Here is a 457,738-nt window from a genome sequence, read left to right on the forward strand (position 1 = left end):
GGGCTGGCCGACGTCGAGCAGGGCGAAGTAGGCGGTCATGCCGGTCATGCCCAGGGCTGAGAGGTAGCGGGGCAGGGGGGCAAGGTTGGGGTCGATCTTGTGCAGGCCCTGGGGCTCGCCGGTGAAGTAGTCCTGCACGCCGAGGGCGCCGCTGACATGGTCGCCGGGTTTGAAGTCGGGGTGGTTGGAGGCCACCACTTCGCCTACGCCCAGGGCGCGCATGACCTGGCCGAGTGCCACGGGCGGGATGTACGACTTACCTTCATTCATCCAGCCGCGCATGGCCGGGTCCAGCGACAGGTACAGGTTGCGTACCTGGATTTGACCTTCGCCGGGTGCATCGGCAGGGGCCGTCTCGAAGGTGAAATCGTCACGGCGCACGGCGCCAGTGGGGCGTTTGGCCAGCAGGAAACGGCGGTTGGTCTGGGTCATGGCGGGGGTCCTTGTGGGCAGGAAGCAGAGGGGTAAATTTAACGTGGTGATGCCAACAGGTCTGCAAAATCACTGGTAAGCATGGTAGCTCAACCGCTGGCTTGATGATGCTGCCCAGTGAGGGAGAAGGCTGACTAGACTTCGACTGCAGAAGTGTGGGGCTGTTGCAGGGCCTTGTGGGGGCTGCGCTGGCGAGCGCTGCGCGCTCGATCGCCGGCAAGCGCGGCTCCCACATCTACCTCACATCTACTTCACATCACATCACATTGAAAATCGCACCCATTATTGGAGCACTCGATGAGCATGACCTTTTCCGGCCAGGTAGCACTGGTCACTGGCGGTGCGGCGGGTATCGGCCGGGCGACGGCGCTGGCATTTGCAGGGGAGGGCCTCAAGGTGGTGGTGGCCGACCTCGACCCGGTCGGCGGTGAGGGCACCGTGGCGTTGATCAACGAGGCCGGTGGGCAGGCCATGTTCGTGGCCTGTGACGTGACCCGTGACGCTGATGTGCGCCGGCTGCATGAGCAGGTCATTCAGGCCTACGGTCGGCTGGACTACGCCTACAACAATGCCGGTATCGAGATCGAGCAGGGGCGGCTGGCCGAGGGCAGCGAGGCAGAGTTCGATGCCATCATGGGCGTCAACGTCAAGGGGGTGTGGCTGTGCATGAAGTACCAGCTGCCGCTGTTGCTGGCCCAGGGTGGCGGGGCGATCGTCAACACCGCCTCGGTGGCAGGCTTGGGTGCGGCGCCTAAGATGAGCATCTATAGCGCGTCCAAGCATGCGGTGATCGGCCTGACCAAATCGGCGGCCATCGAATATGCCAAGAAGGGCATCCGGGTGAATGCGGTGTGCCCGGCGGTGATCGATACCGACATGTTCCGCCGCGCCTACGAGGCGGACCCGCGCAAGGCCGAGTTCGCGGCCGCAATGCACCCGGTGGGGCGCATCGGCAAGGTCGAGGAAATCGCCAGTGCCGTGTTGTACCTGTGCAGTGATGGGGCGGCGTTCACGACCGGGCACAGCCTGACGGTGGATGGCGGGGCTACGGCTATTTGAAAAGGCAGCTGCGCCGACAGGGCGATGGTACTGAGTTTGATTCTCTGTGATAGGGTAGAGGCAAGAACTGGATCGTAGGTGATCGGTCTTACGATGACGTCACATCATCTAAGGACAGCAATGAAACACGTAGTTTTGTTCTTGGCCATTCTCGCGATTGCAGGGTGCGTGGCAACTGCTAAGACCGAGGTTAGAAAAGGTCGTAAGGGCTTGCATATCAATTGCTCAGGCTTATCGTCATCGTGGGACAAGTGCTATAGCAAGGCGGCGCAGTCCTGTGGGGCGCGGGGTTACAAAGTTGTCGCTCGCTCGACCAGTGACGACGAAGAGGAAGGTGATTTCCTGTTCGGCATCAACCCTGCGGGTTATACCAGCCGTAGCATGATTGTCATCTGCAAATGATGCCCTTTTAAGTCACTTTACGATGTCGTGCTCACCCCAGGCTGATCGTGCGGCAGTGCGTTCTGTCTACAAACATATTTGTCAGGGCGCAACTGGTCTGCGCATCGATGTCGCTCATGGGCAGGGTTCCCGCGCTGGGGCCTTGTTTTCGCATCTGTGGCGACCCTCAGCACGCTGATTGCGACACGCTCATAGCTATTTGACACTATTGGCCACTTCAGCCCTTGTGAGTCCAGCGCAATCATTGCCACGCTTGGCCTTTGGCAAATCCTCAGAGCAGGGGGCGGCGTATGGAGACGAGCAGGCGGGGTTTTCTGGCCAACCTGGGTATGGCCCGCAAGCTGGGCCTGGGCTTTGCCTTGGTACTGCTGCTGACGTTGGCGGTGGCGGCTATCGGCATTGCCGCGCTGTACAGCGTCGGCCAGCATTTCGGCGGCCTGCGCCAGCTGGGCCAGTTCAATACCGACCTGCTCAAGTTGCGCCAGCATGAACAGGCCTTTGCCCTGCGCTCCGATATCAAGGAGGCAGAGGCTTTGCGCAGCGGCCTGCACAACCTCAGCGAACGTACCCGCAGCCTGCCGGCTCTGGCGGCGGCCGAAGCGGACCTGGCGGCGTATGGCCAGGCTTTCGAAGCCTTTGTCGAAGCGGTGCAGGCCAAGGAGCTGGCGCTGGACACGGCCAGTTGGTCGGTCTCCAGCGTGGCCAACAACCTTGATGTATTGCAGGCCGGCCTGGCCGATGACGGCACCTACACGCTCAAACAATCACAAGGCCAGCAAGGCGGCGAGTTCCTGGAGCAGGCCGCGCAGGTGGCTCAGGTATCTCGCTTGATGCTGCAGGCCATGGACGAGGCGCGCGTACGCCTGGACCAGAGCCGCAAGGGCGAGGAAGGTGCAGGCGCAGGGCGCATCGCCCAGACCGTTGAAGCGGCAGGGCTGGTCGAGCAGCTCAAGGCGGCGGTTAGCGATGCGGGCTACCAGAGCGTGCTGGGCGAGGTGCAGGGGCATATCGCCGGCTTCTCGGACAAACTCAATGAGTACACCGACCTGCTCGCTAAAGAGCAGGGTATCAAGGCGCAACTGCAGGCGCGTGCAGAGCAGGCCACGCAGCGGGTCGACCGGGCTTATGCGGCGGACGAGCAAGCGATGCAGGGTGAGCTGACGCGCAATGCCTTGGCCATTGCCTTGGCTACCGGGCTGGCGCTGCTGGTGGGTGTGCTGGCGGGGTGGTTGATCACGCGGGCGGTGGTCGGCCCGCTGAAACGGGTGATTGGCCGGGCCCAGCGCATCGCTGCCGGGGAGCTGACCCTGGACGCGGAAGCTGCGCGCAACGATGAAGTGGGCCAGTTGATGCAGGCGATGCAGCAGATGGCTGCCGGGCTGTCGGGCATCGTCAGCGGCTTGCAGCAAGGCATCGAGCAACTGGCTGGCAGTGCCCAGGCGCTGTCTGCGGTGACGGAGCAGACCAACCGCGAAGTGGGCAGCCAGAAGGAAGAGACCGAGCAGGTGGCTACCGCCATGCAGCAGATGACCGCCACCGTGCACGATGTGGCGCGCAATGCTGAGGAAGCGGCACTGGCGGCGCAGGCTGCTGACGAAAAGGTTGATTCGGGCCAGGTGGTGGTGCGCCAGAGCATGCAGCGTATCGAGCAACTGGCGGCGGCGGCGGAGGCGGCCAGCGCTGGTATCGACAGCCTCAGCGCCGAGATCCACACCATTGGCGATGTGCTGGAAGTGATCAAGAGTGTCGCCGAGCAGACCAACCTGCTGGCGCTCAATGCCGCCATCGAAGCGGCGCGGGCGGGCGAGCAGGGCCGGGGTTTTGCTGTGGTGGCCGATGAAGTGCGGGCGTTGGCGCGGCGTACCCGCCAGTCCACCGAGGAGATCGAGCGGTTGGTTGCCAGCCTGCGCGGCAATGCCCAGCAGTCGGTGGCGCAGATCCGTGGCAGTACTGACCTGGTACGCCTGGCGGTGGCCGATGCGCTGCAAACCGAAAGCGCCTTGGGCAGTATTGCGGCGGCGGTGTCGTTGATTCAGCAGATGAACCAGCAGATTGCTGCGGCGGCAGAGCAGCAGAGCTCGGTGGCTGAGGAGATCAGTCGCAGCGTTACCCAGATCCGTGGGAGTGCCGATCAGGCGGCGTTGGCCATGCAGGGCAATGCCCGGTCAAGTATCGAGTTGGCGCAGTTGGGCAGTGACCTGAAGGGGATGGTAGGGCATTTTCGTTTGTGACCGTCTGTAACGGCCCTATCGCCGGCAAGCCGGCTCCCACCGGTTGGGTGGAGTCCTCCTGAAAGTGAATGGGGCCCGAAAGTGGACTGTCTTCAATAATGGACTGCCTCCAAGACATTGGATGAGGGGCAAATGTCTTGGAGGCAGCCCAGGTACACCACAGCCTTCAAGGCTTGCGCTGTACCTGTGGGAGCCGGCTTGCCGGCGATGGGGCTGGCACAGCCCCCTTCGATCACCCCCTGCGCGGGCTGAGAATCAGCAGGGTCAGCACCCCCGCCACAATCCCCCAGAATGCCGAGCCAATCGAAAACAGGGTCAACCCCGAAGCCGTGACCATGAAGGTGATCAGCGCGGCCTCTCGCTCGCGCGCCTCACCCATCGCCACCGTCAGGCCGTTCATGATCGAGCCGAACAGCGCCAATGCCGCAATGGACAGCACCAGCTCCTTCGGCAATGCAGCGAACAACGCCGCCAGGGTGGCGCCGAACACCCCGGCAATGCCATAGAAAATCCCGCACCACACTGCCGCTGTATAGCGCTTGGCAGGGTCTTCATGAGCATGCGGCCCAGTACAGATCGCCGCGCTGATGGCCGCCAGGTTGACCCCGTGCGAGCCGAACGGCGCCAGCAGCAGTGAGGCAAAGCCCGTGGCTGAGATCAATGGCGAGGCCGGCACCTGATAACCATCGGCACGCAACACGGCAACGCCCGGCATGTTTTGCGAGGTCATGGCCACCACGAACAGTGGGATGCCGATGCTGATGGTCGCGGCCAGCGAGAAGCTGGGCGTGGTCCACACCGGGGTGGCCACTTCCAGCTGGAAGCCGCTGAAGTCCAGCAAGCCCAGTGCGCCGGACAGCGCCGTGCCCACCAGTAACGCTGCCAGCACGCAGTAGCGGGGCGACAGGCGTTTGACCAGCAGGTAACTGAAGAACATGCCCAGCACCAGCAGCGTGCGGTGCTGCGCCGCGACGAAGATTTCACTGCCGATCTTGAACAGGATGCCGGCCAGCAAGGCCGAGGCCAGTGATGCCGGGATACGTTTGACCAGGCGTTCGAAGCTGCCAGTCAGGCCGCAGATGAGCACCAGCACGGCACAGGTGATGTAGGCACCGATGGCCTCGCCGTAGCTGACCCCGCCCAGGCTGGTGATCAACAGCGCAGCGCCGGGTGTCGACCAGGCTACGGTGATCGGGGTGCGGTAGCGCAGTGACAGGCCGATGCTGCAGACCGCCATGCCGATGGACAGGGCCCAGATCCACGACGAGATCTGTGCCGTTGAAAGGCCCGCGGCCTGGCCAGCCTGGAACATCAGCACCAGCGAGCTGGTGTAGCCGGTGAGCATGGCGATGAAGCCGGCGACGACGGCCGACGGTGAGCTGTCTGCCAGGGGCCGCAGGCGTGCGGAGGTGGCATCGGTCATGGGGTGAGTCCTTGTCCATGTGTAAGCAGTTTTTGCAGACTAACGCGCGCTGGATTGATCCTTGCGATACAGCGGGCATTGCTTTTAGCCGTACAGTCGCCAACTATTGGGCACGATTGCGCAACTGCATGGGAGGGAGGGGCGATGTACAAGGTCTATGGCGACTACCAGTCGGGCAACTGTTACAAGGTCAAGCTGATGCTCAGCCTGCTGGACAGCCCTTATGAATGGCATCCGGTGGATATCCTCAAGGGCGAGACCCAAACGCCTGAGTTTCTGGCGATGAACCCCAATGGCAAGGTGCCGGTGCTGCAGCTGGAGGACGGCACCTGCCTGTGGGAGTCCAACGCCATTCTCAATTTCCTGGCAGATGGCAGCGAGTACCTGCCCAGCGAGCCGCGCTTGCGTACCCAGGTACTGCAGTGGCAGTTTTTCGAGCAGTACAGCCATGAGCCTTACATAGCCGTGGCGCGGTTCATCCAGTTCTACCTGGGGTTGCCTGATGAGCGCGTGGACGAATACCGCAAGCTGCACAAGGGCGGCTACAAGGCATTGAAGGTGATGGAGCGGCAGTTGCAGATGACGCCGTATCTGGTGGGCGAGCAGTATTCGATTGCCGATGTGGCGTTGTATGCCTACACCCATGTGGCGCATCAGGGTGGGTTTGACCTGGCTGAGTACCCGGGGGTGCGGGCTTGGTTGGACCGGGTGGCAGCGCATCCTCGGCATGTGCCGATGGTGGGTTGAGGCATTACCGCCCTATCGCCGGCAAGCCAGCTTCCACATGGATTTGCGCCGGCTTTTAGAAATTGAGCAAGACAGTTGCTTCCACAGGTAAAGCGCAGGCCTGAAGACCTGCGCGGTAGCGGTGCGAGCAACGTCCTGGAAGCCAACACCATCCTTGTGGGAGCCGGCTTGCCGGCGATCGGGCCAAATAAGGCGTATCAGGCCGACGCGAAGCGCTTGTCCAGGTAGGCAATGATTGCCTTGGACTCATACATCCAGGTCACATTGCCTTGCTCTTCAATGCGCAAGCACGGCACTTTCACCCGGCCGCCACCTTCGAGCAGCGCCTGGCGGTGCGCCGGGTCGTTCTTCGCATCGCGCAACGCCACTGGCACATTCAGGCGGTGCAGGGTGCGGCGGGTTTTCACGCAGAACGGGCACGCATGGAACTGGTACAGCGCAAGGCCCTTGGCCTGCTGCTCGACCTGCGCCTGGGCCGCGGCATCACGCTTGCGCTTGGCCGGGCGGCTGATCAGGTCGCCGAACACGATGAGCTGGCCGAGGCCGACCCGCAAGGCTTTGACGATCATCTGCAACTCCTGAAAAGAAAAAGCCGACCCACAGGGCCGGCTCGGGTCACGCGCCGATCATTTGATCAGGCCGAGGAACTCCATGCGCGTGGCCGGGTTGTCGCGGAATTCGCCAAGCATCACCGAAGTGAGCATGGTCGAGTTCTGCTTCTCCACACCGCGCATCATCATGCACATGTGCTTGGCTTCGATAACCACCGCCACACCCGCAGCGCCGGTCACCTGCTGCACGGCATCGGCGATCTGACGGCTGAGGTTTTCCTGGATCTGCAGGCGGCGGGCGTACATGTCGACGATCCGCGCGACCTTGGACAGGCCCAGTACCTTGCCCTTGGGCAGGTAGGCCACGTGCGCCTTGCCAATGAACGGCAGCATGTGGTGTTCGCACATCGAATACAGCTCGATGTCCCGGACCAGCACCATTTCGCTGTTGTCGGAGGTGAACAGTGCGCCGTTGGTCACTTCTTCCAGCGTCTGCTCATAACCGCGGCAAAGGTACTTCATGGCCTTTGCAGCCCGCTTGGGCGTGTCGAGCAGGCCCTCACGGGAGACGTCCTCGCCGATCTGGCTGAGGATCTCGGTGTAGTTCTGTTCCAGGGACATGTATCTACCTGTGGGAAAAAATCGCAAAAACGAAGGTTACGGCGGCAAAGCCTGCGCTGCAAGCGCGGCGTTACTCGTCGCGGCCTTCCATCATGGTTCGTTTGAGCATTACGTACACGGCACCGGTGCCGCCATGGCGAGCCTGGCAGGAGGTGAAACCGAGCACCTGCGGGTGCTGGCGCAGCCAGGTGTTGACGTGGCTCTTGATCATTGGGCGCTTGCCATCCAGGCGTGCGGCCTTGCCGTGGGTCACGCGCACGCAGCGTACTTCCAGCTTGGTAGCCTCGGCAATGAACGCCCACAAGGTTTCGCGGGCCTTCTCGACCGTCATACCGTGCAGGTCGAGGCTACCCTCGAAGGCGATCTGGCCGAGTTTGAGCTTGCGCAGCTGGGTTTCCTGCACGCCGTCGCGGCGCCACATCAACTCGTCTTCGGCACCCACGTCGATCACGAACTGGTCGGACAGCCCGTCGATCACCAACGTCTGGTCACTGCGCACGGTCGCCGCCTGGCGCAGGCCAGCCAGCTGCTTGCGGTCAGCCTTGGGTTTGCCGACCTCGGCACGGTCGTGCTTGATCGGCTTGACGCCGCGCACCTCGGCGCTGAACAGGGAAAAATCGTCGTCTTGCATGGTGCCTCCACGTGGGCGGCGTAGTTTACGCGATCAACCCTGTGGCGTCAGCAATGCCCCTGCCCTCGGCAGGGCAGGGGCGCTTGGGCTAAGCGTTCAGTCGTGCTTTTTCATCAGGTGCGGCGACATGTTCAGCTCCCGCCCGCGGCGCAGGCGAATGCGGCTGCGCCGCCAGAAGCGCACGCCCAGGTACAGCAGCAACAGCCCGGCCACGCTCAGGGTAATCGAAAGCGGGCGGTTGGCATTGAGCTCGGCAAAGGCTGGGTAATTACCCAGCAGCCCAGCGATGCCGGCCATGGCCAGCAGCACACCGAAGGTGGCTAGCAGCGCCGACAGGCCGGCGGCCAGGCGGGCGCCCCAGTTGCTTGGTTGGCGCTGGCGCAGGCGTTTGGCGTCGAAACTGCCTTTGAGTTTCATTCCGATTTCCTCTGTGGATATCCGGAATTCGACCCGCAACCGGCCCCCTGGTTCCGCCCGGCTGCCGGGCGGTGGTCAGCTCGCCAGGCTCAGATCAGGCTGGCGGTGGGGGCGACGCAGGCGAAGTTGTCGGCCATGACGGCCATTTCGCACTCGTGAATCTGCGCAGCGGGAATCACGCGGTCTTTCAAGGCCAGGTCGCGGGTCGCCGAAGCGTCTTGCACCAGGGTGCAACGATAACCATAGTCCTTGGCCCGGCGTACGGTGGTGCTGACGCTGGAATGGCTCATGAAGCCGCAGACGATCAGGTCCAGGTGCCCCAGCTCCTGCAGGGTTTCGTGCAGCTTGGTGTTCTTGAAGGCATTTGGCATGCGCTTTTCGATGATTATTTCACCGTCGCGTGGCTCCAGCCCCGGGATGAATTCACCGGCAGGGCCTTGTGGGTCGAAGCGGCCGCCGACGGTACCGAGGTGGCGGACGTGGATGATCGGACGGCCAGCCTTGCGGGCGGCGTCGAGCAACCTGGCGATGTTGGCCACGGCCTCGTCCATGCCCGACAGCGCGAGCGGACCACTGAGGTACTCTTTTTGCGCATCGATGACGATCAGGCTGGCTTGGCTCAGCTTGGCCGGCGGGTAATCGCGACCAGTGAGGCGGAACATCGTGGTTGGAACGGACATCAAGGGCTCCTTGGAAGGGCTTTTGTATCGCTATTCTCCCTTGCCTTGGCGCCAATGGGAATGGTTGACAACCAAATCTGCGCAGTTACTGGCCTGTGGCTACCCACTGGGCGATCCGCAGGAACATTTGTGCGGTGCGGGCTGTTAGACTTTTGTCCAGATATCAATAGGAGTACCCCGTGATCACATCTCGTCTGCGCACCTTGCGCGACCATATCCGCTGGGCAGTCAGCCGCTTCCACGAGCACGAGCTGTTTTTCGGCCATGGTGCCGACAACGCCTGGGATGAAGCCCGCCTGCTGGTGCTGGGCGCCGTGCACCTGCCGTGGGAAATCGCCGACAGCTACCTGGATTGCCAGCTTGAGGACGACGAGCGTGTACGCCTGCAGCACCTGCTCAAGCGCCGTATCGAAGACCGTGTACCCACGGCATACCTGTTGGGTGAGGCGTGGTTCTGCGGTATGTCATTCATCGTGGACGAGCGTGTGCTGGTACCGCGTTCGCCGATCGGCGAGCTGATCGAAAATCGCTTCGAGCCGTGGCTGGCCAGCGAGCCTGCGCGCATTCTCGACCTGTGCACCGGCTCGGGTTGCATCGGTATCGTGGCGGCCGAGGTGTTCCCCGAGGCCGAGGTGGTGTTGGCCGACCTGTCCTTCGAAGCGCTTGAAGTGGCCAACCAGAACATCGAGCGCCACGGCCTGGACGAGCGTGTGTACACGGTGCAGGGCGACGGCTTTGCGGGCCTGCCTGGGCAGCGCTTCGACCTGATCCTGTCCAACCCGCCGTATGTCGATGCCGAGGACTTCGGCGACATGCCGGCTGAGTATCACCACGAGCCGAAGATGGGCCTGGCCTGCGGCAACGATGGCCTGGACCTGGTGCGGCGCATGCTGGCCGAGGCGGCCGAACACCTGACTGAGAAGGGCCTGCTGATTGTCGAGGTGGGCAATAGCCAGGTGCATGTCGAGCAACTGTACCCGGAGGTCGACTTCGCCTGGCTGGACTTCGAGCGCGGTGGGCATGGGGTGTTCATGCTGACGGCAGAGCAGTGCCGGCAGCATCAGGAACTGTTCAAGGCCCGCCTCTGATCGGGGCTTGACGGGATAGGAGCATGCCCAGGTTGCACGGTCTCGACCGCTGCAACACCCGTGGCATGTACCCGCCCGCGCTAGCGGGTGGCAATCCAGATCAGCAACCCTGCCTGGAACACCGCGAACGCCACCAGGCAGGTAATGGTAAAGCGCAGCCCGCTATCCTCGCGGCGGTACTTGGCCACCCGCTCATCGCGCTCGCGCAGTTGCGCTTCCTTTTCCAAAAGGTTCTGCTCGGCCTGCTGCAGCATCCCGGCCGCTTCGAGCATGGTCACCCGTTGCACTTTCTCACTGTTCCAGCCGCCCTTGAGCTGGCCCACCGTGGCCTCCACCGTGCGGCCTTTGAGGTGCTGCCCGTCGGTGTACTCGACCTCAAGGCCGGTCGCGGTCAGGAAGCGGTCGCGGCGCAGGCGCGTGTCCTCGTTCAGCGCGTCCTTGTTCGGCAGCGCCATGCCTTCAATGTGGTAGTGCGGCCACTTGCGCTGCAACCACTGCACCGCCTGGGCCAGCATGAAGCGCCCCAGGCCGCGGTTCAGTGGCTCCAGCTGCAGGCCGCTGTCGCTGCCGATGCTCACCCGCCGCTCGAGGTGGTCGACCCGCACATCCAGTTGGTTCTGCTCCTTGCGCACCTTCTGCCCGGGCAGGTGGATTTCCATGCGCAGCAGGCTGTGCGCCTTGTCGTGGCGCTCGGCGTGGCCGAACTCGACGAAACGCAGCGGCCGAGCGCCGCTGTTGCGGTCGGTGGGCAGCGGCGCCAGGCGCAGCAGCTGAAAGTGTTCTACTGCCAGGTCAGCCCAGGGCAGCACGGGGCTGTCCGGGGCTTGCGGCTCTTCGGCCGGCTCTACGGCGGCGGGGGCGTCGGTCATCAGGGCGTTCTCACATGCAAGCCAATACCGAGCTTATCGGCCGTATCGCCCAGGACCTGAGGCCATTGTGCAGCGATCTCCTCAGGCTGAGGGCAACTGATGAATGAAGGTCACCACCCGCTCACCCAGCTCACGGGCCAGCGGCAGTTCAGGGTTCAGGTAGCTGTCGCGCTGTTCGCTCATGGCTTTGGGGCTGATGCGCAGCATGTGGTTCATGCCGTCGATCAGTACCAGCTGGGCATCGGGTTTGGCCGCCTTCAGGCGTTCGGCATCGGCCACATCGACCTGCACGTCGTTGCGGCCCTGGATGATCAGCGCCGGCATCGGCAGGCGGGCGAAGGCCTTGGCCGGGTCCTGGCGGAACAGTGAGATCAGGTAGGGCTGCACGCTGGGGCGGAAAACCTGACGCAGGGGCGCGGGTACATCCAGGCTGGTCTGCCCGGCCTGCAGGCGGTCGAGCAGGGCGCTGGTGCGGGCCAGTTGCGCGGGTGGCATGCGCTGCGCCAGTTGCTCGCGCAGCACATCGGCAATGGGCCGGCCGCTGCCGGCCAGGGTGATTACCGCGCTGGCGCCGGCCTGCTCGGCGGCCAGGCTGGCGATCAGTGCGCCTTCGCTGTGGCCGACCAGTATCAGCGGGCCGAAGCGCGGGTCAGCCTTGAGCTTGCGGCTCCAGGCCACCACGTCGGCAACGTAACGCTCGACACTGAGGTTGCGCTCATCGGGGGTGGCCGGCAGGCTGGCGGCCACGCCGCGCTTGTCGTAGCGCACGCTGGCAATGTGCTCATTGGCCAGCAGCAGCGCCAGGCGCTTGAGGTTGTCGATACGCCCCGAGGCCGGGTTGTTGCCGTCGCGGTCGGTGGGGCCGGAGCCGGCGATGATCAGTACCACAGGGGGTGGTGTGGCCTGCTGCGGCAACAGCAGGCTGCCATGCAGCACGCCCTGGCCTGTGTCCAGGTCGATAGGGCGTTGCAGGACGGTGGGTGAGGCTGCCTGGGCAAGGCCGGTGCACAGCAGGAGGAACAGGGCGACGAAGCGCGGCATCATGCGGTACTACATGGGGAGATGTGGCGTTTGACCCAATGTTCGTGGGAAGGTTCGGCAGATGGCAGGGCGATGATCGCTTCTCGCCGGCAGCCGGTGACAGGGCGCTCACAGAGCGGCGTTCCATCTGTATACTGCTGCTCTCGTCAATTTCAGGCAGACTCGCGGAGCGTCCATGTCCGGCAATACCTACGGCAAGCTGTTCACTGTCACCACCGCTGGCGAAAGCCATGGCCCGGCGTTGGTCGCCATTGTCGATGGCTGCCCTCCGGGCCTGGAACTCTCCCTCGCCGACCTGCAGCACGACCTCGACCGGCGCAAGCCCGGTACCAGCCGGCACACCACCCAGCGCCAGGAACCGGACGAAGTGGAGATCCTCTCCGGCGTGTTCGAGGGCCGTACCACCGGTTGCTCGATCGGCCTGCTGATCCGCAACACCGATCAGAAGTCCAAGGACTACTCGACGATCAAGGACCTGTTCCGCCCGGCCCACGCCGACTACACCTACCACCACAAGTATGGCCTGCGCGACTACCGCGGCGGTGGCCGCAGCTCGGCCCGTGAAACTGCCATGCGCGTGGCGGCCGGTGCCATCGCCAAGAAGTACCTGGCCACCCAGGGCATTCAGGTGCGCGGCTACATGAGCCAGTTGGGGCCGATCGAAATCCCCTTCAAGACCTGGGATTCGGTGCAGGACAACGCCTTCTTCAGCCCCGACCCGGACAAGGTGCCAGAGCTGGAGGCTTACATGGACCAGCTGCGCCGCGACCAGGACTCGGTCGGGGCGAAAATCACCGTGGTGGCCGAGGGCGTGATGCCGGGCTTGGGTGAGCCGATTTTCGATCGCCTGGACGCGGAGCTGGCCCATGCGCTGATGAGCATCAACGCGGTGAAGGGCGTTGAAATCGGTGCCGGCTTCGCCAGCATCGCCCAGCGCGGCACCGAGCACCGCGACGAGCTGACCCCTGAAGGCTTCCTCAGCAATAATGCGGGGGGGATTCTGGGCGGTATCAGCTCGGGCCAGCCGATCGTCGCCCACCTGGCGCTCAAGCCGACCTCCAGCATCACCGTGCCGGGCCGCTCGATCGACGTGGACGGCAACCCGGTCGATGTCGTCACCAAAGGCCGTCATGACCCGTGCGTTGGCATTCGCGCAACGCCGATCGCCGAGGCGATGATGGCCATCGTGCTGATGGATCACCTGCTGCGTCACCGGGCGCAGAATGCCGAAGTGAAGGTCGCTACTCCGGTTCTGCGCCAGCTCTGATTCGACAGTACCGGCCCCATCGCCGGCAAGCCGGCTCCCACCGGGATCGCGCCAGCTTTTAGGTGTTGAGCAAGACAGCTGCCCCGCAATGTCCAGCGGGGCCAGCTCTGATTTCACGTGCTGCCCCAGTGGGAGCCGGCTTGCCGGCGATAGGGTCGGTACAGGCAATATCCCTTTCTGGCTGAGCCCTGATGACTGCAATCCCCTACTGGCGCCTGTCCAGCTTCTACCTCTTCTACTTCGCTCTGCTGGGTTCGACAGCCCCATTCCTGGCCCTGTACTTCGACCACCTCGGCTTCCCCCCGGCGCGTATCGGCGAGCTGGTGGCCATCCCTATGCTGATGCGCTGCGTCGCGCCCAACCTGTGGGGCTGGTTGGGTGATCGCAGCGGCCAGCGGCTGCTGATCGTGCGCCTCGGCGCGCTGTGTACCCTGGCCACCTTTGCACTGATCTTCTTCGGCAAAAGCTACGCCTGGCTGGCGATGGTCATGGCCCTGCACGCGTTCTTCTGGCATGCGGTGCTGCCGCAGTTCGAGGTGATCACCCTGGCCCATCTGCACGGGCAGACGGCGCGCTACAGCCAGGTGCGCCTGTGGGGTTCGATCGGTTTCATCCTCACCGTGGTCGGGCTTGGGCGGTTGTTCGAATGGCTGAGCCTCGATATCTACCCGGTCGCCCTGGTGACCATCATGGCGGGCATCGTCGCGGCCAGCCTGTGGGTGCCCAATGCCCAGCCGGTGGAGCAGGGCGAGCGGCGCGGCGCGGGCGGCTTTCTGCGCCAGTTGCGGGCGCCTGGGGTGGTTGCCTTCTACCTCTGCGTGGCATTGATGCAGCTCAGCCATGGGCCTTACTACACCTTCCTCACGTTGCACCTGGAGCACCTGGGCTACAGCCGCAGTGCCATCGGCCTGCTCTGGGCGCTGGGAGTGGTCGCTGAAGTACTTGTCTTCATGGCCATGAGCCGCATCTTCACGCGCTTCAGTGTGCAGCAAGTGCTGCTGGCCAGCTTCCTGTTGGCCGCCCTGCGCTGGCTGCTGCTGGGTAACCTGGCGGGCGAGCCGGGTGTGTTGGTTTTCGCCCAGGTGCTGCACGCGGCCACGTTCGGCTGCTTCCATGCCGCCTCCATCGCGTTCGTCCAGGCCAGCTTCGGTGCCCGTCAGCAAGGCCAGGGCCAGGCATTGTATGCGGCGCTGTCGGGCACCGGCGGTGCGCTGGGGGCATTGTATTCGGGCTACAGCTGGAAGCTGCTGGGCCCCACGTTCACCTTTGGTATGGCCAGCGCCGCAGCGCTTGCGGCAGCCGTTATCATTGCCACTCGTTCGAAATCGACCAGGACCTGACGCTGATGAGCATCCTCTGTGTATTCCACCCGTCCAGCCCGGCCTTGCCGAACAAGGTATTGACCCACCACGACGACATTGCCGCAACGTTGGCAGAGCAGGGCGTGCGTTTTGACCACGCTGCGCTGGCGCTGCGCATTCGGCCAGGCAGCAGCGAGGAAGAGGTGATGAGCACCTGCCGCGAACACCTTGACCGGCTGATGACTGCCCAAGGCTGCACAGCCTTCAGTGTGCTCAACCGCGACGGTGCCGACCCGGCGCAGGTCGACTTGCGCGATGAGCATGTGCATGACGTGGACGAAGTGTTTGCCGTGATTACAGGCCGCGCCCAAATCGGGCTGCGCCTGGGTGACTATGTGTATGCGCTGGTGTGTGAGAAAGGCGACCAGTTGGTGATCCCGGCAGGGAGCCGGCGCTGGGTGGAGCTGGGGGACAATCCGTTTTGCCTGGCACTGCGTTTGTACACCAGTGAGCAGGGCTTGCAGCCACGCTTTACCGGGGATGAAACAGCGCGGGCCTACGCAGGCATCGACGAGTTCTAGTGTCCGCTCCGGCCCCTCGTGGGCAAGCCTGTGCCTACAGAAACCCCGCCATCCCTATGGGCAATGCAGTTTCTGAGGGCGCAGGTTTACCCGCGAGCGGCCGGTGCAGACAAAACTCAACGATAGGTCGGCAGCGCGAAACGCTGCTGGCTTTGCAGCATCGAAATCACCGGCAATTCACTGGCTTGCTCGGCCAGGTCGCGGCGGATGGCGCTGATCGCCCAGGACAGCTGTTCGGCGCTGTGCAGTTGCCCGTAGGTCAGCACGCGACGGGTAACCCGGCCATCAGTGGCGCGCAGCGTCAGCAGGATGCCGCCATCGGGGCGAGGCTGGGTGGTGACCTGGTAGGCCGAGAACACCGAGACGAACTTTTCCTGAATGAGGTCCATATCAACTCCTGACTGATGTGTGGGCAGACGTGAGTTGATAATTGCAGTGACCGTGCCAAACCTCGTGCTTCGTAAAAATCCTTTATTTTCAGCGGCTTAGGGTAATCTACCGAGAGGCGGTTCCGTGCAGGCTGCATGGTCGTGCATTTTGCACAGTGCATTTTGCACGAGGTGGTCGATGCCTATCGACGCTATAGATTCTGAACCTTTGACCTGCTTGGCTTGCCTGACAAACACTTGGGCAATCTTTTCTGCCAGGAGGTTCCAGATGTCTGAACAACAAGCACCCGCCGCCATGACCGATGACGAGACCGCAGCGTTCGCCGAGCAGGTCTTCGAGCGTGCCCGCCAGGGGGATGCCGAGATGCTCGAGCGTCTTCTGGCCAGTGGCTTGCCGGCCAATCTGCGCAACCATAAAGGCGACACGCTGCTGATGTTGGCCAGCTACCATGGCCACCATGATGCGGTTCGTGTTTTGCTGAGCCATGGCGCCGACCCGCTGGTTGCCAACGACAACGGCCAGCTTCCGATCGCGGGTGCTGCGTTCAAGGGTGACCTGGCCATGATCCAGCTTTTGCTGGACCACGGCGTGCCGGTCGACGCCGCTGCGCAGGATGGGCGTACCGCGCTGATGCTGGCGGCGATGTTCAACCGTGTAGAGATTCTTGACCACCTGCTGGCCCAGGGGGCCGACCCGGCACGCCAGGATGCGCGCGGTGCCACTGCGCTGATGGCGGCGAATACCATGGGCGCAGTCGACACCGCTGCGCGCTTGCAGGCGCTAGCCGGCTAACGGCCTGGGGGCGTTTGCGGCTATCCTTGGCGACTTTTCACCCGTCGCAGGCCCCCTTCATGAAAAACCAGTTGCTCGAATTCATCAGCCTGATCGGCGCCGGCTGCATGCGCGATGAAGACATCGAGCGCATCGCCGACGAGGCCGCGCAGGCCTACGCCGACCCCGCTGCCTTCCTCGCCGCCAACCCGGACATCAACTACGACGACAGCTTCCCGATCCCGCTGGGCGAGTGGGTAGTGCTCGGCAGCCTGCCGGACACCGTGGTGTTCCAGGCCGACAGCTATCAGGAGCTGTTCCAGCACATCTGCTGTTCGTTCGACAAGAGCGTACCGTTCACCCTCAAGCCCAAGCAGCTTGCGCGTACCGAGCCGTTGACGGCGCTCAATCGCATCCAGGTGCAGATGGCCGCGTTGAACAAAGAGGCTGGTGGTTATGTGCTGCTCAACTTCAGCCAGTTGCTCGATGATGAGCTGCAGGTGGTGATGGTTGGCCAGAACGACCTGGCGCGGGTGCTGGAACTGGGGGCTGAGCTGGGGATCAAGGTAGAGCCTGCCTTGGAGGCGTTGAAGGTCGCTGTTCACGTCTGACGTTCAGGGCTGTGGCCACCGGCCCTATCGCCGGCAAGCCGGCTCCCACCACGACCGCGCAGTTCTTACGGCCAGCGCTTCACCTGTGGATGCAACCGTCCTGACCAATTGTTCAGGGGTGTGGCCACCGGCCCTATCGCCGGCAAGCCGGCTCCCACCACGACCGCGCAGTTCTTGAGGCCTGCGCTTCACCTGTGGATGCAACCGTCTTGCCCAATTCCTGAAAACCAGCGCAAATCCATGTGGGAGCCGGCTTGCCGGCGATCACCGGCGAAGCCGGTGCCATCCTGCGCTGTTCAACCCAGCGCAGTATCCAGAAACATCATCACCGCAAACCCGCCCATCACCCCCAGCGTGGCCGCCGTCTGATGCCCATTGCGGTGAGTCTCGGGTATCACCTCGTGAGACACCACGAACAGCATCGCCCCTGCCGCCAGCCCCATGCTGATGGGGTAGGCGAGGGCGAAACCAGTGGAGATCCCCAGCCCGATCACCGCGCCCAAGGGCTCCATCAGGCCCGAGCCAATCGCCACCAGCGCGGCCTTGAAGTTGGACAACCCGGTCGCGCGCAAGGCAAGCGCCACGGCCAGGCCCTCGGGGATGTCCTGAATGGCAATGGCGCTGGTCAGTGGCAGGCCGACCGTCATGTCGCCATTGGTGAAGCTCACGCCAATGGCCATGCCCTCGGGCAGGTTGTGCAGGGTGATCGCCAGCACGAATAACCACACCCGGCTGACGCGCTCAGCCTGGGGCCCGCAGGGGCCTGTGCTTTCGTGTTCGTGTGGAGTGAAGCGGTCGAGCCCGAGCATCAGCAGCACACCCAGGCCCATGCCCAGCACCACGGTAAAGGCAGCGGCCGGGCCGTTGCCGGTAATTTCGCGGGCAGCCTCGAGCCCCGGCAAAATCAATGAGAACGAACTGGCGGCCAGCATCATGCCCGCCGCAAAGCCGAGCATCACGTCCTGGCTGCGTGCGCTGACATCGCGCAGCACCACGGCCAGTACAGCGCCCAGCGCCGTGGCACCGAAGCCGGACAGCCCGCCGAGCAGCGCCAGGTGCAGGTTGTCGGCATGTTCGCCGTTGACGGCGTTCCAGAAACTCGCCGCCAGCAGCACGATGATCGCCAGCAAGCTCACGCCCAGGCCCGCGCTGAGCCACGGCGTGTTGGCTGCCTGCTGGCGCCAGGCGCTCAACAAGGAGTGCGAGGCGGGGGTTTGGGTCTGTGCTGGGGGCATGCGAACCTCGAATCTGTGAATGCTTGCAGTCTATCCAGTGACAGGCACGGCAGGCCAAGGATTCCCTTCTATCGACGTGATAGCTGACTATGCTCGGCCACAGTGACGTTACAAAGGAGTTTTTGCCATGGGTTCGACGTTCAACGGGCTGGTTGGCCTGATCATTCTGGCGCTGGATATCTGGGCAATCCTCAATGTGATCAAGAGCGGCACCAGGCTGGGGGTCAAACTGCTGTGGATCCTGCTGATCGCCTTGCTGCCGGTGATCGGCCTGGTGATCTGGGCCATTGCCGGTCCCAGGGGCAGTGTCCGCCTTGGATAGGGGCATTTTGCTGGCGCAGACAAAACCAGCAACAGCCTCGTGACAAAATTTTCACATTGGTTTAAAGAGAATCCGCACCCGCACAATGCTGCGTTGGTCTAGCACCGGCGCCATCCCGCAAACACGCAATCCTAGGATCTCTCCATTCATGGCTAACACGGATGCCTTGAACCAACAGGGCGCGCGAGCCTTTTCGCCGACCTTGAAATCGCACTTGGCCTATACGCTGTTGTGTGCCCTGGTGATCATGCTGATGCTCAGCCTGGTACGCCTGGCGCTGCTGGTCTACAACAGTGACATGATCGGCGACACCCCTTACTCCACCGTTGCCGAAGGCTTCTTCAACGGTTTGCGCTTCGACCTGCGCGTGGTGGTGTACCTGAGCATCCCGTTGCTGCTGGCAACCCTGAGCCCATGGGCCATGGCCCGGCGTGGCCTGTTCCGCCTCTGGCTGACCATCTCCGCGAGCGTGGTGATGTTCCTCGGCCTGATGGAGCTGGACTTCTACCGCGAATTCCACCAGCGCCTCAACGGCCTGGTCTTCCAGTACATCCAGGAAGACCCGAAAACCGTCATGAGCATGCTCTGGTACGGTTTCCCGGTGGTCCGCTACCTGCTGGCCTGGCTGTTCGGCACCTGGCTGCTGAGCCTGGTGTTCAAGGGTATCGACCGCCTGACCCGTGGTGTCGGTGGTGATGGTGTTGCGCTGCAGCGCAGTGTTGCACCTTGGTATCACCGCCTGGCCGTGTTCATGGTCATCCTGCTGGTGGCAGTGGTTGCCGCCCGTGGCACCCTGCGCCAGGGCCCGCCGATGCGCTGGGGCGATGCCTTCACTACCGACTCCAACTTCGTCAACCAGCTGGGCCTCAACGGTACCCTGACCCTGATCGACGCTGCCAAGAGCCGCTTCGGTGAAGACCGTGCCAACATCTGGAAGCCGGTGCTCGAGCAGGACCTGGCTACGCAGACGGTACGTGAACAGCTGCTGACCCCCTACGACACGCTTGTCGATACCGACGAGGCTCCCGTGCGCCGGGACTTCGTGCCGCCGGCCGAAGGCACCTTGCCGGTCAAGAACGTGGTGGTGATCCTCATGGAGAGCTTCGCCGGCCATTCGGTAGGCGCGCTGGGCAGCCCGAACAACATCACCCCGTACTTCGACAAGCTGGCCAAGGAGGGGGTGTTGTTCGACCGCTTCTTCTCCAACGGTACCCATACCCACCAGGGCATGTTCGCGACCATGGCCTGCTTCCCCAACCTGCCGGGCTTCGAGTACCTGATGCAGACCCCGGAAGGCGGGCACAAGCTGTCGGGCCTGCCGGCGCTGCTGAGCGCTCGTGACTACGACGATGTGTACGTCTACAACGGTGATTTCGCCTGGGACAACCAGTCCGGTTTCTTTGGCAACCAGGGCATGACCACCTTCATCGGCCGCAACGACTTCGTCGACCCGGTGTTCTCCGACCCGACCTGGGGCGTTTCCGACCAGGACATGTTCGACCGGGGCCACGAAGAACTGGCCAAGCGTGATGGCAGCAAGCCGATCTACGCGCTGCTGCAGACGCTGTCCAACCACACGCCGTATGCCTTGCCCAAGGACCTGCCGGTGGAGAAGGTCACAGGCCAGGGCCGCCTGGACGAGCACCTGACTGCCATGCGCTACTCCGACTGGGCGCTGGGCCAGTTCTTCGAGAAGGCGCGCAAAGAGCCGTACTTCAAGGACACCTTGTTCGTCATCGTTGGCGACCATGGTTTCGGCAACCACCAGCAGGTCACCGAGCTGGACCTGGGCCGCTTCAACGTGCCGCTGCTGCTGATCGCGCCGGGTATCCAGGAGAAGTTCGGTGCGGTCAACCACACCGTGGGCACCCAGGTCGACATCGTGCCGACCATCATGGGCCGCCTGGGTGGCAAGGCACGGCACCAGTGCTGGGGCCGCGACCTGCTCAACCTGCCTGAGGGCGACCAGGGCATTGGCATGATCAAGCCGTCGGGCAGTGAGCAGATCGTTGGCCTGGTGCAGGGTGACCGCATCCTGATCGAGTCCAAGGACATGACACCGCGCCTGTACCGCTACCAGCTGGGCAGCGAGTTCAAGGCCGAGCTGATCGAAAGCCCGGACCAGCCGCAGATGCTCAAGCAGCTCGAAGCGTATATCCAGACCGCGACCAAGAGCTTGCTCGACAACACGGCCGGTGTGGTGCACGGCACACCGAAGTAACCTGCCAAGGGGCCGCTCTGCGGCCCCATCGCCGGCAAGCCGGCTCCCACCACGACCGCGCAGTCCTTCAGGTCTGCGCTTCACCTGTGAAAGCAACTGTCTAGCTCACCTTCCAAAAGCTGGCGCGACCGCGCAGTCCTTCAGGTCTGCGCTTCACCTGTGAAAGCAACTGTCTAGCTCACCTTCCAAAAGCTGGCGCGACCGCGCAGTCCTTCAGGCCTGCGCTTTACCCGTGAAAGCACCTGCCTTACTCAACTTCCAAAGCTGGCGCAGATCCCTGTGGGAGCCGGCTTGCCGGCGATCACCGGCGAAGCCGGTGCCATGCACCGCTGCATCTGCATTGCCGGTTCGCCAGGCTGCGGCCACCACTGGCTGCAAATGACTGAACAATTCCCCCGGCCCATGGTCAAGCATTAACAGGCGTCACCCCCGATGTTCTCTGCTTGAGAGGGCTATTCAATGAAAGAGTGGGAAGTCATCTTTGCCGACCAGAAAGGCGAGCCAACCACATTGCTGATGCACGGCGAACAGTGCCCCAGCGAGGAAGAGGCCGCACGTGCCATACGTTCGCATCTTTTCCCGGTCATGGATGAGCTGGACCTCAACGACTTCCAGGACCGTGCCCCATCCCCCACCGCACGTTGGCTCAAGGAGCAGAACGGCGTGGTCATCACCCGTATCCAGGAGTCTTCCTGACCCGCACGGTTGGCGTGGTGCCGCACCAGGCACTACGCTAGTGGGAGGTGTTGGCCTGTTCTGCGGGGCTGCACCTGTCAATTCGCGTCTTGCATCAGCTCGAACTGCACGGCAATGCCGGCAGGTGCGTAGTGCACGGAAAGTCTATCCATTGCTTTATTCAGGAGGACGATTCATGAGCAGCCAGAACGACGATATCAGCAGCAATGTCCTGCGTCAGATGAAAGCTGGCGGTTTCGACTTCAGCCGTATCCACCCCATCGAGTTCTACGCGGTATTTCCAGATGAAGCCGGCGCGCGACGCGCGGCCGGGCAGTTTCGTGGTGAGTCGCTCAATGCTCAGGTGCGAGAACGGGATGATGGTGTGTGGCACCTGGAATTGAGCAAGATCATGTATGCCACCTATGGCGGTATCGGCGACTTCGAAGAGGCCTTCGAGCAGGTCGTGTCACCCTACGGCGGCGAGGTCGAGGGGTGGGGCGTCAAGCAAGAACGGCCAATAGCCTGAAACCCACCGGGCTGCGTTTGCAGCCCGACCCAGTCGCCGGCCTGCCGGCGATTGGCCTTCAAGGCCTGCGCTTGGCCATATGCCCCAGGTAAGCCAGCAGGGCATCCAGTTCCTTTTCACTCAACACACTTTCGGCAAACCCCGGCATCCGCGCCTGGGGCCACTGCCTCAAGCTTTGCGGGTCGCGAATGTACTGGCGCAGGAACCCCGGCTGGAAATACTCGGTCGGGTTATGCGGCACGTTCAGGTCCGGGCCGAACTGGGCATCCCCCGCACCATTGAGCCGATGGCAGGCCAGGCAGTTTTGCTGAAACAGGGCAAAGCCCTGGCGCACCGGGTCTTCGGCCGGCAACTTCGGGTCAGGCAGCAGTGCCGGGAAGCGTTGCTCCACCGTCGCCAGGCGGCGGATCGTGGCAATCTGGAATGGCCATTGCTCAGGGCGGATGCCGCTTGCCTGTGGTGCGGTCCACACCAGGTAGAACGGCCCGGCGCTGGGTTTGCCCTTGCCCAGTGCCGGCCACGGCGCGGCGGGGTCCTCGATGGCCAGCCAGGCGCGTGCCGGGCCCTTCTGCAGCAACGGCGCGGCCGGCATTTCGGCCGCGAAACCGTCCAGCGCCACGGCTTGCAGGTGATCATCTGCCTGGATCCCTTGCAACAGCGTGGCCAGCGGCACAGCGCGGTAACGCATGGGCCGTTTGTAGGACACGTCCTGTTCGATGTTTATGTCGCGTGCTTGCGGCATGCGCAGCAACTCGGCGCTGTCCAGAGTGCGCGATGCGCCATCGAGTTCCAGGTGCAATTGTGCCGCCTGCAGCGGCAAGCTGAGAAAAAGGGCTAGCAGGGCAAAAAACAGGCGCATAGGGAGGCTCCGACCGTCATGGCCGGCAGGTTACCTGTGCGTTGCCCCTTGAGGCCACAGCCATCGTCATCCGAACAAACGTGTCAGGTTCGGCAAGATCAACAGCAACGTCGTGGCGAATAAGATGAGCCCAGCTTGGCGAATTTTCGATTGTCTGAACATGGCGGACCGCCTTCTTGTTGTTATTCCTGAATACCCGTTGGCTTCCCTGTCGCGTTTCGGGTCGATCACCGCAGCGTGCCTGCACGCTTTACCACTGACCTCTTTGAATCGATATACAACCAACAGTAGGGTGAACGTCATCCATGTTTAAGAACCCTTTGTTCTATCGACCTTGCATACTGATTGCCCGATGGCATGAGGCAAAAAGCCAGCCCTCTGACACGCTCTGGCTAGACAGGGGCGCAATACCCGGCGCCTATCCGACAAAATGTGACCGTTCGTCAGTGCAGCCTACTTGCTTGTACGTGCCTTTCACGGCAGTCTCTACAGCTGATTCCCACCCATGTCGTTCAGGACTATCCCTATGTCGTTACGCATCTGCATCCTTGAGACCGATGTCCTGCGACCGGAGTTGACCGCGCAGTACCAGGGCTACGGCAGGATGTTCGAGCAGCTCTTCTCGCGGCAGCCGATTGCAGCCGAGTTTCGTGTGTACAACGTGATGAACGGCGACTACCCCGCCGACGACGAACGTTTCGATGCCTACCTTGTGACAGGCAGCAAGGCGGACTCGTTCGGTTCAGATCCATGGATCCAGACCCTCAAGGCGTATCTGCTCAAGCTGTACCAGCGCGGCGAAAAGCTGCTGGGTGTGTGCTTCGGCCATCAGCTGCTGGCGTTGACCCTGGGTGGCAAGGCCGAGCGGGCTGACAAGGGCTGGGGCGTGGGCATCCACCGCTATTCGCTGGCGGCACATGCGCCGTGGATGGACCCTGAGGTGTCTGAGCTGACCTTGCTGATCAGCCACCAGGACCAGGTCACCGAACTGCCTGAAGGCGCTACGGTAATCGCCTCCAGCGATTTCTGCCCGAACGCGGCGTATCACATCCGCGATCAGGTGCTGTGCTTCCAGGGGCACCCAGAGTTCGTCCACGACTATTCGCGGGCCTTGCTCGATGCGCGTCAGGAATACCTGGGGGATGAGGTTTACCACAAGGCGGTGGCTAGCCTGGCCACTGAACACCAGGGCGACCTGGTCGGTGAGTGGATGATGCGCTTCATCCAGCAGCCAACCAAGGCCAGCGACAGCGCTGCCTGATGCACAGGGGCTGCGAACGCAGCCCCGACACGCTACAGCCAGCCGGAGCGCTTGAAGCTGGCGAACAGCCCGGCGCATCCCAGCCCGATCACCCCCAGCACCGCAAAATACCCGTAATGCCAGCCAAGCTCCGGCATGTTCTGGAAGTTCATCCCGTAGATCCCGGCAATCGCCGTGGGGAATGCCAGAATCGCCGCCCACGCTGCGAATTTGCGCTGCACGATGCTTTGCCGCCGTGACTCCAGCAGCATGCCAATCTCGATGGTCTGGCTGGCGATGTCGCGGATCCCGACCAAATCTTCCATCTGCCGCGTCACGTGGATCTGCACGTCGCGAAAGTAGGGGCGCATGTTCTTGTCGATGAACGGGAAGCTCAGGCGCTGCAGTTCCTCGCTCACCTCCACCATGGGCGCCACATAGCGGCGCAGGCGCAGGATGTCGCGGCGCAGGCTGTGCAGGCGGCGGATGTCGTCTTCGAGCAATGAGCCGGTGAGCACACTCTGCTCCAGCTCTTCGATCTCGCCATGGATGGCTTCGCTGACCGGTTGGTAGTTTTCGGTGACGAAGTCCAGCAGTGCGTAAAGCACGAAATCTTCGCCGTGCTCCAACAGCAAGGGGCGCGCCTCGCAGCGTTGGCGCACCAGGGCATAGGATTTGGAGTGGCCGTTGCGGCAGGTGATGACGTAGCCGTTGCCGGCGAAGATGTGGGTTTCGATGAACTCCAGCTTGCCCTCATGACGCACGGGCGAATAGGTGACGATGAACAGCGCGTCGCCGAAGGTTTCGAGCTTGGGCCGGCTGTGTTTCTCCAGCGCGTCCTCGATGGCCAGTTCGTGCAGGTTGAACTGGCACTGCAGGTTGGCCAGTTCCTCGGCATTGGGCTCTTCCAGGCCGATCCAGACGAAATGCCCGGGCTTGCGTGCCCACTCGCTGCCCTCGTCGATGCTGATGTTGGTGACTTTTCTGCCGGCGCTGTACACCGCCGATGCCACGACTCGACCCATGGTTATCCACTTGTTTGGTTGCACACGATGTACAGCTTGGGCCGTAGGGGCGCTGAGGGCAACCTAGCGCTTGGCCAACTCGCCTTCCATGTGGTCGATGCACTGCTGCATCTGCCCGCGGCACTGCTCGATCAAGGCCGGGAGGTCTTGCTGGGTCAGCCCTTCAGTAGCGATCGGCGGCAGTGAGCGCACGATCACCGTGCGGCGTCGCCAGCTGTTGAGCCCCAAACGGCGCGCATAGCGGCTGACGCACACCGGCACGATCGGTACGCCCGCCTCGAGCGCCATGTGGAAGGCGCCTTTCTTGAACGCCAGCAACTGGTCTGACGGGTTGCGCGTGCCCTCAGGGAAGATCCAGATCGACGTGTCGTCACGCAGGATACGCGTGGTCACCTGCATGGCCTTGCGCGCCTGGTAAGCATTCTTGCGGTCCACCAGCACATTGCCGCCCAACCAGAACAACTGCCCGAACAGTGGGATCCAGCCGAGGCTTTTCTTGCCGATGGCGACCGTGCGCCGGGGCACCACATGGCCGAGGATGAACAGGTCGAAGTTGGACTGGTGGTTGGCGATGATCACACAGCCGGGTGGCTGGTCAGCCAGCGGGCCGACTTCGGCCTTGACCTCGATGCCCAGCAGCCGGGTGGCCGGCAGGCTGTAAAGGCGGGCGAAAATGCGGCTGTTGTCGCGGTTGAAGGGGCGCAGCACGCCGATCAGCAGGCCAATGGCCCCGACCAGCAGGAAGTGCAGCGCCAGCAGGAGCATGCGAAGGCAATAAAGCATGGTTTGGCTCACACCAGACAGTCGCGGTGCAGTGTACGGCTGTGCACTGGGTTGGGCAAACCTTGGGTTCGCGCCAATGGCCCTCTGGGCGGCGTGACGGCCAGAGGGCCTGAGGGTCAACCCACTGGCTGCTGGTCCAGTTGGATGGCCTCATCCAGGGCGTCCAGGAGGCCCTTGCGCACCTTCAGCTTGGTGTTCTTGTGCGCCAGCATGTTCAGCTTCTTCAATTCACGCGCAGCGGCCAGCGCGGTGTCATGCAGCTGCTCGGCCGGCACCACCTTGTCGAGAAAGCCCGCTTGCATCGCGCCATGCGGGTCGAAGATTTCGGCATTGTTCACCGAGCGCTGGAAGGCTGCGCGGCTCAGGCGGTCGCGGGCCAGTTCGATGCCGGCGTGGTGCATGGTCATGCCGATCTGCACTTCGTTCAGGCAGATCTTGTACGGCCCCTCGACACCGATGCGGTAGTCGGCGGACAACAACAGGAAGGCGCCCTTGGCCACGGCGTTGCCGGGGCAGGCGACGATCACCGGGAACGGGTGAGAGAGCAGGCGACGGGCCAGGGTGGAGCCGGCGGTGACCAGGCTGATGGCTTCCTTGGGGCCTGCGGTCATCACTTTAAGGTCGTAGCCGCCAGACAGAATGCCCGGCTGGCCGGTGATGATGACCACGGCGCGATCTTCCTTGGCGCGGTCCAGGGCCGCGTTGAAGGCCGTGATGACATCCGGCGAGATAGCGTTGACCTTGCCGTTGTTGAGGGTCAGGGTGGCGATGCCGTCTTCGGCGTGGTAGGTAATCAGCTCGCTCATGGCTAGAGTCCTTTAGGGGGCGTGGCGACGACGTTACCCAGCGCTGCGGGCCAGGTAAAGCAGCAAGGCTGACCAGCCAGTCAGCGACCGGCCTTGATGCCTTGCGCAATCAGGGCAGGGCGTGCGGTTGCGGTAAAAGCGCTGGCGAGATTGGCAGCTTTGCCCTGGCAGCCTGGGGTTTTCCGTGGTTTGGCTTAAATGCATGAAAAAACTGAAAAAAATGCTTGCCAAAGAAAAGGTCTTCTACTAAATTAGCGCGCCTCGACAGGCTGAATGGCTTGAAGAGAAACGGTGAAGTGTCCGAGTGGTCGAAGGAGCACGCCTGGAAAGTGTGTATACGAGAAATCGTATCAAGGGTTCAAATCCCTTCTTCACCGCCACATTCTACGAAGAGCCCCCACGCTGAAAAGCCTGGGGGCTTTTTGTTTGCTGGGGTTTTTGCCCCAGCGGGGCGCGCAGGGGCATGTGCGCCCCTGCCAGCACCCCATTGCGACCAGCTGCCCTAGAAGCTCACCACGGCCGACACGCGTGCGGTCCTGGGCGCGCCCTGGAAAAGGTAGTTGTCCCCCAGGTAGTCCCCCACATCCCGCCAGTAGCGCTTGTCGAACACGTTGTCCACGGTCAGGCGCAGCACGGTGTCATAGCCCCCGATACGCGTGCGATAGCGGCTCCCCACGTCGAACACGGTATAGCCCCCGACCTGTACATTCCCCGCCTGGCTCGCATACTTGCTGGCGCTGTATCGCGCCCCGCCCAGCAGCGCCAGGCCCGGGACCGGCAGGCTGTAGTCGGCTTGCAGGGCGGCACGCAGGCGCGGCACGTTGATCGCCTGGTGGTCTTCGTAGGCATCGGTACCGCTGTTTTTCACCCGGGCGCGAATCGCTGCGGCGCTGGCCTGGACCTGCAGGTTCGAGGTCACCCAGCCGCTGGCGCCCAGCTCCAGGCCGATGTTCTTCTGCTGGCCCTGCTGTACATAGGTGAAGCTGCCGTCGTCTTCAGGGCGGGCGTATTGATAGGCCTGGCGGATCTGGAACAGCGCGGCGCTGAAACTCATGCCCTGCCAGTCGCGCTTGATGCCCAGCTCAAGCTGATGCGAGAGGGTAGGGGCAAGGATTTCTGCCGCATTGCTGGCATACCAAGGCGCGGTGCCCCCTGCGGACAGGCCCTTGGAGTAGCTGGCATACACGGTGGTGTCCTGGCGCGGCTTGTAGATCAGCGCGGCATTGGGCAGCAACTGGTATTGCCGGGTATGGCGCCCGGCCAGGCCCGTTTCGTCCCAGGTTTTTTCGTCCAGGCGCACTTCACGGGCGCCGAGCACGGCCTGCCACTGTTCGCTGAAGGTGATGCGGTCGTTGATGAACAGGCCGTACTGGCGGCTGTCCAGGCGCCGCTCGCTGGCACCGACCGGCAGGTCCGAGGGCGCTACGGCGGGCGCGCCGGTGTAGATGTTGCCGCTGCCGACCAGCTGGTTGTAGTAGGGGCGTTGATCCAGCGTGCGGCGTTGAGCGCTGGCGCCCACCGTCAGTTCATGGCTCACGCCGAGCGCGTCGAAGCGGCCGTCGAGCATCGCTTGCGCTTCGTCGGTGCGGCGGGTGTCGTCAGGGCTGCGGAAGTCGTAGATGTCGTAGTCGCCCTCTGGGCTGAAGTGAGACTGCCAGCCGTCTTCGCTGCCCCAGGCGAACGCGCTGTAGTCATCGATGACGACCTTGCTGCGCGAGGCGCTCAGTGTGCCGCTCCAGGTATCGTTGAAACGGTACTGGAAACGCCCGCCCAGGTTCAGTGAATCGTTCTGTACCGGCTTGGCCCAGTGCTGGTAGGCCAGGCGGTCGTCCGGGTCGATCCCATGGGGTACTTCGCTGCCGCCAAGCAGTTGATAACCCGGTACCGAGCGCTGTTCGCGGTGCTGGTATTCGGCATCGAGCTGCAAGGTGGCATCAGGGTTGATCTGCCAATCGAACGCCAGCGAGGCAAAGTCGCGCTTGCCGTCGGCATGGTCGACGTAGGAGCGGATGTCTTCGTGGGCGAGGTTGGCGCGCAGCCCGAACTGCCGCTCACTGCCAAACCAGCCGCCCAGGTCGGTGGCCAGGTATCGCTCGCCCTGTTCGTTGGTCGATACCGTTACGCTGCGCACATCCTCGGCGCGCTTGGTCACGTAATTGATCAGCCCGCCGGGCGCCGACACGCCACTGTGCAGGCCCGACAGGCCCTTGAGCAGTTCGACTTGCTGCTTGTTCTCCAGCGCCACGTTCTGTTCGCCGGCGATGGTCTGGCCATTGATGCGGTAGCTGCTGGCGGCATTGAGCTCGAAGCCGCGCACGTTCAAGTTTTCGTAATAGCCGATCGGGGCGTAGCTCTCGCCGACCGAGGCATCGCTGTGCAGCACTTCGCTGAGTGTGCGTACCTGGCGGTCTTCGATCAGTTGCTGGCTGAAAACACTGACCGATGCCGGGGTGTCGAGCAGGGGGGCTGCCTGAAACCCGCCTACCGCAGCGTCGGTTACTTGATAGCCGTCGTTGCCGTAGGTGTCGGATACCTGCACCGGGGCGAGTGTGACACTGTCCTGGGCCAGGCCTTGGGGGCTGTGCAGGGCCAGGCCCAGGCTGAGCAGGCTCAGGGGCAGGCGGGGGTGGGGCAGGGGCATGCTGGGGTCCTTGAGCGGTGAGCACGCACGGGCCCACTCGCGGGTAAGCCCGCGAATGGGCCCGTGCAGTCAAAAAACGCTCATGTTATCAGGCGCGTATCACCCCGTACGCCTGACGTTGTTCAATCCCCCGCGGGCGGGTGCCGATGCTGGCGCCAGCTGTCGTCGATCTTGGACCAGGTCTTGCCATCGGTACTGGCCATCAGCTTGCGGCCGTCCTTGAAGGTCGCCAGGAAGGTGGCTTCTTCCTCCTTGCCGCCCAGCCATAGCCCAGCCAGCAGGCCCACTGGGCCAGCCACCAGGGCGCCGGCCATGCCCCAGCCGAGGGCGGTACCCAGGTTCCGATTGGATTCCAGGCTGGCCAGGCGCAGGTCGCTGATGCGGGTAAGAGAAATCCGCTCGCCAGGCGAGGGGCTGCGCGGGGTCTTGAGTGTGAGCGATCCATTGCGATACTCGCCTTCACCTTGCAAGAAATCGCCGGATTGCACCGTGAGTCTTGTCATTGAGTCGTCCTGTCAGTGAAAGGGGTTTTGATCAACACCTACTGAAGCGCCGGGGCGGCGGGCAAGTCAACGGGCAGGCGACGGAGGGTTGCGGTGTCATGCCGCACCGGCGTTCGCGGCGCGCTTGCGCGTGCGTTCGGCCCACCCCCACACCAGCAGTGCCAGTGCCCCGATCGCAAGCCCCGCCGTCACGATGCCCATCCAGCCTTGGTACTGGAACAGCTGTGTGCCCAGCAAGGAGCCTAGCGCGCCACCGATGAAATAACAGGTGATGTAACCGGCATTGAGCCGGGTGCGTGCTTCGGGGCGCAAGGCGATGACCGCATTCTGGTTGCTCACATGCACCAGTTGCACGGCCAGGTCCAGCAGCAGTACGCCGAGCAGCAAGGCCAGTAGCGAGCTTTGCGCGAAGCCCAGCGGTATCCACGCCAACAACAGCGCTACCAGGCCCACGGTGGTGCCCAGCGAGCCTTTGCCACGGTCAGCCAGGCGGCCGGCCCAGTTGGCCGAAAGCGCACCCGCCGCGCCGGCAAGGCCAAACAGGCCGATCACCGCATCGGAATAATGATAAGGCTCACGCGCCAGCAGAAACGCCAGCGGCGTCCAGAACAGCCCGAACAGGCTGAAGGCCAGCAACCCCAGCAGCGAGCGCAGGCGCAGTAACGGCTCCTCGATGAACAGGCGGAATACCGAGCCGATCAGTGCCGGGTACTTGAGCCCTGCATGGCTGTGGTGTTGCGGCAGGCTGCGGTACAGGGCAATGGCAGTGACGGCCATCAGCACTGCGGCCAGCACATAGATGCTGCGCCAGCCACCCAGTTCGGCCATGAAGCCGGCAGCGGTGCGCGCGAGCAGGATGCCCAGCAGCAGGCCGCTCATCAGCGTGCCCACCGCGCGCCCACGTTGATGCGGCTCGCTCAGGGTTGCGGCCATGGGCACGAGGATCTGCGCCACCACCGAGAACAGCCCGGTGAGCGCCGTCCCCAGCAGCAGCCAGGACAGGTTGGGGGCGCAGGCGCTGATCACCAGGCCCAGGGTGGAAATCACCGACATGATCACGATCAGGCGGCGCTGCTCGAACAGGTCGCCCAAAGGCGCCAGCAGCAGTAGGCCCGCACCGTAGCTGAGTTGGGCGGCGATGACGATGCTGCCGGCGCTGGCAGTGCTCAGGCCGAACTGTTCGGCGATGCTGTGCAGCAGCGGCTGCGCGTAATAGTTGCTGGCCACGGCCAGGCCGGTGGCGGTGGCCATCAGCAGGATCAGGGCGCGGCTCAAGGTTGGGGAGGGCATGAAGATCTCGGAGCGGGCAAGGGTATGTGGCGTCCAGTATCTGGGCGGTTCAGGCTGGACGCCAGCGGGCGAGGCATTCGATCAGGCCGCAAAGCCGCCGTCGGCAGTCAGGCTCGCTCCGGTGATGTAACCCGCCTCAGGCCCCGCCAGGTAGGCCACGAAGCTGGCAATTTCATCCACTTGCCCATAACGGCCGATCGCCATCAGAGGGATCAGGCTTTCGGCAAACTCGCCGCTGGCCGGGTTCATGTCGGTATCCACCGGCCCCGGTTGTACGTTGTTCACGGTGATGCCCTGTGGCCCCAGGTCGCGTGCCATGCCTTTGGTAAGCCCGACCAATGCCGACTTGCTCATGGCATACGGTGCCCCGCCAGCGAACGGCATGCGTTCAGCATTGGTGCTGCCGATGTTGATGATGCGCCCGCCCTGGCCCATGTAGCGGGCGGCGGCCTGGCTGGCGACGAACACACTGCGCACGTTGATGGCCAGCGTGCGGTCGAAGTCTGCCAGGTCGAATTCGGTCAGCGGCGCCACGGCCAGTACGCCTGCATTGTTGACCAGGATATCGAGGCGGCCGAAGGCTTTTACCGTGTCGTCCACTGCCAGCTGCACTGCGGCGGCGTCTGCGCTGTCTGCGCGCAGTGCCAGTGCCTGGCCGCCTGCTGCTATGACTTCTGCTACCAGGTCGTTGGCCGGGCCTTCGGAGCTTGCGTATGTGAAGGCGACCTGCGCGCCTTCACGGGCCAGGCGGCGGACGATGGCAGCGCCGATACCGCGTGAGCCGCCCTGCACCAGGGCTGCTTTGCCTTCGAGAGTGAGTTGCTTGGACATGCTGATCTCCTGCTGGAAGCAAGGCCGACTGCCTTGGATGGGTGCAGTATCGACCGATGATTACCTGCTGATAAGATGGCAATCACTAATATCAGAGTAAACCTTTGGTTGGTAATCATGGCACTGGAGTCGTTCAACGCCCTTGAGTGTTTCATCCGCAGCGCCGAGGTGGGCAGCTTCGCCGAGGCGGCGCGCCGTTTGAGCATCACCCCCGCGGCGGTGGGCAAGCATGTCGCCCAACTGGAAGCACGCCTCGGTGTGCGGCTGTTCCAGCGTAGTACCCGTAAGCTGACCTTGACTGAAGCCGGGCAGCGGTTTTTAGGGGAGGTCAGTGACAGTTTTCGTACCATCCAGTACGCCGTGGCCAACCTGGCCAGCGCTGAAGGCCAGCCGGCGGGGCTGTTGCGGGTGAGCATGGGGACGGTATTCGGCAGGCTGTATGTATTGCCGCTGCTGGGTGAATTCTTGCGGCGCTACCCGGCGATCACCCCGGACTGGCATTTCGACAACCGTCAGGTAGACCTGATCGGCCAAGGTTTCGACGCTGCGATTGGCGGCGGTTTCGAGTTACCACTGGGGGTCGTGGCGCGCCGGCTGACCCCTGCCCATCGTGTGTTGGTGGCAGCCCCTGGGTACTTGAGCCAGCATCCGGTCATTGACGACCCGCAGGTGCTGGAGCGCCATGCCGGCATCTTGATTCGTTCACCGCAGACCGGCCGCGTGCGATCATGGCCGCTGACCAGCCGTTGGCAAGCGCAGCAGCCGCTGCTGTTGCGCCAGGCGATGACCATGAGTGACTCTGATGCAGCGTGCGCTGTAGCCCAGCAGGGCTTGGGCATTGCATTGGTCAGCCTGCCGTTCGCCGTGCCTTACCTGCAGGCGGGCCAGCTGCAGAGGGTGTTGCCGGATTGGTATGTGGATGATGGGTACATCAGCCTGTATTATGCCGAGCACAAGCTACTGCCCGGCAAGACCCGGGCGTTCATCGAGTTTGTGCAAGAGCAGTTCGCTGATGCTGGGTTGGCCCGCACATTCGATGCCCTTGCCGGTTAGGCGGCCGTTGGCAGGGCCGGCCCCATCGCCGGCAAGCCGGCTCCCACCTGGAGCGTGCCAGCATTTGGACGTTGAGCAGGACAGTTGCTCTCACAGATACAGCGCCGGAACTCGCGGGCTGCGCTGTCATTGTGGGAGCCGGCTTGCCGGCGATGGGGCCGGTTCAGGCAACCTCGATGATGAAGAACAGTTGCGCTCCAAGGCCAACCTCGTCATCGACCTTTTTACCGATTAACTGTTGGCCTAGCGGTGAGCGGGGGGTAATGACCGTCACCAGGGCGTCCCCCTCGCCAATCTTCAACCCGGCCGCCTCCGGCCCCAGGAACACTTGCCGCTGAGCCCCCGCTTCATCTTCCAAGGTCACCAGGCTGCCGATCTGTACCCCCCGCGCCGGGTCATAGTCGCGCAGCACCAACTGCTGGTAGATCAGCAGTGCCTGGCGAATCTCGGCCGTGCGCCGCGCCTGGCCAGTGGCCAGGTAGGACGCCTCCAGGCCAAGGGTGTCGTATTTGTTTTCAGCGATGTTTTCTTCGGCGGTGGCGGTTTCGTAGGCGGTTTGCGCTGCGCGGCGCAATACGTCCATGTCGCTTTCCAGGGCTGCAACGATACGCGTGAGCAGGGTGGCCTTGTTCATCATCAGTAACAGAACTCCAGCACGTTGGCCTGGCTCTTGTCGGTCGGCGCGGTGCGGTTTTGCGACAGCCAGAACTGGCACTTGGGGCTGTTGAGGTTGCGCGGGTTGCCTTGCGCGGCCTCGGCCGCCTGTTGCAGTTCCTGCTTGTGCAGGATGGCCTTGTAACGCTCGAACATCTCCTCGCTTTGCGCATCCGCCGGTTGCGCAGGTGGGGCCGCTGGCCGGGCCAGGGCCGGGGCGACGGCCTGTGCCACCGGCTGTACCTGCTCGGGCCACAGGTGCACGGCCAGCCACAGGCTCAGCGCGATGGCCACGGCCCCAAGCCATAGGCCCAGCGCCACGCACAGGGTCAGCTGCACCGGCTTGAGGGTTATTTGCAGTTCACGATGGCGGGGCATGGCGGCCTCCTGGCAGGCGTTATGAGGGCCATTGTGGCATGGCGTCGGGCGCTTTTTCAGCGTTGGTGCTTTTGTCAGCGACAATTTAACCGCAGAATTCGTGATTTTGCGCAGGGCGAGGGCAGGGCACATGAAGGTCACCTGGGACATTTTCTGCAGTGTCGTGGACAACTACGGTGATATCGGCGTGACCTGGCGCCTGGCCCGGCAGCTGGTGGCCGAGCATGGGCTGGCGGTGCGGCTGTGGGTAGACGACCTGGGGGCTTTCGTGCCCCTGTGCCCAGGCGCCGACGCCAGCGCCGCACAGCAATGGCAGCAGGGTGTGGAGGTGCGCGCCTGGCCTGGCGAGTGGCAGCCGGTAGCGCCCGCCGATGTGGTGATCGGTGCCTTCGCCTGCCAGTTGCCCGTACAGTACGTCGAAGCGATGCGCGCACGTGCCAAGCCGATCCTATGGCTTAACCTCGATTACCTCAGTGCCGAAGACTGGGTGGAAGGCTGCCACGGCTTGCCGTCGCCGCAGCCCAATGGCCTGCGCAAGGTATTTTTCTTCCCAGGCTTTACCGAGAAAACTGGCGGGCTGCTACGCGAGGCTGCGTTGCTGGCGCAGCGCCAGGCCTTCGAGCAATCGCCACAGGCGCGAGCCGCCTTCCTGCAGGGCTTGGGTGTAGACGTGCAGGCCGGCGCGCAACTGGCCTCGTTGTTCGCCTATGAAAACCCACAATTGGGCAGCTGGCTCGATGCATTGGCCACGGACACCTGTGCCACCCAACTGTTGGTACCGCAAGGCCGGATTCTTCCGGACTTGGCCAATTGGCTGGGCGAGTCGGGGCTGAAGGTCGGTGATGTGTTTCAGCGGGGGGCGCTGACGGTGCAGATCCTGCCGTTCGTCAGCCAGGACGACTATGACCGCCTGCTGTGGTGCTGCGACTTCAATGCCGTGCGTGGCGAGGACTCGTTCGTGCGCGCGCAATGGGCCGGCCGGCCGATGCTGTGGCACATCTACGTGCAAGAGGAAAACGCCCACTGGGAAAAGCTAGACGCGTTCCTCGGGCTTTATCGACAGGGCCTGTCGGATGCTGCCGGCGAGGCGATGGTGGCCTTGTGGCGCGCCTGGAACATGAACCACGACATGCACCAGGCCTGGCAAGGGGCCCGTAAACACTGGCCGGAACTGCAGCGGCATGCCCGTGAATGGGCGGCGCGCCAAGCCGCTCGGCCGGACCTCGCCAAGGCGCTGGTACAGTTTTACCGAAATTGGCTATGATATGCGGCCTCGATTTTTATAAATCCATCCAGATTCGGATACTTCGTAATGAAAACTGGTAAAGAACTGAAACCCGGTACCGTACTGCGGATCGACAACGACCCGTGGCTGGTTCAGAAAGCCGAGTTCACCAAATCGGGTCGCAACAGCGCGATCATGAAGACCAAACTGAAAAACCTGCTGACCGGCTACAAGACCGAAACCGTTTACGGTGCGGACGACAAGCTGGACGACGTGATCCTGGATCGCAAAGAAGCGACCCTGTCGTTCATCAGCGGTGACTCGTACACCTTCATGGACACCACCGACTACACCATGTACGAACTGAACGCCGAAGACATCGACGCCGTTCTGCCGTACATCGAAGAAGGCATGGAAGACATCTGCGAAGCCGTGTTCTTCGAAGGCCGTCTGGTGTCGGTAGAGCTGCCGACCACCATCAGCCGTCAGGTTGTCTACACCGAGAACGCTGCGCGTGGCGACACCTCGGGCAAGGTGATGAAGCCTGCCAAGCTGAAGAACGGTACCGAGATCCAGGTTGCCGACTTCATCCAGATCGACGAGTGGATCGACATCGACACTCGCGACAACAGCTTCAAGGGCCGTTCCAAGAAGTAATCCTTCTTGTGATGTGCACAAAAAACCCGGCCTCGGCCGGGTTTTTTTATACCTGTATTCAGACCGTCACATGCAGCCTGACATCCACATTGCCGCGGGTGGCATTGGAGTAAGGGCACACCTGGTGCGCCTTCTCCACCAGGCCTTCTGCGTCAGCCTGGGACAGGCCTGGCAGGTTGATGTGCAGGTCGATATCCAGGCCGAAGCCACCAGGAATCTGGCCAATGCCCACCTTGGCGGTGATCGAAGCGTCGCCAGGTAGTTGCTGTTTCTCCTGGCCGGCGACGAACTTCAGTGCGCCGATGAAGCAGGCCGAATGGCCGGCGGCGAACATCTGCTCGGGGTTGGTGCCGTCACCGCCCGCGCCGCCCAGTTCCTTGGGGGTGCTCAGCTTGACTTCCAGCTTGCCGTCGCTGGAGCGGGATTTACCGTCGCGACCGCCAGTGGAGGTGGCTTCTGCGATGTACAGCGGAGTGACCTTGTGCATTTTGAGCCTCGCTAGTGTGCTGTGCGCCCCGCATCAGGCGGGGGGGCATCGGGTGGGTACGGGATTTAAATTAGCGCGCAATTAGTTTGCGCGCAAGATAAATCTTCACCGCTCGTCCGAACGGGCATTGCACAGCATAGCCGTCAGAGGTTCTTTTGCAGGCTGTCGCGCAACTCCAGCAGGTCGGCCTGCAGTTGTTGCAGACGCTCCAGGCTGCGGCCGCTGGCCTTGAGAATGCATTGCGGCACCTCTTTGGCCTGCTGCTGCAGCGCGCGCCCCTTGTCGGTCAGTTGCACCAGCACCACCCGTTCATCCTCGCGGCTACGGGTCCGCTTGAGCAGGCCTTCGCTTTCCAGGCGCTTGAGCAATGGCGTGAGCGAGCCGGGGTCGGTGAGCAGGTGCTGGCTGATCTCGCCCACGGTCAGGCCGTCCTGTTCCCACAGCACGAGCATGGCCAGGTACTGCGGGTAAGTCAGGCCCAAGGCCTGCAGCAGTGGCTTGTAGACTTTGGTCATCAGCAACGAGGTGGAGTGCAGGGCGAAGCAGACCTGGTTGTCCAGCAGCAGCTCGTCGCAAGAAGCTTGGGTGTCGGCGTTCATGCAGGTCCTTGAATATGATCAATGGAGAAATCTAGCACGCTGAAGGTTTGCGCGCTCATTGCCATCGCAGCTCACTTCGTAATGCAAGGTCCCATGGGGGGATCGGGCTGAAGCGGCTCTTGAGGAATTCGAGCAGCAAGCGGCTGCGAGAGTTCGTTTCATGTGCCAGGCGCAGCGCATAAATACCGCTGGTCTCTGCCGCAGGCAGGCCGTTGTCGCAAAAAAGGGGCACCAGTTCGCCACGCAGCAGGTAGTCGCTGATGAGCCAGGTAGGCAGGTGCGCAATGCCCAGCCCGGCAAGCGCGCCGAACAGCAGCGTTTCGGCATTGTTGGCGGCCATGCGCATCCGTGAGGGCCGGTACAGCCGTGATTGCCCATCGACCTCGAAGCGCCAGGCGAAGGGTGGGGCCAGGCCGTCCCAGTCCAGCCCGTCGTGATCGGGCAGTGCGCTGGGGCAGGCGGGTATGCCGCGGCTGGCCAGGTAGGCGGGGCTGGCGCAGGCGACGCGGACCATGTAGGCCAGCGGTGTGGCGACCAGGCGGGTATCGGCCAGGGGGCCTGCACGCAGCACCAGGTCGACTTCGCCCAGGTGGCTGCCGTGCAGGTCGACGAAGCTGTCGATCAGGCGCAGGTGAACATCCAGGCCGGGGTAGGCCACCAGGAAGTCGGCAATGGCCGGCGCCAGGTGGCGGCGGCCGAAAGCTGCAGGGGCGTCGATACGTATCAACCCCTCCGGAGCGCTGCTCAGTGACACGGCCTCGGCCCGCGCCAGGCGCAGCTCCTCGATGATGCGCCGGGCGCGTTCGGCGAAGGCGTTGCCAGCAGGCGTGGCGCGCACCGCATGGGTGCTGCGGGTGAACAGGCGGCTGCCCACCGCGCTCTCGAGGCTGTCGATGCGCCGGGCGACGGCGGAGGGGGTGAGTGGATGGCGCCGGGCGGCCGCGGAAAAGCTGCCGGTCTCCAGCACATCGAGAAACAGGCTCAGTTGGTCGGTAAGGGTATCTGGGCTCATGGCTGCCTTGCTTTTGCATAAATCGCACAGCCATTGTGCGTTGCTGTGCGTTTCCCCGCCAGAGCGCAATCGTTAGCATGCCCGTATTGTCAACGCAGGCGGATGAGGCCCTGATGATCGAGTGGTTGTTGTATATCGTGCTGGGCGCAGCCTTGGGCACCATGGGTGGGTTGTTCGGTATTGGCGGCGGGTTGATCGCCATCCCGGCGTTGGGTGTGCTGTTCGGGCTCGATCAGCAACTGGCCCAGGGCACGGCCTTGGTGATGGTGGTGCCGAACGTGCTGCTGGCGCTGTGGCGCTATCACCAGCGTAACCGCATCGAGTTGCGCCATGCCGTGCCGTTGTCGGTGTGCAGCTTGGTGTTCGCCTGGTTGGGCTCGATCTGGGCCGTGGGTATCGATGCGCAGGCCATGCGCCTGGGCTTTGTCGGCTTTCTGGTGGCGCTGGCCCTGTGGAACGTGGTGCGCATGTTCATCAAATCCGCTCCGGCAAGCGCCGAGCTGCGCCATCCCTGGCCCTGGCTGGGTGTGCTGGGCTGCTTCAGCGGCACCATGGGCGGTTTGTTCGGGGTGGGCGGGGCGGTGGTGGCCACGCCGATCCTGACCAGTGTGTTCGGCGCCACACAGGTGGTGGCGCAAGGGCTGTCCCTGGCACTGGCAGCGCCGAGCACCATGGTCACCTTGCTTACCTATGGCGTGCATCACAGTGTCGACTGGGGCGTGGGGCTACCGTTGGCGGTAGGCGGCCTGCTCAGTATCAGCTGGGGAGTGCGGCTGGCCCATGCGTTGCCGGAGAAGGTGCTGCGGGCGATGTTTTGTGTGTTTTTGGTGGTGTGTGCGGTGATGCTGGGCTTCGAGCTTTAGCGGTTGGCGTGTGCACTGGCCATCACTGAAAACCCTCGATGATGTAGTCAGCCATGCAATCGGTGATCGGTGACTGGTTTTGTGGATTGCGCAGCAGCATCACGTTGGCCATGGGCAGCTCAGGCAAGCCGTCCTGCTCGCCCAGGATGCGGATATTGCCGCCGATCAGGCTCTGCAACTGCGCGGTCACTGCCAGCCCTGCCGTGACGATGGCGAAGATCGCCGCCAGGCTGGGGCTGGTGTAGGCAATGCGGTAGTCGATGCCCTGGGCCTCCAGGGCATTGCAGGTCCAGGCGCGGCAGAAGCAGTCGGTGTTGAACAGCGCCAGCGGCATGGGCCGTTGCTCCTGTGGGCAGAAGCTGTCGGCGGCGGCCCACACCAGGCGTTCCTGGCGCAGCAACTGGCCAACCTCGTTGCCGGGCTCCCGGGTGACGATGGTGAGGTCCAGGTCCTGGCGCAGCATCAGGTGTTTCGACGAATCACAATGCACCTCCACCTGCACCAGCGGGTAGGCCTGGGCGAAACTCGACAGGATGGTTGGCAAGAACCGCATGGCGTAGTCGTCCGGTGTACCGATGCGCACCAGCCCGACCATGTGCGGCATGCGTAGGGTGTTGAACACTTCACCATGCAGCTTGAGGATGCGCCGTGCGTAGCCCAGCAGTACCTGGCCCTCGGCGGTCAGGCGCACCTGGCGGCCGTCGCGCTCGAACAACTGGCGCTGCAGGACGTCTTCCTCCAGGCGTTTCATCTGCATGCTGACGGCCGACTGGGTGCGGTTGACCACTTCGCCGGCACGGGTGAATCCACCTTGCTCGGCAATGGCGACGAAGGTGCGTAGCACGTCAGCATCGAGGCTCTGGTAGTGGGACATTGCATCAATCTCCTAGATGCATGGCATAAGAAACATTCGTTGGATTGATCTTAAGCCTGGCGTGAGACTGAAGCCATCAACACGGAGGGCTTCACGATGAAAGGTCATGTCAGCAGCATTCAACACCCTGCCTTCTCCTTCAAGCACCTGTGGCATGCTGCCTTGCAGCGTCCGGCTCGCTGGCTGGAGCTGTACCGCCAGCGCCGGGAACTGGCCAGTCTCAGCGATGCGACGTTGCAGGATCTGGGGTTGAGCCGGGCCGATATCCAGCAGGAGGCAGAGCGGCCATTCTGGGATGATCCGCTGCGCAGGTGAGGGGGCGATGCGCCGCACATGCGGCGCTCGGTCTTGCTGGTGCTGAAGAGGCTGTGGCCGGCACCTACCTCAACGGCGCACCTGCTTGAGGGTTTCGGCAATCAGAAACGCCAGCTCCAGCGACTGGTCGGCGTTCATGCGTGGGTCGCAATGCGTATGGTAGCGATCCGACAGCCCATCTTCGGTGATCGGGCGTGCGCCACCGATGCACTCGGTGACGTTCTGCCCGGTCATCTCGATGTGAATGCCACCGGCATGGCTGCCTTCGGCCTGGTGCACCTGGAAGAACTGCTTCACCTCATCGAGAATCTGCGCGAAGTCACGGGTCTTGTAGCCGCTGCTGGCCTTGATGGTATTGCCGTGCATCGGGTCCGAACTCCACAGCACCTTGCGCCCCTCGCGCTCGACGGTGCGGATCAGCCCGGGCAGGTGCTCACCGACCTTGCCGGCGCCCATGCGCACGATGAGGTTTAGGCGCCCCGGGTCGTTGGCCGGGTTGAGCGTGTCGATCAGGCGGATCAGCTCTTCGGGGTTCATGCTGGGGCCAACCTTGACCCCGATAGGGTTGTGCACCCCACGCAGGAATTCCACATGCGCGCCGTCGAGCTGGCGGGTGCGGTCGCCTATCCACAGCATGTGCGCCGAGCAATCGTAGTAGTCGCCGGTCAGGCTGTCCTGGCGCACGAAGGCTTCTTCGTAGTTCAGCAGCAGTGCCTCGTGGGCAGTGAAAAAGCTGGTTTCGCGCAGTTGCGGGGCGCTGTCCAGGCCGCAGGCGCGCATGAAGGCCAGGGTCTCGTCGATGCGGTTGGCCAACTGGTGGTATTTGTCGGCCAGCGCCGAGTTGGCGATGAAGTCCAGGTTCCACTTGTGCACCTGGTGCAAGTCGGCGAAACCGCCTTGGGCGAAGGCGCGCAGCAGGTTGAGGCTGGCGGTGGCCTGGTGGTAGGCCTGCAGCAGGCGGTCTGGGTCGGGTACACGGCTTTTTTCGTCGAAGCCGATGCCGTTGACGATGTCGCCGCGGTAGGCCGGCAAGGTCAGATTGCCGATGGTTTCGTCACCCGATGAACGTGGCTTGGCGAACTGCCCGGCCATACGCCCGACTTTGACCACCGGGCAGCCGGCGGCGAAGGTCATGACGATGGCCATCTGCAGCAACACCTTGAAAGTGTCGCGGATCTTCGCGGCAGAGAACTCGGCGAAGCTCTCGGCACAGTCGCCGCCCTGCAGCAGGAAGGCACGGCCTTCGGTGACCTCGGCGAACTGCCGGCGCAGCTCGCGCGCCTCCCCGGCGAACACCAGCGGCGGGTAGCTGGCCAAGGTCTGCTCGACCTTGAGCAGATGCGCGGCATCGGGGTAGGTCGGTTGCTGCTGGATCGGCAGGGCACGCCAGCTGTCAGGGCTCCACGGTCGGTTCATCACAGGCTCGGTCTTGTCGGTTATAGGCTGCCTGCCATGGTAACAGTTGGCGCTGAGCTTGTTGCATCCGGGACGTTGGCGGACAATGCGCGTTTTTGCGCGGGCGGGTGGCAGGTTCATGGCGACGGAGCGGGAAGAGCGGCTGTTGGCTCGGGTCGAGGATGCCTTCGGGGTCATCAGTGTGTATGAGGTGGAGGATTACCGCTTCCTCGAATTTGGCGATGCCATCGAGCAAAGCTGCGTGTTCACAGCTGACCCCAGCTGGCTCGAGTACGACTACACCCGCGCCATGCTGGTGGGGGCGCTGTGCCACGAGCAGCCTGAAAGCGCGCTGTTCCTTGGCCTGGGCGCCGGCACCCTGACCCAGGCCTGCATGAAATTCTTGCCGCTGGAAGACATCGAGGCCATCGAGCTGCGCCCGGATGTGCCGCGCCTGGCCATGGAGTACCTGGGCCTGGACGACGACCCGCGCCTGTATGTGCGGGTGGGCGATGCCCTGGAGCTGCTGCCCACGGCAGAGAAAACCGACCTGTTGTTCGTCGACCTGTACACCGACCACGGCCCGGGTGTCGGCCATCTGGCCTGGACCTTTCTGGAAAATTGCCAGAAGCAGCTCAACCCCGGTGGTTGGCTGGTGATCAACCAGTGGGCCGGTGATGACGGCAGGCCGCTCGGCGCGGCGCTGTTGCGCGGCTTGTACCACCGGCATTACTGGGAGCTGCCGGTGAAGGAGGGCAATGTGATCCTGCTGGTGCCGGCAGACCTGGAGCAAACGTTGGACCTGGACGGCCTCAGGGGCCGGGCTGCGGCCTTGGCGCCACAGCTGGGGTATAGCCTGGAGGGGTTGATCAAGGAGATTCGCCCCGCCACGTGAAGGGCGTGCCAGGGGGTTGAGATAAACGTTTCAGCCGCTGGTCGCTGATGGCCGGGTACTGGCCCCTTGCCCGTGAAAATTTTCCACACTTCCCTCCATTAATTCGGGTATAGTACGCGCCGGTCTTTTAGCGGACCTCAAAATCAGGTGGTGCAAATCCTCCGAGTCCAGCTTCGGCTGCACGTCCGCTAGGCGGACCTTCCCAAGTATTTCTTTTTCAATCGTTTTCGCAAATCCCCGCCGCCAGAGCTGCCTGGGTGACCATTTGGTCTTTCAAGGCATGTGCAGCTTTGGAGCATGGGTCTTTGCGGATGCACATAGAGGCAGACCCATGACCCAGGAAACCGGCGGATTCGCCGCTCTCGATCTCAATCCGAATATCGTCGCTGCTGTTGTAGCCACTGGCTACGAAGAGCCTTCGGCTATTCAGCATCAATCGATCCCGATCATCCTCGCCGGTCACGACATGATCGGCCAGGCGCAGACTGGCACCGGCAAGACCGCTGCCTTCGCCCTGCCGATCCTCAACAAGATCGACGTGAGCAAGCGCGAACCGCAAGCCCTGATCCTGGCGCCAACCCGTGAGTTGGCGCTGCAAGTAGCTACCGCTTTCGAAACCTACGCCAAGCAGATGCCGGGCGTTAACGTGGTGGCTGTATACGGTGGTGCCCCGATGGGCCCACAACTGCGTGCCATCCGCAACGGCGCGCAAATCGTCGTGGCCACCCCGGGCCGTCTGTGCGACCACCTGCGTCGCGACGAGAAAGTCCTGTCCACCGTGCAGTACTTGGTACTGGACGAAGCCGACGAAATGCTCAAGCTGGGCTTCATGGATGACCTCGAAGTGATCTTCGATGCCATCCCTGCCAGCCGTCAGACCGTTTTGTTCTCCGCGACCCTGCCGTCGTCGATCCGCTCGATCGCCGAACGTCACCTGCGTGAGCCCAAGCACGTCAAGATCCAGAGCAAGACCCAGACCGTCACCGCGATCGACCAGGCGCACCTGATGGTCCACGCCGACCAGAAGATCCCGGCTGTTCTGCGTTTGCTGGAAGTGGAAGAGTTCGACGCGCTGATCGCCTTCGTGCGTACCAAGCAAGCCACCCTGGACCTGGCCGCCGCGCTGGAAGCCAAAGGCTACAAGGCTGCTGCGCTGAACGGCGACATCGCCCAGAACCAGCGTGAGCGCGTCATCGACTCGCTCAAGGACGGCCGCCTGGACATCGTCGTCGCCACTGACGTCGCTGCCCGTGGTCTGGACGTACCGCGCATCACCCACGTGTTCAACGTGGACATGCCGTACGACCCAGAGTCCTACGTGCACCGTATCGGCCGTACCGGCCGTGCCGGTCGCGAAGGCCGTGCACTGCTGCTGGTCACCCCGCGTGAGCGCCGCATGCTGCAGGTCATCGAACGCGTTACCGGGCAGAAGGTTGCCGAGGCGCGCCTGCCGAACGCTCAGGCCGTGCTGGATGCGCGTATCAAGAAGCTGACCTCGAGCCTGGCGCCGCTGGTGGCCGAAGCAGAAGCCACCCACGGTGAGCTGTTCGACCGCCTGACCGAAGCCCTGGGTTGCAGCCCGCGTGCCCTGTCCGCAGCCCTGCTGCGCAAGGCCACCAATGGCCAGGCGCTGGACCTGGCAGCGGTAGAGCGCGAACAGCCGCTGGTACCAAGCTTCGCACCGCGCGGTGAGCGCCCGGAGCGTGGTGACCGTGCCGAGCGTAGCGACCGTGGTGAGCGCGAGCGTCGTGCGCCACTGCCGCTGGCCGAAGGTCGCGTGCGTTGCCGTACCGCGCTGGGTGCCCGTGATGGTATCGCTGCCAAGAACCTGCTGGGTGCGATCCTCAACGAAGGTGGCCTGGCCCGTGATGCGATCGGTCGCATCCAGGTGCGTGACAGCTTCAGCCTGATCGAGCTGCCGGAAGACGGCCTCGAGCGCCTGCTGACCAAGCTCAAGGACACCCGCGTGGCTGGCAAGCAGTTGAAGCTGCGTCGCTACCGCGAAGATTGATCCTGGCGTAATGAAAAAATCCCCGGCTTAGGTCGGGGATTTTTTTTGCTTGTGGTTCTTTGGGGCTGCCATGCATGCAGGCCTGTCGCGGCACAACGCTGCCGCTTTTCAGTCGAAGCGGTAAATGTCCATCCCCAGCGCGCCGAGGGTAAACCCTTGGTGCACGATGCCAAACCTGCCACCGGCCCCAAGGGCGAAGAACAACGGCAAGAAATGCTCATCACTGGGATGGTTACGCGACGCAAACGGCGCTTGTTGCTTGAAGTCCAGCAGCGCGGCCTGGTCGTCTTCGCCCAGCTTCTCCACCACCCAATCGCGAAATGCCAGTGCCCAAGGCTCGATCACGTCCGGCCCTGCATGCCAGTCCAGCTCGCCCAGGTTATGGGTGATGCTCCCAGAGCCGACCAGCAACACACCCTCGCTGCGCAGCCCGGCCAACGCTCGGCCGACCTTGATTTGCTGCGCCGGCCCCATGTGGCTCGGGAGCGACACCTGAATCAGCGCAATGCTTGCATCGGGATACATCAACGACAGCGGTACCCAGGCCCCATGGTCGAAGGGCCGCTGGGCATCCAGGCGAGCCGGCAGGCCAGCGGCGTTGAGCCGCGCGCTGACGTTCGCCGCCAGTTGCGGCTGGCCAGGCGCAGGGTACTGAACGGCATAAAGCGCTGCAGGAAAGCCGTAGAAGTCATGCCAGGTCTGCGGCTGTGGGTTGGCGGTCAACAGCAGTTCGTGGCTTTCCCAGTGCGCCGACACCACCACGATCGCCCTCGGGCGTGGCAGGGCATTGGCCAGCTGGGCCAGCGCTGGCCCGCTGGCGCCGGGTTGCAGGGCGAGCATCGGAGAGCCGTGGGAAATGAACAGGCTGGGCAGCATGGTAGGGTCCTGAGGGGTAAGATGCAGTCATCTTCGATCAGTCACCGATCGATTTCCAATATAAGATTTTTGCCCAAATGATCTAAAAACCTGGAGGAACTATGGAGCAGGCGTTCTGGCACCAAAAGTGGGCCGATAACCAGATCGGTTTTCACCAGGCCCAGGCAAACCCCTACCTGCAACGCTACTGGCCGGGGCTTGGCCTGGCTGCCGGCAGCCGGGTGCTGGTGCCGTTGTGCGGCAAGAGCCTGGACCTGGCCTGGCTGGCGGGGCAGGGCTATCGCGTGCGGGGTGTGGAGCTGTCGCGCCGGGCCGTGGAGGACTTCTTCCAGGAGCAGGGGCTGCAGGCCCAGGTTCGGCAACAGGGTGCGTTCGAAGTGTGGAGCAGTGGTGAGGTGGAGCTGTGGTGTGGTGATTTCTTCGCCTTGCGCGCCGAGGATGTCGCCGATTGCGTGGGGCTGTATGACCGAGCTGCGTTGATTGCCCTGCCTCCGGCAATGCGTGAGCGGTACATGGGTTTGCTTTCGCGGCTGCTGCCTACGGGCAGTGGGCTTGTGGTGACCTTGGACTACGAGCAGCGTCTGCTGGCGGGGCCGCCGTTTTCGGTCGCCGACGAGGAAGTGCGGCGTGGGTTTGCCGGGTGGCAGGTGGAGGAGCTGGAGGCGCAAGACGTGATCGGGGAAAGCCCTAAGTTCTTGCAGGCGGGGGTGAAGTGCCTTGTTGAGCGGGCCTATCGCGTACGATTCTGATGTGGGTTTGCCTGTGCTGGCCCTATCGCCGGCAAGCCGGCTCCCACCCCGACCGCGCAGTTCTCCAGGCCTGCGCTGTACCTGTGGAAGCAACCTTTTGCCCGATTTCTAATAGCCGGCGCAATTGTCTTGCCCAATTTCTAACAGCCGGCGCGATCCCTGTGGGGGCAACTGTCTTGCTCAACTTCGAAAAGCTGGTGCGATCCCTGTGGGAGCCGGCTTGCCGGCGATCACCGGCGCAGCCGGTGCCATTCACCACAGCGTCTGTATCGCCGGCAAGCCAGTTGCTTCCACCACCCCCACAGCTCTGAAGATTACCGTCTCAAATATGCAGGCCGGCTGCATAAAAAAGGGCGACCGTAGTCGCCCTTGATTGGTGCCTGAACAATCAACCCCGGCGGCGCAGCGCCTCGATGCGCTCTTCCAGCGGCGGGTGGCTCATCAGCAGGCCGGCCAGGCCATGCTTGAGGCCGCCATTGATGCCGAATGCCTTCATGGTGTCGGGCATGTGCACTGGCAGGCCCTGCTCTACGCGCAGGCGCTGCAGGGCGCCGATCATCGCGGCGGTGCCGGCCAGTTGTGCGCCGGCTTCGTCGGCGCGGTATTCACGGCGGCGCGAGAACCACATGACGATCATGCTGGCGAGGATGCCCAGGACCAACTCGGCGACGATGGTCGCCACGTAGTAGGCAATGCCTTGGCCCTCTTCGTTCTTGAAGATCACCTTGTCGACGAAGTTGCCGATGATGCGGGCGAAGAACATCACGAAGGTGTTCACCACGCCTTGTACCAGCGCCAGGGTGACCATGTCCCCGTTGGCCACGTGGCCGATCTCGTGGGCCAGCACGGCGCGTACTTCATCAGGCGAGAAGCGTTCCAGCAGGCCTTGGGATACGGCTACCAAAGCGTCGTTGCGGTTCCAGCCGGTGGCGAAGGCGTTGGCCTCGTAGGCGGGGAAGATACCCACCTCGGGCATCTTGATGCCGGCTTCGCGGGACAGCTCTTCGACCGTCTGCAGCAGCCACTGCTCGTGGCGGGTACGCGGCTGGGAGATGATCTGGGTGCCGGTGCTCATCTTCGCCATCCACTTGGAGATGAACAGCGAAACGAGGGAGCCGGCGAAGCCGAACACGGCGCAGAAGACCAGCAGGCTGCTGAGGTTGAGGTCAACCCCGTTGGCGGCCATGAACCCGTTGAAGCCGAACAGGCTCAGGGTAATGCTTGCAACCAGCACCACCGCAAGGTTGGTGGCTACAAACAACAGAATGCGCATCATGGTTGTTACGTTCTCCTGACGGATGAGTGTGTTGCGTATGCGGGGTATATAAGGGGCCGGGCGCGCCGATTCAATCGGGGGACTATTTCAAACTGTGTACGGCGGAGTATGGCAGAGGATCTGGTTGGGGCTGTGAGCTAGAGCGTTGCAGGATGTAAGAAAGGTATCTGGGGGTTGTAAGGGGCTGCTTTGCAGCCCAATCGCCGGCAAGCCGGCTCCCACAAGTACCCTGCAAATGCTGAAGAGTTGTGCTGTGCCTGTAAGGGCCAGCAAGCTGGCTGCCACGGATACCCTGCAATGCTGAAGACTTGTGCTGTGACTGTAAGGGCCAGCAAGCTGGCTGCCACAGATACCCCGCAGTTCTTAAGGCTTGCGCTGTACTTGTGGGAGCCGGCTTGCCGGCGATGAGGCCGGTACTTACTGCGAATAAGTGCGCAGGAAGTTGCCAATCCGGCCAATCGCCGCTTCCAGATCATCCACCCGCGGCAATGTCACCACGCGGAAGTGGTCCGGCCACGGCCAGTTGAACGCCGTACCCTGCACGATCAGCAGCTTTTCCGACAACAGCAGGTCCAGCGCGAACTTCTCGTCATTCAAGATCGGGCAAACCTTCGGATCGATCCGTGGGAAGGCATACAGCGCACCCATCGGCTTGACGCAGCTGACCCCGGGGATCTCATTGAGCAATTCATAGGTGCGGTTGCGCTGCTCCAGCAGCCGGCCCGGCGGCAGCACCAGGTCATTGATGCTTTGGTAACCGCCCAGCGCAGTCTGGATGGCGTGCTGAGCCGGCACGTTGGCGCACAGGCGCATGTTGGCCAGCATGTCGATGCCTTCGATGTAGCTCTGGGCGTGATGCTTGGGCCCGGAGATGATCAGCCAGCCGGAGCGGAAGCCCGCCACCCGGTACGACTTGGACAGGCCGTTGAAGGTCAGGCACAGCAGGTCCGGGGCCAGTGACGCGGTGCTGATGTGCACGGCTTCGTCATAGAGGATCTTGTCGTAGATCTCGTCAGAGAACACCACCAGGTTGTGCTGGCGGGCCAGCTCCAGCATGCCCAGCAGCAATTCTTTGGAATAGACGGCGCCGGTCGGGTTGTTCGGGTTGATGATGACCAGGGCCTTGGTGTTCGGGGTGATCTTGGCCTTGATGTCTTCAAGGTCAGGGAACCAGTCGGCCTGCTCATCGCACAGGTAATGCACCGGCTTGCCGCCAGCCAGGCTCACTGCGGCAGTCCACAGCGGGTAGTCGGGCGCCGGGATCAGCACTTCGTCGCCGTTGTTGAGCAGCGCCTGCATCGACATCACGATCAGCTCGGACACACCATTGCCCAGGTAGATGTCCTCGATGGTGACGCCTTCGATTTCCTTCTGCTGGCAGTACTGCATCACCGCCTTGCGCGCGCTGAACAGGCCTTTGGAGTCGCTGTAGCCCTGGGCAGTGGGCAGGTTGCGGATCACATCCTGGAGAATTTCGTCCGGCGCCTCGAAGCCAAACGGCGCCGGGTTGCCGATGTTCAGCTTGAGGATGCGATGGCCTTCCTCTTCCAGACGTTTGGCGTGCTTGAGCACCGGGCCGCGAATGTCGTAGCAGACATTGGCGAGCTTGTTCGATTTGCTGAACTGCATGATGTGATCCCGATTGAGAATACGCGGTGCGCCGCCGTCGAAAGGTTTGAAAGGGCGGGGCGCGGGTGCCAGACTTGAGGCCTTGCACACGAAGCCAACTAATATACGTGCCACCCGCGCTACGGAAAAGACGGCGCGAGGTGAAATTCAGCCTGCCGAGGTCCACACATGCAAAAGATCGACAAAACCCTGGAACAATGGCGTGCGATGCTTGACCCGGAGCAGTACCAGGTGTGCCGCCTGAAGGGCACCGAACGGCCGTTCTCTGGCAAGTACAACAGCGAAAAGCGTGCGGGTACCTACCAGTGCATCTGCTGCGGCCTGGCGCTGTTCGATTCGACCACCAAATTCGACTCTGGCTGTGGCTGGCCGAGTTTTTACGCGCCGATCGAAGACAGCGCGATGATCGAGACGCGCGACACCTCCCACGGCATGATCCGCACCGAGGTGACCTGCGCGCAATGTGATGCTCACCTGGGCCATGTATTCCCCGACGGGCCGCCACCGACCGGCCTGCGTTACTGCATCAACTCGGTGTGCCTGGACTTCAAACCGCGTGATGGAGCCTGACCATGGCTGAATCGATACTCGACATCCCCTGTGTGACCCTGGCCGGTGAACGCAAGCTGCTGGGCGACTTTGCCGGCAAAGCGGTGCTGGTGGTCAATACCGCCAGCCAGTGCGGTTTCACCCCGCAGTACAAGGGGCTGGAGCAACTTTGGCAACATTACCGCGAGCGAGGCCTGGTAGTACTGGGGTTCCCCTGTAACCAGTTCGGCAAGCAGGAGCCGGGGGAAGCGCGGGAAATCGCGCAGTTCTGCGAGCGTAATTTCGGCGTGAGCTTCCCGCTGTTTCGCAAGGTGGAGGTCAACGGCCCAGGGGCTCACCCGCTGTTCGTCGAGCTCAAGCAGCGTGCGCCCGGCCTGCTCGGGTCGCAGAAGATCAAGTGGAACTTCACCAAGTTTCTGCTGGAGCCGGCCAGCGGCAAGGTCACGCGTTATGCGCCCACCACCAAGCCGCAGGCACTGGAGGCTGATATCGAACGCGTGCTCAGCCGCTAAGGGGCACCCAATGGTCGATCAGCGTCAGTAGCTCTTCACGCCGGAACGGCTTGGCCAGGTAGTCGTTCATGCCCGCCGCCCGGCAGCGTTCGCGCTCCTCGGGCATGGCGTTGGCGGTCAGGGCGACGATCGGCAGCTCAGGCCAGCGGCCACTCTGGCGGATGCGTCGGCTGGCCTCATAGCCGTCCATCACCGGCATGTTGCAGTCCATCAGCACCAGGTCGAAGTCTTCCTGCTCGAGCCACTCCAGCGCCTCGACGCCCTGGGTGGCCACCTGTATCCGGCAGCCGAGCTTGGCCAGCATGCCCTTGGCCACCAGCTGGTTCACCGGGTTGTCCTCCACCAGCAGAATGCGCGCCCGGCCGTCGGTAGCGGTAAGCGTCGGGATGGCCAGCGGGTGTTCCGGAGCCTGGCCCTGCAGGGTGCGGCGCAGGGTCTGATACAAGGCATTGCGCGCCAGGGGGCGGGCCAGCTGGTGCAGCGGGGCCAGTTGCGCCGACTGTTCCGGCGACAGGAAGTTGCCGTAGGCCGTCACCAGCAGGATCGGCGCTTTCAGCGCAGGGCGTAGCTGGAACAAGTGGTCCAAATCGTCAGTGATCAACAGGTCGATGGCACCGCCCGCCAGTGCCTGGGCGCTGTCATGCCTCGCGTAGCTCAGGCCCCAGCGCGGCAGCACGTCCTGCAGCAGTTCGGCAAGGCCACTGCCGGCATCGCTCAGCGCCACGACGTGGCCCTGCAGCGGCGCAGGGGCGATGGCCTCGGTGTGGGTGGGCAGGGGTAATTCGGCGCTGAAGCAGCTGCCCACCCCTGGCTCGGAGCGTATGTGCAGGTGGCCGTGCATGGCTTTGCACAGGTTGCGGGTCAGTGCCAGGCCCAGGCCCGTGCCGCCATATTGCCGGGTGATGCCGGCACCGGCCTGGGTGAACGGCTGGAAGATGCGTGCCTGCGCATCTTCGGGAATGCCGATGCCGGTGTCGCGTACCTCCAGGCGTATGCCGCCGACGAGGGTGCTCAGGCACACGTCGACGCGGCCGAAGCGTGTGAACTTGAGGGCATTGGACAGCAAATTGCTCACTACCTGGCGTACCCGGGTCGGATCGCCGAGTACCGAACTTGGAAAGTCACTGGCGATCAGGCAGGTCAGCTCGACGTTTTGCGCGACGTTCTGCGATAAAAGGTTGGCCGTGTCCTCCACCATCGCGCCCAGGTCGAAGGGGATGCGTTCGAGTTCCAGCTGCCCTGCATCGAACTTGGACAGGTCGAGGATATCGTTGAGCAGTTCCACCAGCACCTTGCCCGAGTCGTGGGCGATCGACAGCTGCTGGCGCTGCTCACTTTCCAGCGGGCTGTCCAGGGCCAGGGCGATCATGCCGAGCATGCCATTGAGCGGGGTGCGGATTTCGTGGCTCATGTTGGCCAGGAACGCTGCACGGGCCTGGGCCATGTCCAGCGCGCGCTGGCGGGCATGCTCCAGCTCCTGGTTGGACTGGCTCAGGCGGCTGTTGCTGGCCTTGAGCTCTTCGGTGCGGGCCGAAACGATGTCTTCCAGCTCATTGAGGTACTGGGTCAGTCGGTTTTCGGCAGTGCGCCGTTGCTGGATCTCGGTGGCCATGCTGACCAGTTGCTGGTTGGCGACCTTCACCAGCACGCCGATCTCATCGAGTTCATGCCCGGGAGGGCAATCGAGGCGGGTTTGCCCGGGGTGGCGGGGGTCGCGGCCGCTGAGTGCACCGATCACCTTGACCAGCGGTTTGGTCAGCATCATGTAGAACAGGGCCAGGAGAATGCCGGTGAGGACCAGGCTGCGGGCGAAGCCATTGAGCAGGGTGACGCCGGCGCGGTCCAAGAAACGGCTGCCGAAGGCGAAGGTGTCGACGTCCAGGTACAACGTGCCGAGATACTCTTCGGGCATATGGGTGAGGAACAGGCGCTCTTGGAACTGGCGCTGTTCACCGAACAGAAAATCGCTCACCGGCCGGTAGCTGTCCTGCAGCCGGATGCGTTCGACATCAGCCAATACGGTTTCGTTGTTGTCGATCAGGCGCGCGCGGAACACGGCCGGTGACTGCAGCAGACCCCGGGTCAGCTCGAGCGCCAGTTCCGAGTCGATGTTGTAGGCGATGCGCGAGGCCGGGTTGTGGCTGATTTGCAGCAACGCTTCCACTTCACGGTTGATGGATGCGTCTTCGCTGGCATAATCGATGCCGATCTGGATGAGACTGAGCAATGTTCCCAGGATGAAGCCCACCAGGACTGTCAACCGGGCTTGCTTGTATGACAGGCGATTGGTGAACTTGATATCCATGAGTCCCGAGCCGGTTTCACGTCCCTTGCGCTGCGCAAGCATAGCCGATCAGCCACGGCTGCTGGTGGGCCTGTCGCACATTCAGCTTCAAACTTCACCTGTCTTGCTAGGAGTCGTCATGGACGCCCGCTTGAATGCTTTTCTGGAACGCGCAGAGTCCGTGCTGGCGCGCCTTGAGCCGCTGCTGCCGGCACCGCGTCCGGACATCGACTGGAACACCACGTTGGCTGCGCGCTGGCAGCGCGATGGCCGTACCGGCTACTTGATGCCGTTGCACGTCAGCCTGGACATCCGCCTGACCGACCTGATCGGCGTGGACAAGCAACGCGACCAACTGGGCCGCAACACCCATCAGTTCATCAACGGTCTGCCTGCCAACCACGCGCTGCTGTGGGGCTCGCGTGGTACCGGCAAGTCGTCGCTGGTACGCGCGCTGCTGGCCGAACACGCCGCTGCCGGCCTGCGCCTGATCGAGATCGAGCGTGACCACCTGGCTGATTTGCCGCGTGTGGTCGAGCAACTGCAGAAACTGCCGCAACGTTTCGTCCTGTTCTGCGACGACCTGTCGTTCGAAGCCGGGGAGGGCGACTACCGGGTGCTCAAGAGCGTGCTCGACGGCTCGCTGGAGCAGGCGCCGGACAACGTGCTGTTGTACGCCACCTCCAACCGTCGTCACCTGGTGCCGGAGAAAGAGAGCGACAACGAAAACTGGAAGCGCGTCGACGGCGAACTGCACCCCAGCGAGGCGGTGGAAGACAAGATCGCCTTGTCCGACCGTTTTGGCCTGTGGCTGTCGTTCTACCCGTTCACCCAGGAGCATTTCCTCGATGTGGTCGAGCACTGGATAGGCCAGCTGGCGGCCTCTGCCGGCTTGGCCTGGCAGCGTGACGAAGCGCTCGACATACTCGCCGTGCGCTGGGCCACCGGCCGCGGCAACCGTAATGGCCGTTGTGCCTACCAGTTCGCCCGTTATTGGGTGGGGCTGCAATTGTTGGAGCAGAAATAAATGATCGACCTCAATGCCAGTGGCGCCGGCCTCGACGGCTACGACCTGCTGGCTGCGCAAGTGCAGGCACTGTTCGCTGACGAGCGTGACTTCATCGCCAATGCCGCGCAGTTTTCGGCGTTCCTGTACCACCAGGTGGATGACCTGAACTGGGCCGGGTTTTACCTCAACCGCAATGAAGAGCTGGTACTGGGCCCTTTCCAGGGGCAAGTGGCCTGTGTGCGCATTCCGTTCAGCCGCGGCGTGTGCGGTGCAGCAGCGGCCACCCGGCAGACCCAGCGGGTGGAAGACGTGCACGCCTTCCCGGGGCATATTGCCTGCGACAGCGCCTCCAACAGCGAGTTGGTGATCCCGCTGGTGAAGGAGGGCAGGCTGATTGGTGTGCTCGACCTGGACAGCCCGAAGCTGGCGCGTTTCAGTGAGGCGGACCAGCGCGGGCTGGAGCGGTTGGCGGCAGTCTTTCTGGAGTTGACCGACTGCTGATTAGCGTTATCAGGGCTGCTGCGCAGCCCATCGCCGGCAAGCCGGCTCCCACCACGACCGCGCAGCTCGTCAGGCCTGTGCTGTACCTGTGGAAGCAACGGCCTTACCCATCTTTAAAAGCCGGCGCAAATCCGGGTGGGAGCCGGCTTGCCGGCGATGGGCCGCAAAGCGGCCCCAGCTGCTCGCAGGTCCCGCCGAGCGTGCTCGGGCTATTACACCTCCGCTAGGGGGGCTGCTGCGCAGCCCATCGCCGGCAAGCCGGCTCCCACCACGACCGCGTAGTTTTTCAGGCCTGTGCTGTACCTGTGGAAGCAACGGCCTTACCCATCTCTAAAGCCGGCGCAAATCCGGGTGGGAGCCGGCTTGCCGGCGATGGGCTCGATTTTCACATCAATCGTAGATGACCCGCTTTTTCCAGGTTTCTTCCTGGTCGGTCTTGAGCCCCTGGGTCAGTGCGTTTTCGTCATTCTCCGCCGGCTCCATCTGGTCCAGCACCTGGGCATTGGCCCGGGCCAGCAGTTTCTCCAGGTAGGTCAGCTGCTCTTCATACACCTTCGGTTCAGGCTGCTTGCGCAGGTACTGCACGCCGCGCTCGAACGCCAGGCGAGCCTGGCCCGGTTGTTCCTGTTGCAGCGCTTGCTGGCCCAAATTGTTGAAGAACTCGATGTGCAGCAATACCAGCAGGTGGCGAATTTCCTTTACCCAGTGCTTGCCCTCGGTGGTTTGCAGGACATTTTCCTGAGTAGCCTTGACGATCTGTGTGTGCAAAGCCTCGAGCAAGAAGCGCACATCCTTGGCCTTGGCCTCGGTATGGATCGGGCTGGGCGGGTTGTTCACCGGGATTCGCTCGCCTTGGGCAACCAGGCCGTCCAGTTCGGCGATGCGTGCCTTGAGTTCGGCATTGTTCTTGTCCAGCGCCAATTGCCGCTGCGTGAGATTGAGCTCCAGGCGCGTGAGCAACAGTTTGAGCGCCGGGGTCATGAACTGGCCGGGGAAGGTCTCGGTGATTTCGCCACAGCGGCGTACGCGGTCGGCGAGTTCGATCTTCAGCCGCGCGCGCTCCAGTTTGCTGTTCTCGACCACGTTGTTGAGGTAGCCGATCACGATCAGCAACGCGATACCCGCAACGATGAGCAGTGTGATCAGAAGTGGTGTCACCGTTAACGCCTCATCAGGAAGTTTTACATTGAGAGTGTAGCGAACAGGCCAGCCAGGGCGCCACGTGACTCTGTGTCGGCTCGTCGCCGGATTTCTCCAGTGATGGCACTTTGCGTTCAGCCCGCCAGAAAATCAACGCCAATCCTCGGGCACCCTGCACAAGCAGCCTATATAGAGAGCGAAGTCATTGATTTAAATAAATTTATAGAAAAGGGTTGACGACCTTTCAAGGCATCCATAGAATGCGCGCCACTTGCAGCGTAAAGCTCACAGCGATACGCGGCAGGGAGTGAAAGCAAGCAGCAATGCTTGTAGCGTGTCCCCTTCGTCTAGTGGCCTAGGACACCGCCCTTTCACGGCGGTAACAGGGGTTCGAGTCCCCTAGGGGACGCCAATGCGGGAATAGCTCAGTTGGTAGAGCACGACCTTGCCAAGGTCGGGGTCGCGAGTTCGAGTCTCGTTTCCCGCTCCAGTTTCTCCGGCACTGCTTAACGGCGGGGCAGGAAAAGAAAACCCAGGCTGAATCGTGAGGTTCAAACCTGGTGCACTGAAAAGTGTTGTGTGTCCCCTTCGTCTAGTGGCCTAGGACACCGCCCTTTCACGGCGGTAACAGGGGTTCGAGTCCCCTAGGGGACGCCATTTGCGGGAATAGCTCAGTTGGTAGAGCACGACCTTGCCAAGGTCGGGGTCGCGAGTTCGAGTCTCGTTTCCCGCTCCAGTTTAAATACTGTGGCGTCTATGCGGTGCAGTGGTGGTGAAGGTCTTAGTGGCGCTTCACGCCGATAGCGGTAACAGCTTCATAATGCGGGAATAGCTCAGTTGGTAGAGCACGACCTTGCCAAGGTCGGGGTCGCGAGTTCGAGTCTCGTTTCCCGCTCCAAATATTGGTTTACAGAGTTCCATTGAAATCTGTAAGTCCTTGAAAATAGACGCTTCGGCGTCTTTTTTCGTTTCAGCGCAGTTTCCCTGAATCCACCAGCAGCCACGAAATTCAAGTACATTTTTAAGTACAGCGATTCCGGGTAGTTGGCGTAGCGGATTGATGGCTGAGCTGGGCCTTGGGCCCACCAGGGCCATTGGCCGCCGGGGCGCGACGTTTATCAATGGGGCACTCAGGCGCTGTGGCCCCGGCTCAGTCCCGCGCAACTCGGCGATTCGGCCATGGCACAGTTGACCAGCCTTCCAGTTTCTCCATCGCCTTGGGCCCGGAAAGGCGGCTACAGGGCCACCCTTCCACTCGTTTCAACCTTGCGCCTGCCCGCTACCGGTAGCTGACGGTGAACTTCAGTGCGCCATCCGCTCGGCCAGGCGACACATCGGCATCGGTTTGCAGGTAGCGTGCACGGAAGTCGAGCTGGGTCACGCCGACCTGCAGGGGTTTGACTGGCACATCCACATTGAGCTCGACTGGGCGCCCGTCATCATGCAGCAACTGTATGCCGAGGCCGCTCGCGGTCGAGTCCGTCGTCAGGCTGAACAAGCCCTGGTCTGCATCGATCGGCAGCGAGCCGCGTACGCCCTCGAACCGCAGGTAGGCTTGGGCCGTGCTTGCGGCAGGGTCAATTTCGCAGTCGCTCAGGGTAATCTGGAACGGCTTTGCAGGCGTGGTGTAGCCTACGCCGGTGAAGTCCTGCACGGGATATTCGCCCAGTTGAACCGGGTCGGCTATGAATGGGTCGGGCAGGAGGGTGCATTGTTCCTGCCTCACCGTGCCGCTGAGGCTGAAGCGCAATGCCATGCCCACATCGCTGTAATGCCCGGTGAACAACTGTACGTTGAACGGGGTGGGTGTGGACGGGATCGTTCCTGTTTTAACCAGGGTGGTGTGGGTGCGCATCATATTCATGATGATGCCCGCCCCCCCGGTGTGTCCTTCGGAGTACCCCTCGTAGGGTACTGATGTCCAGGTCCTGGGCCGCCAAAAATTCGGCGCAGTGGAATTGGCGTAGGGGCGGTCCAGCCGTACGTGAATACCTACGCCGGGCACACCGATTTGCAGTACACGCCCCGTGAGGTCTTCGCCGTTCACCGGTGGCAGGGCCCCTGGGAATATCGGTACGCTCGGTCTCAATGATACTTCCAAGGTTGATGTTCCGTCGCTGTAGCAAGCCAACTCCAACCTTGCTGCGTTATGCAGTTGGACGTTTCGATCAACCGCGCCAATGGGAGTGCCTATCGGGGCATCCCGGGGGATCCACAACGTGCCGACATCCAGCGAGTACTCCAACACGCCGGTACCACCGCTTCTGAAGAAGCACTCGGCATGGGCGCTGTTGCTGTAGCAGAGCGCTAGCAAGAGTGTGCCGACTCCAGAAATGAGCCCGTATTTCATGCAAGTTTTCCCAAGTATCATCAAGAATTAACGTCAGGGCAGTGCAGGGTCTTTATTCGGTATCCCTGTTCGGCTGGCATCTGTGCAGGGTCTATCTGCAGCTCGCAACGCCGTTGTGGCTGCTCACCCCAACGCACGTGCAAGGTTTGCGGGCTGGCATCGACCGCGACCAAGGCCTGGCCGGCCTGGCCTACCACCGCAACCTGTTGGCCATCCTGGGTGCTGACCTGTGCACCGAAGGGCAGCGGCTGGCCTTCGGCTTGGAGCAGCGTGAGCACCAGGCGAGCAACCTTGCGTGCGGCGAAGTCGGCCCTGACGATGGCGCCACGCCTGGGCACCACCTGCAGGCTGCCGTTGTCGATGACGGTTTCGGGCCCCAGCATGTCGGTTTCGAGAATCACCTGGTTGCGCCGATAAGGCCGCAGGTTCGGCACCAAGGCAAAGCCATTGGAATCGGTGTTCGCTCTGGGGGCATTGCGCACGCCAACCCCTGGGGTTTGCGCAACCCGCACCAACGCATTGGTGTCGCCAAGATAGGGGCCGAACGTCAGCCCGTCTTGATGCAGCAGCATGCTGCCTGTGGCATTGAGCGACAGCGATTGATAGCCGCTGCTTTGGGTGATGCCCGCCCCGTAGCTGGCGACGTTGCCCTGATAATTGCCTGACAGGGCTGCCGAATGCCTGCTCTGTTCGTCACGGCTGCCTGAGACCGTATAGTTGACGCGGTTGTCGAGTGCGCTCCCGGACAAGCTGGCACGCTGGCTATGTCGGCCATCGCTCGTTTGCACATCGAAACTGGCGCTGGAGCGGCCCATGAAGTCCAGCGGCATGGAGAGGGTCAAGCCGAATAGCCGCGTGTTGCGGCTTCGTTCATTCAAGGCCTGCGAGACGAACAGGTTGTAGCTGATGCCGCGATGCAGGGTATTGAACTGGATTTCGTACTGGCGCCGCCGCAAGCCGGTATTCCAGTAATCATCCTGGGTCAACAACAGGTTCAGCGAGCTGCTCTGCCCCAGGCGCTGGTAAGCGGAGGCTTCGAGGCGGCTGCGGCGGTTGCCGAGCCAGGCGGAATAGGCGTTGCGTTCGCGCACGGCTTCGTCGTAATCGCGATAGCCTTCGGTGGAATAACGGTAGCCGGCAAAACGCAGGTTTGTGCCGCTGGAGAACGCCTTGCCATACCGGGCGGCGTAGCTGTGGCCCTGGACCTGACCGAGCGTGCTCCCCAGGTCGCTGTTCGCCTGGGTGACATCGAATGCCGTTGCACCGAACTGCCCCCAGTCCCGTGCGACGCCCAGGGTGCCTGCGCGGTAGTAGTCGCCACCTTGTACGCCACCGTAAACGGTAGTGCCCCAGGCGGCCCCCCTGGCCAGGGTGGCTTGCCAGAGCAGCGGGTTATCGAGTTTCTCGGCGCCGGCATACCGGCCAAGGGTGGCGCTGTAACGCCACACCCCTTGGCGCAGCAGGTTGTTCAGGGTGGAGTAGGGCACGCTGGAGCGCCGTACGCTGCCGTCGGCTTCGGTGAGGACCACCTCCAGCTCGCCACTGCTGGCACCCACGCCCAGGTCGTCGATAAGGTAAGGCCCAGGGGCAACGTAGGTGGTGTAGATCGGGTAACCGTTTTGCAGCACTTCGAGCCTGGCGCGGGTTTGCGCCACGCCGCTGATGACCGGTGCATACTGCTGCATGATATCCGGCAGCATGCCCGGGTCTGATGCTACCTGCATGCCCTTGAACGGCAGGCCGCGGAAAATGTCACCGTTACTGAAGGTCTGGCCCAGGGTGAAGGTGCCATGGCTATCTGGCAAGTCGTGCTGGGCATAGGTGTTGGTGTGTGACCACTGCCGGCTGCCGTGTGCATCGTCGCGCATCGACTGGCTGCTGCGCAGGCGCCATCCGGCAACGTTGAGGCCGCTGTGCACCAGCAGGTCGTGGTTGGTTTCGTTGCGCCCGTTGCGCAGGTTGCGCACCTGGGTGGCCACCTGATAGTTGGCGAATGCGGCCGGGATCCCGGCGTCCCAGAGGTCGCTGGCAATCGCCCCCGTGACCTCGCGGCGCAGTAGCAACTGCGGCAATGTCAGGGCCAGGCTCAAGCTGGCCGTGTCGAGCTGGGCCGAGGCATCGGGCACCCAGTGCGCCAGGTTCAGGCAAGGCTCGGCTTCGGGGAGCGGCGTGGGCAGCGCCTCTTCACGCAAACCTGCTTCGCGCAGCAGGGCGGCGGTCATGCAGGCTTGCAGGCCCTTGCCGTCTTCGCTATTGCGCAGCTCCAGGTCGCGTGGGCCGAGGTAGTCGAAGTTGACGCTGACGTCGATGCGGTAGCGTCCCGGGGCGAGGCGGGTCTGGCTGGCCAGGCCGTGCAGGGCAGCCGTGCCGGTGAGCTGGCCGTCGGTTTGGTGAATGAAGGCGGGGTCGAAGCCCAGCGGCTCAGCGGTTGACCATGCCACCCGCGCTGTGGGAAGCAACAGGGTGCCACAGGCAATGGCAAGTAACCGGCTAGCTGAAGGCGTAGCTGTTCGCCGCCGATAAAATATCGAGAGGAGCATCGGGTGGTCCTGGTGCGAGGCCAGGCTTCCCTGAAGCATGGAAGCGCCCGGCGTGGTCGTATCCGACTTGCGACCAGGCAGAAAGCCAAGCAAGCCGATATATGACGCAACAGGTTATGAGGCGGGGTCGACGGGGGATGTAAGGGGATTCTGCAAGGAAATGTTGATATCTGGACGAAATGGGTCCCGCATTGCTGCGGGACCCAATTAGATTAGTCAGGCTACCCATCGGCTCTCGGGTAGCGGTTGTGCGTAGCCTAAGGTATAGGCGCGTTATCTCCGGCGTAGCCCCCAACAAGGCGATTCATGTTCATCCATGTTGCACCGTCCCCGGCAGAAGTACTCGGAACAGGTTGCACAGGCGGGTGGGGTGGCGCCAACGATCCGTTACTTGGCAGCTCTCCTGAAGGTAGTTGGCGCGCGGGCGTCGGTTGTTCCGAGTTATTGCCCGCTGATGGAGATGCCAAAGTTGTTGTACGTACACCACTCGTATCAGGGCGGTCGAGGCCTACCCTAGGGAGTTGATACTCGGGTGTAGGTCGCATCGGGATACCACCTGCCGTCGTCGCTGGAGCCACGGTCTGTATCGCGCGCGCCGAGGCACCGAAAAACCCTTTGATATTTCCCCATAATCCGGCCAGGCTCGATGACACCTTCTCGGCGATCTGTTGAATGCCGCCCATCAACGCCGACATCGACATCATCGACCCAATGCCCGCGACGGCAGAACCGCCCCACATCAACCCCTCTCTTACGCCGTCTTCGACATCCGCTAGCAGTGACACCCCCATCATTATCACCCCGGCCGTCTGCACGGCGATGCCGACAATGGCGGTGGCCGAAAAGGCGGCAGCAATCGCCGTGCCGGCAGCCAGCGCTCCGGCAACGGGGACCACTACCGATGCCACCAATGCCAGCGCCGCGATGCCGAAAAAGATCCACCCCATCGCGCCTGACCCCGGTTGCTCCGGTACCTCGTAAGGGTCCTCGTAACCTGGCATGGGGCCACGCCCGAGCGCGGATTGGCCGCGATGGCCGGTGGGGTCGCGCCAGGATATGGGGTTGCCCAACGCGTACAGGTAAGGGTTGATGCCCGCTTCCTCCGGTGCCAGAGCGTCCGGGCTATGGAAGCGCATCAGCCCTGGGTTGTATGCACGGTAGCCCCGCCCGAGCAGGTACCAGCCAAAGCCTGGCTCGCGCACTTCGCCGTTGAACGCCAGCAGGCTTTGCAATTCGTCGTCTTCGGCGCGCTCACCGTAAACGCTTTGATTTGCAGCGTGCAGTTGGCCGTCGGCGTATTCGCCCAGCACGCTGCCGCTGTTGTCGCTTAGCAAGAGGCGTCCCGAGCCGCTTTGCACGTGTTGCAGGCCCAGTGAGGTTTCGCCGTTGCACAGGTACTGCACCAGCACGTCGTCCTGCACGGTGCCGCTGAGCCGGTAGCCTTGGAAGCGCCGTATCACTTCGCTGGCGCTGCCGTGGCGCACCCCCACCAAGTGGTCGTGGCCGTCGTAACGGTAGCTGGCCAGCGACTGCTTCCCGTCGGCGCTGCGCACTTCGCACAAGCGGCTGCGGTCATCGTAACTGAGCAGGTTGCCCCATTCGTCGTTGTTCAGGTTGCCGTCGGCGTCATAGCTGAATGCCTGGGTTTGCGGATAGTCAGGTTGCAGCGTGTGATTCACCGACTTCAGCTGGAAGGGGTTGAGCTCGTCGAGGGCGAACGTGGCATTGTTGGTGTTACCGTCAGCGAAACGTGTCTGGCAGCGGGTGAGGTTGTCCAGCTGGTCAAAACCAAACACCTGTTTCTTGATCCGCCGACGTGCGCTATTGGCAGGCAAATCGCTGCCGTCGTATTCGACCATGGTCAATCGGCTGAGCGCGTCGTAGCTGAATGTCTCTTGCAGCAGCAGGGCATCGCCACGCTTGCGGATGCGCTGGTGCAAACTGTCATCGTCGCGCCACACCAACTCGAGGGTATCGACCGTGCCGTCGTCCAGTGTCAGTGTGCGCGTCTTTTCCCGGCCATGCTCGTCGTAGAGCACGTCGCAGGTGACGCTACGCTGGTTGCCTTCATGGGTGGTGACGGTCTTTTGCAGGCGGCCGTCTTCATCGTAGCTGAACGTGGCCTTGAGCTGGCCTTGATGGGTTTCCCTCAGCCGGCCTTTGTCATCGTAGCGGCTGCGGGTCGGCAACTCGCCGCCGCCACTGCGCAGCAGCGGCAGGCCTTGCAACGAAGTGGTGTACTCGAGCGCGTAGTTTTCGCCCTCGTTCTGCCCGGCCCAGCTCTCCTTGAGCAAAAAACCCTGGTCGGTGTAGCTGTATGCCCGTTCGCCGGTAGGTGCGTTGGCCTTGGTAATGGCGGCGTCCTTGCGATCGTAGGCGAAATTGTAGGACGGCTGGGCCTCTTCACCGGCGCTGATGCCGGTAGGTTGAAGCGTCAGCTCCGGGCGATAGGCGAAGGTGGCGGTCTTGCCGCTGGCGCGCTCGTGCTTGTGCACCAGCACCTGGTCGGGGCGATAGTGGTATTTCTCGACACGGGTGCCCACGGTGAACTGCGTCATGCGCTCCAGCCCATCGAAAACACGCTTGCAGATTGCCTGCGGTGGCGCGTCGCGTCTTTCCAGCAGATGCAACGCTTCGGTCAGCTCTGCCTGGCTGTGGCTGGCGAAGGTGCGCGTCAGCACCGAGCGGTTGGGCCGCTCGGTCGCGAAAATGCGATCCCACGCGTCGTATTCATGACGCTGGGTAAGCGCAAGCTGCTTGTCATCGTCCAGGGGGTCGCGCAGGGTCTGGGTCTGCTCCACGCTTCGAGCCAGGCCGTCATACAGGTAGGTCTGTTTGCCCACCGTTTTGCCGTCCTTGTCCAGGCGGCTGTCGCTGATCGGCTTGCCGTGCACGTTCAGCTCGCTGACTTGCACCCCACGGCGCTCGCCCGGGGCGCTCTGGCGCTCTTGCCAGGTGGTGAGGATGTCACCCGTGGCGCCAAACGGCGAGCGCTCCTGGCAAAATGCAACACCGTCCGGGCCTATGGTCTTGCTGCGGTCATTCCAGGCGTCATATTCGAAATGCGTGGTCAGCGCGAGTGGCAACTCACCAAGCTCGTCGTCTTCGAGCAGGTCGAAGCGGCTTTCCTTCAGTAGGTTGCCTACGCCGTCATAGTCGCATGCATACACCTTGTGCCAGGCACGGGTGTTACGGGTTGGATGCTCGACTTCCAGTTCTTCCCACAAGGTGCGGTTAGCACCATCGAACCAGGTTCGCGTGACCACCCCCTGTGCATCGGTGACAGATTTACAGGCCTGCCCGGCGACGCCCGGCGAGGTATAGCTGTACTGGCGCGTGGTCCCATCGGCCGGGAGGGTCTCGCTCAGTAAACGGTCGAGTGCATCGTAGCGGAAAAGGACTTCTACCTTGTGTTGGTTTTTCTGGCGCATGACCGAGCCGGTATGGCGGGATACATCCACTTCGGTCACTTGCTCGAGGCGGTCATGCCCCTGGAAGGTGCGTTTGGTGCGCAGCAGGTTTGCGGCGCCTTGGTCATCGTCGACCAGGCTATGGAAATAGCGGGTGGTCGAGGTTTTTTGCGTTTCGCCGCAGTAGAGTGTGTCCTCCTGGTAGTCGAGGCGCCCGTGAAGCAAGGGGTTGTCGGGGTGGTGAAGGTATTTACGCTCGCTGTGCTGCAGGCGTATTGGCTCATCCCCCAGTTGCACGCGTTCTTCGCGGTTGGACAGCAGCCAATACCCGGCCGACTGGCTGCCGCCAAGGGTGTCGAACTTCCTGTAGTAGTAGCGGTTAGACAAGGTTTGCGCCTGGCCCTCGGCGTCGGTGGCCGGGTACCGGGTCTCTTCCTTGGTCGTGCGCACGAAACCGTACGGGTCGGGCGGGCAATCGTCGCCATCGCCTTGGGCCGGGTAGTAACTGTGGCGGGTGTATATCGTTCCGGCCAGGGTTGGCGCTTCCAGCAATTTGCCCTGGGCATCGTAACGGGGCACGGCCACTTCGGACTTGAGGGTCAGGTTGCCATGCTCGTCGTAGCGGGTGATCAGCACTTCTTCGCGCAGCTGGTTGCCGCGTTTCCAGCGACGGGTCGTGCTGTAAGGGAGCTGGAAGTTGTTCGGTTGCTGAGCGAAGGTCAGCCCCGGGAGCTCATGGTAGGCGGTCTCGATTTCCTGAATGTGTTCATCCTGGTTGGTGACCTGCTTGCTCAGCAGATGGAAGCGGTTGAATGTACGGGTGATGGTGCGCAGCGGCTGCTCCACGCCCTCAGCGTCGAGCACCCACTGTGTGGCGGTGGAGCCGTAGGTGAAATACTGGTCGGTGGAGTCGTAGAGATGATCCTCGCCATCGTCCTTCCACTGGATCCCGCTGCCATAGCCCAGGAAGTTGTTGCTGGTGTAGTCGTAGGTGGTGATCATCGGTGGCTGGTCGGCCCCGGGGTCGATCTGGTGGCGGGTCACCCGAGGCAGGGGGTCGGGCAGCTGGCCACCGCCGGGGAAGGTATGGCCGTCGTCATCGTAGGCGATGGTCTCGACGGCGCCGCTGGGGGTGGCTACCTCGCTCAGGAGGAACAGGCCACGCTGTTCACGGTAGTCGAAGCGCCAGCTGGCCTTGTCGTCGGTGGGCAGCACCACGGCGTCGATGCAGCGCCTGGCCGGCGAGCCCTGACTGCTGAGCTTGAGTTCGTAGCGCGCCAGGGGCGCTCCCCCCGGGCCGGCCCCCGGATGCAGATCGATCAGTACCCTGGCGCTCTCGTAGGTCAGCGTGAGCAGAGGCGGCCCGGCCTGCTTGATATGGTTGAGGCAGGGGGCATTTTCGGCGTAGGGGTTTTGCGTGTGCTCAAGGGTGATGGCATGGCCGGAGGCGGCTTCGACCCGCACCGGCAGGGCCACGCGGTTGCTTTGCGGGCCGTGGAGCTCGAGGAATTCGACCAGGCCGGTCTTGTGCACCACGCGAAAGTGCTCGGCATCATCGACATGGAAGTGGAAGCTTTCCAGCTTGCGCTCGGGAATGGCGTAGTCGTTACTGTCGCCGACGACCTTGTAGCGCTCGCCGCTGTGCAAGGTGAGCATGTTGCTCGCCGGCACGTATTCGGTAAGGTTAAACGTCCAGCCGACACCGAAGCCCGAATCCTGGTTGTTGAGTGGGTTGTAGACCAGGCGCAGCGGCAATGACGGGCCGCTGAGGTCGTTACCGACCAGTTCGGGCAGTTCGATGGCCAGGGTGTACTGGCCGGTGCGCGGGTCCACGCTGTTTTGCACGAAGCTCATGAAATTGAAGGCGTTGGAGCTGGCGATGGATGAGTTGCTCATGACGGAAAACCTGTAGTGAGAATGGGTGGAAATCACTGCACGGTGGCGCAGCGCACACGGGAAGGTCCGCTGTAGTAGCCTTCATGCCAACGGCCGACCATGACCCCGCCAGGCTCACAAGTGAACACGTTACCCTTGTCGACTTGTGAGGTGCTCCACGGCCCAGGTGTTACGGTAAGCGCACGGCCATTTACTTTAGGTGTCGCACATCGATAATGTGTACTGCCATCTGAGGTACCTGTGTAAGAGCGACCCTTCATGACCTGATTAGGAGGGCAAGAAAAGTAATGGCCGCCCGATTCCTTGAATGTGGTCGATTCGCTTTCATCGCTTAATGCAACCTCATTGTTGCCTTGTCTGAGACTGGCGCACCGATAATGAGTGACCCCCCCCTCCCAGTCACCCATGTGTAATCGTGAAACAATTACTTTGTTCTGCGGGCAATCGAACTTGGAGTTCCATTCCCAAACAGTAAGTTCATCGGTGTCGTGCAGTGTCGTGGTCACGGGCTTCGGCGTATCGATAGTTTTTGATGTGGTCACTTCAATACATTTGACCGAGTCTCTCGGGTTTGCGCCTTGTTCCATTCTTTTTTCGCGAAGTTGTAGGCCGGGCGCAATCATGTTTTTCGGCGCAACCGCGTAAAGGTCTATAATTTCCCAAGGTGTTTGCGGGTCTGTAGAAGTTGTTGGGGCTATTGCAGTGCGTAATGTGATTTCGTGTTTGCCCTGACCGCGGGTGCACCAAGGATCATCGGTCATGTAAATAGTCGCGGCCGAGGGGAGATCCGTCAATACGATGCTTCTGACCTTCCAGTCCTTGCATTCCGCTACCGAACCCTGGGCGCTCAGATTGAATTGCTGAGTGACCCCTGAACCGGGGCCGGGAATATAAAGCGCACACTTTTTCTTGTCTGGGTTCAGCAGCGTAATGGTACCGCCGGCCTGTGCATTTGCCGCGTGATTGAATGAGACGAGCAGTAAGGCTAGCAAACTGCACAGTAGAGTATGTTTAGCCATGGTGGCTACCTCGCGTCGGGTCGATTAATAGGCCGGTGTCTGTAGCCGTGCTTGACGTGCCCCAGCCGTCATTACTCTTAAAGAAACTATTCCAATCGGGGCGGTGAGGCACCTGGCAAAAATGATAGGTTCTTCAAGGGCGCACAGGCTGGTCCGGGATTAACTGGCAGGGTTAAAAAAGTGTAGTGATCGCCAAGATGACTATGGGGTGCCGTTAATCTCGCTAGTTGGCGAGTGGGCCTGCGGAAATTGAAAGCTTCGGCGCTGACAATGGATGGATTGCTCATGATTGGTAGACCTATAGTGCGAATGGATAAAAATCATTGCACGAGTGCGCAGCGCACGCGGGTATCGCCATTTTCGTCTTTATAATGCCAGCGACCAATCATGACCTTGGTAGGCCCGCATTGGAAGTTGCTCCCCTTCTCCCTTTGCGCATTGCTCCACGGCTCAGGCGTAACGGTAAGTCTATGGCCGCTTTCTGTCTTGGGTGTCATGCACCGATAGACTGTGTCGCCATTTTCGTCGCTGTAGTGATCTCGGCCGGTCATGACTTGATTAGGTGGGCAAGTAAAGTAATGCCCGCCCTTCTCTATGAATGAACGGGATTGGCTTTGCTCACTTAATACGACGTAGCTGTCGCCTTGCTTTAGGCGCGCGCACGTATAGATGGTCTGACCGTTCTCGTCGTTGTAGTGTCTTCTACCAGTAATCACCCATTGTGGCGGGCAATTGAATTTAGAATCTTTCTCACCTGTTGGATAGTCACCGCTAGCGTCAACGCTCGTGGGTTTCAGCTTTGGTGTATCGATGTCTGCGGACGTTCTAACTTCAATGCACTCGACCGAATCCTGTGGGTCAGCCTCAGGCTTCAGTGTCATCGACTGCAGTTTTACGCCGCGCGTAATGATATATCCAGGCTGGAACGTATAGAGATTGGCGATTTCCCAGGGGGTCCGCGGGTCTGTAGAAGTTGAGGCCTCTGAGATGCGTAATGTAATTTCGTGTTTGCCCTTACCACGGGTACACCAAGGGTCATCGGTCATGTAGATAGTCGCGGAGGAGGGAAGATCCGTCAACACGAGGCTTCTGACCTTCCAGTCCTTGCATTGCAGGGACGAGCCATAGGCGGTCAGGTTGAATTGCTGGGTCACCCCTGTGCCGGGGCCGGGAATATCAAAAATGCATTTGTCCTTCTGCGGATTCAGCAGCGTGATAGTACCGCCGCCTTGCGCAACTGCGGCGTGGTTCACTGATAGAAGCAGTAGAGTCAATAAACTGCACAGTAGCTTATATTTAGCCATGGTGGCTGCCTCGCGTCAGATCGATTAATAGGCCGATGGTTGTAGCGGTGCTTAACATGCCCCGGCTTTCGTTACTGTTAAAGAAGCTAACCCAATGGGGGCGGTGAGGCACCTGGCAAAACTGCTAGGTCCGGCGGGGCGCATAGAGGGGTCCAGATTATCTGGCAGCGTTTCAGGCTAGGTAGCCCAGGTGAATACCGAGGACCTGATAATTTTGCCAGTAGGCGGATGGCGGGGGCTCAGTTATAAAGAAGTTCGGCTCCCGCAAAGCATCAATAGAGGACAGAAAAATGGCTAGAGAATCGTTTGAGGATTTTCTGAGCTTCATGAAAGAAAAACCCCGCACTTTGGGTTGGGACGCAATTGTCGCTTATGACCGTGGTACGACCAATGATTTGCTGATGCAGGAATACATAGATCGTTTTGAAAATAGGTCATATTTTGAAACCCTGACTTTCGCCGTACCCCTCACCCAAGGTTGGCAGGTGTCCGAAGGGCAGCGCTTGGACAAGCCCCGCCTGAAGTTCGAGGATGCCGATCTGGGTCACAGCACAGCAGATTTGTCCATGCGCATCGTGGGCGGCCGCCAGTATCACGTGGGTCTCGACGTGAACCGTGGTTATCGGTTCAACTCCATTAAACTGGCCGATGCACTGAATGGCCCTGTACTGCATGTGCGTTTGGAATTGGGCAGAACGCCGGGCCATGTGGAGCGGCTAATGGGTGGGCAGGCGAGTGTCATCATCGATTTGAGCAATCCGAGTTGGGAGTTTTACCTGACCTTTTCAGACTACCCAGAAGAGAATTATTTGGGCGGTGCGCGGTACAAAGAGATATTCGCCAATTGGCCTGACGAAAAGAAAGCGTTAACGCTGTGTGAGCTCAGGATCTTATTGGTCGACTTTGTGCAGCCAGAGAGTTTTTTGATCAGGACCCACGCCGAGCCCAATGCAACGGATGGCGAAGGAGCTGTGCTGCTTTTCGTGACAATGAAGGGCAGTGAAAACGGCAGCATGCCGGTGGCTGATAAAGACTTCCATTACCTGCTACCCGAAGCATCCAATGCTGCAATGCCCTATAGCACCAATGTGGTTTTTTCGCATAATTTTTTCTTGCCGCGGGTGTTGGAACAATGGTTTTTCGGCCTTCATTTTGACAACGTGGGTAAACCTTACGAGTTTGAAGTATTGGGTGGCAGTGATGGAGGGTTCATTCAAGGGGTTCGAGTAACCCAGGGGGCGTTGGCGGTGCCGGATTATAGCACCGACCCGGAGAGTGAGCCTTATTTGAGTTTTGGACGATTTGCACTTGCATTCGCTGATGATTGGGAGTGGGGGGAAGGTGCATTTACTGTGACACCTCATCAGTATGCAGAGGGGTGGTTTACGATCACTTGGACTGGAGGCCATACCACTACTCTGGTGGCTAAGGCGAACAGAAACTCAAGGGAGTACGCCTCAGGTGTTGATCATTGGTGGAGCCTATCTGCTGATTTTGCGATTGGGATTGATGCTGATAAAAGAACCTACTTGAAATTAGAACGCTGGGACATGCAGGCTGGGCTGGAATTTGGCCCCTACTGGCGTGAGTGGGCCGCGGTCGATCCCGATATGTATAAGATTGTAACTGAAGCGAATACTTTAGCATCCCACCTCATTGACCGGCGGATACAACTGGCCTTCGAAAGTTTCAGCATGTCTACCAGATTCATGAATCTGTTGCTGCTTCATGGGTTTATTTTCAAAGGCGGCGCGAACACAATTCAGCCTGATAAAGGCTCCCACCCCGGTGATTTCGTACTCCCTGGCTACTTGGCACCCTCTCAAACCACCCTCAAACTCAATGCCACTGAAGTGACCCTCGGCGCCGGCTCGTTCTATCAATTCACCGCCGAGCCATCCAGCGGGGTCACCTGGGCAGTGAGCAACTTGCCGGATGAAGAGGGTGATTGCGGCAGCATCGATGCCAACGGCAAGTACACGCCCATGGCCGCTTCGACAATCCCCCATGCGCAGAAGGTGGTCATCGTCACGGCCACCAGCGGCGAGAATATCAGCCGGGCCCTGGTCACCGTCATCAAGCGCAGCATCGCCCTGGACCCGGTCATCATGACCGCCGAGCAACTCGCCACCAAGGATAACGTCTACAAGGTTTCGGGCGCTTCGCTACAAGGCAGTACCCTCCAATGGCGTATGTCGGAAGGTGCGATCGGGTCGATCCAGACCGACCCGAACCCTCTTCCGGACGTGCAGGATGGTCGCCTGTATGTCGTGCCCAAGAAAAGCAGCGCCGCGACCATGGCGTTCGACGAGCGTTACGGCAAACTCATGCCGGTGGCCTCCGAGCAGTGGCAGGCCAGGCGGGCGGCGGGCTGCAAGTTTTCCGCAGTCGACCTTTCCGATCTCATGGCCTTCGAGCAGATCATCGTCGAAGGCGAAAACGACAGCCAAACCATCGACGTGCTGTTGCCGCTACAGAACGAAACGCACTGGTTCCAGTACCAGCCAATGGCTGACGGCAGCGTGCAGCTGGAGCTCTGGACCGATACCATGGATGGCGCTCTGCGGATAGAACCCGAATGTGCCGATTGGTTTCTGGTGAAGGGCAACGGAACGTTAGACCTGGGCCTGTACACGCCCGCTGCCGATGGTAGCGACAGCTACGCCGTAGTGGTGGCCTACGAGCCTGGCAGTCGTCGTGACTATTGGTGGACCTACGCCATCCTGCCCATGCCCTATCTGGACGTGGCGCGCATTATTGAAAATGGAGAAAGCTCATGATCTCCAGTCGCTACAGCCAAACGCTTCAGCGCTTGGCCTACTGGCCAGCACGCTGAAGTTTACTGCGATCTTCATCAACTATGTCGGCACATTACTTGTTAAGCCAGGTTATGTGCCGGCCGTTGGGTGCTGCATGTTTTTTGCGCTTGCAGCGTAATTAACAATAAGAGCAGCAACGTCAATAATCAGCACGCTAGGGGCTGTTCAGGCGGGGTGCCTACGTGCCTGAGATCGGTTGAAGGCCGATGTTTGTTGCGGTGGTTAATCCGGTTGACCTGTTAATTTTGCTAGTAGGCGGGTGGCTCAAGCGCACTTATAAAGGAGCTCTGAGCCCATGAGGAATATGCCAATGTCACGCCGACTTGAACAGGCGGTCGAGCCGCTAACGCCGCCACCCGCCCCGATCATCGAAATACTCAATACCTACGATGAAATCGATTTTGAAATCTTGGGCGAGGATGATCTGGCTGTTTCGATGGAATGGCCAGGCATCGCACTGGGCGATACATTTCACGTTCACTGGCGAGGGGCGGATGCCGCAGGCCAAGGTTTTGATATCTACGGCGATCATGAGGTCGATGAGAGCAATTTCAACTCCCAGACAAACCGCGTCACGATCAACATCCTAAATGGATTCATCGTTGCCGCAGACCAAGGCTACGCATTCGTCTCTTGCGAAGTAACCAACCCAGCACTGGGGCATTCGCTGCGTCGCTTCGCTTTTGTGGGGGTCCGTGCACATCGCATGGAACATCTGCCGGTCGCGCAGGCTTTGGAGTCCCATAGGTTGTACATCGACCCCGATGACCTTGGCAGCGCCGGGGCGACGTTCATCATCCCTCCCTACCAAGCCATGCAAAAAGGCGACGACGTCAAGTTGACCTTCCAGGGGTACAGCGACGGTTTCCCTGAGGTCCCCTGGACCGACCTTGAGCCAGTGCTGACGGAGGCCGATGTCGGCCTGCCGGTGATCAGGCAAGTTCCCAGAGACCAGTTCAATTTCCTACAAGGCGGCGATTACGCGGATGTCTGCTATCAGATCAAGCTTGCTTCTGGCGGCGAGGCCCTGGTGGGGCCGGTGCAGAGGCTGAACATTGGCCCGCTTCCCGAGGACCGCCTGCCGCAGCTGACCATCGACGACTACGAGGGCGGCGAACTGGACCCCATCGAATTTCCCGAGGGGCTGACGCTGCGGGTCAACGCCTACCCTCAGCTCAATGTCTCGGACTGGATCTTGTTGCAGGTCAACGGGCAGCCCGTCGGCTTCGAACGGGCAGACCTGAGTACCCTGCATGGTGGGGAGATTACCTTCCAGCTAGGCGCGCAGGTGCTCAAAACCAGTGAGCGTCTGAAACTCTCGTACCAAAGCGCTCGCGAGGGCCTGGGCCTGGCTTCGGAAACCCTGGATGTGGAGCTGGTCGACACACGAGACTTGGCAGTCGTCGAGGTCGAGCAAGCCCAGGGGGAAGGTGGCGAAAACCCCAGCCATTTGTGGCTCGATGCCAATAGCGCTATAGGCGGGGCCTATATCAATGTGCCGCCCGTCGACCTGCGCGTGGGCGAAACGGTGCAGGTGCATTGGCTTGGGCGCCCCGACGCCGGTACCCATGTCGCCACCGAGCCGGTAAGCCCCGCTTGGCCCTGGCGTTTCAGGGTGCCTGCCAGCGCCGTGGCGGCCAACATGGAGGCCAATGCCCAATCCGCCAATAAGCGCTTCGAGGTGCTCTGGCACATTGTCAAGGACGGGAAAACGCTCCAGGTCTCGCCGCCGGTCCATTTACGGATATTGCCGTTAGTCACCAGCCGTTATCCACAAATCACCTGTGCCCAGGCTCGAGGCCAGTTGTTGTCGCGTGAAAAAGCCTTGGCGGAGGGGGCACACCTTGCCCTCACGCAGTGGGTGTTCATGGCTGCGGAGCAGCATGTGAACATCGCGTTTATTGGTAAGGGGAACTCGGGTCCGTTCGCAAGAGTTCTACGTAATGAGCCGACCACGCCAGACGAAGTGGCGGCAGGCGTGATCGAGCTCCCAATCCCGGAAGACGTAGTGAGGGCGCAGACGCTCGGTGAAGTGTTTGAAATCCACGTAACGGTGAACTTCGAAAACGTCGATCGAGAGGATGTGACTACGACGTTCTCCACACTTTATTTAACAATGGCTCAATAACGATTGATCATCCAATCGAGGACAGAAAAATGGCTAGAGAATCGCTTGAGGATTTTCTGAGCTTCATGAGCGAAAAGCCCCGCACTTGGGACTGGGACGCAATTGTCGCTTATGACCGTAATACGACTAATGACTTGCTGATGCAGGAATATATAGAGCGTTTCAAAAGTGATGCGTACTTTGAAACCCTGACCTTCGCGGTACCCATCACCCAGGGTTGGCAAATTTCCGAAGGGCAACGTCTGGACAAGCCCCGTCTGAAGTTCGAGGCTGCCGATCTGGGTGACAGCACAGCAGATTTGTCGATGCGCATCGTGGGCGGCCGCCAGTTTCACGTGGGTCTCGACCTGAACCGTGGTTATCGGTTCAACTCCATTAAACTGGCCGATGCACTGAATGGGCCGGTACTGCATGTGCGTCTGCGCTTGGGGAATACGCCGGGCCATATAGAACCGGTATACAAAGGGGAGGCGAAAGTCGTCATCGACTTGAGCAATCCGACTTGGGATTTTTACCTGACCTTTTCAGACTACCCGGAAGAGAACCGGGTGGGCGGTGCACGCTACAAAGAGATATTTTCCAATTGGCATGACGAAAAGAAAAAGTTAACCCTGAATACGCTCAGGGTCGCCCCGGACGACTTCGTGCAGCCCGCCAGTTTTTTGATCAGAACCCATGCCGAGCCCAATGCAGCGGATGGCGAAGGTGCTGTGCTGCTGTTCGTGACAATGCAGGGAGGGGAAAACGGCAAGTTACCGGCGAACGATAAAGACTTTCACTACCTACTCCCTGATGCTCCGATACCCTATACCACCAATTTAATCTTTTCACAAAGATTTTTCTTGCAGCGGTTGATGGCAAAATGGTTTGCCGGACTCAATAGTGCCAACGAAGAGAGGCCTTTCGAGTTTGAAACATTGGGTGACAGTGAAACGGGGTTCATAGAAGGAATCAAAGCAACTCAGGGGGTGTTATATATGCCGCCTTATGAGACTGGTCCGGGAGCTGAACCTATTTTAGACTTTCAAAATGGATTCAAACTTGCATTTGCTCCTGATGACGTGTGGGGCGAAGGTGAATTTACCCTGACCTATTATAAGCATGACGAAGGGAGGCTTCAGTTTCTATGGACAGGAAAAAATAACAGTTATTTGGTCGCTAGGGCGAATGATACGTCAGGAGTCCACACTGGCGAAAGTGATTTTACTTGGGAGGGAAGTGGAATTTATTTCCTCGAAATTGATGGCACGAAAAAATGCTCTCTGAAATTAGAGCAGATGACCGCTATGAGTGTGCTGGAACTTAGGCCATCATGGGAGGAGGCGCTCGAGTGGGACCCCAGTGTGGCGGCAATCATAGCCGCAGCGGGGCCAGTAGGTTCCGAGCAGGTCAAACAACGATTAGTGAAAAGCTTCGAAGAATTCGCAGAAGCTACCAACGATATCAATTTGTTCCTGCTTCATGGCTTGTTGTTCAGGGGTGGAGCAGAGGTAATACAGCTTGATAAGGCCTTCCTCCCTGGTGATGTCGTACTCCCCGGTTACTTGGCACCCTCCCAAACCACCCTCAAACTCAATGCCACTGAAGTGACCCTTGGCGCCGGCTCGTTCTATCAATTCACCGCCGAGCCATCCAGCGGGGTCACCTGGGCCGTGAGCAACTTGCCGGATGAAGAGGGTGATTGCGGCAGCATCGATGCCAACGGCAAGTACACGCCCATGGTCGCCTCGACAATCCCCCATGCGCAGAAGGTGGTCATCGTCACGGCCACCAGCGGCGAGCATATCAGCCGGGCCCTGGTCACCGTCATCAAGCGCAGCATCGCCCTGGACCCGGTCATCATGACCGCCGAGCAACTCGCCACCAAGGATAACGTCTACAAGGTTTCGGGCGCTTCGCTACAAGGCAGTACCCTCCAATGGCGTATGTCGGAGGGTGCGATCGGCTCGATCCAGACCGACCCGAGCCCTCTTCCGGACGTGCAGGATGGTCGCCTGTATGTCGTGCCCAAGAAAAGCAGCGCCGCGACCATGGCGTTCGACGAGCGTTACGGCAAACTCATGCCGGTGGCCTCCGAGCAGTGGCAGGCCAGGCGGGCGGCGGGCTGCAAGTTTTCCGCAGTCGACCTTTCCGATCTCATGGCCTTCGAGCAGATCATCGTCGAAGGCGAAAACGACAGCCAAACCATCGACGTGCTGTTGCCGCTACAGAACGAAACGCACTGGTTCCAGTATCAGCCAATGGCTGACGGCAGCGTGCAGCTGGAGCTCTGGACCGATACCATGGATGGCGCTCTGCGGATAGAACCCGAATGTGCCGATTGGTTTCTGGTGAAGGGCAAAGGAACGTTAGACCTGGGCCTGTACACGCCCGCTGCCGATGGTAGCGACAGCTATGCCGTAGTGGTGGCCTTCGAGCCTGGCAATCCTCGTGGCTATTGGTGGACCTACGCCATCCTGCCCATGCCCTATCTGGACGTGGCGCGCATTATTGAAAACGGAGAAAGCTCATGATCTCCAGTCGCTACAGCCAAACGCTTCAGCGCTTGGCCTAACGGGCCAGCACGCTGAAGTTACTGCGATCTTCATCAACTATGTCGGCACATTACTTGTTAAGCCAGGCTATGTGCCGGCCGTTGGGTGCTGCATGTTTTTTGCGCTTGCAGCGTAATTAAATATAAGTGCAGCAACGTCAATGATCAGCACGCTAGGGGCTGTTCAGGCGGGGTGCCTACCGTGCCTGAGATCGGTTGAAGGCCGATGTTTGTTGCGGCACTTAATCCGGTTGACCTGTTAATTTTGCTAGTAGGCGGGTGGCTCAAACGCGCTTATAAATGAGCCCTGAGCCCACGAGGAATATGCCAATGTCACGCCGACTTGAACAGGCGGTCGAGCCGCTAACGCCGCCACCCGCTCCGATCATCGAAATACTCACTACCGACGATGAAATCGATTTTGAGACCTTGGGCGATGATGATCTGGCTGTTCGATGGAATGGCCAGGCATCCAGACGAAGCCGACGCAGGCGTAATCGAACTCACAATTCCGGAAGACGTAGTGAGGGCGCAGAAGCTCGGTGAAATGTTTGAAAGCCAGGTAACGGTGAATTTCGAAAACGTCGATAACCGTTGACCATTCAATCGAGGACAGAAAAATGGCTAGAGAGTCGTTTGAAGATTTTCTGAGTTTCATGCGCGAAAAACCCCGGACTTGGGGTTGGGACGCGATTGTCGCTTATGACCGTGAGACAACCAATGATTTGCTGATGCAGGAATACATAGATCGTTTTGACAACGGAACATTTTTTGAAACCCTGACCTTCGCTGTACCCCTCACCCAGGGTTGGCAAGTTTCCGAAGGGCAACGCCTGGACAAGCCGCGCCTGAAGTTCGAGGCCACCGACCTGCCGAACAGCAGCGCAGACCTGTCGATGCGCATCGTGGGTGGCCGCCAGTTTCAGGTGGGCCTCGACCTGAACGGTGGTTATCGTATCAACTCGCTCAAATGGGCAGATGCCTTGAATGGGCCTGTTTTGCATGTGCGTTTGGAATTGGGAAAAACGCCGGGCCACGTGGAGCGGCTAATTGGTCTTCGGGCGAGTGTTATCATCGATTTAAGCAATCCGAGTTGGGAGTTTTACCTGACCTTTTCAGATTACCCGGAAGAGAACCATTTGGGCGGTGCGCGGTATAAAGAGATATTTGCCAATTGGCCTGACGAAAAGAAAGCGTTAACCCTGTGTGAGCTCAGCATCGTCTTGGTCGACTTGGTACAGCCAGAGCGTTTTTTGATCAGGACCCACGCCGAGCCCAATGCAACGGATGGCGAAGGTGCTGTGCTGCTTTTCGTGACAATGAAGGGCAGTGAAAACGGCAGCATGCCGGTGACTGATAAAGACTTCCATTACCTGCTACCCGAAGCGCCCAATGCTGCAATGCCCTATAGCACCAATGTGGTTTTTTCGCATAATTTTTTCTTGCCGCGAGTGTTGGAACAATGGTTTTTCGATCTTCAGTTTGACAACGTGGGTAAACCTTACGAGTTTGAAGTATTGGGTGGCAGTGACGGGGGGTTCATTCAAGGGGTTCGAGTAACGCAGGGGGCGCTGGACGTGCCGCGGTCTGAGACCGACCCGGAGACTGAGCCTTATTTGAGTTTCGGACGATTTGCACTTGCATTCGCTGATGATTTGGGGTTGGGGGAAGGTGCATTTACTGTGACACCTCATCAGTCTGAAGATGGGTGGTTTACGATCACTTGGACTGGAGGCTATTCCACTAGTCTGGTGGCTAAGGCGAATAGAAATTCAAGGGAGTACGCCTCATCTGTTGATTATTGGTGGAGCTTATCTGTTGATTTTGCGATTGAAATTGATGGTGATAAAAGAGCCTGCTTGAAAGTAGAACGCTGGGACATGCAGGGTGGGCTGGAATTTGGGCCCTACTGGAGTGGGTGGGCCGAGGTCGATCCCGATGTGTATAAGATTATGTCCGAAGCGAATACGCTAGCACCCCGGCTCATTGAGCAGCGGATACAACTGGCCTTCGAAAGGTTCAGCATGGCGACCAGATTCATGAATCTGTTGCTGCTTCATGGGTTTATTTTCAAAGGTGGCGCGAACACAATTCAGCCTGATAAAGGCTCCAACCCCGGTGATTTCGTACTCCCAGGTTACTTGGCACCCTCTCAAACCACCCTCAAACTCAATGCCACTGAAGTGACCATTGGCGCAGGCTCGTTCTATCAATTCACCGCCGAGCCGTCCAGCGGGGTCACCTGGGCAGTGAGCAACCTACCGGCGGAAGAGGGTGATTGCGGCAGCATCGACGCCAATGGCAAGTACACGCCCATGGTCGCCTCGACAATCCCCCATGCGCAGAAGGTGGTCATCGTCACGGCCACCAGCGGCGAGCATGTCAGCCGGGCCCTGGTCACCGTCATCAAGCGCAGCATTGCCCTGGACCCGGTCATCATGACCGCCCAGCAACTCGCCACCAAGGATAACGTCTACAAGGTTTCAGGCGCTTCGCTACAAGGCAGTAACCTCCAATGGCGTATGTCGGAGGATGCGATCGGGTCGATCCAGACCGACCCGAACCCTCTTCCGGACGTGCAGGATGGTCGCCTGTATGTCGTGCCCAAGAAAAGCAGCGCCGCGACCATGGCGTTCGACGAGCGTTACGGCAAACTCATGCCGGTGCCCTCCGAGCAGTGGCAGGCCCGGCGGGCGGCGGGCTGCAAGTTTTCCGCAGTCGACCTTTCCGATCTCATGGCCTTCGAGCAGATCATCGTCGAAGGGGGAAACGACAGCCAAACCATCGACGTGCTGTTGCCGCTGCGCAACGAAACGCACTGGTTCACGTACCAGCCGATGGCTGACGGCGCCGTGCAGCTGGAGTTCTGGACCGATACCCAGGATGGCCATTACCAGGTCCCCCCCGAAGATGCCGATTGGTTTCTGGTCAGGGGCAACGGAACGTTAGAACTGGGCCTGTACACGCCTGCTGCCGATGGTAGCGACAGCTATGCCGTAGTGGCGGCCTACGAGCAGGGCGCTCGTGGCTATTGGTGGACCTACGCCATCCTGCCCATGCCCTATCTGGACGTGGCGCCCATTATTGAAAACGGAGCACGCTCATGATCTCAAACAGCAAAGGTCAGATTCTCCAACGCCTGGAACAAGGCCAAGTCATGAACGGCTGGGGCGCGATCATCGCGCTCGAGGGGGAGCAACTCAACAAGATGCTCGAACAGCGCTATCTCGAGGCCTTCAGAGACCTGAGCTTTCTGCTGCCATTCACCCTGGAGCTGTCACCGGGCGATAGGCCGGATGAACAAATCGTGTTGAACAACCTGGTGTTCGGCGTGCCGCGGCTGTCGTTCGAAGCAGCCCAACTGGCCGACAACAAGGCCACGCTTACCTTGGATATTCTCGCGGGCACCATGACGCAGATGTTCGACACCCCCGCGCAGCCGCCAGTCATGTTGCAGAGCACCAACCTCGGCGCGGGGTTGGGGCATCGCGTGCAGATGACAGTGAGCCTGACCGTTGTCACGGGGCTTATCGATGGCAGCGGCAAGCTGGCGATCGACATGACCCAGGCAGAGGGTTTCGACTGCCAGTTGGGCCTGGCCAGGGAGGTGGAACTGGAGATCGCCCAGGCCATGGGTGCGCGCATCCAGTCGTTGCCCGCCTATCGGCAGATGTTCACGGTGGCCACGCTCGACTTCCAGAACAAAGGGCCGTTGAGCGTGCAGCGCTTCGAGGTGCTGACCCAGCCGCATCCTGATGCTGCCAAGGCCACGCAAGAGGGAGCAGGGGCCGTTGTGCTGTTCTGCCAGTTGCGTGCGGATGATGAGCCTGGCGGGTTACCGACCAATGATGGGCGTTTCCCCTATCTGATCCCCGACGATGTCGATATCCAAGGTGGGGCAGCATTCAATGCCACGGTGTTGATGCACGATCGGTTGCGCAAGTTCTTCCCGCTCCAGGTCCCGGGTGTTGCAGGGCACCTGGCGCTACCTAACGCGCATGTGCTGGGCGAGGGTGAGACACATGATCCGCTGGACCGCGTCACTTTCACGCGGGTAAGCGCCACAGAGCGCTCGTGGTTCGTCGAGCCCTTGCAGGCGCAGATCGAGGCCGGCGGCGTCAGGGCGTTCAAACTGGTCAATGGCCGCGGCACCCAGGCCAACGCAACGGCGTCCCAGTGGACCGCCGCCAACCTCCAACGCCAAAGCACGGGGACGATGCGGCCAGACGGCACCTACGAGGCCTCAGCGCGCCCTGCCTTCAGGCAGAATCAGCAAGTGGTCGTGGTGTCCAACGCCTTCCAAGACGGCGGACAGAACCAGGTGCGCACCTCGATCGCCGTCGAGCACGCCGAGCGAGTGTCCATCTCACCCAGCGCAGTCACCTGGCGCAGGGGGGAAGGTCCTATCAGCTTGATAGCCAGTACGACGGGGGGGGCCGCATCCTGGTCCTGGAGCCTGGAGGGGGAGATCTATGGCGAGCTGAGTCCAAGCGGGAATATCGCTACATTCCTACCCGATACGCCGGAACAGAACGTGCCGCAGATTCTGCTGCAGCGCATTCGCGCAACCGATACCAGTAGTGGCCATTTCGCTGAGGCCACTGTGGTCATCATTGCCTTTAGCGCCACATTGACCGTCACTCCGGCGCATGTGCCGGCAGTGGATGCCACGCAGCCGATCACATTCCAGGTGGAAGGAGGGAACGAAGGCATTGAGTGGTCGCTTTTCGGAGAGGGCTTTATTGATAGTGAGACGGGGGAGTTCACCCCCCCACCGAAGCCAGACAGCAAGGTCACGGTGGTGATGGCGAATTTCCCGCCACGCCAAAGCGGCTATGCGGTCGTCGAACTGGCCGCCGAAGCGGTGGAACCGCCTACCTGGACCGCCCTCACCGAGTTCAGCCTGGCGATCACGGGTTCGAACACGTGCTACGCCAACGGCATGCAACAGGTCGAAATCCTGGTGACGATCGAAACCTCGACGCCTAGCGGGCAACCGAAGCAACCGCTGTCACCCACTGAGCTCTCCACGCTCAAACTGTATTATGACGCTGGCAGTACCCAACTGGAGTTCCTGGCGCCGGAGCAGGAAGGTTTGCCACCTGGCAGCGGTATCGACTGGGCAGTGGCTGTGCTGCCGAACCGCTTCCACCCTCAAACCGCCACTACGTCACCGGCGATTACTGGCGACCCTGAGGCGACCCGCCGACGGTATCTGTATCTGCAGAGTGGCCAGGCGACCAACACCCGGACGATCTATGCCAAGTTCACCAAAGATGGGGGTGGCGAATATGACTCTCGTGATAAGAACGGCAAGACCGACATTCAGAGCGTAGCCCCGCCAACGCTCGACGCCAGCCATTACAACCTGCAACGCGATCGGATCAAGGAGATCCGTGGCAGTAATGCAGGGGGACTGGACGACCCGTTCAGCTATTGGACGGCATCGCTCGACTACTGGACGCTCTCGTACAGGCTTCATGGCTCTGGGCCTAACGTAAAGTTCCTGCTCTGTGAGCCTGTTGCTGCGCTTTCGGCAGTGCGCTGGGAAAGCGAGCAGTTGGATGAAAGCTTTGCCAGCTACCTGGCCTACGCCTTCAACCCCTATGAGGGCGAAGACCCATCCTCGCCTCCGGGGCTCATTATCGACCCCTGGCTGCGCGCCTTGTTTGCCGAAGAAAAAATCGGCTTCGAGGACCTGGAGGAAGATTTGGTGCCAGGCAAGGGGCCTGCGCCGGGTGACTTGATGGTCAGCCTCCACCGCATGGATGACCTCGTCTATTGGCATGACAAGATGGGTAACGGCGAGGCATACCGCAATTACCGCGAGCACCTGGAGGGGGGCTTGAAGTTCAGGCTTCGGGACCTGTACGGCAACCTGCATCCGGTCGTGATCGATTACCCTGGCCCGACGGTGACGGGCCACCGTAACACCGTTGAGTTGCGCCTCTGGTGAACCGGCAAGCGCCCTGCGGCTGCGCAGGGCGCTTGCGAAAAAACCAACCGCTATTTAGGAACAGGTCATGACTACCAAGACTCTGGTGCATTCCAACGCCTTCAATTTCTTGAGCTTCGTGCAAAACAGCGTGGACCCGCGCACCGGCCAGTACACCCTGGCCATCGAACTGCCCGAACTGGTCGGTAACGACCTCAGCGGCCCGTCATTGCCGCTGCGCCTGGCCTACAACCCACTCAATAACCAGGATTCGGGCTTCGGCGTCGGCTGGACGTTGAACCTTACCGAATACGTGCCGGCGAGCAACATGCTCACCTTGCACACCGGCGAGCGCTACAAGGTTGTCGGCGATAGCAACGACTACGCCATTCCCGAGCGCAAGCTGGAAAGCTTCCACTTCCATGTCGATGATGCCGAGCACTTTCGCGTGGTGCACAAGACCGGCCTGGTCGAATTCCTCGAGCTCCACGGCCCGCAAAGCAACCGCGTGGCCCTGCCGGTGCGGGTCGAAGCCGCCTCCGGCCATGCCATCACCCTTGAGCACACGCAAAACCCCTACGCCGAAAATGCCCCCTGCCTCAACCATATCAAGCAGGCCGGGCCGCCTCTGCTCACGCTGACCTACGAGAGCGCCAGGGTACTGATCGATCTGCATCCGGGGGCCGGCCCGGGGGGAGCGCCCCTGGCGCGCTACGAACTCAAGCTCAGCAGTCAGGGCTCGCCGGCCAGGCGCTGCATCGACGCCGTGGTGCTGCCCACCGACGACAAGGCCAGCTGGCGCTTCGACTACCGTGAACAGCGTGGCCTGTTCCTCCTGAGCGAGGTAGCCACCCCCAGCGGCGCCGTGGAGACCATCGCCTACGATGACGACGGCCATACCTTCCCCGGCGGTGGCCAGCTGCCCGACCCCCTGCCTCGGGTGACCCGCCACCAGATCGACCCCGGGGCCGACCAGCCGCCGATGATCACCACCTACGACTACACCAGCAACAACTTCCTGGGCTATGGCAGCGGGATCCAGTGGAAGGACGATGGCGAGGATCATCTCTACGACTCCACCGACCAGTATTTCACCTACGGCTCCACCGCCACACAGTGGGTGCTCGACGCTGAGGGCGTGGAGCAGCCGCTGCGCACCATCACCCGTACATTCAACCGCTTCCATCTGCTGAGCAAGCAGGTCACCAACCAGGATGAACACATCCAGGAAGCCGAGACCGCCTACCATGAGCTTCCCGGGCTGACCTTCGCCCGGCAACCGAACAACTTCCAGCTCCCTTACAGCACGACCCAGCGCTGGAAACGCGGCAACCAGCTGCGCGAAGAAGTGCTGATCACCCGCTACGACGAGCATGGCAACCTGACCCTCAAGTCCGAGGTGGCCGTGCCCCGTTACGATGCCCAGGGCAAATTGCTGGAAGCGCCAACCCTGGCCGGAACGATATACACCCGCCACAGTTACTACCCGGCCCAAGGCGATGGCGACGATTGCCCGCCCGACCCGTACGGTTTCGTGCGCACGACCAAGGAAGAGACCCGGTACCCGGCCACCGACGCCGAGGGCCAGGCGCAAACCTTGTCTAACCGCTACTACTACAGGAGGTTCGACACCCTTGGCGGCAGCCAGGGCGCCGACCACTACCTGCTGGAGCGCCAGGCGCAATTGCAAGTGCATGAAGGCAACGCCACGCTGACGATTCAGGCCAAGGAGAGCCTGTATTTCGATGACGCCGCAGATGCCCTGCGTCATGGCCGTCTCGAGTGCGAGACGACTACCCGGGCCGAGAGTGGCTTGCCTAGCGAGGTCAGCTACATCACCCAGGTTGCCTACACCTATGAAAAGCTCACAGGGGACGCTGGCAACGTGTTGCAGACTGTGCAGACCCATACCGGGTTCGATCATGATGAGGAGTTGGAGGATGGTAGCCGGCGCGACGCCCGCAAGACTGTCACCCTGCAGCACTGTGTGCTGATCAACGAGCCGCTGCTCAACCTCGACGACAACCAGGTCGAGATTGCCTACCAATACGACCCGTTGAGGCGGGTGATCCAGGAAACCGTGTCGCCCAATGACCCCCAGTACACGGCTTCACGCACCTATACCTACACCCTGGTGGGCGCCACGGGTGGGCGTGCCAGCCAGACCATGGCCGATGTGAAGCACGTTATCACCCGCAGCTGGGTGGACGGCCTGAACCGTGTGGTCGAAGAAGAACGCCAGGATGCCGATGCCGATACCCCGGCGAAGGCTCAAGACTACCGCATCAAGTACCAGGCCAGGTACGACGCCCTGGGCGACCTGGTAGAGGAAGTCGAATACGACTGGCTGGACTACAGCGACCGCAAAACCGAACTGCCGTTACCCTCGCACTACCTGTATGACGCATGGGGTGAGCGGTATTGCGAAATAGGCGCCGATGGCGCGAAACACTATGATCAACTCGACCCGATCGGTGATGCTAGCGCCGACGGCCCCCTGCGCGATGCCTGGAGCGAGTCGGCCGATGGCACGCTCAAGACTGGCGTGACGCGTACCTGGCTCGACCTGGCGCAGCAGCCGACCCGGATCGAGCGCTTCGATGCCGGCGGCAATTCATACAGTGTCGAACAGCACTTCTACGACGGCCTGAGGCGCAAGTGCCGCGAGATCGATGCCGCGCAGGCCAGCAAACGCTTCACCTACGACGAGTTCGACCGCCTGCGCGACGAAACCCTCGCCAATGGTGCCGTGGTACGCCGCGACTATGCGCCACACAGCGGCGAGGACCTGCCGGTAGCGATCGACGTCGATGGGGTGGTGTTGGGGACGCAACGTTTCGACGGGTTGGACCGCATGATCGAGTCCACCACCGGCGGACGCCGCCGTGTTCAGCACTTTGCCCCAGGCCAGCGCCAGCCCGAAGCGGTAGTGACCGCAGCGGGCGCCCAGATCAAGTACCGCTATGCGCCGCAATTGGGCGAGGAGCCGTTGGAGCGGTATGTGGAAACTACTGAAGTGCGGGCCCAGTATGACTACGATGGACAAAATGCCAGGCTGACCAAGTGCAACGAACAGGGCGAGGGGCTCGAGCGCGATTATTTCAGTACCGGCCAGTTGAAGTACGAAAAACGCCAGGTTGGCGACCAGCCGCCCTTCGAGATGCACTATCGCGCCAGCCTGCAGGGGCGGGAACTTGAGTACACGGATGTGCTTGGGCAGGTGCAGACGTACCAGTACGATCAGCACGGCCGCCTTGCTTCCACCACCTTGGGAACACTCAGTTCAACGTTCGAATATGACCCATTGGGGCGCCTTGAAGTGTATGAAACCCGTGACGGCGAACAGTATTTGAAGACGACCCTCGAATACGATGAGTTCGGCCGTGAAATACACCGCACGTTCGACATGGGCGAGCACGAGCAGACGCTGAGCCAGGAGTACTACCCCACTGACCAGTTGCGCGACAAATACCTGCTGGCGGGGGAGACTGAACTGCGCCATGAACATTACGAATACGATGCCCGTGGCCGGTTGACCAAGTACACGTGCACGGCAGAGGACGGCTATGCCCCGGTAGACCCCTACGGCAAAGTCATACGGGAGCAGGTATTCGGCTTTGACAACTTGGACAATATCACCCGCGTACGCACAATATTCCCCGAAGGCCAGAATATGGCAACTTATGTATTCGACCTGCCTGATCCGGTGCAATTGCACTGGGTGCGTAATAACCATGGCGATTATCCCGAAGAAGTGGAACTGCTGTACGACGCCGACGGCAACATGACGCGCGACGAGGAGGGGCGCAACCTGACCTACGACCCATTGGGGCGTCTGGTAAGCGTGGTGATGCCCTCAGCCGGCGTTGAAGCGGCGTATGGCTACGATCCGCTGGACAGGTTGGTCAGCCAGTCTTCTTGATGTTCAGTCGAAACCCCGTAGCACGCCCGTGGTGTTTCGCAACCTGATAAAACTGCCAGTTGCGCCAACTCGCGGGTGTGCAGATAGTTACTGCAGGTGCGTTGTACCAAACGGTCTCCGAATAACGAAGGGGAAGAATCGATATGGAACGTTCAAATTGCGAAGTGTCTGCTGCCGAACAGGTGCGCCAGGAAGTACGTAGAAAGCGTATGCTTCGATTGCTGGAGCCGGGTACATTACCGGCACCCGCTGTGGATCGCGACTTTATTGCAGATGACAACGACATGACGGTAGTAGGTGACGCTCTTCGGGCGAAGGACGATTTGCCTGCTGCGTTTCATTTCAAAATTCCAGAGTGGCCGTTTTCCCATCCGGTCCAGAATGACACGCTTAAGGTATATCTCGATCATAGTCCGGCGCCTTTTTTTCTTGAGAGCTATGATCCTCAGGATAAACCTACGTTTCCGCTGCAAATCCGAATTCCACAAGACCTCCTGGACGAGATAGGGGACGGCGTTAGAACCTTTCATTATACGGTAACTGCTGTAAATGGTAACGTTTCCAGCTCCGCAGACCAGACGCTAATTTTCGATAGAGTGGCGCCCTACCAAAATCTATTACCGCCGAAGTTTGCGGATATCCCCAATGTCGATGATTCGAACAAAGGGCAGGTGAAACTCAAGCTGGCTGAGTACTCCGACTTTAAACCTGGCGATACCGTCCATGTATGGTGGCTCAAGGAACTGCCCGATCCGTTACCGTCACCAGACTTGTCAGTGCCTGTAGGCGATTTACCCCAGGATCTGACGGTTCCGCTGGCGGTTATCGAGAGGGTGAAGGACGGTGGTGTCAAAGTGGTCTATGCCTTGGCTGACAAAGCCAGGAACTACAGTTCGGCCTCCCAGCCCCTCGAGGTCGGCGTTGCACTTGGCCCGTGGCCTACCACCTTTGAAGCGCCGGAAGTGGAGTTGGCCGAAGATGGCCTGATCGACCAAGCCGACGTTGCATTGGAAGTTCAGGTGCATGTTCCTGAATTCAATAATGCCAAAGACACCGATGAAGTCAGGGTTCATTGGGGATCCAAGTCTACCCCCTGGCGTGCCGTGGGCGAGGGTACCTTCCCAATGCCGTTCAGGATCGACCAGAGTTTGATTTGGGAAGAATACGGCGGCGATACAGGAGTAGGTGACGTCGCTGTAACTGTAACCTACGAGGTCAAGCGAGGTTCGGTCCCGTTGCTGAACAAAGGTGAAAAGGACTTCACGTTCAACGTCAATCTCGAGCGTATCGGCCCTGTCGATCCGATCCTTGATCCCGAATGGCCCGGGCCTATCAATGGCAAGCTGGACCCTGCCGAGGTCTATGGCGCGGTCTCCAATACCAAGAACAGCTTGGATGCAAGCGACGCCGATAAGCCTGTGAAGGTGGTTGTGCCGGTGGACCCAGAGTTCAAAGAGGGAGATGTCGTCACGCTGTTCTGGAGGGGTGAGAAAGTACTTGGCGTTGAGCATGAGATCACCAGCGATAATCTGGGTAAAGATCTAGAGATGGACATCCAATGGGATGACGTCGCGGCAGGGGGCAACGGCACTATCTCGATGCATTACGCCATTCACCGCCCGGGCAACCCTAATGGCACGCAGCCCAAGCCGACTAGCGTGGATGTTTCCGGCGTGGTGATCCGAACTGATGCACCTGCTTTCCAGGGCGTGACTGATACTGGCTACCTTAACTGCGATTCAATCTGGAGCGACACTCCTCACCCGGACGACCCCGCTTTGCGCGTTACTGTGCCGGACCTTGCTGAGGTCGGCTTCGAAATTGGCGATAAGGTCCAGATGATTTGGCGAGCCACGGTTTATGGCACCGACCAACCCATTTCGGTCGATTTTCCGGATGAGATCGATCTCGATATAAATAATATCAATGGTTTTGTCTGGCGTATCCCCTACGAGGATTATGTATTGCCGATTTACCTGTACGACGGCATCCACACCGATGCCAATGGGTATGTCAGCTACAAATCGGTAGGGACTCAAACGCCGATCGAGTCGGCAGAGGACCATGCTGTGGTCTCGATCCACGCGGCAGGCCTAACGTGCGCTATCCCACGCCCTTGAGTTGGAGCGGAGCGCTGCCAATGGCAGTGCTCCGTGGATCGTTGTTAAGAAATTCCCGCCGATTTTTAGGACCTTTCCTACAAACAAATCTGAAGTGCGGGTATAGCTTTGTGCGCCTTGGGCCTTCGGGTCAACTTTTCCCTTCGGCATTCAAAGGTGTTTCTAATGACCATTGTCCGCACTCATGCGCTGTCGCCGCTGACGAGCGCCTTGCTCAAGGCTTCAGCCTTGCTCTTACTGTCGGCGCCGGCCGGCGCGGCTACCATCGTCGACGATCAACTGAGCATCGATGGCGACACTGCGCCTGACAGTTATTTCGTCGCGCCTGATGCCCAACTCGACGCCAACGGTGCTAGTACCCAAGACATCTCGATAGGGGAGAACGGCCGGTTGAACCTGCAGCGCAGCAGCGTGACCGCGACCAGCGATGGCATCGGTGTGGAGCGAGGCGGGCACGCCATCATCAGCGACAACTCCAAGGTGGTGAGTGAGCGTATCGGCTTGCGCCTGTTGCGCACAGCCAGCGGTGGTTCCAGTGCTGTGGTCAGCGACAGTCACATCGAAGGTGCCCGTGGGGGGGCCAGCGTTAGCGCTGGCTCGGCTTTGCGGCTGGAGCGCAGTACCGTGGTCGGTACTGGCGCTTCCAGCGCCGTCAGGATGTTCGGCAACTCGACCTTGGTGGCCGAGCAGAGCACCTTGATCGGCGCGCGCGCAGGCTTGCAGGTGAACGGTGATTCGGCCTTCCCCGGTGCTACCCAGATCACCCTCGCCGGCACTCGGGTGCAAGGGCTGGATGGCTCGGCGATCGTGGTCGGTGGAGATGGCTACGAGGCAGTTGATGCCGACATCGTGGTTGGCCCTGGTTCTTCGCTGCAGGGCAGCAACGGTGCCATTCTCGAGGTGCAAGGCGGCTCGCATGTGGACATGCAAGTCGACGGCAGCGCCTTGCAGGGTGATGTGCGGGTGGAGGAGGGCTCCAGTGCCAACCTGCGCCTGGACAATCAGGCCAGCCTGACGGGGCGCCTGGAAAATGTCGATGGCCTGACCTTGAACAACCAGGCCAGTTGGACCATGGTCGAGGACAGCAGCGTAGGCGCCATGGCGATGAATGGCGGTGCGGTCCACTTCGGCCAGGCGAACGATTACCAGCGTTTGACCCTTGGCACCCTGAGTGGCCAGGGCACCTTCGTCATGGATGCCGACTTCAGCACTGGCGAAACCGACTTTCTCGATGTAACCGGAACGGCCACCGGCAGCCACACCTTGCTGGTGGGCAGCAGCGGGGCGGAACCTGCAGCGGAAAACCAGTTGCACCTGGTGCACGCTGGCGCTGGCGATGCGACGTTTTCCCTGCTCAATGGGTCGGTCGATGTCGGTGCGTTTTCCTATGAGCTGGTGCAGCGTGGCAACGATTGGTATCTCGATGGCTCGCGGCAGATCATCAGCCCCGGTACTGCATCGGTGCTGGCGCTGTTCAATACCGCGCCCACCGTTTGGTATGGCGAGCTGACCACGTTGCGCGGTCGCATGGGCGAATTGCGCCGCGATGAGGGCAACACCGGTGCCTGGGTGCGCGCCTACGGTAACAAGTTCAACGTCTCGGCAAGCGCCGGCAGTGCCTACCAACAGGTCCAGCAGGGCTTCTCGGTCGGTGCCGATGCGCCGTTGCCGTGGGGCGATGGGCAGTGGAAGGTGGGTGTGCTCGCTGGCCACAGCAACTCTGACCTGAACCTGACCCGTGGTGCCTCGGCGCAGGTCAGGAGTTACTACCTGGGCCTGTACACCACCTGGCTCGATGCGCAAACTGGCTATTACTTCGATGGCGTACTCAAGGCCAACCGTTTCGACAACAGTTCCGAAGTCACGCTCAGTGACGGCCAGCGCACCAAGGGGGACTACGACAACTTTGGCGTGGGGGCTTCGGCGGAGTTTGGCCGCCACTTCGAAATTGCCGACGGGTACTTCATCGAGCCCTACACCCAGTGGTCGCTGGCCTCGATCGAGGGCAAGGACTACCACCTGGACAATGGCCTGCAGGCGCGTGGCGACGATACTCGGTCATTGGTGGGCAAAGCCGGTGCCACCTTGGGCAAGACCATCGACCTGAACGATGGGCGCTTCATCCAACCCTATCTGCGTCTGGCCTATGCCCATGAGTTCATCAGTAACAACGATGTGAAGGTCAACGATCATCGCTTCGACAACGACCTCTCCGGCTCACGGGGTGAGTTGGGGGCCGGTTTGGCGGTATCGCTGAACGATCGATTGCAGTTGCATGCCGATTTCGACTACGCCAACGGCGACCGTATCGAGCAGCCATGGGGCGCGAATGTCGGGGTGCGTTACACATGGTAGGTGCAAAGGGGAGGGCGAAAGCCCTCCCCTTTGCGTTTCAAGGATTGACCCGCGAACAACAGAGAGGCGAACCATGCCAGCCAAGCACTCCGATCAGCTGTCAGGCAACCTGCCGATGCCCAGCGCGCCTGACATGCTGCCGAACCTGCCAGGGGGGCAGCCCAACCTCCTGAGCGTTGACTCATTGCGCACTCCGTTGCGCATCGATGTGCCCAAGTGGCCAGGGTCAGTGCCGTCGCCGGAAAATCCCGAGATCCTGACGTTGCTGTGGAACGGTGTCGCAGTGAATCAGAAAATTATCGAGAAACCGTTCGAGGACGGGGAGGATCTGTTTCTCGAGGTGCCCGTGGCGCATCTTCATGAAGGTGATGTGGCGGTGACCTACCATGTAGTGTTCTACAACCAGAACGAAGACAGTTCTGCCCCCCTGGCCTTGACCATCGACAAAACCCCACCAGCGCTGGCACCTCAGGATGCCCTGGTGTTTCCCGACCTGGCCGGCCCTGAGGTGACAGAGGCCTACCTGAAAGCCCATGATGACCGGCTGGTGGCCCATGTTCCTTTGTACGATCAGCCATACGCTGGCGATACATTGATCTGGTACTGGGACACCCTAGCATTTGAGCCGGATGAGGTGGAACGCCGCGAGGTCCGTGCCGATGAGCTCGGCGGGCCTTTGCTCATCGAGTTCTCCGGGGCGCTCATTCGCGAAAGAGGCGACGGGGCGCGTTATGCCTGGTATCAGGTGCTGGATCGTGCAGGCAACCCCAGCAGCGAGGCCCGCCGGGCCACCTTGACGGTCAAAGCTCAGCCTTTGCCGCGCGAGTATGAATGGCCGGAGATCCCGGATGCGCTAGGTACAGGGCAACGTGTCGAGCTCAAGCTTGCCGACCTTGGTGCCTCTATCGCTGTCGAGTTGCCTGAATCGGCGCAGATTGGCCCAGATGAGCCATTCGCATTGCGCTGGGGGGAGCCAGGCCTCAATGGCAGCCTCTGTATTCCCGGCCAGCCGAGCATCCGCTCATTCACGGTTCCAGCACGGCGGGTCGTCAACATGAGCGGTAAGGTCATACCGGTGTATTACGAGGTCGAGGTCGGCGAGGATGTGCTTCTGCAGTCCAGCCCGCGCAACCTGAATGTCATCCCGTTCCCGCCATCGTATCTGCCCACCCCCACGTTTGCTGACTTGACAGGCGGCATATTCAAGTTCGGCGAAGACACGCCGGAACCTGACATCCGGATCGTGAGTTGGCCCAAGATGCATACCGACCAACGGGTGACCATCGAGGTGCACGGTGGGAATAAAAGCTGCGCGGTTCTCAGTGCCCATGCCATCACGTCGCAAGAGGTGCAACTGGGCCTTGGCATGGCCGGGGAATACAAGGTACCGCGCGCGTTTTTTGACCAGCTGGTATCGGGTGTTACGATAATTCTGATGGTTTGGCTCAGTTTTGATCAAGGGCAAAGCTGGCCTCAAACACCCACCTTCACGCAAGTGAGCTTAACGTTCCAGCGCGTCGACAGGCGTTAACGCCTGCGTTATTTCAGGGGTAGCGCCACCGAAGTCATTGATGGTGGTAAAAAGCAGGCTCGCCGGGCTGTTGACCTTGTGAGAGGCCACCGCGTAGCGCTGGCGCGACATGGGCGCCACCATTTCACGCGCTTCCAGGCGCTCGGTCTGGCCTGCGACCGTCAGTTCCAGGCGGCCAAAGGTGTAGTGAAACGCAGTCGGGTTATCGACCACAACATAGGTTGTGCCCTGGTCGGTCTGCAGGCTCCACTTGAGGTCGGCCAGCTGCTGCTCGGGCTTGCCTGAGAGCGCTGCAGGTCGATAGAACAGCTTGATGCGGGTGCGCAGGGCAATGGTCAGGCTGTTTTGGGCCGCATCCTCATCGCGTTGTTGAGGGATTTCCTGGGCATTGAAGAAAAACAGCGACTCGCGATCCTCCGGTAGCTGATTGGGGAGGTTGTTGATCTGAACCGTCTGCTGGCTGCCTGGGTCGAGCCGGAAAAGGGCGGGCGAAGCGACCAAGGGTACTGCGGTGGTGGTGTCGTCCTGCTCGGTGTTGACCCAGGCCTGAACGGCGTAGGTGGACTTGCTGGGGTTGGCGACCACCACCGTGCTGCTCTGTTTGTTACTGGGCAGAACGATGCGAGTGGTACTGATGGTAAGTGCTGCCTGCGCGGCAGCGGGCGACAGGTACAGCGCGAGTGTGATGATAGCGGCGAGGCAGGGCTTGAGTGTGGGCATGGCGGTACTGTGAGCGATTCCGGGGGGCAGGCGCGCGAATACGCACCTGCGAAGTAGAATGTGATCAGCGAATGTCGACCAGATAGTTGACACTGGTCCGGATGTGGCCTTCGGTCACGGAGCGCTCGGTCATTTGCAGGCGGGTGATGAAGTTCATGTCGGTGGGTACTGAATCGCTAAGGAGGTAGCCCTTCGATTGGGTGTTCGGCTCTACCGGAGCTCCGTCTTCATCATAGATGACGAGACTCAGGCCACTGCTGTAGCCAACGCCGCTTTGCAAGCCGTACATCTGGCCCGATGGGTCGGTCCCATAATTGGGCTTATAGGTCACGTAACCTTGTTGGCCGGCGCCGATCGTACAGGTCATTGGGTCGACCCGGAGCGCGAACTTGACCAGTCCTGTCTGGTCGCCGACGACCTTGAAGTCGTCGGTTCTGAAATCGCCCAGGTGGATTTGTGGCAAGGACGGGCCGCCAGGCGTGACCACGTCGATAGGGCACGTGCCGCCTGTTGAGACAGTGCCTTCGAAGTTGATGATGTTGCTGGCGAATGCTGTATTGCCGATCAGACCCAGTGCCAGTGCGGCATAGATACGTTTCATCTGGTATTCCCTAGGATATGCTTTAGTAAGTCGTGCACAACGCCCGGCGAGCGGAGATGAACACGACAGGCATAAAGCTATGCGGGATCTCGAGCTGGATCTGTAGGATTTAGTCGCAATGCCGGGGTGCAATGGCTAAGCGAACAGCTTGTTTGTTACCGCTGCCGTCACCGCTCACTGCGCAGCGGCGGCCTGCGCCAGTGCCTGTTTTTGCGCGTGCCAGTCGAACGGCCTGCCGTCGCGCTCTGCTTCGTAACGCTGCTCTTCCAGTTGCTGGTACAGGGCCAATTCTTCATCCGGCATGAAGTGCAGGCAATCGCCAGCGAAGAACCAGAGCAGGTCACGCGGAACCAGGTGGGCAATTTGCGGGTAGCGCTGGATCACCTGGCAGATCAGGTCCTGGCCCAGGTACTGGCTCTCCAGCGGGTCTTGCGGCAGCAGGGCCAGCAATTCGTCGAAACGTTCAAGGAACAGGACGTGGCTTTCCTCCGGTACCTGGTCGGCCTCACCCAGGGCTACCAGTATCGTGCGCAGGTGGTTCAGCAGGTGCAGGTGATATTCCAGATGGGGGTTGGCCATGGGGGTGGTCCTCGGGGTGGTGAAAAACGGGGGCGGAGTATACGCCGGTTGGGGATAAGGTGGGGATGGTGGTGGCTGTGCTGGCCTTATCGCCAGCCAGCCAGCCACCACGCGATCTAAGGTCAGCGTACCTTGCCGTGTTCCGGTAGCAACTGCTCCTTGCTGAACGCATCCACATCGATCACGTCCCGGCGTGCCTGTTCCGCCGCGTGCAGCCGTTGCCCTTCACCAGGCTGCAATATCCCACTCTGAACGGCGGCATCGATCACTGACTCCCCAGGTGCCGGTTGTAGCTTGCCCTCCTTGATTGCCTGGTGCAGGGCCTTGTGCAGCGGCGCTGCTTCATCCAGCAGTTCGCAAGCCCGTTGCAGCGCTGCTACCGGATCACCGTCAGCGTGTGGCCGGAAGCAGCCGGCGAGCAGCTCTTCCAGGGCTGGGTCACCCTTGCTACGGCCTATCAATGCCGCCACCTCGGCATCCAGTTCATCGCTCGGCCCGGTATGGCGGCGGCCAAACGGGAACACCAGCACGCGCAACGCGCAACCGACAAAGCGGTTGGGGAAGTTGTCGAGCAGCCGGTCCAGTGCCTTCTCTGCCTGGCCCAGGCTTTCTTCCATGGCCCAGCGCAACAAGGGCTGCATATGCTCGGGCGAGCCCAGATCGTGGTAGCGCTTGAGCGCTGCGCTGGAAAGGTACAGGTAGCTGAGCACATCACCCAGTCTTGCGCTCAGGCGCTCGCGGCGTTTGAGTGCACCACCGAGCAACATCATTGACAGGTCTGCCAGCAAAGCGAACGCTGCCGCCTGGCGGTTGAGGGCGCGGAAGCAACCCTGGCTCAGGGCATCGCCCGGTACGCTTTCCAGGCGCCCCAGCCCGAGGTTGTATACCAGGGTACTGGCGGCGTTGCCGGCGGCGAACATGATGTGCTTCATCAGCAAGTCGTCGAACTCGCGCAGCGCCTGATCATGGTCCTGGCGGCCGGCCAGGGCCATTTCCTTGAGCACGAAGGGGTGGCAGCGGATGGCGCCCTGGCCGAAGATCATCAGGTTACGCGAAAGGATATTGGCGCCTTCGACCGTGATGAAGATCGGCGCGCCTTGCCAGTTACGGCCCAGGTAGTTGTTCGGGCCCATGATGATGCCCTTGCCGCCGTGCACGTCCATGGCGTGCTGGATGCACTCGCGGCCGCGCTCAGTCAGGTGATACTTGAGGATCGCCGACAGCACCGACGGCTTCTCGCCCAGGTCCACGGCCTTGGCCGTCAACAGACGCGCGCTGTCCATCAGCCAGGCGTTGCCGCCGATGCGTGCCAGCGACTCCTGAATACCCTCGAACGCTGCCAGTGGTACGTTGAACTGCTCGCGAATGTTCGCGTACTGGCCGGTGACCAGGCTGGTGTACTTGGCGGCGCCCGTACCGACTGCCGGCAGGGAAATGGAGCGCCCCACCGACAGGCAGTTCATCAACATCATCCAGCCCTTGCCGAGCATGGCCTGGCCGCCGATCAGCATGTCCAACGGCACGAACACGTCCTTGCCGCTGTTGGGGCCATTCATGAAGGCTGCACCTAGCGGCAGGTGGCGTTTGCCGATCTCCACCCCGGGTGTGTCGGTAGGGATCAGGGCCAGGCTGATGCCCAGCTCTTCCTCGTCGCCCAGCAGGTGGTCGGGGTCGTAGGCCTTGAAGGCCAGGCCCAGCAAGGTCGCCACAGGGCCCAGGGTGATGTAGCGCTTTTCCCAATTCAGGCGCAGGCCCAGCACCTCTTCACCGTTCCACTGGCCCTTGCAGATGATGCCGGTGTCGGGCATGGCGCCAGCGTCGGAGCCGGCTAGCGGGCCGGTCAGGGCGAAGCAGGGAATCTCGTCGCCGCGCGCAAGCCGTGGCAGGTAGTGATTGCGCTGTTCATCGGTGCCGTAGTGCAGCAGCAGTTCGGCCGGGCCCAGCGAGTTGGGTACCATTACCGTGGACGCCAGGTCGCCGCTGCGGGTGGCCAGTTTCATCGCCACCTGCGAGTGCGCGTGGGCGGAGAAGCCCTTGCCGCCGTACTCCTTGGGGATGATCAAGGCGAAGAAGCCGTTCTGCTTGATGTGCTGCCAGGCCTCCGGCGGCAGGTCCAGGTCCTGGCCGATCTGCCAGTCGCTGACCATGGCGCACAGCTCTTCCGTGGGCCCATCGATGAATGCCTGCTCTTCGTCGGTCAGCTTCGGCGCCGGGTAGGCCAGCAGGGTGCGCCAGTCTGGGCGGCCGCTGAACAGTTCGCCGTCCCACCAGACCGTGCCGGCATCGATGGCTTCGCGCTCGGTTTGCGACATGGGCGGCAAGGTGCGCTGGAACCAGCGGAACACCGGGCCGCTGAGCACCTTGCGCCGCCATTCGGGCAGCACCACCAGCGCGACCTTGAGGGCGAGCACCACCCAGATCAGCGCCAGCAGCCAGCCGGGCGCACTGCTGAAAATGCCCATCAGCAGCACATAGGCCGCCATGATGCCAAGAATCTGCAAGGGCGCCAGGCGCCGGTGCGTGAGGTATGCCGCGCCGATCACCAGCACTACCAACCACAACAGCAACATAATCGGTCCTCCTTGGAACCAGGGGCTTGAGCCGTCCCAGACAGCTTAGACGCAATGCTGTGAACGGCAGGGTCAGAACAGTGACAGGGTGTGGCGGTGGGAGTTTCAGTTCATTGCGTGCCAGCGCCGGTACAGGTAACGAAGGTCTGGAGTAGACTGTGTCCCCTTTGCATCTCATAAGGACGTTGCCATGCTGAAGATCTGGGGCCGCAAGAATTCGAGCAATGTGCGCAAGGCGCTGTGGATCGCCCACGAACTGGGCCTGGATTTCCAGTCCATCGACGCCGGCGGCGCCTTCGGTGTGGTCGACGAGCCGCACTACCGCGCCCTCAACCCCAATGGCCTGGTGCCCATGCTCGAGGATGGCGACCTGGTGCTGTGGGAATCCAACACCATCGTCCGTTACCTGTGTGCCGAATATGGAGCCGAACAAGGCTGGTACCTGAACGACCCGCGCCAGCGCGCCCTGGCCGACAAATGGATGGACTGGACCACGTCGTCGTTGGCCACCCCGTTCCGTCCGCTGTTCTGGGGCCTGCTGCGCACGCCGGAAGACCAGCGCGACTGGGTAGCGATCAATGCCGCGCAAAAACAGTGCGCGCAATTGCTGTCGATCGCCGATCAAACCCTGGCGCACCAGCCGTACCTCTCAGGTGACCAGATCGGCATGGGCGACATCCCACTGGGTTGTTTCGTCTATGCCTGGTTCGAAATGCCCATCGAGCGCCCGGCCATGCACCATCTGCAAGCCTGGTATGAGCGCCTCAAGCAGCGCCCGGCCTATCAGGCAGCGGTAATGACGGCACTGACCTGAACCTGCTTCGATAGTCACTATCAATACATGTAACTGTACTTGTGCGGCCTGGCCTTGCACCATGGCCGCACTCACTGCGCCAGTGAATTGCCCTGGCGTGTCCTGACCTTTTCACTCGGTACGTGACCCGCTATGAGTTCTGCCCTGTCCATCCGACAGTTGACCAAAACCTACGGTAATGGCTTCCAGGCCCTTAAAGGGATCGACCTGGACGTCGCCGAAGGTGACTTCTTCGCCTTGCTCGGCCCCAACGGCGCCGGTAAATCCACCACCATCGGCATCCTCTCGACGCTGGTCAACAAGACCACTGGCACGGTGAACGTGTTCGGCCACGACCTGGATCGTGAGCCTGCTGCGCTCAAGCGCTGCCTGGGGGTGGTGCCGCAGGAGTTCAACTTCAACCAGTTCGAGAAGACCTTCGATATCGTGGTCACCCAGGCCGGCTATTACGGTATCCCGCCAAAACTGGCCAAAGAGCGCGCTGAACAGTACCTGACCCAGCTGGGGTTGTGGGACAAGCGCGATGTCCAGTCGCGCTCGTTGTCCGGCGGCATGAAGCGCCGGCTGATGATCGCCCGGGCGTTGATCCACGAGCCACGCCTGCTGATCCTCGATGAACCGACCGCAGGGGTGGACATCGAGCTGCGTCGGTCGATGTGGAGCTTCCTCACCGAGCTCAACCAGAAGGGCATCACCATCATCCTGACCACCCACTACCTGGAAGAAGCCGAACAGCTGTGCCGTAACATCGGCATCATCGACCACGGCACCATCGTCGAGAACACCAGCATGCGCCAGTTGCTGGGCAAGCTGCATGTGGAGACCTTCGTGCTCGACATCAAGCAGGACCTTGCCAGCGCGCCGGTGCTGCAAGGCTACCCGTGCCGGCTGCTGACCCCGCACAGCCTTGAGGTGCAAGTGGACAAGGACATTGGCATCACCGCGCTGTTCGCTCAGCTGGCGCTGCAGAACATCGAGGTGCAGAGCCTGCGCAACAAGACCAACCGACTCGAGGAGCTGTTTGTGTCACTGGTGGAAAAGAACCTGTCGAAGGTGGCCGTATGAGTGTGGAACTGCGCACCAACTGGGTCGCCCTGAACACCATCGTCTACCGCGAAGTGCGGCGCTTCCTGCGTATCTGGCCGCAAACCTTGCTGCCCCCGGCCATTACCATGGTGCTGTACTTCGTCATCTTCGGTAACCTGATTGGCCGGCAGATCGGCGACATGGGTGGTTTCACCTACATGCAGTACATCGTGCCGGGGCTGATCATGATGTCGGTGATCACCAACTCCTACGGCAACGTGGTGTCGAGCTTCTTCGGCAGCAAGTTCCAGCGCTCGATTGAAGAGCTGATGGTGTCGCCGGTGTCGCCGCACACGATTCTCGTCGGCTATGTGCTGGGTGGCGTGCTGCGCGGGCTGGCGGTCGGGGTGATCGTGACCATCCTGTCGATGTTCTTTACCGACCTGCAGGTGCACCACTTGGGTGTGACCGTGGTCGTGGTGTTGCTGACGGCCACCATCTTCTCGCTGCTGGGCTTCGTCAACGCTGTGTTTGCACGCAACTTCGACGACATCTCGATCATCCCGACCTTCGTGCTGACGCCGCTGACCTACCTGGGCGGGGTGTTCTATTCGATCAACCTGCTGCCGCCGTTCTGGCAGACCGTGTCGCTGGCCAACCCGGTGCTGCACATGGTCAACTCGTTCCGCTACGGCATCCTAGGGGTGTCGGATATCAGCATTGGTACGGCGATCACCTTCATGCTGGTCGCCACTGCGGTGCTCTATGCACTGTGCGTTCGCCTGCTGGTCAGCGGCCGCGGCATGCGCGCCTGAGGCCCTGAGCTTGCGCCGGCGCCATTGCCGGCCAATCCACCAGCGCCAGTACAACAGGGTGGTGAACCAGGCGACGATGCCCAGCACCACACCGCACACCACCGAGCCCAGCAGGAACGGCTGCCATAGCGTTGCCAGCTGGTCGGTGATCCATTCGAAGGTGAGGTCGTCGGGCAGGCTGCGCGGCGGTGTGCCCAGCAACCAGGCGCCGGTCATGTAGGTGACGAAAAATACCGGTGGCATGGTCAGGGGGTTGGTCAGCCATACCAGGCTGACGGCGATCGGCAGGTTGCCACGCACCGGGATCGCCAGCGCAGCGGCCAGCAGCATCTGCATGGGGACGGGAATCAGTGCCGCGAACAGGCCCACGCCCATGGCCCGGGCCACCGAGTGGCGGTTCAGGTGCCAAAGATTCGGGTCATGCAGCAACTTGCCGAAAAAGCGTAAGGACTTGTGTTCCCGAATGCTGGTCGGATCCGGCATGTAGCGTTTGAAAAGGCGGCGCGGCATGTAGGCTCCCCGAGCGGTCATCACGCAAGTATGCCTTGATTCCATCTCAGCCTCGTTCAGAGTTTGTGACAATTGTTGAGCGAGCCTCGGCGTCTTTTCGTCTATGCCTGAGTGGGTCATTCGGTTTCCGGAGCTCTAACTCATGCGCACAGGGATGTTTGCGCTGGCGCTCGGGCTGTTGTGCCTGGGTATTGTTCCCCAATTGCCATCGGTCGGGTGGCTGTGGCTGCTGCTCGGTGGCGGCCTGCTTTGCCTGTGCACACGCCTTTGGCCGCTGGGTTGCTTTGCGCTGGGGCTGTGCTGGGCTTGCTGGTCGGCGCAGCAGGCACTGGATGACCGCCTGGCCTCTGGCCTGGATGGCCGTACGCTGTGGCTGGAGGGCCGGGTGGTCGGCTTGCCGACCCACACGGCGCGTGGGGTGCGCTTTGAGCTGGAGCAACCGCGCTCGCGCCGCGCTGCGTTGCCCCAGCGCCTGCAATTGCATTGGTTCGATGGCCCACCGCTGCGTGCTGGCGAGCGCTGGCGCCTGGCCGCTACCCTGCAGCGCCCGGCCGGGCTGCTCAACCCGCACGGTCCGGACCGGGAGGCACAGTTGTTGGCCAGGCGCATCGGTGCCACTGGCACGGTCAAGGCCGGCCATGTGCTGGATGCCGCGCAGCCGGGCTGGCGTGACGCTCTGCGCCAGCGCTTGTTGAGTGTCGCTGCCCATGGCCGGGAAGCTGCCCTCGTCGCGCTGGTGCTCGGTGATGGCGCCGGCTTGGCCCGCGAGGACTGGCAAGCGCTGCAGGCCACGGGCACAGTCCACCTGTTGGTGATTTCGGGGCAGCACATCGGCCTGGTCGCCGGCTTGCTCTACGCCCTGGTCGCCGGCCTGGCGCGCCGGGGCCTGTGGCCTGCGGCTCTACCCTGGTTGCCGTGTGCATGTGGCCTGGCCCTGGGCGCGGCGCTGGCCTATGGCTGGCTGGCCGGTGCGGGGGTGCCGGTGCAGCGCGCCTGCCTGATGCTGGCCGTGGTCTTGCTCTGGCGCCTGCGCTTTCGCCATCTTGGGGCGCTGTTCCCTTTGCTGCTGGCGCTCACCGGGGTGCTGCTGGCCGAGCCCCTGGCCCCGCTGTTGCCTGGTTTCTGGCTGTCGTTCGCGGCAGTGGCGACCCTGGTCTACTGCTTCAGTTCGCGTCTTGGCAGGTGGCGGCCCTGGCAAGGGTGGACCCGCGCCCAGTGGGTGATCGCCATCGGCCTGCTGCCGGTATTGATCGCCACCGGTTTGCCGGTCAGCCTGAGTGCGCCATTGGCCAACTTGCTGGCAGTACCCTGGATCAGCCTGGCGGTATTGCCTTTGGCGCTGCTTGGGACCTTGCTGCTGCCGTTGGCAGGGGTAGGTGAAGGCCTGTTGTGGCTGGCAGGTGGGCTCTTGGACGTCTTGTTCCGGTCGCTGGCGTGGGTAGCGGACTGGCGCCCGGCATGGCTACCGCCTGCGTTGCCGACCTGGGCCTGGCTGATGGTCTGCCTGGGGGCGTTGCTGGTGCTGCTGCCGTCCGGCGTGCCCCTGCGCAGCCTGGGCGGGACCCTGCTGCTGGCGTTGTGGGTGCCCAGGGAAGCTGTGCCCCCTGGGCAGGTGGAAGTCTGGCAGCTGGATGTCGGGCAGGGCTTGGCGGTCTTGCTGCGCACCCAACATCACAGCCTGCTCTACGACGCCGGGCCTGCGCGGGGCGATAGTGATCTGGGTGAGCGGGTGGTGTTGCCCACTTTGCACAAGCTGGGCGTCAAGCGCCTGGACATCATGCTCGTCAGCCATGCCCATGCCGACCATGCCGGTGGCGCACCGGCCGTGAACCGTGGGTTGCCGGTGGTGCGTGCGCTGGGCGGCGAAGCGCTGGAGGACCTTGCCCTGCAGCCGTGTACGCGTGGTGAGCAGTGGGAATGGGATGGGGTGCGCTTTTCGCTGTGGCATTGGGCCCAAGGGCAGAGCAGCAACGACCGCTCGTGCGTGCTGCTGGTCGAGGCGCAGGGAGAGCGGCTGCTATTGGCAGGCGATATGGAGGCGGGGGCCGAGCGCGCATGGTTGGCGGACCACGCCGCGCCACGTATCGATTGGCTGCAGTCGCCGCACCATGGCAGCCGCAGTTCCTCGACCGAGGCATTCATCCGCGCCACGGCGCCGCGCGGGGTGCTGATTTCGCGCGGGCGTAACAACGGTTTCGGGCATCCGCATGTGCAGGTGCTCGAGCGGTATCGGCGGCATGGGCTGGCCATTCACGATACGGCGGTGGAGGGGGCGTTGCGGTTGATGTTGGGAAGCCGTGGCGAAGTGGAGGGCGTACGGGGGCAACGACGCTTTTGGCGCAGTAGGGGGGCATACCCCCACGCAATTCCCTGACCTTCGGCAGATGAGCCCCCGGCGCGCCTATGTTAGAGTGGCGGCCTTTTTCCGAGGGGGCGTTTACTGTGTGGGAATTGGTCAAGTCCGGTGGTTGGATGATGCTGCCGATCATTCTGAGCTCCATCGCTGCCATGGCTATCGTCGTCGAGCGCCTGTGGACCCTGCGCGCCAGCCGCGTTACCCCGCCACACCTGCTGGGCCAGGTATGGATGTGGATCAAGGACAAGCAACTCACCAGTGACAAGCTCAAGGCCCTGCGCGCCGATTCGCCGCTGGGTGAGATCCTCGCTGCGGGCCTGGCCAACTCGCGCCATGGCCGTGAAATCATGAAAGAGTGCATCGAGGAGTCGGCCTCGCGGGTCATCCACGAACTGGAGCGCTACATCAGCACGCTCGGTACCATCGCCGCGATGGCCCCGCTGCTTGGCCTGCTCGGTACCGTACTGGGCATGATCGATATCTTCAGCGCCTTCATGGGGACGCAGATGACCGCCAATGCGGCCGTGCTGGCCAGTGGTATTTCCAAGGCGCTGGTCACTACGGCGGCTGGCCTGATGGTCGGCATCCCGGCCGTGTTCTTCCACCGTTTCCTGCTGCGCCGCATCGACGAACTGGTGGTGGGCATGGAGCAGGAGGCAATCAAGCTGGTGGAGGTCATCCAGGGCGACCGTGAAGTCGAAGTGGCCGGAGGCAAGGCGTGAAGTTCCGGCGCAATCGCCAGCGGGAGAACGTTGACATCAACCTGGCGTCGTTGATCGACGTGGTGTTCGTCCTGCTGCTGTTCTTCGTGGTCACCACCACCTTCACCCGTGAGACCCAGCTGCGTGTGGAGCTGCCTGAGGCCGTCAGCGCCGAACAGCCAGGCGCAGACCCGGAAAAGCTGGTGGAGGTCACCATCAGTGCCGATGGCGTGTATTCGGTGAACAACCACCTGTTGCCCAAGAGCGACCTGGCCACCCTGACCGAGGCGATCCAGCGCGAGTCGGGCGGTGACAACACGCTGCCGCTGGCCATCAGCGCCGACGGCAAGACCCCGCACCAGGCCGTGATCACTGCGATGGATGCCGCCGGCAAGCTCGGTTTCAGCCACCTGCGCATGACCACCGTCGAGGCTGCCCAGGGGACACCTTGATGGCGCTCGCCGACCGTCTGCTAGCCGCCTGGTACGCCGGGCATCCGGCCCTTGCCCTGCTGCGCCCGCTCGAAGCGCTTTACCGGCGGGTGGTGACGCGCAAGCGCGCGCGGTTTCTCAGTGGCGAAAGCGCCAGCTACCGCGCCCCGGTGCCGGTCATCGTAGTGGGCAACATCACCATTGGTGGCACCGGCAAGACGCCGATGATCCTCTGGTTGATCGAGCATTGCCGACGCCAGGGGCTGAGGGTGGGGGTGGTCAGCCGCGGCTACGGTGCAAAACCGCCTCGGTTGCCCTGGCGTGTCGAAGCCTCGCAGCGTGCCGAGCAGGCCGGCGATGAGCCTTTGCTGATCGTTCAGCGCACGGGTGTGCCGCTGATGATCGACCCCGACCGCTCCCGCGCCGTGCAGGCATTGCTGGCCAGCGAGCCGTTGGACCTGATCCTGTGTGACGACGGTATGCAGCACTATCGCCTGGCGCGCGACCTGGAGCTGGTGCTGATCGATGCTGCGCGTGGCCTGGGCAATGGCCGCTGCCTGCCGGCCGGCCCTCTGCGCGAGCCTGCCGAGCGCCTGCAAGAGGCCGATGCGGTGCTGTTCAATGGCGCCACTGTCGATCGCCCCGAGGGCTTCGCTTTTCGTCTGCAACCCAGTGCGCTGGTCAACCTGCGCAGTGGAGAGCGCCGCGCGCTCGACTTCTTTCCTCCTGGCCAGCGCCTGCATGCGGTGGCCGGTATCGGCAACCCGCAACGTTTCTTCAACACCCTGCTGGGGCTAAACTGGCAGCCGGTGCCGCATCCGTTCGCCGACCACGCCCAGTTCAGCGCGCAAAGCCTGGCTTTCAGCCCGTCGCTGCCATTGGTGATGACCGAGAAGGACGCGGTGAAGTGCCGGGCCTTCGCTGCCGATGACTGGTGGTACCTGGCCGTGGAGGCGGTGCCTACGCCGGCTTTCTGCGACTGGTTCGACAGCCAGCTGCAACGCTTGCTGCCAGGGCCGCGAACGCCCTGAGCCCCTTTTCAATTTCCGGCCATCTGGCCTCAAGGAAGCTTCCATGGACACCAAATTGCTCGACATCCTGGCCTGCCCGATCACCAAGGGGCCGCTCAAGCTCAGCGCTGACAAGACCGAGCTGATCAGCAAGGGCGCTGGCCTGGCCTACCCGATCCGCGATGGCATCCCGGTGATGCTGGAAAGCGAGGCGCGCACCCTGACCGACGACGAGCGTCTGGACAAATGAGCCTGAACTTCACCGTGGTCATTCCCGCCCGGCTGCGCTCGACGCGCCTGCCGGGCAAGCCGTTGTTGCTGATCGCCGGCAAGCCGATGGTTCAGCACGTCTGGGAGCAGGCGCGCAAGAGCGGTGCCGGCCGTGTGGTCATCGCCACCGACGACGCCAGTATCGTCGAGGCCTGCCAGGCCTTTGGGGCTGAAGTACTGATGACCCGCGCCGACCATGAGTCGGGTACCGACCGCCTGGCTGAAGTGGCTGCGCAGCTTGGCCTGCCGGCCGACGCCATCGTGGTCAACGTCCAGGGGGATGAGCCGCTCATCCCGCCGGTGATCATCGACCAGGTCGCAGCCAACCTGGCGGCGCATCCGGAGGCAGGTATTGCCACCCTGGCCGAGCCGATCCACGACCCCGAAACCGTGTTCAACCCCAATGCGGTCAAGGTGGTCAGCGACAAGAACGGCCTGGCCTTGAGCTTCAGCCGTGCGCCGCTGCCGTGGGCACGTGACGTTTTCGCCAATGATCGCAACCAACTGCCGCAAGGTGTGCCTTACCGCCGCCATATCGGCATGTACGCCTACCGCGTCGGTTTCCTTCAGGACTTCGTCAGCTGGGGGCCGTGCTGGCTCGAGCAGACCGAGGCGCTCGAGCAGCTGCGTGCCCTCTGGCATGGCGTGCGTATTCACGTGGCCGATGCCATCGAGGCGCCAGCAGTGGGTGTCGATACTGCACACGACCTCGAGCGCGTACGGCGCTTGCTGGAGGCCTGATGCGCGTCCTGTTCGTTTGCCTGGGCAATATCTGCCGGTCGCCCACCGCCGAGGGTGTGCTGCGCCATCAGTTGCAGGTCGCGGGCCTGGCTGGGCAGGTGCACGTGGCGTCCGCCGGGACCGGTGACTGGCACGTGGGCAAGGGGCCCGACAGCCGCACCTGCAAGGCCGCACTGGCGCGGGGCTATGACCTGTCGCAACAGCGTGCCCAGCAGGTCAAGGCTGAGCACTTTGCCGAGTACGACCTGATTCTGGCCATGGACGAAAGCAACCTGCGCCACCTGCGCGCCATGCGTGCCCCCAATGCGACTGGCGAGCTTGACCTGTTCCTGCGCCGCTATGGGGCGGCTGTGGATGAAGTGCCGGACCCTTACTACGGCGGCGCAGAGGGGTTCGAGCAGGTGCTGGACCTGATCGAGGCGGCCTGCCATGAGCTGGTTGTCGAAATCAAGGGGCGGTTATGACGGCGCACTGGCAGGAGCAGGTTTCGCTCAAGCCTTACAATACCTTCGGCATCGATGTGAAAGCCCGGTACTTCGCCCAGGTACAGAGCGACGACGAGGTGCGCGAGGCCCTGGCGCAAGCGCGCCAGCGAGGGCTTGCGGTGATGGTCATCGGCGGCGGCAGCAACCTGCTGCTGACCCGTGATGTCGACGCGCTGGTACTGCACATGGCCAGCCGTGGCCGCCACGTCCTCGGTGATGACGCAGGGCGTGTGGTGGTCGAGGCCGAGGCGGGCGAGCCTTGGCACCCGTTCGTGCAATGGTCGTTGCAGCAAGGCTTTTGTGGCCTTGAAAACCTCAGCCTCATCCCGGGCACGGTAGGGGCTGCGCCGATGCAGAATGTGGGCGCCTACGGCGTGGAAATCAAGGATGTGTTCGCCGGGTTGACGGCGCTGGACCGGCACACAGGCGAGCTGCGTGACTTCGGGCTTGAGGAATGTGCTTTTGGTTACCGCGACAGCCTGTTCAAGCGTAACCCTGGGCGGTGGTTGATCCTGCGGGTGCGCTTTGCCTTGAGCCATCGGCTGCAGGCCCATCTGGATTACGGCCCGGTACGTCAGCGCCTGGCCGAGCAGGGCGTGCAGGCGCCGACGGCGCAGGCCATCAGCGACGCTATTTGCAGCATTCGCCGCGAGAAACTGCCCGATCCGGCTGAGCTGGGCAATGCCGGCAGCTTTTTCAAGAACCCGGTGGTTGCCGTCGAACAGCTGGCGCGGATCCGCGCTGAGTTTCCAGGTGTGGTGGCTTATCCCCAGGCTGACGGGCAGGTCAAGCTGGCGGCAGGCTGGTTGATCGAGCAGGCCGGCTGGAAGGGGTATCGAGATGGCGATGCCGGTGTGCACCGTTTGCAGTCGCTGGTGCTGGTCAATTATGGCCAGGCAAGCGGAGCGCAGTTGCATGGCCTGGCGCAACGCATTCAGGCGGATATCCTGGCGCGGTTCGGGGTTGCGCTGGAGATGGAGCCCAACCTGTACTGAGCCCGGTGCAGGCACCCCAAGCGGCCAAGAAAAAGCCCCGCCAGTTCACACTGGCGGGGCTTTTTCATTCAGCCGTGGCTATCAACCGTGATGAGGTTTGTGCTCATCGGCGGTTTCCAGCGCTGGCGTACCTGCAGTGGCCGCTTCCTGCGCAGCCTTGGCAGCCGCTTCGGCCTCGCGCTTGCGACGACGCACTTCACGTGGGTCGTTAGGGGCGCGGCCGTTAGGCAGCATCACGGTGGCCGCTTCGGGCACTGCCGGGGTTTCCACCGGGGCAGGCTCGGCGACCACAGGCGCTGCTTCGACTACGGTTGCTGCCGGCTCGACAGCCACTTCTGGCTGGGTTTGGGCGACAACGGCAGGCAGCTCGGCAGCCGGCGCTTGTTCAACGGCGACTTGGGCCTTCTCGGCTTCACCCGCTTCGATCACCGGAGCTTCGACAGGTGCCTCTACAGGTGCCTCTACAGGTGCCTCGGCAACCACTACCGGTTCGACCGCAGGCGCTTGTTCGACTACCGGCTCAGGGGCAACTTCAACCACAGGCGCGGCGTTGGCTTCGACTGCAACGACCGGCTCGCTGAGCGGCTGCTCGACCACCGGTGCAATGGCGATTTCCTCGGCCTTGGCGACGGCTTCGACCTGCTCGGCCGGCTGAGCCGCTTCGCTGTTGTCGGTGGCCGCAGTTTCGGCACTGGCGCGTTCAGCCTGCTGGTTGGCTTGCGCTTCGGCGCCAGCACTGATGTTGCTGCTGGCTACAGCGGCGGTGACGGCCAGGCCGGCAGCCAGTTCGGCACCCAGCTCGGTGGCCTGGTGCTGTTGTGGTTGCTCGTCGCTGCCTTCTTCATCGCTGCCTTCGATCAGCTCGCCATTGGCGTTGCGCTGACGTTCACGACGGTTGCTGCGGCGACGCTGGCCGCGGGAGCGGCGGCGCGGACGCTCGTCATCGGAGCCTTCCTGCTCGTCCTGTTGCAGCTCTTCGTTCGGCAGTTGCTCATCGGCGAGCTCTGCAGCCTTCTCGGCAGCCTGCTCGGCTTCACGTGGCTGGCGCTCTTCGCGTGGAGGGCGTGGCTGACGTTCTTCACGCGGTGCACGCTCTTCACGTGGTGCGCGCTCTTCACGAGGTGCACGTTCTTCACGTGGAGTGCGCTCTTCACGCGGTGCACGTTCTTCACGTGGAGCGCGCTCTTCACGCGGTGCACGTTCTTCGCGAGGCGCGCGTTCTTCGCGCGGTGCACGCTCTTCACGTGGCTGGCGTTCTTCACGAGCGGCCGGTGTTGCATCCAGCGGCTCACGCAGTTCGCGTACGCGCTCTTCGCGGTTGCCGCGGCGGTCTTCGCGTGGCTGACGAGGAGCGCGTTCTTCGCGCGGTGCACGCTCTTCACGCGGTGCACGTTCTTCCCGCGGTGCGCGCTCCTCACGTGGTTGGCGCTCTTCACGCGGGGCACGCTCGGCGCGCTCTTCACGCGGTTTGCGCTCTTCGTCACGGCGGCCGTTGCGGTTGCGGCTCTGCTGGCGGCCGTTGCGACGCTCCTCGTTACGCTGAGTGCGCTCGGGGGCAGGCTTCTCGGTGGTGACCACCGGGGCGGCGGCAGGCTCTTCCTTGCCGGCGAACAGGCTGACCAGCGACTTCACCAGGCCTTTGAACAGGCTTGGCTCCGGTACGCTGGCTGCCGCGGCGGCCGGTGCGGCAGGCTGCTGCTCTTCGACGACGCTCGGTACCGGCGCGTTGGCGCGGGCCGGTGCGGTCTTGACCGCTGCTTCCTGACGCACCAGGGTGCGCGTGGCGGTCGGCTGCGGTGCTTCTTCGGTTTCGGAGGCCGCGATTTCGTAGCTGGACTGGTTGTTCAGCACTTCCGGGTTGTCGTCGCGCAGGCGCTGGACTTCGAAGTGCGGGGTTTCCAGGTGGTCGTTCGGCAGAATGATGATGCGGGCACGGGTGCGCAGTTCGATCTTGGTGATCGAGTTGCGCTTCTCGTTGAGCAGGAACGCGGCGACCGGGATCGGTACCTGGGCGCGTACTTCGGCAGTACGGTCCTTCAGGGCTTCTTCCTCGATCAGGCGCAGGATGGCCAGGGACAGCGATTCGACATCGCGGATGATGCCGGTGCCGGAGCAGCGCGGGCAGACGATGCCGCTGCTTTCGCCCAGCGACGGGCGCAGGCGCTGACGGGACATTTCCAGCAGGCCGAAGCGCGAGATGCGGCCGACCTGCACGCGAGCGCGGTCAGCCTCGAGGGCTTCGCGTACACGTTCTTCGACGGCGCGCTGGTTTTTCGCCGGTGTCATGTCGATGAAGTCGATCACGATCAGGCCGCCGATGTCGCGCAGGCGCAGCTGGCGGGCGATTTCTTCGGCCGCTTCCAGGTTGGTCTGCAGCGCGGTTTCCTCGATGTCGCTGCCCTTGGTGGCGCGCGCCGAGTTGATGTCGATGGAAACCAGGGCCTCGGTCGGGTCGATCACGATCGAGCCGCCAGAGGGCAGGTCGACGACGCGCTGGAAGGCGGTCTCGATCTGGCTTTCGATCTGGAAGCGGTTGAACAGCGGCACGCTGTCTTCGTACAGCTTGACCTTGCTGGCGTACTGCGGCATCACCTGGCGGATGAAGGTCAGGGCTTCTTCCTGGGCATCGATGCTGTCGATCAGCACTTCGCCGATGTCCTGGCGCAGGTAGTCGCGGATGGCGCGGATGATGACGTTGCTTTCCTGGTAGATCAGGAACGGTGCAGCGCGGTCCAGGGAGGCTTCCTTGATGGCGGTCCACAGCTGCAGCAGGTAGTCGAGGTCCCACTGCATTTCTTCGCTGCTGCGGCCAAGGCCCGCGGTGCGCACGATCAGGCCCATGTCGCCTGGCACGGTCAGGCCGTTGAGGGCTTCACGCAGTTCGTTGCGCTCTTCGCCTTCGATGCGGCGGGAGATGCCGCCGGCACGGGGGTTGTTCGGCATCAGGACCAGGTAGCGGCCTGCCAGGCTGATGAAGGTGGTCAGGGCGGCGCCTTTGTTGCCGCGCTCTTCCTTCTCGACCTGGACGATGACTTCCTGGCCTTCGCTCAGGACGTCCTTGATGTTGACGCGGCCTTCAGGGGCTTTCTTGAAGTACTCGCGGGAGATTTCCTTCAGCGGCAGGAAGCCGTGACGTTCGGAGCCGAAGTCGACGAAGGCGGCTTCGAGGCTGGGCTCGATCCGGGTGATCTTGCCTTTGTAGATGTTGGCCTTTTTCTGCTCACGCGCACCGGACTCGATGTCCAGGTCGTAGAGACGTTGGCCGTCCACCAGGGCTACACGCAACTCTTCGGGTTGAGTTGCGTTAATCAGCATTCTTTTCATGTTGTACCGTCGGTTTCCGGGCTGCCGGAAACGGCGTTCGGCACACACGACTTCTCATGGTCGGTGCCAAGGTGCGCAAAGGGTGGCCGGGCCACCCCCGTGTCGAGCAACGTTCGGCACCAGCCGGTTTCCCAGCCTGCCGTTGTCGCGACGACGCGTCCTGTTTGCTGCGGTGCCAAGAGGCCCCTGCGGTATCTGCAGAGATATCCGAATCGATATCCGAATCAACCCAGCAGGCCTCGTGCACTCAGTCAGGAGGAGGAATCAACCGTCAGCCGTGGACGCCCATGGGGCATCTGTTCAGGACCTTATCCGCTCGCCGGCCATGCATTGGGCCGGTGGCCGGACGCGGTGCTACACGGTCCGAGGGCTGTGCATCTCCACCCTGCACGTATCCCTGATAATTCGGGTGCTGCCGCGCGCTGAATCCGCAACGGGTTGCATTTTTCGCCAGCGCAATTTCCGCGCTGACGCCATTCATGTCCAAGGCAGGTATTTCCGAAGCATTCGCCGTGCGTTGCGTGCAAGCGTCGGGGCGGGCAGAGGTGCAGCGAAAAGAAGCGGGTAAGCAGGTGAAACACCGCACTTGTCGTTTTTTTTCGGTCTTCTCTACACAGCGCTGGTGGCGATTCCAGGCAATTCGGTAAACTGGCGAAAACCCCGTAGGACGGCCTCGCGTCCTGCAGAATTGCGTTGGTCAGGGACCGGCTAAGGGCCTGGTGCCGCTGGCCTACCGCTTTTGGCGGCGTTCGCGACTATAGCAGTAATGATTAAGTGCTTCAATTCCATAAAAAATTGTTATGATCCCTCGATGACGACCAATACCCCTCCGACTTCCGGCGTTCAGCTGATCGAAGTCGCGCCGGAGCTTGCCGGCCAACGTATCGACAATTTCCTCATCACCGCGCTCAAGGGCGTGCCCAGGACGCTGGTCTACCGCATCCTGCGCAAAGGCGAGGTCCGGGTCAACAAGGGCCGTGTCAAGCCTGAGTACAAGATCCAGGCCGGTGACATCGTCCGTGTACCGCCCGTGCGCCTGCCTGAGCGTGACGAGCCGGCCCCGGTTGCCCAGGGCCTGCTGCAGCGCCTGGAGGCCGCCATCGTCTACGAAGACAAGGCGCTGATCGTGATGAACAAGCCGGCCGGTATCGCCGTGCATGGTGGCAGTGGCCTGAGCTTTGGGGTGATCGAGGCGCTGCGCCAGCTGCGTCCGGATGCCAAGGAGCTGGAGCTTGTGCACCGCCTGGACCGCGACACCTCTGGCCTGCTGATGATCGCCAAGAAGCGCAGCATGCTGCGCCACCTGCATGCCGCATTGCGCGGTGATGGGGTCGACAAGCGCTACATGGCGCTGGTGCGTGGCCACTGGCCTACCTCGAAGAAGCAGGTCAATGCCCCGTTGCTCAAGAGCAACCTGCGTTCGGGCGAGCGTATGGTCGAGGTGAACGACGAGGGCAAAGAGGCGCTCACCCTGTTCCGTGTGCTTCGCCGTTTCGGCGAGTTCGCCACCATTGTCGAGGCTCGCCCTATCACCGGGCGTACCCATCAGATTCGCGTGCATACGCTGCACGCCGGCCACATGATCGCCGGTGACAGCAAGTATGGCGACGAGGACTTCAGCCGCGAGATTCGTGACCTGGGCGGCAAGCGGCTGTTCCTGCATGCCTATGCCCTCACCGTGCCGCTGCCTGATGGTGGCGAGCTCAAGCTCGAGGCGCCGGTGGACGAAGTCTGGGCGAAAACCGTAGAGCGTCTGGGGGCGTCCTGATTCATGAAGAAGTCTTACGAGTTGCTGATCTTCGACTGGGACGGCACCTTGGCCGACTCGATCGGGCGGATCGTCGAGTCGATGAATGCCGCTGCCGAGCGTGCCGGTGAGGCGCCAAGCCCGGAGGAGGCTGTCAAGGGCATCATCGGCCTGGCGCTTGGTGAGGCCATTTCCACCCTCTACCCGCACCTCGATCCTGTGCAGGTCGAAACCTTCCGTCAGCACTATGCCGACATTTATACGGCGCTTGATCAGCAGCCTTCGCCGTTGTTCGAGGGGGTGGTCGAGTCGCTGGAGGCCTTCCGGGCCGAGGGTTATCGCCTGGCGGTGGCCACTGGCAAGGCGCGCCGTGGTCTGGACCGGGTGCTCAGGGCCAATGGCTGGGAGCGGTTTTTCGACATCACGCGTGCTGCTGATGAGACCCGCGGCAAGCCCCATCCGCTGATGCTCGAGGAAATTCTGGGCCATTGCGGTGTCCAACCTGGGCAGGCGCTGATGGTCGGAGATTCGGCATTCGATCTGCTGATGGCGAAAAACGCCGGTATGCATTCGGCGGCCGTGGGCTATGGTGCCATGTCGCTGCAGGCTTTGGCCGAGTTTGGTCCGCAGGTGTGCATCGATCATTTTTCCCAGTTGCGCGAGTGGCTGGCAGGTTCTGCGCAAATCCAATTCCAAGGTAGGTGAGCATGGTTGACGAGTGGAAAGCACCGGGTTCCGAGACGGAAGAAGAGCGCCTTGCGCGCGAAGACCGTGAAGAGGATGAGCGCGTAGAGCGCAAGAGCTGGAAGCTGCTGGAAAAGACCGTGCTGGCCAGTGTCCAGGAGCAGCGCAGGGCGCGTCGCTGGGGGATCTTCTTCAAGCTGCTGACGTTCGTGTACCTCTTCGGTGTATTGGCCCTGTTCCTGCCTTGGACGGATATGGACAAGGCTGCCTCGCGCGGCACCAACCATACCGCGTTGGTGGAGGTGCGCGGCGTGATCGCGGATCAGGAGGCGGCCAGTGCCGACAACCTCGTCAAGAGCCTGCGCGAAGCCTTCAAGGACCCAAAGACCAAAGCCGTGATCATGCGGATCAACAGCCCGGGCGGCAGTCCGGTGCAGGCAGGTTATGTCTATGACGAGATCCGTCGCCTGCGCGGTGAGTATCCGGATATCAAGTTGTACGCGGTGATCGCCGACCTGGGTGCGTCCGGTGCCTATTACATCGCCAGTGCGGCGGACGAGATCTATGCCGACAAGGCCAGCCTGGTGGGTTCCATCGGTGTGACGGCGGCCGGTTACGGGTTTGTAGGTTCGATGGAGAAACTGGGCGTCGAGCGGCGTACCTACACGGCCGGTGAGCACAAGGCGTTCCTGGACCCGTTTTCGCCGGAAAAGCCTGAAGAGCGGGCGTTCTGGCAGGGTGTGCTGAACACTACTCACCAGCAGTTCATCGCCATGGTCAAACAGGGGCGCGGCGATCGCTTGAAAGACAAGGAGCACCCGGAGCTGTTCAGTGGCCTGGTGTGGTCGGGTGAGCAGGCCAAGGCGCTGGGGCTCGTCGACGGTCTGGGCAGTGCGAGCTATGTGGCCCGTGAGATCGTGGGTGAGAAAGAGTTGGTCGATTTCACCGTCGAGGAGTCGCCGTTCGATCGCTTCTCCAAGCGCCTCGGTGCCAGCATGGCCGAGAAGTTAGCCCTGTACATGGGCTTCCAGGGGCCTGCTCTGCGCTGAGGGCAGGGCGGCCCCTGGCGGTCTCATGGTACTGCCACGCCTTCTTTGCTCAGCATGTCCACCAGCCGAATCAACGGTAGGCCGATCAGGCTGGTGGCGTCGCTCCCGTGGGTGCTCTGGAACAGGCTCACGCCCAGCCCTTCTGCCTTGAAGCTGCCCGCGCAATCCAAGGGCTGCTCGGCCGTCACATAGCGCTCCACGCGCGCCCGATCCAGTTCCCGCAGGGTCACGGTAAACGGTACGCAATCGACCTGGCATTGCCCTGTGGCGGTGTTCAGCAGCGCCACCCCGGTCAGGAAGGTGACGTGCTGCCCGCTGGCCGCAAGCAGCTGTTCGCAGGCCCGCTCGAAACTGTGCGGCTTGCCCAGGATCTGCTCGCCGAGTACCGCAACCTGGTCAGAGCCGATGATCAGGTGTTGCTGGTGGCTGCCGGCGAGTGCCTCGGCCTTCTGCCTGGCCAGGCGTCGCACCAGGTCCGTGGCAGGTTCGTCAGCGAGCGGTCGCTCGTCCAGGTCAGGGCTCGCCCACGTGAAGGGCAGGCCCAGGCGCGCGAGCAGTTCGCGCCGGTAAGGGGAGCTGGAAGCCAGCAACAAAGGCAGCATGGTAGACTCCTGATCAGTTGATCCCGATTCTAACATGCAACATGCCGCCGAATTTCCTTTGACAGGTGCAGGGGGCATCCCTAGAATGCTGCGCCTATGTTGAATGACCCGATTCCACCTCACGTTGACCCGCGCAAATTAGCCGATCGTGGCGTAACCCTTAACGGTTCGCTGCAACTCGCTGATTTGGAAAGACTCTGCGACCCGCTTTCCGACAATGTCGGTACGGTGCAGGCGAAGTTCGATTTTGAACGAGATGAACAGCACGTAGTGGTTATCCACAGCGAGCTGGATGTCGAAGTCAAAATGGTTTGCCAGCGTTGTCTTGAGCTGGTCACCCTGCCGATTCACAGCGAATGTACTTACGCTGTGGTGAAGGAGGGTGCGAATACCCAGTCGTTGCCGAAAGGCTATGACGTGCTGGAACTGGGCGAAGATCCTTTGGATCTGCAGGCCTTGATCGAGGAGGAGCTTCTGCTCGCCTTGCCCATCGTGCCTGCTCATCATCCGGAAGAATGCCAGCAGCCGGCGGGCGCAGACGAGCCCGAATCGAGCAAGGACGAGGTATCGCGGTCCAACCCGTTCAGTGTTTTGGCGCAGTTAAAGCGTGACCCAAACGTTTAGGAGTTAATCAATTATGGCTGTTCAGCAGAACAAAAAATCCCGCTCTGCCCGTGACATGCGCCGTTCGCACGACGCTCTGTCGGAAAACGCGCTGTCGGTAGAGAAAACCACCGGTGAAGTACACCTGCGTCACCACGTATCGCCAGAAGGCGTATACCGTGGTCGTAAAGTGATCGACAAGGGCGCTGACGAGTAATCCTTGTCTGCTCAGGTCATCGCGATCGACGCAATGGGCGGGGACTTCGGTCCCCGCAGCATTGTCCAGGCTAGCATTGCCTGCCTTTCGGCTACCCCCTCGCTGCACTTGACCCTCGTCGGTCAACCCTCCCTCCTAGAAGATCTTGTCACTGGCCTTGCGGCTGCGGATCGCGCGCGCCTGCAGATTGTCGCTGCCAGTGAGGTGATCGGTATGGACGAGCGGCCATCCCAGGCGTTGCGCGGCAAGCCGGATTCGTCGATGCGCATCGCCCTCGAACGGGTGCGTGATGGCAAGGCCCAGGCCTGCGTCAGTGCCGGCAATACTGGCGCGCTGATGGCGCTGTCGCGCATGGTGCTCAAGACGCTGCCGGGTATCGACCGGCCGGCCATGGTTGCGGCTATCCCGACCCAGGCCGGCTACTGTCAGCTGCTCGATCTGGGTGCCAACGTCGACTGCAGTGCCGAGAACCTCTACCAGTTTGCCGTAATGGGCTCGGTGGCCGCGCAGGCCTTGGGTGTGCAGCGCCCGCGCGTGGCACTGTTGAACATCGGTACCGAGGACATCAAGGGCAATCAGCAGGTCAAGCTGGCTGCCACGTTGTTGCAGAACGCACGCGGCCTGAATTATGTCGGCTTCGTCGAGGGTGATGGCCTTTATCGCGGGGAGGCGGATGTGGTGGTGTGCGACGGCTTTGTCGGCAATATCCTGCTCAAATCCAGCGAGGGCCTGGCGACGATGATCGCTGCGCGCATCGAAAAGCTGTTCAAGGGTGGCCCGTTGTCGCGTGTTGCCGGGGCCGTCGCGATGCCGCTGCTCAAGCGTCTGCAGGCCGACCTGGCGCCGGCGCGGCACAATGGGGCAAGTTTTCTGGGGCTGCAGGGTATCGTCATCAAGAGCCATGGCTCGGCTGGCGTGCAGGGCTTTCAAAGCGCCATCCAGCGTGCCTTGATCGAGATTCAGGAAAACCTGCCGCAGCGCCTGCACGGGCGCCTCGAAGACCTCTTGCCTTAGGCATTTCGCCGATGAAGTGCTTAAATGTGACCGCTTGGTCCGCGTTTCCATCCAAGTTTTCAGTTTCCGCGTCTAGCCTTGGGCTCGGCGCACCCTATCCGACGACAAGATCATAAGGGCTTGTTCAATGTCTGCATCCCTCGCATTCGTCTTCCCCGGTCAAGGTTCCCAGTCGCTGGGCATGCTCAAAGAACTGGGCGCCGAAAAGCCGGTGATCGTTGAGACCTTCAAGGAAGCCTCCGAGGCCCTGGGTTACGACCTGTGGGAACTGGTCCAGGAAGGCCCGGAAGAGCAACTCAACCAAACCGACAAGACCCAGCCGGCCATCCTCACGGCCTCCATCGCCCTGTGGCGCCTGTGGCTGGAGGAGGGTGGCGCGCAGCCGGCCTTCGTGTCGGGCCACAGCCTGGGCGAATACAGCGCTCTGGTCGCTGCTGGAAGCCTGTCGCTCAAAGATGCCGTCAGGCTGGTCAAGCGCCGCGGCGAACTGATGCAAGAAGCCGTGCCGGCCGGTCATGGCGCCATGGCCGCCATCCTTGGCCTGGGCGATGATGATGTGAAGGCCATTTGCGCCGAAGCCGCCGAAGATGAAGTGGTCAGCGCAGTCAACTTCAACTCGCCGGGCCAGGTCGTCATCGCCGGTAACGTCGCCGCGGTCAATCGCGCCATCGAGCTGTGCAAAGCCAAGGGCGCCAAGCGTGCCTTGCCGCTGCCGGTGAGCGTGCCATCGCACTGCGCCCTGATGAAGCCGGCTGCTGAGCGTTTCGCCGAGCACGTCAATGCCGTCGAATGGAAGGCGCCGCAGATTCCGGTAGTGCAGAACGTGACTGCCGCGGTCGCCGTCAACCTCGATACCCTCAAGCAGGACCTGTTGGCGCAGCTGTATCAGCCGGTTCGCTGGGTTGAATGCGTGCAGACCCTCGCCGCCAACGGTGCGGTCAACCTGGTCGAGTGTGGTCCGGGCAAGGTGCTGGCTGGCCTGAACAAGCGTTGCGCCGATGGTGTGACCACCTACAACCTCAACACCCCCGACGCCGTCGCCGCCACCCGTGCGGCATTGGCCTGAATTTGGAGAAGCTTGCATGAGCCTGCAAGGTAAAGTTGCACTGGTTACCGGCGCCAGCCGGGGTATCGGCCAGGCCATCGCCCTCGAGCTGGGCCGCCAGGGCGCGACCGTGATCGGTACCGCCACTTCGGCTTCCGGTGCCGAGCGCATCGCTGCCACCCTCAAAGAGCACGGTATCACCGGTACCGGCATGGAGCTGAACGTCACCAGCGCCGAGTCCGTGGACGCGGTGCTGGGTGCTATCGGCGAGCAGTTCGGTGCCCCGGCCATTCTTGTCAACAACGCGGGCATCACCCGCGACAACCTCATGCTGCGCATGAAGGACGACGAGTGGTTCGACGTGATCGACACCAACCTCAACAGCCTCTACCGTTTGTCCAAGGGCGTGCTGCGTGGCATGACCAAGGCGCGTTGGGGTCGTATCATCAGCATCGGCTCGGTCGTCGGTGCCATGGGCAACGCTGGCCAGGCCAACTATGCGGCCGCCAAGGCCGGCCTCGAAGGCTTCAGCCGCGCCCTGGCGCGTGAAGTCGGCTCGCGCGGTATCACCGTCAACTCGGTGACCCCAGGCTTCATCGATACCGACATGACCCGCGAACTGCCAGAAGCGCAGCGCGAAGCCCTGCAGACCCAGATTCCGCTGGGCCGCCTGGGCCAGGCCGAGGAAATCGCCAAGGTGGTTTCCTTCCTGGCATCCGACGGCGCAGCCTATGTCACCGGCGCTACCGTGCCGGTGAATGGCGGGATGTACATGTAACACTGCAACTCAATGTGACGGATTGCTAAAAAAAAGAGTCATACTCCCAGCCTAAAATCCGTTATAAAGCTGCAACCAGATTCCAGGCAGTGGGTTCGGTGACTGAGCGACAGTGCGTTGCGCTTGAAAAGCGAACGCCTTTCTATAAAATTGGTCACCGGCCAGCTGCCTGACATATATCCACTAGGAGTGAAAACTAGGTATGAGCACCATCGAAGAACGCGTCAAGAAAATCGTCGCCGAGCAACTGGGCGTCAAGGAAGAGGAAGTGACCAACGAGAAGTCCTTCGTCGATGACCTGGGTGCCGATTCGCTTGACACCGTTGAGCTGGTGATGGCTCTGGAAGAGGAATTCGAGACCGAAATCCCTGACGAAGAAGCCGAGAAGATCACTACCGTTCAAGCTGCCATCGACTACGTCAACGCCCACCAGGCTTAAGACGCTGTAGTCGACGCTTCTTGTCGAGAAGAACCGCACTGCCTTTGCCGGCGTGCGGTTTTTTCTTTGCGAAGGCCCTGCAATGATCCGCGGGCTTCGAGAGCCTGTTGCCATTTCATTCCATTGCCTTGAATGCAATGGCAAGAGACTCTGTTATTAGAAAAGGAGAGTACTGTGTCGCGTAGACGCGTCGTGGTCACTGGTATGGGTATGCTGTCGCCACTGGGTACGGATGTACCGAGCACCTGGCAGGGCATTCTGGCTGGCCGCAGTGGCATCGGTCCGATCGAGCATACGGACCTTTCTGCCTACTCCACCCGTTTTGGCGGCTCGGTGAAGGGCTTCGAGGTCGAGCAGTACCTGTCGGCCAAGGAAGCTCGCAAGCTTGACTTGTTCATCCAGTACGGCCTGGCGGCCGGTTTCCAGGCGGTACGCAATGCCGGCCTGGAAGTCACCGACGCCAACCGCGAGCGCATTGGCGTGGCCATGGGCTCCGGGATCGGCGGCCTGACCAACATCGAAGAAACCAGCCGGACCTTGCACGGTCAAGGCCCGCGCCGTATCTCGCCGTTCTTCGTGCCAGGCTCGATCATCAACATGATCTCCGGCTTCCTGTCGATCCACCTGGGGTTGCAGGGCCCGAATTATGCCATTGCCACGGCCTGTACCACGGGCACCCACTGCATCGGCATGGCTGCCCGCAACATCGCCTACGGTGAAGCCGACGTGATGATCGCCGGTGGCGCCGAAATGGCCGCTTGCGGCTTGGGCATGGGCGGCTTTGGTGCCTCGCGCGCGCTGTCGACCCGCAACGATGAGCCGGCCCGTGCCAGCCGTCCGTGGGACAAGGGGCGGGACGGCTTCGTGCTCTCCGACGGCGCCGGTGCACTGGTACTCGAAGAGCTCGAGCACGCCCAGGCCCGTGGTGCGACCATTTATGCCGAGCTGGTCGGTTTCGGCATGAGCGGCGACGCTTACCACATGACGTCGCCGCCCGACAGTGGCGAAGGCGCGGCGCGCTGCATGGCCAACGCATTGCGCGATGCTGGCATCCAGCCGTCTGAGGTCAGCTACATCAACGCCCATGGCACTTCGACTCCGGCTGGCGACGTCGCTGAGGTCGCGGCCATCAAGCGGGTGTTCGGCGAGCATGCCTACAAGCTGGCTGTGAGCTCGACCAAGTCGATGACCGGCCACCTGCTGGGGGCTGCGGGCGCTGTAGAGGCGATCTTCAGCGTGCTGGCAATCAACAGCCAGATGGCACCGCCGACCATCAACCTCGATGAGCCGGACGAAGGCTGCGACCTCGACTTCGTGCCTCATCAGGCGCGCAGCATGCCGATCGACGTCGTGCTGTCCAACTCGTTCGGCTTTGGTGGCACCAACGGCTCGCTGGTGTTCCGCCGGTTCGCCGGCTGATGCACAGCTGGATCGACGGCCAGCCTGCGACTGCGGTCAACCTGCAGAACCGTGGCCTGGCCTACGGCGATGGCCTGTTCGAGACCATCGCCGTGCGCAGCGGCCGTCCCAGCATGCTGGACGGCCACCTGGCACGCCTGGCCCTGGGCTGCCAGCGTTTGGCAATCGATGCCGACCTGGCGCTGGTGCGCGATGAAATCCTGCGTTATGCCACCCAACTGGGCGATGGTGTCGCCAAGCTGATCCTCACCCGGGGCGACAGCCAGCGTGGCTATGCGCCGATGGCAGGTGTTGCGCCGCGGCGCATCCTGCTGGGCGGCCCCTTGCCCAGCTACCCTGGCGAACATGCCGAGCACGGTGTGCGTCTTTTTCCTTGCCAGACCCGGCTTGGGGAACAACCGTTACTGGCGGGCCTCAAACATCTCAACCGTCTGGAGCAGGTGCTGGCCCGTGCCGAGTGGCAGGACAGCGAGCATGCCGAAGGCTTGATGTGTGATGGGCAAGGCAGGCTGGTCGAAGGTGTTTACAGCAATCTTTTCCTGGTGCGCGGCGGCGTGTTGCTAACCGCTGAACTCAGCCGTTGCGGCGTGGCCGGCGTGATGCGCGGTGCATTGCTGGAGCACGCGCAGGCGCAGGCCATCCCGCTGCAAGTGCGGGACCTGGCGTTCGATGAGCTTGCGCTGGCCGATGAAGTATTTATCTGCAACAGCGTTTATGGGGTCTGGCCTGTGCGGGCTTTTGCTGCACTGAACTGGTCGCCGGGCCCACTCACCCGTAAACTGCAGGCCTTTGCCCGTACGTTACTGGATACCTGAATTCGTGAGACGCAAAATCCTGCTGCTGCTGGAAATGGGCTTGATCCTGGCCGGCCTGGCATTGGGCTGGTCTGCCTGGAAGGTCAACTCGGTGCTGGAGCAGCCCCTGCGCGTGACGCAGGAGCAGCTGCTCGACGTGCCCAGTGGCACCAACCCCAATCGCATGTTCTACCGCATGGAAGGCGAGGGGTTGCTCGATGACGCCTTCTGGTTGCGCCTGTACTGGCGCTTCAACATGGCCGGTACGCCCCTGAAAACCGGCGAGTATCGCATCACGCCGGGCATGACCGTCGAAGATTTGTTCGATGCCTGGCGCCGTGCCGATGTGGTGCAGTACAACCTGACGCTGGTGGAGGGTTGGACGTTCCGCCAGGTGCGTTCGGCGATCGCCAGGCATGAGAAAATCAAGCACACCCTGGAAGGGCTTTCCGACGCCGAGGTCATGGACAAGCTTGGCCATACCGGCGTGTTCCCGGAAGGCCGGTTCTTCCCAGATACCTACCGTTTCGTGCGAGGCATGAGTGACGTCGAGCTATTGCAGCAGGCCTATATGCGGCTGGATGAAGTGCTGGCCCAGGAGTGGGCCGAACGCGCCACCGACCTGCCTTATCGTGACCCGTACCAGGCGTTGATCATGGCTTCGCTGGTGGAGAAGGAAACCGGCATCCCCCAGGAGCGCGGGCAGATTGCCGGGGTGTTCGTTCGTCGCCTGCGGCTGGGCATGATGCTGCAGACAGACCCTACTGTCATTTACGGCATGGGCGAACGCTACAACGGCAGAATCACCCGCGCCGACTTGCGTGAGCCCACGCCTTACAACACCTACACCATCGCTGGGCTGCCGCCCACGCCGATCGCCATGGTCGGGCGGGAGGCGATTCACGCGGCGCTGCATCCAGCCGATGGCACCAGCCTGTACTTCGTCGCCCGGGGTGATGGCAGCCATGTGTTCTCCGACGATCTGGACGATCATAACTCGGCAGTGCGCGAGTATCAGCTCAAGCGGCGCGCGGATTACCGGTCAAGCCCTGCTCCCCAGGCTCAGCCGGATGCCCAGGGTGTACCTGCCCAAGCATCGCCAGAGTCGGACGAGCCCTCTGCACAGGACCCGGCACCGGCCAGCGACCCCGCTCCGGCCGACGCCCCTGCAGCTGACGAACAACATTAAGGACTGCCTGTGAGCGGCTTGTTTATTACCCTGGAAGGCCCCGAAGGCGCGGGCAAAAGTACCAACCGTGATTACCTGGCGGCACGCCTGCGAGAGCAGGGGCTGGATGTGGTGCTGACCCGCGAGCCTGGCGGTACGCCGCTGGCTGAAAAGGTGCGCGAACTGCTGTTGGCACCCAGTGATGAGGTGATGGCTGCCGATACCGAGCTGCTGTTGGTGTTCGCCGCGCGCGCCCAGCATCTGGCGCAGGTGATCCGCCCGGCGCTGGACCGCGGCGCCGTGGTGCTGTGTGATCGTTTCACCGACGCTACCTACGCCTACCAAGGCGGTGGCCGCGGCCTTTCGGTGGAGCGGATCGCCTTGCTGGAGCAGTTTGTCCAAGGCCAGTTGCGCCCCGACCTGACGCTGGTTTTCGACCTGCCGGTGGAAGTCGGGTTGGCCCGTGCCGCCGCCCGTGGGCGGCTGGATCGTTTCGAGCAGGAGGGGCAGGCCTTCTTCGAGGCCGTGCGCCAGGCTTACCTGCAGCGCGCGCAACGCGAGCCGCAGCGCTACGATCTGCTGGACGCGGCGCAGCCGCTGGAAGCCGTGCAGCGCGCCATAGACGCGCTGTTGCCGGGCATCCTGGAGCGTTGCCGTGGCTGAAGCCTACCCTTGGCAGCAGGCGCTGTGGCAGCAGTTGGCCGGGCGTGCGCTGCACGCCCACGCCTACCTGCTGCACGGGCCGCAAGGTATCGGCAAGCGCGCCTTGGCCGAGCGCCTGATGGCCCGCTTGTTGTGCCAGCAGCCACAAGGGCTCGATGCCTGTGGGCAGTGCAAGTCCTGCTTGCTGCTCAAGGCGGGCAGCCATCCAGACAACTTTGTGCTGGAGCCGGAAGAGGCTGACAAGCCGATCAAGGTCGATCAGGTGCGCGAGCTGGTGTCCTTCGTCGTGCAGACCGCGCAGCTGGGTGGGCGCAAGGTCATCCTGATCGAGCCGGTCGAGGCGATGAACGTCAATGCTTCCAACGCCCTGCTCAAAAGCCTGGAAGAGCCCTCCGGCGACACCGTGCTGCTACTGGTCAGCCACCAGCCCAGCCGCCTGTTGCCGACCATCAAGAGCCGCTGCCAGCAAGTCAGCTGCCCACAGCCGAGCCTTGCCCAGAGCCAGGCCTGGCTGGCCACCGCGCTGGCCGACAGTGACGAGGCCGAGCGTGACGAGCTGCTGACCCTCGCTGCCGGCTCGCCGTTGATGGCGGTGAACCTGCAGGCCCAAGGGGTGCGCGAGCAGCGTGCGCTGGTGACCGATGGCGTGAAAAAGCTGCTCAAGCAGCAACAATCACCCACTCAGCTGGCCGAGGCCTGGAGTGGTGTGCCCCTGCTGTTGCTGTTCGATTGGTTCTTTGACTGGTCGCACCTGGTCTTGCGTTATCAATTGACCCAGGACGAGGAGGGGCTAGGCTTGGCCGATATGCGCAAGGTTGTGCAATACCTTGCGCAGAAGAGCCGGCAGGCCAAGGTGCTCGAGGTGCAGGCGTGGATCCTCGAACAGCGCCAGAAGGTGCTGGGCAAGGCCAACCTCAACCGCGTGCTGCTGCTGGAAGCCTTGCTGGCCCACTGGGTGCAGTTGCCTGGTTCCCGCTGATTCTTCAATTTTTCATGTGTGACGTCTCCCATGCTCGTAGATTCTCATTGTCACCTCGACCGTCTTGACCTCAGTGCCCATCAGGGCTCTCTCGATGCCGCCCTGCAGGCGGCCCGCGAGCGCGGGGTCGGGCATTTTCTGTGTATCGGTGTCAGTGCCGAAAATGCCGGTGCAGTGAAGGCGCTGGCCGAGCAGTACGCCGATGTCGACTGCTCGGTGGGCGTGCACCCGCTTGACCTGGCACCCGGCGAGACCCCGGCGTTGGAATGGCTCTTGCGCGAATTGGCGCACCCGCATGTCGTCGCGATTGGCGAAACCGGGCTGGACTACCACTACGAGCCGGAGGCGGCCGAGCTACAACAGGCGTCGTTCCGCTTGCACCTGGAGGCATCGCGCCAGACCGGCAAGCCGGTGATCGTGCACACGCGAGCAGCCAAAGCCGACACCTTGGCGCTGCTGCGTGAGGCCAGCCTGCCACAAGCCGGCGTGTTGCATTGCTTCACCGAGGACTGGGAGATGGCCAGAGCGGCCCTGGACCTGGGTTACTACATTTCGCTGTCCGGCATTGTCACCTTCCGCAATGCCGATGCCTTGCGCGAGGTGGCGCGACAGGTGCCGGTCGATCGATTGCTGGTGGAGACCGATTCGCCGTACCTGGCTCCGATTCCTTACCGTGGCAAGCCGAACCTGCCGCAGTACGTGCGAGAGGTGGCCGAGTACGTGGCGTCCTTGCGTGGCGTCAGCTACGAGCAGTTGGCCGGGCAGACCACCGATAACTTCAAGCGCCTGTTCCCCTTGGCCCGGGTGGCCTGACCAGGGCGCTCACGATGAGCGGCGCAGCGGGCTCACTGTCGTCATCCAGGCAAAAAAAACCCGGGTTCTGGGGGAGGAATCCGGGTTAAGACCATTAGGAGTAAAACAAAGGTACGCGGTCCGTGAGTACCTTTATCGGCGCGCCACTGGGGGGATGCGCCGCGCCAACACTTCTAGTATTGGTCAGGTTTGGCGCAGTGCCAGTGGCAATTGTTCGTTTTTTAAACAGATTTGGAATACGCCAGAGCTCGCTTCCTTCCTCAGCGCATGGCCAGGCGCCGAACTTGCTGCACAGCTTCGTCGATAAGCTGCTCACTGGTATAGAAGTGCGGGGAAAAGCGCACACCTGGGCCGCGCAGGGCACAGATCGTCCGCTCTGCCATCAGGCTGCGATAAATGTCCGCGTTGCTCTGGCCGCAAATACTGAATGTGACAATCCCACCCCGGCGCTGCGGGGTGTCCGGGCTGTGCAGTTGGATCCCGGCGATACCCGCCAGCCCTTGGTGCAACTGCTCGACGCGGCGCTGCAATTGCCGGGCAACTTCGTCCATGCCGACGTCCTCGAGCAGCGACAGGCTGGCCTCCAGCGCGCAAGCGCCCAGCATGTTCGGGCTACCACATTCGAACCGTCGGGCGCTGCGGGCCGGCTGCCATTGACGGCGTTCGAAGTCCCCCAGGTTATCCAGCATGTGCCAGCCATAGGCGTTGAGCCTAAGCTGCGGGCGCAGCGCGGCCCTGCAGTAAAATACCCCCAGGCCCTCAGGGCCCAGCATCCACTTGTGGCCGTCAGCCATGGCGAAATCACAGTCATAGCGCTGCACGTCGAAAGGCACGGCGCCAATCTGCTGAATGGCATCGACGCAGAACAGCACATTGCGTGCCCGGCATCCCTGGCCCAGGCGCGCCAGGTCCAGGCGCAGGCCGCTGCCGAACTGCACGGCGCTGACCGCCAGCAGGCGTGTGCGCCCGGTGCAGGCGGCGAGTAGCGAGGCCTCTGGATCGGCTCCGGCGAGGCTCGCCTGCACCACCTCGACGCCGCGATCCGTCAGCGCTTCCCAAACCACCCGGTTGGAAGGGAACTCCTCGTCGCTGATCACCACCTGGTCGCCAGGCTGCCAGTCCAGGCCGAACGCCACCAGCGACAGCGCTTCGGATGTGTTCTTGACCAACGCGATATCGCCGCGTGAGGGCGCGTTGAGCAGGCGCGCCAGCCGTTCACGCAGGCGGCGCTCGGTGGCCAGCCATGCCGGGTAGTCACTGGCGCCCCGTTTCACGTTTTCCTGCGCGAAGCGCGCCACGGCCTCGCTGGCCCTGCGTGGCCAGGGGGCGATGGCCGCGTGGTTCAGGTAGCACAGCCCGGACGCCTGGTCGAACTCATCGTGAAACATAGACATGGTTGGATGATCCGTGCAATTTGCTGCAAGTTAGGCATAATAAACCGCTTCAATGTCATCCAGTCCTTCCCATGCAGAAAGAACCTCGTAAGGTCCGTGAGTTTCGCCGTCGCGAACAGGAAATCCTCGATACTGCGCTCAAGCTGTTTCTCGAACAGGGTGAAGACAGTGTCACCGTCGAGATGATCGCTGACGCCGTCGGTATCGGCAAAGGTACGATCTACAAGCACTTCAAGTCCAAGGCGGAGATCTACCTGCGCCTGATGCTCGACTACGAGCGCGACCTGAATGCGCTGTTGCATTCGGCCGATGTCGACCGCGACAAGGAGGCGCTGTCGCGCGCCTATTTCGAGTTCCGCATGCGCGACCCGCAGCGTTACCGGTTGTTCGATCGCCTGGAAGAAAAGGTGGTCAAGGGCAACCAGGTGCCGGAGATGGTCGAGGAGCTGCACAGCATACGTGCCTCCAACTTCGATCGGCTGACCCAGCTGATCAAGGGCCGCATCAGCGAAGGCAAGCTCGAAGACGTGCCGCCATACTTCCATTACTGCGCCGCCTGGGCCTTGGTACACGGTGCCGTGGCGCTGTACCACTCGCCATTCTGGAGCAACGTGCTCGAGGATCAGGAAGGTTTCTTCCAGTTCCTCATGGATATCGGCGTGCGCATGGGCAACAAGCGCAAACGTGATCCGGAACCGGCGAGCTGAAGCACTGCATCCCGCTCCACTGACCCCGGTGTGGAACGGGGGCTTGCAAAAACCTGAATTTTGAGTCAGGTTTTGCCGGCCCCGTTTCATCCATGCCGGAGTCATTCATGATTGTCGATCGTCAAGGCAGGCGTTTTCGCAACCTGCGCGTCAGCCTGACGGCTGCCTGCAACTATGCCTGCAGCTACTGCGTGCCCAACGGCAAACGCCTGGTTGCGGCGCAGGATGAGCTGTCCGCCGATGCGCTGGCCCGCGGGGTGGCCTATCTGATCGAGGCCGCCGGTATCGAACGCCTGCGTATCACCGGGGGTGAGCCACTGGTCAGCCCCAGGCTGGATGCTTTTTTGGCGGCAGTGGCCAAGCTCGAACTCCAGGACATCACCCTGACGACCAATGGTCAGTTGCTCGGGCGTAAATTGCCGCAGTTGCAGGCGGCCGGCATCCGTCGCCTGAATGTGTCCCTCGACACGCTGGACCCCCAGGCATTTCGACGCATCGCCCGCGGTGGCGACCTGCCCAGCGTGCTCGCGGGCATGCAGCAGGCCAGTGCCAGGGGCATGCAGATCAAGGTGAACATGGTGCCCATGCGTGGGCAGAACCTGGACCAGGTTGTGCCCATGCTCGACTACTGCCTGGCCCGAGGCTTCGAGTTGCGTTTCATCGAACTGATGCGCATGGGCCATCTGGCCCGTGATCACAACGCATTCCTGCAGCAGTTCGTTGGCCTCGACCAGCTGCTGGACCTGATTGGCCAGGCACATGCTTTCGAGAGGGCCGATGCGCCGCTGGATGCCACTGCGCTGCGTTACCAGATACCGGGCAAAGGCCATTTCGGCGTGATTGCCAACGAGAGCGTACCGTTTTGCCGAAGCTGCTCACGCCTGCGCCTGTCATCGACCGGCTGGCTGCATGGGTGCCTGTCGTCGAGCAACCGTCACTTTGTCGGCGATCTATTGGAGCAGCCTCGTCATCTGGCGCTGCCAGCCCTGCAGCGGTTGCTGGTCAAAGCGTTGGCTGACAAACAGGCGCTGGCGTTTTCGGGTGACGTGATGGTGATGAAGGTGATCGGCGGCTGATCTGGCGCAAAAGCTGCATCCGCCGGCTATTCGCCGGTTTTTCGTCGCCGGTCACTGGAGGAAAGATGCGTAGCCTGGTCTTGCTGCTGGCGCTTATGGCGCTGGGCGGCTGCATGAATGTCAGCGATATGGGCGAGGGCGTCCGTTACCACATGAGCGATGCCGGCCTGCTGGATCACAGCGATACACGCCGCACGCTGTCGATTCGCCTGCAGCCCGATTCGTTCATCTTCATCGGCCAGGGCGCCTTCGTGCCGCCAAGCAAGGGGCCAGTACCCAAGCAGAACGTGGTCGCCGAGGAGGCCTTCAAGAGCTTCGTCGAGTATTTCCCGTTGGTGCGGCGCGCCCAGGGCCCGCTGGGGCTCGAAGAGGCCATCGCCGAGGCCCGCTCGGTCGGCGCCGACTATGTGCTGTACACCCGTTTTGCCCGCACCGACGACCGTATCGGCAATGGTGATGAGTGGTATGACGAGCAGGCTGTCGACCGCTTGGGCTGGGACACCGGTGTGGTACAGATGATGCTGATCGAAACCAATACCCGCTACCTCATAGACACTGCGCGTATCAAAAGCCGTGGCGGTTTGTTGACGTTCCACGACAATACGCCGCAGGATTTGCTCGCAGCGCCGATGCGCGAGTACGCTCGTAGCCTTCTGGGTATGAGTGAGTGAGGGCAGGGTGATGACAGATTCCGGCAAGGCCAACGATCTTCTGGCGCAGTTACCCAAACACAAGGGGCTGCCGCCGGTGCATCTGTGGAATCCGGACTTCTGTGGCGACATCGATATGCGGATCGCGCGTGACGGTACCTGGTACTACCTGGGTACGCCTATCGGGCGCAAGCCCATGGTGCGCTTGTTCTCCACCATCATCCGTCGCGATGGCGACGACTACTTCCTGGTCACCCCGGTGGAGAAAGTCGGTATTCGGGTCGACGATGCGCCGTTCGTTGCCGTGACGCTGGATGTGCGGGGTGTGGGTGAGCAGCAGGTGCTGAGTTTTACCAGCAACGTCGAGGACCAGGTTGAGGCCGGGCCGGGCAATCCGCTGCGGGTGGAGGTCGACCCTGTCACTCAGGAGCCTTCGCCGTATGTGCTGATGCGCAGCAACCTGGAGGCATTGATCCATCGCAATGTGTTCTACCAGCTGGTCGAGCTGGCGGTGCCTGGTGAGATCGATGGCGAGCCATGGCTGGGCGTCTGGAGCCATGGGCAGTTCTACCCCATCGGGCGCGACTGCTGATTACTTTTGCGTAGCCATGAAAAAACCTCCAGTGGTTGCGCATCTGGAGGTTTTTGGTATTTGGCTCCGCGACCTGGACTCGAACCAGGGACCCAATGATTAACAGTCATTTGCTCTACCGACTGAGCTATCGCGGAATCTGCGCCTATCTTACTGATTGCCAGGGGCAAGTCAACCCGCCCCCAGCAAATCAGGCAGCCAAATCAAACAGTTACAGTACTTCCACGATGGCCTTGGTCACCACGTGGATATTGCTCTGGTTGAGTGCGGCCACAGCGATACGGCCGGTGTCCAGTGCATAGATGCCGAACTCGTTCTTCAGGCGTGCCACTTGCTCTACGGTCAGGCCCGAGTAGGAGAACATGCCCGCTTGACGGCCGACGAAGCTGAAGTCGCGCTTGGCGCCGTATTGGGCCAGCAGTTCGACCATCTGCTTGCGCATGCCGTGGATGCGCTGGCGCATTTCACCCAGTTCGGCTTCCCACATCTGACGCAGTTCGGCGCTGTTGAGCACGGTGGCGACGATGGTTGCGCCGTGGGTCGGCGGGTTGGAGTAGGTGGTACGGATCACGCGCTTGACTTGCGACAGCACGCGGGTGCTCTCGTCTTTGTTGCCGGTAACGATCGACAGTGCGCCAACGCGTTCGCCGTACAGCGAGAACGACTTGGAGAACGAGCTGGAAACGAAGAAGTCCAGGCCCGACTCGGCGAACAGGCGCACGGCAAAGGCGTCTTCGCCGATGCCCTCGCCAAAGCCCTGGTAGGCCATGTCCAGGAACGGCACGTGGCCCTTGGCCTTGACCACTTCCAGCACGTTTTTCCAGTCGTCCAGGCTCAGGTCGACGCCTGTCGGGTTGTGGCAGCAGGCGTGCAGGACAATGATCGAGCCGGACGGCAGGCTGTTCAGGTCTTCGAGCATGCCGGCGCGGTTGACGTCGTTGCTCGGGGCGTCGTAGTAGCGGTAGTTCTGTACCGGGAAGCCGGCGGTTTCAAACAGGGCGCGGTGGTTTTCCCAGCTCGGGTCGCTGATGGCGACCACGGCATTGGGCGACAGGCGCTTGAGGAAGTCGGCGCCGATCTTCAGTGCACCGGTACCGCCAACGGCCTGTACGGTCACCACGCGGCCGGCGGCCAGCAGTGGCGATTCGGCGCCGAAAATCAGCTTCTGCACGGCCTGGTCGTAGGTGGCGATGCCGTCGATCGGCAGGTAGCCGCGCGAAGCATGCTGGGCAGCACGCTGGGTTTCGGCTTCGATCACGGCGCGCAGCAGCGGAATGCGGCCTTCCTCATTGCAATACACGCCCACACCCAGGTTGACCTTGTCGGTACGGGGGTCGGCGTTGAATGCTTCGTTGAGGCCCAGAATGGGGTCGCGGGGTGCCAGCTCGACAGCGGAAAACAGGCTCATTGTTACCTTGGCTCTGAATGGAGAGTGATAGGGCGTACACGCTCCAGCCGAATGCACTGAAGCGGTGCACAAACGGGGAGTCAGTATAGTGATACCGACCGGTCACTGCGACAGTGCGGCGCAGCTTTTACGGCGATTTGCGCAAATTTTTTTCAACCATTGGTCGATTTGCCGGGTCCACCGCAGGGAGCGTGCACTGCGCCGCCTTGAATGCGACCCCTGGCGGGCGCATTTGGGTATAGACTACTGGCTAAATTTACAGTTACTGCGTTACCGCGAGGTCCGACATGTCCGAGTTCCAGCTCGTCACCCGTTTTCAGCCGGCCGGCGACCAGCCCGAGGCCATCCGCCAGATGGTAGAGGGCATCGAGGCGGGCCTGTCGCACCAGACCCTGCTCGGTGTAACCGGTTCGGGCAAGACCTTCAGCATTGCCAACGTCATTGCGCAGGTGCAGCGCCCGACCTTGGTGCTGGCGCCCAACAAGACGCTGGCCGCGCAGTTGTATGGCGAGTTCAAGGCGTTCTTCCCGAACAACGCCGTCGAGTATTTCGTTTCCTATTACGACTATTACCAGCCCGAAGCCTACGTGCCGTCGTCGGACACCTTCATCGAGAAGGATGCTTCGATCAACGATCACATCGAGCAGATGCGGCTGTCTGCGACCAAGGCGCTGCTGGAGCGCCGCGATGCGATCATCGTCACCACGGTTTCGTGCATCTACGGCCTGGGCAGCCCCGAGACCTACCTGGAGATGGTCCTGCACGTCGACCGCGGCGACAAGCTTGACCAGCGCGCGCTGCTGCGCCGCCTGGCCGATCTGCAGTACACGCGCAACGAGATGGATTTCGCCCGCGCCACCTTCCGTGTGCGCGGCGATGTCGTCGATATCTTCCCGGCCGAATCGGACCTTGAAGCCATCCGCATCGAGCTGTTCGACGACGAGGTAGAGAACATCGCTGCGTTCGACCCGCTCACCGGCGAAGTCTTTCGCAAGCTGCCGCGCTTCACCTTCTACCCCAAGAGCCACTATGTCACCCCTCGGGAAACCCTGTTGGAGGCGGTAGAAGGGATCAAGGACGAGCTCAAGGACCGCCTCGAGTACTTGCACAAGGCCAACAAGCTGGTCGAGGCCCAGCGCCTGGAGCAGCGTACCCGTTTCGACCTGGAGATGATCCTCGAACTGGGTTACTGCAATGGCATCGAGAACTACTCGCGCTACCTGTCCGGGCGCCCGGCGGGTGCGCCGCCGCCCACCCTCTACGACTATCTGCCGGCCGATGCGCTACTGGTGATCGACGAATCCCACGTCAGCGTTCCGCAGGTCGGGGCGATGTACAAGGGCGACCGCTCGCGCAAGGAAACCCTGGTCGAGTACGGTTTTCGCCTGCCGTCAGCGCTGGACAACCGGCCGATGCGCTTCGATGAGTGGGAGTCGGTCAGCCCGCAGACCATCTTCGTTTCGGCAACGCCCGGGCCGTATGAGGCCGAGCACGCCGGGCGAGTGGTCGAGCAGGTGGTGCGCCCGACCGGGCTGGTCGACCCGCAGGTCGAGGTGCGTCCGGCGCTGACCCAGGTCGACGACCTGCTTTCGGAAATCCGCAAGCGCGTGGAGCAGGGCGAGCGGGTACTGGCCACCACGTTGACCAAGCGCATGGCAGAGGACCTTTCCGACTATCTGGCCGATCACGATGTGCGGGTGCGCTACCTGCACTCGGACATCGACACCGTGGAACGGGTGGAAATCATCCGTGACCTGCGCCTGGGCACGTTCGACGTCCTTGTGGGCATCAACCTGCTGCGCGAGGGCCTGGACATGCCTGAGGTGTCGCTGGTGGCGATCCTCGATGCCGACAAGGAAGGCTTCCTGCGCTCCGAGCGCTCGCTCATCCAGACCATCGGGCGTGCCGCGCGTAACCTCAATGGTCGCGCGATTCTCTATGCCGATCAGATAACCGGCTCCATGCAGCGTGCCATCGATGAAACCGAGCGCCGCCGGGAGAAGCAGGTCGCCTTCAACCAGGCCAATGGCATCGTGCCCAAGGGTGTGGTCAAGGACATTGCCGATATCATGGAAGGCGCCACCGTGCCGGGGGCGCGCAGCAAGAAGCGCAAGGGCATGGCCAAGGCCGCAGAGGAGAGCGCCCGTTACGAAGCCGAACTGCGTACGCCGGGCGAGATCACCAAGCGCATCAAGCAACTGGAAGAGAAAATGATGCAGTTTGCCCGCGACCTGGAATTCGAGGCGGCGGCGCAGTTGCGCGACGAGATTACCAAGCTGCGCGAGCGGTTGATCACCAGTTGAAGGCTGGTTCGGCCTGTGACGGCGGCATGGTCTTGGGCGGTGTCCATGCCGGCCGCCGCCCAATAACCCACCTCCCGCGCTGGAGCGCGGTGCCCGCACCCTGCTAACATCGTGCCTTTGTTTCATCTTTCGTTCGAGACCCTCCATGACCACCGTTCGCACGCGTATCGCGCCATCGCCCACGGGCGACCCCCATGTCGGCACTGCCTACATCGCCCTGTTCAACTACTGCTTCGCCAAGCAGCATGGCGGTGAGTTCATCCTGCGCATCGAAGACACCGACCAGCTTCGCTCGACCCGCGAGTCGGAGCAGCAGATCTTCGATGCCCTGCGCTGGCTTGGCATCGAATGGAACGAAGGCCCGGATGTGGGTGGCCCGCACGGCCCTTACCGGCAGAGCGAGCGTGGCGAGATCTACGCCCGCTACGCCAAGGAGCTGGTCGATGCCGGCCATGCGTTCTACTGCTTCTGCACCGCCGAAGAGCTGGAGCAGATGCGCGCCGAGCAGATGGCCCGTGGCGAAACCCCGCGCTACGACGGCCGCGCGTTGCTGCTGAGCGATGAGGAAGTGCAGCGCCGCCTGGCCGCTGGCGAGCCCCATGTGATCCGCATGAAGGTACCGAGCGAAGGTATCTGCGTGGTCCCTGACATGCTCCGTGGCGATGTCGAGATCCCATGGGACCGCATGGACATGCAGGTGCTGATGAAGAACGACGGCCTGCCGACCTACTTCCTGGCCAACGTGGTCGACGACCACCTGATGGGCATCACCCACGTGTTGCGCGGTGAAGAGTGGCTGCCGTCGGCACCCAAGCTGATCAAGCTGTACGAATACTTCGGCTGGGAGCAGCCCAAGCTGTGCTACATGCCGCTGCTGCGCAACCCGGACAAGAGCAAGCTCTCCAAGCGCAAGAACCCGACCTCGGTGACCTTCTACGAGCGCATGGGCTTCATGCCTGAGGCCATGCTCAACTACCTCGGCCGCATGGGCTGGTCGATGCCGGATGAGCGCGAGAAGTTCTCCCTGGCCGAAATGGTCGAGCACTTCGACCTGTCGCGTATCTCTCTGGGCGGGCCGATCTTCGACATCGAGAAGCTGTCCTGGCTCAACGGCCAGTGGCTGCGCGAACTGCCGGTGGAAGAATTCGCCGCGCGTCTGCAGAAGTGGGCGTTCAACAGCGACTACATGATGAAGATCGCCCCGCACGTACAGGGGCGGGTCGAAACCTTCAGCCAGGTTGCCCCGTTGGGTGGTTTCTTCTTCGAGGGCGCGCTCAGGCTCGACGCCAGGCTGTTCGAAAGCAAGAAACTTTCCGCCGACCAGGTGCGCCAGGTGATGCAGTTGATCCTGTGGAAACTGGAAAGCCTTCGTCAGTGGGAAAAAGAGCGCATCACCGGCTGCATCCAGGCCGTGGTCGAAGCGCTGGAGCTGAAGCTGCGTGACGCCATGCCGCTGATGTTCGCCGCCATCACCGGCCAGGCCAGCTCGGTGTCGGTGCTCGATGCCATGGAAATCCTCGGCCCTGACCTTACCCGCTATCGCCTGCGCCAAGCCCTGGACCTGCTCGGTGGCGTGTCCAAGAAAGAAAACAAAGAGTGGGAAAAACTGCTGGCCAACATTGCCTGATGTGGCATTGACGCGGTGCCAGTGCCAGCGGGTTATGCCGCTGGCGCTGGTGCCGGCGCCGAAAAGCCGGGCGCCTGAATCAGGGCAGGGTGGTAAGTGGTTGTTATCTGTGAAAAAACTTTTGAATATTTTCAAAATTTAGTTTGACAGCCCTGCAATCCGAACTTAATATGCGCCCCGTCCACAGCGATGAACGAAACGAAGCGCCAGGCACCCAGCCGGTGATTCAGTTCAAAGCGACATTGTGGGGCTATAGCTCAGCTGGGAGAGCGCCTGCATGGCATGCAGGAGGTCAGCGGTTCGATCCCGCTTAGCTCCACCAAATTCCGCTTAACAGCTCTGGCTGGTAAGCAAGATCGGGTCCAGCAACCGGGTCTTGAAGGTAAGAAGGTTCGTCCCCTTCGTCTAGTGGCCTAGGACACCGCCCTTTCACGGCGGTAACAGGGGTTCGAGTCCCCTAGGGGACGCCAGTTTTGCACAAGCGATGGTTCACTGTCGCTGGGCCGAGAGGCTAGAAATCCGGGGCTATAGCTCAGCTGGGAGAGCGCCTGCATGGCATGCAGGAGGTCAGCGGTTCGATCCCGCTTAGCTCCACCAATTTAGCCAGGGTTCGCATGTGCGGATCTTCGCGAAGGTTACGTCCCCTTCGTCTAGTGGCCTAGGACACCGCCCTTTCACGGCGGTAACAGGGGTTCGAGTCCCCTAGGGGACGCCACTTTACCCGCGTTTTGCGGGGCTTAAAGAGGCTCATTCGCCTATTGGATGAGCCTTTTGTTTTCGGGGCTATAGCTCAGCTGGGAGAGCGCCTGCATGGCATGCAGGAGGTCAGCGGTTCGATCCCGCTTAGCTCCACCAATTTAGCCAGGGTTCGCAGTTGCGGACCTTCGCGAAGGTTATGTCCCCTTCGTCTAGTGGCCTAGGACACCGCCCTTTCACGGCGGTAACAGGGGTTCGAGTCCCCTAGGGGACGCCATTTTTACCCGCGTTTTGCGGGACTTTAGAGGCTCATTCGATTATTGAATGGGCCTTTTGTTTTTCTCCCTCCTTGAAAATGTGTGCCCGACAGGCGGTGGTCGATTCTGCTTGCCAAAAAATATTATGAGAATAATATTTCGATCATCATATTCTGATCGTGAGCCGGCCATGAGCGACAAGAAGACCAAGACCCGCGAGCGCATCCTCGAAGCTGCTCGCAGCGCGTTGATCCAGCACGGTCCCGCCGAGCCCAGCGTCAGCCAGGTCATGGGTGCTGCGGGGCTGACCGTAGGAGGCTTCTATGCGCACTTCGACAGCAAGGACGAGCTCATGCTGGAGGCATTCCGCCAATTGCTCAGCGAGCGCAGGGAGCTGCTGGCTCAGGTTGATCCAAGCCTGGACGGGGAAGGGCGGCGGGCACTGGTGAGTGCGTTCTACCTGTCGCGCAAGCACCGCGATGCCGAGGTGCATGCCTGTCCTCTGCCCAATTCGATCGGCGAGATGCAGCGCCTGCCAGACGTGTTTCGCGAGGTGCTGGCCGAGCACATCGAATTGATGACGGCCGCCATGGTTGACCGCCCTGAAGACGCCGACAAGGCGCTGGCTGATCTGGCGCTGATGATAGGTGGCCTGGCCCTGGCGCGCGCACTGGGCACCGGTGAGCTGTCTGACCGCATCCTGCGTGCCGCCAAATCGGCGGTTATCTAAGTTTCCGACCCTGGAGCAAGGCGATGACTACCCTGAGCTGGATTCGCGGTGTGAATGGCACCCTGGGGCGTCTGGCCCCGGAACATGTAGCCGGCAAGATGCACCGGGCCTTCATGACCCCGCGCAACCTGCCGCCAAGGCAGTGGGAGCTGCCATTGCTGGCGAGCGCTGAGCGTATCACCCTGCGCTTCGGGCTGTCGGCATTGCGTTGGGGGCAAGGCCCGACCGTGTTGCTGATGCACGGATGGGAAGGGCGTGCGACCCAGTTTGCCGCGTTGATCGAAGCCCTGGTAAAGGCCGGGCATACCGTGGTCTCTCTGGAGGGGCCGGCCCATGGCTGTTCGCCTGGGCAGCAAGCGCACGTGGTGCTGTTTGCCCGTGCGCTGCTGGAGGCTGCCGCGGAACTACCGCCGTTGCGTGCCGTGATCGGCCATTCCATGGGCGGTGCCAGTGTCTTGCTGGCCCTGCAGATGGGGCTTCGGGCCGAGGCTGCGGTGAGTATTGCAGCGCCGGCCCAGTTGCTGGGTGTGCTGCGCGGCTTCGCCCGCCACCTTGGCCTGCCGACGCGCGCCAGGGCGGCGTTCATCCGCAAGGTCGAACAGGACGTCGGCATGCAGATCAACCGCCTGGACGTCAGCGGTTACCAGCTGGAGTTGCCAGGGCTGGTCGTGCATGCCGCCGATGATGCCCTGGTGCCCGCCAGCGAGGCCGAGGTCATCCACAAGGCCTGGTTCGACAGCCGCCTGCTGCGGCTGGAAGCGGGTGGCCACCAGCGCGTACTCGCCGACCCGCGCGTGAGCGAGGCGGTGCTCGAACTACTGTCGCGTGCCGGTGCGCCCGCCCGGCAAAGCGCTTGAACATCCGATACACTCTGCCCGTTCACTGACATTGGGAGCGGGCATGAGTTGGGACCTGGCAACGCCATTCATCATTGACCTGCGTGTCGGCGGCGAGGACATCGACGGCCTCGGGCACGCCAACAACGCGGTCTACGTCACCTGGCTGGAGCGTTGCGCCTGGCGCCACTCCCAGCGCCTGGGGCTGGACCTGGCCGAGTACCGGCGCCTTGACCGGGCCATGGCGGTGGTACGCCATGAAATCGACTACCTCGCTGCCGCCTACGAAGATGATGAGTTGCAACTGGCAACCTGGATCATCGATTGGGACCAGCGCCTGCGCATGACCCGGCGTTTCCAGCTCAAGCGCCCGCGTGACGGTGTGACCCTGCTGCGCGCGCAGACCACCTTCGCCTGTATCGAATTGTCCAGCGGCAAGCCCAGGCGCATGCCGGCGGAGTTCATCGACGGCTACGGTCCGGCGCTGACCGGCGCCTGAATCCCCGGCATTTTTGTTAGACTGCCGGCTTTTCCCGGCGAGACCTCGAAATGCAAATTGCCCTGGCCCCTATGGAGGGGCTGGTCGACAACATCCTGCGCGACGTCCTGACCCGAGTGGGCGGCATCGATTGGTGCGTCACCGAGTTCATCCGCGTGTGCGACCGCCTGCTGCCTGCTTCTTCATTCGACAAGCTTGCACCTGAGCTACGCCAGGGCGCGCGCACGGCCGCCGGCGTACCCATGCGGGTGCAGTTGCTGGGCTCGGATCCCGTCTGCCTGGCCGAAAACGCGGCGTTGGCCTGTGAGCTGGGTGCGCCGGTCATCGACCTTAATTTCGGTTGCCCGGCCAAGACCGTGAACAAGTCACGCGGCGGCGCCGTGCTGCTCAAGGAGCCCGAACTGCTGCACGCCATCGTGCGGGAAGTGCGGCGCGCAGTGCCGGCGCACATCCCGGTCACCTCCAAGATGCGCCTTGGCTTTGACAGCCCGGACGGCGCCCTCGAGTGCGCCAGCGCCCTGGCCGAGGGCGGCTCGGCGCACCTGGTGGTGCATGCGCGCACCAAAGTCGAGGGCTATAAACCGCCCGCGCACTGGGAGTGGGTGGCGCGGGTGCAGGATGTGGTCAAGGTGCCGGTGTTCGCCAACGGTGAGATCTGGACCGTGGACGACTGGCGGCGTTGCCGCGAGGTGAGCGGGGCCGAGGACATCATGCTCGGCCGGGGCTTGGTGTCGCGGCCGGACCTGGCCTTGCAGATTGCGGCGGCGCGTGACGGGCGTGAGTACCAGCCGATGAGCTGGGAGGCGTTGTTGCCCTTGCTGCGCGAGTTCTGGCGCCAGGCCCAGGCCAAGTTGTCGCCGCGGTATGCGCCGGGGCGGATGAAGCAGTGGTTGGCGATGCTGACGCGCAGTTATCCCGAAGCGGTGCTGCTGTTTGCCGAGCTGCGCAGGGAAGATGATTGCCAGCGGATCACTCGGCTGCTGGGCGCAGAGGTGCAGGCATTCGAAGCCTGTCTCGCGTGATCCGTGGTGCCGGGGGGCGGTAAAATTCACCGAAAAATTTTTTGTTTTTACCCCTTGAAAGCCATTTCCTGAGCCTTATTTATTCAGTACGCGATGCCGAAGTCGGGTCGCGTAGTGACTTTACTTGCTGAATCTCAGGAGTTTATGACCATGACTACCGCTTTCTCTCTTGCACCCCTGTTCCGCCATTCCGTTGGCTTCGACCGTTTCAACGACCTGTTCGAGTCTGCGGCACGTAACGAGGCGGGTAGCAGCTACCCTCCCTACAACGTTGAAAAACATGGCGATGACCACTATCGCATCGTCGTTGCCGCAGCCGGTTTCCAGGAACAGGACCTCGACCTTCAGGTCGAGAAAGGCGTCCTGACCGTGATCGGTGGCAAACGCGATAACAGCGCTGATGAAGTGACCTATCTGCACCAGGGCATCGCCCAGCGCGCATTCAAGCTGTCGTTCCGCCTGGCGGACCATATCGAGGTCAAATCAGCCGGCCTCGCCAATGGGCTGCTCAGCATTGACCTGCTGCGCCTCGTGCCGGAAGAAGCCAAGGCCAAGCGCATTCCGATCAATGGTGACAAACCAGCACTCAACTGAGGCTGGCGGCTGTATCAGGGCTGCTAAGCAGCCCATCGCCGGCAAGCCGGCCCCCACAGGATCGCGCCGTACCTGTGGGGGCCGGCTTTTTTGCGCTTGGCCGGCACCCCATCGGTTTTCGTCGTTTAGAAATCGGCGGGGGCTTCCAGCAGCATTTGCCGGAACTCCGGTAGCGGCAGCGGCCGGCTGTGCAGGTAACCCTGGTACAGGTGACACCCCAGCCGTTCAAGAAACTCCAGTTGCTCGGTCAGTTCCACGCCTTCGGCGATCACCGCAAGGTCCAGGCTGCGCGCCATGGCGACGATGGCGCGGACTATCTCGGCGTCGTTGGCGTCCAATGGAGCGTCGCGCACGAAGGTCTGGTCGATCTTCAGTGCGTCCACCGGCAAGCGCTTGAGGTACGTCAGCGAGGAGTAGCCCGTGCCGAAATCGTCCATGGCGAAGCTCACCCCATGGCGTTTGAGCTCGCGCATCTTGCTGATGGTGTCTTCCAGGTTCTGGATCACGATGCCTTCGGTGATCTCAAGCTTGAGCATGTGCCGTGGCAGGCGGTAGTCGTCAAGGCTGCGCAGCACCCGTTCGACGAAGTCGTTCTGGCGGAACTGCCTGGGGCTGATGTTCACGCACAGGCTGAAATCATCGGCATCGATCAACCCGTCTGCCAGCATCCGCGAGCAAGCGTCGCAGGCTTCGTCGAGTATCCAGCTGCCCACTTCCAGGATCAGGCCGCTTTCCTCCAGCACCTGGATGAACTGAGCCGGCGGTTGCTGGCCCAGTTGCGGGTGATGCCAGCGCAACAGTACCTCGGCCCCGACGATACGGTTGTCGCGGGCGTCCACCTGGGGCTGAAAGTGCAAGGCCAGCTCACCCCGTGCCAGGGCCAGGCGCAGGTCGCTTTCCATGCGCAGGCGCTCGCTGGCCGCCTTTTGCATGGTGGTATGGAACAATTGGGTCGTGTTGCGCCCTGAGTCCTTGGCACGGTACAGGGCGATGTCGGCGCGTTTGAGCAGGTCGGCAGGGGTGGTGCCGTGGTCCGGGATCAAGGCCACGCCGATGCTCGGGGTTACCTGCAGGCGCTGGCCATCCAGCGACATGGGTTCGGCCAGCAGTTCGCGCAGGGTATCGGCCAGCTCGCGAACCTTGTTCTCCACGGCTTCGCGGCTACCTTCCAGGCCACTGAGCAATACCACGAATTCGTCGCCACCCAGGCGTGCCACCGTATCTTCCAGGCGCACACTGGCTTCCAGCCGGGCGGTGATGATCTTCAGCACCGTGTCGCCGACCGGGTGGCCGAGGGAGTCGTTGATGTGCTTGAAATGGTCGAGGTCGAGAAACAGCAAGGCGCCGCGCAGGTTGTGCCGGCGCAGCAGGGCGATCTGCTGGCTCAGGCGGTCCATCAGCAAGGCGCGGTTGGGCAGGTTGGTCAGCGGGTCGTGGTAGGCCAGGTGGCGGATCTGCGCCTGGGCATTCTTCAGCTGGCTGACATCGCGGGCGGTGAGTAGCAGGCAATCGGTCTCGTTGAGGCTGATCGGCTCCACCGAGACCTCTACGGTGAGGATGTCGCCACGCTTGGTGCGCCCGAGCATCTCCCGGTGGTGCACCCGGCCACGCTCCTTCAGCTCGACCAGCAAAGCGCGACGCTGCTTGTCGTCGGCCCAGATACCCAGCTCGTAGACGCTGCGGCCGATCACTTCGGCGGTGCTGTAGCCCGTGAGCCGGCAGAACCCATCGTTGACCTCCACATAGCGGCCGCTGTGGCGCTCGGTGATGGTGATGGCGTCCGGGCTGGAATGAAACGCCTTGGCGAACTTCTCTTCGCTGGACTTGAGCGCTGCTTCGGCCCGTTGCTGTTGGGTGATGTCGCGCAGGGTGGTGACACTGCAGGGCTGGTTGTCGACGCTGATCAGCCGGCTGGAAATCACACAGGTCAGGGGTGAGCCGTTGCGGTGGTTGACCACCACTGCCACGTTGCTCAGGGCCTGTTCGCGGATGACCCGTTCGATGCGTTGCGCGCGTTCGATCGACTCGGCCCAGAGGCCGATCTGTTCAGCGGTACGGCCGATCACCTGCTCGCTGCCCCAGCCGAAGGTCTGGGTGAAGGCCGGGTTGATCTCGATGAACTGGCCGGTGTCCTGGCGGGTTACGCAGATCGGGTCGGGGCTGACCTGGAACAGGCTGGCGAATTTCTCTTCCGAGGCGCTCAGGCGCAGTTCGCGCTCGACCTGCTCGGTGATGTCCAGCAGGGTGCCAGCCATGCGCAACGGGTTACCGTGCTCGTCGCGGTACAGCCGTGCCCGGCTTTCGATGTAGCGTGAAGCGCCGTCTTCCAGTTGCACACGGTAGGTGATCTGGTAGTTGCCCGCGGGGCCTTCGCGCAGGCTGCGGTAAGCCTGGCGCATGCCATCGCGCTCGTCCTGGGGCACGCCTTCGAAAAACGCGTCGAACGATTCGTGAAAGGGTATCGGGTCCAGCCCGTGCAATTGCGCGGCACGGGCCGAGCCATAGAGCATGCCGCTGGGGATGTGCCAGTCCCAGGTGCCCAGTTGCGCCGAGTCCAGGGCCAGGTCAAGGCGTTCCTGGCTATCCTTGAGCGCTTGCTCGGCGCGTTTGCGCTCGGACGTGTCGACGAAGGTGCTGAGCAGGAACGTCACCCCTTCCAGCTCGATGCCCTGGGTGCACAGAATGCCGTCGTGAATCTTGCCGCTGCTCGCGCGCAACTGCACCTCCATGATGGCCGGGCTGCCGCTGCCACGGGTCGCCTCCAGCACCTGGTGACGCTGCTCCGGGTTCACCCAGATGCCGAGCTCCAGGCTGGTCTTGCCGATCACCTGGTCACCGGGCCAGCCGAACATGTCCTCGAAATGCTGATTGACTTCGAAAATCATGCCGTCGTGGCGGCGGGTGAGAAGAATCGCGTTGGGGCTCAGGTGAAACAGGGTGGCAAAACGCTTTTCCGAGTTGATCAGGGCGGTTTCCCGCTCGCGCTGGCGGGTTATTTCGCGGATCACCCCGATCATCTGGGGCCGGCCTTGGGGGTCGTGGGTCAGGCTGCCGTTGATTTCCAGCCAATGCAGGCTCCCGTCCGGCCAGCGGATGCGATGGCGCATGGCTTTCTCGGCCGGCTCACCGTTGACCACTGCCTGGAACAGTTGACGCGTGCGGGCGCGATCTTCTTCCGGCAGCAGGTCGAGGTAATCGATATCGTTGGGCAGAGGGCGCTGCGGATCGAAGCCGAACAGTGCCTGGGTGCCGCGCGACCAGCTCACCCGGCCACTGTCGATGTCCCACAGCCAGGCGCCCAGGCGTGCACCATTGAGCGCAGCCAGCAGTTGCGGGGCATTCTGCCAGGCCTGTTCCGACTCCCTGGGATTGGCCGCAGGGATGCGCGGCAGGCGCGGAAAGCGGTTTGCTGATTTGGGCATGGGTACCAGACCTTTGGCGTTTGAGGCGTCCCTGGGTTGGAAGTGCAGGCCTGACGACCGGTCAGGCGGGCCCTGCGTGGCTGTCGAGCAAGGCCATGAAGGCCCTGGCGGCGTTCGATAGCGTTCGCTCGGTATGCAATATGTAGCCTAGCTGGCGTGACAGCTGTATGCCGGGTAATGCGATGGGTGCAACCTGATCATCGAGCATGGTGCGTGGTAGCACGCTCCAGGCCAGGCCGATCGAGACCATCATCTTGATGGTTTCCAGGTAGTTGGTGCTCATGGCGATGTTCGGGGTCAGCCCCTGGCTTTCGAACAGGCGCTGGACGATGTGGTGGGTGAAGGTATTGCCGCCTGGGAATACTGCCGGGTGGCGGGCGACGTCCGCCAGGCTGACCTGGGTATTGCTGGCCAGCGGGTGCTCGGGGGCAGCGACGAAGTCCAGGGCGTCGTCCCAGACCGGGATGGCCTTGATCAGGTGATGGGGCTCGGGTGCCAGGGTGATGACCGCTATCTCGGCGCGGCCGTGCAGCACCTCGTCGTAGGCCGCTTCCGAATCGAGGAACTGAATATCCAACGCCACGGCCGGGTGCTGGCGAGTGAATGCCCGTAATAGCGGGGGCAGGCGGTGCAGGCCAATGTGATGGCTGGTGGCGAGGGTCAGGCGACCACTCACCTGCCCGGTCAGGTTGGTCAGCGCACGTCGGGTATCATCGAGGACGTTGAGGATCTGATAGGCGCGCGGCAGCAGGGCGCGGCCAGCTTCGGTCAAGGTCACCTCACGGCCCAGGCGATCGAACAGGCGCACGTCCAGCTGTTGCTCCAGCCCGGCAATGCGCTTGCTCACGGCCGGTTGGGTCAGGTGCAGGCGCTCGCCGGCCCCGGAGAAGCTGCCGGTCTCGGCAATGGCAATGAAGGCGCTCAGGTTGGCCAAGTCCATTGTTCGAATTCCTGATGGTTATGCAAAGCATGAAAATTATGAATTTGAGTTATTCAATTTATCGCCATAGCATCGTCCGTACAAGCCAAGGGGTCTTTGGCATAGAAAGACGCTGATGAGGAACAGTCTGATGGCTGGCAAAACGCTCTACGACAAACTCTGGGAAGCCCATGAGGTCAAGCGCCGTGATGACGGCTCGTCCTTGATCTACATCGACCGCCATATCATCCACGAAGTGACCTCGCCCCAGGCCTTTGAGGGCCTGCGCCTGGCCAACCGCAAGCCGTGGCGCATCGATGCCAACATCGCTACCCCTGACCACAACGTGCCGACTACCCCGGAACGCAAGGGCGGGATCGAGGCGATCGTCGACCAGGTGTCGCGCCTGCAGGTGCAGACCCTCGATGAGAACTGTGACGAATACGGCATCGTCGAATTCAAGATGAATGACGTTCGCCAGGGCATCGTCCACGTCATCAGCCCCGAGCAGGGCGCCACCTTGCCCGGCATGACCGTGGTCTGCGGCGACTCGCACACCTCCACCCACGGCGCCTTCGGTGCCTTGGCCCATGGTATCGGCACCTCCGAGGTCGAGCACGTGCTCGCCACCCAGTGCCTGGTCGCCAAAAAGATGAAGAACATGCTGGTGCGCGTCGAGGGCACATTGCCTGTCGGCGTCACGGCCAAGGACATCGTGCTTGCCGTGATCGGCAAGATCGGCACCGCTGGTGGCAACGGCCACGCCATGGAATTCGCTGGCAGCGCCATCCGCGCCCTGTCCATGGAAGGCCGCATGACCATCTGCAACATGTCGATCGAGGCCGGTGCGCGGGTTGGCCTGGTTGCCACCGATGCCACCACCATTGCCTACGTCAAAGGCCGCCCCTATGCGCCTGTAGGCGAGCAGTGGGAGCGTGCAGTCGAGGCGTGGAAAGACCTGGTATCCGATGACGATGCGGTGTTCGACACCGTGGTCGAGCTCGATGCGGCGCAAATCAAGCCGCAGGTCAGCTGGGGCACTTCGCCCGAGATGGTCCTGGCCGTCGACCAGCGTGTGCCGGACCCTGCCGCCGAAACCGACCTGGTCAAGCGTGGCTCGATCGAGCGCGCCCTGAAGTACATGGGCTTGAGCGCCAACCAGGCGATCACCGATATCCAGCTGGACCGTGTATTCATAGGCTCGTGTACCAACTCGCGGATCGAAGACCTGCGCGCCGCGGCTGAAATAGCCAAAGGCCGCAAGGTGGCTGCCACCGTCAAGCAAGCCATCGTCGTGCCGGGTTCGGGCCTGGTCAAGGCCCAGGCCGAGCGTGAAGGCCTGGACAAGATCTTCCTCGAGGCCGGTTTCGAGTGGCGTGAGCCAGGCTGCTCGATGTGCCTGGCCATGAACCCGGACCGCCTGGAAAGCGGCGAGCACTGCGCGTCCACGTCCAACCGCAACTTCGAAGGGCGTCAGGGCGCAGGTGGCCGTACCCACCTGGTCAGCCCGGCCATGGCTGCCGCTGCGGCGGTGACTGGTCACTTCATCGATGTTCGCGAGTTGATCCAAGGGAGCGCAGCATGAAAGCCTTTACCCAGCACACCGGTCTCGTCGCGCCGTTGGACCGTGCCAACGTCGACACCGATCAGATCATTCCCAAGCAGTTCCTCAAGTCGATCAAGCGTACCGGCTTTGGCCCCAACCTGTTCGATGAGTGGCGTTACCTGGACGTTGGCCAGCCTTACCAGGACAACAGCAAGCGCCCGGTGAACAAAGAGTTCGTGCTCAATCACGAACGCTACCAGGGCGCCAGCGTGTTGCTGGCACGGGAGAACTTCGGCTGCGGGTCGAGCCGCGAGCACGCGCCTTGGGCGCTGGACGAATACGGTTTCCGTAGCGTGATCGCGCCGAGCTTCGCCGACATCTTCTTCAACAACAGCTTCAAGAACGGCCTGTTGCCGATCATTCTGAGCGATGAGGAAGTCGATGAGCTGTTCAAGCAGGTCGAAGCCAACCCCGGCTACCAGCTGACCATCGATCTGCAGGCACAGGCGGTGACCCGCCCGGACGGCAAGGTGCTGCACTTCGAGATCGACGCGTTCCGCAAGCACTGCCTGCTCAACGGTCTGGACGATATCGGCCTGACCTTGCAGGACGGCGAGGCGATCAAGGCCTTCGAAGGCAAACACCGCGCCGCACAGCCTTGGCTGTTCCGTGATGCCTGAATGATGTAACCGGGTTTGCTGGCCTCAGCGCCGGCAAGCCGGCTGCCACACGTACTGCACAGGTCTTGACGCTTGTGGGGGCTGTGTGGGGGCCGGCTTGCCGGCGATAGCGGCCGTAGAGACAACCCAAAATCAAAAGGAACGCGCCCATGACCAGCACCACCCACACCGATGTGGTCCAACGCCAGTTTGGCGAACAGGCCAGTGCCTACCTCAGCAGCGCCGTGCATGCCCAGGGCCGTGAATTTGCCCTGCTGCAAGCCGAGCTGGCCGGGCAGGGTGCGGCTCGCGTGCTGGACCTGGGCTGTGGTGCCGGCCATGTCAGCTTCCACATCGCGCCTCTGGTGGCAGAGGTGGTCGCCTACGACCTGTCGCAGTCGATGCTCGACGTGGTTGCCAGTGCCGCTACCGAGCGCGGCCTGGGCAATATCAGCACCCAGTGCGGTGCCGCCGAACGCCTGCCGTTCGCCGATGCCTCGTTCGATTACGTCTTCAGCCGCTATTCGGCGCACCACTGGAGCGACGTGGGCGTGGCCCTGCGTGAAGTGCGCCGCGTACTGAAGCCGGGCGGGGTGGCGGCGTTCATCGACGTGATGTCGCCGGGCAGCCCGTTGCTCGATACCTATTTGCAAACGGTTGAAGTGCTGCGCGACACCAGCCACGTACGCGATTATTCTGCCGCCGAGTGGCAGCGCCAGGTCAGCGAAGCCGGCCTGCATACCCGCAGCCACACGCGCCAGCGCCTGCGCTTGGAGTGGAGCTCGTGGGTTGAGCGCATGCGCACGCCCGAACCGCTGCGCGTGGCCATACGCCAGTTGCAGCAAGCCATGGGCGAGGAAGTGCGGCAGTATTACCAGATTGAAGCCGATGGCTCGTTCAGCACCGATGTCATCGTGTTGTGGGCCGAGCGCTGAGTTTTTTACGGTGCGGCCGGGCTGGCCGCGCCGCTTGAATGGATAGAGGAAAGCATGAGCAAGCAGATTCTGATTCTCCCAGGTGATGGCATCGGTCCGGAAATCATGGCCGAGGCGGTCAAGGTGCTGGAGCTGGCCAACGACAAGTTCCAGCTTGGCTTGAGCCTTGCGCATGACGTGATCGGCGGTGCTGCCATCGACCAACATGGCGTGCCGCTGGCCGACTCGACCCTGGAGCGTGCGCGCCAGGCCGATGCCGTGCTGTTGGGCGCGGTGGGCGGGCCGAAGTGGGACAAGATCGAGCGTGACATCCGCCCTGAGCGCGGCCTGCTGAAAATCCGCTCGCAGCTGGGCCTGTTCGCCAACCTGCGCCCGGCCATCCTCTACCCGCAACTGGCTGATGCCTCGTCGCTCAAGCCGGAAATCGTTTCGGGTCTGGACATCCTGATCGTCCGTGAGCTGACTGGCGGCATCTACTTCGGTGCCCCGCGTGGGCAGCGTGAGCTCGAAGGCGGCGAACGGCAGGCCTATGACACCCTCCCGTACAGCGAGAGCGAAGTGCGCCGTATCGCCCGCGTCGGCTTCGACATGGCCCGCGTGCGTGGCAAGAAGCTGTGCTCGGTGGACAAGGCCAACGTCCTGGCCTCCAGCCAGCTGTGGCGTGAAGTGGTCGAGGACGTTGCCAAGGACTACCCGGACGTTGAACTGAGCCACATGTATGTCGACAACGCCGCCATGCAGCTGGTGCGCGCGCCCAAGCAGTTCGACGTGATGGTGACCGACAACATGTTCGGTGACATCCTGTCGGATGAAGCTTCCATGCTGACCGGTTCGATCGGCATGCTGCCTTCGGCGTCGCTCGATGCCAACAACAAGGGCATGTACGAGCCTTGCCACGGCTCGGCGCCGGACATCGCCGGCCAGGGCATCGCCAACCCGCTGGCGACCATCCTGTCGGTGTCGATGATGCTGCGTTACAGCTTCAACCAGCAGGCCGCAGCCGAGGCCATCGAGCAGGCGGTGAGCCAGGTTCTGGACCAGGGCCTGCGTACCGGCGACATCTGGTCGGCCGGTTGCAGCAAGGTAGGTACGCAGGAAATGGGCGACGCAGTAGTCGCAGCGCTGCGGAATCTGTAATCTCTCTGGCCCGCCACCGTTTTTGGTCGGTGGCGGCCCACTTTTAGCAAAGGTGTAGTTGCGATGAAACGTGTAGGTCTGATCGGTTGGCGCGGTATGGTCGGTTCCGTGCTCATGCAGCGGATGCTGGAGGAGCAGGATTTCGACCTTATCGAGCCGGTGTTCTTCACTACCTCCAATGTCGGTGGCCAGGGCCCGAGCGTGGGCAAGGATATTGCTCCGCTCAAGGACGCTTATTCGATTGAAGAACTCAAGACCCTCGACGTGATCCTGACCTGTCAGGGCGGCGACTACACCAACGAGGTGTTCCCCAAGCTGCGTGAAGCTGGCTGGCAGGGTTACTGGATCGATGCTGCCTCGTCGCTGCGCATGCAGGACGACGCCGTCATCGTGCTCGATCCGGTCAACCGCAAGGTGATCGACCAGCAGCTCGATGCCGGCACCAAGAACTACATCGGCGGTAACTGCACCGTCAGCCTGATGCTGATGGGCCTTGGCGGCCTGTTCGAAGCGGGCCTGGTCGAGTGGATGAGCGCCATGACCTACCAGGCGGCGTCCGGTGCCGGTGCGCAGAACATGCGCGAGCTGATCAAGCAGATGGGCGCTACCCACGCGGCGGTGGCCGATGACCTGGCCAACCCGGCCAGCGCCATCCTCGACATCGACCGCAAGGTGGCCGACGCCATGCGCAGCGACGCCTACCCGGCCGAAAACTTCGGCGTGCCCCTGGCCGGCAGCCTGATCCCATGGATCGACAAAGAGCTGCCCAACGGCCAGAGCCGTGAAGAGTGGAAGGCCCAGGCCGAGACCAACAAGATCCTCGGCCGCTTCAAGAGCCCGATCCCGGTCGATGGCATTTGCGTGCGCATCGGCGCCATGCGCTGCCACAGTCAGGCGCTGACCATCAAGCTGAACAAGGACGTGCCACTGGCCGATATCGAAGGCATGATCAGCCAGCACAACCCATGGGTGAAGCTGGTGCCGAACCAGCGCGAGATCAGCATGCAGGAACTGACCCCGACCAACGTCACCGGTACCCTGAACATTCCGGTGGGCCGTTTGCGCAAGCTGAACATGGGCTCGCAGTACCTGGGCGCGTTCACCGTCGGCGATCAGTTGCTGTGGGGCGCTGCCGAGCCGCTGCGCCGCATGCTGCGGATTCTGCTGGAGCGTTGATCGTTCTGCGTTGCACCGAAAACCCGCCCTGGTGACAGCGCGGGTTTTTTTGTGCCTGCGCCGGCCCCGGTAGGGCCAGCACAGACAAAACGTTACAATCCGAGTAAAGTGCCGCCCCCCGCCGTTACAGCAAAAGGATCCTCTCCATGACCCAACCCCTGGACATCGCCGTCGTCGGCGCCACCGGTAGCGTCGGTGAAACCTTGGTACAGATTCTCGAAGAACTGCACTTCCCGGTCGGCACGCTGCACCTGCTGGCCAGCATGGAGTCGGCGGGCAGCAGCGTGATGTTCGCTGGCAAGAAGATCAAGGTGCGTGAAGTCGACAGTTTCGATTTCACCCAGGTCAAACTGGCCTTCTTCGCCGCCAGCCCAGCCGTCAGCCGTAGCTTTGCCCGCAAGGCCCATGCGGCCGGCTGCACGGTCATCGACCTGTCTGGTGGCCTGGATGACGCCCTTGCGGTCGTGCCTGAAGCAAACGCCGAGTGCATCGCCGGCCTGGCGCTGCCGGCGTGCATCGCCAGCCCCAGTGCCGCAGCCGTTGCCTTGGCCGTCGCGCTGGCGCCACTCAAGGGGCTGCTGGACATCGAGCGCGTGCAGGTCATGGCTGCGCTGGCGGTGTCTGCCCAAGGCCGGGAGGCTGTCAATGAACTGGCCCGGCAGACCGCCGAGCTGCTCAACGCCCGCCCACTGGAGCCACGCTTCTTCGACCGCCAGGTAGCGTTCAACGTGCTGGCCCAGGTCGGTGCGGCAGACGAGCAGGGCCACACGGCACTCGAGCGCCGGCTGGTCGCTGAGCTGCCGGTGTTGCTGGGGCAGCCGGAACTGAAGATTTCAGTGACCTGCGTTCAAGTCCCGGTGTTTTTTGGCGATAGCTTCAGTGTGGCGGTACAGAGCCGTAAACCTGTGGACCTGGTTGCAGTCAATGCTGCCTTGGAGGGTGCCGACAGTGTCGAGCTGGTCGAGCGAGATGATTATCCGACCCCGGTAGGGGACGCAGTAGGGCAAGACGTGGTCTATGTTGGTCGTGTACGCCATGGTGTTGAGCAAGACCAGCAGCTCAACCTGTGGCTGACCACCGACAACCTGCGCAAGGGCGCTGCGCTCAACGCCGTGCAGGTGGCGCAATTGTTGATTAAACACATAGCGTAAAAGATACTGGCGAGCACTTTTGTCCCGCACCGCACGCGGTTTCGGGACGATTCATACAAGGGATGAGGTCATGCTTCGAATTCGCAAACTGGTTCTGGCCATGGCGGCAGCGTCGGCGCTGTCATCTGGCATGGCGAATGCCTTGGGGTTGGGTGAACTGACGCTCAAATCGGCGCAGAACCAGCCGCTGGACGCCGAGATCGAATTGCTCGATGTGCGCGACCTCACCGCTGCCGAAGTGGCACCAAGCCTGGCGCCGCCGGAAGAGTTCAGCAAGGCCGGGGTGGAATACCCGGGCTACCTCGAGGACCTGACCTTCACCCCGGTGATCAACCCCAATGGCAAGAGCGTGCTGCGGGTTACCTCCAGCCAGCCGCTGCCGGGCTCGGTGGTCAAGTTTCTGGTGCAGGTGATGTGGCCCCAGGGCCGTCTGCTGCGTGACTACAGTGTGCTGCTCGACCAGGCCAAGGCCCAGGGCGAGCAGCCTGCCGCGGCCAATGTCACCCCGGCAACCAGCAGCGCCGGCAGCTACACCACCAAGCGCCGCGATACCCTTTGGCAGATTGCTGCACGCAATACCCAGAACGGTGGGTCGGTGCAGCAGACCATGATCGCCATTCAGGCGCTGAACCCGGATGCCTTCATCGGCAACAACATCAACCAGCTGAAGGTCGGCCAGGTATTGCGCCTGCCTGATCAGCAGCAGGTCCAGAGCATCCCCCAGGCCGAAGCCAATCGCGAAGTGGCCGAACAGTACGCCGCCTGGCGTGAGGGCCGGCGCCTTGGCCCGCGCGCCCGGCAGCTTGACGCTACCCGCCGCGGCGCTGCCGATGCGGCGCCCGAGCGTATCGCCCAGGGTGACAACCTGCGCCTGGTCAGCCCTGGCAACCAGCCTGGCGCTGGCGATGCCAAGGCGCTCAACGACAAGCTGGCCGTGGCTCAGGAGAGCCTGGACACCAGCCGTCGTGACAACGAAGAACTCAAGAGCCGGATGAGCGACCTGCAGAGCCAGTTGGACAAGCTGCAGCGCCTGATCCAGCTCAAGAACGACCAGCTCGCTCGCCTGGAGGCGCAGGGTGCCGCCGGGGAGCCCGCACCTGCCGCCACCTTGCCGGGTGAGTCGGCCCCGGTGCAGCCTGCCGACAACGCCCAGGTAACGCCTGCCGAGCCCGTCGTGGCACCGGCGCCGGCGGCCGTCGATACCGCGCCTGGCGCTGCCACGGCGGGCGAGGATGCCCCTGCCGGCCAGCAGCCGGGCGCGCTGGATGGCATCCTGGGGAACCCGCTGCTACTGGCCCTGATCGCAGGCTCCGCATTCCTCGTGCTGTTGCTGCTGCTGTTGCTGCTGGCGCGTCGACGCAAAGCCCAGCAGGAGGCCGAAAAGCACCTGCGTATGGCGCGGGCGCTGGCTGAGGAGGGCGAGCGTAACCCCGACCTCGACCTGCCTGCGAGCAGCTTCGATGAGCTGCAGGTGTCGGCGCCTGCCGTAACCCTGTCGCCGGCGGTGGTGGCGGCCTCGGCTGCTGCAGCGGTTGCCGCGGAAAAACCGGTTGCCCCGGCACCCGTCGCCGCGCCATTACCGGCGCAGGACCCGAACGCCGAGCTGTTGGCCGAGGTCGAGCAGAGCCTGGCCCGCGGCCGTCTGAACCATGCGGCCGACCTGTTGGAAACAGCCGTCGCTGCGCAACCGGAGCATGATGGCCTGCGGTTGAAGCTGATGGAGGTCTATGCGCGCCAGGGTGACCACAGCGCATTCGTGGAGCAGGAGCGCAAGCTGCCGGCCAGCGAAGAGAATATCGCGCAGGTCAGTCAGCTCAAGGAGCACTACCCAGCCATGCTCGGCCTTGCCGCGGCAGGGGTGGGGGCTGCGGCGCTGGCGGCCGAGCTCGATGAGCAGTACGTGCAGGAGCTGTTGCAGGACCAGCCGCAATCGCCGGCAGAGGTCGATGCCGAGCCTGAAGCTGAACCGCAAACCGAGGCCGACGCTCAAACGCCTGCCCTCGATGACAACGGCCCGGACAGTGCCTTCGACCTTGAGCTGAGTGACGATCTGCCCCTGAGCGACCTTGAACCGCCAATGCTCGATGAAGCTGCGTTGACGGATGTGCAGGCAAATGAAGAGCCGCCCGCCGTCGCTGACCCTGCTGCACAGGAAGCAGACGCCGACGCCGATTTCGAAGCCTTGCTGGCGCAGGCTCAGGCTGAACCGCAGAGCGTCGATGACCTGGCGGACTTCGACCTGGACGTGGGTGAGCCGAGCGTTGCCGAGCCGGTTGAGGAAGAGCCGGTCGACGTCGCTGCCGAATTGGCCGCTTTCGATTCCATCCCGGAGTTCGACCCGATTTCCGAGCTGGAGCTGCCAGAAGACTTCGATCTGTCGCTGTCGCTGGATGACCAGTCGCCGGCCGCCAAGAGCTTCACTTCCGAGCTGAGCGACGTCAACGCCGAACTGGACAAGCTGTCGCAGAACCTCGAGTCGCCGTCGCTGGAGCCTCACTTCACCGCTGAGGACGCTGCCCTGGAGCCGGAACCCCTGGACGATCTGGACTTCGACTTCTTCTCCGGCAGCGACGAAGTGGCTACCAAGCTCGACCTGGCGCGTGCCTATATCGATATGGGCGACCATCAGGGGGCGCGTGACATCCTCGATGAAGTGGTCAAGGATGGCGACGATACACAGCGCCTGGAAGCCGAAGACATGCTGTCCCGGCTGGTCTGAAGGCCTCACCTGCAGCTTGAAACCAACGGCAGCCCAACAAGGCTGCCGTTGTCGTTATAATCCCCGGCACTTCGTATTGCCCCACAGGTTTCACGCTCTTGGACATCATCGACACCGCTGCCACCGAATCGGCCGCCGAAGGCTTCACCCGCATCGCCCTGGGGGTGGAATACAAGGGTTCGCGCTACCGCGGCTGGCAACGCCAGGCCAGCGGTGTGCCCAGTGTCCAGCAGGCGCTGGAGCAGGCACTGTCGAAAGTGGCCAACGAGCCCATCACGGTGGTCTGCGCCGGGCGTACCGACGCCGGTGTGCATGGTTGTGGGCAGATCGTGCATTTCGATACCCGCGCCAATCGTGACGAACGCGCCTGGACCCTGGGCACCAACTTCAACCTGCCCCACGACATCAGTGTGGTCTGGTCGCGGCCGATGCCTGCGGATTTCCATGCGCGCTTCAAGGCCACCGCCCGGCGCTACCGTTATGTCATCTACAACGACCCGATCCGCCCGGCACACCTGGCCGAGGAAGTGACGTGGAATCACCGCCCGCTCGATGTGGAGCGCATGGCCGATGCTGCGCAGTTCCTGCTGGGTACTCACGACTTCAGTGCCTTTCGCGCCAGCCAGTGCCAGGCCAAGTCGCCGATCAAGCATATCCATCACCTGCGGGTCACCCGTCATGGGCAGATGATCGTGCTGGATGTGCGGGCCACTGCGTTCCTGCACCACATGGTGCGCAATATCGCCGGTGTGCTGATGACCATCGGTGCAGGCGAGCGCCCTGCGGGCTGGGCTCGGGAAGTGCTGGAAGGGCGCAACCGGCGCGAAGGCGGGGTAACGGCCCATCCCTACGGTCTGTACCTGGTTCAGGTGGAGTATCCGGAGGAATTCCAGCTGCCACAGCGTTACATCGGCCCACACTTTCTGACCGGCTACGAGGCGTTGGCCGACTGACGGCCGAAAACGCTTTTGCTACCATCGGGCCTTTCAGTGGTTTCTCAGGGTTTGCAGTCCATGAGCAATGTTCGCAGCAAGATCTGCGGGATTACCCGCATAGAGGACGCGCTGGCCGCCGTCGAGGCAGGGGCCGATGCCATCGGTTTGGTTTTCTATGGCAAAAGCCCGCGCGCCGTCGATGTGCGCCAGGCCCGGGCAATCATGGCCGAACTGCCGCCCTTCGTGACCACGGTCGGCCTGTTCGTCAACGCCTCGCGCTGCGAACTCAACGAGATCCTCGAGGCTGTGCCGCTGGACCTGCTACAGTTCCACGGCGACGAAACCCCGGCTGATTGCGAAGGCTATCACCGCCCTTGGATCAAGGCGCTGCGCGTACGCCCGGGTGACGATCTGGAGGCTGCCTGCCGGTACTATGCCGGCGCGCGTGGCATCCTGCTCGACACCTATGTCGCCGGAGTGCCCGGTGGTACCGGCGAGGCGTTCGACTGGTCGCTGGTGCCTGCACGGCTGAGCAAGCCGATCATACTCGCCGGGGGCTTGTCTGCCAGCAACGTCGGCCAGGCCATCGCCCAGGTGCGGCCGTATGCGGTGGATGTGAGTGGTGGTGTGGAGCAGGCCAAGGGCATCAAGGACGCGGCGAAGATCGAAGCGTTCATGCGCGCGGTGAAACAGGCGTGATGCCAGATGTGACGGCTGGCGGCGGGCCATCGTCCATAACTATCGCAGCCCTGCGGGGCGGCTGCCGGCATGCCGGTTGGCCAAAGAATACGTTGACGACGGTGCGGCACACAGGCAGCCCCTGTGGCCGGTCCGTCATCGTTTGACAGAAGAATTTGAGCTCAAAGGGCAGGGCATGGCCGGCCAGACTGGTCCCCGCCCGCCAATACTGGAGAAATAAAGCATGAGCAACTGGTTAGTCGACAAACTGATCCCTTCGATCATGCGTTCCGAGGTGAAGAAGAGCTCGGTGCCAGAAGGCCTGTGGCACAAATGCCCAGCCTGTGAGGCCGTGCTGTATCGTCCGGAGCTGGAAAAGACCCTCGATGTCTGCCCCAAGTGCAACCACCACATGCGCATCGGCGCACGTCAGCGCATCGACATCTTCCTCGATGCTGAGGGCCGTGCCGAGCTGGGCGCCGAGCTGGAGCCGGTCGACCGCCTGAAATTCCGCGATGGCAAGAAGTACAAGGACCGTCTGGTCGGTGCCCAGAAACAGACCGGCGAGAAGGACGCGCTGATCTCCATGAGCGGCACCCTGATGGGCATGCCGATCGTGGTCAGTGCCTTCGAGTTTTCCTTCATGGGTGGCTCCATGGGCGCCATCGTCGGTGAGCGTTTCGTCCGCGCTGCCAACTATGCCCTGGAAAACCGCTGCCCGATGATCTGCTTCTCGGCCTCCGGTGGTGCGCGCATGCAGGAAGCGCTGATCTCGCTGATGCAGATGGCCAAGACCTCGGCCGTGCTGGCCCGCCTGCGCGAAGAGGGCATTCCGTTCATCTCCGTATTGACCGACCCGGTCTACGGCGGTGTTTCCGCCAGTCTGGCGATGCTTGGCGATGTCATTGTCGGTGAGCCAAAGGCGCTGATCGGCTTCGCCGGCCCGCGCGTGATCGAGCAGACCGTGCGCGAAAAGCTGCCTGAAGGCTTCCAGCGCAGCGAGTTCCTGCTGGAGCACGGTGCCATCGACCTGATCATCTCGCGTGGCGATCTGCGTCCACGCCTGGCTCGCCTGCTGGCGCAGATGACCGGCCAGGAAACACCCGAGCAGGCGCGCGAGGCCGCTGCGGTCGCCTGATGAAAGACAGAACCCTGGGCGAATGGCTCGCCTACCTCGAGCAGTTGCACCCCTCGGCCATCGACATGGGGCTGGAGCGTTCGCAAAAGGTGCTTGCACGGTTGGCCCTGGGCAAGCTGGCGCCTCGTGTGGTGACGGTCACCGGCACCAACGGCAAAGGCTCGACCTGTGCCTTCCTGGCGTCGTTGCTGCGTGCCCAGGGGTTGAAGGTTGGCGTGTACAGCTCGCCACACCTGTTGCGTTACAACGAGCGGGTGCTGATCGACGGCCAGGAGGCCAGTGATGAGCGCCTGTGCGAAGCCTTCGCTGCCGTCGAGGCCGCCCGAGGCGAGATTTCCCTCACCTATTTCGAGATGGGCACCCTGGCGGCATTCTGGCTGTTCTACCAGTCCGGGCTGGATGCCGTGGTGCTTGAAGTGGGGTTGGGTGGTCGTCTGGATACCGTTAACGTCATCGATGCCGACCTGGCTCTGGTGACCAGTATCGGTGTCGACCATGTCGATTACCTGGGCGATACCCGCGAGTTGGTCGCCTTCGAGAAGGCTGGCATCTTCCGCCCGGGCAAGCCAGCGCTGTGCGGTGACCTGGATCCCCCTCAGCCACTGTTGGACAAGGCCCGTGAACTGGCGGCGCCGTTGTTCCTGCGTGGGCGCGACTTCGACCTTACCAGCGCCGATACCACCTGGCACTGGCGTGGTACGGCAGCAGATGGCGCCGCGGTGGAGCTGTCAGGCCTGCCGCTGCTCGACCTGCCGATGGAAAACGCCACCCTGGCGCTGCAGGCGTACCTGCTGATGGAGCTTGCTTGGGATGCCGGGCAAATCCGTCAGGCACTGCTCGATACCCGTATCACCGGGCGCCTGGACCGTCGTACGCTCAATTGGCAAGGCAAGCGCGTGGAGCTGTTACTGGATGTGGGGCATAACCCCCATGCAGCAGCGTATCTGGCGCGTCGCTTGTCAGTGCGGCCGGTCGAGGGCAGGCGTTTGGCCGTCTTCGGCCTGCTGGCGGACAAGGACCTGGCGGGCGTGTTGGCGCCTTTGCATGGCCTTGTCGACGACTGGGCGGTGGCGCCTTTGCAGTCACCGCGCAGCCGCCCGGCCGCCGAGCTTGTCGGCGCCTTGACGAACCTCGGTGCGTCGGTGAAGTCTTATGCCAGCGTCGGCGCCGCCCTTGATGGGCAATGCGCTCAGGCGATGGCGGGTGACCAGATCCTGCTGTTCGGTTCGTTTTTCTGTGTTGCCGAGGCCCTGGAATGGCTTGGGCAGCAGGCCCTGGAGGGGTGAGTAGATGGCAGTGCTGGATAAAGGGATGAAACAGCGCATGGTGGGTGCGTTGGTGCTGGTGGCGCTGGCGGTTATTTTCCTGCCGATGCTGTTCACCCGCGAGGACGAAATGCGTCAGGTGCGCGTGGAGGCCCCGCAGGCACCGGCGATGCCGAGCTTGCCTGAAGTCAAGGTAGAGCCGGTTGCAGTGCCCGAGCCGCAACCGCTGCCGCAAGAGCCGCAGCAGGCGCCAGTGGTGGTCAATGAGTCCTCGGCCCCGGTGGCCGCGCCGAGCCAGCCGATCACGCCGTCGCCGCAAACCCAGGCGCAGGTCCAGCCCAAGCCGCAGGCGCCGGAGCCGGCGGCCAAGCCCCAGGCGCAAGCGGCCGCTACCCCTGCGCCGGCGGCAAGCGCCAGCCCAGCGTCGAAAATCGACGCCAACGGCTTGCCGGTGAGCTGGTCTATCCAGTTGGCCAGCCTGTCCAATCGCGCCGGGGCCGAGAGCCTGCAGAAAACCCTGCGCAGCCAGGGTTACAACGCCTACATCCGTTCGGCCGGTGGCATGAATCGGGTCTATGTGGGGCCGCTGATCGAACGTGCCGAGGCCGAGCGCCTGCGCGATGCGATCAATCGGCAGCAGAAGCTCAAGGGCTTCGTGGTTCGTTTCCAGCCAGAACGCGGTTGATTCCAGGGGCTGCTCTGCAGCCCATCCGTGGCCAAGCCAATCGGCCTGACATTCCGCTTACTCCCGGCCCTTTGCTCTGGTAAAATGCGCCGCCTCAAACGTCTGCAGGCAGCACCGTGGCATTTACCTGGGTTGATTGGGCGATCATCGCGATCATCGCCGTTTCCACACTGATCAGTCTCAAGCGCGGCTTCGTCAAGGAAGCCTTGTCCCTGCTCATCTGGATCATTGCCGGTGCAGTCGCCTGGATGTTCGGTGGGTCGCTCTCGGTGTATCTTGAAAGCTACATCCAGACCCCATCGATGCGCATCATCGCTGGCTGCGCCATTCTCTTCGTCGCCACCCTGCTGGTGGGCGCGATGGTCAATTTCCTGGTCGGTGAGCTGATCCGCGTGACCGGGCTGTCCGGTACCGATCGTTTTCTCGGCATGGCCTTCGGCGCGGCGCGTGGGGCCTTGCTGGTGGTGGTTGCCATCGGCCTGCTCAGCCTGGGGCCGGTGCAACAGGATACCTGGTGGCAGGAATCTCGCCTGATACCACAATTTCTATTGGTCGCTGACTGGTCGAAGAACCTGATTCTGGGTTTCACCAGCCAGTGGATGTCCAGTGGGGTGATCAGCACTCCGGCTGATCTCCCGTTCAAGGAACAGTTGCTCGGGCCTGCAAAGCCTTGAGCGCTATTCACTCAAGTTTCATCAAAGTAGGGGTTGCGTCGCATGTGTGGCATCGTCGGTATCGTCGGTAAGTCGAACGTCAATCAGGCGCTGTATGACGCGCTTACGGTCCTCCAGCACCGCGGCCAGGACGCTGCAGGTATCGTGACCAGCCACGACGGCCGGTTGTTCCTGCGCAAGGATAATGGCCTGGTGCGCGATGTCTTCCAGCAGCGCCACATGCAGCGCCTGGTAGGCCATATGGGTATCGGCCACGTCCGTTACCCGACTGCGGGCAGCTCGACCTCGGCCGAAGCCCAGCCGTTCTATGTCAACTCGCCGTATGGCATCACCCTGGCGCACAACGGCAACCTGACCAACGTCGAGCAGTTGGCCAAGGAGATCTACGAGTCCGACCTGCGCCACGTCAACACCAACTCCGACTCGGAAGTGCTGCTGAACGTGTTCGCCCATGAACTGGCGGTGCGTGGCAAGCTGCAGCCTACCGAAGAAGACGTGTTCGCCGCCGTTTCCCACGTGCACAGCCGCTGCGTCGGTGGTTACGCGGTGGTGGCGATGGTGACCGGCTACGGCATCGTCGGCTTCCGTGACCCCAACGGCATTCGCCCGGTGGTGTTCGGTCAGCGCCATACCGACGAAGGCGTCGAGTACATGATCGCCTCGGAAAGCGTTGCCCTGGACGTGCTCGGCTTCACCCTGATCCGCGACCTGGCGCCGGGCGAGGCGGTGTACATCACCGAAGAAGGCCAGCTGTACACCAAGCAGTGCGCTGAAAGCCCGAAACTGCAGCCGTGCATCTTCGAGCACGTCTACCTGGCCCGTCCGGACTCGATCATGGATGGTGTTTCGGTGTACAAGGCGCGCCTGCGCATGGGCGAGAAGCTGGCCGAGAAGATCCAGCGCGAACGCCCGGACCACGACATCGACGTGGTCATCCCGATCCCTGACACCAGCCGCACCGCCGCCCTGGAGCTGGCCAACCACCTGGGCGTCAAGTTCCGCGAAGGTTTCGTCAAGAACCGTTACATCGGCCGTACCTTCATCATGCCCGGCCAGGCTGCCCGCAAGAAGTCGGTGCGCCAGAAGCTCAATGCCATCGAGCTGGAGTTCCGCGGCAAGAACGTGATGCTGGTCGACGACTCCATCGTGCGCGGCACCACTTGCAAGCAGATCATCCAGATGGCCCGCGAAGCCGGCGCTAAAAACGTCTACTTCTGTTCCGCGGCCCCTGCGGTGCGTTACCCCAACGTCTACGGCATCGACATGCCGAGCGCTCACGAACTGATCGCCCACAACCGCACCACCGACCAGGTGGCCGAGTTGATCGGCGCCGACTGGCTGGTCTACCAGGACCTGCCGGACCTGATCGAATCGGTCGGTGGCGGCAAGATCAAGATCGAGCACTTCGATTGCGCGGTGTTCAACGGTGAATACGTCACCGGCGACATCGACGAAGCCTATCTCGACCGCATCGAGCAGGCGCGCAATGACCTGGCCAAGGTGAAGAACCAGGCGGTCAGCGCGATCATCGACCTCTACAACAACTGATTTGGAGAGCGACGGCATGACGGATCAATGGGATGCCGGGCGACTGGACAGTGACCTCGAGGGTGTCGGCTTCGACACCCTGGCGGTGCGTGCCGGTCAGAACCGTACACCGGAGGCGGAGCACAGCGAAGCGCTGTTCCTGACCTCCAGCTATGTCTTCCGCACGGCCGCCGATGCGGCTGCGCGCTTTGCCGGTGAAACCCCTGGCAACGTCTATTCGCGCTACACCAACCCCACCGTGCGTGCCTTCGAAGAGCGCCTGGCGGCGATGGAAGGTGCCGAGCAGGCCGTGGCCACCTCGACCGGTATGGCGGCGATCCTCGCTGTGGTGATGTCCCTGTGCAGCGCCGGCGACCATGTGCTGGTTTCGCAGAGCGTGTTCGGCTCGACGATCAGCCTGTTCGAGAAGTACTTCAAGCGCTTCGGCGTGCAGGTGGACTACGTGCCGCTGGTCGATCTGGCGGGTTGGGACAAGGCCATCAAGGCCAATACCAAGCTGCTGATCCTCGAGTCGCCTTCCAACCCGTTGGCCGAACTGGTGGACATTGCCGCGCTGGCCGAAATTGCCCATGCCCGTGGTGCCATGCTGGTGGTGGACAACTGCTTCAGCACCCCGGCGCTGCAGCAGCCGCTCAAGCTTGGCGCTGACATCGTGTTCCATTCCGCGACCAAGTTCATCGACGGCCAGGGCCGTTGCATGGGTGGCGTCGTGGCCGGGCGCAGCGAGCAGATGAAAGAGGTGGTGGGCTTTTTGCGCACTGCCGGTCCGACCCTCAGCCCGTTCAATGCCTGGATCTTCACCAAAGGCCTGGAAACGCTCAAGCTGCGCATGCGTGCGCACTGCCAGAGCGCTCAGCAGTTGGCCGAGTGGCTTGAGCAGCAGGAGGGTGTCGAGAAGGTGCATTACGCCGGCTTGCCAAGCCATCCGCAGCACGAACTGGCCCAGCGCCAGATGACTGGCTTCGGCGCGGTGGTGAGTTTCGAGGTCAAGGGGGGCAAGGAGGGCGCCTGGCGCTTCATCGATGCCACGCGGGTGATCTCGATCACCACCAACCTGGGTGACAGCAAGACCACCATCGCCCACCCGGCCACCACCTCTCACGGCCGCCTGACCCCGCAGGAGCGTGAGGCTGCAGGTATTCGCGACAGCCTGATCCGCGTGGCTGTCGGCCTGGAGGACGTCGCCGACCTGCAAGCCGACCTTGCGCGTGGGCTGGCAGCACTGTGATCGACTGGAAGGGCGGCTCGCCGGGCCATAACGGCCGGGTAGCACTGGTAACCGGTGCCGCACGCGGCATCGGCCTGGGCATTGCTGCCTGGTTGATCTGCGAGGGCTGGCAGGTGGTGCTGAGCGACCTGGACCGCCCTCGCGGCGCCAAGGTTGCCAAGGCCTTGGGTGAAAACGCCTGGTTCATCACCATGGACGTGGCCGATGAAGCCCAGGTGAGTGCCGGGGTTTCCGAGGTGTTGGGGCAGTTCGGGCGGCTGGACGCGCTGGTGTGCAACGCGGCCATCGCCAACCCGCATAACCAGACCTTGGAGAGCTTGAGCCTGGCGCAATGGAACCGTGTGCTGGCAGTCAACCTCAACGGCCCGATGCTGCTGGCCAAGCACTGCGCGCCTTACCTGCGTGCGCACAATGGTGCGATAGTCAACCTGACCTCGACCCGTGCCCGGCAGTCGGAGCCAGATACCGAGGCTTACGCTGCGAGCAAGGGCGGCCTGGTGGCGTTGACCCATGCCTTGGCCATGAGCCTGGGCCCGGAAATCCGCGTCAATGCAGTGAGCCCGGGCTGGATCGATACGCGTGACCCTGCGCAACGCCGTGCCGAACCGTTGAGCGAAGCCGACCATGCCCAGCACCCGACGGGCAGGGTAGGGACGGTGGAAGACGTCGCGGCCATGGTGGCCTGGCTGTTGTCGCGCCAGGCAGCGTTCGTCACTGGCCAGGAGTTCGTGGTCGATGGCGGCATGACCCGCAAGATGATCTACACCTGAGCGGCAAGCTTCAAGCTTCAAGCTGCAAGAGGGACCGTGAGGTCCCTTAGTCATTTGTGGGGAGCGGGAATCGTATGGGCGACACCTGGCTTTTTCTTGCGGCTTGGAGCTTGGAGCTTGGAGCTGCAAGTCGCGAGAGCGGTCGTAAGGTCCCTTAGTCATTTGTGGGGAGCGGAAATCGTATGGGCGATACCTGGCTTTTTCTTGCGGCTTGCAGCTTGGAGCTTGGAGCTGCAAGTCGCGAGAGCGGTCGTAAGGTCCCTTAGTCATTTGTGGGGAGCGGAAATCGTATGGGCGACACCTGGCTTTTTCTTGCGGCTTGCAGCTTGGAGCTTGGAGCTGCAAGTCGCGAGAGCGGTCGTAAGGTCCCTCAGTCATTTGTGGGGAGCGGGAATCGTATGGGCGACACCTGGCTTTTTCTTGCAGCTTGCAGCTTGCCGCTTACCGCTGCCTCCAAAAAAAATCCAACGGGGGTATTGACTTAGCGTCGGCACCTGCGTAAATTTCGCGGCCTCAGCGAAGCAAACGCAACAAGCAACATCGCGAGGGTGATTAGCTCAGCCGGGAGAGCATCTGCCTTACAAGCAGAGGGTCGGCGGTTCGATCCCGTCATCACCCACCACTTCCTGAGCGTTCCTGATGCAGGGTGCTTCGACAGAAGCAACTTGCTGGAGAGGAACAAGGCCTGATAAGCCACCATGCGCAGCGGTAGTTCAGTCGGTTAGAATACCGGCCTGTCACGCCGGGGGTCGCGGGTTCGAGTCCCGTCCGCTGCGCCATTTTTCAGTAACAGATGGGTGCCTGGCACCGGTCTGAAGCCAAAGGCAAAATTGCCTCAGGCTGATCCCAGTTCAATCAGGCGCAAGCCTGAACGATACGCAGCGGTAGTTCAGTCGGTTAGAATACCGGCCTGTCACGCCGGGGGTCGCGGGTTCGAGTCCCGTCCGCTGCGCCATCTTCGTTTCGAAGCCCCTTGAACGCTTCGAAGCAACAAAAAGAGCGATCTACGTGTCGCTTTTTTTGTGCCTGACCTGAGTGGTGTTCACCGCGAGGGGAAGCACAGTTTCAACCGGGCGAAAGCCCAAGCGATACGCAGCGGTAGTTCAGTCGGTTAGAATACCGGCCTGTCACGCCGGGGGTCGCGGGTTCGAGTCCCGTCCGCTGCGCCATCTTCGCCTCGAAGCCCCTTGAACGCTTCGAAGCAAAACGAGAAAGCGACCTTAGGGTCGCTTTTTTCGTTCATGCGGCCGCAAAGTCAACATTTACACGATGCTGACAGACTCTTCACCGTCGAACGGTTTCAGTGCAAGGGCGCTGTGATGCACAATAGGCACCTCTCGACTTACCCGGAATTCGCAATGACCAGATCATCCGTCTTTGGTGCGCTCGGGCTGGCCCTGGTGCTGGCGGGCGTGACCGGTTGCTCCTCGAAAAAAACCGCCATCTATGAGCACGAGAACTTCGATGACTCAGGCACCTTCTCGCGCAGCTTCCCGGTCAGTGAAGCCGGCTCGTGCGAGGCTGCCCGGCGTGCGCTGCTGAGCCAGGGTTACATCATCACCAGCAGCGGTGCCAACCAGATAGCCGGTAACAAAAGCTTCCAGCAGAACAGCGAAAACCACCTGCAGATTAGCTTCAGCGTGACCTGCGCGCCCGACAGCGGTGACGAGCAGCGTTCGACCATGTTCGCCAACGCGCTGCAGGACCGCTACGCCCTCAAGAAGTCCAATACGTCCGCCAGCCTCGGCGTGGGTGTGTTGGGTTCGGTGTCGATGCCTATCGGCTCCAGTGACGATTCCATGGTCAAGGTCGCCAGCGAGACCGTGACCGCGCCGCAGTTCTACGAGCGTTACTTTGCGCTGGTCGAAAGCTACTTGCCTAAACCCAAAGCGAAGAAGGTCAGCAAGGCCAAGGTTGAAGCGCCGGCACCCAAGGTCGAGAACAACACAGCGCCTGCGTTGGGGCTGCCTGAGCAGGTTTCACCAGCGCCTGTGAGCGCTGCTCCTTTAGCAGAGTCAGCCTCGGCATCAGCACCAGCACCGGCACCAGAGCCAACCCCAGCTCCAGCTCCAGCTGAGGCGGTGCTCCCTGCAAGCGAGGCGCCAGCTGCGCCGGTAGTTGACGACAGCCAGGGATCGCAACCCGTCGCACCCCCGGCCGCGCCAGCGCCGATCGAGGTGCAGCAGGAGGCACAGCCTGCCGAGGCTCAAGCACCCGCTCTCTGAACGATCTGCCCTGAGAAGCCGTAAGCACGGCGTTTCATGCGCTGTTACAGATACTCAGACGATAACTTTCTGAACACCTGCTACGTTTACCACTCATAGGCTTGTAATCAGTTCTTCATCCAGCCTGCTTAGGCTGGAGGGCATGACTAACGAAGATAAAAGAGTGAAGAGGACGCAGGGTATGGATGAATATCAGGAAGAGCTGCTCGAGTACCAAGCCTACGAGCTGGACACCCCGGAACCGGCCGACGACGCCACCGAGCTTTGACCCACCTGCCGCTGACTGCGGCGCACCCCCCCCGGTGTGAGGCCCGTCCAGCGCTTGAACGCGCGCTGGAAGGCTTCAGCCGATGCAAAACCCAACAGATAGGCAATCTCACCGAAGGTCAATTCCGTATCGCGGATATAGGCTTCGGCGAGGTCACGCCGTGTGTCATTGAGCAAGTCACGAAAGCGCGTGCCTTCCTCTGCCAGTTTGCGCCGCAAGGTCCAGGCGGGCAGTTGCAGGCGCAGTGCAACTTCTTCCAGGCCGGGCTCACGGCCCCCGTTGAGCAGGGGGCCGAGCAGGTGGGTGATGCGCTCGCCCAGGCTGCGTACGCGGGTGCGCTGCAGCATGTGCGTTTCACACAGTTGCAGCAGGTGCTGCCAGGTGCTCGGGCAATGCTGGGGGTTGGCCAGCTCCAGCGTGGCTCGGCCCAGGCGCAATCGGTTACCGCTGGCGGCAAACTGCACGGCTGTACTGCATAACGGTTGATACTGGGCGGCGTAGCCGGGGGCTTCGAATTCGATTTCCAGGCGCTCGGCCAGTACAGGCGTTTCGGTCAGTGCCGCAAGCTGGGCCAGCCAGCCGGTCAGCAGGGAATCCACCACGAAACGGTTGTAGGCGTTATAAGGGCTGATCGAGTAGAAGCTCAACCATGCCCCCTGGGCATCTTCCTGATAACTCGAATGCCCACGGTAGTTGGCGGCATACAGCGGCTCGAAACGCAACAGGGTACGGGCGGCTTCGCCCAAGGTAGGCGCCTGCGCGGCTGTCACGCCCGCGAGACCCGCCTGGGCCAGCCGGCTCAGGCGCCCCATGTGCAGGCCCAGAGCAGGCTCCCCGCACAGCGCGATCGCAGCATGCCCCAAGTGCATGTAGCGGGGGATCGACAGCCGCGCACCGGCTTCGGCCAAGCGTGTCTCATCCAGCCCGTAACGGCGCAGCAGCGGCTGAGGATCGTGACCGAGGCCTTGCAGAGCCTCAGCCAGCGGTTGGACGAAACCTACCGAGAGGTCGCCCAGGCGAACACGGGGGCGGGGCATACCCCTACAGCCACACGTTCAGCAGGCGTGCGCCCTGGCTGGGAGGGCCTGTGAGCAATTCGCCACTTTGATGGGCGAAGCCTTGGCCGTCGCTGCCCTGGTCCCAGAACTGCCCACGCATGAATACACTCATGCTGCTGACCCCCTGGCCGGCAGCCTCGGTCAGGCGTTGCCAGGCGGTCTTCTCACTCACTTCACCGCGCTGCAGGGCGAGCTCGGCCGCCGCATCCTGGTGCCGGTTGCCGCGCCATGGCGCTTGCCAGCTGTCCTTGCCGCTCAGGAAAACCGGATTGGCCACCAGTTGTACCTGCTGGCTCTGCAGCTGCTGGTGGTTCTCCGGGTACCAACTGTCGCTGCCGATCAGCACGCCCAGACGCCCGGCCGGGGTTTGCACGACTTGCAGTGGTTGTTTGCGGCCATCATGGATATACCGCCGTACCTGGCTGTCGGGGAATTGCTGGCGTTGCGGCTGGCCCAAGGGTGAACCGTCGCCGGCGAACACCAGGCTGCTGTTGAACAATGGGCCGCCGCCGGCATGCAGCACGCCTTGTTCCACATAGGGGTCCGGCAGCACGATCGAGCCGGCCACCAAGGTCACGCCAAACTCCTTGGCCAGGCTGCCGAACAGTTGCTGGTAGTCGCTGGCCATCTGCTGAGCCTTCATGCGCAAGTGCGCATCGGCCCGGCGGTCGTCGCCGCTGGCGCGCAATATCGCCAGGCCATAGCGCAGCGGGTTGCTCAGCTCCAGCCATTGCTCCGCTTCGCGGCTACGGGTGACCTGGTAGAGTTCGTTCTTTTCACCGCGAGCCCACAGCCAGGTACCGATGTGCTCTGGCAGTACCACCACGGTGCGCGGGCCGATCAGGCCTTTGGCCCGGGCTTGTTGCAAGTAGGCCGACAGCTTGCGGTGCAGGCGTTGCAGGTTTTGATAGTCGCTTGGATAAAGCAGGGGCTCGACGCCCAGCAGGTTGCCCTGCTCGCCGGGCACGCCGTGGTCCAGCGCCAGTTCGATGCGCAGGTCGGAGAGGTAGTGGCCTTCCGGGCGCTGCTGGGTCCAGAAGCCATAGCCGCACAGGGCGGCGATCATCACCAGCGCCAAGGCGCTTGCCAATAGTTTTCGCATGCCTTTGATGTCGTTGATACTCGCAGTGACGCGGCGGTAAACCAAGAATTCGCTAAGCATTGTGTCACAGTCGCGGTCTTGAGCGTGCCTCGCGCAGCCGTCGATTTCAACTGGGTTTGGCAGGTGCGACGTTGTCGATGATCTGTTTTGCCAAGGCGTGGTAGAGGGAAACGGGCGAAATGCAACCAGAGATGCCGGCCGCCATCAATGTCACTGCCAGCATCGGGATGGCCAGGTCCGGGCTGTGGGTAAGCTCCAGAACGATCACCGATGCAGTCAACGGCGAACGCGTCACCCCAGCCAGGTAGGCGCCCATTCCCAGCAGTGCGCATGCCTGGGGATCGACATTGGGTATCACGCGCAACAACGGCTCGAATGCCGCACCGATGCTCAGCGAAGGTGAAAACAGGCCCCCCGGTATGCCCGAGAGGTAAGAGACGACATTGGCCAGAAACTTCCAGAGCAGGAAACTGGCGTCGGTGATCGGTCGGCCCTCCAGCAAGGCCCGGGTCTCTTCGTAGCCGGTGCCGAACACATGGTTGCCGGACACCAGCCCCAGCACTGCCAGCACCAGCCCGCAGCTCGCCGCGAAGCGCACCGGATAGCGCCCGCGCAGTGCGCAGAGACGGCCAAGCAGGCCCTTGTCGGTAGGCAGCACCAGCCTGGCGTAACAGCCACCCAGCACCCCACCCAGCAGCGCGCAGGCAGGCACCACACTCCAACCCCAGCCTACGGGCATCCGCCCGCTTATTTCGCCAAAGTAGGCGTTGTGCCCCGTCAGCCCCAGGGTGACCACGCCGCCGATCAGCACCGCCGTCAGCACCAGGCCGCTGAAGCGTTGTTCAAAGGTGCGGCTCAGTTCTTCGATGGCAAAGACGACACCGGCCAGCGGGGTGTTGAACGCAGCGGCTATGCCGGCTGCGCCGCCTGCGAGGATCAGGCCGGCAATCGTACGACGGCCGTGCAGGCCCAATCGCCGGCCGAAGGAATAGAGCACGGCAGCGCCGATGTGAACGGTAGGCCCCTCGCGCCCGACCGACCCCCCTACCAGCAGGGCGCCCAACGTCAGGCTCATGCGCGCGGCGGCGACGGGTATCGAAAGCAGTCGGGCCCGCAGGCGCCGGGATGGCATTTCCAAGGCGGCGATCACCTGAGGTATGCCGCTACCTTTGGCATTTTCGAACCAGCGCTGTGTCAAATAGGTCAGAAGGGCGAAGCCCAGGGGAGTGATGAGCAGGGGTGACCAGGGCAGCCAGTCCAGCAGGCGCTTGAACGAAGCGAATGCGGCTTCGGCCAGCCAGGCGAACGCCAATGCGACAAGCCCCACCAGCAGGGCCCCGATCCAGAACGCCAGGCGCTGGCGCCATTCTCGCCAGCGTGAACGGGCGAGAGGGAGGGCAGGGAGGCTGGTACGGTCGGGCATCGTCTATGCAGTATCGGCGAATAAAGCCACGAGTATGACGTGTATGAGCGGGGTGGCAAACCCGACAGAGGTGGTATTCAGGCAGTGCGGGCGGCGCCTGGTGGCATCGGCGAGTGCCGTGACGCCAGGCTGGCTCGAACTGCGTATCGATTTGTGATTTTTATCCTCGGAGGTTACGGTTCATGGCTGTTCAAGCGCACAGGCTCGGCAAACGGAGGTCTTCCTGGCTGCTAATCTGGGCAGATGTCGCGGTGCCGGGGCACCCTGTGCTCATCGCTTTACAAGGAGAACTGCCGGAATGACAGCAGCCGATAAACCCAGGAGCACACTCAACCCACCCGTCTTCTACACCAGCGCCATACTCATCTTTCTGCTGGTCTTGTACGCCACGGCTTTTCAGGAGCACGCCCAGGCGCTGTTCGAAGAGGTTCAGCAATGGATCATCACCAACGCCAGCTGGTTCTACATCCTCACCGTAGCGCTGGTGTTGATCAGCGTGGTGTTTCTGGCCGTGAGCCGCTACGGCGACATCAAGCTGGGGCCTGATCACAGCGAGCCTGATTACCGGAAAAGCAGCTGGTTCGCCATGCTGTTCTCCGCAGGCATGGGGATCGGCCTGATGTTCTTCGGCGTGGCCGAGCCGGTGATGCATTTCACCACACCGCCTGTGGGCGACCCTGGCACAGTCGCAGCGGCTCGCGAAGCCATGAAGATCACCTTCTTCCATTGGGGCCTGCATGCCTGGGCGATCTATGCCATCGTCGCGCTCATCCTGGCCTACTTCAGCTTCCGCAATGGTTTGCCACTGACGTTGCGCTCAGCGCTCTATCCGCTGATCGGTGAACGGATTTACGGGCCTATCGGGCACGCCGTGGATATCTTCGCCATCCTCGGCACGGTGTTCGGTGTGGCCACCTCGCTGGGTTATGGGGTATTGCAGATCAACAGCGGTTTCCACCATTTGTTCGGTCTGCCGGTAAACCCCACGGTTCAAGTCATTCTCATCGCTGCCACCTGCGCGTTGGCGACACTGTCCGTGGCCAGCGGCCTGGACAAGGGTATCCGCATCCTCTCCGAGCTCAACCTGAGCCTGGCTGTCATCCTGATGCTGTTCGTGCTGTTGCTCGGGCCTACCGTGTTTCTGCTGCAGGCCTACGTGCAGAATACCGGTGCCTACCTGTCCGATATCGTCAACAAGACCTTCAACCTCTACGCCTATGAACCCACTGACTGGATTGGCGGCTGGACTCTTTTGTACTGGGGCTGGTGGTTGTCCTGGTCGCCTTTCGTAGGCCTGTTCATCGCACGCATTTCCCGCGGGCGGACCATTCGTGAGTTCGTGTGCGGTGTACTGTTCGTACCCGCAGGCTTCACCTTGCTCTGGATGACGGTGTTCGGGGACTCAGCGATCCACATGATCCTCAACGAAGGTGTCAGGGACCTGGCTGCGGTGGTCGATCAGGACAGTTCACTGGCCTTGTTCGCCTTTCTCGAGCACTTCCCGTTCTCCAGTGTCATCTCACTGATAGCGGTGCTCATGGTGGTGGTGTTCTTTGTCACCTCGGCGGACTCCGGTGCGCTGGTGGTCGATATGCTGGCCTCGTCCGGGCAAGGTCATTCGCCTTTGTGGCAACGCATCTTCTGGTCGGTCAGCATTGGCGCTGTCGCCATTGCGCTGTTGCTGGCCAACGGTCTCAAGGCTCTGCAGACGGCGACCATCGCCAGTGCCTTGCCCTTCGCCGCCATTTTGCTCCTCGCCATCTGGGGCCTGTTCAAGGCGCTGAGCCTCGATGCCACCCGCCGCGGTTTGCGCAATCAGGCCTTGCCCGGCCCACGGCATACGCGCGTTCCCCACGGGGGGTGGCAGCGGCGCTTGCGCAATATCGCCATGATGCCGCGGCGTGCCCATGTGACCCGCTTCATCGCCGACGTGGTGAAGCCTGCCTGTGAAGAAGTCGCCTCGGAATTGCGCAAGCAGGGCTATGACGTTGCGGTGAACGAGCGCGATGATGGGCGCGTGACGCTTGAGCTTTCCCATGCTGGAGAAGGGCGTTTCCTGTACGAAGTACGCCCGCGCGCATTCAACACCCCCAGTTTCGTCATGCGGGATACCGACGAGGGTTCCGATACCCGCAAGTACTTCCGTGCTGAAGTGCATCTGCGTGAAGGGGGCCAGGATTACGACATCATGGGATGGAGCCGGGACGATGTGATCGGCGACATTCTCGATCAGTACGAGCGCCACCTGCACTACCTGCACGTCGTCAGCTGATCAGCCCTCGCACTGCCCTGTATGCGCGCTCAGGGCAGTGCTTTGCGCTGATCGGCGGCTGCACTGCCTTCGCATGCCCAGAAATCCACGGCAGCAATGCTAGGGGTTGGCGGTCCCAGCCAATAGGAGAGGGGCTGGCACCTGCCCTCGACGCACAATTGATAGTCGCCGGCCTCGGGCGTGCGCCCGGCATGCAGAGGTTGCAGCGGGGGCAGATGGCGGTGGTAGTGCCATGCCCCATCACGCAGGCGAGCGTCATCCGGGATCTCCATGCCGGCGCCGCTGCCGCGCACCCGAGCCTCCTGCAGCACCAGGCCTGCCGGTGTCACCTGATAATCCTCCTCCCAGCGGACCTTCTCCACACTGTGCTGCCAGGCCAGGGTAACCTCCTGCAACGGCAGACTGGCCCAGACCACACCGGCAAGCCCGATGCAAAGGCTGGTCATGCCGGTTGCCCGGGCGCGGGCCGGCTGCGCCAGTAATGCCAGCCCATGACGGCAATGCCCAAGGCGAAGCCGACCTCGTCGCTGATGGGCAAGGCAAGAATCAGCGATACACCTGCCATGAACGCCAACAGCCGTTCCCACCATGGCATGGGCATGCGCCAGTGACCGGTGGCCGCGCATCCCCAGAGTGCCACTGCAAACATGGCCTTGATCAGGATGTACAGGGTTGCGCCGACGCTGTCGCCCTGCATCATCAACGCCGGGTCATACACCGCCATGAACGGCACGACGAAACCGGCCATTGCAATGCGTACCGCCCAGAAGCTGATCAATAGCCCTTTCTCTTTGGCAATGGGGGCGGCGGCAAAGCAGGCCAACGCTACCGGCGGCGTCAGGTCGGCAAGGATGCCGAAATAAAACACGAACATGTGTGAGACGATCAGCGGCACCCCGAGCTCCAGCAAGGCCGGCGCGGCGATGGAGCTGGTGATGATGTAATTGGGAATGGTCGGGATACCCATGCCCAGGACCAGGCAGGTCAACATGGTCAAAAGCAGCGACAGGAAAAGGTTTTCCCGGCCCAGGTCGAGAATGTACCCGGCGAATGTCGTCGCCAGGCCGGTTAATGAGATCACCCCGATGATTACCCCGACCAAGGCGCACGCGATACCTACCGGCACCGCATGGCGCGCACCTTCGGCCAGGGCCATGACGCAGGCACGGAGGGTGGCACGTCCACCCTGTATGAACGCGCAGGCGATAGCGAGCGAGGCGATCACCAGCAGGATGACACCAATGCCCATGCGGAAGAACCCTGAGCAGAGGATCCCCAGCGCCACCCAGAAGGCCGCCCGCAACCATGTCTTTTGCGCCCGCAGGATGATTGCCGAACCAAGGATGACGATGGCTGTCAGGGCCAGGCCGACCATCCCCGAATACAGGGGTGTGCGGCCGGAGAACAAAAGGCCGACCAGTACCACCAGGGGTATCAGCAGGAACCAGCGTTGACGCACTGCCTCCCAGGCACTCGGGCATTGCTCGCGGGGTAAACCATGCAGCTGGCTGCGCCGGGCTTCCAGGTGCACCATCCAGTACACCGAGCCGAAATACAGCAAGGCCGGAATGAGCGCGGCCTTCGCCACTTCGGCATAGGGAACGTTGATCGTTTCGGCCATGATGAACGCCACCGCGCCCATGACCGGTGGCATCAGTTGGCTGCCCATGCTTGCGGTCGACTCAACGCCCCCGGCAAATGCCGGCTTGTAGCCGAAGCGCTTCATCAGCGGGATCGTGAACTGCCCGGTGGTGACCACGTTTGCCACCCCTGAACCGGTGATGGTCCCCATCAGCGCCGAGGAGAATACCGAGACTTTTGCCGGCCCCCCGCTGCGATGGCCGAACAGGCCCATGGCAAAGTCAGTGAACAGCCGTATCATGCCGGCCTGTTCAAGGAACGCGCCGAACAGGATGAACAGGTAGATATAGGTCGCCGAGACATAGGTGGGCGTGCCATACAGCCCCTCGGTGCCGAAGGCCAGTTGGTTGACGATCTGATCGAGGCCGTAGCCGCGATGCGCAAGGTCACCGGGCAGGTACTGGCCGAGCAGCCCGTAGGCCAGAAAAAGAGCGCAAATGATGGGCAGGGCGATACCCATCACCCGTCGCGCTGCCTCGAAAACCAGGCCGATCAGCAGCAGGCCGAACACCAGGTCACTGGTGGTCAGTTCCCCGGAGCGTTGAATCAGCTCGCCCTCGAAATGCCACTGGTAGGCAGCAGTGGCCATGCCTGCCAGGCCCAGCAGCCAGCCAAGCGGTTGCCACGGCCTGCGATGACCTGCCCACGGGTAGCTCAGGTACACCACCAGCAGCAAGAACCCTACGTGTACTGCCCGCAGTACCTGACTGGAAACCAGCGGGAAGGCCGCCGTGGCAATCTGAAAGGTCGAAAATGCCAAGGCCACGGCAAAAAGCGTGGCAGGCCAACGGTCGGTACTGGCTTGCAGACCTTGCCCGGTATCACTCATGTGCCGCTCCCCCAGGGGTCGAGTCAATAGTCAGGGGAGCAGGTTTTTCTCCTTGAAGTACCGTTCTGCGCCAGGGTGCAGGGGAATGGGCAGGTTCTTGGCCGCATTCTGCGGCTGGATATCGCTTGCTGCCGAATGGGCAGTGACCAGGCGCGGCAGGTTGTCGAAGATCAGCCGGGTCATGTCATAGGCCAGGTCATCGCTGATATCGGCGCGTGTGACCAGAATATTGGTGATGGCTACGGTTGGCACTTCAGCGTCCTGGCCATCGTATGTCTTGGCGGGAATGCTCGCGGGTTGATAGGCACTGTTGCCGATTTTACTCACGATGGCGGCTGGCACAGGTACGAACACTACCGGCAGGGTAGCGGCCAGGTCACGGATGGCCGCCTGGCCGAGCCCGGAAGATTGCAGCGTGGCGTCCAGCTGACGGTTCTTGATCAGCTCTACGGATTCGGCATACGGCAGGTACTCGACCTTGCCCAGGTCTTGATAGCTGAGCCCCGCGGCCTTGAAGATGGCGCGGGCGTTGAGCTCGGTGCCGGACTTCGGCGCACCGACCGAGATACGTTTGCCTTTGAGGTCTTCCAGCGAGGTGATGCCCGACTCCTTGCTGGCGACGATCTGGATGTAGTTAGGGTAAGTGCCGGCGATGGCGCGCAGTTTCTTCAGCGGTGCTTTGAAGCCGGCTTCGGCGTCCCCCTTCCAGGCGTCGGCCACCGAATCTCCCAGCGCGAACGCCAGCTCGCCCCGGCCGGCTTGCAGTAGATTAAGGTTTTCCACCGAGGCCTTGGTGGCTTGCACTGAGGTCTTGCTGCCCTCGATGCCATGGCTGTAGAGCTGGGATATCCCCACGCCGATGGGGTAGTAGACGCCGCTGGTGCCGCCTGTGAGGATGTTGATGAAGGTTGGCGCGGCCTGGGCTGTTGCACAAGCTGCCAATACGGTGCTGGCCACTGCCAGGCGAAGGGCTCGGTTCATGACATTCTCCGCTTATTGTTCTAGTTCCCTGCGTCAGTAAACCTAGAACGAATAAACGGATCCTGCCCGGATTTATTGGCGCCCAGATTGGCAGGCCTGCAATCAGAACCGCCAGAAGGCAGGCGCGACGAGCACCAGCACGGTGAGAATCTCGAGCCGGCCCAGCAGCATGCCGATGGTCAGCAGCCACTTCGCAGCGTCCGGTAGCGTGCTGAAGTTGCCAGCAGGCCCGATTACGCTGCCCAGGCCTGGCCCAACGTTGCACACAGCTGTCGCCGCGCCACTCAGGGCAGTGGTCCAGTCAAGGCCTATGAGGGTCAGGGCCAATGCGATCACCGCAATGGTCACGGAAAAGAAGAAGGAGAACGTCAGCAGTGAGCGTACGATTTCTTCATCGATGGGGTGACCATTGTATTTTTTCGAGATCATCGCCCGCGGATGAATCAGCTGTTTCAAACTGCTGACCAGCAGCGACGCGGCGACTTGAAAGCGGAATATTTTCAGTCCGCCGGCTGTGGAGCCCGAACATCCACCGACAAAAGTCAGATAGAAGAACAACAGCATGGCGAAGCTGCCCCAGAGCGTGTAGTCCCCTACCGCAATGCCGGTGGTCGTCACAACCGAAGTCACATTGACCGCCACGATGCGCAGCGCATCCCACCACGAAAAGTCACTGTGCAAGCAGAGCCAGGTGCCTACGGTGACCCAGACCAGCAGAAGAAAGCCGAGAAAGCCGCGCACCTGATGGTCCTTGAACAGCACGCGCCGGTGGCCACGCAAGGTCGCCACATACAAGGCGAAGGGCAGGCTTCCCAGGATCATGATCACCACCGCCACCCAATGCACCGCTGGCTGAGTCCAGTGGCCAAGCGATGCATCGGACGTCGAGAACCCACCCGTGGAGATCAGCGACATCGAATGATTGATGGCGTCGAAAGGGGTCATGCCGGCGGCCCACAGGGCCAAGGTGCCGAGCGCGGTCAGCCCCAGGTAGATCGCCAGAATCATCTTTGCCGCGACGTGCGAGCGCGGTGTCACTTTGTCCGACCAGTCCGACGACTCGGTCTGGAACAGGCGCATGCCACCGACACGCAGTAACGGCAGGATTGCGACGGCCATGCCGATGAAGCCGATGCCCCCCAGCCAGTGCAACAGCGATCGCCACATCAGCAGGCCGGGCGATGCGCTGTCCAGGCCGGTTAGCACCGTCGAGCCTGTGGTGGTGATGCCCGACATGGTCTCGAAGAACGCATCCGTGTAGCTGATATGCCGGATGAACACCATGGGCAGGGCTGCGAACGCACAGACGATGACCCAGCTGGCGGTGGTCAGCAGGTACATGTCTCGGGCCCTGAGTTGTGGCGCATCGGGTATGCCACGAGCCACCAGGGCAAGGCCTGCGCACAGGGCGATCAGGCTTGACCACAGGAAGGCACCAAGGTCCTCGCTAAGGCCATACCACAGCAGCGTGGCCATGGGGATGACCATGCTGACCGCAAGGGTAATCAGGAACACGCCGATGATGAAGGCGATGAAGCGCAAAGCGGGGAGAGGCATCGAGCAAGCTCATAGGGGCAATGACGGGCAGTATCGTCTGTAAGGGCAGGATGTCGAGTAAAAATGACGTAAAAAAGCTGAGCCATGTTACAGCAGGCAACGCGAGTCACGTCGCAGCCTTGGCTGTGCACTATGATCAGTAATTTGTAAGTTTCGATCATTGAGCGCATTCAAACGGCTGTTTAATGTCGTGGGCAGATAAACGACGGGGCCCGCCGAGGCACCCGCATTCCGTGATCACGCCACATGGGGAACCGTTCCATGGCTGCCGACCGCTATCCGCACTTGCTGGCCCCGCTCGACCTGGGCTTCACCACCTTGGCCAACCGCACCCTGATGGGGTCGATGCACACAGGCCTTGAGGAGCGCCCCGGTGGCTTCGAGCGCATGGCTGCGTATTTTGCAGAGCGAGCCCGTGGCGGCGTTGGGCTGATGGTCACCGGCGGTATCGCGCCCAACGATGAAGGTGGCGTGTATTCCGGCGCAGCCAAGCTGAGCACCGAGGAGGAGGCTGACAAGCACCGCATCGTCACCGAGGCCGTGCATGCCGCTGGCGGCAAGATCTGCCTGCAGATCCTGCATGCCGGGCGCTATGCCTACAGCCCTCGGCAGGTGGCGCCGAGTGCTATCCAGGCGCCGATCAACCCGTTCAAGCCTAAAGCGCTGGATGAGGCCGGGATCGAGAAGCAGATCGCTGATTTCGTCAATTGCGCCGTGCTGGCAAAGCGCGCCGGTTACGACGGCGTCGAAATCATGGGCTCTGAAGGCTACTTCATCAATCAGTTCCTGGCTGCCCATACCAACCACCGTACTGACCGCTGGGGTGGCAGCTATGAAAACCGTATGCGTCTGGCGGTCGAGATCGTCAGCCGGGTGCGCGACGCCGTGGGCCCTAATTTCATCATCATCTTCCGCCTGTCGATGCTCGATCTGGTAGAAGGTGGCAGCACCTGGGACGAGATCGAGTTGCTGGCCAAAGCCATCGAGCGGGCTGGCGCGACCCTGATCAACACGGGTATCGGCTGGCACGAGGCGCGCATCCCGACCATCGCCACCAAGGTGCCGCGCGCCGCGTTCAGCAAAGTCACCGCCAAGCTGCGCGGGGCGGTGAACATTCCGTTGATCACCACCAACCGCATCAATACCCCCGAAGTGGCTGAAGCCGTGCTGGCCGAGGGCGATGCCGACATGGTCTCGATGGCGCGGCCGTTCCTGGCCGACCCGGAGTTCGTCAACAAGGCGGCGCAGGGGCGCGGCGATGAAATCAACACCTGTATCGGCTGCAATCAGGCGTGCCTGGATCATACCTTCGGCGGCAAGCTGACCAGTTGCCTGGTCAACCCGCGGGCCTGTCACGAAACCGAACTCAATTACCTGCCAGTGAACACGGTCAAGCGCATTGCCGTAGTGGGTGCCGGCCCGGCTGGCCTTGCGGCTGCCACCGTGGCTGCAGAGCGTGGCCACCAGGTGACGCTGTTCGATGCCGCCAGCGAAATTGGCGGGCAGTTCAACGTGGCCAAGCGAGTGCCGGGCAAGGAGGAGTTCTTCGAGACCCTGCGCTATTTCGGCAACAAGGTGAAGAGCACCGGGGTCGAGCTGCGTTTGAACACCCGGGTCGATGTGCCGGCCCTGCTCGAGGGCAAATTCGACGAGATCATCCTGGCCACCGGCATCGCGCCGCGTACACCGGCCATTCCCGGTGTCGAGCATGCCAAGGTGCTCAGCTACCTGGACGTACTGCTCCAGCGCAAGCCAGTGGGTGAGTCGGTTGCAGTGATCGGCGCTGGCGGCATCGGTTTTGACGTCAGCGAATACCTGGTGCACCAGGGCGTGGCCAGCAGCCAGGACCGGGAGGCGTTCTGGAAGGAGTGGGGCATCGACCGCGACCTGCAGGCGCGCGGCGGCGTGGCATGCATCAAGCCCGAGCCGCATGCACCGGCACGGCAGGTGTACCTGCTGCAGCGCAAGACGTCCAAGGTGGGCGATGGCCTGGGCAAGACCACCGGCTGGATCCACCGCACCGGCCTGAAAAACAAGCAGGTACAGATGCTCAACGGCGTTGAGTACCTGAAGATCGACGATGCGGGCCTGCACATTCGTGTCGCTGAAGGGGAGCCGCAGGTTCTGGCGGTGGACAACGTAGTGATCTGCGCCGGGCAGGAGCCGCTGCGGGAGCTGCACGATGGGCTGCTGGCTGCGGGGCAGTCGGTGCACCTGATCGGTGGCGCGGATGTGGCGGCGGAGCTGGATGCCAAACGGGCGATCAACCAGGGCTCGCGTTTGGCGGCAGAGCTGTAAGCCAGCCGGGGCCGCAAAGCGGCCCCAGGTTTTCACTGGTAGACTGGCGGCCTCGCACCAGGCACTGAAACATGTCTACCCGCTTTCATGACCTTCCCCAGGCGCCATTACAGCCCCTTGAGCTTGCTTGGCTGAAAAGCGCCGGCATTGATGCCGCCATCCTGCGCCTGGATCTGATCGACCCTTTGGTCAGCGGCAACAAGTGGTTCAAGCTGCGCCACCACCTGCTGCACGCTCACGCGTCGGGCGCCGCCGGGCTGATCAGCCTGGGCGGCAGCCATTCCAACCACCTCCATGCCCTGGCCGCTGCCGGCAAGCGCTTCGGTTTCGCCACCGTCGGCCTGTTGCGCGGCCATCCACAGGACACGCCCACGGTGCTTGATCTGCAGGCGTTGGGGATGCAATTGCACTGGCTTGGCTACGCAGGCTACCGTGCCCGGCATGACGCCGGCTTCTGGGCACCCTGGCAAGCGCGGTACCCCGGCTGGCACTGCATCCCCGAAGGCGGTGGCGGGCAGGCCGGTGCGCAGGGGTGTGCGTTGATCGTCGAGCAGGCTAAGGCCCAGTTGGGCACAGTGGGGTGGTCGGACTATGACGCCTGGTGGCTGGCCGCTGGCACCGGAACCACCCTGGCCGGCCTGGTGCTGGCCGAAGGCGGCGCACACAGGGTGCATGGCGCCCTGGCAGTGCCCCTGGACCATGGCGTGCCCCAGACCATAACGGCGCTCGCCGGTACGCGCGGCTACCAGTTGCACGATGCTTGCCGAAAGGGGTTTGCCAGGCTCGATGATGAGCTGCTGGCATTCGTCGAGAGCACCGAAAACAGCACGGGGATACCTTTCGAGGCGCTCTACACCGGCAAGGCATTGATGGCCCTGCGTGCGCAGGCCGAGGCCGGGCTGTTCGAGCCTGGCACTCGCCTGATCTTCGTGCACACCGGTGGCCTGCAGGGCCGACGCGGTTACTTGTAGGGCAGCATGCGCAGCAGCGTGTTATCGCGCACGACGTAGTGGTGATAAAGCCCGGCCAGCGCGTGCAGGCCGATCAGCCAATACCCCCAGCTGCCTACGCGTTCATGCCAGCCCTTGATGAACTTGGCCAGGTCCGGGTTCGCGCCGATCAGATGTGGCAGCTCCAGGCCATAGAAGGGCACCGGCTTGTCGGCGGCGCTGAGGATCAGCCAGCCGGCCAGCGGCAAGCCGATCATCAACAGGTACAGCGCCAGGTGCATCAGGTGGGCAAGCCCGGTCTGCCAGGCGGGAGGCTTGGGCACGATGGGCGGCGCAGGGCGCACCAGGCGCACGGCCAGGCGCAGCCAGACCAGCATGAACACCGTCAGGCCGAGCATGAAGTGCAGGTCCTTCATCAGGTTGCGCTCGGCGCTGTGCTTGGGGAACAGGCCACGCAACTCGATGCAGGCGTAGACAGCAGCCAGCAGCACCAGCATCAGCCAGTGCAGGGCGATGGACAGGCGTGCGTAGTGGGGCGCGGGGCTGGATGAAGCCATGGGTGGTCCTCGTCATCAGGTCGAAAGTGGCGCTCTTGGCGGCGCTCAGAGGTAACTGTAATCGTTGCTGGAATAAAATCGTTGCGCTGGGTCGATGAAATCGTGTTTGCGGCCTGGGCCAGCGAGTTACCCGCGCAGGGCTAGGTGCGGCCAGCTGTCTGCCACCAGAAACACCCGAGCCACTTCCTGCCAATCGCCATGCGGGCCGGGTTCGAGCCTGACCAGCATCTGTGCCGGTGCCTGCGGGTCAAGCAGCTCAAGCCATTGCGCGACCTGTGGCAGGGTCCAGACTTGATCGGCCTCGAACCTTGCCGGCGCCAGCCAGGCATGGCGGGGCAGGGGCTGCCAGCGCTGCGCCTCGGCCATTGCCCAATCCCGCCGGCGCAACCACCGCCCACGCAGGTGCTGCGGGTTGGCCCCCTCAGGCGATTCGGCGTGCCCGGGCCACGGATAGAATAGATACCCTGCCAGCCACAGGTGAGCCTGGACTTGGCCAATGCCCAGCCCTGCCAGCGCCGCACGGCTTTGCGCGTCGCCCGACATGGGCAACTGGTGCCCGGCCAGGTGCGCCAGCTTGGTGCCCAGCCGGTCATGGCAACCCGGGCCGAGCCACTGCGCCGGGTCATGGCCTGGGCCGTCCGTGGGCCCCAGGTAAAGCTTTATGGCCAGCTCCAGGTGGTGGGTACCGTCGGCGTCGCGCAGCACAATGTCCAACTCGCCCAGCGTGCGCCCACTGCTGCGGATCGCCAGGTTGGCGGCCAGCAGCTCGACACCGGGCGCCTGGCCCAGGGCGAACTGCCACAGGCCTTCGTAATAAAGGCCCAGGCGCCGGCTGGTGCTGTTTGCCAGCCACTCACGCAGGGGCTGGTCGTCGGCATCCAGCGCCTGTAGCCAGTCTTTGAGGCGCTGCGGGTCTGCCGCCCAGGCGCTGCCTGCCAGCGGATGGCGCTGAGGGCAGGGCGGTGTGCTCAGCAGCGGTGGCGACAGCAGCGTCCAGGCCAGGTCGCGCACGGCGGGGCGGCGCAATTGGCGAGGCAGGTCATGGAGTTCAGCGAAAGGCATCATGCTGCGAGCATAGCCGGTTTGCCGCTGCCCGGTCGTTTCGCCCATAATCGCGGCATAGTCACCCGCCGCAGAGCCTTGCAGGAGCCCCATGGAGCAATTTCGCAATATCGGTATCATCGGCCGCCTTGGCAGCTCGCAGGTGCTCGACACCATTCGCCGACTGAAAAAATTCCTCCTCGAGCGCCACCTGCACGTGATCCTCGAGGACACCATTGCCGAAGTGCTGCCTGGCCACGGCCTGCAGACCTCCACGCGCAAGCTGTTGGGCGAAGTCTGTGACCTGGTCATCGTCGTCGGCGGTGACGGTAGCCTGCTCGGCGCCGCCCGTGCTTTGGCCCGGCACAACATCCCGGTCCTGGGGATCAACCGCGGCAACCTGGGCTTTCTCACCGATATCCGCCCGGACGAGCTGGAAGAAAAGGTCGCTGCAGTGCTCGACGGCCACTACCTGGTGGAAAACCGCTTCCTGCTTCAAGCCGAGGTGCGTCGCCACCACGAGGCCATCGGCCAGGGCGATGCGCTCAATGATGTGGTGCTGCATCCGGGCAAGTCGACGCGGATGATCGAGTTCGAGATCTACATCGACGGCCAGTTCGTCTGCAGCCAGAAGGCCGACGGCCTGATCGTCGCCACCCCGACCGGCTCGACCGCCTACGCGCTGTCGGCTGGCGGCCCGATCATGCACCCCAAGCTCGACGCCATCGTCATCGTGCCCATGTACCCGCACACCCTGTCCGGCCGCCCGATCGTGGTCGACGGCAACAGCGAGCTGAAGATCGTGGTGTCCAAGGACCTGCAGATCTACCCGCAGGTATCCTGCGACGGCCAGAACCACTTCACCTGTGCCCCCGGCGATACCATCACCGTGAGCAAGAAACCGCAGAAACTGCGCCTGATCCACCCGCTGGGCCACAACTACTACGAGGTCTGCCGCACCAAGCTCGGTTGGGGCAGTCGCTTGGGGGGCAGGGACGACTGATGTTCGATCCGGCGCGAAGTTTCGACATCATCGGTGACGTGCATGGCTGTGCGCTGACCCTCGAACGCCTGCTCGACACCCTCGGCTACAAGCGTGTCGGCGGCGTCTGGTGCCACCCGCGGCGTCAGGCGCTGTTCCTTGGCGACATCGTCGACCGCGGCCCGCGTATCCGGGAGGCGCTGCACATCGTCCACGACATGGTCGAGGCCGGCCAGGCCTTCTGCATCATGGGCAACCATGAGTACAACGCCCTGGGCTGGGTAACCCCGGCGCTGCCCGGCAGCGGCAAGGCCTATGTGCGTGAGCACACCCCACGCCACGCCCGCCTGATCGACGAGACCCTGACCCAGTTCGCCCACCACCCCGGTGACTGGCACGATTTTCTGCAGTGGTTCTACGACATGCCGCTGTTCCTCGACGCCGGGCGGTTCCGCTTGGTGCATGCCTGCTGGGACCCGCGGCTGATCGACCCGTTGCGCCAGCAATACCCGGACGGGCGCATCGACGAGCACTTCATCCAGGCCTCGGCCGTGCCCGGCAGCTTCGCCTCCACGGTCTGCAACCGTCTGTTGCGCGGCACCGACATGCGCCTGCCGGACGGCCTGACACTGACCGGCGGCGATGGCCTGACCCGCGCCTTCTTCCGGACCAAGTTCTGGGAAGAAGACCCGAAGACCTACGGCGATATCGTCTTCCAACCGGACGCGCTGCCCGATGAGGTCGCCCGCACGCCGCTCAGCCACACCGAGAAGAATGCCTTGCTACGCTATGGCGAAGAGGAGCCGCTGCTGTTCGTCGGCCATTACTGGCGCAGCGGCCGCCCGGCACCGATACGCCCCAACCTGGCCTGCCTGGACTACAGTGCGGTGCTGTACGGCAAGCTGGCGGCCTATCGGCTGGATGATGAAACCCGGATCGACCCGCACAAGTTCGTCTGGGTCGACGTCGATCGACCGCAGGCCAATCAATGAATATCGTCGAAGTGATACGCCTGCCGCTGTCGGTCGACCTCAGCGGCTTCGTCCACCTGTTGCAGCGCCTGCAGGTGCCGCACCGGGTCAGCGAAGAAGGCGAGGTGCAGGTGCTCTGGGCCCCGGAAACCATGGCTGAAGATGTTCTTCAGCTGTACCAGCGCTACCCTGACGGCAATGCTGATGTCGAGCTTGCGCAGCCGCCTGTGGGCGCTGGCTCGCCGGCGAAAGGGCCGACCCTGGCCGAGCAGGCGAAAGCCTGCAAGGTAACCGCCGCCGTCCTTTTCCTGTGCCTGATCGTCGCCGGCCTGACCGGCCTGGGCGATAACCTCACCACCATCAGCTGGTTCACCTTCCTCGACTACCGCGTCCAGGGTGAATACCTGCACTTCACCCCGCTGGCCCAGGGCCTCGCCGAAGGCCAATGGTGGCGCCTGGTGTCGCCGATGCTGCTGCATTTCGGCGTCCTGCACCTGGCCATGAACGGCATGTGGTACTGGGAACTGGGCAAACGCATCGAACTGCGCCAGGGCCCTTGGGCGCTGGCTGGCCTGACCTTGCTGTTCAGCCTGGTATCCAACCTTGCCCAGCACTACACCAGTGGCCCGAGCCTGTTCGGCGGCCTGTCCGGGGTGCTGTACGGCTTGCTCGGGCATGTCTGGCTGTACCAGTGGCTGGCGCCCAACCCACACTTCAGCCTGCCCAAGGGCGTGCTGGTGATGATGCTCATCTGGCTGGTCATTTGCCTGACCGGTGTGGTCGGCCAACTCGGTTTTGGCCAGATCGCCAACGCCGCGCACGTCGGCGGGCTGCTCATCGGATGCCTGACGGGCCTCTTGGGTGGTGCGCTGGCGCGGCGTAAACTGTCCGCTTGATTTAGGAGACGCTATGTCCACGTTCGCGCAAATGATCGAAAACATCACGCCGGAAATCTACGAAAGCCTGAAAACGGCCGTGGAGATCGGCAAATGGTCCGATGGCCGCAAGCTCACCGCCGAGCAGAAGGAGCTGTCGCTGCAGGCGGTGATCGCCTGGGAGATGAAGAACCTGCCAGAAGACCAGCGTACCGGCTACATGGGGCCTCAGGAGTGCGCATCGAAGTCTGCGCCGATCCCTAACATTCTGTTCAAGTCGGACTCGGTACATTGATCGAACTCGCTCGTGGCTCATTGAGCAAGATGGCGGTAAGCCTGGAAGCACCCGTGGTGCAGTACAGTTTTCGCCTGGATGACACCCAGGTGCCGGTCAACCCGCTGATCGGCCAGACCCTGCGCCTGCACTACCTCGGCGCCATTCACTGCAGCCATTGCGGCAAACGCACCAAGACCAGCTTCAGCCAGGGTTACTGCTACCCCTGCATGACCAAGCTGGCCCAGTGCGACATGTGCATCATGGCGCCGGAACACTGCCACTACGACGCCGGCACCTGCCGCGAGCCGTCCTGGGGCGAGCAGTTCTGCATGACCGATCACGTGGTCTACCTGGCCAACTCGTCCGGGGTCAAGGTTGGCATCACCCGCGCTACGCAGTTGCCCACCCGCTGGCTTGACCAGGGGGCGAGCCAGGCGCTGCCGATCATGCGTGTGGCGACCCGCCAGCAATCGGGCCTGGTCGAAGACGTATTGCGCAGCCAGGTGCCGGACCGCACCAACTGGCGCGCGCTGCTCAAGGGCGATGCCGAAGTGCTCGACCTGGTGGCCATTCGCGAGCAGCTCTTCGATGCCTGCGCCGATGGCCTGCGCGACCTGCAGGCGCGCTTCGGCCTGCAGGCGATCCAGCCGCTGCCCGATGCCGAAGTGGTGCACATGAAATACCCGGTCCATGCCTACCCGAAAAAGATCGTCAGTTTCAACCTCGACAAGGACCCGGTGGTGGAAGGCACGCTGCTGGGCATCAAGGGGCAGTACCTGATCTTCGATACCGGCGTGATCAATATTCGCAAGTACACGGCCTACCAGTTGGCCGTGCTCCAGTAAAAAGGACCTGCACATGCGTACCGAACAACCGCAAGTGATCTACCTCAAGGACTACCAGGCGCCCGATTACCTGATCGACGAGACGCACCTGACCTTCAAGCTGTTCGAGGACCACACGCTGGTCCATGCGCAACTGGTCATGCGCCGCAACCCGGCACGCGGTGCCGGCCTGCCGCCACTGGTGCTCGACGGCCAGCAGCTCGAACTGCTGCGCGCCTCGCTGGACGATCAGCAACTGCAGGCCAGCGACTACCAGCTCGAAGCCGACAGCCTGACGCTGCACCCCAAGGCCGAGCGTTTCACCCTGGACACCAGCGTCAAGATCCACCCCGAGAGCAACACCGCGCTGGAAGGCCTGTACAAGTCCGGCAAGATGTTCTGCACACAGTGTGAGGCCGAGGGGTTCCGCAAGATCACCTACTACCTCGACCGCCCGGACGTGATGAGCACCTTCACCACCACGGTGATCGCCGAGCAGCATCGCTACCCGGTGCTGCTGTCCAACGGCAACCCGATCGGCAGTGGGCCGGCTGAAGATGGCCGTCACTGGGCGACCTGGGAAGACCCGTTCATGAAACCGGCCTACCTGTTCGCGCTGGTGGCCGGTGACCTGTGGTGCGTCGAGGACACCTTCGTGCGCCAGTCCGGGCGCGATGTGACCCTGCGCATCTATGTCGAACCCGAGAACATCGACAAGTGCGACCACGCCATGGTCAGCCTGAAGAAGTCCATGCGCTGGGATGAGGAAGTCTATGGCCGCGAATACGACCTGGACATCTTCATGATCGTCGCGGTCAACGACTTCAACATGGGCGCCATGGAAAACAAGGGCCTGAACATCTTCAACTCCAGCTGCGTACTGGCCCGCGCCGAAACCGCCACCGATGCTGCCCACCAGCGGGTCGAGGGTGTGGTTGCCCACGAGTATTTCCACAACTGGTCGGGCAACCGCGTGACCTGCCGCGACTGGTTCCAGCTGTCGCTCAAGGAAGGCTTTACGGTGTTCCGCGATGCCGAATTCAGCGCTGACATGAACTCGCGCACGGTCAAGCGCATCGAGGACGTCGCCTACCTGCGGACCCACCAGTTCGCCGAAGACGCAGGGCCCATGGCCCACCCGGTGCGCCCGGACAGCTTCATCGAGATTTCCAACTTCTACACCCTGACCGTGTACGAGAAGGGCGCCGAAGTGGTGCGCATGGTCCGTACCCTGCTGGGCGCCGAGGGTTTCCGCAAGGGCAGCGACCTGTACTTCGAACGCCATGATGGCCAGGCGGTCACCACCGACGATTTCATCAAGGCCATGGAAGACGCCAACGGCGTCGACTTCACCCAGTTCAAGCGCTGGTACAGCCAGGCGGGCACCCCGCGCCTGGAGGTCAGCGAGGTCTACGACGCCACGGCACACACCTACAGCCTGACCTTCCGCCAGAGCTGCCCGCAGACGCCGGACAAGGCCGAGAAGCTGCCGTTCGTGATCCCGGTCGAGCTGGGCCTGCTCGATGCCGAGGGCAACGACCTGCCTCTGCGCCTGGCCGGTGAGGCCGCCGCGGTGGGCACTGCCCGCGTGCTGTCGGTGACCGAGGCTGAGCAGACCTTCACGTTCGAAGGTATCCAGGCCAAGCCGCTGCCATCGCTGCTGCGCGGCTTCAGTGCGCCGGTGAAGCTGAGCTTCCCGTACGACCGGGACCAGCTGATGTTCCTGATGCAGCACGACAGCGATGGCTTCAACCGCTGGGAAGCGGGCCAGCAGTTGGCTGTACAGGTGCTGCAGGAACTGATCGGCCAGCATCAGCGTGGTGAAGCGCTGCAGCTTGACCAACGCCTGATCACGGCACTGGGCACAGTGCTGGGCAACGAATCCCTGGACGCCGCGATGGTTTCCGAGATGCTGTCGCTGCCGGGCGAAGCCTACCTGACCGAGATCAGCCAGGTGGCCGATGTCGACGCGATCCACGCGGCACGCGAGTTCGCCCGCCGGCAGATCGCCGAGCAGCTGTTCGATGGCCTGTGGGCGCGCTACCAGGCGCACCGCGAGGTGTCGCGCACCACCGCCTACGTCGCCGCGGCCGAGCACTTCGCCCGTCGCAGCCTGCAGAACATCGCCCTGTCGTACCTGATGCTCAGCGGTAAGGCGCAGGTGCTGGAAGCGACCCTGGAGCAGTTCGAGCACTGCGACAACATGACCGAGCGCCTGACCGCGCTGGCCGTGCTGGTCAACTCGCCGTTCGAGGCGGAGCGCGCCAAGGCGCTGGAAACCTTTGCCGAGCACTTCAAGGACAACCCGCTGGTCATGGACCAGTGGTTCAGTGTGCAGGCAGCCAGCACGCTGCCCGGCGGGCTGGCGCGGGTCAAAGCGCTCATGCAGCACCCGGCGTTCACCTTGAAGAACCCGAACAAGGTACGGGCGCTGATCGGTGCCTTTGCCGGGCAGAACCTGGTCAACTTCCATGCCGCCGATGGCTCGGGCTATCGCTTCCTGGCGGACCTGGTGATCGAGCTCAATGCGCTGAACCCGCAGATCGCTTCGCGTCAACTGGCGCCGCTGACCCGCTGGCGCAAGTATGACGACGCGCGTCAGGCGTTGATGAAGGTTGAACTGGAGCGGATTCTCGCTTCCGGGGCGCTGTCCAGTGATGTGTATGAGGTGGTGAGCAAAAGCTTGGCGTGAAGCCTTGGCTGCCCCACAAGTGATGCACATGGCTTCAGTGCGGTGCATCACTTGGGCGTGCGACTGTCTTGCCAGCGATCCAGTGCAGCGGTGAATGGCACCGGCTTCACCGGTGATCGCCGGCAAGCCGGTTCCCACAGGGAGTTGGACCGGCTTTTAGAAATTGGGCAAGAAGGTTGCTTCCACAGGCAAAGCGCAGCCTGAAGAACTGCGCGATCGTGGTGGGAGCCGGCTTGCCGGCGATTGGGCTGTGCAACAGCCCCCTTTCTGGTTAACAAAACATAACGTCCCGCTCGTTGTGTTCCCGCAATCATCCCCGCTACGATGGCCCGAAGCTATTGCAGGCCTCTACTACAGGGTTTTCGCAGTACCTGCAAGGCACAGACCCACCAAGAACAACAAACAGGGGATGGTCATGAGGGAGCGGGTGATGACGCATGCCAGGCGCAGTGCCTGGCCGTTGGCGGCCAGCGCAATGCTGGCGCTGGCACTGGCGATGTGGGCGGGGAGCACGCAGGCCGCCGCTGCCCAGGAGTATTCCACCGAATCGGCAAAGGCCAGCCAGAGCCTGCTGATCGACGCCGCTCATGCTGGCAAGCGCCTGGTGGTGGTGGGCGATCGCGGCCACATTCTGTTCTCCGATGACCAGGGCAAGACCTGGACCCAAGCGCGGGTGCCTACGCGGCAATTGCTCACCGCAGTGTTCTTCATCGACGACAAGCGTGGCTGGGCAGTCGGGCACGACGCGCAGATTCTCGCCAGCAACGACGGCGGTGCGACCTGGAGCAAGCAGTTCGAAGACCTTGCCCGTGAAGCCCCGCTGCTCGATGCCACTTTCCTCGATGCCCAGCACGGCTTTGCCGTAGGCGCCTACGGTGCATTGCTGGAAACCCGCGACGGCGGCCAGCACTGGCAGGACGTCGCCGAGCGCCTGGACAACCCCGACCAGATGCACCTCAACGGTATTGCCCAGATCAGGGATGCCGGCCTGTTCATCGTCGGCGAGCAGGGCAGCATGTTCCGCTCCAGTGACAGCGGGCAGAGCTGGAGCAAGGTCGACGGGCCCTACGAGGGCTCGCTGTTCGGCGTGATCGGCACCGCCCAGCCGCAGACGTTGTTGGCCTATGGCCTGCGCGGCAACCTGTTCCGCTCCACGGACTTCGGCGACAGCTGGCAGCCGATCGAACTCAAGGCTGCACGCGGCAACCTCGAATTCGGCCTGGCCAGCGCTACGCTTCTGGATGATGGCAGCCTGGTATTGGTCGGTAATGGCGGCAGCGTGCTGCGCAGTATCGATGACGGGAAGCGCTTCACGGTCTACAACCGCGCCGACCGTATCGCTTTGGCCGGCGTCAGCGGCCTGGCCAATGGTGGCTTGCTGCTGGTAGGGCAGGGTGGTGTCCACCTGGCCACCGCTGAAGGAGCCGACCAGGCAGCCCAGGAGCCTCGCCCATGACCAGTCGAGAGAGCATCATGCACCCCCACCACCAGGACAAGCCCACGCTGCTGGAACGCCTGATTTTCAACAACCGCCCGGTGGTCATCGCCCTGTGCGTGCTGGTGAGCATCTTCCTGTTCTGGCAGGCCTCGCAGATCCGCCCCTCGACCAGCTTCGAGAAGATGATCCCGCTCGAACACCCGTTCATCGAGCAGATGATGGCGCACCGCAACGACCTGGCCAACCTCGGCAACACCGTGCGCATTTCGGTCGAGGCGGTCAACGGCGACATTTTCGACAAGGACTACATGGAGACCCTGCGCCAGATCCATGACGAGGTGTTCTACATCCCCGGCGTCGACCGTGCGGGCCTCAAGTCGTTGTGGAGCCCCAGCGTGCGCTGGAGTGAAGTCACCGAGGAGGGGTTCTCCGGCGGTGAAGTCATCCCCAATACCTACGACGGTTCGCAGGACAGCCTCGACTCACTGCGCGACAACGTGCTCAAGTCCGGCCAGGTCGGGCGCCTGGTGGGCAACAACTTCAAGTCCAGCATCGTCGATGTACCTTTGCTGGAAAGCTACCCCGATCCGCAAGACCCCGGTAAGCAGGTCAAGCTGGACTACCAGCAGTTCTCGCATCTGCTCGAGGAGAAAATCCGCGACAAGTTCCAGGCACAGAACCCCAATGTGAAGGTGCACATCGTCGGCTTCGCCAAAAAGGTCGGTGACCTGATCGACGGCCTGGTAATGGTGGCGATGTTCTTTGGTGTCGCCCTGGTCATCACCTGGGTCTTGCTCTACTGGTTCACCTGGTGCATCCGCAGCACCATCGCCGTGCTGATCACCACCTTGGTGGCAGTGGTCTGGCAATTGGGCCTGATGCATGTGGTGGGCTTTGGCCTGGACCCTTACTCGATGCTGGTGCCATTCCTGATCTTCGCCATCGGCATTTCCCATGGGGTGCAGAAGATCAACGGCATCGCCCTGCAGTCCAGTGACGCCGAGAATGCCCTGACCGCCGCCCGGCGCACCTTCCGCCAGCTGTTCCTGCCCGGGATGATCGCCATTCTCGCCGACGCCGTGGGCTTCATTACCCTGCTGATCATCGACATCGGCGTGATCCGCGAACTTGCCATCGGTGCGTCGATCGGCGTGGCGGTCATCGTCTTCACCAACCTGATCCTGCTGCCGGTCGCGATTTCCTATATCGGCATCAGCAAAAAGGCCATCGAGCGCAGCAAGAAGGACGCCACCCGTGAGCACCCGTTCTGGCGCCTGCTGTCGAATTTCGCCAGTGCCAAGGTGGCGCCGGTGTCCATTGCCCTGGCCCTGGTCGCCTTCGCTGGCGGCTTGTGGTACAGCCAGAACCTGAAAATCGGCGATCTCGACCAGGGCGCGCCGGAGCTGCGCCCGGACTCGCGCTACAACCAGGACAACAACTTCATCATCAGCAACTACTCCACCAGCTCCGATGTGTTGGTGGTGATGGTCAAGACGCCCGCCGAAAGCTGCTCGATCCACTCGACCATGGCACCGATCGACGAGCTGATGTGGACCATGGAAAACACCCCCGGCGTGCAGTCGGCGATCTCCCTGGTGACGGTGTCCAAGCAGGTGATCAAGGGCATGAACGAGGGCAGCCTGAAATGGGAAACCTTGTCGCGCAACCCTGACATCCTCAACAATTCCATCGCCCGCGCCGACGGCCTGTACAACGCCGACTGCTCGCTGGCACCGGTGCTGGTGTTCCTCAACGACCACAAGGCCGAAACCCTCGAGCGGGTCACCAGCGCTGCCAAGGCGTTTGCCGAAAGCCACGACAAGGACGGCTTGCAGTTCCTGCTGGCGGCGGGCAACGCCGGGATCGAGGCCGCGACCAACGAGGTGATCAAGTCGGCCGAGCTGACCATCCTGATCCTGGTGTACATCTGCGTGGCGGTGATGTGCCTGATCACCTTCCGCTCCTTTGCTGCCACTTTGTGCATCGTCCTGCCGCTGGTGCTGACCTCGGTGCTGGGCAATGCGCTGATGGCATTCATGGGGATCGGCGTGAAGGTCGCCACCTTGCCCGTGGTGGCGCTGGGCGTGGGTATCGGTGTCGACTACGGCATCTACATCTACAGCCGTCTGGAAAGCTTCCTGCGTGCCGGCCTACCGCTGCAGGAGGCCTATTACCAGACCCTGCGCTCGACCGGCAAGGCGGTGCTGTTCACCGGCCTGTGCCTGGCCATCGGCGTGTGCACCTGGATCTTCTCGGCCATCAAGTTCCAGGCCGACATGGGGCTGATGCTGACCTTCATGCTGCTGTGGAACATGTTCGGTGCGCTGTGGCTGCTGCCGGCGCTGGCGCGGTTCCTGATCAAGCCCGAGAAGATGGCAGGCAAGCAGGGCGGTTCGATCTTCGCCCATTGAGTGCAGGGGCCGCTTTGCGGCCCATCGCTGGCAAGCCATCCCCACAAGGCCTGTGGAAGCTGGCTTGCCGGCGATCACCTGTGAAGCCGGTGCCATGCAACGCAGGGTCAAGGTTATAATGCCGGCTCACTTGCAATGGGTACCCCCATGTCCTCCCTCACCACCGCCCTCGCATCCTGCGACATGCTACTGATCGACGGCCTCCACGCCTTCGACTTCACCCTCGATGCAACAGGCCTGACGGTCGAATGCATGGACGGCCGCCAACACCGTCGCTGGACCTTCACTGCCGAACAGGTCGCCGCCGCCATCGGTGCCGGTGACGAGTGGCAACTGCACGATGCCCAGGGTGAGCATCGTCTAGTCTGTATGAGTGCCTTTCGCGCCCCGGATGAAGAAGAACACCATGAACCGGACTTGGACGAGCCTGCTGACCGCTAGCCTCATGACCCTGACTTTCACTACCCAGGCTGCCACGCTGCTGGTGGGCAGTTACACCGATGGCGCCAGCCAAGGTATCTACCGCTACCTGTTCGACAGCAAGACTGGCCGTATCGACCCCACGCCGCAGCAGGTGGTCAAGAGCGTCAGCCCGTCGTGGCTGGTACTCTCGGCCGACCAGCGGCAACTGTTCACGGTCAACGAAACGCCGCAGGGCCATGCCAGCAGTTTCAGTGTGAACGGCAACGGCGAGATCAAGCCGCTCAACCAGGTGGCCAGCGGTGGCGATGAACCGACTCACGCCAGCCTGAGCCGCGACCAGCGTTACCTGTTCGTTGCCAACTATGCTGTCGCCCCCGACCCGGGCGGCAGCCTGGTGGTGATCCCGGTGGCCAAGGACGGCAAGCTCAAGGAGGTGGTGCAACAAGCCCGGCACAAGGCCAGCGGCGTCAACCCCGAGCGCCAGGCCGGTGCCCATGTGCACGCCGTGGTGCTGTCGCCCGATGGCAGCCACCTGTATGCCAGCGACCTGGGCGCGGACAAGGTGTTCATCTACCGCTACGACGGCGCCAGCGTCGACCGGCCCCTGAGCGCTGCGATACCGGCGTCCGTCGAGTTGCCGCCCGGCAGCGGCCCGCGTCATCTGTTGTTCGATGCCAAGGGGCGGCATGCCTACCTGACACTGGAAATGAGCGCCGAAGTGGTCGTGTTCGATGTCGACGACGCTGCGCTGCACGAACGCCAGCGCCTGCCGCTGACCGAGCAGAAAGACGCTGCGGCCAAGGCGGCGGGCGGACTGCACCTGTCGGCAGACGGGCGCTTCCTGTATGTCAGCAACCGTGGCACAGCCAACGAGATCGTGGTTTTCAGCGTGGGCAAAGAGGACGGCCAGTTGGCCTTTTTGCAGCGCCGTTCGGTAGAGGGCGACCACCCACGGGAGTTCGCGCTGGACCCAAGCGAAAACTTCCTGCTGGTGGCCAACCAGAAGAGCAACCAGATCGTGGTCATCCGCCGCGACCCGCGTACTGGCAAGCTCGGTGAAACCGTGCAGACCTTGCCACAGGACGCGCCTTCGGACCTGAAGTTTATCGATTGACTATCGATGGACGTGATAATCCCTACCACCGCAATGAATTTCTGTGGCGGACCTCAGCGGCGTAAGTTTGACCCAAGGCCCAGACGGGCCAACGTCAAACCACCGAAGTCGAGGTCAGCCCAGATGAACTTCAATCTTTTCCCGGTCATCGCCGCATCCGCCCGTTCCGCCTCAGTCGTGCTGCCGGCGCATGCCCAGGCTGATACCCGCAACAAGGTAACCGCCACCCACAGCTATACCGAGCAGTACCTGCGCCAGAGCGCCCATTTTCATGCGGCCTTGAGCGCTAAACCCAACCATTGAGCCCTGCGCGAACCGCGACAGGCGCCGGCCAACTCACTTGGCCATCACCGCCTTGAACAGTTCAGACGCCAGCCACCTCTCCAGCCAGCTCCGCACACGCGGATAAGCCGCCTCGGCGAACCACTGCGGTTCGACCCCGGCAAACTGGCGCATCAGGGGCAACAGCGCGGCGTCGACCAGGCTTGCATGGCTGGCCAGCAGGTAGGGCCGGCCCTCTAGCAACTGTTCAAGCTCGGCCAGCCAGGCCTCGGCCTGCTGGCGGTAGTGTTCGCGCGTGTGCTCGGGGTATCGCTCGGCATATTTGTACAGGTTGACCTGCGCTTTGAACTCGCTGTCGTTGCGGGCAATAAGCCGTTCAGCCTGTCGCGCGGCGGCAGGGTCGGCTTGCAACCGCCAGTCCTGCGGGTCATTGCGCTCGAGCGCCCAGCGCATGATGTCCAGGCTTTCCTCCAGCACGCCTTCACCGGTATCGAGCACCGGTACCGTCCCCTTGGGTGACAGAGCCAGCAACGCGGCCGGCTTGTTCTTCATCGCCACTTCGTGGATGTGCACCTCGCACCCGGCATAGTGCAGGGCCAGGCGCGCTCGCATGGCCCAAGGGCAGCGGCGGAAGGAGAAAAGAATCACCCGCACACCTCGACATCACTCAGGCCATTGCCCTGGCGACGCACCTGGATCTGCACCGGAATACGCTCGTGCATCTCTTGTACGTGGGAAATGACCGCGACCTTGCGCCCCTGCGCCTGCAGACCGTCGAGGGCGTCCATGGCCAACTGCAGCGACTCCGGGTCGAGGCTGCCGAACCCCTCGTCGATGAACAGCGACTCGATACGCAGGGTGCTCGAGGCCATTGACGCCAGGCCCAGGGCAAGCGCCAGCGAGACCAGGAAGGTTTCACCGCCAGACAAGGAGTGCACGGAGCGCAGTTCGTCGCCCATTTCGGTGTCCAGCACCAGCAACCCCAGGGCGCTGCCGCCACGTTTCAGGCGGTAGCGCCGCGCCAGTTGGCGCAACTGGGCGTTGGCATGGTGCAGCAGCAGGTCGAGGTTGTAGCCCTGGGCGATCTTGCGGAACACATCGCCAGAGGCCGAGCCGATCAGCGCATTCAGGCGTGCCCAGCGTTGCCACTGTTGGTGGGCCTGTTCGATTTCGCAGGCAAGGGCCTGGTACGCCTGCTGGCGACGCTGGTCGTCAGCCTGCTGCGCGCGCAACTCGGCGCATTGCTGTTCCTGAGCGGCCAGTTGCTCGGCAAGGCCGGCCAGTGCTTGCTCGAGGTCTTCGCCATGCAGGCCACCCTGTGCCTGAGCGGCGTGCTGCTGCAGGCGCTGTTCACGCTCCTGGAGCAGCACGCGGCCTTGCTCGATGGCGTTTTCTGCTGCCTGTAGCTGTTGGCGCAGGGTGCTGAGCTGGTTATCGTCCATGGCCAGCAGGCGGTCCAGCCCGCTGTCATCCAGTTCGGGATGGTCGCTGCGCCATTGCGCGATTGCGTGCTGAAGCTGCTGGCACTCCTGCTCCAGCGCCTGCTGGCGCTGGGTATTGGCCTTCAACTCCGCGGCCAGTTGCACGCCCTGGTTGCGCAGCGCCTGCAGGCGCTCTGCGGTTTCGGCATCGAGGGCGCGGGCCTGTTCCAGCTGCGCTTCGAGGTGGTGTTGCCAAGCTTCGGCGCTGCTATGGTCGCCGAGCAGCGTGGCCAGCTCCGCCTGGGCCTGCAGGCGCTGCGCTTGGAGGGCGTCGAGGGTGTGCTGCAGGTGTTGCTGAGCCTGCAGGCGCGTCTGCTGCTGGTCGCGTAGCTTGTCCAGTTGCAGTTGACGCGCGTGCTGCTCGTCCTGCTCGTCCTTGCGCTGCTCCAGCTGTTGCAGGCGCTGCGCGATCTGCTGGTCGAGGCTGAGGAAGGCATTGGCCGGATCATCACTCAAGGCCTTCAGCACATCAGCCGGCAGCACATTGGCCAAGTCATCGAGGCCTTGTTGCAGATGCTGTTCATCGTTGGCCAGGGCTTGGTGCTGTTGCTCCAGGTGGCGCTGGGCCTCTTGCTGCGCCTGCTGCGCGGCCTGCAATTGCTGGGTGAGGCGGGCGGCGTCTTTTTGCAGGGCGAGCAGGGCGCTTTGACGCTTCTCGTCCTTTTTGATCTCATCGTCCAGGCGCTGCAGCTGGCTGTCCAGCCACGCGGTACGGGCCTTGTCGTCCTGTGGCGCCAGGGCAGGCCAGAGGGGGTGCGACTGTACCTGTGCAACCAGCGGCTGCAACTGTTCGCCCAGCTGCGCCTGTTGCTGTTGATGGTCCTTGAGCTGGGCGTTGACCACGCCAAGCTGCGTGCGCAGCTCCACCAGTTTGCCGTTGAGCGTTTCGACGTGCTTTTGCGCAGCATCCACTTCGGCCTGGTCATGTCGGCCCAGGCTCTGCAGCAGAGCCTCAGGCTGGTGGAACGGGTGTTCAGCGCTGCCACAGACCGGGCACGGTTCGCCGTCGCGCAGTTGGCCGCGCAGTTCTTCGACGCTGGTATTGCGTGCCAGGCGCTGACGCTCCAGCAACTGGCGTGTGAGGTTGAGCGCCTGCTCGGCCGCTTCCAGCTCCGCCTTGGCTGCGGTGCCTTCACCGATCAGCTGTTGGCGTTGCAGCATGGCCTGCTGGTGACGTTCACGCAGCCCCTCCAGTTGACTGCGCAGCTCCTGCTCGCGGCCATGCAGGCGCGACAGTTCTTCGACCGCCCGCTGCTGTTTGCGATTGTCCTGCAGCATGTTGCCGAGCAGGTCGATCTGCTCAGCCAGCGCCTGCGGCTCGGCTTTGGCTTCGCGGAACAACAGCTCGAACGCGTCATGCTGGGCCTGCCACTGCGCGTTGGCCTCGCTGGCGCGCGCCTGCAGGCCAGGCAGCTCCTCACGGCCCTTGCTCAGGCGCCCGCCAATCACCATGACTTGCTTGAGTTGTGGCAGGTAGGCCTGCCAGGCATTGGCCAGGCCGGCCAGGTGCTGGCTGTCTGCCAAGGCCGCGTCGATCTGCGCCAGCTGTTGCAGGCTGCGCTGCTGGTGTTCATCCAGTTGCTGCAACTGTTGCTGGCCTTCGGCGACGTGCAGGTCGGCCTGTTCCCTGGCGGTGCGTTGCGCCTCCAGCTCAGTGTCGAGGCGCGCCAGGCTGTCCTGGCCGGCAAATGCCTGGCGCAGGCGCGGGGCACTTTCGCTGTGCTTCGCCTGGCTGTCGGCCAGTGCCTGGCGCGTGGCTACCAGCGCCTGCTCCAGCGCCTGGGTGTGCCCCTGCAGCTCAGCTTGCAGCTGTTGTTGCTCGGCAATCTGCGCCGCCAACGGCGTCAGTTGTGCGGTCAGTACTTGCTGGCGATGGAACTGGTGCCGTTGCGGTGCCAGGCGTTCCAGGCGCTGCAGGTCGAGGCGTTGCTCGGCCATGGCTTGCCAATTCTGCTCGGCAGCGTGCAGGGCGGCGCCGGCTTCGCTGAGTTGCGTCTGCAACAGGCGTTGCTCGTTGAGCCAGGTACGTTGTTGCTCCAGTTGGCGCTGGCGGGCTTGCTCGGCCTTGAAGTGTTGCTGCGCCTGCTCCAGACGCGTGTCCAGCTCGATTCGGGCTTCGGCGGCCATCGGCAGCAGGTGGCTGGCACGGTCTTTCAGCGCGTTGTGCGCCTCGCCGGCTTCGCGGGCCTTGCTGAAGGCACGCTGGCCCAGGCGCGTGTAGATCGCGGTGTTGGTGAGTTTTTCCAGCAGCTCGCTGCGTTCTTTGTCGTCGGCCTTGAGAAAGGCGCCGAATTCACTCTGGGCCAGCATCACGGCACGGGTGAACTGCTCGAAGTTGAGCCCCAGACGGGTTTCGATCAGTTGCTTGTATTCGTTCTTGCCACTGCCCAGCACCTGCTCACTGTCCAGGTCATAGAGGCTCTGACGGCTGGACTGCAGCTTGCCATTGGCCTTGTCACGGGCACGGTTGGCTTCCCAGCGCGCGCGGTAACGGTGGCCGTCGATGCCGACGAAATCGACCTCGGCAAAGCCGCTGCCGGTGCCGCGGCGCAGCAGGTTGCGCGGGTCCGAGGTAGGGATTTCGCCATCGGCATCTGGCACCTTGGCTTCGCGGCCAATGTCATTGAGCCGCGGCACAGTGCCGAACAGCGCCAGGCACAGAGCGTCGAGCAAGGTGCTCTTGCCGGCACCGGTAGGCCCGGTGATGGCGAACAGGCCTGCGCTGGCCAGGGGTTCGGCGGTGAAGTCGATGTCGACCGGGCCGGCCAGGGATGCCAGGTTCTTCAGGCGGATGGCGAGAATCTTCATGGCTGTTCCTCTTCCAGCTGGACGTCCTGCAGCAGCAGGGCGAAGTCGGCCAGGGCCTGCTCGTCGGCCGGGTTGCCGTAAGCCTGTTCCCAGGCGCGGCTGAACAAGTCCTGCGGGGTCATCTGCGACAGTTCGACGAACTCAAGCTCGCTTTCTTCGTCGTTACCACGGCCGGCATATTCGGCGCTGATGCGGATCAGCCGCACCGCCTTGCCGTGCAGGGCGCTTTCGATCTGCTGGCGCAGGTCTGGCTGCGGCTCGTCCAGCAGCACGCGCACTTCGAGCCACGGCTGGCGGTTGGGGTCGTCGAGCAGGTCGATCACCGGCAGTTCGGCAAGCTGCTCCAGCAGTTCGCCCAAGGGCGCAGGGCCGATGCGCTGCAGGGCCACGGCGCGCGGCACCGGGCGCGGCTCGACGCTGACCAGCTCGGCGCCGTCGAGCTCGACTTCCAGCACCTGGTGCGGGTAGTTGATTTCGGCGAACGACAGTGGGATCGGCGAGCCGCTGTAGCGGATGCGGGTTTCGCGGTTGACCTTCTGCGGCTTGTGCAGGTGGCCCAGGGCAACGTAGCTGATGGCCTTGTCGAACAGTTTGGCCGGAAGGGCTTCGGCGTTACCGATGATCAGGCTGCGCTCGGAGTCTTCGGACACCGCGCCACCGGCCATGTGCGCGTGGCTGATGGCGATCAGCGCCTGGTCCTTCTTGCGTTTTTTCTGCGCGGCCGCGATCAATTGCTGGTGCACCTGGTTGATGCCCTGCAGGTAGTCGTCACCCAACTGCGGGCCGGTGACTTCGGCTGGACGCAAAAAAGGCAGCGCCAGGCACCAGGCTGCGACCTTGCCGCGGCCGTTGGTCAGCGGGATCAGCAGGCGTTCGGCGTCCAGCTGGCCCTCATCCAGCCAGTGCACGCGCCCTAGCGCGTGGGTGCGCAGACGCCGCATGAGCGCGGCGGGTAGCTCGATGCGCGAGCCGGAGTCATGGTTGCCGGCGATCATCACGATGTCCAGCTTCGGCTGTTGCTCGTGGGCTTGGACGATGAAGTCGTATAGCCGCTCCTGAGCTTTGACCGGCGGGTTGACCGTGTCGAAGATGTCGCCGGCGATCAGCAGCGCGTCGGGCTGGCGCAAGCGCAGCTGGCCGAGCAGCCAGTCGAGGAAGCAGGCGTGTTCGAAGTCGCGTTCCTGGCCGTGCAGGCTTTGGCCCAGGTGCCAGTCGGAGGTGTGAAACAGACGCATGGATGACCTGTTGGATTGGGACATGAAGGCTTCGGTGCTTGGCGTCATGACAGCGCCAAGGTGGCCTTCGAAGGAGGGCGGTATGGTAACTCAAGTGGCTTGGCGATTGTCTGGAGCCTGGCCGTGTTCGGTGCATTCAAAGGGCGGGGCAGTGCGCTACAAGGGCAATCCATTATGCGAACGGGTCGACATAGTGGCCATCTGCTTGCTTGATGCCAGCCATCGCCGATGCTCTAATCCCTTACCCCGGCCGCGGCGCGTGCAGTGCTGCGGGTGTGGGCTACCGGATCCCATCTGAAAAGGAATTTTTATGCAAAGCACGCCACAAATCCAGGCCGACTACGCCAACCTCAAGCCTAAATGGCAGGAGCGGTTCGCCTTCTTCGATCAGCACGGCGGCCCACGTGAAGCGACCTACAAAGCGGCGTTCCGCGCTTTGCCGTTTCGCAAGAAACTGTTGATCAACAACAATTTCCTCGGATTCTTCTTTGGCCCGATCTACTGGTTCGTCCTGGGCATGTGGAAGAAGAACCTGGTCATGCTGGCCATCATCATTGGCGTCGGGCTGCTTGAAGGTGTTTACGAGGCTGCCACGGGTAATGCAGTGCCTCGGGCGCTGGATCAAGGCTTCAGTGTGGCCTTTGCCGTGTTGTACGGCATGTTGACCAATTACGCTTATTACCTGAAACAGACCAAAGGCGAGCAGGGCTGGAACCCGTTTCAGGGTCACCGCTTCATCTGATCGCTCAGGGTTGTCGCAGAGCGGGAGCAGTCAGGATCGCATCCTGGTTTGGACGGGCTTGTCTGACGTGCGCTACAGCACGCTAGACGGGCCCGCGCCCCTCTCCCAATCACTTCGGATAAAGCGGTGGCAAGCCCCCTGGCTCCCCAGACGGCAGTAACACGTGTTCTGCCGGTGGAATCGTCCCTATCGCCCGCCACAGATCCTCTCCCTGCCAATATTGGCCGCTCTCGCTATACAACGCCCCGTTCAAACCATCCAAAGCATCCGACAGCGGCACGAACCGCGCCGCCATCTCCGCCAGGGTCTCTGGCTGTTGCCGCGCCCAGGCATCGAGCGCCTGGCGGGTGGCCTGTGGGTCGTTGGCCTGGCAGGCGCGCTTGAGGTCGTCCAGCAGGGTGCGTGGGCTGGGGCCAGTCTGGGCGGCCCGCAGCACGGCCGGTTGCGAGCGGGCGCGCCACCACAGGGTGAAGCCCAGTAGCGTGGTCAGGGCGAACACCAGGGTGGCGAGCTGCCAGGGCCACAGCCGGCTGCTGCCCGTGCTGGCATCACCGACCGGGCTCTCGGCGCTCAGGGCCGGGTTGTCCTGCACGTTAAGGGTGCGCGCAGGCAAGCTGGAATGCTCCAGGTGGTCTTCGCGGGTGTTCCACCAGGTGACTTCCAGTGCCGGCAGCGCCAGCTCGCCACTGTGGGTCGGCACCAGTGCTTCGCGCTCCTCGCGGTTGGCGGTCATGCCGCGCTCGCTGATTTCGTTGCGCAGCAGCGGTTGGTCCGGGTAGCGGCGCAGGCCGACGATTTCGGTGGCCGGCAATTGCGGCAGTTGGGTGCTGGACAGCCCCTCGGCGCGCAGGGTGATGCTGCGGGTCAGGGAGTCGCCTATCTGGGTTGGCTGTGTGCCGGGGTCGGGGTTCCAGTGTTCTTCGAGGGCCAGGCTACGGGCTGGCAACCACGGTTCGGCTGCGGGCCAGGCGGCGGGGATAGGGCGAACGTTCAGGCGCAGCGGCAGCGAACTGACCTGTACCTGGCGGCCTGTACGTGCGCTGCCCGCAGGCTGCTGCGCATTATCGGCGGCAGTGGCGGTGAACGTGAGGGGCGCGATGTCCAGGCTGCCGCTCTGCTGCGGATAGAGTGCGTAGCGTGTCTCGATCACCCCGTGGCGTACGCCGTTGATGTCCTTCTCATAGGTACGCGAGTCCCCCAGCGGTTCGACTTTGGCGTTTTCCAGGCGCAGCGGGCTAAGGCTGCTGTCGTCGTACAGCGACACCGAATGGTAGATGCGCAAGGTCAGCACGGCCTGCGCCTGGACATAGACATCACTGGTGTCCAGGGTAGCCTCGATGAACACCTGGGACGCGCTGTCCGGGCGGTCGGCATCCGCTTGCACCACCTGCAGGTCGATGGCCTGGCTGCGCGATTGCCCCAGTTGCAGCTCAGGGATACGCAAGCTGCCGCTGCGCCGCGGCAGCAGGGTAATGATCCAGCGAGTGCTGGCCCGGGTCTCGCCATCGAGGGTGTGCAGGCTGTTCAGTTGACGCGTGCCGCGTACTTCGAAGTCGCCGTCCAGGGCGCGCAGGTCGGGCTTGCCGAACTGGGTCACGTCCTGGCTTTCGAGGGTCAGCTCCAAGGTTTCACCGGCCTCCAGGCGGGTGCGGTCGACACTGGCCTGCAGGGTCGGTTCGGCCTGGGCGAGCACGGCCCATATCAGGCTGAGGAGAAAGACGCCAAGGCGACTCATCGTTGGGATTCCTGATGCAATTGCTGTTCGTACCAGAATTTTCGTCGCAGCAGCTGCGCCGGGTTGTCGGGGATCTCCCGCAGCCATTGTTCCAGGGCTTGGCGTTGTTCGGCATCGAGGCTGGTCGATACCGGCCGCTTGGGCGGCTGGGTGATGCTGTCATCGTCGCCCACCTGGTTACCGGGTGCGGCCTGGTTGTTGCCACTGCCTTCAACGGGTTGATCGGTGTTTGTCTGTTCTTCGCTGCCCGGCGAACCCTGGGCGGGGCTGCTCGCCGAGCTGCTGTTGCCCTCGGTCTCGCTGCCCGGCGTGCCTTGGGCATCGTCTTGGGCCGGTTGTTCCTCGGCCTGGCCTTGACGCTGCTGTAACAGTTGCTGGACCAGGGCCTGGTTGTCCAGCGCCGGCTTCAGGTCGGGTTGATGCTCCAGGGCCTGCTCGTAAGCATCCAGGGCGGCTTCCAGCTCACCGCTGCGAGCCAGGGCGTTGCCTCGATTGTAGTGGGCAGCGGCGGTATTGGCTTGGCCGAAGGCGGTGGCGGCAGCGGCATAGTCACCGGCCTGGTACAGCGCCATGCCGCGCCATTGCGGGTCCTGGAAGTGCCGCGCGGCTTCCACCGGGCGGTTTTGTTCAAGCAGGCGTTGGCCTTGCTGATCGGGGCGCAACCACAGGTCATTGAACTCGAACGCCTGGCTCGGCTGCGGCAGGGCCAGCAGCAGCGGCAGGCAGAACAGCCAGCCGCGCCGACCGGCGCAGGCGGCCAGCAGCAACAGGGGTATCAACAGCCAGTAGCCTTGGTCGGCCCAGCTGTCGAGCTGCAGGTTCTGGCCGTCATTGCGCAGGATGCGCGGGTTGTCGTACAGGCCGAGGCCACGCAGGTCGAGGTCGTCGATCCGGGCATGACGGTAGCGTCCTCCGGTGCCGTTGATGAACGCCCTGAGCCCGCCGCTGTCCAGGCGCGGTACCAGAATGCCGCCTTGCTCGTCCTTGAGAAACTCGCCGTTGGCCTGGCGGACCGGCGCCCCTTCGCGGGTACCGATGCCGAGCATCAACAGGCTCGGGCCCTGGCGGCCAAGGGCCTGGACAATGCCCTGGCGTTCCGGGTCGCTCAATGCCGAACCGATCAGCAACAGGCGGCCTTCGCCCAGGCCGCTTTGCGCCAGCAGGGCCAGGCCCTTCTGCACGGCCAGGTCGGCGCGCTGGCCGGGCTGCGGCATGATCGACGGGTCGATGGCCTCGAGCAGGTTGCGCGTGGTGCTCAGGTCGTCGGACAGCGGCACCAAGGTGTGTGCGCTGCCGGCGTAGACGATCAAGGCCGTCTGGCTGTCGCGACGGTGTTCGAGCAGGTCAAGGACCTTGCGCCGCGCCTGCTGCAGCCGGTTGGGCGGCGTGTCCTGGGCAAGCATCTGCGGGGTCAGCTCCAGCAGGATCACCAGCGGGTCGGCCGGGCGTTGGCGGGTTTCTTCCAGGCGCTGCCAGCTCGGCCCGAGCAGCGCCAGCACCGTCAGTAACCAGGCAAGGCCCAGTGCGACCCAGGGCATTTTGCTGTGGCTGCCGCTGCCGCCACCGAGCAGCACCGGGTGGAAGGCCGGCGGCAGGATCATCTGCCAGCGCCCGGCGCGCCTGCGCCGGTGCCAGAGCTTGAACACCAGCCAGGCGAGCAGCGGTACCACCAGCAGCCAGAGTGGGCGCAACCAGTGCGGCCAGAGGTCGATCATCGCCGCCTCCTCAGGCGCAGCCTTTTGAGGCGCTCACGCCATTGCGGGTGGGGCTGCAGGAAGCGTGGCCGGCGCAGCGCACGCTGCAGCAGGTTGTCTGGCCATTGCACCGCCACCACCAGCAGCACGCTGAGCAGCAAGGCCAGGGCCAGTGGCCAGGCGTACAAAGCAGTTGCCGTGCGGGCCTGGGTTGGCTGCTGGGCGACCGGTTCGAGCTGGTCGAGGGTATCGCCGATCGCATCCAGTTCGGCGCCGTCGTGGGCACGGAAGTAGGCGCCATGGGTCAGGTCGGCGATTTCCTTCAGTGAGGCTTCGTCCAGGTCCAGGCTGGGGTTGAGGCCGAGCAGGCCCGGCGTACCGCTGGCCTCGGGGTTGGCGCCGATGCCGATGGTGTAGATGCGCACGTCTTCCTGGGCGGCCAGGCGGGCAGCGGTCAATGGATGGATCCGCCCGCCGTTGTTGGCACCGTCGGTGATCAGTACCAGCACCCGGCTCTGCGCCGGCCGCTCGCGCAAGCGCTTGACCGCCAGGCCGATGGCGTCGCCGATGGCGGTGTTCTTGCCGGCGATGCCAATCTGCGCTTCGTCGAGGAAGGTGCGTACGGTACGCCGGTCAAAGGTCAGGGGGGCCTGCAGGTACGCCTGGCTGCCGAACAGGATCAGGCCGACGCGGTCGCCTTCGCGGTTTTGCAGGAAATCGCCCATCAGCGCCTTGACCAAGTCGAGGCGGCTGACCTCTTCGCCCTGCCACTGCATATCGGGGAAATCCATGGAGCCGGACACATCCACCGCCACCAGCAGGTCCCGGCCGCTGGCGGCCACCGGTAGCGGTTCGCCCAGCCACTGCGGACGGGCAGCGGCGAGCAGCAGCAACAGCCAGATCAGCGCGAACGGTGCCTGCTGGCGCAAGGTCGGCAGGTTCAGCCGTGCCCGACGCCCGGCCAGGCTTTCGAGTTCGTTGAGAAAGCCTACCTTGAGCACCGGTTCGCCGCTGTCGGCGGCAGGCAGCAGCAGGCGCGCCAGCCTCGGCAGCGGCAGCAGCAGGAAAATCCACGGCCAGGCCAGTTCAAACATGTTTGCGGATCCAGGTTTCGACGGCCTGACTGAGCCCGGCAATGGCCTTGTCGTCAAGCTTGCATTCCGGCTTGTACGCGCCTTCTACCAGCACCATCCAGCGGGTCAGGCCGGCAGCGGGGCAGCGGTTGTCGAGGAACGCCAGCCACTGGCGGCCATTGAGGGTATGGCTGTTGGCGCCAGGGTAGTGGTTGCGGCACAGGCGCTTGAGCAAGGCGTTGATCTGTTGCAGCCAGGCCCCGGCCGGTGCGCCGTCGTAGGGGCGCGGCAGCAGGGCCAGCTCGGCCAGGGCTTCCAGGCGTACCGGGTCCAGCGGTTGCTCGGCACGCACTATCCTGCGCTTGCCGGGGCGCCAGCGGCGCAGCCGCCACAGGCCCCAGGCCAGGAAGGGGAGGACGCCAAGCAGCAGCCACCAGCCAGGTGCCGGTGGCCACAGGCCGATCGCTGAAGGAGGTATCAGCGGTTGCAACTGGTCCAGAGGGTTCATTGGGCGCTGCTCTTCATGAACCGCTCCGTGGGCGCTGTGCATTCAGGTATTCGCGCAGTTGCTCGATCATTTCGCTCTGGGTGCTCAGGGGCATCAGCAGCACGCGCAGCTTCTGGGCCATCAGCTCCCAGCGTTCTATGCGTGCTTCGGCCTGCTGACGGTAGGCCTGGCGCAGGTTGGTGTCCAGGGTGTCGAGCTCCAGGTGCGCGCCGCGCTGGGAGAAACGCAGCAGGCCTGCTGCAGGCAAGGCATGGTCGAGGGGGTCGGACACTGGCATCAGCAGCAGGTCACAATGGCGCGAGAGCATCGCCAGGTGCTGTTCAGCCTGGGGGCTGAGTGAGCGCTCGTCGCAAATGACGATGGCCAGGCTGCCTGGGCGCAGTACTTCACGCGCGCGGCGTAGCGCCAGGCCCAGGCTGTCGGCGTGGGGCGCGGCTTCGGTGTGCAGCGCCTGATTGACCTTCGCCATACGGTTGAGCAGCTGCAGCAGGCTCTGCTTGCTGCGCCGCGGCTTGATTTCGTGGTGCTCATCATCGCCGAACACCAACCCGCCGATGCGGTCGTTGTGGCCCAGCGCCGCCCAACCGAACAGCGCCGCGGCCTGGGCCGCAAGCACTGACTTGAACATCAGCCCCGAGCCGAAGAACAGGCGCTGGCTTTGCTCGACGAGGATGAAGATCGGCCGCTCGCGCTCTTCATGGAACAGCTTGGTATGCGGCTCTTGGGTGCGTGCGGTGACCCGCCAGTCGATGTTGCGTACGTCGTCACCGGCCTGATAGACGCGCACCTGGTCGAAGTCCACGCCGCGCCCGCGCAGCTTGGAGTGGTGCAGGCCGACCAGCGGGCTGCGCTGGCCAGGCCGGGAGAACAACTGGATTTCGCGCACGCGGTGGCGCATGTCGATCAGCTCGGCGAGGCCGATGCGGATGCCGGGTTCGGCCTGCTGAGCGGTGGGCATGGGGTCAGGCAACGGCGACGACGTCAAGGATGCGCTGGACCACGCGATCCTGGTCGACCCCGGCCGCTTCGGCTTCAAAGGACAGGATGATGCGATGGCGCAGCACGTCGAACAGTACGGCCTGGATATCCTCGGGGCTGACGAAGTCGCGCCCGGCCAGCCAGGCATGCGCCCGTGCACAACGATCCAGGGCGATGGAGCCGCGCGGGCTGGCGCCATAGGCGATCCAGTCGGCCAGCTCGGTATCGAACTTGGCCGGTGTGCGCGTGGCCATCACCAGTTGCACCAGGTATTCCTCTACCGCGTCGGCCATGTACAGGCCGAGGATTTCCTTGCGTGCGGCAAAGATGGCCTGCTGGCTGACACGCCGTTCAGGTTTGACTTCGCCTCCCAGCGCTTCACCGCGGGCCTGGGCAAGAATGCGTCGCTCCACTGCCGCATCGGGGAAACCGATCTTCACGTGCATCAGAAAACGGTCGAGCTGGGCCTCCGGCAGCGGGTAGGTGCCTTCCTGCTCGATCGGGTTCTGCGTGGCCATGACCAGAAACAGCGGCGACAGGTCGTACGTACTGCGCCCGACACTGACCTGGCGTTCGGCCATTGCCTCGAGTAACGCCGACTGCACCTTGGCGGGTGCCCGGTTGATTTCGTCGGCCAGCACCAGGTTGTGGAAGATCGGCCCCTGCTGGAAGACGAAACTGCCGGTTTCCGGGCGATAGATTTCAGTGCCCGTGATGTCGGCCGGGAGCAGGTCGGGCGTGAACTGGATGCGATGGAACTGCGCTTCGACACCTTCGGCCAGCTCTTTGATGGCCTTGGTCTTGGCCAGGCCCGGGGCGCCCTCAACCAGCATGTGGCCGTCGGCCAGCAGCACGATCAACAGCCGCTCGACCAGTTTTTCCTGGCCTAGGATCTGGGAGGAAAGAAAGGTGCGTAGCGCGATCAGCGCTTCACGGTGTTCCATCGGCGGCGGTTCCTGGGATTGGGCCAGGGCGGGCGCGTAGCGCGACGGACCTGGCAGGGGTGGATACTTTAATCTATCCGGGGGGTGGCGACCAATTACGCCCCGGTTTTTTATGCGCATCGAAAGGTCGCACTATCCGCATGCCATTGCGGTGTTCTCTGATTTGCGCTGGCGGTGATCTGGCGCTTGCTTGTGCCCTTCGAATCATGAAGGCGCGTGATGATGAGCAAGCAGTCCGCTGTGCCTGCCCCGGTTACCGTGCGGGTGGGCGTTTTTTTCGACGGCACCGGCAACAATCAGGGCAATGCTGCACCCTTGGCCGCCACCGGCCACGGCTGCGCAGGGGGCAGTTACGCCAATGCGCGCAGTAACATTGCCTTGCTGCACGCGCTTTATCCCTGCGGGCCCGTGCACGGGCAGGTCCATTTCAACGTGTATGTGGAAGGGATCGGTACAACCCACGGTGGCCCTGACTCGCCCTTCGCCCAGGCGACGGGGCGCGGAAGCGCGGGGGTGGCGGCGCGAGTAGAGCAGGCGCTGGCAGAGGTTGGCAGGCAGCTGCGCGATTATCGGGCTGAGCATCCCCAGGTTGTACCCAACTGCATCGAATTCGACCTGTTCGGTTTCAGCCGCGGTGCGGCGGCGGCCAGGCACCTGGCCAATCGCCTGGGCACGAATGAGACGGGCCTGCCGGCTGAGCTGCACGGGCCGAGGGCGATCAACTTCATTGGCCTGTTCGATACCGTGGCGGCAATCGTTGCACCCTTGCGAGGCAGCTTCGGCCCAGCCAGCGATCGCCACGGTGGCTTGCGCCTCGGGCTGGACACGCGTGTCGCCCGGCAGGTCGTGCAACTGGTGGCAGGTGATGAGCAGCGCCACAACTTCCCGCTGGTGCGTAGCGACAACGACATTGTCGTGCCGGGTGTGCACTCGAATATCGGTGGCGGCTATGTGGAGCGCATGCGTGAGCAGGTACTGTTGTGCAAACCGCATTCGAGCCGGGTCGCGCACACGACACCGGCCCACTGCACGCGCGCCCATGCGGCAGTCACTGGGCTGCTGAGCTCGACCTTTGCAAGCGTGGTCGATCCGCGGCCCCGGCTGCTCAGCTGGGAGGTGCCGATCGAAGGCAGCCGAGCCAGGCGCGATACCCCGGAAAAGCAGGTGTACGCCGCTGTGTACCGAGAACGTGAAGTCAGTGGCCATCTTTCACGTGTGTACCTCAGCATCATGCGTGAACTGGCCGTGCGCGGTGGGGTAGCGTTCGCCCCTCTGGGCGGTGACGATGCGCATCGCCTGCCGGCAGAATTGCTGCCTGTCAGCCGCAAGCTGCATGAGTTTGCCCTCGGTCAATGTGCGCAATTGCACCTGACGCCCCAGGAGCGAGCGTTGTTGCAGGCGAAATACGTGCACACATCGGCGCACTGGAACGCCGTGAAAGGGCTGGATAACAGTTCGCTGGACGCATTGTTCATCGACCGGCCGGGCAAGGCGGGCAGGGTGCTGCACAGGAACCCGGTGGGTTGACGTACCTGCCGCCATTTCAAGGGCAGGTCTCAAGCAGGCTTGAATGCGCCGACACGTCCACCGGGCGGTCGACGCGCCCGTCGTCTATCGAAGCTCGCTGACGAAGGTCCCTGTGCCATCCAGAATAGTGCGCAAGGTCAGCTCGACCTCTTCCAGGTCCGTCCCCGCCGACGTCAGCACGATCTCCAGGGTTTCGTCACCCTTCAACGCATCCCGATCCCCGGCTGCCACTTCGATCAGCAGGCGCTGGGCGCTCAAGGTCACTTTCAGGCCATCGAGGGTCGACGGTTCATCGTCCAAGGTCAGGTCCACGGTGTCCTCGTCCGGGTAGCGGGTGAGCAGGAACATCTGCCCTTTGTCGCTATGGCAGCACAAGGTCGCCATGTTGTCTTCCTCGTCATCGCAAGGGGTGGCGAACAGCAGGGCGGTGTGGATTTGCATGAGGGCGGCTCGGGTCAATGGAAACGAAAGTGAATTCTGACAGCCTTGGGGGGATCGATAAACGTAAAGTTTCCCCCCCTTGACCGAAATTGTCGCAGCGCTGCAAGCGGTGATGACCGATCAGTCGTTAAGCTTCCGCGAGCCCTGAACATTACCGTCCGGCTTGCCATGGGTTGGCTATCGTTGATCCGTGATCGTCGGACGTACGCGACGCTTCAACTATTACAAAGCCCAAGCGGAGTACCACAGATGGCGTTCTTCACCGCAGCCAGCAAAGCCGACTTCCAGCACCAACTGCAAGCGGCCCTGGCGCAGCACATCAGCGAGCAGTCCCTGCCACAAGTGGCGCTGTTCGCCGAGCAGTTCTTCGGCATCATTTCCATGGACGAACTCACCCAGCGCAGGCTTTCGGACCTCGCCGGCTGTACCCTTTCCGCCTGGCGCATCATCGAGCGCTTCGACCCCGAGCATCCACTGGTGCGGGTGTACAACCCCGATTACGAGCGCAATGGCTGGCAGTCGACCCACACCGTGGTCGAGGTGCTGCACCATGACCTGCCGTTCTTGGTGGATTCGGTGCGTACCGAGCTCAACCGCCGCGGCTACAGCATCCATACCCTGCAGACCACCGTGCTGAGCGTGCGTCGTGATGCCAAGGGCAACCTGCTCGAACTGCTGCCCAAGGGCACCCAGGGCGAGGGTGTGTGCCATGAGTCGCTGATGTACCTGGAGATCGACCGCTGCGCCAACGCTGCCGAATTGACGGTGCTCACCCGCGAAATCGAGCAGGTGCTGGCCGAGGTGCGGGTGGCGGTGGCCGATTTCGAACCGATGAAAGCCAAGCTGCAAGAAGTCATGGAGCTGGTGGAGCGAACCGCTTTCGCGCCGGTTCACCATGAAAAGGATGAGGTCAAGGCCTTCCTCGAGTGGCTGTTGGACAACCACTTCACCTTCCTCGGTTATGAAGAATTCACCGTGCAGGCCGACAGCGCCGGCGGCCAGATGGTCTACGACGAGCAGTCGTTCCTTGGCTTGCCGCGCCGCCTGCGTGTGGGCCTGACGCCAGAAGAGCTGCGTATCGAAGACTACGCGGTGGCGTACCTGGCCGAACCGCTGCTGTTGTCGTTCGCCAAGGCCGCACTGCCCAGCCGGGTCCACCGCCCGGCCTACCCGGATTACGTCTCGATCCGCCAGCTGGACGCCGATGGCAAGGTGGTCAAGGAACACCGCTTCATGGGCCTTTACACCTCCTCGGTGTACGGCGAGAGCGTGCACGCCATTCCTTACATCCGGGTCAAGGTCGCCGAGGTCGAGCGCCGCTCCGGCTTCGACGCCAAGGCCCACCTTGGCAAGGAACTGGCGCAGGTGCTCGAAGTGCTGCCACGCGATGACCTGTTCCAGACCCCGATCGACGAGCTGTTCAGCACGGTCATGTCGATCGTGCAGATCCAGGAGCGCAACAAGATCCGTGTGTTCCTGCGCAAGGACCCGTACGGGCGCTTCTGCTATTGCCTGGCCTACGTGCCACGGGAAATCTATTCCACCGAAGTGCGGCAGAAGATCCAGCAGGTGCTGATGGAGCGCCTGAAGGCCAGCGACTGCGAGTTCTGGACGTTCTTCTCCGAATCGGTGCTGGCGCGCGTGCAGCTGATTTTGCGCGTCGACCCGAAGAACCGCATCGCCATCGACCCGCAGCAACTGGAAAACGAAGTGATCCAGGCCTGCCGCTCGTGGCATGACGACTACGCCGCGCTGGTGGTGGAAAACTTCGGTGAAGCCCAGGGCACCAACATCCTCGCCGATTTCCCCAAAGGCTTCCCGGCCGGCTACCGTGAGCGCTTCGCCGCCCATTCGGCGGTGGTCGACCTGCAACATGTGCTGGCACTGTCCGAAAGCAAGCCGCTGGCGATGAGCTTTTACCAGCCGCTGACGCGTCTGGGCGAACGCTTGCTGCATTGCAAGCTGTACCACGCGGACACGCCCTTGGCGTTGTCGGACGTGCTGCCGATTCTTGAAAACCTCGGCCTGCGCGTGCTGGGCGAGTTCCCCTACCGCTTGCGTCACGCCAGTGGTCGTGAGTACTGGATCCACGACTTCGCCTTCACGTACAGCGAAGGCTTGAGCCTGGACATCCAGCAACTCAACGACGTCCTGCAGGATGCGTTCATCCATATCGTCCAGGGCGATGCCGAGAATGACGCGTTCAACCGCCTGGTGCTCACCGCTGGCCTGCCATGGCGCGATGTGGCGCTGCTGCGCGCCTATGCCCGCTACCTCAAGCAGATCCGCCTGGGCTTCGACCTCGGCTACATCGCCAGTACCCTGAACAACCACACCGACATCGCCCGTGAGCTGACCCGGCTGTTCAAGACCCGCTTCTACCTGGCGCGCAAGCTCACGGCCGATGACCTGGACGACAAGCAGCAACGCCTGGAGCAAGCCATCCTCAGCGCCCTGGACGATGTCCAGGTGCTCAACGAGGACCGCATCCTGCGCCGCTACCTGGACCTGATCAAGGCCACTCTGCGCACCAACTTCTACCAGCCGGATGCCAACGGCCAGAGCAAGTCGTACTTCAGCTTCAAGTTCAACCCTAAACTGATCCCCGAACTGCCCAAGCCGGTACCCAAGTTCGAGATATTCGTCTACTCGCCGCGGGTCGAGGGTGTGCACCTGCGCTTCGGCAACGTGGCACGCGGTGGCCTGCGCTGGTCGGACCGTGAAGAGGACTTCCGTACCGAGGTGCTTGGGCTGGTCAAGGCCCAGCAGGTCAAGAACTCGGTGATCGTGCCGGTCGGTGCCAAGGGCGGCTTCCTGCCACGGCGTTTGCCGCTGGGCGGCACGCGTGACGAAATCGCCGCCGAAGGCGTGGCCTGCTACCGCATTTTCATCTCGGGCCTGCTCGACATCACCGACAACCTCAAGGACGGCGGCGTGGTGCCGCCGGCTAACGTGGTGCGTCACGATGACGATGACCCGTACCTGGTGGTGGCGGCCGACAAGGGCACCGCAACCTTCTCCGACATCGCCAACGGCATCGCCATCGATTACGGCTTCTGGCTGGGCGACGCCTTCGCCTCGGGTGGCTCTGCCGGCTACGACCACAAGAAGATGGGCATTACCGCCCGTGGTGCCTGGGTGGGCGTGCAGCGCCACTTCCGCGAGCGCGGCATCAATGTGCAGCAGGACCCGATCACGGTGATCGGCGTCGGTGACATGGCCGGTGACGTGTTCGGCAACGGCCTGCTGATGTCCGACAAGTTGAAACTGGTCGCGGCGTTCAACCACCTGCACATCTTCATCGACCCGAACCCGGACCCGGCCAGCAGCTTCGCCGAGCGTCAGCGCCTGTTCGACCTGCCGCGTTCGGCCTGGACCGATTACGACACCAGCATCATGTCCGAAGGCGGCGGGATCTTCCCGCGCAGTGCCAAGAGCATCGCCATCACCGCGCAGATGAAGGAACGCTTCGCCATCGAGGCCGACCGCCTGACGCCGACCGAGCTACTGCATGCATTGCTCAAGGCGCCGGTGGATCTGCTGTGGAACGGGGGTATCGGCACCTACGTCAAGGCCAGCAGCGAAAGCCACGCCGATGTTGGCGACAAGGCCAATGACGCGTTGCGGGTCAACGGCAATGAACTGCGCTGCAAGGTGGTGGGCGAGGGCGGCAACCTCGGCATGACCCAGCTTGGCCGTGTCGAGTTCGGCCTCAACGGCGGTGCCACCAATACCGACTTCATCGACAACGCCGGTGGCGTGGACTGCTCCGACCACGAGGTCAACATCAAGATCCTGCTCAACGAAGTGGTGCAGGGTGGCGACATGACCGAGAAACAGCGCAACCAGCTGCTGGGCAGCATGACCGATGAAGTGGGCGCGCTGGTGCTGGGCAACAACTACAAGCAGACCCAGGCGCTTTCGTTGGCGGCGCGTCGCGCCCGCGAGCGGATCGCCGAGTACAAGCGCTTGATGGCCGACCTCGAGAGCCGTGGCAAGCTGGACCGTGCGATCGAGTTCCTGCCAACCGAGGAGCAGTTGGCCGAGCGCCTGGCGGCAGGCCAGGGCCTGACCCGTGCCGAACTTTCGGTGCTGATTTCCTACAGCAAGATCGACCTCAAGGAACAGTTGCTCAAGTCGCTGGTGCCTGACGACGACTACCTGACCCGCGACATGGAAACCGCTTTCCCGCCGTCGCTGGTCAGCAAGTTCGCCGAAGCCATGCGCCGCCATCGCCTGAAGCGCGAGATCGTCAGCACCCAGATCGCCAACGACCTGGTCAACAACATGGGCATCACCTTCGTCCAGCGGCTGAAAGAGTCGACCGGCATGAGCCCGGCCAATGTCGCCGGGGCCTATGTGATCGTGCGTGACATCTTCCATTTGCCGCACTGGTTCCGTCAGATCGAGGCGCTGGACTACCAGGTGCCGGCAGAAATCCAGCTTACCCTGATGGACGAGCTGATGCGCCTGGGCCGCCGCGCGACCCGCTGGTTCCTGCGCAGCCGGCGCAACGAGCAGGATGCCGGGCGCGACACCGCGCACTTCGGGCCCAAAATCGCCCAGCTGGGGCTCAAGCTCGACGAGCTGCTGGAGGGGCCGACCCGCGAACGCTGGATGGTCCGCTACCAGAGCTTCGTCGATGCCGGCGTCCCGGAGTTGCTCGCACGCATGGTGGCGGGTACCAGCCACCTGTACACGTTGCTGCCGATCATCGAGGCGGCAGACGTGACCGGCCACGAGCCGGCCCAGGTGGCCAAGGCGTTCTTCGCCGTGGGCAGTGCGCTGGACTTGACCTGGTACTTGCAGGAAATCAGCAACCTGCCGGTCGAGAACAACTGGCAGGCCCTGGCCCGCGAGGCGTTCCGCGACGATATCGACCTGCAGCAACGGGCCATCACCATCTCGGTGCTGCAGATGGCCGATGCCCCGCAAGACATGGATGCGCGGGTGGCGCTGTGGGCCGAGCAGCATCGGGTCATGGTCGAGCGCTGGCGCGCCATGCTCGATGACCTGCGCAATGCGACGGGAACCGACTATGCGATGTATGCGGTGGCCAACCGCGAGCTGGTCGACCTGGCAATGAGCGGGCAGGCGGTGGCGGTGCCGTCCTGATCGGTCAGCTGGTCAGCTGAAATGAAAAAGCCCCGGCAGTGATGCCGGGGCTTTTTTTGTCTGCGTTCCACCTGAGGGATGAGCGCGGCCCCGGTAGGGCCGGGCGTCATTTGAAGCGGCGCTCCACGCCTTTTTCCACCAGGATCTTCGCCGAAATCTCCTCTACCGAAAAATGCGTGGAGTTGATGTTGGGGATGTTCTCCCGCCGGAACAGGCTCTCGACCTCGCGGACCTCGAACTCGCACTGGGCAAAGCTCGAATAACGGCTGTTGGGCTTGCGCTCATGGCGGATGGCGGTGAGGCGGTCGGGGTCGATGGTCAGGCCGAACAGCTTGTTGTGATGCTTCTTGAGCACCGCCGGCAATTGCAGGCGCTCCATGTCGTCTTCGGTGAGCGGATAGTTGGCGGCACGAATGCCGAACTGCATCGCCATGTACAGGCAGGTCGGGGTCTTGCCGCAACGCGACACGCCGACCAGGATCAGGTCGGCCTTGTCGTAGTAATGGGTGCGCGCGCCGTCGTCGTTATCGAGGGCAAAATTCACCGCCTCGATGCGCTCCATATAGTTGGAATTGCCGCCAATGGAGTGGGACTTGCCGACGGAATACGACGAATGGGCAGTCAATTCCTGCTCAAGCGGGGATAAAAACGTCGAAAAAATGTCGATCATGAAGCCGTTCGACGTCGCCAGGATCTCACGGATGTCCTGATTGACGATGGTGTCGAAGATGATCGGGCGCATGCCGTCGCGCTCGGCGGCGGTATTGATTTGCTGCACCATCGTACGTGCCTTGTCGGGCGTATCGATGTACGGACGCGTGAATTTGTTGAACGGAATGCTATCGAATTGCGCGAGCAGGCTTTGGCCCAGGGTTTCGGCAGTGATGCCGGTGCCATCGGAGATGAAGAACGCGGTTCGTTTCATTTGCGATCTGGGCCTTAAGCTGATGACGTTTCTTGGATATGATAAGTTCGGTTTGCCGAATGCGGCTGTCGGCATTCTCACTTATTTTCCAGGTACAGGCCACAAGCGTCCGGCCCAGTCAAAAGGCAGGCGGGCGCCCTTGAGCTTTTCCAACACAGTTAGTGGAGAGATCACCTTGGTAGAGTACGTAGTTTCCCTCGATAAGCTCGGCGTCCATGATGTGGAGCATGTGGGGGGCAAGAACGCATCCCTGGGCGAGATGATCAGTAACCTTGCCGGTGCCGGCGTGTCGGTGCCGGGCGGCTTTGCCACTACGGCTCAGGCGTACCGTGATTTTCTCGAGCAAAGCGGGCTGAACGACCGCATTCACGCCGCGCTCGACGCGCTGGATGTCGATGACATCAATGCCCTGACCAAGACCGGCGCGCAGATTCGCCAGTGGGTCATGGAAGCCGAATTCCCGCCACGCCTGGATTCGGAAATCCGTACGGCCTTCGCCGAAATGGCCGCCGGCAACGACAACATGGCCGTCGCCGTGCGTTCCTCGGCCACCGCCGAAGACCTGCCGGACGCCTCGTTCGCCGGCCAGCAGGAAACCTTCCTCAATATCCGTGGCGTCGATAACGTGATCCGCGCGGCCAAGGAAGTGTTCGCCTCGCTGTTCAACGACCGCGCCATCGCCTACCGCGTGCACCAGGGCTTCGATCACAAGCTGGTGGCACTGTCGGCCGGCGTGCAGCGTATGGTCCGCTCCGAAACCGGCACCGCCGGCGTGATGTTCACCCTCGACACCGAGTCGGGCTTCCGCGATGTGGTGTTCATCACCGGTGCCTACGGCCTGGGCGAAACCGTGGTGCAGGGTGCGGTCAACCCGGACGAGTTCTACGTACACAAGAACACCCTGCAGGCCGGCCGCCCGGCCATCCTGCGCCGCAACCTGGGCAGCAAGGCGATCAAGATGATCTACGGCGACGAGGCCAAGGCCGGTCGTTCGGTCAAGACCGTCGAAGTCGACCGCGCCGAGCGTGCGCGCTTCTGCCTGACCGACGCCGAGGTCAGTGAGCTGGCCAAGCAGGCCATGATCATCGAACAGCACTACCAGCGCCCGATGGATATCGAATGGGCCAAGGACGGTGACGACGGCAAGCTGTACATCGTGCAGGCCCGCCCTGAAACCGTGAAGAGCCGCGCCAGCGCCAACGTCATGGAACGTTACCTGCTCAAGGAAAAGGGCACCGTATTGGTCGAAGGTCGCGCCATCGGCCAGCGCATCGGCGCCGGCAAGGTCCGCGTGATCAAGGATGTGTCCGAGATGGACAAGGTGCAGCCGGGCGACGTGCTGGTCTCGGACATGACCGACCCGGACTGGGAACCGGTGATGAAACGCGCCAGCGCCATCGTCACCAACCGCGGTGGGCGTACCTGCCACGCGGCGATCATCGCCCGTGAGCTGGGCATTCCGGCAGTGGTAGGGTGTGGCAACGCCACCCAGCTGCTCAAGGATGGCCAGGGCGTGACCGTGTCCTGCGCCGAAGGCGATACCGGCTTCATCTTTGAAGGTGAGCTGGGCTTCGACGTCAAGCAGAACTCGGTCGATGCCATGCCCGACCTGCCATTCAAGATCATGATGAACGTCGGTAACCCCGACCGCGCCTTCGATTTCGCCCAGCTGCCCAACGCCGGTGTCGGCCTGGCGCGCCTGGAGTTCATCATCAACCGCATGATTGGCGTGCACCCCAAGGCGCTGCTGAATTACGCGGGCCTGCCGCCGGAACTCAAAGAGAGCGTCGACAAACGCATCGCCGGCTACAACGACCCTGTCGGCTTCTACGTCGAGAAGCTGGTCGAGGGCATCAGCACCCTGGCGGCCGCCTTCTACCCGAAAAAGGTCATCGTGCGCCTGTCGGACTTCAAGTCCAACGAGTATGCCAACCTGATCGGCGGCAAACTGTACGAGCCGGAAGAAGAAAACCCGATGCTGGGCTTCCGCGGAGCGTCGCGCTACATCAGCGAGTCGTTCCGTGACTGCTTCGAACTCGAATGCCGTGCACTGAAGCGCGTGCGTAACGAGATGGGCCTGACCAATGTCGAGATCATGGTGCCGTTCGTGCGGACCCTGGGCGAAGCCAGCCAGGTGGTCGACCTGTTGGCCGAAAACGGCCTGGCCCGCGGCGACAACGGCCTGCGCGTGATCATGATGTGCGAACTGCCGTCCAACGCCATCCTCGCCGAAGAGTTCCTGGAGTACTTCGACGGCTTCTCGATCGGCTCCAACGACCTGACCCAGTTGACCTTGGGCCTGGACCGCGACTCGGGGATCATCGCCCACCTGTTCGACGAGCGAAATCCTGCGGTGAAGAAGCTGTTGGCCAATGCCATCCAGGCGTGCAACAAGGCCGGCAAGTACATCGGTATTTGTGGGCAGGGCCCGTCGGACCACCCGGACCTCGCCAAGTGGCTGATGGAACAAGGCATCGAAAGCGTATCGCTGAACCCGGACTCGGTACTCGAGACCTGGTTCTTCCTGGCCGAAGGCCAGGGCGCGGCCTGATGCAGTAAATGCGGGGGCACCTCTGGTGTGCCCCCGCCTGGTTTTTTCCAGGGCGAGTTCCAGCGATGGACCCCGCCCTTTTTTGTGCACCAAGCAAACCTTATGCAAAGCAGCAGTGTTCTATTTCCCGTGGCCTTGCTCAGTGCCGAGCGCCGCGGCGACCTCAGTGAAGACGTCTACCGGATCAAGGCCGGCAACAGCCCTGATCCGAGCGTGGAGCTGGCCTTGACCCGCCTGGGCCTGGCGGACCAGGCGGGCGCCCAAGGCGTGCCGGTGATCCTCCTGCACGGCAGTTTTTCCAATCGGCGCTTCTGGTATTCGCCCAAGGGCATTGGCCTGGGGGCTTACCTGGTGCGTGCGGGTTTCGATGTGTGGATCCCTGAGATGCGCGGTCACGGGCTGTCGCCGCGCAACCACGATTGGCGGCACAACCGGGTCGCTGACTATGCCCGCTATGATTTGCCGCTGATCGCGGCCTTCGTTGAGGAGCAGTCCGGCACCGCACCTCACTGGATTGGCCATTCGCTTGGCGGTACCACCTTGGCGGCAGCGCTTGGCGGTGGTTTCCTGGATGCCAGGCAGGTCGCCAGTGCCGCGTTTTTCGGCACGCAGATCAGCCGGGTGTACTGGCCGTTGAAGGTGCCGCCCGTGGCTTGGGGCGCCAAGCTGCTGCTCAAGCGTTGGGGGCAGATTTCCGGGCCGCGGTTCAAGCGTGGGCCTGAGGACGAACCGATTGGTCTGGCGCTGGAAAGCATGCGTTGGCATGGCCTGTTTGGCCGCTTCGGTGACAAGGACAGTGACTGGTGGGCGGGGCTCGCGGAGGTGGATGTGCCGGTGCTGGCAGTGGCTGGCGCGGGAGACTTCCAAGACCCGGTGTGGGCTTGTCGCAAGCTGTTCGATCAGTTGGGGGGTGAGCGCAAGCAGTTCCTCAGGCTGGGCCGCGAGGAAGGCTTCGAGGCGTTCGGGCATGTCGACATGCTGGTGAGCAAGGCGGCGCAGGCGCAGGTGTGGCCATTGGTGGAGCGCTGGTTGCGCCAGCCGTTGCTGCCGGTGCACGAGGCGACCGTGGTTGCCGAGCCTGTGCCGGTAAGCTGATTTTCTGCTGGTTGTGGTGGCCCGTGCGGGCCACGGCAGGCGAAATACAGATGACCGAGCAGTCCCGGATGACTGCGACAGCCTCCCCGGTGTAGCCTTGGCAGACACCCGCTTTCGTTGTGACTGACAGGAGCTTCCCATGCAGCATTACGTAACGCCCGACCTGTGCGACGCCTACCCCGACCTGGTCCAGGTGCTGGAACCGATGTTCAGCAACTTCGGTGGCCGCGATTCATTCGGTGGCCAGATCGTTACCATCAAGTGCTTCGAGGACAACTCGCGGGTCAAGGAGCAGGTCGAGCTCGACGGCAAGGGCAAGGTTCTGGTGGTCGATGGCGGCGGTTCGCTGCGCTGCGCGTTGCTCGGTGACATGCTTGCCGAAAAGGCTGCCAAAAACGGCTGGGAAGGCCTGGTGATCTATGGCTGCGTGCGTGACGTCGATGTGCTGATCCAGACCAGCGTCGGTGTGCAGGCGTTGGCCAGCCATCCGATGAAGACCGACAAGCGCGGCATAGGCGACCTCAATGTGGCCGTGACCTTCGCCGGCGTGACGTTCCGCCCTGGCGAGTATGTGTATGCCGACAACAATGGTGTGATCGTCTCGCCAAGCCCGCTGGAAATGCCGCAGTGATGCGCCGCACGCGCTGATGGAGCTTTGATGTTCGAGGAAGACAACGCGCAGTGGGGCTTGGTGCACGCCCTGGTGCTCGATGGCAAAGGCGGCGCGCGCTCGATCCCCCGGACCGAGCTGGACGACCTGCAATTGCAGCCACAGGAGAGCCTGTGGCTGCACTGGGACCGCAGTCATCCCCAAACCCGTACCTGGCTGCTGCAAGAGAGCGGGCTGAGTGAGTTCGCCTGCGAGCTGCTGCTGGAGGAAAACACCCGGCCGCGCCTGCTGCCGCTGGCCGATGAACAGCTGCTGCTGTTTTTGCGAGGGGTGAATCTCAACCCGGGCGCCGAGCCTGAAGACATGGTGTCGGTACGTATTTTTGCTCAGGCGCGGCGGGTGATTTCGTTGCGCTTGCGGCCTTTGCGCGCCAGTGACGAAATTCTGCGTCTGCTGGACGAGGGGAGGGGGCCAACGTCGGCCTCCGAGCTGCTGCTGTTGATGGGCGAATTGCTCACCGAGAAAGTCCAGGGTCTAGTCAACGATCTGTCGGAACTGGTCGATCTGGAGGAAGAGAAAGTCGAATCCGACGAACGGTATAGTCCTGAGCATGGCAGCTTGCAACAGATTCGTCGTCGGGCCGCTGGCCTGCGGCGTTTTCTCGCCCCACAGCGGGAAATCTATGCCCAGCTGTCGCGCAGCCGGTGGAGTTGGTTCGCCGATGCGGACGCTGACTACTGGAACGAGCTGAACAACAGCCTGATCCGCTACCTCGAGGAGCTGGAGCTGGCCCGTGAGCGCGCCGCGCTGGTCCTGGAAAGTGAGGACCGGCGGCGCAGCGAGCGGATGAACCGGACCATGTACCGCTTTGGCATCATCACCTGCATTTTCCTGCCCATGAGCTTCGTCACCGGGTTGCTGGGGATCAATGTCGGCGGCATTCCGGGGGCGGAAAACCCCTATGGTTTCCTGCTTGCCTGCATCGTCGTGCTCGGCCTTGCGGTGGGGCAGTGGTGGCTGTTCAGACGGCTGCGGTGGGTTTGAATGCTAATTGGAATGTACCGGGCTTATCGCCGGCAAACCGCCCCCTGCATCGGCCGATGTGTGACCCATCGCCCGCCGCCCTCGTCTCTGACTGACATTGCGCGAGGTGCACATGCACGATCCGTTTGAACAATCCCTGCGTGACCTGCTCAACGCGTCGCCATCCGGTGAAGACCGGGACGACGCTGCGTGCCTGGGTCGCGTGCTGAAAACCGCCAACCGCCAGGTCGGCGCCGGTGACCTGTTCAGCCTGCTTGGCCGTTGGAGCCAGGCGCTGCTGATCGCCGTGAACAATGGCTCGGCGCATGTCGCGCCGGTGCGCCGCACTTCTGCCCGTAACGCTGCCGCTGGTAGCAAAGCTGATAAGGCCGATTGAATATGGAACTCGATCTCTGGACCCAGAGCCTGGTCACTGCCATGACCGCCCTATGGACCAAGGTGGCGAACTTCATCCCCAACCTGTTCGGCGCGCTGGTCGTGGTGCTGCTCGGTTTCGTGGTGGCCAAGCTGCTCGATACGCTGCTGTCCAAGCTGCTGGCCAAGTTCGGCCTGGACCGCCTGATGGCTGGTACCGGCCTGACCAAAATGCTCAGCCGTGGCGGCATTCAGGTGCCGATCTCGACCTTGATCGGCAAGATCGTCTACTGGTTCGTCTTGCTGATTTTCCTGGTTTCTGCCGCCGAATCCCTTGGCCTTGAGCGGGTGTCTGCCACCCTCGACATGCTCGCCCTGTACCTGCCCAAGGTGTTTGGCGCGGCGTTGGTGCTGTTGGTGGGCGTGCTGCTGGCGCAAGTGGCCAATGGCCTGGTGCGTGGTGCCGCCGAAGGCATCGGCCTCGAGTATTCCGCAGGGCTTGGGCGCATCACCCAAGGCCTGGTGATCATCATCAGCATCTCGGTGGCGATCAGCCAGCTTGAGGTCAAGACCGACCTGCTCAACCACGTGATCGTGATCGGGCTGATTACCGTTGGTCTGGCCGTTGCGCTTGCGATGGGGCTCGGCAGTCGTGAAATCGCTGGGCAGATTCTGGCCGGTATCTATGTGCGTGAGCTTTACCAGGTCGGCCAGCAGGTGCGAATTGGAGAGGTCGAGGGGCAGATCGAGGAGATCGGCACGGTCAAGACGACGTTGCTGACCGATGATGGCGAATTAGTGTCGCTGGCTAATCGAGTGTTGCTCGAGCAGCGCGTCAATAGCCGCTAATTGCCCAAAAGCTGTTAATGTATGCCGCCGCTGAAATCCGCCCACGTGGCCGAGCGGTGACATTGACCTGACTGTCGGCCAGATCCGTTTTGAATAAAGTTCATTCGCCGCCCATGCGTTACGACCCGCGCGAGCTCACCGACGAGGAGTTGGTGGCGCGTTCGCATGAGGAGCTGTACCACGTTACCCGCGCCTATGAAGAGCTCATGCGGCGCTACCAGCGGACCCTGTTCAACGTGTGCGCGCGTTATCTGGGGAACGACCGGGATGCTGACGATGTCTGTCAGGAGGTGATGCTCAAGGTGCTTTACGGTCTGAAGAACTTCGAGGGTAAATCCAAGTTCAAGACCTGGCTCTACAGCATTACCTATAACGAATGCATCACCCAGTACCGCAAGGAGCGCCGCAAACGTCGGTTGATGGATGCCTTGAGTCTTGACCCTGTTGAAGAGGCGTCTGAAGACAAGGCACCGAAACCCGAAGAAAAGGGCGGTCTGGACAAGTGGCTGGTGTATGTGAACCCGATCGATCGGGAAATTCTGGTGCTGCGCTTTGTCGCGGAACTGGAGTTTCAGGAGATCGCGGATATCATGCACATGGGCCTGAGCGCGACGAAAATGCGCTACAAGCGCGCGCTGGACAAGCTTCGAGAGAAATTTGCAGGTTTGGATGAAACTTAGCCCCTTGCGAATATCTCTAACGAATCGGCGAGTTCTGCTAGACTTGCCGTCGAGTTGTCCGCCGGATTTTGGTGGGACTGCTTAACTATCACCAGATGGGGATTTAACGGATGAAATTGAAAAACACCTTGGGCTTGGCCATTGGCTCGCTCGTAGCAGCTACTTCGTTCGGCGTTCTGGCTCAAGGCCAAGGCGCTGTCGAGATCGAAGGCAACGTCACCAAGCAGTACTACGACAGCGAGCGTAACTTCAAGAACGACGGCACCAATCCTGGTGTTCGCCTCGGTTACTTCCTGACCGACGACGTCTCCCTGGACCTGGGCTACAACGAGACTCACAACGCTCGTGGCGAAGTCTTCAACAAAGACATCAAAGGTTCCAAAGCCAAGCTCGACGCTACCTACCACTTCGGTACCGTTGGCGACGCTCTGCGTCCGTACGTTTCCGCTGGTTTCGCTCACGAGAGCCTGGGCCAGGCCACTCGTAGCGGCCGTGACCACTCCACCTTCGCCAACGTTGGCGCTGGCGCCAAGTGGTACATCACCGACATGTTCTTCGCCCGTGCTGGCGTTGAAGCCATGTACAACATCGACAACGGCAACACCGAGTGGGGCCCAACCGTTGGTGTGGGTCTGAACTTCGGTGGCAGCGGTGGCAAAGTTGCTCCGGCTCCAGCCCCAGTTGCTGAAGTCTGCTCCGACAGCGACAACGACGGCGTTTGCGACAACGTCGACAAGTGCCCAGACACCCCAGCCAACGTTACCGTTGACGCTGATGGCTGCCCGGCTGTTGCCGAAGTCGTTCGCGTTGAGCTGGACGTCAAGTTCGACTTCGACAAGTCGGTCGTCAAGCCTAACAGCTACGGCGACATCAAGAACCTGGCTGACTTCATGAAGCAGTACCCACAAACCACCACCGTGGTTGAAGGTCACACTGACTCCGTGGGCCCAGACGCTTACAACCAGAAGCTGTCCGAGCGTCGCGCCAACGCTGTTAAAGAAGTGCTGACCCAGCAGTACGGTGTTGAGTCGACTCGCGTTGACTCGGTTGGCTACGGCGAAACCCGTCCGGTTGCCGACAACGCCACCGAAGAAGGCCGTGCTGTCAACCGTCGCGTTGAAGCTCAGGTAGAAGCCCAAGCCAAGTAATTGGTTGAAGCTTCAATGAAAAACCCGGCCTCGGCCGGGTTTTTCTTTATCTGCAATGTGTAGTTTCCAGGCAAGCCTTCAGGCCTAAAAACACCGCATCACCCGGCTGCCGCGATCCACGGATGAGCCATCACGTTCCCTGCCACCTCGCCAATCACCAGTATCGCCGGGCTGCGCAAGTTGAATGCTCGTGCATCCTCCAGCATACCCCGCAGGTCGCTGCGCCACTCGCGCTGCTCGGGCAGTGACGCGTTCTCGATCATCGCCACCGGCATCCCCGGTGCCATGCCGCCGTCCAGCAAGCCCTGGCGGATCTGCTCCAGCCGCGCAACGCCCATGTACACCACCAGGGTCGTGCCACCCTGTGCCAGCGCGGCCCAGTTCAGCGCGCTGTCATCCAGTGTGTGTGCGGTCACCAGCGTTACCCCACGGCTAATCCCGCGAGCGGTTAGCGAGATGCCACACTGGGTCGCGCCGGCCAGGCCAGCAGTGATGCCATTGACCACTTCGACCTCGATGCCATGCCCTTGCAGCCACGAAGCCTCCTCGCCGCCACGGCCAAAAATGCACGGGTCGCCGCCTTTGAGCCGCACGACGCAGCGGCCTTGCCGCGCATGGCGCAGCATCAGGCGCTGAATGAACGCCTGGGGTGTGGAGCGGCAGCCCCCCCGTTTGCCCACGGCAATCACCCGTGCCTGTGGGCAGTGGTCCAGCACGGCCGGGTTGACCAGGTCGTCGATCATCACCACATGCGCCTGTTGCAGTGCACGCACCGCTTTGAGGGTGAGCAGTTCGGGGTCACCGGGGCCGGCACCGACCAGCCAGACTTTTGCATTCATCAGGGTTTCCTCATGGGCAAGGCGTGCTCAGCCCTTGAACAGGCTGAACAGCAATATCAGGTTGAGCAACAGCGACAGTAGGGCCAGGGTGCGCCAGACCTTCAGCGGCTCGCGTTCCAGCAATGGGCGTGGATGGCTGTGCAGCGTCTGGCGGTCACCACGTTCGAGCAGCAGTAACCACTGTTCGGCGGTTTCGAAGCGTTGCGCCGGGTCCGTGGCCACGGCTTGTTGCAGGTTGTGCTGCAGCCACTCTGGCAAGTCGGGGCGATAGCGCGCCGCATTGACCGGTTGGCCAAAGCGTGGGCGCTGGAAGGCTTCGACCTCCCCATAGGGGTAATGCCCGGTCAGCAGGTGGTAGAGCGTCACTCCCGCGGCATACAGGTCTTGGCGCGGGCTCGGCGGCTGGCCTTCGAAGGCTTCCGGGGCGATGTAGGAGGGCGTGCCGGGTAGTTCGTGGCATGGGTCTTCGGACAGCCCCGGGCAGTACGCCAGGCCGAAGTCCAGCAGGCGCAGTTGGCCGTCTGTGCCCAGGTGCAGGTTGTCGGGCTTGATGTCACGGTGCAGCAGGTTGCGCCGGTGCAGCACGCCGACGGCCTGCAGTAACTGGCGCGCCACTTCCAGCCACTGGGCCAGCGGCAACGGGCCCTGCTCGGCCAGTTGTGCGGCGAGGGTTCGACCGCTGTGCTCGCGCATCACGTAGTACAGGTGCTGGCGCTGGCTGGCGGCGTGCAGTTCGGGGAAATGGCGGCCGGCTACGCGGCGCAGGAACCATTCCTCGAGCAACAGCGCCTGTGCAGCACCCGGCTCCTGTTCGCGTTCGGCAGGCAGGGTTTTCAGTAGCCACGGCTGGCCTTGGCCGTCGCGCACGCGGTACAACAGCGATTGGCGACTGTGCGCCAGCCGCGCCTCGACCTGCCAGCCATCGATTACCTGGCCGTCGCGCAGTTCGCGGGGCAACGGCCATTGCTGCAGTTGGACCAAGGTGTCGCCAAGGTTGGCCGTACCCACTTGTTCGATCCGTACCAGCAGGGCACTGGCATTGTCCTGGCTGCCATGGTGATGGGCGCTGGCGACCAGTGTATCTGCAGCCAGTTGCAAGTCGGGTTGCTCACGCAGCACGGCCTTGATGTGCTGGTCACCCAGGCTGGCCCACACGCCGTCACTGAGCAACAGGTAGCATTCGCCTGGCTGCAGTTCACCGTCCAGGTAGTCCACCAGCAGGTGTTGGTCCAGGCCCAGCGCCCGTTTGAGCACATGCTGCATGCCGGGTTGGTCCCACACATGGTCTTCACTCAGGCACTGCAGGTGGCCGTGGTGCCAGCGATAGGCGCGGCAATCGCCGACGTGTGCCAAGGTGAAGCGGCGCCCGCGCAGCACCAGCGCACTGAGCGTGGTCAGTAGCGGCTGGCTGCCCTGAGCGCGCAGCCAGCGGTTCTGCGCCGACAGCAGGCGGTCCAGTGCCTGCGCCACGCTCCAGGTTGCGGGGGTGGCGTAGTAATCCATGGCCAGGGCCTGCAGGCTGGCCCGGGCCGCAAGGCCTCCGTCAGCACAGTGGCTGACGCCGTCGGCAAGGGCGAACAGGTAGCCCTTGCTGGCGGCAAGCTCGGGCGCCGGGGTTACCAGGCGCAAGGCGTCCTGGTTTTCCTCGCGCGGGCCGGTGGCGCTGGCCTGGGCGAAACTCAGTTGCAGGCTCATCGGTTCGCCTCAGACCCGCGCCGCAGTGACCGCGGCAGAGCCCCAGGTGGTGCGCCAGCGCTGCTTGACCCCGTGCAGCCCGAACCAGGCCAGCAGGCCCAGGCTAGCGAACAGCCACAGGCCCATCTGGTAGTCACCGGTGTGCTGCTTGATGGTGCCGAGCCCGGCCGCCAGCAGGAAGCCGCCGATGCCGCCAGCCATGCCGATCAGCCCGGTCATCACACCGATCTCCTGGCGGAAGCGTTGCGGGACCAACTGGAACACCGCGCCGTTGCCCGCGCCCAAGCCAAGCATGGCACTGACGAACAACGCCAGGGCCGCGGTGGCGCTGGGCAGGTTGAAGCCCACGGCAGCGATGCAGATGGCGGCCACGCTGTACATGCCAAGCAGGGTGCGGATGCCCCCGAAACGGTCAGCCAGGGCGCCGCCCAGCGGGCGCATCAGGCTACCGGCGAACACGCAGGCGGCGGTGTAGTAGCCTGCGGTGATCGGGCTGAGGCCATACTGGTCGCTGAAATAGCCGGGCAGGGCGCTGGCCAGGCCGATGAAGCCGCCGAAGGTGACGCTGTAGAAGAACATGAACCACCAGCTGTCGCGATCACCCAGCGCCTTGAGGTAGTCGGCCATGGCCTTTGGCTTGGGCCGTTGTGGTGCATTACGCGCGAGCAGGGCGAACACGACCACCGTTAGCAGCAGCGGGATCACGGCGAAACCGAACACATTGTTCCAGCCAAAGCCTGCAGCCAGCACCGGGGCCAGCAACGCGGCGAAGACGGTGCCGGAGTTGCCTGCGCCAGCGATGCCCATCGCCTTGCCCTGATGCTGCGGCGGATACCATTGCGAGGCCAGCGGCAGCGACACGGCGAACGAGGCGCCGGCAACGCCGAGGAACACGCCGAGCAGCAGGGCTTGTTCGAAGCTGTGCACGCCCAGGTACCAGGCGCAGGCCAGGGCGACAATGACGATGACCTGGCCGATCAGCCCGGCGGTTTTCGGTGAGAGGCGGTCGACCAGCAGCCCCATGACGAAGCGCAGCACGGCACCGGCGAGGATGGGTGTCGCGACCATCAGGCCCCGCTGTTGTGCACTCAGTTGCAGGTCGGCGGCGATCTGGACGGCCAGCGGGCCGAGCAGGTACCACACCATGAAGCTCAGGTCGAAATACAGGAACGCAGCGAACAGCGTGGGCACATGCCCGGATTTCCAGAAGCTGGTACTCATCGAACACCTCACTCGGCAATGCAACGGAAACGAAAAGACGCCGCTACCCGGTCCACTGGCGTGGAGGGGTGAGCGACGTCTTTGTCGGGGTTTGTGGGCAACCGCCGTTGGCTACCGGTGCGATATCTTCAGCAAGAGCTGGGCCAACATTGTACGGCCGCTGCCTAGCCCAGCATCTCGTGCATGGCGATGATCTGCTCAGCCACCTGGATCAGCTTCTGCTGGCGGCTCATGGCCTGACGGCGCATCAGGGTGTACGCCTGTTCTTCATTACAGTCTTTCATTTTCATCAACAGGCCCTTGGCCTGCTCGATACGCTTGCGCTCGGCCAGTTGCTGGTCGCGGGCCTGCAGCTGGGCCTTGAGCGCCTGGTCGCTCTCGAAGCGGGCCATGGCTACATCCAGGATGGGCTGCAAGCGGGCGGCGTGAATACCCTCGACGATGTACGCGCTGACCCCGGCCTGGATCGCCTGGCGCATCACCCCGGGGTCATGCTCGTCGGTGAACAGCACAATTGGCCGTGGCTGGTCGCGGCTGACCATCACCACCTGTTCCATCACGTCGCGGTCGGGTGAATCGGTATCGATCAATACCACGTCCGGGTGCACCATTTCGACGCAGGCCGGCAGGTCGATGGTTAAGTCTGGCGCCTCGATCACCTCGAAGCCGGCCTCGCGCAGTGCAGCCTTGAGGCGGCCGAGTTTGTTCTGGGTATCGTCGATCAGCAGGATGCGCAGCATGGCGGTGCCCCTCACAGGCCGATACGGGCATCGGGCGTATCGCCCAAGGCGTGCAGGCTGAAGCTGCGGGCATAAGCGTAGGGGTCGCTGCCATCCCAACCGATACCGTCGATCAGCACGCTGCTGCGCATCGGCGTGCCAGGGCAAGCCACGCCGAGTGCATCGGCGGCTTGCTGGTAAAGCGCCAGCTGCTGGACCTGGCGCGCGACGCCGAGGTAGTCGGGATCATCGCGCAGCAGCCCCCAGCGACGGAACTGGGTCATGAACCACATGCCATCGGACAGGTAAGGCACATTGGCCCGCCCCTGATCGAACAGGCGCAGGGCATGCGGGTCCTGCCAGTGGTTGCCAAGGCCGTCCTGATACACCCCGAGCAGGCGCGGTTCGACGTTTTCAAGGGGCGTATCCAGGTAGGCGCTGCTACTGAGCAGCTGCGCGGTGCCGTGGCGATTTTCCTGGCTTTGTTCAATGAAGCGGCTGGCGGCGAGGATCGCTTTGATCAGCGCCCGGGCGCTGTTGGGGTATTGCTCGGCGAAGGTGCGGGCGCAGGCCAGGACCTTTTCCGGGTGGTCGGCCCAGATCGACTGGCTGGTGGCCAAGGTAAAACCCTGGCCCTGCGCCACGGCGGCGGCGGCCCAGGGTTCACCGACGCAGAAGCCATCGATACGGCCAGCCTGGATGTGCGCCATCATCTGCGCCGGTGGCACCACCACGCTGTTGACGTCGTGCAGGGGGTGAATACCTTGGCTTGCCAGCCAGTAATACAGCCACATGGCATGGGTGCCAGTGGGGAAGGTCTGGGCGAAGGTCAGTTTTGCACCCTGCTGGTGCACTTGGCGTGCCAGTGCTTCAGGTGTGGTCACGCCCTTGCGTTGAAGTGCGGGGGACAGGTTGATGGCCTGGGCATTCTGGTTCAGCCCCATGAGCACCGCCATGTCCCTGGCCGGTACCCCGCCGATGCCCAGGTGCACGGCATAGACCAGGCCATAGAGGCAATGCGCGGCATCCAGTTCACCGCTGGCCAGTTTGTCCCGCAGGCCTGCCCATGAGCCCTGGCGTTTGAGGTTCAGGGTCAGGCCGTGTTGCTGGGCGAAGCCCTGGGTGGCTGCGACCACCACCGACGCACAATCGGTCAATGCCATGAAACCGATGTCGAGGCTGGTTTTTTCGGGTGCGTCGCTGCCGTTGACCCATGCCAGGGGTGATGTATTCACGTAGATCCTCGCCTGTACTGAATAGGCTGTGTACAGGCGATGTAGCAACGCATGTGCCAAGGCGCTGTCATGCCGGCCGCACGCTGGCTATAATCGCACCCTCACTCACCCCGAGCCTTGCCCGCCCATGTATACCCTGGCCCGCCAGCTGTTGTTCAAGCTTTCCCCGGAAACCTCCCATGACCTGTCCCTGGACCTGATCGGCGCCGGTGGCCGCCTCGGGCTCAACGGCGTGCTGTGCAAGCAGCCGGCGGCATTGCCGGTGTCGGTGATGGGCTTGAACTTCGCCAACCCGGTTGGGCTGGCGGCAGGCCTGGACAAGAATGGCGCGGCCATCGATGGCTTTGCCCAGCTGGGCTTCGGTTTTGTCGAGATCGGCACCGTGACCCCGCGAGCGCAGCCGGGCAACCCGAAGCCGCGTTTGTTCCGCCTGCCAGAGGCAACGGCAATCATCAACCGCATGGGCTTCAACAACCTGGGCGTCGATCACCTGCTCGAGCGGGTGCGCGCCGCGCGTTACAGCGGCGTGCTGGGCATCAACATCGGCAAGAACTTCGACACCCCGGTTGAGCGCGCGGTCGACGATTACCTGATCTGCCTGAACAAGGTCTATGGCCACGCCAGCTACATAACGGTGAACATCAGCTCGCCCAATACCCCGGGCCTTCGCAGCCTGCAGTTCGGTGATTCGCTCAAGCAACTGCTCGATGCCCTGGCCGAGCGCCGCGAACAGCTGGCTGGCGAGCATGGCAAGCGTGTACCGCTGGCGATAAAGATCGCGCCGGACATGAGTGATGAAGAAACTGCGCTGGTGGCAGCAACGCTGATGGAATCGGGCATGGATGCGGTGATCGCCACCAACACCACCATGGGCCGTGAAGGCGTTGAAAACCTGCCGTATGGCGGGGAGGCGGGCGGCCTTTCCGGTGCACCGGTGCTGGAAAAGAGCACCCATATCGTCAAGGTCTTGTCGGCCGAGCTCAACGGCAAGATGCCGATCATCGCTGCCGGTGGTATCACCGAAGGCCGTCACGCCGCAGAGAAGATCGCCGCTGGCGCGAGCCTGGTGCAGATCTACTCAGGCTTCATCTATAAAGGGCCGGCGCTGATCCGTGAAGCGGTGGATGCGATCGCTGCCATGCCGCGGGCATGATCACGCAGGCATAAAAAAGGGCCCCATCAAGGGGCCCCTGGGCCTTAGCCCGCCGCCCGGATGGGGCGTGCATGGTGACTCGAATTCAGTATCCTCGTTCAGCCAACGGCGTGATTTTCGTTGAGTCTATGGATGCCAGCGGTGCCAGTCATTCCGTCCCAGTTATCACCGCGACCTTCACGCCAGCCGTTGATCCAGGCTTGGCGAACAGAAGGAAGATTGAAGGGGCAAAGTTCGCGGGATTTGCCGGTGACCCCGTATTGGTAGCCACGTGAATATGCTCTTTCCAACGGATCACGCTTAAGTCTTCTCATAGGGTGCTGCCCTCACTTGTTGACTGTAATGTCCCGTCGGCCTCTCCGAGGCCGGGCAGAGTCTTTCTGCCGGTTTGCGCCCGCTGCCGGCGTGGCGGGCTGAAAGTGCCGCCTCGTTGCGAAGCGGCCTGAGACCAGTTCTAACGAATGCGAGTCACCGAGGGAATGATCGATTTGTCATAAGGACGTAACGTTTCCAAGGGTGAGGGGATAAGTAAATAAATGCGACTCAACCTTGTTTGACGTTGAGCCCGCTATGATCGGGGTTTGCTGAACCTTGACGTCATTTCGCCAGCGTTGCGCTGCGATGAAAGAAATATCTGGTAATGCGACGAAGGGTCACATCAACCCTGAAATCGGTAGAAATTTTATGCACTGCCTGATGATCTAAGCTCTCTCTGCCACTGGCGAGAGTGGATCGATCAGGCGGCCCGGCCCATCAGCTGCTGCATGTCGCGCAGCCAAAGGCCACTCGGACGCTTGCTGGAAGGGCGTTCGGGCAAACATCGGCGGGGCGATGCGTCACCTCGTCAATCAAATAGCCCAAGGCTCTGGAATACACATGTCGGACCGTTTCGAACTTTATCTCACCTGCCCCAAAGGCCTGGAAGGCCTGCTTGCCGAAGAGGCCAAGGCCCTGGGCCTTGACGATGTGCGCGAGCACACCTCGGCCATCCGCGGCGCGGCCGACATGGAAACCGCCTACCGCCTGTGCCTCTGGTCGCGCCTTGCCAACCGCGTGCTGTTGGTGCTCAAGCGCTTCAACATGAAAAACGCCGACGACCTCTACGACGGTGTGAACGCTGTCGACTGGGCCGATCACCTGGCGGCCGACGGTACTCTGGCGGTCGAATTCAGTGGCCATGGCTCGGGCATCGACAACACCCACTTCGGCGCTCTGAAGGTCAAGGACGCCATCGTCGACAAGCTGCGCAACCGTGAAGGCTTGCGCCCGTCGGTGGAGAAGGTCGATCCGGACGTGCGTGTACACCTGCGCCTGGACCGTGGCGAGGCAATTCTTTCGCTCGACCTCTCCGGCCACAGCCTGCACCAGCGCGGATATCGTCTGCAGCAGGGTGCTGCGCCACTCAAGGAAAACCTGGCAGCGGCAGTGCTCATCCGTGCCGGGTGGCCCCGTATCGCCGCCGAGGGTGGCGCTCTGGCCGACCCGATGTGCGGTGTAGGTACCTTCCTGGTCGAGGCTGCCATGATCGCCGCCGATATGGCACCCAACCTCAAGCGCGAGCGCTGGGGCTTCAGCGCCTGGCTTGGCCATGTACCGGCGACCTGGCGCAAGGTTCACGAAGAGGCGCAGGCCCGTGCACAGGCTGGTCTGGCCAAGCCGCCGCTGTGGATTCGCGGCTACGAGGCAGACCCACGGCTGATCCAGCCGGGGCGCAACAACGTCGAACGCGCAGGCCTGAGCGACTGGGTCAAGATCTACCAAGGGGAAGTTGCCAGCTTCGAGCCGCGCCCTGATCAGAACCAGAAGGGCCTGGTCATCAGTAACCCGCCCTATGGCGAGCGTCTGGGTGACGAGGCCAGCTTGCTGTATCTCTACCAGAACCTCGGCGAGCGCTTGCGCCAGGCGTGCATGGGCTGGGAAGCGGCGGTGTTCACCGGTGCGCCAGAGCTGGGCAAGCGCATGGGCATCCGCAGCCACAAGCAATATGCGTTCTGGAACGGCGCACTGCCGTGCAAACTGCTGCTTTTCAAGGTGCAGCCTGACCAGTTCGTCACCGGCGAGCGTCGCGAGGCCCAGGCCGAGAGCGGCGATACCCGCCGACCGCTGCCGGTAGCCAATGAGCCTGCACGCCTGTCCGAAGGCGCTCAGATGTTCGCCAACCGCCTGCAGAAGAACCTCAAGCAACTGGGCAAGTGGGCGCGCAAGGAGCAGATCGACTGCTACCGCGTGTACGATGCCGATATGCCTGAATATGCCTTGGCGGTCGACCTCTATCAGGATTGGGTCCACGTGCAGGAGTACGCCGCGCCACGCTCGATCGACCCGGAAAAGGCCCAGGCGCGCCTGCTCGATGCCTTGTCGGCGATCCCCCAGGCGCTGGGCGTCGACCCGCAGCATGTGGTGCTCAAGCGCCGTGAGCGGCAGAGCGGCACCCGCCAGTATGAGCGCCAGGCCACCGAAGGGCGCTTCCATGAGGTCAGTGAAGGTGGTGTCAAGCTGCTGGTCAACCTCACCGACTACCTCGACACTGGCCTGTTCCTCGACCACCGCCCGATGCGCATGCGCATCCAGCGTGAGGCCGCCGGCAAGCGCTTCCTGAACCTGTTCTGCTACACCGCGACGGCCAGCGTACATGCCGCCAAGGGCGGTGCGCGCAGTACCACCAGCGTCGACCTGTCCAAGACCTACCTGGACTGGGCGCGGCGCAACCTGTCGCTGAACGGTTTCTCCGAGCGCAACCGCCTGGAGCAGGGTGATGTCATGGCCTGGCTGGAAGCCAATCGCGACACCTACGACCTGGTCTTCATCGACCCGCCAACCTTCTCCAACTCCAAACGCATGGAAGGTGTGTTCGACGTGCAGCGTGACCACGTGCAACTGCTCGACCTGGCCATGGCGCGCCTGGCCCCCGGCGGTGTGCTGTATTTCTCCAACAACTTCCGCAAGTTCCAGCTCGACGAGCACCTGGCTGCGCGGTACGTGGTGGAGGAAATCACGGCGCAGACACTGGACCCGGACTTTGCCCGCAACAATCGCATCCACCGCGCCTGGCGCCTGCAACTGCGCTAATGCGACAGGCAACGTTGCATCGCTAATGGCCAATAGCTATAACTCAGCACAGGGCCATGATTTTCGCAGGACGCTGACGTGACGAGACCGATCTATGTCGAAGTATGGCGTGCGTGCGAAGGTGTTGGGCCTGTGCAGCCAGGCGATGGCTGCCTGGGCAGTGGCGTTGGTGGCGCTGGTGGCCGGCAGCTTGCTGTCGATTGCCCTGGCGCTGGCCACGCATGCGTTTTACAAGCAGCAACTGCGCCAGCGCTTCGAGCTGCTGGCCAGCGAGCGTTATAGCCGCATCGCCGAGCGCTTCGATGACCAGGAGCAGCGCCTGGACAGCTTGCGCCGTTTTTTCAGCTTCTCCAACGACGTCACCCCAGGCGAATTCAACGGCTACGCCCGCCCCTTGCTGCGTCGTACCCAGGCTTACTCGTGGGCGCCGCGAGTCGAAGGCGCGCAGCGGCGGGCGTTCGAGCGCCAGGCCAGTGCTGCGTTGGGTCAGACCTACCTGATCCGTGACCTGGACGAGCGGGGCGATTGGCACCCGGCGCCGCCGCGTGATCACTACTACCCGGTGCTTTACACCCAGGCAACCCAGATGCAGGGGCAACCTTACGGTATGGACCTGCGCGGCCAAGCGGTACGTGACCAGACCCTGATGCGTGCCGTGGAGCCCGGCAGCATGGCAGTGTCGGCGCCGCTGGACATGATCAGTGTCGCGCCGGGCTACGCCCGCGGGCTGTTGATGGTCGCGCCGGTGTTCTACACCGCGCAGGCTGACGGGCCTGCAGGGTATGTCATGGCGCTGCTGAACCTGCGGCAACTGATCACGGACGGCCTGCCGGCCATTGCCGAGGACAACCTGGTGGTACGCATCGTCGACCCCAGTGGGCGTGATGGCCATGAGCTGTTGTTCGACTCGCAGAACCCGGCCGCGCCGTTGGCGTTGGTCAGCACGCAGCTGCTGCACCTGGCCGACCATCATTACCAGCTTGATATCCGCCCCAGCCAGGTATTCATGCAGGGCAACCGCTCCTCGGCAGCACTGGCTGTGGGCTTGCTCGGTGGCCTGCTGAGCCTGTTGCTCAGTGCGTTACTGTACAGCCTGTTCAGCCAGCGGCAACGGGCGCTCAAGCTGGTGGAGCAGCGTACCGCGCAGTTGCGGGTCAGCGAGCAGTCGTTGCGCGAGACGCATAATCAGCTGCGCAGTGTGCTTGATGCTGCTACCCAGGTCGCGATCATCGCGACCAGCCTCAAGGGCGTGGTCAGTACCTTCAATGCCGGTGCCGAACGCATGCTGGGTTACGCGGCCAGCGAAGCGGTCGGGCACCTTCATCTGGAACACCTGGTCCTGCCTGAGGAACTCAGCCAGCGCGCCCATGCCCTGAGCCTGCGCTACGGGCGTCAGATTGACGGTGGCCAGGCGATGTTCGCCGAGACCTTGCAGGGCGGTGGCGCGCAGCCAGGCGAGTGGACCTTGGTGCGCAAGGACGGCAGCCAGCTGTTGGCCAACATGCTGGTCACCGCAGTGCTCGACGAGCAAGGGCTTTGGGTGGGTTACCTGGCAATTTGCATCGATGTCACCGAGCAGCGTCGTGTGCATGAGGCGCTGGCGATGCGTGATCGGCTGCTGGAGAAGCTCAGTGCCGAGGTGCCGGGCGGCATTTATCAGTATCGCCTGGACGCCAACGGCCACTCATGTTTCCCCTACGCCAGCCAAGGGCTGTTCGATATCTACGAGATCGACTTGCAGTTGCTGCAGAAGGACGCCACGGTGGTGTTCGAGCGCATTCATGCCGATGACCTTGAGCGCGTGCGACGTTCCGTGCGCGACTCGGCCGAACACCTGTCCCCTTGGCGTGAAGAGTACCGCGTGTGCCTGCCCAAAGCCGGTTTGCGCTGGGTGCGCGGCGAGGCCACGCCCGAGGTCGGTGAAGACGGTTGTACGCTCTGGCATGGTTACCTGACCGACATTTCCGACCTCAAGGGTGTGGAGGAGGATTTGCGTAAGCTGTCGGTGACCGACGCCCTGACCGGTATCCACAACCGCCGCTACTTCCAGGAGCGGCTGAAGGCCGAACTGGACCGAGCCCAGCGTGATGATCAGGAACTGGCAGTGATCATGCTCGACATCGACCACTTCAAGAGGATCAACGACCAGTACGGCCATGCCGTGGGGGATCATGTGCTGCGCAGCTTGTGCCAGCGCATCGGTCAGCGCTTGCGGCGTACCGACGTTTTCTGCCGGCTTGGCGGGGAAGAGTTCATGGTGCTGTGCCCAGGCAGCAGCGCCGAACAGGCGCGGCTGTTGGCGATGGAACTGTGGCACGGCGTGCGCAACGTGCCTGTCGAAGGCGTTGGCAAAGTGACCGCCAGTTTTGGCGTGGCTGGATGGCGGCCGGGGGAGGGTGCCGATGCCCTGTTGCTGCGGGCTGATGCTGGCGTCTATGCAGCCAAGCAGGCAGGCAGGGATCGTGTCGAGGCAGAATTGAGCTGAGGCGTGCGTGCCGGCCTCATCGCCGGCAAGCCGGCTCCCACCCCAACCGCGCAGTTCTCAAGGCCTGCGCTTTGCCTGTGACAGCCCCCGCCTTGCCCAATTTCTAAAAGCCGGCGCAAATCCAAGTGGCAGCCAGCTTGCCGGCTCCCACCGCGACCGCGCAGAGCCTAAGGCCTGCGCTGTACCTGTGGAGGCAGCGGTCCTGCCCAATTTCTGAAGCCGGCGCAAATCCATGTGGGAGCCGGCTTGCCGGCAATGAGGCCGGATCTGTTGGAGTCAGATCATGGGTTGACGCCTGCCGTCCGGTTACCGGCTTTGGGTTGGCGATACAGGTCCAGCAGTACCTGGTCGAGTACCTGCGATGCACCCCAGGGTTTCGGGTCGTTGAGGATCGCCGCCACTGCCCAGGTATTGCCGTTGCTGTCACGGCTGAAACCCGCGATGGCGCGTACGGTATTCAAGGTGCCCGTCTTGATGTGGCCTTCGCCGGCCATGGCGGTGCGCTTGAGGCGCTTGCGCATGGTGCCGTCCATCCCCACCAATGGCATCGAACTGATGAACTCGGCGGAGTAGGGGCTATTCCACGCCGCTTGCAGCAATGCAGCCATTTCCCGGGTGCTTACCCGTTCCGCACGCGACAGGCCCGAGCCGTTTTCCATCACCAGGTGCGGCGCGGTGATACCTTTCTTGGCCAACCACTGGCGAATCACGCGTTGGGCGGCGCGGGCATCGTCGCCATCGGCGTCGGTACGGAACTGTGCGCCAAGGCTCAGAAACAGCTGTTGGGCCATGGTGTTGTTGCTGTACTTGTTGATGTCGCGGATCACCTCCACCAGGTCGGGCGAGAAGGCCCGTGCCAGCAGGCGAGCGCCCTTGGGCACGTTCTCGATGCGGTCACGGCCCTGGATGCTGCCACCCAGCTCGTTCCAGATCGCGCGCACGGCACCGGCGGCGTAGGTCGGGTGATCGAGCAGCGCGAGGTAGGTCTGCGAGTTGCAGCCATCGCCCAACTGGCCGCTGACCACCACACTCATGCCATCGGCTTGAGGCACCGGGTTGTAGCGTACATCGCCAGTGCACTTTCTGGAGGCAACTGCCTTGACCTGGTTGTCGATGCGAATGCTCGCAATGGGTGGCTCAACGGCGACAGTCACTTTGCCGCCATCGTTGCGGGCGACGAAGCGCAGGGCCTTGAGGTTGACCAGCAAGGAGTCGGGCTTGACCAGGAAGGGCTTGTTCATGTCGCCGCCGTCATCATTGAAATGCGGCAGGTTGGGCTGTACGAAGTGGCTGCGGTCCAGCACCAGGTCGCCGGTAATGGTGCGCACGCCGTTGGCGCGCAGGTCACGCATCAGCAGCCACAGTTTCTCCATGTTCAGCTTGGGGTCACCGCCGCCCTTGAGGTACAGGTTGCCGTTGAGCACGCCGTTGCTCAGGGTGCCATCGGTGTAGAACTCGGTCTTCCACTGGAAGGTCGGGCCGAGCAGTTCGAGGGCTGCATAGGTGGTGACCAGCTTCATGGTCGAGGCCGGGTTGACCGACACATCGGCGTTGAACACGGTCGGCGTGCCAGGGCCATTGAGCGGCAGCATCACCAGTGACAGTGCGCTGTCCTGCAGTTTGCTGGCTTTGAGCGCTTGCTGAACCTTGGGTGGCAGCGTGGTGTTTACAGCCGCAGCCTGGCTGGGCAGGGCGAACGGCAGGAGCATGCCGGCGAGAACGAGGGGGCGGAGCGATTTGATCATATGAGATTCATACCCTGCGGACGAGGGAAAAAGACATAGGGGCTGTAAGAGATGATGGCCCCCCTACGAAATATAGTGCGCATTATGCCCCAAGCGCAGCACTGATGCGCCACGTTCGACGGAAAAGCGCCGTTGTACTGCGGAAACTGTTAAAGTGCCGCGCGTTATTACTCAAGAGGATTGTTTCATGGCTACCAACCGTTCCCGTCGTCTGCGCAAGAAGCTGTGCGTTGATGAATTCCAGGAGCTGGGTTTCGAATTGAACCTGGGTTTCAAGGAAGACCTGTCCGACGAAGCCATCGATGCCTTCCTCGACGCCTTCCTGGCAGAAGCCATGGACGCCAACGGCCTGGACTATGTCGGTGGTGATGATTTCGGCCTGGTTTGCCTGGCAGAACGTGGCTCGGTCAGCGAAGAGCAACGTGCCGCTGTCGAAGCCTGGCTCAAAGGCCGTAGCGAACTGACCTCCATCGAAGTCAGCCCGCTGCTGGACGCCTGGTACCCGGAAAAGCCGATCAACCCGGCTTCCTGATGCTCGGCTGAAGCGGCGCCCGTTCGGGCGGCCGCTTCATCAAGGCTTGGTCAGTTCTCTGGCCAAGGCTTTCTCTACGCGGCGCATGTGCCGTGCCAAAGCCTGTCGCCGCTGTTTCAGCTGCGCTGCGGGCAACCCGTTCTGTTCCAAGGCCTCACAGGCCGCCATCAAGTGCTGCGCTTCCAGCATCCGCGCCGCGCTGAGGATCTTGTGTGCCTGCTCGGCGATGGCCTCGGGCTGGGCTTCAGGGTTCAGGCCCATGAGCGTTGCCAAGTCCTGCTGCAGGCTCATCAGCAACGCCTTGAGAAACCGCTCACGGTCGTTGGGGTTATCGCCAACGATATTGCGCAGACCTTTGAGATCGAACGGTGCCTCCTTTGCGGGCCGCTCCCGCCGGGGGGCGATATTGGCCAGGCGTTGGCTCAAGGTGCGCAGGCTGATGGGTTTGAGCAGGCAGTCGTCCATCCCGACACTGAGGCATTTCTGCCTGACTTCGGGCTGGGCGTTGGCGGTATAGCCCAGGATAACGCAGGGAGTGCGCCCGTTCTGGCGTTCTTCGGCGCGCACAGCAGCGGCAAGCTGATAACCGTTCATGTGCGGCATGTTGCAATCGAGGACGATCACGTCGAATTGCCCTTCGCGCCATTTTTCCAGGCCTTCGCTGCCATCGCTGGCAGTGGCCTGGCTCAGGCCAAGGTAGCCCAGCTGTTGCGCCATCAGCATCAGGTTGGCCGGGTGGTCGTCGATCACCAGCACCTTCAGCCGGGCATCGGGGACGTCCATGTCATCGGCTTCCAGCACCTGCGGCGGCAGAGCGTCTACACGTTGCAGCGGGACGCTGAAGCGAACCTGCGTGCCGAAATCCGGCACGCTCTTGATGCTCAGGCTCGCGCCCATCATTTCGCACAGGCTACGGCAGATGGCCAGGCCCAGGCCGGTGCCGGCGCGAGCGCCCTGGCTGTGTGGGTTGGCCTGAACGAAGGGATTGAACAGCCGTTGCAAGTCATCGTCGTGAATGCCGATGCCGGTGTCACGCACTTCCAGCTCCAGGCTCGGAGGCACTGAGGGGGCTTCTTCATGCAGGCTGAGGCTGATGCGCACCTGACCCTGCCCGGTGAACTTGATGGCATTGCTGATCAGGTTGGACAGGATCTGCTTGAAGCGTAAGGGGTCGAGCAGGACGTGGCAGCGGGCGCTGGGGTCGATCTCGACGTCGAAGGCCAGGCCTTTTTGCCGTGCCTGGCCATCGAACACGCGGCTCACCGATTCGACCAGCGCCGCAAGGTCGACCGGCTCGGGTGCAAGGGACAGGTGGCCAGACTCGATACGCACGATATCCAGGATGTCACCGATCAGGCCCAGCAGGTCCTTGGCCGAATGGTGGGCGACTTCCAGGGAGGTGCGATCGATCTGCCCTTGATGAGCACGCTTGACCGCCAGTTCGAGCATGCCGATGACCGCGTTCATCGGGGTGCGGATCTCATGGCTGATGGTAGCCAGGAAGGTACTTTTGGCGCGGTTGGCATCATCAGCCAATTGCTTGGCCTCGCGCAGCTCCTGCACCAGCTTGCGCCGCTCGCTGATGTCGATCCAGCCACCGATGATACCCTGGACCTCACCGAGTGAATCACGGTACGGCAGGATCCAGTGGTAGATGGTGATTTCGCGATCCTTGAGCCGCAAGGGGCGGTCGATGATCAACGGAACGCCGGCGGCCATCACCTGCAGATAGTCGGCATGGATCTGGCGAGTGCTGTCCGACCCTGCGAACAGGCTGTCCTCCAGGCGCTTGCCGATGACCTCTTCGTGGGTCGCCTGCACCGCTTCCAGGTAACTGGCATTGCAGCTTTGCAAACAGCCCGCTCTGTCCCTTACGTACATGGGGTGCGGGGTGCCGTTGAGCAGTGCGCCCATGAACTCCAGTTGATCGCTCAGGGCGCGTTCGGCGTGCTGGCGCTGTTTGATCTGGCGGCGCAACCGGGCGTTCCACAGCAGCGCGGCCAACAGCAGCACAGCGGTCCCCAGCAACACTTGCATGGCAAGGCGCTTGAAACCCAGCCAGTTGCTGTCGTCATGCTGGCTGTAGCCACTCCAGCGGTTGTTGATCACCCCCAGCTCTTCCGGCGAAATACTCAGCAGCGCCTTGTCCAGGATCGATGCCAATTCTGTTTCCTGTGCGGAGGTGGCCATGGCGAAGCTCGCAGGCTCGGTACCGACCGTGCTGCGGATCACCAGTTTGGCGTTACCTGCCACGGCATGATTGGCATCGATCAAGGTCGTGATGACGGCATCGACTGCACCACTGCTCAGCAGTGCCATGGAATAGTAGGGGCTCTCGGTCTCGATCCAGCCGGTCTGCGGGTATCGGGTTGTCAGCAGTTCGGACATTTCGCTGTAGCGGGTGATGGCGATGCGCCGACCCTGCAAGTGTTCCAGTGAGGTGTACTGGGGCGTTTCGGTGCGCGTCACCAGCACATAGGTGCTTTCCAGGTACGGCCGGCTGAGCTGCAAGTGCTCCTCGCTCATGTCATCCACGGCAAGCGCTGCGATCATGTTCACGCGCCCGTCCTCGAGTCGGGCGATCATCTCAGCGATGCCGTTGGCGCGTTGCACTTCGAAGCGCAGGCCTGTACGCAGGCGGATCAGGTCCAGCAGGTCGGCGGTGATCCCGCGGAAATGGCCATTGCCGTCGAAATACGACAGCGGTGCAGCCGTTTCGTCGATAGCCACCTGCATCACAGGGTGGCGGCGCAACCACTGCTCTTCTTCGGCCGTGAGCTGCAGTTTGCGCTCGCTCAGCAGCAGGTCGCTGCCGGCACTCCAGCGTTTGAAGATGCTGGCGCGCACGGCAGCTGGCTGGCGATCCAGGGCCAGGTTCACCAGATCCTTGAGAATGGTATCTTGCGCACGCATCGCAAAACTGAAGCCGACGCTTTCATGTTTGCCGAAGCTGGCCATGCGCAGGCGCGGCAGGTGGCCGCGGTTGAGCTGATAGTGCGTGGAGATGGTATCGCCGATGAACACGTCAGCCTGCCCGAACGCTACGGCATTGAGGGCTTGGGAAGATGAACCGAAGGCCAGCAGTTCTGCTTTGGGATAGACAGTGCTGACTTCTTCTCGGGGCAGATAGTGATACAGCATGCCCAGGCGCATCCCCGCCATGCCCGGGTTGAGTGTGCGGCGTTCGTCTTCGCGGGTCACCAGCACTGGCTGGTCCACGGCATAAGGGTCCGAAAGCGCCAGGCCATCGCTCGCTGCTTCATAGCCATTGGCGCTGCCGAGCAGGTCGATCTCACCTTTCTTGAGCGCCTCTACCGCAGCTTGCCGGTTGGGGTAGCGCAGCACTCGAATCGGCACTTGCAGGACCTTGCCGATCAGGCTGGCATATTCGGCGGTAAGGCCTTGATAGTCGCGGCCGCCACTGGTTATGTCGAACGGCGGATAGTCGGGTGCAGACGTGCCCAGCTTCAGGTATTGGCGGGCCATCAGCCATTCCCGCTGTTGCGCGGTCAGTTGTGGGGTGACCGGTGGGGCCGAGGAGCGGGAAAGCAGGGAATACGGCACCGCCTCAAGCTGAGAAGCCTGCGCTGCGCAGCAGGCCAATGGCAGTGCAAGGGCCAGCCAGGCAAGAAGTCGCGCCATGTGACACCTCAGACCAGCGCGTTGCGTTTGGCCATTTCAATAAGGTCGACCAAGGTGTCGACCTGGAGTTTCTGCATCAGGCGCTTCTTGTAGGTGCTGACGGTCTTGTTGCTCAGAAACATGCCTTTGGCAATTTCCTTGTTGCTGCGCCCTTGGGCGAAAAGTTGCAGCACCATAAGTTCACGATCATTGACCTGGCGGAAAAGCCGCAAATCGGTATCCGCTGTTTCGTGGTCGATGTGGATGGCCTGGCTGGGGAAATAGTTGTATCCGGCAAGTACCGCCTTGATAGCGCTGAGCAACTCGCTCAGGTCTTCCTGCTTGCACACATAGCCTGCTGCACCCGAGTGCATGCAGCGTATGGCGAACAGCGCGGGCGATTGCGCGGTGAGGACCAGCACCTTCAGCGGCAACGCCATGGCCTGAAAGCGCGAAAGGACCTCCAGGCCGTCTAGCTTGGGGATGCTGATATCCAGAATCACCAGGTCGGGCAGCGTTTCGCGGATCATCTGCATGGCGTCCACGCCATTGTCCGACTCGCCGACGACTTTGTAGTTCTGGTTTTCAAGCAGCATACGGACAGCCAGGCGGATGACGGGGTGGTCATCGACAATAAATACGGAGTGCATGTTCAACTTCCCTACGGCGGATGACGGGGCAGGGGGCACCTTAACCCAGTTGCATCTGACATGGGGTGTGAAGTGGGGCGATTAAACGTATATGGGAAATGGCTTACAGTGGAAAGCAATTTGAGCTACGAAGCGTAAGAGTTTGATTCAGTGTCAAAGGTCCATTGGTAACTTTTTATTTGGAGATACTCTTTCTGTTTAACAGTTGACGATATTTGTAGGAAATATCCTTCAATAAAAGGGGCCGCATGCGTAAAGGCATGCGGCAGCACCCAGGTTCAGGTCGGGCTGGAGCGGCCGGTCATCTCGCGGGCCATCTCGCTGGCATAGCTGTCGGTCATGCCGGCGATGAAATCGATCATGCGCAGGTAGGCTTTGTGCAGAGAATCATGCGGGTGGGGGGCATTGTTACCAATCAGATCCAGTACGCGGCGGCTCTTGAAGGACGGCGTGCGCCCGCCATGCTGCTCCAGGGCGGCAGCACAGAAGGTGTTGAGGAGGATTTCCAGGGTGGTGTAGGCACCGATTTCGTGCAGCGTTTTACGCTTGTCCTGGAATATCTTGTTGCGTGCCATGTCCTTGGCCTGAAGCACGCAGCGCTTGGCCGGGCCATGCATGTGCTCGACCAGGTCGCCGCTCAATTGCCCGGCAAGCAAGGCCTGCTGTTGCTCGACGAAAGCGCTCGCAGCGGCGTTGGTCAGGTGCTCGATGGCCTTGCCACGCAAGATCGCCAGCTTGCGTCGCCGCGAATCTGCAGGGCCAAGCTGGCGATAGGTTTCTGGCAAGTCATCGCCGACCAGGTCCAGCAACAGTGCTTCCACTTCGGCGTACTGCAGCAGCTCCATCTCCAGGCCATCTTCCAGGTCGATCAGGCCGTAGCAGATGTCATCGGCTGCCTCCATGAGATAGACCAGCGGATGGCGCGCCCAGCGTTGCTCCTCCAGTAAGGGCAGGCCGAGCTTCTGGGCGATCTGTTCTAGCAGCGGCAGTTCGCTTTGGTAGCAGCCGAACTTGTGCTTCTTGTACCCCAGGGCATCGGCATGCCGGGCGGTCCAGGGGTATTTCAGATAAGTACCCAGGGTGGCGTAGGTCAGGCGGGTACCGCCGTCGAACTGGTGATACTCAAGCTGGGTGAGCACGCGAAAGCCTTGGGCATTGCCTTCGAAGTTGAGGAAGTCGCCGCGCTCGTCATCCGTCATGTCATCCAGCCAGCCGCGCCCTGCAGCCTGCTGGAACCAATGGCGGATGGCATCTTCGCCTGAATGGCCGAACGGTGGGTTGCCGATGTCGTGGGCCAGGCAGGCGGACTGCACGATCATGCCCAGATCACTGGGTTCGCACCAGTCTGGCAGGCTGCCCCGTAACGTTTCGCCGACGCGCATGCCCAGTGAGCGCCCTACACAGCTAACCTCGAGGGAATGGGTCAGGCGTGTGTGAATGTGGTCGTTGCTGGAAACCGGGTGAACCTGGGTCTTGCGCCCCAGGCGGCGAAACGCGCCTGAGAAGATGATCCGGTCGTGGTCCTTGTGGAAGGGGCTACGCCCCAGTTCCTCAGGGCTGTACAGGGCTTTGCCCAGGCGCTCGCGGGTGAGCAGGGTATGCCAGTCCAAGGCTCGCTCTCCTGTAGGTCGAATGGCGTAGCTTCCGGTGTCGCGCGGGGCTGTGCAAGCGGAAAATCGCTACCGGCCTTATCGTCGGCAAGTCGTCGCTCACAGGTGCGAGCCACGCTGCAAACGCGTGGGTCACCTGTGATTGACGGCTCTGGTGGTGGCTCAGGAGCGCCGTGGGCCTTGCAGATACAGCTTCACCAGCGGCAGCAGGGTAGTGCCCAGGCGCACCAGCCGCGATAGGTTGCCGCTGCGCACCCCTTTACCGGTCAGAAAGCCCAGCGCCACCACCGCACCAATGCCCCATAGAGGGGCGTGCTTGATGCCCAGGCCATCATGCAGTGAGCCGCCCATGCCGCGCAGGCGGTGCAGTGGCTGCAGCATTTGCCCGGACTCCTGGCGGATTTGCTGGCGGTGCATCTCCATGCGCAGGCGCAGCAGGGCTTTGCGCAGCTCTCGTGGGTTACGTGTATTGGGTAGTTCAGGCAGGCTCATGGCAGCAGACGCTCCCGATCCTTGGCAAGTTCTTCGAGGGTGGCGCCAAACGGCGAAGACTCGTCGAACACCGCGGCTTTCAAGCGGAGGCCGCAATACAGCGCAGCCACACCATAAAACACACACAGGCCGATTATCCCGGCCAGGCGGTAGCTGTCCCACAGCAACACCAGCAGCAGGCCTGACAGGGCTGTCAGCAGCAGCAGGGCGAACACCAGCGCCAGGCCGGCGAACAGCAACAGGCTCAGGGTGCGTCCTTTCTGCTCCTGCAGTTCGATACCGAACAGTTCGATATGGCTATGCAGCAGCCCCAGTATCGCGGCGCCCAGGCGCCTGCCCGAAGCGCCGGTGCCAATGGCGTCATTGTCCATGGAAGCTCCTTAACGCCGATTGGCCAACAGGCCAATCAGCAGGCCGACACCTGCGGCAATGCCGATGGCCTGCCAAGGGTTTTCCTGTACGTAGTGCTCGGCACTGCCCAAGGCCGCCTGGCCCCGCTCACGTACCGACTCCTGGGTCAGTTGCAAGGTTTCTCGGGCCTGGGTAAGGCGCTCGTGAATCTGCTCACGCAGCTCATCGGCCTGGTCGCCCGCCAGATTGGCGGTGTCGGCCAGGAGCTTCTCTGTGTCACGGACCAAAGCCTGAAAGTCCGCCATCAATATCTCTTGTGCAGTCTTTGCCGATTTGCTGGCCATGGTGCTCTCCCTGTGTCGATATGTAGGTCATTCGAGTTTCGCTGAGCGCTGAAGGTTCACTTCCGTTGCTGGTATGGGCCTTGCTAAAGAAGATTGCCACAACGCGGGGCGTAAACCGCAGCGGTGCGCCGATAAAGGGCAACGACCCCGGCATATACCGATAAACCTTAACCCAATCCACGACAAACCCAAGAAAAACCACGCAGGCTTCGCTCGGTTCACCGTACCCGGGCAGTGGGCTGGCACCGATCCGGTGCATGGATGCAGGTTCTTGAACTGTCCTGGTGCCTTTTTTCAGTCAGGTCTGCCTTTTCATGGACAACATGCACAGCGCCATGGACACCCTGGTCCACGGTTCCAATACACTTTTCATCCTCATGGGCGCCATTCTGGTGCTTGCCATGCACGCGGGCTTCGCGTTTCTCGAAGTGGGCACCGTGCGCCACAAGAACCAGGTCAATGCCTTGTCGAAGATACTCAGCGATTTCGCCATCTCGGCGCTGGTGTACTTCTTCATCGGTTACTGGGTTGCCTATGGTGCGAGTTTTCTGGCCCCGGCATCCCAACTGGCCGCCGACCACGGCTATGCGCTGGTCAAGTGCTTTTTCCTGCTGACGTTCGCAGCAGCCATACCGGCGATCATCTCCGGGGGCATCGCCGAGCGTGCGCGGTTCGTGCCTCAGCTGTGTGCCACAGCGTTGATCGTAGCCTTCATTTACCCGTTCTTCGAGGGCGTGGTATGGAATGGCAACTTCGGTGCTCAGGCATGGCTGCAGGCGCGCTTCGGTGCGCCGTTCCATGATTTCGCAGGGTCGGTGGTGGTGCATGCGATGGGCGGCTGGCTGGCACTGGTGGCAGTGCTGCTGCTTGGGGCTCGGCGGGGGCGGTACCGTGAGGGTCGGCTGGTGGCCTTCGCGCCATCGAGCATTCCGTTCCTGGCACTGGGCTCGTGGATCCTGATCATCGGCTGGTTCGGCTTCAATGTCATGAGCGCGCAGACCTTGCAAGGCGTCAGTGGCCTGGTGGCGATCAATTCGCTGATGGCCATGGTCGGCGGCACCCTGGCAGCCTTGTTGGCCGGGCGCAACGACCCGGGTTTCCTGCACAACGGGCCGCTGGCTGGGCTGGTGGCGATCTGTGCAGGTTCGGACCTGATGCATCCGCTCGGTGCGCTGGCTACTGGCCTAGTGGCGGGCGTGTTGTTCGTGTGGAGCTTCACTGCCGCGCAAAACCGCTGGAAGATCGACGACGTACTGGGCGTATGGCCTTTGCACGGGCTGTGCGGCGTATGGGGCGGGATCGCCTGTGGCATCTTCGGGCAGGCGAGCGTAGGCGGTATGGGCGGCGTCAGCCTGATCAGCCAGTTGATCGGGAGCCTGTCAGGGGTGCTGATCGCGCTGCTTGGCGGCTTTGTGGTGTACGGGCTGATCCGTGCGGTCCTCGGCCTGCGCCTGAGCCATGAGCAGGAGTTCCAGGGCGCCGACCTGTCGCTGCACCGCATCGGTGCCACCAGCCAGGATTGAGCGAGCCAGGTGCACATGGGGCGGTAGCGACCTAGAATAGGCTTCTCATCCACGCCAAACCGGGTCCCGCCCCATGCTGCCTGAATGCCAACTCTTCGGCACCGTCGGGTGCCACTTGTGCGAAGTGGCCGAATCGGTGCTCATGCCGTTCGTCGATCATGGTCTGCTGGTCGAGCTGGTCGATATCGCCGACAGCGAGGCGCTGTTCGAGCGCTACGGGCTGATCATTCCCGTATTGCGTCGTTGCGATACGTCGGCGGAGCTGCACTGGCCGTTCGATCCTGAACAGGTCGTGGCCTTCCTCGCGCAATGATGGCGGCAGGGGAAGCATCGCCTGCCTGCATGCGCTGAGCTGTTGCTCGAAGATGCCGTACCGGCGACAGACGCCGGTACTTCATCATCGTCGAGAATGCAGTCATGTTCATCACACCAAACTTTACCCTGGAAGAGATGGTTGCCTCGCAGGTCGCCTCTCGCGAAGGGCTGGACAATACGCCACCGCAGCAAGTCATCAGTAACCTTCATCTACTCTGTCACGCCCTTGAGCAGGTGCGAGCATTGTTCGGTCTGCCGGTGATCGTCAGCAGTGGTTACCGCTCACCCGCGCTGAACAAACGGATAGGCGGCTCTTCGCGTAGCCAGCACCTGCACGGGCTGGCTGCAGATTTCAAGATATTCAGCATCAGTCATCGGGAGGTGGTCCGCCGGGTGAGCGCAAGCGCAGTGAATTTCGACCAGATGATCCTCGAGTTCGACAGTTGGGTCCACCTGTCGGTAACCCCGGACGTGCCGCGTCGTGAAGTGCTGACCATCCGCAGGGGCACAGGCTACCTGCCAGGTTTGCGGTGAGGCGTGGATCAATTGACGGCGGGGTGTGCAAGTTCGTATGCTGTATATAAATACAGTATCGAGGTAAGCCCATGCTCAATGTCGAGCAACTCAAGTACAGCGTCAACCGCATGCCGGTGGAGCGGGTATGTGACGCCGTGCTGGAACTGCGCCTCGAAGGCCTGGTCACCGATGACCGTACGCCGTTCGGCAAGGTCCATTTCAACACCTGCTTCGCCGAGATCGAGGCCCTGTTTCAGCGGGCCGGGTACCATCGAGGGTTGGATGTGGTGGGTTACCAAGGCTTGCTGTATGCGCTCTATGATCCAGGCCGCTGGGAGCCCGTGCAGGTTCTGCGCTGGCTGAAGGCACGCAGCGAGGCCGTGGTCCAGGCTGGTTGAGCTGGCGGGGTTGGGGGATAATGCCCGGCCCTGCCTGCCCCGAGTCTCGCCATGACCACGCCATTCGACCCCGCCCGCCAGCAAGCCAGCACGGTCTGCCTGCCACCTGGCAACTGGGCGACGGTACTTGATTGCCTGTGCGACCATTTCAAGGCGATCGAGCGTGCCCAGTGGCTTGACCGTTTTGCTCGTGGCCGGGTGCTCGACGCCGAAGGCCGGGCGGTCGCAGCCGACCTGCCTTACCGCCGCGGCATGCGTCTGCACTATTTTCGCGAGGTGCCCAACGAGCGGCCGATCCCGGTTCAGGAAACCATCCTGCATGTGGATGAGCATCTGGTGGTGGCCGACAAACCGCATTTTCTGCCGGTTACGCCGACCGGTGAATATGTCGAACAGACTTTGCTGCGCCGTCTGATCCGGCGTCTGGACAACCCTCACCTGGTGCCGTTGCACCGCATCGATCGGCATACCGCAGGGCTGGTGTTGTTTTCGGCCAACCCGCAAACCCGCAGCGCGTACCAGCGTCTGTTTCCCGAGCGTCGTATCGACAAGCGCTATCAGGCCATCGCCCCGGCCTTGCCCCAGCATGATTTTCCGCGGGTGCATAAAAGCCGCCTGGTGCATGGCGAGCCGTTTTTCCGTATGCATGAGGTACAGGGCGACGATAACAGCGAAACCCTGGCCGAGGTGCTGGAGAAGCGGGGGGAGTTGTGGCGCTACGGCCTTTCGCCGGTGACTGGCAAGACCCATCAACTGCGGGTGCACATGGCGGCACTGGGGGCGGGGATTTGTAACGACCCGTTCTATCCAGCGCTTCTCGAGGTGGAAGATGATTACCAGCGGCCATTGAAGCTGCTGGCACACAGCTTGCGCTTTGCCGACCCGTTGACGGGGGACGAGCGGTTTTTCGAGAGCCGCCTGACCCTCGGTTGGTAGTGCCCCTTCAAGGTTAGTGCCGCGAAGGGGCGCTGTGTTGTCAGCGGTTGAAGCGCTCCACCAGTGAGTATTGGCCACCGGCGGTAGTGGTCAATGCTTCGCTGAGCTGTGCAGAGTGCTGCGCCTGTTCGGCTGTCTGGTCGGCCAGTTCGGCGATCGTGCTGATGTTGCGGCTGATCTCGTCGGCCACGGCAGTCTGCTCTTCAGTGGCGGCTGCGATCTGGGTCGCCATGTCGGTAATGTTGGCCACCGCCTCGCTGATCCCCACCAACGCCTGGTCCGCCTGCATCACACGTTCTACGCCCTCCTGAGCCTGGCGATGGCCAGACTCCATGGTGAGCACGGCGTTGTTGGCCGTCTGTTGCAGCTTGGCAATCAGGCCATGGATCTGCCCTGTGGACTCAGCGGTGCGCTGGGCCAGCTGGCGCACTTCATCGGCTACCACGGCGAAGCCACGGCCCATCTCGCCAGCGCGGGCCGCTTCGATGGCGGCGTTCAGTGCCAGCAGGTTGGTCTGGTCGGCGATGCCCTTGATCACATCGACCACGCCACCGATTTCGTCGCTGTCCTTGGCCAGTTGTGTCACGGTTTCGCCGGTTTCACCCACGGCCGCCGACAGGCGCTCGATGGCGTCGCGGGTTTCACCGGCGATCTGCCGGCCCTGGCTGGTCAGGCGGTTGGCTTCCTGCGTGGCATCGGCAGTGCGCTGTACATGGTTGGCCACCTCCTGGGTCGTGGCGGCCATCTGGTTGACGGCAGCGGCAACCTGCTCGGTCTCGACCCGCTGGCGCTCCAGCCCCGAGGAGCTCTTATGGGCCAGGACATCGGACTGGCGTGCCTGATCGCTGAGGTGTTCGGCGCTGTCCTGCAGGCGGGTCAGGCAGGTTTTCATACGCGCGTCCTGGCTGAGCAGGGCCATTTCCAGGCGCGCCTGCACGCCACGGCTGTCGGTGAACATCTGCGCGATCAAAGGGTCGGAGGTGGTCTGTTCGGCCAGGCGCAGCAGGCGTTTGAGGCCGCGTTGTTGCCAGCCCAGGCCCAGCAGGCCGAGCGGCACCGACAGGGCGGCGGCCAGGGCGAAGCCCCAGGAATGCCCGAGCCAGTTACCGATCAGGAAACCGACCTGGCTGACCAGGATGAAGGGCAGCCAGTCCTGCAGCACTGGCAGCCACTTGTCACGCCGCGGAACGGCCGGTTTGCCCTGGTTGATGCGCTGGTACAGGGCTTCGGCGCGGCGGATCTGCTCGGCGGTGGGCTTGACCCGCACCGACTCGAAACCGGTCACCTGGTTGTTGTCGAAGATCGGCGTGACATAGGCGTTGACCCAGTAATGGTCACCCGACTTGCAGCGGTTCTTGACGATACCCATCCAGGGCTGGCCTTGCTTGAGGGTCTGCCACATGTGGGCGAACACCGCAGGGGGCACATCCGGGTGGCGTACCAGGTTGTGCGGTGCGCCGACCAGTTCCTCGCGCGTGAAGCCGCTGATCTCGACGAACGCATCGTTGCAATAGGTGATCACACCTTTGGCATTGGTGGTCGAGATCAGGCGTTGTTGGGCAGGGAAAGTCCTTTCCCGTTGAGTGATCGGCTGGTTGTTACGCATGGGCTGAGTAATCCGCAAGGCTTTCGACAGATATCGGCAAGCCAGCGTTTTTATTGAATGGAGATTTAACTTCGTTGATCTGGCGCAGGAACAGGCGGCTTTGATTGCGTTAGCAGCCTGGCACGTTCGCGAAAGAAGGCGCCACTATTGGCGATGTATTGCAGATGATGACGTGCGGGTCAAATCATGACTGATTGGTAGGCCAAGCGCCAGGCGTCGAAACAAAAAGGGGCGCATGTGCGCCCCGGTCACTGAGTTTCAGCTGGCGATCAGTTGCCGCAATACATAGTGCAAGATGCCGCCGGCTTTGAAGTACTCCACTTCATTGACGGTATCGATCCGGCACAGCACCTCGATGTCTTGCTGCTGCCCGTCCTCACGGGTGATGCGCAGTTGCAGGGTCATGCCGGGTTTTACCTGAGCCCCGGTCAAGCCCAGGATGTCGATTTGCTCTTTGCCGGTGAGCCCGAGTTGCTTGCGATCGTGGCCGGCTTTGAACTGCAACGGCAGCACGCCCATGCCGACCAGGTTGGAGCGGTGGATGCGCTCGAAACTCTCCGCCAGTACCGCCTTGACCCCCAGCAGGTTGGTGCCCTTGGCTGCCCAGTCGCGGCTGGAGCCGGTGCCGTATTCCTGGCCGGCGATCACCACCAGTGGTGTGCCTTGAGCCTGGTAGCGCATGGCCGCGTCGTAGATCGAGAGTTTTTCCCCGGTGGGTACGTACAACGTGTTGCCGCCTTCTTCACCGGCGAGCATTTCGTTGCGGATACGGATGTTGGCGAAGGTGCCACGCATCATCACCTCATGGTTGCCCCGCCGTGACCCGTACGAGTTGAAGTCATGAGGTTCCACGCCTTTTTCGCGCAGGTAGCGCCCGGCCGGGCTGTCGACCTTGATGTTGCCGGCGGGGGAGATGTGGTCGGTCGTCACCGAATCGCCAAGCAGGGCGAGAATGCGCGCGCCCTGGATGTTCTCGATCACTGGCAGTGGCCCGCCAATGCCGTCGAAGAACGGAGGGTGCTGGATATAGGTGGAGTCGTCCTGCCACACGTAAGTGGCCGCCTGCGGTACCTCGATCGCCTGCCATTGGGCGTCACCTGCGAATACTTCGGCGTACTCCTTGTGGAACATCGCCGTATCGACCTTGGCCACGGCGTCGGCGATTTCCTGCTGGCTGGGCCAGATGTCGCGCAGGTACACGGGCTGCCCGTCCTTGCCTGTGCCCAGTGGGTCACGGATAAGGTCCAGGCGCACGCTGCCGGCCAGCGCGTAGGCCACCACCAAGGGTGGCGAGGCCAGCCAGTTGGTCTTGACCAGCGGGTGCACCCGGCCTTCGAAGTTGCGGTTGCCCGACAGTACCGAGGCCACGGTCAGGTCGGCGCTACCGATGGCGTTCTCGATGGCCTCGTCCAGTGGGCCGGAGTTGCCGATACAGGTGGTACAACCGTAGCCGACCAGGTCGAAACCCAGTTGGTCCAGGTAAGGGGTGAGCCCGGCGGCGTTGTAATAGTCGGTGACCACCTTGGAACCAGGTGCCAGCGAGCTCTTCACCCAGGGTTTGCGCTGTAGCCCTTTCTCCAGCGCCTTTTTCGCCACCAGGCCAGCCGCCATCATCACGCTGGGGTTGGAGGTGTTGGTGCAGGAGGTAATGGCGGCAATCACCACAGCGCCGTCGCGCAGGGTATAGGTCTGGCCCTGGTGGCTGTAGTCGATTTCCCGGGCCTGGTCGGCATTGCCCACCGCTACACCTCCACCGCCTTCGCTTTCCAGGCGGCCGACCTCTTTGGCCAGCGGTTTGGGTTGCAGTTCGATGAAGTGGTCGAACGCTTGGCTGACCTGGCCGAGCGCAACGCGGTCCTGCGGGCGCTTGGGCCCGGCTAGGCTTGCTTCGACGTCACCCATGTCCAAGGCCAGGGTATCGGTGAACAGCGGTTCCTGGCCTGGCAGGCGCCACAGGCCTTGTGTCTTGCAGTACTGTTCGACCAGTTGCACCGTTTGCTGCGGCCTACCCGAAAGGCGCAGGTAGTCCAAGGTGACTTCATCGACCGGGAAGAAGCCACAGGTCGCGCCGTATTCCGGCGCCATGTTGGCAATGGTGGCACGGTCGGCCAAGGGCAGGTCGGCCAGGCCGTCACCGTAGAATTCGACGAACTTGCCGACCACGCCTTTCTTGCGCAGCATCTGGGTCACGGTCAGCACCAGGTCGGTGGCGGTGATGCCTTCGCGCAGCTTGCCGGTAAGCTTGAAACCGATCACTTCCGGGATCAGCATCGACACTGGCTGGCCGAGCATGGCAGCCTCCGCTTCGATCCCGCCCACACCCCAGCCGAGCACGCCCAAGCCGTTGATCATGGTGGTGTGCGAGTCGGTGCCGACCAAGGTGTCCGGGAACGCGTAGGTGCGCCCGTCGGCCTCACGGGTCCATACCGTACGGCCCAGGTACTCCAGGTTGACCTGGTGGCAGATGCCGGTGCCCGGCGGCACTACGCGGAAATTGTCGAACGCGCTCTGGCCCCAGCGCAGAAAGGCGTACCGTTCACCGTTGCGTTGCATCTCGATGTCGACGTTTTCACTGAACGCCTTGGGGGTGGCGTAGCGGTCGACCATCACCGAGTGGTCGATCACCAAGTCCACAGGCGACAGCGGGTTGATTCGCTGTGGGTCGCCCCCGGCCTTGGCCATGGCAGCGCGCATGGCCGCCAGGTCGACGACCGCTGGCACGCCGGTGAAATCCTGCATCAGTACCCGCGCCGGGCGGTATTGGATTTCGCGATCGGAACGACGGTCTTGCAGCCAGTCGGCGAGCGAGCGCAGGTCGTCGCTGCTGACCGTCTTGCCGTCTTCCCAGCGCAGCAGGTTTTCCAGCAGCACCTTGAGCGACATGGGCAGGCGCTGCAGGTCTCCGAGCTGTCGTGCCGCTTCGGCAAGGCTGTAGTAGTGGTAGGTCTGATCGGCCACTTCGAGGGTTTTGAGGGTGTTCAGGCTATCGAGCGAGGGCATTGCCAACTCCTTATGCACCGGTGCCCGGCATTGGCTGGTTGATGCCGGTGTCACCGCGGTGTTTCGGCCCGCACGGTACGGACCTGGCTGAAGAGTCAGGTTAGACCGGTTTGTCTGCCCTGACCCTATTCTGGACCGGCGGGGCATGTCGCAGGTTCCGATCTTCCTTTATCATCGCCGCCCTGCCGGCGCCTTTGGTGCGTCAGCCGTAGTGGAGTGAGAGATGAATACCCTGTTCATGCATAGCCGGCCCGGGTTCGAGGGCGAGGTCTGCGCGGAGATCAGCGAACACGCTGCCCGCCTGGGGGTTGCCGGTTATGCCAAAGGCAAGCCGCAGAGCGCCTGCGCCGAGTTTGTCTGCGCCGAAGCCGACGGTGCCGAGCGGTTGATGGCGCAGTTGCGCTTTGCTCAACTGATCTTCCCGCGCCAGTGGGCGCGGGGGAGCTACATCGAACTGCCTGAGACCGATCGGGTCAGCGTGTTGCTTGAGCATCTGCGGGCATTGCCGGTGTTTGGCAGCCTGTGGCTGGAGGTGCTCGACAGCAACGATGGCAAGGAGCTGTCGACGTTTTGCCGCAAGTTCGAGGTGCCGCTGCGCAAGGCGTTGGAAAAAGCCGGGCGCTTGGTCGATAACGCCAGCCTGCCTCGGCTGTTGCTGACGTTCATCAGTGGTCGTCGGGTATTCGTTGGCGTTGCCGATGCGAACAACAGTGCGCTGTGGCCGATGGGCATTCCTCGCTTGAAATTCCCGCGGGAGGCGCCGAGCCGCTCGACGTTGAAGCTTGAAGAGGCGTGGCACCAGTTCATTCCGCGCGAGCAGTGGGAGCAGCGGTTGGGCGATGACATGACCGGTGTTGATCTTGGGGCATCGCCGGGTGGCTGGACTTACCAACTGGTACGCCGGGGCATGCTGGTCACTGCGATCGACAACGGGCCGATGGCCGAGAGTTTGATGGACACTGGTCTGGTGCAACACTTGATGGCCGATGGCTTCACCTGGCAGCCCAAGCAACCGGTGGACTGGATGGTCTGCGATATCGTCGAGAAGCCTGCGCGTACTACTGCGTTGATCGAGACTTGGTTGGGGGAGGGCTTGTGCCGGGAGGCGGTGGTCAATCTGAAATTGCCGATGAAGCAGCGATATGCCGAAGTGCGTCGGCTGCTGGACCGCATGGAGGCGACCTTCAAGGCGGGCAAGGTCAAGGTTTCGATTGCCTGCAAGCAGCTGTATCACGACCGTGAGGAAGTGACCTGCCATCTGCGCAGGCTGGACCTGAAGCCGCGAAAATAAGCCGCTGCCGCTGCCGCTGCCGCTGCCGCTGTCTTGCTCTTGCTTTTCAGTGCGCGGTAGATCAGACGCTGCAGATTGCGACTTCAGGAGGCCGAACGGAGGTCTTGCGGAGGGAGGTGACGGGCATGGATGCCCGTCAAGCGCTTCGGCCCATGGATGGGCCGTGAGCGCGGTCCTCCCGGGAGCAAGGCCGGAGTGAGGGAACCCCGGAGCGAAGCGTAGGGGCCGGATGATGGGAGCGGGCGGTTTTTGTGGGCCTGCCCCGTGATTCAGCGCCTCCCCGGCAAATGGATCTTCACGCTAGCTGAAAGCCACAAGCCACAAGCCACAAGCCACAAGCCACAAGCCAGAAGCCAGAAGCCAGAAGCCAAAGCTTATGCTGGGGTTTTTATTCATCTGGGCATATCCATTTGCTGTGGCGACGCTCACTCACCTTTCCGCCCTTACGGCGGGTCACTTTTTGGCAAACGCCCCAAAAAGTAACCAAAAAAGGCTGGCTCCTATCATCCGGCCCCTACGCTGCGCTTCGGGGTTCCCTCGCTCCGGCCTTGCTCCCGGGAGGACCGCGCTCACGGCCCATCCATGGGCCGAAGCGCTTGACGGGCATCCATGCCCGTCACCTCCCTCCGCAAGACCTGCGCTCGGCCTCCTGAAGTCGCAATCTGCGGTGCCTGAACTACCGCGCGCTGAAAAGCAAAAGCAAAAGCAAAAGCACAGGCACAGGCACAGGCACAGGCACAGGCACAGGCACAGGCAAAGGCAAAGGCAAAGGCACAGGCACAGGCGAGGTCGCGGCGAAGGCGAGGGACATTGCGCTTGCAGCGCAGGGGCGGGTGGGTATTGGTGCGTGCCGCGCTATGCGCCACAATAGCGATCATTTGCGGAGCCACCCATGACAGACTTCACCCCCGACGCCATCCTCGATGCCACTGGCCTGAACTGCCCAGAACCGGTGATGATGCTGCACACCCACGTACGCAATCTGGCCGCCGGCGGCCTGCTCAAGGTCATCGCCACCGATCCCTCCACCCGCCGCGACATTCCCAAGTTCTGCAACTTCCTTGGCCACGAACTGCTCCAGCAGCAGGAAGAAGCCGGTACCTACCTGTACTGGATTCGCAAGAAAGCCGACTGATCCACGCTGGATCGTGCCGGGCATAGCACCTACACTGCGTTCCCCAGACAGGAGAGCGCCATGCTGATAGTTGCCGACGAGAATATCCCGCTGCTCGATGCATTTTTCCAAGGTTTCGGCGAGATCCGCCGTTTCCCCGGCAGAAGCATGGACGCCGCCAGCGTCAAAGAAGCCGACGTGCTGCTGGTGCGCTCGGTGACCAAAGTCGACCGGCAACTGCTCGAAGGCAGCAAGGTGCGCTTCGTCGGCACCTGCACCATCGGCACCGACCACCTGGACCTGGACTACTTCGCCGAAGCGGGCATCCACTGGAGCAGCGCCCCGGGCTGCAATGCCCGCGGTGTGGTCGACTACGTGCTCGGCAGCCTGCTGACCCTCGCCGACCTGGACGGCGCGGCGCTGCCCCAGCGCACCTATGGCGTGGTTGGCGCAGGGGAGGTCGGTGGCCGGCTGGTGCGCGTGTTGCACGGCATGGGCTGGAAGGTGCTGGTCTGCGACCCGCTGCGCCAGGCGGCTGAGGGCGGCGATTTCGTCAGCCTGCAAACAGTGCTTGAACAATGCGATGTGATCAGCCTGCATACCCCCTTGCAGCGTGACGGCGAGCACCCCACCTGGCACCTGCTGGGCCAAGCGCAGCTCGCGCAACTGCGCCCTGGCGCATGGCTGATCAACGCCAGCCGTGGGCCGGTGGTCGACAACCTTGCCCTGCGAGAGCTGCTGTTGGACCGCGAAGACGTGCACGCCGTGCTCGATGTATGGGAAGGCGAACCCCAGGTCGACCTGCAACTGGCCGACCTCTGCACCCTGGCCACGCCGCACATCGCCGGCTACAGCCTCGATGGCCGCCAGCGCGGCACGGCGCAGATCTACCAGGCATTGTGCCGCTTCCTGGGTGAAGACGAGCGCGTGCAGTTGCAGGATCTGCTGCCCAAACCGCCGCTGGCGCAGATCGAGTTCGATGGCGAAGCGGACCTGGGCTGGGCCTTGGCGACCTTGTGCCGGGCGGTGTACGACCCGCGCCGCGACGATGCCGATTTCCGTCGCAGCCTGAGCGACGACGCAGCCGAGCAACGCGCGGCCTTCGACCTCTTGCGCAAACAGTACCCGCCACGCCGTGAAATCGAAGGGTTGGCGGTGCGGTTGCCAGGCGAGGCTGCGCAGTTGGTGCAGATGGCCAACGCCTTGGGTGCAGTGGTCGTTTGATGAGCAGGCAGAACATCACGGGCAAATAAAAACCCGGCGCCAGCGCCGGGTTTAAATCAATTCTTCACTCAGCCCTTTTGTACCTTTTTCACCCGGCTGGCTTCCAGGTCCTTGCAGGCCTGCTGGATCATTTGCTCGGTAATCGGTACTTCACGCCCCTGGGCATCGATGATCGAGCCACAGACCTTCTGTTGCGGGGTGTTCTGGGGCTTCTGGGTGTCGCTGCCATGCTGCAAGCTCATTTAACGTCTCCTCATCAGGTCCAATATCAAGGTAAACCTGTGCCGTGACTGGCCTGTGACAGCGGCGCTTGGAGGCCACGGCAGTTACAGTCCACCAGAAAGAGCGATAAACCTCCAGCGATGGCTTAGAACGATGGGCTATAGCCACTGCCAGGCGGGATGAATGGTAGGCTGCTGTTTCACTGTCATTGTGGTCCATCGCCATGCCCGAACCGGTATCTTCACGTCAGCGTCGCGCTTTGTTTCTCTGCTGGCAATTCATGCGCCCATACCGAGGCCAAGCGCTGTTGGCGCTGCTGGCTCTGGTAGTGACCGCCGGCATAACGCTGTCCATGGGGCAGGGCATCCGCCTATTGGTGGACCAAGGATTCATGACCCGTTCGGCGCACCAGCTCAATCAGACCATCGGCTTGTTCCTGTTATTGGTGTTGGCGCTGGCGGTCGGTACATTCAGCCGCTTCTACCTGGTTTCCTGGATCGGTGAGCGGTGCGTGGCCGATATTCGCCGCGCCGTCTTCGATCACCTGATAGGCCTGCACCCTGGCTTTTTCGAAGACAACCGCAGCTCGGAGATCCAGTCCCGGCTGACCGCAGATACCACCTTGCTGCAGGCGGTCATCGGCTCATCGCTGTCGATGTTCCTGCGCAACGCCCTCATGGTGATCGGCGGTGTCGTGCTGCTTTTCATCACCAACCCCAAGCTCACCGGCATCGTCGTGGTGGCCCTGCCGTTGGTACTGGCACCGATCCTGCTGTTTGGCAGGCGCGTGCGCAGCCTGTCGCGGCAGAGCCAGGACCGGGTGGCGGATGTGGGCAGCTATGTGGCCGAGACGCTGGGGCAGATCAAGACCGTGCAGGCGTACAACCACCAGGCGCTCGATCGCCAGCTGTTCGCCGATACGGTTGAGGCGGCTTTCGCCGTGGCGCGTCAGCGCATCGCGCAGCGGGCCTGGTTGATCACCCTGGTGATCGTGCTGGTGCTGGGCGCGGTGGGGGTGATGTTATGGGTCGGCGGCACGGATGTGATCGCCGGGCGCATCTCCGCAGGCGAACTGGCAGCCTTCGTGTTTTACAGCCTGATCGTCGGCAGTGCCTTCGGAACGCTGAGCGAAGTCATCGGCGAACTGCAGCGCGCTGCCGGTGCGGCCGAGCGTATCGCCGAACTGCTGGCGGCGCGCAGCAGCATCATCGAGCCCGAGCAGCCGTTGGCGCTGCGTCGGCAGGGCACTGGCGGGCATATCGAGCTGAAGAACCTGGTATTCGCTTACCCTTCCAGGCCATCGGTCGCCGCCATCGACAACCTGAGCCTGGTCATCGAGCCAGGCCAGACCGTGGCGCTGGTGGGGCCATCCGGCGCCGGCAAATCGACCCTGTTCGACTTGCTGCTGCGTTTTTACGACCCTCAGCAGGGCGCCATCGTTGTGGATGGCCAGCCAATCACCAGCCTGGCGCTGGGCGATCTACGCCGCCAGTTCGCGCTGGTAGCGCAGAACCCTTCACTGTTTCGCGCTACGGTCGAGGCCAATATCCGCTATGGGCGCCCCGAGGCCAGCCTGGCCGAAGTAGAGGCAGCGGCGCGTGGCGCGCATGCCGACGCGTTCATCCGGCAATTGCCGCAGGGTTACCAGACACCACTGGGCGAGGGCGGTATCGGCCTGTCGGGCGGGCAGCGGCAACGCCTGGCGATTGCCCGGGCGTTGCTGGTGGATGCGCCGATCCTGCTGCTCGACGAAGCCACCAGCGCCCTCGATGCGCAGAGCGAACACTTGATCCAGCAGGCCCTGCCGAGCCTGATGGCGGGCCGCACCACGCTGGTCATCGCCCACCGCCTGGCCACGGTGCAGCATGCTGACCGCATCGCAGTCATCGACAAGGGGCACCTGGTGGCAGTGGGTACTCACCGTGAACTGCTCGAAAAAAGCCCTCTGTACGCCAGGCTCGCCTCACTGCAGTTCAACAACGCTTGACGCGCCCAAGGCTTGTAACATTTTTGTAGCAATTGCTTGAGAGTATCCCTTCAACTGTTGCGTAAGTGCTCGACCTGGCTGCTATCGATCGATGGCAGCTTTTTTTTGGCCTGCGAACGAGGACATGGACGTCTGTGGCGGCGCTGCCAGCGGCACGCTGTTTCCTCAATCCTTGTTCCCGAGATCTGCGATGCTGCGAAAATCCCTCAGAGTACAAATTCTTGCCCTGCTCGGCGGCAGCTTGGTGGCGATGCTGCTGATTGCCTTGGTGTGTTTCCAGTTTCTGTCCTCCAGTGTGCGCAGCTATGCCACGCTGGTCGATGGACCACTGCAGGCCTCGCAATCGATCGACGAAGCCAACCTGCAGTTCAAGATCCAGGTGCAGGAGTGGAAGAACGTGCTGCTGCGCGGCCGTCAGCCGGCCGAACTGGAGAAGTACTGGCAGCAGTTCCAGGCCCGTGAGCAGCAGGTCCAGCAATTGCTTGGGCAACTGATCGACAGCAGTGATCAGAAGCTCAAGGAGCCTTTGCAGCAGTTGCGTGACAGCCATCGGCAACTAGGCGCGGCCTACGCGCAGGGGCGCCAGGCGTTTCTGGCGGCAGGGGGTGACCCGGCCGCTGGCGATCTGGCGGTCAAAGGTGTCGACCGTGCTGCCAGCGAGCAGATGAGCGCGTTGGTCGAGCAGTTGCGCGCCGACGCCCGTGAGCGGGCCGTCAGCATCAATGCCAGTGCCGAGCGTACGGTATGGCTGGGTATGCTGGTGATGCTCGGTTCGGCGCTGTTGGTGGGTTTGCTCAGCCTGTGGCGGGTCAACCGCAGCCTGATCGAGCCCATCAGTCAGTTGATCGAATACGTTGCCCAACTGAGCCAAGGCCATTTTGCGGCGCGGGTCGACAGCCGTCGGGAGGATGAGCTGGGGCGCCTTGCGCGTGCCGCCAATACCTTGCGTGATTTCCTTGCCGACACCGTTGGCCGCCTCAAGGACAATGCTCAAGAGCTCGAAGGCGCCAGTGGCCAGCTGCGCCGCATCGCCGGCGACATGGCGCGCGGTACCCATGACCAGTTCCAGCGTACCGATCAGGTGGCGACGGCGATGCACGAGATGTCCGCCACTGCCCAAGAGGTTGCCCGTCACGCCGCCGAAGCCGCGCGGGCGGCCGATGAAGCCGACCACAGTGCCCAGGCCGGCGAGCAGGTCATGCAGCAGACCATCGACATCATTGGCGTGGTCAACCAGGAGATCGCAGGGACTGCGGCGGTAATCCGCGATCTTGAGAATGACAGTTCGCGCATCGGCAAGGTGCTGGAAGTGATCCGTGGGATCGCCGAGCAGACCAACCTGCTGGCGCTCAATGCGGCCATCGAAGCGGCCCGTGCGGGTGAGGCCGGGCGCGGCTTTGCGGTGGTCGCCGACGAGGTGCGTAGCCTGGCTCAGCGCACGGCGGCGTCGATCGCCGAAATCCATCAGATCATCGAGGCGGTTCAGTCTGGTGCCGTGGAGGCGGTCAAGGCCATCGAAAGCGGGCAGCAGCGCAGCGAGGAGGGTGCCGAGCAGGTGCAGCAGGCAGGGCAGATGCTGCAGCGCATCACCGTCGCGGTCGAAGCCATCCGTGACATGAACCGGCAGATCGCCACGGCAGCTGAGGAACAGACCAGTGTGGCCGAGGATATTTCGCGTAACCTGATCGAGATTACCCGCATCGCAACTGCCAACCAGGAGGCAGTGCAGCACACCGAGCAGGCTGGCCAGCGCCTGCATGGGCTGTCGGGGCAGTTGGGTGAAGTCACGTCGCGTCTTACCGCGTAGTACTGATCGCGCACAGCAAAAAGCCCGCACGATGGCGGGCTTTTTGAAGGATCTGGTCGGAGAGACAGGATTCGAACCTGCGGCCTTCTCGTCCCGAACGAGACGCGCTACCTGGCTGCGCTACACTCCGATGAACAAAATCCTACTGCATGGTTTTTTCGAACGCAAGCCCTTGTTGTTAAAAGGCCTTAGGCCCGAAACAGGGCGTTCGATCAGAGCTCTTTGACGGTACGAACCTGGTCTTTGTTCAGCCGTGTACGCTTGCCATCGAGTTGCTCGAACTCATAGAAGCCAGAGTCCTCGTCGAAGGACGGAGTGTCCACAGCCTGGATCTCGCGGCCGTCGTTCAGGGTGATAACGGTCGGCGAGGCGCAGCCAGCGAGGGCGCCCAGGCCCAGGGCGAGCATGAAGGCGGGAAGGGTCCGTTTAATCATCGTGTTTCTCCAGTGCGATGGTGCTAGATGACGTTAAGACGCAAGGCGTCTGCGCAAGTTCCTTGCACAGTGCAGCATAGCGCCAAACCCAGGGTATTGACCTGGGTCTGTCGGAGTTGTCGCAGGGCAGGCTGTGATATAAATGCGCCATCCCTTTCCCCTGCGATGGACACTCATGAAAGCCAAGGCAGATACCCCCTTCGTGGCCCTGAACATTGCCGTGCTGACCGTCAGCGACACCCGGACCTTTGAAACCGACACCTCCGGGCAGACCTTCGTCGACCGCCTGACTGCGGCGGGCCACCAGTTGGCTGAGCGCAAGCTGCTCAAGGACGACCTCTACAAGATCCGCGCCCAGGTCGCCACCTGGATCGCCGATGACGGCGTGCAGGTGGTGCTGATTACCGGCGGCACCGGCTTCACGGGGCGCGACAGTACGCCTGAGGCTGTGGCCTGCCTGCTGGACAAGCAGGTAGAAGGCTTCGGCGAACTGTTCCGGCAGATCTCCGTCGCCGACATCGGCACGTCCACTGTTCAGTCGCGCGCCTTGGCCGGCCTGGCCAACGGCACGCTGATATGCTGCCTGCCGGGCTCGACCAATGCTGTGCGCACCGGTTGGGACGGCATCCTTGCCGAGCAGCTCGATGCCCGCCATCGTCCGTGCAATTTCGTTGCGCACCTGAAGCAGGTTGCGGCCTGTGAAAGCCGTGGCTGAGGCATCTCCGGCCCGGCCATTGATGGCGGTGGAGGAGGCGCTGGAGCGCCTGCTGGCCTTGGCCGAGGCCGCGCCGATCAGGGACATCGAAACCGTCTCGCTGGCAGAGGCCGAGGGCCGGGTGCTGGCGACCGACCTGGTGGCCTCGCTCGACCTGCCGCCCTGGCCCAACAGTGCCATGGATGGCTACGCACTGCGTCTGGCCGATTACCACGGCCTGCCGTTGCCCGTCAGCCAGCGCATTTTTGCCGGGCACGCGCCCGAGCCTTTGCAGCCCGGCACGTGCGCACGGATCTTCACCGGTGCCCCGCTGCCGGCCGGTGCCGACTGCGTCGAGATGCAGGAAAACACCGAGGTGCTGGAGGATGGCCGGGTACGTTTTCTCGAGCGGATGAGGCTTGAGCAGAATGTCCGCCCCCAGGGCCAGGAAACCCGCCAGGGTGAACAGGTGATGGTCGCAGGTACGCGCCTGGGCCCGATCGAACTGGGGTTGGCCGCAACGTTGGGGCATGCTCGGCTGCAGGTGGTGCGCCGGGTACGGGTGGCCGTGTTGTCCACCGGTGACGAGTTGGTCGAGCCAGGGTTGCCACTGGGCCCAGGGCAGATCTACAACAGTAACCGGCGCCTGCTGGTTAGCTGGTTGCAACGCCTGGGCTGTGAAGTGCAGGACATGGGCATTCTCCCTGATGACCTGGTGCTCACTCGCCAATGCCTGGCCAGCTTGGGTGATGTCGACCTGATCCTGTCCACTGGGGGTGTCTCGGTGGGCGAGGCCGATTACCTGGGCGCGGCGCTGCGTGAGGCGGGTGAGCTGGCCTTGTGGAAGCTGGCGATCAAACCCGGCAAGCCGCTGACATTCGGGCACTATCAAGGCGTGCCGGTGATCGGCCTGCCCGGCAACCCTGCGTCGACACTGGTGACCTTCGGCCTGCTTACACGCCCGTACTTGCTTCGCCGCCAAGGGGTGGCGCAGGTCACTCCGCTACGTTTCGACGTCCCTGCAGGTTTCGACTGGCCCAAGGCCGGAACCCGGCGCGAATACCTGCGGGCGCGGATCGATAACGGCCGGGTGCACATCTACAAGAACCAGAGCTCTGGTGTGCTGCGCAGCGCCGCCTGGGCTGACGGCTTGGTGGAGGTGCGCGAAGGCAGCACGCCGCAGCAGGGTGACAGCGTCACGTTCATCCCACTGAGCGAGCTACTTGGCTGAACGCCCAAGCCACGGGTCTGCAGGTTGCGGGGCGGTGGCAGGCGCTGACTGGGTCAGGCGCATGTGCACGGTCTCCAGTTGCTGCGCCGCCACGCTCCAGTCATGGCGCTGCCGGGCGAACTGGCGGCCGGCCTGGCTCAGTTGGCTCATGCGCCAGGGTTGGTTGAGCAACTGGGTAATCAGCAGTGCCAACTGGTCACCGTCATCGCTGCCCAGGTAATGCTCGCCGCTGTTCACGGCAAGGCCTGAAACGCCCTTGCTGGTGGTGATCACCGGCAGCCCGGCAGCCATGGCTTCGAGAATCTTCACCTTGGAGCCGCCGGCGTAGCGCAGGGGGGCGAAGAACAGCGCCGAGCGCCGCTGCAGTTCGCGAAGGTCAGGGCGATAACCTAACCACTCGATGCGGGGATCGTTCCAGTGCAACTTCCATGAGGCCGGCATGGCATGCCCGGCGATGGCCAGGCGCACAGCAGGGTTGCTCATCCATACCTGAGGCAGGATTTCTTCCAGCGCCCATTCGATGGCCTCAAGGTTCGCGCCGTATTCGAAGTTGCCAACGAACAGCAGGCGCTGGCTGTGCAACGCCGGGCATACCTGTTCGTAATACGCGCAATCTACACCGTTGACCACAACGTTCACTGGGCGCCCGCTGATCTGGCTGATGAGGTCAGCGTCATGGGCGCTCACCGCCACCACTTCGGTGGGTTGGCAGAGTACGCGTTGCTCCCAGCGACGATAGCGCCAGCGGTCGAACGCGTTGAGCGGGCGTAGCCAAAGTGGCAAGCGGTCATGGCAGGCGGCGCCCATCACCGATTCGAGTGTGTGCTCGCTGAGCATGTAGGGCAGGCCGCGGGCCTGCAGGGCTTTTTCGAAGGGTTGGAAGGCGTAGCTGTGTTCGATCTGGATCACGTCCCAGGGCTCGTCCAGCAATTGCTCGAAGCGGTGGCGCAGGCAAGGCGCCAAGCCATTGATGATTGCCCGCATGGGGTAGTCGATGATCGGTGAGGCCAGCAGGTTGAGCGGGCTGTGCAAGGCTCGGCGGGGGAGTACGATCAGCCGTTCGACCAGGGGCTCCAGCGCTTCGCGGGTGGCATCGTTCAGCGGGATTTTCGACTGCACCAGCAAGGTGATCCGATGCCCGTGCTGCGCCAGGGCGCGTAGCAGGTGGTATTGCCGGGTCTTGCTGCCACTGGTGGTTGGCCAAGGCAGGTAGGGCAGCGTCCAGAGTATGCGCATGAACCACAATCCTCGCTAAAGGCTGCAGACAAAAAACGCGTCCATTGGCAGTCAGCGGATGGCTGCAACCGGGACGCGTCCATACATTTCAGTAAAGCCCACGCTATCGTCTTCGCCGAGGTATTCGCTGTGGTCGATCCTGCAGGGGGTCAGAACGCTCATTTCACACGCTCGACTCGGCGCTGCACCTAGGGCTGATGGGTCGCTCTGCCAGGGTTCTGGCGTTAAAAAAGTCAAAAAAACGACTCTTTTTTCGCTAAATACCGGCATTGGCCAAATATTTGTCGATCATGCGCCTGATGGCCGAAGCTTTCAATCTGTTGATGCGTTGCGGACGGTTTTTGTGCAAATACCTGCTGATAGTAGTGCTAGGTCAGCGCGTGCATGCAGCAATCTGCCGCCGCCTGTGGTCGAGATCTGCAATGGGCTGTCCCTTGGGAGAAGCGTAATGGGTAAGGCAATGTTGATCCTGCACGGCAAGCAGGCGATGAACGAAGATGTGCGCACGGCCGTTCTCGCCCAGCGTGAGCGGGGCTGGACGCTGGATGTGCGGGTGACCTGGGAGGCGGGTGATGCCCAGCGGCTGGTGGCCGAGGCGCTGGCCGCCGGCTACACCCATGTGGTGGCAGGGGGGGGCGACGGTACTTTGCGTGATGTTGCCGAAGCCATGGGGCAGGCGAACACGCAGGCCAGCCTGGCACTGCTGCCGTTGGGTACCGCCAACGATTTCGCCAAGGCCGCGGGCGTGTCATTGCAGCCGGCTGAGGCCCTGGCGCTGCTGGACATGCCGGCTCGGCCAATCGATTTGGGCAAGGTTGGCGACCAGATGTTTCTGAACATGGCCACCGGCGGGTTCGGCAGTCAGGTCACTGCCAACACCTCCGAGGACCTGAAGAAGGTACTGGGCGCAGCGGCTTACTTGTTTACCGGGCTGTCGCGCTTCAGTGAGTTGCAGGCCGCGTCTGTGGAGCTGACAGGCCCGGACTTCCACTGGCAGGGTGACTTGCTGGCGCTGGGCATCGGCAATGGTCGCCAGGCAGGTGGTGGCCAGGTTTTGTGTGGCGATGCCTTGGTGGATGACGGCCTGCTCGACATCGCTATCCTGCCGGCACCGCAAGAAGTGGTAGGGGCACTGCGTGAGCTGCTGGCGGGTGAAGGGCTGTTCGTTCGGGCTCGCTTGCCTTGGGTCGAGATCAAGAGTTCCCAAGGCCTGGACATCAACCTCGACGGTGAGCCGCTAAAGGCTGACAGCCTGCGCTTCGAGGCCCTGCCTGCGGCGCTGCGTTTGCACCTGCCGCCAAATTCGCCGCTGCTCAGTCATCCAGGCTGATGATTTTCTCGCGCACGGCGAACAGTACCAGCCCCGCAACGTCGTAGATCTGCAGGCGTTTCATGATCTGCGAGCGATGGGTTTCCACCGTTTTGATCGACAGGGCAAGGCCGGCAGCGATCTCGCGGGTGGATTTGCCCCGTACGATCAGGCGCAGGATTTCCAGCTGCCGCGCAGTGAGGTTATGGCGGTCGATGTTCGGCTGCTTGCCCTGCTGGGCACGCATGAGTGCCTGGTTGATCACCGTGTGGGCGATGGCCGGGCTGAGGTAGCGCTCGCCACTGCGCAGCGCTGCCAGTGCCTGCTCCAGCTCCATTGCGGTGGCATCTTTGAGCAGGTAGCCGTGGGCGCCGCTTTCCAGGGCGCGCATGATCAGGTCCGGGTCGGTGTGCATGGACAGGATCAGCACTTTGCAAGGGTTGCCTGAGGCGCGCAGCAAGGTGAGCGCATCGAGGCCGCTGGTCATGCGCATGGAGATGTCGAGCAATACGATGTCGGGCGCCAGTTGCTGAGCTTGCTCGAGCAGTTGGCCGCCATCGTCGGCTTCGCCGACCACGGTGTAGCCGGGGATATCAGACACCAAGGCACGTACCCCGGCTCGGATCAGCGAATGGTCATCGACCAGCAGCAGTCTACAGGTCATTGGATAGCAGGTGTCCTGGCGCGTTCATCGGTGCGGGGTGTCCATGGGAACAAGACCTCGATGCGGGTGCCCAGGCCCAGCTGGCTGGTGATTTTCAGCGTGCCCTGCAGTGCTGTGGCACGCTCCTGCATGCCCGCCATGCCGCGCTGGCCTGCCTCGGCGGGATTGGCGGCGGGGATGAAGCCCTGGCCATCGTCCTCTATCGACAAGCTCAGGCCGGCGGGGCTGCGCTGCAGGCGGATGATCAGGTTGCGCGCCTTGGCATGGCGCAATATGTTGGTGACCGCCTCTTGGGTGATGCGAAAAGCAGCCATGCTCACCTCCTCGCCAATGCCACCCAGCCTTTGATGGCACTCCAGGCTCCAATGCATGTCTGTGCTTGCGAGCGTGCGCACCAGATGTGCACGCAGGCTGGCTTCCAGGCCAAGGCTTGCCAGCTGCCGTGGGTTGAGGATTGCAGAGACGTCGCGCACTTTGCTCAGCGTGTCATCGAGTGTGCTGCGCAGGGTGCCGCATTGGGCCTGCAGATCGCTTGGCAGCCGCCGCTGCAACCACTCCAGCTGCAATTTGGCGGCGGTCAGCAGTTGGCCAATGTCGTCATGCAGTTCCCGGCTCAGGTGCTGGCGTTCGCTTTCCTGGACTTTGAGCATACGATCGGCCAGCTCTGCCGGGCGCAAGCTGATAGACCTGGCCCCTAGGCTCAGGTGCCAGCCGACCCCGCACATTGCTATCAGCTGTAACAACATCAGGCTCGCCGGTATGGCATGCCCGGCGGTGAACAGCAGCAGGTTGGCAAATAGTGACGCCACGCACAGCACCGCGGTCGCCCAGCGCAATGCAGCGGAGAGGGAGCGGCAACGCAGGGCATTTTTCAAGCGTGGGAGCATAGATGGGAAGCCACTCAAACCTTGCTGATGGAGGCCTTGCGCATGTCTTGCCGGAGGCTTTGGCGTGCTGCTTTCAATAAATGCCAAGTGCGCGTTGAGGCGATCCATATACGGGTGACCGATACTTGTTAGTGGGCATGGTATCACTTCAGGACTGTTTGGTCGCGAGTGGGGTATTGCTTTGAAACCTCAAGGTTTGCGGGGTCATCAGGGGGCTGCGAAGGACTGATTCGAGCAGCAGATAGCCATCATCGATTGCCCAGAATGGCCCGCCCAGTTCAACTTGCGCGAATACAGGTAAACAGGCTGTAGGAACTTTCGGCCCTTCACTAGTTGGACCCGGATTCGGTCTTTCAGCGCCGCCTTAGTTGCAGGTCGTCAATGACTGCTAGTGCGTTTTTCTGCGCAAGTTGGGCGGCTGTCCATGGGGCCAGCCAGGGGCGTGTCAGCACGTTCGCTGTGCGTTTCCTGGCAAGGCGCACACGTTTGCGGCAATGGTTGGTCCAATGCGTTTGCCAGCTCAGCCAGCAAGGCGGTCTGTTCGCTGGTATCGAGGGCAAGCCGGCCGGTGTGCGTATCCACAAGCTCAAGTTGCCAGGCCAGGAGGGTCAGGCATTCCGCCAGTGCAGGCAAGGCTTGATTGTGCAGGTGCAACTGGCTGCAGGCCGGGGCGAGCAGTTGCTGCAAGGCGCAGGCGTAGTGGGCGACTTCAAGCAGGCCCAGGCCGCTGGCGCGCCGGGCAAGTGTATCGAGGGTGTTGATCAGGCAATGGCAGGCGTCAGGGTCATTGGCGATCAGTTCCAGGTGGTGCAGGCACTCCTGGGACTGAGTCAGCAACACTTGCGCATCCAGCAGAAAGTCCTGCAGAGCGCTGCTGTCGAAAGCTGAACTGCCCATCATGTGGTCCCGGCCCGTAACGAGGGAGCGGGGGACGGCCAAGCCGTGTCGTTCGCTAGCAAAAGCCTGACTCCATTCATGCAGTGAGAATGGCGTCACATTAATGGCTAAAGGATAGCGCGAACATCAGGTTGCACCCGGTTGACGCTAGGGGTTTCCCTGATGGTGATCTAGGGGTGGAGAGCTTCTCAAGGCCTATGGGTTCCCAGCCAGGCAGCTGCAGTAAAGCATGATGTTAATGTGATATCAATTGGCCCGCGAAGCATTTTCGTTCATGGGTCAAGCTGCGCGTGCAGCAGCCGATACAGGGTGGATGAACTCACTTTATTCCGAATTGAGCCTGGGGGTTTTCCAATGGCTGGCATTCTCGACACGGTAGACCAACGAACGCAACTGGTGGGTGAGAACCGCCTGGAAATCCTGATGTTCCGCCTGGCCGGGCGCCAGTTGTTCGCCATCAATGTGTTCAAGGTGCAAGAAGTGCTGCAGCTGCCCAAGTTGACATTGATGCCACAGCGCCATGCATTCGTCTGTGGCGTGGTCAACCTGCGAGGGCAGACCTTGCCGGTGATCGACCTGTCCCAGGCAATCGGCATGCGCCCGCTGCAGCCGGGGCCGGACAGCACCATCATCGTTACCGAGTACAACCGCTCGGTGCAGGCGTTCCTGGTGGGTGGGGTCGATCGCATCGTCAACATGAACTGGGAAGCCATCATGCCTCCGCCTTCCAGCGCGGGCCGCCAGCATTACCTGACGGCGATCACCAAGGTGGACGAAAACCTGGTGGAGGTCATCGACGTCGAGAAAGTGCTGGCCGAGATCGTGCCTTACAACGCGAAGGTCTCCAACGACAAGCTCGCTGACCCGATACTGGCGCGCGCCCGTGGCCGTGAAGTGCTGCTGGTGGACGACTCCAGCGTGGCGCTGGCGCAGCTGCGTGACACCCTGTCGCAACTGGGGATGAAACTGCATGTTGCCAGCGATGGCCTGAAGGCTTTGCGCATGCTCAAGGGCTGGGCCGATGCCGGCGAGGACATGAGCAAAAAACTGCTGATGGTGTTCACTGACGCAGAAATGCCGGAAATGGACGGTTATCGGCTGACCACGGAAATCCGCAGCGATGCGCGCCTGCGCAAGCTGTACGTGGTGTTGCACACCTCGCTGTCAGGCAGTTTCAACGAGTCCATGGTCAAGAAAGTCGGCTGCGACAATTTCCTTTCCAAGTTCCAGCCTGATCGCCTGGTCGACGTGGTCAAGCAGCGGTTGCTGCTGGATTCGACCACTGCGTGATCCGTGCGGTAGCCGGGTATAATCTGGCATTTGGCACGGCACGAGGCAGGCAGGGATGTTTCTGAGTGAGCTGTATCGGTATCCGGTGAAGTCGGCGCAGGCGCAGCGCCTGCAGGCTTCACGGGTCGACAATCTGGGGTTGGCGGGTGACCGGCGCTGGCTCGTGGTCGAGCAAGACAACGGGCGCTTTCTCACCCAGCGCGCCTGGCCGCAGCTCAGCCAGCTCAAGGCTGGCGAAGGGGAGGCGGGTACGCTGCTGCTGGAGGCGCCGGGGCTGCCCGCTCTGCATGTGAAGGTGCCGCCTGCAGATGATGGCCTGCGCGGTGTGACCATCTGGCGTGACACGTTGCGCGTACCGGATGCCGGCGATGAGGCGGCGGCCTGGTTATCGCAATTGCTCGGCAAGCCAGTGCGGCTGGTCCACTGCCCGGAACATCGGGCGCGCTACCTGCCCAGCGGTTATGGCTTGAACAGCGACAGGGCGGCCTTCCCCGATGGTTTCCCGTTATTGCTGATTGGCGAGGGTTCGCTGCAAGAGCTGAACCGGCGCATTGGCCGGCCCATGGAGATGCTGCGTTTTCGACCCAACCTGGTGGTGCAGGGGGCAGAGCCGTTTGCCGAAGATGGCTGGAAGCGCATTCGCATTGGCGGGCTGGAGTTTCGCCTGCTCAAGCCGAGCGTGCGGTGCATCTTCACCACGCTGGACCCTGAAACCGGAGCGCGCAGCCCGGACCGGGAGCCGTTGACCACCCTCAAGACCTTTCGCGAGCGCGAGGGTGACATCCTGTTCGGGCAGAACCTGGCGGTGGATGGCTGTGGGCGGCTTGAGGTAGGGATGAAGGTCGAAGTGCTGGAGTAGCGGTAGCGAGCAAGTGCCTCTTCGCGAGTTGGCCCGCGAAGAGGCGGCGTTGCTTCACATGTCGTCGAAATACCGCTCGTGCCAGTCCACCAATGGCTGTGGTGCGTTGAGCTTCTGTCCGTAGATCACCGAGTAAGACAGCACGTTCTGCACATACTGACGCGTCTCGTCGAACGGAATCGATTCCACCCACACATCGAAGCTCAGGTGCTTGGCGCCCTTGAGCCATTGGCGCACGCGCCCGGGGCCGGCGTTGTAGGCGGCGGACGCCAGCACCCGGTTGCCGTTGAACTGGCCGTGCACCTGGCTCAGATAAGCTGCGCCCAGCTGAATGTTCGTGTCCGGGTTGAGCACCTGGCGCGGCGACGCCAGCGGAATGCTGAACTTGCGCGCGGTTTCCTTGGCTGTGGCCGGCATCAACTGCATGAGGCCACTGGCACCTACACTGGAGCGCGCATCCTCCATGAAGGCACTTTCCTGGCGGGTGATTGCGAACACCCAGCTTGAGTGCAACCCACGCACCTTGGCTTCGCGTACCAGCGTGTCGCGGTGGGCCATCGGGAAGCGGATGTCCAGGTCATCCCAGTACTTGGCCTGGCTGATGGTGCGAATGGCCGGGAAGTACCAGCGCAGGTCATAGGCCAGGCGCGCCTGGGCAACCATTTCGTCGCGGCTGAAGTGGCGGCTGACGTGATACCACTCGCGGCGGCCGTCGACGATCTGGCCACGGGCGTGGAATTCCAAGGCGCGCTGGATGCCCGGCGTATTGCGTACCTTACGCACCAGTTGCGGGCTCAGCACCAGTGGCTTGTTGTTGAGCTGGTAAGGGGTTTGCGCCCGGTCGGCCGCGAGGAATCCGTAGAAGTCCCGTTCGCGCGCCACGTTCTTGTACAGCAGCAGGCTTTGCGGGTTGTTGGGCTGGGCCAGTTCCAGGCTGCGCGCTTGCCAGTACTGCCAGCGGCTGCTGCTGGCCAGGTCTTGCGGCAGGCGCTTGGTCAGTTCGTAGGCGTCTTCCCAGCGGCCCAGGCGCAACAGCAGGCGCAGGCGCCACTCGGTGACGGTATTGTCCCGCAGCTCTGGGTCGTAGCGGGTCATCAGGTCAAGGGCGCGCGGGTCATAGCGGCGTGCCAGGGTCAGGCCGATTTCACGGGCGATGGCCACTTTTTCGTCGCTGGAGAAATGCATGCGCTGGGCGTAGTCGTCGAGCAGGGCCATGGCCCGCTCAGGGTCCTGGCGAGCCAGGCGGCGCAGGCCCAGGCTCACTACATCGGACATCGCCTCGTTGACTGGAGTGAAGCGCGAAGGCTGGTTGAGCAGTTCGGGTTTTTGCGCGACATCGACCAGCAGGCGGCCTTGCGGGCCGAGCGTGGTCAGGGATTTGACCAGGCTGTTGGCCAAGGCATAGTTGCGTGCCTGGGCGGCCAGCTTGGCGCGGTGCCAGCGCTTGGCCTCGGTGAGCTGACCTTCGGCGGCCCACATGCCGAACAGCGTGTCGCAGGCGGCCGGTTGCGACTTGCCTACGTTCCACAGTTTCTCGGCGCTGGCATAACCCTCGGCGCGCAGGCCGTGGCTGAGTTGGTACTGGCCGTTGAGGCAGTCCAGTTCGGTGAAGTTGAGCTTGGGGTCATAGTATTTGACGAAGGTGTCCCACTCGCCGCGTTCGGCCAGCCAGCGCAACCAGCGCAGTTTCATCCAGTTGGCCTGGGGAAGGTCGCCATGTTTGGCCAGGAACGCTTCGATTTCCTGGTTGCTGGCGCTTTTCAGCCGAGCGGTCAGTTCGTCGTAGGCCAGGTAGGGCGTCAGCGGGTAGTCGCGCAGGGCTTGGGCATAGCGCAGGTACGGGCCTTTGTCGCCCTTGGCCAAGGCACGCTTGGCCTCGTCGTAGTACTGACGTTGCTGAGAGAGGTCGATGGCCTGCGCCGCGCTGGCAGTGGCGGCGGTAAGCAGCAGGCAGGAAGCAATCTGTAACAGGCGGCTGCGCATGATACGTCCGGGCAGTTGAACCATGGGAAAGTGACGGCGGAGCCAACACTGTTGGAATCTATTGTTCTAGCTTAGCTGTTTGCCGGCAGCGGGTGAAAGCACTGTGCTTGTATCAAGGCGTTAAGACCGACCGGATGTCGCAATGCCCTGGCAGCGCGGGCAACTTAATGCTGGAACGGGCCAACTCAGGTAGAATGCGCGCCCGCTTTCTGGAGACGAACATGACCCTGCTCAAATTCAGCGATGTGTCCCTCGCATTCGGCGCGATGCCGCTGCTGGACAAAGTGTCCTGGCAGATCGCCCGTGGCGAGCGGGTGTGCATCATCGGCCGCAACGGCACCGGCAAGTCGAGCATGCTGCGCCTGGTCAAGGGCGAGCAGAAGGGCGACGACGGTGAAATCTGGCGCGCCCCTGGCCTGAAGATCGGCGAGCTGCCGCAAGAACTGCCAGTGGCTGACGAGCGGACTGTGTTCGACGTGGTGGCCGCTGGCCTGGACGGCGTTGGTGAACTGCTTGCCCAATTCCACCACCTCAGCCAGAACATCCAGGGCGATGATGACCTGGAAAAACTCATGCATGTTCAGCACGAGCTCGAAGCCCGTGACGGCTGGCGCCTGCAGCAGGTGGTGGAAAGCACCCTGAGCCGCCTGCAGCTGCCTGCCGACAAAACACTGGCCGAGCTGTCCGGTGGCTGGCGTCGACGCGTGCTGCTGGCGCAGGCGCTGGTGTCCGAACCTGACCTGCTGCTGCTCGACGAGCCGACCAACCACCTGGACATCGGCGCCATCGCCTGGCTCGAAGAGGCCCTGCGTGGTTTCAACGGGGCGGTGCTGTTCATTACTCACGACCGTTCATTCCTGCAGAACCTGGCAACCCGCATCCTCGAACTGGACCGTGGTGGGCTGATCGACTGGAACGGTGACTACGCCAGCTTCCTGGTGCACAAGGAAGCTGCGCTGGCCGCCGAAGAGACCGCCAACGCACTGTTTGACAAGCGTCTTGCCCAGGAAGAGGTGTGGATCCGCCAGGGCATCAAGGCCCGCCGTACCCGCAACGAAGGCCGGGTGCGCGCACTCAAGGCCTTGCGTGTCGAGCGCAGCGAGCGGCGTGAGCGTCCGGGCAAGGCGAACATCCAGATCGAGGCCGCAGAGAAATCCGGCAAGCAGGTGATGGTGCTGGAGAATGTCAGCTTCCACCACGCTGGGGGGCCAATGCTGGTCAAGGACTTCTCCATGGTCCTGCAGCGTCAGGACCGCATTGGCCTGTTGGGCGCCAACGGTACCGGCAAGACCACGCTGCTCAAGCTGATGCTCGGTGGCCTGGAGCCTACCTCGGGCAAGGTGGAGCGCGGCACCAAACTGGAAGTCGCCTACTTCGATCAGATGCGCCACCAGCTCGACCTGGAAAAAACCGTGATCGATAACCTGGCCGAGGGCCGCGATTTCATTGAAATCGACGGCCAGAACCGGCATGTGCTCAGCTACCTGGGCGATTTCCTGTTCAGCCCCCAGCGTGCTCGCACACCGGTCAAGGCGTTGTCGGGCGGTGAGCGGGCGCGTCTGCTGCTGGCCAAACTGTTCAGCAAGCCGGCCAACCTGCTGGTACTGGACGAACCGACCAACGACCTGGACGTGGAAACCCTCGAGCTTCTTGAAGAGGTGCTGTGCAATTACAAGGGCACCGTGCTGATGGTCAGCCACGACCGGGCCTTCCTCGACAACGTCGTCACCAGCACGCTGGTGTTCGAAGGCGAGGGCAAGGTGCGTGAATATGTGGGTGGTTACGAGGACTGGATCCGCCAGGGCGGTTCGCCGAAGCTGTTGGGCGTGACCGAGAGCAAGGGTGGCAAGTCCGAGCTCAACAGTGCTGTGGTCCAGAAGCAGGACGAGCAGGTGGCGCCGGCGCCTGCCCCGGTGGCCGCGGATGCTTCGAAGAAGAAGCTCAGCTACAAGCTGCAGCGGGAACTGGAGATGCTGCCTGGGCAAATTGATGCGATCGAGCAGCGAATGGCAGTGGCTCAGGAAGAAGTGAACGCCCCAGGCTTCTATCAGCGGCCGATCGAGGAAACCTCAGCGGTGCTGGCCAAGCTGGAGCAGATGCAGGGCGAACTGGATGCCTTGGTAGAGCGCTGGGCCGAGCTGGAAGGTTAAGCCAGTCCCGGCCTCATCGCCGGCAAGCCGGCATCCACAGGGTAGCCACTGTTCTTGCGAACGGTGGAGATCCCGTGGGAGCCGGCTTGCCGGCGATGAGGCCAGCCAGGCTGGATCATTCCTTCTTCTGCAACCGCACCGCCAGTACATCGCACGGCGCTCCATGCAGTACGTCATTGGCCGTTGAGCCCAGCAGCAACGCCAGGCCATGGCGGCCGTGGCTGCCCACCACGATCAGGTCGCAGTTCTGTTCCTTGGCGAGCTGGTGGATCTCTTGGCGCGGTTGGCCATAGGTCAGGTGAGAATCACCGCGATTGATCTCGGGGTACTTGTTGAACAGGCGGTCCATACGCTCCTTGGCCTGATCGAACTGTTGCTGCTGCAACTGCGACAGGTCCATTGGCACGTCACCGCCAAAGGCCATGGCCATGGGTTCGACGATATGTACCAGCGAGACCTTGGCGCCTGTGGGCTCGGCGAGCTTCATGGCACGTTTGATCACCGGGTCGCACTCTTCGGTGAGGTCGACGGCGACCAGAAGATGTTCGTAGGGCATGAGCTGTACTCCTGACAATCGCGATACTAGAAGTATGGTCGCTTCGGGCGGGTCTTGCGTGAAACTGAGTAACCCGCTCATTTGCAACGCTTTATGGGATCTACAGATATGACGGTATTGCTGGTGGTGTCAATCCTTGCGCTGATTCTCAGCCCGTTCGCCTGGCTGCGTCAGTCGCGCAAGCAAGGTGAGCAGATGAGCCTGCGCCTGGAGGCGCGGCGCATGGGGCTGGCCATGCAACTGGCGCCGCAGCAGTGGCCGCACTGGCTGGAAAAAGAGCCGCCCAGCCCTTGCCCGCAGTACCATCGGGCGCGCAGGCGTGGGCATGAAGACAGCTGGTGCTACTGGCAAGTCAGCCCGGGTGTGTGGTGCAACCAGTGGCGTGAAGTGTGTGAGGTCGCGCGCCTGAATGAGGTTTTCTCGCGGCTGCCGGGCACCGTCTACAAGGTCGAGGCCGACAAGCGCATGCTCGCGCTTTATTGGAGCGAGCGAGGTGACAAATCTGTGTTGCAGGATATTGCCTACGCGTTTGAAACCCTCGCCTGACATCCCTTGAACGACAAAGCGGCAACCTGGCACCCGCCCGCAAGGGGTGAATGCCAGGTTGCCGCTTTGTCGTTTCTGCTGCGCAGAAAAGGCCAGGCAGGCCGGGAATTTCTTCAAGCAGGTGGCAGTGTAGCCATCCTGGAGCGCTGCGTAGCGAAAAAATGCAATGGCCTCCTTTTTGTGGTCAATCGCTGACATGAATGATCAGTGATCACTGTCACCATGATTAACACCCATACCCTACAAAATGACCGGAAAGTCGCATTTTCACGGTGTCTGTAAGCATTTGACAACGCCGACCTTTTCGGAGAATGTGTGCATACCCAAATCAAACGGGCGTATGAATTGAGCGTTTGTATGTCACATCGCTCATCCAGAATCCCGACTAGCGCGCTGACGGGTGTGCCTGGGCAGAAGCAGCGAAGCGCTGCTTTTCCACCAGCGATCGGCGTGTACAGTTCAGCTTCCATATCGTGGAGATCAGTTGATGATTTACGAAGGTAAAGCCATCACGGTTAAGGCTCTTGAAAGCGGCATCGTCGAACTGAAGTTCGACCTCAAGGGTGAGTCCGTCAACAAGTTCAATCGCCTGACCCTGGACGAGCTGCGCCAAGCCGTCGAAGCCATAAAGGCCGACGCCTCGGTGAAGGGCGTGATCGTCAGCAGCGGCAAGGACGTGTTCATCGTCGGCGCCGACATCACCGAGTTCGTCGACAACTTCAAGCTGCCCGAGGCCGAACTGGTTGCCGGCAATCTGGAAGCCAACCGCATCTTCAACGCGTTCGAAGACCTCGAAGTGCCGACCGTTGCCGCCATCAACGGCATCGCCCTGGGCGGTGGCCTGGAAATGTGCCTGGCGGCCGACTATCGGGTCATGTCCACCTCCGCGAAGATCGGCCTGCCGGAAGTCAAGCTGGGCATCTACCCAGGCTTCGGCGGTACCGTGCGCCTGCCGCGCCTGATCGGTTCGGACAACGCCATCGAGTGGATTGCCGCCGGCAAGGAAAACCGTGCTGAAGACGCCCTGAAGGTCGGTGCCGTCGATGCTGTGGTTGCCCCTGAACTGCTGCAGGCGGGTGCCCTGGACCTGGTCAAGCGCGCAATCAGTGGCGAGTTGGATTACAAGGCCAAGCGCCAGCCCAAGCTGGAAAAGCTCAAGCTCAATGCCATCGAGCAGATGATGGCCTTCGAGACTGCCAAGGGCTTCGTGGCTGGCCAGGCCGGCCCGAACTACCCGGCGCCTGTCGAAGCCATCAAGTCGATCCAGAAGGCTGCCAACTTCGGTCGCGACAAGGCGCTGGAGGTCGAGGCAGCAGGCTTTGCCAAGCTGGCCAAGACTTCGGTTGCCCAAAGCCTGGTCGGCCTGTTCCTGAACGATCAGGAGCTCAAGCGCAAAGCCAAGGCCCACGACGAAATCGCTCACGATGTCAAACAGGCTGCCGTGCTCGGCGCTGGCATCATGGGTGGCGGCATTGCTTACCAGTCGGCGGTCAAGGGTACCCCGATCCTGATGAAGGACATCCGCGAGGAAGCCATCCAGCTGGGCCTCAACGAGGCGTCCAAGCTGCTCGGCAACCGCGTCGAAAAAGGCCGCCTGACCCCGGCGAAAATGGCCGAGGCACTCAACGCCATTCGCCCGACACTATCCTACGGTGATTTCGCCAACGTCGACATCGTCGTCGAGGCCGTGGTCGAGAACCCCAAGGTCAAGCAGGCAGTGCTCGCTGAAGTGGAAGGCCAGGTGAAAGAGGATGCGATCCTTGCGTCCAACACCTCGACCATCTCCATCAACCTGCTGGCCAAGGCGCTCAAGCGCCCCGAGAACTTCGTCGGCATGCACTTCTTCAACCCGGTGCACATGATGCCGCTGGTCGAAGTCATCCGTGGCGAAAAGTCCAGTGAAGTGGCGGTTGCGACCACCGTGGCCTACGCCAAGAAGATGGGCAAGAACCCGATCGTGGTCAACGATTGCCCGGGCTTTTTGGTCAACCGCGTGCTGTTCCCGTACTTCGGCGGCTTTGCCAAGCTGGTCAGCGCCGGTGTCGACTTCGTGCGCATCGACAAGGTCATGGAGAAGTTCGGCTGGCCGATGGGCCCGGCCTACCTGATGGACGTGGTCGGCATCGACACCGGCCACCACGGCCGCGATGTGATGGCCGAAGGCTTCCCGGACCGCATGAAGGACGAGCGCCGCTCGGCTGTCGACGCCCTGTATGAGGCCAATCGTCTGGGCCAGAAGAACGGCAAGGGTTTCTACGCCTACGAAACCGACAAGCGTGGCAAGCCGAAGAAGGTGTTCGACGCCACCGTGCTCGATGTGCTCAAGCCGATCGTCTTCGAGCAGCGTGAAGTCACTGACGAAGACATCATCAACTGGATGATGGTCCCGCTGTGCCTGGAGACCGTGCGCTGCCTGGAAGACGGCATCGTCGAAACCGCTGCCGAAGCGGACATGGGCCTGGTATACGGCATTGGTTTCCCTCCGTTCCGTGGTGGTGCGCTGCGTTACATCGATTCGATCGGTGTGGCCGAATTCGTTGCCCTGGCCGACCAGTACGCCGATCTGGGGCCGCTGTACCACCCGACCGCGAAGCTGCGCGAAATGGCCAAGAATGGCCAGCGCTTCTTCAGCTGAGCAGCCAACGCCTTTGAGAGAGTAGAGCGAGATTATTGATATGAGCCTCAATCCAAGAGACGTGGTGATTGTCGACTTCGGTCGCACCCCGATGGGCCGCTCCAAGGGTGGCATGCATCGCAACACCCGTGCTGAAGACATGTCTGCGCACCTGATCAGCAAGCTGCTGGAGCGCAACGGCAAGGTCGACCCGAAAGAAGTCGAGGACGTGATCTGGGGTTGCGTCAACCAGACCCTGGAACAGGGCTGGAACATCGCCCGCATGGCGTCGTTGATGACCCAGATCCCGCACACCTCGGCCGCCCAGACCGTCAGCCGCCTGTGCGGCTCGTCGATGAGCGCGCTGCACACCGCCGCCCAGGCGATCATGACCGGCAACGGCGACGTGTTCGTGGTCGGTGGTGTCGAGCACATGGGGCACGTCAGCATGATGCATGGCGTGGACCCCAACCCGCACCTGTCCTTGCACGCTGCCAAGGCTTCCGGGATGATGGGCCTGACTGCCGAGATGCTCGGCAAGATGCACGGCATCACCCGTGAACAGCAGGACCTGTTCGGCCTGCGCTCGCACCAGCTCGCCCACAAAGCGACTGTGGAAGGCAAGTTCAAGGACGAGATCATCCCGATGCAGGGCTATGACGAGAACGGTTTCCTGAAAGTCTTCGACTTCGACGAGACCATTCGCCCGGAAACCACCCTTGAAGGCCTGGCATCGCTCAAGCCTGCGTTCAACCCCAAAGGTGGTACGGTCACAGCCGGTACTTCGTCGCAGATCACCGATGGCGCTTCGTGCATGATCGTCATGTCCGGCCAGCGCGCGATGGACCTCGGTATCCAGCCATTGGCGGTGATCCGCTCCATGGCGGTCGCTGGCGTTGACCCGGCGATCATGGGCTACGGCCCTGTGCCGTCGACCCAGAAAGCCCTCAAGCGCGCAGGGCTGACCATGGCTGATATCGACTTCATCGAGCTCAATGAAGCCTTTGCTGCACAGGCCCTGCCCGTGCTCAAAGATTTGAAAGTGCTCGACAAGATGGATGAGAAGGTTAACCTGCACGGCGGCGCAATTGCCTTGGGTCACCCGTTCGGTTGCTCCGGGGCACGCATTTCCGGCACCCTGCTCAACGTCATGAAGCAAAATGGCGGTACGTTGGGCGTGGCCACCATGTGCGTCGGCCTCGGTCAGGGCATCACCACTGTCTTCGAACGCGTCTGATCGCGTAGCGGGACAGCAGCCGGGGCCTTGTGCCCCGGCTTTTGTTTTTTACAGAATTTGTTTCAAGAGGGAAGGCGACATGCAGATACAACCAGGCGTATACCGGCATTACAAAGGGCCTGAGTACCGTGTCTTCAGTGTCGCACGGCACTCCGAAAGCGAAGAGTGGATGGTTTTCTACCAATGCCTGTATGGTGACTACAGCTTCTGGGTACGACCACTTTCGATGTTCCAGGAGTCAGTCGAGGTTGACGGCGAGCAGGTGCCACGCTTTGCTTTGGTCAAGGCCGAAGAAGGGTTGCCTGAGCTGCTTGGCAAGGCGCGCGAGTGAACGACCGCGCTTGACCTCACTCTATTGCCACTATATATAGCGGTGCCGCGTCCGGCACCTGACGCGTTCTTCATCTTCAGATTCAGGAATACTCCGATCCATGGGCAAATCGCTGGTCATTGTGGAATCCCCGGCCAAGGCCAAGACCATCAACAAGTACCTGGGCAACCAGTACGTGGTGAAGTCGAGTATCGGCCACATCCGTGACCTCCCCACCAGCGGTTCGGCCAGCGCCAGCAAAGAGCCGGCCGCCAAGCGTGGTAAGGCTGCGGGTGAGGCTCCGGCCCTGTCGCCCAAAGAAAAGGCCCGTCGCCAGCTGGTGGCGCGCATGGGCGTCGACCCCGAGCACGGCTGGAAGGCCAAGTACGAGATCCTGCCTGGCAAGGAAAAGGTGATCGACGAGTTGCGCCGGCTGGCCAAGGATGCTGACACCATCTATCTCGCAACCGACTTGGACCGCGAAGGGGAGGCCATCGCCTGGCACCTGCGCGAGGCCATCGGTGGAGACGACACCCGCTACAAGCGTGTGGTGTTCAACGAAATCACCAAAAAGGCCATCCAGGATGCGTTCTCGCAGCCCGGCGAGCTCGATATCGATCGTGTCAATGCCCAGCAGGCGCGCCGCTTCCTGGACCGCGTGGTGGGCTACATGGTCTCGCCGCTGCTGTGGGCCAAGATCGCCCGTGGCCTCTCGGCCGGGCGTGTCCAGTCGGTGGCTGTGAAGCTGGTGGTCGAGCGTGAGCGCGAGATCCGCGCCTTCATTCCGGAAGAGTACTGGGAAGTGCACGCCGACCTTGGCACCGCCAAGCAAGCCAAGGTGCGTTTCGAGGTGACCCGCGAGAAGGGCGAGGCATTCAAGCCGCTGAACGAAGCCCAGGCCATGGCTGCGCTGAGCAAGCTCAAGGCGTCCAGCTACAGCGTGGTCAAGCGTGAAGACCGCCCGACCAGCAGCAAGCCGTCGGCACCGTTCATCACCTCCACCCTGCAACAGGCTGCGAGCAACCGCCTGGGCTTCGGTGTGAAGAAGACCATGATGATGGCTCAGCGGCTTTACGAAGCAGGCTACATCACCTACATGCGTACCGACTCGACCAACCTGTCGGTCGACGCGCTGGACATGGCGCGCAGTTACATCGAGCGCGAGTTCGGCAAGCAGTACCTGCCCGAGGCACCGCTGGTGTACGGCAGCAAGGAAGGCGCTCAGGAGGCCCACGAAGCGATTCGTCCTTCCGACGTCAACACGCACCCAACCAAGCTCAGCGGCATGGAACGTGACGCCGAGCGCCTCTACGAACTGATCTGGCGCCAATTCCTCGCCTGCCAGATGCCGCCTGCCCAGTACCTGTCCACCAGCGTGACCGTGGCTGCCGGTGATTTCGAGCTGCGTGCCAAAGGTCGCATCCTCAAGTTCGACGGTTACACCCGTGTGTTGCCGCAGCAGAGCAAGCCAGGCGAAGATGACGTGTTGCCGGAAATGGTCCAGGGTGAGGCGCTCAAGCTGATCCAGATCGACCCCAGCCAGCACTTCACCAAGCCACCTGCGCGCTTCACCGAAGCCAGCCTGGTCAAGGAAATGGAAAAGCGCGGCATCGGTCGCCCTTCGACGTATGCGGCGATCATTTCCACCATCCAGGACCGCGGCTACGTCACGCTGCACAACCGCCGCTTCTACTCCGAGAAAATGGGCGACATCGTTACCGAGCGCCTGTCGGAAAGCTTCGCCAACCTGATGGACTACGGCTTCACCGCGGACATGGAGGAGAACCTCGATGACGTGGCCCAGGGCGAGCGCGACTGGAAAAACGTGCTGGACGAGTTCTACGGCGACTTCAGCAAGAAGCTGCTGACGGCCGAGTCCGCCGAGCACGGCATGCGTGCCAACCAGCCGACCATGACCAACATTCCGTGCAAGGAATGTGGGCGTCCGATGATGATCCGCACTGCCTCCACCGGCGTGTTCCTGGGTTGCTCGGGTTACAGCCTGCCGCCCAAAGAGCGCTGCAAGGCCACCGTCAACCTGGTGCCGGGCGATGAAATCGCTGCGGATGACGAAGGTGAGTCGGAGTCGCGCGTGCTGTTGGGCAAGCACCGCTGCCCGATCTGCTCCACGGCCATGGATGCTTACCTGCTCGACGAGAAGCACAAGCTGCATATCTGCGGTAACAACCCTGATTGCGTCGGCTACGAGATCGAAGAGGGCAGTTACCGCATCAAGGGTTACGAAGGGCCGAGCCTGGAGTGTGACAAGTGCGGCAGCGAGATGCAGCTCAAGACCGGCCGCTTCGGCAAGTTCTTCGGTTGCACCAACCCGGCGTGCAAGAACACCCGCAAGCTGCTCAAGAGCGGCGAGGCGGCTCCACCCAAGATGGACAAGGTGGACATGCCAGAGCTCAAGTGCGAGAAGGTCGACGACACCTATGTGCTGCGTGATGGTGCTTCTGGGTTGTTCCTGGCAGCCAGCCAGTTCCCCAAGAACCGCGAGACCCGTGCACCGCTGGTCATGGAGATCGTGCCGCACAAGCACGAGATTGACCCCAAGTACCACTTCCTGTGCGATGCGCCGCAGAAGGATCCGGAAGGTCGCCCGGCAGTGATCCGCTACAGCCGCAAGACCAAGGAGCAATACGTGCAGTCCGAGGTCGATGGCAAGCCTACCGGCTGGAAGGCGTTCTACGACGGCAATGCCTGGAAGGTCGAAGACAAGCGCTGATTGTTTCAGCGACGAGATTGGGGCCGCTTAGCGGCCCCATTTCATGGGTGACAAGTACATCTCGATCCCTGAAACTGCAGGTATTCGCCTTGCAGCCTTAGGGAGGTCACTCGAGATGGCCCAGGAACTCTACACCCGCACCAACCAGAAGCTTTTCTTCGCCGGCCTCGCCCTCGAGTCCATGGCCAAGGCTGCCGACAGCCAGGCCATGAATGCACAAGGCCTTGTGCAGGCCGAGCGTGAGGCTGCTCTATTCCACCTGTATGGTGCGTTATTGGGCTTGTGTCACGAGATTGGTGGCTTCTACCGCCTGCCAGCGGCGTCCAGCGTCGAGCAACTGCTCGCCGATGATGCCCTGAATGACATTGCCATCCCCGAAGTGGCTGAGTTGCTGGAGCTGTCCAGGCAGCGGGAGACCTGGCTGGCGCAACTGCTCACTGCTTATGCCGATTTGTTCCGACCACCGGTCGCGAAGAAAACCGCAAAAACCGATGTCACCCAGCCACTCATTCTGGCCGTCAATCTCGACGAACCCGAGCAGGCTGCGCTGTCGCGTGACGATCTGGAAAGCTGGCGCAACAACCTGAAAGGCTTGGTGAGACGATTCCGTGACGCGTTGAGTGAGTGCTGATCTTCGCCCTGGCTGGTACAATGCTCGCCTTTCGCGGAGAACAGCCCTTTATGTCTACGTCTTTTCTGGAAATTGTCGAGTTGCCTGATGGCCGAATCGAACTGCGTCGTGCCGAGGACGAAGGCTCCCTGGTAACCCTGGATTTCTCGGAAGACGCCAAGGTATTCCTGCAGGGGCAACACGTTGAAGTTGCCAAGGCCATGCTGAGTGTGGGCGTGCAGATGGCGGGGCGCCTCATGGATGGCGAACTCGACCGTGACGAAGGGCCGCGCGTACTTCACTGATACCCCGGTTGTTTCGGGTTACAGGCAAAGCCTGAACATCAGCCGAGGCGGATGTTCAGGCTTTGTGCGTTTCCGGCACTGGCTGCACGCACCAGCTGCTGCCGCGCAGTGGCATTGACGCTGCCAAGCCAGCTGACCACGGTATGGCTGCGGCCAAGGCGCAGGGCGTCACAGGCCAATTGCAGTGGGCTCTGGTTGCCACGCGGTTGCAGCAGCAGAATGCGCTCGCGGTTGAGCCCGGCATCACGCAACCAGGCCTGGGTCAGGCTGCCCGGTGGTGCAATAAGCGTCAGCCAGCGGGCCTCCTGCTCTTCGCTCAGTTCGCGCAGCACCGGTGCCAGCAAGGTGTGGCAATGGTCGGGGGCGCCACGCAGGGACAGTTCACTGAACAGGCCCGGTTCGCTGTTCTTGCGCGCCTGTTCGCTGGCCTTCAGGCCTGGCAGGACCGGTTGGGCGAGGAAGGCTTCGAACAGTGGAAGCTGTACCTGTTGTTGTGCTTGGACGAACTGTTGCATGACGCCTCCTGGTTCAGCGGCGAATAACGCCGACACTCAAGCCTTCGATCACCATTTCCTGCTCTTTCAGGTCGACTTCGATAGGGGCGAAATCGGGGTTTTCGGCGATCAGCCAGACCTTGCTGCCTTCGCGTTTGAAACGCTTGACGGTCACTTCATCGCCGATGCGGGCGACGACGATCTGCCCGTTACGGGCCTCACGGCAGGTGTGCACAGCCAGCAGGTCGCCGTCGAAGATGCCGACGTCCTTCATGCTCATGCCGTGTACGCGCAGCAGGTAGTCGGCGCGCGGGTGGAAGAAGGATGGATTGATGTTGCAAGATTGTTCGATGTGCTGCTCGGCAAGGATAGGTGCACCGGCTGCGACCCGGCCGATGATCGGTAGGCCGTTTTCTTCGGCCTTGGCCTCAAAGCCGGGGATGCGGATGCCGCGGGATGCGCCTGGGGTCATCTCGATCGCGCCTTTGCGCGCGAGGGCCTTGAGGTGCTCCTCGGCGGCATTGGGCGACTTGAAGCCCAGCTCCTGAGCGATCTCTGCGCGCGTCGGCGGAAAGCCGTTGTCTTCGAGGCAACGTTTGATGAAGGCCAGGATTTCGGCTTGGCGGGGCGTCAGTTTCAACATGGCGGGCGCTCTGTCTTTTTATACAGTGACTGGGATTATATACAGTACTGGATACGCTGCAAGCGCAATGCGATAAGAAAAAGCCGTGCGCCATCCCTCTTAGCGCTTGCAGCTAGCAGCCCGGCGCTTTCTAATGGCGACCGCACAGTCACCGAGCCTTGACATCAGCAGGCCTGAAACGTATGTTTCAAACACCTGTTTGTCTGTCTGGCGGAGTAGTCATGGCCCAATCGGAAACCGTTGAACGCATTCTCGATGCTGCCGAGCAGCTGTTCGCGGAAAGGGGGTTCGCGGAAACCTCGTTGCGGCTGATTACCAGCAAGGCCGGGGTCAACCTGGCGGCGGTCAATTACCATTTCGGTTCCAAGAAGGCGCTGATCCAGGCGGTCTTCTCCCGTTTCCTCGGGCCTTTCTGCGCCAGCCTCGAACGTGAACTCGAGCGTCGTCAAGGCAAGCCTGAGCAAAAGCCCAGCCTTGAGGAACTGCTGGAAATGCTCGTGGAGCAGGCGCTGGTGGTGCAGCCGCGCAGCAACAACGACCTGTCGATCTTCATGCGCCTGCTGGGCCTTGCGTTCAGCCAGAGCCAGGGGCACCTGCGGCGCTACCTGGAAGACATGTATGGCAAGGTGTTCCGCCGCTACATGTTGCTGGTCAATGAAGCCGCGCCGCGCATTCCGCCGCTCGAGCTGTTCTGGCGGGTGCACTTCATGCTCGGTGCTGCGGCGTTCAGCATGTCCGGCATCAAGGCATTGCGCGCTATTGCCGAAACCGACTTTGGTATCAACACCTCCATAGAGCAGGTCATGCGCCTGATGGTACCGTTCCTGGCCGCGGGCATGCGCGCCGACAGCGGTGTCACCGACGAGGCGATGGCCACCGCGCAGCTGCGCCCGCGCAGCAAAACCGGCAGCACCACCGCCAAGGCCTGAAGGCTGGGCGGGGCAGGGCGCTTGGGCTAAGCTAGCGCCCATGCCTGACCTCGATCTGCTGCACATCTCCCTCGCTGACCAGTGCCTCTATGGCTTTGCCAAGGGGCAGTTGTGCCTGCGCCTGGCAGTGTCGACCGCACGCAATGGGGCCGGTGAGGGTAATGGCTCGGGCTGCACGCCGCGTGGCCTGCACCAGGTGCGCGCGAAGATCGGCGCGGGCTTGCCGCTCAATGCCGTGCTGCGCGGGCGGCGCTGGACCGGTGAGGTCTGGTCGCCGGCGTTGCACGCACAGTACCCCGGGCGTGACTGGGTCCTTACCCGCATTCTCTGGCTCAGCGGTTGCGAGGCCGGCGTCAATCGTCTGGGCGCGGTGGACACGTTCCGCCGCTCTATCTATCTGCATGGCACGCCCGACACGGAACCCTTGGGCATACCGCTGTCCCATTGCTGCATTCGGCTGCGCAACACCGATCTGCTTGGCCTGTTCGAACGCGTACCGGTGCATTGCCCGGTGCGTATCGATGAGGCCGCATGCCCCCAGTGGGCTTCTTTAAGTCTGTAATGAAGGATTGCCTATGACCGTCAGCCTGCAAGGCTCCCTGATGGTGGATATCGCCGGTAAATGGCTGACCGCCGAAGACCGCCAACTCCTGCGCCAGCCGGAAGTGGCTGGCCTGATCATCTTTGCCCGCAACATCGACAGCCCGCGCCAGGTGCGTGAGCTGTGCGCGTCCATCCGCGCCATTCGCCCCGATCTGATTCTGGCCGTCGACCAGGAGGGCGGCCGTGTGCAGCGTTTGCGTCAGGGCTTCGTGCGCCTGCCAGCCATGCGCGCGATCGCCGATAACGCCAACGCCGAATACCTCGCCGAGCAGTGCGGTTGGTTGATGGCCACTGAAGTGCTGGCGGTTGGCCTGGACCTGAGCTTCGCTCCCGTGCTCGACCTGGACCACCAGCGCAGCGCCGTGGTCGGAAGCCGCGCGTTCGAGGGCGACCCGCAACGTGCCACGCAGTTGGCTGGCGCCTTCATCCGTGGGATGAATGCAGCGGGTATGGCTGCCTGTGGCAAGCATTTCCCGGGGCATGGCTGGGCGGAGGCGGACTCCCACGTGGCCATTCCTACGGACGAGCGCAGCCTTGAGCAACTGCGCCAGGCCGATCTGGTGCCGTTCAGCCGCCTCAGCGGGCAGCTGGCAGCAGTGATGCCGGCGCATGTCATCTATCCGCAGGTAGACAACCAGCCGGCCGGGTTCTCGCGTCGTTGGTTGCAGGAGGTTCTGCGCGGCGAACTGGGCTTTGACGGGGTGATCTTCAGTGACGACCTGTCGATGGCGGGTGCGCATGTGGTCGGCGATGCGGCTAACCGGATCGAGGCGGCGCTGAGTGCCGGTTGTGACATGGGCCTGGTGTGCAACGACCGGGCGGCGGCAGAGCTGGCGTTGAGCGCGGCGCAGCGGCTCAAGGTCAAGCCGTCGCCGCGCATTGCACGGATGCGCGGGCAGGGCTTCGCGCGCACCGACTACCGCCAGCAGCCGCGTTGGCTGGAGGCGTTGGGGGCGTTGCGCGAGGCGCAATTGGTCGATTGACTGTGCCGGCCCCACAGGTATCCCGCTGTTGCTCAAGGCAGTGAAGGTCCTGTGGGGCTTGTCCGCGCAGCCGCCAGGGCTGGCCGCTAGCGTCCGCGCTTTGCAGGCAGCGGGGCAAACAGCGCCTCGATTTCTTCATCCCCCAGGCGCCACTGCCCAGCCTCTGCACCATCGAGCAAGCTTGTCGCCAGGGCTGCTTTTTCCTGCTGCAGGTGCTGTATCTTCTCTTCAACCGTGCCGCGCGTGATCAGCTTGAACACGAACACCGGCTTGTCCTGGCCGATGCGGTAGGCGCGGTCGGTCGCCTGGTTCTCGCTGGCCGGGTTCCACCACGGGTCGAAGTGAATCACGGTGTCGGCAGCGGTCAGATTCAGCCCCACGCCGCCGGCCTTGAGGCTGATCAGGAACACTTCGCTGTCGCCCTGCTGGAACTGCTGCACCGGTGTGCGCCGGTCACGGGTGTCGCCGGTGAGCAGGCTGTAGCGGATCTTGCGCTTGTTCAGCTCTTGTTCGATCAATGCCAGCATCGAGGTGAACTGAGAGAACAGCAGCACCCGGCGGCCTTCGCTGAGCAGTTCTTCGAGCATGTCCAGCAGCGCGCCGAGCTTGCCCTTGTCAGCCTGATTGCCCTTGGTCTCGACCCCTTTGACCAGGCGCAAATCGCAACACACCTGGCGTAGCTTGAGCAGGGCATCGAGGATCACGATCTGGCTGCGTGCCGCGCCATTGCGGGCGATTTCGTCGCGCACTTTCTTGTCCATCGCCACGCGCACGGCCTCGTAGGTATCACGCTGGGCGTCGCTGAGTTCGACCCAATGGACCATTTCGGTCTTGGGAGGCAATTCGGTCGCTACCTGCTCCTTGGTGCGGCGCAGCAGGAACGGGCGGATGCGGGTGACCAGATGCGCCAGCCGTTCGGTATCGCCGTGGCGTTCGATAGGCGTTCGGTAATCCTGATTGAAGCGCTTGAGCTCGCCCAGCCAGCCGGGCATGAGGAAGTGGAAGATCGACCACAGCTCGCCCAGGTTGTTTTCCATTGGCGTGCCGGTCAGGCACACACGTTGGTTGGCCTGCAGCTCGCAGACGGCCTGTGCGGCCTTGCTGGTGCTGCTCTTGATGTTCTGCGCCTCGTCCAGCACCAGCACGCTCCACTGCTGCGCGCGCAGGTGCTCCAGGTCGCGCGGCACCAGGGCGTAGGTGGTCAGTACCAGGTCGTATTCGTGCAGCTTGGCGAAATGTTTGCTGCGCCCGGGGCCGTGCAAGGCCAGGACGCGCAGGCCGGGCGCGAAGCGCTGGGCTTCGTCGAGCCAATTGGGGACCAGGCTGGTCGGCATCACTGCCAGGGCAGGGTCGGCGAGACGCCCGTTCTGCTTTTCCAGCAGCAGGTGGGCGAGGGCCTGCAAGGTCTTGCCCAGGCCCATGTCGTCGCCAAGGATGCCGCCGGTGCCCATTTCGCGCAGGGCCTGCAACCAGTTCAGGCCCTGTTGCTGATAGGGGCGCAAGGTGGCGTTGAGCGCTGCGGGCGGCGTGATCTGCAGGTCGCGGGCATCGCGCAGGCGCCGGCCCAGGTCGCGCACATGGGCGCCACCTTCCCAGTGCAGGGGCAAGTGGTCGATGTCGTTCAGGCGTGCCGCGTCGGCGCGGTCCAGGCGCAGGGTGGTGCCGACGTTGTCCTCGTGCAGATACAGTTCACCGAGGGTGCCCATGACCGACTTGATTCGCCCGTAGGGCAGGGCGACGCGCAGCGCTGGGGCGTCCAGCCGGCCGCGATTGAGGTCGATCAGCAGGTGCTCGTCGTCGCTGCGTCGGGCCAGCTCGCTGGGCCGTAGCAGCTCGGGGTTGCTGCGCAGCAGCTGCAGCACGATTGGCAGCAGGCTGTGGCGCTCGCCTTCGACGACGATGCCCAGCTCCAGGTCGAACCATTCGTGGCCGGGCGCTTCGTCGATGCTGGCGTACCAGTCATCCACTTCATGCAGGTTGAAGGCGAAGTCGCGGTGGATATCGACCTCCCAGCCCGCCTCGCGCAGGCGCGGCAGGCCGTCGCGGGCGAAGCGCAGCCAGGCTTCGTCGTCGGGCAACTGCAGCATTTCGCCCGCGCTGTCGGGCAGCGCTTTGCTCTGCCGGGTGGCGGGCTTGAAGCCCAGCTCGCGCAGCACCTTGCGCAGCGCCTGCTCGGCCGCGGGCTGGCGGCGGATGCGCTGGCTGGTGGCATCCACCAGTCGGGTCAATGGCTTGTCGTCGCTGCCACTGGCGCGCAGCCCATCGTAGTCGAACGCGAGGGCGGCGCGGTGTTGCATCTGGCGCTGCATGCGCCCGGTCTTGGGCATGTAGGCGCTGAATTCAAGGCTGCCCAGGGTCAGCCGGCCCTTGGGCTGAATGTTGTCGATCTGTTCGGTGGTCACGGCGGTGGGGGTGGGGACCTGCCGGTTCAAGGCGTTCAATCGATGACTCAAAGGTACTACCAGGTGTTCAGGTACGGTCGGTGCGCGTGCGAGCTGGCTGGCGATGAAAGGGTCCAGGTCATGCTGCAGTTCGCCGGCCTGATGCGAATGGGGGTCGATGTAGTGCAATGGCTCGATGGGCAGTACCTGCAGCGGCAGCTGCTGGTCATGGTGCCAGGCGCCCCTGTAGCTGCCGTTGTCCAATCTGACCCAGCGGAACTCGGCACGCCGTTGTGGCCCGGCATGCAACGGCGTGGGGTCGTCTTCAAACAACAGGCGCCCGGTGGCCAAGGCGTAGCTGAAAAGCTCCGCACCTTGCTTGCCTTCCAGTTGCGCCACGGGCGTGATCGTTTTGCTGCGGGCATCGATCAGGCGTAACAGCCGGGCGTCGTCCTGGGTGACGTAACGTGGGGTGTAGTAGATCATCTCTGGCATCGAGGTGATGCGGCCGACTTTCAGCGTACCGTCGGTTTGCGGCGTGCCCTTTATTGGCTCGAGCTGAAAATGTTCGCGGTCCCTGTGAATGCGGTAGTAGATCGCCGGGCCTTTGCGTGCAGGCTCGCTGGCGGCTGCAGCCTGGGAAGGCGATTCGAGCCCTTGCACCCACAGGTTCAGGTCGGGCGGCAGCGACAGCGCAGCGTGTTCTGCGCTGGCGGCTCCGTCGAGCGCTCTGCCTTCGAGCTCCAGTTGCAGCAACGCGGCGACGCAGTGCTTGCAATCTGACCCTACCGGGCAGGAGCAGCCCCCGAAGACGCGCAGCTCACCGCGACTCAACGCCAGCTTGATGTCCTGATGGTAAACCTGGCCTGCCGAGCCTTTGCACATTGCCTCGATGCTATGGCCCTTCACCGAAAGGATGCGCGTGCGTTCCTGCGCTGCATATTTACGGCCTCGAGACAATGCGCCAGCGTCGAAGCAATCGACCCAGTCCGGGTAGTCTCTGAGCAGTTGCCGTGCGTCGCCATCACTCACATCACTGCTCCATCAGCTCCGGGTCCATCACCGGCATCTTCCGAGTGCCTGGCGGGGTGATCTTCAGCAGCACCGCCAGGTGGCCGCCATCGAGGAAGGTCAGCTGGCCACCCTTGATGGTGCTGTTGCTCTGTTTGAACTGCTCGCTCTTGAGCACATTGCCATTGCTGTCGAGCTGGTTGACCCAGAAGTTGGCCTCCACGGCGATGAAGCGCCCTTCGGTGATGCTCAGGTTGCCTTCGATCGGGAAATGGCCGAACTGCTCCTGGCCATCAGCCAGGGCGATGCGGCTTGGCGCGTTGCCGACCTGCTGCTGCCAGGCCTTGTGCAGCAGCACGGTGTAGTCGGCCGTGGCTTGCAGGCGGGTGGCTTCATCTTCCAGCGCCAGTGGGCGTTCGGCGCTCTTTTCCAGGGGCTGGGCGCCGGCGCTCCAGTCCTCGGGCGCGTACGGGCTGGTGAAGGCCGGCACGCTGTTCTGCCGCACAAGCATCATTTCCACCTGATAAAGGCCTTCAGCGAAGGCAGCCGGCGCGAACAGCGCAAGCAACAAGGTCAGGCAACGGATGGCACGCATGGATCTTCCTTAGGCTGTCTGTGGTGTCAGGCGCTCGAACAGCGCCTCCAGAGTGTTGAAACGTTCGTCGGGCCGCTCCATCGGTACCAGGAAGCGGAACTGGGTTGCACCTTCGAACTTGTAGCGTTTGGGCTGGCCCTGGATCAGCTTGATCAGGGTCAGCGGGTCGACCGGGGTTTCGGCCTCGAACTCGAGCTTGCCGCCGTTCGGGCCGGCATCGACTTTCTTGATGCCGAGCTTTTCCGCCTGGAGCTTGAGCTGGGTCAGGCGCATCAGGTTCTTGGTCGGCTCGGGCAGCAGGCCGAAGCGGTCGATCATCTCCACTTGCAGGTCCTTGAGGCCCTCTTCGTCAGCCGCCGAGGCGATGCGCTTGTAGAGGATCAGCCGCGCATGCACGTCGGGCAGGTAGTCCTCGGGGATCAGTGCCGGCAGGCGCAGGTTGATTTCCGGGCCGCCGCCCAGCGGCTGCTCCAGGTTCGGCTGAGTGCCCTTGCGAATGGCCTTGACCGCTCGTTCGAGCATCTCCATGTAAAGGGTGAAGCCCACCGCCTGGATCTGCCCGCTCTGGCCTTCGCCCAGCAGTTCGCCGGCGCCGCGGATTTCCAGGTCGTTGGTGGCCAGTACGAAACCGGCGCCCAGGTCCTGGGTGTTGGCAATGGCTTCCAGGCGTTTCTCGGCGTCGGCGCTCACTTTCTGGCGCGCCGGTGTCAGCAGGTAGGCGTAGGCCTGGTGGTGGCTGCGGCCGACCCGGCCACGCAACTGGTGAAGCTGGGCCAGGCCGAACTTGTCGGCACGCTCGATGACGATGGTGTTGGCGCTGGGCACGTCGATGCCGGTCTCGATGATGGTCGAGGCGATCAGCACGTTGAAGCGCTTGTGATAGAAGTCGCTCATCACCTGTTCCAGCTCGCGCTCGCGCATCTGCCCGTGGCCGATGCCGATGCGCGCTTCGGGTACCAGTTCGGCAAGGTCGGCGGCGCATTTTTCGATGGTTTTCACATCGTTGTGCAGGTAGTACACCTGGCCGCCGCGCAGCAGTTCACGCAGCAGGGCTTCTTTGACCGTGCTGTTGTTCTGTTCCATGACGAAGGTGCGCACCGACAGGCGCCGTGCCGGCGGCGTGGCGATGATGGACAGGTCGCGCATGCCGGCCACGGCCATGTTCAGCGTTCGCGGGATCGGTGTGGCGGTCAGGGTGAGGATGTCCACCTCGCTGCGCAGGGCCTTGAGCTGCTCCTTCTGGCGTACGCCAAAGCGGTGCTCTTCGTCGATCACCACCAGGCCAAGGTCCTTGAAGCGCACGTCGTCCTGCAGCAGCTTGTGCGTGCCGATCAGGATGTCGATCTTGCCTTCGGCCAGGTCCGCTGCAGCACTGGCCACTTCCTTGGCCGACTTGAAGCGGCTCATCACCTCGACCGTCACCGGCCAGTCGGCGAAGCGGTCGCGGAAGCTGTTGTAGTGCTGCTGGGCAAGCAGGGTGGTAGGCACCAGCACCGCGACCTGACGGCCGCTGTGCACGGCGATGAAGGCCGCGCGCATCGCCACCTCGGTCTTGCCGAAGCCGACGTCGCCGCACACCAGGCGGTCCATTGGCTTGGCGGCAAGCATGTCGGCGCGCACGGCTTCGATGGCGTTCTGTTGGTCGGGGGTTTCCTCGAAGGGGAAGCCGGCGCTGAAAGTGGCATAGTCGGCAGCCGGGTCGGCGAAGGCGTAGCCCTTGCGAGCGGCGCGGCGGGCGTAGATGTCGAGCAGCTCGGCGGCCACGTCGCGGACCTGTTCGGCGGCTTTGCGCTTGGCTTTCTGCCAGGCTTCAGAGCCCAGCCGGTGCAGCGGTGCCAGGGCATCATCGCTGCCGGTGTAGCGGGCGATCAGGTGCAGGTTGGCCACCGGCACATAGAGCTTGGCGCCCTCGGCATATTCCAGGGTCAGGAACTCCGCGGCCTGGCCGTCGATTTCCAGGGTGGCCAGGCCCAGGTAGCGGCCCACGCCATGGTCGATGTGCACCACCGGCGCGCCTTCGCGCAGCTCGGTCAGGTTTTTGATCACCGCATCATTGGCGGCCTCGCCGCGCTTGTCGCGGCGCCGGCGCTGCATCACGCGCTGGCCGAACAGCGGGCTTTCGGCCACCAGGGCGACGGCCGGGTCTTCGAGCAGCAGGCCGTCATCCAGTGGCGCGATGGTGATCGCCAGACGCTGGCTGCCGGTGATGAAGTCGGCCCAGCCCTCGACTGTCTGCGGCCTCAGCTTGAGGCGCTCGAGCAGCTCCAGCAGCACCTCGCGACGGCCCGCCGATTCGGCGGTGAACAGCACCCGGCCGTTGAACTGGTCGAGGAAGTCGGACAACGCCGCCAGCGGCTGGTTGGCTTTGGCTTCGATGGCCAGGTTGGGCAGGGTGCGAGCGGGGAAGCGCTCGCGGCCGACGCCAGGCTCGAGATCCTCGGCACTGACCACCACGCGCGGCCATTGCTTGAGCTGGGCGAAGCAGTCCTCCACCGGCAGGAACAGCTCAGAAGGCGGCAGCAGTGGACGGCTCAGGTCGCCGCGGCGGTCTTCGTAACGGCCGCGCACGTCGTTCCAGAAGTGCTCGGCAGCCTGCTCCACGCCCGGCAGCGAGAACACCTGGGTGTCGCTTGGCAGGTAGTCGAACAGGGTCGAGGTTTCTTCGAAGAACAGCGGCAGGTAGTACTCGATGCCGGCGGGAATGATGCCGCTGGCCAGGTCCTGGAAGATCGCGCTGCGGCGGAAGTCGACATCGAAACGCTCACGGAAGCGCGCCTTGAAGCGTGTCACTTCCTCTTTCTGCATGGGGAATTCGCGTGCTGGCAGCAGGCGGATCGAGTCGACCTTGTCGATCGAGCGCTGGGTCTCCGGGTCGAAAGTGCGCAGGGTCTCGATCTCATCGTCGAACAGGTCGATGCGATAGGGCAGCTTGCTGCCCATCGGGAACAGGTCGATCAGCGCGCCGCGCACGGCGAACTCGCCATGCTCGTAGACCGTGTCGACGCAGCGATAGCCCGTGGCCTCCAGGCGCGAGCGCATCTGCTCTACGTCGATGGTCTGGCCGACGTCCAGCACCAGGCTGCTGCCGAGCAAAAAGCGCGTTGGGGCCAGGCGGTGCAGGGCCGTGGTGATCGGCACCACGAGGATGCCGTGGCTCAGCTCCGGCAACCGGTAGAGGCTGGAGATGCGTTGGGAAATGATGTCCTGGTGCGGTGAGAACAGGTCGTAGGGCAGGGTTTCCCAATCCGGGAACGGCAGTACCGGAAGGCCGGGGGCGAAGAAGCGCAGCTCCTGCTCCAGACGGTCGGCAGCCTGGCTGTCGGCCGTCAGCAGCAGGGTGAAGCGGCCAGCGCTGCTGGCGGCTTCGGCGATGGCAAGGCTGAGGGCGGCACCGGGCAGGTTGCCCCAGGTTTGTTTGCCGGCCGTAGCCGACATTTGCGGTAGGCGCAGAACTGACACGGGAGATTGCACTCCAAGCGTTGCGGCAAAGAGACCGATTGTACCGGTGCCGGTGCGTGCTGTCAGGCTCGGAAAGGGCATGAGCACGGGCTTTGGCTGCCACGACAGGCGCTCATTGCCGGTTACGCGTTGGGGCGTCATAATGTAGCCCCTTTTTTCTCCCCCTACATGTGGAAGGTTCCCGTGACTCAGAAGCCCGACCAGTGTCTTGGTGAGTGGATCGATCGTGAAGCTCTGGCTGAAGCGATGATCCCGCTTATCGGTCAGCTCTACCGCAACAACAACGTGGTGAGCTCGATCTATGGCCGCAGCCTGATCAACCGTTCGGTTATCTCGATCCTCAAGGCCCACCGCTTTGCGCGTCACCGTCAGACCGACGAAACCGAACTGTCCGTCCACGAGACATTCCCCCTGCTCAAAGCCATGAGCGAGCTGAAACTGGGCGCCGCTTCGGTCGACCTGGGCAAGCTGGCCAACAAGTTCAAACAGCAAGGCAATGGCAAGACCGCCGAGCAGTTCGTGCGTGAAGAACTGGCCGAGGTCGTGGGCCAGCAGAATGCATCCGCGCGCAAGGGCACCGACGTTGTCCTGTACGGTTTCGGCCGCATCGGCCGCCTGCTGGCGCGCATCCTGATCGAGAAGACCGGTGGTGGCGACGGCCTGCGCCTGCGTGCCATCGTTGTGCGCAAGGGTGCCGAAAACGACCTGGTCAAGCGCGCCAGCCTGCTGCGCCGTGACTCGGTGCACGGCCCGTTCGATGGCACCATCACCATCGACGAAGCCAACAACACCATCACTGCCAACGGCAACCTGATCCAGATCATCTACGCCAAGAACCCGAGCGAAGTCGATTACACCCAGTACGGCATCGAAAACGCCCTGATCGTCGACAACACCGGCGTATGGCGTGATGCCGACGGCCTCGGCCAGCACCTGGCCTGCCCGGGCGCTGCCCGCGTGATCCTTACCGCACCTGGCAAGGGCGCGCTGAAGAACATCGTGCACGGCATCAACCACGGTGACATCACCGCCGAGGACAAGATCATCTCGGCAGCTTCGTGCACCACCAACGCCATCGTGCCGGTGCTCAAGGCCATCAATGACCAGTACGGCATCGTCAATGGTCACGTCGAAACCGTTCACTCGTTCACCAACGACCAGAACCTGATCGACAACTTCCACAAGGGCAGCCGTCGTGGCCGCGCCGCGCCGCTGAACATGGTCATCACCGAAACCGGTGCTGCCACCGCTGCCGCCAAGGCGCTGCCAGTGCTCAAGGGCAAGCTGACCGGCAACGCCATTCGCGTCCCGACACCGAACGTGTCGATGGCCATCCTGAATCTGAACCTGGAAAAGGCCACCAACCGCGAAGAAATCAACGAGTACCTGCGCCAGACCGCCATGCACTCGGAGCTGCACAAGCAGATCGATTACGTCAGCTCGCAGGAAGTGGTTTCCACCGACTTCGTAGGCTCGCGCCACGCGGGTGTGGTTGACGCTGAAGCGACCATCGCCAACGATAACCGCGTTGTCCTGTACGTCTGGTACGACAACGAATTCGGTTACAGCTGCCAGGTGGTTCGCGTGATGGAAGACATGGCTGGTGTGAACCCGCCTGCGTTTCCACGCTAATTCGCTTGTAAGGCAATGAAAAAACGGGAACCTTCGGGTTCCCGTTTTTTTTTGGCCTGCTGAACCGAACCGGCCTCTACTGTGTCTGTAATGGCCTCATCCCCGGCCAGCTCCATGGCTGGAGCACTGGCGCCCAATCCATTGGTAAGCCTGTTACGGGCCATGAAGCCGGTGCAGGCAACCGAGAGCCCGACTTTTGCGCATAGCCCTGCTGTTCATCCTGATGCTGCTGACCGCCTGCAACCAAGGCCCCACCCTGGAGCGCCTCGGCGGCCCTGCCATGGGCAGCAGCTACAGCATCCAGTACGTCCGCGAGGCAGGCGGGCCTGCACCTGTCCAGGTACAGGCGGCGGTGGAAACGATCCTTCAGGACATAGATCAACACTACTCGACCTACCGCGGCGACTCTGCGGTGAGCCAGTTCAATCAGCTCCCCGCCAACCAGTGCCTGGCCTTGCCCTCAGACATGCTCGAGCTGGTCGCCTTCGGCCAGCACCTGGCCGAACAAACCGATGGCGCTTTCGACCTCACTGTCGAACCGCTGCTCGACCTCTGGGGTTTCGGCCCTCAGGCCCGCCATGAACAGGTGCCAGAAGCGCAGGCATTGGCCGCTGCCCGCCTGCGTGTGGGCTACCAGCACTTGCGCGTCGAAGGCCAGGTGTTGTGCAAGGATGCCCCGGTGCAACTGGACTTCAACAGCATCGCTGCTGGCCACGCCGTGGACCTGATTGCCGCGCGCCTGCGTGCCATGGGTATCGCCAGCTTCATTGCCGAAGTGACCGGCGAGCTCAAGGCGGTGGGCCGCAAGCCAGACGGCAGCCTCTGGCGCATCGCCCTGGAATTGCCCCGCGAGGACCGCCAGATCGCCCGCCAGGTGATACCGGTCGATGGCCTGGGTGTATCGACCTCGGGTGACTATCGGCACTATTTCGAGCAGAATGGCCGGCGCTATTCGCACACCTTCGATGCCCGTCTCGGGCGCCCGGTCGCTCATGACCTGGCTGCCGTCACCGTGCTCGATGCCTCGGCGCTGCAGGCCGACGGCTATTCGACCCTGTTGCTGATCCTCGGGCCGGAGCGCGGCTGGGATTTCGCCATCGCTCATGACCTGGCGGCGGTATTGGTGACTCGGGCAGAGGGTGGCTTCGTCTCCCGAGCTACGCCCGCTTACCAGCGTGCGCTCAAAGGCAGGTGAAAGCGCAAGCAGGGAAGGTAGCTGCCAGGGAATCGGTGGATGCACATGTAGTGCAGGCAAAATTGGCCTACGACGCGACCAAGGGTTAATGTGCGCGGCGTTCACGCTTGATTAGACTGCACCCGAATTTTCTCATGGCGCCCTGGCGGCATGATCGAGTCCCGCGGCGACCATGGCCAGCGGGCCAGTTCTGAAGGAGTACGCATGGCTGTCTACAACTACGACGTAGTGGTGTTGGGTTCCGGCCCGGCCGGAGAAGGTGCGGCAATGAACGCCGCCAAAGCAGGGCGCAAGGTGGCGATGGTCGACAGCCGTCGCCTGGTCGGTGGCAACTGCACCCACCTGGGCACCATCCCGTCCAAGGCACTGCGTCACTCGGTGCGGCAGATCATGCAGTTCAACACCAACCCGATGTTCCGTGCCATCGGCGAGCCACGTTGGTTCTCTTTCCCGGACGTGCTCAAAAGCGCCGAGAAAGTGATCGCCAAGCAGGTCGCTTCGCGTACCGGCTACTACGCCCGTAACCGCGTCGACCTGTTCTTCGGCACCGGCAGCTTCGCCGACGAGCAGACCGTCGAAGTGGTCTGCCCCAATGGCGTGGTGGAAAAGCTCAACGCCAAGCACATCATCATCGCCACCGGCTCGCGTCCGTACCGCCCGGCCGACATCGACTTCCACCACCCGCGTGTCTATGACAGCGACACCATCCTGAGCCTCAGCCACACCCCGCGCAAACTGATCGTTTACGGCGCCGGTGTGATTGGCTGCGAATACGCCTCGATCTTCAGTGGCCTGGGGGTACTGGTCGAGCTGGTCGACAACCGCGGCCAACTGCTGAGCTTCCTGGATTCGGAAATTTCCCAGGCGCTGAGCTACCACTTCAGCAACAACAACATCACCGTGCGCCACAACGAAGACTACGAGCGGGTCGAGGGCCTGGACAACGGTGTCATCCTGCACCTGAAGTCTGGCAAGAAGATCAAGGCCGACGCCTTGCTGTGGTGCAACGGCCGTACCGGCAACACCGACAAGCTGGGCCTCGAGAACATCGGCATCAAGGTCAACAGCCGTGGCCAGATCGAAGTCGACGAGGCCTACCGCACCAGCGTGCCGAACATCTACGGTGCCGGTGACGTGATCGGCTGGCCGAGCCTGGCAAGTGCCGCCCATGACCAGGGCCGCTCGGCAGCAGGCAGCATCGTCGACAACGGCAGCTGGCGTTTCGTCAACGACGTGCCGACGGGCATCTACACCATTCCGGAGATCAGCTCGATTGGCAAGAACGAGCAGGAGCTGACCCAGGCCAAAGTGCCATACGAAGTGGGCAAGGCTTTCTTCAAGAGCATGGCGCGTGCACAGATCGCCGGCGAGCCGCAAGGCATGCTGAAAATCCTGTTCCATCGCGAGACCCTGGAAATCCTCGGCGTGCACTGCTTCGGCTACCAGGCTTCGGAAATCGTCCACATCGGCCAGGCGGTGATGAACCAGCCGGGCGAGCTGAACAACCTGAAGTACTTCGTCAACACCACGTTCAACTACCCGACCATGGCCGAAGCCTATCGGGTAGCTGCCTATGACGGCCTGAACCGGCTTTTTTGAGCGGCTCCGGCCGGTGGCCTGAGCCGGTCGGGGAGACCGATTTCAGCCCTACCCGAGGGTGGTCTTGGCCAAACCGGGAAAGTCTGTAATCAGGCTGTCCACGCCAAAATCAGCGAGCCGGCGCATCAGTGCCGGCTCGTTGACCGTCCACACCGATACATGCAAACCCTGGCCCTGTGCTTTGAGCAGGCGCTCGGGCGTGCACAGTGTCCAGTTCAATGCCAGCAGATCGCAGCCATAGTTCTGCGCGACCTTCAGTGGGTCGAGCCAGGCGTACTCGGCGACCAGGCCGCGCTTCACGTCAGGCACCAGTTCCAGCGCAGCGCCCAGTACTTCCCGCGAGCTCGAGGTGATGGTCACCTTGTCCAGCAGGCCGTACTGCTGTGCCAGTTCCCGAATCGCCAGCACCGTGGTGGCGGCCCGGGTCCGTGAGGCGCTCTTGACCTCCAGTTGCCAGTGCTCGAAGGGGCATTTTTCGAACAGTTCTTCCAGCCGTGGGATAGGGCAGGGCTGCACATGGCCTGGGCCGCCCCTGCGCGCATCGTAGGTGACCAGATCGGCTGCCGGGTGTTCGACGACCTTGCCGCGCCGCCCAGTGGTGCGCTTGAGGGTAGGGTCGTGGATGACCATCAGCTCATTGTCGGCCGACAGGTGCAGGTCAAGTTCGCAGCGGGTTACGCCGTGGGACAGGCACTGACGGAAACTGTGCAGGGTGTTCTCGGGCGCTTCGCCCTTGGCGCCGCGGTGGCCATAAATGAGGGTCACGTTCGTTCCTTCAGGTCAAAAATGAAAAGGCTCAGGAGGCAGGGTCGCCCTGTTCCAGCTGCTGGCGCCGTTGTTGCTGTTGGCGCTGCAGGATGTAGCGTGCCAGCAACTGACGCTGGGCATCTGTCATGTCGGTGAATTCGGTACCCAGTTCGAAGCTGCCATCGGCGCGCGGGTCGCAGTGGGTGACCTTGCCGCGCAGCAGCAGGCCGTGGGCGCGGGGCATCAACACCATCTTCACTTTGACCCGGGTGCCAGGGGCGATCTGCTGGGCTTGGGCGAACTCGATGCCACCTTCGGAGATGATCACCCGCTGGGGCTGGCCGATCTCGCCGATCAGGGTTTGCGCGACCACCGCGCTGAGCAAGTCCAGGCGCTTGTTCTGCGCTCGCAGGAACGCCGCCAGGGTGCGGTCCTTTTCGCTCAACTGACGCAGCAGGTGCTGGGACTCGAAGTCGGACAGGTGCAGCTCGCTGAGCAGGTTGAACAGTGGTGAATCATCCTGCAACAGTTCTGGCTCAAGGGCTTCGGCCGCGCTCAGGGGGCTGATTTCCAGTGCGATCCGATCTTCGATGCGGTAGTATTCGCGGCGATCTTCTTCGTCTAATGTCGTCATGGCGAACCCATGGTAGCGGCGGTGGTCCGAGTGTAAAGCCGCCGCAGGCGCCTCGCCACAAGGACGTTCCCTTTCATCCGAACAAGCCCCGACATGTTCAGACCTCTTTTCGCATTCATTGGTACGCGCTACACCCGTGCCAAGCGCCGTAATCACTTCGTCTCGTTCATTTCCCTGACCTCGATGATCGGCCTCGCCCTGGGCGTGGTGGTGATGATCGTGGTGCTCTCGGTCATGAACGGTTTCGACCACGAGATGCGTACCCGCGTGCTGGGCATGGTCCCTCACGCCACGCTTGAGAGCGGCCAGCCGATCAACGACTGGCCTGCCCTTGCCCAACAAGTAAAGCAGAATCCGCAGGTGCTGGCGGTTGCGCCCTATACCCAGATGCAGGGCCTGCTGACCCACGATGGCAAGGTGCAGAAGGTGCTGCTCAACGGTATCGACCCAGCCCGCGAGCGTGAGGTGTCGATCATCGACAACTTCATTCAGCAAGGCCGCCTGGACCAGCTGGCGCCTGGCGAGTGGGGCATCATGATCGGCGACAAGGCGGCCGCCAAGCTGGGGGTGGCCATCGGCGACAAGCTGACCTTCGTCGCCCCGGAGGTCAGCGTGACCCCCGCCGGCATGTTCCCACGCATGAAGCGCTTCACCGTGGTCGGCACCTTCCACGTCGGTGCTGGCGAGATCGACGGTTACCTGGGCCTGACCAATATTGCCGACCTGTCCCGCCTGCACCGCTGGAAGCCGGACCAGGTACAGGGCCTGCGCCTGAAATTCGACGACCTGTTCCAGGCCCCGCGTGTGGCCTGGAGCATTGCCCAGCAGTTGGGTGAGCAGGAGTACTACAGCCGCGACTGGACCCGTACCCACGGCAACCTGTACCAGGCGATCCGCATGGAAAAAGCCATGATCGGCCTGCTGTTGCTGCTGATCGTCGCGGTGGCGGCGTTCAACATCATTTCCACCCTGGTCATGGTGGTCAACGACAAGCGCGGTGACATCGCCATTCTCCGTACCCTGGGCGCCACCCCCGGGCAGATCATGGCCATCTTCATGGTTCAGGGCACGGTGATCGGCGTGATCGGCACCCTGATCGGAGCCGTGGTCGGTATCCTCGCTGCGCTCAACGTCAGCGCGGCGATTGCCGGCATCGAGAAATTGATCGGGCACAAGTTCCTCAACGCTGATGTGTATTTCATCGATTACCTGCCCTCGCAGATCCAGGCCCAGGACGTGTACATGGTCTGCGGTGCGGCGCTGGTCCTGAGTTTCTTCGCCACCCTGTATCCGGCCTGGCGTGCGGCCCGCACCCAGCCTGCAGAGGCGCTACGTTATGAGTGAGTCGCGCATGAGTGATAAAGCCGTTCTGAGTTGCCGCAATTTGGGCAAGTCCTACGACGAGGGCCCGGAGTCGGTGCAAGTGCTGGCCGGGCTCAACCTCGAGCTGCACGCCGGGGAGCGGGTGGCCATCGTCGGCAGTTCCGGTTCGGGCAAGAGCACCTTGCTCAACCTGCTGGGCGGCCTCGATCGGCCGACCCAAGGCAGCGTCTGGCTGGCCGGCGAAGAGCTGTCGGCGCTTGGCGAGCGGGCCCGCGGCCTGCTGCGCAACCGCGAGCTGGGCTTTGTCTACCAGTTCCACCACCTGCTGCCCGAGTTCACCGCCATGGAGAACGTGTGCATGCCACTGCTGATCGGGCGCACCGCAATCCCCGAGGCCCGTGAGCGCGCCGAGGCACTGCTCAAGCGTGTCGGTCTGGGCCACCGCCTGCACCACAAGCCGGCCGAGCTGTCGGGGGGTGAGCGGCAACGGGTGGCCATTGCCCGCGCGCTGGTCAACCGGCCGGGCCTGGTCATGCTCGATGAGCCGACCGGCAACCTCGACCACCACACCGCCCAAGGCATCCAGGAGTTGATGCAGGAACTGTCCAGCGCCTCGCGCACGGCATTTTTGGTGGTGACCCACGACCTCAACCTGGCACGGCAGATGGACCGTGTGCTGAAACTCGACGACGGTCATCTGGTGGCGATCTGAGCCGCGTGCACGGGGTGGCCTGAGCCGCCCCGCAACTTTTTCAGTGGGTGTTTTACATGTTCAGACCCTTGCCCTTGTTCATCGGTGCGCGCTACACCCGTGCCAAGCGCCGCAACCATTTCATCTCGTTCATCTCGATGACCTCGATGATCGGCCTGTCCCTGGGCGTGCTGGCGATGATCGTGGTGCTGTCGGTGATGAATGGCTTCCAGCGCGAGATGAGCTCGCGCATCCTCGGCCTGGTGCCACACGCCAGCATCCTCGGCGTGCAGCCGCTGGACGACTGGCGCAAGGCTGCCGATGCAGCGCTGCAAAACCCGGCCGTGATGGCGGTTGCGCCGATCACCGAGATGGAGGGCATGCTCTCCTACAAAGGTGCAATGCAGCCTATCCAGGTCAGCGGCATAGACCCGGCCGAAGAAGGCAAGGTCTCGATCGTCGGCCAGCACATCGTGCAGGGGCGCCTGCAGGCCCTGCAGCCGGGTGAGTACGGGGTGTTGATCGGCGAGCTGACTGCGCGCCGGTTCCGTCTCAATACCGGCGACAAACTGACCCTGATCGTGCCGGAAATCAGCAAGGAGCCGGGCGGCGTCACCCCGCGCATGCAGCGCCTGACCGTGGTCGGTATCTTCAAGGTGGGGGCCGAGCTGGACGGTTCGCAGGCTTACATGCATGTGGCCGATGCCGGCGAGATGCAGCGCTGGGCGCCCGGCCAGGTGCAGGGCGTGCGCCTCAAGCTGCACGACCTGTATGCCGCGCCGCAAGTGTCCAAGGCCATTGCTGCCAGCCTGGGCGATGCCTACCGCGCCGATGACTGGTCGCACACCCAGGGCAGCCTGTTCAGTGCCATGAAGATGGAAAAGACCATGATCGGCCTGCTGCTCCTGATGATCATCGCCGTGGCGGCGTTCAACATCATCGCCACCCTGGTGATGGTGGTGAACGACAAGGGGCCGGACATCGCCATCCTGCGCACCCTGGGCGCTACCCCGGCGCAGATCATGGGCACCTTCATGGTTCAGGGCAGCCTGATCGGTATTGTCGGCACAGTGATCGGCGGCGTGCTCGGGGTGATCGCTGCGTTCAATGTCAGCCAGATCGTCGGCTGGCTGGAGCGGGTGAGCGGGCAGCACATCTTCACCTCGGATGTGTACTTCATCAGCAGTCTGCCTTCCGAGTTGCAGTGGGGGGATGTGGTGATCATCTGCACCGCCGGGCTGGTGATGAGCTTCCTGGCGACCATCTATCCGGCATACCGCGCTTCGCAGGTGCAGCCGGCGATCGGCCTGGCGGGCTGATCGGTCACTGAGATCATGGGGGGGCAAAGCGCCCCCGGTCTCTATAGCGGGTCGCTGAACTCGATCAAAAACCGCGTCCAACCGTTCTCGCACTGTGCCCGGATGCTCCCGCCATGGGCCTGGATGATCGACCGGGTGATTGCCAGGCCCAGCCCGGCATGTTCGCTACTGCCCTCGCGGCGCGCCGGGTCCACCCGATAAAACCGGTCAAACAGCCTGGGCAATGAAGCCGCCTCGATCGCCTTGCCGGTATTGGCCACGCACACCTGTCCACCAGGCCCCAGCGTCACGCATATCTGCCCGCCTGCCGGGGTAAATCGCAGCGCGTTATCGAGCAGGTTGGACAGTGCCCGGCGCAGCATATGCCGGTCGCCCTTCAGCGTCGCCTCACCCTCACGCAGCAGCTGCACTGCGTTGTCCTCGGCGAGGGGCGTGTAGTACTCCAGCAGCGCGTCCACTTCGTCATGCAGCATCAGCATTGCCTGGCCTGGTGCCAGCAAGCCATGGTCGGCCTTGGCCAGGAAAAGCATGTCGTTGATCATCTGCGCCATCCACTGCAGCTCCTCGAGGTTGCCGTGCAGTGCTTCGCGGTACTGCTCAAGGCTGCGTGGGCGGGTGAGGGTGACTTGGGTGTGGGTCAGCAGGTTTGACAGCGGCGTGCGCAGCTCGTGAGCGATATCGGCCGAGAACGCCGACAGGCGCTGGAAGGCGTCATCCAGGCGCTGCAGCATGGCGTTCACGGTAGTGCCCAGTTCTGCCAGTTCTTCGGGCAGCTGCGCCACCGGCAGGCGGGTGGTCAGCGAGCGTGCTGACACGCTGGCGGCCACCTGGCCCATCTGCCGTAATGGCTTCAGTCCGCGGCGCGCGGCCCAGGCGCCAAGCAGTGCCGTGGCCAGCGCGGACAGGCCGACGGTGAACCAGATCAGGCGTTGCATGCCCTGCAGAAAATGCTGGTGATGGGTGATGTCGAGAAACAGCGTAAGGCGGGCGCTGTCGTTGAGCGGCACGGCCAGGCTGCGGTAGTCGATACCGTCGGCATGGAGCGTTGCCAGCCCTGGGTTGGCCGGCGCGTCTGGCAGCGCGCGGCGGCTGGCGTACCAAGGGCTGCCATCGCTGCCATTGATACGCAAGGCCAGGTCGGCCTGGTGGCTGAGCTCGTGGCGCAGGGCTGCCAGCTGCGGGTGCAGGTCGGCAGGGCGTTGCAGGCCGGAAAGCCGGGTGCGTAACAGCGACAGGCGTGATTCGAGCAGTTGCTGGTCCAGCTCGACGAAATGTTGCTCGCTGGCACGGTTGAACAGCAGCCCCGCGCCCAGCGAAACGGCAGCGGTACACGCGGCGAACAACAGGGCCAGGCGGCTGCCAAGGGAAAGCCTGCGCATCAGTCGTGGCGCTCTTCGAGCACATAACCCATGCCGCGTACGGTGTGAATCAGCTTGTTGCGGTGCTGGTCGTCGATTTTCAGGCGCAGGCGGCGGATGGCGACCTCGATGACGTTAGTGTCGCTGTCGAAATTCATGTCCCACACTTGCGAGGCGATCAACGATTTGGGCAACACTTCGCCTTGCCGACGCAGCAGCAATTCAAGCAGGGCGAACTCCTTGGCGGTCAGGTCGATGCGTTGGCCGGCGCGCTCTGCCCGGCGGCGCAACACGTCCAGGCGCAGGTCGGCCAAGGCCAGCTGCGTCTCTTGACTGGGGCTGGCACCGCGGCGTAGCAGGCTGCGAACCCGGGCCAGCAGTTCGGAAAAGGCGAAAGGCTTGACCAGGTAATCGTCGGCACCCAGCTCCAGGCCGTGCACACGGTCCTCCACTGCGTCGCGGGCAGTGAGGAACAGCACCGGCGTGTCCAGGCCCGCCTGGCGCACCGCCTGGAGGATTTGCCAGCCGTCGCGACCCGGGAGCATCACATCGAGGATCAGCAGGTCGTGATCGCCGGTAAGCGCCAGGTGCTGCCCGGTTTCGCCGTCTGCGACCAGCTCGGTGGCGAAGCCGGCTTCGCTGAGGCCTTGGCTCAGGTACTGGCCGGTGCGGGCCTGGTCTTCGACAATCAGCAGTTTCATGCGGCGTCCAGATGGGCGGTGTAAGGGCTGAAATGATACGTGACTCTGTCGGCCGCCGCCCAAGCTGACAAAGTTGTAATCTTGCCGTCAGGTCGCTGCCAGTCAGCCCCTTCTAAATTGGCCGCATATCCGCTGCAAGTCTGGAGTCATCATGAAACGCCTGTTCATCGCCGCTGCGCTTGCCCTGGTAAGCCTGCCCACCCTCGCCGACACTGGCAAAAGCTTCGCTTTCGGCGAGCCGGCCCCGGCGGCCAAGGCCACACGCACGGTTGAAGTTGTGCTCAAGGACATCGCCTTCGAGCCCGCCAACCTGCACGTCAAGGCGGGTGAGACGGTACGGTTCGTCCTGATCAACGAGGGCAAGCTGCCCCATGAGTTCAACCTGGGCGACAAGGCCATGCACGCCCAGCACCAGAAAGAAATGATCGCCATGCAAGGCAAGCTGTTCACCGCTGGCATGAATCACGAAGGGACGGGCCAGGTGGACCATGGTGCCCACGGCCATGATGCTGGCAACACAGTCCTGGTGCAGCCCGGCCAGCGCGCCGAGTTGACCTGGACCTTCCGCCAGTCGGCGCCCATCGAATTCGCCTGCAACGTACCTGGGCATTACCAGGCCGGCATGGTCGGGCCATTGACCATCGAGTGACTGGCGCTCCAAGGCGGGCTGTAAAACCGGTAGACTAAGGGCATTTCCGAACCTTCAGGTCAGTTTCCATGCATCCCGCCGCCGAACATTCCCCGCTGGGCAAATCCAGCGAATACATTGCCACCTACACGCCTTCGTTGCTCTTCCCTATCCCGCGCACGGCCAAGTGGGCCGAGCTGGGTGTGACCGCCCAGACCCTGCCGTGGCACGGGGTGGATTACTGGAACTGCTTCGAGCTGTCCTGGCTGTTGCCGTCCGGCAAGCCCGTGGTGGCGATAGGGGAGTTCGCCATCCCTGCCGATTCGCCGAACATCATCGAATCGAAGTCGTTCAAGCTCTACCTGAACTCACTGAACCAGACGGTGTTCGCCACCCTCGGCGAGTTGCAGGCATGCCTTGCGAAGGACCTGTCGGCCGCCGCCGGCAAGCCTGTTAGCGTGCAGGTGCGCACCTTGGCAGAAGTGGAGGCGCAAGGCGTGGTGGCGCTGCCGGGCCAGTGCATCGATGCATTGGATGTGACCATCGATAACTACGAGCAGCCGCAACCAGAGTTGCTGCGCTGCAACCCCGAGCGGGTGGTGGAAGAAACCCTGCACAGTCACTTGCTCAAGTCGAACTGCCCGGTAACCGGCCAGCCGGATTGGGGCAGTGTGGTGGTCGAGTACAAGGGTAGGGCGCTGGACCCTGCGAGCCTGCTGACCTACCTGATCAGCTTCCGCCAGCATGCCGATTTTCATGAGCAGTGTGTAGAGCGGATCTACCTGGACCTCAAGAACCTGCTTGAGCCGGAGCATTTGACGGTTTATGCACGCTATGTGCGGCGTGGCGGGCTGGATATCAACCCATACCGCAGCACCGGGGCGATCAGCCCTGAGAACGTGCGCCTGGTGCGCCAGTAAGGTTCGAGTGATTGGGGCCGCTTCGCGCCCCATGCCGGCAAGCCAGCTTCCACAGGCACCAGCGCCGCTCTTAACGGTGGCGCAGCATCTGTGGCAGCCGGCTTGCCGGCATGAGGTGTGAAGCGGCCCCTTGCCGTTTCAGATCCCCATACTGTGCAGCGAGTTGGCAATGCTGCGCAGGGTGGCGGTGAGGTCGGGATGCTCGGCCTCGAAACGCTCTATGGCCAGGTTCACACCATCGACCAGGTTGTTGTCTGGTGTGGCTTCTTCAAGCTTCAGTTGCGCCTCGATCTGTCTGGCTTCCTCATGCAGCGCGGCCAGCTCCTCATCGGTAAGCGGTACGTTTCGATCCAGTTGCTCGCGCAAGCTGTTCAAGCGCTCTTGCAATTCGCGGGCAGGCATTGGCTGTTCTCCATCAATGGCTTGGCAAGGCATGGACCTCAGCGAAGCGGCAAAGGTTCGCACCTGTCTTCTAGCGTAATCCACCCGCTGTTGCTTTGCATGATCCGTGTCAACGCTGCTGTGTCAGGGTTTTTCACCCTTGCCGCGGCGCTGGGCGATGTCGGTCAGGCAGGTGTCTAGCGCTTCGAGGTGATCGATCACCGAGTGCACGCCCAGACGGAACAGGTCCAGCGTGGCCTTGCCCCGTGCCAGCTCCTGCTGCTGCGGGGTCATGGCTTGCCATTGCTGCGAGCCGAGGTCGCAGGATGGGCTGCAGGCGGCCAGGCCGACTGTCCACAGCCCGGCGTTGAGGCCCGATTGCAACAGCCGCGGCTCGCCGCTGACCAATACGCAGCCGTCCAGGCGTTGGCTGTCCAGCGCCATCAGCGCCTGCCAGCAGGCATTGGGCGCCGGCCATCGCACACCATTGGCCGTGTGCCCCGGTAACCAGTCCGGCAGCACGCTGGCCAAGCGTTTGCCCTGTGGGCTACTCAGGTCATCGAGCCAGATGCATGGCACCTGCTTGCGGCGCAGGCCGGCCAGGGTGTCGAGGGCGCCGGGTGAGGGTGAGGGGTTGCCATTGGCAGCCTGGACCAGGCAACCACGCAGGCCGAACAGCACAGCGGTGAAGGCAGGTGCATCATGCATGTAAACCTCCCCAAATATGCCGCAGGCTAGCCAGCGATTGTTACGTCTCTGTGACTTGTAGTAACTGCTCACAATTATTTAGGAAAACTGTGTAAGGGTGTTTATCAGCGCGCAAGCCTCTATACTGCCGCCTTACCTGCGGCGCATGCGTTGCGCCAGCGGCCGAGAAATTCGATGGAGAAACATCTATGCGTAGGATCGGTGCCGGTGTGATCGAGCGAGTCACCCAGGCCTGTGTCTGTGCCAGCTTGCTGCTGGCGCCTGTGGCGGCTACCCAGGCGGCCACCGAGGACGATCCCTGGGAGGCGGTCAACCGGCCGATCTTCCGCTTCAACGATGTCCTCGACACCTATGCCCTCAAGCCATTGGCCCAGGGCTACCAGGCTGTCACCCCCCAGTTCCTCGAAGATGGCATCCACAATATCTTCCGCAACCTGGGCGATGTCACCAACCTGGCCAACAATGTGCTGCAGCTCAAGCCGCATGCGGCTGGCGTTGATACAGCGCGGCTGATAGTCAATACCACCTTCGGCCTGGGCGGCTTCTTCGATGTGGGCACCAAGATGGGCCTGCAGCGCAGCGATGAAGACTTCGGCCAGACGCTCGGTTACTGGGGCTTGCCCAGCGGTCCGTACGTCGTCATTCCGCTGCTGGGCCCGAGCACCGTTCGCGATGGCCTGGCGAAATACCCGGACGGCTACACCAAACCGTACCGCTACATCGACCATGTGCCGACCCGCAACTCGATCTTTGCCCTGGATGTGGTCGATACCCGGGCCAGCCTTTTGTCGGCTGAAAAGCTGATTCAGGGTGACAAGTACATCTTCATTCGCAATGCCTACCTGCAGAACCGCGAGTTCAAGGTCAAGGATGGCGAGGTCGAAGACGATTTTTGATTGAGGGACACGAGGTTGGCGACCATCGGGTGATGGCTGTCAGCCGAGGGACCTGGGGCCGCGGTGCGGCCCAATCGCCGGCAAGCCGGCTCCCACAGGGGGCGCGCCAGCTTTAACAGTTGAGCAAGACAATGGCTTGCACAGGCAAAGCGCAGGCCTGAAGCACTGCACGGTCGTGGTGGGAGCCGGCTTGCCGGCGATTGGGCTGCGCAGCAGCCCCACAGCAGCGCTGCAATAGCCCGGGCAGCGAGTATCGGCACCAACCTCCGGCTCGCCTTTTTCGTAACAGATCAATGCATGGCCAAGATGCGCAGGCCAAATTTCTGCTGCCCGCCGGGTTGGTCGGCGATCCACACCACTTCGGCGCTGGCATGCAGGCCCTTGAGGGCAGGGTGGTCGGAATCGATCCGTACCTCCAGGGTGTCGCCTACTTGAAAACGCTGCGGCGCCTGCACCTGCATGCCGCTGCTGGACAGGTCCAGGCATACCGCTGCGATCACCTGGCCGGCATGCAGCAGGCTGACTTCGGTGTCGATGCGCATGCGAATGAAGTCGCGTTTCTCGCTGTGATTGGAGGGCGTGGTGGGCATGCTGCATCCTTCTCATCGGGTTGCACAGGTCGCTTTCTTATAACTCTCGGTGATTTCGCCTGTAAAGAGCGCCGAACTCGACCCACGCATGCTTGAAACGCCTGGCGGATGGGAGTACCGTCTGCGCCTTAGACAGTACCTCTGCCGGTTGCCTGGGCCGTCTTCTTGGCCTACAACTCAAGTAGAGTGTCACCGCAGAGTATTCCAGCAGTCGGATGTCAGCCTTGCAGACGCCCCTGCACCAACCTAAATCGGCGCCGTTCGCCCACATGCAGAAAATCAGTGCAACGCTGCTGATCATCGATGATGACGACGTGGTCCGTGCGAGCCTCGCCGCCTATCTGGAAGACAGTGGCTTCAGCGTCCTCCAGGCCGGTAATGGCCAGCAGGGGCTCCAGGTCTTTGAAGAACACCAGCCCGACCTCGTGATCTGCGATCTGCGCATGCCGCAGATGGGCGGCCTTGAGCTGATCCGCCAGGTCAGTGAGCGGGCGCCGCAGTTGCCGGTGATCGTGGTATCGGGTGCTGGCGTGATGAGCGACGCGGTCGAGGCCTTGCGCCTGGGTGCTGCCGATTACCTGATCAAGCCGCTGGAAGACCTTGCCGTGCTCGAGCATTCGGTGCGCCGTGCGCTTGATCGTTCGCGTCTGGTAGTGGAAAACCAGCGTTACCGCGACAAGCTCGAGGCAGCCAACCGGGAACTGGAGGCCAGCTTGCACCTGTTGCAGGAGGACCAGACTGCCGGTCGTCAGGTGCAGATGAACATGCTGCCAGAGAGCCCCTGGGTTGCCGGGGAGTTCGCCTTCGAGCACCAGATCATCCCGTCGCTGTACCTGTCTGGCGACTTCGCCGACTATTTCCGCGTGGATGAACGGCGTATTGCCTTCTACCTTGCCGATGTCTCCGGGCATGGCGCGTCGTCGGCGTTCGTCACCGTGCTGCTGAAGTTCATGACCACCCGGCTGATGTTCGAATTCAAGCGCAGCAGCAAGCTGCGTGAATTCAAGCCTTCGCAAGTGCTCAGCCATATCAACCGTGGCCTGATCAACTGCAAGCTGGGCAAGCACGTGACCATGGTCGGTGGTGTGATCGATGAAGAAACCGGCCTGCTGACCTATGCCGTGGGCGGCCACTTGCCGCTGCCGGTGCTGTATACCCCAGGCCAGGCCCGCTACCTGGAAGGCCGTGGCCTGCCGGTGGGCCTGTTCGATGAGGCCACCTACCAGGACCTGGTGATGGAACTGCCCCCGCAGTTCAGCCTGACACTCATGTCAGACGGCATCCTGGACCTTTTGCCAGGGGACACGCTCAAAGATAAAGAAGCCGCCTTGCCGGAGATCGTCAAGGCAGCGGGTGGTAGCCTGGATGGGCTGCGCCAACGATTTGGATTGGCTACGCTTGGGGAGATGCCGGATGATATCGCCCTATTGGTGTTAAGCAGGAACCTTCAATGAGTACCGGTAGAATCCAGTTCGCCGAGCAAAGCGGTACCTTCGTGCTGAAATTCGTCGGTGAAGTGCGCCTGACCTTGTGTTCGGCACTGGATGCGACGATCGAGAAAATCTTCACCGCGCTGAATTTCTCGGCCATCGTCATCGACCTTACCGAAACCGAGAGCATCGACAGCACCACCCTGGGGCTGCTGGCCAAGCTGTCGATCCTGTCGCGGCAGAAGGTCGGCCTGCTGCCGACCGTGGTCACCACCAACCCGGATATTTCGCGGCTGCTGCAATCGATGGGCTTCGATCAGGTGTTCAACATCGTCGATCGCCCGGTGCCTTGCCCGGAATGCCTGACCGACCTGCCATCCCAGGACCAGAACGAAGAGGTGGTGCGCTCCAAGGTGCTGGAGGCGCACAAGATTCTGATGGGCCTGAATGACTCCAACCGTGAAGCCTTCCATGACTTGGTGAATGCGCTGGAGCGCTCCTGACCTGGCGGCTGCCTGGGCCCTTGGCGGGTAACCCGCCAAAGGGCCGCATCAGCTAGTCCGGCCGCGCAAACTCCGTAGCCTCACCCCCCTTGGCATCCAGCTGAAACACCCGTGCCGGGCGCCCCTGCTCATCGAAGAACACCTGCCCCAGCCCCGCCCCATTCCACAGGCGTTCCCCTGCCTTGCTCTGGCTGGGCGTGCGCGGCACCACCTCCATCTCGCGCCGCCGGGTAAACCAGTTCAGCGGCGAGCGCGGCGAGTAAAGCCAGCGGTTGAGCCGGTCCAGCACGTCCAGCAAGCGGCGTGGGAATTCATTCTTGATCCCGCTACTGGTGACCTGCCACAAGTGCGGGCTGCGCTGGCGTTGGCGAATCAGCACCTCGTACACGAACGAATAATGCACGTCCCCTGACAGGATCACGTAGTGCCCCGGCGTGCGCGAGTGGCGGAAGATATTCAGGATCACCTGGGCGGCACCGCGGTGGGCCATCCAGTTCTCGGCATCTACCAGCAGCGGGTGGCCCAGCCAGCTGAACACTTTCTGCACCGTCTCGATCAGCTTTACCCCGAAGATCGGCGCCGGTGACACGATGATCGCCGAAGGGTGGTCGAGCAATGCTTGCTGCAGTTCGCACAACGCCTCCCAGTCCAGTAAGCCGGAAGGCTTGGCCAGGTCGCTTTCGCTGCGCCAGCGCCGGGTGCGGGTGTCCAGCACCAGCAGGGGCGGGTTGCTTGGCAGGCTGAACTGCCAGCCCTGAAAGCGCAGCAGTTCACCGATCAGGTGGTCGTGTTGCTGGCTGTCCAGTTGCGGGCTGGCCAGCGCCTGGCACTGCCCGACCAACGCCTTGCAGCCTTGCGGGTCGTTGCCCCAGGCCTGGCACAGCAGGTAGCCGAGCAGGGCATTGCCGATGATGCGTCGCGAGAATGGGTGGCCGTAGGCTGTTTCTTCCCACTGCGCCGATAAGTTCCAGTCATCGGTGATGTCGTGATCGTCGAAGATCATCAGGCAAGGTAAGTGCGCCATCACCCGCGCCACCTGGCCCAGGTTGTCGGCGAACGCCTGGATCAGCGGCAGTTCCTTGCGGTAGCGCGCCTGGTGCGGGTCGGCAAGGCCCGCAGGCATGTCGAGCGCTACCAGTTGCCAAGGGGTGGGTGACCAGACCAGCAGGTACATGGCCATGACTTCGGCGAACGTCACCAGGTGGTTGTCGGCATTGCTTGAGGAGAAGATGGGTTTGCGCTTGCCGCCGAAGAATCGCTCGCGCAGGGTTTCGTTACGTTCCTGGGCCGGCAGCAGGTCGGCGCGATGGTAATAGCTGGCCGGGTGGTCATACAGCGACTTGCTTTCGGCCACGACTGCGCCGTCCAGGTGTTCATCGAACAGGCCTAGGCGCTCGATCAGCGCATGAATGGCCCGAAGCATCGGCCCTGCTACATCATCGGCGTAGACCTGGTCCCCGGTCATCAACAGCACGGCCGGGCGCTCTTCGGGGCGCGTACAGGCCTGTAGCAGCCTGTCTGCGCAGAGCAAGCCATCGGCAGCGGGGTGGTGCGGTTTGCGGCAAGAGCCGTGCAGCAGCTGATCCAGGCGGTCGCGCAGCACCAGGCTTGGCCGCTGGCGGCCTGGGTAGAGCAGGTGCGGCGCCCAGTCAGCGATACCTTGGCCGTCGATCAGCAGGTCGTATTCGAGTTCGACGTTGCAGGGCAGCGGTTGGGCAAAGTCGATGTCCAGCAGGTGGATGAAGGCGTGCTCGCCGATCGGTACTACCTGGCAATCCACCTTCGCCGCGCCGTCCAAGCTGAACGCGAGCTGCAAGGGTTGGCTGCCGACCAGCCAGATGGCCAGGCGCTTAGGCTCCAGGCGGCGCAGTACAGGGCCGGCGAGAACAAGGGGCAAAGGGGAGGAAGTCATGGACAGCTCTGGTGGCTAATCGGCCCAGTCACGGCGAACCGTCGCGAACAGGCCTTTGAATTCAGAACGCTTGTTGCAAGGCTAAAGCAAAGCGGGCGGAAAATGCTGAACATTCACCGCCCGCCTGGCAAACCTAAAATGTATCAGGCTTTGTCAGCCATCAGCTTTTCCAGCTTCTCCTGGTCACGGGCGAACTGGCGAATGCCCTCCGCCAGTTTCTCGGTACCCATGGCGTCTTCGTTCATCGCCCAGCGGAACTGGCTTTCGCTGAGCACCTGCTTGGCCTCGCCGGCATTGCCCGGCTTGAGTACCTGCGGCAGCTCGCCCTGGTCATCGCTCAGTTGCTGCAGCAGCTCCGGGCTGATGGTCAGGCGATCGCAGCCAGCCAGTTGCTCGATCTGGCCGATGTTGCGGAAGCTGGCGCCCATGACCACGGTGTCGTAGCCGTTGGCCTTGTAGTAGTTGTAGATGCGTGTGACCGACTGGACGCCAGGGTCATCGGCGCCCACGTACTCTTGGCCGGTGCTCTTCTTGTACCAGTCATAGATACGGCCCACGAACGGGGAAATCAGGAACACACCGGCATCGGCGCAAGCCTGTGCCTGGGCGAAGGAGAACAGCAGGGTCAGGTTGGTCTGGATGCCTTCCTTCTCCAGCTGCTCGGCGGCGCGGATGCCTTCCCAGGTAGAGGCCAGCTTGATCAGTACGCGGTCTTTGGCGATGCCGGCGGCCTGGTAAAGCTCGATCAGTTGGCGGGCCTTGCTCAGCAGTGCCGGTTCGTCGAACGACAGGCGTGCATCCACTTCGGTGGAGATGCGCCCAGGGATCACTTTCAGAATGCCCGCGCCCACCGCCACGGCGAACTTGTCGCACGCCAGGTCGACATTGCCCTTGGCATCGCTTTTGACCTGCTTGAGCAGGTCGGCATAGCCCGGGATGGCGGCAGCCTTGAGCAGCAACGACGGGTTGGTGGTGGCATCGACCGGCTTGAGGCGGGTGATGGCGTCCAGGTCCCCGGTGTCGGCGACCACGGTGGTGAACTGCTTGAGTTGTTCCAGCTTGGAAGTCATGGCGTGCTCTGTCCTGTGCGATGTCTCGACATTACCCGAGCCCCGACGGCCGCTCAAGGGGCCAGCGGGGCGGTGGCGAATTGTCTGGGGTGATGATTTGAGTCACCCGCCAGCACGAGGTTCCCCACCACCTTGAAAGCTTCACCCGCGATCGGTGGTAGCCGGCTTGCCGGCGATGGGCCGCAAATCGCTCGACTGAATGGCATCTGGGCTTCAATCCATTTTCTCCCACAGTTACAGCGCAGCGCTCGAAAACTGCACGGTCCCGGTGGGAGCCGGCTTGCCGGCGATAGGGCCCGCCAGGCCACCTTACCGCCCCTGCAACAACTCCGCCGCTTGGTCGAACACCGCCAGCGGCTCCGGCGCCTTGTGAATATCCGCCGACAGCAACTGCCGGAACCGCCGCGCCCCTTTGAAGCCCTGGCCCAACCCCAGAATATGCCGGGTGACGTGATGCATCGCACCGCCACTTTCCATATGCGCCACGATATAGGGCCGCAACTGCGCCATCGCCTCGCTACGGCTGACCACCGGCGCAGCACTGCCAAACAGCAGCTGATCCACTTCAGCCAGCACATACGAGTTGTGGTACGCCTCGCGCCCCATCATCACCCCATCGAACGTCTCCAGGTGCATCTGGCACTCGGCCAAGGTCTTGATGCCACCGTTGAGCACGATCTCAAGGTCCGGAAAGTCCGCTTTCAGCTGCGCAGCCACGTCGTAGCGCAGCGGCGGGATCTCACGGTTCTCCTTGGGCGAAAGCCCTTCGAGAATCGCGATGCGCGCATGCACGGTGAAACTGCGACACCCGGCGTCCCGTACCTGCCCGACGAAGTCGCACAGTTCTGCATAGCTGTCACGGCCATTGATACCAATGCGGTGCTTCACCGTCACCGGCGTCGACACCGCATCACGCATGGCCTTGACGCAATCGGCCACCAGCGCCGGGTGGGCCATGAGGCAAGCGCCGATCATGTTGTTCTGCACCCGATCGCTGGGGCAGCCGACGTTGAGGTTCACCTCGTCATAGCCCGCTTGTTCGGCCAGGCGCGCGCAGGCCGCCAAGTCGGCCGGCACACTGCCGCCCAGCTGCAGGGCAAGCGGATGTTCGGACACATCGTGGCGCAGGAAACGGTGCGCGTCGTTGTGCAGCAGGGCACCGGTGGTGACCATTTCGGTGTAGAGCAAGGTGTGCCGGGATAGCAGGCGCAGGAAGAACCGGCAGTGGCGGTCGGTCCAGTCCATCATCGGCGCAACGCTGAAGCGGCGTGACGGCTCAGGGCGCGAGTTTTGTGGGGTTGCAGTATCTAGGAGCATTCAGGTCTACGCATTTGGGTACCAACTTATTCGGGCTTTTGCTGTGAATCAGCCTCATTCACCTGGGTAACACCGAAAAAATGGCAAGGAATACAAGCAAGTAACAAGGCGGATGTGGCGGTGAGCTACCCCGTCAATACCAGCCTCATAAAAAGGATGTCCTAGTTTACCAAGAGCGCTGGATGTTCGCCTGTTCATAGGCAAGTGAGGGCCGCGGAAAACGTGAGTGAACGATGTGAAAGGTCTCTGCCCATCTTCCCGCAGTATGGTTTTTAACGGTTTCCTACAGATACGGGATGCTGGCTTGTAGTCCGTTTCTGAATCACCCTTTCAGCACCCTTGAGCCATTGCAATGGAAATCCGAGCTCCCTAGTCTCGCTGGGCCGCTGCAAAAACTGTGGCCGGGCCTGCAAGCCCGAACTTGGATTTGGCCGCTACCCAGCGATGAGGCCAGTAGGCCCCACGCATCACGAGCGTCAAACCTCCACGCAGGGTCAGCCTTGGTCTTGGCACTGAAACCCGCTAATGTGCCGCCCTCAGCAAGGATAGCCGCGACCCCAGGGAGCTTTCTATGTCGCTTTTACACCAGGCCAGCCTGCTATTTGGCCTGCGCAGTGGCAGCACCTTCACGCCTGCCCCTTCACTGAAACCGTTGCTGGACGGCATCTCAGCGCTTCAGGTACCTGGCCCGGAAACAGTCTGGGCCGTTGGCGAGGTCGACCTCGGCCAATCGGTGCGCCTGGTGCGTTTTTACCTGGACAATCAAGACTACTGGTTACAGGTGCTGATGAACGGCGCCGAACCGGGCGATATCGTGCTGTTCGGCTACCACAGCGCAGTCGCCGTCAATGACCAGGAGCACCTGCAAAGCCTGACCGGTAGCGCACCGAAGGCCGGCATGCCGATCTTCGAACACGAAGGTAATTTGTATTCCCGGCAATGGGGTCGCGAAGCGGGGCTCGCCGAATGGGTTGCGCTGTGCGAGGCGGTTACCAGCCCCGAAGCACGGTACCGCATCCAGCACCTGTGCATGCTCTATGCCCGTGACACCGGTTTGCCGTACCGGCGCGAATCTCTGCTGCTGTCGGTCGAAGAAGATGAGTACGGTGCGCTCACCTACACCACCTCGCTGGGTGTGACCCTATTCCCCACGGACTTTCACGTAACCTGACAAGGATTTCCCATGCTCGACGCTTTGCGCCTGTCCCTCAACGCCTCGGCGGTGACGGGCTTCATCCTCTATATCAGTGTGGCCCTGCTGATGTTCTGGCTGTTCCAGTTCATCTACACCCGCCTCACGCCGCACCGCGAGTTCGCCCTGATCCGCCAGAACAACCCTGCAGCCGCTATTGCTCTGGGTGGTTCGCTGATCGGTTTTTCGCTGCCGGCCAGCAACATCATCGCCTACAGCGTCAGCATTCTCGACTTCGTCGCCTGGGTGGTGATCGCAGCGGTGGTGCAGTTGATCGCCTTCGGCCTGACCAGCCTGGTGCTGCGTGGCCTGTCCCAGCGCATCGCCCAGGGCGAGCTGGCAGCTGCCATCTACGCCGCAAGCGTGGCCATCAGCGTCGGCTTTCTGAACTCGGCCTGCATGACACCTTCGGCCTGAGCAGGAGGGTGCCAATGAAATCGCCGATGAAACGCAGTTCCTTCAAGCTGGTACTGGCCGGTTCGTTACCACTGGCGCTGACGGCCTGTGGTCCGCAGGAAGAATTGTATACGGTCAGCCAAAAGACCAATTACGACACCGTTGCTGCCTGCGTAAATGACTATATGCCGATCGCTGTCTGCACCGATGCCTACCAGCAGGCGCACAGCGACTATCTTCGCCAGGCGCCAACGTTCGCGTTCCAGAGCGCGTGTGAGGCGCAGTTCGGTGCAGACAATTGCCTGACCACCGTCGATGGGCGGTACATGCCCCGCATGAACGGGTTCGAGCTGGAAAGTGCCGTTGAGGTGACCCAGTCACAACTGGATGCTGGCTACGCTCAGGGTGGGGGCTATGGGCATATTGCCAGCGCCGCGGTGGCCGGGATGCTGCTCGGGCAGGCCCGGAGCCGCGACCGTCGTTTCCGCGCACAGCCTGTGTACGCCAACGGCAGTGCAACGCGCCCTGGGCTGCACAATGGGGCCTTGGGTGAAATCCAGCGTGCCAGGGAGGATGAACAAAGCAGCAGCGCAGGTTCGTCCGGCGGTGGCGGCAGATGGAGCCGCAAGGATCCTCACGCAGCCTCATCAGGGTCGATCACCCGGGGTGGCTTTGGCAGCCAGGCCACAGCCCGTAGCGGCTGGAGTGGCAAGTCCGGTAGCTTTTTCGGGGGGTGAGCATGCGCAAGGTAGAGCTGGCAGAGCGCCCCGACTGGCGCGCGACTGCCGAGCGTGAGGGGTTCGCCTTCCACACCATCGAAGGCCAGCGTTACTGGGACGAGAGCGGCTACTACCAATTCAGCGAAGCTCAGGTGGTTCGAGACCTGCAAGCGCCGACCGAAGCGCTGCACGCCCTGTGCCTGGAGGCGGTCGGGCGCATCGTCGACAGCGAAGCGCTCATGGCCCGCCTGGCCATCCCTCCGGCCTTCTTCGACCTGGTGCGTAGGTCTTGGAAGCAGGCACAGCCGCACCTGTACGGGCGCTTTGACTTCAGTTACGACGGCAATGGCCCGGCGAAACTCATCGAAGCCAATTACGATACGCCAACCTCGCTTTACGAGGCGGCCGCCTTCCAGCTGATCTGGCTGGAGGAGCAGATAGCGCGCGGGCTGTTGCCTGCGCACGCCAGCCAGTTCAATACCCTGGCCGAAGACCTGGTGCAGGCGTTTGCCGCGATGCCGGGGCAGGGTACGTTCTATTTCTCGACCATCTCAGGCTCGCTGGAGGACCGTGGCACCACTGATTTCCTGCGCAGGATGGCTGAGCATGCGGGTGTCCGCACACGGCATATCGACCTGGAAGACATCGGCCTGCACGACAATGGCCGGTTCGTCGACCTCCAAAGCCAGCCCATCCAGCGCCTGTTCAAGCTGCATGCGTGGGAGCACATCTTCCATGAGGATTTCGGCCAGGCGATTACCGGCTGCGACACGCAGTTTGTCGAGCCGCCCTGGAAGGCACTGATCTCCAACAAAGGCATCCTGCCGTTATTGTGGGAGTGGTTCGAAGGCCATCCGAACCTGCTGCCGGCCTTTGTCGACGACAATCCACAGGCCCCGGTGCCCAAGGGCTGGGTGCGCAAGCCGTACTTCTCCCGTGAGGGCGCCAACGTGGATATCCACACCGAGGATGGGCGGCGGGTCTTTGAAGACGGGCCCTATGACGATGCGCCCTATATTCTGCAGGCTTTTGCACCTTTGCCGAAGTTCGCTGACAGTTACACCCTGATTGGTTCGTGGGTGATCGGCGACAAGGCCTCAGGGCTTGGCATTCGTGAAGATGATTCGCTTATCACCAAGGACAGTTCACGCTTCTTGCCGCATGTGGTTTTGGGCTGACCGCCCCTCTGGTCGGTTTCAGGATGCGCCTGGTCGTTCGCGTGCATCCGTTCGGCGCCACAAGTGCCATGCTTGTGAAATGCCCTTGAGCCCAGTGCGCGCAGACGCACGGCCAGCGGCAAGGAGGCCACCGACAACCACGCGACCGTGACGTGGGCGGTGTGCCGCAGCAGAACACGCCGGTCACCTGCCTACTACAACAATCTGGCGGGGGCCGTGATGCCGAGGTCCGCTGTATGCCTGATCAATTGCTTCACCTGCCCGTTATCCACGATATCCTGAGCCGCCACCAGGACACCCCTGGTGCACTCTTGCCGATCCTGCATGCCGTGCAGGAAAGCATCGGTTTCATCCCGGATGCCGCCGTCGCCGACATAGCCCATGCCCTCAACCTCAGCCTGGCCGAGGTGCGCGGGGTGATCAGCTTCTACCACGATTTCCGTACCGCGCCGCCGGCACGCCATACCCTGCGCTTGTGCCGCGCCGAATCGTGCCAGAGCCGTGGCAGCGAGGCACTGGCCGCACAGCTGCGTGAACAGCTGGCACTGGACGACCATGGCACCAGCGCCGACGGCGCCATCAGCCTGCGCCCGGTGTACTGCCTGGGCGCATGCGCCTGCTCGCCGGCCCTTGAACTCGATGGCCAGGTGCATGCGCGCCTGACCCCTGAGCGCCTTCGCGCGCTGGTCAACGGTTGCCTGGAGGGCACAGCATGCTGAAGCTGTTCATCCCCTGCGACTCGGTGGCCCGCGCCGTGGGTGCCGACCAGGTTGTCGAGGCGTTGCTGCGCGAGGCTGAGCAACGGCAGGTGGCGCTGGACATTCAGCGCACCAGTTCGCGTGGCCTGTATTGGCTCGAACCACTGGTAGAGTGCGAGCGCGCTGATGGGCGGCAAGGCTTCGGCCCGGTCACCCCTGAGGATGTGCCTGCGCTGCTCGATGCATTGGCGGCCGACCCCGGCAGCCATTCGCTGGCGCTCGGGCCCGTGGAAGCGCTCCCTTACCTCAAGACCCAGCAACGTCTGCTGTTCGCCCGCGCCGGCATCACCCGGCCATTGTCGCTGGATGACTACCGCGCCCACGGTGGCTTTGCCGGCCTTGAGCAAGCCGTTGCGCTGGGCGGCGCCGACGTGGTGGCCGCCGTGCTCGATTCCGGCCTGCGCGGCCGTGGCGGTGCAGCGTTCCCGGCGGGTATCAAATGGCGCACCGTGCGTGACGCCGGGGCAGGGCAGAAGTACGTGGTGTGCAACGCCGACGAAGGCGACTCCGGTACCTTTGCCGACCGCATGCTGATGGAAGGTGACCCCTTCCTGCTGATCGAAGGCATGATCATCGCCGGCCTCGCGGTGGGTGCCGACAAGGGCTATATCTACGTGCGCTCGGAATACCCCGACGCGATCCGCGTGCTCGATCAGGCCTTGGTCATCGCCCGCGACGCCGGTTATCTCGGTGCCGACGTGGCCGGTAGCGGTCAGGCGTTCGACCTGGAAGTACGGGTGGGTGCCGGTGCCTATATCTGCGGTGAGGAAACCGCGCTGCTCGAATCTATCGAGGGCAAGCGCGGCATCGTCCGCGCCAAGCCGCCACTACCGGCCCTGCAGGGCCTGTTCGGCCTGCCGACGCTGGTGCACAACGTGCTCACCCTGGCCTCGGTGCCCACCATCCTGGCCAAGGGCGCGGCGTTCTACCGCGACTTCGGCATGGGGCGTTCGCTTGGCACCATGCCGTTCCAGCTGGCCGGCAACATCCGCCATGGCGGCCTGGTAGAGCGCGCCTTTGGCCTGACCCTGCGGGAACTGGTGGAAGGCTACGGTGGTGGCACCGCCAGTGGCCGGCCGCTGAAGGCCGCCCAGGTCGGGGGGCCATTGGGTGCCTGGGTGCCGCCCAGTCACTTTGACACCCCACTGGACTATGAGGCCTTCGCCGCCATGGGGGCGATGTTGGGCCACGGTGGCGTGGTGGTGGCCGACGACACCTTGAACATGGCCAGCATGGCGCGCTTTGCCCTGCAGTTCTGCGCCGAAGAGTCCTGCGGCAAGTGCACGCCCTGCCGCATCGGTTCTACCCGCGGGATGGAGGTGGTCGACCGCCTGATCGCCAGCAGCGACCTCACCGAGCGTCATGACCAGGCGCTGCTGCTGCGCGACCTGTGCGACACCCTGCAGTACGGCTCGCTGTGCGCCATGGGCGGTATGACCGCCTACCCGGTGGCCAGCGCCCTCAAGTACTTCCCGGCCGATTTCGGGCTGACCACCACGGAGGCCGCGCAGTGATCAATTACTTCGACCCCGAGACCGATCTGGGTACCCCTGAACGCCACAGTGATGTGCAGATCAGCCTGAACATCGACGGGCGCAGTGTCAGCGTACCGGCGGGCACCTCAGTGATGCGCGCCGCAGCCCTGCTGGGTACCAGCATCCCCAAACTGTGTGCCACCGACAGCCTGGAGGCCTTCGGCTCCTGCCGCATGTGCATGGTCGAGATCGATGGCATGCGCGGGTACCCGGCGTCCTGCACCACGCCTGTCAGCGAAGGCATGGTGGTGCGCACCCAAACGCCACGCCTGGCCGACCTGCGCCGCAACGTCATGGAGCTGTACATTTCCGACCACCCGCTCGACTGCCTGACCTGCTCGGCCAACGGCAACTGCGAACTGCAGACGGTCGCCGGCCAAGTCGGCCTGCGGGAGGTGCGCTACGGCTATGACGGCGCCAACCACCTGGCCGAGCAGAAGGACGAATCCAACCCGTACTTCGATTACGAGCCCAGCAAGTGCATCGTCTGCAGCCGCTGCGTGCGTGCCTGCGAGGATATCCAAGGCACCTTCGCCCTGACCATCACCGGGCGCGGCTTCGAGTCGCGGGTGGCGGCAGCCGGTGGTGACAACTTCCTCACCTCCGAATGCGTGTCGTGCGGTGCCTGCGTGCAAGCCTGCCCGACGGCCACACTGACCGAAAAAAGCCTGGTGCAGATCGGCCAGCCGGAACGCGCGGTGATCACCACCTGCGCTTACTGCGGCGTGGGCTGCTCGTTCCGTGCCGAAATGAAGGGTGACCAACTGGTCCGCATGGTCCCGGACAAGAACGGCGGCGCCAACCACGGCCACGCCTGCGTCAAGGGCCGCTTCGCCTGGGGTTATGCCACCCACCCTGACCGAATCACCAAACCGATGATCCGCAAGCACCTGGATGACCCGTGGCAGGAAGTCAGCTGGGATGAGGCGGTCACCTACGCGGCCAGCGAGTTCCGCCGCATCCAGCTCAAGTACGGGCGCGATTCCATCGGTGGCATCACCTCCAGCCGTTGCACCAACGAAGAAGCCTACCTGGTGCAGAAACTGGTGCGCACGGCGTTTGGCAACAATAACGTCGACACCTGCGCGCGGGTGTGCCATTCGCCCACCGGCTACGGCCTCAAGCAGACCCTCGGTGAGTCGGCGGGCACCCAGAGTTTCGATTCGGTCATGCAGGCCGACGTGATCCTGGTGATCGGTGCCAACCCCACCGACGCCCACCCGGTGTTCGGCTCGCAGCTCAAGCGCCGCCTGCGCCAAGGCGCGCGACTGATCGTGATCGACCCGCGGCGCATCGACCTGGTGGATTCGCCCCACGCCCGTGCCGAGCTGCACCTGCAACTGCGCCCGGGCACCAACGTGGCCATGCTCAACGCCTTGGCCCATGTGATCGTTAGCGAGGGGCTGCTGGCCCAGCGCTTCATCGACGAGCGCTGCGAGAGTGAGGCCTTCGCCCGCTGGCGCGACTTCGTCAGCCTCCCAGAAAACGCCCCTGAAGTGCAGGGCCCCGTGTGCGGCGTGCCCGCCGAGCAGATCCGCGCCGCCGCCCGGCTGTATGCCACAGGCGGCAACGCAGCGATCTACTACGGCCTGGGCGTGACTGAACACAGCCAGGGCAGCACCGCGGTGATGGGCATCGCCAACCTGGCCATGGCCACCGGCAATATCGGCCGTGAAGGGGTGGGCGTAAACCCGCTGCGGGGGCAGAACAACGTGCAGGGCTCGTGCGACATGGGGTCGTTCCCCCATGAGCTGCCAGGCTACCGGCATATCTCCAACGAGGCCGTGCGTGCCGAGTTCGAGCAGGCCTGGGGCGTAACCCTGCAGCCCGACCCGGGCCTGCGCATCCCCAACATGTTCGAAGCGGCGCTGGACGGCAGCTTCAAGGCGCTGTACTGCCAGGGTGAGGACATCGCCCAGAGCGACCCCAACACCCAGCACGTCACGGCTGCGCTGCGGGCCATGGAGTGCGTGGTGGTGCAGGACATCTTCCTCAACGAGACGGCCAAGTTCGCCCACGTGTTCTTGCCGGGCAGCTCGTTCCTGGAAAAGGACGGCACCTTCACCAATGCCGAGCGCCGCATTTCGCGGGTTCGCAAAGTGATGCAGCCGCTGGCCGGCAAGGCGGACTGGGAGGCCACCGTGGCCTTGGCCAATGCCCTGGGCTACCCGATGAGCTACCGCCACCCGTCCGAGATCATGGACGAAATCGCCCGCCTGACGCCGTCCTTCCACCGCGTCAGCTACGCCGAGATCGACCGCCATGGGAGCCTGCAGTGGCCCTGCAACGAAGCCGCGCCCGACGGCACGCCGACCATGCACATCGATCAGTTCGTGCGGGGCAAGGGGCGCTTCATGCTCACCGGCTATGTGCCCACCGACGAGAAGGTCAACAGCCGCTACCCCCTGCTGCTGACCACTGGGCGCATTCTCAGCCAGTACAATGTCGGTGCCCAGACCCGGCGCACCGCCAACGTCGCCTGGCATGCTGCCGACTGCCTGGAACTGCACCCCACTGACGCCGAAAGCCGCGGCATCCATGACGGCGACTGGGTCGGCATCGGCAGCCGTGCAGGGCAGACGGTACTGCGCGCCAAAATCAGTGAGCGTGTGGCACCGGGGGTGGTGTACACCACCTTCCACTTCCCCGAGTCCGGCGCCAACGTGATCACCACCGACAACTCCGACTGGGCCACCAACTGCCCGGAATACAAGGTAACGGCGGTGGAGGTGGTCAAGGTGTTCCACCCGTCGCAGTGGCAAAAGCGCTACCAGGACTTCAGCGATGAACAGCGGCGCCTGCTCAAGGAGCGGCGCACGGCCGGCAAGCCTGAACAGGCCGAGGTGCGCCGATGAGCAGCGAAAACCTAGTCAAGATGGCCAACCAGATTGCCCATTACTTCGACAGCGAGCCTGATCATGTGTTGGCGGTGCAAGGGGTGCAGCAGCACTTGCAGAACTTCTGGACCCCAGCGATGCGCAGGCAGTTGGGGGAGTGGGCCCAGGCCCATGCCGGGGAGGGCTTGGACCCCAAGGTGATGGAAGCCTTGGCTTAGCGTTCGTCTGCGCTGCCCCGTCGCTAGCAAGCGCTTGCACCCCAGGGGCGCCGGCTTGCCGGTGATAGGGGCAGTGCCGACAACATGAAATGTCCGTCATGAATGCCTGACGACTGCCTGCGCAATGCTACGCTCGCGGAAACACTCGTCACGGGTACGCACCATGGACATGAACTGGCACCAGGCCCTGCAAGAGAGCCTGAGCTGGCTTGCAATCGCTTCACTCATCACCCTGATCGGCTTCACTGCCGCCGCTGCCTTGGCTGTGCGCTACACGCGCTGGGGCAGCCAGTTCTGGCAGCTTGCCGGGCCCTATTTCAGCTTCAGGCGCAGCTGGCGGCCGTTGCTGGTGTTTGCCGCACTGCTGGTGCTGACGCTGTTTTCGGTACGCATGAACGTACTGTTCTCGTTCTGGTACAACGGCTTCTACAGTGCCCTGCAGGCCCTCGACCGGACCGCCTTCTGGTACTTGCTGGGCGTGTTCGCGGTGTTGGCCACCCTTCACGTGCTTCGTTCACTGTTCACCTTCTACGTGACGGAGGCGTTCAGCATCCGCTGGCGGGTCTGGCTGACCGAGCGCCTGACCAATGACTGGCTGCACGGTGACGCCTATTACCGCGGCCAGTTTCTCGCCGAGCCTGTAGACAACCCCGACCAGCGCATCGAACTGGACGTCACCGCCTTCGTCACTAACTCGGTAACCTTGGCGCTAGGCGCGGTCAGCGCGCTGGTCTCGCTGGTGGCCTTCACCGCCATCCTCTGGGGCCTGTCGGCGCCGCTGGCGGTAGCGGGTGTGGAAATCCCCCGGGCCATGGTGTTCGCCGTCTATGTATACGTGCTGATCGCCACCTGGATTGCCTTTCGCCTCGGGCAGCCGTTGATCCGCCTGAATTTTCTCAACGAAAAACTCACCGCCAACTTCCGTTATGCGCTGATGCGCGTGCGGGAAAACGCTGAGAACATCGCGTTCTACCAGGGTGCCCACGTGGAGCGGGGGACCTTGCTAGGTCGCTTCGGGGCATTGATCGTCAATGTCTGGGCACTGGTGTTCCGGAACCTGAAGTTCAGCGGTTTCAACCTGGGCGTCAGCCAGGTGGCAGTGGTGTTCCCGTTCATCCTCCAGGCACCGCGCTTCTTCAGTGGCGCGATCAAGCTGGGGGATGTCATGCAAACCTCCCAAGCGTTTGGCCAGGTGCAGGATGCGCTGTCGTTCTTCCGTGAGTCCTATGACACCTTTGCCCAGTACCGCGCCACGCTCGACCGTCTGACCGGTTTTCTCGATGCCAATCAGCAGGCCAGCACGTTGCCGCGGGTCAGCACCCAGCAGCAGGCGCATGCCCTGGATATCTCGGGGTTGCAGGTGATGCGCCCCGATGGCTACGCGCTGATCGCCGACCTCGACTTGCGCCTGCAGGCCGGCCAGGCGCTGCTGATCAAAGGCCCTTCGGGCAGTGGTAAAACCACCTTGCTGCGCGCCTTGGCCGGGCTTTGGCCGTACGCCGAGGGTGAGGTCAGGCGGCCCACCGCTACCGAGGCGCTGTTCCTCTCGCAGCGCCCGTACCTGCCACTGGGCGATCTGCGGACCGCCATCGCCTACCCAACCGACAGCAAGCCTGAGGACGAAGTGCGCATGCAGCAGGCGCTGCGCCAGGTCAACCTGGCCCACCTGGCCGATCGGCTGGCGGTCAGTTGCGACTGGTCGCATATCCTCTCGGTGGGTGAGCAGCAGCGGCTGGCGTTTGCGCGGGTGCTGTTCAACCGGCCGCAGGTGGTGTTCCTCGACGAGTCCACCTCGGCGATGGATGAAGGCCTGGAACATGCGTTGTATTCGCTGCTGCGCAATGAGATGCCGCAGACCTTGCTGGTGAGTGTCGGCCACCGCAGCACGTTGGCCGGGTTCCATACCCACAGGCTGGAAGTGGACGGGCAGGGCGGTTGGTCGCTGCTGGAGCAGAAACCGGAGGTGCAATTGCAGGTCTAGGCGACCCGCATCGTGTTCAGGGCTGCATCACGATCAACTGCGGCCCTTCATCACGCTCATCCGACACGTCCTTGCCCACCGCAAACGATTCAAAGGCCTCCACCGGCAGGCGCCGCTCCCGTGCCAGCCGCTCGGCCTCCTCGGCAGGCACTTGCAAGTCGATCCACGTCCATGCATCCGCCGGCGCCAGTACCAGTGGCCGGCGGTCGTGGCTATCGACCATTCCCGCTTCACTCGCTGCGGTCACGATGACGAAGCCATCCCCTTCGTTCGGCTCCGATCCTGCACGTACCTGAGCCAGCGCAGCCATGAACATCGGTGCCTGGCTTTTCAGGCGGATGAAATAGGGCTGCTTGCGCTCGGGGTCGTGCGGGTCGCTCACCCATTCATACCAGCCGTCGGCCATGACCAGTGCCCGCCCTTGAGGCCAGAACGCCTTGAGAAACGTGCCGGTGGTCACGGCTTCTACCGGTGCGGTAGTCGGCGCAGGTTGCGGGCCCTTGGCCCAGAACGGTGCCCAACCCCAATGGCAGGGGTCGATGCGCAGGCCATTGCCCGGGTTGTGCATAACCAGTACGCAGCTGCCAGGGGCCACGTTGTAACGGCCAATGGGCACGTTGTCGTAACCGCTTATCACCTCCTGCCCGGCCGCCAGTTCACGCAGGTAATCGGCCTGGCCCTGATACTGGGCGAAGCGTCCGCACATGGCATGTCCCCCCATTGGTCGAAATGGCGTGCACGCGACCGACGCAATCGGGGTCCCAACATCCCATCTCGCGGGGGGCGTTGTTCAACCTGCGTGCGCCGCACAGTCACCTGGTCAGGATAGACGGCGACAGCGTTTTCACAGGCTCAGGCGCAACGCCAACGCTGCCAAGGTCACCAGTAGCACCGGCACCGTCAACAGCACCCCTACCTTGAAGTAATACCCCCAGCCGATGCTCACGCCCTTGCGCGCCAGCACATGCAGCCACAACAGCGTAGCCAGGCTGCCGATCGGGGTGATCTTCGGCCCCAGGTCGCAGCCGATCACGTTGGCATAGATCATCGCCTCGCGCACCACACCCTGCGCCTCGCTGGCCTCGATCGACAGCGCGCCGATCAACACGCTGGGCAGGTTGTTCATGACCGACGACAGCAGCGCCGCAACCAGGCCGGTCCCCAGCGAGGCTGCCCACAGCCCTTGCCCCGCCAGCCAGCTCAACACGTCGCCGAGCGAGTCGGTGAGGCCTGCATTGCGCAAGCCGTAGACCACCAGGTACATCCCCAATGAAAACACCACGATCTGCCACGGGGCCTCGCGCAGCACGCGGCGGGTGGAGATCACATGGCCGCGGGCGGCGACGGCGAACAGTACCGCTGCGCAGGCTGCGGCCACGGCACTGACCGGGATCCCCATGGGCTCGAGCACGAACAGGCTGGCCAGCAATGCCAGCAGCACCGCCCAGCCGACACGGAACGTTGCCCGGTCGCGCACGGCCATGGCCGGCACCTTGAGGTCTTCGGTGGCGTAGCGCAGCGGAATGTCGCGGCGAAAATACAGCCACAGCACCAGCAGCGTGGCTGCCACGGCCACCAGGTTCACCGGCACCATCACCGAGGCATAGGCGTTGAACCCCAGGTCGAAGTAGTCCGCCGAGACGATGTTCACCAGGTTGGACACCACCAGCGGCAGGCTGGCGGTGTCGGCGATGAAGCCTGCACCCATGACGAAGGCCAGGGTCGCCGCTGGGGAGAAGCGCAGCGCCAGCAACATCGACATGACGATCGGGGTAAGGATCAGCGCCGCGCCGTCGTTGGCGAACAGCGCCGATACCGCCGCGCCCAGCAGCACCATGAAGGCAAACAGCCGGCGCCCGTCCCCGCGGGCCCAGCGCGCCACATGCAACGCCGCCCATTCGAAAAAGCCCGCTTCGTCCAGCAGCAGGCTGATGACGATGAGGGCGATGAAGGTGGCGGTGGCGTTCCAGATGATGGCCCAGACCGTGGGGATGTCATGCAGCGATACCACGCCGAACACCAGGGCCAGCACGGCGCCGAGCGTGGCGCTCCAGCCAACCCCCAGGCCTTTGGGCTGCCAGATGACCAGGGTGAGGGTGAGCAGGAAGATCAAAGCGGCTGGGAGCATGGAAACGCTGTCTCGTCTCATGGCGGGGCAGAAGTGACTGTACACGGGCTGATGACGCGTAGGAAAAGTTCCGGTGCAAACATGTAAGTTTCGTAAATAAGATTTAAACCCATTTGAGAATCACTATATTTACCAACCCTGTTGGCCCCCGAACAGTGTTTGCGAGGCCGGTGGGCGTGGGCCCTCCGGCTTCCTGGCAGGGATGTGCCCTTCGCTTACCCATCGCAGGAGATGTGTCAATGCAGTGCAGAACTTCACCCAACAGCCTGGCCCTGGCGTTCGTCGCGTTGGCGTCACCGGCCATGATGGCGAGCGCCGCCGAGACAGTGGAGCGCAGACCTGGTGAGGTAGTGGAGATGCCGGTGGCGGACGACGCATTGGTGATCCAGGACACCCTGGTCACTGCAGAACGCGAAGCGCGTCAGGCGCTGGGTTCGTCGATCATCACTGAAGAAGACATCAAGCGTCGCCCGCCGGCCAATGACTTGTCCGACATCATCCGTCGTGAGCCGGGGGTCAACTTGACTGGCAACAGCGCCAGTGGTGCGCGTGGCAACAACAGGCAGATCGACCTGCGCGGCATGGGCCCGGAAAACACCCTGATCCTCATCGATGGCAAGCCATCCAGCGCACGCAACGCGGTGCGCTACGGCTGGAACGGCGACCGCGACACCCGCGGCGAAACCAACTGGGTGCCGGCCGAGGCGGTCGAGCGCATCGAAATCCTGCGCGGCCCGGCGGCGGCGCGCTACGGCTCGGGTGCGATGGGCGGGGTGGTCAACATCATCACCAAGCGGCCCACCGAGGCGTTCAAGGGCAGCCTCAACCTGTTCACGCAAATGCCCGAGGACAGCGCCGAGGGTGCCAGCCGTCGTGCCAACTTCAACCTCAGCGGCGGGCTCACCGACAACCTCGGTTTCCGTTTGTACGGTGGCCTGGCCAAGACCGACGCCGATGACCTGGACATCAACGCCGACCACGCCAACAGCGCGTTGGTCGCCGGCCGTGAGGGCGTGCGCAACAAGGACATCAACGGCCTGCTGAGCTGGAGGCTCAACGACGAGCACCGTCTGGAAGCCAGCGCCGGTTACAGCCGCCAGGGCAACCTCTATGCCGGCGACACCATGAACAGCAACGGCGGCAGCAATGTCGACCTGATCTCCAGCCTGTATGGCCACGAGACCAACGTCATGCAGCGCAACACCTATGACTTGACCCACCTGGGCGATTTCAGCTGGGGCACCAGCAAGACCAGCCTGGCTTACGAGTACGTGCGCAACTGGCGCCTGAACGAAGGGCTGGCCGGTGGCCCTGAAGGTGCGATCAACGACAGCGGTGCAGCCATGTCGCGGCTGCGCAACACTCGCCTGAGCAGCGAGGTGAACCTGCCGTTGGCCTTGGGCAATACCGAACATGTGCTGACCCTGGGCGGCGAATACCTTTATGAATCGCTCAACGACCAGGGCTCGTTCCGCCCGCAGAGCTTCGACCCCAGCGGCGGTGGCAGCGACGTCATCAGTGGCTTCGACCGCAGCGACTCGAAGATGACCGCCAAGAGCTACGCGCTGTTCGTCGAGGACAACATCGTGCTGGGCGACACCACCGTCACCCCGGGCCTGCGCTTCGACCACCACGAAACCTTTGGCGACAACTTCAGCCCCAGCCTCAACCTGTCGCACAAGCTGACCGATGCGCTGTCGGTCAAGGGCGGTATCGCACGGGCCTACAAGGTGCCGAACCTGTATCAGTCCAACCCCAATTACCTGCTCTACAGCCGCGGCAACGGCTGCAGCATTCAGCAGAGCAACTCCGGGGGCTGCTACCTGCAGGGCAATGCCGACCTCAAGCCGGAAATCAGCGTCAACAAGGAAATCGGCCTGTTGTATGACCGCGGCACCTGGCGTACCAGCGCGACGTATTTCCGCAACGATTACAAGAACAAGATCATCGGTGATACCGATGTGCTCTACACCATCAACAGCGGCCGCCGTGTGACTCAGTGGGAGAATGCTGGCGAGGCGCGGGTGGAAGGCATCGAGGGCAACCTGTTCGTCGAACTGACGCCGGTGCTCGACTGGAACACCAACCTGACCTGGATGCTCGACAACGACAACCGTGAGACGGGCGAGCCGCTGTCGGTGATCCCCGAGTACACGCTCAACAGCACCCTGGACTGGCGCGCCACCGACAAGCTTTCGTTCCAGCTGGCCGGCACCTACTACGGCAAGCAGAAGTCGCCGACCTACAACTACCGCACCGAGGAAGACTACGACGCCGAGGCGCAGCAGGATGTCGAGGCCTACGGGCTGGTGGATGTCAGCGCCGGGTACAAGTTCAACGCCAACTATGACGTGCGGGTGGGCGTGAACAACGTGTTCGACAAGCAGATCTATCGCGGTGGCAATGCCAGCAGCTCGGGCGCCAACACCTATAACCAGCCGGGGCGTGCGCTGTTCGCTTCCCTGAATATCTCGTTCTGATGCTGAGGCCGCACTGCGGCCCATTCTCGGCGCAAGCCCGCTTCTCCAGATACCCCACTGGCACAACGCAAGTGGATTGAATGGGGGGGCGGGCTTGCCTCGATGCGACTACCAGGAAATGTGCCAATGAACAATAAACCCGCCTGGCTGCTGATCCTCTCGCGCAGCAGCGCCGCGCTGGTCGGCGGCTACGCACTCACCTATGCCGCCAGCGCCTGCCTGGCCCGGCTGTTGCCCCTGTCCCCCGCCGATGCGGTCATCGTCGCGACCCTGCCGGCCTTCGTCTTCTACACCGCAGTCATCCTTTGGGCCTTCGCCAGCCGTGACGCGGTGCGTGCCTGGCTACCGCTGGCCTTGGCTGCACCCTTGGCGTTGATCGGCTTCTGGCCCCAGGTACTGGAGTGGCTGGCATGAAGAACACGTTCACCCAATCGATGGCCTGGCTGCACACCTGGGGTGGGCTGGTTGTCGGCTGGCTATTGTTCGCCATCTTCGTCACCGGCACCCTGGCGGTGTTCGACAAAGAGCTCAACCACTGGATGCAGCCGGAAATCCCGGCCAATGCAGTGACCCAGGCCGATGCCGCGCAGCGCGCCATTGCCTACCTGCAGGCCCATGAACCGCAGGCCGGCAACTGGGGCATCAGCCTGCCCACCGATCGCTCGCCCGGGCTGCGTGTGTCTACCGGGGAGCGGCGCCATGGCGGTGGCGTACAGCTCGACCCGCAGACCGGCGAGGCCATCGCGGTACGCGACAGCGTTGGCGGCAACTTCTTTTTCCGCTTCCACTTCACCCTCGACCTGCCGCGCAACTGGGGCATTTTCGTGGTCGGTGCATTGGCGCTGGTGATGTTGGCGGCGCTGGTCACCGGCATTGTCATCCACAAGAAGATCTTCAAGGAGTTCTTCACGTTCCGGCCGAACAAGGGCCAGCGCTCCTGGCTGGACTTTCACAACGCCAGTGCCGTGCTGTTGCTGCCATTCCACCTGATGATCACCTACACCGGGCTGGTGATCTTCATGCTCATCTACATTCCTGCAGGTGTCGATGCGCTGTTCGCCGGGGACAACCGGGCCTACTTCAAGGCCCAGGGCAACGCCCGCCTGGAGCAGCCGAGGGCCTTGGCCAGGCAGCCCGCGGCGCTGGTCGATGTGGTGCCGCTGCTGGCCCAGGCGCAGGCACGGTTGGGGCCCATAGCCGGTTTCAATATCCGCAACCCCAATACCGCTGGGGCGCGTATCGAGATTCGCCCTGAGCTGGGTAATCGCATCGCGCTGTCGAAGGGGCAGGCCATGGTATTCGATGGTGTCAGCGGTCAGCTGCTCAGCGATGTGACTGAGTGGCGCGCGGCTCCCCTGACCCAGCGGGTCATGGTCGGCCTGCATTTTGCCCAGTTTGGCGGATACCCGATGCGTTGGTTGTACTTCGTGTGTGGGGTCATCAGCTGCGTGATGATCGCCAGTGGCCTGGTGCTGTTTTGCGTGAAGCGTGGGCGTAAGTACGCCAGCACCAGCGCGCAGTTGTCGGCGCGGCGTTGGTACCGGGTTGCCGAGGTGTGCAATGTCGGTTTCGTCACCGGTTTGCTGCTGGCCTGTGTCGGCTTGCTGTGGGCCAGCCGCCTGCTGCCGGTCGAGCTGGTACAGCGCGAGGCCTGGGAGGTGCGGGCATTCTTTGGTACATGGCTGCTTGCGCTGCTGCATGCGGGTATCAGGCCTGCGCGCCGGGCGTGGGTGGAACAACTGGGGCTGACGGCACTGCTGTGCATGGGCCTTGGGCTGTTCGGTGGGCTGGGGGATGCCTTGCGCCTGGGCGTGGTGGCTTGCGCAATGGTGCTGGGGGTGTTGCTCGGTGTGGTGGCGTGGCGCGTGCATCAAGGCGGGCGAATGCTGCATGCACCCAGGGCCAGGGCAGGGCGCAGCGTGGAGGCAGGCGCATGATGATGTTGATCGCAGGCGGCGCGCTGTTCGCCTATGCCGGTATGCTTGGCCTTTGCCAAGGCCTGGAACGGCACTATAAACAGGTATGGCAGCGGCCTTGCCCGCGGCCACTGCGCAGGGTGCTGCGTGGCGCTGGCTGGCTGGCACTGATGATCAGCCTGCTGCTGTGCGCCCAGGTCTGGGGCTGGGCCATGGCGCCGGTAGCCTGGTTGGCGATGATGTCGCTCGGTGCAATGCTGCTGGTCGTGCAGTTGCCGTATTGGCCGCGGCTGGCGGTTGGGCTTGCAGGGCTGGTGCCAGTGTGGGGGCTGCTGCACCTGTTTACCTGAGCAGGCCCTATCGCCGGCAAGCCGGCTTCCACATGGATTTGCGCCGGCTTTTAGCAATTGGGCAGGACCGTTGCTTGCACAGGTAAAGCGCAGCCCTGAAGAGCTGCGCGGTCGTGGTGGGAGCCGGCTTGCCGGCGATTGGGCTGCGCAGCAGCGCCCATAGCAGAGCTGTAATAGCCCGAGCGCTCGACGGGACCAGCGATCACCGATGAAACCGGGCCCTCGCTTCAGCCAGGTATCTGGCCAAGCACGTTGCGTTGCTCAAGCCAGCGCTCGAAGCTCCGGAATGTTTCGATGGCCGCCTGCACGGTGGCGGCCTGCGCTGCAGGTGCGCTCGACGCCTGGCCAAGGCGGTCGAGGAAGCGGCGCCAGTAGTCGCCGGTCCGCGCACCGTATACATCGAAAAAGGCTGTGCCGTTGGCCGGGCCGAGCCCCAGGCGCTCTGCCATTGCCCTTTTCAGTACCTGGCCGCCCAGGGTGGAGCCCTCCAGAACGTACATCACACCCAGCGCACCGGCCTCATCATTGATACCTGGCAGCGCCTGGCACAGGGGCAGGGCGTCGATGTCAGCGGCGCTCAGATGCAGGGCTTGCAGGTCCAGCGTGAGCGCGGGTGTCTTGGCCCTCATCGGTTCCTGGTAGTCACCCAGGCGAGCTTCGAGGGGCGCGTGGAACCCATAGTAGGCTTGCAGGAGCCGGCTGTAGGCCGCGGCATCGAAGCTCGCTGCAAAGAATGGCAGGCGTGCTTCGAGCGACTTGTGGCAATCGCGGGTGCCCTCGCGCAGGGCTAGCAGCAACGGGCTGGGTGAGGAGGGACTGGCTGGCATTCGGCTCGACTCTAGTGGCATTTCGCCTAATTTGGACTGACCATCGTAACGCAGTGTTCCTCCCCAGCCGCGACATTGTTGCGGAAAAAATAACCTCGGCGTGCTAAACCATTCGGCCGTCCTCCAAGAAGAAGCCAGCTGGTGAAAGCCGTACACCTGACCCTGATCTGTCATGCCCTGACAACGGCCCAGAAGACCGGGCACCTGCACGGCCCCGACGACGGCATTCTGCCGATGCTCGCCCAACCGTTCGCCGTGGCGCCTGAAACGCGCATCCTCACCGCGCCGGAGCGGCGTGCGAGGGAAACGGCGGACGGGTTTTCGGCACTGGCGCAGGTCGAGCCGGCATTGGCCGATTGCGACCTGGGACGCTGGCAGGGGCTGGCATTGAAGCGGTTGCAGGTTGAGCACCCGCAGGCGCTGGCGTTGTGGCTGGACGACCCGCACAGTGCGCCACATGGTGGTGAGTCGTTCGCCGAGTTGTGCCAGCGCATGGCGGGGTGGCTGGCGGCCTTCGATGAGCCGGGCGAGTGGGTGGCGGTGACGCATCCCATGGTCATTCGCGCGGTACTGGTGCAGGTGCTGGGTTGCCCCTTGGCGGCCCATCGGCAGATGGATGTGCTGCCTTTGTCACGTGTTCAGCTGAGCTTTACCGGGCGCTGGCGCTTGCGGCTGGGGTGAGTCCGGCTTGCAATGGCCTGCACAACGGCCAACCCAGCTCACCGCAAAACCTTGCCTCAGAACGCCAGCTTGTACCCGATCAGCAACAGCATGCCCGCCAGGCAGGGCCGCAGCACGCGGTCGGAGATCTTTCCGGTGAGGTGGCTGCCCAGGTAGATGCCAGGCAACGAGCCCAGCAGCAGGTAGCCCAGCAGCGACCAGTCCATGTTGCCCATGCCCGCGTGGCCCAGGCCTGCGACCAGGGTCAACGGCACCGCGTGGGCGATCTCGGTGCCCACCAGGCGCCGGGTGACCAGGAACGGGTAGAGCAGGAACAGCGCCACGGTGCCCAAGGCACCCGCACCGATCGAAGTCAGGGTGACCATGACACCCAGCACCACGCCGGTGAGTACGGTAAGGATGTTGAGGCTGCGGTCGCTGAGTTGGTAATGGTCACCGGCATGGCGGTTGGCGAACGCTTGCAGGCGCGATTTGAACAGGATCGCCAGTGCAGTGAGGATCAACACCACCGCCAGGCCCTGCTTGATGATGGCATTGAGCGCCGAAGTGTCGGTGTGCAGGGTGCTCAGGAACCACAGGGTCAGCGCTGCGGCCGGGACGCTGCCCATGCTGAGCAGGCCGGTGATTTTCCAGTCGATGTTCTTGTTGCGGCTGTGCACCCAGACGCCACTGGCCTTGGTGATGGCGGCGTAGAGCAAGTCAGTGCCCACGGCAGTGGCCGGGCTGATGCCAAACCACAGCAGGATGGGCGTCATCAGCGAACCGCCACCGACGCCGGTCATGCCGACGATGAACCCCACAACCAGCCCGGCTATGGTGAAACCGAAAGAACCTACATCCATACGCTACTCGACTGCCCAGCTTTGCCCGTGATCGGATGGGTGCCAGCATATAGGTAGTTTATATAGCCAAATAGACTTGTTCGTTATTAGGTTATAACCGCTGGCCTTCTACGCCGGCCCGCTCGCCCCCTGCATGAGACGAGCCTGCCGGCGTGTCACCTCAGATGCGGAAGCTGCCCACCAGTTGCTTCAAACGCCCAGCCTGCTGCGCCAGCGCATCGCAATGCTGCAACGTCTGGTTGAGGTTCTCCACCCCTTGCTGGTTCAGCGCATTGATCTGGGTGATGTCCAGGTTCAGGCTCTCGACCACGGCGGTCTGCTCTTCGGTCGCAGTGGCCACGGACTGGTTCATGCCATCGATTTCGCCGATGCGCTGGGTCACGCTGGTCAGACGTACACCGGCCTGGTTGGCGACCTGCACGGTCTGTTCGCTGGACACCTGGCTTGTGTTCATGGTGTGCACCGCCTCGCGGGAGCCGACCTGCAGGCTGGTGATCATGCGGTGGATCTCTTCTGCCGATTCCTGGGTGCGGTGCGCCAGGTTGCGCACCTCATCGGCGACCACGGCAAACCCACGCCCGGCTTCACCTGCACGGGCCGCTTCGATCGCGGCGTTGAGCGCCAGCAGGTTGGTCTGCTGGGAAATGCCTTTGATCACGTCGAGGATCTTGCCGATTTCGTCGGTGCTGGCATTGAGCGTTTCGATCTGTTCGCACGACTCGCTGATGCGCTGCGACAGGGCGGTCATGGCGTTGATCGCTTCTTCCACCACTTCGCGCCCGCCATTGGCCTGTTCGCTGGCACCACTGGCGTGTTGCGAGGCGTGCGCAGCATTGCGTGCGATTTCCTGAGTGGCGGCACCCAGCTGGTTGATGGCCGCCGCGACACTGTTGGTACGCATGCTCTGTTCTTCGGAACCGATGATCGATGCATTGGAGGCGTTGACCACCTTTTCCGACAGGTCGTGCACCAGCCGCGTAGCCGACGACACTTCGCTGATCGAGGCGTGAATGCGTTCTACGAAGCGGTTGAACGAGGTGGCCAGTTCGCCGAACTCGTCCTTGCGCGGTACCTCAAGGCGGCGGGTCAGGTCGCCTTCACCTTCGGCGATGTCGCGCATGGCGCGGCCCATGGTGGTCAGCGGGCGCATCAGCACCGGGATCAGCAAGCCCAGCAGCCCGGCGATGGCCGCCACGGCAATGACCATGGCGATGATCGCTGAGGTGCGGAAATGGCTTAAGGCGGCGTAGGCCTTGTCCTTGTCGATCGACAGGCCGATATACCACTGGGCAGACGGCAAGCCCGCCACCGGGGCAAAGGAGATCAACCGCTGCTGGCCATCGAGGGTGACGTCCTGCAGGCCGGCCGCCACGCGCAGGCCCGAGCCTGGGTAGATGTCGTTGAGGTTCTTCATCACCTGGTCTTTGTCGGGGCTGACGATCACCTGGCCGCTGCTGTCGGCGAGGAAGGCGTGGCCGATGCCGCCGAAGTCGACCGAGTTGATGATCTGCACCAAGGTAGCGAGGGTCAGGTCGCCGCCGACCACCCCGAGCATTTCGCCGTTACGCTTCACCGGCGTGGCGATGGTCACCATCAGGCCACCGACCGCGCCCTGGTAAGGGGCGGTGAGCACGGTCTGCCCGGCGCTGGCCGCGGCGCCGTACCATGGGCGCTGGCGTGGGTCGTAGCCGGCCGGCATTTGGGCGTCGGGGCGCTGGGTGAACACGCCGTTGGCCTGGCCCAGGTAGGTGAACAGGAAATTTTTCGTGTACGACGGCTGCTCGATCAGCCCGGCCAGGGTATCGCCTGCCCCTTGTTCAGCAATGTCCTGGGCCAGGTTCTCCAGCACCAGGATGCGCCCGCTCATCCAGTTCTGCACGCTGCTGGCAGTCAGCGCACCGGACTGCTGCATCGACGACGCGATGTTCTGGGTGATGGTCTTGCGTTGCAGGTAGTCGTTGTAAAGCGTGAACAGGGCAAAAGCCAGCACCACGACGCCGCATGCGCTGAGGAGGATCTTGTGGCGAAATTTCAGGTTCATGTTTCGAGACCTTGAGCCATGGAGGGAAGGGCACTGCACGCTTTTGGCGCGATGGGCCTGTCCACTCTGCTATCGGCAAATCCCACAAAAATTGAAGCACTTACGTCACTAGGCTGAGGCGATTTCGACGGACGGTGCGCTAGCATTTGGCTAGCTGTTCGATCAGCAAACGCGCCGCCTGGCGCAGCGGTTGCTGCCTGCGCCAGAAGGCATGAATCGGCAACTGTAGTTCGTTGCGGGTATTTGCAAATCGCAGACGTACCAGGCGCCCGTCAGCGATCAGCGGCGCCACCCTGGCCAATGGCAAATCGCCCCAGCCCAGGCCTGCTTCGACCATTTGTACGGCGAAGTCGAAACTGTCGGTGGACCAGTGCGTGGCGCCGATCAGCGCGCGCGGGTCGGCCAGCGGCAGGTCGCGGCTGCGCACCAGGATCTGGCGCACGTTGATCAGGTCTTCCAGGTAGCGGATGCGCCCGTCGCGCAGTGCCGGGTGCGCGGGTGACAGGGTGGCAACCAGCGACTCCGTACCAATGTGCTGGAACCCCCGGCTGGCATCGACGTGCAGGCCAGCGAAGGCCAGGCATAGGTCGGCACGGCCGCTGTCGAGCAACTGCAGTGCGTCTTCCTGTGGGGCACTGAGCAGCCGGATGTCCAGCAGCGGGTAGCGCTCGCCAAGCCTCGCGATGGCGGCAAACAGCGGCCGTTGATCTATGTCCGGGACCACGGCGAGGGTCAGGCTGCTCTCCAGCCCTTGCGACAACTCCAGTGCGTGCACCTGCAATAGCCCCAGTTGCTCGGCGATCAGCCTGGCGTGTGGCTCTAGCGCCAGAGCCTGAGCGGTAGGACGAACCTCGCGCGGGCCGCGCTCGAACAGCGAGTAGCCCAGTTCGGCTTCAAGGTTACCGATGGCCATGCTGACGGCAGAGGGTACCCGGCCAAGGGTGCGCGCCGCTGCGGAAAACGAACCCCGATCGAGTACGGCGAGGAACAGCTGGATATTGTCACTGGAAAAATTCATGTCGGCCTCCTATCAGTGAATCTGAAAGCTACCGACTTTGTCTGTCAATATATTTGAATCAATCTTGCGTCCTTCGCTTGATACCCAATGAGGTAAACCCGGTGCAGGGATTGAAACGCAAACTGGTCTACGTGACGTTCTACGAGCTGATTGGCTTGTGCATGTCGACGTTGGGACTGGCTTACTTGTCCGATACCCAGGCTTCGCATACTGGGCCGCTGGCGGTGATGATCACCACCATCGCCATGCTCTGGAACCTGATCTACAACAGCCTGTTCGAGTACTGGGAGAGCCGCCAGGCCAAGCGCGGCCGCAGCGTGGCGCGGCGGGTGGTGCATGCTGTCGGCTTCCAGCTGACCCTGGTGGTGTACCTGATCCCGCTGATCGCCTGGTGGCTGGGCATGAGTCTGGTCCAGGCGTTCCTGGTGGACCTTGCGTTCATCATCCTGGTGCCCTGCTACACCTTTGCCTACAACTGGGGGTTTGACCGGATCTTCGGTTTGCCAGCATCGGCCATGGCCACCGCCTGAGGGTGTCGGTGCCGCTATGGCGGCAGGCGAATCAACAAGGGTTCCTGGCGCGCAGGGGGTTGCGGTTGCACTGCCTGCTGCACGGGCCGCGGCGCACTGGCCAGCAAGCTGTCCTCGACCTGCCCTGACAGGTAGTACACCCCCGCCATGGCGCCGCTCTGGCGGTTCTCCATCAGCTCTTGCCATTCCTGATTGAGCGCCACGTTGAGGATCACCCGCAATTGCTCGACCATCTCCGGGTGATCGCGGTCGTGAGTGATCATGCCGTAGCCGGCGGCCGCCACCGAGATCATCGCCCCGGCCACCTTGCCCACCGCACTGGCCACTGCGCTGGCAATGCCGCGTGGGGCCAGGGTGGCGCCAAGCTTCTCGCTGGCGCGGGTCGCCACCGACGACAGGCCGATGTCGGTCTGCCCCGGGCCTTTGGCCGCTTGCTGGTGCAGGTGGTCGCGCAGGGCGAGCCAGGCGGGTTGCTGATCGAGCGGCTTGGCCTTGAGCAATTGATAAAGGCTGGCATTGCGTGCCGGCGGCGGCCCTAGGGCAATGGCCGGGATTCGGTTCAGGCGCTGGCTGAGCTGGTCGGGCGGGGCGTTGTAGCGCTGGATGATGGCTGGCAGTTGCTGGCCGAACAGCTGCACGTACAATTCGCAGGCGCGGTCGCGGATGACTTCGGGGTTGATCTGCTCGGCCACCGGCTCGATCACCCGCTTCTGGTACTGCTCCTGCAGGTACAGGGCCAGGCGTTTTTCCGCAGGCTCGCGGCCCTCGCCACTGTTGAGCTTGTACCAGGCGACCTTGAGGGTCAGCCATTGCTGGGTCCAGTAACCGGTGAACCAGGGAATGAAGTCGCTCTCGGTACGTTGCTGTACCTGTTCTTTCCACACTCGCATCGAGCGCCGTGCATAGTCGTTGGCCGAGCCAGCAGCGCCTACCGAGGCATCGATCAGTTCCTGGTCAATCCGTTGCCAGGCGGCGGGCGTGAGCACGGCGGGCGGCGGGGCAGGCGGACGCTTGCCGGCGCAGCCGCCGAGGGCGAGCAGAAGGCAGAGCAGCACGAGGATACGTGGATTCACACGACCGCCTCCCGGGTTTCGAGGCTAGGTGGTTAACCGAGTATAGGGCCGGCGATCGGCTGCGCCTGCGTCCTGTCAGGCCAGGTCTAGTTTTTCTTCCAGGCGGTCCAGGTGCTCGCCCATCAGCGCGAGCGCCGCTGCAGCGTTACCGGCCTCCACGGCATCGATGATCGCTGCGTGCTCTTGCCAGGCACAGTGCTCGCAGCAGGGTGATTCGTAGTGGGCGATGATCAGTGACGTCATCGGCACCAGGCCGTTGAGAAAGCGTGCCAGCGGCGCGTTGGCGGCCACCTGGGCAAGCTTGAGGTGGAATTCGCCGCCCAGGCGGATCGCCGCACACCGTTCGCCACGTTCGTGGTGCTGGCGCTCACGCTCCACCAGCGAACGCAATTGGCGGATCTGCGCCGGCCGCGCGCGTTGCGCCGCCAGGCTGATCAGGGTGGTTTCGGCCAGGCGGCGGGCGCTCAGTACCTGGCGCGCCTGGTGCGGGTCGGGGGCGGCCAGGTGCGCGGTGTGGCTGGGGCGCTGCACCACCACCTGCTGGTCCGAGAGGCGCCCCAGCACCCGGCGAATTACCGTGCGGCTGACGCCGAAGGCGTTGCCCAGTGCCTGCTCGGGCAGCAGGCTGCCGGGCGGCAGGCGCTGCTCGAGAATCGCGTCGAACAGGCGGGGGTAGATCTGCTCGGCCGACAGCCGGGTTTCGCCGGCGGCGAGCAGGGCAGGCAGGTGGTGGGCGGCTTGGGCGCAGGCGGTCATGGTCGCTCTCCTGGGGTCATTGGCGCGGATGCTCATCCGGGATGTTCAGTTCGATGCCCATGCGCTGCCCTTCGGCGAGGATGTGCTGGCGCATCTGGGCGCTGGCCTGGGCGCTGTTGCGCTCGCGAATGGCGCGTACCACGGCTTCGTTTTCCTTGAGCCGCGCAGCAAGGTGTTCGGGTGAGTTGCGCAGCATGTTGGCGCTTTGCTTGAGGGCATTGCCCGTCTGCTGTACCACGCTCTGGAAAATCGGGTTGGTGGTCAGCGCGAACAGGGCCTCGTGAAAGGCGATGTAGGCCTTGGCCCCGGCATCGCTGTCATCGGCATCCAGCGCTTCGCGCATGTCCATCAGGATCAGGCGGAGCTGGCCGATGTCCTGACTGTTGGCCGATTGCGCCACCAGGCCGACGATGAAGGGTTCGAGGGTGTAGCGCAGCTCCAGGACATCGGCCAGGCTGGCCGCGGCGCTGCTGTCGACGCCTGGTTCCAGCACGGCAGGCTCTGCATCGAGCACCAGCACGCCCTTGCCCGGCATGGAGCGCACCAGGCCGAGGGTCTCCAGCACGGTCACCGCTTCGCGCAGGCTGGGGCGGCTGATGCCCAGTTGTTCGGCCAGTTCGCGCTGGCCGGGTAGCATGTCGCCGGAGCGCCACTGGCCGCGGGCCAGTGCTTGGCGCAGTTTTTCCACCACTGAGTTGACGACGGTCGATGAGCTGATCACGATTTTCTCCTGAGGGCCGGCGTCAACGCCGGCCACGTGGGCTCAGAATTCCTGTTGATGGGCGTTGGGCTGCTTGCGTGGGGCATGGGCAAAGCCGGGTTTGCCATCGAGCACATTCTGCGCACGTTCCAGATCGATGTCTTTTTCCCAGCGGGCGATGGCCACGGTGGCCACGCAGTTGCCGATCAGGTTGGTCAGCGCCCGGCCAATGCCCATGAACCAGTCCACTGCCAGCACCAGCACCAGGCCGACCACCGGGATCGCCGGCACGGCGGTGAGGGTGGCAGCAAGGATCACCAGCGCCGAGCCTGGGATGCCGTGAGCGCCTTTGGACGTCACAAGCGACACCAGCAGGATGGTCAGCAGGTCCGTCATCTCCAAGGGGGTGCCCGTTGCGTTGGCGATGAACACGATGGCCAGGGTCAGGTAGATGGAGAAGCCGTCGAGGTTGAACGAGTAGCCGGTCGGGATCACCAGGCCAACGGTGGAGCTGCCAATGCCCAGGTGCTCGAGCTTGCGCATGATCTGCGGCAGGACTGCATCGGAGGAGGCGGTGCCAAGCACGATGGTCAGCTCTTCACGCAGGTATTTGATGAACGGCAGCAGTTTCAGGCCCGAAAGGCGCATCACGGTGCCCAGGATAATCAGTACGAAGCCCGCGCAGGTCAGGTAGAACAACGCCACCAGGCCACCCAGGTGCTGCAGCGACTCCAGACCATATTTGCTGGTCGTGAAGGCGATGGCGCCAAAGACACCGATCGGCGCCAGGCGCACGATCATGCCCATGATGCGGAAAATCACGTGGCTGAGTTCGTTGATCAACCGCGAAATGCCGGCGGCCGAGTCACCCACCAGGTTCAAAGCACTGCCGAACAGTACCGAGAACAGCAAGACTTGAAGGATGTTGTTGTCGGCGAAGGCGCCTACCACCGACGTGGGGATCAGGTCCATGAAGAACGCGGTGGCGCCATGGATATGCTGGCCGCGTTCGGCCAGGCCGTTGGCGTCGGCAGCAGAGAGCTGATCCAGGTGGATATTGGCGCCGCTGCCAATACCGCTGCTGAAGGCGAACACCAGGCCGATCACCAGGGCGATGGTGGTCAGCACTTCGAAGTAGATCACCGATTTGAGGCCGATGCGCCCGACTTTCTTCAGGTCGCCGGCACCGGAAATGCCGCTGACCACCACGCAGAAGACGATCAGGCCGATAAGCATCTTGATCAGCTTGATGAAGCCATCGCCTAGAGGCTTGAGCTGCAGGGAAAGGTCGGGGAAGCTGAGGCCGCAGGCGATGCCAAGGGCAAGGCCGAGCACGACTTGCAGGAAGATCGAACGCGAGCACCATTTGAGCATGGGAGTGATCTCTGATCGGTGTCCTTGCTTCGGTGCCGCACGGGGCGAAAGAGCGCAGGACTTATTTATTTTTGTGGTCTTACCGGTTTGTTCAGCGCGAGGTCATAAAAGCGCGAAACTTGTATGAGCACCTGAAGAGGAAACCCAATTGAGCAAAATCAATAGGTTAGGACTCCATGAGCACAGCTTGCGATTTTTCCTTTGCATCCATTTTGCATTTTACAGCCTGTATGGGCATCCAAATCCACACTAGCACTCTCAACCGGTCAGACCGGTTTGTCCAGTGTTTTTAGATGAGTGCCATGAGGCACGTTATTGATGTGCTACAATTGGAGGAGAAATGGAGATCCCCTTTACGCGGCCTGAAATTTAGCCAGTGGGGTGCCTTAGGGAGAACGGAGAGAAGCTCTAATGTTCAAGTCGCGCATGCGCAGGAGGATCGCAAGGATTCAAAACCACTGTCATGACTCACGGCGTTTTCGAGAGTAGTCCTTCCGATGAAAAATTACTAACCCAGGAATAGCATCTGGATGCTCTTTAGGAAGAGGCTTGATATAACGCGATTTGTATCGGATAGTAAATGGATCGCTCCAGACAAAGCACTGTCTTTTAAGGCCGACTGTGTATTTCTGAAAGTGTCGTGCGCATTTTTTTGCATCAGCTAATGTTACCATGGCGTGGTCGAGTTTAAAGCTCGTAATATAATGCGTGTCTAAATAGCATCGTACAAAAGAACGTGGTCTGCAACCGACAAGCTCTGCTGCTTCGCTGACGCGCAAGTGTTTTTTTCGCCACTGTATAGCTTGTGCCATCGTCTTTTCAGTGAAATATTTGCGGTTTCGGATAAGTCCTTCACGTTCTTCGGAGGGCGTTAAAACTCCAAGTTTTATTAGCTCTCCAATGTCCGTGCGATTGAGGTTTAGGAGTGCAGCTGCAGAATTTATGTCGATCAACAATTTTTTTGTAGAAGATGAGTGATCCGGATAGCCGGCTTCCAAGACGTCCCTGATGTATTGTGGTAAATGCTTTTTTAGGTGGACTCTTACCCTGCCACCGGTTTCAATGGTTGGGGTATGTTCAAGTAAGCGCTTCACAGCTTGATTGTCTATCAGGGGTAGATAAAATAGCTGTGCATCTATTACGTATATTCTTTTGAAGTCCTCTATCCAGGCTTTTGTGGTGACTCGATTTGTTTTTATTAGGATGGATTTAAGCGTTTTGTTTACGATCAGTTCAGATGTGGCTTTGTCTGATATGCCAAGTTCAACTGCGGCTTGATCTGTGGTGAGAGGTTTGAATTCGTCTGCAGGGTTTGCAAGTATGTCAACGGTATCCCATTCTAAGGATTGATGCTGAGCAAGGGTAAGGCATAGGTTTTGATATTTAAAGTGTCGTTGGGACTTGATAAGGGCTGTGACTTTCCTTACTTTGGTGCAGTTGTCAGATTCGATGAGGTTAGATGTGGCTTCTTTGCTATCTAACACAAATTGCATTTCGCGCCTAGTGAAAGGAAGGTTGGAACATTCGCAGTTAGGTCCGTGGCTTTGTGGTTTGGATTGAAGTGTGTTGCAGTAATATTCTAATGCGTAGTTGCTAATGGTTGGGTCGTTGATCAATATATAGGGTGCCAAAATTAAGCGCTTGTGCAGGCTGGGGTAGCGTGCTTGTAAGCAGTGCATTTCATGGAAGAAGGCGGTTTTGTTACCCGACGCCATTCGTATACAACTGTCTAATACATCAGCATGCCTGTCCGATGAGGGGAAAAAAGGATTGCTTGAAGTCACGAGTTCAAGGCGGTCGAAGAAAGTTTGGTCACCTTTTAGATAGGCGTCGTATGCATATTTAGACCATGTGTTGTCAGCGTAATTGGGTGGGGATTGCCTTAGGTCGAAATTGCATGCGCATCGAAAATCTCTAATTCTTTTCCAGTTAAGGGGCTTTTGACATGCGGGGCAAATTGAGATGTAGACTTCTGCGTGAATGGGGCACACCGCCGAAAACTCAAATGTGTGCATTATATTCATTTGACCGTCTCGGATGCATTCTGGACACACAGTCAGACGTGATCGAATAACTAATCGAGGTAAATCAACTTTGCCGCAGTGAAAGTAGATTTTATTGTTTTTAACGATTGCTCTAAAAAATAACCTCTCCAGGGCGTCTTGTTCATTTGCAAGGCATTGGCTGAGAAGAAAATTATGGGTGCGGCTATTTAGTGTTAGCGCTTCAGTCAGGCTGCAATAGTGTAGTCCTCCGCAAGCAGCGCTAAGTTCCGTCAGATTTCTGAATCCGTTTGAGTGAGCACAACGATACAAGACAGAGAGGGGGCTCTCATTTGGTAGGGGATAGGGTATAAAGTTGAGTTGGGCCATTTAGTTTGCTTTCGCTTTTGTTTTTTCGAGTATTATTTTTCGTAGTTCTTTAGCGCTTAGCGAGAATGGGTCGTGCTCAGTTAGGCGACAACTGAATTTCTCAGTTTGGCTTATATAGCTAAAATCATTAATGTGAAGGATTTTATCACCCCGCTTAAGGGCAACTTCACATGCGCCATGTAAAATGTTTCTTAATTGGCGTAAATTCCCTGAGGTTAGAGCATAAAGTGCATATAGCTCTTTTTCGCTGGTTAAGGTGGGCATGTCATTGAAGCCCATTGAGCTACTTATTTCCATCGCAAATGATCTAATTAATCGCTCGAAGTCTTGTGCGTTCTCCTCAGTTGTTAGAGAAAAAGGCTCAAAATAGACGCGGAAGGGGAAGCGATCTCCCATGGCTTGGCGCGAGTCGATGTACTTCTCGGAAAAAGGTTCGCCCGCAATTAGGATCAGACCTCGAAAATCGTCTGATAGATTTTTGACCCAGTCACCTGCAGCTCTGATAATATTTTCAGTCATGCTTTTCAATATGTGTGGAAACTCGTCAAGTATCAATAGCTGGGTCTTGCAGTTTTTTAAATTTTGATATAGTTGATATTCTAAGGTCCCGAGAGTTGGTCTGTTTAGGAAAACTCCCATTGTCGCTAGAATTTTGACCATCACTGAGTTGACAGTCGACTCGGACGGAACTCTGCAATAGATTACGGGCATGATTCGAGATCGACCTTTGGGTTCAATTTCTTCGTGGGGTACTACAAAGTCACGGATAAAGTCTGTACAAAGATGTGTTTTTCCCGTCCCGGATTTCCCAAATATAGCAGCCCCACTGTCCGGTCTTCCTCCCAGTCTAATTTCGGCGGCTCGGCGAAGCGTCTGTAACCCGTGACTGTACATTGGGTGCGCAATTGTGAATTCTATGAGGTGGTTAAGTTTTTGGTTGATTTTATCCGTCATGAGTGTCTCCAATGCTAGTTCCTGGTTTCACTTTGAAAAATTATATGATGCTAGTCTCATACGCCCAGTTAGTGTTTATAGAAGGTGGTTATGACATTTTTAATCTTTGTGTTCGTCCTCCTGATGTGGGTCTGAGAGGTGATAAGTTCCAAAGCCTGTCGACGCGGAAATATTCTCTTTAAAGTGAGTGGTGTTCAGTGGCAACTGGTCATTGAGAGTTGCTTCAGTATCTGATGAGGTCTTTGTGGACCTGTCGCTAGCATGCGGGTGAGTTTTTTTTGTCGGAAGTAGACCTTTCTTTTGGTTTTCTTTTTTGTATTCTTCAATCAATTCATTGAGTCCCAAGAGCATAATGCAGGCCATGTCGGGGTTGAATGAGGAGTCACTGCGCTCTCTAAGTTTAGATCTTATGAATTGATGCTCGGAGAGTGAAAGACCTGCTTGGTAATCCAATCGAGTGCCTTCGGCTTCATGCCATTCATCTGGCGTGTCAGGGTGCGATACCCACACCTTCCCTAAATCACATGGGTTGAAGCGTACGATGGCGGTTTGATCCTTTCCTAAGCGTTGCCGAACCTCTGCAACTCCGTCGCCGCACCATTTAAGACCGAACTTTAGAACTCGGCCTTTATCAAGTTTAAGCCTCCAGGTGCTTAGGCAGAGCTGATTTAGCTCTTCGAGACAATAGCGCTCTGCGGGAAGCGAGTTTTCGACGAGTCTCGCCCTCATTTGGGCCGGTGTCATGTGCAGTGAGTCGTGTACAGTGTTGTGATAAACATCCAACCAAATAGCAAATGCCTGCCGATATTGCTCTAATGTTGCGCATGCCAGATCGGCTGATGGATAATCCCCTCGCTCATCAGCTGAGCCGAAGGTAAATCCGGGAAACATATTGCAAAAACTAAGTTTAACCGTCAAAAAAAAGCGCTCCACAATCGCTTTGGCATCGGAGTCACGCACTGGTACATAGTCAGGGATGATGCCGAGTGATTCGAAGAACGAAAGGGACCAGACATTCAAGACCTCTGGTCCGTGATCTGTAATAACTCCAGCCGGTTTCCCGTACTTCACTATTGAATGGATGGTGGCCTGCAACATTTTTTCCGCGCAAGGCGCACCAAAGGAGATATCCCATCCAGTTACATATCGGCTGGGAGGGTTAAAATGGCACGAAAGAACAGGCCTTCCGCATAGGCCCGACCCTGAGTGAATAATCATGTTGTTCATTTGTTTAGAATCAAAATAACTGGCTGCGGCTAGTTCTTGAGCTACATATAAATGGCCGCTCGCCTTGCTACGTTTTTTGGCCTCGGTAACACCATAGCGCTGCTTGGTCACGTAATAGCGCTCATAGCGGTCGACTCGCCGACGCATTGTCCAATAGGAAGGGATGGAAAAAAGAGCCAGACCCAAACGCGTTCGGTCCTCGTTTTGCCGGGCAATATCTCCTCTGCAGAGTTTATATGTCTGCATTAGCGTGGGGCGCTCAGGAGTGAGATATTCATTCTCAATGTATTGATCCATTATTTCCTCTACCCTTGTATGCCAATAGGGCGGGCGATGCTTGGTTACTACACGTGCCAAGGCAATAGGATTACGATTGGCTTCAAGGTATCGGTTTTTCCAAGAGCGAACCGTGGAATAGCTAGGGGGGTGGTCGAGTTCGAGCTTATTTGCCAACTCTCGAACTGCTGCCTCGGTTTCCTTTCTAGGCATGCGGCCACCGAAACGGTTCAATATTAGTTCTGCGAAAGCTTGGTGTGTCGCGACTTTTCTCTGCTCAACTTCTTTTAACGACTTTAGACGGCCGAAGTCGCTGATTTCCGAAGGGGTTTTTTCATGAAGTATAAGATGCCCCCTTTGTTGCATCTGTTCAAAGTCGAGGGGAGTTAGATATCGGTGATGATGGTAAAGCGCCGAACATATAGATATTGTCTTTTCGGTGATCGAAAGGACGGAATACACCTTTCCGTTCATTTTATATTTTTCACCTACTTTTGGGCTCGGCATGGTATTTACTCCAGTGGTCGGCTCTCCCTGAGTGTCCTGTTGTGAGTACTGCTCTGGTATCGTGTGATGGCCCGGCGCAGCTTTCGCCGTCTTGAACAATTCGTTGATGAATGTGGCGGAATTTTGGGTTTTATATTCATCATGTTTGCTCAACTAGGCTGTTGAAGGTCATCTGTTCGTTGAAGTCTACCGATATCTTCCCCTCGAACAGCGCTCGGTAGATGGCGCGCTCTCTGACAGCTGCGTCGGGGTAAATCAACTCACGTAAACGCACCGGGTATGTAAAAGTTCCCAGCCAGCGATGACAATCTACCTTTTCCTCGTCGCTGACATTAAATGAATGGAAATAGAGAAATTTGAGGTTGGTAAGTCGATGCCCACAGCGGATGCTTCTACTATCAGCGAAAGCTAACCGATAACCTTTCTCTGCTAACATCTCCGAAGCTGCCCAGAGTTTTGCTCGGGCGGTTGGGTGAATTGTTTCGAAGTCATACTTTACTTCGGTGAAATACGTCGATTCGCTTGTTTCTACCCTGAAGTCTGGGCGATAACGCTGCTTATGTCCGCCTACCCTGACCTCCAGCACGCCTGGCTGACTGTCGTAGTGCACGACCTGCTTGTCCCATTCCAGCAGCACGCAATAGTCTGCTTCGAGCACACTGTTACAAATTTCCTGTCGCCGGTTTTTACGTGAGGGAAAAAAAAGCAAGTGCTTACCGTAATAGCCACACTTTTCCGGCTTGTGCAATCCGATAGGTATTTCCAATGGCGTCACCCTTCAGAAATTGTAGGTTGGCTTATGTATGGCCAATTATCCAACCCGGAACTAAAATAGCTAGGTATCTCTTTTTTGAGGTCTACAATCTTAAGTGCTTGAATTTCTTATGGTTAAAATAAAAAAGTTTCTGCATTTTCAGATTTGGCGCACGGCGGGGGTGGGATATCTGTGTAGGACAGATGTAGGCATAGGTGTAGGTGTAGGCGATGCGAAGAGATTTAGAGGTCAATCGGCAAGTCGAACGGTTGCGGAGTATGCTTTTGGTGCATACCTTGGCCGATGAGCTTCAGTGCGGTCATAAGGGCTATGCGTTGGGTATGCGACTGTGTGCTGGTAGCAGCGAGATTGATGTTGTCGAGGCGCAGAGCCATAAGTGGGGCGGCCGTTTACGCGGCGCGAAGATTTCGGAAGCAGAGCGTGATTCCTTGATAGCATCCTATCCGGTCCTCGGGGCTGTATGGAGTGATCCACTGTGGGAAGACTTAAAATACGTCAGAGCAAACGCCGAAATTCCGAGATGTTTTGATTCAATCTTGCCCGCAGATCATGCAATGCGTAAATTCAGTCCAACTTCCATGCGACAATGGATTGACGTGCCAGATCCAAAACGGCTCTGTGAGATTGTGCTTCTGCTGCGTGACGATTCGAGTTCTCTGCACTTACAGCGTTTGTGGGTGATTAAGAATCTCGCCGCATACCTCTTGGTGGTTTCAATATTTGCTCCGTTTCGTCCGGTTGCCGTGCCGCTCTATAAATGTATTCGGGATCTCCCATTGAAAAAAGCTTCGATGGTTGATGCTCTTCAGAGCCGTTTGCTTTTTAGTCTTCCGGATTGGGAAAGGTGGGTCCAGGCAGCACAGGAGGAAGCAACTGAGTGGTTAGGTTCGAGAAAAGGTAGAAACCCGGCGTTGGCTAGACGCTGGCTTTGGAATGAGCTTACAAATTCTGATTTTCAGCGGCGACTATCTCCTCGCCTGTGACAAGAGCTATCTCAGGGCGGCATTCTCGACAATGACACAAAGTGAAAATGAGGGCAGTCGCCCGCCTGATCAAGACAAGAGGCAAAACGACAGATTTTCTCACCTGGGCTGGTTGCGACTGGCACCCTTTACCTGGTGACAGCAGCCTTCGGGGACGGTTGTTTAGCCGCTGTCTATGTTCAGGCAGAGTATACGCTTCGGATTCTAGAGGGCCCCGCAGTGCCAGTGAGTTGCAAATTTTGCTATCTATCAGCGCCGCCTCTTGCCGAAGCGTGAGCACGGTAAAAGGGTAAAAAACGGGCTGTATTTCGACCGGCGAAGTGCTATTTTGCAATCTCAAAATGATGTCATGACACTGGATGTTGGCCATGTTCGCCCTCAATACCGCAGTGATTCACAGCTTCAAAAAATTGGCCCACACTGAATTTGTCGGTGAGGTGGTGAAGAAGGAAGTGATCCTTCAGCCGGACAACCCTGCACTGCAGTCATTGGTGGAGGGGATCAACGGTCTGATTGGTAAGGAAGGTAACAGCGTCGTCTACGGCCAGTTTGCCGCCGATGATCGTCAAGGGCCTTTTCCGAACCGCTTTGCTGATTTCGTCGCAGGACCTGACGAAGCTCAATGCTTCATTGACTTGACGCACCTGGCCATGGACGAACTGGTGGATCAGGCATCCAAGCAGGTGCTGTCCACAGGCGGGCATATCCTCTGCGCTCAATACACCTCGGCTGGCGAGAATTTTTTTCTGATAGCCAGCATGAAGGAGCGCGGTGCCATTCAGCTCGATGAAAACTACGTTCCCACGGCTATCCAAGAAATCGACCTGAGTAAGGTCCAGCAGGCCGCACGGATAAACGTGGACCGATTCACGATGATCCACGCGGCGGAACAGGCTGCAGCCCAGGCACAGGAGCAGCAAAACGGTGAAGTGGAAGCTGACGATGAGTTGGACGTCACCTACCTATGCTTCATTAGCCGTGGGCGCGACAGCCAAGCCTCGGATTATTTCATTGCTGCACTCGGCTGCGCTAAGGGTGTTGCATCCGGGCGCGCGACCAAGAACGCCATCGACCAAGTGTATAAATTCTTTCGCAACAAAAACACGTTGAAAGCACTGGCCTATCGCGCAAAGGATGCGGTTGTTCGCTACCTGCAAAAGCAATTGGAGGAAGGCAAGTCAGCGCGCCTCGACGCCATCTGCCATGTCGCTGTTCAGCATGTGCCAGCCGAGTTGGTAGAAGACATCGCTGGGCTCAAGGACTTTCTCAACCACGAAAAAAATCGGGTGCCGGATGATTTCACGGTAAACGCCACCTCTTTGCGTCAGAAAACCCGTATCAAAGGCGAGGCCAGCAACTGGGTGCTGCAGTTTGACCGCGGCGCATTGGGCGAAGATCCAGCAGCAGACGTCTATTACGACCTTGCGAAGCGCAAGCTGACCTTGTCCAACCTGAGCGTTGAGCTGGTGGCCCTCATCGATAAAGAACTCAAGGCCAGGGCCGGCTGATGTTCGCCTTCGTGGTCGGACTTTATCGGGCCGTCGGCGCTCCAGAAATACGCGATGGTCTGTTTTCTTACAAGGGACAGGCTACTGCGGAAATCGAAGCTGCCTTAGCCGCATGTGCCGTGTTACCACCTGCTTACGGTACCTTGGAGGTGGTGGATGACGAACCAGGTGAGCTGGATTTCGACTTCCATCTACCAGGCAACGAAAACGGCCGTTTTTACATCGATGTGCGCGAATTCGTGCAGCGCAACGGGTCGCTTGGGAAGGGGCGTTTCCCTCGCAACGTGTATATACAGACATTGGAGTGGGCAGACTGCGATGACTGGTTGCCGCCCGTGATTTCACAACTACAACGCTTGTGTCGGCTGATTGAGCTGCTCGCTCAATTGGCCGTTGGCGTCGATCGGGACAGTGATCCGGATGGATTCAACCTTTTTTTCGCCTTACCCCCTGACGGCGAGAAGCCGCCTCGAACCTTTCTTTTGGCGACACGGGTCGACGCATCGCTCGCCGACTATCCATTGCCACACCTCAGTTTGCTGGAGGAAATCCTCCATTCGAAAAATGAAAGCAAGGCTCATCTCAGTGAGCGCAAGCTGATGATCCGCATGGCAGTGGCCAGCGTTATCGAAAAACATGAGGGGGATACGGGATTGTTGGCAGTGGTGCGGGAGTGGCGAGAGGTGCTCGCCACCTATCGTGCGAACTTGCAAACCTATGTGTACCGCTTTTCCTTCGATCGCGCTCGCCGGGAAGTGGCGCAAGCGGAGCTGGACTACGGCAGTAAGCTCAGTGGTGTGTTGGGCGACATCGCCGGAAAGATGTTGGCCTTGCCGATCTCCTTCGCCGCCCTCATACCGCTGCATACAGCCAAGAGCAGACTTGAGGCATTGGTCATTTTGCTTGGCTTGTGCGTGGTCACCACTGTGCTGCTGTTGGTGCTGCATAATCAACGATTGCAGACCGAGCGCCTTCTGCACAGTTTCAACGTGATCTTTGACGAGTTCAAAGCCAAGCTGCGGACCTATCCGCCCAAACTTCAAACTCTGCTGCAGGTGACCATTGACCAGGTCGATCAGCAGGGCAGGACTCTGCGGCGCACGTTTCGTGTTCTACAATGGCTGGCCTGGTTACCGGCAGTATTGGCGTTTGCGGTGGTCCTTTTCAAATATCATGCATTCTTCTTCTCACTCGTCCGGCAACTGTTGCTGCTGATGATTATTCCGGCCGAACTGAACCCGCTGTTTATCAGCCCATAGCGGCCGGTATGACCCGTTCCAGCATCTGCTGCAGTTGACTGACCTGTGCGCCGCGTTGTTGGAGGTCTTGGCGGAGTTGACGGACCAGCAGAAGCTGTTCCCTAAGCCTGGCGCGCAGACCCGCCCGCTCGAGCAGCAAGAGTTGAATTTGTGCTTGGCTTTCGGTTAGAGCCTGTTGCCGCATCCGAAGCTGACCATTCAGGTCGTTAATATTGGACTTCAATTCATCAAGCTGCTTGTCACTGCGCAAATACCTATCGGCGTCTTGGCGCCGCTGTGTCGTCTGAGTGACCTTTAAGGCGGCCTGCAACTGCTCCAACCCCTCGCCTAAGGCTTGCATCTGCTCCGCACGCTCATCTACTAAGTGGAGATGGCTGCGGTCTAGAGCATCCTGCAGTTGCCTGGTCAGACTGATCGCGGACTCTTTGAGCTGTCGCAACTGGTCCTGATACTGAATATGCTCGAGACGGTAAATCTGTTGCTGCATAAGTCTCACCGAGGGCTCCTCGGTGCCTTGTACCACATGCGGAGAATCACCCATGAGGCTATCCGGCTCGGCAGCCTGGGTGGTAGCAGAGGAGGAGGAGACTTTCGCTTTGAGCTCTTTGAGGTATCTGGAAATGGTGCTGTTGGAGCCAGTATTACCGAGGTAGGCCCGAACGGCTTCCACGCTGGGATGCTTGCCCTGCTTTATCAAGGCGTCCCGTGCACGGCGTACCTGCACTCTGCTGATTCCACTCTGAGGCATGAATACTCCTTCTGTGGCGTCATCCACACAGTGTTTACCACTGAGGCCCATCGATTGCTGCGCCTCTGACGTTACAATCAGTCTCTGCCTGTGGCGCTTGACTGAAACCGTTCGGTGCAGATTTTAAGCAGTGTGGTAGGTCACATTTCAGGTTAGCCCAGCCTGAACATCAAGCGCGGTGCGGCAATAGGTGAGGGGCGGTCGCCCAGAGATGAGCTACGGAAAGCCCGATTGAAGATACGACGCAAGCGCTGAGCTAGTGAGGCAGCGGTGTCTGGCCATTAGCGGGCAGGCAGGCTCACGACGCCCACTCAGACAAGCATGCCCTTGAGAGCTCAAGGTATTTAAAGGTTCCAGCTAGCGATATCTGCTAGCCCTAATACCGACGTGGAGGAGGTCACCAACACAATACCCTGCCGCCACATGCCCAAGCATTCGTTGAGCCGACCTGGATTTGTTCAACTGCCGCCCGACTCTGAAGGTAGGTCAACCCGCCGCTTACTTCCAAAGCGCAAGGCGGCCGTCAGAAAGGAATTCCGAAGTCATGCCGCCATGACGCGCGGGACACCTCTCCAGGATGTGGGGGACGTGTCCATGGCGCAATACTGCCGGCCGGGACCACCTTCGCATCATCTAACACAACAGCGAATTCGACCACTCCTTCATCCGTCAGCAGGCTTAGCAGTGCTTCGAAGGTCTTGAACTCTCGTGCACCGCCGCGTTGACGTTGAAGAATATGGACCCCATGAGTCGATGCAATCTCGAGAATGTAGGTGCCGCTACGCATTCGTCGAACATAGGGCACAGCACCTTCAAGCCTCAGACGCTCCCCTAATTTAGCCTCTACAAATCCTATCATGCTGCCTCCATCAAAAACGTTATTTTGATTCAATTTAGCATTTCTGAGAGTCATTAAGAAACTCTGGAATTAACTAATGAAAAGCGGCTGAAAGCCACGTAATCTGGGAGCTGGAGCGACATTTATTGATCATCTATCATCTAGATTCAGGGGTGGGAGAGCTGAAGAATGACTCCATCACGATTTCGGAGTGCTCTCAAATGGACCTACTGGCCACCACTTTCGCCGCGGCTCTTACTGCAGATCCACTGAATCTTGCACTGTGTGCGGTGATGATTCTCGCCGTGGCGCTGGTCGTCATTGTTTGGAGGAGGAACTGATCATGCCTAGAAAGGAGAACGCCGACTTTGCTCGGCTACCGATCAAGTGGATTCAAGGTGGAGGGATCACGGCGTTCGACAGTCGTGTTGGGGATGATGCCAGGACCCGAGCCCTGCAGAACGCAAGCATTGCTGCACTCAGGCTCTTTATCAGCCTGTGCATGCTTGCGGATTACCACACTGGGCAAGTCAGGACGACTTACCCGAAGCTGATCGCTCTTTGTGGGATGTCCAGGCCGATTGTGGCCCGATCGCTCAAGCGGTTGGTTCAGGAAGGATTGCTGAAGAAGATTGACTCGCCGATCCGAGAAGGCACGGTGCTCCAGCTCAGTGGTTGGGAGGACAGCTTTCACGGGAAGCTGCCCAAGTCGAGTCTCTATGATGGAAGTAGAACGCAGCTACTGGTGTTGCACCAGTTTGAATACAGTGCGCTGAGCCTGTATGCGCTGAAGGTATTCTTGGTCATCTGCGCCTTCAGAAGCAGTAAGAACTACAACATCGCTACGATCAATTACTCAACGATCTCCCGGCTGTCGGGAGTACCTACACACCAGATCCCCGGATCGTTAAACCGCCTCTACCACTTGGACCTGATTTCCTACAAGCAAGCCGATTACTACGATTTAGGAAACGAGATGGACCGGACCAATCGCTACTTGGTCCGTGGATTGGGCGATAGATGGCCAGCCTTCAATCCCGTCCAAGCCAGTGGCAAGGGAGGGCGGCCTAGCAAAGCAAAAATCGCTTCGGCAAATGAGTTCCGGTCACTCGATGGAGCGTCACTTGGAAACCGCCGCCTGATCAAACCGAGTGTTGGGCCTTGAGCAGATTAGTGTGCTTGATGACGAAGACTGAAATAACGCCGGCCAAGTGATTCAGTGTCTGTGCAAGGTCCGCTGTCGGTTGTATGTATCCTTCGCTCTTGCCATGCGCGACGCTTTTTTGATTCCGATTCGTGGCGATACCGTGGCAGACCGTAAGCGCACCGTTGAGCATCTGCTTTGTGTGCTCGTCCATCACGTCCCCTCGCCGTAAGCGCTTCATGAGTTTATTCATCAGGCCTGTGACTGGTTCGTCCTCGTAGTCGACAGCCCCAAGCATCTTGAGGCATTTTTTCAAGGCCGTTTCCAGATGAGAGCAGCTAAGGGTGATGGAAAGCTCCGGGTCCGAGTCCACCGCTTTGCGGGCTTTGAGCCAGAACTCGTAGAGGACTGTGCCATCGAAGTACGCGTCGATATCGGCATCGATTTTTGCTTTTTCCACTGCACCGTAATGCGCAAGCGAGGCTACCAGCGGAGCGGTTTGATGGAGATCCTTGTCTAGCTCAACGACAAGTTCGTGAAGCAGAGAGTTGAGAACATCAGGATGGCATAAGCGGCGCTGCCACTCGATACCCACTTGATCCACTGGATGCACGGTGTAGTTATCGTCCTCCCATGAAGGATGCGGCTCCTCCTTGGCAGCGACGTACAACTCCCTACCATCAAAGCCCATGAAGCCGATGATATGACCAATCGGTTCGCCTTCGTTATCGTTGAATTCCTCGAGTAGGATATGCTTGCTACACGCTCGGATAGCCAGTCCATGAACCAGTTCCAGCAGTCTTTGCTCAAACGCCTTCAACCCCTCCAACAGCAGTCGATGCTCATTTCGAACTTGAGCAGATCGAGCTGCCAGTGCGGCGAAACCTTCCTCGCGCATCTTAACCTTCCTCTTTGGACATCACACGGATGTTCGCGGCCATCATCTTATCGGGACGTATCTGCTATCGCCGATGATCGTCAATGTTTTAGTGCCTCGCGTCATCGCAACGTAGAGATCCTTCGCATCCAGAGAGTCTGCATCGAGAATGACCGCATGATCAAATTCCAACCCCTTAACCAGCAGAGTGGTACCAATGAGCTTCTTGTGCCGGGTTGGTCGACCCATGTGCCTCATATCTCGCTGGTACGCTTTTCCGACCTCCGTCAGCGTTAACTCTGTGTTTTCGCGATGCATCTTGAGAACCTGAATCAGGCGATTCAGCAGGTCGCGGCGATAGGCACCTGTTCTCGAGTTGGACTGCAGTTCCTCAAAGAACTTCAGTAGGTGCGCACTGGACGGGTTCTCGATATAAGCATTGGCGGCGTGCAGAATAGCTGGATATTTAGTGGTTTTCCGCAGGGCGGTGGCTTCTCCGCGTTTTGTGCCTGCCGTTAATACGTTGGATACGCCCGTGAAGCACTTCTTGGCGAACTCTACCGCCAAAAGGAAGGCTTTTTGATGGTTCTTTGCCGAACCGACCTTCTTCAGGAACGCGTGCAGCTCTCTTCCCTCGATTTCTTCGATCGAAGAAAAGCGACCAGCCATGCGACAGGCCAGCCGGTGCGTTTTATTCTTCAGCTGCTGCGCGCCACCGTGCAGCGCAATGACCCTGTCACCGTGAGCCAGCATTTCTAGCAGCGTGAAATATTGCTTCGACTCAAGGTTCTGTGGATCGGTACGGTGCCGTACAACGCACGGCGGCCGGTTCGCGAATAGGTCGATTTGCTGCCCGGACTGGATTCGTCTGCGTACGTCTTTAAGCCATGCCCCTAGCACTGGATTCTCAGCCCATCGCCATGGGATATTCAATTCACCCAGGCACTCAAAGGCTGGGTAAACACTTGCAGCCCAATCAACTGGCTTGGCGTCATCGAAATCAAAAATAGCCTGCAATGGATCGCCCAGAACTCTGCAGGGCAAGACGTCTGCCACGGCACACACCAATGAATGCTGGAGCTCAGAGCAATCCTGATACTCATCGACATACAGACCGGCGTAGGTGCTCGACATCGTCTTGCGAATGAATGATTTCGCCAGCAGGCCGGAGCAGCAATCGTAAAGCTGATTCCATTGCTCATCAGTAGGAGCATCAGTGATCCACCCCGACGTTTTGGGGTAGGCTAAACAAAGGCGCAGTGACCAGCTCGCGATGGTATCCACCTGGTACATCGTCGCCGGTACCCCTAACGCTGCCATCTTTGCCTTAATCGAATTCACACCGGCGAAGGTATGAGTCAAGACAAGCTGTCTTCCACTGGACGCGCGCACGGCCAGTGCAATGAGATGCGTCTTTCCATACCCAGCAGGAGCGATGACGTACCCTTTGTTGGTGCAGGCGTTTAGCTTTAAGGCCAGTTCTTCAGACATTTTCTATCCAGGCCCATAACTTGTTCAATTGGCTAGCAAGGTTCGTTTTAGAGAATTGCTCGTCTTCGAAAATGGGGCTTACTGATCTGAACCACAGGTCTCCCCGAGTAATGTCTTTGAACCAGCCGGATTTTTTGGCCACGCTGCCAATAGCTTTCCTCAGTTCAGGAGAGTCTTCCCACTTATCAAAATCGTTGTCCAACGCTCTGCCGAGTTTCGAGGCGATTTGGTCACGCACCGGGTAATTGAGGCTGTCGCGAGCCAGGCGCAGGCTCTGCACTACATAGGTCCAGGGAAGATCCTGAAAGGCCCGCTCTTCCAACGAGAGCTTGTCGCTCCACATGAAAACGGGAACGCCCGTGTCTTCGAGCTCCCGCGCATCTGCAGCTGAAAATTGCTCATCAGCATCGGCATCAGCGAAAGCCGCGACGTTGTAGTTCAGTGCTTTGAATGCCTTTGAGATGCCCTTGACCTTGGACCCTCCTGCTACATCCAGTAAGGCCACACCATGGAATGACAATGGATCCTTGGCCTTATCAACCTGATAGTCATCCAAGCCTCGGAGGAACCCGACTTCGGTGGCTCCCTCGCACACCACGACCTTTTTGGCGAGGAAGGCATCGGAGCTGGAGCGTATTTTCCCCTGCAACCCGTGCTCTTCCAGGCCTTTCTGGGCGGCTGGAATTACCTGGACTGTACCGCCACTCCTGTGTACTACGTAAAGCTCCTCAATGGTCAATTCGCGCAGCACTGTGGGAGAGTGTGTAGTGAGGAAGTACTGGCCCCGTTTGTCTTCCCTGATGTGCTTGATCAGCCGGGTGATACGATGAGGCTCCAAGCCGAATTCCACCTCATCAAGCAGGGTGATATGGCCTTCATCCAACCCCATTTTTTGGATCCCGCAGAGCAGCATGCGCCTCGACCCAAGCCCCAACTGGCGCAGTGGAATTTCGCCATCATGTAGAACTAGCCCGCCCACTTTTAGATTGATGGACGCCAGATCAAGGTGAGCCTTGAAGGTGTCGGTAACAGGTACCCCGAGTAGCTTGGCGATCTCCTCCGATTTAGTGGCTGCAGCGTCAAAATTTTTCAAAGTCTCAGCTCGATCAACGTCCAACGATGATCGAGCGGTTCTGGACGCGTCGGCCAATAGTTCATTCAGGCTTTGTGCTTCGGTCAGCTTCGACAGGGCGGTACCGGTAGCCCAGGACAGCTGTCGTTCGCTGAAAGCGCCAATCAATCCCACGCTAACCTTGTTACGATCAGCCTGCTTGAATTGGATGCCTTCCGGGTTTCGATCACAGGTCACAACCCATTGGGGTTCTAGGTCTTTGCTGACGGTGAGTCTTACTGTCAGGACGTTCTCTAGGTGGTCATCTGGCTCGTCGACAATTGCCAGCGTTTCGCGATCCCATCCTCGTAGGTGATGTCCATATTTCTTCAGCGAGCAGAAATCATCGACTAGGTCGCCAATCGTTGCCTCAATGATAATCGGCTCGCTGATGTTGCTCTTATGGAAGTCGGCATCGCTGAGCGTGAGGTTCCACTGGGGGTAGAACACATAGCGGATCGCTTCCAGGAGCGTCGACTTCGCCGAATCACCTTTACCAATCAGGCAAAAAATGTGGCGATCCGGCAGGCTCCACTCCAGCTCGCTGACACCTCGAAAGTTCTTGATCATCAATCTTCTAATCTTCACCGACCAGCTTCTCCTTGAACCTCATTTATCGAAGCAGGGCCATCGCTCCTGCTCAAATCGCCGTAGCCGCATGACCGCTATTTCCGGGCACCTGAACTGACCGCTCTGGCCAGCATAATGATGGCCCCAAAGATAAGCACGAATCTGAAGAAGCAGCCACCTGAGGGAGGTAAGACGCAAAAGCAGGTTGGATAGCGAGTAAAGAATCTGCCTTGAAATGTGTAAGAGTCTGTCACGAGGAGCTCGTGCAGCAGCTCCCAAAGTACTGAATTTGCTGGGGCGAAGCATGTAAAAATCTGTGCTAAAAAATGTGCACGTCGCCAGAGGAGTAGAGGGGAGGCGTGACTCGTTAAATACAATCTCCAGGCTGCGTGACATCACCAAACCCTGCGGCCTGAGTCAGCGCTGGTAACACCATTCCAGCAGCTCCTGTCAGCATTATCTCGTCCGACCCTCCCAAGCCAACGCTTTCAAGGTTCACATGGATCACGGTAGTTTTTGCCGATAAGGCTAAGCCCGGAATACTAGCTGCCGGCATGACGACACCGGAGGTGCCCACGGAGATCAGCAGGTCGCAGCTTTCCACGAGTCGCATTGCTGACCGCCAGGCGTCTTCTGGAAGGTTTTCTCCGAACCAGACCACTCCGGGTCGAAGCTTTCCGTTGCAGCGAGTGCAACGGGGCGGCTCGATAAACCGTCCTTGTTCCGGAACCTCCAGTTGAGCAGAAGACAATTTCCCAGGCCTCTGGCAGGCGAAGCACTTTACATCCATCAAACTGCCGTGCAGGTGAACCACCGGACAAGAGCCGGCGCGTTCATGCAAGTCATCAATGTTCTGCGTGACGACGGATATGTCCCTGCCAGTGGTGGCCAGTTGGGGAATAGCAAGATGAGCCGCATTAGGCTTTGCCTGGCTAACCTGGTGGCGTCGCCAGAGATACCAGCTCCATACCAGCGCAGGGTTCTCTCGGTAGGCTTTTGCTGTTTCCAGGCGCTCAGGATCGTGCTTCGCCCACAGCCCGGTCAGCTTGTCGCGGAACGTCGGTATTCCGCTTTCAGCGGAAATGCCAGCGCCCGTGAAGAAGACGATCTTCTTTGCTGCGCGCATGGCGTCAGCAGCGCGCTGGATAGTGCTCATGCTGCAATCCTCGTCCCCGCGGCGATTACTCGTTGTCAGTAAACACGGGAAACGCCGCTGGTCCCAGCCCAAGCGCTAGCGGTTGATCGGAAAACTCAGGATAGAAAGCAGGGTGCCGCATACTGCTATCAACACTGTGGCAATTCCCAGGTGGAGATAAGCAGCTGCTGCCGCAGCCGTCTTAGGCCCTTCGCTGGAGGTGCTTGTGACCACTCCCTACGCGCATATCCAAACCAGCCGCGAGCCTCCCGCCGGACTGGACCCCTCTCAAGGTCAGTCGGCCCTGATTGCTACGTTGTCGATTGAGGCCAATTCCGATCAGACGATCGATGCATACCTCGGCGGGTTGCAGATGTACAACGACCTCTTCGAGTGGCGGCTAAGCGAGTATCCCCAGAAAGCGCTCGACGTGATCATCGACTGCTTCCTTCCTACGGAGTCAGTACCCCGGTCAATCCTGGAGACAGGTGTTTCTCTTGGGATAATCCGTTCCAGAATCTTTCAAAGCGGGGACTGGATATCAGGCAAGCAATGGATCCAGCTTGCGTCTTCCGCTACCACTGACGGCGCACTTGACCCCAAACAGTTGCTTGCGGATCGACTGATCTTCTCGCTCCGTCCAGGCAAGGTGGACTATTTCCCTATCTATGGTTTGGACGGTAGCCGGGGATACCAACCACTTTTAGGGCTGTCCGATGTGCTGTCCGTGCTTTCTACCAAGATGGACGTATGGTCAATGGCGGCTTGGTTCCAGACTGAAAATGCGTCCCTGCACGGTGTCGCACCGAAAGCGCTATTGGCGTTTGCGCCAGACAAGGTACTCGCTGCCGCCAAGAAAAGGCCTCGACGCAGTGGAGCAAGAAGATGACCGTGATCAGAAAGGGCGCATAGGATCCCTGCGCTGTGTGGTGCTCCACTATGTAATCTCAATAGATAGCAGGAAAGAATAGGCTGCTGAACTTCCTTGCTAACCCGCAGCGACTGCAGGCATCCCTCGCCCAGCATTGATGTCCCAGCGTCGCCAAGTGAAACCAGGGACGTTGGCAGGGGAGTGCTCGGATGAAAATCACTGGTCGGGTAGAAACAGAAGCCGTGGTGGATGTGCGTTGCGACGTTTGCGGTTGCTCCACCCGTTTGGCAAGCGGCAATCTGCAATACGGCATGCTGCAGGCGCATTGGGGTTATGGTGCAGTGCACGACGGCGAACGCTACGAGCTGCATCTGTGCGAAGGCTGTTTTTTCACGGCCATTGCTTACCTTAAGCAAGAGCGGCGCACCGCACACATGTTTGAAGACGATCGCCAGCTGCCTCAAGATGATTTCGGGCTGGCTGCTAGGGACGACTTCTTCCGTGATGGTCGCTGACTGCCTCAAGACGGCCACTTGGCCTGTACCTGCTGGCATTTCTGCGCAGTCCCGTGACCACAGTGCGCTCGTTACAAAGTGGGCGGCGTGCTATAGCGGCGGAGGATCGATCGAGACCAAGTAATGGTATTCGCGCGAAGAAAATCGACCAGCCGGGCCGAAGAGTAAGCGAGCGGTGGCATGTTCCAGAAATGCCAGCGCCTCGGGGCTCACGTACTGATCGTAGTGGGGACGGTGAATGAGCGGTATCCTTGCGCGATTGTCCAGGCAGAGCCTGACCAATTCAGCCAACACATAACCACGAATGTCGTAGCGGGAGTCCACTGCTTTCAGGACCGAGCGGTAGCATGACTGGAACGCGAGCTGCGGATGCTGCGAGCTCTCGGTTGATCTTCGAACGCTCATCTTGAATCTCCCGGAGTGCCTCATCAGCCGAACCCCTGAAGGGGGTGCTTGGCTGAGCCTCTCATTTCCGGCGCCAGGGTGGGCCAATTTGAAGGGGGCGCGGATCTCCTGGACGAGTTCAACGCCGCGCCCGGCAGTCGGCCTTTTGCGCCTATTCAGTGTACTCCGTTGCTCGACCTGCCGAACGCGCGAAGCTGATACTCTGTTACGGCTTGAAATGAGGCTTCAGCTTTCAGGCGCAAGCGTTCCACTTCTTCGGGTGCAGCACCTGAACTTTGTGCCGCATGGTAACGGCGCATGGCATCGACCGCTTCGCTATACGCCGGGTGATCGGGTAACAGGACATTAGGGTGCTTGGGCATCGTAAGCGTCTCAGTGAATGGCTTCGAAGCAGTCACCCGTCACCAGCAACTGGTAATCCACCACCGCGTGATACAGGGAGTCGGCTAACAAACGCAGGCGGGCCAGCTCATCCGCCGAGGCGCCGGCGTCTTCCGCCCGGTGGAGAGCGCGAACTGCCTCCAAGGCCTGACGTAGCAGAGGTTCGCCGGCCAATGCCATTCCTTCAAGGGTTCGTTTCACGGGCCGCTCCTGTCATTGATCGAGACAGCTTAGATTCCACCTTGGCGATCTGAAGATCCGCTGCATGGAGGCGAGCGGTCATCCGTCACCGTCACGCTTCGACGTCGAAACCTGCTGGCCTTCATCGTGGAGCAATTTTGCTTGGGCGCGCAAGGCGCGGCGATCGTCTCGATGATCCAGCACATAACGGCGAGCCTTTTCCCGCAGCACCGAATGCGCAACGTGCAGCGCCTGGGCGTGCTGCTCGGCTGCTTGCCAGGCGCTGTGGGTTTCCGTAAGGGTCGTTTGAAGACGTTGAAGTGCTGTGTTTTTGTCGCGCAGTGCCAGGGCCTGATTCTGTTGCTCGCGGGTGAGCCGCTCAAGGTCGCGGTACACCTGGGCCAACTCTTCCTGTTTGCTCATGAGCTGCTCTTGGAGACGGCGCGCCTCTAGTTGCAGCTGCTGCACCAACTGGTCGTGTCGCTGCAGTTCCTGCTCCCGCTGCGCCAAGTGCTGTTGTCGATAATGGCTCAACGCATCCCGGGCATGCTGATGCTTGTCTTCCAGCGAAGCGATCTGGCGGGCGCGTTCCTCCAGGAGATGCAGTTGGTGCTGCTCACCGGCGAGCAGACGCTGCCGCTCACCCTCGAGCTGCTGGACCTGCTGATGCAGCGCCTGCTCCCGTTGCTGCGCATCGCGTCGTTCGGAGGACACCGCTTCATGCGCGAGCTGCAGTTGTTCAAAGCGGGCCTGATCCACTGCGCGCTGCTGCTCATACGTCGCCTGCTGTCGTTGCAGGCGTGCGCGGTCTGCCGCCACGGCTGCCTGGGCGTCGGCGGCCAACCGCTGGGCTAGACTGCTGATAAGGGTATGCAACTCTTCACTGAGGCTGACGCTTGGCGGGTGCGGTTCAGCTATCTGCAGTTCCTGCAGGTAACGCAGGATGGTGCTTTTGGAGCCCGTGTTGCCTAGTTCCACTCGCACTGCCTCGATACTTGGGTGAGCGCCGCGGGCGAGCAGCGCGTCACGCGCCCGTTGCACCAGCGCCTTATTGATTCCGGAGCGGGCCATGGTCTGACTCCGACGATTTCGTACCGTACAGGCAGTATGCGCGTACACGTACACCGAGCGTAGGGATCGACGCTGCACAGGCGACGGACTGACGTTCAAGAATACGGATTTCTCGAACACGATGAGCATTTTGGCTGGATTTTGCGTGTGAGCGCGGTACGCAGGAGGTCAAGTGAGCGACGCGGAGCGCTATCAGCAGGCGGCACGCCGGGCCAGCACCGCGCGCCGCTACGCCCAGGCCATCGAGCACTTCGAAGGGGAGTGGGGCGGGTTACTGCCGGCTTCCAGTGCCAGTGTAGTGGGATACCTGGCGGCTTATGGTCCGAAGCTGAGTGCCAATACCCTGCGTACACACCTGGCGGCATTGGCCCAGTGGCATCAACAGCGTGGTTTTCCCGACCCGACCAAGACGGCGCAGGTGCGCGACACACTGCGTGGCATTCAGGCATTGCACCCACAACCGATCAAACAGGCCCTAGCGCTGCAGTTGCAGGTGCTCGAGACCAGCATCGACAGATTGACTGACGAATTGATGAGCGGTGAGCCGGAGCAGCGTCTGCGTGCGGCGCGCGACCAAGCGCTCATCCTGCTGGGTTTCTGGCGCGCTTTCCGCGGCGATGAGCTGTGTCGGCTGCAAGCCGAGCATGTGCGAATTGATGAAGGGGAGGGCCTGCAGCTGTTTCTGCCAACGAGCAAGACCGACCGCGACAATCGTGGCCGAAACCTAACTATGCCGGCGCTGAAACGCTTGTGTCCGGTGCAAGCCACGCAACAGTGGCTAGCGCTCAGCGGTATTACGCAGGGCCCACTGTTTCGGGGAATCGACCGCTGGGGGCATCTCGGTGAGCAGCCCCTCCATCCCAATAGCGTCTCCCGCTTGTTGCGCGGCGCGCTCATGCGCAGTGGCACCGAGGCTCAGGGCTATTCGGCGCACTCGCTACGCCGCGGCTTCGCCACCTGGGCCAGTCGCAACCAGTGGAGCAGCGAGGCGTTGATGGCTTATGTGGGGTGGCGCGATGTGCAATCGGCTGCCCGCTACATTGAGCCGCATGCTCCATTCGCTGAGTGGTTACGCTGAAGGGCCACCCAGTAAGTCTTGACTTGCCTCAGAGTCGTGCTCCATGTAGCTCAAATCTCAGTGTTCTGCCGAACGATCCCCAGTTCCGGGACAGCCCAGCGTCGACCAATATCGGCATCATCGCCGATTCGATCACCTGTCACCTGAACCATCCGCACCCCCTGTGGCGGGGCACGAGGCCCCGCCACTGATTCAAGCTTGAGCCGGCGCCGACTGACGTGCGAGCCAAATGTCTGCAGCTTCCGAAGCTGAAAGTTTTTTGTGACTGATAAGAAAATCAAGCTCACTGATCGCGGCATTGCCAGGGTGCATGATCCTCACCGCCCAACTGCCCGAGCGGTTCATCCAGAGCTCTGATTTTGTAAGCATGGTGCAAATATTGAGGATGCCTGAGTGGCACCACAGCCCATTGCTGCTCTGCATAGGAATGTCCAAAGCGATTGAAGCAATCGGCTTCGGTGCCTTGTGCAAAAGAGTAACCTTCGGCCTCCAACTCGTGCTGCGTGACCAGGGCTTTCGAGAAGCGACTGATACCCCCTCCAGGGTTGATACCTTGAATGCGACGGCTCATCCGCTAAGCAACATCAGGCTTCAGGAGGTCCGCAATCGTAGCGACCTGTCCTCCGGTACATAATCAGGCACACCCCAAATGCAGTATGGGTTGGAAAGAACTCCAAAGGAGGTGTTCGGCTTCTTGCAAGCTGAGAGGAAGGCTCCATGGCTGGCTGGCAGCCAGGCTGATACAAGCATCTCTACCGGTCCGAACATTTCCTCATGAGGAGCTGTGCCGAGACTTCCACGAGGTAACAATCTCGCTCTAGCTGGCTGCACAAGCGCGGCGCTAGCTCGGTAATTGCACTGATTGGACCACCTATGTGCATTCAGCTTGACCAGCCATTTGTATTGGATGTGACTAGCGCACCGCTACGTGGACACTCCTGACAGGACCGTTGTCTTCGGTGCGAACTGGAGTTGGCGGTAGTGTGGCGCGTGGATTTGCTGAAGAAGCAAGCCTATATGGTCACTCTATCGTGGTGTTTGGCGTTCAGCCGAGGGCAGAGAGCAGGAAATGTGCCTGCTCTAGGAGGCGCGCGGAAGATGATGAATGATCCTATGCATAAGCTACTTCGTTGGCAGCTTTGACAAAGATTTAAGAACAAACCTGTGTGTTAATGGCGAATTAGTTGCTCGATTTTTGTTTTCCCATTTATAAGCGCAGTGGCAATGTGATTGAGATTGTTCAATTTCATTACTGCATTTAACAGATAAATGCAGTTAAGGCATGCGATCACTTGACCGTCCATAATTATCGGGAACGATATGGCCCCAAACTTTGGCTCTTCCTCCCAGTCGCCACTGTTAATGCCATAGCCAGTTCCCTGTGTCTCTTCGATCACTTGCCGTACATACTCTGTGTCAGTCGCAAGCAGCGAATATCGATCATTTTTTTCTTTCAGTATCTCGAGTATGGCGATTTGTTCCTGCGGCGAACTGAAGGCAAAAAAAGCTTTGCCGGCAGCGGTTTTAAGCAGTGGCAACCGTCGTCCAGGCAAAACAGAATGAAAAGAGAGATGGCTGTACGCTCTAGTGCTGCTACGTACAACCATTTCATCGTGGTCGAAAATTAAAATCGAGCACGGCCAGGCAATCTGCTTGGAAATTTCCTTGATGACGGGCCCGGCGATCTCGACCACTCTTACCGTTTCCCGATAGCCGCAACTCAAGCTATTCACGTGGAAAGTTAGGCTGTAAAGACTTGTGATAGGGTCATATTTGACAAATCCACCCACTCTCAAGGTTTCAAGGAGGCGTTTGACCGTGGTCCTATGCAAGCCCGTTTGCTTGCTGAGATCAGAAACAGTGCTGGCAGTGTTTTCCATTCCATTGAAGCACTGTATCAACTCCAAACCTCTCTGTAAGGTTTGAGAGGTCCGATAAATACTTGGCTTAACACTCTGGGGCATACTAACTCCGTCGAGAGCTTTTATAGATCCAACACAAGTCGCTTTGATTTAGCACCCGAGCAGCAGATCATCATAGTGGTATTGCTCGCCTTTTCCGCATCGGATAAAAGCGCATCCCGATGATCCGCTTCGCCGCTGATGATTCGGGTTTCGCAACTTCCACAAATCCCCTCCCGACAGGAGGAGGGTACTGATATCCCGGCTTCAAATACAACGTCCAAAATAGATTTTCCCGCAGGAACATTAAATATAGCGCGGGTTCTTGCTAGCTCGATTTCATATCCGCCATCTCTTGCAGCATGCACTTTTGCTGAAAAATATTCAAGGTGCGCGGTCGCTTTCCTATGCACTGTGGCCGCTTCGAAAGCATTCAGCATGCTTTGGGGGCCGCAGCAGTAAAGATGCGCGTCAGCGCTGGCCACGCTACAGAGGTGGGCGATATTCAAACTTGGGACAGTGCCCGCTTGATCAAAATGATAGTGGACCTTGCCGCCAAACTGTTCAGCGAGGCTACTCAGCTCCTCCTTGTAGGCTGCATGCTGTTCGGTCCGGCAGCAGTAATGCAACTCCCACAATGTACCCAAAGCGCTTAAGCGATAAGCCATGGATAAAAGTGGGGTAATGCCGATGCCGCCTGCAATCAATATGTTATGGGTTATCGCCTCGTTGAGTGGGAAATTGTTTCGCGGAGGGGACGAGGAAATAATGTCATTTACTTTAAGATTATGATGAATAAAAAGCGATCCACCTTTGCTCTCAGGGGAATTGTGCACGGCAATTACGTACCGGTTCTTATCTGCACAGTTGTTTGCTAGGGAATAGCAGCGATAAAGGTTTTCGGTAAGTTTGATCTCGATGTGTGCTCCAGGACTAAATTCCGGCAACCTTGTATTTCCATCCGCAGCGAGCAATTCGATCTCTCGTATGCCCAGTGCGACGTCTCTAATGCGGGCTACCTTCAACAAAATACTATTTTCCACATGACCTCCTCATTCCAGAATTAGCAACGGTTTGATGGCTTCGCCTGCCATCACTAAATCAAACGCTCGAACCGCGTCTGACAGTGGGAGGCGGTGGCTGATAATTGGATTTAGACTGATTTTTTGGGCATGCACTAGATTTGACGCAACATGCCACGTGCTCCAGATTTTTCGTCCGTGAATGTTGTAAATTGTCGGTCGCGACTTTCGCCAGAGCCCGAAATCAAATTCGAATGCTTGATTCGGCGTGGCGCACCATTTCAACTCACCCCCAACGGCAATAAATGCAAATGCATTTCTTGCTCCTTCCACGCTGCCGGTATATTCGAAAACTACATCGATGCCTTCGTTAGCAGTCATCTCTTTTACTGCCTGAGCAACGTTAACTTTTGCAGGGTCTAAAGTGACGTCTGCTCCCATTTCCGTTGCAACTTTAAGTCGATGGAGGTTGTGGTCAATTGCAAATACTTTCGCTGCGCCAAAATGCTTCGCAACTGAAATGTTCATCAAACCTATAGGACCGCACCCGTTTATCAAAACAGTCCTTCCGGCAACACCTTTGCCCTCAAGCGTTGCATTTACAGCAATACCTAAAGGTTCGAGAAGTGCAGCTTGTTCTATCGAAATGCCGGGTGGATTTACCCAGGCAATACAGGTGGGCACCGTTGCAAACTCAGCAAAAGTTCCGTTAATGTCTATGCCAGGGTATTTGGTGTTGGGGCAGATATGCGTATTGCCTGATTTGCAGGTAAGGCATATCCGGCAAGGTATGTGGCTCTCCAGGCTGACTAAATCTCCAACTTTAAAGTTAGACTGTACGTCTCCTAATTCGACGACTTCGCCAACAGCTTCATGACCAAGCGTGGTAGGATATGACATACGTTGAGCGTACGCACCCGCACCTTTGTACACACTCATGTCAGTGCCGCAGAGGCCGCTAGCTTTCACCTTGACCAGCATTTCGCCAGCACTTGGTCGGCGCACGTCTATTTCCTGAAGTGAGACGTTGCCCAGCCCGGCGGCCGTTTTGTTCAGAGCAAGCATATCTAATTCCCGAGATGACGGTGCATTTACATGAGAAACGACAGGCCAAATATTGGCTGATGGCGGTTCAGTAAGCGGATAATCTTTTTACTGATCTTCCATTGACCGCCTTCTTTCTCAAAGGACGCGGAGCAATGGGCAGGATAGTGATTTAATTGGCCCAGGCCGCGTTGCCGCCAATCGCCTGAGCGCATCTCCATCAGTAACATTGCAAAAGTTGCTTCCGCTGTTTCAGCGTTTTCACTGTGAATGATGTCAATGTTACTGATCATTCTTAAGGTCTGCGACGCCGGCTGTTGCGCTACTCGATTCTGGCGAATAATCTGGTCGACGCGCATTTTTAATCGTGGGATGTCGTCATAAATAATTGAGGAATCCTTTAAAGGGTCGGCATTCTCATCCATAGGAATCCAATAACGGGCATCCTGAGTGAATAGATCGAGCCACTCGTCCAATTTTACCTGGTCGAGCAAACGTGCTTCTGATTGGATCAACTGCTGAATTTCTTTCATGGCACTTCCCTTCAATTGGACAGCATCGCGACCCATTTACGCCAAAATGCACGCTGCGGCACTTCGTCGCTGTAGACGCCTACCCGTTCGCCATTTGCTTTAACTTGCTCTTTGCCCAATCCACGACTGAGCGTGATCCAGTCAAAGCCGATTGCATTCAAAGCGTTTTGATTGCCGTTAAATACATCAGTGTCATCAGCTGATAGTATTCCTGCTGTTCCAACTCGAGTTTGTGCATCGAGCATGCGGTTAGCATTAATGGATTCATGAGCTCCGTCGATCAACAGTGGATATGAATATACCTCGGTTTTATCGTGATCGATTGGCTGAATCACTCGAATGTTAAAATCGAAAATCACCAAGTTGGGGAAGATCAAGAATTGACGATTCGTTAGAGTTTCGGCCGCGCCTTCTTCACCAAAGAGCTCAATGAGTTTCTGTTGATAATCTGAACGTGCTTCTGCATCTACGTCGCCTGACTCCAGCGGCGCACCCGCCTCCAGGGTGCCATGACCTTCTGAATAACCTCGGGTAAACCCTTCCTGACGCACGGCGACATCCAGTGCCCGGTTTTCAAACGAGCCGGCAAATTTTTTGACTGTATTAAACGCTGACCGATGGACGAATCCAGGGTGATAACCGTCGTAAACATTTTCAACTTGGAATTTCCAATTTCCATCATAGCCATACCGGTGAGGAGTACAAACGGAGTACTTAGAGCCTGCTGTTCGCTGCAGCCAGATATCAATGTGCGGCTTGATACCACCGAGAAAATCTTCAAGCGGCTCCACGTCCGGATTGAATGATCCGAAAATTAGACCGCCGTATGACGCGATTCGAGGGAGCGTTTTCAGATTTTTATCTGACTTATCAAAACACTCGTGATAACGTTGGTCATCTGGGATACCTATGAGCTGACCATTGGGGCGGAACGACCAGCCATGGTATGGACACACGAATGCTCGAGCATTCCCTTTCTCGCTTCGACAAAGCGTCGCGCCACGATGTGGGCAAGCATTCAGAAAGGCGGTTATGTCACCATTGGAACTTCGGGTAACAATGACCGGACGTGTTCCTATCTGCGTGGATTTGAAGTCATTGGTTCTAGCTATTTCGCTTTCGTGACACAGGTAGATCCATGTGCTGAAAAAAATTTCGTTCATTTCGCGATCAAAAATCGCTTTGCCGCGATAAGCGGCTGTTTGGACTTTAAATTCAGATTCTTGCTCTTCGACCATCGGCCGTACGGAGGGCGGATAAATCATCTCATTCATTGGTGCTATTCCTTTGTCTCAGGCTGCCGGTGTTGGGGTTGCCGGCTTCCATTCATCCTAAGAAGCAGCCTCGTTTGTTTCAATGACAACGATTCGGGCGTGCAACATGTGCACCTCCGCCCCCTGCTGACTTTGGGTTGGCCTCAAGAATTTCCTCCGCTGCGATGTAGCACCTGCCTTGAACACATAGAGTATCGCCTTCGTCAGGATGGGAGCGCTCAACAATGGGTGTGCGAGGTGACCGCCTGATTCCTGCTCTTCAACATGCAGGTGCACATGTTGCACTGAGCCGACGTTTCAATTGATGCGGTTTTTTTTTGCTTTTAGACTCGGCACTATGAAAACATCCATTCACTTACTCAGTATTCTAATGGCTACTTTTATCTCAGTATCTAACTGAGCTACGGAGATGGTGCGAATTCTTGCCGGCAGCGTCCGTGGTTAGTGTTCGTAAGTGATATAGCTGCACTGTGGGAAAAAGTCCGAGTCATCACCTTCTGAAGAGCCCGTGTAAGTCAAGGTGCTTGGGGTGAAAGATTATTCGGGGGCGGGCTTGCAATCAATGTGCATGATTTATTAATCAGTGGACCCACTTACAGGAGAATTTTTGATATGAAGGCGCTGCTGGAATGCATGTCGCACACTCCGCTAGTTGGGCACTTTGACCCGCCTCAAACGGTGCTCGAGGAAGTGGGGGCAGTAGTTATGGCAGCACGCAAACGCATTCATCAATTTAATCCAGAGTTGGTGATTTTATTTACGCCCGACCACTTCAACGGTTTTTTCTATGATGTTATGCCGTCGTTTTGTATCGGGATGGGCGCGCATGCAATTGGCGACTTCGGTTCCTTGGCGGGTCCTCTCGACGTGCCTCAGGCTCTGGCTGAGGATTGCGCAAACTTCGTACTTAATTCCGGCGTGGATGCTGCAGTGTCCTATGACATGCAGCTTGATCACGGCGCGGCGCAGCCGCTGGAGTTGTTCTTTGGTGCGCTGGGTCGATGTCCGGTAATCCCAGTATTCATCAATGCGGTGGCCGTTCCGCTTCCGAATTTTCAGCGTGCTCGCATGCTGGGACAAGCCATTGGTCGATGGGCTAGCAAATTAGACAAACGAGTACTGTTCATCGGTTCTGGTGGACTGTCGCATCAGCCCCCGGTACCTGAGCTGGCAACCGCAGATGCCCACATGGCGAACCGATTGAAAGGCGGCGGTCGCCAATTACCTGCGAGGGAGCGGGAATTACGGACTCAGCGGGTAATCATGGCCGCGCAGCGTTTTGTCGAAGACCAGCACTCGCTTCATCCACTGAATCCTGAGTGGGATCAAAACTTCCTCGACATTTTGAGTGATGGCCAATTGGCTCAGCTCGACAGCGTTGTGAATGCTGATCTGTCGGCGCGAGCTGGTAAGTCAACCCATGAAGTAAAAACTTGGATGGCCGCCTTCGCCGCGCTTCGTGCTTTCGGCCCCTATAAAACTCAAGGCCGCTATTACCGAGAAATTCCCGAGTGGATCGCGGGCTTCGGTGCCCTGAGCGCTGCTTTGGACTGATTTATTTCGGCTTGTTACGTTGCAGCAGAGGAAACCCAATGAGTCGCTTCAATGAAGAAATCACTAGTAAGTTTGTCACCATTAGCGACGCTGGTCGTTCTTGGAATATCCACTATAACGATATCGGGAGCAGCGACAAAGTCATTGTAATGCTGCACGGCTCCGGTCCAGGCGCCACGAGTTGGGCAAACTTCAATCGCAATATCGATCCCTTGGTCGATGCCGGCTTCCGTCTATTACTAATTGATTGCCCAGGGTGGGGTAAGAGCGACACAATTATCTGTGCTGAATCGCGCTCTGAACTTAATGGCCGTGTAGTTAAGGCGGTTATCGATGAGTTAGGACTCAGTAAAATTTCTTTGCTTGGCAACTCCATGGGTGGCCACAGCGCCGTGTCGTTTGCGCTTGCGAACCCAGGCAATGTCGACAAGTTAGTCCTAATGGGCGGAGGCACCGGCGGGGTAAGCGCGTTCGTACCAATGCCTACTGAGGGTATCAAGCTGATTGGCGCATTGTACCGGGAGCCTACTCTAGACAATCTAAAGCAGATGATGAATGTGTTTGTGTACGACGCAAGCGACATCACCGAAGACCTGATGCGGTCCCGCCTGATCAATATCAAGGCACGGCCCGATCACCTGGATAACTTTGTCAAGAGCTTGCAAGCCAATTCCAAGCAGTTCCCCGACCAGGGTTCACGCTTAGAGGAAATTAAGGCGGATACTCTGATCCTCTGGGGCCGCAATGATCGCTTTGTGCCAGTCGATACAGGCTACCGCTTGAACGCCGGCATCCTGAACTCGCAACTTCATGTATTCAATAAGTGCGGCCACTGGGTGCAATGGGAGCATGCCGAAAGTTTTAACCGCCTTGTGCTGGATTTCCTGAACCATTGAGACCTAACGTGCCTTCGCTAGGCCGAGAAAAAAACTATGAGCGTATCGAAAGACACCCTCGAAACACTCGCTGCAGCGCTTCGCCGCGCAGAAGCTAGCGGACGGAGTATTCGCCCGCTGCGTGAAGAAATTGGCATCGAAGCGGCAGACGCCGCCTACGCCATTCAACGCTTAAATGTGTCTGTTGCACAGGCCGAAGGCCGTCGCATCATTGGCCGGAAGATTGGGTTGACCAACAAGGCAGTCCAGGCGCAACTCGGAGTTGACCAGCCTGACTTCGGTACTCTCTTCGCTGATATGTGTTATGGCGACGGCAACACCGTGCCGTTTGATCGTGTCATGCAGCCGAAGATCGAAGCCGAAATTGCTTTGGTGCTGCATAGGGACTTGCCTTCAGTGGACACCACCTTCCTCGACGTGCTGGCAGCGACAGGTTGGGTATTGCCGGCATTGGAAATCGTCGGGTCACGCATCAAAGACTGGAACATTCGCTTCGTGGATACCGTGGCCGATAACGCCTCTAGTGGTTGTTTCGTCCTAGGCGGTCCGCTGCGGAATTTGGAAGGGGTAGATCTGCGCAACGCGCGGATGACCATGACTCGCAATGGTGAAGTGGTTTCCCAGGGCTCAGGCGCAGAATGCCTCGGCCATCCGTTGAACGCTGCTGCTTGGCTGGCCTCGACCATGGCACGCATGAATACCCCACTTAGGGCCGGCGATCTCATCCTAACCGGCGCACTGGGTCCGATGGTATCGGTGGCGATGGGTGACCAATTTGAAGCGGTGATTGAGGGCATTGGCATGGTTGGCGTCCAGTTCAGCGATCTGTAACCAATGTATGCGAGCTGCAGGGGATATTTATGAAAAAGAAACTCAAGGTAGCGATTATAGGGCCGGGCAACATTGGCACTGATTTGATGATAAAGGTGATGCGTAATGCCAAATACTTAGAGATGGGGGTCATGGTTGGTGTTGACCCCAACTCCGATGGTCTTGCTAGGGCCCAGCGGTTGGGCATTACGATTACCTCTGACGGCGTTCATGGGCTGGTTAACTCGCCAGAGTTCGTCGATATCGATTTCGTATTTGATGCCACTAGCGCAAGCGCCCATCTCAACAACAGCGCGATATTGCGTGCTGCTAAACCGGGTATTCGTTTAATCGATTTGACGCCGGCAGCCGTTGGACCTTACTGCGTGCCGGTGGTTAACCTCGAACAGAATCTGGGGCAGCTCAACGTCAATATGGTCACCTGTGGCGGCCAGGCTACCATTCCCATGGTCGCGGCAGTATCGCGTGTGGCCAAGGTGCATTACGCCGAAATCGTCGCGTCGATTGCCAGCAAATCTGCAGGTCCTGGTACCCGCGCCAATATCGATGAGTTTACTGAAACAACTTCAAGAGCCATCGAGATGATCGGCGGCGCTTCCAAGGGCAAAGCGATCATCGTGATGAATCCTGCCGAGCCGCCTCTGATGATGCGCGATACCGTCTTCGTACTCAGTGAGGCCGCAGATCAGGAGCTAATTGAGGCCTCCATCCAAGAGGTTACTGCGGCGGTGCAGGCCTACGTAGCTGGTTACCGCCTGAAGCAGAAAGTTCAATTCGACATCATCCCTACGGATGCGCCGCTGAACATCTCTGGCCTAGGCCAGTTCTCCGGCTTAAAAACCACGGTGTTCCTGGAAGTCGAGGGGGCCGCCCATTACCTGCCAGCCTATGCCGGTAATCTCGACATCATGACCTCCGCTGCCTTGGCCACCGCCGAGCGCATGGCGAAGTCGATGCTCAACGCCTAAGGAGTACGACATGACATCTACCCCTGGACAAAAAATCTATATTTCGGATGTAACGCTGCGAGATGGCAACCATGCGATCCGTCACCAATACTCAATACAGAACGTGCAGGACATCGCCCGCGCTCTGGATAGAGCCAGGGTTGACTCGATCGAAGTGGCTCACGGCGATGGCCTTCAAGGATCGAGTTTCAACTACGGCTTTGCTGCCCATACTGATTTGGAATGGATTGAAGCGGTCGCGGACGTTACTAAGCGCGCAAAGATTACCACTTTGCTCCTACCTGGCATCGGAACCGTGCATGATTTGAAAGCCGCTTACGACGCTGGGGCTCGTGGTGTGCGAATCGCCACTCATTGCACCGAAGCGGACGTGTCGAAACAACATATAGAATATGCTCGCGAACTGGGCATGGACACGGTCGGTTTTTTGATGATGAGCCACATGATCCCGGCTGAACAGTTAGCTGCGCAGGCCAAGCTAATGGAGACATACGGCGCGACATGCGTGTACATGGCCGACTCCGGTGGGGCGATGAGCATGCAGGATGTGCGGGAGCGTTTCCGCGCTTTCAAGGCAACCCTCAAGGCCCAGACCGAGACTGGCCTGCATGCTCACCATAACCTCGCGCTCGGCGTCGCCAACTCGATCACTGCCGTCGAGGAAGGGTGTAATCGCATCGATGCGAGCCTGGCCGGTATGGGGGCAGGCGCAGGCAACACGCCATTAGAGGTGTTCATCGCCGCCGCAGACCGCCTGGGCTGGAACCATGGTACGGACCTTTACACGCTTCTAGATGCAGCGGACGACATCGTTCGCCCCCTGCAAGATCGCCCAGTAAGGGTTGACCGCGAAACTTTAGCATTAGGTTATGCGGGGGTTTACTCAAGCTTCCTGCGGCATGCCGAGCTCGCCGCTGCTAAATACGGCCTGAAAGCACTCGACATCCTTGTTGAGCTGGGCAAACGCCGTATGGTCGGTGGACAGGAGGATATGATTGTAGACGTTGCCCTAGACCTCCTAAAACGCTGACTATAAGCTCGCGGTCAACTGGCCATACCGCGAGACGCCGGGGCGATCCTGGAACGCGCAGGGGTCGCTCCAAATGATTCGCTTTACATCTTTTTACTAAGGTGGCCTGAGCACGACTGCGCATGAAGTTATAGGGCTAGGTGTCTGGGGGCTTGGAAAGCCCTGGCCAATACCCCCAGGTTCAACCTAAATCACCAGAGACTTAAGGTGTAACCGATTACTATACGATTTTCGTCGATATCGTTAGTCAGGCCGCTGCCGGATCTAAACCGACCATTTCGCAAGGCAACGGACACATTTTTCAACGGACCGCTTTGCACGACATAGGACAGGTCGATATTGCGCTCCGCCTCCGTTCCGCTTGAGACGGCAGCGGTGCGTACATGAGAAGCCTTGACATAACGCGCCATCAATGTGAGGCCCGGAATTCCTATCCCTGCGAAGTCGTAGTCGTAACGATACTGCATGGCATCAGTATCGGCCTTAGTAAACGCACCGATTAACGAAAGGTTATTGGAGTAGGGTACTACTCCTAAGTAAGGGAAGTCTCCATCCCCGGAAAGATTCTGGTAGCCAATAGTGTACTTATGTGCACCCCACGAAAGGGTCTCGAAGGCACTGAAAAAATTATTATCAATTGTTCCTCGATCGACTCTAGAGGGGCTTGAAAGATTTTTTTCACCATAATCCGTCGAATGGAAGAAACGAATATCGGACTTCAGTGAGATGCTTTTCGAGAACGAGTAGGTGTGGATGCCACCTATGAAGCTCTGCCTGTATATATCGTCTAGCTGAGAAGCATAATAAGAGAGCGAAAAGCTTGGCGAAGCACTATAGACAGCCCCGGCATAGTCTAAGTGTGAAGCCCCCACTCGTGAGTACAGTAGGTCATCATTGCTGGACGAGTCTCGCAGGTTTTCTTTTTCGATGCGGCCGAGGTTAATAGTGAGGTTATCCAACTCTTTGGAGCTGATCATCGTTCCGGTGTAGGTGGATGGGAGCATCCGGCTGTCGCTGAAATTGACAACCGGCAACTTAGGTTGCAAGGTACCTATCAATATTTCAGTTTTGCTCACCCGCAGTTTACCAGTTAAGCCTAACTCGCTATAGCTATCCTCCGGGCGATTGGATGCCCCGTATGGAAGAAGGCCGGTACCTCTACGGTCAGGCGATGAGTCTAATTTGAGGCCGGTGAGTAAAAGCGCGTCTAACCCTACGCCAATCATTCCAGGTGTGAAACCAGAGCTAAACCGCACTATCATGCCCTGCGCCCATTCTTCGGCTTTGTTCTGAGAGGCACTTTCTTGGCGGAAATCCTTGTTAATATAAAAGTTTCTAAATTCGGCGCCGACTTTGCTGTCTTTGATGAAGTCGGCGTAAACGAAGGACGAATCAAGAAACACAGGGAAAGCCATCAGCGCAGCTGATGCGATTTTGCTTGTCATAGCGGTACCTTCTTATTTTTATGGCACTTATCAAGCTTGCGTTGGAGAGGCGAGGGCAGGGGCAAATAATTGGCAGCCGTTAAACGATTCACTATTCTACATAAGCGAATCTTGCGATCGGCTTACCGAATCCTCTCGCTCCGGTTACCTTTTAGATTCCAAGTACCTCCACTCTTTTCGGCTAGCTGCCAGCTCCAATGGAGGAACCCGTCCTAATGCGATGGCGCCGACAGCTCAGCGTCAAGTAGATGATTAACATGTTTACCATATTCTGTCACATTTTTTTCGAGGCCAGCTGGGTTTGCGGGCAACGCCATGCAGCCGATCTGCAATCAGATTACGGGCTCTAGCCTGATCAGAGAGCCCGAATTTACACAAGTTTTTTGTGTTTTTCCTTTTGTAAAACAAGTGGTTATGACTTTTGTGTGGCCAAAATCGGTCGGCAAGCTCATTTTTTTACACCCCATGGAAGGGGCGACGGACGGTGTGCTCGGCCATTGGCTCTCCTAGAAAAATAGTGAACATGTTGACAAAAATCTCTGTTGGGTATTTCCTAGAGGTGCCTGGCAGCTTCGATCCACCTGCCTACCTCCCCGCCGTTGTAGGAGGTTACGTGTGTACAAAAAAAACAACATCCCGAGCGGAGAATAGAATGATGGAGAGTGCAACATATGCACCGGAACACCGCGCACCTGCGGACGATCGCACTGCGCTAGATGAAGCAGTTAAAAAGTCATTTAGACATCTGCTGCCGCTATTATTTGCCTGCTATGTCATGGCGTACATTGACCGTATAAATTTTGGATTTGCGGCCATCACCATGAACTCGGACTTGGGCGTGACGCTTACCCAGTTCGGACTGGCTGGCACGCTCTTCTATGCAGCTTACTTTTTCTTCGAAATCCCCAGTAATCTGCTACTTGAGCGCTTCGGTGCTAGGCGGTGGATCGCTCGGATTATGATCACATGGGGGCTTGCTTCCATGGCCACCTGTCTCGCCACGGGACCATGGGGACTCTATGTTGCACGCATTGTGCTGGGGATTGCCGAGGCCGGTTTTGTCCCAGGTGTGCTGCTCTACTTAACCTTTTGGATCCCCGCAGCGAAGCGCGGTCGTGCTAACGCGCTCTTCATGATTGCTCAGCCCATGGCCATAATGCTGGGGTCGCCGCTCTCCGGCGGCATATTGGCATCAATGGACGGCTACCTTGGCATGCATGGCTGGCAGTGGATGTTTATCATTGAAGCTCTGCCTACCATCATACTGGGCCTGATGGTGCTCAAGTATCTGCCAGATGGTCCTCATAAAGCGCGCTGGCTAACGGAGGCGCAAAGCAAAGCATTGACGGCTGAGCTAGCCTCTGAGCAGGTGACAGGCAAAGTCGAGAAGAGTCGAGTTTCGCTTAAGCCACTGCTCAACACTCCTTTCGTGTTAACGTGTTTTGCTTATTTCGCTCTGGTTGCGAGCTTGAGTACGCTGGGCACTTGGTCGCCATTGATCATCAGGGAAATATTTAGCGGATCGAGCGTACTTAATATTGGTTTGGCAGCCGCAATTCCTGGACTTGCAGCCATTATTATGATGCCGCTGCTGAGTGGATCGTCAGATCGTCGCCAAGAGCGTGCTCATCATTTCGCGTTTGCCGCGAGTTTGTCTGCGCTTGGTTGGTTCGCTACTACCCTTACCGGTAATCCCTCCCTGCAGCTTATTGGTCTGGTTGCGGCGACCGCAGGAGGATTTTCTGCCATGCCTATTCTCTGGACAATCCCCCCAACCATTCTGTCTCGGCTCGCCAGGCCCATGGGTATCGCCACCATCAGTTGCTGCGGGATTCTGGGATCGGTGATTAGCCCAACAGCCAATGGCATGCTCCGCGAGGCGACAGGGAGCTACGTGGCTACCGGCTGGTTGGGCGTGTTCTGGATGTTGACTACAGCCGTATTGCTCGTTATCGCTGTGAAGGTCCAGCAGGGCATGACGCGCTCTGACGCTGGCTAGCCATGTGGGCTTAATAGGTATACCAGTGCGCTTGGCTAAAGCTAAGCTGCTATAGGATATTTGAGGAATAGTTATGAGTAATTACTACGAGCGTCCCCAGCGCTTCAGTGACGAGGAATGGTCGGCAAGAGTAAAGCTGGCCGCGTGCTACAGAATCTTTGATATGTTGGGGTGGAGTGAATCCATTTATAACCATATCTCGGTCAAGGTTCCAGGTGCCGAGCAATGTTTTCTAGTTAACCCCTTCGGGCTGCACTATTCGGAAGTGACAGCCTCTAATTTGGTGAAAGTTGATATTGAAGGAAATATCATCGGTCATTCAGATTGGCCAATCAATCCTGCAGGCTTTACTTTTCATAGCGTGATTCATAAAGAAGTTCCGGACGCTCACTGTGTTATGCATATTCACACGACACCCACGATGGCTGTGTGCTGCAGTGAGAAAGGCTTAGAGTTTACCAATTTTTATGCGGCAATGCTGTATAATAAGTTGGCCTACCATGATTTCGAAGGTATTACTCTTCACGCAGAAGAGGGGCATAGAATCTTGGAGAGCAGCAACGGAAAGCCGGTGCTGCTGTTGAAAAATCACGGGCCGGTGGTGATGGGGAGCTCTATAGCCAACGCATTTTCGCTGCTATGGCGGTTGCAGCGCGCATGTGAAGTTCAAGTGGCAACCGCTGCGCTCGGCAGCGCGGTCGCGATTGATGAAGCTGTCCTCCAACAGTGCGCAAAACAAACACTCAGTAGTAATCCAAAATACGGTGCTGGTGAAGATGTTTTCGCGGCGATGACACGCCTGGTTGATCGTATTGATAGTGCTTATAAGCACTGACGGCGCGATCGATCATATTCTGTGCTCTTGCGACAAGGGCATTAGCATTCAGGGTCAGGGGTTAAAACTCTTGGCCCTTTTTGTTTTCGTATTTTATAAATAAGTTCTCGATCTTCCTGCGTTTACTACTTGTTCTCATGGTATTGGGCGGTGTGGATCGCCATGGTCGGCGGAGGCTTTTAGTGGAAAAGTATCGTAATATTTTTGATCTTCGTTGTGCGGCTCGCCAGTCACTTCCTCAGCCTGTCTTCGAATACATGGATGGCGGTGCGGAAGATGAAACCACTTTGCGCGAGAGCATGAGTGACTATGATGCAATTAAACTCATACCCAAAGTGCTAAAGGATGTCAGTCGAATCTATCGTGGCGCTAAGCTGTTTGGTTCAGATATCACGGCGCCTATCATGATATCACCGACAGGATTGTCCGGACTGTACCATCGAGATGGAGAGCTAGCGGTAGCGAGGGCTGCTGGAGCATTAGGCATCCCTTATTCCCTTTCGACTCTCTCGACCTATTCAATTGAACAGGTTGCTAGCTGCGCTACCGGGCCGAAGCTTCTCCAAATCTATATTTTCAAAGATAAAGGGATTACACTTGATCTCATCGAAAGGGCGCGTGTTTCTGGTTACGACGGGTTGATTGTGACTCTGGACACTCCCATGGGAGGGAACCGAGAACGGGACTGGCGTAATGGTATGAGCGTGCCGCCTAGATTAGGATTGGCTAATCTTCTTAAATTTGCGCGCCGCCCCTGCTGGTCATTATCCGCCTTGCGCAACGTTGATCGCTTCGAGTTTGGAAATTTTAAGAGCGATCAGTTAGCGTCAATGAGTGGCGGCCCAAGTGTTAGTCAATTCGTTAATAGTCAATTCGACCGTGGACTGACATGGAAAGATATCGATTGGCTAAGGGGTCACTGGAAAGGGTCATTGGCCGTTAAAGGTATATTAGCCGCTGAAGATGCAGTCCAGGCTGTGAAAGCTGGATGTGATACTCTCCTCATATCCAATCATGGCGGGCGGCAATTAGATGGCGCGGTTTCTGCTATCAGTCAAATTGGTAAGGTGTCGGATAGCGTTGGTGGCGAAGCGGCTATCGTATGTGACGGAGGAATACGGCGGGGATCTCATATTTTAAGGGCGCTGGCCATGGGTGCCACTGCGTGCTCTATTGGGCGGCCGTATCTTTACGGCCTTGCTGTCGGTGGCGAAGTAGGAGTACGAAGGGCGCTATCACTGCTCATCGAGGAACTTGACAGAGCGATGACGCTGACCGGCGTTGGCAATATTGCCGGCGTTAATCAAACTATTCTAGCCTATAACTAGTAAGCTCCCATTCCATTGCGTTGGCTGTTGGGATTTTAAAGTATAGGCCATTCGGATAAAGAGCTGGGAGCCGAGATTTGCAACCCCGGCTTCCAACAACTGAAAGTTACAAATCTACGCGCATTGGATTGATCTGAAGATTAATAGATCCTCGATGCCAAATTTGCCATTCTCCCGACCGAAGCCGGAATTTTTCCAACCACCAAAAGGGGTCGCCAGGTTCTGAGGCGCCCCATTGATGATGACCTGGCCGGTCTGCAACTGTTCGGCCACCTTATTCGCTCGTTCCAGGTCGCGCGACCAAACCGCACCAGAGAGACCGTAATCTGTGGAATTGGCGATTTCGACCGCTTCTTCCTCGGTGTCGTACGGGAGCAGGCAAACCACAGGCCCGAAGACCTCTTGTTGTGCGATCTCAGAAGCAGGGTCGACGTTGCTCACGATGGTAGGGGCAATGAAGAAGCCTCTCTCAAAACCGGCAACGGGCAGGTCTCCCGTAGAGCGAACAACAGCGCCGGCGTCGAGCGCTGTCTGTATCATGCGCTGTATATGCCTGAACTGCTTTTCGTTGGCGACTGGGCCCAATCGAGTATCTGCCTGGCAAGGGTCACCGAGCTTCCATTGCCTGGCTTCGCTGAGGTAGCGCTCGGTGATTTCAGCAACGAGTTTGCGTGGAGCAATAATCCTGGACTGGCTGACGCAGGTCTGGCCAGAGTTGGCCAGCGACATGCGCACGATGTGAGGCAAGGCGGCATCAAGATCGGCATCTTCCAGGACGACCGCCGCAGACTTGCCGCCGAGCTCAAGCGTTAGGCGCTTAAGGCTTTCAGCCGCCTTCACCATGATTGCCTTGCCTACGGGCGTGGAGCCCGTAAAGCTCACGTGGTTGATGTCGGGATGAGTGACGAGGTACTCACCGACATCGGCGCCGCCCCAGACCATGTTGAACACACCTGCCGGCAGCGAAGTCTCGGCTACGCATTCGGCAAAGATCTCAGCAACACCAGGGCTCACTTCGCTGGGCTTGAGCACTACTGAGCAACCAGCAGCGATCACAGCGGCAACCTTGGCCACAATCTGATGCAGTGGGAAGTTCCATGGTGTCAGAGCTGCTACAACGCCTGCACCTACGCGCTGAACCCGGCCATTACCGATAGTCTCTTCCCAGCTGATCTGATCAATGCCTTCAATCGCCAGCTCAATGCCTTTGGTCGCCATGCCAAGCTGCATGCTTTGCCCCAGGAATTTCGGGCAACCTATCTCTAGGGCCAGAGCTTCTGCAATGTCTTCATTGCGAGCCGAGAGCGCAGTCGATAGCTCGGAGAGCGCTGTTTTTCGCTCGGAAAGAGAACTCTTGCTCCAGGTACGGTGACCCTGCTTCGCGCTCGAAATAGCATCATCGACGTCTGCCAGCGAGGCGAAGGTAACTCGACCCACCACACGACCGAGGACGGGGGAGACCACGTCATAGCCAGTGTTGCCGGAGCAGCGCGAAGCGCTGCCCTGGCTGAAGAACTTGTTGTATTCGATCATGAGAATACGGCCTTCAGGGGGTTGGCTGGAGTGTTAGGGGCAGCCACGCCACCGAGCGGCTGCAGGCGCAGCAGGTGCCATGGGCTTGGCATCACCCCAACTTTTACTTCGATCATCAGTGGGCCGTCTTTGGTGATCGACTCGCTGACTGCTTTGCCCAGATCTTCCGGGTTGTCTACCGAAACGAAGTCGACGCCAAAGGACTGTGCCAGCAGTCCGAAATCAGGGTTGGCCAGCTCTACCGCCACTTCAGCGCCAAACTGACGCTTCTGGATAGCGCGAACGTTGCCGTAATGCCCGTCGTTGAAGACGATCAAGGTGATAGGCAGGTTGTAGCGGTTGGCGGTAGCCAGTTCCTGGAGGTTCCAGCCGAAGCCGCCGTCACCGGTAATCGATACAACGCGACGGCCATCGCCACCCACTGCAGCGCCCAGGGCAACCGGAAAACCGTAGCCCAGAGTGCCTTGGTAGCCTGGGCCAATGTAGGTACGAGGCTCATACACCGGGAAGGCGATACGTGCCAGGTAACCAATCTGAGTCAGTTCGTTGACGAAGATTGCATCATCAGGCATCGCGTTGCGCAGCTGAGCGACATAGCTGGCCTGCGGTTGAATTTCCTCAATCTGTTGCGAGGCCCAATCTTTCACAGACAGGGCTTGCTCATTGGTTAGGGCCTTATGAGCCTTGACCAAGTTGGCGATCACAGGAACTACATCGCCCAGATCAGCTTCGATGGCGACGCTTGGCGTGCGAGGAGCGGTCATGTCATCAGCGTCGATGTTGACGAAGATGAACTTGGCCTTCTCCATTGGCCAGGAAGTGTCAGGGCTCAGCACGTCCATGAAGCGGCTGCCCAGCACGAGTACCAAGTCCGCATATTCGAATACAGCACGGCCAGCAAGCGAGTTCATCGCAAGAGGGTGACGATCACTGATGGCGCCACGACCATTGTCGCTCATGACCACTGGGGCGCCGATTTTTTCAGCCAGGGCCAAGATACCTGCACGCGAAGCGGTGGACAGCGATCCGCCACCTGCATAGATCACTGGCAGCTTGGCCTCGTTGATCAGTGCTACAGCATCGTTGATCAGCGTCTGATCGAGCTTAGCGACAGCCAGGGTTGGCACCTCCGGTGCTACATCAGGCAGGTCGTAGCTTTCTTGCAGGAAATCGTGCGGGACTTCGACGCCGACTGGGCGGGGGCGGCCTTGGTTGATCTGCGCGAACGCCTCGTCCACAGCACTTGGGATATCTTCGCCCTTTTGAACCAGGGTGTTCCACTTGGTCAAGCCAGCAACGAAGCCGGTCTGATCTTTGATCTCGTGGAGCAGGCCGTAGCCTTTGCCGATGCCTTTGGAGCAGATCTGTCCGGTCAGGAACATAACCTTAGAGTTGGAGGCATAGGCGGTCGAGAGGCCTGCGCCTGCGTTGAGAGCGCCTGGGCCTGGTACGACCATCGCGGTGCCGACTTTGCCGGACGCACGGAAGTAACCATCCGCCATGTAAGTCGTGGTTTGCTCGTGGCGGGGAACGAACAGCTTCACCTCGCCATCCTTCTGGCGCAGAGCGTCTACAGCCCAGTCGAGCTGAATGCCAGGGATCATGAAGAGATCTTTGACGCCGTTACGAATCAGGCTTTCCGTAAAGATCATTCCACCAGTTTTTTTCATTGCAAGGCACTCTCTAAGTATCGATTGTTTTTAAGATTGCGAATTTTATGGAGGAGCAAGCGCAGTCTCCATTTGTAGCTCTTAGAGGCATGGTGGGTATGTTTAAATGCTTAGTCGCTCTGGGTAAGAGCGACATGGTCGCATGCATGGCTCACGGAAAGCACAGCGAAGCATAAACTACCCTGGTTGGCGTCTAATTTTTTCCAGGTCTTTCAAAAGCTCTAGCAGCAATTCGGCTTTCTTGCGGCCATATCGCTCGAACAAATCGTCATAAATCGCTTGAGTCGCATCCGCCGCGCGTTGGGCTACTTTGCGCCCCTCAGCCGTCAATGAAACGGTATAAGCGCGCATATCAACCTGAGATTTTTGCTTCTCCATCCAGCCCAGGTCGCTTAGAGCCGAAACAATACGCGCCATGCTGACTTTGTGAATGCAGCTCAATCGGCACAAGTCAGCGAATGGAATCTCCTCATACTCAAACGAAATGCGCATTACTCGCCATTGTTGCTCGGTGACGTTCAGCTCCTGCAGAATTGGCGAGAAGTTTGAAACCACCGCGTCTCTGGCGCGCAGACACGCAAGAGCTAAAGAGTGCTCGGCGTATCGAAAGTCCAGATTCTGATCTGTGGGTGACATGCTTTTATCCTGGTTTTCAAGTCATTTACTGGACGTCTGAAGACGCCCCTGTGCTGAATCGTACCGCAGCAGAAAAGTCAAGAAAACCAAGATGTCAGCGATTATGAAAAGATTGTTTTCAAATCTTGGCTGTTGTCAGGCAGATGCCCTTTTTTCGCCACGGCAGTGCCCACGAATTTTTTGGCCAGCATGAACGCGCGTGGATCACTGATCGAATCGACGGCTTGTAGTACTTCGCCTTTGAAGTACCAGAAGCTTGCGCTTGAGCCATCCGGAGTGATCCGGGAGATCACGTGGTCGTGATCAAAGCTCAGGCCTGCGATTTGCATTTTGTAGCTATATTGGTCAGACCAGAACCAAGGTTTCGGAGCGTAGCTGCCAGCGAGGCCCAAGATGTCCCGGGCGGTTGTGTCGGCCTGCTCTAGAGCATTCTGCACCGATTCCAGTCGAATGGTTCTGCCGTTGAAATCAAAGCTAGTGCAGTCACCGATCGCATAGATGGAGTCGACGGAGGTGCGGCACTGCGCATCGACCTTGATGGCATCCAGCTTCAGCTCAACACCTGCTGCGCTAGCGAGTTCGGCGTTTGGAATGATGCCGATGCCAACTACCAAGACGTCTGCCGGCAGCTCTTCTCCAGATTGGAGTAGAACGCTGGATACGGCACCGTCCTGGACGTCATATCGCGCAACCTCAGCACCTTCGAAAATCCGCACACCACGCTTGCAGTGGAAGTGACGAACAAAATTGGAGGTTTCCTGGCAGGCCACGCGCTGAAGAATTCGTTCTGCTCGCTCAATTACCGCCACCTCGACATCGGATGCGCGTGCGACAGCAGCGATTTCCAGCCCGATGTAGCCACCGCCGATGATCACCATGCGCTTTCCTGGCTGCAGGTAGCTGTTCAGCGCATCCGCATCCTTCAAGTCACGGAATGTATAGACGTTCTTCAGGCCTTCGCTTGGCAGCCCCGGCAAGGGGCGTGCACGCGAACCCGTTGCGAAGACAAGCTTGTCGTAGGGGAACGCCTGGCCAGCCTGAGTGATGACCTCTTTGCGCTGAGTATCGACACTCTCGACCTTGAGATTGAGATGGACGTCGATTTTTTCCTCATCGTAGCTGTGCGCCGGTCGGATGAAGAGGTCATCGATCGGTGCGAGCCCATTAAGGTATTTCTTCGACAGAGGTGGCCTCTGATAGGGGTGAACCGCCTCCTCACCAATTATGGCAACCTCACCTTGAAAGCCATGCTCTCTAAGGCGGAATGCGCAAGTTGCTCCGGCTTGGCCTGCTCCGACAATCACAACTTTCATTTCTTATACTCCGGGCAGCAAGTAGCTATCGTCAAATTCACCAAACATCACTTTGGCGCGAATCTCTCCAACGTATCCAATTTCCAAGAAGCTTGAGCCCGACTTGTTGCCGGAGTCGAGAGATTCTGCGATTTCTTCAGCAAACATCCCCGCAGCTTCTCGGTCGATTTCCCATTCCAGGCGAGATTCTGGGGTTCGATGGAGGATCAAGCCCCGTGTCCGGTGGTCATCCACCAGTTTGATGGTGATATCGTGAGTTGCCGATGCGACAAAGGCGAGCTCCTTGATATCTACATCGCGTGGATTGATCGACAGTGCATAGAAGAATTCTTGAAGCTGTGAAACGTCGCTGCGCTCCCCTACAATTAGCAGCAATGGGTGAAAGTCGCTCGGCATATAGTGAAAGCGCAGCATGGCTTTAGATCTCTTCTTGGGTTGCGTGTTCGACGATGTCCTGGCTATGAATAAGCTCGCGGCCACTGGAGTCTTCAACTTCAACCCACTGCCCATCGCCCATGTTTTCAACGCAGACGACGTGGCGTCCGCCTTTGATGACAAGTTTGTCGCCTGGTTTGATTTCGTAGAGATTGATCATAGTCATTAGAAGAATGCAGTCAGGTTTTTAACGAGTAGGACGTTTTGATCGAGGATGATTTCTCGCTCAAGTACACGCCAGCCATGTGCGGTCTCAACCAGGGTGTCGTAGCGCTTGCCAACCATGGTGTTGACCTCGTACTCAACGCGGTTGAGGTAGACCATGAAGCGGCAGCTGGTTTTCACCGTGCGCAGGCCGTTCTCATCCTTGTTTTGCTCCAGGACGCGTACGTTGGTGATCAGATGCGAGATCCGCGACAGCGGCTCCTCCGCATAGTGAACGCCCGTCAGGATTTGCTCGACGCGTTTGGTGAGTGTCCATTTGCCTTCGTCGAACCAGCTGATATCCGAGCCCAGCTTGGTGTTCTCTTTTTCTGCGTGCTGGCCGAACTTGACGTTGCGGCGCATGGGCATGAAGTACTTGATGTCTTCATGCAGCAGCTCAAGCCACTCGTTGTAGCGGCGCTCGTCCATGAGATCGGCTTCGTAGTAGAAGAAGCTCGCGATCTCTGGCGTGATGTCCAGATGCTCGGTCAGGAATTCTTTGGTGCTCATGAGTGTTTACCCAATGGAATAGAGGAGCCTTGGTGAGCGAAACAGCCCACATCGATGATGGTGCCGCTGATTGCTTGGGCATCATCCGAAATGAGGAAGCGGATGGCTGCCATCATGTCCTCGCCATTAATCGCGCGGCCTGCCACTGACCCCACGAAATTGGTCGGGAATGCAGCACCAGCCTCTTCGAGTCGGCCTCGGGTCATGCCGGCATCAATTCCGCCGCCACCAGGTATGACCATGTTCACGCGGATCTTTTGCGAGAAGTGATCAAGAGCCAGGGCGGCGTTCAGGGCAACGAGGCCACCCTTACTGGCGGCGTACGCCGCCATATTGGGTTTCCCCCAACCTGCACCGGATCCCACGTTGACGATGCTTCCGCCACCTTGGCTTTCCATGTGGGGGATGGCTGCTCGAGCCATCAGGTACGGGCCGCGCAGGTTGACTGCGAGGATCTTGTCCCAAAGCTCTGGCGCCGTATTCAATACCGTACCCAGTGGGCCAATTGCGGCGTTGTTCACCACGGCATCGATACGCCCATAGGCTTCGAGAGTCGTGTTAATGACACGATCTACATCGGCCTCAAGCGTAACGTCGGCCTCCAGCGCGATGAGCGAAAGCTCTTCGGCCCTGGCGTCCTGATTCATTGCGTCGATGGTATTGGTCGCAATGCTGCCTGCCTGTTTTTGGCCAATGCCAAAGGCCACTACCTGGTAGCCCGACCTGGCAAGGCCCATGGCGACGCCATGGCCCAGGCCGAAAGTGCCACCAGAAACGATGACTACTTTGCTCATTTCACTCGCTCCGGTTCTGGAAACGTGGGTCGTGCTCGCCGCTGAGTACGCTCCAGTCCTTCTCGAAGATGTAATCCTGCCAACGGAGGTAGAAGCCGCGCGCCATGTGCTCGGTGACTGAGGTGCTCACGTCGCCTTTGATGCGCAGGCCGTTCACGATTGGGTCGGTCGTGTTTTTGTTCAGCGACTGCTGATAGTTGAATGGGTAGCGCTTGGAAATGGTGCCGCCGCAAGCTTTCGTGGCGTACAGCCAGTTCTCCATGTCGTCCTGTTCGGTCATGCCAGCAGGGCCCGAATAGCGCATGTAGTAGTGGCGCAGGAAGTCCTTAACCTTCTCGGGCGCATCAGCGTCTACCAGGAAGAAGCGCCATCCTTCAGTTTCATTTGGGCTGTGTGGGTGCCACACGCAGAGGCTGCGCGGCTGGGTGCCATGGAACGAGGTGTTCGGGAAGATCGTGCCTACGAATGGACGCAGACGGTAAGCGTCACCTTTGGCAGCTTTGCGCTTATTGAAGTTGTCGCGGAAGTACTGCTCGATTTCCGGGTCATTTTTGAACTGCTCGACATACTCCTGGCCTTCAGGTTGAACGGCTGAGTGCACGCCATGGCCGTGCGGGAAGCTGACCCACACGTGTTTGGAGAATTCCAGCTCGTTGTCACGGCGACCTTTCACGCCCTGCTCAGCCGAAGGGCCGATGCCGATCAGGTCAACCGACCGGTGGCTTGGGTTGTGGTAGGTATCGCCGAGGAAGTTCTCAGCAGCGTATTTCCAGTTGGCAGGGAAGATCCATTTGTGGACGCCAACCACTTCCGATCCACCTGGACGACCGTCACGATGATCCAGGGCGAGATCCAAGTGAGTGACCGCATCGCCCAGGTAGTCCATGAACTCAGGTGCTTCCGGATCCCACGTGGCCCACACGGTGCCCTTGTAGATTGCCAGTTTGGCGACCTCAATCAGCGACCAGTCGGCTTTATCGAAGCAGTCACCGTAGATGTCCTTGGCCATTGGCACGCCACGGAGTTGGCCATCGGTCGAGAATGTCCAGCTGTGATAAGGGCAGGTAAACAGCGAGGTGTTCCCGGACTCGTAGCGGCACACCTTCATGCCGCGATGGCGGCAGGAGTTCAGGAACACGTGGACTTTCGAGGCCTTGTCACGAACCAGGAGAACCGACTCTTCACCCATGCGGGAAGAGAAGAAGTCACCCGGGTTCGGGATTTGACTTTCGTGACCAACGAACAGCCAGGCGCGAGCAAAAACCGTTTCCAGCTCTTTTTTGTAGATATCTGCATCAGAGAAAATCTTACGATCGATAACGCCGTTTTCGACGTCAACAAATTTTCCTGTTGAAGCGATGATGTTCATTTGTCATGCCTATCGTGGATGAAATATTTAGGCTTTGCTCGACCGGTTGCTGATGTGTCAGGCAGCCACGCAACGACCTCACCCTCAGCGCAATGCTGGGTGTTCGGAACGTCGATCAATCAAAAGCACGGGGCTCAGCTTGATAGCCTTTCAGCGCGGAGGGCTCCGGCTGAGGAAAGGCAGTGGCGCCGGCTGGTTTGGGCGCCAGCGGTTCGGGGAATGTCAGACAAGCGCAACGGTTCATGGCAGTCCTTCCTGATTTTGAGGCCAGGTTCTTGTTTTTTTGGTTCTGCTCGCCGCCTCATTCGCTTGAGCAAGTACGGCTTGATTTCGAGGCTATTCCTGCAAAGGCCAAAAGTCAACATGTTAACTAAATTGCCGTTTCGTTTCTGATGCCTTTGGGTCTATTTTAGCCGCTTGCAAAGTGGCTGCGAGGTGCGTATCCATTGACTTTGCTGCGTTTTTTGCATCGCATAATCAAGTGATTTCGAGGCCAGAGAAGGATCGGAAAGAGGTGACAAATGGAGGGTAAAGGGGCTTGCCAGAACCTTGTGAATAGCGTTTACTTGGTTAACATGTTAACTGTGCAGAGGCGCTAAAAATGACAAAAATTACGTTCATCCAGCCTGATGGGATTGAAAAGCAAGTGGATGCCGCCGATGGCCACTCGCTGATGGATGCAGCAGTCCGAAACGGTGTGAAGGGCATGGAAGCCGAGTGCGGTGGTGCATGCTCGTGTGCAACCTGTCACTGCTATATCGAGGAGCCGTGGTTCGACACGGTCGGGCCTGCAGAGGGTGACGAAGAGGGCATGTTGGAGTTCGCCTTTGAGGCGAAGGAAAACTCCAGGCTCGGTTGCCAGGTGAAGGTAAGTCCGAGTTTGGACGGCTTGGTCGTGCGACTGCCGTCTAGCCAAGGCTGAGTCCTCGTAAGCTTTGTTATCGACTCAATGCTACTCAACGGGCCTGATCAAATAGCATAGATCCCTTGCCGAGGATTCGGGCCCATTGATGTTTCGAGTTCCATCCCATGCGCTCTCTATTCCGATATCTGCTCCTCGCACAAGGCGCTGGCATGCTTCTCTGTGGATTCAAATGTCTAACTCAACCTATCGAGTCTCCCTCACGCTCGCATTGCTCCAGGCTCGGGCTTCGGCAATGAGCTTCTTCCGGCCCGTACTCAACAAGTATGGCGTTACCAGTCAGCAGTGGCGGGTGATCCGTGTCCTTCATCAGAACGGCCAAACAGAGATGTACCGACTGGCAGAGCTGGTTTGTATTCTCCAGCCGAGTTTGACTGGGATTCTTAAGCGAATGGAGTCTCAAGGGTTGGTGAGCCGGCAGCGTTCAGAGGTCGATCAGCGATGCGTCTTGGTTAGCCTATCGAGCCATGGGCAAGCGCTTTACGGGCTGGTTGAGCAAGACATCAACCAGTGTTATGACCGGCTGGAGATGGGATTGGGTAGGGACAGTCTGCGAGATCTCTTGGACTTGTTGGACGAGCTCAAGAGGGTCAGCCCCGTCAACCAGGTTTGAGGGGGCTGCGTAATTAGCACTTGGTGCAGAGAGTGGGTTAGTACACGCCCCCGCCATTCTGAAGTGGAAGCTGAGTATCTTTGAAGCGTGCTGCGAGAGTTTGTAGCCCGCGCATCAAGACAGTTGTGTCCACACCTACAGCCACGAACGTGGCGCCAAGCTCGAGATAGCGACGAGCAAGCTTCTCATCCGCGCTGAGAATGCCTGCGGCTTTCCCTGCCTTACAGATTCGAACGATCGCATCTTCGATTGCAGCCTGAACCTCTGGGTGGCCAGGGTTGCCTCGATACCCCATTGCTGCAGACAAGTCGGCAGGGCCGATGAAAACACCATCTACGCCCTCGACCGCAGCGATCGCATCCAGATTATCGAGACCCTCACGGTTCTCGATCTGCACCAGAAGGCAGATCTCTTGGTCCGCCTGGTTCAGGTAGTCAGGTAGGGTGTTCCAGCGAGAGGCGCGGGCAAGGGCGCTGCCAACCCCCCGGATTCCAGATGGCGGATAGGTGACGGAGCGCACCAGGTGCTGTGCTTGTTCGGCTGTCTCGACCATTGGAACCAGCAATGTTTGAGCCCCGATATCCAAGACCTGCTTGATCAGTGCTGTGTCGCCAACGACCGGACGAATTACGGGTTGTGAGGGGTAGGGGGCTACCGACTGCAGCTGGCTAAGCAGTGAGCGGATGTCGTTTGGCGCGTGTTCTCCATCCAGCAGGAGCCAGTCGAAACCTGCATTGGCAGCCAGTTCCGCGCAATAGGCATCTGCAAGTCCGAGCCACAGACCAATTTGTGGCTCGCCGGATTTCAGGCGTGCTTTGAATGAGTTTTTCATTGCTAGGAGCTCCTGCAATTAAACGAAGCGGCAGGCAATGCTGCCCAGCATGTCGTAGTCCACGTGGAAAGTGTCGCCTGGGCGTGCCGCGACAGGTCGAGTGAACGAGCCGCCTAGAATGATTTGACCTGGTTCAAGCGTAACGTCGTATGGGGCCAGCTTGTTGGCGAGCCAAGCCACACCCTTCGCGGGATGGTTCAAAACTGCTGCGCTAACACCGGATTCTTCAATTACCCCATTTCGGTAAAGGACTGCTGGAACCTTGCGCAGGTCGATGTCGGTCGGACGGACGGGGCGACCGCCCATAACCACGCCGGCGTTTGCTGCGTTGTCGGAGATAGTGTCAAAGACCTTGCGAGTAGCCTGCGTCTGCGGGTCTACCTGTTGGATCCGTGCGTCGATGATCTCCAGTGCTGGAATCACCCATTCGGTGGCCTCAAGAACATCGAACACAGTGCAGTTCGGCCCTTTGAGAGGCTTGCCCAGAATGAAAGCGAGCTCGACTTCTACGCGAGGTACGATGAAGCGCTCGAAGGGAATGTCGGTGCCTTCGTCGAAGAGCATATCATCGAGCAGCGCGCCGTAATCAGGCTCGGTAATGTTAGAGGAAACTTGCATGGCTCGAGACGTCAGGCCGATCTTGTGTCCTACCAGCTTGCGGCCAGCTGCAATCTTCTTGGCAACCCAAGCTCGTTGGATGGCGTACGCGTCTTCGATGCTGATCGCAGGTTGGTCAAGAGAGAACTGGCGCACCTGTTCACGAGTGCGTTCGGCCTGGTCGAGTCGCTCAGCGGCCTGCTGGATGAAGGTGTTATCAAGCATGATTTGTCTCTTTAGAAGGTGAGCAGCGCGCGGCAGGTGTCAGGCCGGGCGATTGAATAGGGGGTGTAAGGTGCTGTGCTTGGCGTCGAACACTTGCTGGGTGCTCTCGTCGATTTGCAAAGTGATGCCGATCGGGCGCTCTTGCAGCAGCTCGTCTAGGCGGCTTTTCAGCACCTGCAGCAAGCTGTCCCCGACGCTGTTGTGCACCGACTTGCTGCGGCCACTTCCCATGCGCAGGTTGGCATATAGGAAGCCGAAGTTACCGCTGCCGTCAGCCACCGCGCAGTGGGCTGCGGGGTAGGCCAGCACGCGGGTGCCACCGACGGGGAACACGGTCTTGCCAGTATCGTCACGCTGTTCGAGCATGCAGTCTGCCAGGGCGCGGCACAGGCCAGGAATGTCGGCATCGCGTTCCAGATCGGGGGTGTAGAGCAGTACCAGGTGGGGCATGACGTAGATCCTCGTCAGGGCGGCAACCTGCCGTCCTTATGGAGGGCAGGCGCGGGGGCGGTTCACAAGCGGCTGGTTGATACCACTGCGCCCGGATTGGCAGCCTGTGCTGATGGAATGGCCGAGCCATCCTGCGGAGTGACCGGGAAGATCGCATTGATCTGACCGGTGCCCGAAGAGCCGAAGTAGGGAGTCACTATCTCGGCGTGGCCGTCATATTTCGACCAGCCAAGGGCGCCAAGCAGCATTGCCGTGTCGTGCATGAAGCCTTCGCCGTGGCCCTTGGCCGCGTACTCTGGCAGCATCCCGCAGAACTCATCCCATTCAGCGTTCTCCCACATCTGCACCACGCGATGGTCGAGGGTTTCCAGGAATGGACTCCATACCTTCGTTGCAAAGTCCGGGGCCTGGCCGTTTTGAGCAAAACGGTGCGAAAGCGATCCGCTGGCTAGGAAGGCAACGGTACCATCGTAGTGATCTTCCACCGCCTTGCGCATGGCCCAGCCGAGGCGGGCGCTGTCGGCCAGATAGTGGAAGGTGCAGAGTGCTGAGACCGAGATCACCTTGAAGTGTTGGTCTTGGTTCATGTAGCGCATCGGCACCAAGGTGCCGTACTCGGGGCCCAGGGTGGTCGCATGGTGGGCCATGGTCTCGACACCGAAGCGATTGCATTCCTCGGCCAGGAGCTTGCCGAGCTCGGTGTTGCCGGGGAACTCGTATTCCATGTTGCTGATGAAATGCGGCAGCTCATTGCTGGTATAGAGGCCCTTGAAATGCGGCCCGCACAGCACATGGTAGTTAGCATTGACCAGCCAATGGGTGTCGAATACCACGATGGTGTCTACACCCAGCTCACGGCAGCGGCGACTGATCTCATAGTGCCCATCGATCGCGGCTTGGCGGAAGCCATGGCGCGGCCCAGGCAACTCGGACAGGTACATGGAGGGGACATGAGTGATCTTGGCTGCGAGTGCCAGCTTGCCCATGATGAATCTCCTTCTTGTTGTAAGGCCACCGAGCCGGCACGTTGGCGATCCGTCAGAACTGCCTCAATTCCCGGCTCAGTGGAAAGAGTCACACCCCCCAGCGCGGGATGTGGTGGCTGCCCATCGAGATGCAAACGTTCTTGATCTCGGCGAACACTTCGAAGCTGTACTGTCCACCCTCGCGGCCAGTGCCGGACCCCTTCACGCCACCGAATGGCTGACGCAGGTCGCGCACGTTATGGCTGTTGATGAACACCATGCCAGCCTCGATGCCGCGTGCCAGGCGGTGGGCCTTGCCGATGTCCTGCGTCCAGATGTACGAGGCCAGGCCGTATTCGGTGTCGTTGGCCAGTTGCAGCGCCTCGGCTTCGTCCTTGAACGGGATCAGGCAGACCACCGGGCCAAAGATTTCTTCCTGGGCAATGCGCATCTTGTTGTTCACGTCGGCGAACACGGTGGGCTGGATGAACTGCCCCTTGGCCAGGTGCGCCGGTAGGCCCGCCGGGCGCTCCAGGCCACCGGCAACTAGACGTGCGCCCTCCTCGATGCCGATGCGGATGTAGCCGGTGACCTTGTCGTAGTGCTGCTGGGTGATCATCGAGCCGACCTGGGTCTTCGGATCGGTCGGGTCGCCGACGATCAGGCGCTTGGCGCGCGCTGCGAACTCGGCGACGAACTGCGGGTACACGCTCTCCTGGATGAAGATCCGGCTGCCGGCGGTGCAGCGTTCGCCGTTGAGCGAGAAGATGGTGAACAAGGCTGCGTCCAGCGCGCGCTCCAGATCGGCATCTTCGAAGATCAGCACCGGCGACTTGCCGCCCAGCTCCATCGAGTATTTCTTCAAGCCAGCGGTCTGCATGATCTTGCGACCCGTGGCGGTGCCGCCGGTGAAGGAAATGGCGCGTACGTCCGGGTGGCGGACCAGGGCGTCACCGGCGGTGGCGCCGTAGCCCTGGATCACGTTCAGCACGCCGTTGGGAATGCCGGCCTCGACCGCCAGGCGGCCGAGTTCGTTGGCGGTCAGCGGCGACAGCTCGCTCATCTTCAGCACCGCGGTGTTGCCCAAGGCCAGGCATGGCGCGGTCTTCCAGGTGGCGGTCATGAACGGCACGTTCCACGGGCTCACCAGACCACACACACCCACGGGCTGGTACAGGGTGTAGTTGAGCATCTGGTCATCGACCGGGTAGGTGTGGCCGTCCATGCGCGTGCAGACTTCGGCGAAGAAATCGAAGTTGTGCGAGGCACGGGGGATCAGCACGTTTTTGGTCTGGTGGATCGGCAGGCCGGTGTCCAGGGTCTCGAGTTCGGCCAGCTTCGGCACGTTCTGGTCGATCAACTCACCCAGCTTGCGCATCAGTCGGGCACGTTCCTTGGCTGGGGTGTTGGCCCACTTGGGGAAGGCTTCCTTGGCCGCGGCGACAGCCTGGGCGACTTCCTCGGCACCGCCGCTGGCGACTTCGCAGATGGCGTCGCCGGTGGCCGGGTTGTAGTTGACGAAGGTGTCTTTGCTTTCGACCTCACGGCCGTTGATCCAGTGCTTGATCATGCTGCTCATGCCTTGTTGTTCTTGAAGAAATCAGCTTCGCTGACGATTCGGTTGGCCAGCCGGCCCACGCCTTCCACTTCCACCACCACTTCATCGCCTGGTACCACGTCGGCCAGGCCTTCCGGGGTGCCGGTGGCGATCATGTCGCCGGGTTGCAGGGTCATGAAGCTGGAGAAGTATTCGATCAGGTACGGAATGTCGAAGATCATGTCCGCGGTGGTGCCTTCCTGCTTCAGCTCGCCGTTGATCCAGGTGCGCAGCTTGAGGTTGCTGACGTCCGGCACGTCGGCGGCATCGACGATCCACGGCCCGACCGGGGTGGTGGCGTCGCGGTTCTTCACCCGCAGGTTGGGGCGGTAGTAATTCTCGAGGTAGTCGCGAATGGCGTAGTCGTTGCACACGGTGTAGCCGGCGACGTAGTCGAGGGCGTTTTCGCGCTTGACGTTTTTTGCCGGCTTGCCGATGACCGCGACCAGCTCGCACTCGTAGTGCATGTACTCGACGTTGTCCGGGCGCCAGGTGACCTGGTCGTGGCCGGTGTAGGTGCCTGGCGACTTGATGAAGGCCAGCGGCTCAGTGGGCGGGGTGAAGGCCAGTTCGCGGGCGTGGTCGGCGTAGTTCAGGCCCAGGGCGAACATGCTGCCGGTGGCGGGTGGCAGCCACTCGACCTGATGCTCGGCCAGCAGCCGGCCATCGGCCAGGCGCAAGGTGTTATCGGCCTCGACGGTGACACTGTGGACATTGCCTTCATAACGGATGCGTGCGTGCTTCATGCCTGGTCCTCCGACTCGGCGACGATGGTGTTCGCCAGGCGGCCAAGGCCTGTGATTTCAACCTCCACGAAATCTCCTGGCTGAACATCCACGCGACCTTCTGGGGTCCCGGTGATCAACACGTCGCCCTCGTCGAGGGTCATAAACTCGCTCAGCTCGGCAATCAGGCGCGCAACGGAGCGCACCTGATTAGCGGTGGTATTTTCCTGAACAACCTTGCCGTTTACGTAGAGCTTGATGGTGAGGTCTTGGGGCGTAGCAATTTCATTGGCAGGGATGATTTGTTCGCCGACAGCGCAGAAGCCGTCGCGGCACTTGGCCTTCACCGCTGGTCGGTAATAACTGTCTTCTGGGAGGCTGAATTCATTAACGATGGCGTAGCCGGCAACGTGACTCAGAGCGTCGGCTTCTTTCACTCGGCTTGCGCGCTTACCAATGACAACCCCGAGAGCTGGACCAGGCTGAAGGCGTTCTCCGGTGGGGCGAACAACCACACCCTTATGCTCGTTGCGAGTGTTAGGTGTCTTGATGAACAAGACCGGCTTCAGGGGGGGCTGCTTGTACGGCGGCTTGTGGAAGTCAGCTAGGTGTTGATCAAGCAGACCTTTGTAGTTCAGCGCGATCCCGAAGAGGGTTCCGTTCGCTCTAGCGTGCGGAATAGGGGGCATCAACTGTCTCCTGGTGGGTCTGATCGCATCATGAGGGTGGCGACCAGATTGGTAAACATGTTTCCTTTATAGTTAAGATGTTAACAATGGTCAAGCGCAGTGATGATGGCTAGATTTGATTCTGACGAAGGGCTCTGTGATCTTGAGGGTCAGCGAAGGCAGGGCCTTCACTGCTTGATGTCGCGGAGGGTACGGCGGCGAGAGAGCTTGCGCGGGGATAACGACTTGCCTAAGCTATCGAACATTTAGTTCACATGAATACTATATGTCTAGCCCAAGACCTTCGCTGACCTTATCTCTTCTTCAGGGGAGGGAAGCGGCTATGGCCTTTTTCCGTCCGTCACTGAATGCCCGAGACCTCACGGAGCAGCAGTGGCGGGTCATCCGCATTCTTCGGCAGCAAGGAGAACTGGAAAGTCATCAATTGGCGAAGGCAACCTGCATTCTCAAACCAAGTATGTCAGGAGTACTTACCCGCTTAGAGCGAGATGGCCTGGTTCGCCGCTGGCGTTCACCCGAAGACCAACGACGTGTATTGGTAGGATTGACGGAGCAGGGACAGCAACGTTTCGTCGAAATGTCTGGCGATATGGAGAGTAACTATCGTCGCCTGGTTGAACAGTTCGGGGAGGAAAAACTCGGCCAGCTTCTCAAACTACTGGATGAACTCAAAACCGTAGCTCCCTGACGAACCTCCGACCACGCTTGGTGGCACATCCCAAAACGGCGAGCGCACGATGGGAAAATTGCCATCGGAAGGAAATTTAATGCGGACCAGCAACCAGTTTACCACTGGTAGATGAACAGGACCTTGTTGCAGATTGAGGCGTAGAACACCCTGACACAATAGGGCATACCGTCCGGCCACGCGCTCTGCAAGGTAGCGGCATGGGTGTAAAGCTCCCCACTAGGGTCGATCGGGTATGCGCTTGCGTCTCCGTGGTAAGGGCGATCGACAGCGATCGGGATATCTACCTCGTCAAGCCAACGTTGGGACTCCAGGAATTGCTCTGTTCTACCTAGCGTCTGTGCCTTTAGGGAGGTAAGACGCAGCGAGCGCCCCCCTGCATTCGCTGCTTGCGTGAAATCGTAACCTGGCGAGGAGTCCAGTTGATATTGATCACCCTCAATGCGGAATCTCAGCCAGGCCATCGAGCCTTGCGAATCGGCCAGGTGCTTGAAGGCATATGTCGGCCCAAGCACCAGAATTAACTGTTCTCTCGTTGGTTTGTTAATCCCGATGGCGGGAAGCAATTGCAGAAAAGGATAAAGGTGCGGCTCAACAAGAACAGACCGGATGGCAACATCTGTATCTCGTTGGAGGCTCGACAGGTCTGTCTGTCGCCACTCACCAAACGTCGTCATCACGGCCTATTTCACTCATTTGTAGAGTTTGGCGATGTCTGCATCGGTCCGGTTGCCGTGAATGCTCAGCTTTGAAAGCTCAGCCTCCAGCGCTTGGAATTCCGCTTTGGTGAGGGCTACATCTGCTGCACCCAAATTCTCCTCGATCCGGGCGGCTTTGCGCGATCCTGGTATCGGGGCAATGAATGACTCCTTGGCGAGCATCCAGGCAAGTGACACCTGGGCAGGCGTTGCACCTTTCTCCTTGGCAAACTGGTGCAAGAGGTCGAGCAACGGTTGGTTGGCAGCCATGTTATCGGGCGAGAAGCGAGTGATTACTCGGCGAACGTCGTCACCTTGGAACGTGGCATCTGCCTGCACTTTTCCAGAGAGGAATCCACTCGCCAATGGCGAGAAGGGTACGAAGCCAATACCTAGCTCCTTGCAGGCCGGGATTACATCCTGTTCGAACATCCGCTCCATCATGGAGTATTCGCTTTGGACGGCGGACAAAGGCGTTACGGCGTGAGCTTGGCGGATCTGCTCTGCCGTGGGCTGAGACTGGCCCCAACCCCCAATTTTTCCCTCGTCGATCAGCTTTTGCATGGTGAGGGCAATGTCTTCGACTGGAATATGTGGACTGATCCGATGCTGGTAGTAAAGCTCGACGTGATCAGTCCCCAGGCGCTTGAGAGAGGCTTCCAGATGCTGGCGAATTTGAGATTCCACCGGAGCCTCTGCTGAGGCCTTGTCGATATAGAATTTAGTCGCCACGACGATATGCTCCCGGAAGGGTTTGAGGGCTTCGGCGAGAAGGACCTCATTATCACCGTGACCATAGCCTTCAGCAGTATCGAAGTGAGTGCAGCCAAGCTCATAAGCTTGGCGGATCAGCTTGATTGACTCGCTACGATCCGGCCCCTCTCCGTAGCCGTGGCTGAATCCCATGCATCCAAGACCAATCGCTGAAACCTCAATCGTTCCGAGTTTGCGAAACTGCATTGCTTTCCTCCTGTTGGATCGCAAGAAAGCCCTGAATCCAATCACAGTGAATGACAGGGGATCAGCTTAGTCGGGTGATCGTTAACAAAAAATTGATAGTATTGGATTTTATAATTCCTCCAGGTGTAACCATGCTGAATCGTCTCGATGCCTTGAAGGTATTCTGTGTGGCCGCAGAGACCCTTCAATTCCGAGAAACTGGCATACGATTGGGCATGTCCCCTCAGGTGGTTACGCGTACCATCGCAGCCTTGGAGAAGGAATTGGGTGAGGTCCTGTTTCAGCGAAGTACCCGCCAGATTCGCCTCAGCACCTTTGGGGAGCAGTTGTTGCCCCAGGCTCGACAACTGATCGCGGACAGTGATCAGCTTTTTGAATACCGCCGTATACCTTCCTCGGATGAAATGGTCGGTGTTGTCCGAGTGACCGTCCCCGAATTCCCCTTGATGCGAGAAGTGCTGAAAGACCTCATTGAAGGCATCGCGGAATTCCCTCAGCTGACACTCGATTGGCGGCCTACGCTCACCGCGCTGGACGTTGTCAGCGAGCAGATTGACGTAGGTGTTCGCTTGGGTCACCCGACAGACAACCGCTGGATTGTTCGCTACGTCGGCGGCACCCAGGACCGTATCGTAGCTTCGCCGGCACTCATCGAGCGTGTGGGCATTCCTCGCGACCTGGAAGACCTGCAGAAGAGCTTCCCATTAGGGGTCGTCCTAAATCCGAATTCTGGGAGGCCTTGGCCTTGGTATATCCGGCCAGACCTTCAGTTCCAGCCCGCCAAACCGCGATTCATTGCGGCTGATGTGTACAGTCAGCTCGACGCGGCACTTTGTGGACGCACATTCAGTGCGATTCAGGAGGTGAGCTGTGAACCGTTTCTGGCTCGCGGCGAATTAGTGGAGGTGCTGCCGGAGATTGAGCGAACCACTTGGCCGATCTACCTTTATCGCCCTCAACGAACAGTCACTCCGCGTCGAGTTCTCACTGTGTTTCGGTTGCTACGGGACAGCCTTGAGAAACGCATCAATCGGAAATTGCCGACTCAGCTATAGTTGAGTGCCGCCTATCCCACGAAGAACGCGGAACCTGAATTTGACCAGCCCGTCGCTGGGCTGATTTATGCACGTTGTTCACAACCACGTCCCGGATCTGCGCATTAAATTCCAACCGATCTCCACGTACGGTTTCCCTGAACCGCACTTCGTCGACAGCCATTCGGCTTGGAGGCGAGCTACCAGTCATTTGGTATTCAGGGGGAAGATATGTCTTTAGATCACTACATTACCCTTGGCCGGTCGGGGCTTCGCGTCAGTCCCCTGTGCCTTGGCGCCATGACGTTTGGTGAGGAGCTGGGCTGGGGTATCCCGCCGACAGCGGCCCAGCAGATCATGGACCGTTACATTGAGTTGGGTGGCAACTTCATCGACACGGCCAACGGATACACCAAGGGGCACTCAGAAAAGATCATCGGAGACCACCTGGCGTATGACAAGCAGAAGCGCGACAGGCTGGTGATAGCCACAAAATTCAGCACAAACCTGTTCCCTGGCGATCCCAATGGGGGCGGTTCCAATCGCAAATCCATCATCGCTGCCTGCGAGGAGTCTCTACGTCGGCTTCGCACGGATTACATCGATCTGTACTGGCTCCATAACTGGGACAAGTACACGCCGATGGAAGAAACCGTACGAGCGATGAATGATCTGGTGGATGCTGGCAAGGTTCGATATCTGGGGATCTCCGATACCCCCGCGTGGAAAGCTGGTCAGGCTCAGCTGACGGCGGCTTTCAGAGGATGGAGCCCGTTCATCGCATTGCAGCTCGAATACTCGCTGGCTGAACGGACAAGCGAAGCCGAACAGATACCCATGGCCCAGGAGCTTGGATTTGGCGTAATGCCCTGGTCCCCACTGGCCGGTGGGCGGTTGACGGGTAAGTACACGCGAGAGAACAAAGATGAAGTGTCAGGTGGCCGGGCCGCAGTGATGAGCAAGCAGGTCAATGACAAGCACTTCGAGATCGTCGACGTGCTCGCGTCGATTGCCCAAACCCACGGCGCGACACCTGCCCAGATTGCCTTAGCGTGGGTCATGGGCCGCCCCGGCGTGGCGGCGCCAATTACCGGCGTCCGGACGCTTGAGCAACTGAACCAGAACGTAGCTGCCTTGGATATCAAACTGCTTGCCGAGGAGCTGACCCGGCTGGACGAGTTGACTCAACCGGCGCTACCCTTTCCTGTTGGGTTCCTAAAAATGGCACCTGCGCTGCACGCTGGTGGTACGACTATCAACGGTGAAAGTTCGGCGCTGCATGCGTTCTGTCCAACATCAGCAAGTGATCGGTACTGAGAAAAAAACCTCAGCGCCTTTCGCGTAGACAGGGGAGCGCGGAAAAGCTGGAGCACCTGGATCGGCGGATAACGGTAGAATGGATGAACGTTATTGAGCGAGATTCAGGAATGCCCCGCGCTTCAACTGATGAACTGAACTGCTTCCTGGCGGTGGCTCGCGAGATGAGCTTTACCCGTGCAGCTGCAAAGATAGGGATTTCTCCCTCAGCATTGAGCCATGCCATGCGCTCGCTTGAGGAGCGCCTGGGCGTGCGGTTACTCAACCGGACGACTCGAAGCGTATCCCTCACCGAGGCTGGCCAGCGTCTGCTTGACGAGATTGGGCCACACCTTGATGCCGTGGCTCTTTCGCTTGATGGACTGTCGGACCTGAAAGGTAAGCCGGCGGGAACAGTTCGAATCACTGCTGGCGAACACCCGGCGCAAAAAGTATTGGCGCCGGCATTGGCGGATATTCTCCCGCAATACCCGGGCATCAAGGTCGAGATCACTGTTGACTCGGTGCTAACCGACATCGTTTCGGAACGATTCGACGCAGGCATTCGCATGGGAGCGCAGATCGCTCGGGACATGATCGCTGTGCCGATCGGACCGGCAATTAAGATGGCTGTGGTCGGCTCACCGACGTACTTGGCGAAAGCGGGAACCCCAAATGTCCCATTGGACCTGACTTCTCACAGCTGTATCGGCATGCGATTCCCCACTCTAGGTGGTCTAGCTCCTTGGGAATTCGAGAACGTTGAGAACGAGGAGGTTAGCGTGCGGGTCGACGGCCAACTCATCGTCAACAATGCCCGACTCGCCAGACAATTTGCCATCGACGGACTTGGCTTGGCCTATATGCCTTCCCACTACACTGATCAGGCTGTTGCCGACGGATTGCTGGTCCGGGTGCTGGAGCCATGGTGTCCGCCTCTTGCCGGTTATCACCTTTTCTATCCCAGCCGAAGGCAGCCCACTCAAGCATTCAGCATCCTGCTCAAAGCACTTCAGCAGCGAAGGATTTCCTAGCAAGCCATACTATGGGCATACCGTGATTAATGAATGTTGTGCAGCACTGCATTCGAATTACTGAGCTATGTCCGACCTGCTGACCGGGCTACAGTTAACTCACGTTTTTTCAAAGCATTCAATGCGAGGATTATCCAGTGAGCAAAACCGTAGGTGTTATCGGTGCGGGCATGATCGGCAGCGGCATTGCTCGTCTCGCTGTCGCGGCAGGTTATGAAGTGGTGATTGCCAACTCGCGTGGCCCGGAATCGTTGAAGGGGCTTCTCGACGAGTTGGGCAGCAAGGCTCGGGCAGGCACCGCGGAAGAGGCTTCCAAAGCGGCGGACATCATTGTGGCAGCCCTTCCATTGGGGGTGTTCAAGTCGCTGCCGGCCGATCATCTGGCTGGCAAGATTGTCGTCGACACCATGAATTACTACCCAAGCGCTCGCGACGGTCGCTTCGACGACATTGATCAACGAAAACTCACTACCAGTGAAATGATCCAGGCACACCTGAGTGGGTCCAAGGTCATCAAAGCGCTGCACAACCTTGATTTCCATCACTTGGTCGCGAATGCACGACCAGCCGGTAACCCTGAGCGCACTACGCTGCCTATAGCCGGGGATGACGCACAAGCCAAGGCCAAGGTATCGAGCCTCATGTCCGACTTCGGTTACGACTCTGTGGACGTGGGAACACTGGCCGACAGTTGGCGCATCGAGCCGGGAACGCCGATCTACGTCTGGCCGTACGTTCCGGAAATACCTGAAGGGCTGAACGAGCAGGAAGCCCGAGAGTGGTATCTGAACCACCCTGGCAAGCCATTAAACGCGGAGGCTGCGCTGAAGCTGGTCAATGCAGCCGACCGCAATGCTCCTGTCGGCGGACAGCCGAGCGATCTTCCGGCTATCCACGTCACCTTGGTAGGTGAGGTCTACAAAGGGCGAGGTTAACCCTTACGAGTTACACGCCTGCACTTGGACAATCACTACATTCCGCGTTTCTTGAGCGTTCTGTTCTAGATGGCGGAGCACTTTCCCTGAGTGTGGTTCATGAGCATCGAAACCGGCCCAGGCCTGGGCTTGGCAACTGCCGAGGGGTTCGCACAGCCTGGCTATCGAGGCGAGGCGAGGCGAGGCGAGGCGAGTCGAGTTGAGCGCGAGAACCCGCTCTAAGCTGGACGTCATGGCTGCATAGCATCTCGCCATGGGGGCCTCCATTAGTCCGCCGCGTTTCTGCGCCAAGCCACGGTGATGGACCAGCCGCTCGACTCGTTTTTACACGATCTATCCGTCAACATTGGGGGCGCGCTCGCGGCTGTTCACGCTTGCCTGCCAGGGATGCGGCAATGCCAATCGGGGGAGCATTTTGCTCACTGGCGGAGCAGCGCATAGAATTACTTTGCGATTTCTATCGCTTCCTGCGAACTCGGCTTCAGATAGGCCGATACATTTCGGTCGCGATGTGAATGCCGTCATCCCGAAGCGCTTCAAAAAGACCGAGCGTCAAAGCTCTGATACCACGTTGCCAACGCTGAGTGGTAGAAAATCCGGATTGGGGTCTAAGCCGAAGCACACGAAGTCGGCCCAAGGGCAGCTGAGGGCCAATTGGCTAATGCGGTCCATCCAGTGTGAAGCAAAAATTGAACTGCACCTGAACAGATTTATTAGCCGGACCAGTTTACAAAATAACTTTTTGAGCGAGGGGAGCAGCCGTCGACCGTGTAGCGACGTACGGCCACGCTGGCCCGAGGGGCATTAAGTGATAGTGGAGAACCATATGCTAGTGATAAGTTTACTCGCCCCTTGTCCTTCAGCAGAGCCCCGTTGCTGGAGTAGTCAGTTCCGTTGTTTTGTTGCCCGTAAGGATCAGGTGCGAAGTCAGGCGGCGTTCGTTCTGGGTAATGATCGTCTGGCGTCTGATTGGCTCATTCAACCCGCCCTTGGCCTCGGAGGACGAACCCCCTGTAGTCTCCTCGCGGATAATGAAGGCTACCGCCATGTCTGTGAATACCTGTTGAGAATTGATTACGGTGTTTATTGATGCGCGGAGAGCGTTGGTCTGAGCTTCAACGTATGGTAGAGGGAGCGGCTGCGGGTGCGGTTTGGTAGTGCCCTGTTATTGGAACGTAGGGGCGAAAAGCGCCAAAAATCTATCTCCGCGATCTCTGGTCTGACCAGACTGGTACCTTATGAAGCACGTCGTTGACGTATAATCCGATTGCCTCTCCTTATCAAAGATATCGAGCTGATTGCTTAGGGCATTAAGATGCTCTTACCAGCCAGGCTACTCGCAGATCAATTTCAGTTTCTCGACCTAATTCGCTCAAAAAGGCAGTTTCAGAACTGGTCAGGCCGGGGCATCGGTCGGGGGTGCAGTTCAATTATTGGTGCCAAAAAAGTCATTTCGGCTGCAAATTCAAGCGAAAAATCCGAATATGCAAGGGTTTTTGGCCTTACCGGTCTGACCAGTTGTGGGGCATTTCGACTTGCCAGGCTCTAGTTCGGTGCGTGCTGCCGATTGAGAGGATGCGCCGTGGCCGGCAATTGCCAATACCTGAGGCGGTGTTAGCAAGCAGCCTGCCAACTTCTGCCCGTTCAGGGCTGCGGGGCGCTGCTTTTGACCGACGCCAGTTCAGGGTGTGCCACGAGCTTATCGATGTGCAGGGCGCCGTCGTTCATCCAGCTTTCGCTCAGCACCCGGTAGTGCTCCATGTCCCGACAGCGCACGCGCAGGCTGTAGTCGAAATGGCCGCTGATCAGCTGGCATTCATGAACGTCAGGGCAGGCCAGCATGGTGGCCTCGAACGCCTTTTGCGAGGAACGCCCGCTCAGGTTGGACAGGGCGACGAGCACCAGCAGCGACAGCCCTGGTGCGACTTTCTGCAGGTCGATGATTGCGCCGTAACCGCGGATCACGCCACGCCGTTCCAGCTTGCGTACCCGTTCCAGGCAGGGGCGCGGCGTAAGGTGGACCAGGGTGGAGAGTTTTTCGAAGGTGATGCGACCGTCGACGCGCAGTATGTCGATGATGGCTTGGTCGATGCGGTCCAGCGGGGCAGAGGTGGCGTCCTTGGTGTCCATGCGCGGTGCTTCTTTGTTGAAAGCGGGGGCATGAACAGGTTAGGCGGTTATCGGGGGATCGTCCTCACGCGCTGGCGAGTGGGCTGCCCAGCAGCCCAAGCTCCGTCAGGCGCAGGCGCTGTCGGCCCGGTGCACTGAGCGGGCCGCCACTACGCGAGGCTGCAGCAGTGCATACAAGTCCTTGGGGTTTTCCAGCATCGGCACCAGCCCGATCTCCTGGCCAATCCCCAACGCGAGCGCGGTATCGAGCACATAGCGCAGCGCCGAAAAATCTTCCAGTGCGAAACCTACCGAATCGAACAGGGTCACCTGGCCGGCGCTTTCACGGCCCGGCACAAGGCCTGCGACCACCTGCCAGAATGCGAAGACCGGCGAATCGGCCGGCATCTGCTGGATTTCGCCTTCGACCCGGGTTTGCGGCTCGTACTCAACGATCACCCGGGCCCGTTCGACGATGTGCCGGTGCAGCTCGGTCTTGCCCGGGCAGTCGCCGCCCACGGCATTCAGGTGCATGCCCGGTTCGATCATGTCCGGTGTGAGGATGGTCGCGTACGTCTTGTCGGCCGTGACCGTGGTGACGATATCGGCACCGCGCACGGCTTCAGCGACGCTATGGGCGACGATCACCTTGAGCCCGGGGCGGCCTGCCAGGTTGGCCACCAGCTTCGCGGTGGCTGCAGGGTCGATGTCGTACAGGCGGATCTCGTCGATGCCCAGCAGCATCTTGAAGGCGATGGCCTGGAATTCGCTTTGCGAGCCGTTGCCGATCAGCGCCATGCAGCGGCTGTCTTCACGCGCCAGGTAGCGGGCGGCCAGGGCCGAGGTGGCGGCAGTACGCATCGCTGTGGTCAGGGTCATCTCGCTGAGCAGCAGTGGCGCGCCGGAGCCGACGTCGCTCAGGGCGCCGAAGGCCATCACCGTGGGCAGGCCGAGGCGGGTGTTCTTCGGGTGACCGTTGACATACTTGAAGGCATACCGGCCAGCGTCGGAAACGGGCATCAGTTCGATCACGCCGTCCGTGGAATGGTTGGCCAGGCGCGGGCACTTCTCGAAATCGTGCCAGCGCAGGTAGTCCTGACGGATGTACTCGGCCATCTCCACCAGGCAGGTGGCCAGGCCTTTGCGGTTGACCAGGCGGGCGAGGTCTTGCACATCGATGAAGCGGGTCATGGCATCTCCCTGCAACGTGCGGGTTGGGCTGTAGGGATATTGTCGGGCGCGCAGGGGGGAAAATGCCGGCTGAATGAGGCGTTGCGCGCAGCGGGTGCGGCTGACTTCGGGGCGCGGGCAGCCGAATCGGCTGCCGGCCACCGGTCATTGCTCGCGCAGGCGCTTGTACAGTGTCGTCCGGCTGATCCCAAGGCCCCGCGCCACGGCCGAGAGATTGCCATTGGCACGTTTCAGCAGGCTGTGCAGGTCTGCTTCATGCTCACTGCCGCCGCTCGACACCGGGCGCTCATGTGCTTCAGCCAGAAAGCCGCCAGGCAGATGCTCGACACTGACCGGCCCATCCCCTGCCAACGCCAGCGCAACCTGCATCACACTCACCAGCTCGCGCACATTGCCTGGCCACGGGTGCCGGTCGAGCAGATCGAGGATGGGCAGCCCCAGGTACTGGGGTTGCTGAGGGTCGCGATAACGTGCGTGGATGTGTTCGATCAACGCTCGCCGGTCAGTGCGCTCGCGCAGCGCCGGCAACACGACTGCCATTGCCGCGATGCGGTAGTAGAGGTCTTGCCGAAAGCGCCCTGCACGCACCTCTTCGGCCAGGTCCCGATTGCTTGCAGAGACGACGCGGATATCCACCGCTACCGGTTCGCCACTGCCCAGGGGTTGAATGCTGCGCGACTGCAGCACGCGCAGCAGGCGGGCCTGGGTCGGCAGCGGCATGTCGCCGATTTCGTCGAGGAACAGGATGCCCTGGTTGGCCTTGCGGATCAGCCCGGGGTTGCCCTTGTGATGAGCGCCGGTGAAGGCGCCCTTGTCGTAACCGAACAGCTCCGATTCCACCAGGTCTGCCGGGATCGCCGCACAGTTGACCGCGATCAACGGCTGGCGAGCACGGCTGCTGGCGCGGTGCAGGGTCTGGACGAAGACTTCCTTGCCGACGCCGGTTTCACCCTGAACCAGCAACGGGATGTCTTTTTCCAACATCAGCCTGGCCTGGGCCAGGGCCTTTTCCATGCGTGGGTCGCCATTGCCAAGCGTTGAGCGTGGGGTGCTTTGTCGCGCTGCCTGCCACTGGCAGTGAAGGCGGTTGCGCCCGGCTGCCTGCAAGGCGAATGGCTGCTGCTGGGGGTGGGCAAGCAACTGGCACAAGGGGATCTGGAACAGTTGCTCGACGTTCTGCTGCAGCGGGTTGCCGCCCAGCAGGCTATCGGCTCGATGATTGGCGGCGAGCACCTGGCCACGTTCATCGAACACCAGCAGCCCGGCCCAAGGGCTGTCGAGGTTGTCGCAAGCGCTGTTGAACAGCAATTGGGCGTGCTGTTCGGCATGCTGCGCAAGGATCAGGCGGTTCTCCAGGCTCTGGCCCATCATGCGCACCAGGCCGAGGGTCTGGGAGGCGGGCAGGTAGCCGTCGCTGGCCACGTCGAGCACCCCGACCAGTTGCCGCTGGGCATCGTACAGCGGGGTGGCGGCGCTGGACATGTAGCGGTTCTGGCGCAGGTAGTGTTCGTCCTGGCCGACATGGACGGGCTCGGCGCAGACCAGCGCGGTGCCCAGTGCATTGGTGCCCACGCCCCGTTCGTGCCAGTGGGCGCCGGCACTGAAGCCGTGCTGGTGCTGGGGGCAGACGAAGCGGCGCGAGCCCCAGGTCTGGAGCAGGCAGCCGCTGGCGTCGGCGAGCATCACCAGGTAGCTGGCATTGCCCAGCAGGTGCGTGTACTGCGGCAGCACGGCATCGCGGGTGTGGTGCAACAGGGCCTGGCGCCGCTCCAGCAGGGCGCTGAGTTCGGCCCGGGTCAGGCAATCGAAGTCCGGTGCGCTCTGTGGCTGCAGGCCGTGATCACGGCAGCGCGCCCAGGAGGCCTGGATCAGTTGGGCATGGGGCGAAGGGGCGGTGGCCATGGGCCTGTCCTGTGTGATTGTTGTTATCAGCCGACCGCTGTTGAGTGTCGTCCACCGTTGTTCATTGTCAAACCCGCCACTGTTCAGGTGTTCAGCGAAAGTGTTCAGTTGTGAATCGCGGCTGGCCTGCCGCCACCGCCTGGGGCCCAGGCCAGAGCGGCGCGAGGGAACTGGCACGGAACTGGCTATTTGTGCCGGACAACCACAATAACAAGGTCCTGCCATGTCCCTGGTGCTGGAACAGGTCAGCCGCAGCGTCGATAACCAGCCCTGGATCATCGACGCGTCTGTGCATTTCGAGCCTGGCTCGTTTAACGTGCTGCTCGGCCGGACCTTGGCCGGCAAGACCAGCCTGATGCGCCTGATGGCCGGGCTGGACCGCCCCGACCGTGGCCGCGTGCTGATGGCCGGTGAGAATGTCACGGGTGTGCCGGTGCGCCGGCGCAACGTGTCGATGGTGTACCAACAGTTCATCAATTACCCGACCCTGAGTGTCTACGAAAACATCGCCTCGCCCCTGCGTCAGGCGCGCATGGCCGAGCCCCAGATCCATAGGCGGGTGCAGGAAACAGCCGAGATGCTGCGCATCGAGCCCTACCTGCAACGCTTGCCGCTGGAGCTTTCTGGCGGCCAGCAGCAACGCACGGCGATGGCCAGGGCGCTGGTCAAGGATGCCGGGCTGATTCTGTTCGATGAGCCGCTGGTCAACCTCGACTACAAGCTGCGCGAAGGGCTGCGCCAGGAGCTGCGCGAGCTGTTTGCCGCGCGCAACTGCATTGCCGTGTATGCCACCACCGAGCCCAACGAAGCGCTGGCGCTGGGGGGCACCACTACCTTGGTGCACGAGGGGCGGATCGTGCAGAGCGGGCCCACGGCCGAGGTCTACCAGCGGCCCGGCAGCGTGCTGGCCGCCGAGCTGTTCAGCGAACCGCCGATCAACCTGGTGCCGGGGCGTATCAGCGGCAATGAGGTGAGCCTGGCCCAGGCCGTGCACTTCGCCCGCAATGTCGACCTGCGCAGCCTGGGCGACGGCGACTACCGCTTTGGGGTGCGCCCCAGCCACATCACCCTGGTGCCGGCCCATGACGATGACCTGGAGCTGGCGGTGCGGGTGGAACTGGCCGAGATCAGCGGTTCCGAGACATTCCTGCACGTGCGTAACGAGCATTGGCGGATGGTCCTGCATCTGCCGGGGGTGCACGAGTATCAGGTGGATACGCCGATCCGGATCTTCATACCCACCCACAAGCTGTTCGTCTTCGACAGCGCCGGAGCACTGGTACAGGCACCGGGCCTGCGCCAGGCAAGGAGCGCCTGATGGCCGAAATCCGCCTGCACCAACTGGCGCACAGCTACAGCCGACAACCCGCCGGCGAGGGCGATTACGCATTGCATCAACTGGAGCACGTGTGGGAGCAGGGCGGTGCCTATGCGTTGCTCGGGCCTTCCGGGTGTGGCAAGTCGACGTTGCTGAACATCATCTCGGGGCTGCTCACGCCTTCCCATGGCCAGGTGCTGTTCGACGGCAAGCCGGTCAATGACCTTTCACCGCAGCAGCGCAACATTGCCCAGGTGTTTCAGTTCCCAGTGGTTTACGACACCATGACGGTGTTCGACAACCTGGCGTTCCCGCTGCGCAACCAGGGCTTGGACGAGGGCAGGGTGCGCACGCGAGTCGAAGAGATCGCCGAAGTGCTCGACCTGGGCGCGCTGCTGAAGAAAAAGGCGCGCAACCTCAGCGCCGACGAGAAGCAGAAAGTCTCCATGGGCCGTGGCCTGGTGCGCGATGACGTCTCGGCGATTCTTTTCGACGAGCCGTTGACGGTGATCGACCCGCACCTGAAATGGAAGTTGCGGCGCAAGCTCAAGCAGATCCATGAGCAGTTCAACATCACCATGATCTACGTGACCCACGATCAACTGGAGGCTTCGACCTTCGCCGACAAGATCGCGGTGATGCATGGCGGGCGCATTGTCCAGTTCGGTACCCCGCGTGAGCTGTTCGAGCGGCCACGGCATACCTTTGTCGGCTACTTCATCGGCAGCCCGGGGATGAACCTGATCGACGTGCGCGCCGACGCGGGCGGGGTCGCGTTCGGCGATGTGCACCTGGCCCTGCCCGACGGGCTGCGCGAACGCCTTGCTGCGACGAACGCCGGGCGCCTGCAAGTGGGTATACGCCCGGAGTTCGTGCAACTGTGGGACGCCCCATTCGATGGCGCCCTGCCTGCCAGCGTGCTGGATGTCGAGGACCTGGGCACCTATCGCATCGTCACTCTCGTGCTCGGCGGCGTGTCGCTCAAGGCGCGCCTGGCAGAAGATCGCCCGGTGCCGGCGGCGCACGCCTGGGTCGGCCTGCCGATGCAGTGGCTGCTGCTGTACGTCGACGATGTGCTGCTGGAGGCCGTGCCATGAACAAGGTGCCGAACAATAAGGCCTGGTGGCTGGTGCTGCCGGTGTTCCTGCTGGTGGCTTTCAGTGCCGTAATGCCGATGATGACGGTCGTCAACTATTCGGCGCAGGACATTTTCGACCAGTCAAGCCGCTACTTCGTCGGCGCCGACTGGTACCGCCAGGTGTTGCGCGACCCGGCATTGCACGATGCCTTGCTGCGTCAGTTCATCTATTCCGCCTGTGTGCTGCTGATCGAAATCCCGCTGGGCATCGCCATTGCCCTGACCATGCCAACCAAGGGGCGCCTGGCGTCGGTGTGCCTGATCGTCATGGCCATCCCGCTGCTGATCCCGTGGAACGTGGTCGGCACCATCTGGCAGATCTTTGGCCGCGCCGATATCGGCCTGCTCGGGGCCACGCTGGCCAAGCTTGGCGTCAGCTACAACTATGCCGGCGACCCGTTCGACGCCTGGCTCACCGTGCTGGTGATGGATGTCTGGCACTGGACATCGCTGGTGGCATTGCTGTGCTACTCGGGGCTGCGGGCCATACCCGACGTGTATTACCAGGCCGCGCGCATCGACCGGGCTTCGGGCTGGGCCGTGTTCCGGCACATCCAGTTGCCCAAGCTCAAGAACGTGCTGCTGATCGCGGTGATGCTGCGCTTCATGGACAGCTTCATGATCTACACCGAGCCGTTCGTGCTGACCGGTGGCGGGCCGGGTAACGCCACGACCTTCCTGAGTCAGACCCTGACACGCATGGCGGTCGGGCAATTCGACCTGGGCCCGGCGGCCGCGTTTTCGCTGGTGTATTTCCTGATCATCCTGCTGGTGTCATGGCTGTTCTATACCGCCATGACCCACGCCGACAAGGACTAGGCCATGAGCACACGCAAGACGCTGGCCCTGCTGCTGTACTTCTTCTTCCTGCTGGTGCCGATCTACTGGCTGCTGAACATGTCGTTCAAGAGCAACACCGAGATTCTCGGTGGCCTCACCCTATGGCCGCAGGCGTTCACCCTCGACAACTACCGGGTGATCTTCACCGATGCCAGCTGGTACAGCGGCTACATCAATTCGCTGTACTACGTGTGCCTCAACACACTGATTTCGCTGCTGGTGGCGTTGCCGGCGGCTTATGCGTTCTCACGCTACCGTTTTCTCGGTGACCGCCACCTGTTCTTCTGGTTGCTGACCAACCGCATGGCGCCGCCGGCGGTGTTTCTGCTGCCGTTCTTTCAGCTTTATTCGTCCATCGGTCTGTTCGACACCCACATTGCCGTGGCCCTGGCCCACTGCCTGTTCAACGTGCCGCTGGCGGTGTGGATTCTCGAGGGTTTCATGTCGGGCGTGCCGAAGGAGATCGATGAAACCGCCTACATCGATGGTTACAGCTTCCCGCGTTTCTTCTTGAAGATTTTCATCCCGCTGATCGGTTCCGGCATCGGCGTGACGGCGTTTTTCTGCTTCATGTTTTCCTGGGTTGAACTGTTGCTGGCGCGCACCCTGACGTCGGTGAACGCCAAGCCGATCGCCGCCGTGATGACCCGCACGGTGTCTGCTTCGGGCATCGACTGGGGCGTGCTGGCGGCGGCAGGGGTGCTGACCATCCTGCCGGGCATGCTGGTGATCTGGTTCGTACGCAACCATGTGGCCAAGGGCTTTGCCCTGGGCCGGGTGTGAGGAGGGCAACGCATGGAGTGGATGGCCTGGACCTTGCCCACCGCGCTGTTTTTCGCCGCTGTGGGCGTTCTGCTGGTGTGCATGACCCTGTTCGAGCTGCGCCGCCCTTGTGTGGAACGGCGTGGCTTCCTGCCGATCGTCACCAGCCGTGGCGACCGGTTGTTCATCGGCCTGTTGGTCAGCGCCTACCTGCACTTGTTGGTAGTCGGGGTCAGCGACTGGCCTTTGTGGGTGGCCTCGCTGCTGTCGCTGGGCTGGCTCGTGGTGGTGCTGCGCTGGGGCTGAGCGACGGCTCCGGGGAATAACTCAATCGGGAGATGACAATGTTCCATGACAAATATAACCGGCGACATTTGACCCTGGCCGCGTTGCTGGTACTGGCCGGTGTACCGAGTGCGGCGTGGGCCGATCAGTATGAGGATGCGGCATCGAAGTGGATCGCCAGCGAGTTCAAACCGTCGACCCTGACGGCGGAGCAGCAGTTGGCGGAGCTCAAGTGGTTCATCAAGGCCGCCGAGCCGTTTCGGGGGATGAAGATCAATGTCGTGTCGGAAACCATCACCACCCATGAGTACGAGTCCAAGGTGCTGGCCAAGGCCTTCAGCGAGATCACCGGGATCCAGCTGACCCACGACCTGCTGCAGGAAGGCGACGTGGTGGAGAAGCTGCAGACGCAGATGCAGTCGGACAAGAACATCTACGACGGCTGGGTCAACGACTCTGACCTGATTGGTACGCATTTTCGCTACGGCAAGGTGGAGTCGATCACTGACCTGATGGCCAACGAAGGCAAGGCCTACACCTCGCCGACCCTGGACCTCAAGGACTTCATCGGCATTTCGTTCACCACCGCGCCGGATGGCAAGGTTTATCAGTTGCCCGACCAGCAGTTCGCCAACCTGTACTGGTTCCGCGCTGACTGGTTCGAGCGGCCCGAGCTCAAGGCCAGGTTCAAGGAAAAGTATGGTTATGAACTGGGCGTGCCGGTGAACTGGTCGGCCTATGAAGACATCGCCAAGTTCTTCACCGAGGACGTCAAGGAAATCGACGGCAAGCGCGTTTATGGCCACATGGATTACGGCAAGAAGGACCCTTCACTCGGGTGGCGCTTCACCGATGCCTGGTTCTCCATGGCTGGCGGTGGCGACAAAGGCCTGCCCAATGGCTTGCCCGTGGACGAGTGGGGCATCCGCGTGGAGGATTGCCACCCGGTGGGCTCCAGTGTGACCCGCGGCGGCGACACCAACGGGCCGGCGGCCGTCTATGCCACGCAGAAGTATGTCGACTGGATGCGCGCCTACGCGCCCAAGGAGGCGCAAGGCATGACCTTCTCCGAGGCCGGCCCGGTGCCGGCGCAAGGCAACATCGCTCAGCAGATTTTCTGGTACACCGCCTTTACCGCCGACATGACCAAGCCGGGGCTGCCGGTGGTCAATGCCGACGGCACCCCGAAGTGGCGCATGGCGCCCTCGCCCAAGGGGCCTTACTGGGAGGAGGGGATGAAGCTGGGCTATCAGGACACCGGTTCCTGGACCTTCTTCAAATCCACCCCCGAGAAGCAGCGCCTGGCCGCTTGGCTGTACGCCCAGTTCGTCACCTCCAAGACGGTGTCGTTGAAAAAGACCATCGTTGGCCTGACGCCTATCCGCGAATCGGATATCAACTCCCAGGCCATGACCGACCTTGCGCCCAAGCTTGGCGGGCTGGTGGAGTTCTATCGCAGCCCGGCGCGGGTGCAGTGGACCCCGACCGGTACCAATGTGCCGGACTATCCTCGCCTGGCCCAACTGTGGTGGAGCCATATCGCCGAAGTGGCCAGTGGCGAGAAAACGCCGCAAGAGGCGCTGGATGGCTTGGCCCGGGATCAGGATCGCATGATGGAGCGGTTGCAGCGGTCCAATGCCCAGGCCACCTGCGCGCCTAAGCTGAACCCTGAAAAAGACGCACAGTACTGGTTCGACCAGCCAGGGGCGCCAAAACCGAAACTGGCCAACGAGAAGCCCAAGGGCGAGACGGTCAGCTATGACGAGCTGCTGAAATCGTGGGAGGCGGCGCGCAAGTGACCGGCTAGAGGCCGAAGCCGATACACCGTCGGCAACGTGAGACATCCAAGGCAAAAAAACGGCACCTGCCAGAGGTGCCGTTTTCAGGTCAGGCCAACTTACTTATGCAGTTCTTCTGCCGCATACAGCGTGTTTTCCAGCAGGCAGGCCCGGGTCATCGGGCCGACGCCGCCCGGCACCGGCGTGATCCAGCCGGCGCGGGGCAGGGCGGTCTCGTAGACCACATCGCCGACCAGCTTGCCGTCTTCCTGGCGGTTGATGCCCACGTCGATGACGATGGCGCCTTCCTTCACCCACTCACCCTTGACCAGCCCAGGCTTGCCTGCAGCCACGACCACCAGGTCGGCGCGGCCGACATGCCCGGCCAGGTCCTTGGTGAAGCGGTGGCAGACGGTCACGGTGCAGCCGGCCAGCAGCAACTCCATGGCCATCGGGCGGCCCACGATGTTGGACGCGCCGACGATTACGGCGTCCATGCCGTACAGGTCCTGACCTGTGCTTTCCAGCAGGGTCATGATGCCTTTGGGGGTGCACGGGCGCAGCAGCGGAATACGCTGGGCCAGGCGGCCGATGTTGTACGGGTGGAAGCCATCGACGTCTTTGTCCGGGCGGATACGCTCGAGCAACAGCGATGCATCCAGGTGCGCCGGCAGCGGCAATTGCAGCAGGATGCCGTCCACTGCCGGGTCGTCGTTGAGGCGGTCGATCAGCTCGGTCAGGGCTTGCTGCGTGGTTTCGCTGGGCAGGTCGAAGGCCTGCGAAATGAAGCCGACCTCTTCGCAGTCCTTGCGCTTGTGCGAGACATAGACTTGGGAGGCGGGGTCGGTACCGACCAGGATCACCGCCAGGCCCGGCGTGCGCAGGCCTTGCTGGCGACGCTCCACGACACGTTGAGCGATCTGCTTGCGCAGGTTGGCGGCGATCGCCTTGCCATCGATTAGGTGTGCAGTCATAGACGCGTGATTAACCATCGAGAAAGGAACAATAAAGAGGGCGCATTCTCGCACGACACGGCCCGAGGGCAAAGGCGGGTGGTCGGGCAAATCCCCTAACCCCTTAAATAATTTAAATTTTTTATAGAAAGGTGTTGACGCTTATACGGGTCGCCTATAAGATTCGCCGCACTTGTCGGGCACAGCCTAGCACTGGTTGGCGAAGTCGGGCAGAATGGGTGGTTTTCATATTGCTCATTCGGTTAGGCTTTACGCTTATGCGCCCGTAGCTCAGCTGGATAGAGCATCCGCCTTCTAAGCGGATGGTCGCAGGTTCGAGTCCTGCCGGGTGCGCCATTAGGCAGCTTGGGCAAGCAAGTAAGGCAGTAAAGCGATATGGTGGGCGTAGCTCAGTTGGTAGAGCGCCGGATTGTGATTCCGGTTGTCGTGGGTTCGATTCCCATCGTCCACCCCATATTCTTCAGAGGCGCCTTGATTGTAGATCTGGCGCCTTTGTTTTAAGCGTTATGCGGACGTGGTGAAATTGGTAGACACACTGGATTTAGGTTCCAGCGGCGCAAGCTGTAAGAGTTCGAGTCTCTTCGTCCGCACCATGTTTTTGTAAGCATGTTTTTGTAAAGTTGTACCGTTGCACCGCACTATGGTGGGCGTAGCTCAGTTGGTAGAGCGCCGGATTGTGATTCCGGTTGTCGTGGGTTCGATTCCCATCGTCCACCCCATATTTTCGAAGGCGCCTTGATCGTATGATCAGGCGCCTTTGTTGTTTCTGCGTTATGCGCAAGAGCGCGTACCCATGCAGCCATCGCCGGCAAACCGGCTCCTGCAGGTATCGCTAGCCCTCAAGAACTGCGCGGTCCCGGTGGGAGCAGGCTTGCCAGCGATGGGGCGCAAAGCGGCCCCTCATTGCCTGGCTGGCTGGTGAATGCCCGAGGTGTGGTGCCTTTACGTGCTACAACTTCGTGACTTGCTCTGCCAGCCCTTGCAATCCTCTGGTGACACCCCAATAAAAGCTGATAGATTTCAGTCGGTTGAAACTCCGGCTGGATTAGGCCGGCAAAGGATCTATCCATGATTGCAAAAGAAGCCCGTCAGGCGCTGGCGCTTCAGCGTTTCGCCGAGGCCAATCCGCAACTGCTCGAGGAAATCCGAGGGCTGGATGCGCGCGAGCAGGCCCAGCAGATCGAATGGGCGTTCGACGATGCCGCCGACGAGCAGGGCATCCAGCCTTGGGAGCTGGCGCTGCAGTTGATCGCCGAAAGCCCTGAACAGTTGCAGGCCATGCGCCTGGAAACCCATCGCGAAGTGGCCGAAGCGCTGGGTATGGCCTGGGAAGAGTACTGCCAGTTCAATGAACTCGACCCTGAATGAACGCGCTTTTTTGGGTTGTAGTTGTTTGACAAGGTATTACGGTTGCGTGCCGCCGCTGGCGTTGCGCAGCCTGCTTATATATAGAGGCCCGGCGATACGCCGTGCGGGCCTTGCAAGCTAATCGACCGGCGTGGTTTCCCGTCGTCCCGAGTGGGGTGACTTCTGGTGCGTGACTCACTAGAATGCTTGCCCTTGATTCTGGAGTCGGGCTAACGCCGGCTAACGTCTGTGCAACGAGGAATATCCATGCAAGTTTCTGTTGAAAACACTTCCGCTCTCGAGCGCCGCATGACCATCGCCGTTCCGGCCGAGCGCGTCGAGAACGAAGTCAACAAGCGTCTGCAGCAGACTGCCAAGCGCGCCAAGGTCGCGGGCTTCCGCCCAGGCAAAGTGCCGATGAGCGTGATCCGCCAGCGTTTCGAAGCCGATGCCCGTCAAGAGGCCTTCGGTGACCTGGTCCAGGCTTCCTTCTACGAAGCCATCGTCGAGCAGAAGCTGAACCCGGCTGGCGCGCCTGCCGTAGAGCCGAAGTCGTTCGAAAAGGGCAAGGACCTGGAGTTCGTCGCCATCTTCGAAGTGTTCCCAGAGTTCGCCGTTGCCGGCCTGGAGTCGATCAGCGTCGAGCGTCTGAACGCCGAAGTGGCTGACGCCGACCTGGACAACATGCTGGAAGTGCTGCGCAAGCAGAACGTACGCTTCGAGGCCGTCGAGCGCGCTGCCGAGAAGGACGACCAGGTCAACATCGACTTCGTCGGCAAGATCGACGGTGAAGCCTTCGCCGGTGGTTCGGCCAAGGGCACCCAGCTGGTACTGGGCTCCGGCCGCATGATCCCAGGCTTCGAAGACGGCCTGGTTGGCGCCAAGGCCGGCGAAGAGCGCGTTGTCAACGTGACCTTCCCTGAGGATTACCAGAACCTGGACCTGGCAGGCAAAGCTGCCGAGTTCACCATCACCGTCAACAGCGTTTCGGCACCTCAGCTGCCAGAACTGAACGAAGAGTTCTTCGCCCAGTTCGGTATCAAGGAATCGACCCTGGAAGGCTTCCGCGCCGAAGTTCGCAAGAACATGGAGCGTGAACTGCGCCAGGCGATCAAGACCAAGGTGAAGAACCAGGTCATGGACGGTCTGCTGGCCGCCAACCCGATCGAAGTGCCGAAAGCGCTGCTGGAAAACGAAGTCAACCGCCTGCGCGTCCAGGCTGTTCAGCAGTTCGGTGGCAACATCAAGCCTGAACAACTGCCGGCCGAGCTGTTCGAAGAGCAAGCCAAACGCCGTGTGGTGCTGGGCCTGATCGTCGCTGAAGTGGTCAAGCAGTTCGAACTGAAGCCGGACGAAGGCAAGGTTCGCGAGATGATCGAAGAAATGGCTTCGGCTTACCAGGAGCCTGAGCAGGTCATCGCTTGGTACTACAAAAACGACCAGCAGATGAACGAGGTGCGTTCGGTTGTGCTGGAAGAGCAAGTTGTAGATACTGTTCTGCAGAAAGCGACTGTGACCGACAAATCGGTCTCGTACGAAGAAGCCGTAAAACCAGCTCAGGCGCCTGCCGAAGCTGAGTAAGGCGGCCCTCTCGTAGGAAGCCCCCACAAGCCAGCCTTCGCGCTGGCTTGTGCGTATTCAAGCCATGACTATTTGGGAGTGAGCGCAGGACATGTCCCGCAATTCTTATATTCAGCAGAGCTCTGACATCCAAGCCGCAGGCGGCCTGGTCCCGATGGTTATCGAGCAGTCCGCCCGTGGCGAACGTGCCTATGACATCTACTCGCGCCTGTTGAAGGAGCGAGTGATCTTCCTGGTCGGCCCGGTAGAAGACTACATGGCCAACCTGGTAGTGGCACAGATGCTGTTCCTCGAGGCGGAAAACCCGGACAAGGATATCCATCTTTACATCAACTCCCCAGGCGGCTCGGTAACGGCTGGCATGTCGATCTACGACACCATGCAGTTCATCAAGCCGGACGTCTCGACCATCTGCATCGGCCAGGCCTGCAGCATGGGGGCCTTCCTGTTGGCCGCCGGTGCCAAGGGCAAGCGTCACTGCCTGCCTAACTCGCGTGTGATGATTCACCAGCCGCTCGGCGGCTTCCAGGGCCAGGCGACCGATATCGAGATCCACGCCCAGGAAATCCTCAACATCAAGGCGCGTCTGAACGAGCTGCTGGCCTACCACACCGGCCAGGACCTGGAGACCATCAAGCGCGACACCGAGCGTGACAATTTCATGAGCGCCTCGCGCGCGGCCGAGTACGGCCTGATCGACTCGGTATACGACAAGCGGCAACTGGCCTCCTGAACCCAGGTGCCAGAGCAGGTAGGTGCCCCAAGCGCCTACCTGCGGACTTGAAAAAGCCCGCAATTGCCTTCATCTTGTGTTGCAAGCCTACCGGATTGGATCGATCGAATGACTGACACCCGTAACGGCGAGGACAGCGGCAAATTGCTTTATTGCTCCTTCTGCGGCAAAAGCCAGCACGAAGTGCGCAAACTGATTGCCGGGCCCTCGGTATTTATCTGCGACGAGTGCGTCGACCTGTGCAACGACATCATCCGAGAGGAGGTGCAGGAAGCCCAGGCCGAAAGCAGCGCGCACAAATTGCCTTCGCCGAAAGAAATCAGCGGCATCCTGGACCAGTATGTGATTGGTCAGGAACGTGCCAAGAAGGTGCTTTCGGTAGCGGTGTACAACCACTACAAGCGCCTGAACCAGCGTGACAAGAAAGGTGACGAGGTTGAACTCGGCAAGAGCAACATCCTGCTGATCGGGCCTACCGGCTCGGGCAAGACCCTGCTCGCCGAAACCCTGGCTCGCCTGTTGAACGTACCGTTCACCATTGCCGACGCCACCACCCTGACCGAAGCCGGTTATGTGGGTGAGGACGTCGAGAACATCATCCAGAAGCTGCTGCAAAAGTGCGACTACGACGTGGAAAAGGCCCAGATGGGCATTGTCTACATCGACGAGATCGACAAGATTTCGCGCAAGTCGGACAACCCGTCGATCACCCGTGACGTTTCGGGTGAAGGCGTGCAGCAGGCACTGCTCAAGCTGATCGAGGGCACCGTTGCCTCCGTTCCGCCGCAAGGGGGGCGCAAGCACCCGCAACAGGAATTCCTGCAGGTAGACACCCGCAACATCCTGTTCATCTGCGGTGGCGCCTTCTCGGGCCTGGAAAAGGTCATCCAGAACCGCTCCACCAAAGGTGGCATCGGTTTTGGCGCTGAAGTACGCAGCAAGGAAGAGGGCAAGAAGGTTGGCGAGTCGCTGCGGGAAGTCGAGCCGGATGATCTGGTCAAGTTTGGCCTGATCCCCGAGTTCGTCGGCCGTCTGCCGGTTCTGGCAACCCTCGACGAGCTGGACGAGGCTGCACTGATGCAGATCCTCACTGAGCCGAAGAACGCCCTGACCAAGCAGTACGCCAGGCTGTTCGAGATGGAGAGCGTTGACCTCGAGTTCCGCAGTGATGCACTCAAGGCCGTCGCACGCAAAGCCCTGGAGCGCAAGACTGGCGCCCGCGGCCTGCGTTCGATCCTCGAAGGCGTGCTGCTCGACACCATGTATGAAATTCCTTCGCAGAAGGAAGTCAGCAAGGTGGTGATCGACGAGAGCGTCATCGAAGGCACGTCGCAGCCGCTGCTGATCTACGAGAACAGCGAGCCGCCAGCCAAGGTCGCGCCCGACGCCTGAGTCGGTGCCGTGGCAGCAAGCAAGAAAGGGGCCCATGCGGGCCCCTTTCTGCTTTTCCTGTGCAAGCGCTTGTAATTTCCCAGGCGTGCCCCCACATTAGGTCCAAGCATCATTTCCACCGGTTTCCGGCCATAAGGCCGCTGTAGAGGCGAAATCATGAAGACCACCCTCGACTTGCCTCTTTTGCCATTGCGCGATGTCGTTGTTTACCCGCACATGGTCATCCCACTGTTCGTGGGGCGTGAGAAGTCCATCGAGGCCCTTGAGGCTGCGATGACTGGCGAGAAGCAGATCCTTCTGCTGGCCCAGAAGAACCCCGCTGACGACGATCCGGGCGAAGACGCCCTGTATCGCGTCGGTACTGTCGCTACCGTGCTGCAACTGCTGAAGCTGCCTGATGGCACCGTCAAGGTGCTGGTCGAGGGCGAGCAGCGTGGTGCAGTCGAGCGCTTTACCGAAGTCGAAGGGCACATCCGTGCCGAAGTTTCCCTGATCGACGAAACCGACGCCGCCGAGCGCGAGTCGGAAGTCTTCGTGCGCACGCTGCTGTCGCAGTTCGAGCAGTACGTACAGTTGGGCAAGAAAGTCCCGGCCGAAGTGCTGTCGTCGCTCAACAGCATCGAGGAGCCTGGGCGCCTGGTCGATACCATGGCAGCGCACATGGCGCTGAAGATCGAGCAGAAGCAGGAAATTCTCGAAATCGTCGACCTGTCCACCCGTGTCGAGCATGTACTGGCGATGCTGGATGCCGAAATCGACCTGCTGCAGGTCGAAAAGCGTATCCGTGGCCGGGTCAAGAAGCAGATGGAGCGCAGCCAGCGCGAGTACTACCTGAATGAGCAGATGAAGGCCATTCAGAAGGAGCTCGGCGATGGCGACGAAGGCCACAACGAAGTCGAAGAGCTGAAAAAACGCATTGAAGCTGCCGGCCTGCCCAAAGACGCCCTGGCCAAGGCCCAGGCCGAGCTGAACAAGCTCAAGCAGATGTCGCCAATGTCTGCCGAAGCCACCGTGGTGCGCACCTACCTCGACTGGCTCGTGCAGGTGCCGTGGAAGGCCCAGAGCAAGGTGCGCCTGGATCTGTCCAAGGCCGAGGAAATTCTCGACGCGGACCACTATGGCCTTGAAGAGGTCAAGGAACGCATCCTCGAATACCTCGCCGTGCAGAAGCGCGTGAAGAAAATTCGCGGCCCGGTACTGTGCCTGGTCGGCCCACCAGGCGTGGGCAAGACCTCGCTGGCCGAGTCGATCGCCGCCGCCACCAACCGCAAGTTCGTGCGCATGGCCCTGGGCGGCGTGCGTGACGAGGCCGAGATCCGCGGTCACCGTCGGACATACATCGGTTCGATGCCCGGCCGCCTGATCCAGAAAATGACCAAGGTGGGGGTGCGCAACCCGCTGTTCCTGCTCGACGAGATCGACAAGATGGGCAGCGACATGCGTGGCGACCCGGCCTCGGCGCTGCTGGAAGTGCTCGACCCCGAGCAGAACCACAACTTCAACGACCACTACCTGGAGGTGGATTACGACCTCTCGGATGTGATGTTCCTCTGCACCTCGAACTCGATGAACATCCCGCCGGCGCTGCTGGACCGCATGGAAGTCATTCGCCTGCCGGGTTACACCGAGGACGAGAAGATCAACATCGCGGTCAAATACCTGACGCCCAAGCAGGTCAAGGCCAACGGTTTGAAGAAGGAAGAGCTCGAGATCGACACCTCGGCGATCCGTGACATCATCCGTTACTACACCCGTGAAGCCGGTGTACGTGGCCTGGAGCGGCAGATTGCGAAGGTCTGCCGCAAGGTCGTCAAGGAGCACACCGGCCAGAAGCAGGTCAAGGTCAAGGTCACCAATGAGCAGCTCGAGCACCTGCTGGGCGTGCGCAAGTTCCGCTACGGCCTGGCCGAGCAGCAGGACCAGATAGGCCAGGTTACCGGCCTTGCCTGGACCCAGGTGGGTGGCGAATTGCTGACCATCGAGTCGGTGGTCATCCCTGGAAAAGGGCAATTGATCAAGACCGGTTCGCTGGGCGACGTCATGGTCGAGTCGATCACCGCCGCGCAAACCGTTGTCCGTAGCCGCGCCCGCAGCCTGGGAATTGCCGCCGACTTCCATGAGAAGCACGACGTGCACATCCACATGCCTGAGGGGGCTACGCCCAAGGATGGCCCGAGCGCCGGTATCGGCATGTGCACCGCGCTGGTGTCGGCGTTGACGCAGATTCCGGTGCGTGCAGATGTTGCCATGACCGGCGAAATCACCTTGCGTGGGCAGGTATTGGCCATTGGCGGGCTGAAGGAAAAACTCCTGGCGGCGCACCGTGGTGGGATCAAGACGGTGATCATTCCAGAGGAGAATGTTCGCGATCTGAAGGAGATCCCGGAAAATATCAAACAGGATCTGCAGATCAAACCGGTCAAATGGATTGACGAAGTCCTGCAAATTGCGCTGCAATACGCCCCGGAGCCCTTGCCAGATGTGGCTCCTGAGATTGTCGCGAAAGATGAAAAGCGCGACGGCGATGCTAAGGAACGTATCAGCACGCATTAGTAGTTTTTGGCTGGGGGGCTTTCCTTGACAGTATTTTCGGGGCCTTGCTATAAAGCGGCACGCTATTGTCACCAGGCCACCCAGCATTCGTTTCAGAAGCTTTTCATTACATACTTAGAAACAAACTCAATAGAGAAATAAGGGGACTTAGAGTGAACAAGTCGGAACTGATTGACGCTATCGCCGCATCTGCTGACATCCCGAAAGCTGTAGCCGGCCGCGCGCTGGATGCAGTAATTGACTCCGTGACTGGTGCCCTGAAAGCAGGCGACGACGTCGTTCTGGTTGGCTTCGGTACCTTCTCGGTCAAAGAGCGCGCTGAGCGCGATGGCCGTAACCCGCAAACTGGCAAGACCATCAAGATCGCTGCTGCCAAGGTTCCAGGCTTCAAGGCTGGCAAAGGCCTGAAAGACGCCGTCAACTAAGTCGTCTCTTTCAGCCGGACCGGGCCTTGCCAGGTTCGAGCACGCTGAAGGCGGGTCGCAAACGTTCCCGCCTGACACGTTTGCTAAGAAAAGGCGCATCCTCGGATGCGCCTTTCTTTTATCAGGATTCTACCCACGCTCCGCGGTTGTCGACGCAGTGGTACAGCCGTTTCTGGGGGACGCATGCTGCAAAATATCAGGGACAATTCACAAGGTTGGATTGCCAAGACCATCATTGGCCTCATCGTTGTGTTGATGGCGTTGACGGGCTTCGAAGCCATTTTCCAGGCCGCCAGCCATAGCCAGGACGCCGCCAAGGTGAACGGCCAGACCATCAGCCAGAACGAGCTGAGCCAAGCGGCCGACATGCAGCGCCGCCAGCTGATGCAACAGCTGGGCAAGGATTTCGACCCGGCTCTGCTGGATGAGAAATTGCTGCGCGATGCTGCGCTCAAAGGGCTGATCGAACGCAAGCTGCTGTTGCAGGGTGCCGAAGATGCCAAGTTCGCCTTCAGTGAGGCCGCGCTGGATCAAGTGATCCTGCAGACGCCGGAATTCCAGGTTGATGGCAAGTTCAACGCCGACCGTTTCGACCAGGTCATCCGCCAGATGGGCTATGGCCGTTTGCAGTTCCGCGAGATGCTTGCCGAAGAAATGCTGATCGGCCAGATCCGCACGGGTATTGCCGGCAGCAGCTTCGTTACCGACCAGCAGGTCGACGCCTTCGCTCGCCTGGAAAGCCAGACCCGCGACTTCGCTTCGTTGACCTTCAAGGCCAACCCGGCTGCGGTCAAGGTCAGCGATGACGAGGTCAGGGCTCATTATGAACAGCATGCCAAGGAGTTCATGACGCCGGATCAAGTGGTCATCGACTATGTCGAGCTGAAGAAGTCGGCATTCTTCGATCAGGTGAAGGTTACCGACGACGAGCTCAAGGCCCAGTACGAGAAGGAAATCGCCAACCTGGCCGAGCAGCGCCACGCTGCGCACATCCTGATCGAGGTCAATGACAAGGTCACCGATGCCCAGGCCAAGGCTCGCATCGAAGAGATCGAGCAACGCTTGGCCAAAGGTGAAGACTTCGCCAAGCTGGCCAAGGAGTTCTCCCAGGACCCGGGTTCGGCCAACAGCGGTGGCGACCTAGGTTTCGCCGGCCCGGGTGTGTATGACCCGGCCTTCGAGGACGCTCTGTACAAGCTCGACGATGGCCAGGTGTCAGCACCAGTACGTACCCAGTTCGGTTATCACTTGATCAAGCTGCTGGGTAAGCAGGCGCCGGAAGTCCCGAGTTTCGCCAGCCTGAAGGACAAGCTCACGCGAGACCTGAAGACTCCGCTGGTCGAGCAGCGCTATGTCGATGCCAGCAAGCAGCTGCAGGATGCTGCCTACGAGGCTGCCGACCTGGCCCAGCCCGCCCAGGACCTGAACCTCAAGGTGCATACTTCGGCGCCATTCGGCCGTGAAGGCGGTGAGGGCATCACGGCCAACCGTGCCGTGGTCCAGGCCGCGTTCTCCGAGGAAGTGCTGGAGGAGGCTGCAAACAGCACCGCCATCGAGCTGGACCCTGAGACCACCGTGGTATTGCGCGTCAAGGAGCACCGCAAGCCGGAGCAGATGCCGCTCGAAGCCGTGGCCAAGAACATCAGCGAACACCTGGCCAAGGAGAAGGCGACCGCCGAGCTCAAGGTCAAGGCGGACAAACTGATCGCCGGCCTGCGTGACGGCTCGGTCGCTGCAGATGCTGCCCAGGAAGGCCAGAGCTGGAAGGCCTACGAAGCAGTCACCCGCAGCCAGGACGGTATCGACCCGGCCGAGTTGCAGGCGCTGTTCCGCCTGCCCAAGCCGCAAGCCAAGGGCGAGCCGGTATATGGCAGCGTGGTACTGGCCGATGGCAGCCTGGTCGTGTTGCAGCTCAAAGGCGTCAACGACGGTGCCGCCGCCAGCGATGAAGAGAAGCAGCAGATCCGCCGCTATCTCGCTTCGCGTGCGGGCCAGCAGGACTTTGCGGCATACCGCAAGCAGCTGGAAGGCAGTGCGGACATCACTCGCTACTGAGTGACACTCTGGTAACGAAACAGGCCGCATGATGCGGCCTGTTTCGTTTCTGGGGCACGGGGTAAGCGCCGGGGGCGCTTCAGCGCTTTTCGCCCTCGTAGTTATCCAGCGTATCCCGCGCTATCTCCCGGCCCAAGGCAATCAGTTCCGGCGCCTTGTAGAACTCGAAGAACCGGCATACCCGCTTGGGTACGTTGATCAGTACGTCCGGTGGATACCCCGCGATCTTGTATTGCGCCAACGACGTCTGCATGACCTCGAAGCTCTGGTTGATCAGGTCCAGCAGCGACGCTGGTCCCACGTTGTCGACGATGATCGACCCCGTGGCGGATTTTGGCGCACCCTCGCTTTGCGGTGCCGCCGCCGGTTGCTGGGCTTCTGGGTCGGCCGTATCGCTCAGCCAGGGGTTGGGTGGCACCAGACCCTCGCCAGTGATCTCCTGCTCGATGCGCATCAGTTCCTCGGCGGGCTTGCGTCGGAACGGCATGCGCGCCCCCAGCGAACTGATCAGTGCGTCAAAGCGCATCCTGAACGCTGCCGGCCGCTCGATGACAGGCAACTGGTACTGCTTCTGGTTGGTGGAGTTGAGGTTTACCGCGATGATCATGTCGCAGTGGCTGGACACGACCGGCACGATCGGCAGCGGATTGAGGATGCCGCCGTCGACCAGCATGCGGTTGCCCTGCATTACCGGCGTGAACAGGCTTGGAATTGCCGCCGAGGCGCGCATTGCCTGGTGCAGGCAGCCCTCCTGGAACCAGATCTCCTGCTGGTGGGTGAGGTCGGTGGCCACTGCCGTGTAGGGGATGCGCAATTGTTCGATATTGATTTCGCCGACGATCTTGCGGATCTGCCCAAACACCTTGTCGCCGCGAATGGCACCAAGGCGGAAGCTGACATCGACCAGTCGCAGTACGTCCAGGTAATCCAGGCTTTCGATCCAGTTGCGGTATTCATCGAGCTTGCCCGCCGCGTAAATCCCCCCGACCACCGCGCCCATCGAGCAACCGGCAATGCAGGCGATTTCGTAGCCGCGCCGTTCGATTTCTTCGATCACGCCGATATGGGCATAACCCCGCGCGCCCCCCGACCCCAACACCAGTGCTACACGTTTGCTCATGATCTTCCCCGGCTTTTGCATCCATGGCCCTACAATGCACCGAGCGTTGCCTGTGCTTCAATGTAGACTCTAGGCAAAACCTGCCGAGCGCGGCACTTTTCAGGTGCCCAAGCGTCGAACAGCCACCGTATTCAACCTCCGAGGTATTACCGATGAAAGCCTGGATCTGCCTTCCTCTGATTGCCCTGGCCCTTGCCGGCTGCGCGGGCAAGACGGCTTACCGTGACAGCTGCGCGTCGCAGCTCGATGCCGCTTGGAAGGAGCTCGACCTGGCCAAGGCTGAAGGCTTTGCCGGTACCGTCAGCTATTCCAAGGCGTTGTCGTTGTTGACCGGGGCCAAGACCCAGCAGCAGTTCGAAGGGTTTGAGGGTTGCACCAAGAAAGCCGAAAAGGCGCGTTTCTACATTCGTGAGTCGCGCGCCGGGCGCTGACCGAGGAGTGCTGTAATGTCCAGCATGCTCGACCATGTGGTTGCCCAGGTAGTGGCCTTGCAGGTGCGCCTGCTGGCTTGTCGCGAGCGCCTTGCTGCCGATACCGACAGCGAAGCCTTGCACGATCTGCGCATAGGCCTGAGGCGCTTGCGCAGCCTGTTGCGGCCGCTGAGGGGCTTGCCGGGGGTCGAGCAGCTGGAGGACGCTGCGAGAGCCCTTGGCACCTTGACCACGCCGCTACGTGACCGCGAGGTACTGGCGGGCGAGTTGATCCAGCGCGGCGTTGTCCAAGCGGGGCAGCGGCGTCTGCAAGGGCGCGCTGCCACCTTTGCCGGCGTGGCCGCCAGCCCGCAACTGAGCCGGGTGCTGGCCATCCTCGATGCCTTTCCGCTGTTTCTGCGCGCCGCGGGCCGTGAAGGGTTGGCCAAGTGCCTGCGTAAACGCGTCGACAAACGCCTGGTCAAGCAATGGCGCAAGCTGCACGAAGCCTTGCAGGACCCGGCCCACGACCGTCATCGCCTGCGCTTGTTGATCAAGCGGGTGCGCTATGGGGACCAGGCCTACCCACAACTCGATCATGCCGGGAAGCAGTTGCAGCGCCTGCTCAAACAAGCCCAGGGCGATTTGGGTAATTGGCATGACCGCCTGCAATGGCTGTTGCAGGCTCAATCGCATGAGGACCTTGCGCCCTGCAAAGTCGATTGGGAGCGGGAGCTCGATGACGCCGAGCGCCAGTCCGATGTGACACTGGCTGCCTTGCAGGCAGCACTGGAACGGCGCAAGCCCGGCAAATGACCGATATGCGGGCTGTTCGACGCAAGGTTGCTCGCTAGTATTGGCTGACACCTTTCGCTGCTGCAGGAGCCGGCCCATGAATTTCAACCAACTGCTCGACGCCGTGCGAGCGCATCCCGATAGCGTCAGTGTCCCGCCCGACTGGGCCCAAGGGCGTGCCGTATTCGGTGGCCTGATGGCTGCCATGGTGTATGAGGCCATGCGCCTGAAGCTCGCCGATAGCCGCCCGGTGCGGTCGCTGGCCGTCAGTTTCGTCGCCCCCGCCGCGCCCGACGTTGCGATCCGTTTCGAAGTCGAAGTGCTGCGCGAGGGCAAAGCGGTCAGCACCGTGCTGGGTCGAGCCATTCAGGATGACCAGGTGGTGACCTTGGTCCAGGGCAACTTCGGTGCCGCGCGGCCATCGGTGGTGCAGGTGCCTGCCGAGCCGGCCATGGAGATGAAGGCACTTGAGCAAGCCGCCCCGGAGCTTCCTTACATCAAAGGTGTCACACCAGAGTTCATGCGCCATGTAGCCCTGCGCTGGGCAATTGGCGGGCTGCCGTTCAGCGGTAATCAGTCACGCCACATGGGCGGTTGGGTGCGCTTGCGGGATGTTGCCCAGGAGCAGATCAACGAGGCCCACCTGTTGGCGCTTGTCGATGCCTGGCCACCCAGCCTCATGCCGTACCTGAAGCAGCCCGCAGCAGGCAGCACGCTGACCTGGACCATCGAATTCATCCAGCCGGTTGCCAGCCTGTCGACGTTGGACTGGTGCCGCTACTGCGTCGAGACCGAACACGCCCGCGATGGGTACGGGCATGCCGCAGCTGCCCTGTGGACGGCTGAAGGCGAATTGCTGGCCTTGAGCCGCCAGACGGTCACGGTGTTCGCCTGAGCGTCAACGCCGATGTCTGTGCCGTTCGCGCCAGGCCCGCCACCAGGCACCGCTGAGCACAAAGCGCGGGAAGGTGATGAATTGCTCGGTCAGCAGGCGCTGCAGGGCGTCCTTGCGGTTGGCGAAGGGTTCTGGCTGCTCGGCCTCCAGGCGGTGGCCGTGGCGCTGCAGGCCTAGGCCGGCGATCAGGGCGATGATGCCGACAGCGATCTGGCCAAGGTCCAGAGCGAACAAGCCTGACAGCACGAGCAGAGCACCGAGGATGAACAGCGGCACGGCAATCAGGTGCAGCACCAGGTTGGTCGGGTGGCGGTGGTTGTGGTGATAGCCGCGCCATTGCCAGGCGGGCAAGTTGGGCAGTCGTTTGCTCATGGGCAGGTCCTCACGGTCATGCCCAAAGCTTAGTGCGGCCCAGTGGTCACAGCCAATCGAGGCTGGCTATGGTGATTATAGTTTGAGTTGGCCGATGGCCTTGTTCAGCTCGCCGGCCAGGGTTGCCAGTTCGCTGCTGGTGGTGGCCGAATCGACAGTCTGCTGTACGGTTTCCTCGGTAACGTCGCGGATGCTGACTACCGCCCGGTTCATTTCTTCGGCCACCTGGCTTTGCTGTTCGGCGGCGACGGCGATCTGGGTGTTGCTCTCGCGCATCTGCGCCACCGCGCCGGTGATTTCGGCCAGCGCTGCGCCGGCTTCCTGGGCCTGGCGCACGCAGTCGTCAGCTTTGTAAGAGCTTTCCTGCATGAACTCCACCGCATCCCGGGTACCGGCTTGCAGGTCGGCAACCATGCCGGTGATTTCGTCGGTGGAGGTTTGCACGCGTTTGGCCAGGCTGCGCACTTCATCGGCGACCACCGCAAAGCCACGGCCCAGGTCGCCGGCACGCGCTGCTTCGATGGCGGCGTTCAGTGCCAGCAGGTTGGTCTGTTCGGCGATGCTGTGGATGACGTTGACCACGCCATTGATCTTTTGGCTGTCCTCGGCCAGTTGGCGGATCATCTCGGCGGTCTGCTGCACGCCGCTGGACAGCCCTGCAATCGAGTCCTGCACGCGGTCGACGACATGCTTGCCGCTGCCGGCAAGGACGTCGGCGGTCTGCGACAGGTCGCGCGTGGCGCCGGCATGTTGGGCGATATGATGCACGGTGGCTGACATCTCGTTGATCGCGGTAGCTGCTTGGTCGGTCTCGCTCTGCTGGCCGAGCATGCCGTGGCGCACCTCGTTCATGCTCGAGGCCAGGCGTGCGGCGCCCGAATCGAGTTGCGCGGCGGTGCGTGCCACGGTGCTGACCACACGGTGGTAGGTCGACTGCATGGCGTTGAAGGCGCCGGCCATCTGGCCCACTTCGTCGCCACAAGACAGAGGCACGCGGGCCGACAGGTCACCCGTTTTTTCCACGTGGAGCATGACGTCCTTGAGGGTGTTGAGTTGGCTCAGCAGGAAACGAATCAACAGTTGCGAGGCGCAGAGCATTGCCAGCATCAGGATCAGCACACAAACCGCGTAGTTGGCAAAACGGTCAAGGAACACCTGGCGCACGCTCGGTGCCTGGGCCAGTACCGCTACCTGCTGGTCGCCATGGCGCAGTACCTGGGCGCCGCGTAGTGGGTTATCGCCCAGGATCCAGTCGCCCGGGAGGGCTACCCAGCCTTGTGCATGGCGCAGGGGCTCCAGGCTTTGGCCGGCAAAGGTCGGGGTCTGGCCGGGTTGCCAGGTGATCACGTTGGCCTGGCGGGGCAGGGCACGCTCTGCCGGCCATGCGGCGAGCAGCTCTGCCTGGGACTGCGTCTGGGCCTGCACCGCTTCAGCGCGGGCTCGCTGCTCCAGATACACGGCAAACAGCACCAGCATCAAGGTGGTGACAAAGGCCACTGCGTTGACGGCCCAGAATTTGTACTTCAGGGAAATATTGCTAAGCCAGGCACCCATGGGTAGGTCTTCTCTGAGTTGAGCGGAAACATTATTGGCAAGGTGCCATCATTGTGCCCGCTCACGCCTGGGAGGTTTTGACGTGTATCAACAAACCGTTTATGCCCGATCAAGCCAGCTGGAAAAATGCCCGAGCCGTTGCCGTGGTATGCGTTGCGGTCTCTTCGACAGATTCGCCCCGGTGTAACGCCACCTCCCGCAGCACTTCTGGCAAAAACGCCGGCTCGTTGCGCCCGCTCTTGGGTTTCGGTCGCAGGCTGCGCGGCAGCAGATACGGGGCATCACTTTCCAGCATCAGGCGCCCCCGGGGAATGTTGCCCACCAGTGGGTGCAAGTGCGTACCGCGGCGTTCGTCACAGATCCAGCCGGTGATGCCGATGTGCAGGTCCATGTCCAGGTAGGCGAACAGCGCGTCGCGCTCGCCGGTGAAACAATGCACTACGGCGGCGGGCAGATGGTCGCGGTAGTTCTTCACAATCGCCAGCAAACGCTCACTCGCATCACGCTCATGCAGGAACACCGGCAGGCGCAACTCGGCGGCCAGCGCTAATTGAGCTTCCAGGGCTTTTTCCTGAAGTGGGCGAGGGGAGAAGTCGCGGTTGAAATCCAGCCCGCACTCGCCAACGGCGCGCACACGCGCCTCACTCAACAACTGGCGCAGTCGCGGCTCGCTGTTGGCATCCCACGCTTTGGCGTCGTGCGGGTGTACGCCGGCGGTGGCGAACAGGTGCTCGCTGGCGGGGTCCAGTTGCTGGCACAGTTCAAGCGCCTGCTCGCTGACCGCAAGGCTGGTGCCGGTAAGGATCATCTGCCCAACGCCGGCTTCGATGGCGCGCTCGACGATGGCGGCCTGCTGGTCGTGGAAACTGCTATTGGTCAGGTTGACGCCGATATCGATCAGTTGCATGGTGCTACCTCGTGCCGCGGGACGGCCAGCATAGCAAAATGCGTGATTTTCGGAAAAACCAAGAACTTCAGGCGTTTGCCAGGGTCTTTTACCGTCATTTATCACGAGCGGCTCGTACACATGGATGCTGCCCACCGACCTCGGACACGTTTTCGCATGCTGCGATCCCTGCTCACCCTGCTGCTGACGCTTGGCCTGATGCTCGTCGGTCCGGCTTACGCACGCCTGCCGGGGCCGCAGCACACCGTGCCGGTGAACAAGGCCCGTGACCTTGAACAGATCCGCGCCAGCAAGGTGCTGCGGGTACTGGTCAACCAAAGCCGCAACAGCTCCGGTGAGGTCAAGGGCGAGCCCGTCGGTATCGAGTACTACCGCTTGCGTGCGCTTGAGCATTACCTCAACGCCCGGACCGGCGACGGACAGCAGGTACGGCTCAAACTCATCCCCAGAGCCAAAGAGCAACTGCTCGGGGCTCTGCAGCGCGGTGAAGGCGACCTGGCCGCCCCGGGCGAGTTGCTCGACCCGAGCCTGGTCGGCGGCGTGGCCAGCAGCGCTCCGGTCCTGGACCAAGTGCCGTTGTGGTTGGTAGGGCGCAAGGGCGAGCGCAGTTTCACCCGTGTCGAGCAGTTGTCCGGGCGCACTGTGGCGTTGACCAGTGCCAGCGCCGCCGGTGCGCTGATCCAGCAGATCAACCAGCGCCTGGCGCTGCGCAAGCGCCCACCGGTCAAGATCGAATGGGTCGACTCGACACTGGCGGTGGAGGACGTGCTGGAGATGGTCCAGGCCGGCATCTATCACCTGACCGTGGTCGAGCGGCCGATCGCGCTGCGCTGGGCCCGGGTAATGCCGCGCCTGCGCCTGCATAGCCGGCTGCAACTGGGCCCGCCACAAGCCATGCGCTGGTATGTGCGGCGCGATGCGACGCTGCTGCAGGCTACGGTCGATCGCTTCCTGCAGGGCTACCGGGCGCCCGAGAACCAGGATGCGGCCTTTGAACGCATCTATCGGCGCCAGTACCGCGTGCACAACCCGCTCGCACGCAAGGACCGTCAACGCCTTGCGTCAGTCCGGGCGGTGCTGCAGAAGCATGGCCAGGCGCAACAGATCGACTGGCTGAACCTGGCTGCGTTGGCCTTCAAGGAATCGACCCTCAACCCGGCGGCGCGCGGCAGTGGCGGGGCGCATGGCCTGATGCAGATCACCCCTGCCGCGGCGCAACGGGTCGGGGTCAGCAATACCGCAACGGTTGATGGCAATGTCCAGGCCAGTGCCCGTTACCTGGCGTTGATTCGCCGCAAGTTCTTCGCCAGCCCGAAGATCAACGAGCGTGAGCGCATGGCCTTCGTGCTGGCCGCTTACAACCTTGGGCCCGAGCGGGTCCAGGCCATGCGTGTCGAGGCCCGCAAGCGTGGGCTCAATGGCAATCAATGGTTCTTCCAGACCGAACGGGTTGCGATGGAGCAGGTGGGCATGGGGCCAGTCAACTTCGTCAATAGCGTGAACAAGTACTTCCTGGCGTTCAACCGTGAACGTGCAACGTTGGAGCGAAGCGGTAAACGCTGATTTATCGATCTATTCGATTTATATGTTGGGTTTTTTGCGATTTTAATATCTGTTTGGTCGATTATTATGGCGCCCATCCCAACACAACATCGCAGCTTTCAAGGAAGTCACCCAATGAACAACGCAATCATCAAACTGCTTTCCACTCGCGCTGGCCTGGGCTTGAGCGTGGTCCGCATCCTGGTCGGCATCATCTTCATGGCGCACGGCGCACAGAAACTCTTCGGCCTGTTCGGTGGCTACGGGTTGGAGGGCACTGGCCAGTGGATGGAGAGCATCGGCCTGGCCCCCGGCTACCTGATGGCCCTGCTGTCCGGCAGCGCCGAGTTCTTCGGCGGCCTGGCCCTGGTGATCGGCCTGCTGGCTCGCCCGGCGGCGCTGGCACTGACAGTGACGCTGGTGGTGGCAATCTTTTCGGTACACATCGGCAACGGCCTGTTCATGTCCAACAATGGCTATGAGTTCGCCCTGGCTTTGCTGGCGGGTACCGTCGCGGTACTGATCGAAGGCGCTGGTCGTTTCTCTCTGGACCGCTTGATCGCCCGCTGAAGCCTCATGCTGCAGGCCTTGAGTTGATGACTTTCAGCTTGGGGCTTGCAGCTTGCCGCTTGTAGCTCTAGCATACCGCCTGCGCCGATTTAAACAGCTACTTGCGGGGCGCAGGAAAGCCCAGCCCCGGGTCATCCGAAATACCGCTAAAGCGCTGGTTCGGTGACGCCTCCCACCGCTGCCCAGCGGGATTTGCGAGGCGGAGAAATACTCCATGAGTTGCCCACGTACCAGTGTCTGCTTGAGCCCACTGCCTGCCAGCCAGGCTACCCGCACACCGCGCATCCTGCTCGGTGGCCAGCATCAGCCTACGCTTTTGCGTCATCTTGAAGGCTTGTCCCGTCGCAAAGGCCAGGCCCGCGCCTTCCTCATCCAGTTTGCCGAAACCGCGTGCCGGCTGGAGCAGTTCGGCAACGACCGCTTCGATCTGGCGGTGATCCAGGCACCTGCCGCACAGCACGCTGCCGAAGTGATTGGCCATCTCACCCGCATCGCACGCCAGGGCCTGATTACCCGACGCTGAGGTACGTGCTGCATCTAGCCTTTGAGCATCTGTGCTTAGTCAGCGAGTCCTTCTGTGGCACAGCCAACACTGCATCCTGGCTCTTCACGCAGGGTTGGCTGATCTTGGCGGCGTCGTCAGGGCTTGATAAACCGGGGACTAGCCTCCGCCTCTTTGTACTCAATATGGGTAACCTCCCAGTAAGCAACGCCCGTGGGAGTGTGTACCAAAATCTCATCCCCTACACTTTTGCCAATGCATGCTCGAGCCATCGGTGAATCGATGGAGATGAAACCCTTTCTGTCATAAATCTCATCGCCGCCGACAATACGAAATATTTTAGTCTCGTCATTTTCGTTGATAATGGTTATCCAAGCCCCAAAAAATATCTTGCCTTCTTGGGTAGGTGAGTAAGGAACAACGCGAAGACCTTCGATCCGTTTTCGGAGGTATCTTACCCGGCGATCTATTTCCCTCAGTCGTTTCTTATTGTACTGGTAGTCCGCATTTTCACTTCGGTCGCCCAAAGATGCCGCCCAGGTTACCTTTCTAGTAATCTCAGGTCGCTCTTCGCGCCAAAGCCAATCCAATTCATCCTTCAAGGATTGATAGCCAGCTTCGGTGATAAGATTAGTTGCCATATTTCGCCTGTTATCTAGTCAGTGCCAGGTACCTGGTCCAAGGTGGGTAATTTATCCGAAGCCATCGCTTTTCTGTATCAGCCTTGAATTGCCTGCTCGCAGTAATCACGAGAAATCATGCGCCTGGGGATGCGCGCCATGAAGCAATCCACTTAAACAACCTGCTCATCCACCAATGGCTTCGGGCTTTACGAATTCCTTCGATGTGCATGAATGTGTACGGTTTGGGCATGGTTTTCTCTTGGTTGCGAAGGCTGCGTACTCCCCTGATTATGTGGCGTGCATAAAATAATAGAGTCATGGAGCAAGCCAGCAGTCCGAATGAGGCGACCAGTTCGGAGGTAAGAATCCCGATTTCTTTGGTAAAAGCACTTGCCGCCAAGGTGGTCACCCCAGCCATGAACAGAGGACTGTATACTGTCGACGGTTTCTGCTTTCTTTGTGGGCGAGGCTGGACTTTGATCCCGTCATGCTCGAAAGGGTGAAATGACGGTTTTCCGTTAACCAAGACTAGGTATGTCAATGCTGTGATTGCCATTGGGGCCAGTGCGATCTGGAAGGCAGCGCCATCGGCCCCGCTCCAGAACCTTGTAGCAGCATGATAGGCCAAGTTGCAGGATAACAATGAGAATATCCCGGTCGTAGTGAGTACGAGTGACAGAATATAGGTCGTGAATTTCTCGCACGTGTAAATCAGGTGTAGCGTCCACCCGAGTGCGGCGAGGGAAATCATGAAAAAAGCAGGCCAGAAAAACTTTAGCTTTGAAGGTCCCAAGGCGAGAAAAAATACAAATACACCCAGTAGACCCCAGCTGACCTTTTTTATATTGGTCGCGTCAATCATCGTTGTTCTCTATCCTAAATGCCTGGCCGATATTTCTGTCTCCACTCTCAATAAATGACGCCCGCATCTCGATATGGCCGCTGCTTGCAGCAAGCTCTTCAGATACTACCCCTCCCGAAGCACCGCCAACGGGCTGGCATTAAGCGCTCGCCGTGTCCCCAGCACGCCAGCCCCGCCTACCAATAGCGCGCCCGCCAGTGGCAGTACCAGCAGCCACGGATGGGGAGCCCACTGCAGGTCGAACGCATAGCGGTATAGCACCAAGGTAATCAACTCACAGCCTAGCGCTGCCAACGCACCGCTGGCCGCACCCAGCAGCCCGAACTCGATACGCCGCGCTTTCACCAGCAACGGCCGTGCGGCGCCCAGTGCGCGCAGCAGCGCGCCTTGGCGAATGCGTTCATCCAGCGTTGCCTGCAAGCCTGCGAACAGCACGGCCAACCCCGCCGCCAGGACGAACAGCAATACATATTCCACCGCCAGGGTAACCTGGGCGAGGATGCTGCGTAGCTGCTCCAGCAAGGCATCGACTTGCAGGATGGTCACCGCCGGGAAGGCCCGCGACAGGGCCACTACATCCAGGTCAAGACCCGGCGCGAGGTAAAAGCTGGTCAGGTAGGTGGTCGGCAGCCCCTGGAGGGTACCCGGCTGGAAGATCATGTAGAAGTTCGGCTGGAAGCTGTCCCAGTGCACGCTGCGCAGGCTGCTGACCCGTGCCTGGCGTTGTTCGCCGCCAATGTCGAAGGTCAACAGGTCGCCCAGTTGCACCTTCAGGCTGGCGGCAAGTTCCGCCTCGACCGAAACGCCAGGGATTTCATCGCCAGCCGGTAGCGCCCGCCACCAATTCCCGGCGGTCAAGGCATTGCCTGCCGGCAGGTCGGCGGCCCAGGTCAGGCTGAGGTCGCGCTGAACTGCACGCTCGCCGGCCGAATCCTTGCTGACGATCTGTTGCACGGGCTGCTCGTTGATTTGGATCAGCCGGCCAGGCGTCACCGGATAGAGCGGCGCGGAGGCTGCGTTCACCTCGTGCAGGCGCTGAGCAAAGGGCTCACGGTCGTCGGGCAGGATGTTCAGGGCGAAATAGTTGGGGGCGTCCTTGGGCAGTTGAGCCTGCCAGGTGTCGAGCAACTCGGCGCGCAGCAAGGCGACCAGGGCCATGGCCAGCAGGATCAGGCCAAACGCCAGTGCCTGGCCTGCGGCAGCCATGGGGTGGCGGAGCAACTGGCCCAAGCCCAGGCGCCAGGGTAGCGGGGCGCCTGCCAGCAGTTGCCGCAGGCTGCGCAGCCCAACCAGCAGCAGGCCGCCCAGTACCAGTGCGGCAAGCAACCCGCCTGCAAGCAGGGCGAAGGTCAGCAGCAGGTCGAGGCTCAGGCGCCACATGATCAGGCCCAGTGCGAACAGGGCGGCGCCATAGACCAGCCAGCTGCTGGGCGGTACGGGCAGCAGATCACGGCGCAGTACACGCAGCGGTGGCACCTTGCCCAGTGCCGCGAGCGGGGGCAGGGCGAAACCGGCCAGGGCGACCAGCCCGGTGGCGATGCCGGCCAGGGCCGGGACGATGCCGCCAGGCGGCACCACGCTCGGCAGCAGGCCGTGCAACAGGCGGAACAGGCCCAGTTGCGCCAGCCAGCCGAGCAGGGCGCCCACCAGCGCCGCCAGCAGGCCCAGCATGGCCAGTTGCAGGCAGTACAGGCCCAATGCCTGATGGCGGGACAGCCCCAGGCAGCGCAGCAGTGCACTGGCGTCCAGGCGCCGGGCCGCATAGCGGCTGGCCGAGAGTGCCACGGCGACCCCTGCCAGCAGCACCGCCACCAGGCTAGCCATGTTCAGGTAGCGCTCGGCCTTGCCCAGGGCGCCGCCGATCTGCCGGTTACCATCGCGGGTGTCGAGCAGGCGCTGGTTGGCCGCAAGCGTCTTCTCCAGCCCCTGGCGGTACTGTGCCAGGGGCTGCGCATCCCCGCGCCACAGCTCACGGTAGCTGACCCGGCTGCCGGGCTGAATGACCCCGGTGGCCTCAAGGTCGGCGAGGTTCATCATCACCCGCGGGGTGAGGCTGTAGAAATTGTTGGCGCGGTCCGGCTCGTAGGTCAGTACGCGGCTCATGCGCAGGGTCTTCATGCCGACATCGATGCTGTCGCCAATGCTCAGGCCAAGGGCAGCGAGCAAGCGCGGCTCGATCCAGACCTCGCCCGGCGGCGGGCCGCCACCGGGTGTCTCCTTGGCATAAGGCGCCGGTGCACTGCGTACCTGGCCACGCAGGGGGTAGGCGCCATCGGCGGCTTTGATGCTCGACAGCTGAATGCCGGCGTCACCACCGACCACGCTGGTGAACTCCACGACCCGGGCGTGGCGCAGCCCCAGGGCGGTACCGGCGTCGATCTGCTCCTGACGCGCTGGCGCACTGCCTTGCAATACCAGGTCGGCGCCCAGGAACTCGCTGGCGCGCAACTGCATGGCGCCATTGAGGCGAGCGCCGAAATAGCCGATGGCGGTGCTGGCGGCTACAGCCACGAGCAGGGCGAAGAACAGCACGCGCACTTCGCTGGCGCGGATGTCGCGCAACAACTGGCGCAGCGCCAGGCCGCACAAGCGGGAAAGCGGCATGTGCTTCATCAGGCCTCCACCGGCGCCACCAGGCGGCCTGCTTCCAGTCGTATTAGGCGCCGGCAGCGGCTGGCCAGGCGTTCGTCATGGGTAACCAGAACCAGAGTGGTGCCGCGTTCCTTGTTCAGGTCGAACAGCAGGTCGCTGATACGCTCGCCAGTGTGGCCGTCGAGGTTGCCGGTGGGTTCGTCGGCGAACAGCACCGCAGGCTGGGCGGCGAAGGCCCGGGCAATGGCCACCCGCTGCTGTTCGCCACCGGACAACTGGCGTGGCGTGTGGGTCAGGCGCTTGCCCAGGCCGACACGTTCGAGCAGGGTGCGGGCCTGTTCGCGAGCATCTCGGCGGCCGTCCAGTTCCAGTGGCAGCATGACGTTCTCCAGGGCATTGAGGCTGTCGAGCAGCTGGAACGACTGGAAGACGAAACCGACGTGCTCGGCGCGTACCCGGGCGCGCTGGTCTTCGTCCAGCGGCCCGAGGTCGTGCCCGGCGAGGATGACCTTGCCGGCGCTGGGGCGATCGAGGCCGGCGAGCAGCCCGAGCAGGGTCGACTTGCCCGAACCGGAGGCGCCGACGATGGCCAGGCTGTCACCTTGGGCGAGGTCGAGGGAGAGTGCGTGCAGGATGGTCAGGTCACCTTCCGCACTGGGGACCACTTTGCTAAGGTTCTGCGCAACGAGAATGCTAGGGCCCATGGAGAATCCAATGCGAGTATGGTGGTTGAGTGCCGGTCTGGCCCTGTATTGCCTGGCCCAGAGCGCCGCGGCGGGAACATTGCTGGTTGTCGGCGATAGTATCAGTGCCGGTTTTGGCCTGGATACCCGCCAAGGGTGGGTCTCTTTGTTGCAGACCCGGCTCAAGGACGAAGGTTTCGATGATCGCGTGGTCAATGCCTCGATCAGCGGCGACACCAGTGCAGGGGGCCAGGCGCGGCTGCCGGCGCTGCTTGCAGCGCACAAGCCTAGCTTGGTGGTGCTGGAATTGGGCGGCAACGATGGCCTGCGCGGGCAGCCGCCAGAGCAATTGCAACAAAATCTTGCCTCGATGATCGAGCGGTCACGCGAGGCCGGGGCCAAGGTCGTGCTCCTGGGCATGCGTCTGCCGCCCAATTACGGAGTGCGCTACACCACGGCGTTCGCCAAGGTGTATGAACAGCTGGCAGCGGAGAAACAGGTGGCGCTGGTGCCGTTTTTCCTGGAGGGCGTAGGGGGTGTGCCAGAGATGATGCAGGCCGATGGCATCCATCCGGCGCAGGGGGCCCAGCAGCGCTTGCTGGAAAATGCCTGGCCAGCGATAAAACCCTTGCTCTGACGCTTTAAACGGGGCCGGCTTTCGGCTAATGTTGCGCCCCCCGTTTCGAGAGCCCCCAATGCCGCGCCCTGCCTGGTCCTTGTACGCCTACCAACTGATCGAGCCCGATGAGCAGCTCGATCTGTTCGCCTGCCAGGAAATCCGCGTTCACCTTGTCGCCCGGCAGCTCGAACTGGGTGTGCCGGTCGATCGCACCCTGTGTGGTGGCTTGCTACCGGCACAGCCCCGCTGGTCCGGCGTGCCGCGCTCTATCTACCGTGACGGCCGTCTGTGCGACCTGTGCCGGGCGATTCTCGACGCGCAGCGCCGCGGCATGCGCCCGGTATGGCCGCAACTTTGATGCGGCCCTTGGCCTGAAACTGCGAGCGCCTTTCATCATCTGAAACGCATGGAAACCCCCTGTGGCTCCCGCTTGGTCCGGTGGGGGTGTACAATCGATTCTCTTGACCCACCTTTCGAAGGATTTACCGGATGTTGCCGCGCTTTCCCGCCGTCACCCGCTGCCTGACCCTGGCCGGCCTGCTGGTAGCAGGCCCCGCCGTTGCCCTGGAGTTGCCGTTGCCGCCTCCCGGTGAAGACGTCGTTGGCCAGGTGCAGGTGATCAAGGCCAAGTACGAGGACACCTTTGCCGACATCGGCACTGCCAACGACCTCGGCTACCTGGAGATGATCGCCGCCAACCCGGGGGTGGACCCATGGCTACCGGGCGCCGGTACCGAGATCATCCTGCCGACCCGTTATGTGCTCCCGCCGGGGCCTCGCGAGGGCGTGGTCATCAACCTTGCCGAATACCGGCTGTACTACTTCCCGAAAGGGCAGAGCGTGGTGTACACCTTCCCGCTGGGCATCGGTCGTGAAGGCTGGGGTTCCCCCATTGCCAACACCAAGATCATTGCCAAGACCCCGAACCCGACCTGGACGCCACCGGCTTCGATCCGCGCCGAACACGCCGCCGATGGTGACATCCTGCCGACCGTGGTGCCGGCCGGGCCAGACAACCCGCTGGGGCCTTACAAGTTCACCCTGGGCGTGCCGGGTTATCTGATTCACGGCTCCAACAAGAAGTTCGGCATTGGCATGCGCACCAGCCACGGCTGCTTCCGCATGTTCAACAACAATGTGCTGGAACTGTCGAAGATGGTCCCCGTCGGTACCCCGGTGCGCATCATCAACGAGCCGTACAAGTTCGGCATCAGTGGTGGCAAGGTATACCTCGAAGCGCATACGCCGCTGGACGACCACGGCGATCCTTCGGTGGTCGACAAGCACACTGCGGTCATCAATGCGCTGCTCAAGCGTGAAGACCTCGCCAACAACGTGCGCATGAACTGGGACATGGTTCGCGACGTGGTCGCCGCAGAAGATGGTATGCCGGTAGAAATTGCCGTGCCTGTCGACAACCAGGGTGCGGCTCCGATGGTGTCGAGCATTCCTCCAGAACTGCAGTAAGCCTTAGGGCGACAGGACTCAAGCCTGCTCAGGTCAAACGCCTGGTGCAGGCTTTTTCATTTGTGCTGTTTGCTTTTGTAGCGGCAATAAAAAAGCCGACCCCACTAGTGGGTCGGCTTCTTAACAATCCGTGAGGACTATTACTTGCGGCTGGCTTTGTCCAGCATACGCAGGGCGCGCTCGTTGGCTTCGTCAGCGGTCTGCTGAGCCTTCTGAGCGGCTGCCATTGCATCGTCAGCCTTACGGTAGGCTTCGTCAGCGCGGGCTTGAGCGCGAGCTGCTGCGTCTTCAGTCGCAGTCAGACGAGCTTCGGTTTCTTTGGATACGCTGCTGCAACCGGTAGCCAGAACTGCGGCCAGAGCCAGAGCAGAGAATTTCAGAACGTTGTTCATCGTGTTCCCCTTCAAGGACTTTCTATTAAATAGCCATCTCTCAGGAAAGAGAAACTGGCCGGCGTACATAGTACCCATTACTTGTAGTAAGTAAACTGACTGAACGCAAGAATGGTAAAAAAAATGTTGCTGAAGGGGGTGGTTGACAAGGTTTCCAGGCTTTTTCCGAACAGCCACTGCAGGCGGCGCAAGCGATTGTTGTAAGGGAACTTTTTTGTTGAACTAACGGTGACTTTAAAGGTCACTGTGCGTCTAACGCCCAAGAGTGTCCGGCCGATGTTGCTGGTCAGTTCGTGCAGGGTTTGCTGCCCATGGCGGTGACTTTTAACCGATGCCACCTTGAGCAATCCGGGGTGCCGTGCCTACTATTTGATGGCCGGGCCCGGAAGAACCATTGCAACCGGGCTGCGGTCGAAGGGGCAAGAGGTGGCGCAGGCTCTGCACGAATGGGTTCCTCCGCCGGATACACCACCATCGGTTAAGGTAAAGGTCTGCCCAAAAGACCTGCGAGGAGTAGTGATGAGTGAAGCGCTGACCATCCACCATGACCAGGCCGGTCATCAGTTCGAGACCAACGTGGACGGTCATCGTGCCTACCTGACGTACATGGATCTGGGCAAGCAGACGCTGGATATCTATCGCACATTCGTTCCAAACGCCCTGCGCGGCCGAGGGATCGCTGCAGCGCTGACCGAAAAGGCCCTGGAGTACGCCGACCAGATGGGCTACACGGTGATTCCTTCCTGCTCGTACGTTGAGCGCTACATGGAGCGCAAGCAGCGTCATCCGAGCAAGGCCTGACCGGGCTGGTCTCTACATGCAAAAACGCCGGGCAATGCCCGGCGTTTCGTTTTCTGGCAACGCTCAGCCGCGCTTGCGCTGGGGCAATACATCCTTGAGCTTGGCGTGCATGCTGCGCAGGGTTTTCTCGGTGGCAGGCCAGTCGATGCAGGCGTCGGTGACCGATACGCCGTACTGCAGATCTTCCAGATTCTTCGGGATCGACTGGGCGCCCCAGTTCAGGTGGCTTTCGACCATCAGGCCAATGATCGACTGGTTGCCTTCGAGGATCTGGTTGGCGACGTTCTCCATGACCAGCGGCTGCAAGGCCGGGTCCTTGTTGGAGTTGGCGTGGCTGCAGTCGACCATGATGTTGGCCTTGATCTTCGCCTTGGCCAGGTCCTGCTCGCACAGCGCAACGCTCACCGAATCGTAGTTCGGCTTGCCATTGCCGCCACGCAGTACTACGTGGCCGTACGGGTTGCCCTTGGTGGTAACGATGGATACGCCACCTTCCTGGTTGATGCCCAGGAAGCGATGTGGCTTGGATACCGACTGAAGGGCATTGATGGCCACGGTCAGGCCGCCATCGGTGCCGTTCTTGAAGCCAACCGCCGAGGAGAGGCCCGAGGCCATCTCACGGTGGGTCTGGGATTCGGTGGTGCGCGCGCCAATGGCCGACCAGCTGATCAGGTCCTGCAGGTACTGCGGTGAGATCGGGTCGAGCGCTTCAGTGGCGGTCGGCAAGCCCATCTCGGCCAGGTCCAGCAGCAGTTGGCGGCCAATGTGCAGGCCGTCCTGGATCTTGAACGAGTCATCCAGATAAGGATCGTTGATCAGGCCTTTCCAGCCCACCGTGGTGCGCGGCTTCTCGAAGTAAACACGCATTACCAGGTACAGCGTGTCGGAAACTTCCTCTGCCAGCACCTTGAGACGCTCGGCGTATTCGTGAGCGGCCTTGATGTCGTGGATGGAGCAGGGGCCGACCACTACGAACAGGCGATGGTCTTTGCCGTCGAGGATATTGCGCACCACTTCGCGGCCGGCAGTAACGGTCTGCAAGGCTTTGGCGCTGAGGGGGATTTCCTTCTTGAGCTGATCGGGGGTGATCAAGGTCTCGTTGGAGGCAACGTTAAGGTCGTCGATCGGTAAATCAGCCATCGTGTTACTCGTCAGGTCACGGTGCCGGCCGCCAGCAATCCCCGTGCGGCCCAGCAGCAAGAATGTTCGCAGCGGGGAGCCGAACCTTAGCGCGTTACAGGGGGCGCGACAATGGGCTGCAGTGCGCCTGTGCAGGGTTTTTCCCTGGTGCAATAAGCTTGTACTGCTATTTAGGTGCGCAAAACACCTCAATCGGTGTAGAAAAGCACACCGACATTGATCAGGAGATCAGCATGGACCCTCGCAAACCACGCATCGGCATTATTGGCAGTGGTGCCATCGGCGGCTTTTATGGCCTGATGCTGGCGCGGGCCGGGTTCGACGTGCATTTTCTGCTGCGCAGCGAATTTGCGGAGGTTCGGGCGCATGGCCTGAGGCTGGAAAGCGCTGTGCACGGCGACTGGCGGATGCCGGTTCAGGCGTATTCCAACGTTGCCGACATGCCGCCGTGCGACTGGTTGCTGGTAGGCACAAAGGCCACCAGCAATGGCGAATTGGCGCCACTGATTGCGCAGGCTTCGGCACCCGATGCCAAGGTGGTGCTGCTGCAGAACGGTTTGGGTGTCGAGGAACAGCTGCGGTCAGCGTTGCCCGGCAATCTGCACTTGCTCGGTGGCTTATGCTTCATCTGTGTCAACCGTGTGAGCCCTGGTGTGATACGCCATCAGGCACTGGGTGCAGTCAACCTGGGTTATCACAGCGGCCCCGCCAGCGATGGGGGGGTAAGCATCGTAGAGGAGGGCGCCAGGCTGTTCCGCGCTGCGGGTGTCGACTCCCAGGCCATGGACGACCTCGGCCAGGCGCGCTGGCAGAAGCTGGTGTGGAACGTCCCCTACAACGGCCTTTCGGTGTTGCTCGGTGCCAGTACTTCGCCGCTGATGGCCGATGCTGACAGCCGTGAGCTTGTTCGGGCGCTGATGGCCGAGGTGGTTCAGGGCGCTGCTGCCTGCGGTCATGAGCTGCCAGCCGGTTATGCCGAGCACTTGTTCCGGATCACCGAGCAGATGCCCGACTACTGGCCGAGCATGTACCACGATCACGTCCAGCAGCGGCCGCTGGAACTCCAGGCTATCTATGCCGAGCCTCTGGCCCGGGCACAAGCGGCAGGCTGCAGCCTGCCGCGCATGCAGATGCTCTACCAGGCACTGGCTTTCGTCGACCGCGCCAATCGTGCTGGCTGAACCTCTACAGCCCGCATTGGCAGTGCGCCGGGCGGCCGAGCGAGCGCCCGGCGCGCTGCTAAGCTGAAGCTTGCTCTGCCGCCACGGCAGTCGAGGAGGTCGAATGATCCGCTCCATGCTGTACGCCACCGACCTCGGTGTCTACGCCCCTTTTGTCATGCAGCACGCATTGGCCCTGGCCCGCACGTTCGGCGCGGAACTGTATGTGATTCATGCCGTAGAGCCCATGGGCCAGTTCGCCGAATCCCTTTTGCAAAGCTACCTCGATGAGCAGACGCTCGACGCGTTGCACAGTGAGGGCGTCAATACGGTGATGGCTAACATCGAGCAGCGTGTGCTGGAGAACTTCCGTGAGGAATTAGGCGAGGACGCGGACCTGGCGGTGATCAAGGCGGTTCGGGTGCGCCAGGGTGATCCGGCTCAGGTCATCCTGGAGCAGGCGCAGCGTTTGAGTGTCGACCTGCTGATTTTTGGCAGCCACAGCGCCGGGGCCGGGGTGGATGTGCCGATTGGTCGAACCGCTGTGCGCTTGCTGCAGTTAGCCACGGTGCCGGTGTACATGGTGCCACTTTCGCAGCATCTCGGCCGTAGGAAAACGTGAAGCTGGTGGTGGGCAATTTCGGAGCGGCATGTAACAAAATAGTTCTATTTTTATTTCGGTAGCCACTAATATAGTTATATATCGTCGCTGCCTGCTGCCGCTGACTTACCGCTGATTCGAGGGGAACCTATGAAGCTTCAACAATTGCGCTACATCTGGGAAGTGGCGCACCACGACCTCAACGTCTCCGCGACGGCGCAAAGTCTGTATACCTCACAGCCGGGGATCAGCAAGCAGATTCGCCTGCTCGAGGATGAGCTGGGTGTTGAAGTGTTTGCCCGCAGCGGCAAGCATCTGACCCGTGTCACTCCCGCGGGGGAGCGCATCATCAATACCGCTGGCGAAATCCTGCGCAAGGTCGAAAGCATCAAGCAAATCGCCCAGGAATTCTCCAACGAGAAGAAGGGCACGTTGTCCATCGCTACTACCCATACTCAGGCGCGCTATGCGCTGCCGCCGGTCATCAGCAGCTTCATCAAGCAGTACCCGGAAGTGGCCCTGCACATGCATCAGGGCTCGCCCATGCAGATTGCCGAGATGGCTGCGGACGGTACCGTCGACTTCGCCATTGCCACCGAGGCGCTGGAGCTGTTTGGCGATCTGATCATGATGCCGTGCTACAAATGGAACCGCTGCGTGGTGGTGCCGCAGGGCCACCCGCTGACCAAATTGCCGAAGCTGACGCTGGAAGCGGTCGCCGAATACCCGATCGTCACCTATGTGTTCGGTTTCACTGGCCGCTCCAAGCTGGATGAGGCCTTCAATCACCGCGGCCTGACACCTAAGGTGGTGTTCACGGCTGCCGACGCCGACGTGATCAAGACTTACGTGCGTCTGGGGCTGGGCGTGGGCATCGTGGCGAAGATGGCGGTGGACAGCAAGCTGGACAGCGACTTGGTGGCGCTCGATGCCAGTGAGCTGTTCGAGGCCAGCATCACCAAGATCGGCTTCCGCCGCGGCACCTTCCTGCGCGGTTTCATGTGCGATTTCATCGAAAAATTCGCACCGCACCTGACCCGTGAAGTCATGGCCAAGGCCATCCAGTGCCACAACAAGCAAGAGCTCGAAGAGCTGTTTGCCGGGGTTGAGTTGCCTGTGCATTGACAGCAGCTTCAAGCTTCAAGCTGCAAGCTTCAAGAAAGAGCAGTCCGCGTGGGCTGCTCTTTCTTCGTGAGGCTGGAGAGTTGCAGCTTGAGGCTTGCAGCTTGCAGCTTGCAGCTGCTTCAGGCCTTGCTGATGAGGTTGCCGGCGTGCAGGCCGCATTCCTTTTGGGTCGACTCTTCCCACCACCAGCGGCCTTCACGCTCGTGCTGGTTCGGCAGCACCGGGCGGGTGCATGGCTCGCAACCAATGCTGATGAAGCCGCGTTCGTGCAAGCTGTTGTACGGCAGCTCGAGCATCCGGATGTAGCCCCAGACTTCCGCGCTGGTCATCTGTGCCAGCGGGTTGAATTTGTACAAGGGGCGTTCTGGTGTGGAGAAGGCACTGTCGAGTTCCAGTGCTGCCACCTGGCTGCGGGTGCCCGGGCTCTGGTCACGGCGCTGGCCGGTGGCCCAGGCGCTCACAGTGGCTAGCTTGCGCCGCAGCGGCTCGATCTTGCGGATGCCGCAGCACTCGCCATGGCCATCCTTATAGAAACTGAACAGGCCCTTTTCCTGGACGAACGGGTCGAGTTTGGCGCGGTCCGGGCTGAGGATCTCGATCGGCAGGTTGTACTGCTCGCGCACCTGGTCGATGAACCGGTAAGTCTCAGGGTGCAGGCGGCCTGTGTCGAGGCTGAACACCTTGACCTGCTTGTTCAGTTTCCAGGCCATGTCGACCAGCACCACGTCCTCGGCGCCGCTGAAAGAGATCCAGAGATCGTCGCCGAAGTGCTCGAAGGCGAGCTTGAGGATGTCCTGCGGGGATTTGCTGGCGTAGGTCGCGGCCAGGGCGGCGACGTCGAAGGGTTGGCTCATCAGGCGGTTTCCATCTTGGCTGTGGCGCTGTGCGCTCGTAATGAAGTGATGGTAACAAAAAATGGCAGGCTAGACGCTGTGCCTGTGCCGGCCCTCGGCTGGGGCAGCCAGCGCTGGGCTACAGACTCTGCAAGGTTTCCATCAATACCCGCACCTTGGCGATCGACTCTTCGTATTCCGATTGCCAGTCGGAGTCCGCCACCACCGCGCCACCGCCCCAGCAGCTGACCTGGCCGTCCTTGATCAGTAGGCTGCGAATGGCGATGGAGCTGTCCATCTCGCCGCGCACATCCACGTACAGCAAGGACCCGCAATACAGCGCGCGACGGCTGGGCTCCAGCTCGTCGATGATCTGCATGGCGCGGATCTTGGGGGCGCCGGTGATCGAGCCGCCAGGGAAGCTGTCGCCGATCAGGTCCAGTGCGTCCTTGTCGCTGGCCAGTTGCCCAGTGATGCTGCTGACCAGATGGTGCACGTTGGGGTAGCTTTCCAGGCTGAACAGCTCCGGCACCCTCACCGAACCGATCTGGCAAGTGCGGCCCAGGTCGTTACGCAGCAGGTCGACGATCATCAGGTTTTCCGAGCGGTCCTTGGGGCTGTGGCGCAGCGCCTCGGCATTGCGGGCGTCTTCAGCCGGGTCGGCCGAGCGCGGGCGGGTGCCCTTGATCGGCCGGGTCTCCACCTGCCCCTGGCTGACGCGGATGAAGCGTTCCGGAGAAAAACTCAACAGGGCGCTGCCGTCGGCCAGTTGCTGGTAAGCAGAGAACGGCGTCGGGCAGGCCTTGCGCACTGCCTGGTAGGCGCCCCAGGGGTCGCCCTGGCACGGTGCACGGAAGCGTTGGGTCAGGTTGATCTGGTAGCAATCACCGGCCTGTATGTAGCGCTGAACCTGGTCGAATGCTGCCTTGTATTGCCCAGGCTGCAAGTCGCCTGTCATGGCGGCGAGCAGGTGGAAATCGCCGCTGGCAGTGTCATCGGGTTGTTCAAACAAGGCGATCAGCCGCTCACGCTCGTCATCAGCCAGCTGGGGGTGGAACATCAGTTGGCTGGTGCCATGCTGGTGATCGGTCACCAGCGCCCAGCCATACAACCCAAGCTGGGCGTCGGGCAGGCCAAGATCATCCTTGGCCAGGCACGGCAGGTGCTCCAGGCGTCGGCCGAAGTCGTAGCTGAGGTAGCCGATCAGGCCGCCGGCAAATGGCAGCTCGACCCCCTCGGGCAAATGGGCACGGCCAAGTTGTTTCAGGCTGGCGCGCAGCCGTTGCAGGAAGGCGCGGCCATCTTCATCGGGCAGTACCTGCAAGTGTTGCAGCGGCCAGGCGCTGAGCAGGTCGAAGCGGCCGCGCTCGGCGCCTGGCCGGGCGCTGTCGAGCAGGATCGCTCCGGGCGCCTGGCGCAGGCGGGCGAAGTACACGGCGGGGTCGGGCTGGTAGGGCAGGGGGTAGAGCGTACAGGTCGGCATCAGAGTGGACGGCGATGTAAAAGCGAGGAGGGCGATTGTAGACCTGTGCTGGAAATGCGCCTAGCGCCAGTGTGATTTTCCAGCAGAGTATTGCAGCCGTCGCCGGCAAACCGGCCCCCGGGGGCTACGTAGCCCATGCTGCGGGGGCCGGCTTGCCGGCGATGGGGCAAGGCTATCCGTGCGGATGCACGTGCCCGAACAGGCTCTGCGCCACCCGCACACGCTGTTCGGCATCCTCGGTCACACCGTCCTTGGCCAGCGCCTCGATGTGCGCCTCGATGGCATGGGTACGCTGGGTCAGCCCGGTGTCGTTGGCGATCTGGATGTTCAGCCCTGGGCGAGCATTGAGTTCGAGAATCAATGGCCCCTTGTCCTGGTCCAGCACCATGTCCACACCGATGTAGCCCAGGCCGCACAGCTCATAACAGCCGGCGGCCAGCTTCATGAAGCCGTCCCAGTTCGGCAGCTGTACGCCATCCACCGCATTTGTGGTGTCCGGGTGCTTGCTGATGATGTTGTTCAGCCAGGTGCCGCGCAGGGTCACTCCGGTAGCCAGGTCCACGCCTACACCGATCGCGCCCTGGTGCAGGTTGGCCTTGCCGCCGGACTGGCGGGTTGGCAGTCGCAGCATGGCCATCACCGGGTAGCCCATCAGCACGATGATGCGGATGTCTGGCACGCCTTCGTAGCTGATGCTCTTGAAGATCTGGTCGGGGGTTACCCGGTACTCGATCAGCGCGCGGTCGCGGTGCCCGCCGAGCGAGTACAGGCCGGTAAGGATGCTGGAGACCTGATGCTCGATCTCTTCATGGCTGATGATCTTGCCGGAAACGGTGCGGTAGCGGTCCTCGAAGCGGTCGGCAATCACCAGGATGCCGTCACCGCCGGCGCCCTGGGCCGGCTTGATGACGAAATCGTTGCGCCCGCCGATGATCTCGTGAAGCTTGTCGATCTGCTTCTCGGTCTCGATGATGCCGTACATTTCAGGCACGTGAATGCCTGCTGCCAGCGCACGCTCCTTGGTGATGATCTTGTCGTCGACGATCGGGTACAGGTTGCGCTTGTTGTACTTGAGCACATAGTCCGCATTGCGGCGGTTGATACCCATGATGCCCCGGGCCTCCAGGGCTTTCCACGTCTTGATCAGGCCAAACATCAGGCGTCAGCCTTCTTCAGGAATGCCTTGAAGCGCACCAGCTCGGTCAGGCGGTAGCCGCGGTAGCGACCCATCGCCAGCATGAAGCCCACCAGGATCAGCAGTACCGCCGGGAAGGTGAAGACGAAGTACACCAGCTCCGGCACCATCATCAGCAGGTGGGCAAGCGACGCTGCGAACAGGGTGCCGATCGCCACTTTCATGGCATGGCCGCCGCCACGTTCTTCCCAGGTGATCGACAGGCGTTCGATGGTCATGGTCAGGATCACCATCGGGAACAGCGCCACCGACAGGCCGCGCTCCAGCCCCAGCTTGTGGCTGAACAGGCTGATGGCGGCAATCAATACCACGACGAAGGTCAGTACCACCGAGAGGCGCGGCAGCATCTGCAGCTTGAGGTGCTCCAGGTAGGAGCGCAGCGACAAGCCCAATGCCGTGATGACGGTGAACAGCACGATGCCGAAGCCCAGTTGGGTCTCGCGGAACGCCAGGGCGATCAGGACCGGTGTGAACGTGCCCAGGGTCTGAATGCCGATCAGGTTGCGCAGCACCAGGATCACCAGCACGCCGATCGGGATCATCACCATGATCATGAAGGTCTGCTGGGTCTGCAGCGGCAGGCCGTACAGCGAGTATTCGAGGAAGTCGGCGTCGGTGTTCTCGTCGGTCAGCTTGGCCAGGCGGATGGCGTTCATCTCGCTGTTGTTCATGCTGAACGTGACGTTGGCTTTCTTGCCGCCATCGACGGTGACCAGGTTGTCATCACCGGTCCACCACAACAGGCGGTCGCTGGGCAGGCCCTGCTCACCGGTGTCCGGATTGAAGTACAGCCAGTCGTTGCCGTTGAAGCTGCGCAGCCAGAGTTCGGGGGACTGCGGCGTATCGGCCACCAGGCGGATGGTATGGACCTTCTCCATCGGCACATGCGCGATCGACAGCAGCAGGTCGATGACCTGGGCCTTCTTCATGGGCGAGGTATCGCCGGCCAGCAGCAGCTTGACGTTGTCGTCGTTGAGGTTGTTGACCCGCTTGATGGTTTCGCTGACGAAGGTCTCGACGTCGGCGGAATGCTGGCGGATCGGCGCCATCAGCGCTTCAGCGGCGATCTTCTCAGGGCCTTCTACCGCCAGGCTGTCGCGGAAGGTCGGGCCTTTGATGGCGGACTTTTCGCTGCTGTAGCGCTTGGTCAGCACCAGGCGGTAGTAGAGGGTCTGGTTGCCGCTGGCGCGGCGGGCCGACCAGGTTACCTTGCGGTTGCCATCGGCGCGGTTGACGCTGACCCCGTAGTTGTTGGAGATGAAGCTCTCGTTGAGGCTGACGTAGTCGCGGTTCAGCGGCGGTACGAACATTTGTACCTTGACCGGGTCCTTGCTGTTGGCGACGAACTCGACCTTGGCGTCGATGTTCCAGAGGTCGTCGGTTTCGTCTTCGGTCACCGGGATGCCGAGGAAGAAGATCTGATAAGCCGTGACCGCCACGCCCAGCAGCACCAGTACGGTGATCAGGACTTTCAGATGGAGGGTAAGAGAGCGCATCGGGATTACTCTGCTTTGGGAGCGTCGGTGGCACAGGCAGGTTTGCCGGCCGCGTATTTAAGGCTTGGGTCGACCAGCGCGTCGAAGTGCTTGAGCGCCTCGGAACCGATCAGCAGCGGGAACTGGAACGCGCTACGGTCGGTGAGGTTGACTTCGATGGTGCGAAGGGCCTGGCCCATGCAGATTTCGAGTTCGATGACCGGGCGGGCGGTATAGGCCTTGCCCGATTCGGCATCATAGTCACCTGCGCGGCGCTTGATCTTGCTGACGCGCGCCAATGGGCGTTCGATGGGGTGCGAATGGGCGGCGTCAATGGCCAGGTAGAAACGCACCCAGCTTTCGCCGTTGCGCTTGAAACGCTTGATGTCGCGGGCACTCAGGGACGCGGTCTTGGCGCCGGTGTCGAGTTTGGCGGCCACTTCCAGGTCGAGTTCGCCAAGGCGGGCGTATTCATTAAGACCGTACACGGTCTTGCCCGCCGCCTGGCCAAGGGCCGGCAGCAGGGTGAGGCATAACAGCAATAAAACGGGTGTAAGTCTCATAGTCCTGGCGCGGTGCTGTGCTGGGTTCGGGGCAAGGCGACTGGCAGGTACTGCACAAGCTTCCTCGGTTGATCTGTCAACAACATGAATGGATGACAGAAACGCTATCCATACTCCGTTGGAGGCGCGGCATTCTATCACGCCGAGGCCTTGGCGCCAGCGCGTCGCGATCTGACAACGCCATCACTCACTAAGTTCGCGCCTGAAAGATTGTCGACAATGTTCAATTTTGCTTTGACTGCTTGAGCTTGTTTCGTTAGTTTCTGTTCAGGAGCTTACCAAGGTGTCAACAATATGCTGGACCTCATGACCCCCAGCCCCTCGATGTCGGATGAAACGGAAACCTTGTCCGAGAATGTTTTCCGGCGCATCCAGGCTGCGATCGTCAGCGGGGAAATTGCCCCAGGCAGCAAGATCTCCGAGCCGGAGCTCGCGCGAACCTATGGCATCAGCCGGGGCCCGCTGCGTGAGGCCATCCATCGCCTGGAGGGCCAGCGCCTGTTGGTGCGGGTGCCGCATGTGGGCGCGCGCGTGGTGTCGCTCAGCCATGCCGAACTGATCGAGTTGTACGAAATCCGTGAGTCGCTCGAGGGCATGGCATGCCGCCTGGCCGCCGAGCGCATGAGCCAGGGCGAAATCGATGAGCTGCGCCGGGTGCTGGACACCCACGAGCGCGACGCAGCGTTCCAGGCGGGGCTGGGCTACTACCAGCAGGAAGGCGATTACGACTTCCATTACCGGATCATCCAGGGCAGTGGCAACCAGACCCTGGTCAAGATGCTCTGCGGCGAGCTGTACCAGCTGGTGCGCATGTACCGCATCCAGTTTTCCGCCACACCCAACCGACCACGCCAGGCTTTTGCCGAACACCACCGCATTCTCGATGCCATCGCCGACCGTGACGGCGAGCTTGCCGAACTCCTGATGCGCCGCCACATCGGCGCGTCCAAACGCAACATCGAGCGTCACTACCTGGACGCCAACAACAACAGCCTTTGAGGTGAGAAATGACTGTGAAGAGCACCCCTGGTCAGCGTTTTCGCGATGCCGTTGCCGCCGAACATCCTCTGCAGGTGGTCGGTGCCATCAACGCCAACCATGCGCTGCTGGCCAAGCGCGCCGGCTTCAAGGCCATCTACCTGTCCGGTGGGGGTGTCGCCGCGGGTTCGCTGGGCTTGCCGGACCTGGGCATTACCGGTCTGGATGACGTGCTGACCGATGTGCGGCGCATCACCGACGTGTGCGACCTGCCATTGCTGGTAGATGTCGACACCGGCTTCGGCGCCTCGGCCTTCAACGTTGCGCGCACCGTGCGTTCGATGAGCAAGTTCGGTGCTGCCGCCATTCATATCGAAGATCAGGTGGGCGCCAAGCGCTGCGGCCACCGGCCGAACAAAGAGATCGTCTCCCAGCAGGAGATGGTTGACCGCATCAAGGCTGCGGTCGATGCCCGTACCGATGACAGCTTCGTGATCATGGCCCGTACCGATGCCCTGGCCGTGGAAGGCCTGAACGCAGCGCTGGACCGTGCTGCCGCCTGCATCGAGGCCGGAGCCGACATGATTTTCCCTGAGGCCATTACCGAACTGCAGATGTACAAGACCTTTGCCGACCGGGTGAAGGCGCCGATCCTGGCCAATATCACCGAGTTCGGTGCCACGCCATTGTTCACCACCGAGGAGCTGGCAGGGGTGGACGTGTCGTTGGTGCTGTACCCGTTGTCGGCGTTCCGCGCCATGAACAAGGCCGCCGAGAATGTCTACACCGCACTGCGTCGCGACGGCACGCAGAAGAATGTGATCGACACCATGCAGACCCGCATGGAGCTCTACGATGCCATTGGCTACCACGCGTTCGAGCAAAGCCTCGATGCGCTGTTTGCCCAGAAGAAAGGCTGAGCCCATGCTGGCCTCATCGCCGGCAAGCCGGCTCCCACAGGTACAGCGCCTGCCAGGAGCTTGCACACAGATACAGCACCAAGATAGAGGCTTGCACACAGGTACAGCACCAATACAGAGGCTTGCACAGTTGACTGTGGGAGCCGGCTTGCCGGCGATGAGGCCGGTACAGGCAGCCTGAATCAGCCAGAACGATATCCATAACAAGTTCAAGAAAGGAGAAACACCATGGCCGAAGCAAAAGTACTCAGCGGCGCAGGCCTGCGTGGCCAGGTGGCCGGTCAGACCGCACTGTCGACCGTAGGCCAGGCCGGAGCCGGCCTGACTTACCGGGGCTATGATGTGCGCGACCTGGCAGCAGGCGCCGAATTCGAAGAAGTGGCGTACCTGCTGCTATACGGCGAGTTGCCCAGCGAAGCAGAACTTGCCGATTACAAACACAAGCTCAAGGGCCTGCGCGACCTGCCGCAGGCACTCAAAGAAGTGCTCGAGCGCATCCCGCGCGACGCCCACCCGATGGACGTCATGCGCACCGGCTGTTCGGTGCTGGGTACGCTGGAACCAGAGTTGACCTTCGACGCCCAGCAGGACAAGACCGATCGCCTGCTGGCACTGTTCCCGGCGGTGATGTGCTACTGGTACCGCTTCACCCACCATGGCGTACGTATCGATTGCACCAGCGATGAGGACACCCTTGGCGGCCATTTCCTGCACCTGTTGCACGGCAAGAAGCCGAGCGAGTTGCACGTCAAGGTAATGAACGTTTCGCTGATCCTGTATGCAGAGCACGAGTTCAACGCATCGACCTTCACCGCCCGGGTCTGCGCCTCGACCCTGTCGGACCTGTACTCCTGCGTGACGGCAGCCATCGGCTCACTGCGCGGCCCACTGCACGGCGGCGCCAACGAGGCGGCGATGGAGCTGATCGAGCGCTTCCAGAATCCCCAGGAAGCTACCGCAGAGTTGCTGCGCATGCTCGAGCGCAAGGACAAGATCATGGGCTTCGGCCATGCAATCTACAAAGAGTCCGACCCGCGCAACGAGGTGATCAAGGGGTGGTCGAAACAATTAGCCGATGCAGTCGGCGACAAGGTGCTGTTCCCGGTCTCCGAAGCCATCGACAAGACCATGTGGGAGCAGAAACGTCTGTTCCCCAACGCCGATTTCTACCATGCATCGGCGTACCACTTCATGGGCATCCCGACCAAGCTGTTCACCCCGATCTTTGTCTGCTCGCGCCTGACCGGCTGGGCTGCGCATGTGTTCGAACAGCGCGCCAACAACCGCATCATCCGCCCGAGCGCCGAGTATGTCGGTGTCGAGCAGCGCCCGTTCGTGCCGATCGAGCAGCGCTGAAACAGCAGGCCCTGTAGCCAACCTGTGGGAGCCGGCTTGCCGGCGATGAAGGCGCCGCCTGATCCGGCCCGATCGCCGGCAACCCTGCTCCCATGATGACTGCAGCGCCTGTGCGTGTATCCACGACCGTAACGTGACCGAGCCTGATAATTCTATGAACACCGCATACCGCAAAAACCTGCCAGGCACGGACCTGGACTATTTCGACGCCCGTGCCGCGGTCGAGGCCATCAAGCCGGGTGCCTACGACAACCTGCCTTACACCTCGCGGGTGCTCGCCGAAAACCTGGTGCGCCGCTGCGACCCTGCAAGCCTGAATGCCTCGCTCGGCCAGCTGATCGAACGCAAGCGCGATCTCGACTTCCCGTGGTTCCCGGCCCGCGTGGTGTGCCACGACATCCTCGGCCAGACCGCGCTGGTCGACCTCGCCGGCCTGCGCGACGCCATCGCCGAGAAGGGTGGCGACCCGGCGGCGGTCAACCCGGTCGTGCCGGTGCAACTGATCGTCGACCACTCGCTGGCCGTCGAGTGCGGTGGCTTCGACCCGCAGGCCTTTGACAAGAACCGCGCCATCGAAGACCGTCGCAACGAAGACCGCTTCCACTTCATCAACTGGACCAAGAAGGCGTTCAAGAACGTCGATGTGATCCAGCCCGGTAACGGCATCATGCACCAGATCAACCTGGAGAAAATGTCGCCGGTTGTCCACAGCGATGGCGGTGTGGCCTACCCGGACACTTGCGTGGGCACCGACAGCCATACCCCGCATGTCGACGCCCTGGGCGTGATCGCCATCGGCGTTGGCGGCCTTGAAGCTGAAAACGTCATGCTGGGCCGCGCCTCGTGGATGCGCCTGCCGGAAATCGTCGGCGTGGAGCTCAGCGGCACGCTGGCAGCCACTATCACCGCTACCGACCTGGTGCTGGCCTTGACCGAGTTCCTGCGCAAGCAGAAGGTGGTTGGCGCCTACCTCGAGTTCTACGGCGAAGGTGCACGCGCCCTGACGCTCGGCGACCGTGCGACCATCTCCAACATGGCGCCGGAATACGGTGCAACCGCTGCAATGTTCGCCATCGACCAGCAGACCATCGACTACCTGAAACTGACCGGCCGTGAAGATCAGCAGGTCAAGTTGGTGGAGACCTACGCCAAAGCCACGGGCTTGTGGGCTGACGCCCTAGCCAACGCCGAATACGAACGCGTGCTGAGCTTCGACCTGTCGAGCGTGGTGCGCAACATGGCCGGGCCGTCCAACCCGCATGCCCGGGTTGCCACCAGCGACCTGGCGGCCAAGGGAATCGCCGGTGCCTGGGACGAGGTGCCGGGGCAGATGCCTGACGGCGCAGTGATCATCGCTGCGATCACCAGCTGCACCAATACCAGCAACCCGCGCAACGTGATCGCCGCCGGCCTGCTGGCGCGCAATGCCAACAAGCTCGGCCTGACGCGCAAGCCGTGGGTCAAGTCGTCGCTCGCCCCAGGCTCCAAGGCCGTGCAGCTGTACCTGGAAGAAGCGGGGCTGGAGAAGGAGCTGGAGCAACTGGGCTTCGGTATCGTCGCCTTCGCCTGTACCACCTGCAACGGCATGTCCGGGGCGTTGGACCCGGTGATCCAGCAGGAAATCATCGACCGTGACCTCTATGCGACGGCGGTGCTCTCGGGCAACCGCAACTTCGATGGACGCATCCACCCGTACGCCAAGCAGGCATTTCTGGCCTCGCCGCCGCTGGTGGTGGCCTATGCCATTGCCGGCACCATTCGCTTCGACATCGAGAAAGATGTGCTGGGCGTGGTCGATGGTCAGGAAATCCGCCTCAAGGACATCTGGCCGAGCGACGAAGAGATCGACGCGGTGGTGCGCGCTGCGGTCAAGCCGGAGCAGTTCCGCAAGGTGTACATCCCGATGTTCGCTATCGAGCAAGACCGAGGGCCGAAAGTGGCGCCGCTTTACCAGTGGCGTCCGACGAGCACCTATATCCGCCGCCCGCCCTACTGGGAAGGCGCCTTGGCCGGTGGGCGCACGTTGCGCGGCATGCGTGCGTTGGCGGTGCTGCCGGACAACATCACCACCGATCACCTGTCACCTTCCAATGCCATCCTGCTCGACAGCGCGGCGGGTGAATACCTGGCCAAAATGGGCCTGCCGGAGGAGGACTTCAACTCCTACGCCACCCACCGCGGCGACCACCTGACGGCGCAGCGTGCCACCTTCGCCAACCCCAAGCTGTTCAACGAGATGGTGCGCAAGGCCGATGGCAGCGTGCAGCAGGGTTCGCTGGCGCGCCTGGAGCCGGAGGGCAAGGTGATTCGCATGTGGGAAGCCATCGAAACCTACATGCAGCGCAAGCAGCCGCTGATCATCGTCGCCGGTGCCGACTACGGCCAAGGCTCGTCCCGCGACTGGGCGGCCAAGGGTGTGCGGCTTGCCGGAGTCGAGGCGATCGTTGCCGAGGGCTTCGAGCGCATCCACCGCACCAACCTGGTGGGCATGGGCGTGTTGCCGCTCGAGTTCCTGCCGGGCACCGACCGCAAGACCCTGGGCCTGGATGGCAGCGAGATGTATGACGTGGCAGGTGAGCGCAAGCCGCGTGCAGCCTTGACGCTGGTGATAACGCGCAGCAATGGCGAACGGTTCGAGGTGCCGGTGACCTGCCGGCTCGATACCGCCGAAGAGGTGTCGATCTACGAGGCGGGCGGGGTGCTGCAGCGCTTCGCCCAGGACTTCCTCGAGGCGTCGGCCTGAGTAGTCGGCGCCTGTTCTGCAGCCCGTCGCCGGCAAGCCGGTGATGGGCTGCAGAACAGGCGCCAAGGGTTATTGCATATTCAGACAGGACAGCACAGCCATGGCACACGCACCGCAAATCAAGATCCCCGCCACCTACATCCGCGGCGGCACCAGCAAAGGCGTGTTCTTCCGCCTGCAGGACCTCCCTGAGCGAGCGCAAGCTCCAGGGCCGGCCCGTGACGCACTGCTGCTGCGGGTCATCGGCAGCCCTGACCCTTACGCCAAGCAGATCGATGGCATGGGCGGCGCTACCTCAAGCACCAGCAAAACCGTGATCCTGTCGCAAAGCACCCAGCCCGACCATGACGTCGACTACCTGTTCGGCCAGGTCGCCATCGACAAGGCCTTCGTCGACTGGAGCGGCAACTGCGGCAACCTGTCTGCTGCTGTCGGATCGTTCGCAATCAGCAGCGGCTTGGTCGAGCCGTCGCGCATCCCGCGCAATGGCGTGGCCACCGTGCGTATCTGGCAGGCCAATATCGGCAAGACCATCATCGCTCATGTACCGATCACCGAAGGCGAGGTGCAGGAAACGGGCGACTTCGAACTCGACGGCGTGACGTTCCCGGCCGCCGAGGTGCAACTGGAATTCCTTGATCCGGCGGCCGATGAGGGCGAGGGCGGCGGTGCGATGTTCCCTACCGGCAACTTGGTGGATGAACTGGAGGTGCCCGGTATCGGTACCTTCAAAGCCACCTTGATCAACGCCGGTATCCCGACCATTTTCCTCAATGCCGCCGACATCGGTTATGCCGGCACCGAACTGCAGGATGCGATCAACGGTGATGCGCAGGCGTTGGCGCGTTTCGAGGCGATCCGTGCCCATGGCGCCGTGCGCATGGGGCTGATCGAGCATGCCGATCAGGCGGCCGGGCGTCAGCACACGCCGAAGGTGGCTTTCGTTGCACCGCCAAGCACCTACACTGCCTCCAGTGGCAAGGCTGTCGAGGCGGCTGACATTGACCTGCTGGTGCGTGCACTTTCCATGGGCAAGTTGCACCACGCGATGATGGGTACTGCTGCGGTGGCCATCGGTACCGCTGCTGCCATTCCAGGTACGCTGGTCAACCTCGCTGCTGGCGGGGGCGAGCGCAGTGCCGTGCGCT

The 457,738-nt window shown here is 61.4% G+C and carries 398 protein-coding genes, 22 tRNA genes and 4 pseudogenes (2 of these 424 cut by a window edge); 248 read left to right on the forward strand and 176 right to left on the reverse strand.

The window, feature by feature from the left end:
- A protein-coding gene (locus OSW16_RS07315; protein ID WP_267821928.1) for an NADP-dependent oxidoreductase crosses the window boundary here: on the reverse strand, positions 1-432 show its beginning. It extends 570 nt beyond the left edge of the window; only the first 432 of its 1,002 coding nucleotides appear in the window; its start codon is at positions 430-432; its stop codon lies beyond the left edge, outside the window.
- A 297-nt stretch (positions 433-729) separates the two neighbouring features.
- On the opposite strand from OSW16_RS07315, the gene OSW16_RS07320 reads away from it, so the two are divergent.
- From OSW16_RS07320 to OSW16_RS27040, 4 genes and pseudogenes are all read left to right on the forward strand, one after another.
- Positions 730-1,491, forward strand: a complete 762-nt coding sequence (locus OSW16_RS07320) for an SDR family oxidoreductase (RefSeq protein ID WP_267821929.1) — start codon at positions 730-732, stop codon at positions 1,489-1,491.
- Between the two features lie 120 nt (positions 1,492-1,611).
- On the forward strand, positions 1,612-1,893 hold the full coding sequence (locus tag OSW16_RS07325; protein WP_241802948.1) for a hypothetical protein: 282 nt from the start codon (positions 1,612-1,614) through the stop codon (positions 1,891-1,893).
- 1,145 nt (positions 1,894-3,038) lie between these two features.
- Positions 3,039-3,215 (forward strand): annotated as a pseudogene (locus tag OSW16_RS27035) (hypothetical protein); the annotation flags it as partial.
- Between the two features lie 204 nt (positions 3,216-3,419).
- Positions 3,420-4,124: a methyl-accepting chemotaxis protein gene (locus OSW16_RS27040; RefSeq protein ID WP_372490477.1), complete on the forward strand. Its 705-nt coding sequence runs from the start codon at positions 3,420-3,422 to the stop codon at positions 4,122-4,124.
- 232 nt (positions 4,125-4,356) lie between these two features.
- Here the strand turns inward: OSW16_RS27040 and OSW16_RS07335 are convergent, their stop codons facing one another.
- Positions 4,357-5,547 carry a benzoate/H(+) symporter BenE family transporter gene (locus OSW16_RS07335; protein WP_241802950.1) on the reverse strand — a complete coding sequence of 397 codons (1,191 nt, stop codon included), beginning with the start codon at positions 5,545-5,547 and terminating at the stop codon, positions 4,357-4,359.
- Between the two features lie 144 nt (positions 5,548-5,691).
- On the opposite strand from OSW16_RS07335, the gene OSW16_RS07340 reads away from it, so the two are divergent.
- A complete protein-coding gene (locus tag OSW16_RS07340) occupies positions 5,692-6,294 on the forward strand; it encodes a glutathione S-transferase family protein (protein WP_267821935.1) in 603 nt (200 codons plus the stop codon).
- Positions 6,295-6,491: 197 nt separating this feature from the next.
- On the opposite strand, the gene OSW16_RS07345 is transcribed toward OSW16_RS07340, so the two are convergent.
- The 5 genes from OSW16_RS07345 to OSW16_RS07365 form a co-directional block, all read right to left on the reverse strand.
- Complete coding sequence (locus OSW16_RS07345; RefSeq protein WP_267821937.1) at positions 6,492-6,863, reverse strand: glutaredoxin family protein; 372 nt, start codon at positions 6,861-6,863, stop codon at positions 6,492-6,494.
- 57 nt (positions 6,864-6,920) lie between these two features.
- Positions 6,921-7,466: a GTP cyclohydrolase I FolE gene (gene folE, locus OSW16_RS07350; RefSeq protein ID WP_241802953.1), complete on the reverse strand. Its 546-nt coding sequence runs from the start codon at positions 7,464-7,466 to the stop codon at positions 6,921-6,923.
- Positions 7,467-7,536: 70 nt separating this feature from the next.
- Positions 7,537-8,097: a Smr/MutS family protein gene (locus tag OSW16_RS07355; protein WP_241802954.1), complete on the reverse strand. Its 561-nt coding sequence runs from the start codon at positions 8,095-8,097 to the stop codon at positions 7,537-7,539.
- A 96-nt stretch (positions 8,098-8,193) separates the two neighbouring features.
- Complete coding sequence (locus OSW16_RS07360) at positions 8,194-8,514, reverse strand: hypothetical protein (protein WP_241802955.1); 321 nt, start codon at positions 8,512-8,514, stop codon at positions 8,194-8,196.
- Positions 8,515-8,603: 89 nt separating this feature from the next.
- The gene (locus tag OSW16_RS07365; protein WP_012313346.1) at positions 8,604-9,194 is read right to left on the reverse strand and encodes a cysteine hydrolase family protein; all 591 of its coding nucleotides are present in this window, start codon (positions 9,192-9,194) and stop codon (positions 8,604-8,606) included.
- A 179-nt stretch (positions 9,195-9,373) separates the two neighbouring features.
- On the opposite strand from OSW16_RS07365, the gene prmB reads away from it, so the two are divergent.
- The gene (gene prmB, locus OSW16_RS07370; RefSeq protein ID WP_241802956.1) at positions 9,374-10,282 is read left to right on the forward strand and encodes a 50S ribosomal protein L3 N(5)-glutamine methyltransferase; all 909 of its coding nucleotides are present in this window, start codon (positions 9,374-9,376) and stop codon (positions 10,280-10,282) included.
- Between the two features lie 80 nt (positions 10,283-10,362).
- On the opposite strand, the gene OSW16_RS07375 is transcribed toward prmB, so the two are convergent.
- Together OSW16_RS07375 and OSW16_RS07380 are read right to left on the reverse strand one after the other, a co-directional pair.
- Positions 10,363-11,151, reverse strand: a complete 789-nt coding sequence (locus OSW16_RS07375) for a hypothetical protein (RefSeq protein ID WP_267821941.1) — start codon at positions 11,149-11,151, stop codon at positions 10,363-10,365.
- A gap of 81 nt (positions 11,152-11,232) precedes the next feature.
- Positions 11,233-12,195 carry an alpha/beta hydrolase gene (locus tag OSW16_RS07380; RefSeq protein WP_267821943.1) on the reverse strand — a complete coding sequence of 321 codons (963 nt, stop codon included), beginning with the start codon at positions 12,193-12,195 and terminating at the stop codon, positions 11,233-11,235.
- A 172-nt stretch (positions 12,196-12,367) separates the two neighbouring features.
- Here OSW16_RS07380 and aroC point away from each other — a divergent pair, with 172 nt between their 5' ends.
- The 3 genes from aroC (at position 12,368) to OSW16_RS07395 (ending at position 15,341) form a co-directional block, all read left to right on the forward strand.
- Positions 12,368-13,459, forward strand: coding sequence for a chorismate synthase (gene aroC, locus OSW16_RS07385; protein ID WP_241802959.1), 1,092 nt, complete (start codon positions 12,368-12,370; stop codon positions 13,457-13,459).
- 188 nt (positions 13,460-13,647) lie between these two features.
- Entirely contained in the window at positions 13,648-14,799 is a 1,152-nt protein-coding gene (locus OSW16_RS07390; RefSeq protein WP_241803395.1) for an MFS transporter, read from the forward strand.
- Positions 14,800-14,804: 5 nt separating this feature from the next.
- On the forward strand, positions 14,805-15,341 hold the full coding sequence (locus tag OSW16_RS07395) for an oxidase (protein ID WP_241802960.1): 537 nt from the start codon (positions 14,805-14,807) through the stop codon (positions 15,339-15,341).
- 116 nt (positions 15,342-15,457) lie between these two features.
- On the opposite strand, the gene OSW16_RS07400 is transcribed toward OSW16_RS07395, so the two are convergent.
- Positions 15,458-15,730 (reverse strand): DUF3509 domain-containing protein, encoded by a 273-nt coding sequence (locus tag OSW16_RS07400; protein WP_012313353.1) that lies wholly within the window; start codon positions 15,728-15,730, stop codon positions 15,458-15,460.
- Positions 15,731-15,998: 268 nt separating this feature from the next.
- Here OSW16_RS07400 and OSW16_RS07405 point away from each other — a divergent pair, with 268 nt between their 5' ends.
- Together OSW16_RS07405 and OSW16_RS07410 are read left to right on the forward strand one after the other, a co-directional pair.
- Positions 15,999-16,523 carry an ankyrin repeat domain-containing protein gene (locus OSW16_RS07405; protein ID WP_267821946.1) on the forward strand — a complete coding sequence of 175 codons (525 nt, stop codon included), beginning with the start codon at positions 15,999-16,001 and terminating at the stop codon, positions 16,521-16,523.
- 59 nt (positions 16,524-16,582) lie between these two features.
- Positions 16,583-17,113: a hypothetical protein gene (locus OSW16_RS07410; RefSeq protein ID WP_267821948.1), complete on the forward strand. Its 531-nt coding sequence runs from the start codon at positions 16,583-16,585 to the stop codon at positions 17,111-17,113.
- Positions 17,114-17,409: 296 nt separating this feature from the next.
- On the opposite strand, the gene OSW16_RS07415 is transcribed toward OSW16_RS07410, so the two are convergent.
- Positions 17,410-18,348, reverse strand: coding sequence for a ZIP family metal transporter (locus tag OSW16_RS07415; RefSeq protein WP_267821950.1), 939 nt, complete (start codon positions 18,346-18,348; stop codon positions 17,410-17,412).
- Positions 18,349-18,475: 127 nt separating this feature from the next.
- On the opposite strand from OSW16_RS07415, the gene OSW16_RS07420 reads away from it, so the two are divergent.
- From OSW16_RS07420 to OSW16_RS07435, 4 genes are all read left to right on the forward strand, one after another.
- Positions 18,476-18,670 carry a PLDc N-terminal domain-containing protein gene (locus tag OSW16_RS07420; RefSeq protein ID WP_267821952.1) on the forward strand — a complete coding sequence of 65 codons (195 nt, stop codon included), beginning with the start codon at positions 18,476-18,478 and terminating at the stop codon, positions 18,668-18,670.
- 148 nt (positions 18,671-18,818) lie between these two features.
- Positions 18,819-20,891 carry an LTA synthase family protein gene (locus OSW16_RS07425; RefSeq protein WP_267821953.1) on the forward strand — a complete coding sequence of 691 codons (2,073 nt, stop codon included), beginning with the start codon at positions 18,819-18,821 and terminating at the stop codon, positions 20,889-20,891.
- A 459-nt stretch (positions 20,892-21,350) separates the two neighbouring features.
- Positions 21,351-21,587: a hypothetical protein gene (locus tag OSW16_RS07430; RefSeq protein ID WP_241802966.1), complete on the forward strand. Its 237-nt coding sequence runs from the start codon at positions 21,351-21,353 to the stop codon at positions 21,585-21,587.
- A gap of 175 nt (positions 21,588-21,762) precedes the next feature.
- Positions 21,763-22,095 carry a ribonuclease E inhibitor RraB gene (locus OSW16_RS07435; protein ID WP_241802967.1) on the forward strand — a complete coding sequence of 111 codons (333 nt, stop codon included), beginning with the start codon at positions 21,763-21,765 and terminating at the stop codon, positions 22,093-22,095.
- 58 nt (positions 22,096-22,153) lie between these two features.
- Here OSW16_RS07435 and OSW16_RS07440 read toward each other — a convergent pair whose 3' ends face one another.
- On the reverse strand, positions 22,154-22,954 hold the full coding sequence (locus OSW16_RS07440; protein WP_267821956.1) for a cytochrome c: 801 nt from the start codon (positions 22,952-22,954) through the stop codon (positions 22,154-22,156).
- A gap of 526 nt (positions 22,955-23,480) precedes the next feature.
- Here OSW16_RS07440 and OSW16_RS07445 point away from each other — a divergent pair.
- Positions 23,481-24,215: an amidotransferase gene (locus OSW16_RS07445; RefSeq protein WP_241802969.1), complete on the forward strand. Its 735-nt coding sequence runs from the start codon at positions 23,481-23,483 to the stop codon at positions 24,213-24,215.
- A 32-nt stretch (positions 24,216-24,247) separates the two neighbouring features.
- Here OSW16_RS07445 and OSW16_RS07450 read toward each other — a convergent pair whose 3' ends face one another.
- The 3 genes from OSW16_RS07450 to OSW16_RS07460 all read right to left on the reverse strand — a co-directional run bounded on the left by OSW16_RS07450 (position 24,248) and on the right by OSW16_RS07460 (position 26,808).
- Positions 24,248-25,219, reverse strand: coding sequence for a magnesium and cobalt transport protein CorA (locus OSW16_RS07450; protein ID WP_267821958.1), 972 nt, complete (start codon positions 25,217-25,219; stop codon positions 24,248-24,250).
- Positions 25,220-25,282: 63 nt separating this feature from the next.
- Positions 25,283-26,002 carry a lysophospholipid acyltransferase family protein gene (locus tag OSW16_RS07455; protein ID WP_267821961.1) on the reverse strand — a complete coding sequence of 240 codons (720 nt, stop codon included), beginning with the start codon at positions 26,000-26,002 and terminating at the stop codon, positions 25,283-25,285.
- Positions 26,003-26,118: 116 nt separating this feature from the next.
- Positions 26,119-26,808 (reverse strand): crotonase/enoyl-CoA hydratase family protein, encoded by a 690-nt coding sequence (locus OSW16_RS07460; RefSeq protein WP_241802972.1) that lies wholly within the window; start codon positions 26,806-26,808, stop codon positions 26,119-26,121.
- 290 nt (positions 26,809-27,098) lie between these two features.
- Between OSW16_RS07460 and OSW16_RS07465 the strand changes: the two genes are divergently transcribed.
- Positions 27,099-27,188 (forward strand) — tRNA-Ser (locus tag OSW16_RS07465).
- A 122-nt stretch (positions 27,189-27,310) separates the two neighbouring features.
- On the opposite strand, the gene OSW16_RS07470 is transcribed toward OSW16_RS07465, so the two are convergent.
- From OSW16_RS07470 to OSW16_RS07485, 4 genes are all read right to left on the reverse strand, one after another.
- A complete protein-coding gene (locus tag OSW16_RS07470; RefSeq protein WP_267821963.1) occupies positions 27,311-29,449 on the reverse strand; it encodes a TonB-dependent siderophore receptor in 2,139 nt (712 codons plus the stop codon).
- Positions 29,450-29,571: 122 nt separating this feature from the next.
- Positions 29,572-29,952, reverse strand: a complete 381-nt coding sequence (locus OSW16_RS07475) for a hypothetical protein (protein WP_267821965.1) — start codon at positions 29,950-29,952, stop codon at positions 29,572-29,574.
- Positions 29,953-30,048: 96 nt separating this feature from the next.
- The gene (locus OSW16_RS07480) at positions 30,049-31,242 is read right to left on the reverse strand and encodes an MFS transporter (protein WP_267821967.1); all 1,194 of its coding nucleotides are present in this window, start codon (positions 31,240-31,242) and stop codon (positions 30,049-30,051) included.
- A gap of 81 nt (positions 31,243-31,323) precedes the next feature.
- The gene (locus tag OSW16_RS07485; protein WP_241802976.1) at positions 31,324-32,073 is read right to left on the reverse strand and encodes a 3-oxoacyl-ACP reductase family protein; all 750 of its coding nucleotides are present in this window, start codon (positions 32,071-32,073) and stop codon (positions 31,324-31,326) included.
- A 117-nt stretch (positions 32,074-32,190) separates the two neighbouring features.
- On the opposite strand from OSW16_RS07485, the gene OSW16_RS07490 reads away from it, so the two are divergent.
- Positions 32,191-33,126 carry a LysR family transcriptional regulator gene (locus tag OSW16_RS07490; protein ID WP_267821970.1) on the forward strand — a complete coding sequence of 312 codons (936 nt, stop codon included), beginning with the start codon at positions 32,191-32,193 and terminating at the stop codon, positions 33,124-33,126.
- Between the two features lie 163 nt (positions 33,127-33,289).
- On the opposite strand, the gene OSW16_RS07495 is transcribed toward OSW16_RS07490, so the two are convergent.
- Positions 33,290-33,760 carry a GreA/GreB family elongation factor gene (locus OSW16_RS07495; protein ID WP_267823914.1) on the reverse strand — a complete coding sequence of 157 codons (471 nt, stop codon included), beginning with the start codon at positions 33,758-33,760 and terminating at the stop codon, positions 33,290-33,292.
- Positions 33,761-33,762: 2 nt separating this feature from the next.
- Complete coding sequence (locus tag OSW16_RS07500; RefSeq protein ID WP_267821972.1) at positions 33,763-34,158, reverse strand: hypothetical protein; 396 nt, start codon at positions 34,156-34,158, stop codon at positions 33,763-33,765.
- A 130-nt stretch (positions 34,159-34,288) separates the two neighbouring features.
- Between OSW16_RS07500 and earP the strand changes: the two genes are divergently transcribed.
- Entirely contained in the window at positions 34,289-35,422 is a 1,134-nt protein-coding gene (gene earP, locus OSW16_RS07505) for an elongation factor P maturation arginine rhamnosyltransferase EarP (RefSeq protein ID WP_267821976.1), read from the forward strand.
- Between the two features lie 48 nt (positions 35,423-35,470).
- A complete protein-coding gene (gene efp, locus OSW16_RS07510; RefSeq protein ID WP_012271109.1) occupies positions 35,471-36,040 on the forward strand; it encodes an elongation factor P in 570 nt (189 codons plus the stop codon).
- Positions 36,041-36,098: 58 nt separating this feature from the next.
- Here the strand turns inward: efp and OSW16_RS07515 are convergent, their stop codons facing one another.
- From OSW16_RS07515 to OSW16_RS07525, 3 genes are all read right to left on the reverse strand, one after another.
- The gene (locus OSW16_RS07515) at positions 36,099-36,527 is read right to left on the reverse strand and encodes an organic hydroperoxide resistance protein (protein WP_267821979.1); all 429 of its coding nucleotides are present in this window, start codon (positions 36,525-36,527) and stop codon (positions 36,099-36,101) included.
- Positions 36,528-36,670: 143 nt separating this feature from the next.
- On the reverse strand, positions 36,671-37,126 hold the full coding sequence (locus OSW16_RS07520; RefSeq protein ID WP_012313381.1) for a MarR family winged helix-turn-helix transcriptional regulator: 456 nt from the start codon (positions 37,124-37,126) through the stop codon (positions 36,671-36,673).
- Positions 37,127-37,181: 55 nt separating this feature from the next.
- Positions 37,182-38,138 carry a LysR family transcriptional regulator gene (locus OSW16_RS07525; RefSeq protein WP_267821981.1) on the reverse strand — a complete coding sequence of 319 codons (957 nt, stop codon included), beginning with the start codon at positions 38,136-38,138 and terminating at the stop codon, positions 37,182-37,184.
- 113 nt (positions 38,139-38,251) lie between these two features.
- Here OSW16_RS07525 and OSW16_RS07530 point away from each other — a divergent pair, with 113 nt between their 5' ends.
- Complete coding sequence (locus OSW16_RS07530; protein WP_267821983.1) at positions 38,252-39,001, forward strand: sulfite exporter TauE/SafE family protein; 750 nt, start codon at positions 38,252-38,254, stop codon at positions 38,999-39,001.
- Positions 39,002-39,023: 22 nt separating this feature from the next.
- Here the strand turns inward: OSW16_RS07530 and OSW16_RS07535 are convergent, their stop codons facing one another.
- Positions 39,024-39,875 (reverse strand): LysR substrate-binding domain-containing protein, encoded by an 852-nt coding sequence (locus tag OSW16_RS07535; protein WP_267821984.1) that lies wholly within the window; start codon positions 39,873-39,875, stop codon positions 39,024-39,026.
- A gap of 96 nt (positions 39,876-39,971) precedes the next feature.
- Here OSW16_RS07535 and OSW16_RS07540 point away from each other — a divergent pair, with 96 nt between their 5' ends.
- Positions 39,972-40,190: a DUF1127 domain-containing protein gene (locus OSW16_RS07540; protein WP_241802986.1), complete on the forward strand. Its 219-nt coding sequence runs from the start codon at positions 39,972-39,974 to the stop codon at positions 40,188-40,190.
- A gap of 69 nt (positions 40,191-40,259) precedes the next feature.
- Here the strand turns inward: OSW16_RS07540 and OSW16_RS07545 are convergent, their stop codons facing one another.
- Positions 40,260-41,606, reverse strand: a complete 1,347-nt coding sequence (locus tag OSW16_RS07545; RefSeq protein WP_267821987.1) for a class II 3-deoxy-7-phosphoheptulonate synthase — start codon at positions 41,604-41,606, stop codon at positions 40,260-40,262.
- A gap of 118 nt (positions 41,607-41,724) precedes the next feature.
- Between OSW16_RS07545 and OSW16_RS07550 the strand changes: the two genes are divergently transcribed.
- Both OSW16_RS07550 and OSW16_RS07555 read left to right on the forward strand, forming a co-directional pair.
- Positions 41,725-42,480 (forward strand): spermidine synthase, encoded by a 756-nt coding sequence (locus OSW16_RS07550; RefSeq protein ID WP_267821989.1) that lies wholly within the window; start codon positions 41,725-41,727, stop codon positions 42,478-42,480.
- Between the two features lie 297 nt (positions 42,481-42,777).
- Positions 42,778-44,491: pseudogene (locus tag OSW16_RS07555) on the forward strand (DEAD/DEAH box helicase).
- Positions 44,492-44,599: 108 nt separating this feature from the next.
- On the opposite strand, the gene OSW16_RS07560 reads toward OSW16_RS07555, so the two are convergent.
- A complete protein-coding gene (locus OSW16_RS07560) occupies positions 44,600-45,367 on the reverse strand; it encodes a DODA-type extradiol aromatic ring-opening family dioxygenase (protein WP_267821991.1) in 768 nt (255 codons plus the stop codon).
- A 101-nt stretch (positions 45,368-45,468) separates the two neighbouring features.
- Here OSW16_RS07560 and OSW16_RS07565 point away from each other — a divergent pair, with 101 nt between their 5' ends.
- A complete protein-coding gene (locus tag OSW16_RS07565; RefSeq protein ID WP_267821994.1) occupies positions 45,469-46,116 on the forward strand; it encodes a thiopurine S-methyltransferase in 648 nt (215 codons plus the stop codon).
- A 388-nt stretch (positions 46,117-46,504) separates the two neighbouring features.
- Here the strand turns inward: OSW16_RS07565 and htpX are convergent, their stop codons facing one another.
- Positions 46,505-47,392: a protease HtpX gene (htpX, locus tag OSW16_RS07570; protein WP_012313391.1), complete on the reverse strand. Its 888-nt coding sequence runs from the start codon at positions 47,390-47,392 to the stop codon at positions 46,505-46,507.
- A 417-nt stretch (positions 47,393-47,809) separates the two neighbouring features.
- On the reverse strand, positions 47,810-49,021 hold the full coding sequence (locus tag OSW16_RS07575) for a pyridoxal phosphate-dependent aminotransferase (RefSeq protein ID WP_085675507.1): 1,212 nt from the start codon (positions 49,019-49,021) through the stop codon (positions 47,810-47,812).
- A gap of 168 nt (positions 49,022-49,189) precedes the next feature.
- Between OSW16_RS07575 and msrB the strand changes: the two genes are divergently transcribed.
- Both msrB and OSW16_RS07585 read left to right on the forward strand, forming a co-directional pair.
- On the forward strand, positions 49,190-49,591 hold the full coding sequence (gene msrB / locus OSW16_RS07580) for a peptide-methionine (R)-S-oxide reductase MsrB (protein ID WP_267821998.1): 402 nt from the start codon (positions 49,190-49,192) through the stop codon (positions 49,589-49,591).
- A gap of 2 nt (positions 49,592-49,593) precedes the next feature.
- Positions 49,594-50,082 carry a glutathione peroxidase gene (locus OSW16_RS07585; RefSeq protein ID WP_241802992.1) on the forward strand — a complete coding sequence of 163 codons (489 nt, stop codon included), beginning with the start codon at positions 49,594-49,596 and terminating at the stop codon, positions 50,080-50,082.
- Here OSW16_RS07585 and OSW16_RS07590 read toward each other — a convergent pair.
- Complete coding sequence (locus OSW16_RS07590; protein WP_267822001.1) at positions 50,072-52,429, reverse strand: hybrid sensor histidine kinase/response regulator; 2,358 nt, start codon at positions 52,427-52,429, stop codon at positions 50,072-50,074. The two genes, OSW16_RS07585 and OSW16_RS07590, sit on opposite strands and share 11 nt — an antisense overlap.
- Before the next feature lie 76 nt (positions 52,430-52,505).
- On the opposite strand from OSW16_RS07590, the gene OSW16_RS07595 reads away from it, so the two are divergent.
- Both OSW16_RS07595 and OSW16_RS07600 read left to right on the forward strand, forming a co-directional pair.
- A complete protein-coding gene (locus OSW16_RS07595; RefSeq protein ID WP_241802994.1) occupies positions 52,506-53,393 on the forward strand; it encodes an ATP-binding protein in 888 nt (295 codons plus the stop codon).
- Positions 53,394-53,876, forward strand: a complete 483-nt coding sequence (locus tag OSW16_RS07600) for a GAF domain-containing protein (protein WP_267822004.1) — start codon at positions 53,394-53,396, stop codon at positions 53,874-53,876.
- 390 nt (positions 53,877-54,266) lie between these two features.
- Here OSW16_RS07600 and OSW16_RS07605 read toward each other — a convergent pair whose 3' ends face one another.
- Positions 54,267-55,034, reverse strand: a complete 768-nt coding sequence (locus tag OSW16_RS07605; RefSeq protein ID WP_241802996.1) for a hypothetical protein — start codon at positions 55,032-55,034, stop codon at positions 54,267-54,269.
- Between the two features lie 318 nt (positions 55,035-55,352).
- Between OSW16_RS07605 and OSW16_RS07610 the strand changes: the two genes are divergently transcribed.
- The 5 genes from OSW16_RS07610 to OSW16_RS07630 all read left to right on the forward strand — a co-directional run bounded on the left by OSW16_RS07610 (position 55,353) and on the right by OSW16_RS07630 (position 55,914).
- Positions 55,353-55,428, forward strand: a tRNA-Glu gene (locus OSW16_RS07610).
- Between the two features lie 2 nt (positions 55,429-55,430).
- A tRNA-Gly gene (locus OSW16_RS07615) sits at positions 55,431-55,506 on the forward strand.
- A gap of 91 nt (positions 55,507-55,597) precedes the next feature.
- Positions 55,598-55,673 (forward strand) — tRNA-Glu (locus OSW16_RS07620).
- Positions 55,674-55,676: 3 nt separating this feature from the next.
- A tRNA-Gly gene (locus OSW16_RS07625) sits at positions 55,677-55,752 on the forward strand.
- An 86-nt stretch (positions 55,753-55,838) separates the two neighbouring features.
- Positions 55,839-55,914: transfer RNA gene (locus OSW16_RS07630), tRNA-Gly, on the forward strand.
- Between the two features lie 381 nt (positions 55,915-56,295).
- Here the strand turns inward: OSW16_RS07630 and OSW16_RS07635 are convergent.
- From OSW16_RS07635 to OSW16_RS07655, 5 genes are all read right to left on the reverse strand, one after another.
- Positions 56,296-56,880 carry a fimbrial protein gene (locus OSW16_RS07635; protein ID WP_267822007.1) on the reverse strand — a complete coding sequence of 195 codons (585 nt, stop codon included), beginning with the start codon at positions 56,878-56,880 and terminating at the stop codon, positions 56,296-56,298.
- A 506-nt stretch (positions 56,881-57,386) separates the two neighbouring features.
- Complete coding sequence (locus tag OSW16_RS07640) at positions 57,387-59,906, reverse strand: fimbria/pilus outer membrane usher protein (RefSeq protein ID WP_267822009.1); 2,520 nt, start codon at positions 59,904-59,906, stop codon at positions 57,387-57,389.
- Positions 59,907-60,163: 257 nt separating this feature from the next.
- Positions 60,164-65,212, reverse strand: coding sequence for an RHS repeat-associated core domain-containing protein (locus OSW16_RS07645; RefSeq protein WP_267822011.1), 5,049 nt, complete (start codon positions 65,210-65,212; stop codon positions 60,164-60,166).
- A gap of 32 nt (positions 65,213-65,244) precedes the next feature.
- On the reverse strand, positions 65,245-66,231 hold the full coding sequence (locus OSW16_RS07650) for a hypothetical protein (protein WP_267822013.1): 987 nt from the start codon (positions 66,229-66,231) through the stop codon (positions 65,245-65,247).
- A 320-nt stretch (positions 66,232-66,551) separates the two neighbouring features.
- Positions 66,552-67,535 (reverse strand): hypothetical protein, encoded by a 984-nt coding sequence (locus tag OSW16_RS07655; protein WP_267822015.1) that lies wholly within the window; start codon positions 67,533-67,535, stop codon positions 66,552-66,554.
- Positions 67,536-67,825: 290 nt separating this feature from the next.
- Here OSW16_RS07655 and OSW16_RS07660 point away from each other — a divergent pair, with 290 nt between their 5' ends.
- The 10 genes from OSW16_RS07660 (at position 67,826) to OSW16_RS07705 (ending at position 90,878) form a co-directional block, all read left to right on the forward strand.
- Positions 67,826-70,315, forward strand: a complete 2,490-nt coding sequence (locus OSW16_RS07660; RefSeq protein WP_267822017.1) for an Ig-like domain-containing protein — start codon at positions 67,826-67,828, stop codon at positions 70,313-70,315.
- Between the two features lie 349 nt (positions 70,316-70,664).
- The gene (locus tag OSW16_RS07665; protein WP_267822019.1) at positions 70,665-72,482 is read left to right on the forward strand and encodes a hypothetical protein; all 1,818 of its coding nucleotides are present in this window, start codon (positions 70,665-70,667) and stop codon (positions 72,480-72,482) included.
- Between the two features lie 29 nt (positions 72,483-72,511).
- Entirely contained in the window at positions 72,512-74,995 is a 2,484-nt protein-coding gene (locus OSW16_RS07670) for an Ig-like domain-containing protein (protein ID WP_267822021.1), read from the forward strand.
- Positions 74,996-75,451: 456 nt separating this feature from the next.
- Positions 75,452-75,613 (forward strand): hypothetical protein, encoded by a 162-nt coding sequence (locus OSW16_RS07675; RefSeq protein WP_267822023.1) that lies wholly within the window; start codon positions 75,452-75,454, stop codon positions 75,611-75,613.
- Positions 75,614-75,635: 22 nt separating this feature from the next.
- Complete coding sequence (locus OSW16_RS07680; protein WP_267822025.1) at positions 75,636-78,122, forward strand: hypothetical protein; 2,487 nt, start codon at positions 75,636-75,638, stop codon at positions 78,120-78,122.
- Positions 78,119-80,971: a hypothetical protein gene (locus OSW16_RS07685; protein WP_267822027.1), complete on the forward strand. Its 2,853-nt coding sequence runs from the start codon at positions 78,119-78,121 to the stop codon at positions 80,969-80,971. Before OSW16_RS07680 ends, OSW16_RS07685 begins: the two co-directional genes overlap by 4 nt.
- Before the next feature lie 67 nt (positions 80,972-81,038).
- Positions 81,039-84,872, forward strand: a complete 3,834-nt coding sequence (locus OSW16_RS07690) for a sugar-binding protein (RefSeq protein WP_267822029.1) — start codon at positions 81,039-81,041, stop codon at positions 84,870-84,872.
- Positions 84,873-85,015: 143 nt separating this feature from the next.
- On the forward strand, positions 85,016-86,992 hold the full coding sequence (locus OSW16_RS07695; protein ID WP_267822031.1) for a hypothetical protein: 1,977 nt from the start codon (positions 85,016-85,018) through the stop codon (positions 86,990-86,992).
- 165 nt (positions 86,993-87,157) lie between these two features.
- Positions 87,158-89,347, forward strand: coding sequence for an autotransporter outer membrane beta-barrel domain-containing protein (locus OSW16_RS07700; protein ID WP_267822033.1), 2,190 nt, complete (start codon positions 87,158-87,160; stop codon positions 89,345-89,347).
- A 73-nt stretch (positions 89,348-89,420) separates the two neighbouring features.
- The gene (locus OSW16_RS07705; RefSeq protein WP_267822035.1) at positions 89,421-90,878 is read left to right on the forward strand and encodes a hypothetical protein; all 1,458 of its coding nucleotides are present in this window, start codon (positions 89,421-89,423) and stop codon (positions 90,876-90,878) included.
- Here OSW16_RS07705 and OSW16_RS07710 read toward each other — a convergent pair.
- From OSW16_RS07710 to OSW16_RS07725, 4 genes are all read right to left on the reverse strand, one after another.
- On the reverse strand, positions 90,849-91,598 hold the full coding sequence (locus OSW16_RS07710) for a molecular chaperone (RefSeq protein WP_267822037.1): 750 nt from the start codon (positions 91,596-91,598) through the stop codon (positions 90,849-90,851). The two genes, OSW16_RS07705 and OSW16_RS07710, sit on opposite strands and share 30 nt — an antisense overlap.
- A gap of 64 nt (positions 91,599-91,662) precedes the next feature.
- Positions 91,663-92,199 (reverse strand): fimbrial protein, encoded by a 537-nt coding sequence (locus OSW16_RS07715; protein ID WP_267822039.1) that lies wholly within the window; start codon positions 92,197-92,199, stop codon positions 91,663-91,665.
- Between the two features lie 174 nt (positions 92,200-92,373).
- Positions 92,374-92,778 (reverse strand): PA2817 family protein, encoded by a 405-nt coding sequence (locus OSW16_RS07720; protein ID WP_241803014.1) that lies wholly within the window; start codon positions 92,776-92,778, stop codon positions 92,374-92,376.
- Between the two features lie 122 nt (positions 92,779-92,900).
- Positions 92,901-95,348 (reverse strand): acyl-CoA dehydrogenase, encoded by a 2,448-nt coding sequence (locus OSW16_RS07725; protein ID WP_267822041.1) that lies wholly within the window; start codon positions 95,346-95,348, stop codon positions 92,901-92,903.
- Positions 95,349-95,538: 190 nt separating this feature from the next.
- Here OSW16_RS07725 and OSW16_RS07730 point away from each other — a divergent pair, with 190 nt between their 5' ends.
- From OSW16_RS07730 to OSW16_RS07740, 3 genes are all read left to right on the forward strand, one after another.
- Complete coding sequence (locus OSW16_RS07730) at positions 95,539-96,162, forward strand: glutathione S-transferase (RefSeq protein WP_267822043.1); 624 nt, start codon at positions 95,539-95,541, stop codon at positions 96,160-96,162.
- A gap of 132 nt (positions 96,163-96,294) precedes the next feature.
- A complete protein-coding gene (locus tag OSW16_RS07735; protein ID WP_267822045.1) occupies positions 96,295-97,227 on the forward strand; it encodes an ABC transporter ATP-binding protein in 933 nt (310 codons plus the stop codon).
- Positions 97,224-98,003 (forward strand): ABC transporter permease, encoded by a 780-nt coding sequence (locus OSW16_RS07740; RefSeq protein WP_267822047.1) that lies wholly within the window; start codon positions 97,224-97,226, stop codon positions 98,001-98,003. Before OSW16_RS07735 ends, OSW16_RS07740 begins: the two co-directional genes overlap by 4 nt.
- On the opposite strand, the gene OSW16_RS07745 is transcribed toward OSW16_RS07740, so the two are convergent.
- Positions 97,887-98,513 (reverse strand): DUF2062 domain-containing protein, encoded by a 627-nt coding sequence (locus OSW16_RS07745; protein WP_267822049.1) that lies wholly within the window; start codon positions 98,511-98,513, stop codon positions 97,887-97,889. The two genes, OSW16_RS07740 and OSW16_RS07745, sit on opposite strands and share 117 nt — an antisense overlap.
- Positions 98,514-98,655: 142 nt before the next feature.
- Here OSW16_RS07745 and OSW16_RS07750 point away from each other — a divergent pair, with 142 nt between their 5' ends.
- The 8 genes from OSW16_RS07750 (at position 98,656) to murB (ending at position 105,502) form a co-directional block, all read left to right on the forward strand.
- Complete coding sequence (locus tag OSW16_RS07750) at positions 98,656-100,887, forward strand: DNA internalization-related competence protein ComEC/Rec2 (protein WP_267822051.1); 2,232 nt, start codon at positions 98,656-98,658, stop codon at positions 100,885-100,887.
- A gap of 68 nt (positions 100,888-100,955) precedes the next feature.
- Positions 100,956-101,591, forward strand: a complete 636-nt coding sequence (locus OSW16_RS07755) for a MotA/TolQ/ExbB proton channel family protein (RefSeq protein ID WP_241803021.1) — start codon at positions 100,956-100,958, stop codon at positions 101,589-101,591.
- Entirely contained in the window at positions 101,588-102,022 is a 435-nt protein-coding gene (locus tag OSW16_RS07760; RefSeq protein WP_267822053.1) for an ExbD/TolR family protein, read from the forward strand. The genes OSW16_RS07755 and OSW16_RS07760 overlap by 4 nt, the downstream gene beginning before the upstream one ends.
- A complete protein-coding gene (gene lpxK / locus OSW16_RS07765) occupies positions 102,022-103,032 on the forward strand; it encodes a tetraacyldisaccharide 4'-kinase (protein ID WP_267822055.1) in 1,011 nt (336 codons plus the stop codon). Before OSW16_RS07760 ends, lpxK begins: the two co-directional genes overlap by 1 nt.
- 43 nt (positions 103,033-103,075) lie before the next feature.
- Complete coding sequence (locus tag OSW16_RS07770; protein ID WP_003247142.1) at positions 103,076-103,261, forward strand: Trm112 family protein; 186 nt, start codon at positions 103,076-103,078, stop codon at positions 103,259-103,261.
- Positions 103,258-104,022, forward strand: coding sequence for a 3-deoxy-manno-octulosonate cytidylyltransferase (gene kdsB, locus OSW16_RS07775; RefSeq protein ID WP_241803024.1), 765 nt, complete (start codon positions 103,258-103,260; stop codon positions 104,020-104,022). Before OSW16_RS07770 ends, kdsB begins: the two co-directional genes overlap by 4 nt.
- On the forward strand, positions 104,022-104,486 hold the full coding sequence (locus OSW16_RS07780) for a low molecular weight protein-tyrosine-phosphatase (RefSeq protein ID WP_267822057.1): 465 nt from the start codon (positions 104,022-104,024) through the stop codon (positions 104,484-104,486). Before kdsB ends, OSW16_RS07780 begins: the two co-directional genes overlap by 1 nt.
- The gene (gene murB, locus OSW16_RS07785) at positions 104,483-105,502 is read left to right on the forward strand and encodes a UDP-N-acetylmuramate dehydrogenase (RefSeq protein ID WP_267822058.1); all 1,020 of its coding nucleotides are present in this window, start codon (positions 104,483-104,485) and stop codon (positions 105,500-105,502) included. Before OSW16_RS07780 ends, murB begins: the two co-directional genes overlap by 4 nt.
- A gap of 81 nt (positions 105,503-105,583) precedes the next feature.
- Here the strand turns inward: murB and rne are convergent, their stop codons facing one another.
- Complete coding sequence (gene rne / locus OSW16_RS07790; RefSeq protein WP_267822059.1) at positions 105,584-108,826, reverse strand: ribonuclease E; 3,243 nt, start codon at positions 108,824-108,826, stop codon at positions 105,584-105,586.
- Between the two features lie 811 nt (positions 108,827-109,637).
- Between rne and rluC the strand changes: the two genes are divergently transcribed.
- Genes rluC through OSW16_RS07805 form a run of 3 tightly spaced genes read left to right on the forward strand, consistent with a single transcriptional unit; the run spans position 109,638 to position 112,306 of the window.
- Positions 109,638-110,594: a 23S rRNA pseudouridine(955/2504/2580) synthase RluC gene (rluC, locus tag OSW16_RS07795; protein WP_042111265.1), complete on the forward strand. Its 957-nt coding sequence runs from the start codon at positions 109,638-109,640 to the stop codon at positions 110,592-110,594.
- A 3-nt stretch (positions 110,595-110,597) separates the two neighbouring features.
- The gene (locus OSW16_RS07800; RefSeq protein ID WP_241803028.1) at positions 110,598-111,278 is read left to right on the forward strand and encodes an HAD family hydrolase; all 681 of its coding nucleotides are present in this window, start codon (positions 110,598-110,600) and stop codon (positions 111,276-111,278) included.
- A gap of 2 nt (positions 111,279-111,280) precedes the next feature.
- Complete coding sequence (locus OSW16_RS07805) at positions 111,281-112,306, forward strand: S49 family peptidase (protein ID WP_267822062.1); 1,026 nt, start codon at positions 111,281-111,283, stop codon at positions 112,304-112,306.
- 23 nt (positions 112,307-112,329) lie between these two features.
- Here the strand turns inward: OSW16_RS07805 and OSW16_RS07810 are convergent, their stop codons facing one another.
- Complete coding sequence (locus OSW16_RS07810; protein WP_267822064.1) at positions 112,330-112,908, reverse strand: Maf family protein; 579 nt, start codon at positions 112,906-112,908, stop codon at positions 112,330-112,332.
- Positions 112,909-113,004: 96 nt separating this feature from the next.
- On the opposite strand from OSW16_RS07810, the gene OSW16_RS07815 reads away from it, so the two are divergent.
- The 12 genes from OSW16_RS07815 (at position 113,005) to OSW16_RS07870 (ending at position 122,840) form a co-directional block, all read left to right on the forward strand.
- On the forward strand, positions 113,005-113,532 hold the full coding sequence (locus OSW16_RS07815; protein ID WP_012313431.1) for a YceD family protein: 528 nt from the start codon (positions 113,005-113,007) through the stop codon (positions 113,530-113,532).
- Between the two features lie 13 nt (positions 113,533-113,545).
- Positions 113,546-113,728: a 50S ribosomal protein L32 gene (gene rpmF, locus OSW16_RS07820; RefSeq protein ID WP_010223221.1), complete on the forward strand. Its 183-nt coding sequence runs from the start codon at positions 113,546-113,548 to the stop codon at positions 113,726-113,728.
- 3 nt (positions 113,729-113,731) lie between these two features.
- Positions 113,732-114,742, forward strand: coding sequence for a phosphate acyltransferase PlsX (plsX, locus tag OSW16_RS07825; RefSeq protein ID WP_267822074.1), 1,011 nt, complete (start codon positions 113,732-113,734; stop codon positions 114,740-114,742).
- Positions 114,743-114,869: 127 nt separating this feature from the next.
- Positions 114,870-115,808 (forward strand): ACP S-malonyltransferase, encoded by a 939-nt coding sequence (gene fabD / locus OSW16_RS07830; RefSeq protein WP_267822077.1) that lies wholly within the window; start codon positions 114,870-114,872, stop codon positions 115,806-115,808.
- Positions 115,809-115,824: 16 nt separating this feature from the next.
- The gene (fabG, locus tag OSW16_RS07835) at positions 115,825-116,565 is read left to right on the forward strand and encodes a 3-oxoacyl-ACP reductase FabG (protein WP_241803032.1); all 741 of its coding nucleotides are present in this window, start codon (positions 115,825-115,827) and stop codon (positions 116,563-116,565) included.
- 202 nt (positions 116,566-116,767) lie between these two features.
- Positions 116,768-117,004 (forward strand): acyl carrier protein, encoded by a 237-nt coding sequence (acpP, locus tag OSW16_RS07840; protein ID WP_267822080.1) that lies wholly within the window; start codon positions 116,768-116,770, stop codon positions 117,002-117,004.
- A gap of 174 nt (positions 117,005-117,178) precedes the next feature.
- The gene (gene fabF, locus OSW16_RS07845; RefSeq protein ID WP_267822081.1) at positions 117,179-118,423 is read left to right on the forward strand and encodes a beta-ketoacyl-ACP synthase II; all 1,245 of its coding nucleotides are present in this window, start codon (positions 117,179-117,181) and stop codon (positions 118,421-118,423) included.
- Positions 118,423-119,238, forward strand: coding sequence for an aminodeoxychorismate lyase (pabC, locus tag OSW16_RS07850; RefSeq protein ID WP_267822083.1), 816 nt, complete (start codon positions 118,423-118,425; stop codon positions 119,236-119,238). The genes fabF and pabC overlap by 1 nt, the downstream gene beginning before the upstream one ends.
- Positions 119,239-119,242: 4 nt before the next feature.
- On the forward strand, positions 119,243-120,406 hold the full coding sequence (gene mltG / locus OSW16_RS07855) for an endolytic transglycosylase MltG (RefSeq protein WP_267822085.1): 1,164 nt from the start codon (positions 119,243-119,245) through the stop codon (positions 120,404-120,406).
- Between the two features lie 9 nt (positions 120,407-120,415).
- Entirely contained in the window at positions 120,416-121,048 is a 633-nt protein-coding gene (gene tmk, locus OSW16_RS07860; protein ID WP_267822087.1) for a dTMP kinase, read from the forward strand.
- Entirely contained in the window at positions 121,041-122,027 is a 987-nt protein-coding gene (locus OSW16_RS07865) for a DNA polymerase III subunit delta' (protein ID WP_241803038.1), read from the forward strand. The genes tmk and OSW16_RS07865 overlap by 8 nt, the downstream gene beginning before the upstream one ends.
- A 30-nt stretch (positions 122,028-122,057) precedes the next feature.
- Positions 122,058-122,840 (forward strand): TatD family hydrolase, encoded by a 783-nt coding sequence (locus tag OSW16_RS07870; RefSeq protein ID WP_241803039.1) that lies wholly within the window; start codon positions 122,058-122,060, stop codon positions 122,838-122,840.
- Between the two features lie 260 nt (positions 122,841-123,100).
- Here OSW16_RS07870 and OSW16_RS07875 read toward each other — a convergent pair whose 3' ends face one another.
- Positions 123,101-124,234: an aminotransferase class V-fold PLP-dependent enzyme gene (locus tag OSW16_RS07875; RefSeq protein ID WP_267822090.1), complete on the reverse strand. Its 1,134-nt coding sequence runs from the start codon at positions 124,232-124,234 to the stop codon at positions 123,101-123,103.
- 71 nt (positions 124,235-124,305) lie between these two features.
- Between OSW16_RS07875 and OSW16_RS07880 the strand changes: the two genes are divergently transcribed.
- The 4 genes from OSW16_RS07880 to OSW16_RS07895 all read left to right on the forward strand — a co-directional run bounded on the left by OSW16_RS07880 (position 124,306) and on the right by OSW16_RS07895 (position 127,259).
- Complete coding sequence (locus tag OSW16_RS07880; protein ID WP_012313442.1) at positions 124,306-124,941, forward strand: TetR/AcrR family transcriptional regulator; 636 nt, start codon at positions 124,306-124,308, stop codon at positions 124,939-124,941.
- Positions 124,942-125,048: 107 nt separating this feature from the next.
- The gene (locus tag OSW16_RS07885; protein WP_267822092.1) at positions 125,049-126,017 is read left to right on the forward strand and encodes a GTP 3',8-cyclase MoaA; all 969 of its coding nucleotides are present in this window, start codon (positions 125,049-125,051) and stop codon (positions 126,015-126,017) included.
- Between the two features lie 65 nt (positions 126,018-126,082).
- Positions 126,083-126,688 carry a DUF4823 domain-containing protein gene (locus OSW16_RS07890; protein WP_267822094.1) on the forward strand — a complete coding sequence of 202 codons (606 nt, stop codon included), beginning with the start codon at positions 126,083-126,085 and terminating at the stop codon, positions 126,686-126,688.
- A gap of 10 nt (positions 126,689-126,698) precedes the next feature.
- Complete coding sequence (locus tag OSW16_RS07895; RefSeq protein WP_267822096.1) at positions 126,699-127,259, forward strand: DUF1285 domain-containing protein; 561 nt, start codon at positions 126,699-126,701, stop codon at positions 127,257-127,259.
- Positions 127,260-127,320: 61 nt separating this feature from the next.
- On the opposite strand, the gene OSW16_RS07900 is transcribed toward OSW16_RS07895, so the two are convergent.
- Positions 127,321-127,396: transfer RNA gene (locus tag OSW16_RS07900), tRNA-Asn, on the reverse strand.
- Positions 127,397-127,470: 74 nt separating this feature from the next.
- On the reverse strand, positions 127,471-128,667 hold the full coding sequence (locus OSW16_RS07905) for an amino acid aminotransferase (RefSeq protein ID WP_267822098.1): 1,197 nt from the start codon (positions 128,665-128,667) through the stop codon (positions 127,471-127,473).
- A 287-nt stretch (positions 128,668-128,954) separates the two neighbouring features.
- On the opposite strand from OSW16_RS07905, the gene uvrB reads away from it, so the two are divergent.
- The 13 genes from uvrB (at position 128,955) to OSW16_RS07970 (ending at position 137,231) form a co-directional block, all read left to right on the forward strand.
- On the forward strand, positions 128,955-130,970 hold the full coding sequence (gene uvrB, locus OSW16_RS07910) for an excinuclease ABC subunit UvrB (RefSeq protein WP_267822100.1): 2,016 nt from the start codon (positions 128,955-128,957) through the stop codon (positions 130,968-130,970).
- A gap of 145 nt (positions 130,971-131,115) precedes the next feature.
- A complete protein-coding gene (gene gltX, locus OSW16_RS07915) occupies positions 131,116-132,597 on the forward strand; it encodes a glutamate--tRNA ligase (protein ID WP_267822102.1) in 1,482 nt (493 codons plus the stop codon).
- 246 nt (positions 132,598-132,843) lie between these two features.
- A tRNA-Ala gene (locus OSW16_RS07920) sits at positions 132,844-132,919 on the forward strand.
- 72 nt (positions 132,920-132,991) lie between these two features.
- Positions 132,992-133,067 (forward strand) — tRNA-Glu (locus OSW16_RS07925).
- Positions 133,068-133,118: 51 nt separating this feature from the next.
- Positions 133,119-133,194: transfer RNA gene (locus tag OSW16_RS07930), tRNA-Ala, on the forward strand.
- A 42-nt stretch (positions 133,195-133,236) separates the two neighbouring features.
- Positions 133,237-133,312, forward strand: a tRNA-Glu gene (locus OSW16_RS07935).
- A gap of 64 nt (positions 133,313-133,376) precedes the next feature.
- A tRNA-Ala gene (locus OSW16_RS07940) sits at positions 133,377-133,452 on the forward strand.
- Positions 133,453-133,494: 42 nt separating this feature from the next.
- Positions 133,495-133,570, forward strand: a tRNA-Glu gene (locus OSW16_RS07945).
- A 170-nt stretch (positions 133,571-133,740) separates the two neighbouring features.
- A complete protein-coding gene (locus tag OSW16_RS07950) occupies positions 133,741-134,280 on the forward strand; it encodes a TetR/AcrR family transcriptional regulator (RefSeq protein WP_267822104.1) in 540 nt (179 codons plus the stop codon).
- Positions 134,281-134,303: 23 nt separating this feature from the next.
- A complete protein-coding gene (locus OSW16_RS07955) occupies positions 134,304-135,137 on the forward strand; it encodes an alpha/beta fold hydrolase (RefSeq protein ID WP_267822106.1) in 834 nt (277 codons plus the stop codon).
- A 43-nt stretch (positions 135,138-135,180) separates the two neighbouring features.
- Positions 135,181-135,615, forward strand: coding sequence for an acyl-CoA thioesterase (locus OSW16_RS07960; RefSeq protein WP_241803049.1), 435 nt, complete (start codon positions 135,181-135,183; stop codon positions 135,613-135,615).
- A gap of 50 nt (positions 135,616-135,665) precedes the next feature.
- Complete coding sequence (locus OSW16_RS07965; RefSeq protein WP_267822108.1) at positions 135,666-136,637, forward strand: tRNA dihydrouridine synthase; 972 nt, start codon at positions 135,666-135,668, stop codon at positions 136,635-136,637.
- A gap of 150 nt (positions 136,638-136,787) precedes the next feature.
- The gene (locus OSW16_RS07970) at positions 136,788-137,231 is read left to right on the forward strand and encodes an Hsp20 family protein (RefSeq protein WP_241803051.1); all 444 of its coding nucleotides are present in this window, start codon (positions 136,788-136,790) and stop codon (positions 137,229-137,231) included.
- Between the two features lie 125 nt (positions 137,232-137,356).
- On the opposite strand, the gene OSW16_RS07975 is transcribed toward OSW16_RS07970, so the two are convergent.
- Together OSW16_RS07975 and OSW16_RS07980 are read right to left on the reverse strand one after the other, a co-directional pair.
- On the reverse strand, positions 137,357-140,653 hold the full coding sequence (locus tag OSW16_RS07975; RefSeq protein ID WP_267822110.1) for a PAS domain S-box protein: 3,297 nt from the start codon (positions 140,651-140,653) through the stop codon (positions 137,357-137,359).
- A 61-nt stretch (positions 140,654-140,714) separates the two neighbouring features.
- On the reverse strand, positions 140,715-141,593 hold the full coding sequence (locus OSW16_RS07980) for a LysR family transcriptional regulator (protein WP_267822112.1): 879 nt from the start codon (positions 141,591-141,593) through the stop codon (positions 140,715-140,717).
- 130 nt (positions 141,594-141,723) lie between these two features.
- Between OSW16_RS07980 and leuC the strand changes: the two genes are divergently transcribed.
- From leuC to OSW16_RS08085, 21 genes are all read left to right on the forward strand, one after another.
- Complete coding sequence (gene leuC, locus OSW16_RS07985; RefSeq protein ID WP_267822115.1) at positions 141,724-143,157, forward strand: 3-isopropylmalate dehydratase large subunit; 1,434 nt, start codon at positions 141,724-141,726, stop codon at positions 143,155-143,157.
- A complete protein-coding gene (gene leuD / locus OSW16_RS07990; protein WP_241803055.1) occupies positions 143,154-143,798 on the forward strand; it encodes a 3-isopropylmalate dehydratase small subunit in 645 nt (214 codons plus the stop codon). The genes leuC and leuD overlap by 4 nt, the downstream gene beginning before the upstream one ends.
- A gap of 149 nt (positions 143,799-143,947) precedes the next feature.
- Positions 143,948-144,712 carry a class I SAM-dependent methyltransferase gene (locus OSW16_RS07995; RefSeq protein WP_267822117.1) on the forward strand — a complete coding sequence of 255 codons (765 nt, stop codon included), beginning with the start codon at positions 143,948-143,950 and terminating at the stop codon, positions 144,710-144,712.
- 54 nt (positions 144,713-144,766) lie between these two features.
- On the forward strand, positions 144,767-145,849 hold the full coding sequence (gene leuB / locus OSW16_RS08000) for a 3-isopropylmalate dehydrogenase (RefSeq protein WP_241803057.1): 1,083 nt from the start codon (positions 144,767-144,769) through the stop codon (positions 145,847-145,849).
- Positions 145,850-145,912: 63 nt separating this feature from the next.
- Complete coding sequence (gene asd, locus OSW16_RS08005) at positions 145,913-147,025, forward strand: aspartate-semialdehyde dehydrogenase (RefSeq protein WP_267822120.1); 1,113 nt, start codon at positions 145,913-145,915, stop codon at positions 147,023-147,025.
- Positions 147,026-147,171: 146 nt separating this feature from the next.
- Positions 147,172-148,176, forward strand: coding sequence for an aspartate-semialdehyde dehydrogenase (locus tag OSW16_RS08010; protein ID WP_267822122.1), 1,005 nt, complete (start codon positions 147,172-147,174; stop codon positions 148,174-148,176).
- 70 nt (positions 148,177-148,246) lie between these two features.
- Positions 148,247-150,895, forward strand: coding sequence for a FimV/HubP family polar landmark protein (locus OSW16_RS08015; RefSeq protein WP_267822123.1), 2,649 nt, complete (start codon positions 148,247-148,249; stop codon positions 150,893-150,895).
- Between the two features lie 98 nt (positions 150,896-150,993).
- Positions 150,994-151,848: a tRNA pseudouridine(38-40) synthase TruA gene (gene truA, locus OSW16_RS08020; RefSeq protein WP_012313463.1), complete on the forward strand. Its 855-nt coding sequence runs from the start codon at positions 150,994-150,996 to the stop codon at positions 151,846-151,848.
- A 60-nt stretch (positions 151,849-151,908) separates the two neighbouring features.
- On the forward strand, positions 151,909-152,529 hold the full coding sequence (locus tag OSW16_RS08025; protein WP_267822125.1) for a phosphoribosylanthranilate isomerase: 621 nt from the start codon (positions 151,909-151,911) through the stop codon (positions 152,527-152,529).
- Between the two features lie 223 nt (positions 152,530-152,752).
- Positions 152,753-153,646 carry an acetyl-CoA carboxylase, carboxyltransferase subunit beta gene (gene accD, locus OSW16_RS08030; RefSeq protein WP_267822127.1) on the forward strand — a complete coding sequence of 298 codons (894 nt, stop codon included), beginning with the start codon at positions 152,753-152,755 and terminating at the stop codon, positions 153,644-153,646.
- Positions 153,646-154,932: a bifunctional tetrahydrofolate synthase/dihydrofolate synthase gene (gene folC, locus OSW16_RS08035; protein ID WP_267822129.1), complete on the forward strand. Its 1,287-nt coding sequence runs from the start codon at positions 153,646-153,648 to the stop codon at positions 154,930-154,932. The genes accD and folC overlap by 1 nt, the downstream gene beginning before the upstream one ends.
- Before the next feature lie 4 nt (positions 154,933-154,936).
- On the forward strand, positions 154,937-155,596 hold the full coding sequence (locus OSW16_RS08040) for an SPOR domain-containing protein (RefSeq protein ID WP_267822131.1): 660 nt from the start codon (positions 154,937-154,939) through the stop codon (positions 155,594-155,596).
- A 116-nt stretch (positions 155,597-155,712) separates the two neighbouring features.
- The gene (locus OSW16_RS08045; RefSeq protein ID WP_012313468.1) at positions 155,713-156,270 is read left to right on the forward strand and encodes a CvpA family protein; all 558 of its coding nucleotides are present in this window, start codon (positions 155,713-155,715) and stop codon (positions 156,268-156,270) included.
- Positions 156,271-156,312: 42 nt separating this feature from the next.
- Positions 156,313-157,818 (forward strand): amidophosphoribosyltransferase, encoded by a 1,506-nt coding sequence (purF, locus tag OSW16_RS08050; RefSeq protein WP_012313469.1) that lies wholly within the window; start codon positions 156,313-156,315, stop codon positions 157,816-157,818.
- Between the two features lie 16 nt (positions 157,819-157,834).
- On the forward strand, positions 157,835-159,046 hold the full coding sequence (locus OSW16_RS08055; protein WP_267822133.1) for an O-succinylhomoserine sulfhydrylase: 1,212 nt from the start codon (positions 157,835-157,837) through the stop codon (positions 159,044-159,046).
- Positions 159,043-159,816 (forward strand): SDR family oxidoreductase, encoded by a 774-nt coding sequence (locus OSW16_RS08060; RefSeq protein WP_241803067.1) that lies wholly within the window; start codon positions 159,043-159,045, stop codon positions 159,814-159,816. The genes OSW16_RS08055 and OSW16_RS08060 overlap by 4 nt, the downstream gene beginning before the upstream one ends.
- 546 nt (positions 159,817-160,362) lie before the next feature.
- Positions 160,363-160,438 (forward strand) — tRNA-Val (locus tag OSW16_RS08065).
- Between the two features lie 80 nt (positions 160,439-160,518).
- A tRNA-Asp gene (locus OSW16_RS08070) sits at positions 160,519-160,595 on the forward strand.
- A gap of 99 nt (positions 160,596-160,694) precedes the next feature.
- Positions 160,695-160,771: transfer RNA gene (locus tag OSW16_RS08075), tRNA-Asp, on the forward strand.
- Positions 160,772-160,908: 137 nt separating this feature from the next.
- A tRNA-Asp gene (locus OSW16_RS08080) sits at positions 160,909-160,985 on the forward strand.
- A gap of 189 nt (positions 160,986-161,174) precedes the next feature.
- Positions 161,175-162,041 (forward strand): DUF2242 domain-containing protein, encoded by an 867-nt coding sequence (locus OSW16_RS08085; RefSeq protein ID WP_267822135.1) that lies wholly within the window; start codon positions 161,175-161,177, stop codon positions 162,039-162,041.
- A gap of 219 nt (positions 162,042-162,260) precedes the next feature.
- On the opposite strand, the gene OSW16_RS08090 is transcribed toward OSW16_RS08085, so the two are convergent.
- From OSW16_RS08090 to OSW16_RS08100, 3 genes are all read right to left on the reverse strand, one after another.
- A complete protein-coding gene (locus OSW16_RS08090; protein WP_241803069.1) occupies positions 162,261-163,346 on the reverse strand; it encodes an AraC family transcriptional regulator in 1,086 nt (361 codons plus the stop codon).
- Positions 163,347-163,350: 4 nt separating this feature from the next.
- Positions 163,351-164,469: a nitrilase-related carbon-nitrogen hydrolase gene (locus OSW16_RS08095; RefSeq protein ID WP_267822138.1), complete on the reverse strand. Its 1,119-nt coding sequence runs from the start codon at positions 164,467-164,469 to the stop codon at positions 163,351-163,353.
- Between the two features lie 106 nt (positions 164,470-164,575).
- Complete coding sequence (locus OSW16_RS08100; protein WP_267822140.1) at positions 164,576-165,892, reverse strand: chloride channel protein; 1,317 nt, start codon at positions 165,890-165,892, stop codon at positions 164,576-164,578.
- 298 nt (positions 165,893-166,190) lie between these two features.
- Here OSW16_RS08100 and OSW16_RS08105 point away from each other — a divergent pair, with 298 nt between their 5' ends.
- The gene (locus OSW16_RS08105; protein ID WP_267822142.1) at positions 166,191-168,164 is read left to right on the forward strand and encodes a BCCT family transporter; all 1,974 of its coding nucleotides are present in this window, start codon (positions 166,191-166,193) and stop codon (positions 168,162-168,164) included.
- Between the two features lie 29 nt (positions 168,165-168,193).
- Here the strand turns inward: OSW16_RS08105 and OSW16_RS08110 are convergent, their stop codons facing one another.
- From OSW16_RS08110 to OSW16_RS08125, 4 genes are all read right to left on the reverse strand, one after another.
- Positions 168,194-168,610 (reverse strand): DUF1850 domain-containing protein, encoded by a 417-nt coding sequence (locus OSW16_RS08110; protein WP_267822144.1) that lies wholly within the window; start codon positions 168,608-168,610, stop codon positions 168,194-168,196.
- Entirely contained in the window at positions 168,607-170,634 is a 2,028-nt protein-coding gene (locus tag OSW16_RS08115; RefSeq protein ID WP_267822146.1) for a TRAP transporter permease, read from the reverse strand. The genes OSW16_RS08110 and OSW16_RS08115 overlap by 4 nt, the downstream gene beginning before the upstream one ends.
- Before the next feature lie 30 nt (positions 170,635-170,664).
- Entirely contained in the window at positions 170,665-171,615 is a 951-nt protein-coding gene (locus OSW16_RS08120) for a TAXI family TRAP transporter solute-binding subunit (RefSeq protein WP_267822148.1), read from the reverse strand.
- A 102-nt stretch (positions 171,616-171,717) separates the two neighbouring features.
- Entirely contained in the window at positions 171,718-173,172 is a 1,455-nt protein-coding gene (locus tag OSW16_RS08125) for a TrkH family potassium uptake protein (RefSeq protein WP_267822150.1), read from the reverse strand.
- Positions 173,173-173,433: 261 nt separating this feature from the next.
- Here OSW16_RS08125 and OSW16_RS08130 point away from each other — a divergent pair, with 261 nt between their 5' ends.
- Positions 173,434-175,470 carry an NADPH-dependent 2,4-dienoyl-CoA reductase gene (locus OSW16_RS08130; protein ID WP_267822152.1) on the forward strand — a complete coding sequence of 679 codons (2,037 nt, stop codon included), beginning with the start codon at positions 173,434-173,436 and terminating at the stop codon, positions 175,468-175,470.
- Between the two features lie 71 nt (positions 175,471-175,541).
- Positions 175,542-176,441 carry a 1-aminocyclopropane-1-carboxylate deaminase/D-cysteine desulfhydrase gene (locus tag OSW16_RS08135; protein ID WP_267822154.1) on the forward strand — a complete coding sequence of 300 codons (900 nt, stop codon included), beginning with the start codon at positions 175,542-175,544 and terminating at the stop codon, positions 176,439-176,441.
- Here the strand turns inward: OSW16_RS08135 and OSW16_RS08140 are convergent.
- A complete protein-coding gene (locus tag OSW16_RS08140; RefSeq protein ID WP_267822156.1) occupies positions 176,432-176,977 on the reverse strand; it encodes a cytochrome b in 546 nt (181 codons plus the stop codon). The genes OSW16_RS08135 and OSW16_RS08140 overlap by 10 nt on opposite strands.
- Before the next feature lie 126 nt (positions 176,978-177,103).
- The gene (locus OSW16_RS08145) at positions 177,104-178,132 is read right to left on the reverse strand and encodes a DUF1853 family protein (RefSeq protein ID WP_267822159.1); all 1,029 of its coding nucleotides are present in this window, start codon (positions 178,130-178,132) and stop codon (positions 177,104-177,106) included.
- Between OSW16_RS08145 and OSW16_RS08150 the strand changes: the two genes are divergently transcribed.
- From OSW16_RS08150 to OSW16_RS08200, 11 genes are all read left to right on the forward strand, one after another.
- Positions 178,131-179,021 (forward strand): NAD(+) kinase, encoded by an 891-nt coding sequence (locus OSW16_RS08150; RefSeq protein ID WP_012313480.1) that lies wholly within the window; start codon positions 178,131-178,133, stop codon positions 179,019-179,021. The two genes, OSW16_RS08145 and OSW16_RS08150, sit on opposite strands and share 2 nt — an antisense overlap.
- Positions 179,018-179,992: a metallophosphoesterase gene (locus tag OSW16_RS08155; RefSeq protein ID WP_241803398.1), complete on the forward strand. Its 975-nt coding sequence runs from the start codon at positions 179,018-179,020 to the stop codon at positions 179,990-179,992. Before OSW16_RS08150 ends, OSW16_RS08155 begins: the two co-directional genes overlap by 4 nt.
- Positions 179,989-180,867 carry a rhomboid family intramembrane serine protease gene (locus OSW16_RS08160; RefSeq protein WP_267822163.1) on the forward strand — a complete coding sequence of 293 codons (879 nt, stop codon included), beginning with the start codon at positions 179,989-179,991 and terminating at the stop codon, positions 180,865-180,867. The genes OSW16_RS08155 and OSW16_RS08160 overlap by 4 nt, the downstream gene beginning before the upstream one ends.
- 13 nt (positions 180,868-180,880) lie before the next feature.
- Entirely contained in the window at positions 180,881-181,141 is a 261-nt protein-coding gene (locus tag OSW16_RS08165) for a YeaC family protein (protein ID WP_027596707.1), read from the forward strand.
- Entirely contained in the window at positions 181,138-181,968 is an 831-nt protein-coding gene (locus tag OSW16_RS08170; protein ID WP_267822167.1) for a DUF2797 domain-containing protein, read from the forward strand. The genes OSW16_RS08165 and OSW16_RS08170 overlap by 4 nt, the downstream gene beginning before the upstream one ends.
- A 13-nt stretch (positions 181,969-181,981) precedes the next feature.
- Positions 181,982-184,639 carry an aminopeptidase N gene (pepN, locus tag OSW16_RS08175; RefSeq protein WP_267822168.1) on the forward strand — a complete coding sequence of 886 codons (2,658 nt, stop codon included), beginning with the start codon at positions 181,982-181,984 and terminating at the stop codon, positions 184,637-184,639.
- A 415-nt stretch (positions 184,640-185,054) separates the two neighbouring features.
- The gene (locus OSW16_RS08180) at positions 185,055-186,095 is read left to right on the forward strand and encodes a WD40/YVTN/BNR-like repeat-containing protein (protein WP_267822169.1); all 1,041 of its coding nucleotides are present in this window, start codon (positions 185,055-185,057) and stop codon (positions 186,093-186,095) included.
- The gene (locus OSW16_RS08185; RefSeq protein ID WP_418942049.1) at positions 186,092-188,488 is read left to right on the forward strand and encodes an efflux RND transporter permease subunit; all 2,397 of its coding nucleotides are present in this window, start codon (positions 186,092-186,094) and stop codon (positions 188,486-188,488) included. The genes OSW16_RS08180 and OSW16_RS08185 overlap by 4 nt, the downstream gene beginning before the upstream one ends.
- Positions 188,489-188,635: 147 nt before the next feature.
- Complete coding sequence (locus OSW16_RS08190; protein WP_267822171.1) at positions 188,636-188,929, forward strand: DUF5629 family protein; 294 nt, start codon at positions 188,636-188,638, stop codon at positions 188,927-188,929.
- Complete coding sequence (locus OSW16_RS08195; protein WP_267822173.1) at positions 188,895-190,025, forward strand: lactonase family protein; 1,131 nt, start codon at positions 188,895-188,897, stop codon at positions 190,023-190,025. The genes OSW16_RS08190 and OSW16_RS08195 overlap by 35 nt, the downstream gene beginning before the upstream one ends.
- 123 nt (positions 190,026-190,148) lie before the next feature.
- The gene (locus tag OSW16_RS08200) at positions 190,149-190,328 is read left to right on the forward strand and encodes a hypothetical protein (protein WP_267822175.1); all 180 of its coding nucleotides are present in this window, start codon (positions 190,149-190,151) and stop codon (positions 190,326-190,328) included.
- Between the two features lie 33 nt (positions 190,329-190,361).
- Here OSW16_RS08200 and OSW16_RS08205 read toward each other — a convergent pair whose 3' ends face one another.
- Genes OSW16_RS08205 through OSW16_RS08215 form a run of 3 tightly spaced genes read right to left on the reverse strand, consistent with a single transcriptional unit; the run spans position 190,362 to position 195,831 of the window.
- Complete coding sequence (locus OSW16_RS08205; protein ID WP_267822177.1) at positions 190,362-190,955, reverse strand: glutathione S-transferase; 594 nt, start codon at positions 190,953-190,955, stop codon at positions 190,362-190,364.
- On the reverse strand, positions 190,952-194,596 hold the full coding sequence (locus OSW16_RS08210) for an AAA family ATPase (protein WP_267822179.1): 3,645 nt from the start codon (positions 194,594-194,596) through the stop codon (positions 190,952-190,954). Before OSW16_RS08210 ends, OSW16_RS08205 begins: the two co-directional genes overlap by 4 nt.
- On the reverse strand, positions 194,593-195,831 hold the full coding sequence (locus OSW16_RS08215) for an exonuclease SbcCD subunit D C-terminal domain-containing protein (protein ID WP_267822181.1): 1,239 nt from the start codon (positions 195,829-195,831) through the stop codon (positions 194,593-194,595). Before OSW16_RS08215 ends, OSW16_RS08210 begins: the two co-directional genes overlap by 4 nt.
- Positions 195,832-196,141: 310 nt before the next feature.
- On the opposite strand from OSW16_RS08215, the gene OSW16_RS08220 reads away from it, so the two are divergent.
- The gene (locus tag OSW16_RS08220; protein WP_241803095.1) at positions 196,142-196,573 is read left to right on the forward strand and encodes a DUF2628 domain-containing protein; all 432 of its coding nucleotides are present in this window, start codon (positions 196,142-196,144) and stop codon (positions 196,571-196,573) included.
- Positions 196,574-196,682: 109 nt separating this feature from the next.
- Here OSW16_RS08220 and OSW16_RS08225 read toward each other — a convergent pair whose 3' ends face one another.
- From OSW16_RS08225 to OSW16_RS08250, 6 genes are read right to left on the reverse strand one after another with little or no spacing between them, the layout of a single operon-like run.
- Complete coding sequence (locus OSW16_RS08225; RefSeq protein ID WP_267822183.1) at positions 196,683-198,308, reverse strand: BatD family protein; 1,626 nt, start codon at positions 198,306-198,308, stop codon at positions 196,683-196,685.
- A complete protein-coding gene (locus tag OSW16_RS08230; RefSeq protein WP_267822185.1) occupies positions 198,305-200,023 on the reverse strand; it encodes a tetratricopeptide repeat protein in 1,719 nt (572 codons plus the stop codon). Before OSW16_RS08230 ends, OSW16_RS08225 begins: the two co-directional genes overlap by 4 nt.
- Complete coding sequence (locus OSW16_RS08235) at positions 200,020-201,096, reverse strand: vWA domain-containing protein (protein ID WP_267822187.1); 1,077 nt, start codon at positions 201,094-201,096, stop codon at positions 200,020-200,022. Before OSW16_RS08235 ends, OSW16_RS08230 begins: the two co-directional genes overlap by 4 nt.
- A complete protein-coding gene (locus OSW16_RS08240) occupies positions 201,089-201,583 on the reverse strand; it encodes a DUF4381 domain-containing protein (RefSeq protein ID WP_241803099.1) in 495 nt (164 codons plus the stop codon). Before OSW16_RS08240 ends, OSW16_RS08235 begins: the two co-directional genes overlap by 8 nt.
- A 13-nt stretch (positions 201,584-201,596) precedes the next feature.
- Positions 201,597-202,541 carry a DUF58 domain-containing protein gene (locus OSW16_RS08245; RefSeq protein WP_241803100.1) on the reverse strand — a complete coding sequence of 315 codons (945 nt, stop codon included), beginning with the start codon at positions 202,539-202,541 and terminating at the stop codon, positions 201,597-201,599.
- Positions 202,542-202,545: 4 nt separating this feature from the next.
- Entirely contained in the window at positions 202,546-203,505 is a 960-nt protein-coding gene (locus tag OSW16_RS08250) for an AAA family ATPase (RefSeq protein WP_039601915.1), read from the reverse strand.
- A gap of 219 nt (positions 203,506-203,724) precedes the next feature.
- Here OSW16_RS08250 and OSW16_RS08255 point away from each other — a divergent pair, with 219 nt between their 5' ends.
- Positions 203,725-205,032, forward strand: a complete 1,308-nt coding sequence (locus tag OSW16_RS08255; protein ID WP_267822190.1) for a T6SS phospholipase effector Tle1-like catalytic domain-containing protein — start codon at positions 203,725-203,727, stop codon at positions 205,030-205,032.
- Between the two features lie 84 nt (positions 205,033-205,116).
- Here OSW16_RS08255 and OSW16_RS08260 read toward each other — a convergent pair whose 3' ends face one another.
- Positions 205,117-205,473, reverse strand: coding sequence for a hypothetical protein (locus OSW16_RS08260; protein WP_241803101.1), 357 nt, complete (start codon positions 205,471-205,473; stop codon positions 205,117-205,119).
- 249 nt (positions 205,474-205,722) lie between these two features.
- On the opposite strand from OSW16_RS08260, the gene OSW16_RS08265 reads away from it, so the two are divergent.
- Positions 205,723-210,588, forward strand: coding sequence for an NAD-glutamate dehydrogenase (locus OSW16_RS08265; RefSeq protein ID WP_267822193.1), 4,866 nt, complete (start codon positions 205,723-205,725; stop codon positions 210,586-210,588).
- A 106-nt stretch (positions 210,589-210,694) separates the two neighbouring features.
- Here OSW16_RS08265 and OSW16_RS08270 read toward each other — a convergent pair whose 3' ends face one another.
- Positions 210,695-211,513 (reverse strand): pyruvate, water dikinase regulatory protein, encoded by an 819-nt coding sequence (locus tag OSW16_RS08270; RefSeq protein ID WP_241803103.1) that lies wholly within the window; start codon positions 211,511-211,513, stop codon positions 210,695-210,697.
- 175 nt (positions 211,514-211,688) lie between these two features.
- Here OSW16_RS08270 and ppsA point away from each other — a divergent pair, with 175 nt between their 5' ends.
- From ppsA to OSW16_RS08310, 8 genes are all read left to right on the forward strand, one after another.
- Entirely contained in the window at positions 211,689-214,064 is a 2,376-nt protein-coding gene (gene ppsA, locus OSW16_RS08275; RefSeq protein WP_267822195.1) for a phosphoenolpyruvate synthase, read from the forward strand.
- A gap of 102 nt (positions 214,065-214,166) precedes the next feature.
- Positions 214,167-215,159 (forward strand): alpha/beta fold hydrolase, encoded by a 993-nt coding sequence (locus tag OSW16_RS08280; protein WP_267822197.1) that lies wholly within the window; start codon positions 214,167-214,169, stop codon positions 215,157-215,159.
- 139 nt (positions 215,160-215,298) lie between these two features.
- Positions 215,299-215,790, forward strand: coding sequence for a ribonuclease E activity regulator RraA (gene rraA / locus OSW16_RS08285; protein WP_012313510.1), 492 nt, complete (start codon positions 215,299-215,301; stop codon positions 215,788-215,790).
- A 27-nt stretch (positions 215,791-215,817) separates the two neighbouring features.
- A complete protein-coding gene (locus OSW16_RS08290) occupies positions 215,818-216,813 on the forward strand; it encodes a zinc transporter ZntB (RefSeq protein ID WP_267822200.1) in 996 nt (331 codons plus the stop codon).
- A 112-nt stretch (positions 216,814-216,925) separates the two neighbouring features.
- Positions 216,926-217,189 (forward strand): hypothetical protein, encoded by a 264-nt coding sequence (locus OSW16_RS08295; RefSeq protein WP_012313512.1) that lies wholly within the window; start codon positions 216,926-216,928, stop codon positions 217,187-217,189.
- 2 nt (positions 217,190-217,191) lie between these two features.
- Entirely contained in the window at positions 217,192-218,016 is an 825-nt protein-coding gene (locus OSW16_RS08300) for a mechanosensitive ion channel family protein (RefSeq protein ID WP_241803107.1), read from the forward strand.
- Between the two features lie 113 nt (positions 218,017-218,129).
- Positions 218,130-218,696: an RNA polymerase sigma factor SigX gene (sigX, locus tag OSW16_RS08305; RefSeq protein WP_012313514.1), complete on the forward strand. Its 567-nt coding sequence runs from the start codon at positions 218,130-218,132 to the stop codon at positions 218,694-218,696.
- 110 nt (positions 218,697-218,806) lie between these two features.
- Positions 218,807-219,844 (forward strand): OmpA family protein, encoded by a 1,038-nt coding sequence (locus tag OSW16_RS08310; protein WP_267822206.1) that lies wholly within the window; start codon positions 218,807-218,809, stop codon positions 219,842-219,844.
- A gap of 98 nt (positions 219,845-219,942) precedes the next feature.
- On the opposite strand, the gene cobA is transcribed toward OSW16_RS08310, so the two are convergent.
- The 5 genes from cobA to OSW16_RS08335 form a co-directional block, all read right to left on the reverse strand.
- Entirely contained in the window at positions 219,943-220,683 is a 741-nt protein-coding gene (gene cobA, locus OSW16_RS08315) for a uroporphyrinogen-III C-methyltransferase (RefSeq protein WP_267822208.1), read from the reverse strand.
- Between the two features lie 27 nt (positions 220,684-220,710).
- Complete coding sequence (locus tag OSW16_RS08320; protein WP_267822210.1) at positions 220,711-222,378, reverse strand: bifunctional protein-serine/threonine kinase/phosphatase; 1,668 nt, start codon at positions 222,376-222,378, stop codon at positions 220,711-220,713.
- Positions 222,379-222,387: 9 nt separating this feature from the next.
- Positions 222,388-223,599 (reverse strand): nitrate/nitrite transporter, encoded by a 1,212-nt coding sequence (locus OSW16_RS08325; protein ID WP_241803111.1) that lies wholly within the window; start codon positions 223,597-223,599, stop codon positions 222,388-222,390.
- Between the two features lie 164 nt (positions 223,600-223,763).
- A complete protein-coding gene (locus tag OSW16_RS08330) occupies positions 223,764-224,339 on the reverse strand; it encodes an ANTAR domain-containing response regulator (RefSeq protein WP_039602393.1) in 576 nt (191 codons plus the stop codon).
- 11 nt (positions 224,340-224,350) lie between these two features.
- The gene (locus OSW16_RS08335; RefSeq protein WP_267822214.1) at positions 224,351-225,553 is read right to left on the reverse strand and encodes a CmpA/NrtA family ABC transporter substrate-binding protein; all 1,203 of its coding nucleotides are present in this window, start codon (positions 225,551-225,553) and stop codon (positions 224,351-224,353) included.
- A gap of 127 nt (positions 225,554-225,680) precedes the next feature.
- On the opposite strand from OSW16_RS08335, the gene OSW16_RS08340 reads away from it, so the two are divergent.
- Complete coding sequence (locus OSW16_RS08340; RefSeq protein ID WP_267822216.1) at positions 225,681-226,706, forward strand: quinone-dependent dihydroorotate dehydrogenase; 1,026 nt, start codon at positions 225,681-225,683, stop codon at positions 226,704-226,706.
- 98 nt (positions 226,707-226,804) lie between these two features.
- Here OSW16_RS08340 and rmf read toward each other — a convergent pair whose 3' ends face one another.
- Complete coding sequence (rmf, locus tag OSW16_RS08345; protein ID WP_003248687.1) at positions 226,805-227,020, reverse strand: ribosome modulation factor; 216 nt, start codon at positions 227,018-227,020, stop codon at positions 226,805-226,807.
- Between the two features lie 562 nt (positions 227,021-227,582).
- Between rmf and rlmKL the strand changes: the two genes are divergently transcribed.
- Together rlmKL and OSW16_RS08355 are read left to right on the forward strand one after the other, a co-directional pair.
- A complete protein-coding gene (rlmKL, locus tag OSW16_RS08350) occupies positions 227,583-229,775 on the forward strand; it encodes a bifunctional 23S rRNA (guanine(2069)-N(7))-methyltransferase RlmK/23S rRNA (guanine(2445)-N(2))-methyltransferase RlmL (protein WP_241803114.1) in 2,193 nt (730 codons plus the stop codon).
- A gap of 94 nt (positions 229,776-229,869) precedes the next feature.
- A complete protein-coding gene (locus tag OSW16_RS08355; RefSeq protein WP_267822218.1) occupies positions 229,870-232,260 on the forward strand; it encodes a diguanylate cyclase in 2,391 nt (796 codons plus the stop codon).
- Positions 232,261-232,541: 281 nt separating this feature from the next.
- Here OSW16_RS08355 and dacB read toward each other — a convergent pair whose 3' ends face one another.
- The gene (gene dacB / locus OSW16_RS08360; RefSeq protein WP_267822220.1) at positions 232,542-234,005 is read right to left on the reverse strand and encodes a D-alanyl-D-alanine carboxypeptidase/D-alanyl-D-alanine-endopeptidase; all 1,464 of its coding nucleotides are present in this window, start codon (positions 234,003-234,005) and stop codon (positions 232,542-232,544) included.
- 187 nt (positions 234,006-234,192) lie between these two features.
- On the opposite strand from dacB, the gene OSW16_RS08365 reads away from it, so the two are divergent.
- The gene (locus tag OSW16_RS08365; protein WP_267822222.1) at positions 234,193-234,537 is read left to right on the forward strand and encodes a YggL family protein; all 345 of its coding nucleotides are present in this window, start codon (positions 234,193-234,195) and stop codon (positions 234,535-234,537) included.
- A 39-nt stretch (positions 234,538-234,576) separates the two neighbouring features.
- Here the strand turns inward: OSW16_RS08365 and OSW16_RS08370 are convergent, their stop codons facing one another.
- The 6 genes from OSW16_RS08370 to OSW16_RS08395 all read right to left on the reverse strand — a co-directional run bounded on the left by OSW16_RS08370 (position 234,577) and on the right by OSW16_RS08395 (position 241,605).
- Positions 234,577-238,179, reverse strand: coding sequence for a transporter substrate-binding domain-containing protein (locus tag OSW16_RS08370; protein ID WP_267822224.1), 3,603 nt, complete (start codon positions 238,177-238,179; stop codon positions 234,577-234,579).
- 8 nt (positions 238,180-238,187) lie between these two features.
- The gene (locus tag OSW16_RS08375; RefSeq protein ID WP_267822226.1) at positions 238,188-238,808 is read right to left on the reverse strand and encodes a response regulator transcription factor; all 621 of its coding nucleotides are present in this window, start codon (positions 238,806-238,808) and stop codon (positions 238,188-238,190) included.
- Positions 238,809-239,086: 278 nt separating this feature from the next.
- Entirely contained in the window at positions 239,087-240,418 is a 1,332-nt protein-coding gene (locus tag OSW16_RS08380) for a deoxyguanosinetriphosphate triphosphohydrolase (protein WP_241803134.1), read from the reverse strand.
- 162 nt (positions 240,419-240,580) lie between these two features.
- Positions 240,581-240,910, reverse strand: a complete 330-nt coding sequence (locus tag OSW16_RS08385) for a hypothetical protein (protein WP_241803135.1) — start codon at positions 240,908-240,910, stop codon at positions 240,581-240,583.
- Complete coding sequence (locus OSW16_RS08390) at positions 240,907-241,281, reverse strand: phage holin family protein (RefSeq protein WP_241803136.1); 375 nt, start codon at positions 241,279-241,281, stop codon at positions 240,907-240,909. Before OSW16_RS08390 ends, OSW16_RS08385 begins: the two co-directional genes overlap by 4 nt.
- Before the next feature lie 9 nt (positions 241,282-241,290).
- Entirely contained in the window at positions 241,291-241,605 is a 315-nt protein-coding gene (locus tag OSW16_RS08395; RefSeq protein WP_012313531.1) for a DUF883 family protein, read from the reverse strand.
- A 314-nt stretch (positions 241,606-241,919) separates the two neighbouring features.
- On the opposite strand from OSW16_RS08395, the gene OSW16_RS08400 reads away from it, so the two are divergent.
- The 5 genes from OSW16_RS08400 (at position 241,920) to OSW16_RS08420 (ending at position 245,293) form a co-directional block, all read left to right on the forward strand.
- Positions 241,920-243,128, forward strand: a complete 1,209-nt coding sequence (locus OSW16_RS08400) for an ammonium transporter (protein ID WP_267822229.1) — start codon at positions 241,920-241,922, stop codon at positions 243,126-243,128.
- 73 nt (positions 243,129-243,201) lie between these two features.
- Positions 243,202-243,441, forward strand: coding sequence for a glutaredoxin family protein (locus tag OSW16_RS08405; protein ID WP_267822231.1), 240 nt, complete (start codon positions 243,202-243,204; stop codon positions 243,439-243,441).
- A gap of 104 nt (positions 243,442-243,545) precedes the next feature.
- Positions 243,546-243,977: a D-Ala-D-Ala carboxypeptidase family metallohydrolase gene (locus OSW16_RS08410; RefSeq protein ID WP_267822233.1), complete on the forward strand. Its 432-nt coding sequence runs from the start codon at positions 243,546-243,548 to the stop codon at positions 243,975-243,977.
- A gap of 71 nt (positions 243,978-244,048) precedes the next feature.
- A complete protein-coding gene (locus OSW16_RS08415) occupies positions 244,049-244,357 on the forward strand; it encodes a transcriptional regulator (RefSeq protein WP_267822235.1) in 309 nt (102 codons plus the stop codon).
- Between the two features lie 51 nt (positions 244,358-244,408).
- Entirely contained in the window at positions 244,409-245,293 is an 885-nt protein-coding gene (locus tag OSW16_RS08420) for a pseudouridine synthase (RefSeq protein WP_267822237.1), read from the forward strand.
- A gap of 40 nt (positions 245,294-245,333) precedes the next feature.
- Here OSW16_RS08420 and OSW16_RS08425 read toward each other — a convergent pair whose 3' ends face one another.
- Both OSW16_RS08425 and acnA read right to left on the reverse strand, forming a co-directional pair.
- Positions 245,334-246,899, reverse strand: coding sequence for a methyl-accepting chemotaxis protein (locus OSW16_RS08425; RefSeq protein WP_267822239.1), 1,566 nt, complete (start codon positions 246,897-246,899; stop codon positions 245,334-245,336).
- 258 nt (positions 246,900-247,157) lie between these two features.
- Positions 247,158-249,899, reverse strand: a complete 2,742-nt coding sequence (acnA, locus tag OSW16_RS08430) for an aconitate hydratase AcnA (RefSeq protein WP_267822241.1) — start codon at positions 249,897-249,899, stop codon at positions 247,158-247,160.
- A gap of 223 nt (positions 249,900-250,122) precedes the next feature.
- Here acnA and rlmM point away from each other — a divergent pair, with 223 nt between their 5' ends.
- From rlmM to pdxB, 3 genes are all read left to right on the forward strand, one after another.
- Positions 250,123-251,190 (forward strand): 23S rRNA (cytidine(2498)-2'-O)-methyltransferase RlmM, encoded by a 1,068-nt coding sequence (gene rlmM / locus OSW16_RS08435; RefSeq protein ID WP_267822243.1) that lies wholly within the window; start codon positions 250,123-250,125, stop codon positions 251,188-251,190.
- An 892-nt stretch (positions 251,191-252,082) separates the two neighbouring features.
- Positions 252,083-252,325, forward strand: coding sequence for a sulfurtransferase TusA (tusA, locus tag OSW16_RS08440; RefSeq protein ID WP_012313540.1), 243 nt, complete (start codon positions 252,083-252,085; stop codon positions 252,323-252,325).
- A gap of 60 nt (positions 252,326-252,385) precedes the next feature.
- Positions 252,386-253,528 (forward strand): 4-phosphoerythronate dehydrogenase PdxB, encoded by a 1,143-nt coding sequence (gene pdxB / locus OSW16_RS08445; RefSeq protein WP_241803146.1) that lies wholly within the window; start codon positions 252,386-252,388, stop codon positions 253,526-253,528.
- 68 nt (positions 253,529-253,596) lie between these two features.
- Here pdxB and OSW16_RS08450 read toward each other — a convergent pair whose 3' ends face one another.
- Entirely contained in the window at positions 253,597-253,770 is a 174-nt protein-coding gene (locus OSW16_RS08450; RefSeq protein ID WP_241803147.1) for a PA1571 family protein, read from the reverse strand.
- A 203-nt stretch (positions 253,771-253,973) separates the two neighbouring features.
- Here OSW16_RS08450 and OSW16_RS08455 point away from each other — a divergent pair, with 203 nt between their 5' ends.
- The 3 genes and pseudogenes from OSW16_RS08455 to OSW16_RS27050 all read left to right on the forward strand — a co-directional run bounded on the left by OSW16_RS08455 (position 253,974) and on the right by OSW16_RS27050 (position 257,544).
- Positions 253,974-255,737: an ABC transporter transmembrane domain-containing protein gene (locus OSW16_RS08455; RefSeq protein ID WP_267822246.1), complete on the forward strand. Its 1,764-nt coding sequence runs from the start codon at positions 253,974-253,976 to the stop codon at positions 255,735-255,737.
- Positions 255,738-256,500: 763 nt separating this feature from the next.
- Positions 256,501-256,611, forward strand: a pseudogene (locus OSW16_RS27045) (hypothetical protein); the annotation flags it as partial.
- A gap of 228 nt (positions 256,612-256,839) precedes the next feature.
- Positions 256,840-257,544 (forward strand): methyl-accepting chemotaxis protein, encoded by a 705-nt coding sequence (locus OSW16_RS27050; RefSeq protein WP_372490479.1) that lies wholly within the window; start codon positions 256,840-256,842, stop codon positions 257,542-257,544.
- Positions 257,545-257,597: 53 nt separating this feature from the next.
- Here OSW16_RS27050 and OSW16_RS08465 read toward each other — a convergent pair.
- A tRNA-Pro gene (locus OSW16_RS08465) sits at positions 257,598-257,674 on the reverse strand.
- 82 nt (positions 257,675-257,756) lie between these two features.
- Complete coding sequence (locus OSW16_RS08470) at positions 257,757-257,978, reverse strand: YgdI/YgdR family lipoprotein (RefSeq protein WP_012313545.1); 222 nt, start codon at positions 257,976-257,978, stop codon at positions 257,757-257,759.
- Between the two features lie 175 nt (positions 257,979-258,153).
- On the opposite strand from OSW16_RS08470, the gene moaB reads away from it, so the two are divergent.
- Complete coding sequence (gene moaB / locus OSW16_RS08475; RefSeq protein WP_267822251.1) at positions 258,154-258,693, forward strand: molybdenum cofactor biosynthesis protein B; 540 nt, start codon at positions 258,154-258,156, stop codon at positions 258,691-258,693.
- Complete coding sequence (glp, locus tag OSW16_RS08480) at positions 258,677-259,903, forward strand: gephyrin-like molybdotransferase Glp (protein ID WP_267822253.1); 1,227 nt, start codon at positions 258,677-258,679, stop codon at positions 259,901-259,903. The genes moaB and glp overlap by 17 nt, the downstream gene beginning before the upstream one ends.
- On the opposite strand, the gene OSW16_RS08485 is transcribed toward glp, so the two are convergent.
- On the reverse strand, positions 259,892-261,139 hold the full coding sequence (locus OSW16_RS08485; protein WP_267822255.1) for a glycosyltransferase family 4 protein: 1,248 nt from the start codon (positions 261,137-261,139) through the stop codon (positions 259,892-259,894). The genes glp and OSW16_RS08485 overlap by 12 nt on opposite strands.
- Before the next feature lie 448 nt (positions 261,140-261,587).
- Between OSW16_RS08485 and yegS the strand changes: the two genes are divergently transcribed.
- Positions 261,588-262,469 carry a lipid kinase YegS gene (gene yegS, locus OSW16_RS08490; RefSeq protein WP_267822257.1) on the forward strand — a complete coding sequence of 294 codons (882 nt, stop codon included), beginning with the start codon at positions 261,588-261,590 and terminating at the stop codon, positions 262,467-262,469.
- On the opposite strand, the gene OSW16_RS08495 is transcribed toward yegS, so the two are convergent.
- The 3 genes from OSW16_RS08495 to OSW16_RS08505 form a co-directional block, all read right to left on the reverse strand.
- Positions 262,453-263,112, reverse strand: coding sequence for a response regulator (locus OSW16_RS08495; protein ID WP_241803154.1), 660 nt, complete (start codon positions 263,110-263,112; stop codon positions 262,453-262,455). The two genes, yegS and OSW16_RS08495, sit on opposite strands and share 17 nt — an antisense overlap.
- Complete coding sequence (locus OSW16_RS08500; RefSeq protein ID WP_267822260.1) at positions 263,109-263,999, reverse strand: sensor histidine kinase; 891 nt, start codon at positions 263,997-263,999, stop codon at positions 263,109-263,111. The genes OSW16_RS08495 and OSW16_RS08500 overlap by 4 nt, the downstream gene beginning before the upstream one ends.
- 378 nt (positions 264,000-264,377) lie before the next feature.
- Positions 264,378-264,899: a histidine kinase gene (locus tag OSW16_RS08505; RefSeq protein ID WP_267822262.1), complete on the reverse strand. Its 522-nt coding sequence runs from the start codon at positions 264,897-264,899 to the stop codon at positions 264,378-264,380.
- A gap of 351 nt (positions 264,900-265,250) precedes the next feature.
- Between OSW16_RS08505 and OSW16_RS08510 the strand changes: the two genes are divergently transcribed.
- Both OSW16_RS08510 and OSW16_RS08515 read left to right on the forward strand, forming a co-directional pair.
- Positions 265,251-266,186, forward strand: coding sequence for a chemotaxis protein CheV (locus OSW16_RS08510; protein ID WP_267822264.1), 936 nt, complete (start codon positions 265,251-265,253; stop codon positions 266,184-266,186).
- Positions 266,187-266,241: 55 nt separating this feature from the next.
- On the forward strand, positions 266,242-267,045 hold the full coding sequence (locus OSW16_RS08515; RefSeq protein WP_267822266.1) for an MOSC domain-containing protein: 804 nt from the start codon (positions 266,242-266,244) through the stop codon (positions 267,043-267,045).
- Between the two features lie 54 nt (positions 267,046-267,099).
- On the opposite strand, the gene OSW16_RS08520 is transcribed toward OSW16_RS08515, so the two are convergent.
- A complete protein-coding gene (locus tag OSW16_RS08520) occupies positions 267,100-269,028 on the reverse strand; it encodes a transglycosylase SLT domain-containing protein (protein ID WP_267822268.1) in 1,929 nt (642 codons plus the stop codon).
- A 221-nt stretch (positions 269,029-269,249) separates the two neighbouring features.
- Here OSW16_RS08520 and OSW16_RS08525 point away from each other — a divergent pair, with 221 nt between their 5' ends.
- On the forward strand, positions 269,250-271,178 hold the full coding sequence (locus tag OSW16_RS08525) for an ATP-binding cassette domain-containing protein (protein ID WP_267822270.1): 1,929 nt from the start codon (positions 269,250-269,252) through the stop codon (positions 271,176-271,178).
- 115 nt (positions 271,179-271,293) lie between these two features.
- Here the strand turns inward: OSW16_RS08525 and OSW16_RS08530 are convergent, their stop codons facing one another.
- Positions 271,294-271,734: a universal stress protein gene (locus OSW16_RS08530; RefSeq protein WP_267822272.1), complete on the reverse strand. Its 441-nt coding sequence runs from the start codon at positions 271,732-271,734 to the stop codon at positions 271,294-271,296.
- A gap of 108 nt (positions 271,735-271,842) precedes the next feature.
- Between OSW16_RS08530 and OSW16_RS08535 the strand changes: the two genes are divergently transcribed.
- The 7 genes from OSW16_RS08535 to OSW16_RS08565 all read left to right on the forward strand — a co-directional run bounded on the left by OSW16_RS08535 (position 271,843) and on the right by OSW16_RS08565 (position 280,087).
- On the forward strand, positions 271,843-272,280 hold the full coding sequence (locus OSW16_RS08535; RefSeq protein WP_267822274.1) for a hypothetical protein: 438 nt from the start codon (positions 271,843-271,845) through the stop codon (positions 272,278-272,280).
- Between the two features lie 487 nt (positions 272,281-272,767).
- Positions 272,768-274,915, forward strand: a complete 2,148-nt coding sequence (gene fadB / locus OSW16_RS08540) for a fatty acid oxidation complex subunit alpha FadB (RefSeq protein WP_267822276.1) — start codon at positions 272,768-272,770, stop codon at positions 274,913-274,915.
- A gap of 40 nt (positions 274,916-274,955) precedes the next feature.
- On the forward strand, positions 274,956-276,131 hold the full coding sequence (fadA, locus tag OSW16_RS08545) for an acetyl-CoA C-acyltransferase FadA (protein ID WP_003248768.1): 1,176 nt from the start codon (positions 274,956-274,958) through the stop codon (positions 276,129-276,131).
- Positions 276,132-276,210: 79 nt separating this feature from the next.
- Positions 276,211-276,462, forward strand: coding sequence for a DUF1653 domain-containing protein (locus OSW16_RS08550; protein ID WP_241803164.1), 252 nt, complete (start codon positions 276,211-276,213; stop codon positions 276,460-276,462).
- 100 nt (positions 276,463-276,562) lie between these two features.
- Positions 276,563-279,172: a type I DNA topoisomerase gene (gene topA / locus OSW16_RS08555; RefSeq protein WP_241803165.1), complete on the forward strand. Its 2,610-nt coding sequence runs from the start codon at positions 276,563-276,565 to the stop codon at positions 279,170-279,172.
- A 115-nt stretch (positions 279,173-279,287) separates the two neighbouring features.
- Positions 279,288-279,803: a DUF6586 family protein gene (locus OSW16_RS08560; RefSeq protein ID WP_267822279.1), complete on the forward strand. Its 516-nt coding sequence runs from the start codon at positions 279,288-279,290 to the stop codon at positions 279,801-279,803.
- A 50-nt stretch (positions 279,804-279,853) separates the two neighbouring features.
- Positions 279,854-280,087, forward strand: coding sequence for a hypothetical protein (locus tag OSW16_RS08565; protein ID WP_267822281.1), 234 nt, complete (start codon positions 279,854-279,856; stop codon positions 280,085-280,087).
- Positions 280,088-280,125: 38 nt separating this feature from the next.
- Here OSW16_RS08565 and sulA read toward each other — a convergent pair whose 3' ends face one another.
- Together sulA and lexA are read right to left on the reverse strand one after the other, a co-directional pair.
- Entirely contained in the window at positions 280,126-280,602 is a 477-nt protein-coding gene (gene sulA / locus OSW16_RS08570) for an SOS-induced cell division inhibitor SulA (protein WP_267822284.1), read from the reverse strand.
- A 13-nt stretch (positions 280,603-280,615) separates the two neighbouring features.
- Positions 280,616-281,224 carry a transcriptional repressor LexA gene (gene lexA, locus OSW16_RS08575; RefSeq protein WP_012313564.1) on the reverse strand — a complete coding sequence of 203 codons (609 nt, stop codon included), beginning with the start codon at positions 281,222-281,224 and terminating at the stop codon, positions 280,616-280,618.
- 221 nt (positions 281,225-281,445) lie between these two features.
- Here lexA and OSW16_RS08580 point away from each other — a divergent pair, with 221 nt between their 5' ends.
- The 3 genes from OSW16_RS08580 to nagZ are packed head-to-tail and all read left to right on the forward strand — an operon-like array spanning position 281,446 to position 283,739.
- Positions 281,446-282,153 carry a TetR/AcrR family transcriptional regulator gene (locus OSW16_RS08580; RefSeq protein WP_039601793.1) on the forward strand — a complete coding sequence of 236 codons (708 nt, stop codon included), beginning with the start codon at positions 281,446-281,448 and terminating at the stop codon, positions 282,151-282,153.
- A gap of 40 nt (positions 282,154-282,193) precedes the next feature.
- On the forward strand, positions 282,194-282,715 hold the full coding sequence (locus tag OSW16_RS08585; RefSeq protein WP_267822287.1) for a L,D-transpeptidase: 522 nt from the start codon (positions 282,194-282,196) through the stop codon (positions 282,713-282,715).
- Between the two features lie 25 nt (positions 282,716-282,740).
- Positions 282,741-283,739 carry a beta-N-acetylhexosaminidase gene (nagZ, locus tag OSW16_RS08590; RefSeq protein WP_267823918.1) on the forward strand — a complete coding sequence of 333 codons (999 nt, stop codon included), beginning with the start codon at positions 282,741-282,743 and terminating at the stop codon, positions 283,737-283,739.
- Positions 283,740-283,825: 86 nt separating this feature from the next.
- Here the strand turns inward: nagZ and OSW16_RS08595 are convergent, their stop codons facing one another.
- Genes OSW16_RS08595 through mfd form a run of 3 tightly spaced genes read right to left on the reverse strand, consistent with a single transcriptional unit; the run spans position 283,826 to position 291,185 of the window.
- Complete coding sequence (locus OSW16_RS08595; RefSeq protein ID WP_267822289.1) at positions 283,826-287,152, reverse strand: DEAD/DEAH box helicase; 3,327 nt, start codon at positions 287,150-287,152, stop codon at positions 283,826-283,828.
- A gap of 1 nt (position 287,153) precedes the next feature.
- Positions 287,154-287,726 (reverse strand): CsiV family protein, encoded by a 573-nt coding sequence (locus OSW16_RS08600; protein ID WP_241803171.1) that lies wholly within the window; start codon positions 287,724-287,726, stop codon positions 287,154-287,156.
- 9 nt (positions 287,727-287,735) lie between these two features.
- Positions 287,736-291,185 (reverse strand): transcription-repair coupling factor, encoded by a 3,450-nt coding sequence (mfd, locus tag OSW16_RS08605; RefSeq protein ID WP_267822292.1) that lies wholly within the window; start codon positions 291,183-291,185, stop codon positions 287,736-287,738.
- A gap of 168 nt (positions 291,186-291,353) precedes the next feature.
- On the opposite strand from mfd, the gene OSW16_RS08610 reads away from it, so the two are divergent.
- The 3 genes from OSW16_RS08610 (at position 291,354) to sthA (ending at position 295,611) form a co-directional block, all read left to right on the forward strand.
- The gene (locus tag OSW16_RS08610) at positions 291,354-292,817 is read left to right on the forward strand and encodes a glyceraldehyde-3-phosphate dehydrogenase (RefSeq protein WP_267823920.1); all 1,464 of its coding nucleotides are present in this window, start codon (positions 291,354-291,356) and stop codon (positions 292,815-292,817) included.
- A 196-nt stretch (positions 292,818-293,013) separates the two neighbouring features.
- Positions 293,014-294,012, forward strand: a complete 999-nt coding sequence (locus tag OSW16_RS08615) for an FAD:protein FMN transferase (RefSeq protein WP_267822294.1) — start codon at positions 293,014-293,016, stop codon at positions 294,010-294,012.
- 204 nt (positions 294,013-294,216) lie between these two features.
- Positions 294,217-295,611 (forward strand): Si-specific NAD(P)(+) transhydrogenase, encoded by a 1,395-nt coding sequence (sthA, locus tag OSW16_RS08620; protein ID WP_241803175.1) that lies wholly within the window; start codon positions 294,217-294,219, stop codon positions 295,609-295,611.
- 48 nt (positions 295,612-295,659) lie between these two features.
- On the opposite strand, the gene OSW16_RS08625 is transcribed toward sthA, so the two are convergent.
- Positions 295,660-296,376, reverse strand: a complete 717-nt coding sequence (locus OSW16_RS08625) for a glycerophosphodiester phosphodiesterase (RefSeq protein ID WP_039602806.1) — start codon at positions 296,374-296,376, stop codon at positions 295,660-295,662.
- Positions 296,377-296,407: 31 nt separating this feature from the next.
- Positions 296,408-296,992 carry a PilZ domain-containing protein gene (locus OSW16_RS08630; RefSeq protein ID WP_115275403.1) on the reverse strand — a complete coding sequence of 195 codons (585 nt, stop codon included), beginning with the start codon at positions 296,990-296,992 and terminating at the stop codon, positions 296,408-296,410.
- A 93-nt stretch (positions 296,993-297,085) separates the two neighbouring features.
- On the opposite strand from OSW16_RS08630, the gene OSW16_RS08635 reads away from it, so the two are divergent.
- From OSW16_RS08635 to OSW16_RS08645, 3 genes are read left to right on the forward strand one after another with little or no spacing between them, the layout of a single operon-like run.
- The gene (locus tag OSW16_RS08635) at positions 297,086-298,336 is read left to right on the forward strand and encodes a lipoprotein-releasing ABC transporter permease subunit (RefSeq protein WP_241803177.1); all 1,251 of its coding nucleotides are present in this window, start codon (positions 297,086-297,088) and stop codon (positions 298,334-298,336) included.
- A 7-nt stretch (positions 298,337-298,343) separates the two neighbouring features.
- The gene (gene lolD, locus OSW16_RS08640; RefSeq protein ID WP_172655298.1) at positions 298,344-299,027 is read left to right on the forward strand and encodes a lipoprotein-releasing ABC transporter ATP-binding protein LolD; all 684 of its coding nucleotides are present in this window, start codon (positions 298,344-298,346) and stop codon (positions 299,025-299,027) included.
- A gap of 56 nt (positions 299,028-299,083) precedes the next feature.
- Positions 299,084-300,325: a lipoprotein-releasing ABC transporter permease subunit gene (locus tag OSW16_RS08645; protein WP_267822303.1), complete on the forward strand. Its 1,242-nt coding sequence runs from the start codon at positions 299,084-299,086 to the stop codon at positions 300,323-300,325.
- 41 nt (positions 300,326-300,366) lie between these two features.
- Here the strand turns inward: OSW16_RS08645 and OSW16_RS08650 are convergent, their stop codons facing one another.
- Positions 300,367-301,704, reverse strand: coding sequence for a heavy metal sensor histidine kinase (locus OSW16_RS08650; protein WP_324288828.1), 1,338 nt, complete (start codon positions 301,702-301,704; stop codon positions 300,367-300,369).
- Entirely contained in the window at positions 301,704-302,384 is a 681-nt protein-coding gene (gene cinR, locus OSW16_RS08655) for a two-component system response regulator CinR (protein ID WP_267822305.1), read from the reverse strand. The genes OSW16_RS08650 and cinR overlap by 1 nt, the downstream gene beginning before the upstream one ends.
- A gap of 151 nt (positions 302,385-302,535) precedes the next feature.
- On the opposite strand from cinR, the gene OSW16_RS08660 reads away from it, so the two are divergent.
- Both OSW16_RS08660 and queF read left to right on the forward strand, forming a co-directional pair.
- Positions 302,536-303,033 (forward strand): cupredoxin domain-containing protein, encoded by a 498-nt coding sequence (locus OSW16_RS08660; RefSeq protein ID WP_267822307.1) that lies wholly within the window; start codon positions 302,536-302,538, stop codon positions 303,031-303,033.
- Positions 303,034-303,101: 68 nt separating this feature from the next.
- The gene (gene queF / locus OSW16_RS08665) at positions 303,102-303,932 is read left to right on the forward strand and encodes an NADPH-dependent 7-cyano-7-deazaguanine reductase QueF (protein WP_267822309.1); all 831 of its coding nucleotides are present in this window, start codon (positions 303,102-303,104) and stop codon (positions 303,930-303,932) included.
- 138 nt (positions 303,933-304,070) lie between these two features.
- Here the strand turns inward: queF and OSW16_RS08670 are convergent, their stop codons facing one another.
- Entirely contained in the window at positions 304,071-304,334 is a 264-nt protein-coding gene (locus tag OSW16_RS08670) for a DUF4404 family protein (protein WP_241803182.1), read from the reverse strand.
- A 123-nt stretch (positions 304,335-304,457) separates the two neighbouring features.
- Complete coding sequence (locus OSW16_RS08675; RefSeq protein ID WP_267822312.1) at positions 304,458-305,021, reverse strand: phosphonoacetaldehyde phosphonohydrolase-related protein; 564 nt, start codon at positions 305,019-305,021, stop codon at positions 304,458-304,460.
- 188 nt (positions 305,022-305,209) lie between these two features.
- Between OSW16_RS08675 and OSW16_RS08680 the strand changes: the two genes are divergently transcribed.
- Positions 305,210-305,917, forward strand: a complete 708-nt coding sequence (locus tag OSW16_RS08680) for a VacJ family lipoprotein (RefSeq protein ID WP_012313585.1) — start codon at positions 305,210-305,212, stop codon at positions 305,915-305,917.
- A 290-nt stretch (positions 305,918-306,207) separates the two neighbouring features.
- On the opposite strand, the gene OSW16_RS08685 is transcribed toward OSW16_RS08680, so the two are convergent.
- Complete coding sequence (locus OSW16_RS08685; protein ID WP_267822315.1) at positions 306,208-306,507, reverse strand: PilZ domain-containing protein; 300 nt, start codon at positions 306,505-306,507, stop codon at positions 306,208-306,210.
- Positions 306,508-306,776: 269 nt separating this feature from the next.
- Between OSW16_RS08685 and rssB the strand changes: the two genes are divergently transcribed.
- Together rssB and rssC are read left to right on the forward strand one after the other, a co-directional pair.
- Entirely contained in the window at positions 306,777-307,961 is a 1,185-nt protein-coding gene (gene rssB / locus OSW16_RS08690) for a two-component system response regulator RssB (protein ID WP_241803404.1), read from the forward strand.
- On the forward strand, positions 307,958-308,440 hold the full coding sequence (rssC, locus tag OSW16_RS08695) for an anti-sigma factor antagonist RssC (protein ID WP_039602918.1): 483 nt from the start codon (positions 307,958-307,960) through the stop codon (positions 308,438-308,440). Before rssB ends, rssC begins: the two co-directional genes overlap by 4 nt.
- 52 nt (positions 308,441-308,492) lie before the next feature.
- On the opposite strand, the gene OSW16_RS08700 is transcribed toward rssC, so the two are convergent.
- The 3 genes from OSW16_RS08700 to dusA all read right to left on the reverse strand — a co-directional run bounded on the left by OSW16_RS08700 (position 308,493) and on the right by dusA (position 312,739).
- Positions 308,493-310,352 carry an alkaline phosphatase D family protein gene (locus OSW16_RS08700; RefSeq protein ID WP_267822317.1) on the reverse strand — a complete coding sequence of 620 codons (1,860 nt, stop codon included), beginning with the start codon at positions 310,350-310,352 and terminating at the stop codon, positions 308,493-308,495.
- 143 nt (positions 310,353-310,495) lie between these two features.
- On the reverse strand, positions 310,496-311,422 hold the full coding sequence (tal, locus tag OSW16_RS08705) for a transaldolase (protein ID WP_267822319.1): 927 nt from the start codon (positions 311,420-311,422) through the stop codon (positions 310,496-310,498).
- A 309-nt stretch (positions 311,423-311,731) separates the two neighbouring features.
- A complete protein-coding gene (gene dusA / locus OSW16_RS08710) occupies positions 311,732-312,739 on the reverse strand; it encodes a tRNA dihydrouridine(20/20a) synthase DusA (RefSeq protein ID WP_267822321.1) in 1,008 nt (335 codons plus the stop codon).
- A gap of 571 nt (positions 312,740-313,310) precedes the next feature.
- On the opposite strand from dusA, the gene OSW16_RS08715 reads away from it, so the two are divergent.
- From OSW16_RS08715 to OSW16_RS08755, 9 genes are all read left to right on the forward strand, one after another.
- Positions 313,311-313,910, forward strand: a complete 600-nt coding sequence (locus OSW16_RS08715; RefSeq protein WP_267822323.1) for a DUF2491 family protein — start codon at positions 313,311-313,313, stop codon at positions 313,908-313,910.
- 12 nt (positions 313,911-313,922) lie between these two features.
- Complete coding sequence (locus OSW16_RS08720) at positions 313,923-314,348, forward strand: DUF350 domain-containing protein (RefSeq protein WP_267822325.1); 426 nt, start codon at positions 313,923-313,925, stop codon at positions 314,346-314,348.
- 26 nt (positions 314,349-314,374) lie between these two features.
- Entirely contained in the window at positions 314,375-315,064 is a 690-nt protein-coding gene (locus tag OSW16_RS08725) for a DUF1190 domain-containing protein (protein WP_267822327.1), read from the forward strand.
- 2 nt (positions 315,065-315,066) lie between these two features.
- Positions 315,067-316,224 (forward strand): glutathionylspermidine synthase family protein, encoded by a 1,158-nt coding sequence (locus OSW16_RS08730; protein WP_267822329.1) that lies wholly within the window; start codon positions 315,067-315,069, stop codon positions 316,222-316,224.
- Between the two features lie 236 nt (positions 316,225-316,460).
- On the forward strand, positions 316,461-316,943 hold the full coding sequence (locus tag OSW16_RS08735) for a formate dehydrogenase subunit gamma (RefSeq protein ID WP_267822331.1): 483 nt from the start codon (positions 316,461-316,463) through the stop codon (positions 316,941-316,943).
- Positions 316,937-318,496 carry a formate dehydrogenase beta subunit gene (locus tag OSW16_RS08740; protein ID WP_267822333.1) on the forward strand — a complete coding sequence of 520 codons (1,560 nt, stop codon included), beginning with the start codon at positions 316,937-316,939 and terminating at the stop codon, positions 318,494-318,496. Before OSW16_RS08735 ends, OSW16_RS08740 begins: the two co-directional genes overlap by 7 nt.
- Positions 318,493-321,372, forward strand: a complete 2,880-nt coding sequence (gene fdhF / locus OSW16_RS08745; protein WP_267822335.1) for a formate dehydrogenase subunit alpha — start codon at positions 318,493-318,495, stop codon at positions 321,370-321,372. The genes OSW16_RS08740 and fdhF overlap by 4 nt, the downstream gene beginning before the upstream one ends.
- Entirely contained in the window at positions 321,369-321,572 is a 204-nt protein-coding gene (locus OSW16_RS08750) for a formate dehydrogenase subunit delta (protein ID WP_267822337.1), read from the forward strand. The genes fdhF and OSW16_RS08750 overlap by 4 nt, the downstream gene beginning before the upstream one ends.
- Positions 321,573-321,735: 163 nt before the next feature.
- The gene (locus OSW16_RS08755; RefSeq protein ID WP_267822339.1) at positions 321,736-323,553 is read left to right on the forward strand and encodes an ABC transporter ATP-binding protein/permease; all 1,818 of its coding nucleotides are present in this window, start codon (positions 321,736-321,738) and stop codon (positions 323,551-323,553) included.
- 16 nt (positions 323,554-323,569) lie between these two features.
- On the opposite strand, the gene OSW16_RS08760 is transcribed toward OSW16_RS08755, so the two are convergent.
- Complete coding sequence (locus OSW16_RS08760) at positions 323,570-324,259, reverse strand: SOS response-associated peptidase family protein (RefSeq protein WP_267822341.1); 690 nt, start codon at positions 324,257-324,259, stop codon at positions 323,570-323,572.
- Positions 324,260-324,397: 138 nt separating this feature from the next.
- Positions 324,398-325,681, reverse strand: coding sequence for an arsenic transporter (locus OSW16_RS08765; protein WP_267822343.1), 1,284 nt, complete (start codon positions 325,679-325,681; stop codon positions 324,398-324,400).
- A 239-nt stretch (positions 325,682-325,920) separates the two neighbouring features.
- Here OSW16_RS08765 and OSW16_RS08770 point away from each other — a divergent pair, with 239 nt between their 5' ends.
- From OSW16_RS08770 to OSW16_RS08785, 4 genes are all read left to right on the forward strand, one after another.
- Positions 325,921-328,161 (forward strand): TonB-dependent siderophore receptor, encoded by a 2,241-nt coding sequence (locus tag OSW16_RS08770; protein WP_267822345.1) that lies wholly within the window; start codon positions 325,921-325,923, stop codon positions 328,159-328,161.
- Positions 328,162-328,287: 126 nt separating this feature from the next.
- Entirely contained in the window at positions 328,288-328,575 is a 288-nt protein-coding gene (locus tag OSW16_RS08775) for an iron transporter (RefSeq protein ID WP_267822347.1), read from the forward strand.
- Positions 328,572-330,098: a PepSY-associated TM helix domain-containing protein gene (locus OSW16_RS08780; protein WP_267822349.1), complete on the forward strand. Its 1,527-nt coding sequence runs from the start codon at positions 328,572-328,574 to the stop codon at positions 330,096-330,098. Before OSW16_RS08775 ends, OSW16_RS08780 begins: the two co-directional genes overlap by 4 nt.
- The gene (locus OSW16_RS08785) at positions 330,095-330,427 is read left to right on the forward strand and encodes a DUF3325 domain-containing protein (protein ID WP_241803203.1); all 333 of its coding nucleotides are present in this window, start codon (positions 330,095-330,097) and stop codon (positions 330,425-330,427) included. Before OSW16_RS08780 ends, OSW16_RS08785 begins: the two co-directional genes overlap by 4 nt.
- A gap of 227 nt (positions 330,428-330,654) precedes the next feature.
- Here the strand turns inward: OSW16_RS08785 and OSW16_RS08790 are convergent, their stop codons facing one another.
- Positions 330,655-331,254, reverse strand: a complete 600-nt coding sequence (locus OSW16_RS08790; RefSeq protein WP_267822352.1) for a biliverdin-producing heme oxygenase — start codon at positions 331,252-331,254, stop codon at positions 330,655-330,657.
- A 141-nt stretch (positions 331,255-331,395) separates the two neighbouring features.
- Here OSW16_RS08790 and OSW16_RS08795 point away from each other — a divergent pair, with 141 nt between their 5' ends.
- Positions 331,396-331,935 carry a histidine phosphatase family protein gene (locus tag OSW16_RS08795; RefSeq protein ID WP_267822354.1) on the forward strand — a complete coding sequence of 180 codons (540 nt, stop codon included), beginning with the start codon at positions 331,396-331,398 and terminating at the stop codon, positions 331,933-331,935.
- 56 nt (positions 331,936-331,991) lie between these two features.
- On the opposite strand, the gene OSW16_RS08800 is transcribed toward OSW16_RS08795, so the two are convergent.
- The 4 genes and pseudogenes from OSW16_RS08800 to OSW16_RS08810 all read right to left on the reverse strand — a co-directional run bounded on the left by OSW16_RS08800 (position 331,992) and on the right by OSW16_RS08810 (position 335,836).
- Positions 331,992-332,777 carry a sulfite exporter TauE/SafE family protein gene (locus OSW16_RS08800; RefSeq protein WP_241803206.1) on the reverse strand — a complete coding sequence of 262 codons (786 nt, stop codon included), beginning with the start codon at positions 332,775-332,777 and terminating at the stop codon, positions 331,992-331,994.
- A 160-nt stretch (positions 332,778-332,937) separates the two neighbouring features.
- On the reverse strand, positions 332,938-333,678 hold the full coding sequence (locus tag OSW16_RS27055) for a methyl-accepting chemotaxis protein (protein WP_372490481.1): 741 nt from the start codon (positions 333,676-333,678) through the stop codon (positions 332,938-332,940).
- Positions 333,679-333,840: 162 nt separating this feature from the next.
- Positions 333,841-334,818, reverse strand: a pseudogene (gene mcpA, locus OSW16_RS27060) (methyl-accepting chemotaxis protein McpA); the annotation flags it as partial.
- A gap of 139 nt (positions 334,819-334,957) precedes the next feature.
- Complete coding sequence (locus tag OSW16_RS08810) at positions 334,958-335,836, reverse strand: LysR family transcriptional regulator (RefSeq protein ID WP_267822358.1); 879 nt, start codon at positions 335,834-335,836, stop codon at positions 334,958-334,960.
- Between the two features lie 101 nt (positions 335,837-335,937).
- On the opposite strand from OSW16_RS08810, the gene OSW16_RS08815 reads away from it, so the two are divergent.
- Entirely contained in the window at positions 335,938-336,366 is a 429-nt protein-coding gene (locus tag OSW16_RS08815) for a PACE efflux transporter (RefSeq protein WP_267822360.1), read from the forward strand.
- 14 nt (positions 336,367-336,380) lie between these two features.
- On the opposite strand, the gene OSW16_RS08820 is transcribed toward OSW16_RS08815, so the two are convergent.
- The 8 genes from OSW16_RS08820 to OSW16_RS08855 form a co-directional block, all read right to left on the reverse strand.
- Entirely contained in the window at positions 336,381-337,439 is a 1,059-nt protein-coding gene (locus OSW16_RS08820; RefSeq protein WP_267822362.1) for a hypothetical protein, read from the reverse strand.
- A gap of 75 nt (positions 337,440-337,514) precedes the next feature.
- On the reverse strand, positions 337,515-338,195 hold the full coding sequence (locus OSW16_RS08825; protein WP_267822364.1) for a GntR family transcriptional regulator: 681 nt from the start codon (positions 338,193-338,195) through the stop codon (positions 337,515-337,517).
- 16 nt (positions 338,196-338,211) lie between these two features.
- Entirely contained in the window at positions 338,212-338,916 is a 705-nt protein-coding gene (locus tag OSW16_RS08830) for a FadR/GntR family transcriptional regulator (protein ID WP_267822366.1), read from the reverse strand.
- Between the two features lie 42 nt (positions 338,917-338,958).
- Entirely contained in the window at positions 338,959-340,269 is a 1,311-nt protein-coding gene (locus OSW16_RS08835; protein ID WP_241803213.1) for a C4-dicarboxylate transporter DctA, read from the reverse strand.
- A 461-nt stretch (positions 340,270-340,730) separates the two neighbouring features.
- Positions 340,731-342,641, reverse strand: coding sequence for a TniQ family protein (locus OSW16_RS08840; RefSeq protein WP_267822368.1), 1,911 nt, complete (start codon positions 342,639-342,641; stop codon positions 340,731-340,733).
- Complete coding sequence (locus OSW16_RS08845) at positions 342,642-343,595, reverse strand: TniB family NTP-binding protein (protein WP_267822370.1); 954 nt, start codon at positions 343,593-343,595, stop codon at positions 342,642-342,644.
- 99 nt (positions 343,596-343,694) lie between these two features.
- Positions 343,695-345,758 carry a hypothetical protein gene (locus tag OSW16_RS08850; protein WP_267822372.1) on the reverse strand — a complete coding sequence of 688 codons (2,064 nt, stop codon included), beginning with the start codon at positions 345,756-345,758 and terminating at the stop codon, positions 343,695-343,697.
- Complete coding sequence (locus tag OSW16_RS08855; protein WP_267822373.1) at positions 345,745-346,371, reverse strand: TnsA endonuclease N-terminal domain-containing protein; 627 nt, start codon at positions 346,369-346,371, stop codon at positions 345,745-345,747. Before OSW16_RS08855 ends, OSW16_RS08850 begins: the two co-directional genes overlap by 14 nt.
- A 218-nt stretch (positions 346,372-346,589) precedes the next feature.
- Here OSW16_RS08855 and OSW16_RS08860 point away from each other — a divergent pair, with 218 nt between their 5' ends.
- From OSW16_RS08860 to OSW16_RS08870, 3 genes are all read left to right on the forward strand, one after another.
- Positions 346,590-347,363 (forward strand): hypothetical protein, encoded by a 774-nt coding sequence (locus tag OSW16_RS08860; RefSeq protein ID WP_267822374.1) that lies wholly within the window; start codon positions 346,590-346,592, stop codon positions 347,361-347,363.
- Positions 347,364-347,731: 368 nt separating this feature from the next.
- Positions 347,732-348,871 carry a nucleoid-associated protein gene (locus OSW16_RS08865; protein WP_267822376.1) on the forward strand — a complete coding sequence of 380 codons (1,140 nt, stop codon included), beginning with the start codon at positions 347,732-347,734 and terminating at the stop codon, positions 348,869-348,871.
- Complete coding sequence (locus tag OSW16_RS08870) at positions 348,871-350,130, forward strand: hypothetical protein (RefSeq protein ID WP_267822378.1); 1,260 nt, start codon at positions 348,871-348,873, stop codon at positions 350,128-350,130. Before OSW16_RS08865 ends, OSW16_RS08870 begins: the two co-directional genes overlap by 1 nt.
- On the opposite strand, the gene OSW16_RS08875 is transcribed toward OSW16_RS08870, so the two are convergent.
- Together OSW16_RS08875 and OSW16_RS08880 are read right to left on the reverse strand one after the other, a co-directional pair.
- Positions 350,120-350,878 (reverse strand): DNA-binding protein, encoded by a 759-nt coding sequence (locus OSW16_RS08875; protein ID WP_267822380.1) that lies wholly within the window; start codon positions 350,876-350,878, stop codon positions 350,120-350,122. The two genes, OSW16_RS08870 and OSW16_RS08875, sit on opposite strands and share 11 nt — an antisense overlap.
- A 523-nt stretch (positions 350,879-351,401) precedes the next feature.
- A complete protein-coding gene (locus tag OSW16_RS08880) occupies positions 351,402-351,791 on the reverse strand; it encodes a hypothetical protein (RefSeq protein WP_267822381.1) in 390 nt (129 codons plus the stop codon).
- Between the two features lie 268 nt (positions 351,792-352,059).
- Between OSW16_RS08880 and OSW16_RS08885 the strand changes: the two genes are divergently transcribed.
- The gene (locus OSW16_RS08885; protein WP_267822383.1) at positions 352,060-352,881 is read left to right on the forward strand and encodes a hypothetical protein; all 822 of its coding nucleotides are present in this window, start codon (positions 352,060-352,062) and stop codon (positions 352,879-352,881) included.
- On the opposite strand, the gene OSW16_RS08890 is transcribed toward OSW16_RS08885, so the two are convergent.
- The 4 genes from OSW16_RS08890 to OSW16_RS08905 form a co-directional block, all read right to left on the reverse strand.
- Positions 352,859-353,758 carry an abortive infection family protein gene (locus OSW16_RS08890; protein WP_267822385.1) on the reverse strand — a complete coding sequence of 300 codons (900 nt, stop codon included), beginning with the start codon at positions 353,756-353,758 and terminating at the stop codon, positions 352,859-352,861. The two genes, OSW16_RS08885 and OSW16_RS08890, sit on opposite strands and share 23 nt — an antisense overlap.
- Before the next feature lie 42 nt (positions 353,759-353,800).
- Positions 353,801-355,228 carry a UvrD-helicase domain-containing protein gene (locus OSW16_RS08895; RefSeq protein WP_267822387.1) on the reverse strand — a complete coding sequence of 476 codons (1,428 nt, stop codon included), beginning with the start codon at positions 355,226-355,228 and terminating at the stop codon, positions 353,801-353,803.
- Complete coding sequence (locus OSW16_RS08900; protein ID WP_324288829.1) at positions 355,221-356,909, reverse strand: ATP-binding protein; 1,689 nt, start codon at positions 356,907-356,909, stop codon at positions 355,221-355,223. Before OSW16_RS08900 ends, OSW16_RS08895 begins: the two co-directional genes overlap by 8 nt.
- Before the next feature lie 367 nt (positions 356,910-357,276).
- Positions 357,277-358,065 carry an SIR2 family NAD-dependent protein deacylase gene (locus OSW16_RS08905; protein ID WP_267822391.1) on the reverse strand — a complete coding sequence of 263 codons (789 nt, stop codon included), beginning with the start codon at positions 358,063-358,065 and terminating at the stop codon, positions 357,277-357,279.
- A gap of 205 nt (positions 358,066-358,270) precedes the next feature.
- Between OSW16_RS08905 and OSW16_RS08910 the strand changes: the two genes are divergently transcribed.
- On the forward strand, positions 358,271-358,933 hold the full coding sequence (locus OSW16_RS08910) for a hypothetical protein (RefSeq protein ID WP_267822393.1): 663 nt from the start codon (positions 358,271-358,273) through the stop codon (positions 358,931-358,933).
- Positions 358,934-359,124: 191 nt separating this feature from the next.
- On the forward strand, positions 359,125-359,430 hold the full coding sequence (locus tag OSW16_RS08915) for a hypothetical protein (RefSeq protein ID WP_267822395.1): 306 nt from the start codon (positions 359,125-359,127) through the stop codon (positions 359,428-359,430).
- Between the two features lie 90 nt (positions 359,431-359,520).
- On the opposite strand, the gene OSW16_RS08920 is transcribed toward OSW16_RS08915, so the two are convergent.
- The 3 genes from OSW16_RS08920 to OSW16_RS08935 form a co-directional block, all read right to left on the reverse strand.
- Entirely contained in the window at positions 359,521-359,835 is a 315-nt protein-coding gene (locus OSW16_RS08920; RefSeq protein WP_267822397.1) for a hypothetical protein, read from the reverse strand.
- 372 nt (positions 359,836-360,207) lie between these two features.
- A complete protein-coding gene (locus OSW16_RS08930) occupies positions 360,208-360,417 on the reverse strand; it encodes a hypothetical protein (protein WP_267822401.1) in 210 nt (69 codons plus the stop codon).
- Positions 360,418-360,495: 78 nt separating this feature from the next.
- On the reverse strand, positions 360,496-361,596 hold the full coding sequence (locus OSW16_RS08935; protein WP_267822403.1) for a DNA-binding protein: 1,101 nt from the start codon (positions 361,594-361,596) through the stop codon (positions 360,496-360,498).
- A gap of 43 nt (positions 361,597-361,639) precedes the next feature.
- Between OSW16_RS08935 and OSW16_RS08940 the strand changes: the two genes are divergently transcribed.
- Positions 361,640-362,545, forward strand: coding sequence for a site-specific integrase (locus OSW16_RS08940; RefSeq protein WP_267822405.1), 906 nt, complete (start codon positions 361,640-361,642; stop codon positions 362,543-362,545).
- A gap of 283 nt (positions 362,546-362,828) precedes the next feature.
- Here OSW16_RS08940 and OSW16_RS08945 read toward each other — a convergent pair whose 3' ends face one another.
- The 6 genes from OSW16_RS08945 to OSW16_RS08970 all read right to left on the reverse strand — a co-directional run bounded on the left by OSW16_RS08945 (position 362,829) and on the right by OSW16_RS08970 (position 368,319).
- The gene (locus OSW16_RS08945; protein WP_267822407.1) at positions 362,829-363,116 is read right to left on the reverse strand and encodes a glycine betaine ABC transporter substrate-binding protein; all 288 of its coding nucleotides are present in this window, start codon (positions 363,114-363,116) and stop codon (positions 362,829-362,831) included.
- A 598-nt stretch (positions 363,117-363,714) separates the two neighbouring features.
- Positions 363,715-364,509 (reverse strand): helix-turn-helix domain-containing protein, encoded by a 795-nt coding sequence (locus OSW16_RS08950; RefSeq protein ID WP_267822408.1) that lies wholly within the window; start codon positions 364,507-364,509, stop codon positions 363,715-363,717.
- A 20-nt stretch (positions 364,510-364,529) separates the two neighbouring features.
- Positions 364,530-365,489, reverse strand: a complete 960-nt coding sequence (locus OSW16_RS08955) for a PDR/VanB family oxidoreductase (RefSeq protein WP_267822410.1) — start codon at positions 365,487-365,489, stop codon at positions 364,530-364,532.
- A gap of 9 nt (positions 365,490-365,498) precedes the next feature.
- Positions 365,499-366,533 carry an alcohol dehydrogenase catalytic domain-containing protein gene (locus tag OSW16_RS08960; RefSeq protein ID WP_267822412.1) on the reverse strand — a complete coding sequence of 345 codons (1,035 nt, stop codon included), beginning with the start codon at positions 366,531-366,533 and terminating at the stop codon, positions 365,499-365,501.
- 26 nt (positions 366,534-366,559) lie between these two features.
- Positions 366,560-367,045 carry an aromatic-ring-hydroxylating dioxygenase subunit beta gene (locus OSW16_RS08965; protein WP_267822414.1) on the reverse strand — a complete coding sequence of 162 codons (486 nt, stop codon included), beginning with the start codon at positions 367,043-367,045 and terminating at the stop codon, positions 366,560-366,562.
- An 11-nt stretch (positions 367,046-367,056) separates the two neighbouring features.
- Entirely contained in the window at positions 367,057-368,319 is a 1,263-nt protein-coding gene (locus OSW16_RS08970; RefSeq protein WP_267822416.1) for an aromatic ring-hydroxylating oxygenase subunit alpha, read from the reverse strand.
- Between the two features lie 612 nt (positions 368,320-368,931).
- Between OSW16_RS08970 and OSW16_RS08975 the strand changes: the two genes are divergently transcribed.
- The 5 genes from OSW16_RS08975 to dmpG are packed head-to-tail and all read left to right on the forward strand — an operon-like array spanning position 368,932 to position 373,598.
- Complete coding sequence (locus tag OSW16_RS08975) at positions 368,932-369,873, forward strand: 3-carboxyethylcatechol 2,3-dioxygenase (protein ID WP_267822418.1); 942 nt, start codon at positions 368,932-368,934, stop codon at positions 369,871-369,873.
- A gap of 38 nt (positions 369,874-369,911) precedes the next feature.
- The gene (locus OSW16_RS08980) at positions 369,912-370,769 is read left to right on the forward strand and encodes an alpha/beta fold hydrolase (protein WP_267822420.1); all 858 of its coding nucleotides are present in this window, start codon (positions 369,912-369,914) and stop codon (positions 370,767-370,769) included.
- Positions 370,770-370,805: 36 nt separating this feature from the next.
- Positions 370,806-371,600, forward strand: coding sequence for a 2-keto-4-pentenoate hydratase (gene mhpD, locus OSW16_RS08985; RefSeq protein WP_267822422.1), 795 nt, complete (start codon positions 370,806-370,808; stop codon positions 371,598-371,600).
- Positions 371,601-371,629: 29 nt separating this feature from the next.
- Positions 371,630-372,568, forward strand: coding sequence for an acetaldehyde dehydrogenase (acetylating) (locus OSW16_RS08990; RefSeq protein WP_267822423.1), 939 nt, complete (start codon positions 371,630-371,632; stop codon positions 372,566-372,568).
- 10 nt (positions 372,569-372,578) lie between these two features.
- Positions 372,579-373,598, forward strand: coding sequence for a 4-hydroxy-2-oxovalerate aldolase (dmpG, locus tag OSW16_RS08995; RefSeq protein WP_267822425.1), 1,020 nt, complete (start codon positions 372,579-372,581; stop codon positions 373,596-373,598).
- A 191-nt stretch (positions 373,599-373,789) separates the two neighbouring features.
- Here the strand turns inward: dmpG and OSW16_RS09000 are convergent, their stop codons facing one another.
- Positions 373,790-375,043 (reverse strand): OprD family porin, encoded by a 1,254-nt coding sequence (locus OSW16_RS09000; RefSeq protein ID WP_267822427.1) that lies wholly within the window; start codon positions 375,041-375,043, stop codon positions 373,790-373,792.
- Between the two features lie 652 nt (positions 375,044-375,695).
- On the opposite strand from OSW16_RS09000, the gene OSW16_RS09005 reads away from it, so the two are divergent.
- From OSW16_RS09005 to OSW16_RS09015, 3 genes are all read left to right on the forward strand, one after another.
- A complete protein-coding gene (locus OSW16_RS09005) occupies positions 375,696-377,042 on the forward strand; it encodes an MFS transporter (RefSeq protein ID WP_267822429.1) in 1,347 nt (448 codons plus the stop codon).
- Positions 377,043-377,115: 73 nt separating this feature from the next.
- A complete protein-coding gene (locus tag OSW16_RS09010) occupies positions 377,116-377,877 on the forward strand; it encodes a class II aldolase/adducin family protein (protein WP_267822431.1) in 762 nt (253 codons plus the stop codon).
- Between the two features lie 182 nt (positions 377,878-378,059).
- Positions 378,060-379,205, forward strand: a complete 1,146-nt coding sequence (locus OSW16_RS09015) for an alpha-hydroxy acid oxidase (RefSeq protein ID WP_267822433.1) — start codon at positions 378,060-378,062, stop codon at positions 379,203-379,205.
- Positions 379,206-379,319: 114 nt separating this feature from the next.
- Here the strand turns inward: OSW16_RS09015 and OSW16_RS09020 are convergent, their stop codons facing one another.
- The 9 genes from OSW16_RS09020 to OSW16_RS09060 form a co-directional block, all read right to left on the reverse strand.
- Complete coding sequence (locus OSW16_RS09020) at positions 379,320-380,738, reverse strand: aldehyde dehydrogenase family protein (protein ID WP_267822435.1); 1,419 nt, start codon at positions 380,736-380,738, stop codon at positions 379,320-379,322.
- Positions 380,735-382,408 (reverse strand): thiamine pyrophosphate-dependent enzyme, encoded by a 1,674-nt coding sequence (locus OSW16_RS09025; protein WP_267822437.1) that lies wholly within the window; start codon positions 382,406-382,408, stop codon positions 380,735-380,737. The genes OSW16_RS09020 and OSW16_RS09025 overlap by 4 nt, the downstream gene beginning before the upstream one ends.
- A 177-nt stretch (positions 382,409-382,585) precedes the next feature.
- Positions 382,586-383,044, reverse strand: coding sequence for a MarR family transcriptional regulator (locus OSW16_RS09030; protein WP_232894108.1), 459 nt, complete (start codon positions 383,042-383,044; stop codon positions 382,586-382,588).
- Positions 383,045-383,145: 101 nt separating this feature from the next.
- On the reverse strand, positions 383,146-384,357 hold the full coding sequence (locus OSW16_RS09035) for an NAD(P)/FAD-dependent oxidoreductase (protein WP_267822441.1): 1,212 nt from the start codon (positions 384,355-384,357) through the stop codon (positions 383,146-383,148).
- 3 nt (positions 384,358-384,360) lie between these two features.
- Positions 384,361-384,771, reverse strand: coding sequence for a hypothetical protein (locus tag OSW16_RS09040; protein WP_267822443.1), 411 nt, complete (start codon positions 384,769-384,771; stop codon positions 384,361-384,363).
- Positions 384,772-384,775: 4 nt separating this feature from the next.
- Complete coding sequence (locus OSW16_RS09045; RefSeq protein WP_267822445.1) at positions 384,776-384,958, reverse strand: hypothetical protein; 183 nt, start codon at positions 384,956-384,958, stop codon at positions 384,776-384,778.
- Complete coding sequence (locus OSW16_RS09050; RefSeq protein ID WP_267822447.1) at positions 384,958-385,506, reverse strand: 3-phenylpropionate/cinnamic acid dioxygenase subunit beta; 549 nt, start codon at positions 385,504-385,506, stop codon at positions 384,958-384,960. The genes OSW16_RS09045 and OSW16_RS09050 overlap by 1 nt, the downstream gene beginning before the upstream one ends.
- Positions 385,503-386,300 (reverse strand): SDR family NAD(P)-dependent oxidoreductase, encoded by a 798-nt coding sequence (locus OSW16_RS09055; RefSeq protein ID WP_267822449.1) that lies wholly within the window; start codon positions 386,298-386,300, stop codon positions 385,503-385,505. Before OSW16_RS09055 ends, OSW16_RS09050 begins: the two co-directional genes overlap by 4 nt.
- Before the next feature lies 1 nt (position 386,301).
- On the reverse strand, positions 386,302-387,669 hold the full coding sequence (locus OSW16_RS09060) for an aromatic ring-hydroxylating oxygenase subunit alpha (RefSeq protein WP_267822451.1): 1,368 nt from the start codon (positions 387,667-387,669) through the stop codon (positions 386,302-386,304).
- A gap of 601 nt (positions 387,670-388,270) precedes the next feature.
- Between OSW16_RS09060 and OSW16_RS09065 the strand changes: the two genes are divergently transcribed.
- Together OSW16_RS09065 and hpaR (OSW16_RS09070) are read left to right on the forward strand one after the other, a co-directional pair.
- Complete coding sequence (locus OSW16_RS09065) at positions 388,271-388,591, forward strand: 2Fe-2S iron-sulfur cluster-binding protein (RefSeq protein ID WP_267822453.1); 321 nt, start codon at positions 388,271-388,273, stop codon at positions 388,589-388,591.
- A gap of 235 nt (positions 388,592-388,826) precedes the next feature.
- Positions 388,827-389,204 (forward strand): homoprotocatechuate degradation operon regulator HpaR, encoded by a 378-nt coding sequence (gene hpaR / locus OSW16_RS09070; RefSeq protein ID WP_418942180.1) that lies wholly within the window; start codon positions 388,827-388,829, stop codon positions 389,202-389,204.
- Positions 389,205-389,241: 37 nt separating this feature from the next.
- Here hpaR (OSW16_RS09070) and hpaI read toward each other — a convergent pair whose 3' ends face one another.
- From hpaI to OSW16_RS09105, 7 genes are all read right to left on the reverse strand, one after another.
- A complete protein-coding gene (gene hpaI, locus OSW16_RS09075; protein WP_267822456.1) occupies positions 389,242-390,036 on the reverse strand; it encodes a 4-hydroxy-2-oxoheptanedioate aldolase in 795 nt (264 codons plus the stop codon).
- A gap of 18 nt (positions 390,037-390,054) precedes the next feature.
- Entirely contained in the window at positions 390,055-390,858 is an 804-nt protein-coding gene (gene hpaH, locus OSW16_RS09080) for a 2-oxo-hept-4-ene-1,7-dioate hydratase (protein WP_267822458.1), read from the reverse strand.
- 39 nt (positions 390,859-390,897) lie between these two features.
- The gene (locus OSW16_RS09085; protein ID WP_267822460.1) at positions 390,898-391,308 is read right to left on the reverse strand and encodes a 5-carboxymethyl-2-hydroxymuconate isomerase; all 411 of its coding nucleotides are present in this window, start codon (positions 391,306-391,308) and stop codon (positions 390,898-390,900) included.
- Between the two features lie 62 nt (positions 391,309-391,370).
- On the reverse strand, positions 391,371-392,294 hold the full coding sequence (hpaD, locus tag OSW16_RS09090) for a 3,4-dihydroxyphenylacetate 2,3-dioxygenase (RefSeq protein ID WP_267822462.1): 924 nt from the start codon (positions 392,292-392,294) through the stop codon (positions 391,371-391,373).
- Between the two features lie 88 nt (positions 392,295-392,382).
- Positions 392,383-393,843: a 5-carboxymethyl-2-hydroxymuconate semialdehyde dehydrogenase gene (gene hpaE, locus OSW16_RS09095; protein ID WP_267823925.1), complete on the reverse strand. Its 1,461-nt coding sequence runs from the start codon at positions 393,841-393,843 to the stop codon at positions 392,383-392,385.
- A gap of 5 nt (positions 393,844-393,848) precedes the next feature.
- On the reverse strand, positions 393,849-394,616 hold the full coding sequence (locus OSW16_RS09100) for a fumarylacetoacetate hydrolase family protein (RefSeq protein ID WP_267822464.1): 768 nt from the start codon (positions 394,614-394,616) through the stop codon (positions 393,849-393,851).
- Entirely contained in the window at positions 394,613-395,284 is a 672-nt protein-coding gene (locus OSW16_RS09105; protein WP_267822466.1) for a fumarylacetoacetate hydrolase family protein, read from the reverse strand. The genes OSW16_RS09100 and OSW16_RS09105 overlap by 4 nt, the downstream gene beginning before the upstream one ends.
- Before the next feature lie 265 nt (positions 395,285-395,549).
- Here OSW16_RS09105 and hpaR (OSW16_RS09110) point away from each other — a divergent pair, with 265 nt between their 5' ends.
- Complete coding sequence (gene hpaR, locus OSW16_RS09110) at positions 395,550-395,972, forward strand: homoprotocatechuate degradation operon regulator HpaR (RefSeq protein WP_267822469.1); 423 nt, start codon at positions 395,550-395,552, stop codon at positions 395,970-395,972.
- Positions 395,973-396,070: 98 nt separating this feature from the next.
- Here the strand turns inward: hpaR (OSW16_RS09110) and OSW16_RS09115 are convergent, their stop codons facing one another.
- Positions 396,071-396,652 (reverse strand): hypothetical protein, encoded by a 582-nt coding sequence (locus tag OSW16_RS09115; RefSeq protein WP_267822471.1) that lies wholly within the window; start codon positions 396,650-396,652, stop codon positions 396,071-396,073.
- 12 nt (positions 396,653-396,664) lie between these two features.
- Positions 396,665-397,630: an aldo/keto reductase gene (locus OSW16_RS09120; protein WP_267822473.1), complete on the reverse strand. Its 966-nt coding sequence runs from the start codon at positions 397,628-397,630 to the stop codon at positions 396,665-396,667.
- A 131-nt stretch (positions 397,631-397,761) separates the two neighbouring features.
- Here OSW16_RS09120 and OSW16_RS09125 point away from each other — a divergent pair, with 131 nt between their 5' ends.
- The 5 genes from OSW16_RS09125 to OSW16_RS27065 all read left to right on the forward strand — a co-directional run bounded on the left by OSW16_RS09125 (position 397,762) and on the right by OSW16_RS27065 (position 403,019).
- Entirely contained in the window at positions 397,762-398,685 is a 924-nt protein-coding gene (locus tag OSW16_RS09125) for a LysR family transcriptional regulator (RefSeq protein WP_267822475.1), read from the forward strand.
- Between the two features lie 210 nt (positions 398,686-398,895).
- The gene (locus OSW16_RS09130) at positions 398,896-399,981 is read left to right on the forward strand and encodes an aldo/keto reductase (protein ID WP_267822478.1); all 1,086 of its coding nucleotides are present in this window, start codon (positions 398,896-398,898) and stop codon (positions 399,979-399,981) included.
- A gap of 110 nt (positions 399,982-400,091) precedes the next feature.
- Positions 400,092-400,994: a LysR substrate-binding domain-containing protein gene (locus OSW16_RS09135; RefSeq protein WP_267823926.1), complete on the forward strand. Its 903-nt coding sequence runs from the start codon at positions 400,092-400,094 to the stop codon at positions 400,992-400,994.
- A gap of 137 nt (positions 400,995-401,131) precedes the next feature.
- Positions 401,132-401,929: an NADPH-dependent F420 reductase gene (locus OSW16_RS09140; RefSeq protein WP_267822479.1), complete on the forward strand. Its 798-nt coding sequence runs from the start codon at positions 401,132-401,134 to the stop codon at positions 401,927-401,929.
- Between the two features lie 826 nt (positions 401,930-402,755).
- Positions 402,756-403,019 carry an antitoxin Xre/MbcA/ParS toxin-binding domain-containing protein gene (locus tag OSW16_RS27065; RefSeq protein ID WP_418942072.1) on the forward strand — a complete coding sequence of 88 codons (264 nt, stop codon included), beginning with the start codon at positions 402,756-402,758 and terminating at the stop codon, positions 403,017-403,019.
- A gap of 554 nt (positions 403,020-403,573) precedes the next feature.
- On the opposite strand, the gene OSW16_RS09145 is transcribed toward OSW16_RS27065, so the two are convergent.
- The 3 genes from OSW16_RS09145 to OSW16_RS09155 all read right to left on the reverse strand — a co-directional run bounded on the left by OSW16_RS09145 (position 403,574) and on the right by OSW16_RS09155 (position 407,131).
- On the reverse strand, positions 403,574-404,059 hold the full coding sequence (locus OSW16_RS09145; RefSeq protein WP_241803214.1) for an Lrp/AsnC family transcriptional regulator: 486 nt from the start codon (positions 404,057-404,059) through the stop codon (positions 403,574-403,576).
- A 105-nt stretch (positions 404,060-404,164) separates the two neighbouring features.
- Positions 404,165-405,229, reverse strand: coding sequence for an ornithine cyclodeaminase (locus tag OSW16_RS09150; RefSeq protein ID WP_267822481.1), 1,065 nt, complete (start codon positions 405,227-405,229; stop codon positions 404,165-404,167).
- Positions 405,230-405,373: 144 nt separating this feature from the next.
- A complete protein-coding gene (locus OSW16_RS09155) occupies positions 405,374-407,131 on the reverse strand; it encodes a sigma-54-dependent Fis family transcriptional regulator (protein ID WP_267822483.1) in 1,758 nt (585 codons plus the stop codon).
- 223 nt (positions 407,132-407,354) lie between these two features.
- Between OSW16_RS09155 and OSW16_RS09160 the strand changes: the two genes are divergently transcribed.
- The 6 genes from OSW16_RS09160 to OSW16_RS09185 are packed head-to-tail and all read left to right on the forward strand — an operon-like array spanning position 407,355 to position 413,273.
- Positions 407,355-408,449, forward strand: coding sequence for an ABC transporter ATP-binding protein (locus OSW16_RS09160; protein ID WP_267822485.1), 1,095 nt, complete (start codon positions 407,355-407,357; stop codon positions 408,447-408,449).
- Complete coding sequence (locus OSW16_RS09165) at positions 408,449-409,546, forward strand: ABC transporter ATP-binding protein (RefSeq protein WP_267822486.1); 1,098 nt, start codon at positions 408,449-408,451, stop codon at positions 409,544-409,546. The genes OSW16_RS09160 and OSW16_RS09165 overlap by 1 nt, the downstream gene beginning before the upstream one ends.
- Positions 409,543-410,406, forward strand: a complete 864-nt coding sequence (locus OSW16_RS09170; RefSeq protein WP_267822488.1) for a carbohydrate ABC transporter permease — start codon at positions 409,543-409,545, stop codon at positions 410,404-410,406. Before OSW16_RS09165 ends, OSW16_RS09170 begins: the two co-directional genes overlap by 4 nt.
- Positions 410,407-410,409: 3 nt before the next feature.
- Positions 410,410-411,210 carry a carbohydrate ABC transporter permease gene (locus OSW16_RS09175; RefSeq protein WP_241803220.1) on the forward strand — a complete coding sequence of 267 codons (801 nt, stop codon included), beginning with the start codon at positions 410,410-410,412 and terminating at the stop codon, positions 411,208-411,210.
- Between the two features lie 12 nt (positions 411,211-411,222).
- Positions 411,223-411,495 carry a DUF2160 domain-containing protein gene (locus OSW16_RS09180; protein ID WP_241803221.1) on the forward strand — a complete coding sequence of 91 codons (273 nt, stop codon included), beginning with the start codon at positions 411,223-411,225 and terminating at the stop codon, positions 411,493-411,495.
- 38 nt (positions 411,496-411,533) lie between these two features.
- Entirely contained in the window at positions 411,534-413,273 is a 1,740-nt protein-coding gene (locus OSW16_RS09185; protein ID WP_267822491.1) for an ABC transporter substrate-binding protein, read from the forward strand.
- Between the two features lie 98 nt (positions 413,274-413,371).
- Here OSW16_RS09185 and folD read toward each other — a convergent pair whose 3' ends face one another.
- Positions 413,372-414,226 carry a bifunctional methylenetetrahydrofolate dehydrogenase/methenyltetrahydrofolate cyclohydrolase FolD gene (folD, locus tag OSW16_RS09190; protein ID WP_241803223.1) on the reverse strand — a complete coding sequence of 285 codons (855 nt, stop codon included), beginning with the start codon at positions 414,224-414,226 and terminating at the stop codon, positions 413,372-413,374.
- 259 nt (positions 414,227-414,485) lie between these two features.
- Between folD and OSW16_RS09195 the strand changes: the two genes are divergently transcribed.
- The 11 genes from OSW16_RS09195 (at position 414,486) to OSW16_RS09245 (ending at position 424,312) form a co-directional block, all read left to right on the forward strand.
- Positions 414,486-414,562: transfer RNA gene (locus OSW16_RS09195), tRNA-Arg, on the forward strand.
- Positions 414,563-414,604: 42 nt separating this feature from the next.
- A tRNA-His gene (locus OSW16_RS09200) sits at positions 414,605-414,680 on the forward strand.
- A gap of 54 nt (positions 414,681-414,734) precedes the next feature.
- A tRNA-Leu gene (locus tag OSW16_RS09205) sits at positions 414,735-414,819 on the forward strand.
- 50 nt (positions 414,820-414,869) lie between these two features.
- A tRNA-His gene (locus tag OSW16_RS09210) sits at positions 414,870-414,945 on the forward strand.
- Between the two features lie 349 nt (positions 414,946-415,294).
- Positions 415,295-415,594, forward strand: a complete 300-nt coding sequence (locus tag OSW16_RS09215; protein WP_267822493.1) for a DUF6388 family protein — start codon at positions 415,295-415,297, stop codon at positions 415,592-415,594.
- A gap of 246 nt (positions 415,595-415,840) precedes the next feature.
- On the forward strand, positions 415,841-417,154 hold the full coding sequence (gene tig / locus OSW16_RS09220; RefSeq protein ID WP_267822495.1) for a trigger factor: 1,314 nt from the start codon (positions 415,841-415,843) through the stop codon (positions 417,152-417,154).
- Positions 417,155-417,245: 91 nt separating this feature from the next.
- The gene (clpP, locus tag OSW16_RS09225) at positions 417,246-417,887 is read left to right on the forward strand and encodes an ATP-dependent Clp endopeptidase proteolytic subunit ClpP (RefSeq protein WP_009683825.1); all 642 of its coding nucleotides are present in this window, start codon (positions 417,246-417,248) and stop codon (positions 417,885-417,887) included.
- 108 nt (positions 417,888-417,995) lie between these two features.
- Entirely contained in the window at positions 417,996-419,279 is a 1,284-nt protein-coding gene (gene clpX, locus OSW16_RS09230) for an ATP-dependent Clp protease ATP-binding subunit ClpX (RefSeq protein ID WP_241803227.1), read from the forward strand.
- 156 nt (positions 419,280-419,435) lie between these two features.
- Positions 419,436-421,832 carry an endopeptidase La gene (lon, locus tag OSW16_RS09235; protein ID WP_267822499.1) on the forward strand — a complete coding sequence of 799 codons (2,397 nt, stop codon included), beginning with the start codon at positions 419,436-419,438 and terminating at the stop codon, positions 421,830-421,832.
- Between the two features lie 152 nt (positions 421,833-421,984).
- Positions 421,985-422,257, forward strand: a complete 273-nt coding sequence (locus OSW16_RS09240; RefSeq protein ID WP_012313647.1) for an HU family DNA-binding protein — start codon at positions 421,985-421,987, stop codon at positions 422,255-422,257.
- 183 nt (positions 422,258-422,440) lie between these two features.
- Positions 422,441-424,312: a SurA N-terminal domain-containing protein gene (locus OSW16_RS09245; protein WP_267822501.1), complete on the forward strand. Its 1,872-nt coding sequence runs from the start codon at positions 422,441-422,443 to the stop codon at positions 424,310-424,312.
- 79 nt (positions 424,313-424,391) lie between these two features.
- Here OSW16_RS09245 and OSW16_RS09250 read toward each other — a convergent pair whose 3' ends face one another.
- Positions 424,392-425,432 (reverse strand): patatin-like phospholipase family protein, encoded by a 1,041-nt coding sequence (locus tag OSW16_RS09250; RefSeq protein ID WP_267822503.1) that lies wholly within the window; start codon positions 425,430-425,432, stop codon positions 424,392-424,394.
- Positions 425,433-425,584: 152 nt separating this feature from the next.
- Between OSW16_RS09250 and OSW16_RS09255 the strand changes: the two genes are divergently transcribed.
- The 3 genes from OSW16_RS09255 to OSW16_RS09265 all read left to right on the forward strand — a co-directional run bounded on the left by OSW16_RS09255 (position 425,585) and on the right by OSW16_RS09265 (position 427,532).
- A complete protein-coding gene (locus OSW16_RS09255; RefSeq protein WP_039602373.1) occupies positions 425,585-425,863 on the forward strand; it encodes a hypothetical protein in 279 nt (92 codons plus the stop codon).
- Between the two features lie 15 nt (positions 425,864-425,878).
- Positions 425,879-426,658 (forward strand): CHAD domain-containing protein, encoded by a 780-nt coding sequence (locus OSW16_RS09260; protein WP_267822506.1) that lies wholly within the window; start codon positions 425,879-425,881, stop codon positions 426,656-426,658.
- A gap of 76 nt (positions 426,659-426,734) precedes the next feature.
- Positions 426,735-427,532 (forward strand): acyl-CoA thioesterase, encoded by a 798-nt coding sequence (locus OSW16_RS09265; protein ID WP_267822507.1) that lies wholly within the window; start codon positions 426,735-426,737, stop codon positions 427,530-427,532.
- A 3-nt stretch (positions 427,533-427,535) separates the two neighbouring features.
- Here the strand turns inward: OSW16_RS09265 and OSW16_RS09270 are convergent, their stop codons facing one another.
- From OSW16_RS09270 to OSW16_RS09280, 3 genes are all read right to left on the reverse strand, one after another.
- Entirely contained in the window at positions 427,536-427,904 is a 369-nt protein-coding gene (locus tag OSW16_RS09270) for an Mpo1-like protein (protein WP_241803234.1), read from the reverse strand.
- Positions 427,905-427,979: 75 nt separating this feature from the next.
- Entirely contained in the window at positions 427,980-429,458 is a 1,479-nt protein-coding gene (locus OSW16_RS09275; protein WP_267822508.1) for a methyl-accepting chemotaxis protein, read from the reverse strand.
- 109 nt (positions 429,459-429,567) lie between these two features.
- Complete coding sequence (locus OSW16_RS09280) at positions 429,568-430,365, reverse strand: TatD family hydrolase (RefSeq protein ID WP_267822509.1); 798 nt, start codon at positions 430,363-430,365, stop codon at positions 429,568-429,570.
- A 156-nt stretch (positions 430,366-430,521) separates the two neighbouring features.
- On the opposite strand from OSW16_RS09280, the gene OSW16_RS09285 reads away from it, so the two are divergent.
- The 3 genes from OSW16_RS09285 to OSW16_RS09295 all read left to right on the forward strand — a co-directional run bounded on the left by OSW16_RS09285 (position 430,522) and on the right by OSW16_RS09295 (position 433,000).
- Positions 430,522-431,928: a transglycosylase SLT domain-containing protein gene (locus tag OSW16_RS09285; protein ID WP_267822510.1), complete on the forward strand. Its 1,407-nt coding sequence runs from the start codon at positions 430,522-430,524 to the stop codon at positions 431,926-431,928.
- 114 nt (positions 431,929-432,042) lie between these two features.
- Entirely contained in the window at positions 432,043-432,477 is a 435-nt protein-coding gene (locus OSW16_RS09290; RefSeq protein WP_241803238.1) for a DoxX family protein, read from the forward strand.
- A gap of 214 nt (positions 432,478-432,691) precedes the next feature.
- Positions 432,692-433,000, forward strand: a complete 309-nt coding sequence (locus tag OSW16_RS09295; protein WP_241803239.1) for a hypothetical protein — start codon at positions 432,692-432,694, stop codon at positions 432,998-433,000.
- A gap of 116 nt (positions 433,001-433,116) precedes the next feature.
- Here OSW16_RS09295 and greB read toward each other — a convergent pair whose 3' ends face one another.
- The 4 genes from greB to OSW16_RS09315 form a co-directional block, all read right to left on the reverse strand.
- On the reverse strand, positions 433,117-433,620 hold the full coding sequence (gene greB / locus OSW16_RS09300; RefSeq protein WP_267822511.1) for a transcription elongation factor GreB: 504 nt from the start codon (positions 433,618-433,620) through the stop codon (positions 433,117-433,119).
- Positions 433,621-433,735: 115 nt separating this feature from the next.
- Complete coding sequence (locus OSW16_RS09305) at positions 433,736-434,464, reverse strand: hypothetical protein (protein WP_267822512.1); 729 nt, start codon at positions 434,462-434,464, stop codon at positions 433,736-433,738.
- Between the two features lie 105 nt (positions 434,465-434,569).
- Complete coding sequence (locus tag OSW16_RS09310) at positions 434,570-437,077, reverse strand: ABC transporter permease (protein ID WP_267822513.1); 2,508 nt, start codon at positions 437,075-437,077, stop codon at positions 434,570-434,572.
- Complete coding sequence (locus OSW16_RS09315; RefSeq protein WP_267822514.1) at positions 437,077-437,760, reverse strand: ABC transporter ATP-binding protein; 684 nt, start codon at positions 437,758-437,760, stop codon at positions 437,077-437,079. The genes OSW16_RS09310 and OSW16_RS09315 overlap by 1 nt, the downstream gene beginning before the upstream one ends.
- A gap of 10 nt (positions 437,761-437,770) precedes the next feature.
- Between OSW16_RS09315 and OSW16_RS09320 the strand changes: the two genes are divergently transcribed.
- From OSW16_RS09320 to OSW16_RS09330, 3 genes are all read left to right on the forward strand, one after another.
- Positions 437,771-438,376 carry an arylesterase gene (locus tag OSW16_RS09320; protein WP_267822515.1) on the forward strand — a complete coding sequence of 202 codons (606 nt, stop codon included), beginning with the start codon at positions 437,771-437,773 and terminating at the stop codon, positions 438,374-438,376.
- Between the two features lie 58 nt (positions 438,377-438,434).
- Positions 438,435-438,716 (forward strand): hypothetical protein, encoded by a 282-nt coding sequence (locus OSW16_RS09325; protein ID WP_039601335.1) that lies wholly within the window; start codon positions 438,435-438,437, stop codon positions 438,714-438,716.
- Between the two features lie 131 nt (positions 438,717-438,847).
- Positions 438,848-439,825 (forward strand): L,D-transpeptidase family protein, encoded by a 978-nt coding sequence (locus OSW16_RS09330; protein ID WP_241803245.1) that lies wholly within the window; start codon positions 438,848-438,850, stop codon positions 439,823-439,825.
- Positions 439,826-439,965: 140 nt separating this feature from the next.
- Here OSW16_RS09330 and OSW16_RS09335 read toward each other — a convergent pair whose 3' ends face one another.
- Positions 439,966-440,217: an Lpp/OprI family alanine-zipper lipoprotein gene (locus tag OSW16_RS09335; RefSeq protein ID WP_003250288.1), complete on the reverse strand. Its 252-nt coding sequence runs from the start codon at positions 440,215-440,217 to the stop codon at positions 439,966-439,968.
- 77 nt (positions 440,218-440,294) lie between these two features.
- On the reverse strand, positions 440,295-440,555 hold the full coding sequence (locus OSW16_RS09340; RefSeq protein WP_267822516.1) for a hypothetical protein: 261 nt from the start codon (positions 440,553-440,555) through the stop codon (positions 440,295-440,297).
- Positions 440,556-440,736: 181 nt separating this feature from the next.
- Here OSW16_RS09340 and OSW16_RS09345 point away from each other — a divergent pair, with 181 nt between their 5' ends.
- Positions 440,737-441,018, forward strand: coding sequence for a GNAT family N-acetyltransferase (locus OSW16_RS09345; protein WP_267822517.1), 282 nt, complete (start codon positions 440,737-440,739; stop codon positions 441,016-441,018).
- A gap of 63 nt (positions 441,019-441,081) precedes the next feature.
- On the opposite strand, the gene OSW16_RS09350 is transcribed toward OSW16_RS09345, so the two are convergent.
- Entirely contained in the window at positions 441,082-442,158 is a 1,077-nt protein-coding gene (locus OSW16_RS09350; RefSeq protein WP_241803248.1) for a 3-deoxy-7-phosphoheptulonate synthase, read from the reverse strand.
- Positions 442,159-442,391: 233 nt separating this feature from the next.
- Between OSW16_RS09350 and OSW16_RS09355 the strand changes: the two genes are divergently transcribed.
- The 3 genes from OSW16_RS09355 to cysB all read left to right on the forward strand — a co-directional run bounded on the left by OSW16_RS09355 (position 442,392) and on the right by cysB (position 445,044).
- The gene (locus OSW16_RS09355; RefSeq protein ID WP_267822518.1) at positions 442,392-443,339 is read left to right on the forward strand and encodes a putative 2-dehydropantoate 2-reductase; all 948 of its coding nucleotides are present in this window, start codon (positions 442,392-442,394) and stop codon (positions 443,337-443,339) included.
- A gap of 103 nt (positions 443,340-443,442) precedes the next feature.
- Positions 443,443-443,940, forward strand: coding sequence for a universal stress protein (locus OSW16_RS09360; protein WP_267822519.1), 498 nt, complete (start codon positions 443,443-443,445; stop codon positions 443,938-443,940).
- 129 nt (positions 443,941-444,069) lie between these two features.
- Positions 444,070-445,044 carry an HTH-type transcriptional regulator CysB gene (gene cysB / locus OSW16_RS09365; RefSeq protein ID WP_012313669.1) on the forward strand — a complete coding sequence of 325 codons (975 nt, stop codon included), beginning with the start codon at positions 444,070-444,072 and terminating at the stop codon, positions 445,042-445,044.
- A 119-nt stretch (positions 445,045-445,163) separates the two neighbouring features.
- Here cysB and OSW16_RS09370 read toward each other — a convergent pair whose 3' ends face one another.
- The 5 genes from OSW16_RS09370 to OSW16_RS09390 form a co-directional block, all read right to left on the reverse strand.
- Entirely contained in the window at positions 445,164-445,898 is a 735-nt protein-coding gene (locus tag OSW16_RS09370) for a phosphoadenylyl-sulfate reductase (RefSeq protein WP_267822520.1), read from the reverse strand.
- Positions 445,899-446,016: 118 nt separating this feature from the next.
- Entirely contained in the window at positions 446,017-447,360 is a 1,344-nt protein-coding gene (gene pabB, locus OSW16_RS09375) for an aminodeoxychorismate synthase component I (RefSeq protein WP_267822521.1), read from the reverse strand.
- Between the two features lie 172 nt (positions 447,361-447,532).
- Entirely contained in the window at positions 447,533-448,516 is a 984-nt protein-coding gene (locus OSW16_RS09380) for an alpha-L-glutamate ligase-like protein (RefSeq protein ID WP_267822522.1), read from the reverse strand.
- Positions 448,516-450,051 (reverse strand): inactive transglutaminase family protein, encoded by a 1,536-nt coding sequence (locus tag OSW16_RS09385; RefSeq protein WP_267822523.1) that lies wholly within the window; start codon positions 450,049-450,051, stop codon positions 448,516-448,518. The genes OSW16_RS09380 and OSW16_RS09385 overlap by 1 nt, the downstream gene beginning before the upstream one ends.
- Positions 450,052-450,056: 5 nt before the next feature.
- Entirely contained in the window at positions 450,057-450,593 is a 537-nt protein-coding gene (locus OSW16_RS09390; protein ID WP_241803256.1) for an ATP-dependent zinc protease, read from the reverse strand.
- 294 nt (positions 450,594-450,887) lie between these two features.
- Between OSW16_RS09390 and OSW16_RS09395 the strand changes: the two genes are divergently transcribed.
- From OSW16_RS09395 to prpF, 5 genes are all read left to right on the forward strand, one after another.
- Positions 450,888-451,592, forward strand: coding sequence for a GntR family transcriptional regulator (locus OSW16_RS09395; protein WP_267822524.1), 705 nt, complete (start codon positions 450,888-450,890; stop codon positions 451,590-451,592).
- Positions 451,593-451,600: 8 nt separating this feature from the next.
- Positions 451,601-452,491 (forward strand): methylisocitrate lyase, encoded by an 891-nt coding sequence (gene prpB, locus OSW16_RS09400; protein WP_241803258.1) that lies wholly within the window; start codon positions 451,601-451,603, stop codon positions 452,489-452,491.
- Positions 452,492-452,719: 228 nt separating this feature from the next.
- A complete protein-coding gene (gene prpC / locus OSW16_RS09405; protein WP_267822525.1) occupies positions 452,720-453,847 on the forward strand; it encodes a bifunctional 2-methylcitrate synthase/citrate synthase in 1,128 nt (375 codons plus the stop codon).
- A 154-nt stretch (positions 453,848-454,001) separates the two neighbouring features.
- Positions 454,002-456,590, forward strand: a complete 2,589-nt coding sequence (gene acnD, locus OSW16_RS09410) for a Fe/S-dependent 2-methylisocitrate dehydratase AcnD (protein WP_267822526.1) — start codon at positions 454,002-454,004, stop codon at positions 456,588-456,590.
- 100 nt (positions 456,591-456,690) lie between these two features.
- Positions 456,691-457,738 carry the 5' portion of a 2-methylaconitate cis-trans isomerase PrpF gene (gene prpF / locus OSW16_RS09415; protein ID WP_267822527.1) on the forward strand. 143 nt of this gene lie beyond the right edge of the window, so only the first 1,048 of its 1,191 coding nucleotides appear in the window; its start codon is at positions 456,691-456,693; the stop codon falls past the right edge of the window.

Origin of the sequence: Pseudomonas putida, from assembly GCF_026625125.1 — a bacterium.
GTDB classification, from domain to species: Bacteria; Pseudomonadota; Gammaproteobacteria; order Pseudomonadales; family Pseudomonadaceae; genus Aquipseudomonas; species Aquipseudomonas putida_X.

Bases quoted from the DNA above. Each gene is read 5' to 3' on its own strand.
- OSW16_RS07320 (WP_267821929.1), top strand. From the start codon at position 730: ATGAGCATGACCTTTTCCGGCCAGGTAGCACTGGTCACTGGCGGTGCG.
- OSW16_RS07325 (WP_241802948.1), top strand. From the start codon at position 1,612: ATGAAACACGTAGTTTTGTTCTTGGCCATTCTCGCGATTGCAGGGTGC.
- OSW16_RS27040 (WP_372490477.1), top strand. From the start codon at position 3,420: ATGACCGCCACCGTGCACGATGTGGCGCGCAATGCTGAGGAAGCGGCA.
- OSW16_RS07335 (WP_241802950.1), bottom strand. From the start codon at position 5,547: ATGACCGATGCCACCTCCGCACGCCTGCGGCCCCTGGCAGACAGCTCA.
- OSW16_RS07340 (WP_267821935.1), top strand. From the start codon at position 5,692: ATGTACAAGGTCTATGGCGACTACCAGTCGGGCAACTGTTACAAGGTC.
- OSW16_RS07345 (WP_267821937.1), bottom strand. From the start codon at position 6,863: ATGATCGTCAAAGCCTTGCGGGTCGGCCTCGGCCAGCTCATCGTGTTC.
- folE (WP_241802953.1), bottom strand. From the start codon at position 7,466: ATGTCCCTGGAACAGAACTACACCGAGATCCTCAGCCAGATCGGCGAG.
- OSW16_RS07355 (WP_241802954.1), bottom strand. From the start codon at position 8,097: ATGCAAGACGACGATTTTTCCCTGTTCAGCGCCGAGGTGCGCGGCGTC.
- OSW16_RS07360 (WP_241802955.1), bottom strand. From the start codon at position 8,514: ATGAAACTCAAAGGCAGTTTCGACGCCAAACGCCTGCGCCAGCGCCAA.
- OSW16_RS07365 (WP_012313346.1), bottom strand. From the start codon at position 9,194: ATGTCCGTTCCAACCACGATGTTCCGCCTCACTGGTCGCGATTACCCG.
- OSW16_RS07375 (WP_267821941.1), bottom strand. From the start codon at position 11,151: ATGACCGACGCCCCCGCCGCCGTAGAGCCGGCCGAAGAGCCGCAAGCC.
- OSW16_RS07380 (WP_267821943.1), bottom strand. From the start codon at position 12,195: ATGATGCCGCGCTTCGTCGCCCTGTTCCTCCTGCTGTGCACCGGCCTT.
- aroC (WP_241802959.1), top strand. From the start codon at position 12,368: ATGTCCGGCAATACCTACGGCAAGCTGTTCACTGTCACCACCGCTGGC.
- OSW16_RS07395 (WP_241802960.1), top strand. From the start codon at position 14,805: ATGAGCATCCTCTGTGTATTCCACCCGTCCAGCCCGGCCTTGCCGAAC.
- OSW16_RS07400 (WP_012313353.1), bottom strand. From the start codon at position 15,730: ATGGACCTCATTCAGGAAAAGTTCGTCTCGGTGTTCTCGGCCTACCAG.
- OSW16_RS07405 (WP_267821946.1), top strand. From the start codon at position 15,999: ATGTCTGAACAACAAGCACCCGCCGCCATGACCGATGACGAGACCGCA.
- OSW16_RS07410 (WP_267821948.1), top strand. From the start codon at position 16,583: ATGAAAAACCAGTTGCTCGAATTCATCAGCCTGATCGGCGCCGGCTGC.
- OSW16_RS07415 (WP_267821950.1), bottom strand. From the start codon at position 18,348: ATGCCCCCAGCACAGACCCAAACCCCCGCCTCGCACTCCTTGTTGAGC.
- OSW16_RS07420 (WP_267821952.1), top strand. From the start codon at position 18,476: ATGGGTTCGACGTTCAACGGGCTGGTTGGCCTGATCATTCTGGCGCTG.
- OSW16_RS07425 (WP_267821953.1), top strand. From the start codon at position 18,819: ATGGCTAACACGGATGCCTTGAACCAACAGGGCGCGCGAGCCTTTTCG.
- OSW16_RS07430 (WP_241802966.1), top strand. From the start codon at position 21,351: ATGAAAGAGTGGGAAGTCATCTTTGCCGACCAGAAAGGCGAGCCAACC.
- OSW16_RS07435 (WP_241802967.1), top strand. From the start codon at position 21,763: ATGAGCAGCCAGAACGACGATATCAGCAGCAATGTCCTGCGTCAGATG.
- OSW16_RS07440 (WP_267821956.1), bottom strand. From the start codon at position 22,954: ATGCGCCTGTTTTTTGCCCTGCTAGCCCTTTTTCTCAGCTTGCCGCTG.
- OSW16_RS07445 (WP_241802969.1), top strand. From the start codon at position 23,481: ATGTCGTTACGCATCTGCATCCTTGAGACCGATGTCCTGCGACCGGAG.
- OSW16_RS07450 (WP_267821958.1), bottom strand. From the start codon at position 25,219: ATGGGTCGAGTCGTGGCATCGGCGGTGTACAGCGCCGGCAGAAAAGTC.
- OSW16_RS07455 (WP_267821961.1), bottom strand. From the start codon at position 26,002: ATGCTTTATTGCCTTCGCATGCTCCTGCTGGCGCTGCACTTCCTGCTG.
- OSW16_RS07460 (WP_241802972.1), bottom strand. From the start codon at position 26,808: ATGAGCGAGCTGATTACCTACCACGCCGAAGACGGCATCGCCACCCTG.
- OSW16_RS07470 (WP_267821963.1), bottom strand. From the start codon at position 29,449: ATGCCCCTGCCCCACCCCCGCCTGCCCCTGAGCCTGCTCAGCCTGGGC.
- OSW16_RS07475 (WP_267821965.1), bottom strand. From the start codon at position 29,952: ATGACAAGACTCACGGTGCAATCCGGCGATTTCTTGCAAGGTGAAGGC.
- OSW16_RS07480 (WP_267821967.1), bottom strand. From the start codon at position 31,242: ATGCCCTCCCCAACCTTGAGCCGCGCCCTGATCCTGCTGATGGCCACC.
- OSW16_RS07485 (WP_241802976.1), bottom strand. From the start codon at position 32,073: ATGTCCAAGCAACTCACTCTCGAAGGCAAAGCAGCCCTGGTGCAGGGC.
- OSW16_RS07490 (WP_267821970.1), top strand. From the start codon at position 32,191: ATGGCACTGGAGTCGTTCAACGCCCTTGAGTGTTTCATCCGCAGCGCC.
- OSW16_RS07495 (WP_267823914.1), bottom strand. From the start codon at position 33,760: ATGAACAAGGCCACCCTGCTCACGCGTATCGTTGCAGCCCTGGAAAGC.
- OSW16_RS07500 (WP_267821972.1), bottom strand. From the start codon at position 34,158: ATGCCCCGCCATCGTGAACTGCAAATAACCCTCAAGCCGGTGCAGCTG.
- earP (WP_267821976.1), top strand. From the start codon at position 34,289: ATGAAGGTCACCTGGGACATTTTCTGCAGTGTCGTGGACAACTACGGT.
- efp (WP_012271109.1), top strand. From the start codon at position 35,471: ATGAAAACTGGTAAAGAACTGAAACCCGGTACCGTACTGCGGATCGAC.
- OSW16_RS07515 (WP_267821979.1), bottom strand. From the start codon at position 36,527: ATGCACAAGGTCACTCCGCTGTACATCGCAGAAGCCACCTCCACTGGC.
- OSW16_RS07520 (WP_012313381.1), bottom strand. From the start codon at position 37,126: ATGAACGCCGACACCCAAGCTTCTTGCGACGAGCTGCTGCTGGACAAC.
- OSW16_RS07525 (WP_267821981.1), bottom strand. From the start codon at position 38,138: ATGAGCCCAGATACCCTTACCGACCAACTGAGCCTGTTTCTCGATGTG.
- OSW16_RS07530 (WP_267821983.1), top strand. From the start codon at position 38,252: ATGATCGAGTGGTTGTTGTATATCGTGCTGGGCGCAGCCTTGGGCACC.
- OSW16_RS07535 (WP_267821984.1), bottom strand. From the start codon at position 39,875: ATGTCCCACTACCAGAGCCTCGATGCTGACGTGCTACGCACCTTCGTC.
- OSW16_RS07540 (WP_241802986.1), top strand. From the start codon at position 39,972: ATGAAAGGTCATGTCAGCAGCATTCAACACCCTGCCTTCTCCTTCAAG.
- OSW16_RS07545 (WP_267821987.1), bottom strand. From the start codon at position 41,606: ATGAACCGACCGTGGAGCCCTGACAGCTGGCGTGCCCTGCCGATCCAG.
- OSW16_RS07550 (WP_267821989.1), top strand. From the start codon at position 41,725: ATGGCGACGGAGCGGGAAGAGCGGCTGTTGGCTCGGGTCGAGGATGCC.
- OSW16_RS07560 (WP_267821991.1), bottom strand. From the start codon at position 45,367: ATGCTGCCCAGCCTGTTCATTTCCCACGGCTCTCCGATGCTCGCCCTG.
- OSW16_RS07565 (WP_267821994.1), top strand. From the start codon at position 45,469: ATGGAGCAGGCGTTCTGGCACCAAAAGTGGGCCGATAACCAGATCGGT.
- htpX (WP_012313391.1), bottom strand. From the start codon at position 47,392: ATGATGCGCATTCTGTTGTTTGTAGCCACCAACCTTGCGGTGGTGCTG.
- OSW16_RS07575 (WP_085675507.1), bottom strand. From the start codon at position 49,021: ATGCAGTTCAGCAAATCGAACAAGCTCGCCAATGTCTGCTACGACATT.
- msrB (WP_267821998.1), top strand. From the start codon at position 49,190: ATGCAAAAGATCGACAAAACCCTGGAACAATGGCGTGCGATGCTTGAC.
- OSW16_RS07585 (WP_241802992.1), top strand. From the start codon at position 49,594: ATGGCTGAATCGATACTCGACATCCCCTGTGTGACCCTGGCCGGTGAA.
- OSW16_RS07590 (WP_267822001.1), bottom strand. From the start codon at position 52,429: ATGCTTGCGCAGCGCAAGGGACGTGAAACCGGCTCGGGACTCATGGAT.
- OSW16_RS07595 (WP_241802994.1), top strand. From the start codon at position 52,506: ATGGACGCCCGCTTGAATGCTTTTCTGGAACGCGCAGAGTCCGTGCTG.
- OSW16_RS07600 (WP_267822004.1), top strand. From the start codon at position 53,394: ATGATCGACCTCAATGCCAGTGGCGCCGGCCTCGACGGCTACGACCTG.
- OSW16_RS07635 (WP_267822007.1), bottom strand. From the start codon at position 56,880: ATGAATATGATGCGCACCCACACCACCCTGGTTAAAACAGGAACGATC.
- OSW16_RS07640 (WP_267822009.1), bottom strand. From the start codon at position 59,906: ATGCTCCTCTCGATATTTTATCGGCGGCGAACAGCTACGCCTTCAGCT.
- OSW16_RS07645 (WP_267822011.1), bottom strand. From the start codon at position 65,212: ATGAGCAACTCATCCATCGCCAGCTCCAACGCCTTCAATTTCATGAGC.
- OSW16_RS07650 (WP_267822013.1), bottom strand. From the start codon at position 66,231: ATGGCTAAACATACTCTACTGTGCAGTTTGCTAGCCTTACTGCTCGTC.
- OSW16_RS07655 (WP_267822015.1), bottom strand. From the start codon at position 67,535: ATGGCTAAATATAAGCTACTGTGCAGTTTATTGACTCTACTGCTTCTA.
- OSW16_RS07660 (WP_267822017.1), top strand. From the start codon at position 67,826: ATGGCTAGAGAATCGTTTGAGGATTTTCTGAGCTTCATGAAAGAAAAA.
- OSW16_RS07665 (WP_267822019.1), top strand. From the start codon at position 70,665: ATGTCACGCCGACTTGAACAGGCGGTCGAGCCGCTAACGCCGCCACCC.
- OSW16_RS07670 (WP_267822021.1), top strand. From the start codon at position 72,512: ATGGCTAGAGAATCGCTTGAGGATTTTCTGAGCTTCATGAGCGAAAAG.
- OSW16_RS07675 (WP_267822023.1), top strand. From the start codon at position 75,452: ATGATGATCTGGCTGTTCGATGGAATGGCCAGGCATCCAGACGAAGCC.
- OSW16_RS07680 (WP_267822025.1), top strand. From the start codon at position 75,636: ATGGCTAGAGAGTCGTTTGAAGATTTTCTGAGTTTCATGCGCGAAAAA.
- OSW16_RS07685 (WP_267822027.1), top strand. From the start codon at position 78,119: ATGATCTCAAACAGCAAAGGTCAGATTCTCCAACGCCTGGAACAAGGC.
- OSW16_RS07690 (WP_267822029.1), top strand. From the start codon at position 81,039: ATGACTACCAAGACTCTGGTGCATTCCAACGCCTTCAATTTCTTGAGC.
- OSW16_RS07695 (WP_267822031.1), top strand. From the start codon at position 85,016: ATGGAACGTTCAAATTGCGAAGTGTCTGCTGCCGAACAGGTGCGCCAG.
- OSW16_RS07700 (WP_267822033.1), top strand. From the start codon at position 87,158: ATGACCATTGTCCGCACTCATGCGCTGTCGCCGCTGACGAGCGCCTTG.
- OSW16_RS07705 (WP_267822035.1), top strand. From the start codon at position 89,421: ATGCCAGCCAAGCACTCCGATCAGCTGTCAGGCAACCTGCCGATGCCC.
- OSW16_RS07710 (WP_267822037.1), bottom strand. From the start codon at position 91,598: ATGCCCACACTCAAGCCCTGCCTCGCCGCTATCATCACACTCGCGCTG.
- OSW16_RS07715 (WP_267822039.1), bottom strand. From the start codon at position 92,199: ATGAAACGTATCTATGCCGCACTGGCACTGGGTCTGATCGGCAATACA.
- OSW16_RS07720 (WP_241803014.1), bottom strand. From the start codon at position 92,778: ATGGCCAACCCCCATCTGGAATATCACCTGCACCTGCTGAACCACCTG.
- OSW16_RS07725 (WP_267822041.1), bottom strand. From the start codon at position 95,348: ATGTTGCTGTTGTGGTTGGTAGTGCTGGTGATCGGCGCGGCATACCTC.
- OSW16_RS07730 (WP_267822043.1), top strand. From the start codon at position 95,539: ATGCTGAAGATCTGGGGCCGCAAGAATTCGAGCAATGTGCGCAAGGCG.
- OSW16_RS07735 (WP_267822045.1), top strand. From the start codon at position 96,295: ATGAGTTCTGCCCTGTCCATCCGACAGTTGACCAAAACCTACGGTAAT.
- OSW16_RS07740 (WP_267822047.1), top strand. From the start codon at position 97,224: ATGAGTGTGGAACTGCGCACCAACTGGGTCGCCCTGAACACCATCGTC.
- OSW16_RS07745 (WP_267822049.1), bottom strand. From the start codon at position 98,513: ATGCCGCGCCGCCTTTTCAAACGCTACATGCCGGATCCGACCAGCATT.
- OSW16_RS07750 (WP_267822051.1), top strand. From the start codon at position 98,656: ATGCGCACAGGGATGTTTGCGCTGGCGCTCGGGCTGTTGTGCCTGGGT.
- lpxK (WP_267822055.1), top strand. From the start codon at position 102,022: ATGGCGCTCGCCGACCGTCTGCTAGCCGCCTGGTACGCCGGGCATCCG.
- OSW16_RS07770 (WP_003247142.1), top strand. From the start codon at position 103,076: ATGGACACCAAATTGCTCGACATCCTGGCCTGCCCGATCACCAAGGGG.
- kdsB (WP_241803024.1), top strand. From the start codon at position 103,258: ATGAGCCTGAACTTCACCGTGGTCATTCCCGCCCGGCTGCGCTCGACG.
- OSW16_RS07780 (WP_267822057.1), top strand. From the start codon at position 104,022: ATGCGCGTCCTGTTCGTTTGCCTGGGCAATATCTGCCGGTCGCCCACC.
- murB (WP_267822058.1), top strand. From the start codon at position 104,483: ATGACGGCGCACTGGCAGGAGCAGGTTTCGCTCAAGCCTTACAATACC.
- rne (WP_267822059.1), bottom strand. From the start codon at position 108,826: ATGAAAAGAATGCTGATTAACGCAACTCAACCCGAAGAGTTGCGTGTA.
- rluC (WP_042111265.1), top strand. From the start codon at position 109,638: ATGACGACCAATACCCCTCCGACTTCCGGCGTTCAGCTGATCGAAGTC.
- OSW16_RS07800 (WP_241803028.1), top strand. From the start codon at position 110,598: ATGAAGAAGTCTTACGAGTTGCTGATCTTCGACTGGGACGGCACCTTG.
- OSW16_RS07805 (WP_267822062.1), top strand. From the start codon at position 111,281: ATGGTTGACGAGTGGAAAGCACCGGGTTCCGAGACGGAAGAAGAGCGC.
- OSW16_RS07810 (WP_267822064.1), bottom strand. From the start codon at position 112,908: ATGCTGCCTTTGTTGCTGGCTTCCAGCTCCCCTTACCGGCGCGAACTG.
- OSW16_RS07815 (WP_012313431.1), top strand. From the start codon at position 113,005: ATGTTGAATGACCCGATTCCACCTCACGTTGACCCGCGCAAATTAGCC.
- rpmF (WP_010223221.1), top strand. From the start codon at position 113,546: ATGGCTGTTCAGCAGAACAAAAAATCCCGCTCTGCCCGTGACATGCGC.
- fabD (WP_267822077.1), top strand. From the start codon at position 114,870: ATGTCTGCATCCCTCGCATTCGTCTTCCCCGGTCAAGGTTCCCAGTCG.
- fabG (WP_241803032.1), top strand. From the start codon at position 115,825: ATGAGCCTGCAAGGTAAAGTTGCACTGGTTACCGGCGCCAGCCGGGGT.
- acpP (WP_267822080.1), top strand. From the start codon at position 116,768: ATGAGCACCATCGAAGAACGCGTCAAGAAAATCGTCGCCGAGCAACTG.
- pabC (WP_267822083.1), top strand. From the start codon at position 118,423: ATGCACAGCTGGATCGACGGCCAGCCTGCGACTGCGGTCAACCTGCAG.
- OSW16_RS07870 (WP_241803039.1), top strand. From the start codon at position 122,058: ATGCTCGTAGATTCTCATTGTCACCTCGACCGTCTTGACCTCAGTGCC.
- OSW16_RS07875 (WP_267822090.1), bottom strand. From the start codon at position 124,234: ATGTCTATGTTTCACGATGAGTTCGACCAGGCGTCCGGGCTGTGCTAC.
- OSW16_RS07880 (WP_012313442.1), top strand. From the start codon at position 124,306: ATGCAGAAAGAACCTCGTAAGGTCCGTGAGTTTCGCCGTCGCGAACAG.
- OSW16_RS07885 (WP_267822092.1), top strand. From the start codon at position 125,049: ATGATTGTCGATCGTCAAGGCAGGCGTTTTCGCAACCTGCGCGTCAGC.
- OSW16_RS07890 (WP_267822094.1), top strand. From the start codon at position 126,083: ATGCGTAGCCTGGTCTTGCTGCTGGCGCTTATGGCGCTGGGCGGCTGC.
- OSW16_RS07895 (WP_267822096.1), top strand. From the start codon at position 126,699: ATGACAGATTCCGGCAAGGCCAACGATCTTCTGGCGCAGTTACCCAAA.
- OSW16_RS07905 (WP_267822098.1), bottom strand. From the start codon at position 128,667: ATGAGCCTGTTTTCCGCTGTCGAGCTGGCACCCCGCGACCCCATTCTG.
- uvrB (WP_267822100.1), top strand. From the start codon at position 128,955: ATGTCCGAGTTCCAGCTCGTCACCCGTTTTCAGCCGGCCGGCGACCAG.
- gltX (WP_267822102.1), top strand. From the start codon at position 131,116: ATGACCACCGTTCGCACGCGTATCGCGCCATCGCCCACGGGCGACCCC.
- OSW16_RS07950 (WP_267822104.1), top strand. From the start codon at position 133,741: ATGAGCGACAAGAAGACCAAGACCCGCGAGCGCATCCTCGAAGCTGCT.
- OSW16_RS07955 (WP_267822106.1), top strand. From the start codon at position 134,304: ATGACTACCCTGAGCTGGATTCGCGGTGTGAATGGCACCCTGGGGCGT.
- OSW16_RS07960 (WP_241803049.1), top strand. From the start codon at position 135,181: ATGAGTTGGGACCTGGCAACGCCATTCATCATTGACCTGCGTGTCGGC.
- OSW16_RS07965 (WP_267822108.1), top strand. From the start codon at position 135,666: ATGCAAATTGCCCTGGCCCCTATGGAGGGGCTGGTCGACAACATCCTG.
- OSW16_RS07970 (WP_241803051.1), top strand. From the start codon at position 136,788: ATGACTACCGCTTTCTCTCTTGCACCCCTGTTCCGCCATTCCGTTGGC.
- OSW16_RS07975 (WP_267822110.1), bottom strand. From the start codon at position 140,653: ATGCCCAAATCAGCAAACCGCTTTCCGCGCCTGCCGCGCATCCCTGCG.
- OSW16_RS07980 (WP_267822112.1), bottom strand. From the start codon at position 141,593: ATGGACTTGGCCAACCTGAGCGCCTTCATTGCCATTGCCGAGACCGGC.
- leuC (WP_267822115.1), top strand. From the start codon at position 141,724: ATGGCTGGCAAAACGCTCTACGACAAACTCTGGGAAGCCCATGAGGTC.
- leuD (WP_241803055.1), top strand. From the start codon at position 143,154: ATGAAAGCCTTTACCCAGCACACCGGTCTCGTCGCGCCGTTGGACCGT.
- OSW16_RS07995 (WP_267822117.1), top strand. From the start codon at position 143,948: ATGACCAGCACCACCCACACCGATGTGGTCCAACGCCAGTTTGGCGAA.
- leuB (WP_241803057.1), top strand. From the start codon at position 144,767: ATGAGCAAGCAGATTCTGATTCTCCCAGGTGATGGCATCGGTCCGGAA.
- asd (WP_267822120.1), top strand. From the start codon at position 145,913: ATGAAACGTGTAGGTCTGATCGGTTGGCGCGGTATGGTCGGTTCCGTG.
- OSW16_RS08010 (WP_267822122.1), top strand. From the start codon at position 147,172: ATGACCCAACCCCTGGACATCGCCGTCGTCGGCGCCACCGGTAGCGTC.
- OSW16_RS08015 (WP_267822123.1), top strand. From the start codon at position 148,247: ATGCTTCGAATTCGCAAACTGGTTCTGGCCATGGCGGCAGCGTCGGCG.
- OSW16_RS08025 (WP_267822125.1), top strand. From the start codon at position 151,909: ATGAGCAATGTTCGCAGCAAGATCTGCGGGATTACCCGCATAGAGGAC.
- accD (WP_267822127.1), top strand. From the start codon at position 152,753: ATGAGCAACTGGTTAGTCGACAAACTGATCCCTTCGATCATGCGTTCC.
- folC (WP_267822129.1), top strand. From the start codon at position 153,646: ATGAAAGACAGAACCCTGGGCGAATGGCTCGCCTACCTCGAGCAGTTG.
- OSW16_RS08040 (WP_267822131.1), top strand. From the start codon at position 154,937: ATGGCAGTGCTGGATAAAGGGATGAAACAGCGCATGGTGGGTGCGTTG.
- purF (WP_012313469.1), top strand. From the start codon at position 156,313: ATGTGTGGCATCGTCGGTATCGTCGGTAAGTCGAACGTCAATCAGGCG.
- OSW16_RS08055 (WP_267822133.1), top strand. From the start codon at position 157,835: ATGACGGATCAATGGGATGCCGGGCGACTGGACAGTGACCTCGAGGGT.
- OSW16_RS08085 (WP_267822135.1), top strand. From the start codon at position 161,175: ATGACCAGATCATCCGTCTTTGGTGCGCTCGGGCTGGCCCTGGTGCTG.
- OSW16_RS08090 (WP_241803069.1), bottom strand. From the start codon at position 163,346: ATGCCCCGCCCCCGTGTTCGCCTGGGCGACCTCTCGGTAGGTTTCGTC.
- OSW16_RS08095 (WP_267822138.1), bottom strand. From the start codon at position 164,469: ATGCGAAAACTATTGGCAAGCGCCTTGGCGCTGGTGATGATCGCCGCC.
- OSW16_RS08100 (WP_267822140.1), bottom strand. From the start codon at position 165,892: ATGCCCGACCGTACCAGCCTCCCTGCCCTCCCTCTCGCCCGTTCACGC.
- OSW16_RS08105 (WP_267822142.1), top strand. From the start codon at position 166,191: ATGACAGCAGCCGATAAACCCAGGAGCACACTCAACCCACCCGTCTTC.
- OSW16_RS08110 (WP_267822144.1), bottom strand. From the start codon at position 168,610: ATGACCAGCCTTTGCATCGGGCTTGCCGGTGTGGTCTGGGCCAGTCTG.
- OSW16_RS08115 (WP_267822146.1), bottom strand. From the start codon at position 170,634: ATGAGTGATACCGGGCAAGGTCTGCAAGCCAGTACCGACCGTTGGCCT.
- OSW16_RS08120 (WP_267822148.1), bottom strand. From the start codon at position 171,615: ATGAACCGAGCCCTTCGCCTGGCAGTGGCCAGCACCGTATTGGCAGCT.
- OSW16_RS08125 (WP_267822150.1), bottom strand. From the start codon at position 173,172: ATGCCTCTCCCCGCTTTGCGCTTCATCGCCTTCATCATCGGCGTGTTC.
- OSW16_RS08130 (WP_267822152.1), top strand. From the start codon at position 173,434: ATGGCTGCCGACCGCTATCCGCACTTGCTGGCCCCGCTCGACCTGGGC.
- OSW16_RS08135 (WP_267822154.1), top strand. From the start codon at position 175,542: ATGTCTACCCGCTTTCATGACCTTCCCCAGGCGCCATTACAGCCCCTT.
- OSW16_RS08140 (WP_267822156.1), bottom strand. From the start codon at position 176,977: ATGGCTTCATCCAGCCCCGCGCCCCACTACGCACGCCTGTCCATCGCC.
- OSW16_RS08150 (WP_012313480.1), top strand. From the start codon at position 178,131: ATGGAGCAATTTCGCAATATCGGTATCATCGGCCGCCTTGGCAGCTCG.
- OSW16_RS08145 (WP_267822159.1), bottom strand. From the start codon at position 178,132: ATGGGGCTCCTGCAAGGCTCTGCGGCGGGTGACTATGCCGCGATTATG.
- OSW16_RS08160 (WP_267822163.1), top strand. From the start codon at position 179,989: ATGAATATCGTCGAAGTGATACGCCTGCCGCTGTCGGTCGACCTCAGC.
- OSW16_RS08165 (WP_027596707.1), top strand. From the start codon at position 180,881: ATGTCCACGTTCGCGCAAATGATCGAAAACATCACGCCGGAAATCTAC.
- pepN (WP_267822168.1), top strand. From the start codon at position 181,982: ATGCGTACCGAACAACCGCAAGTGATCTACCTCAAGGACTACCAGGCG.
- OSW16_RS08180 (WP_267822169.1), top strand. From the start codon at position 185,055: ATGAGGGAGCGGGTGATGACGCATGCCAGGCGCAGTGCCTGGCCGTTG.
- OSW16_RS08185 (WP_418942049.1), top strand. From the start codon at position 186,092: ATGACCAGTCGAGAGAGCATCATGCACCCCCACCACCAGGACAAGCCC.
- OSW16_RS08190 (WP_267822171.1), top strand. From the start codon at position 188,636: ATGTCCTCCCTCACCACCGCCCTCGCATCCTGCGACATGCTACTGATC.
- OSW16_RS08195 (WP_267822173.1), top strand. From the start codon at position 188,895: ATGAACCGGACTTGGACGAGCCTGCTGACCGCTAGCCTCATGACCCTG.
- OSW16_RS08200 (WP_267822175.1), top strand. From the start codon at position 190,149: ATGAACTTCAATCTTTTCCCGGTCATCGCCGCATCCGCCCGTTCCGCC.
- OSW16_RS08210 (WP_267822179.1), bottom strand. From the start codon at position 194,596: ATGAAGATTCTCGCCATCCGCCTGAAGAACCTGGCATCCCTGGCCGGC.
- OSW16_RS08215 (WP_267822181.1), bottom strand. From the start codon at position 195,831: ATGCGTCTGTTTCACACCTCCGACTGGCACCTGGGCCAAAGCCTGCAC.
- OSW16_RS08220 (WP_241803095.1), top strand. From the start codon at position 196,142: ATGCAAAGCACGCCACAAATCCAGGCCGACTACGCCAACCTCAAGCCT.
- OSW16_RS08225 (WP_267822183.1), bottom strand. From the start codon at position 198,308: ATGAGTCGCCTTGGCGTCTTTCTCCTCAGCCTGATATGGGCCGTGCTC.
- OSW16_RS08230 (WP_267822185.1), bottom strand. From the start codon at position 200,023: ATGATCGACCTCTGGCCGCACTGGTTGCGCCCACTCTGGCTGCTGGTG.
- OSW16_RS08235 (WP_267822187.1), bottom strand. From the start codon at position 201,096: ATGTTTGAACTGGCCTGGCCGTGGATTTTCCTGCTGCTGCCGCTGCCG.
- OSW16_RS08240 (WP_241803099.1), bottom strand. From the start codon at position 201,583: ATGAACCCTCTGGACCAGTTGCAACCGCTGATACCTCCTTCAGCGATC.
- OSW16_RS08245 (WP_241803100.1), bottom strand. From the start codon at position 202,541: ATGCCCACCGCTCAGCAGGCCGAACCCGGCATCCGCATCGGCCTCGCC.
- OSW16_RS08250 (WP_039601915.1), bottom strand. From the start codon at position 203,505: ATGGAACACCGTGAAGCGCTGATCGCGCTACGCACCTTTCTTTCCTCC.
- OSW16_RS08255 (WP_267822190.1), top strand. From the start codon at position 203,725: ATGATGAGCAAGCAGTCCGCTGTGCCTGCCCCGGTTACCGTGCGGGTG.
- OSW16_RS08260 (WP_241803101.1), bottom strand. From the start codon at position 205,473: ATGCAAATCCACACCGCCCTGCTGTTCGCCACCCCTTGCGATGACGAG.
- OSW16_RS08265 (WP_267822193.1), top strand. From the start codon at position 205,723: ATGGCGTTCTTCACCGCAGCCAGCAAAGCCGACTTCCAGCACCAACTG.
- OSW16_RS08270 (WP_241803103.1), bottom strand. From the start codon at position 211,513: ATGAAACGAACCGCGTTCTTCATCTCCGATGGCACCGGCATCACTGCC.
- OSW16_RS08280 (WP_267822197.1), top strand. From the start codon at position 214,167: ATGCAAAGCAGCAGTGTTCTATTTCCCGTGGCCTTGCTCAGTGCCGAG.
- rraA (WP_012313510.1), top strand. From the start codon at position 215,299: ATGCAGCATTACGTAACGCCCGACCTGTGCGACGCCTACCCCGACCTG.
- OSW16_RS08290 (WP_267822200.1), top strand. From the start codon at position 215,818: ATGTTCGAGGAAGACAACGCGCAGTGGGGCTTGGTGCACGCCCTGGTG.
- OSW16_RS08295 (WP_012313512.1), top strand. From the start codon at position 216,926: ATGCACGATCCGTTTGAACAATCCCTGCGTGACCTGCTCAACGCGTCG.
- OSW16_RS08300 (WP_241803107.1), top strand. From the start codon at position 217,192: ATGGAACTCGATCTCTGGACCCAGAGCCTGGTCACTGCCATGACCGCC.
- sigX (WP_012313514.1), top strand. From the start codon at position 218,130: ATGCGTTACGACCCGCGCGAGCTCACCGACGAGGAGTTGGTGGCGCGT.
- OSW16_RS08310 (WP_267822206.1), top strand. From the start codon at position 218,807: ATGAAATTGAAAAACACCTTGGGCTTGGCCATTGGCTCGCTCGTAGCA.
- cobA (WP_267822208.1), bottom strand. From the start codon at position 220,683: ATGAATGCAAAAGTCTGGCTGGTCGGTGCCGGCCCCGGTGACCCCGAA.
- OSW16_RS08320 (WP_267822210.1), bottom strand. From the start codon at position 222,378: ATGAGCCTGCAACTGAGTTTCGCCCAGGCCAGCGCCACCGGCCCGCGC.
- OSW16_RS08325 (WP_241803111.1), bottom strand. From the start codon at position 223,599: ATGAGTACCAGCTTCTGGAAATCCGGGCATGTGCCCACGCTGTTCGCT.
- OSW16_RS08330 (WP_039602393.1), bottom strand. From the start codon at position 224,339: ATGCTGCGCATCCTGCTGATCGACGATACCCAGAACAAACTCGGCCGC.
- OSW16_RS08340 (WP_267822216.1), top strand. From the start codon at position 225,681: ATGTATACCCTGGCCCGCCAGCTGTTGTTCAAGCTTTCCCCGGAAACC.
- rmf (WP_003248687.1), bottom strand. From the start codon at position 227,020: ATGAGAAGACTTAAGCGTGATCCGTTGGAAAGAGCATATTCACGTGGC.
- rlmKL (WP_241803114.1), top strand. From the start codon at position 227,583: ATGTCGGACCGTTTCGAACTTTATCTCACCTGCCCCAAAGGCCTGGAA.
- OSW16_RS08355 (WP_267822218.1), top strand. From the start codon at position 229,870: ATGTCGAAGTATGGCGTGCGTGCGAAGGTGTTGGGCCTGTGCAGCCAG.
- dacB (WP_267822220.1), bottom strand. From the start codon at position 234,005: ATGATCAAATCGCTCCGCCCCCTCGTTCTCGCCGGCATGCTCCTGCCG.
- OSW16_RS08365 (WP_267822222.1), top strand. From the start codon at position 234,193: ATGGCTACCAACCGTTCCCGTCGTCTGCGCAAGAAGCTGTGCGTTGAT.
- OSW16_RS08370 (WP_267822224.1), bottom strand. From the start codon at position 238,179: ATGGCGCGACTTCTTGCCTGGCTGGCCCTTGCACTGCCATTGGCCTGC.
- OSW16_RS08375 (WP_267822226.1), bottom strand. From the start codon at position 238,808: ATGCACTCCGTATTTATTGTCGATGACCACCCCGTCATCCGCCTGGCT.
- OSW16_RS08385 (WP_241803135.1), bottom strand. From the start codon at position 240,910: ATGAGCCTGCCTGAACTACCCAATACACGTAACCCACGAGAGCTGCGC.
- OSW16_RS08390 (WP_241803136.1), bottom strand. From the start codon at position 241,281: ATGGACAATGACGCCATTGGCACCGGCGCTTCGGGCAGGCGCCTGGGC.
- OSW16_RS08395 (WP_012313531.1), bottom strand. From the start codon at position 241,605: ATGGCCAGCAAATCGGCAAAGACTGCACAAGAGATATTGATGGCGGAC.
- OSW16_RS08400 (WP_267822229.1), top strand. From the start codon at position 241,920: ATGGACAACATGCACAGCGCCATGGACACCCTGGTCCACGGTTCCAAT.
- OSW16_RS08405 (WP_267822231.1), top strand. From the start codon at position 243,202: ATGCTGCCTGAATGCCAACTCTTCGGCACCGTCGGGTGCCACTTGTGC.
- OSW16_RS08410 (WP_267822233.1), top strand. From the start codon at position 243,546: ATGTTCATCACACCAAACTTTACCCTGGAAGAGATGGTTGCCTCGCAG.
- OSW16_RS08415 (WP_267822235.1), top strand. From the start codon at position 244,049: ATGCTCAATGTCGAGCAACTCAAGTACAGCGTCAACCGCATGCCGGTG.
- OSW16_RS08420 (WP_267822237.1), top strand. From the start codon at position 244,409: ATGACCACGCCATTCGACCCCGCCCGCCAGCAAGCCAGCACGGTCTGC.
- OSW16_RS08425 (WP_267822239.1), bottom strand. From the start codon at position 246,899: ATGCGTAACAACCAGCCGATCACTCAACGGGAAAGGACTTTCCCTGCC.
- acnA (WP_267822241.1), bottom strand. From the start codon at position 249,899: ATGCCCTCGCTCGATAGCCTGAACACCCTCAAAACCCTCGAAGTGGCC.
- rlmM (WP_267822243.1), top strand. From the start codon at position 250,123: ATGAATACCCTGTTCATGCATAGCCGGCCCGGGTTCGAGGGCGAGGTC.
- tusA (WP_012313540.1), top strand. From the start codon at position 252,083: ATGACAGACTTCACCCCCGACGCCATCCTCGATGCCACTGGCCTGAAC.
- pdxB (WP_241803146.1), top strand. From the start codon at position 252,386: ATGCTGATAGTTGCCGACGAGAATATCCCGCTGCTCGATGCATTTTTC.
- OSW16_RS08450 (WP_241803147.1), bottom strand. From the start codon at position 253,770: ATGAGCTTGCAGCATGGCAGCGACACCCAGAAGCCCCAGAACACCCCG.
- OSW16_RS08455 (WP_267822246.1), top strand. From the start codon at position 253,974: ATGCCCGAACCGGTATCTTCACGTCAGCGTCGCGCTTTGTTTCTCTGC.
- OSW16_RS27050 (WP_372490479.1), top strand. From the start codon at position 256,840: ATGTCCGCCACTGCCCAAGAGGTTGCCCGTCACGCCGCCGAAGCCGCG.
- OSW16_RS08470 (WP_012313545.1), bottom strand. From the start codon at position 257,978: ATGATTAAACGGACCCTTCCCGCCTTCATGCTCGCCCTGGGCCTGGGC.
- moaB (WP_267822251.1), top strand. From the start codon at position 258,154: ATGAAAGCCAAGGCAGATACCCCCTTCGTGGCCCTGAACATTGCCGTG.
- OSW16_RS08485 (WP_267822255.1), bottom strand. From the start codon at position 261,139: ATGCGCATACTCTGGACGCTGCCCTACCTGCCTTGGCCAACCACCAGT.
- yegS (WP_267822257.1), top strand. From the start codon at position 261,588: ATGGGTAAGGCAATGTTGATCCTGCACGGCAAGCAGGCGATGAACGAA.
- OSW16_RS08495 (WP_241803154.1), bottom strand. From the start codon at position 263,112: ATGACCTGTAGACTGCTGCTGGTCGATGACCATTCGCTGATCCGAGCC.
- OSW16_RS08500 (WP_267822260.1), bottom strand. From the start codon at position 263,999: ATGCTCCCACGCTTGAAAAATGCCCTGCGTTGCCGCTCCCTCTCCGCT.
- OSW16_RS08505 (WP_267822262.1), bottom strand. From the start codon at position 264,899: ATGATGGGCAGTTCAGCTTTCGACAGCAGCGCTCTGCAGGACTTTCTG.
- OSW16_RS08510 (WP_267822264.1), top strand. From the start codon at position 265,251: ATGGCTGGCATTCTCGACACGGTAGACCAACGAACGCAACTGGTGGGT.
- OSW16_RS08515 (WP_267822266.1), top strand. From the start codon at position 266,242: ATGTTTCTGAGTGAGCTGTATCGGTATCCGGTGAAGTCGGCGCAGGCG.
- OSW16_RS08520 (WP_267822268.1), bottom strand. From the start codon at position 269,028: ATGCGCAGCCGCCTGTTACAGATTGCTTCCTGCCTGCTGCTTACCGCC.
- OSW16_RS08525 (WP_267822270.1), top strand. From the start codon at position 269,250: ATGACCCTGCTCAAATTCAGCGATGTGTCCCTCGCATTCGGCGCGATG.
- OSW16_RS08530 (WP_267822272.1), bottom strand. From the start codon at position 271,734: ATGCCCTACGAACATCTTCTGGTCGCCGTCGACCTCACCGAAGAGTGC.
- OSW16_RS08535 (WP_267822274.1), top strand. From the start codon at position 271,843: ATGACGGTATTGCTGGTGGTGTCAATCCTTGCGCTGATTCTCAGCCCG.
- fadB (WP_267822276.1), top strand. From the start codon at position 272,768: ATGATTTACGAAGGTAAAGCCATCACGGTTAAGGCTCTTGAAAGCGGC.
- fadA (WP_003248768.1), top strand. From the start codon at position 274,956: ATGAGCCTCAATCCAAGAGACGTGGTGATTGTCGACTTCGGTCGCACC.
- OSW16_RS08550 (WP_241803164.1), top strand. From the start codon at position 276,211: ATGCAGATACAACCAGGCGTATACCGGCATTACAAAGGGCCTGAGTAC.
- topA (WP_241803165.1), top strand. From the start codon at position 276,563: ATGGGCAAATCGCTGGTCATTGTGGAATCCCCGGCCAAGGCCAAGACC.
- OSW16_RS08560 (WP_267822279.1), top strand. From the start codon at position 279,288: ATGGCCCAGGAACTCTACACCCGCACCAACCAGAAGCTTTTCTTCGCC.
- OSW16_RS08565 (WP_267822281.1), top strand. From the start codon at position 279,854: ATGTCTACGTCTTTTCTGGAAATTGTCGAGTTGCCTGATGGCCGAATC.
- sulA (WP_267822284.1), bottom strand. From the start codon at position 280,602: ATGCAACAGTTCGTCCAAGCACAACAACAGGTACAGCTTCCACTGTTC.
- lexA (WP_012313564.1), bottom strand. From the start codon at position 281,224: ATGTTGAAACTGACGCCCCGCCAAGCCGAAATCCTGGCCTTCATCAAA.
- OSW16_RS08580 (WP_039601793.1), top strand. From the start codon at position 281,446: ATGGCCCAATCGGAAACCGTTGAACGCATTCTCGATGCTGCCGAGCAG.
- OSW16_RS08585 (WP_267822287.1), top strand. From the start codon at position 282,194: ATGCCTGACCTCGATCTGCTGCACATCTCCCTCGCTGACCAGTGCCTC.
- OSW16_RS08600 (WP_241803171.1), bottom strand. From the start codon at position 287,726: ATGCGTGCCATCCGTTGCCTGACCTTGTTGCTTGCGCTGTTCGCGCCG.
- OSW16_RS08610 (WP_267823920.1), top strand. From the start codon at position 291,354: ATGTGGAAGGTTCCCGTGACTCAGAAGCCCGACCAGTGTCTTGGTGAG.
- sthA (WP_241803175.1), top strand. From the start codon at position 294,217: ATGGCTGTCTACAACTACGACGTAGTGGTGTTGGGTTCCGGCCCGGCC.
- OSW16_RS08630 (WP_115275403.1), bottom strand. From the start codon at position 296,992: ATGACGACATTAGACGAAGAAGATCGCCGCGAATACTACCGCATCGAA.
- OSW16_RS08635 (WP_241803177.1), top strand. From the start codon at position 297,086: ATGTTCAGACCTCTTTTCGCATTCATTGGTACGCGCTACACCCGTGCC.
- lolD (WP_172655298.1), top strand. From the start codon at position 298,344: ATGAGTGATAAAGCCGTTCTGAGTTGCCGCAATTTGGGCAAGTCCTAC.
- OSW16_RS08645 (WP_267822303.1), top strand. From the start codon at position 299,084: ATGTTCAGACCCTTGCCCTTGTTCATCGGTGCGCGCTACACCCGTGCC.
- OSW16_RS08650 (WP_324288828.1), bottom strand. From the start codon at position 301,704: ATGCGCAGGCTTTCCCTTGGCAGCCGCCTGGCCCTGTTGTTCGCCGCG.
- cinR (WP_267822305.1), bottom strand. From the start codon at position 302,384: ATGAAACTGCTGATTGTCGAAGACCAGGCCCGCACCGGCCAGTACCTG.
- OSW16_RS08660 (WP_267822307.1), top strand. From the start codon at position 302,536: ATGAAACGCCTGTTCATCGCCGCTGCGCTTGCCCTGGTAAGCCTGCCC.
- queF (WP_267822309.1), top strand. From the start codon at position 303,102: ATGCATCCCGCCGCCGAACATTCCCCGCTGGGCAAATCCAGCGAATAC.
- OSW16_RS08670 (WP_241803182.1), bottom strand. From the start codon at position 304,334: ATGCCTGCCCGCGAATTGCAAGAGCGCTTGAACAGCTTGCGCGAGCAA.
- OSW16_RS08675 (WP_267822312.1), bottom strand. From the start codon at position 305,021: ATGCATGATGCACCTGCCTTCACCGCTGTGCTGTTCGGCCTGCGTGGT.
- OSW16_RS08680 (WP_012313585.1), top strand. From the start codon at position 305,210: ATGCGTAGGATCGGTGCCGGTGTGATCGAGCGAGTCACCCAGGCCTGT.
- OSW16_RS08685 (WP_267822315.1), bottom strand. From the start codon at position 306,507: ATGCCCACCACGCCCTCCAATCACAGCGAGAAACGCGACTTCATTCGC.
- rssB (WP_241803404.1), top strand. From the start codon at position 306,777: ATGCAGAAAATCAGTGCAACGCTGCTGATCATCGATGATGACGACGTG.
- rssC (WP_039602918.1), top strand. From the start codon at position 307,958: ATGAGTACCGGTAGAATCCAGTTCGCCGAGCAAAGCGGTACCTTCGTG.
- OSW16_RS08700 (WP_267822317.1), bottom strand. From the start codon at position 310,352: ATGACTTCCTCCCCTTTGCCCCTTGTTCTCGCCGGCCCTGTACTGCGC.
- tal (WP_267822319.1), bottom strand. From the start codon at position 311,422: ATGACTTCCAAGCTGGAACAACTCAAGCAGTTCACCACCGTGGTCGCC.
- dusA (WP_267822321.1), bottom strand. From the start codon at position 312,739: ATGCTCCTAGATACTGCAACCCCACAAAACTCGCGCCCTGAGCCGTCA.
- OSW16_RS08715 (WP_267822323.1), top strand. From the start codon at position 313,311: ATGTCGCTTTTACACCAGGCCAGCCTGCTATTTGGCCTGCGCAGTGGC.
- OSW16_RS08720 (WP_267822325.1), top strand. From the start codon at position 313,923: ATGCTCGACGCTTTGCGCCTGTCCCTCAACGCCTCGGCGGTGACGGGC.
- OSW16_RS08725 (WP_267822327.1), top strand. From the start codon at position 314,375: ATGAAACGCAGTTCCTTCAAGCTGGTACTGGCCGGTTCGTTACCACTG.
- OSW16_RS08730 (WP_267822329.1), top strand. From the start codon at position 315,067: ATGCGCAAGGTAGAGCTGGCAGAGCGCCCCGACTGGCGCGCGACTGCC.
- OSW16_RS08735 (WP_267822331.1), top strand. From the start codon at position 316,461: ATGCCTGATCAATTGCTTCACCTGCCCGTTATCCACGATATCCTGAGC.
- OSW16_RS08740 (WP_267822333.1), top strand. From the start codon at position 316,937: ATGCTGAAGCTGTTCATCCCCTGCGACTCGGTGGCCCGCGCCGTGGGT.
- OSW16_RS08750 (WP_267822337.1), top strand. From the start codon at position 321,369: ATGAGCAGCGAAAACCTAGTCAAGATGGCCAACCAGATTGCCCATTAC.
- OSW16_RS08755 (WP_267822339.1), top strand. From the start codon at position 321,736: ATGGACATGAACTGGCACCAGGCCCTGCAAGAGAGCCTGAGCTGGCTT.
- OSW16_RS08760 (WP_267822341.1), bottom strand. From the start codon at position 324,259: ATGTGCGGACGCTTCGCCCAGTATCAGGGCCAGGCCGATTACCTGCGT.
- OSW16_RS08765 (WP_267822343.1), bottom strand. From the start codon at position 325,681: ATGCTCCCAGCCGCTTTGATCTTCCTGCTCACCCTCACCCTGGTCATC.
- OSW16_RS08770 (WP_267822345.1), top strand. From the start codon at position 325,921: ATGCAGTGCAGAACTTCACCCAACAGCCTGGCCCTGGCGTTCGTCGCG.
- OSW16_RS08775 (WP_267822347.1), top strand. From the start codon at position 328,288: ATGAACAATAAACCCGCCTGGCTGCTGATCCTCTCGCGCAGCAGCGCC.
- OSW16_RS08780 (WP_267822349.1), top strand. From the start codon at position 328,572: ATGAAGAACACGTTCACCCAATCGATGGCCTGGCTGCACACCTGGGGT.
- OSW16_RS08785 (WP_241803203.1), top strand. From the start codon at position 330,095: ATGATGATGTTGATCGCAGGCGGCGCGCTGTTCGCCTATGCCGGTATG.
- OSW16_RS08790 (WP_267822352.1), bottom strand. From the start codon at position 331,254: ATGCCAGCCAGTCCCTCCTCACCCAGCCCGTTGCTGCTAGCCCTGCGC.
- OSW16_RS08800 (WP_241803206.1), bottom strand. From the start codon at position 332,777: ATGGATGTAGGTTCTTTCGGTTTCACCATAGCCGGGCTGGTTGTGGGG.
- OSW16_RS27055 (WP_372490481.1), bottom strand. From the start codon at position 333,678: ATGCGTACCAACAGTGTCGCGGCGGCCATCAACCAGCTGGGTGCCGCC.
- OSW16_RS08810 (WP_267822358.1), bottom strand. From the start codon at position 335,836: ATGAATTTTTCCAGTGACAATATCCAGCTGTTCCTCGCCGTACTCGAT.
- OSW16_RS08825 (WP_267822364.1), bottom strand. From the start codon at position 338,195: ATGACCGCCTGCGCCCAAGCCGCCCACCACCTGCCTGCCCTGCTCGCC.
- OSW16_RS08835 (WP_241803213.1), bottom strand. From the start codon at position 340,269: ATGCTCAAATGGTGCTCGCGTTCGATCTTCCTGCAAGTCGTGCTCGGC.
- OSW16_RS08840 (WP_267822368.1), bottom strand. From the start codon at position 342,641: ATGGCCCAACTCAACTTTATACCCTATCCCCTACCAAATGAGAGCCCC.
- OSW16_RS08845 (WP_267822370.1), bottom strand. From the start codon at position 343,595: ATGACGGATAAAATCAACCAAAAACTTAACCACCTCATAGAATTCACA.
- OSW16_RS08860 (WP_267822374.1), top strand. From the start codon at position 346,590: ATGCGAAGAGATTTAGAGGTCAATCGGCAAGTCGAACGGTTGCGGAGT.
- OSW16_RS08865 (WP_267822376.1), top strand. From the start codon at position 347,732: ATGTTCGCCCTCAATACCGCAGTGATTCACAGCTTCAAAAAATTGGCC.
- OSW16_RS08870 (WP_267822378.1), top strand. From the start codon at position 348,871: ATGTTCGCCTTCGTGGTCGGACTTTATCGGGCCGTCGGCGCTCCAGAA.
- OSW16_RS08875 (WP_267822380.1), bottom strand. From the start codon at position 350,878: ATGCCTCAGAGTGGAATCAGCAGAGTGCAGGTACGCCGTGCACGGGAC.
- OSW16_RS08880 (WP_267822381.1), bottom strand. From the start codon at position 351,791: ATGACTCTCAGAAATGCTAAATTGAATCAAAATAACGTTTTTGATGGA.
- OSW16_RS08885 (WP_267822383.1), top strand. From the start codon at position 352,060: ATGCCTAGAAAGGAGAACGCCGACTTTGCTCGGCTACCGATCAAGTGG.
- OSW16_RS08890 (WP_267822385.1), bottom strand. From the start codon at position 353,758: ATGCGCGAGGAAGGTTTCGCCGCACTGGCAGCTCGATCTGCTCAAGTT.
- OSW16_RS08895 (WP_267822387.1), bottom strand. From the start codon at position 355,228: ATGTCTGAAGAACTGGCCTTAAAGCTAAACGCCTGCACCAACAAAGGG.
- OSW16_RS08900 (WP_324288829.1), bottom strand. From the start codon at position 356,909: ATGATCAAGAACTTTCGAGGTGTCAGCGAGCTGGAGTGGAGCCTGCCG.
- OSW16_RS08905 (WP_267822391.1), bottom strand. From the start codon at position 358,065: ATGAGCACTATCCAGCGCGCTGCTGACGCCATGCGCGCAGCAAAGAAG.
- OSW16_RS08915 (WP_267822395.1), top strand. From the start codon at position 359,125: ATGAAAATCACTGGTCGGGTAGAAACAGAAGCCGTGGTGGATGTGCGT.
- OSW16_RS08920 (WP_267822397.1), bottom strand. From the start codon at position 359,835: ATGAGCGTTCGAAGATCAACCGAGAGCTCGCAGCATCCGCAGCTCGCG.
- OSW16_RS08935 (WP_267822403.1), bottom strand. From the start codon at position 361,596: ATGCTCATCGTGTTCGAGAAATCCGTATTCTTGAACGTCAGTCCGTCG.
- OSW16_RS08945 (WP_267822407.1), bottom strand. From the start codon at position 363,116: ATGAGCCGTCGCATTCAAGGTATCAACCCTGGAGGGGGTATCAGTCGC.
- OSW16_RS08950 (WP_267822408.1), bottom strand. From the start codon at position 364,509: ATGCCCCAGAGTGTTAAGCCAAGTATTTATCGGACCTCTCAAACCTTA.
- OSW16_RS08960 (WP_267822412.1), bottom strand. From the start codon at position 366,533: ATGCTTGCTCTGAACAAAACGGCCGCCGGGCTGGGCAACGTCTCACTT.
- OSW16_RS08965 (WP_267822414.1), bottom strand. From the start codon at position 367,045: ATGAAAGAAATTCAGCAGTTGATCCAATCAGAAGCACGTTTGCTCGAC.
- OSW16_RS08970 (WP_267822416.1), bottom strand. From the start codon at position 368,319: ATGAATGAGATGATTTATCCGCCCTCCGTACGGCCGATGGTCGAAGAG.
- OSW16_RS08975 (WP_267822418.1), top strand. From the start codon at position 368,932: ATGAAGGCGCTGCTGGAATGCATGTCGCACACTCCGCTAGTTGGGCAC.
- OSW16_RS08980 (WP_267822420.1), top strand. From the start codon at position 369,912: ATGAGTCGCTTCAATGAAGAAATCACTAGTAAGTTTGTCACCATTAGC.
- mhpD (WP_267822422.1), top strand. From the start codon at position 370,806: ATGAGCGTATCGAAAGACACCCTCGAAACACTCGCTGCAGCGCTTCGC.
- OSW16_RS08990 (WP_267822423.1), top strand. From the start codon at position 371,630: ATGAAAAAGAAACTCAAGGTAGCGATTATAGGGCCGGGCAACATTGGC.
- dmpG (WP_267822425.1), top strand. From the start codon at position 372,579: ATGACATCTACCCCTGGACAAAAAATCTATATTTCGGATGTAACGCTG.
- OSW16_RS09000 (WP_267822427.1), bottom strand. From the start codon at position 375,043: ATGACAAGCAAAATCGCATCAGCTGCGCTGATGGCTTTCCCTGTGTTT.
- OSW16_RS09005 (WP_267822429.1), top strand. From the start codon at position 375,696: ATGATGGAGAGTGCAACATATGCACCGGAACACCGCGCACCTGCGGAC.
- OSW16_RS09010 (WP_267822431.1), top strand. From the start codon at position 377,116: ATGAGTAATTACTACGAGCGTCCCCAGCGCTTCAGTGACGAGGAATGG.
- OSW16_RS09020 (WP_267822435.1), bottom strand. From the start codon at position 380,738: ATGATCGAATACAACAAGTTCTTCAGCCAGGGCAGCGCTTCGCGCTGC.
- OSW16_RS09025 (WP_267822437.1), bottom strand. From the start codon at position 382,408: ATGAAAAAAACTGGTGGAATGATCTTTACGGAAAGCCTGATTCGTAAC.
- OSW16_RS09030 (WP_232894108.1), bottom strand. From the start codon at position 383,044: ATGTCACCCACAGATCAGAATCTGGACTTTCGATACGCCGAGCACTCT.
- OSW16_RS09035 (WP_267822441.1), bottom strand. From the start codon at position 384,357: ATGAAAGTTGTGATTGTCGGAGCAGGCCAAGCCGGAGCAACTTGCGCA.
- OSW16_RS09040 (WP_267822443.1), bottom strand. From the start codon at position 384,771: ATGCTGCGCTTTCACTATATGCCGAGCGACTTTCACCCATTGCTGCTA.
- OSW16_RS09045 (WP_267822445.1), bottom strand. From the start codon at position 384,958: ATGACTATGATCAATCTCTACGAAATCAAACCAGGCGACAAACTTGTC.
- OSW16_RS09050 (WP_267822447.1), bottom strand. From the start codon at position 385,506: ATGAGCACCAAAGAATTCCTGACCGAGCATCTGGACATCACGCCAGAG.
- OSW16_RS09055 (WP_267822449.1), bottom strand. From the start codon at position 386,300: ATGAGCAAAGTAGTCATCGTTTCTGGTGGCACTTTCGGCCTGGGCCAT.
- OSW16_RS09060 (WP_267822451.1), bottom strand. From the start codon at position 387,669: ATGAACATCATCGCTTCAACAGGAAAATTTGTTGACGTCGAAAACGGC.
- OSW16_RS09065 (WP_267822453.1), top strand. From the start codon at position 388,271: ATGACAAAAATTACGTTCATCCAGCCTGATGGGATTGAAAAGCAAGTG.
- hpaR (WP_418942180.1), top strand. From the start codon at position 388,827: ATGAGCTTCTTCCGGCCCGTACTCAACAAGTATGGCGTTACCAGTCAG.
- hpaI (WP_267822456.1), bottom strand. From the start codon at position 390,036: ATGAAAAACTCATTCAAAGCACGCCTGAAATCCGGCGAGCCACAAATT.
- hpaH (WP_267822458.1), bottom strand. From the start codon at position 390,858: ATGCTTGATAACACCTTCATCCAGCAGGCCGCTGAGCGACTCGACCAG.
- OSW16_RS09085 (WP_267822460.1), bottom strand. From the start codon at position 391,308: ATGCCCCACCTGGTACTGCTCTACACCCCCGATCTGGAACGCGATGCC.
- hpaD (WP_267822462.1), bottom strand. From the start codon at position 392,294: ATGGGCAAGCTGGCACTCGCAGCCAAGATCACTCATGTCCCCTCCATG.
- hpaE (WP_267823925.1), bottom strand. From the start codon at position 393,843: ATGATCAAGCACTGGATCAACGGCCGTGAGGTCGAAAGCAAAGACACC.
- OSW16_RS09100 (WP_267822464.1), bottom strand. From the start codon at position 394,616: ATGAAGCACGCACGCATCCGTTATGAAGGCAATGTCCACAGTGTCACC.
- OSW16_RS09105 (WP_267822466.1), bottom strand. From the start codon at position 395,284: ATGCCCCCTATTCCGCACGCTAGAGCGAACGGAACCCTCTTCGGGATC.
- hpaR (WP_267822469.1), top strand. From the start codon at position 395,550: ATGTCTAGCCCAAGACCTTCGCTGACCTTATCTCTTCTTCAGGGGAGG.
- OSW16_RS09120 (WP_267822473.1), bottom strand. From the start codon at position 397,630: ATGCAGTTTCGCAAACTCGGAACGATTGAGGTTTCAGCGATTGGTCTT.
- OSW16_RS09125 (WP_267822475.1), top strand. From the start codon at position 397,762: ATGCTGAATCGTCTCGATGCCTTGAAGGTATTCTGTGTGGCCGCAGAG.
- OSW16_RS09130 (WP_267822478.1), top strand. From the start codon at position 398,896: ATGTCTTTAGATCACTACATTACCCTTGGCCGGTCGGGGCTTCGCGTC.
- OSW16_RS09135 (WP_267823926.1), top strand. From the start codon at position 400,092: ATGCCCCGCGCTTCAACTGATGAACTGAACTGCTTCCTGGCGGTGGCT.
- OSW16_RS27065 (WP_418942072.1), top strand. From the start codon at position 402,756: ATGCTAGTGATAAGTTTACTCGCCCCTTGTCCTTCAGCAGAGCCCCGT.
- OSW16_RS09145 (WP_241803214.1), bottom strand. From the start codon at position 404,059: ATGGACACCAAGGACGCCACCTCTGCCCCGCTGGACCGCATCGACCAA.
- OSW16_RS09150 (WP_267822481.1), bottom strand. From the start codon at position 405,229: ATGACCCGCTTCATCGATGTGCAAGACCTCGCCCGCCTGGTCAACCGC.
- OSW16_RS09155 (WP_267822483.1), bottom strand. From the start codon at position 407,131: ATGGCCACCGCCCCTTCGCCCCATGCCCAACTGATCCAGGCCTCCTGG.
- OSW16_RS09160 (WP_267822485.1), top strand. From the start codon at position 407,355: ATGTCCCTGGTGCTGGAACAGGTCAGCCGCAGCGTCGATAACCAGCCC.
- OSW16_RS09165 (WP_267822486.1), top strand. From the start codon at position 408,449: ATGGCCGAAATCCGCCTGCACCAACTGGCGCACAGCTACAGCCGACAA.
- OSW16_RS09170 (WP_267822488.1), top strand. From the start codon at position 409,543: ATGAACAAGGTGCCGAACAATAAGGCCTGGTGGCTGGTGCTGCCGGTG.
- OSW16_RS09175 (WP_241803220.1), top strand. From the start codon at position 410,410: ATGAGCACACGCAAGACGCTGGCCCTGCTGCTGTACTTCTTCTTCCTG.
- OSW16_RS09180 (WP_241803221.1), top strand. From the start codon at position 411,223: ATGGAGTGGATGGCCTGGACCTTGCCCACCGCGCTGTTTTTCGCCGCT.
- OSW16_RS09185 (WP_267822491.1), top strand. From the start codon at position 411,534: ATGTTCCATGACAAATATAACCGGCGACATTTGACCCTGGCCGCGTTG.
- folD (WP_241803223.1), bottom strand. From the start codon at position 414,226: ATGACTGCACACCTAATCGATGGCAAGGCGATCGCCGCCAACCTGCGC.
- OSW16_RS09215 (WP_267822493.1), top strand. From the start codon at position 415,295: ATGATTGCAAAAGAAGCCCGTCAGGCGCTGGCGCTTCAGCGTTTCGCC.
- tig (WP_267822495.1), top strand. From the start codon at position 415,841: ATGCAAGTTTCTGTTGAAAACACTTCCGCTCTCGAGCGCCGCATGACC.
- clpP (WP_009683825.1), top strand. From the start codon at position 417,246: ATGTCCCGCAATTCTTATATTCAGCAGAGCTCTGACATCCAAGCCGCA.
- clpX (WP_241803227.1), top strand. From the start codon at position 417,996: ATGACTGACACCCGTAACGGCGAGGACAGCGGCAAATTGCTTTATTGC.
- lon (WP_267822499.1), top strand. From the start codon at position 419,436: ATGAAGACCACCCTCGACTTGCCTCTTTTGCCATTGCGCGATGTCGTT.
- OSW16_RS09245 (WP_267822501.1), top strand. From the start codon at position 422,441: ATGCTGCAAAATATCAGGGACAATTCACAAGGTTGGATTGCCAAGACC.
- OSW16_RS09250 (WP_267822503.1), bottom strand. From the start codon at position 425,432: ATGAGCAAACGTGTAGCACTGGTGTTGGGGTCGGGGGGCGCGCGGGGT.
- OSW16_RS09255 (WP_039602373.1), top strand. From the start codon at position 425,585: ATGAAAGCCTGGATCTGCCTTCCTCTGATTGCCCTGGCCCTTGCCGGC.
- OSW16_RS09260 (WP_267822506.1), top strand. From the start codon at position 425,879: ATGTCCAGCATGCTCGACCATGTGGTTGCCCAGGTAGTGGCCTTGCAG.
- OSW16_RS09265 (WP_267822507.1), top strand. From the start codon at position 426,735: ATGAATTTCAACCAACTGCTCGACGCCGTGCGAGCGCATCCCGATAGC.
- OSW16_RS09270 (WP_241803234.1), bottom strand. From the start codon at position 427,904: ATGAGCAAACGACTGCCCAACTTGCCCGCCTGGCAATGGCGCGGCTAT.
- OSW16_RS09275 (WP_267822508.1), bottom strand. From the start codon at position 429,458: ATGGGTGCCTGGCTTAGCAATATTTCCCTGAAGTACAAATTCTGGGCC.
- OSW16_RS09280 (WP_267822509.1), bottom strand. From the start codon at position 430,365: ATGCAACTGATCGATATCGGCGTCAACCTGACCAATAGCAGTTTCCAC.
- OSW16_RS09285 (WP_267822510.1), top strand. From the start codon at position 430,522: ATGCTGCGATCCCTGCTCACCCTGCTGCTGACGCTTGGCCTGATGCTC.
- OSW16_RS09290 (WP_241803238.1), top strand. From the start codon at position 432,043: ATGAACAACGCAATCATCAAACTGCTTTCCACTCGCGCTGGCCTGGGC.
- OSW16_RS09295 (WP_241803239.1), top strand. From the start codon at position 432,692: ATGAGTTGCCCACGTACCAGTGTCTGCTTGAGCCCACTGCCTGCCAGC.
- greB (WP_267822511.1), bottom strand. From the start codon at position 433,620: ATGGCAACTAATCTTATCACCGAAGCTGGCTATCAATCCTTGAAGGAT.
- OSW16_RS09305 (WP_267822512.1), bottom strand. From the start codon at position 434,464: ATGATTGACGCGACCAATATAAAAAAGGTCAGCTGGGGTCTACTGGGT.
- OSW16_RS09310 (WP_267822513.1), bottom strand. From the start codon at position 437,077: ATGAAGCACATGCCGCTTTCCCGCTTGTGCGGCCTGGCGCTGCGCCAG.
- OSW16_RS09315 (WP_267822514.1), bottom strand. From the start codon at position 437,760: ATGGGCCCTAGCATTCTCGTTGCGCAGAACCTTAGCAAAGTGGTCCCC.
- OSW16_RS09320 (WP_267822515.1), top strand. From the start codon at position 437,771: ATGCGAGTATGGTGGTTGAGTGCCGGTCTGGCCCTGTATTGCCTGGCC.
- OSW16_RS09325 (WP_039601335.1), top strand. From the start codon at position 438,435: ATGCCGCGCCCTGCCTGGTCCTTGTACGCCTACCAACTGATCGAGCCC.
- OSW16_RS09330 (WP_241803245.1), top strand. From the start codon at position 438,848: ATGTTGCCGCGCTTTCCCGCCGTCACCCGCTGCCTGACCCTGGCCGGC.
- OSW16_RS09335 (WP_003250288.1), bottom strand. From the start codon at position 440,217: ATGAACAACGTTCTGAAATTCTCTGCTCTGGCTCTGGCCGCAGTTCTG.
- OSW16_RS09345 (WP_267822517.1), top strand. From the start codon at position 440,737: ATGAGTGAAGCGCTGACCATCCACCATGACCAGGCCGGTCATCAGTTC.
- OSW16_RS09350 (WP_241803248.1), bottom strand. From the start codon at position 442,158: ATGGCTGATTTACCGATCGACGACCTTAACGTTGCCTCCAACGAGACC.
- OSW16_RS09355 (WP_267822518.1), top strand. From the start codon at position 442,392: ATGGACCCTCGCAAACCACGCATCGGCATTATTGGCAGTGGTGCCATC.
- OSW16_RS09360 (WP_267822519.1), top strand. From the start codon at position 443,443: ATGATCCGCTCCATGCTGTACGCCACCGACCTCGGTGTCTACGCCCCT.
- cysB (WP_012313669.1), top strand. From the start codon at position 444,070: ATGAAGCTTCAACAATTGCGCTACATCTGGGAAGTGGCGCACCACGAC.
- OSW16_RS09370 (WP_267822520.1), bottom strand. From the start codon at position 445,898: ATGAGCCAACCCTTCGACGTCGCCGCCCTGGCCGCGACCTACGCCAGC.
- pabB (WP_267822521.1), bottom strand. From the start codon at position 447,360: ATGCCGACCTGTACGCTCTACCCCCTGCCCTACCAGCCCGACCCCGCC.
- OSW16_RS09380 (WP_267822522.1), bottom strand. From the start codon at position 448,516: ATGTTTGGCCTGATCAAGACGTGGAAAGCCCTGGAGGCCCGGGGCATC.
- OSW16_RS09385 (WP_267822523.1), bottom strand. From the start codon at position 450,051: ATGCGCTCTCTTACCCTCCATCTGAAAGTCCTGATCACCGTACTGGTG.
- OSW16_RS09390 (WP_241803256.1), bottom strand. From the start codon at position 450,593: ATGAGACTTACACCCGTTTTATTGCTGTTATGCCTCACCCTGCTGCCG.
- OSW16_RS09395 (WP_267822524.1), top strand. From the start codon at position 450,888: ATGCTGGACCTCATGACCCCCAGCCCCTCGATGTCGGATGAAACGGAA.
- prpB (WP_241803258.1), top strand. From the start codon at position 451,601: ATGACTGTGAAGAGCACCCCTGGTCAGCGTTTTCGCGATGCCGTTGCC.
- prpC (WP_267822525.1), top strand. From the start codon at position 452,720: ATGGCCGAAGCAAAAGTACTCAGCGGCGCAGGCCTGCGTGGCCAGGTG.
- acnD (WP_267822526.1), top strand. From the start codon at position 454,002: ATGAACACCGCATACCGCAAAAACCTGCCAGGCACGGACCTGGACTAT.